Annotated in this window: 399 protein-coding genes, 4 tRNA genes, 1 other RNA gene and 1 pseudogene (1 of these 405 only partly in view); 232 read left to right on the top strand and 173 right to left on the bottom strand. The window is 70.3% G+C overall.

Going from position 1 to position 419,634, the window contains the following annotated elements; all coding sequences use genetic code 11:
• The 6 genes from KNO15_RS16690 to KNO15_RS16715 form a co-directional block, all read left to right on the top strand.
• A protein-coding gene (locus KNO15_RS16690; RefSeq protein ID WP_241704928.1) for a prephenate dehydrogenase crosses the window boundary here: on the top strand, positions 1-795 show its 3' portion. The gene continues 294 nt to the left of window position 1, outside the view; the window shows 795 of its 1,089 coding nt (coding positions 295-1,089); its start codon lies off the left edge, out of view; it ends in the stop codon at positions 793-795.
• The gene (gene cmk / locus KNO15_RS16695) at positions 792-1,484 is read left to right on the top strand and encodes a (d)CMP kinase (RefSeq protein ID WP_241704929.1); all 693 of its coding nucleotides are present in this window, start codon (positions 792-794) and stop codon (positions 1,482-1,484) included. Before KNO15_RS16690 ends, cmk begins: the two co-directional genes overlap by 4 nt.
• Positions 1,477-2,982 (top strand): ribosome biogenesis GTPase Der, encoded by a 1,506-nt coding sequence (der, locus tag KNO15_RS16700; RefSeq protein WP_241704930.1) that lies wholly within the window; start codon positions 1,477-1,479, stop codon positions 2,980-2,982. The genes cmk and der overlap by 8 nt, the downstream gene beginning before the upstream one ends.
• Positions 2,983-3,189: 207 nt before the next feature.
• Positions 3,190-5,517, top strand: a complete 2,328-nt coding sequence (locus KNO15_RS16705; protein WP_241704931.1) for a glycosyltransferase family 2 protein — start codon at positions 3,190-3,192, stop codon at positions 5,515-5,517.
• Complete coding sequence (locus tag KNO15_RS16710; protein ID WP_241704932.1) at positions 5,517-7,157, top strand: chitinase; 1,641 nt, start codon at positions 5,517-5,519, stop codon at positions 7,155-7,157. Before KNO15_RS16705 ends, KNO15_RS16710 begins: the two co-directional genes overlap by 1 nt.
• A 236-nt stretch (positions 7,158-7,393) precedes the next feature.
• Positions 7,394-7,467: transfer RNA gene (locus tag KNO15_RS16715), tRNA-Pro, on the top strand.
• A gap of 149 nt (positions 7,468-7,616) precedes the next feature.
• Here KNO15_RS16715 and KNO15_RS16720 read toward each other — a convergent pair.
• Both KNO15_RS16720 and KNO15_RS16725 read right to left on the bottom strand, forming a co-directional pair.
• Entirely contained in the window at positions 7,617-8,897 is a 1,281-nt protein-coding gene (locus tag KNO15_RS16720) for an alpha/beta hydrolase (protein ID WP_241704933.1), read from the bottom strand.
• Between the two features lie 123 nt (positions 8,898-9,020).
• On the bottom strand, positions 9,021-10,040 hold the full coding sequence (locus tag KNO15_RS16725) for an aldo/keto reductase (RefSeq protein ID WP_241704934.1): 1,020 nt from the start codon (positions 10,038-10,040) through the stop codon (positions 9,021-9,023).
• Between the two features lie 107 nt (positions 10,041-10,147).
• Between KNO15_RS16725 and KNO15_RS16730 the strand changes: the two genes are divergently transcribed.
• Positions 10,148-10,738, top strand: a complete 591-nt coding sequence (locus KNO15_RS16730; RefSeq protein WP_241704935.1) for a TetR/AcrR family transcriptional regulator — start codon at positions 10,148-10,150, stop codon at positions 10,736-10,738.
• A 115-nt stretch (positions 10,739-10,853) separates the two neighbouring features.
• Here the strand turns inward: KNO15_RS16730 and KNO15_RS16735 are convergent, their stop codons facing one another.
• Genes KNO15_RS16735 through KNO15_RS16750 form a run of 4 tightly spaced genes read right to left on the bottom strand, consistent with a single transcriptional unit; the run spans position 10,854 to position 15,728 of the window.
• Complete coding sequence (locus tag KNO15_RS16735; protein ID WP_241704936.1) at positions 10,854-12,551, bottom strand: beta-galactosidase; 1,698 nt, start codon at positions 12,549-12,551, stop codon at positions 10,854-10,856.
• An 8-nt stretch (positions 12,552-12,559) separates the two neighbouring features.
• Entirely contained in the window at positions 12,560-13,396 is an 837-nt protein-coding gene (locus KNO15_RS16740; protein ID WP_241704937.1) for a carbohydrate ABC transporter permease, read from the bottom strand.
• Positions 13,396-14,367 carry a carbohydrate ABC transporter permease gene (locus KNO15_RS16745; RefSeq protein ID WP_241704938.1) on the bottom strand — a complete coding sequence of 324 codons (972 nt, stop codon included), beginning with the start codon at positions 14,365-14,367 and terminating at the stop codon, positions 13,396-13,398. Before KNO15_RS16745 ends, KNO15_RS16740 begins: the two co-directional genes overlap by 1 nt.
• 59 nt (positions 14,368-14,426) lie before the next feature.
• Positions 14,427-15,728: an ABC transporter substrate-binding protein gene (locus KNO15_RS16750; protein WP_241704939.1), complete on the bottom strand. Its 1,302-nt coding sequence runs from the start codon at positions 15,726-15,728 to the stop codon at positions 14,427-14,429.
• 139 nt (positions 15,729-15,867) lie between these two features.
• On the opposite strand from KNO15_RS16750, the gene KNO15_RS16755 reads away from it, so the two are divergent.
• Together KNO15_RS16755 and KNO15_RS16760 are read left to right on the top strand one after the other, a co-directional pair.
• Positions 15,868-16,908 (top strand): LacI family DNA-binding transcriptional regulator, encoded by a 1,041-nt coding sequence (locus tag KNO15_RS16755; protein ID WP_241704940.1) that lies wholly within the window; start codon positions 15,868-15,870, stop codon positions 16,906-16,908.
• The gene (locus KNO15_RS16760) at positions 16,908-18,608 is read left to right on the top strand and encodes a DUF4091 domain-containing protein (protein ID WP_241704941.1); all 1,701 of its coding nucleotides are present in this window, start codon (positions 16,908-16,910) and stop codon (positions 18,606-18,608) included. The genes KNO15_RS16755 and KNO15_RS16760 overlap by 1 nt, the downstream gene beginning before the upstream one ends.
• Before the next feature lie 102 nt (positions 18,609-18,710).
• Here the strand turns inward: KNO15_RS16760 and KNO15_RS16765 are convergent, their stop codons facing one another.
• The 4 genes from KNO15_RS16765 to KNO15_RS16780 all read right to left on the bottom strand — a co-directional run bounded on the left by KNO15_RS16765 (position 18,711) and on the right by KNO15_RS16780 (position 23,037).
• Entirely contained in the window at positions 18,711-19,238 is a 528-nt protein-coding gene (locus KNO15_RS16765) for a class F sortase (RefSeq protein ID WP_241704942.1), read from the bottom strand.
• A gap of 209 nt (positions 19,239-19,447) precedes the next feature.
• Positions 19,448-20,959 (bottom strand): hypothetical protein, encoded by a 1,512-nt coding sequence (locus KNO15_RS16770; RefSeq protein ID WP_241704943.1) that lies wholly within the window; start codon positions 20,957-20,959, stop codon positions 19,448-19,450.
• 223 nt (positions 20,960-21,182) lie between these two features.
• Positions 21,183-22,769, bottom strand: coding sequence for a helix-turn-helix domain-containing protein (locus KNO15_RS16775; protein WP_241704944.1), 1,587 nt, complete (start codon positions 22,767-22,769; stop codon positions 21,183-21,185).
• 43 nt (positions 22,770-22,812) lie between these two features.
• The gene (locus KNO15_RS16780; protein WP_241704945.1) at positions 22,813-23,037 is read right to left on the bottom strand and encodes a tautomerase family protein; all 225 of its coding nucleotides are present in this window, start codon (positions 23,035-23,037) and stop codon (positions 22,813-22,815) included.
• A 178-nt stretch (positions 23,038-23,215) separates the two neighbouring features.
• Here KNO15_RS16780 and KNO15_RS16785 point away from each other — a divergent pair, with 178 nt between their 5' ends.
• On the top strand, positions 23,216-23,482 hold the full coding sequence (locus tag KNO15_RS16785) for a hypothetical protein (protein WP_241704946.1): 267 nt from the start codon (positions 23,216-23,218) through the stop codon (positions 23,480-23,482).
• Here the strand turns inward: KNO15_RS16785 and KNO15_RS16790 are convergent, their stop codons facing one another.
• Positions 23,483-23,926 carry a DUF1801 domain-containing protein gene (locus KNO15_RS16790; RefSeq protein ID WP_241704947.1) on the bottom strand — a complete coding sequence of 148 codons (444 nt, stop codon included), beginning with the start codon at positions 23,924-23,926 and terminating at the stop codon, positions 23,483-23,485.
• A gap of 208 nt (positions 23,927-24,134) precedes the next feature.
• On the opposite strand from KNO15_RS16790, the gene KNO15_RS16795 reads away from it, so the two are divergent.
• The 3 genes from KNO15_RS16795 (at position 24,135) to KNO15_RS16805 (ending at position 25,990) form a co-directional block, all read left to right on the top strand.
• Positions 24,135-25,148 carry a hypothetical protein gene (locus KNO15_RS16795; RefSeq protein ID WP_241704948.1) on the top strand — a complete coding sequence of 338 codons (1,014 nt, stop codon included), beginning with the start codon at positions 24,135-24,137 and terminating at the stop codon, positions 25,146-25,148.
• A gap of 11 nt (positions 25,149-25,159) precedes the next feature.
• Positions 25,160-25,561, top strand: coding sequence for a hypothetical protein (locus KNO15_RS16800; protein ID WP_241704949.1), 402 nt, complete (start codon positions 25,160-25,162; stop codon positions 25,559-25,561).
• A 69-nt stretch (positions 25,562-25,630) separates the two neighbouring features.
• Positions 25,631-25,990 carry a hypothetical protein gene (locus KNO15_RS16805; RefSeq protein WP_241704950.1) on the top strand — a complete coding sequence of 120 codons (360 nt, stop codon included), beginning with the start codon at positions 25,631-25,633 and terminating at the stop codon, positions 25,988-25,990.
• 6 nt (positions 25,991-25,996) lie between these two features.
• Here the strand turns inward: KNO15_RS16805 and KNO15_RS16810 are convergent, their stop codons facing one another.
• From KNO15_RS16810 to KNO15_RS16820, 3 genes are read right to left on the bottom strand one after another with little or no spacing between them, the layout of a single operon-like run.
• On the bottom strand, positions 25,997-26,500 hold the full coding sequence (locus tag KNO15_RS16810) for a hypothetical protein (RefSeq protein WP_241704951.1): 504 nt from the start codon (positions 26,498-26,500) through the stop codon (positions 25,997-25,999).
• A gap of 4 nt (positions 26,501-26,504) precedes the next feature.
• Entirely contained in the window at positions 26,505-27,101 is a 597-nt protein-coding gene (locus tag KNO15_RS23385) for a response regulator transcription factor (RefSeq protein WP_241704952.1), read from the bottom strand.
• Entirely contained in the window at positions 27,098-28,156 is a 1,059-nt protein-coding gene (locus KNO15_RS16820; RefSeq protein WP_241704953.1) for a sensor histidine kinase, read from the bottom strand. Before KNO15_RS16820 ends, KNO15_RS23385 begins: the two co-directional genes overlap by 4 nt.
• Before the next feature lie 238 nt (positions 28,157-28,394).
• On the opposite strand from KNO15_RS16820, the gene KNO15_RS16825 reads away from it, so the two are divergent.
• Both KNO15_RS16825 and KNO15_RS16830 read left to right on the top strand, forming a co-directional pair.
• Positions 28,395-28,757 carry a PLD nuclease N-terminal domain-containing protein gene (locus KNO15_RS16825; protein WP_241704954.1) on the top strand — a complete coding sequence of 121 codons (363 nt, stop codon included), beginning with the start codon at positions 28,395-28,397 and terminating at the stop codon, positions 28,755-28,757.
• A gap of 155 nt (positions 28,758-28,912) precedes the next feature.
• Positions 28,913-29,665: a DUF11 domain-containing protein gene (locus KNO15_RS16830; RefSeq protein ID WP_241704955.1), complete on the top strand. Its 753-nt coding sequence runs from the start codon at positions 28,913-28,915 to the stop codon at positions 29,663-29,665.
• Positions 29,666-29,680: 15 nt separating this feature from the next.
• Here the strand turns inward: KNO15_RS16830 and KNO15_RS16835 are convergent, their stop codons facing one another.
• The gene (locus tag KNO15_RS16835) at positions 29,681-29,875 is read right to left on the bottom strand and encodes a hypothetical protein (protein ID WP_241704956.1); all 195 of its coding nucleotides are present in this window, start codon (positions 29,873-29,875) and stop codon (positions 29,681-29,683) included.
• 148 nt (positions 29,876-30,023) lie between these two features.
• Here KNO15_RS16835 and KNO15_RS16840 point away from each other — a divergent pair, with 148 nt between their 5' ends.
• Together KNO15_RS16840 and KNO15_RS16845 are read left to right on the top strand one after the other, a co-directional pair.
• Positions 30,024-30,518, top strand: a complete 495-nt coding sequence (locus KNO15_RS16840; RefSeq protein ID WP_241704957.1) for a peptidoglycan-binding domain-containing protein — start codon at positions 30,024-30,026, stop codon at positions 30,516-30,518.
• 76 nt (positions 30,519-30,594) lie between these two features.
• Positions 30,595-31,734 (top strand): PrsW family glutamic-type intramembrane protease, encoded by a 1,140-nt coding sequence (locus KNO15_RS16845; RefSeq protein ID WP_241704958.1) that lies wholly within the window; start codon positions 30,595-30,597, stop codon positions 31,732-31,734.
• 29 nt (positions 31,735-31,763) lie between these two features.
• Here KNO15_RS16845 and KNO15_RS16850 read toward each other — a convergent pair whose 3' ends face one another.
• Complete coding sequence (locus tag KNO15_RS16850; RefSeq protein WP_241704959.1) at positions 31,764-32,366, bottom strand: DUF1349 domain-containing protein; 603 nt, start codon at positions 32,364-32,366, stop codon at positions 31,764-31,766.
• A gap of 25 nt (positions 32,367-32,391) precedes the next feature.
• A complete protein-coding gene (locus KNO15_RS16855) occupies positions 32,392-33,570 on the bottom strand; it encodes an ROK family protein (RefSeq protein WP_241704960.1) in 1,179 nt (392 codons plus the stop codon).
• Between the two features lie 183 nt (positions 33,571-33,753).
• On the opposite strand from KNO15_RS16855, the gene KNO15_RS16860 reads away from it, so the two are divergent.
• Genes KNO15_RS16860 through KNO15_RS16890 form a run of 7 tightly spaced genes read left to right on the top strand, consistent with a single transcriptional unit; the run spans position 33,754 to position 41,077 of the window.
• Positions 33,754-34,896, top strand: a complete 1,143-nt coding sequence (locus KNO15_RS16860) for a Gfo/Idh/MocA family protein (protein ID WP_241704961.1) — start codon at positions 33,754-33,756, stop codon at positions 34,894-34,896.
• On the top strand, positions 34,893-35,855 hold the full coding sequence (locus tag KNO15_RS16865) for a sugar phosphate isomerase/epimerase family protein (protein ID WP_241704962.1): 963 nt from the start codon (positions 34,893-34,895) through the stop codon (positions 35,853-35,855). The genes KNO15_RS16860 and KNO15_RS16865 overlap by 4 nt, the downstream gene beginning before the upstream one ends.
• Positions 35,856-35,913: 58 nt before the next feature.
• Positions 35,914-37,044: an ABC transporter substrate-binding protein gene (locus tag KNO15_RS16870; RefSeq protein WP_241704963.1), complete on the top strand. Its 1,131-nt coding sequence runs from the start codon at positions 35,914-35,916 to the stop codon at positions 37,042-37,044.
• Entirely contained in the window at positions 37,044-38,018 is a 975-nt protein-coding gene (locus KNO15_RS16875) for an ABC transporter permease (RefSeq protein ID WP_241704964.1), read from the top strand. Before KNO15_RS16870 ends, KNO15_RS16875 begins: the two co-directional genes overlap by 1 nt.
• Positions 38,015-38,827: an ABC transporter permease gene (locus KNO15_RS16880; protein WP_241704965.1), complete on the top strand. Its 813-nt coding sequence runs from the start codon at positions 38,015-38,017 to the stop codon at positions 38,825-38,827. Before KNO15_RS16875 ends, KNO15_RS16880 begins: the two co-directional genes overlap by 4 nt.
• A complete protein-coding gene (locus tag KNO15_RS16885; RefSeq protein WP_241704966.1) occupies positions 38,827-39,900 on the top strand; it encodes an ABC transporter ATP-binding protein in 1,074 nt (357 codons plus the stop codon). The genes KNO15_RS16880 and KNO15_RS16885 overlap by 1 nt, the downstream gene beginning before the upstream one ends.
• A gap of 37 nt (positions 39,901-39,937) precedes the next feature.
• Positions 39,938-41,077 carry a hypothetical protein gene (locus KNO15_RS16890; protein ID WP_241704967.1) on the top strand — a complete coding sequence of 380 codons (1,140 nt, stop codon included), beginning with the start codon at positions 39,938-39,940 and terminating at the stop codon, positions 41,075-41,077.
• Positions 41,078-41,131: 54 nt separating this feature from the next.
• Here KNO15_RS16890 and KNO15_RS16895 read toward each other — a convergent pair whose 3' ends face one another.
• Positions 41,132-41,719 (bottom strand): PadR family transcriptional regulator, encoded by a 588-nt coding sequence (locus tag KNO15_RS16895; protein ID WP_241704968.1) that lies wholly within the window; start codon positions 41,717-41,719, stop codon positions 41,132-41,134.
• A gap of 66 nt (positions 41,720-41,785) precedes the next feature.
• Here KNO15_RS16895 and KNO15_RS16900 point away from each other — a divergent pair, with 66 nt between their 5' ends.
• Positions 41,786-42,739: a glycoside hydrolase family 5 protein gene (locus KNO15_RS16900; protein ID WP_241704969.1), complete on the top strand. Its 954-nt coding sequence runs from the start codon at positions 41,786-41,788 to the stop codon at positions 42,737-42,739.
• Between the two features lie 59 nt (positions 42,740-42,798).
• Here the strand turns inward: KNO15_RS16900 and KNO15_RS16905 are convergent, their stop codons facing one another.
• Positions 42,799-44,442 (bottom strand): amidohydrolase, encoded by a 1,644-nt coding sequence (locus KNO15_RS16905; RefSeq protein ID WP_241704970.1) that lies wholly within the window; start codon positions 44,440-44,442, stop codon positions 42,799-42,801.
• Positions 44,443-44,569: 127 nt separating this feature from the next.
• Positions 44,570-45,505: a LysR family transcriptional regulator gene (locus KNO15_RS16910; protein ID WP_241704971.1), complete on the bottom strand. Its 936-nt coding sequence runs from the start codon at positions 45,503-45,505 to the stop codon at positions 44,570-44,572.
• A gap of 148 nt (positions 45,506-45,653) precedes the next feature.
• Between KNO15_RS16910 and KNO15_RS16915 the strand changes: the two genes are divergently transcribed.
• Positions 45,654-47,099, top strand: a complete 1,446-nt coding sequence (locus KNO15_RS16915; RefSeq protein WP_241704972.1) for a purine-cytosine permease family protein — start codon at positions 45,654-45,656, stop codon at positions 47,097-47,099.
• Positions 47,096-48,649, top strand: coding sequence for a GMC family oxidoreductase (locus KNO15_RS16920; RefSeq protein WP_241704973.1), 1,554 nt, complete (start codon positions 47,096-47,098; stop codon positions 48,647-48,649). Before KNO15_RS16915 ends, KNO15_RS16920 begins: the two co-directional genes overlap by 4 nt.
• Positions 48,650-48,762: 113 nt before the next feature.
• Here KNO15_RS16920 and KNO15_RS16925 read toward each other — a convergent pair whose 3' ends face one another.
• Positions 48,763-50,286, bottom strand: coding sequence for an APC family permease (locus KNO15_RS16925; protein ID WP_241704974.1), 1,524 nt, complete (start codon positions 50,284-50,286; stop codon positions 48,763-48,765).
• A gap of 75 nt (positions 50,287-50,361) precedes the next feature.
• The gene (locus KNO15_RS16930; RefSeq protein WP_241704975.1) at positions 50,362-51,855 is read right to left on the bottom strand and encodes an aldehyde dehydrogenase family protein; all 1,494 of its coding nucleotides are present in this window, start codon (positions 51,853-51,855) and stop codon (positions 50,362-50,364) included.
• A 277-nt stretch (positions 51,856-52,132) separates the two neighbouring features.
• Here KNO15_RS16930 and KNO15_RS16935 point away from each other — a divergent pair, with 277 nt between their 5' ends.
• The 4 genes from KNO15_RS16935 to KNO15_RS16950 are packed head-to-tail and all read left to right on the top strand — an operon-like array spanning position 52,133 to position 55,668.
• Positions 52,133-53,413, top strand: coding sequence for a flavin-containing monooxygenase (locus KNO15_RS16935; protein WP_241704976.1), 1,281 nt, complete (start codon positions 52,133-52,135; stop codon positions 53,411-53,413).
• Positions 53,413-53,844, top strand: a complete 432-nt coding sequence (locus tag KNO15_RS16940; RefSeq protein ID WP_241704977.1) for a RidA family protein — start codon at positions 53,413-53,415, stop codon at positions 53,842-53,844. Before KNO15_RS16935 ends, KNO15_RS16940 begins: the two co-directional genes overlap by 1 nt.
• The gene (locus KNO15_RS16945; RefSeq protein ID WP_241704978.1) at positions 53,841-54,512 is read left to right on the top strand and encodes a DUF1028 domain-containing protein; all 672 of its coding nucleotides are present in this window, start codon (positions 53,841-53,843) and stop codon (positions 54,510-54,512) included. Before KNO15_RS16940 ends, KNO15_RS16945 begins: the two co-directional genes overlap by 4 nt.
• Complete coding sequence (locus KNO15_RS16950) at positions 54,505-55,668, top strand: M20 family metallopeptidase (RefSeq protein WP_241704979.1); 1,164 nt, start codon at positions 54,505-54,507, stop codon at positions 55,666-55,668. Before KNO15_RS16945 ends, KNO15_RS16950 begins: the two co-directional genes overlap by 8 nt.
• An 86-nt stretch (positions 55,669-55,754) precedes the next feature.
• Here KNO15_RS16950 and KNO15_RS16955 read toward each other — a convergent pair whose 3' ends face one another.
• Positions 55,755-56,387 (bottom strand): TetR/AcrR family transcriptional regulator, encoded by a 633-nt coding sequence (locus KNO15_RS16955; RefSeq protein ID WP_241704980.1) that lies wholly within the window; start codon positions 56,385-56,387, stop codon positions 55,755-55,757.
• A 96-nt stretch (positions 56,388-56,483) separates the two neighbouring features.
• On the opposite strand from KNO15_RS16955, the gene KNO15_RS16960 reads away from it, so the two are divergent.
• Positions 56,484-58,514, top strand: a complete 2,031-nt coding sequence (locus KNO15_RS16960; protein ID WP_241704981.1) for a primary-amine oxidase — start codon at positions 56,484-56,486, stop codon at positions 58,512-58,514.
• A complete protein-coding gene (locus KNO15_RS16965) occupies positions 58,406-59,053 on the top strand; it encodes a hypothetical protein (RefSeq protein ID WP_241704982.1) in 648 nt (215 codons plus the stop codon). The genes KNO15_RS16960 and KNO15_RS16965 overlap by 109 nt, the downstream gene beginning before the upstream one ends.
• Positions 59,054-59,105: 52 nt before the next feature.
• Here KNO15_RS16965 and KNO15_RS16970 read toward each other — a convergent pair whose 3' ends face one another.
• From KNO15_RS16970 to KNO15_RS16980, 3 genes are all read right to left on the bottom strand, one after another.
• Positions 59,106-59,345, bottom strand: coding sequence for a DUF6457 domain-containing protein (locus KNO15_RS16970; RefSeq protein WP_241704983.1), 240 nt, complete (start codon positions 59,343-59,345; stop codon positions 59,106-59,108).
• Positions 59,342-59,932, bottom strand: coding sequence for an NTP transferase domain-containing protein (locus tag KNO15_RS16975; protein ID WP_241704984.1), 591 nt, complete (start codon positions 59,930-59,932; stop codon positions 59,342-59,344). Before KNO15_RS16975 ends, KNO15_RS16970 begins: the two co-directional genes overlap by 4 nt.
• Before the next feature lie 85 nt (positions 59,933-60,017).
• Positions 60,018-60,389 (bottom strand): hypothetical protein, encoded by a 372-nt coding sequence (locus KNO15_RS16980; protein WP_241704985.1) that lies wholly within the window; start codon positions 60,387-60,389, stop codon positions 60,018-60,020.
• Between KNO15_RS16980 and KNO15_RS16985 the strand changes: the two genes are divergently transcribed.
• Both KNO15_RS16985 and KNO15_RS16990 read left to right on the top strand, forming a co-directional pair.
• A complete protein-coding gene (locus KNO15_RS16985; protein ID WP_241704986.1) occupies positions 60,388-62,622 on the top strand; it encodes a lysozyme in 2,235 nt (744 codons plus the stop codon). The genes KNO15_RS16980 and KNO15_RS16985 overlap by 2 nt on opposite strands.
• Before the next feature lie 143 nt (positions 62,623-62,765).
• Positions 62,766-63,716, top strand: a complete 951-nt coding sequence (locus KNO15_RS16990; protein WP_241704987.1) for a hypothetical protein — start codon at positions 62,766-62,768, stop codon at positions 63,714-63,716.
• Between the two features lie 12 nt (positions 63,717-63,728).
• Here the strand turns inward: KNO15_RS16990 and KNO15_RS16995 are convergent, their stop codons facing one another.
• The gene (locus KNO15_RS16995; protein WP_241704988.1) at positions 63,729-64,163 is read right to left on the bottom strand and encodes a DUF2510 domain-containing protein; all 435 of its coding nucleotides are present in this window, start codon (positions 64,161-64,163) and stop codon (positions 63,729-63,731) included.
• 181 nt (positions 64,164-64,344) lie between these two features.
• Here KNO15_RS16995 and KNO15_RS17000 point away from each other — a divergent pair, with 181 nt between their 5' ends.
• From KNO15_RS17000 to KNO15_RS17010, 3 genes are all read left to right on the top strand, one after another.
• On the top strand, positions 64,345-65,442 hold the full coding sequence (locus KNO15_RS17000; protein WP_241704989.1) for an endonuclease NucS domain-containing protein: 1,098 nt from the start codon (positions 64,345-64,347) through the stop codon (positions 65,440-65,442).
• A gap of 121 nt (positions 65,443-65,563) precedes the next feature.
• Entirely contained in the window at positions 65,564-66,145 is a 582-nt protein-coding gene (locus KNO15_RS17005; RefSeq protein ID WP_241704990.1) for a PadR family transcriptional regulator, read from the top strand.
• Between the two features lie 4 nt (positions 66,146-66,149).
• Complete coding sequence (locus KNO15_RS17010) at positions 66,150-67,871, top strand: ABC1 kinase family protein (protein ID WP_241704991.1); 1,722 nt, start codon at positions 66,150-66,152, stop codon at positions 67,869-67,871.
• Between the two features lie 6 nt (positions 67,872-67,877).
• On the opposite strand, the gene KNO15_RS17015 is transcribed toward KNO15_RS17010, so the two are convergent.
• Complete coding sequence (locus KNO15_RS17015) at positions 67,878-68,717, bottom strand: SDR family NAD(P)-dependent oxidoreductase (RefSeq protein ID WP_241704992.1); 840 nt, start codon at positions 68,715-68,717, stop codon at positions 67,878-67,880.
• A 107-nt stretch (positions 68,718-68,824) separates the two neighbouring features.
• On the opposite strand from KNO15_RS17015, the gene KNO15_RS17020 reads away from it, so the two are divergent.
• From KNO15_RS17020 to KNO15_RS17035, 4 genes are all read left to right on the top strand, one after another.
• On the top strand, positions 68,825-71,188 hold the full coding sequence (locus KNO15_RS17020) for a glycoside hydrolase family 5 protein (protein WP_241704993.1): 2,364 nt from the start codon (positions 68,825-68,827) through the stop codon (positions 71,186-71,188).
• 307 nt (positions 71,189-71,495) lie between these two features.
• Positions 71,496-72,095 (top strand): TetR/AcrR family transcriptional regulator, encoded by a 600-nt coding sequence (locus tag KNO15_RS17025; protein WP_241704994.1) that lies wholly within the window; start codon positions 71,496-71,498, stop codon positions 72,093-72,095.
• A gap of 46 nt (positions 72,096-72,141) precedes the next feature.
• Complete coding sequence (locus KNO15_RS17030) at positions 72,142-73,782, top strand: MDR family MFS transporter (protein ID WP_241704995.1); 1,641 nt, start codon at positions 72,142-72,144, stop codon at positions 73,780-73,782.
• 195 nt (positions 73,783-73,977) lie between these two features.
• Positions 73,978-74,268, top strand: coding sequence for a hypothetical protein (locus tag KNO15_RS17035; protein ID WP_241704996.1), 291 nt, complete (start codon positions 73,978-73,980; stop codon positions 74,266-74,268).
• Between the two features lie 19 nt (positions 74,269-74,287).
• Here KNO15_RS17035 and KNO15_RS17040 read toward each other — a convergent pair whose 3' ends face one another.
• Genes KNO15_RS17040 through KNO15_RS17055 form a run of 4 tightly spaced genes read right to left on the bottom strand, consistent with a single transcriptional unit; the run spans position 74,288 to position 77,714 of the window.
• On the bottom strand, positions 74,288-74,581 hold the full coding sequence (locus KNO15_RS17040; RefSeq protein ID WP_241704997.1) for a hypothetical protein: 294 nt from the start codon (positions 74,579-74,581) through the stop codon (positions 74,288-74,290).
• 23 nt (positions 74,582-74,604) lie between these two features.
• A complete protein-coding gene (locus KNO15_RS17045; RefSeq protein WP_241704998.1) occupies positions 74,605-74,817 on the bottom strand; it encodes a hypothetical protein in 213 nt (70 codons plus the stop codon).
• 37 nt (positions 74,818-74,854) lie between these two features.
• Positions 74,855-76,207: a M20/M25/M40 family metallo-hydrolase gene (locus KNO15_RS17050; RefSeq protein ID WP_241704999.1), complete on the bottom strand. Its 1,353-nt coding sequence runs from the start codon at positions 76,205-76,207 to the stop codon at positions 74,855-74,857.
• Between the two features lie 31 nt (positions 76,208-76,238).
• Positions 76,239-77,714: an anaerobic C4-dicarboxylate transporter family protein gene (locus tag KNO15_RS17055; RefSeq protein WP_241705000.1), complete on the bottom strand. Its 1,476-nt coding sequence runs from the start codon at positions 77,712-77,714 to the stop codon at positions 76,239-76,241.
• A 160-nt stretch (positions 77,715-77,874) separates the two neighbouring features.
• Between KNO15_RS17055 and KNO15_RS17060 the strand changes: the two genes are divergently transcribed.
• Complete coding sequence (locus KNO15_RS17060) at positions 77,875-78,270, top strand: SHOCT domain-containing protein (RefSeq protein WP_241705001.1); 396 nt, start codon at positions 77,875-77,877, stop codon at positions 78,268-78,270.
• Between the two features lie 145 nt (positions 78,271-78,415).
• Here KNO15_RS17060 and KNO15_RS17065 read toward each other — a convergent pair whose 3' ends face one another.
• Positions 78,416-79,096, bottom strand: a complete 681-nt coding sequence (locus tag KNO15_RS17065; RefSeq protein WP_241705002.1) for a TetR/AcrR family transcriptional regulator — start codon at positions 79,094-79,096, stop codon at positions 78,416-78,418.
• 107 nt (positions 79,097-79,203) lie between these two features.
• On the opposite strand from KNO15_RS17065, the gene KNO15_RS17070 reads away from it, so the two are divergent.
• The 9 genes from KNO15_RS17070 to KNO15_RS17110 all read left to right on the top strand — a co-directional run bounded on the left by KNO15_RS17070 (position 79,204) and on the right by KNO15_RS17110 (position 91,683).
• Positions 79,204-80,904, top strand: a complete 1,701-nt coding sequence (locus KNO15_RS17070; RefSeq protein WP_241705003.1) for an amidohydrolase — start codon at positions 79,204-79,206, stop codon at positions 80,902-80,904.
• A 54-nt stretch (positions 80,905-80,958) separates the two neighbouring features.
• Positions 80,959-82,608, top strand: a complete 1,650-nt coding sequence (locus KNO15_RS17075; protein WP_241705004.1) for an ABC transporter substrate-binding protein — start codon at positions 80,959-80,961, stop codon at positions 82,606-82,608.
• Entirely contained in the window at positions 82,595-83,563 is a 969-nt protein-coding gene (locus tag KNO15_RS17080) for an ABC transporter permease (protein WP_241705005.1), read from the top strand. Before KNO15_RS17075 ends, KNO15_RS17080 begins: the two co-directional genes overlap by 14 nt.
• A complete protein-coding gene (locus tag KNO15_RS17085; protein WP_241705006.1) occupies positions 83,560-84,426 on the top strand; it encodes an ABC transporter permease in 867 nt (288 codons plus the stop codon). The genes KNO15_RS17080 and KNO15_RS17085 overlap by 4 nt, the downstream gene beginning before the upstream one ends.
• Complete coding sequence (locus KNO15_RS17090) at positions 84,423-86,087, top strand: dipeptide ABC transporter ATP-binding protein (protein WP_241705007.1); 1,665 nt, start codon at positions 84,423-84,425, stop codon at positions 86,085-86,087. The genes KNO15_RS17085 and KNO15_RS17090 overlap by 4 nt, the downstream gene beginning before the upstream one ends.
• Positions 86,088-86,143: 56 nt before the next feature.
• A complete protein-coding gene (locus KNO15_RS17095; RefSeq protein WP_241705008.1) occupies positions 86,144-87,565 on the top strand; it encodes an NAD(P)/FAD-dependent oxidoreductase in 1,422 nt (473 codons plus the stop codon).
• A 109-nt stretch (positions 87,566-87,674) separates the two neighbouring features.
• Positions 87,675-89,042, top strand: coding sequence for an NAD-dependent succinate-semialdehyde dehydrogenase (locus tag KNO15_RS17100; RefSeq protein ID WP_241705009.1), 1,368 nt, complete (start codon positions 87,675-87,677; stop codon positions 89,040-89,042).
• Positions 89,043-89,174: 132 nt separating this feature from the next.
• On the top strand, positions 89,175-89,606 hold the full coding sequence (locus tag KNO15_RS17105) for a hypothetical protein (RefSeq protein WP_241705010.1): 432 nt from the start codon (positions 89,175-89,177) through the stop codon (positions 89,604-89,606).
• Between the two features lie 127 nt (positions 89,607-89,733).
• Positions 89,734-91,683, top strand: a complete 1,950-nt coding sequence (locus KNO15_RS17110) for an esterase/lipase family protein (RefSeq protein ID WP_241705011.1) — start codon at positions 89,734-89,736, stop codon at positions 91,681-91,683.
• A 29-nt stretch (positions 91,684-91,712) separates the two neighbouring features.
• On the opposite strand, the gene KNO15_RS17115 is transcribed toward KNO15_RS17110, so the two are convergent.
• The 4 genes from KNO15_RS17115 to KNO15_RS17130 all read right to left on the bottom strand — a co-directional run bounded on the left by KNO15_RS17115 (position 91,713) and on the right by KNO15_RS17130 (position 95,173).
• Positions 91,713-92,573, bottom strand: coding sequence for a hypothetical protein (locus KNO15_RS17115; protein ID WP_241705012.1), 861 nt, complete (start codon positions 92,571-92,573; stop codon positions 91,713-91,715).
• Between the two features lie 89 nt (positions 92,574-92,662).
• A complete protein-coding gene (locus KNO15_RS17120; RefSeq protein ID WP_241705013.1) occupies positions 92,663-93,628 on the bottom strand; it encodes an RNA polymerase sigma-70 factor in 966 nt (321 codons plus the stop codon).
• Positions 93,625-94,557 (bottom strand): NAD-dependent epimerase/dehydratase family protein, encoded by a 933-nt coding sequence (locus tag KNO15_RS17125; RefSeq protein ID WP_241705014.1) that lies wholly within the window; start codon positions 94,555-94,557, stop codon positions 93,625-93,627. The genes KNO15_RS17120 and KNO15_RS17125 overlap by 4 nt, the downstream gene beginning before the upstream one ends.
• A gap of 121 nt (positions 94,558-94,678) precedes the next feature.
• On the bottom strand, positions 94,679-95,173 hold the full coding sequence (locus KNO15_RS17130; RefSeq protein WP_241705015.1) for a hypothetical protein: 495 nt from the start codon (positions 95,171-95,173) through the stop codon (positions 94,679-94,681).
• Positions 95,174-95,323: 150 nt separating this feature from the next.
• Here KNO15_RS17130 and KNO15_RS17135 point away from each other — a divergent pair, with 150 nt between their 5' ends.
• Positions 95,324-95,524 (top strand): hypothetical protein, encoded by a 201-nt coding sequence (locus tag KNO15_RS17135; RefSeq protein WP_241705016.1) that lies wholly within the window; start codon positions 95,324-95,326, stop codon positions 95,522-95,524.
• A gap of 44 nt (positions 95,525-95,568) precedes the next feature.
• Complete coding sequence (locus KNO15_RS17140; protein ID WP_241705017.1) at positions 95,569-96,150, top strand: YdeI/OmpD-associated family protein; 582 nt, start codon at positions 95,569-95,571, stop codon at positions 96,148-96,150.
• A 297-nt stretch (positions 96,151-96,447) separates the two neighbouring features.
• On the opposite strand, the gene KNO15_RS17145 is transcribed toward KNO15_RS17140, so the two are convergent.
• Positions 96,448-96,897: a MarR family winged helix-turn-helix transcriptional regulator gene (locus KNO15_RS17145; protein ID WP_241705018.1), complete on the bottom strand. Its 450-nt coding sequence runs from the start codon at positions 96,895-96,897 to the stop codon at positions 96,448-96,450.
• Between the two features lie 96 nt (positions 96,898-96,993).
• Between KNO15_RS17145 and KNO15_RS17150 the strand changes: the two genes are divergently transcribed.
• From KNO15_RS17150 to KNO15_RS17160, 3 genes are all read left to right on the top strand, one after another.
• Positions 96,994-97,560, top strand: coding sequence for an isochorismatase family protein (locus tag KNO15_RS17150; RefSeq protein WP_241705019.1), 567 nt, complete (start codon positions 96,994-96,996; stop codon positions 97,558-97,560).
• Positions 97,561-97,594: 34 nt separating this feature from the next.
• Positions 97,595-98,206: a GNAT family N-acetyltransferase gene (locus tag KNO15_RS17155; RefSeq protein ID WP_241705020.1), complete on the top strand. Its 612-nt coding sequence runs from the start codon at positions 97,595-97,597 to the stop codon at positions 98,204-98,206.
• Between the two features lie 123 nt (positions 98,207-98,329).
• Positions 98,330-100,201, top strand: a complete 1,872-nt coding sequence (locus KNO15_RS17160) for an alkyl/aryl-sulfatase (RefSeq protein ID WP_241705021.1) — start codon at positions 98,330-98,332, stop codon at positions 100,199-100,201.
• Between the two features lie 63 nt (positions 100,202-100,264).
• On the opposite strand, the gene KNO15_RS17165 is transcribed toward KNO15_RS17160, so the two are convergent.
• Positions 100,265-100,684, bottom strand: a complete 420-nt coding sequence (locus KNO15_RS17165; protein WP_308220451.1) for a DUF1996 domain-containing protein — start codon at positions 100,682-100,684, stop codon at positions 100,265-100,267.
• Between the two features lie 173 nt (positions 100,685-100,857).
• On the opposite strand from KNO15_RS17165, the gene KNO15_RS17170 reads away from it, so the two are divergent.
• From KNO15_RS17170 to KNO15_RS17180, 3 genes are read left to right on the top strand one after another with little or no spacing between them, the layout of a single operon-like run.
• Positions 100,858-101,544 carry a response regulator transcription factor gene (locus tag KNO15_RS17170; protein WP_241705023.1) on the top strand — a complete coding sequence of 229 codons (687 nt, stop codon included), beginning with the start codon at positions 100,858-100,860 and terminating at the stop codon, positions 101,542-101,544.
• The gene (locus tag KNO15_RS23390; RefSeq protein ID WP_241705024.1) at positions 101,541-102,911 is read left to right on the top strand and encodes a HAMP domain-containing sensor histidine kinase; all 1,371 of its coding nucleotides are present in this window, start codon (positions 101,541-101,543) and stop codon (positions 102,909-102,911) included. The genes KNO15_RS17170 and KNO15_RS23390 overlap by 4 nt, the downstream gene beginning before the upstream one ends.
• 23 nt (positions 102,912-102,934) lie before the next feature.
• Positions 102,935-103,645, top strand: a complete 711-nt coding sequence (locus KNO15_RS17180) for a DUF5666 domain-containing protein (protein WP_241705025.1) — start codon at positions 102,935-102,937, stop codon at positions 103,643-103,645.
• A gap of 71 nt (positions 103,646-103,716) precedes the next feature.
• On the opposite strand, the gene KNO15_RS17185 is transcribed toward KNO15_RS17180, so the two are convergent.
• Genes KNO15_RS17185 through KNO15_RS17200 form a run of 4 tightly spaced genes read right to left on the bottom strand, consistent with a single transcriptional unit; the run spans position 103,717 to position 106,970 of the window.
• A complete protein-coding gene (locus tag KNO15_RS17185; RefSeq protein WP_241705026.1) occupies positions 103,717-104,946 on the bottom strand; it encodes an OmpA family protein in 1,230 nt (409 codons plus the stop codon).
• Positions 104,943-105,926, bottom strand: a complete 984-nt coding sequence (locus tag KNO15_RS17190) for a hypothetical protein (RefSeq protein WP_241705027.1) — start codon at positions 105,924-105,926, stop codon at positions 104,943-104,945. The genes KNO15_RS17185 and KNO15_RS17190 overlap by 4 nt, the downstream gene beginning before the upstream one ends.
• Before the next feature lie 11 nt (positions 105,927-105,937).
• A complete protein-coding gene (locus tag KNO15_RS17195; RefSeq protein WP_241705028.1) occupies positions 105,938-106,291 on the bottom strand; it encodes a hypothetical protein in 354 nt (117 codons plus the stop codon).
• Positions 106,278-106,970 (bottom strand): hypothetical protein, encoded by a 693-nt coding sequence (locus KNO15_RS17200; RefSeq protein ID WP_241705029.1) that lies wholly within the window; start codon positions 106,968-106,970, stop codon positions 106,278-106,280. Before KNO15_RS17200 ends, KNO15_RS17195 begins: the two co-directional genes overlap by 14 nt.
• Positions 106,971-107,067: 97 nt before the next feature.
• Here KNO15_RS17200 and KNO15_RS17205 point away from each other — a divergent pair, with 97 nt between their 5' ends.
• Positions 107,068-107,868 (top strand): ABC transporter ATP-binding protein, encoded by an 801-nt coding sequence (locus KNO15_RS17205; protein WP_241705030.1) that lies wholly within the window; start codon positions 107,068-107,070, stop codon positions 107,866-107,868.
• A 26-nt stretch (positions 107,869-107,894) separates the two neighbouring features.
• Here KNO15_RS17205 and KNO15_RS17210 read toward each other — a convergent pair whose 3' ends face one another.
• The gene (locus tag KNO15_RS17210) at positions 107,895-108,365 is read right to left on the bottom strand and encodes a GNAT family N-acetyltransferase (protein WP_241705031.1); all 471 of its coding nucleotides are present in this window, start codon (positions 108,363-108,365) and stop codon (positions 107,895-107,897) included.
• 42 nt (positions 108,366-108,407) lie between these two features.
• On the opposite strand from KNO15_RS17210, the gene KNO15_RS17215 reads away from it, so the two are divergent.
• Positions 108,408-109,184: an alpha/beta fold hydrolase gene (locus KNO15_RS17215; protein WP_241705032.1), complete on the top strand. Its 777-nt coding sequence runs from the start codon at positions 108,408-108,410 to the stop codon at positions 109,182-109,184.
• 100 nt (positions 109,185-109,284) lie between these two features.
• Here the strand turns inward: KNO15_RS17215 and KNO15_RS17220 are convergent, their stop codons facing one another.
• A complete protein-coding gene (locus tag KNO15_RS17220; protein WP_241705033.1) occupies positions 109,285-110,643 on the bottom strand; it encodes a DUF2252 domain-containing protein in 1,359 nt (452 codons plus the stop codon).
• A gap of 96 nt (positions 110,644-110,739) precedes the next feature.
• Between KNO15_RS17220 and KNO15_RS17225 the strand changes: the two genes are divergently transcribed.
• The 6 genes from KNO15_RS17225 to KNO15_RS17250 all read left to right on the top strand — a co-directional run bounded on the left by KNO15_RS17225 (position 110,740) and on the right by KNO15_RS17250 (position 117,320).
• Positions 110,740-111,090, top strand: coding sequence for a hypothetical protein (locus KNO15_RS17225; RefSeq protein WP_241705034.1), 351 nt, complete (start codon positions 110,740-110,742; stop codon positions 111,088-111,090).
• A gap of 74 nt (positions 111,091-111,164) precedes the next feature.
• Positions 111,165-112,775 carry an MFS transporter gene (locus KNO15_RS17230; protein ID WP_241705035.1) on the top strand — a complete coding sequence of 537 codons (1,611 nt, stop codon included), beginning with the start codon at positions 111,165-111,167 and terminating at the stop codon, positions 112,773-112,775.
• A gap of 137 nt (positions 112,776-112,912) precedes the next feature.
• Positions 112,913-114,745 carry a glycoside hydrolase family 15 protein gene (locus KNO15_RS17235; protein ID WP_241705036.1) on the top strand — a complete coding sequence of 611 codons (1,833 nt, stop codon included), beginning with the start codon at positions 112,913-112,915 and terminating at the stop codon, positions 114,743-114,745.
• Complete coding sequence (locus KNO15_RS17240) at positions 114,742-115,839, top strand: ATP-binding protein (protein WP_241705037.1); 1,098 nt, start codon at positions 114,742-114,744, stop codon at positions 115,837-115,839. Before KNO15_RS17235 ends, KNO15_RS17240 begins: the two co-directional genes overlap by 4 nt.
• Before the next feature lie 15 nt (positions 115,840-115,854).
• A complete protein-coding gene (locus KNO15_RS17245; RefSeq protein WP_241705038.1) occupies positions 115,855-116,727 on the top strand; it encodes an MIP/aquaporin family protein in 873 nt (290 codons plus the stop codon).
• Positions 116,728-116,759: 32 nt separating this feature from the next.
• Positions 116,760-117,320, top strand: coding sequence for a hypothetical protein (locus tag KNO15_RS17250; protein ID WP_241705039.1), 561 nt, complete (start codon positions 116,760-116,762; stop codon positions 117,318-117,320).
• Between the two features lie 22 nt (positions 117,321-117,342).
• Here the strand turns inward: KNO15_RS17250 and KNO15_RS17255 are convergent, their stop codons facing one another.
• Genes KNO15_RS17255 through KNO15_RS17270 form a run of 4 tightly spaced genes read right to left on the bottom strand, consistent with a single transcriptional unit; the run spans position 117,343 to position 121,476 of the window.
• Positions 117,343-118,014 (bottom strand): GAP family protein, encoded by a 672-nt coding sequence (locus tag KNO15_RS17255; RefSeq protein WP_241705040.1) that lies wholly within the window; start codon positions 118,012-118,014, stop codon positions 117,343-117,345.
• Between the two features lie 10 nt (positions 118,015-118,024).
• The gene (locus tag KNO15_RS17260; RefSeq protein ID WP_241705041.1) at positions 118,025-119,275 is read right to left on the bottom strand and encodes an AI-2E family transporter; all 1,251 of its coding nucleotides are present in this window, start codon (positions 119,273-119,275) and stop codon (positions 118,025-118,027) included.
• Positions 119,262-120,983: a SulP family inorganic anion transporter gene (locus KNO15_RS17265; RefSeq protein WP_241705042.1), complete on the bottom strand. Its 1,722-nt coding sequence runs from the start codon at positions 120,981-120,983 to the stop codon at positions 119,262-119,264. Before KNO15_RS17265 ends, KNO15_RS17260 begins: the two co-directional genes overlap by 14 nt.
• A 22-nt stretch (positions 120,984-121,005) precedes the next feature.
• Positions 121,006-121,476 (bottom strand): SHOCT domain-containing protein, encoded by a 471-nt coding sequence (locus KNO15_RS17270; RefSeq protein WP_308220452.1) that lies wholly within the window; start codon positions 121,474-121,476, stop codon positions 121,006-121,008.
• Between the two features lie 174 nt (positions 121,477-121,650).
• Here KNO15_RS17270 and KNO15_RS17275 point away from each other — a divergent pair, with 174 nt between their 5' ends.
• Positions 121,651-123,996: an arylsulfatase gene (locus KNO15_RS17275; protein WP_241705043.1), complete on the top strand. Its 2,346-nt coding sequence runs from the start codon at positions 121,651-121,653 to the stop codon at positions 123,994-123,996.
• 4 nt (positions 123,997-124,000) lie between these two features.
• Positions 124,001-125,602 carry a SulP family inorganic anion transporter gene (locus KNO15_RS17280; RefSeq protein WP_241705044.1) on the top strand — a complete coding sequence of 534 codons (1,602 nt, stop codon included), beginning with the start codon at positions 124,001-124,003 and terminating at the stop codon, positions 125,600-125,602.
• Between the two features lie 10 nt (positions 125,603-125,612).
• Here KNO15_RS17280 and KNO15_RS17285 read toward each other — a convergent pair whose 3' ends face one another.
• The 5 genes from KNO15_RS17285 to KNO15_RS17305 form a co-directional block, all read right to left on the bottom strand.
• Entirely contained in the window at positions 125,613-126,488 is an 876-nt protein-coding gene (locus KNO15_RS17285) for an acyltransferase domain-containing protein (RefSeq protein ID WP_241705045.1), read from the bottom strand.
• Positions 126,485-127,384 carry a carbohydrate ABC transporter permease gene (locus tag KNO15_RS17290; protein ID WP_241705046.1) on the bottom strand — a complete coding sequence of 300 codons (900 nt, stop codon included), beginning with the start codon at positions 127,382-127,384 and terminating at the stop codon, positions 126,485-126,487. The genes KNO15_RS17285 and KNO15_RS17290 overlap by 4 nt, the downstream gene beginning before the upstream one ends.
• Positions 127,381-128,346 (bottom strand): carbohydrate ABC transporter permease, encoded by a 966-nt coding sequence (locus KNO15_RS17295; RefSeq protein WP_241705047.1) that lies wholly within the window; start codon positions 128,344-128,346, stop codon positions 127,381-127,383. The genes KNO15_RS17290 and KNO15_RS17295 overlap by 4 nt, the downstream gene beginning before the upstream one ends.
• Positions 128,343-129,674, bottom strand: a complete 1,332-nt coding sequence (locus KNO15_RS17300; protein ID WP_241705048.1) for an ABC transporter substrate-binding protein — start codon at positions 129,672-129,674, stop codon at positions 128,343-128,345. The genes KNO15_RS17295 and KNO15_RS17300 overlap by 4 nt, the downstream gene beginning before the upstream one ends.
• Positions 129,675-129,902: 228 nt before the next feature.
• Positions 129,903-130,667: a GntR family transcriptional regulator gene (locus KNO15_RS17305; protein ID WP_241705312.1), complete on the bottom strand. Its 765-nt coding sequence runs from the start codon at positions 130,665-130,667 to the stop codon at positions 129,903-129,905.
• Between the two features lie 176 nt (positions 130,668-130,843).
• Here KNO15_RS17305 and KNO15_RS17310 point away from each other — a divergent pair, with 176 nt between their 5' ends.
• The 4 genes from KNO15_RS17310 to KNO15_RS17325 are packed head-to-tail and all read left to right on the top strand — an operon-like array spanning position 130,844 to position 134,100.
• Positions 130,844-131,875: an N-acetylglucosamine kinase gene (locus KNO15_RS17310; protein WP_241705049.1), complete on the top strand. Its 1,032-nt coding sequence runs from the start codon at positions 130,844-130,846 to the stop codon at positions 131,873-131,875.
• A 1-nt stretch (position 131,876) separates the two neighbouring features.
• Positions 131,877-132,605, top strand: coding sequence for an N-acetylmannosamine-6-phosphate 2-epimerase (locus KNO15_RS17315; protein ID WP_241705050.1), 729 nt, complete (start codon positions 131,877-131,879; stop codon positions 132,603-132,605).
• Positions 132,602-133,348, top strand: coding sequence for a sugar isomerase domain-containing protein (locus KNO15_RS17320; RefSeq protein WP_241705051.1), 747 nt, complete (start codon positions 132,602-132,604; stop codon positions 133,346-133,348). The genes KNO15_RS17315 and KNO15_RS17320 overlap by 4 nt, the downstream gene beginning before the upstream one ends.
• Complete coding sequence (locus KNO15_RS17325) at positions 133,345-134,100, top strand: sugar isomerase domain-containing protein (protein ID WP_241705052.1); 756 nt, start codon at positions 133,345-133,347, stop codon at positions 134,098-134,100. Before KNO15_RS17320 ends, KNO15_RS17325 begins: the two co-directional genes overlap by 4 nt.
• 102 nt (positions 134,101-134,202) lie before the next feature.
• Here the strand turns inward: KNO15_RS17325 and KNO15_RS17330 are convergent, their stop codons facing one another.
• Positions 134,203-135,339 carry a hypothetical protein gene (locus KNO15_RS17330; protein ID WP_241705053.1) on the bottom strand — a complete coding sequence of 379 codons (1,137 nt, stop codon included), beginning with the start codon at positions 135,337-135,339 and terminating at the stop codon, positions 134,203-134,205.
• 227 nt (positions 135,340-135,566) lie between these two features.
• On the opposite strand from KNO15_RS17330, the gene KNO15_RS17335 reads away from it, so the two are divergent.
• Both KNO15_RS17335 and KNO15_RS17340 read left to right on the top strand, forming a co-directional pair.
• Positions 135,567-136,040 carry an SRPBCC domain-containing protein gene (locus KNO15_RS17335; protein WP_241705054.1) on the top strand — a complete coding sequence of 158 codons (474 nt, stop codon included), beginning with the start codon at positions 135,567-135,569 and terminating at the stop codon, positions 136,038-136,040.
• Positions 136,037-136,363, top strand: a complete 327-nt coding sequence (locus tag KNO15_RS17340; protein ID WP_241705055.1) for an ArsR/SmtB family transcription factor — start codon at positions 136,037-136,039, stop codon at positions 136,361-136,363. The genes KNO15_RS17335 and KNO15_RS17340 overlap by 4 nt, the downstream gene beginning before the upstream one ends.
• Here KNO15_RS17340 and KNO15_RS17345 read toward each other — a convergent pair.
• Together KNO15_RS17345 and KNO15_RS17350 are read right to left on the bottom strand one after the other, a co-directional pair.
• Positions 136,360-137,274 (bottom strand): hypothetical protein, encoded by a 915-nt coding sequence (locus KNO15_RS17345; protein WP_241705056.1) that lies wholly within the window; start codon positions 137,272-137,274, stop codon positions 136,360-136,362. The genes KNO15_RS17340 and KNO15_RS17345 overlap by 4 nt on opposite strands.
• 110 nt (positions 137,275-137,384) lie before the next feature.
• Entirely contained in the window at positions 137,385-138,221 is an 837-nt protein-coding gene (locus KNO15_RS17350; protein WP_241705057.1) for a helix-turn-helix transcriptional regulator, read from the bottom strand.
• 101 nt (positions 138,222-138,322) lie between these two features.
• Between KNO15_RS17350 and KNO15_RS17355 the strand changes: the two genes are divergently transcribed.
• Positions 138,323-139,099 carry an SDR family oxidoreductase gene (locus tag KNO15_RS17355; RefSeq protein WP_241705058.1) on the top strand — a complete coding sequence of 259 codons (777 nt, stop codon included), beginning with the start codon at positions 138,323-138,325 and terminating at the stop codon, positions 139,097-139,099.
• 83 nt (positions 139,100-139,182) lie between these two features.
• On the opposite strand, the gene KNO15_RS17360 is transcribed toward KNO15_RS17355, so the two are convergent.
• The 4 genes from KNO15_RS17360 to KNO15_RS17375 form a co-directional block, all read right to left on the bottom strand.
• Complete coding sequence (locus KNO15_RS17360; protein ID WP_308220456.1) at positions 139,183-140,154, bottom strand: DNA glycosylase AlkZ-like family protein; 972 nt, start codon at positions 140,152-140,154, stop codon at positions 139,183-139,185.
• Positions 140,155-140,262: 108 nt separating this feature from the next.
• On the bottom strand, positions 140,263-140,955 hold the full coding sequence (locus KNO15_RS17365) for a DedA family protein (protein ID WP_241705059.1): 693 nt from the start codon (positions 140,953-140,955) through the stop codon (positions 140,263-140,265).
• Positions 140,952-142,520, bottom strand: coding sequence for a glycosyltransferase family 39 protein (locus KNO15_RS17370; RefSeq protein WP_241705060.1), 1,569 nt, complete (start codon positions 142,518-142,520; stop codon positions 140,952-140,954). Before KNO15_RS17370 ends, KNO15_RS17365 begins: the two co-directional genes overlap by 4 nt.
• Positions 142,521-142,652: 132 nt before the next feature.
• A complete protein-coding gene (locus KNO15_RS17375; RefSeq protein ID WP_241705061.1) occupies positions 142,653-143,714 on the bottom strand; it encodes an NAD(P)/FAD-dependent oxidoreductase in 1,062 nt (353 codons plus the stop codon).
• 114 nt (positions 143,715-143,828) lie between these two features.
• On the opposite strand from KNO15_RS17375, the gene KNO15_RS17380 reads away from it, so the two are divergent.
• Both KNO15_RS17380 and KNO15_RS17385 read left to right on the top strand, forming a co-directional pair.
• Positions 143,829-146,384: an ATP-dependent Clp protease ATP-binding subunit gene (locus tag KNO15_RS17380; RefSeq protein WP_308220453.1), complete on the top strand. Its 2,556-nt coding sequence runs from the start codon at positions 143,829-143,831 to the stop codon at positions 146,382-146,384.
• Between the two features lie 155 nt (positions 146,385-146,539).
• Positions 146,540-149,080, top strand: coding sequence for a penicillin-binding protein (locus tag KNO15_RS17385; protein WP_241705062.1), 2,541 nt, complete (start codon positions 146,540-146,542; stop codon positions 149,078-149,080).
• Here KNO15_RS17385 and KNO15_RS17390 read toward each other — a convergent pair.
• From KNO15_RS17390 to KNO15_RS17405, 4 genes are all read right to left on the bottom strand, one after another.
• Positions 149,077-149,967, bottom strand: a complete 891-nt coding sequence (locus tag KNO15_RS17390) for a 3-methyladenine DNA glycosylase (RefSeq protein WP_241705315.1) — start codon at positions 149,965-149,967, stop codon at positions 149,077-149,079. The genes KNO15_RS17385 and KNO15_RS17390 overlap by 4 nt on opposite strands.
• Before the next feature lie 62 nt (positions 149,968-150,029).
• Entirely contained in the window at positions 150,030-150,635 is a 606-nt protein-coding gene (locus KNO15_RS17395) for an HD domain-containing protein (protein WP_241705063.1), read from the bottom strand.
• Between the two features lie 179 nt (positions 150,636-150,814).
• Positions 150,815-151,849: a zinc-dependent alcohol dehydrogenase family protein gene (locus KNO15_RS17400; protein ID WP_241705064.1), complete on the bottom strand. Its 1,035-nt coding sequence runs from the start codon at positions 151,847-151,849 to the stop codon at positions 150,815-150,817.
• Entirely contained in the window at positions 151,846-152,322 is a 477-nt protein-coding gene (locus KNO15_RS17405; RefSeq protein WP_241705065.1) for a (deoxy)nucleoside triphosphate pyrophosphohydrolase, read from the bottom strand. The genes KNO15_RS17400 and KNO15_RS17405 overlap by 4 nt, the downstream gene beginning before the upstream one ends.
• A 39-nt stretch (positions 152,323-152,361) precedes the next feature.
• On the opposite strand from KNO15_RS17405, the gene KNO15_RS17410 reads away from it, so the two are divergent.
• Positions 152,362-152,904, top strand: coding sequence for a cysteine hydrolase family protein (locus tag KNO15_RS17410; protein WP_241705066.1), 543 nt, complete (start codon positions 152,362-152,364; stop codon positions 152,902-152,904).
• Between the two features lie 7 nt (positions 152,905-152,911).
• On the opposite strand, the gene KNO15_RS17415 is transcribed toward KNO15_RS17410, so the two are convergent.
• On the bottom strand, positions 152,912-154,036 hold the full coding sequence (locus KNO15_RS17415) for a hypothetical protein (RefSeq protein WP_241705067.1): 1,125 nt from the start codon (positions 154,034-154,036) through the stop codon (positions 152,912-152,914).
• 237 nt (positions 154,037-154,273) lie between these two features.
• On the opposite strand from KNO15_RS17415, the gene KNO15_RS17420 reads away from it, so the two are divergent.
• The 3 genes from KNO15_RS17420 to KNO15_RS17430 all read left to right on the top strand — a co-directional run bounded on the left by KNO15_RS17420 (position 154,274) and on the right by KNO15_RS17430 (position 157,539).
• A complete protein-coding gene (locus KNO15_RS17420) occupies positions 154,274-155,230 on the top strand; it encodes a GlxA family transcriptional regulator (protein ID WP_241705068.1) in 957 nt (318 codons plus the stop codon).
• A 288-nt stretch (positions 155,231-155,518) separates the two neighbouring features.
• Entirely contained in the window at positions 155,519-156,514 is a 996-nt protein-coding gene (gap, locus tag KNO15_RS17425) for a type I glyceraldehyde-3-phosphate dehydrogenase (RefSeq protein WP_241705069.1), read from the top strand.
• Between the two features lie 92 nt (positions 156,515-156,606).
• A complete protein-coding gene (locus KNO15_RS17430; RefSeq protein ID WP_241705070.1) occupies positions 156,607-157,539 on the top strand; it encodes an MBL fold metallo-hydrolase in 933 nt (310 codons plus the stop codon).
• A gap of 104 nt (positions 157,540-157,643) precedes the next feature.
• On the opposite strand, the gene KNO15_RS17435 is transcribed toward KNO15_RS17430, so the two are convergent.
• Entirely contained in the window at positions 157,644-157,946 is a 303-nt protein-coding gene (locus KNO15_RS17435) for a DUF1905 domain-containing protein (protein ID WP_241705071.1), read from the bottom strand.
• Between the two features lie 116 nt (positions 157,947-158,062).
• Between KNO15_RS17435 and KNO15_RS17440 the strand changes: the two genes are divergently transcribed.
• The 3 genes from KNO15_RS17440 to KNO15_RS17450 all read left to right on the top strand — a co-directional run bounded on the left by KNO15_RS17440 (position 158,063) and on the right by KNO15_RS17450 (position 159,817).
• Complete coding sequence (locus KNO15_RS17440; RefSeq protein ID WP_241705072.1) at positions 158,063-158,461, top strand: DUF7144 family membrane protein; 399 nt, start codon at positions 158,063-158,065, stop codon at positions 158,459-158,461.
• Positions 158,462-158,529: 68 nt separating this feature from the next.
• A complete protein-coding gene (locus KNO15_RS17445) occupies positions 158,530-159,156 on the top strand; it encodes a hypothetical protein (protein ID WP_241705073.1) in 627 nt (208 codons plus the stop codon).
• Positions 159,157-159,169: 13 nt separating this feature from the next.
• A complete protein-coding gene (locus tag KNO15_RS17450) occupies positions 159,170-159,817 on the top strand; it encodes a DUF3885 domain-containing protein (protein WP_241705074.1) in 648 nt (215 codons plus the stop codon).
• On the opposite strand, the gene KNO15_RS17455 is transcribed toward KNO15_RS17450, so the two are convergent.
• Both KNO15_RS17455 and KNO15_RS17460 read right to left on the bottom strand, forming a co-directional pair.
• Complete coding sequence (locus tag KNO15_RS17455) at positions 159,818-161,257, bottom strand: lipase maturation factor family protein (protein WP_241705075.1); 1,440 nt, start codon at positions 161,255-161,257, stop codon at positions 159,818-159,820.
• A 77-nt stretch (positions 161,258-161,334) separates the two neighbouring features.
• The gene (locus KNO15_RS17460; protein WP_241705076.1) at positions 161,335-162,012 is read right to left on the bottom strand and encodes an endonuclease/exonuclease/phosphatase family protein; all 678 of its coding nucleotides are present in this window, start codon (positions 162,010-162,012) and stop codon (positions 161,335-161,337) included.
• Positions 162,013-162,172: 160 nt separating this feature from the next.
• On the opposite strand from KNO15_RS17460, the gene ligD reads away from it, so the two are divergent.
• Complete coding sequence (gene ligD / locus KNO15_RS17465; protein ID WP_241705077.1) at positions 162,173-163,195, top strand: non-homologous end-joining DNA ligase; 1,023 nt, start codon at positions 162,173-162,175, stop codon at positions 163,193-163,195.
• An 86-nt stretch (positions 163,196-163,281) separates the two neighbouring features.
• Here the strand turns inward: ligD and KNO15_RS17470 are convergent, their stop codons facing one another.
• Positions 163,282-164,352 (bottom strand): ATP-dependent DNA ligase, encoded by a 1,071-nt coding sequence (locus tag KNO15_RS17470; RefSeq protein WP_241705078.1) that lies wholly within the window; start codon positions 164,350-164,352, stop codon positions 163,282-163,284.
• Positions 164,353-164,468: 116 nt separating this feature from the next.
• On the opposite strand from KNO15_RS17470, the gene KNO15_RS17475 reads away from it, so the two are divergent.
• A complete protein-coding gene (locus tag KNO15_RS17475; RefSeq protein WP_241705079.1) occupies positions 164,469-164,918 on the top strand; it encodes an SIP domain-containing protein in 450 nt (149 codons plus the stop codon).
• Here KNO15_RS17475 and KNO15_RS17480 read toward each other — a convergent pair.
• From KNO15_RS17480 to KNO15_RS17505, 6 genes are read right to left on the bottom strand one after another with little or no spacing between them, the layout of a single operon-like run.
• A complete protein-coding gene (locus KNO15_RS17480) occupies positions 164,893-165,735 on the bottom strand; it encodes an SDR family NAD(P)-dependent oxidoreductase (protein ID WP_241705080.1) in 843 nt (280 codons plus the stop codon). The genes KNO15_RS17475 and KNO15_RS17480 overlap by 26 nt on opposite strands.
• The gene (locus KNO15_RS17485) at positions 165,732-166,121 is read right to left on the bottom strand and encodes a Fe-S oxidoreductase (protein ID WP_241705081.1); all 390 of its coding nucleotides are present in this window, start codon (positions 166,119-166,121) and stop codon (positions 165,732-165,734) included. The genes KNO15_RS17480 and KNO15_RS17485 overlap by 4 nt, the downstream gene beginning before the upstream one ends.
• Positions 166,118-167,566: a dihydrolipoyl dehydrogenase family protein gene (locus KNO15_RS17490; RefSeq protein WP_241705082.1), complete on the bottom strand. Its 1,449-nt coding sequence runs from the start codon at positions 167,564-167,566 to the stop codon at positions 166,118-166,120. The genes KNO15_RS17485 and KNO15_RS17490 overlap by 4 nt, the downstream gene beginning before the upstream one ends.
• A gap of 59 nt (positions 167,567-167,625) precedes the next feature.
• Positions 167,626-168,411 carry a crotonase/enoyl-CoA hydratase family protein gene (locus KNO15_RS17495; RefSeq protein ID WP_241705083.1) on the bottom strand — a complete coding sequence of 262 codons (786 nt, stop codon included), beginning with the start codon at positions 168,409-168,411 and terminating at the stop codon, positions 167,626-167,628.
• A 19-nt stretch (positions 168,412-168,430) separates the two neighbouring features.
• Positions 168,431-169,288 (bottom strand): arginase family protein, encoded by an 858-nt coding sequence (locus tag KNO15_RS17500; RefSeq protein ID WP_241705084.1) that lies wholly within the window; start codon positions 169,286-169,288, stop codon positions 168,431-168,433.
• A gap of 43 nt (positions 169,289-169,331) precedes the next feature.
• Complete coding sequence (locus tag KNO15_RS17505; protein ID WP_241705085.1) at positions 169,332-169,940, bottom strand: TPM domain-containing protein; 609 nt, start codon at positions 169,938-169,940, stop codon at positions 169,332-169,334.
• Between the two features lie 145 nt (positions 169,941-170,085).
• Here KNO15_RS17505 and KNO15_RS17510 point away from each other — a divergent pair, with 145 nt between their 5' ends.
• The gene (locus KNO15_RS17510; protein WP_241705086.1) at positions 170,086-170,850 is read left to right on the top strand and encodes a gamma-glutamyl-gamma-aminobutyrate hydrolase family protein; all 765 of its coding nucleotides are present in this window, start codon (positions 170,086-170,088) and stop codon (positions 170,848-170,850) included.
• Positions 170,851-171,073: 223 nt separating this feature from the next.
• Here the strand turns inward: KNO15_RS17510 and KNO15_RS17515 are convergent, their stop codons facing one another.
• From KNO15_RS17515 to KNO15_RS17550, 8 genes are all read right to left on the bottom strand, one after another.
• Complete coding sequence (locus tag KNO15_RS17515) at positions 171,074-171,775, bottom strand: protein-L-isoaspartate(D-aspartate) O-methyltransferase (protein ID WP_308220457.1); 702 nt, start codon at positions 171,773-171,775, stop codon at positions 171,074-171,076.
• Positions 171,736-172,737, bottom strand: coding sequence for an N-acetylglucosamine kinase (locus tag KNO15_RS17520; protein ID WP_241705088.1), 1,002 nt, complete (start codon positions 172,735-172,737; stop codon positions 171,736-171,738). The genes KNO15_RS17515 and KNO15_RS17520 overlap by 40 nt, the downstream gene beginning before the upstream one ends.
• On the bottom strand, positions 172,734-173,993 hold the full coding sequence (locus KNO15_RS17525; RefSeq protein ID WP_241705089.1) for a 6-phospho-beta-glucosidase: 1,260 nt from the start codon (positions 173,991-173,993) through the stop codon (positions 172,734-172,736). The genes KNO15_RS17520 and KNO15_RS17525 overlap by 4 nt, the downstream gene beginning before the upstream one ends.
• Positions 173,994-173,996: 3 nt before the next feature.
• Complete coding sequence (locus KNO15_RS17530) at positions 173,997-174,902, bottom strand: carbohydrate ABC transporter permease (RefSeq protein ID WP_241705090.1); 906 nt, start codon at positions 174,900-174,902, stop codon at positions 173,997-173,999.
• On the bottom strand, positions 174,899-175,882 hold the full coding sequence (locus KNO15_RS17535) for a carbohydrate ABC transporter permease (RefSeq protein WP_241705091.1): 984 nt from the start codon (positions 175,880-175,882) through the stop codon (positions 174,899-174,901). The genes KNO15_RS17530 and KNO15_RS17535 overlap by 4 nt, the downstream gene beginning before the upstream one ends.
• Before the next feature lie 4 nt (positions 175,883-175,886).
• Positions 175,887-177,218 (bottom strand): ABC transporter substrate-binding protein, encoded by a 1,332-nt coding sequence (locus KNO15_RS17540; RefSeq protein WP_241705092.1) that lies wholly within the window; start codon positions 177,216-177,218, stop codon positions 175,887-175,889.
• A 69-nt stretch (positions 177,219-177,287) separates the two neighbouring features.
• Positions 177,288-178,451 (bottom strand): ROK family transcriptional regulator, encoded by a 1,164-nt coding sequence (locus KNO15_RS17545; RefSeq protein ID WP_241705093.1) that lies wholly within the window; start codon positions 178,449-178,451, stop codon positions 177,288-177,290.
• A gap of 107 nt (positions 178,452-178,558) precedes the next feature.
• On the bottom strand, positions 178,559-179,554 hold the full coding sequence (locus tag KNO15_RS17550; protein ID WP_241705094.1) for an SDR family oxidoreductase: 996 nt from the start codon (positions 179,552-179,554) through the stop codon (positions 178,559-178,561).
• Positions 179,555-179,809: 255 nt separating this feature from the next.
• Here KNO15_RS17550 and msrB point away from each other — a divergent pair, with 255 nt between their 5' ends.
• From msrB to KNO15_RS17565, 3 genes are all read left to right on the top strand, one after another.
• A complete protein-coding gene (msrB, locus tag KNO15_RS17555; protein WP_241705095.1) occupies positions 179,810-180,268 on the top strand; it encodes a peptide-methionine (R)-S-oxide reductase MsrB in 459 nt (152 codons plus the stop codon).
• Complete coding sequence (msrA, locus tag KNO15_RS17560) at positions 180,268-180,780, top strand: peptide-methionine (S)-S-oxide reductase MsrA (RefSeq protein ID WP_241705096.1); 513 nt, start codon at positions 180,268-180,270, stop codon at positions 180,778-180,780. Before msrB ends, msrA begins: the two co-directional genes overlap by 1 nt.
• A 145-nt stretch (positions 180,781-180,925) precedes the next feature.
• Complete coding sequence (locus tag KNO15_RS17565) at positions 180,926-182,545, top strand: peroxidase family protein (protein ID WP_241705097.1); 1,620 nt, start codon at positions 180,926-180,928, stop codon at positions 182,543-182,545.
• On the opposite strand, the gene rlmC is transcribed toward KNO15_RS17565, so the two are convergent.
• Positions 182,542-183,666, bottom strand: a complete 1,125-nt coding sequence (rlmC, locus tag KNO15_RS17570; RefSeq protein ID WP_241705098.1) for a 23S rRNA (uracil(747)-C(5))-methyltransferase RlmC — start codon at positions 183,664-183,666, stop codon at positions 182,542-182,544. The two genes, KNO15_RS17565 and rlmC, sit on opposite strands and share 4 nt — an antisense overlap.
• 130 nt (positions 183,667-183,796) lie before the next feature.
• Here rlmC and KNO15_RS17575 point away from each other — a divergent pair, with 130 nt between their 5' ends.
• From KNO15_RS17575 to KNO15_RS17590, 4 genes are read left to right on the top strand one after another with little or no spacing between them, the layout of a single operon-like run.
• Positions 183,797-184,582 carry a DeoR/GlpR family DNA-binding transcription regulator gene (locus KNO15_RS17575; protein ID WP_241705099.1) on the top strand — a complete coding sequence of 262 codons (786 nt, stop codon included), beginning with the start codon at positions 183,797-183,799 and terminating at the stop codon, positions 184,580-184,582.
• Positions 184,579-185,526, top strand: a complete 948-nt coding sequence (locus tag KNO15_RS17580) for a 1-phosphofructokinase (protein WP_241705100.1) — start codon at positions 184,579-184,581, stop codon at positions 185,524-185,526. Before KNO15_RS17575 ends, KNO15_RS17580 begins: the two co-directional genes overlap by 4 nt.
• Before the next feature lie 39 nt (positions 185,527-185,565).
• Positions 185,566-187,680, top strand: a complete 2,115-nt coding sequence (locus KNO15_RS17585; protein ID WP_241705101.1) for a PTS fructose transporter subunit IIABC — start codon at positions 185,566-185,568, stop codon at positions 187,678-187,680.
• A gap of 29 nt (positions 187,681-187,709) precedes the next feature.
• Positions 187,710-187,979 carry an HPr family phosphocarrier protein gene (locus KNO15_RS17590; protein ID WP_241705102.1) on the top strand — a complete coding sequence of 90 codons (270 nt, stop codon included), beginning with the start codon at positions 187,710-187,712 and terminating at the stop codon, positions 187,977-187,979.
• 67 nt (positions 187,980-188,046) lie between these two features.
• Here KNO15_RS17590 and KNO15_RS17595 read toward each other — a convergent pair.
• Positions 188,047-188,119, bottom strand: a tRNA-Arg gene (locus KNO15_RS17595).
• Positions 188,120-188,158: 39 nt separating this feature from the next.
• Complete coding sequence (locus KNO15_RS17600; RefSeq protein ID WP_241705103.1) at positions 188,159-188,770, bottom strand: iron ABC transporter ATP-binding protein; 612 nt, start codon at positions 188,768-188,770, stop codon at positions 188,159-188,161.
• Positions 188,771-188,870: 100 nt separating this feature from the next.
• On the opposite strand from KNO15_RS17600, the gene argS reads away from it, so the two are divergent.
• The 8 genes from argS to prfA all read left to right on the top strand — a co-directional run bounded on the left by argS (position 188,871) and on the right by prfA (position 200,029).
• Positions 188,871-190,574 carry an arginine--tRNA ligase gene (gene argS, locus KNO15_RS17605; protein WP_241705104.1) on the top strand — a complete coding sequence of 568 codons (1,704 nt, stop codon included), beginning with the start codon at positions 188,871-188,873 and terminating at the stop codon, positions 190,572-190,574.
• A gap of 4 nt (positions 190,575-190,578) precedes the next feature.
• Positions 190,579-191,385, top strand: a complete 807-nt coding sequence (locus KNO15_RS17610) for an LmeA family phospholipid-binding protein (protein WP_241705105.1) — start codon at positions 190,579-190,581, stop codon at positions 191,383-191,385.
• 137 nt (positions 191,386-191,522) lie between these two features.
• The gene (gene lysA / locus KNO15_RS17615; RefSeq protein ID WP_241705106.1) at positions 191,523-192,938 is read left to right on the top strand and encodes a diaminopimelate decarboxylase; all 1,416 of its coding nucleotides are present in this window, start codon (positions 191,523-191,525) and stop codon (positions 192,936-192,938) included.
• A complete protein-coding gene (locus KNO15_RS17620) occupies positions 192,935-194,308 on the top strand; it encodes a homoserine dehydrogenase (protein WP_241705107.1) in 1,374 nt (457 codons plus the stop codon). Before lysA ends, KNO15_RS17620 begins: the two co-directional genes overlap by 4 nt.
• Positions 194,308-195,414: a threonine synthase gene (gene thrC, locus KNO15_RS17625; RefSeq protein WP_241705108.1), complete on the top strand. Its 1,107-nt coding sequence runs from the start codon at positions 194,308-194,310 to the stop codon at positions 195,412-195,414. Before KNO15_RS17620 ends, thrC begins: the two co-directional genes overlap by 1 nt.
• Positions 195,411-196,373 (top strand): homoserine kinase, encoded by a 963-nt coding sequence (gene thrB / locus KNO15_RS17630; protein ID WP_241705109.1) that lies wholly within the window; start codon positions 195,411-195,413, stop codon positions 196,371-196,373. Before thrC ends, thrB begins: the two co-directional genes overlap by 4 nt.
• A gap of 259 nt (positions 196,374-196,632) precedes the next feature.
• Positions 196,633-198,861, top strand: coding sequence for a transcription termination factor Rho (gene rho, locus KNO15_RS17635; protein ID WP_241705110.1), 2,229 nt, complete (start codon positions 196,633-196,635; stop codon positions 198,859-198,861).
• A 91-nt stretch (positions 198,862-198,952) separates the two neighbouring features.
• Positions 198,953-200,029: a peptide chain release factor 1 gene (prfA, locus tag KNO15_RS17640; protein ID WP_241705111.1), complete on the top strand. Its 1,077-nt coding sequence runs from the start codon at positions 198,953-198,955 to the stop codon at positions 200,027-200,029.
• Between the two features lie 70 nt (positions 200,030-200,099).
• Here prfA and epsC read toward each other — a convergent pair whose 3' ends face one another.
• On the bottom strand, positions 200,100-200,669 hold the full coding sequence (epsC, locus tag KNO15_RS17645; RefSeq protein ID WP_241705112.1) for a serine O-acetyltransferase EpsC: 570 nt from the start codon (positions 200,667-200,669) through the stop codon (positions 200,100-200,102).
• A 5-nt stretch (positions 200,670-200,674) separates the two neighbouring features.
• Positions 200,675-201,613: a cysteine synthase A gene (cysK, locus tag KNO15_RS17650; RefSeq protein WP_241705113.1), complete on the bottom strand. Its 939-nt coding sequence runs from the start codon at positions 201,611-201,613 to the stop codon at positions 200,675-200,677.
• A gap of 62 nt (positions 201,614-201,675) precedes the next feature.
• On the opposite strand from cysK, the gene prmC reads away from it, so the two are divergent.
• Entirely contained in the window at positions 201,676-202,551 is an 876-nt protein-coding gene (prmC, locus tag KNO15_RS17655; protein ID WP_241705114.1) for a peptide chain release factor N(5)-glutamine methyltransferase, read from the top strand.
• Positions 202,552-202,634: 83 nt separating this feature from the next.
• Here the strand turns inward: prmC and KNO15_RS17660 are convergent, their stop codons facing one another.
• Positions 202,635-203,585 carry a TetR/AcrR family transcriptional regulator gene (locus KNO15_RS17660; RefSeq protein WP_241705115.1) on the bottom strand — a complete coding sequence of 317 codons (951 nt, stop codon included), beginning with the start codon at positions 203,583-203,585 and terminating at the stop codon, positions 202,635-202,637.
• Between the two features lie 118 nt (positions 203,586-203,703).
• Between KNO15_RS17660 and KNO15_RS17665 the strand changes: the two genes are divergently transcribed.
• The 8 genes from KNO15_RS17665 to KNO15_RS17700 all read left to right on the top strand — a co-directional run bounded on the left by KNO15_RS17665 (position 203,704) and on the right by KNO15_RS17700 (position 214,235).
• Complete coding sequence (locus tag KNO15_RS17665) at positions 203,704-204,618, top strand: ATP-binding cassette domain-containing protein (protein WP_241705116.1); 915 nt, start codon at positions 203,704-203,706, stop codon at positions 204,616-204,618.
• Positions 204,615-205,409, top strand: a complete 795-nt coding sequence (locus KNO15_RS17670; RefSeq protein WP_241705117.1) for an ABC transporter permease — start codon at positions 204,615-204,617, stop codon at positions 205,407-205,409. Before KNO15_RS17665 ends, KNO15_RS17670 begins: the two co-directional genes overlap by 4 nt.
• Positions 205,410-205,563: 154 nt before the next feature.
• Positions 205,564-210,015 carry an FtsK/SpoIIIE domain-containing protein gene (locus tag KNO15_RS17675; protein ID WP_241705118.1) on the top strand — a complete coding sequence of 1,484 codons (4,452 nt, stop codon included), beginning with the start codon at positions 205,564-205,566 and terminating at the stop codon, positions 210,013-210,015.
• A gap of 82 nt (positions 210,016-210,097) precedes the next feature.
• A complete protein-coding gene (locus KNO15_RS17680) occupies positions 210,098-210,394 on the top strand; it encodes a WXG100 family type VII secretion target (RefSeq protein ID WP_208042520.1) in 297 nt (98 codons plus the stop codon).
• A gap of 167 nt (positions 210,395-210,561) precedes the next feature.
• Positions 210,562-210,723, top strand: a complete 162-nt coding sequence (locus tag KNO15_RS17685) for a hypothetical protein (protein ID WP_241705119.1) — start codon at positions 210,562-210,564, stop codon at positions 210,721-210,723.
• A complete protein-coding gene (locus KNO15_RS17690; RefSeq protein WP_241705120.1) occupies positions 210,720-211,784 on the top strand; it encodes a hypothetical protein in 1,065 nt (354 codons plus the stop codon). The genes KNO15_RS17685 and KNO15_RS17690 overlap by 4 nt, the downstream gene beginning before the upstream one ends.
• The gene (locus tag KNO15_RS17695) at positions 211,781-213,628 is read left to right on the top strand and encodes a hypothetical protein (RefSeq protein WP_241705121.1); all 1,848 of its coding nucleotides are present in this window, start codon (positions 211,781-211,783) and stop codon (positions 213,626-213,628) included. The genes KNO15_RS17690 and KNO15_RS17695 overlap by 4 nt, the downstream gene beginning before the upstream one ends.
• A 4-nt stretch (positions 213,629-213,632) precedes the next feature.
• Positions 213,633-214,235: a hypothetical protein gene (locus KNO15_RS17700; RefSeq protein ID WP_241705122.1), complete on the top strand. Its 603-nt coding sequence runs from the start codon at positions 213,633-213,635 to the stop codon at positions 214,233-214,235.
• Here the strand turns inward: KNO15_RS17700 and KNO15_RS17705 are convergent.
• Entirely contained in the window at positions 214,151-214,783 is a 633-nt protein-coding gene (locus KNO15_RS17705) for an HAD-IA family hydrolase (protein ID WP_241705123.1), read from the bottom strand. The genes KNO15_RS17700 and KNO15_RS17705 overlap by 85 nt on opposite strands.
• A 78-nt stretch (positions 214,784-214,861) precedes the next feature.
• Between KNO15_RS17705 and KNO15_RS17710 the strand changes: the two genes are divergently transcribed.
• The 13 genes from KNO15_RS17710 (at position 214,862) to KNO15_RS17770 (ending at position 225,797) form a co-directional block, all read left to right on the top strand.
• The gene (locus KNO15_RS17710; protein WP_241705124.1) at positions 214,862-215,683 is read left to right on the top strand and encodes an L-threonylcarbamoyladenylate synthase; all 822 of its coding nucleotides are present in this window, start codon (positions 214,862-214,864) and stop codon (positions 215,681-215,683) included.
• A gap of 3 nt (positions 215,684-215,686) precedes the next feature.
• Complete coding sequence (locus tag KNO15_RS17715; RefSeq protein WP_241705125.1) at positions 215,687-216,949, top strand: MraY family glycosyltransferase; 1,263 nt, start codon at positions 215,687-215,689, stop codon at positions 216,947-216,949.
• Entirely contained in the window at positions 216,946-217,455 is a 510-nt protein-coding gene (locus tag KNO15_RS17720) for a hypothetical protein (protein WP_241705126.1), read from the top strand. Before KNO15_RS17715 ends, KNO15_RS17720 begins: the two co-directional genes overlap by 4 nt.
• Positions 217,456-217,625: 170 nt before the next feature.
• Positions 217,626-218,423, top strand: coding sequence for a F0F1 ATP synthase subunit A (atpB, locus tag KNO15_RS17725; RefSeq protein WP_241705127.1), 798 nt, complete (start codon positions 217,626-217,628; stop codon positions 218,421-218,423).
• Positions 218,424-218,474: 51 nt separating this feature from the next.
• Positions 218,475-218,696 carry an ATP synthase F0 subunit C gene (gene atpE, locus KNO15_RS17730; protein ID WP_055919180.1) on the top strand — a complete coding sequence of 74 codons (222 nt, stop codon included), beginning with the start codon at positions 218,475-218,477 and terminating at the stop codon, positions 218,694-218,696.
• Between the two features lie 31 nt (positions 218,697-218,727).
• Positions 218,728-219,294, top strand: a complete 567-nt coding sequence (locus KNO15_RS17735) for a F0F1 ATP synthase subunit B (RefSeq protein WP_241705128.1) — start codon at positions 218,728-218,730, stop codon at positions 219,292-219,294.
• Complete coding sequence (locus tag KNO15_RS17740) at positions 219,294-220,085, top strand: F0F1 ATP synthase subunit delta (RefSeq protein WP_241705129.1); 792 nt, start codon at positions 219,294-219,296, stop codon at positions 220,083-220,085. The genes KNO15_RS17735 and KNO15_RS17740 overlap by 1 nt, the downstream gene beginning before the upstream one ends.
• Before the next feature lie 33 nt (positions 220,086-220,118).
• The gene (gene atpA, locus KNO15_RS17745) at positions 220,119-221,756 is read left to right on the top strand and encodes a F0F1 ATP synthase subunit alpha (RefSeq protein WP_241705130.1); all 1,638 of its coding nucleotides are present in this window, start codon (positions 220,119-220,121) and stop codon (positions 221,754-221,756) included.
• Positions 221,757-221,782: 26 nt separating this feature from the next.
• Positions 221,783-222,682, top strand: a complete 900-nt coding sequence (locus KNO15_RS17750) for a F0F1 ATP synthase subunit gamma (protein WP_241705131.1) — start codon at positions 221,783-221,785, stop codon at positions 222,680-222,682.
• Between the two features lie 25 nt (positions 222,683-222,707).
• Positions 222,708-224,171, top strand: coding sequence for a F0F1 ATP synthase subunit beta (atpD, locus tag KNO15_RS17755; RefSeq protein WP_241705132.1), 1,464 nt, complete (start codon positions 222,708-222,710; stop codon positions 224,169-224,171).
• Positions 224,172-224,173: 2 nt separating this feature from the next.
• The gene (locus KNO15_RS17760) at positions 224,174-224,434 is read left to right on the top strand and encodes a F0F1 ATP synthase subunit epsilon (RefSeq protein WP_208042505.1); all 261 of its coding nucleotides are present in this window, start codon (positions 224,174-224,176) and stop codon (positions 224,432-224,434) included.
• A 1-nt stretch (position 224,435) separates the two neighbouring features.
• Positions 224,436-224,993, top strand: a complete 558-nt coding sequence (locus tag KNO15_RS17765) for an AAA family ATPase (RefSeq protein WP_241705133.1) — start codon at positions 224,436-224,438, stop codon at positions 224,991-224,993.
• The gene (locus KNO15_RS17770; RefSeq protein ID WP_241705134.1) at positions 224,994-225,797 is read left to right on the top strand and encodes a YaaA family protein; all 804 of its coding nucleotides are present in this window, start codon (positions 224,994-224,996) and stop codon (positions 225,795-225,797) included.
• Positions 225,798-226,268: 471 nt separating this feature from the next.
• On the opposite strand, the gene KNO15_RS17775 is transcribed toward KNO15_RS17770, so the two are convergent.
• Entirely contained in the window at positions 226,269-226,952 is a 684-nt protein-coding gene (locus tag KNO15_RS17775) for a DNA-3-methyladenine glycosylase I (RefSeq protein WP_241705135.1), read from the bottom strand.
• A complete protein-coding gene (locus KNO15_RS17780; RefSeq protein ID WP_241705136.1) occupies positions 226,949-227,446 on the bottom strand; it encodes a methylated-DNA--[protein]-cysteine S-methyltransferase in 498 nt (165 codons plus the stop codon). Before KNO15_RS17780 ends, KNO15_RS17775 begins: the two co-directional genes overlap by 4 nt.
• Positions 227,447-227,578: 132 nt before the next feature.
• Between KNO15_RS17780 and KNO15_RS17785 the strand changes: the two genes are divergently transcribed.
• The 4 genes from KNO15_RS17785 to KNO15_RS17800 all read left to right on the top strand — a co-directional run bounded on the left by KNO15_RS17785 (position 227,579) and on the right by KNO15_RS17800 (position 233,040).
• Positions 227,579-228,550 carry an aldo/keto reductase gene (locus KNO15_RS17785; RefSeq protein WP_241705137.1) on the top strand — a complete coding sequence of 324 codons (972 nt, stop codon included), beginning with the start codon at positions 227,579-227,581 and terminating at the stop codon, positions 228,548-228,550.
• A 76-nt stretch (positions 228,551-228,626) separates the two neighbouring features.
• The gene (locus KNO15_RS17790; RefSeq protein ID WP_241705138.1) at positions 228,627-229,325 is read left to right on the top strand and encodes a TetR/AcrR family transcriptional regulator; all 699 of its coding nucleotides are present in this window, start codon (positions 228,627-228,629) and stop codon (positions 229,323-229,325) included.
• Positions 229,316-231,049 carry an ABC transporter ATP-binding protein gene (locus KNO15_RS17795; RefSeq protein ID WP_241705139.1) on the top strand — a complete coding sequence of 578 codons (1,734 nt, stop codon included), beginning with the start codon at positions 229,316-229,318 and terminating at the stop codon, positions 231,047-231,049. Before KNO15_RS17790 ends, KNO15_RS17795 begins: the two co-directional genes overlap by 10 nt.
• On the top strand, positions 231,046-233,040 hold the full coding sequence (locus KNO15_RS17800) for an ABC transporter ATP-binding protein (RefSeq protein WP_278046576.1): 1,995 nt from the start codon (positions 231,046-231,048) through the stop codon (positions 233,038-233,040). Before KNO15_RS17795 ends, KNO15_RS17800 begins: the two co-directional genes overlap by 4 nt.
• A gap of 8 nt (positions 233,041-233,048) precedes the next feature.
• On the opposite strand, the gene KNO15_RS17805 is transcribed toward KNO15_RS17800, so the two are convergent.
• Complete coding sequence (locus tag KNO15_RS17805; protein ID WP_241705140.1) at positions 233,049-233,831, bottom strand: DUF1206 domain-containing protein; 783 nt, start codon at positions 233,829-233,831, stop codon at positions 233,049-233,051.
• Between the two features lie 109 nt (positions 233,832-233,940).
• On the opposite strand from KNO15_RS17805, the gene nusA reads away from it, so the two are divergent.
• The 6 genes from nusA to KNO15_RS17835 all read left to right on the top strand — a co-directional run bounded on the left by nusA (position 233,941) and on the right by KNO15_RS17835 (position 241,477).
• Positions 233,941-234,948, top strand: a complete 1,008-nt coding sequence (nusA, locus tag KNO15_RS17810) for a transcription termination factor NusA (protein WP_241705141.1) — start codon at positions 233,941-233,943, stop codon at positions 234,946-234,948.
• Positions 234,949-235,154: 206 nt separating this feature from the next.
• Complete coding sequence (locus KNO15_RS17815; RefSeq protein ID WP_241705142.1) at positions 235,155-235,445, top strand: YlxR family protein; 291 nt, start codon at positions 235,155-235,157, stop codon at positions 235,443-235,445.
• Positions 235,446-235,525: 80 nt separating this feature from the next.
• Entirely contained in the window at positions 235,526-238,300 is a 2,775-nt protein-coding gene (infB, locus tag KNO15_RS17820) for a translation initiation factor IF-2 (protein ID WP_241705143.1), read from the top strand.
• 77 nt (positions 238,301-238,377) lie between these two features.
• Positions 238,378-238,815: a 30S ribosome-binding factor RbfA gene (rbfA, locus tag KNO15_RS17825; RefSeq protein ID WP_241705144.1), complete on the top strand. Its 438-nt coding sequence runs from the start codon at positions 238,378-238,380 to the stop codon at positions 238,813-238,815.
• A gap of 160 nt (positions 238,816-238,975) precedes the next feature.
• Complete coding sequence (locus tag KNO15_RS17830; protein ID WP_241705145.1) at positions 238,976-241,087, top strand: acyltransferase family protein; 2,112 nt, start codon at positions 238,976-238,978, stop codon at positions 241,085-241,087.
• 99 nt (positions 241,088-241,186) lie between these two features.
• Positions 241,187-241,477 (top strand): YciI family protein, encoded by a 291-nt coding sequence (locus KNO15_RS17835; RefSeq protein ID WP_241705146.1) that lies wholly within the window; start codon positions 241,187-241,189, stop codon positions 241,475-241,477.
• Between the two features lie 4 nt (positions 241,478-241,481).
• On the opposite strand, the gene KNO15_RS17840 is transcribed toward KNO15_RS17835, so the two are convergent.
• On the bottom strand, positions 241,482-242,351 hold the full coding sequence (locus KNO15_RS17840) for an A/G-specific adenine glycosylase (protein ID WP_241705147.1): 870 nt from the start codon (positions 242,349-242,351) through the stop codon (positions 241,482-241,484).
• Positions 242,352-242,401: 50 nt separating this feature from the next.
• Here KNO15_RS17840 and KNO15_RS17845 point away from each other — a divergent pair, with 50 nt between their 5' ends.
• Positions 242,402-242,992 carry a hypothetical protein gene (locus KNO15_RS17845; RefSeq protein WP_241705148.1) on the top strand — a complete coding sequence of 197 codons (591 nt, stop codon included), beginning with the start codon at positions 242,402-242,404 and terminating at the stop codon, positions 242,990-242,992.
• A gap of 27 nt (positions 242,993-243,019) precedes the next feature.
• Here the strand turns inward: KNO15_RS17845 and KNO15_RS17850 are convergent, their stop codons facing one another.
• Both KNO15_RS17850 and KNO15_RS17855 read right to left on the bottom strand, forming a co-directional pair.
• Entirely contained in the window at positions 243,020-244,021 is a 1,002-nt protein-coding gene (locus KNO15_RS17850) for a ketopantoate reductase family protein (protein ID WP_241705149.1), read from the bottom strand.
• An 86-nt stretch (positions 244,022-244,107) separates the two neighbouring features.
• Entirely contained in the window at positions 244,108-245,622 is a 1,515-nt protein-coding gene (locus KNO15_RS17855; RefSeq protein ID WP_241705150.1) for a DHA2 family efflux MFS transporter permease subunit, read from the bottom strand.
• Between the two features lie 91 nt (positions 245,623-245,713).
• On the opposite strand from KNO15_RS17855, the gene KNO15_RS17860 reads away from it, so the two are divergent.
• The 11 genes from KNO15_RS17860 to KNO15_RS17910 all read left to right on the top strand — a co-directional run bounded on the left by KNO15_RS17860 (position 245,714) and on the right by KNO15_RS17910 (position 255,464).
• Entirely contained in the window at positions 245,714-246,352 is a 639-nt protein-coding gene (locus KNO15_RS17860; protein ID WP_241705151.1) for a TetR/AcrR family transcriptional regulator, read from the top strand.
• A complete protein-coding gene (gene truB / locus KNO15_RS17865; protein ID WP_241705152.1) occupies positions 246,349-247,272 on the top strand; it encodes a tRNA pseudouridine(55) synthase TruB in 924 nt (307 codons plus the stop codon). Before KNO15_RS17860 ends, truB begins: the two co-directional genes overlap by 4 nt.
• Positions 247,269-247,637, top strand: coding sequence for a hypothetical protein (locus KNO15_RS17870; protein ID WP_241705153.1), 369 nt, complete (start codon positions 247,269-247,271; stop codon positions 247,635-247,637). Before truB ends, KNO15_RS17870 begins: the two co-directional genes overlap by 4 nt.
• A 43-nt stretch (positions 247,638-247,680) precedes the next feature.
• A complete protein-coding gene (locus KNO15_RS17875; RefSeq protein WP_241705154.1) occupies positions 247,681-248,193 on the top strand; it encodes a hypothetical protein in 513 nt (170 codons plus the stop codon).
• On the top strand, positions 248,190-249,134 hold the full coding sequence (locus tag KNO15_RS17880) for a bifunctional riboflavin kinase/FAD synthetase (RefSeq protein ID WP_241705155.1): 945 nt from the start codon (positions 248,190-248,192) through the stop codon (positions 249,132-249,134). The genes KNO15_RS17875 and KNO15_RS17880 overlap by 4 nt, the downstream gene beginning before the upstream one ends.
• Positions 249,131-250,345 (top strand): MFS transporter, encoded by a 1,215-nt coding sequence (locus tag KNO15_RS17885; protein ID WP_241705156.1) that lies wholly within the window; start codon positions 249,131-249,133, stop codon positions 250,343-250,345. The genes KNO15_RS17880 and KNO15_RS17885 overlap by 4 nt, the downstream gene beginning before the upstream one ends.
• Positions 250,346-250,409: 64 nt before the next feature.
• The gene (locus KNO15_RS17890; protein WP_241705157.1) at positions 250,410-251,384 is read left to right on the top strand and encodes a sugar-binding transcriptional regulator; all 975 of its coding nucleotides are present in this window, start codon (positions 250,410-250,412) and stop codon (positions 251,382-251,384) included.
• The gene (gene deoC, locus KNO15_RS17895; protein WP_241705158.1) at positions 251,381-252,421 is read left to right on the top strand and encodes a deoxyribose-phosphate aldolase; all 1,041 of its coding nucleotides are present in this window, start codon (positions 251,381-251,383) and stop codon (positions 252,419-252,421) included. The genes KNO15_RS17890 and deoC overlap by 4 nt, the downstream gene beginning before the upstream one ends.
• A gap of 16 nt (positions 252,422-252,437) precedes the next feature.
• On the top strand, positions 252,438-253,961 hold the full coding sequence (locus KNO15_RS17900; protein ID WP_241705159.1) for an aldehyde dehydrogenase family protein: 1,524 nt from the start codon (positions 252,438-252,440) through the stop codon (positions 253,959-253,961).
• The gene (locus tag KNO15_RS17905) at positions 253,958-254,818 is read left to right on the top strand and encodes an aldehyde dehydrogenase family protein (RefSeq protein WP_241705160.1); all 861 of its coding nucleotides are present in this window, start codon (positions 253,958-253,960) and stop codon (positions 254,816-254,818) included. The genes KNO15_RS17900 and KNO15_RS17905 overlap by 4 nt, the downstream gene beginning before the upstream one ends.
• A 52-nt stretch (positions 254,819-254,870) precedes the next feature.
• Entirely contained in the window at positions 254,871-255,464 is a 594-nt protein-coding gene (locus tag KNO15_RS17910; RefSeq protein WP_241705161.1) for an SGNH/GDSL hydrolase family protein, read from the top strand.
• A 62-nt stretch (positions 255,465-255,526) separates the two neighbouring features.
• On the opposite strand, the gene KNO15_RS17915 is transcribed toward KNO15_RS17910, so the two are convergent.
• Genes KNO15_RS17915 through KNO15_RS17925 form a run of 3 tightly spaced genes read right to left on the bottom strand, consistent with a single transcriptional unit; the run spans position 255,527 to position 257,689 of the window.
• Positions 255,527-256,885 carry a M20/M25/M40 family metallo-hydrolase gene (locus tag KNO15_RS17915; RefSeq protein ID WP_308220454.1) on the bottom strand — a complete coding sequence of 453 codons (1,359 nt, stop codon included), beginning with the start codon at positions 256,883-256,885 and terminating at the stop codon, positions 255,527-255,529.
• Complete coding sequence (locus KNO15_RS17920) at positions 256,882-257,409, bottom strand: O-acetyl-ADP-ribose deacetylase (protein WP_241705162.1); 528 nt, start codon at positions 257,407-257,409, stop codon at positions 256,882-256,884. Before KNO15_RS17920 ends, KNO15_RS17915 begins: the two co-directional genes overlap by 4 nt.
• Before the next feature lies 1 nt (position 257,410).
• The gene (locus KNO15_RS17925) at positions 257,411-257,689 is read right to left on the bottom strand and encodes a metal-sensitive transcriptional regulator (RefSeq protein ID WP_185277937.1); all 279 of its coding nucleotides are present in this window, start codon (positions 257,687-257,689) and stop codon (positions 257,411-257,413) included.
• A gap of 257 nt (positions 257,690-257,946) precedes the next feature.
• Between KNO15_RS17925 and KNO15_RS17930 the strand changes: the two genes are divergently transcribed.
• The 3 genes from KNO15_RS17930 to KNO15_RS17940 all read left to right on the top strand — a co-directional run bounded on the left by KNO15_RS17930 (position 257,947) and on the right by KNO15_RS17940 (position 261,172).
• On the top strand, positions 257,947-258,375 hold the full coding sequence (locus KNO15_RS17930) for an RbsD/FucU domain-containing protein (protein WP_241705163.1): 429 nt from the start codon (positions 257,947-257,949) through the stop codon (positions 258,373-258,375).
• A gap of 112 nt (positions 258,376-258,487) precedes the next feature.
• Positions 258,488-258,823, top strand: coding sequence for a DUF6804 family protein (locus KNO15_RS17935; RefSeq protein WP_241705164.1), 336 nt, complete (start codon positions 258,488-258,490; stop codon positions 258,821-258,823).
• Between the two features lie 171 nt (positions 258,824-258,994).
• Positions 258,995-261,172, top strand: coding sequence for a DEAD/DEAH box helicase (locus KNO15_RS17940; protein WP_241705165.1), 2,178 nt, complete (start codon positions 258,995-258,997; stop codon positions 261,170-261,172).
• Positions 261,173-261,177: 5 nt separating this feature from the next.
• On the opposite strand, the gene KNO15_RS17945 is transcribed toward KNO15_RS17940, so the two are convergent.
• Together KNO15_RS17945 and KNO15_RS17950 are read right to left on the bottom strand one after the other, a co-directional pair.
• Positions 261,178-261,366 (bottom strand): hypothetical protein, encoded by a 189-nt coding sequence (locus KNO15_RS17945; RefSeq protein WP_241705166.1) that lies wholly within the window; start codon positions 261,364-261,366, stop codon positions 261,178-261,180.
• Positions 261,363-261,671: a hypothetical protein gene (locus tag KNO15_RS17950; protein WP_241705167.1), complete on the bottom strand. Its 309-nt coding sequence runs from the start codon at positions 261,669-261,671 to the stop codon at positions 261,363-261,365. The genes KNO15_RS17945 and KNO15_RS17950 overlap by 4 nt, the downstream gene beginning before the upstream one ends.
• Positions 261,672-261,746: 75 nt before the next feature.
• On the opposite strand from KNO15_RS17950, the gene KNO15_RS17955 reads away from it, so the two are divergent.
• From KNO15_RS17955 to KNO15_RS17970, 4 genes are all read left to right on the top strand, one after another.
• Complete coding sequence (locus KNO15_RS17955; protein WP_241705168.1) at positions 261,747-262,367, top strand: CYTH domain-containing protein; 621 nt, start codon at positions 261,747-261,749, stop codon at positions 262,365-262,367.
• 139 nt (positions 262,368-262,506) lie between these two features.
• On the top strand, positions 262,507-263,535 hold the full coding sequence (locus KNO15_RS17960) for a 6-phosphofructokinase (protein WP_241705169.1): 1,029 nt from the start codon (positions 262,507-262,509) through the stop codon (positions 263,533-263,535).
• A gap of 172 nt (positions 263,536-263,707) precedes the next feature.
• Positions 263,708-264,634, top strand: a complete 927-nt coding sequence (locus KNO15_RS23395; RefSeq protein ID WP_241705170.1) for an NADP-dependent oxidoreductase — start codon at positions 263,708-263,710, stop codon at positions 264,632-264,634.
• A gap of 10 nt (positions 264,635-264,644) precedes the next feature.
• On the top strand, positions 264,645-265,052 hold the full coding sequence (locus KNO15_RS17970) for a hypothetical protein (RefSeq protein WP_241705171.1): 408 nt from the start codon (positions 264,645-264,647) through the stop codon (positions 265,050-265,052).
• Here KNO15_RS17970 and KNO15_RS17975 read toward each other — a convergent pair.
• The 3 genes from KNO15_RS17975 to KNO15_RS17985 all read right to left on the bottom strand — a co-directional run bounded on the left by KNO15_RS17975 (position 265,049) and on the right by KNO15_RS17985 (position 267,782).
• Complete coding sequence (locus tag KNO15_RS17975) at positions 265,049-265,432, bottom strand: hypothetical protein (protein WP_241705172.1); 384 nt, start codon at positions 265,430-265,432, stop codon at positions 265,049-265,051. The two genes, KNO15_RS17970 and KNO15_RS17975, sit on opposite strands and share 4 nt — an antisense overlap.
• A 263-nt stretch (positions 265,433-265,695) precedes the next feature.
• Positions 265,696-267,021: an alpha-hydroxy-acid oxidizing protein gene (locus KNO15_RS17980; protein ID WP_241705173.1), complete on the bottom strand. Its 1,326-nt coding sequence runs from the start codon at positions 267,019-267,021 to the stop codon at positions 265,696-265,698.
• Between the two features lie 71 nt (positions 267,022-267,092).
• Positions 267,093-267,782: a LysR substrate-binding domain-containing protein gene (locus tag KNO15_RS17985; protein ID WP_241705174.1), complete on the bottom strand. Its 690-nt coding sequence runs from the start codon at positions 267,780-267,782 to the stop codon at positions 267,093-267,095.
• 54 nt (positions 267,783-267,836) lie between these two features.
• Between KNO15_RS17985 and KNO15_RS17990 the strand changes: the two genes are divergently transcribed.
• Positions 267,837-268,217 (top strand): DUF5997 family protein, encoded by a 381-nt coding sequence (locus KNO15_RS17990; protein ID WP_241705175.1) that lies wholly within the window; start codon positions 267,837-267,839, stop codon positions 268,215-268,217.
• 26 nt (positions 268,218-268,243) lie between these two features.
• Positions 268,244-268,618 (top strand): hypothetical protein, encoded by a 375-nt coding sequence (locus KNO15_RS17995; RefSeq protein WP_241705176.1) that lies wholly within the window; start codon positions 268,244-268,246, stop codon positions 268,616-268,618.
• Here the strand turns inward: KNO15_RS17995 and KNO15_RS18000 are convergent.
• From KNO15_RS18000 to KNO15_RS18025, 6 genes are all read right to left on the bottom strand, one after another.
• Entirely contained in the window at positions 268,566-268,961 is a 396-nt protein-coding gene (locus tag KNO15_RS18000; RefSeq protein ID WP_241705177.1) for a DUF1622 domain-containing protein, read from the bottom strand. The genes KNO15_RS17995 and KNO15_RS18000 overlap by 53 nt on opposite strands.
• 32 nt (positions 268,962-268,993) lie before the next feature.
• The gene (locus tag KNO15_RS18005) at positions 268,994-270,880 is read right to left on the bottom strand and encodes an amino acid transporter (RefSeq protein ID WP_241705318.1); all 1,887 of its coding nucleotides are present in this window, start codon (positions 270,878-270,880) and stop codon (positions 268,994-268,996) included.
• 396 nt (positions 270,881-271,276) lie between these two features.
• Positions 271,277-272,773 carry an SDR family NAD(P)-dependent oxidoreductase gene (locus KNO15_RS18010; protein WP_241705178.1) on the bottom strand — a complete coding sequence of 499 codons (1,497 nt, stop codon included), beginning with the start codon at positions 272,771-272,773 and terminating at the stop codon, positions 271,277-271,279.
• Positions 272,774-272,846: 73 nt separating this feature from the next.
• Positions 272,847-273,101: a DUF6510 family protein gene (locus tag KNO15_RS18015; RefSeq protein WP_241705319.1), complete on the bottom strand. Its 255-nt coding sequence runs from the start codon at positions 273,099-273,101 to the stop codon at positions 272,847-272,849.
• 5 nt (positions 273,102-273,106) lie between these two features.
• Positions 273,107-273,859, bottom strand: a complete 753-nt coding sequence (locus KNO15_RS18020; protein WP_241705179.1) for a ferredoxin reductase — start codon at positions 273,857-273,859, stop codon at positions 273,107-273,109.
• Positions 273,856-274,449, bottom strand: a complete 594-nt coding sequence (locus KNO15_RS18025) for a sulfite oxidase-like oxidoreductase (protein ID WP_241705180.1) — start codon at positions 274,447-274,449, stop codon at positions 273,856-273,858. The genes KNO15_RS18020 and KNO15_RS18025 overlap by 4 nt, the downstream gene beginning before the upstream one ends.
• Positions 274,450-274,510: 61 nt before the next feature.
• On the opposite strand from KNO15_RS18025, the gene moaA reads away from it, so the two are divergent.
• The 3 genes from moaA (at position 274,511) to KNO15_RS18040 (ending at position 276,217) form a co-directional block, all read left to right on the top strand.
• Complete coding sequence (gene moaA, locus KNO15_RS18030) at positions 274,511-275,575, top strand: GTP 3',8-cyclase MoaA (protein ID WP_241705181.1); 1,065 nt, start codon at positions 274,511-274,513, stop codon at positions 275,573-275,575.
• Positions 275,568-275,819 carry a MoaD/ThiS family protein gene (locus tag KNO15_RS18035; protein WP_241705182.1) on the top strand — a complete coding sequence of 84 codons (252 nt, stop codon included), beginning with the start codon at positions 275,568-275,570 and terminating at the stop codon, positions 275,817-275,819. Before moaA ends, KNO15_RS18035 begins: the two co-directional genes overlap by 8 nt.
• A gap of 62 nt (positions 275,820-275,881) precedes the next feature.
• Positions 275,882-276,217 (top strand): hypothetical protein, encoded by a 336-nt coding sequence (locus KNO15_RS18040; protein ID WP_241705183.1) that lies wholly within the window; start codon positions 275,882-275,884, stop codon positions 276,215-276,217.
• A gap of 85 nt (positions 276,218-276,302) precedes the next feature.
• Here the strand turns inward: KNO15_RS18040 and KNO15_RS18045 are convergent, their stop codons facing one another.
• From KNO15_RS18045 to KNO15_RS18085, 9 genes are all read right to left on the bottom strand, one after another.
• Positions 276,303-277,340, bottom strand: a complete 1,038-nt coding sequence (locus KNO15_RS18045) for a sulfate/molybdate ABC transporter ATP-binding protein (RefSeq protein WP_241705184.1) — start codon at positions 277,338-277,340, stop codon at positions 276,303-276,305.
• A complete protein-coding gene (locus tag KNO15_RS18050) occupies positions 277,337-278,140 on the bottom strand; it encodes an ABC transporter permease (protein WP_241705185.1) in 804 nt (267 codons plus the stop codon). Before KNO15_RS18050 ends, KNO15_RS18045 begins: the two co-directional genes overlap by 4 nt.
• Entirely contained in the window at positions 278,137-278,937 is an 801-nt protein-coding gene (gene modA / locus KNO15_RS18055; RefSeq protein ID WP_241705186.1) for a molybdate ABC transporter substrate-binding protein, read from the bottom strand. Before modA ends, KNO15_RS18050 begins: the two co-directional genes overlap by 4 nt.
• An 11-nt stretch (positions 278,938-278,948) precedes the next feature.
• A complete protein-coding gene (locus KNO15_RS18060) occupies positions 278,949-279,353 on the bottom strand; it encodes a TOBE domain-containing protein (RefSeq protein ID WP_241705187.1) in 405 nt (134 codons plus the stop codon).
• A 46-nt stretch (positions 279,354-279,399) separates the two neighbouring features.
• The gene (locus KNO15_RS18065) at positions 279,400-279,813 is read right to left on the bottom strand and encodes a molybdenum cofactor biosynthesis protein MoaE (protein ID WP_241705188.1); all 414 of its coding nucleotides are present in this window, start codon (positions 279,811-279,813) and stop codon (positions 279,400-279,402) included.
• Positions 279,810-280,817 carry a bifunctional molybdenum cofactor biosynthesis protein MoaC/MoaB gene (gene moaCB, locus KNO15_RS18070; protein WP_241705189.1) on the bottom strand — a complete coding sequence of 336 codons (1,008 nt, stop codon included), beginning with the start codon at positions 280,815-280,817 and terminating at the stop codon, positions 279,810-279,812. The genes KNO15_RS18065 and moaCB overlap by 4 nt, the downstream gene beginning before the upstream one ends.
• Positions 280,814-282,028 (bottom strand): molybdopterin molybdotransferase MoeA, encoded by a 1,215-nt coding sequence (locus KNO15_RS18075; protein ID WP_241705190.1) that lies wholly within the window; start codon positions 282,026-282,028, stop codon positions 280,814-280,816. The genes moaCB and KNO15_RS18075 overlap by 4 nt, the downstream gene beginning before the upstream one ends.
• A gap of 96 nt (positions 282,029-282,124) precedes the next feature.
• Positions 282,125-283,294, bottom strand: a complete 1,170-nt coding sequence (locus KNO15_RS18080; protein WP_241705191.1) for a ThiF family adenylyltransferase — start codon at positions 283,292-283,294, stop codon at positions 282,125-282,127.
• A 43-nt stretch (positions 283,295-283,337) separates the two neighbouring features.
• Positions 283,338-284,864, bottom strand: coding sequence for a molybdopterin-dependent oxidoreductase (locus KNO15_RS18085; RefSeq protein WP_241705192.1), 1,527 nt, complete (start codon positions 284,862-284,864; stop codon positions 283,338-283,340).
• Between the two features lie 84 nt (positions 284,865-284,948).
• On the opposite strand from KNO15_RS18085, the gene KNO15_RS18090 reads away from it, so the two are divergent.
• From KNO15_RS18090 to KNO15_RS18105, 4 genes are all read left to right on the top strand, one after another.
• Entirely contained in the window at positions 284,949-287,504 is a 2,556-nt protein-coding gene (locus tag KNO15_RS18090; RefSeq protein WP_241705193.1) for a DEAD/DEAH box helicase, read from the top strand.
• Positions 287,505-287,629: 125 nt separating this feature from the next.
• Positions 287,630-288,838 carry an inorganic phosphate transporter gene (locus KNO15_RS18095; protein ID WP_241705194.1) on the top strand — a complete coding sequence of 403 codons (1,209 nt, stop codon included), beginning with the start codon at positions 287,630-287,632 and terminating at the stop codon, positions 288,836-288,838.
• Positions 288,835-289,167 (top strand): peptidase, encoded by a 333-nt coding sequence (locus KNO15_RS18100; protein WP_241705195.1) that lies wholly within the window; start codon positions 288,835-288,837, stop codon positions 289,165-289,167. Before KNO15_RS18095 ends, KNO15_RS18100 begins: the two co-directional genes overlap by 4 nt.
• Before the next feature lie 84 nt (positions 289,168-289,251).
• Positions 289,252-289,707 (top strand): hypothetical protein, encoded by a 456-nt coding sequence (locus tag KNO15_RS18105; RefSeq protein WP_241705196.1) that lies wholly within the window; start codon positions 289,252-289,254, stop codon positions 289,705-289,707.
• A gap of 76 nt (positions 289,708-289,783) precedes the next feature.
• Here KNO15_RS18105 and KNO15_RS18110 read toward each other — a convergent pair whose 3' ends face one another.
• The gene (locus KNO15_RS18110; RefSeq protein WP_241705197.1) at positions 289,784-291,061 is read right to left on the bottom strand and encodes a uracil-xanthine permease family protein; all 1,278 of its coding nucleotides are present in this window, start codon (positions 291,059-291,061) and stop codon (positions 289,784-289,786) included.
• Positions 291,062-291,147: 86 nt separating this feature from the next.
• Between KNO15_RS18110 and KNO15_RS18115 the strand changes: the two genes are divergently transcribed.
• The 5 genes from KNO15_RS18115 (at position 291,148) to KNO15_RS18135 (ending at position 297,021) form a co-directional block, all read left to right on the top strand.
• On the top strand, positions 291,148-292,611 hold the full coding sequence (locus KNO15_RS18115; protein WP_374113185.1) for an NCS2 family permease: 1,464 nt from the start codon (positions 291,148-291,150) through the stop codon (positions 292,609-292,611).
• Between the two features lie 100 nt (positions 292,612-292,711).
• A complete protein-coding gene (locus KNO15_RS18120) occupies positions 292,712-293,053 on the top strand; it encodes a hypothetical protein (protein WP_241705198.1) in 342 nt (113 codons plus the stop codon).
• A gap of 55 nt (positions 293,054-293,108) precedes the next feature.
• On the top strand, positions 293,109-293,792 hold the full coding sequence (gene trmB / locus KNO15_RS18125; protein WP_241705199.1) for a tRNA (guanosine(46)-N7)-methyltransferase TrmB: 684 nt from the start codon (positions 293,109-293,111) through the stop codon (positions 293,790-293,792).
• Between the two features lie 44 nt (positions 293,793-293,836).
• Complete coding sequence (locus tag KNO15_RS18130) at positions 293,837-295,261, top strand: aldehyde dehydrogenase family protein (protein ID WP_241705200.1); 1,425 nt, start codon at positions 293,837-293,839, stop codon at positions 295,259-295,261.
• Between the two features lie 182 nt (positions 295,262-295,443).
• Positions 295,444-297,021: an aspartate ammonia-lyase gene (locus tag KNO15_RS18135; protein ID WP_241705321.1), complete on the top strand. Its 1,578-nt coding sequence runs from the start codon at positions 295,444-295,446 to the stop codon at positions 297,019-297,021.
• A 109-nt stretch (positions 297,022-297,130) separates the two neighbouring features.
• On the opposite strand, the gene KNO15_RS18140 is transcribed toward KNO15_RS18135, so the two are convergent.
• From KNO15_RS18140 to KNO15_RS18155, 4 genes are all read right to left on the bottom strand, one after another.
• Positions 297,131-298,039, bottom strand: a complete 909-nt coding sequence (locus KNO15_RS18140; protein WP_241705201.1) for an alpha/beta fold hydrolase — start codon at positions 298,037-298,039, stop codon at positions 297,131-297,133.
• 80 nt (positions 298,040-298,119) lie between these two features.
• Positions 298,120-298,995, bottom strand: coding sequence for a fumarylacetoacetate hydrolase family protein (locus KNO15_RS18145; RefSeq protein WP_241705202.1), 876 nt, complete (start codon positions 298,993-298,995; stop codon positions 298,120-298,122).
• Positions 298,996-299,067: 72 nt separating this feature from the next.
• Entirely contained in the window at positions 299,068-299,832 is a 765-nt protein-coding gene (locus KNO15_RS18150; protein WP_241705203.1) for a glycosyltransferase, read from the bottom strand.
• Between the two features lie 48 nt (positions 299,833-299,880).
• A complete protein-coding gene (locus KNO15_RS18155) occupies positions 299,881-301,494 on the bottom strand; it encodes an AlkA N-terminal domain-containing protein (protein ID WP_241705204.1) in 1,614 nt (537 codons plus the stop codon).
• 97 nt (positions 301,495-301,591) lie between these two features.
• Here KNO15_RS18155 and KNO15_RS18160 point away from each other — a divergent pair, with 97 nt between their 5' ends.
• A complete protein-coding gene (locus KNO15_RS18160; protein WP_241705205.1) occupies positions 301,592-302,980 on the top strand; it encodes an FAD-binding oxidoreductase in 1,389 nt (462 codons plus the stop codon).
• Positions 302,981-303,413: 433 nt separating this feature from the next.
• A complete protein-coding gene (locus tag KNO15_RS18165) occupies positions 303,414-303,788 on the top strand; it encodes an FKBP-type peptidyl-prolyl cis-trans isomerase (protein WP_241705206.1) in 375 nt (124 codons plus the stop codon).
• A 64-nt stretch (positions 303,789-303,852) separates the two neighbouring features.
• On the opposite strand, the gene KNO15_RS18170 is transcribed toward KNO15_RS18165, so the two are convergent.
• The gene (locus tag KNO15_RS18170; protein WP_241705207.1) at positions 303,853-304,314 is read right to left on the bottom strand and encodes a carboxymuconolactone decarboxylase family protein; all 462 of its coding nucleotides are present in this window, start codon (positions 304,312-304,314) and stop codon (positions 303,853-303,855) included.
• 109 nt (positions 304,315-304,423) lie between these two features.
• Here KNO15_RS18170 and pdxR point away from each other — a divergent pair, with 109 nt between their 5' ends.
• The gene (gene pdxR, locus KNO15_RS18175; protein ID WP_308220458.1) at positions 304,424-305,875 is read left to right on the top strand and encodes a MocR-like pyridoxine biosynthesis transcription factor PdxR; all 1,452 of its coding nucleotides are present in this window, start codon (positions 304,424-304,426) and stop codon (positions 305,873-305,875) included.
• A 44-nt stretch (positions 305,876-305,919) separates the two neighbouring features.
• Here pdxR and KNO15_RS18180 read toward each other — a convergent pair whose 3' ends face one another.
• Complete coding sequence (locus KNO15_RS18180; protein ID WP_241705209.1) at positions 305,920-306,678, bottom strand: SDR family NAD(P)-dependent oxidoreductase; 759 nt, start codon at positions 306,676-306,678, stop codon at positions 305,920-305,922.
• Positions 306,679-306,766: 88 nt separating this feature from the next.
• On the opposite strand from KNO15_RS18180, the gene KNO15_RS18185 reads away from it, so the two are divergent.
• Positions 306,767-307,375: a TetR family transcriptional regulator gene (locus tag KNO15_RS18185; RefSeq protein WP_241705210.1), complete on the top strand. Its 609-nt coding sequence runs from the start codon at positions 306,767-306,769 to the stop codon at positions 307,373-307,375.
• 31 nt (positions 307,376-307,406) lie between these two features.
• Here the strand turns inward: KNO15_RS18185 and KNO15_RS18190 are convergent, their stop codons facing one another.
• The gene (locus KNO15_RS18190) at positions 307,407-308,447 is read right to left on the bottom strand and encodes an NAD(P)-dependent alcohol dehydrogenase (protein ID WP_241705211.1); all 1,041 of its coding nucleotides are present in this window, start codon (positions 308,445-308,447) and stop codon (positions 307,407-307,409) included.
• A gap of 148 nt (positions 308,448-308,595) precedes the next feature.
• On the opposite strand from KNO15_RS18190, the gene rpsO reads away from it, so the two are divergent.
• Positions 308,596-308,865 carry a 30S ribosomal protein S15 gene (gene rpsO, locus KNO15_RS18195; RefSeq protein ID WP_055919394.1) on the top strand — a complete coding sequence of 90 codons (270 nt, stop codon included), beginning with the start codon at positions 308,596-308,598 and terminating at the stop codon, positions 308,863-308,865.
• A gap of 195 nt (positions 308,866-309,060) precedes the next feature.
• Complete coding sequence (locus KNO15_RS18200; protein WP_241705212.1) at positions 309,061-309,714, top strand: lysoplasmalogenase; 654 nt, start codon at positions 309,061-309,063, stop codon at positions 309,712-309,714.
• Between the two features lie 56 nt (positions 309,715-309,770).
• Here the strand turns inward: KNO15_RS18200 and KNO15_RS18205 are convergent, their stop codons facing one another.
• Together KNO15_RS18205 and KNO15_RS18210 are read right to left on the bottom strand one after the other, a co-directional pair.
• Positions 309,771-310,703 (bottom strand): DUF1214 domain-containing protein, encoded by a 933-nt coding sequence (locus tag KNO15_RS18205; RefSeq protein ID WP_241705213.1) that lies wholly within the window; start codon positions 310,701-310,703, stop codon positions 309,771-309,773.
• A 91-nt stretch (positions 310,704-310,794) separates the two neighbouring features.
• Complete coding sequence (locus tag KNO15_RS18210; protein ID WP_241705214.1) at positions 310,795-311,982, bottom strand: low temperature requirement protein A; 1,188 nt, start codon at positions 311,980-311,982, stop codon at positions 310,795-310,797.
• A gap of 18 nt (positions 311,983-312,000) precedes the next feature.
• Here KNO15_RS18210 and KNO15_RS18215 point away from each other — a divergent pair, with 18 nt between their 5' ends.
• Positions 312,001-312,435 carry a VanZ family protein gene (locus tag KNO15_RS18215; RefSeq protein WP_241705215.1) on the top strand — a complete coding sequence of 145 codons (435 nt, stop codon included), beginning with the start codon at positions 312,001-312,003 and terminating at the stop codon, positions 312,433-312,435.
• A 4-nt stretch (positions 312,436-312,439) separates the two neighbouring features.
• Here KNO15_RS18215 and KNO15_RS18220 read toward each other — a convergent pair whose 3' ends face one another.
• From KNO15_RS18220 to KNO15_RS18230, 3 genes are all read right to left on the bottom strand, one after another.
• Entirely contained in the window at positions 312,440-312,823 is a 384-nt protein-coding gene (locus KNO15_RS18220) for a DUF779 domain-containing protein (protein WP_241705216.1), read from the bottom strand.
• Between the two features lie 4 nt (positions 312,824-312,827).
• Entirely contained in the window at positions 312,828-314,312 is a 1,485-nt protein-coding gene (exaC, locus tag KNO15_RS18225; protein ID WP_241705322.1) for an acetaldehyde dehydrogenase ExaC, read from the bottom strand.
• A gap of 206 nt (positions 314,313-314,518) precedes the next feature.
• Positions 314,519-315,808 carry a GAF domain-containing protein gene (locus KNO15_RS18230; protein ID WP_241705217.1) on the bottom strand — a complete coding sequence of 430 codons (1,290 nt, stop codon included), beginning with the start codon at positions 315,806-315,808 and terminating at the stop codon, positions 314,519-314,521.
• A 57-nt stretch (positions 315,809-315,865) separates the two neighbouring features.
• Here KNO15_RS18230 and KNO15_RS18235 point away from each other — a divergent pair, with 57 nt between their 5' ends.
• Together KNO15_RS18235 and KNO15_RS18240 are read left to right on the top strand one after the other, a co-directional pair.
• Entirely contained in the window at positions 315,866-316,624 is a 759-nt protein-coding gene (locus KNO15_RS18235) for a fructosamine kinase family protein (RefSeq protein WP_241705323.1), read from the top strand.
• Between the two features lie 280 nt (positions 316,625-316,904).
• The gene (locus tag KNO15_RS18240) at positions 316,905-319,220 is read left to right on the top strand and encodes a polyribonucleotide nucleotidyltransferase (RefSeq protein ID WP_241705218.1); all 2,316 of its coding nucleotides are present in this window, start codon (positions 316,905-316,907) and stop codon (positions 319,218-319,220) included.
• 143 nt (positions 319,221-319,363) lie between these two features.
• On the opposite strand, the gene KNO15_RS18245 is transcribed toward KNO15_RS18240, so the two are convergent.
• Complete coding sequence (locus tag KNO15_RS18245; RefSeq protein WP_241705219.1) at positions 319,364-319,825, bottom strand: Lrp/AsnC family transcriptional regulator; 462 nt, start codon at positions 319,823-319,825, stop codon at positions 319,364-319,366.
• A 189-nt stretch (positions 319,826-320,014) separates the two neighbouring features.
• Between KNO15_RS18245 and pdhA the strand changes: the two genes are divergently transcribed.
• From pdhA to KNO15_RS18260, 3 genes are read left to right on the top strand one after another with little or no spacing between them, the layout of a single operon-like run.
• Positions 320,015-321,139, top strand: a complete 1,125-nt coding sequence (pdhA, locus tag KNO15_RS18250; RefSeq protein WP_241705324.1) for a pyruvate dehydrogenase (acetyl-transferring) E1 component subunit alpha — start codon at positions 320,015-320,017, stop codon at positions 321,137-321,139.
• Positions 321,136-322,146, top strand: coding sequence for an alpha-ketoacid dehydrogenase subunit beta (locus tag KNO15_RS18255; RefSeq protein WP_241705220.1), 1,011 nt, complete (start codon positions 321,136-321,138; stop codon positions 322,144-322,146). The genes pdhA and KNO15_RS18255 overlap by 4 nt, the downstream gene beginning before the upstream one ends.
• A complete protein-coding gene (locus KNO15_RS18260; protein WP_241705221.1) occupies positions 322,146-323,519 on the top strand; it encodes a dihydrolipoamide acetyltransferase family protein in 1,374 nt (457 codons plus the stop codon). The genes KNO15_RS18255 and KNO15_RS18260 overlap by 1 nt, the downstream gene beginning before the upstream one ends.
• Positions 323,520-323,611: 92 nt before the next feature.
• Here the strand turns inward: KNO15_RS18260 and dapD are convergent, their stop codons facing one another.
• On the bottom strand, positions 323,612-324,616 hold the full coding sequence (gene dapD, locus KNO15_RS18265; RefSeq protein WP_241705222.1) for a 2,3,4,5-tetrahydropyridine-2,6-dicarboxylate N-succinyltransferase: 1,005 nt from the start codon (positions 324,614-324,616) through the stop codon (positions 323,612-323,614).
• 17 nt (positions 324,617-324,633) lie between these two features.
• Here dapD and dapE point away from each other — a divergent pair, with 17 nt between their 5' ends.
• From dapE to KNO15_RS18285, 4 genes are all read left to right on the top strand, one after another.
• Positions 324,634-325,716 (top strand): succinyl-diaminopimelate desuccinylase, encoded by a 1,083-nt coding sequence (gene dapE, locus KNO15_RS18270; protein WP_241705223.1) that lies wholly within the window; start codon positions 324,634-324,636, stop codon positions 325,714-325,716.
• The gene (locus tag KNO15_RS18275; protein WP_241705224.1) at positions 325,685-326,932 is read left to right on the top strand and encodes a hypothetical protein; all 1,248 of its coding nucleotides are present in this window, start codon (positions 325,685-325,687) and stop codon (positions 326,930-326,932) included. Before dapE ends, KNO15_RS18275 begins: the two co-directional genes overlap by 32 nt.
• A gap of 108 nt (positions 326,933-327,040) precedes the next feature.
• Entirely contained in the window at positions 327,041-330,640 is a 3,600-nt protein-coding gene (locus KNO15_RS18280) for a DUF11 domain-containing protein (RefSeq protein ID WP_241705225.1), read from the top strand.
• 68 nt (positions 330,641-330,708) lie between these two features.
• Positions 330,709-330,882, top strand: coding sequence for a DUF3117 domain-containing protein (locus KNO15_RS18285; protein WP_021764147.1), 174 nt, complete (start codon positions 330,709-330,711; stop codon positions 330,880-330,882).
• A gap of 81 nt (positions 330,883-330,963) precedes the next feature.
• Here KNO15_RS18285 and KNO15_RS18290 read toward each other — a convergent pair whose 3' ends face one another.
• Positions 330,964-331,596 carry an O-methyltransferase gene (locus KNO15_RS18290; RefSeq protein ID WP_241705226.1) on the bottom strand — a complete coding sequence of 211 codons (633 nt, stop codon included), beginning with the start codon at positions 331,594-331,596 and terminating at the stop codon, positions 330,964-330,966.
• Positions 331,597-331,677: 81 nt separating this feature from the next.
• Between KNO15_RS18290 and KNO15_RS18295 the strand changes: the two genes are divergently transcribed.
• The 4 genes from KNO15_RS18295 (at position 331,678) to KNO15_RS18310 (ending at position 336,591) form a co-directional block, all read left to right on the top strand.
• The gene (locus tag KNO15_RS18295; RefSeq protein ID WP_208041799.1) at positions 331,678-332,037 is read left to right on the top strand and encodes a Sec-independent protein translocase TatB; all 360 of its coding nucleotides are present in this window, start codon (positions 331,678-331,680) and stop codon (positions 332,035-332,037) included.
• Between the two features lie 87 nt (positions 332,038-332,124).
• Entirely contained in the window at positions 332,125-333,504 is a 1,380-nt protein-coding gene (locus KNO15_RS18300) for an MFS transporter (protein ID WP_241705227.1), read from the top strand.
• Entirely contained in the window at positions 333,491-334,960 is a 1,470-nt protein-coding gene (locus KNO15_RS18305) for a pyridoxal phosphate-dependent decarboxylase family protein (RefSeq protein WP_241705228.1), read from the top strand. Before KNO15_RS18300 ends, KNO15_RS18305 begins: the two co-directional genes overlap by 14 nt.
• 62 nt (positions 334,961-335,022) lie before the next feature.
• Positions 335,023-336,591, top strand: a complete 1,569-nt coding sequence (locus tag KNO15_RS18310; RefSeq protein WP_241705229.1) for a hypothetical protein — start codon at positions 335,023-335,025, stop codon at positions 336,589-336,591.
• A 118-nt stretch (positions 336,592-336,709) separates the two neighbouring features.
• On the opposite strand, the gene KNO15_RS18315 is transcribed toward KNO15_RS18310, so the two are convergent.
• The 3 genes from KNO15_RS18315 to KNO15_RS18325 are packed head-to-tail and all read right to left on the bottom strand — an operon-like array spanning position 336,710 to position 339,675.
• Entirely contained in the window at positions 336,710-337,873 is a 1,164-nt protein-coding gene (locus KNO15_RS18315; protein ID WP_374113182.1) for an Mrp/NBP35 family ATP-binding protein, read from the bottom strand.
• Positions 337,851-338,375, bottom strand: a complete 525-nt coding sequence (locus KNO15_RS18320) for a DUF1003 domain-containing protein (RefSeq protein ID WP_241705231.1) — start codon at positions 338,373-338,375, stop codon at positions 337,851-337,853. The genes KNO15_RS18315 and KNO15_RS18320 overlap by 23 nt, the downstream gene beginning before the upstream one ends.
• A complete protein-coding gene (locus KNO15_RS18325; protein ID WP_241705232.1) occupies positions 338,362-339,675 on the bottom strand; it encodes a magnesium transporter MgtE N-terminal domain-containing protein in 1,314 nt (437 codons plus the stop codon). Before KNO15_RS18325 ends, KNO15_RS18320 begins: the two co-directional genes overlap by 14 nt.
• Before the next feature lie 56 nt (positions 339,676-339,731).
• Here KNO15_RS18325 and KNO15_RS18330 point away from each other — a divergent pair, with 56 nt between their 5' ends.
• On the top strand, positions 339,732-340,343 hold the full coding sequence (locus KNO15_RS18330) for a general stress protein (RefSeq protein WP_241705233.1): 612 nt from the start codon (positions 339,732-339,734) through the stop codon (positions 340,341-340,343).
• 74 nt (positions 340,344-340,417) lie between these two features.
• On the opposite strand, the gene KNO15_RS18335 is transcribed toward KNO15_RS18330, so the two are convergent.
• Entirely contained in the window at positions 340,418-341,938 is a 1,521-nt protein-coding gene (locus KNO15_RS18335; RefSeq protein WP_241705234.1) for an aminopeptidase P family protein, read from the bottom strand.
• Between the two features lie 33 nt (positions 341,939-341,971).
• Between KNO15_RS18335 and KNO15_RS18340 the strand changes: the two genes are divergently transcribed.
• Complete coding sequence (locus KNO15_RS18340; protein WP_241705235.1) at positions 341,972-342,838, top strand: PHP domain-containing protein; 867 nt, start codon at positions 341,972-341,974, stop codon at positions 342,836-342,838.
• A gap of 50 nt (positions 342,839-342,888) precedes the next feature.
• Positions 342,889-344,043, top strand: a complete 1,155-nt coding sequence (locus KNO15_RS18345) for a hypothetical protein (protein ID WP_241705236.1) — start codon at positions 342,889-342,891, stop codon at positions 344,041-344,043.
• Between the two features lie 96 nt (positions 344,044-344,139).
• On the opposite strand, the gene KNO15_RS18350 is transcribed toward KNO15_RS18345, so the two are convergent.
• The gene (locus KNO15_RS18350; RefSeq protein WP_241705237.1) at positions 344,140-345,615 is read right to left on the bottom strand and encodes a DEAD/DEAH box helicase; all 1,476 of its coding nucleotides are present in this window, start codon (positions 345,613-345,615) and stop codon (positions 344,140-344,142) included.
• 123 nt (positions 345,616-345,738) lie between these two features.
• Here KNO15_RS18350 and KNO15_RS18355 point away from each other — a divergent pair, with 123 nt between their 5' ends.
• Positions 345,739-346,479, top strand: a complete 741-nt coding sequence (locus KNO15_RS18355) for a ferritin-like fold-containing protein (protein WP_241705238.1) — start codon at positions 345,739-345,741, stop codon at positions 346,477-346,479.
• A 143-nt stretch (positions 346,480-346,622) separates the two neighbouring features.
• Here KNO15_RS18355 and KNO15_RS18360 read toward each other — a convergent pair whose 3' ends face one another.
• Entirely contained in the window at positions 346,623-346,925 is a 303-nt protein-coding gene (locus tag KNO15_RS18360) for a hypothetical protein (RefSeq protein WP_241705239.1), read from the bottom strand.
• Between the two features lie 9 nt (positions 346,926-346,934).
• On the bottom strand, positions 346,935-347,159 hold the full coding sequence (locus KNO15_RS18365) for a DUF3107 domain-containing protein (RefSeq protein ID WP_241705240.1): 225 nt from the start codon (positions 347,157-347,159) through the stop codon (positions 346,935-346,937).
• A gap of 108 nt (positions 347,160-347,267) precedes the next feature.
• On the opposite strand from KNO15_RS18365, the gene KNO15_RS18370 reads away from it, so the two are divergent.
• Both KNO15_RS18370 and KNO15_RS18375 read left to right on the top strand, forming a co-directional pair.
• Entirely contained in the window at positions 347,268-350,372 is a 3,105-nt protein-coding gene (locus tag KNO15_RS18370) for an ATP-dependent helicase (protein WP_241705241.1), read from the top strand.
• A gap of 13 nt (positions 350,373-350,385) precedes the next feature.
• A complete protein-coding gene (locus tag KNO15_RS18375) occupies positions 350,386-353,712 on the top strand; it encodes an ATP-dependent DNA helicase (RefSeq protein ID WP_241705242.1) in 3,327 nt (1,108 codons plus the stop codon).
• A gap of 81 nt (positions 353,713-353,793) precedes the next feature.
• Here the strand turns inward: KNO15_RS18375 and KNO15_RS18380 are convergent, their stop codons facing one another.
• Positions 353,794-354,843, bottom strand: coding sequence for a phosphotransferase (locus KNO15_RS18380; RefSeq protein WP_241705243.1), 1,050 nt, complete (start codon positions 354,841-354,843; stop codon positions 353,794-353,796).
• Positions 354,844-354,923: 80 nt separating this feature from the next.
• Between KNO15_RS18380 and nudC the strand changes: the two genes are divergently transcribed.
• A complete protein-coding gene (gene nudC, locus KNO15_RS18385; RefSeq protein WP_241705244.1) occupies positions 354,924-355,946 on the top strand; it encodes an NAD(+) diphosphatase in 1,023 nt (340 codons plus the stop codon).
• Positions 355,947-356,011: 65 nt separating this feature from the next.
• The gene (locus tag KNO15_RS18390) at positions 356,012-357,721 is read left to right on the top strand and encodes an ATP-dependent helicase (protein WP_241705325.1); all 1,710 of its coding nucleotides are present in this window, start codon (positions 356,012-356,014) and stop codon (positions 357,719-357,721) included.
• On the opposite strand, the gene KNO15_RS18395 is transcribed toward KNO15_RS18390, so the two are convergent.
• Together KNO15_RS18395 and KNO15_RS18400 are read right to left on the bottom strand one after the other, a co-directional pair.
• On the bottom strand, positions 357,603-358,544 hold the full coding sequence (locus KNO15_RS18395; protein WP_241705245.1) for a hypothetical protein: 942 nt from the start codon (positions 358,542-358,544) through the stop codon (positions 357,603-357,605). The genes KNO15_RS18390 and KNO15_RS18395 overlap by 119 nt on opposite strands.
• Positions 358,545-358,640: 96 nt before the next feature.
• Entirely contained in the window at positions 358,641-359,984 is a 1,344-nt protein-coding gene (locus tag KNO15_RS18400) for a zinc-dependent metalloprotease (RefSeq protein ID WP_241705246.1), read from the bottom strand.
• A 155-nt stretch (positions 359,985-360,139) separates the two neighbouring features.
• On the opposite strand from KNO15_RS18400, the gene KNO15_RS18405 reads away from it, so the two are divergent.
• From KNO15_RS18405 to KNO15_RS18415, 3 genes are all read left to right on the top strand, one after another.
• Positions 360,140-361,279 carry a YlbL family protein gene (locus KNO15_RS18405; RefSeq protein ID WP_241705247.1) on the top strand — a complete coding sequence of 380 codons (1,140 nt, stop codon included), beginning with the start codon at positions 360,140-360,142 and terminating at the stop codon, positions 361,277-361,279.
• Positions 361,280-361,410: 131 nt separating this feature from the next.
• Positions 361,411-364,359 (top strand): UPF0182 family membrane protein, encoded by a 2,949-nt coding sequence (locus KNO15_RS18410; RefSeq protein WP_241705248.1) that lies wholly within the window; start codon positions 361,411-361,413, stop codon positions 364,357-364,359.
• Positions 364,360-364,522: 163 nt separating this feature from the next.
• Positions 364,523-365,719 carry an ROK family transcriptional regulator gene (locus tag KNO15_RS18415; RefSeq protein ID WP_241705249.1) on the top strand — a complete coding sequence of 399 codons (1,197 nt, stop codon included), beginning with the start codon at positions 364,523-364,525 and terminating at the stop codon, positions 365,717-365,719.
• A gap of 27 nt (positions 365,720-365,746) precedes the next feature.
• On the opposite strand, the gene KNO15_RS18420 is transcribed toward KNO15_RS18415, so the two are convergent.
• Positions 365,747-366,886 (bottom strand): ROK family transcriptional regulator, encoded by a 1,140-nt coding sequence (locus KNO15_RS18420; RefSeq protein WP_241705250.1) that lies wholly within the window; start codon positions 366,884-366,886, stop codon positions 365,747-365,749.
• 58 nt (positions 366,887-366,944) lie between these two features.
• Here KNO15_RS18420 and KNO15_RS18425 point away from each other — a divergent pair, with 58 nt between their 5' ends.
• A complete protein-coding gene (locus KNO15_RS18425) occupies positions 366,945-367,463 on the top strand; it encodes an isochorismatase family protein (RefSeq protein WP_241705251.1) in 519 nt (172 codons plus the stop codon).
• Here the strand turns inward: KNO15_RS18425 and KNO15_RS18430 are convergent.
• The 5 genes from KNO15_RS18430 to KNO15_RS18450 form a co-directional block, all read right to left on the bottom strand.
• Positions 367,358-368,614, bottom strand: a complete 1,257-nt coding sequence (locus KNO15_RS18430) for a Wadjet anti-phage system protein JetD domain-containing protein (RefSeq protein ID WP_241705252.1) — start codon at positions 368,612-368,614, stop codon at positions 367,358-367,360. The two genes, KNO15_RS18425 and KNO15_RS18430, sit on opposite strands and share 106 nt — an antisense overlap.
• A gap of 13 nt (positions 368,615-368,627) precedes the next feature.
• The gene (locus KNO15_RS18435; protein WP_241705253.1) at positions 368,628-372,035 is read right to left on the bottom strand and encodes an ATP-binding protein; all 3,408 of its coding nucleotides are present in this window, start codon (positions 372,033-372,035) and stop codon (positions 368,628-368,630) included.
• A complete protein-coding gene (locus KNO15_RS18440) occupies positions 372,032-372,787 on the bottom strand; it encodes a DUF4194 domain-containing protein (RefSeq protein ID WP_241705254.1) in 756 nt (251 codons plus the stop codon). The genes KNO15_RS18435 and KNO15_RS18440 overlap by 4 nt, the downstream gene beginning before the upstream one ends.
• A complete protein-coding gene (locus KNO15_RS18445) occupies positions 372,784-374,280 on the bottom strand; it encodes a DUF3375 family protein (RefSeq protein ID WP_241705255.1) in 1,497 nt (498 codons plus the stop codon). The genes KNO15_RS18440 and KNO15_RS18445 overlap by 4 nt, the downstream gene beginning before the upstream one ends.
• A 90-nt stretch (positions 374,281-374,370) precedes the next feature.
• Positions 374,371-374,447: transfer RNA gene (locus tag KNO15_RS18450), tRNA-Met, on the bottom strand.
• A 143-nt stretch (positions 374,448-374,590) separates the two neighbouring features.
• Between KNO15_RS18450 and KNO15_RS18455 the strand changes: the two genes are divergently transcribed.
• From KNO15_RS18455 to KNO15_RS18485, 7 genes are read left to right on the top strand one after another with little or no spacing between them, the layout of a single operon-like run.
• Positions 374,591-375,658: a response regulator gene (locus KNO15_RS18455; RefSeq protein WP_241705256.1), complete on the top strand. Its 1,068-nt coding sequence runs from the start codon at positions 374,591-374,593 to the stop codon at positions 375,656-375,658.
• Entirely contained in the window at positions 375,655-376,665 is a 1,011-nt protein-coding gene (locus KNO15_RS18460) for an ATP-grasp domain-containing protein (RefSeq protein ID WP_241705257.1), read from the top strand. Before KNO15_RS18455 ends, KNO15_RS18460 begins: the two co-directional genes overlap by 4 nt.
• Positions 376,662-377,414 (top strand): PHP domain-containing protein, encoded by a 753-nt coding sequence (locus tag KNO15_RS18465; protein ID WP_241705258.1) that lies wholly within the window; start codon positions 376,662-376,664, stop codon positions 377,412-377,414. The genes KNO15_RS18460 and KNO15_RS18465 overlap by 4 nt, the downstream gene beginning before the upstream one ends.
• Entirely contained in the window at positions 377,411-377,566 is a 156-nt protein-coding gene (locus tag KNO15_RS18470; RefSeq protein WP_241705259.1) for a hypothetical protein, read from the top strand. Before KNO15_RS18465 ends, KNO15_RS18470 begins: the two co-directional genes overlap by 4 nt.
• On the top strand, positions 377,563-377,952 hold the full coding sequence (locus tag KNO15_RS18475) for a response regulator (protein ID WP_241705260.1): 390 nt from the start codon (positions 377,563-377,565) through the stop codon (positions 377,950-377,952). Before KNO15_RS18470 ends, KNO15_RS18475 begins: the two co-directional genes overlap by 4 nt.
• Positions 377,949-379,727, top strand: coding sequence for a sensor histidine kinase (locus KNO15_RS18480; RefSeq protein WP_241705261.1), 1,779 nt, complete (start codon positions 377,949-377,951; stop codon positions 379,725-379,727). Before KNO15_RS18475 ends, KNO15_RS18480 begins: the two co-directional genes overlap by 4 nt.
• The gene (locus KNO15_RS18485) at positions 379,724-380,530 is read left to right on the top strand and encodes a carbon-nitrogen hydrolase family protein (RefSeq protein ID WP_241705262.1); all 807 of its coding nucleotides are present in this window, start codon (positions 379,724-379,726) and stop codon (positions 380,528-380,530) included. The genes KNO15_RS18480 and KNO15_RS18485 overlap by 4 nt, the downstream gene beginning before the upstream one ends.
• 19 nt (positions 380,531-380,549) lie before the next feature.
• On the opposite strand, the gene KNO15_RS18490 is transcribed toward KNO15_RS18485, so the two are convergent.
• A complete protein-coding gene (locus tag KNO15_RS18490) occupies positions 380,550-381,746 on the bottom strand; it encodes a pyridoxal phosphate-dependent aminotransferase (RefSeq protein WP_241705263.1) in 1,197 nt (398 codons plus the stop codon).
• Between the two features lie 179 nt (positions 381,747-381,925).
• Here KNO15_RS18490 and KNO15_RS18495 point away from each other — a divergent pair, with 179 nt between their 5' ends.
• The 4 genes from KNO15_RS18495 to KNO15_RS18510 all read left to right on the top strand — a co-directional run bounded on the left by KNO15_RS18495 (position 381,926) and on the right by KNO15_RS18510 (position 386,637).
• On the top strand, positions 381,926-383,764 hold the full coding sequence (locus KNO15_RS18495) for a S1C family serine protease (RefSeq protein ID WP_241705264.1): 1,839 nt from the start codon (positions 381,926-381,928) through the stop codon (positions 383,762-383,764).
• Between the two features lie 134 nt (positions 383,765-383,898).
• The gene (locus KNO15_RS18500) at positions 383,899-384,942 is read left to right on the top strand and encodes a glycosyltransferase family 2 protein (protein ID WP_241705265.1); all 1,044 of its coding nucleotides are present in this window, start codon (positions 383,899-383,901) and stop codon (positions 384,940-384,942) included.
• Between the two features lie 2 nt (positions 384,943-384,944).
• Positions 384,945-385,763 (top strand): CDP-alcohol phosphatidyltransferase family protein, encoded by an 819-nt coding sequence (locus tag KNO15_RS18505; protein ID WP_241705266.1) that lies wholly within the window; start codon positions 384,945-384,947, stop codon positions 385,761-385,763.
• Positions 385,756-386,637: a glycosyltransferase family 2 protein gene (locus KNO15_RS18510; protein ID WP_241705267.1), complete on the top strand. Its 882-nt coding sequence runs from the start codon at positions 385,756-385,758 to the stop codon at positions 386,635-386,637. Before KNO15_RS18505 ends, KNO15_RS18510 begins: the two co-directional genes overlap by 8 nt.
• Here KNO15_RS18510 and KNO15_RS18515 read toward each other — a convergent pair.
• The 6 genes from KNO15_RS18515 to KNO15_RS18540 form a co-directional block, all read right to left on the bottom strand.
• On the bottom strand, positions 386,634-387,548 hold the full coding sequence (locus KNO15_RS18515; protein WP_241705268.1) for a hypothetical protein: 915 nt from the start codon (positions 387,546-387,548) through the stop codon (positions 386,634-386,636). The genes KNO15_RS18510 and KNO15_RS18515 overlap by 4 nt on opposite strands.
• Positions 387,549-387,610: 62 nt before the next feature.
• Entirely contained in the window at positions 387,611-387,910 is a 300-nt protein-coding gene (locus KNO15_RS18520) for a helix-turn-helix domain-containing protein (protein ID WP_241705269.1), read from the bottom strand.
• A gap of 124 nt (positions 387,911-388,034) precedes the next feature.
• Entirely contained in the window at positions 388,035-388,352 is a 318-nt protein-coding gene (locus KNO15_RS18525) for a hypothetical protein (RefSeq protein WP_241705270.1), read from the bottom strand.
• Positions 388,353-388,489: 137 nt separating this feature from the next.
• On the bottom strand, positions 388,490-389,224 hold the full coding sequence (locus tag KNO15_RS18530) for an ABC transporter ATP-binding protein (RefSeq protein WP_241705271.1): 735 nt from the start codon (positions 389,222-389,224) through the stop codon (positions 388,490-388,492).
• A gap of 1 nt (position 389,225) precedes the next feature.
• Entirely contained in the window at positions 389,226-390,110 is an 885-nt protein-coding gene (locus KNO15_RS18535; RefSeq protein WP_374113183.1) for an ABC transporter permease, read from the bottom strand.
• A gap of 103 nt (positions 390,111-390,213) precedes the next feature.
• Positions 390,214-390,906 carry a phosphocholine cytidylyltransferase family protein gene (locus tag KNO15_RS18540; protein WP_241705272.1) on the bottom strand — a complete coding sequence of 231 codons (693 nt, stop codon included), beginning with the start codon at positions 390,904-390,906 and terminating at the stop codon, positions 390,214-390,216.
• 395 nt (positions 390,907-391,301) lie between these two features.
• On the opposite strand from KNO15_RS18540, the gene KNO15_RS18545 reads away from it, so the two are divergent.
• The 3 genes from KNO15_RS18545 to KNO15_RS18555 are packed head-to-tail and all read left to right on the top strand — an operon-like array spanning position 391,302 to position 394,195.
• Positions 391,302-392,312, top strand: a complete 1,011-nt coding sequence (locus tag KNO15_RS18545; protein WP_241705273.1) for an ABC transporter ATP-binding protein — start codon at positions 391,302-391,304, stop codon at positions 392,310-392,312.
• Positions 392,313-392,323: 11 nt separating this feature from the next.
• Complete coding sequence (locus KNO15_RS18550) at positions 392,324-393,865, top strand: hypothetical protein (RefSeq protein ID WP_241705274.1); 1,542 nt, start codon at positions 392,324-392,326, stop codon at positions 393,863-393,865.
• A gap of 51 nt (positions 393,866-393,916) precedes the next feature.
• The gene (locus KNO15_RS18555) at positions 393,917-394,195 is read left to right on the top strand and encodes a DUF3039 domain-containing protein (protein WP_241705275.1); all 279 of its coding nucleotides are present in this window, start codon (positions 393,917-393,919) and stop codon (positions 394,193-394,195) included.
• Positions 394,196-394,225: 30 nt separating this feature from the next.
• Here KNO15_RS18555 and KNO15_RS18560 read toward each other — a convergent pair whose 3' ends face one another.
• A complete protein-coding gene (locus KNO15_RS18560; RefSeq protein WP_241705276.1) occupies positions 394,226-395,548 on the bottom strand; it encodes a nicotinate phosphoribosyltransferase in 1,323 nt (440 codons plus the stop codon).
• Between the two features lie 44 nt (positions 395,549-395,592).
• On the opposite strand from KNO15_RS18560, the gene murI reads away from it, so the two are divergent.
• From murI to KNO15_RS18580, 4 genes are all read left to right on the top strand, one after another.
• Positions 395,593-396,411, top strand: a complete 819-nt coding sequence (murI, locus tag KNO15_RS18565; protein WP_241705277.1) for a glutamate racemase — start codon at positions 395,593-395,595, stop codon at positions 396,409-396,411.
• A 53-nt stretch (positions 396,412-396,464) separates the two neighbouring features.
• The gene (gene rph, locus KNO15_RS18570; protein ID WP_241705278.1) at positions 396,465-397,220 is read left to right on the top strand and encodes a ribonuclease PH; all 756 of its coding nucleotides are present in this window, start codon (positions 396,465-396,467) and stop codon (positions 397,218-397,220) included.
• Positions 397,220-397,816 carry an RdgB/HAM1 family non-canonical purine NTP pyrophosphatase gene (gene rdgB / locus KNO15_RS18575; RefSeq protein WP_241705279.1) on the top strand — a complete coding sequence of 199 codons (597 nt, stop codon included), beginning with the start codon at positions 397,220-397,222 and terminating at the stop codon, positions 397,814-397,816. Before rph ends, rdgB begins: the two co-directional genes overlap by 1 nt.
• A gap of 101 nt (positions 397,817-397,917) precedes the next feature.
• Positions 397,918-398,820 carry a cation diffusion facilitator family transporter gene (locus KNO15_RS18580; protein ID WP_241705280.1) on the top strand — a complete coding sequence of 301 codons (903 nt, stop codon included), beginning with the start codon at positions 397,918-397,920 and terminating at the stop codon, positions 398,818-398,820.
• A 29-nt stretch (positions 398,821-398,849) separates the two neighbouring features.
• On the opposite strand, the gene KNO15_RS18585 is transcribed toward KNO15_RS18580, so the two are convergent.
• The 5 genes from KNO15_RS18585 to KNO15_RS18605 all read right to left on the bottom strand — a co-directional run bounded on the left by KNO15_RS18585 (position 398,850) and on the right by KNO15_RS18605 (position 403,269).
• Positions 398,850-399,569 (bottom strand): DedA family protein, encoded by a 720-nt coding sequence (locus KNO15_RS18585; protein ID WP_374113186.1) that lies wholly within the window; start codon positions 399,567-399,569, stop codon positions 398,850-398,852.
• Positions 399,569-400,678 (bottom strand): acyltransferase family protein, encoded by a 1,110-nt coding sequence (locus KNO15_RS18590; protein ID WP_278046577.1) that lies wholly within the window; start codon positions 400,676-400,678, stop codon positions 399,569-399,571. Before KNO15_RS18590 ends, KNO15_RS18585 begins: the two co-directional genes overlap by 1 nt.
• A 107-nt stretch (positions 400,679-400,785) precedes the next feature.
• Positions 400,786-400,867 (bottom strand) — tRNA-Leu (locus KNO15_RS18595).
• A gap of 27 nt (positions 400,868-400,894) precedes the next feature.
• The gene (locus KNO15_RS18600) at positions 400,895-401,932 is read right to left on the bottom strand and encodes an LLM class flavin-dependent oxidoreductase (protein WP_241705282.1); all 1,038 of its coding nucleotides are present in this window, start codon (positions 401,930-401,932) and stop codon (positions 400,895-400,897) included.
• A 56-nt stretch (positions 401,933-401,988) separates the two neighbouring features.
• Positions 401,989-403,269 (bottom strand): MFS transporter, encoded by a 1,281-nt coding sequence (locus tag KNO15_RS18605; RefSeq protein WP_241705283.1) that lies wholly within the window; start codon positions 403,267-403,269, stop codon positions 401,989-401,991.
• Positions 403,270-403,329: 60 nt separating this feature from the next.
• Between KNO15_RS18605 and prfB the strand changes: the two genes are divergently transcribed.
• From prfB to KNO15_RS18635, 6 genes are all read left to right on the top strand, one after another.
• A complete protein-coding gene (prfB, locus tag KNO15_RS18610; RefSeq protein WP_241705284.1) occupies positions 403,330-404,442 on the top strand; it encodes a peptide chain release factor 2 in 1,113 nt (370 codons plus the stop codon).
• Positions 404,443-404,557: 115 nt separating this feature from the next.
• On the top strand, positions 404,558-405,622 hold the full coding sequence (gene ftsE, locus KNO15_RS18615; protein WP_241705285.1) for a cell division ATP-binding protein FtsE: 1,065 nt from the start codon (positions 404,558-404,560) through the stop codon (positions 405,620-405,622).
• On the top strand, positions 405,619-406,524 hold the full coding sequence (gene ftsX, locus KNO15_RS18620; protein WP_241705286.1) for a permease-like cell division protein FtsX: 906 nt from the start codon (positions 405,619-405,621) through the stop codon (positions 406,522-406,524). The genes ftsE and ftsX overlap by 4 nt, the downstream gene beginning before the upstream one ends.
• Before the next feature lie 67 nt (positions 406,525-406,591).
• Positions 406,592-407,068, top strand: a complete 477-nt coding sequence (gene smpB, locus KNO15_RS18625) for an SsrA-binding protein SmpB (RefSeq protein ID WP_241705287.1) — start codon at positions 406,592-406,594, stop codon at positions 407,066-407,068.
• Positions 407,069-407,113: 45 nt separating this feature from the next.
• The gene (locus KNO15_RS18630; RefSeq protein WP_241705288.1) at positions 407,114-407,890 is read left to right on the top strand and encodes a tyrosine-protein phosphatase; all 777 of its coding nucleotides are present in this window, start codon (positions 407,114-407,116) and stop codon (positions 407,888-407,890) included.
• An 84-nt stretch (positions 407,891-407,974) separates the two neighbouring features.
• Positions 407,975-408,646, top strand: coding sequence for a DUF5666 domain-containing protein (locus tag KNO15_RS18635; RefSeq protein WP_241705289.1), 672 nt, complete (start codon positions 407,975-407,977; stop codon positions 408,644-408,646).
• A gap of 73 nt (positions 408,647-408,719) precedes the next feature.
• On the opposite strand, the gene KNO15_RS18640 is transcribed toward KNO15_RS18635, so the two are convergent.
• Positions 408,720-409,385, bottom strand: coding sequence for an SIMPL domain-containing protein (locus tag KNO15_RS18640; RefSeq protein ID WP_241705290.1), 666 nt, complete (start codon positions 409,383-409,385; stop codon positions 408,720-408,722).
• Positions 409,386-409,512: 127 nt separating this feature from the next.
• On the opposite strand from KNO15_RS18640, the gene ssrA reads away from it, so the two are divergent.
• Positions 409,513-409,907: a transfer-messenger RNA gene (gene ssrA, locus KNO15_RS18645) on the top strand.
• Positions 409,908-410,093: 186 nt separating this feature from the next.
• Here ssrA and KNO15_RS18650 read toward each other — a convergent pair.
• Positions 410,094-411,272, bottom strand: coding sequence for a site-specific integrase (locus tag KNO15_RS18650; protein ID WP_241705291.1), 1,179 nt, complete (start codon positions 411,270-411,272; stop codon positions 410,094-410,096).
• Positions 411,273-412,417: 1,145 nt separating this feature from the next.
• Positions 412,418-412,573 carry a hypothetical protein gene (locus KNO15_RS18655; RefSeq protein ID WP_241705292.1) on the bottom strand — a complete coding sequence of 52 codons (156 nt, stop codon included), beginning with the start codon at positions 412,571-412,573 and terminating at the stop codon, positions 412,418-412,420.
• Positions 412,574-412,701: 128 nt separating this feature from the next.
• Here KNO15_RS18655 and KNO15_RS18660 point away from each other — a divergent pair, with 128 nt between their 5' ends.
• Positions 412,702-413,805 (top strand): fatty acid desaturase family protein, encoded by a 1,104-nt coding sequence (locus KNO15_RS18660; protein WP_241705293.1) that lies wholly within the window; start codon positions 412,702-412,704, stop codon positions 413,803-413,805.
• Positions 413,806-414,969: 1,164 nt separating this feature from the next.
• Here KNO15_RS18660 and KNO15_RS18665 read toward each other — a convergent pair.
• The 4 genes from KNO15_RS18665 to KNO15_RS18680 form a co-directional block, all read right to left on the bottom strand.
• Complete coding sequence (locus tag KNO15_RS18665; RefSeq protein WP_241705294.1) at positions 414,970-415,155, bottom strand: hypothetical protein; 186 nt, start codon at positions 415,153-415,155, stop codon at positions 414,970-414,972.
• A gap of 173 nt (positions 415,156-415,328) precedes the next feature.
• Entirely contained in the window at positions 415,329-415,646 is a 318-nt protein-coding gene (locus tag KNO15_RS18670; protein WP_241705295.1) for a hypothetical protein, read from the bottom strand.
• A complete protein-coding gene (locus tag KNO15_RS18675; protein ID WP_241705296.1) occupies positions 415,643-416,272 on the bottom strand; it encodes a hypothetical protein in 630 nt (209 codons plus the stop codon). The genes KNO15_RS18670 and KNO15_RS18675 overlap by 4 nt, the downstream gene beginning before the upstream one ends.
• Positions 416,269-416,835: an RNA polymerase sigma factor gene (locus KNO15_RS18680; protein WP_241705297.1), complete on the bottom strand. Its 567-nt coding sequence runs from the start codon at positions 416,833-416,835 to the stop codon at positions 416,269-416,271. Before KNO15_RS18680 ends, KNO15_RS18675 begins: the two co-directional genes overlap by 4 nt.
• 135 nt (positions 416,836-416,970) lie before the next feature.
• Here KNO15_RS18680 and KNO15_RS18685 point away from each other — a divergent pair, with 135 nt between their 5' ends.
• The 5 genes from KNO15_RS18685 (at position 416,971) to KNO15_RS18705 (ending at position 419,246) form a co-directional block, all read left to right on the top strand.
• Complete coding sequence (locus KNO15_RS18685; protein ID WP_241705298.1) at positions 416,971-417,402, top strand: Asp23/Gls24 family envelope stress response protein; 432 nt, start codon at positions 416,971-416,973, stop codon at positions 417,400-417,402.
• Positions 417,399-417,590, top strand: coding sequence for a DUF2273 domain-containing protein (locus KNO15_RS18690; RefSeq protein ID WP_241705299.1), 192 nt, complete (start codon positions 417,399-417,401; stop codon positions 417,588-417,590). The genes KNO15_RS18685 and KNO15_RS18690 overlap by 4 nt, the downstream gene beginning before the upstream one ends.
• An 83-nt stretch (positions 417,591-417,673) precedes the next feature.
• Positions 417,674-417,964, top strand: a complete 291-nt coding sequence (locus tag KNO15_RS18695; RefSeq protein WP_241705300.1) for a hypothetical protein — start codon at positions 417,674-417,676, stop codon at positions 417,962-417,964.
• Positions 417,961-418,542 carry a DUF6286 domain-containing protein gene (locus tag KNO15_RS18700; RefSeq protein ID WP_241705301.1) on the top strand — a complete coding sequence of 194 codons (582 nt, stop codon included), beginning with the start codon at positions 417,961-417,963 and terminating at the stop codon, positions 418,540-418,542. The genes KNO15_RS18695 and KNO15_RS18700 overlap by 4 nt, the downstream gene beginning before the upstream one ends.
• Positions 418,539-419,246: a hypothetical protein gene (locus KNO15_RS18705; RefSeq protein WP_241705302.1), complete on the top strand. Its 708-nt coding sequence runs from the start codon at positions 418,539-418,541 to the stop codon at positions 419,244-419,246. The genes KNO15_RS18700 and KNO15_RS18705 overlap by 4 nt, the downstream gene beginning before the upstream one ends.
• Before the next feature lie 71 nt (positions 419,247-419,317).
• Here the strand turns inward: KNO15_RS18705 and KNO15_RS18710 are convergent.
• A pseudogene (locus KNO15_RS18710) lies at positions 419,318-419,634 on the bottom strand (hypothetical protein); the annotation flags it as partial.

A 419,634-nucleotide genomic window follows, 5' to 3' on the forward strand; every position in this document is an offset into this window, starting at 1 on the left:
GGTGCGCCCCTCGCGGAACTCCAGGAGACCGGCCTCGACCTCTCCCGGTACGTGGGATCGCACCCGCTCGCCGGCCGGGAGCGCGGAGGCCCCAGCGCCGCGCGCGCCGACCTGTTCATCGGGCGCCCGTGGGTGGTCTCCGCGCGGCCGGAGAACCCGCGATCCGCCGTCAACCTCGTGGAGGCGCTCATCCTCGACCTCGGCGCGACGCCGATCGAGATGGCCGCGGCCGACCACGACGCCGCTGTCGCCCTCGTCTCGCACGCCCCGCAGATCGTCTCGTCGCTGATGGCCAAACGGCTCGCCGACTCCACCGACGCCGCGCTGGGTCTCGCCGGCCAGGGCGTGCGCGACGTGACCCGCATCGCTGCGAGCGAGCCGGAGCTGTGGGTGCAGATCCTCGGCGCCAACGCGCCGGCGATCGTGCAGATCCTCCGCGCCTACCGCGACGACCTCGATCACCTGCTCACGGCCCTCGACGACGTCGACGCCGCCGGTTCGCGCCGCGCCATCGCGGAGGAGATCGCCGGCGGCAACGTGGGTGTCGGGCGGCTCCCGGGCAAGCACGGACAGGACAAGCGATTCCGGAGCCTGATCGTCATGGTCGACGACCGGCCGGGTGAGCTGGCACGACTGCTCGCCGAGCTCGGCGAGCTCGACGTGAACCTGGAGGACCTCCGCCTGGAGCACTCCCCTGGCGCCCCGTTCGGCCTGGCCGAGATCGCCGTGCTCCCCGAGGTGTGGCAGCGCACCGTGACCGATCTGACCGACCGCGGCTGGAGGCTCGCAGGATGACCGACCCGCAGTACAGAGCCGACGCCCCCGTCGTCGTCGCCGTCGACGGCCCTGCCGGCAGCGGCAAGTCGTCGGTCTCCAAGGCGACGGCCCGCCGGCTCGGCTGGGCGTACCTCGACACCGGGGCCGCCTACCGTGCACTCAGCTGGTATGTCGTGCAGCGCAGGCTCGACCCGACCGACGCGGCGACCGTGATCGACGCGCTGCCCGACTTCGACTACCGCATCGGCACCGACCCCGACACCTATCACGTGTTCGTCGGCGACCACGATGTGACCGACGCCATCCGCGAGCCGGAGGTCACCGCCGTCGTCAGTGCGATCGCACGGGTTCCGGAGGTGCGCTCCTTCCTCACCGGCCTGTTCCGGTCGATCGTCGCACGCACCGACGAGCCGGGAATCGTGGTGGAGGGCCGCGACATCACCACCGTCGTCTGCCCCGATGCGCCCGTGCGCATCCTGCTCACCGCCGACGAGCAGGTTAGAATGGCCAGGCGTTCCGCCGAGCTGACCGGCCATTCCGCCGCTCACGTGGGGGAGGCGCTACGCAGACGTGACGCGGCCGACTCCCGGGTCGTGGACTTCATGAACGCCGCAGACGGCGTGACCACCGTCGACTCCACCGACCTCGACTTCGACCAGACCGTCGACGCGGTCATCGCGGTCGTACAGAAAGAGACCCATGTCTGACATCGAGAACGAGCCCGTAGGCGCCGACGACCTCGTCGAGCGCCTCGCCGGGTTGGACGACAATCTGGCCGTGCAACGCGCCGCCGCACTCCGCAGCGGCCTGGAGGAGTACGAGCTCGACGACGCCGACCTCGACCTCCTCGGCACCGCCACCGAGAACCCCGACGAGATCACCTACCTGCCCGCCCTCCCGGTGCTGGCCATCGTCGGCCGCCCCAACGTGGGCAAGTCGGCGCTGGTCAACCGCATCCTGGGCCGCCGCGAGGCCGTGGTGGAGGACACCCCCGGCGTCACGCGCGACCGGGTGTCGTACCAGGCCGAGTGGAACGGGCGCCGGTTCACGGTCGTCGACACCGGCGGGTGGGAGCCCGACGCCCGCGGCATCGACGCCTCTGTCGCCGCGCAGGCGGAGGTAGCGATCGACCTGGCCGACGCCGTGATGTTCGTCGTCGACGCCACGGTGGGGGCGACCTCCACCGACGAGCACGTCGTGCGCCTGCTGCGCAAGACGAACAAGCCGGTGTTCCTCGCCGCCAACAAGGTGGACGACGCACGCCAGGAGCCCTCCGCGACCGAGCTGTGGTCGCTGGGCCTCGGCGAGCCGTGGCCGGTCTCCGCGCTCCACGGCCGGGGCGTCGCCGACCTCCTCGACCAGATCCTGAAGGCGCTGCCGGAGGTCTCGGCCGTCGCCAAGCGGGAGGTCGGCGGCCCGCGTCGCGTCGCGATCGTCGGCCGGCCGAACGTGGGCAAGTCGTCGCTGCTCAACAAGGCGGCGGGGGAGGAGCGCGTCGTCGTCAACGAGCTCGCCGGCACCACCCGCGATCCCGTGGACGAGCAGGTCGAGCTCGGCGGCAAGGTGTGGCGCTTCGTCGACACCGCCGGCATCCGCCGCCGCGTCCACCTGCAGCAGGGCGCCGACTTCTACGCGTCGCTGCGCACCTCCACCGCGCTCGAGAAGGCGGAGGTCGCGGTCGTCGTGCTCGACGTCTCCCAGCCGATCAGCGAGCAGGACGTGCGCATCATCGACCTGGTGCTGGAGTCGGGCCGCGCGCTCGTGCTGGCGTTCAACAAGTGGGACCTCCTCGACGACGAACGCCGCCGGTACCTCGAGCGCGAGATCGAGCAGGATCTGGCCCACGTGTCGTGGGCGCCGCGCGTCAACATCTCGGCCCGCACCGGGCGCCACCTCGAGAAGCTGGTTCCGGCACTGGAACTCGCGCTCGAGTCGTGGGACACCCGCATCCCGACCGGCAAGTTCAACGCGTTCCTGGCCGAGCTCACGGCGGCGCATCCGCACCCGGTCCGCGGTGGCAAGCAGCCGCGCATCCTGTTCGGCACCCAGGCGTCGAGCCGGCCGCCGACATTCGTGACGTTCACCACGGGTTTCCTCGACCCCGGCTACCGGCGGTACATCATCCGTCGGCTGCGCGAGGTGTACGGCTTCGAGGGCTCTCCGATCGTGCTGAACATGCGGGTCCGCGAGAAGCGCAAGCGTTAACCGCGCGTCGGCTCCGGTCGGCTCGTCAAGCGGACGCGCCGGCCGGAGACGTGAACGTTCGGTGACGTGTCACCCCCAGTGAGGGGGCGACCACATTGGGGGTATTTGTACCCCGGACTGTCCTCACTATTGTGGACAACCGACGGAGCTACCCGACCGCGTTACCCGAAGGCGCGGGCTCTGTCCATTGAGGACGCATACCCGACCATGAGTTCTACAAGTTCATACACGCCTGCCCGGAAACGGCAGTGGGGCTCCGAGCGCCGCACCGAACCGCTTCCGACAGTCCACCCGAAGCCCTCCGATCGCAAGATCACCTGGAGCCGTGTCGCCATCGTCGCGACCATCGTCTTCTGGGCCATCTATGTCGTGACGACGATCATCCGCCAGTTCCTGGTGCTCGGCACGCAGGACTTCCGGTTCACGATGGAGGCCATCGGCTACACCGTCGTCGTCACCTTCCTCACCTTCTCCGCGCTGATGTACCTGGTGGCCCGGCAGGGCGCGCTGCAGCGCTTCCAGAAGCACGTCCGTGTCCCGCGGGCCGAGCTCGACCGGCACTTCGCGCAGAACCAGCCCTCCATCACGGTGCTCGTGCCCTCCTACGCGGAGGAGCCGGAGGTCGTGCGGATGACGCTGCTCTCCGCCGCGCTGCAGGAGTTCCCCTCCATGCGGGTCGTGCTGCTGGTCGACGACAACCCGAACCCGACCGACCCCGCCGTCGCAGAGAAGCTGAACGCCACCCGCGACCTGGCCGACAGCATCACCGGTCAGCTCGCCGAGCCCCGGTTCCGCTTCACCGACGCCCTGCTGCAGCACGAGCTCGGTGACGAGCGCGCCTTCGTCTCCGACGAGGCCGCCCTCGAGCTGGCCGAGCACTACCGCTGGGCCGCCGAGTGGCTGTACGCCCAGGCGGACGCGCACGGCATCGACGACCACGTCGACGTCTTCTTCGCCGACCAGGTGCTCCGCGCCCTCGGCGACGAGCTGGCGCTGACCGCGGAGGCCGTGAAGGCGGCCGTCGCGGAGGGCGCAGAGCTCTCCTCGGAGCGGGTCGCCCAGCTCTACCGCCGCCTGGCGTGGACCTTCGACGCCGAGCTGATGGTCTTCGAGCGCAAGAAGTGGGCCTCCCTGTCGCACGAGGCCAACAAGGCGATGAACCTGAACGCCTTCATCGGCCTGATGGGCGGCACCTACCGCGTCGAGCAGACGCCGGACGGCCCCGTCCTGAACCCGGTGCCCGCCGGCTCCCGCAAGCCCGGCGACATCGAGATCCCGGACAGCGACTTCCTGCTGACCCTGGACGCCGACTCCATCCTGCTGCGTGAGTACTGCCTGCGGCTGACCTACTTCCTGCAGCAGCCGGACAACGCCCGCGTCGCGGTCACCCAGACGCCGTACTCCTCGTTCCGTGGCGCAGGCACCCGCATCGAGCGCCTCGCCGGCGCGACGACCGACATCCAGCACATCCTCCACCAGGGCAAGAGCTACTACGGTGCGACCTTCTGGGTGGGTGCCAACGCCGTCATCCGCAAGCGCGCGCTGGAGGACATCGTCGAGACCGAGTGGGTCGGCGGCTTCGAGGTGCGCCGGTACATCCAGGACCGCACCGTCATCGAGGACACCGAGTCGAGCATCGACCTCGGCACCCACGGCTGGTCGCTCGTCAACTACCCGGAGCGCCTCAGCTACTCGGCCACCCCGCCGGACTTCGGCTCCCTGATCGTCCAGCGTCGACGCTGGGCGAACGGCGGCCTGCTCATCCTCCCGAAGCTGTGGAAGCAGGTTCGGGAGCGCAAGCGCCGCGGCGAGAACGTGTCGCGCATCGAGCTGCTGCTGCGCGTGAACTACATGGCCTCCATCTGCTGGGCGAGCTTCGGGCTGGTCTTCCTGCTGGCGTACCCGTACGACGGCCGGCTGCTGAGCCCGGTGGTGCTCCTGGCCGCGCTGCCGTACTTCATCAGCCAGGCCAGCGACCTCCGCTACGCCGGCTACAAGGCGACCGACATCTTCCGGATCTACGGTTTCAACCTGATCCTGCTGCCGGTGAACCTGGCCGGTGTGCTCAAGTCGATCCAGCAGTCGCTGACCGGCAAGAAGATCCCGTTCGCCCGGACGCCGAAGGTCAAGAACCGCACGGCCTCGCCGCTCCTGTACGTGATCGCGCCGCTGGCGATCATCGCGTTCTCTCTGTTCACGCTCTGGCGGGACTGGAATGCGCACAACTGGGGCAACGCCGCGTTCGCCGCGTTCAACGCCACCCTGGCGATCTGGTCGCTGGTCGCCTACATCGGCATCTGGAACTCGATCGTCGACATCTGGCTCGGCCTGACCAAGCCGCTCTACGTGGACAAGAAGCGCAAGACCTCGGCCCCGGCCGCCGCCCCGGCAACCGAGTCGATCGACTGGCGCTCTGTGCTCTACCACGGTCACGCCGGCGGCGAGGTGCCGCACCTGGAGCGCACCGCTCTGCGGGATGACGCTGTCGCGGCCTCGGCCGCGGCCGTCTCCGACGACCAGAGGCAGGCCGCCTGATGGCCCGCTCCGACAAGAAAGCCGCCAGGAAGGCTGCCGCCGCGGACGCTGCCGCGACGCAGACCGACCGGCTGCAGGCTCCCGAGTCGGACTCCGGCCGCCGCCTCTCGCCGTGGCGGGTGATCGGCGCAGCCCTGGTCGCGGTCGTCGTGGTCTCGGGTGGTGTCGTCGGCTTCCAGTGGTGGAGCGCCCGTGCCTCCGTCGACGTGAAGCCGTGGTTCGCCTCGTTCGTGGATGTGACGGCGACCCCGAAGTACGCGTTCGAAAACCTGGGCTCGACCTCCACCAAGGACGCCGTGCTGTCGTTCATCGTCTCCAGCCCGTCGAACGCGTGCACGCCCTCGTGGGGTGGTGCCTACACGATGGACCAGGCACGCGGCTCGCTCGACCTGGACCGCCGCATCGCCCGCCTGCAGCAGCAGGGCGGCGACGTCGCGGTGTCGTTCGGGGGCCTGGCGAACGACGAGCTCGCCCTCGGCTGCACCGACGCGTCGGCGCTGAAGGCGGCGTACTCGTCGGTCGTCGAGCGCTACAAGGTCGGCACCATCGACCTCGACCTGGAGGGCGGCGGCCTGGTGAACTCGGACGCCGCCACCCGCAGGGCCACGGTCATCGCGCAGTTGCAGCAGGAGCGTCGCGCTGCGGGCAAGAGCCTCGCCGTCTGGTTGACCCTGCCGGTGTCGCCGACCGGCATGACCACGGACGGCACCAACGCCATCGCGGCGATGCTGAAGGCCAAGGTGGATCTCGCCGGCGTGAACCTGATGACCATGGACTACGGCAACTCCAAGGACGCCGAGAAGTCGATGGCCGCCACCTCCGAGGCGGCGCTGACGGCCGCGCAACGGCAGCTGGGCGTGCTCTACAACCGGGCAGGCATCCACCAGTCCGACCCGAGCCTGTGGGCGAAGATCGGCGCAACCCCGATGATCGGCCAGAACGACGACCAGGGCCAGATCTTCGGCCTCGCCGACGCGAAGGCCCTCAACGCCTGGGCCGTGTCCACGGGCCTCGGCCGCATGTCGATGTGGTCGGCGAACCGCGACAAGACCTGCGGCTCGAACTATGTCGACCTCACCGTCGTCTCGGACGCCTGCAGCGGCGTCATCCAGGGCAAGCAGACCTTCGCAGGCCTGCTGTCGAAGGGTTTCGACGGCCGCATCGCACTGGGGGAGGGCGCCGTGACGACCGCGGAGCCGACCTCCGCCGCCGCCAGTGACGACCCCGCGCACTCGCCGTACCCGATCTGGACCGCCACCAACTCGTACCTGAAGGGCACCAAGGTCACCTGGCACCACAACGTGTACGAGGCCAAGTGGTGGACCAAGGGCGACGTGCCGGACAACCCCGTGCTCAACGCGTGGGAGACTCCGTGGGAGCTCGTCGGCCCCGTGCTGCCCGGCGAGACCCCGATCCCGCAGCCGACCCTCCCGCCCGGAACCTACCCGAACTGGTCGGGCGAGACACCCTACGACAAGGGCACCCGCGTGCTCTTCGACGGCGTGCCGTTCGAGGCCAAGTGGTGGACGCAGGGCGACAGCCCTGAGGCGGCCAGCGCAAACCCCGACTCGTCCCCCTGGGCCCCGCTCACCCAGGACGAGATCGACACCATTCTGGGCGGTGGTACCGCCCAGAAGTGACTCGGTGGCGGGATGCAGCCTCCCCGCGCATCCCGTCACCGACCCACTCGGACCAACCGCTGCGGGGCGGGACGTCCGTGGTGCCCGCGTCTCACCGCTCGTCGGGAGGGGTGTGCGCGGCGCCGGTGTCGGCGGGGCCAACAGTGGCTTTCGGGTTGGTCACGACCGGCCCCGCCGGCACGCTAAGATAGTCGAGTTGTCTCATTTGGCGCCCCCCGGCCTGGGTGGGACAGCAACGGGCTGTGGCGCAGTTTGGTAGCGCACTTGACTGGGGGTCAAGGGGTCGCAGGTTCAAATCCTGTCAGCCCGACGTTCTGAAAAAGCCAGAGGGGCACGGGGTCGCTTTGCGACCTTCGTGCCCCTCTGGCTTTTTCAGAACTCGCTGCTGTCTATTGGGGTCCCCGCGGCGCAGCCTGGCGACGGGCGTGGAGAAAGATGTGATCATCAGCGCCACGCCCCTCACGGATGAACTGCAACCTTCAGCCCCAGCGACGGATACAAGGCGCTGAAAGCGATATTGAAGCCGCCGTAGATCGCACCCAGCACATGGCCTCCGTTCGGAACTTCGGCGAATTCGGTCTCGAAGCCGGCTTGTTGGAAGAGCTTCTGGGCCTGCTGACCGGACTGGACATAGAAGGGGTCGTTCGACCCGGCTGTGAAGATCGCCAGCCCGCTGTGGGCGTGGCCCGCAAGGTTGGTCGCCGGCTTCTGCGCGTCGTACGCCGCCTGATTCCCGGCGAAGACGGAGTCGAGCATGGCGGCGGGGTCCTCTGCTCCCGGGAAGAGTTCGCCGGAGATGTCGACCACGTTGCGGAAGTCGTCGGGGTACTTCGAAGCGAACAGCATTGCGCACGCGCCGCCGTTCGAGTAGCCCGCGATCGTCGTCGTGGATCCGGACGGATCGACATTCAAGTGTTGGCGCGCCCAGTCCAGGACATCGACCGTGATGTAGGTCTCGACCTCGCCGAAGTGGGCGGTATCCGTGCAGCCGGGGTCCTGCGTCGGGTCACCGAGCTGGTCGGCGACGACGACGATCGGGGCCAACCCGTGGTTCCGCGCCGCGAACTGGTCCAACACGGAGCCGACGTATTGCGGGTCGGGGTTGCCCGGTTGTCCCATCATCAGGATCATCAGGGGCAGTCGTGGGGCGTTCGGCATCAGCGCGGCCGGCGGGAGGTAGAGTCCGGCGTCGCGCGCGTGGAATCCCGAGTGCCGGGCGGGGATCTTCACCGACGAGGTCTTTCCGTGCTTCGGCAGGCCACGCGGTGGCGTCCACGACTTCGCGATGTCCGTCACGGGCTTGGTCGTGACAGGGCGGACAAGGGCTGTCTGGTCCGCCGCGTTCGAGGTCGGAGTGACGCCGAAGAGCGAGCCGAGCGTGGGGTTGACTCCGAACGCGGCGCTGGACGCGAGTGTGCCGGTCACCAGGACGACGCCGACCGTCAGCGCAGCGAGAAGCGCCCTCCACCAGCGCGCCCGATGAATGGACAGGGCGGCGATCGCGACCGAGCCGCCGAACCCAGCCGCGTAGGCGGCGATGGAGCGGGGGACCGGAATGCCGAACGGGTTCCACCCGACCGCGACGACCCAGAAGACGAGTGCCCCGATCGCCTCACCGATACACAGCGCGACGAGCACGCCGACAAGGCGCCGATGCGGGTCCTGACGCTGACGCAAGCCGACCTGCGTGATCAGGACGCCTGTCAGGACCCCGGACAGCACGAGCAGCGCATACGGCAATGGGCCCGAGATGATACCGACCCCGGAGAAATGCTGAACCAGCCAAGAGAGCACGGCTCATTATCAGGTACTCAGCCGAACCCGGTGTTCAGGATGCCCGGCAGAAGCTCGCGGCGGCGCTCGCTACGCGGCAGACCGCTCTCCGTCCGGTCGACGGCGCAGGGCGGAGGTCACGATCGGCGGCGTGTTGTACTCCTGATCCATCCGCCCCACACCCGTGCCAGGCGGGACGATCGCGTCGATCCGGTCGAGGAGGTCGTCCGAGAGCTGCACCTCGGCGGCCGCGAGGAGGTCGTCGAGCTGGTCCATCGTGCGCGGTCCGATGAGGGCGGCGGTCACGCCGGGGTGCGCGATGACGAACGCGAGCGCGAGGTGCGTCAGCGACAGGCCGGCCTCCTCCGCGAGTGGGATGAACCGCTCGACGGCGTCGATGCGGCGTTCGTCGCGCAGGGCCGCGAACATCCGCGTACGGCGGAGGTCGCTCTCCTGGCCGCGGCGCACCCGGCCGGTGAGCATGCCGCTCGCGAGCGGGCTCCAGATGACGGTGCCCATGCCGTACTTCTGCGCCATCGGCAGCACTTCGCGCTCGACGGCGCGATCCAGGAGGGAGTAGTGCGGCTGCTCGACGCGGAATCGCTCCAGGCCGCGCCGCTCGGCGGTCCACTGCGCCTCCACGATCTCGGACGCGGGCATGTCCGACGAGCCGATCGCGCGGACCTTGCCGCTGCGGACCAGGTCGGTGAGCGCCGAGAGCGTCTCTTCGATGTCGGTCGCCGGGTCGGGCCGGTGCATCTGGTAGAGGTCGAGGTGGTCGGTTCCGAGGCGGCGCAGCGAGTTCTCGACGGCCGTCATGATCCAGCGCCGCGAGCCGCCCTGGTGGTTGGGGTCGTCGCCGATCGGCCGCGCGAACTTCGACGCGAGGACGATGTCGTCACGGCGACCCTTGATGGCGTGCCCGACCATCTCCTCGGAGTCGCCGTAGGCGTCGGCGGTGTCGACGAGGTTGATGCCGGCGTCGAGGGCGCGCGCCATCATCCGGTCCACTTCGGCCTGGTCGCTGTTGCCGAACGAGCTGAACATCATCGCCCCGAGGGCGAAAGGCGAGACCTGGATGCCGGTGCGGCCGAGCGGGCGGTACTTCATGGTTCCTCCAGACTGTGTTCCGGCCTCCGGACGCGGTAGGCTCGAATAAGCGGAACACTCGTCCGCAACTATACGGAACGATGTTCCGTTTGTCTATGGGAGGATTCATGTCCGCTGCGGAGAACGACGTCGCGCCCCGGCGCAAGCGTGCCGACGCGGTCCGCAACACCGAGGCGGTGCTCGCGGCGGCGAAGACGGCGTTCGCCGAACTCGGTGTGGATGCGCCGATGCGCGAGATCAGCGCTCGCGCGGGGGTCGGAGTCGGCACGATCTACCGCAGCTACCCGCAGCGGTCAGACCTGATCATCGCGGTGTTCCGCCATGAACTCGATGCGACCGCCACAGAGGCGGACCGGCTCCGCGCCGAGTTCCCGCCTGCCGAAGCGCTCCGTCGCTGGGCGGACAGCCTGGCGCGTTTCGTCGCGACGAAGCACGGCTTCGCGAGCGCGCTGCACTCCGGCGACCCGGCGTACGCCCCGCTTCCCGGGCAGTTCATCGGCGTGCTCGCCCCGAAAGTCCAGCGCATCCTCGACGACGGTGCCACGGCGGGCACCATCCGGCCGGGCATCCGCGCCGAGGACGTGATCTACGCCCTCAGCCGGCTCGCCGACCGCGGCCCCGAGGGCGACCGTGGCGATGAGGGCGAGAGCCCGATGGTCGGCATCCTGCTCGACGGGCTGACCACGAAGAGCGTGTAGGCGGCCAACGCCTCACCGAGCGCCCTGCGTGAGTCGGACTCGATCCGGCCTGACTCGGGACGGAACAGATATCAACCCGTGAAGCACCTGCGTCCGGGCGGAACGCCGTGGACTGCTACGTCCCACTCGGCCCCAGATCGGGAGCGGAGTGGAGCGTCACCGCGTGCTCGTCGAGGCCGTCCAGTTCCAGCACGACGATCTCGTTCGCTCCGGGGCGTGTGATCGGCCACGGCACGTAGAGGCGTCGTTGCGGGCCGCGGTTCCAATAGCGGCCGAGGCAGAAGCCGTTGACCCAGACGTACCCCTTGCCGCCGGGCACCTCGAGGTAGCCGTCCGACTGCTCGGCGAGCTCGGCGGTTCCGGCGTAGTACCGCGGCAACGCCGGGGTGCCCGCCGTGGGCGACCAGGCATCCGAGTCGAGCGCAGGCGGATCCCCCGGGAGGCGGTGGGCGGAGTGGTGGATGCGGTTCAGCTGCTGGATGCCGTGGAACACGCCGCCGAGCCCCTTGTGCTGCCCGAGGCGTGGGCCGTAGTTCGTGCGGCCCATCGACTCCGCGATCACGGTGACCTCGGCGGGAGCTCCGACCGGAGGGAGCATCCCATCGCCGCCGCGGTCCACGATGCCGTGCAGCTCGCCGTCCACGTAGACGTGGGCGCGATCACGCACGTCGCGCACCTCCAGCGGCTCGGGCGCGCGTGGACCGGGGATCGATACTCGATAGGCGACCAGGCCGTGGTCGACGCCGAGTTCCTCGAAGCTGGCCGGCACGGGGGACGAGCCGAGGTCCTCGAAGACGACCTCGGCGGTCCGGGTCAGCGCGACCCGCTGCTCCGGCATCAGCGGAGGCAGCGTGGGGAGGGGCGGCAGCTCGGCCGCGGGCCGTGCCTGAGCGAAGAGGTCGCGGAAGGCGACGAACTTCTCGGTCGGTGCGCCGCGCTCGTCGAGGGGCGCGTCGTAGTCGTAGCTGGTGACGGTCGGGAGGAATTCGTCGACGCCGTCGAGCAGGTGGTGGTTCGCGCCCGCCCCCGTGCCGAAGTTGGTGCCGCCGTGCGCCATGTACAGGTTGACGGATGCGCCGGCGTCGAGGATCCCGGACAGCGCGGCCGTCGCCGAGCCGACGTCGCGTGTCACGCGCGGGGCGCCCCAGTGGTCGAACCAGCCGTTCCAGAACTCCATGCAGAACGGCGCGTCGTCCGGCCGGTGCGCGGCGAGCGCGGCGAACGCCGAGGCGGGATTCGAGCCGAAGTTCACGGTGGCGCGGATGCCGGGTACGATCCCGCCGGTCAGCATGACGTCCGTCGGGCCGTCGCTGGTCACCAGCGGGACGGTCACGCCGCGCTCACGCAGCCCGTCGGCCAGGGCGGTCAGGTAGTCGGCGTCGGTGCCGAACGAGCCGTACTCGTTCTCCACCTGCACCATCGAGAGCGCAGGATGCCCGGCGAACCGCGGGACCACCGCGTCCAGGTAGCGCTGCACCGGTTCGAAGAACAGGGGATGCGCCGTGCGCACGAAGCGTCCGGCGCGCGCCGTCAGCCATGACGGCAGTCCGCCGTTGTCCCACTCGGCGCAGATGTACGGCCCCGGCCGCACGATCACGCGCAGGCCTTCCTCGGCCGCCGCGTCGAGATACCGTTCGATGTCGTCGAGCCGCCGCCAGTCGCCCTCGACAGGCTCGTGCACGTTCCAGGCCAGGTAGGTCTCGACGGTGTCGAGCCCCATCGCGTGCAGCGAGCGCAGGCGGTGCGGCCACTGCTCGGGGAGCGTGCGGAAGTAGTGGGCGGCGCCCGAGTGGACGGGTGTCGTGTCGGTCATGGGCATCCTCACATCTTCATCGCGCCGGCCGAGAGGTCGGCACGCCAGAACTTCTGCAACCCGAAGAACGCGACGATCAGCGGGATGGTCGAGAGCAGTGCGCCCGTGATGACCAGGTTGTAGTTCATCTGGCTGGGCTGGCTGTTCAGGAAGTACAGGCCGAGGGTCACCGGCCACAGCGAGTTGTCGGTGAGCGTCACCATCGGCAGGAAGAAGTTGTTCCAGATCCCGACGAACGAGAACAGGAAGACCGTGATGAGCGCGGGCGACATGATGCGCAGGGAGATCGTGAAGAAGATCCGCAGGTCGCCGGCGCCGTCGACGCGCGCCGCCGCGATGAGGTCGTCTGAGATGGAGTCCTTGGCGTAGATGCGCGAGAGGAAGACACCGAACGGGCTGACCACGCTCGGGATGAGCACGGCCCAGATGGTGTTGATGATGCCCAGCTGCGAGAACAGCAGATACAGCGGGATGACCAGCAGTGCGGCAGGCAGGAGCACGGAGGCGAGGATGGCGACGAAGATCGCCTCCCGCCCGCGGAACTCGTACTTGGCGAGCACGTAGCCCGCCGCCGCGCTGAACAGCGTCGCCCCCGCCGCGCCGACCCCGGCGTAGAGGAAGGTGTTGAGCAGCCAGCGCCCGAACAGCCCGTCCTGGGTGGTCAGGATGTCGCGGATGTTGTCGAACAGCGCGAACCCGTTCGCGAACCACAACGGCGGACTGCCGAACAGCTGCGTGCTCGACTTCGTCGCCGAGACGATCAGCCACCAGATCGGAAGCAGGAAGTACACCGCGCCGAGCAGCAGCACGCCGCGCAGGAGGACCTTGTTGACGGAGGCACGCATCAGTTGGCCGCCTTTCGTGCGGTCATCGCGCCCGAGAGACGCATGAAGCCGAAAGACAACACGGCCGTCCCGAGGGCGAGGAGCACGGCCATCGCCGCCGCGAGACCGTAGTCGTTGAGCGAGAACGCGACGTTCTGAACGGTCATGTTCGGCGTGTAGTTGGCGTCGATCGCGGGGGAGAACGGCCGGAGCAGCATGGGCTCGTTGTAGAGCTGCACCGTTCCGATGATCGAGAAGACGCCGGTGAGCGTGAGGGCGGGCGCCACGAGCGGGATCTTGATGCTCCACGCGGTGCGGATGGGGCCGGCGCCGTCCATGGCTGCAGCCTCGTACAGCTCCCGCGGGACCGCCTTGAGCGCCGAGTAGATGATGATCATGTTGTAGCCGGTCCACGTCCAGGTGATGATGTTGGCCATCGACCACAGGATCGTGCCGCCCGACAGGAAGTCGAGATTCACCCCGAGCGGTTGCAGCGCACGGACGAACGGGCTGGTGCCTCCCAGATAGAGGAAGGCCCAGAGGATCGCCGCGATCACGCCCGGCACCGCGTACGGCAGGAAGGACACGAGTCGCATGAAGGCGGCGAACCGGTTGGCGAGCGCGTCGATCGCGAGCGCGAGCAGCAGCGCGATCACGAGCATGAGCGGCACCTGCACGACGCCGAGAAGAAGGACGCGCCAGACGCCGGAGGTGAACTCGGGCATCCCGAGCGCCTTGACGTAGTTGCCGAAGCCCGCGAAGACCCGCTCGGGCGCGCCGAAGCCGAGCCCGGAGCGCTTCTCGGTGAAGAAGCTCTCGTAGACCGCGTAGCAGAGCGGGATCGCGTAGGCCAGCACGTAGAGTGCCAGGAACGGCGCGAGCAGCAGCACGATGGCGCGCCATTTCGAGCGCTTCATCGCCGTGAACCCGCTTCTGCGGCGTGCGGCAGGAGGCGCGGCTGGGGTGGCCGGTCGGCCGAGGGTGGTCGTCATGCTTCGTCCTCTCGGAAAGCGGACCGCCGGCCGTCGTGCGCGACGGCCGGCGGTGATGCTCACTTGGTGCTGAGGCCCTTCGCCTTGACCACGGCCACGACGGCCTTCTGCGCGGCGGCGAGACCGTCGGTCAGCGTGCCCGTGCCGGTGGTGGCGCCTGTGAAGGCGTCCTTGATCGCCGAGTTGGTCTCGGTGTTCAGCGGTCCGTACTGCCAGTGCGGGTCGATGGTCTTCGCGTACGCGGTGAACTCCTGGAAGATCTTCTGGCCGCCGAAGAAGTCGACGCCCTTCTGCAGGGCCGGGTTCTGCTGGCCCGCGGTGGACGCAGGGAAGAGCGCGGCCTTGTCGATCAGGATGGACATCGCATCCGTGTCGGTGCTCATCCAGTTGGCGAAGTCGACGGCACCCTGGACGTTCGAGCAGCCCTTCAGGACCGAGGTCGCGGAGCCTCCGGAGGTCCCGGTGCTCTTCTGGTCGGCCGAATGGTTCGGCAGCGGCGCGACGGCCCACTTGCCCGCCGAGTCGGCGGCCGAGCCTTCGAGGATTCCGGCCCACCAGACCGGCTCGAAGGCCGTGGCGATGGTGCCGTTCTGCACCTCCTGGTACCAGTCAGGGGTGTCGGACTGCTCGACCTTCGTGGTCTTCGCGTCGAGCTGCTGCTGCCAGACGGTGGCGACCTGGCGGGTGGCCGGGGAGTCCACGGTCACCTTCCAGGCGTCGCCCTCAGTGGAGAAGAACGTGCCGCCGGCCTGCTGCGCGAACGATCCCCAGGCGCTGGCGGAGGAGGGGTCGTACGAGCTCAGGTACGTGTTCGGGTCGGCCGCGTGCACCTGCGCCGCCTGCTTCACGAACTCGTCCCAGGTGGCCGCGGGCGTGATCCCGAACTTCTTGTACACGTCGGTGCGGTAGAACATCCCCATCGGGGCGGTGTCGACCGGGATGCCGTACGCGCCGCCCCCGACCTTCATCGCCGAGCGCACCGAATCGCTGTAGCCGGAATCGTACTTCGCCGATTCCTTGGAGATGTCGACGAGCATCCCGTCGAGCACGAAGCTCGGGATGGACTCGTTGCCGACCTGCGCGAGGCACGGACCGTTGCCCGCCTTCACCGCCGCCTGCATCTTCGTGTAGCCGCCGGCGCTTCCGGAGGCGATGGTCTGGAACTTCACCTTCTGGTCGTGCGTCTTGTTCCAGAGGGCGGCGGCCTCCTTGTAACCGGGCGCCCAGCCCCAGAACTCGATCGGAGACGAGGTGTCGGAACTCTGGCCGCCCGAGGCGCAGCCGGAGAGTCCGGCGGCCGCGACCGCCACGGTCGCCAGGGCGGCGAGAGTGCGCAGGGTGGATCGTCTGGGGAGCTTCATCGCTGTTTCCTTCACTGAGAGGGGAGCGGCGGACGTTTGGAAGATAAACGTTTAGCCATTGGTGTGGAACAATACATCGTGAGTGTCGGCCGGTCAACGCGCATCGGTGGACCAACGGCGGTCGATGTGGGAGGTAGTGATGGCTGACGACGGCGAATGGGCCCGGCGTCCCACCGTGCACGAGGTCGCCAGGGAGGCGGGCGTCTCGATCGCGACGGTGTCGTACGTGCTGGCCGATCGGCCGGTGCGTCCGGGCGGCGGCCGGCGGTACTCGATCGCGACGGAAGCGCGGGTGAAGGCCGCCGCCGACCGCCTCCGGTACCGGCCGAACCCGTCGGCGCAGGCCGTCCGTACCGGACGCACCGGCGTCGTCCAGCTCTCGCTGCACATGCTGAGCGACCCGTGGGCGCTCGCCGTCGCCGACAGCGTGAACACCGCGGCGAAGGCGCGCGGTCTGACGACCATGATCCTCGCCGACGGGGACTGGTCGGATGCGCTGGAACGCCAGCCGACCGACGTCGCCTTCATCGACATCGTGCCAGGAGCGGCCGACGCGCCGGAGCGGCTGGCGCTCCTGGTGGAGCGTGGCCAGCGCCTGGTCGTGTTCAGCGACACGCTGGAGCCGGCAGGGTTCGACGTGGTCCGCTCGGCCGCCGTCCCCGGCTGCTACCTGGCGGTGGAGCACCTGCTGCAGGGCCACACGCGCATCGGCTGCCTCACCGCGAGCAGCGCCCGGCATGCCGTCGGCCCGAGCCGGTACTCGCCGTATGTGAAGCTGCTGACGGCAGCAGGCCAGGAGGTGCGGGACGACTGGGTCGAGGAGTTCACCGATTCCAACGAGAGCGCCTATCTGGCGGCGTCGCAGCTGCTCTCCCGGCCCGACCGGCCGACCGCGATCTACGCGACGACCGACTTCGCGGCCCTCGCCGCCGTGAACGCGGCCCACCGGTTGGGGCTGCGCGTGCCGGAGGACGTCGCCATCATCGGCGTCGGGAACACGCTCGCGGGCGAGCACAGCGACCCGACCCTGAGCACGGTCGGACCGTCGAACTTCTACGAGAGGGTGGCCGAGATCATCGTGGGGAAAGCGTTGGAGACCGAGCCCGGCGGCGGGACCCTGCACGACTTCCCCTGGTCGCTGATCGTCCGCGCCTCCACGAGCGGGGAGGTGGCCGCGTGATGGCCGGCTGGTCGTTCGTCGTCTCCGACGCGCTGGAGAAGGTGCTGCCGGAGACGGAGCCGCGCGCGCTCGATCCTCGCCTCGGGCCGACCGCGTTCGCGGGTGAGACGGTCGCCTTCCAGGTCGCGCTCCGGCCGCCTGCGTCGCGGTCGCTCACCCCGGTCGGCCGTGTCCGCGCGGAGGTCAGCGTGAGCGGACCGGCGACCGCGCGTGCGTTCCGCGTCGAGCTGGTGCCCGTGTCGCTTCCGGCGTTCCCCGTCCATGACGACGGCTATCTGCGCGACGCGCCCGGCCTCTATCCCGACCTGCTGCGGCCGATCGAGCCCGGCGAGTCGTTCGTCCCGCTTCTCGCCGGGTGGTCGTCGGTGTGGATCGAGGTGACTCCGCAGCCGGACGCCGACCGAGACGCCGCCGTGACCGTCGTGCTCCGCTCCGAGTCGACGGGAGAGCCGCTGTTCGAGCACACTCAACGCGTCGAGGTCGTGGCGGAGAGGCTGCCGGAGCTCGGCATCGTCCACACCGAATGGCTGCACGCCGATGCCCTCGCCGACCACTACCGCGTCGAGGTGTTCTCTCCGGAGCACTGGCGCATCCTGGAGGCGTTCCTCGCCGAATCGCGCGGCATCGGGATGAACACGGTGCTCACCCCGGTGTGGACGCCGCCGATCGACACCGCTGTCGGCCACTACCGCACCCCGGTGCAGCTGCTCGACATCGAGGAGCGCGACGGACGATACACGTTCGGCTTCGAGCGCCTGGAGCGCTGGCTGGAGCTGTGCAGCACCGTCGGTATCCGCAACGTGGAGCTGCCGCACTTCTTCACGCAGTGGGGCGCCGCCAGCTCGCCGGCTTTCCGGGTACTCTCCGGCGACGTCGTCCGCCGCCGTTTCGGCTGGGACACCCCCGCCGACGCCCCGGAGTACCGCGCGTTCCTGGAGCAGCTGGTGCCCGCGCTCCGGCGCTTCCTCGACGATGCCTGGGGACTGGACCGCGTGTTCTTCCACATCTCCGACGAGCCGACCGCGGCCGATCGTGCCGGGTACCGCCGGGCGCGGGAGGTGGTCGCCGACCTGCTCGAGGGATGCACCGTCATCGACGCGCTGAGCGACGTGGAACTGGTCCGCTCCGGTCTCGTCGACGATCCCGTCGTCGCTTCGGACGCCGTGCGCACGTTCGCCGACGCGGGCTTCCCGCCGCCGTGGGTCTACTACTGCGTCACCCAGCAGGATGCGGTGTCCAACCGCTTCATCGCCCAGCCGACCGCGCGCACCCGGGCCATCGGCGCGCAGCTGTTCGCCGGAGGGCACCCGGGCTTCCTGCACTGGGGGCTCTCGTTCTACTACGACCAGCACAGCCGGCGGCTGATCGACCCGTTCGCGGACACGAGCGCGGGCGGCGCGTACCCGGGCGGCGACCCGTTCCTGCTCTACCCGGGCGACGGCGGGCGGCCGTGGCGGTCGATCCGCTTCCGCGCCATCGCGGACGCGATGGACGACCACCGTACGCTCACGCTCGCGGAACAGCGGCTGGGGCGCGAGGTCGTTATCCGGGTGCTCGACGCCGAGGGCGGCTGGCCGATGGACCATTGGCCCCGCGACCCCGAGGCCATCCTGCGCGTGCGCCGAACGCTGATCGACGCCCTCCGTGCCGATGCGCCGGCGGACCAGGCGTTCGTGAACGCCGCCGCCTCCCGCCCATAGCGAACAGGAGACCCGTGGAGGTCAGCACTGTGCCCGATCTCAGGATCGGAGCCGGGCCGGCATGGGAATCCCCGTCATGCTCCTCGCCTCGCGAGAAGCTGATCACCCTCCCACGGGAGTGCGGAGCGTGGCGGTGATGACGAGGTTCTGAGTGGACGGGGTGCCGTTCGCGTGCTCGAGGCACGTGATCAGGATCAACCGGTCCGGAGTGTTGGCCCAGACGACAGTGTTCGCCGCGATCTGTGCCTTGTCGATCAGTTGCGACCCGGTGACGGCGTACTCGATCCCGTCGAGCGCGACCGTGGCACCGTTCGCCAACCTGCTGCGTCCGTGGGCGACATCAGCGAGATAGTTTCCCGGGCCGACACCGCCGTTGCGAAGCGAGTGCATGACGACATAGACGGTCCCGCTGGCACGTTCTTGGATGGAGACACCCATGTTCCGCACCCAGTACGCCGACGAGAATCCGGGTGGGACGATCTGACCGTCAACTTCGTTTATCGCCCCGAGCGGGACGTTCAGCCCCACCGACTGCACCACCAACCGCACACCGGCGTTGTCGACTGCGCGAGCGGCCGCCTGCGGCGCCGGAGATACTCCCGGGTCCAGTTGAACCGTGTTGCCGTGCATGTCCCGCGCCACAGGTGTCCCCGGGGATGGCGTGCTTGGAAGCGCACCGAGGATGCCGGCTGCAGCTATCGCCAAGGCTGCAGCCCCGACGATCAGCGCTCCCAGAACCGCCCGTCGGGACATCCGTGGCTGCGAGGACATGACAACACTGCTTTCTCTGAATCATTCGACGTTGGCTGCGCGTCGCTGCCGCGCTCCAGGCCGCACGGTCACCCGCGACGCTGTCTGCGCCGCACCCAGCGCATCGTCAGCAGCAGCCCGCCTGCTGCACCGGCGGTGATCGCGAGTATCCAGGCAGAAGTGGGAGAGTCGCTGCTCGCCAGAGTCCCGCCGGTGTTGACGGATGCGCCGGGTCCCGCGTTCGACGGTGCTCCTGTGGAGGTGGGAGTCGGTGTCGGTATCGCTGCGCCGATCCTGATGGTGTATTCGCGGGTGGCCGTCCCGTCGACCGGGTCCGACACCCGGGCGGTGAACGTGTATGTCCCCTCTGTCGTCGGGGTCCCGGTGATCGTCCCGTTCGAGTTCAACGTGAGCCCGGGAGGGAAGGTCCCGGCTTCAATCGTCCACGTCAGTTCCGGGTTCGGGTTCTCCGTGGTCGCTTCGATCACGGAGGAGTACGGGCCGCCCACCGTGCCGTCGGGGAGGTGTTCGGTGACGATGCACGGTGCCTGGGTCAGACTCAGCAGGTTCTGCTTCCAGCCGGCGAAGGTGTTGCAGATGAGGGTGGTTGTCGCTGCTGCTCCCGAGTACCCGGCTGCGCCGAAGCCGAAGTTGTCATGCTGTGGCGGGGCGATCGCCGACCGGCTGAGGCTGTTGTAGGAGATGGTGACGTTCGTCCCGCCGGTGACGTTGATGCCCGTGTCGGCGCCGTTGGGGCCGGTGATCGTGTTGTGGTCGACGGTGAGGTTGTTCGCCGTGAAGAGCAGCATCCCCGTCGAGGAGCTCACCGAGTTGTCGGCGGTGTAGGTCACCACGGTGTTTGCGCTGAACGTGCCGCCGGAGTTGAAGTACTGCACTGAGTTCTGTGCGATGCCGCCGGTCGAGGGCGGCGTGAAGTTCGGTGGAATGGTCAGATCCGGAGGGCCGATCGTCGAGCCGGTGACGTTCATCGTCGCTTGACCGTTGGCAGTGAGCCCGTTCTTCTGGAAATCGGACACATGAACGCCGGTGACTGTGACCGTCTGCGGGCCACCCGCTGTGGCATCCACCAGAATCGCCTGGCCGAAGTTGTAGGTCTGCTGCCGGGTGATGCCGGTGACGGTCACGTTGGTGAGCGATCCGCTGGCTGAGAGGAAGCGGATGCCGAAGAACGGGGCGTTCGATGCCGCGGGGTTCGGTGCGGCCGCATGCAGGTCGCCGACCACCGTGAGGTTCTCGATGAACATCGTTGAGCCCGCATTGCCGATGATCGGGCCGAGCAGGGGCACCGCGGGCGTATCCGTTGCGGTGATCGTGTGTCCTGCGCCGTTGAGTGTGAACCCGTCAGGGATCGTGAGATTGTCCGTCGTGGCGCAATCCGCCGTCAGAGTGATCACCGTGCCGACCGTTTGCGACGCCGTGCAGGCTGCGCGCACATCCACGGTCGCGGCGTCGGCTGCGGGAGCGCCCCACACCAGGGAGGCCGTGGCGATCGCGCACGTGAACAGAGCACCTCCGAGTGCCGGCAGGCCCAGCCGTCCGGGACGTCGACGACGAGAGTCGACTCTGCCCACCCCTGACATCCCGGATCCTCCGATCATGGAACGACCTCTGGGCGGCACGCTACGCGCGTGACTGCCCGTGTGCAATGCGCCCGGAAATGGGTCCACCGGTGATGCGCCGCTACCGAGCGGGATCCGACGCCATCGCATTCCTCGCCCTTCCTCCGGCCTCCGACCGCCGATCGGCGCGGTCCACGAGCGCTGCCGGCGTCTGGGGGAGCGGGCGGCTACTGTCGCCCGCCCCTCAAATCAAATGCGCACTCGTCGCGTACGCGGCCGCTGCGGCGCGGGAGGTCAGGCCCAGTTCGGTGAGGATGTTCGCGACGTGCCGGTGCACGGTGTGCTCGCTGATGGTCAGCTCGTGGGCGATCTCGACGTTCGTCATGCCCGCCGCGATCAGCCGTAACACCGCTGCCTGCCGCGTCGTCAGGACCGAGGCGCCCACGCCGGAGTGGACACCGAGATCGGAGAGGATCGAGTCTGCGACGTGCTGCTGTTCGCGAGCACCCGCGGGATCTCCCAATGCCGCCAACGCGTCACCGAGCGCCCTGCGTGCGCGCGCCTCCTCGTATCGCAGTCCGGATGCGGCGAATCTGTGCACGGCCTCGCGCCAGCGTGACAGCGCTGCGGGTCCGGAGGCGATCGACGCGGCTGCTGCTGCGGCGAACGCGCGGAGCGGCTCGGTGCCCACCAGGTCGGCCGTGGTCTCGAGTTCGGCGACGAGCGCGTTCGCGTCGTCGACCCTGTCCGCTGCCAGGGCGGCCTCGACCGCCGCGGGCAGCACTGCGGCCCGGGTGAGGAGGTTCGTCGTGGGCAGGTCGGCCAGGTGCGCGCGAAGTGCCGTCCATGCCGTCGCCGCATCGCCCAGGTCGAGGTGCAGACGCGCTCGGCTCACGATGGCCGGACCGAAGAACTCGGCCTGTCTCAGGAGGGACTCGGCTTCGGCGAGTCGCCCCTGCCGGCGTCTCAGTTCACCGAGCTGTGCGACCGCCTCTACGCGCGACTCACGCCGGGAATCCGAGAGCGCGGTGAGCGTGGAACGCAGTTGCAGATCAGCATCGCGCCAGCCTCCGCGCTCCATCTGCACCGCGGCATACTGGATCCGGCACACGGATGTCAGCGGCGCGAGATCCCGTGCCCTGCTGATCTCGGCGACCCGCGCGCTCCATTCGGCCGCCCGCTCGATGTCTTGCGATTGCCGACAGGCGACGATCAGCCAGCAGCAGATCTTGCCCATCCACATCGGATCCGCCACGTCGCCCGCCGTCGCTGCCGCCACGGCGCCGTCGAGAAGTCGGATGCCCGCATCGACATCCCCCGCCATCACCATCGAGAGCCCGGCGTACGCCTGGCCCGCGAAGGCGAGATCGGCGTCCGCGACCCGACGGCCGGTTGCGCACGCGCGCTCGGACCAGTCCAGAGCCGAGACGGGGTCTTCATCGACGCTCAGCGCCAGCTCCGCCGCGCGCACGGCATACCAGCCGTGCTCGACCGCAAGGGGTTCGCTTTCCAGGAGGTCCCCGGCGCGGGCGATCCATCCCCGCGCCACCGCCGCTCCCTGCCCGAACAACAGCGCATCCCAGGCGAGGGAAGTCGCGGCACGGGCGGCTCCGAGATCGTCCCCCCGATCCCGATGCCCCCGATATGCGGCCTCCCTGTGGCGCAGGCACTGCACGCCGTCGTCGAGCCACCAGTACGCCTGAGCGATCCCCTCGTGGGCGATCGGATCGTCTTCGACCGCGAGGACGGCCGAGTACGCGCCCACGGCTTCCGCCCACGCGCCCCGTCGCAGGGACTCGCGGGCCGAAACCGGGTCGGGCGCATTCGCCATCACAGGGGTCAGCATTATCCTGGACCGCGTCGGCCGCAAGAGATCAGACCGTGACCCCCGCCGCGAGCGCTTTGACGTCACTGGTCGTCAGCGGGTTGCCCGCGATTCCCCAGTCGCCGCTGCGCACCTCCTCGACGATGCACCAGGTGACCGGACGCATGTTCTCGCCTTCGATCGTCACCATGGCGTCGGTGAGGACGCGGACGATCTCCTGCTTCTGCTCGGCCGTGAACACGTTCTCGATGACCTTGACATTGATGAGCGGCATCGCCCACTCCCTCGAACGGGCCTCCGCGGTTCGGAGGCGATACCTCACCCTCCCGCGATCGTCGCGGCAGCGCTTCCGCCGGACAGGCCATCTCGGGTGAGCGTGTGAGGATGGCCCGGACAGGCCATCCTCACCCGCAGCCTTGCCCAGGCTCCGGCTGTCCCGTTACCATCCGGCCATGTCCGACCGCGCAGCCACGTTCTCCGCCCGCGCCCGGCGCGGCCCCAACCTTCCACTCACGGTCCTCGCCGCGATCTACATCGTCGCGTTGATCGCGGCGGCCGTCCTCTACTTCATCGCAATTGCGACCATGGGCGCCGATCCGCGCGGGGCAGCCGGCTACTTCCTCTTCGGCAACGCCATCGGTGCATTGGGTGTCCTCGGCGGGATGCTGCACCTCGCGGTCGCCGCCGTCCGGAACGTGATCGAGGACAACGCCAGGTAGCTACCCCACCGCCCGCCGCACCACCTCCGCGAGCTGCTCCCACGCCGCCTCCGTCGGCTCGATGAGCGCGTAAGACGTCGGCCAGAACCCGCTCGCGTCGTCCAGGGCGGCCTCCGTGCTCACGCCGAACGTCGAGTACCGCGTCTTGTCGAGCTGCCCGCTGCGGAAGAACACCACCACCTTGCCCGCGCGCGCATAGCCGGGCTGGCCGTAGTAGAGCTTGGGGGAGAGCTCCGGCGCGACCTCCGCGACGAGCGTGTGCACGCGTTCGGCCAGCTCGCGGTCGCCGTCGGGCATCTGGGCGATCTTCGCGAGCACGTCGGCCGCCTCGGCCGCGGCCTTCTCGGCGCCCTTCGCGCGCTTGGCCTCCGCCTTCAGCTCCGCCGCTCGTTGCTTGATGGCGGCCCGCTCTGGGGCGGAGAAGCCGCCGTCGTCGTTCGTCATGTCGTCGTGCTCCTGGTCTCGGCGGTCGGTGGCGGGCTGGATGACCCCCACGGTAGTGCAGGCGCGCTCTCGCGGCACGGGCTGCCAGCATGCCGAACGCGCGATTAAATGTTAGCTGGTTTGATGTTTGTGGGGTTTCTCGGGTAGCTTGAGGTCAGCAACGTAGCTCGACCGAACGGAAACACGAATGAAAGCGTCCACTCGACTTGTGACCGGCGCAGCGGCGGCGTGTGCCTTCGTAGGGGCATCGGTCGTACCTGCACACGCGGATGACATGCCGAGCGATGTGATGTCAGCGCTCGCGTCGGTGACTGACCACGCGTATCAGACTCCGACGGATGCAAGCAACGTTCTGGACGGCGTCGCCGAGGTGGAGACGGTGGCCGGAGGAAGGCTGGCTATCGATGAACGAGTCGGCGTCGCGGACATCGAGATCCCGGTCGACCCCAGCGAAGGTCTCTCGCTCAGCATCGAGCACGTCGGGATCGACATCTCGGTGGGCTTGCCGTTCGCCGAACGGGCGAAGGACGCGAGGGTTGAGGCCGAGGGGGTCGTCGCCTACGACAATGGCAACGGCTCCACGACGGTTCCTGTCGTCAAGGATGACGGCAGCATTCAGATCACGACCGTCATCACGCATGCCGGTGCTCCCACCCGATATCCCTACACCATTGCTCTCTCCGAGGGCGGCTATCTCGAAAAGCTCGAGGAGGGCATGATCGTCATCCGCGATGCGGACGGCGACTTCGCAGGAGGCGTGCTGCCAGCGTGGGCCAAGGATGCGAACGGTGCAGATGTCCCGACGCATTTCGAGATCGACGGCGGTGTCCTGACGCAGGTGGTCGAGCACGATGGCTCGGTGGCGTACCCCGTCGTGGCTGATCCCGCGGTCGGGGCTGGCCTGCTCGGCGGCTATTGGAAGAACCGCGCCGGCGGCTACGTATACAAGAACGGCTCGCAGTGGTCAACGCATCTTTCGCCGTGGGGTGCAGCTGTCTACACGCAGGGAATCGTCGGAAACGAGATCGTGAAGAACCAGGGTTGGGTCGAGTGGGCCAACTACCCGACGACACCGGTGACCGCGACTATCGAGCAGCAGTACAAGTGCCACGCGCAGTTCGGCTACGCGGTGTGGCTGGCCGGCCTGTGGTGGGACTTCGAGACCGCTCGCGGTTCGAATCCCAACTGGCTCTGGAACCCTCAGAGATGCAATTGGGACTGAGGGCAGCGCGGATGGTCGCGGCACCTCGCGCTCTGTCAGCGGTAGCGCTCGTTCCGCTCTGCGCATTGCTACTGATGTCGTGCGCATTCTTCGATCCTCGCTCCGTCCTTGATCCACAGACCGATTTCGGAAGTGACGTCTTCCTGCTGCCTGAGACCGAGGCGCCTACCGATGTGACCGCAAGCGTTTGTGCGAACATCGACGGATGCGAGCGGGCCGCGGAATCTCAGCGCGTGCGGATCCTCCGGTTCGCCAACACGGATCGCGCGGAGGTCGTCGCTCGCTCGCTCGGCTCCGCGGGATATCTTTCCGACCGGTTCGTCATCGAATACTTGGACCCGTCGGTCACGGACGAGCAACGGCGATATGTCGAATCCGCTGTCGACCACACCGCAACCTGGGATTCCGACTGACGCGTTCTTCCTCAGGGGGCCCTCGGCGCACGACAGACTCCCCCCGCAGTCCCGGCGTACAGTGACCCCATGACCGACGACACCCCCATCGCCTACACCGCCCTCCAGAAGGGCACCCCCGTCTTCACGTCCGACGGCATCGAGATCGGCCGGGTCGAGCACGTGCTGCAGGATCCGTCGCTCGATCTCTTCGACGGGCTCGCGGTGAAGACCGAGAAGGGGCTGCGGTTCGTGGATGCGGAGCGTGTCGGGAGGATCACCGCGGCGTCGGTGCAGACCACGCTCGCCGACGACGAGGTGCGCGCGCTGCCGGAACCTCAGGGCAGCGAGGTGCTCGATGCCGACCCCGACGAGTACGGCGGCAACGGCCTCAGCGCGTGGTTCGGGCGGATGTTCCTGCGGGAGCACTGGATGCGCCGCAAGGACTGAGCCGGGTCAGCCTTGGCCGACGGGCGCGTAGAGGATCATCGGCGTGCCGTTCGCGTCGCACGCCGTCTTCGCCTGTGCCAACGCTGCGACGAAATCCGCGCCGTGCGGGTCGAATGTCGCCCCCGGCACCGTCGGCGGTGAGGTCTTGACCGCCTCCTGGAGATTCCACACCTCCGACTGCATCCCGGCCTGCGAGTTGCGGCGCAGCCCCATGAGCGTGTTGGTGGTCGTGTTGATCACCGCCGCGTAGCCGGAAGCGTCGGTCTGCCCGTCGTGCTGCTCGATGGCGGTGTCCTCGAGGGACGTGTCCAACGACGCGAGGACCGCGCAGGTGAGCGCGATCGACGGGTCGCTGCGCGGAGTCGATGCGGTCGTGACGCGCGGCGACGAAGACGCGGTCGGGGCAGCGGATCCGGTCGCGCTGCAGCCGGTGCCGGCCACGCCGAACAGCACCGCTCCGCCGAGCGCCACAGCGACTTTCAGGCGAAAGGGTTCGCGTCGTCGTCTCATGGGTTCATCCTTCCAGCAGATCGAGGCGGATCACCTTGCGGACGGCGTCGATCCGGGAGGTGGCGCCGAGTTTGGCGTAGATGTTCGTGGTGTGGCGTTTGACCGTTCCCTCTGTGATGTTCAGGCGCGCGCTGATCTCGCGGTTCGTGTACGCCTGGGCGATCATCCTGATCACTTCGAGTTCGCGGTCGGTGAGGATGCGATCCGTGGGCGGCGGGGCGTCCGTCGAGAGCGTCTCGCTCGTGGGCTCCGCCGTGGCGATCAGCTCCACGAGCGCGCGCTCGTCGATGTTCTTCGAGGCGAAAGCCGACGCGCCCACGCGCAGCAGCTGCCGCTGGAGCACGGCGTCGGTGTGCATCGTGAGGATGACCACCGCCGTCGACGGTGAGCGGCGGCGGACCGAGCTGATCGTGCGCTCCGCCGAACTGCCCGGCATCTCGACGTCGAGGAGCAGGACGTCCGGCTGGGCGCGCTCGACGAGGGCGATCGCCTCCTGGCCGTCGCCCGCCTCGCCGACGACGGTGAAGTCGTGCTCGATGAGGCTGCGCACGCCCTTGCGGAAGAGCGCGTGGTCGTCCGCGAGCACGATCGTGCGCTTCACGCCCGGCCTCCCGGCTGGGAGATCGTCAGAGTGACCGTGGTCCCGGTTCCCGGTGTGCTGTCGATCGTCAGTTCGGCGCCGATGAGTTCCGCGCGCTCCTGCGCCGCGATCAGACCGAGCGCGCCCGGCCGGATCCTGTCGCGTTCGAACCCGATGCCGTCGTCCGAGACCGAGATGATCAGCCGGTCGACGAGCCAGTGCGAGTCCAGGCGGATCTGCCCACCCCTGGAGTGACGGCGCGCGTTGTGGACGACCTCCCTGACGATGATGAACGCCTCTTCCTGCACACCGGTGGGGAGCGATCGCGCTGCGCCGTAGCTGTTGGCCTCGACCGTGGGAGGGTCGGGGCTCAGATCGGCGACGTAGTCGTGGATCGCCTCGTCGAGGTGCTTGTCGCCGACCGAGTGCCGCAGGTCCAGCGCCAGCGAACGGGTCTCGTCGAGCGCGGAGTCGAGGAGCCGGAGCGCCTCGTCGATGCGTTCCGACCCTGGGCCGTCGCCGAGGCGGCTGAGGTGGATACGCTGGATGCCGGCGGCGATGCCGTGCGCGACGCGGTCGTGGAGCTCGCGCGAGATGCCCAGCCGTTCCTCGGTGTGCGCGACGGCCAGGCGCTCGATGAGCACGTCGACGTAGGTGAGGGAGGCCGGGACGACCTCGCCCATGATCGACGCGTTCAGTGCGCGGGCGACCTGCGCCGGGTCGCGGCCGGCCCCGGCGAGCTCGGTCAAAGCGATGTCGAACAGCAGGGTAGCCGCGAGGAGGCTGTCTGCCGGGTGGATGTTCTGCCGAGCCCGTGCGCGGCCCACGTCCGCGCCGTCGGACGTCGTTCGGGTCGCGTCCGTCTCCGTGCGGGCGGGGTCTGCGACGGAGCCGAGCCGCTCAGACGTCCGCCGGAGCACGGTGTGCACCTGGGTGCGGAGCTGCGCGGCGACGACAGGGTCGGTCGCCAAGGCGTTGCCGCGGGCGCGGAGCTCCCGGATCAGCGCATCGGCGACGCGCGCGCCGACCGCCGCCGACGAGTCGTCGACCTCGGCCTGGTGCGCTCTCGGAACCACAGCACCATCATGGCGTCCCGTGCTGCCGATCGGTGAGAGCGCGGATGTGACCTTCGTCACATTCCCTCGGGACGCGTGGGCTTCGTAGGCTGATCGTGCGCGTCGCTTCCGGGGGGAGCGCGACGCTCGGGTGGCAGGTGCGCGGGGGCCCTGCCACCCCGATCTCCCGCTGGGCCGCCGCCCTGCGCCCACAACGGGAGGGCGACGCCCCGCACAGCAACCTCATAGACTCGACCGCATGTTCGTCTTCTACCTGATCACGTTCGCGTTCTTCGTCGTGGCGCTGCTGGATGTCATCCTGCGCCGGGACGACCAGATCAAGCACCTGCCCAAGATCACGTGGGTGTTCATCGTCATCCTGTTGCCGCTGATCGGCGCGATCCTGTGGTTCGCGATCGGGCGGGAGTACGAGTCGTCCCCGCGTCCGCGGCGCCCGCACCGGCCCGCCCACGACACGGCCCGCAGCGCGGCGCCGTACGTCTCCAGCACGGAGGCACAGCTCGCAGCGCTCGAGCACGAGATCGAGCTGGCCGAGCGGGACAAGCGCATCCGGGAGCTCGAAGAGCAGATGCGGCGGTCGTCGGAGGGGGAGACGGCGTAGTCCAGCCGCTCGAAGCCGTTCCCGTCGGCCGAGGTCGTGCCATCCGCCAGTATTGAGAATTGCTCGATTTGGTATTGCCATAGACAATCCGGTCTGCCACACTTCCGGCGAACGGCGGCGCGACGGGGCGCTGCCGATCCAGAAGGAGGGGGACGATGCCTCTGTGGATGGGAACGCCCGCGACGCCGTCAGCCGCGGACTCTGCCTTGCCGCCCGGTATCCCGTGGTGGGTGCCGATCGCCGCGCTGCTCGTGATCATGGTGCTGGCGTTCGGCGGCCTGCTCGTCTACGGGTGGCCGAGCGCCAAGAACGAGAAACGGGCGGCCAACAGCGTCGTCCGCGCCTGGATCTCCGTGACCCTGATCGCCGCGCTGCTCGTCCTGGCGGGCCTCACGCTCGGCGGCACGGACTCCAACCTGCGCAACGTCCTGATCGGCGGGATCGTCGCATCGGCGAGCACGGCCGTCGCGTTCTACTTCGCGACCAAGGCCAACGAAGCGGCCAATGCGAACGTCCTCAAGGCGGCAGGGATCGACGGCGACACGGCGGCGAAGCCTCCGTTGTCGCTCAGCCAGGTCGCGGTACCCACGCTGTCGACTCCTCCCGCGGTCGGGGACACCATCACCTACCATTTCAAGGTCACGAACAACGGTGCGCAGACGCTCACCGATGTCTCGCTCACCGACTCACTGCAAGCGCCGAGCGCGATCACCTTCGTCTGGCCGACACCGGCGACGCCCGGGGTCCTCAAGAGCGGCGAGGCCGTGACGGCCTCCGCGACCTACACGGTCGCCGCGGCGGATCTGACAGCGAAGTCCGTCACGACCCGCACCTTCGCGACCGGGATGCCGCCGTCGGGCAAGCAGATCGTCTCGGCGCCAGAGGACTCGGCGACGAAGCTCGCGTGAACACGGCGGCCGGCGCTACTCCTGGAACACCCCCAGCATCCGCTCCCGGTTGTCCCCGAGCGCGCGCTCGCACCCGGATGCGCAGTGCACATCCTGCGGCGCCGTGCGGAATCCCGCCTGACCGGGGTTGCCGAGCATCTTGACCGTGCCGTCCATGCGCTTTCCGCAGATCGGGCAGCTGGCCGAACGCAATTCGATCCTGATCGCCATGTGCACACGGTAAGCCCGATTCTGGCCCCCGAACGCGGGCCACGCTGCTGGGCGTGAGATCGATCCGGTCCCGGCATTGCCGTAGACAGCTCGGTCTGGGACACTGCTGCCGACGACGCGGCACTCCTCCAGCGAAAGGGAGACGATCATGGCGAATCCAGGACAGCCGACGGTCCAGCAGGGCGACACCGGCGAGGCCGTCAAACGGGTTCAGCGGGCGCTCCGGCGCACACCCGACCTGGCCGTCGCAGTCGACGGGATCTTCGGTCCGGCCACGCGCGCGGCCGTAGTCGGGTTCCAACAGGGCGCCGGCCTGACCCCGGACGGCATCGTCGGCCCGCTCACCTGGGCCGCCCTCCCGGACGGCGGGCCGATGCCTGTGCTGCAGCAGGGGGACTCGGGAGCGGTCGTGTCGAGCCTCCAGACCGTCCTCACCAACGGCGCGGATCAGTGGGGCGGGATCACCCCGCAGGGGATCGATGGGGACTTCGGGCCGCACACGCGGGCAGCCGTGGAGGCCTTCCAGGGCTGGGCCGGCGTCACGGTCGACGGGATCGTCGGGGACCAGACGTGGAGTGTCTCGCTGCACGCCGCCGGCGCCACCCTCGAGTCCGCGGTCGGTCTGCAGTACGTGGAGTCATAGTTCGCGAACGGGCGCCACGGCGTGTCGCCCGTTCTGGAGGAGGGCGGCCGGCGTCGCGGAAACGTAGGCTGACCGCGTGACCTACGCCCCGCCTCTGCTGCCCCCGAGCGGCTGGTATCCCGATCCGTACGACCCGCGCGTGCTGCGGTGGTGGAGCGGCGCCGAATGGACGGCCTACACGTATCCGGCCGTGCCCGTGCCCGTGCCGAAGCGGCGCGAGCCCCGCAAGTGGCTCGGGCGGTTCGGCGGTTGGATCATCGGTGCGGGCAGCGTGGGGATCTGGCTGTGGGTGTTCGGCTTCGGCCTCCTGTTCGCCGCGATCGAACCGTACGCGCACGAGGAGGGCCCGAGCGTGGTCTCGCCGTTCCTCCTGTTGACCGGGGCGGCGACTGTCGCCGTCGCCATCCTCTACACGATGGCGTACAAGCTGCGCCCCGACGACAAGCTCTCCGTGCCGCGCCTGCTGCTCATCGCCGGACTGGGCGGTCTCGCCTCCACCCTGGTGGCGGCGCCCGCCAACACCCTCATCGACATCGCCAGCGGGGGGACGCCCACGCACCCCAGCGAGCTGTCGCTGATCATGGCCGGCGTGGTCGAGGAGACCGTGAAGCTCGCCGCCGTTCTCCTCTTCGCCTGGAAGCTGCCGGTGAAGGATGCCAGGATCGGCCTCTTCGTGGGCGGCGCGGTCGGCCTCGGCTTCAGCGTGATCGAGAACTTCGGGTACCTGCTGGACGCGTTCGCTCGGGGCCAGGACGCCGGCGGCAACGGTCTCGGGTACTTCATCGGCGTGACCATCGGTCGCCAGGTGACGGGACCGTTCCTGCACCCGGTGTTCTCGTCGCTGCTCGCCGCTGCGGTCTTCTCCGCGGCACGGGAGGGGCGGTACCGCCTGTCGATCGGCGCGGTCCTGGCGTACCTCGGGGTCGTCGTGGCCCACGGCGGCTTCGACGGGTTCATCGGGCTGATGCAGAGCCTGCCGGTGAATCCGGCGGCGCGAGGCGGCCTTCTGCTGCTCTTCGAGTTCGTGTTCGTGGTCGCGAGCGGCGTGACGTGGCTGCTCATCGCGCAGCGCATCCGGAGGACCGGGCGCGCCGCGCCGATCGAGGGCGAGGCGGGGCCGGTCGAAGGCGTTGCTGGGCTGATCCAGGGCGGGGCAGGGCCGATCCAGGGCGGGCCGGGGCCGGTCGAGGGCGGGGCCGCAGGGCGGGCCGTCTGACGATGCGGCGACGCGGAGCGGCCGTTCGGTCAGCTCCCGTCGCGCAGGTCGGCGAGAGTGCGGCGCTCGAAGCGGAGGTCGTCGAAGGCGACCTCGCAGCCGTCGCCGACCGGGCTCTGCGCCTCGAATCCGATGCGCGCCGGCTCGTCGGTGTCGAACGTGAACGCGCGAGCGAACCTCCACGTGCGCCCGTCGGTCGAGGCGTGGAACGCGAACATCCGCCCGACGCGCGAGACGCGCAGCCACACGCTGTCGCCGTCGACGACCTCTCCGTTCGCGTCATCGGACGTGCCGCGGGTGACGACGGAGACCACCAGATGCTCGCCTGCGGGTGAGCGCTCGAAGCACAGTTTGGCCCAACGGCCCTCATCGATCCAGACCAGCAGCACGCCGGCATCGAACGTGTCGCGGAAGTCGACGGACACCCGGGCGGAGAGGACGACGTCGCCCCGGCCGGGATCGCCGAGCGCGGTGACCGCGTTGAGCATCGACTCGGCCGCCACTCCGGACGTCCCGCTCGGGTCGATGAACAGGTCGGTTCGCGGCGGTGCGGTGGCGGTCACGCGGTCGGGGCCGATCCGCCAGGCGGCGGGGTCGGAGGGCTCGAGAACGAAATCGGGGGTGTCGGGCATGCCACCACGGTAGCGGCCCGCAGCGTCAGCTCGCCTCCGCGGCGTCCTCGCGGTCGCTCCCGGACGGTGCGATGGGTGCGGGGCCGATCGCCGCCATCCCGGTCGGCGTGAAGAGCTGGTCGCTCAGCGACTCGATGCACATGCGCAGACAGCCGGTGAGCACGCTGGCGTCGCCGTACCGGGAGCCGCGCAGGCGCACCTCCAGCGGGCGCGCGTTGCGGGCCAGCTCCTTCTCGAGCGCCGGGATGAGGAGGTCCTGGATGGTGCCGAGCGAACCGCCGAAGACGATCTCCTCCGGCGCCAGCAGCCACGCGATCAGCGTGATGCTCGCGCGGAATGCACGGGCGAGCCGCTCGACCTCTTCGAGCGCGTACGCCTCGCCGGCCCGTGCCGCGGTGACGAGTTCCAGCGTCGCCGCATGGCCCGGCGCCAGTTCGTCGGCGAGATCGACGAGCAGCGGGCTGACCAGGTCGTGGAGGCCGAGGTCGCGCGCCCAGCTGACCTCGCCTGCCGCGCCGTCGCGCCCCCGGTAGAGCTCGTTGCGCAGCACCAGCCCGATGCCGATGCGCTCGCTGTCGGAGAAGATGTAGGCGAAGTCCTGCACTTCGCCGTCGCGCGACCACTTCTCGCCGAGCGCGGCGATCTTCGCGTCGTTCTCGACCCGCACCGGGCAGTCGAACAGCTCGCCGACGGCGTCGCTCAACGAGAACCCCGTCCACTCGGGCATCGTCATCGGGAGGTCGACCATGCCGTCGTCGCGCACGATGCCCGGTGTCGAGACGGTCACCGCGACGACGGCCGAGCGGTCGACGCCCGCCGTGTCGAGGAGTTCGGTGACGCTGTCGTCGAGCAGCGCGAGCCGCTCGGCACGGGAGGTCTTGATCGGGAGCGGAACGCGCAGATCGCCGAGGATCTCGGTCGCCAGGTCGGCCACTGTCGCGTGGATCTGGCCGGCCTCCAGCTGCAGGGCGACGACGCACGCGGCGTCGTAGCGGAACGCGTAGCTGCGCGCCGGCCGGCCGACGGGTCGCGCGGCGGGGCTCGCCGAGTGCACCTCGGTCACCCAGCCGCTCTGCATGAGGTCGTCGAGGATGAGCTCGATCGTGCGCCGGGAGAGCCCGGACTCGCGCTGCAGGGCCGTCATCTTCGCCGGGCTGGAGCGGTAGAGGATGCCGAGCGTGCTCGCAGCGTTGCGCTGCCTCATGTCCTGATGGTCCATACGGTCTACCCCTTCGTGCCGAGGCTGATACTACGGGATCGAAAAAAGTTTTGCTATCAATCCGCAAAATTGTTTTGCTATCACCTCGCATAATTGGTACTGTCCCCTTCAACAGCCGATCGCGAAGCTCGCGAACAGGCTTCCCAGCTTCAAAGTAGAAGGGCGAACGTGACTCGCAACACAGATCGGATCGGCGTCGGCATCGTCGGTTGCGGCAACATCTCGGGAGCGTACTTCCGCGGTCTGGACCGGTTCGACGGCCTCCAGCTCGTCGGCTGCACCGACCTCAGCGCCGATCTCGCCCGAGCGGCGGGGGAGCGGTACGGCGTGCGGGTCTTCGACTCCGTGGAGTCGCTCGCGGCCGACGACCAGGTGGACATCCTCGTCAACCTCACCCCGCCGTTGGCGCACGAGAGCGTCACCCGTGCGCTGCTGGCCACGGGCAAGCACGTGTTCACCGAGAAGCCGCTCACGGCGTCCTTCGCAAGCGCAGCCCCGCTCGTGGCGGAGGCCGAGGAGCGTGGTGTGCTGTTCGGCTCCGCCCCCGACACCTTCCTCGGTGCCGCCGGACAGACCGCCCGCGCCGCCGTCGACGAGGGCCTGATCGGCGAGGTGATCGGCGCCAGCGCGTTCGTCACCCACAGCAAGGCCGAGCTCTGGCACCCGGACCCCACCTTCCTCTTCCAGCCGGGAGGCGGCCCCGCCCTCGACATGGGCCCCTACTACATCGCCGCCCTGGTCAACCTGCTCGGACCGGTCGCCAGCGTCTACGCGAGCGCCCGCATCGGCAGCACCATCCGGCCGGTTTCCACCCCTGGCCGGCGCGTCGAGTCCATCGACGTGACCATCCCCACCCACGCCTCTGCCACGCTCGACTTCGCGTCGGGCGCCATCGGCACCGTGCTCGCGAGCTTCGACGTCTGGGACCACCGGCTCCCGTTCATCGAGCTCTACGGCTCGAAAGGCACGCTCAGCGTGCCGGACCCGAACAACTACGACGACACCGTGAAGGTCCGCCTGCACGGCGACACCGAGTGGAGCGAGTTGACGCCCGTGATCGACGGCTTCACCGACGGCGTGATCGAAGAGCTCCTCCCGCTGCGCGGACCCGGCGTCGCGGATCTCGCCGGCGCGCTGAACGGCGAGCCGTTCCGCACCAGCGCAGACTTCGCCCTCCACGTGCTGGAGGTGCTCGACGCGATCGCGAACGGCACCGACGGCGCCCACACCCTCACCACCACCTGCGAGCGACCAGCGCCCTCCACCGTGACCTGGAACTCCGCGACAGCCAAGGAGACGGCCAACGCATGACCACCACCGCCCCCGTCACGACCCGCGCCTTCGGCGTCGATCTGATCACCTTCTTCGACCCCGCCTTCTACGGCGTCTCCTCCCGTGAGGAGCTGGAGTCACTCGCCGCCGCCGAGCCGCGCCAGGTCTGGGACCGGATCCTCGACGCACTGCAGGAGGCCGGCATCGCGGAGTTCGAGATGACGTTCGCCCCCGCCGACCGCCTCACCGCGATCGCCGCCTTCGGCTCGGCCGAGGCCTTCGCCGCCGAAGTCGCCGCCCGTGGGCTCTCGGTGGTCAGCGCCTACTTCGCCGACATCGAGCACGCCGACGACGTCACCGACCCGACCACCCGGGAAGCCATCCTCGCGGCGGCCGAGACCGAGTCGGCGTTCCTCGCACAGCTCGGCGCCGCCTACCTCGTCGCAGGGCTGCCGATGCGCCGCAACAACGCGCAGGGCGACAACCTCGCCCCCGTCGACCTGGCCACGGCCCTCCCGATCGCCGACATCGCCAACGAGGTCGGAGCGATCACCGCCCGCCACGGCGTGACGCTCGCCCTCCACACGGAGAGCCACTCGGTGTTCTGGACCCCGCGCGACGTCGACCTGTTCCTGCTGCTCACCGACCCCTTCCTCGTGGCGTTCTGCCCCGACACCGGCCACATCGTGCTCGGCGGGGGAGACCCGGTGCAGCTCGTCTCCCGGCACCGGGAGCGCGTCGTCATCGCCCATTGGAAGGACGCCGCCGGTGCCTTCCGCGAGAAGGCGCTCGTCGACGGCGACATCTTCGACCGGCACCGCCCCTACTTCCGCGCGGCCGGACAGGGCATCGTCGACTGGCCCGCCTTCGCGCGCACCCTCGCCGAGATCGGCTACGAGGGCGGCATCCTGCTCGAGCTCGATGCCGCGTCGGACCCGGTCGGGCAGCTCATCGCGGCCCGCACCTACCTCGAGGACACCACCGCCGGCATCCTCTGACCCCGCCCCCACCCGCCAGGAGTGGACCACCAGCACCACACACAAAGGAGAGAAAGACGTGACAGAATCACGCAGCACCAAAGGGCAACGGCGCCGCTCCATCGCACGACGGACCAGCATCGCCGTCGGAGCAGCCGTGGCAGCAGCCGTCGCCCTGACCTCGTGCTCGCTCTCACCGAGCGCATCGGGCAGCGACAGCAACACCCTGACGGTCGCCATCTGGAAGGGCTACGGCGCCGACCTTCCCTGGGTCGCCACCGACTTCAAGAAGGAGACGGGTGCGACCCTCAAGTTCCAGTACATCGACTCGGAGGCCAACGAGCTCCAGCTCGTGCAGAAGGCGAACGGGGCCATCGACGTCGCACTGCCGAACATCCAGTACATCGGCCAGGGCATCGACGACGGGATCTTCCACGAGCTCGACACCTCCAAGCTCACGAACTACTCGGACTACTACTCCGACCTCTCCGGTCGAAAAGAGATCCGCAAAGACGGCAAGCTCTACGGCGTGCCGTGGACCTGGGGCAGCACCGGCCTGTTCTTCGACGGCAGCAAGGTGACCCCGGCTCCCGACTCGCTCAGCGTGCTGTGGGACCCGAAGTACAAGGGCCAGATCGCCCTGATCGACGACCCGAACGTGCTCGTGCCGATCACGGCGCTGTACCTCGGTGAAGACCCGCAGAACCCCGACATGACCAAGGTCACGCCGGCGCTGCAGAAGCTGAAGGACAACGCGAAGCTGCTCTACGCATCGACCGACGACCTCGCCAAGGGCATCGCCAGCGGCTCGATCGTCGCCGGCATCGCCAACTCCGACGCCATCGGCGGCCTGATCTCGAGCAAGGCGACCGGCACCGAGAAGTTCAGGTACGAGATCGCCAAGGAGGGCGCGGTCGGCTGGATCGACAACTGGGCGATCGCGGCGAAGACGCAGCACCTCGACCTCGCCTACAAATGGCTGAACTACATGACCGGCAAGGACTTCCTCACGAAGTGGGCGAACACCCCCGCCGACGCGTCGCCCGCCCCGGCCAACAAGGCCGTCGTCGACGCGCTCGAGCCGGCCACGCTGGACCGTCTGCAGGCGAACCCGGACAAGATCTCGAGCCTCGCCCTGCAGCTGCCCGAGCCCGCCGACCGGCTGCAGTCATGGCTGGACGCCTGGACCCAGGTGAAAGCCGGATCCTGATGACCACCGCCCCGCTGTCCCTGGCCCGCCGTCCCCGGCGGCGGGCCAGGGGGGCCCTGGGCACGGGCTTCCTGCTCACGCCCGGCGGCATCCTCCTCGTCCTGTTCGCGCTGCTGCCACTGATCGCCCTGCTGGTCATCGGCTTCACGAACGGCGCGGGAAGTCTCACCTTCGAGAACTTCGCCCAGATGTTCGGCAGCCCGGTGTACATGTCACTGCTCGGCCGGACCCTGCTGATCGCGTTCTGCGTGACCGTGCTCAGCATCGCGCTGGCGTGGCCGGCGGCGTGGGCGCTGGCGCGCTACACCGGTCCGAAGGCGAAGCCGCTGATCCTGGGCTTCGTCATCATCCCGTACATCACGTCGCAGCTGCTGCTGATCTACGGGTTCGTGAGTCTCGTGCAGGCGGGTGGGCCCGTCATGTCGCTGCTTTCGGCGATCGGCGTCGCCGACCCGCAGGCGTCGATCATGTACACGCCGGCCGCCAACATCCTGATGCTGGTGCAGGAATCCATTCCCACCGCCATCCTGGTGATGTACTCGGCGTCCGAGCAGATCGACGGCTCGGTGCTGGAGGCCTCCCGGACCCTCGGCGCGAGCAAGCGCTTCGTGTTCACCCGCGTGATCTGGCCCCTGTCGACCACGATGATCGGCGTGAACTTCGCGCTCACGTTCGTGCAGACTGTCGGCGCGTTCGCCGAGCCCGCCATCCTCGGCGGCCCGAACGGGCAGATGCTCGGCAACACGATCTCCGCGCAGCTTTCCGCCGGCGTCCACCAGCAGTTCGCCGTGGCGATGTCGCTCGTGCTGCTGGTGACCTCGCTCGCCATCGTCGGCGGAGTGACCGGCCTGCTGACCTGGTCGCGCAACGCGCTCTCCGGTGTCTCCAAGGCCGGCCGGCCCAAGGCGGAACGGGCGGCGGCCCAGACCCTCATCGCCGAAGACGCACTGACCACCGAAGGGGTGCTCCGATGAAGACCACCGCTCTGCCGCGGCTGATGAAGATCTGGCTGTATGTGGTGCTGGTGATTCTGGCACTGCCCCTGCTGGCGATGACGGCGTTGAGTGTGAACCAGTCCCGGTACGGGACGTTCCCGTTCCACTTCACGCTCGACTGGTACGCGAACCTCGCCCACGACCAAGCGCTGGTCGACGCACTCGTCACGAGCCTGAACCTGGCGACGCAGGCGACGATCTTCGCGGTCGTCGTCGGCACGCTGCTGGCACTCGGGATGGCGCGCGCGAAGGCGTACGTCACCCTGCCGGTCAACGGCCTCCTGCTGGCCCTTCTCACCGTGCCCGCTCTGATCCTCGCCGCCGGCTTCGTCGTCGTCTTGGGCTGGCTGGGACTCGGGTCGAGCACGCTCGGGCTGATCCTGGCGTCGATCGTGACCTCGCTGCCGTTCGTCGTGCTGATCGTCTCCGGTCGGCTGCGTGACCTCGACCCGAACTACGCCGAGGCCGCCCACTCCTTGGGTGCAGGCCCGCTGCGCACGTTCCTCACCATCACCATCCCGCTCATCGGACCGTCGATCATCGCGGGCGGCCTGCTGGCGTTCGTGATCACGTTCAACAACTTCGCAATCCAGCTCTTCCTCGCGCCGATCGGCGTCTCCACCCTCCCCGTGCAGATCTACTCGATGGTGCGCCTCGGCGTGACCCCCGACGTGGATGCGCTCGCGACGATCATCATCCTGAGCACGGTGCTGCTGGTCGTCGCGCTCAACTGGCTCTCCGGCAACGCCGCCAAGCTCTTCACCACCTCCACGAACAAAGGAAACTGATGGCCGAGCTCACTGTCTCGCGCGTGTCCAAGACCTTCAACGGCACCCGCGTCCTCGAACCGCTGGACCTCACCGTCGGCGACGGCCGGTTCTGCTGCATGCTGGGATCCTCCGGATCGGGCAAGTCCACCCTGTTGCGCATCATCGCCGGCCTCGAGGAGCCCGACGAGGGCGCCATCCGCGTCGGATCGCGCGACATCACCCGGCTCTCGGTGGAGAAGCGCAACATCGGCTTCGTCTTCCAGAACTATGCGCTCTTCCCGCACCTGTCCGTTCAGTCGAACGTGATGTACGGGCTCCGTGCCCGCCGCACACCGCGCTCGACCGCGAAGAGGAAGGCGGAGGAGATGCTCGGCCTCGTCGGCCTCGGCGACTTCGGCGCCCGCTCGCCCGCACAGCTCTCCGGAGGCCAGCAGCAGCGGGTCGCCCTCGCCCGTGCCCTGGTCACCTCCCCCGACCTGCTCCTGCTCGACGAGCCGCTCTCGGCGCTCGACAAGAAGATCCGAGGCGAGATGCAACGTGAGCTCAAGCGCATCCACCAGGAGACCGGGCTGACCACCGTCATGGTCACCCACGACCAGGAGGAGGCGATGGACCTCGGCGACCAGGTCATGATGCTCGACCACGGCGTGGTGCAGCAGAACGACACCCCCGAGTCCATGTACCGGGCACCCGGCAACCGGTTCGTGGCGCAGTTCCTCGGCGGACAGTCCCTCGGGACCGGCGTCGTCCACGGCTCCGGTCCCTCCGCCACGGTGGAGGTCGGCGGACTGTCGTTGAGGACCGCGCAGGACGACCTCCGCGAGGGCGACCGCGTGGACGTGCTCGTGATGGCCGAGCGGGTGCGTATCGTCGGCGACGACGCCGCGTCCACCGCCGGCACCGCCACGGGTCTGCTCAGCGCGATCGACTTCTTCGGCCCGTTCGCACGTGCGGAGATCGCCGCGGGTGAGCTTCGCATCCCCGTCACGATGCTGTCGCAGGAGGCCGACGCCCTGACCGCCGGCCAGCAGGTGCGCTTCGCCATCTCGCCGGAAGGCCTGCACGCCTTCGCCGGGCAGTGGGCCGCCTGACCGCTACCGCTCCCCAGGGTCCACCGGGCCCGAGCCCGTGCACCGGAGGTTCGACGCGTGGCGGCCGGTGATTCGTCACTATGCTGTGGGTCGCAGTACTTCGATCAGGGGGAATGGTATGGCGGTGCGCCCGCGGTTGTGGATCGCGATCGCGGCGTTCGCCACGGCGCTGTGCCTTGGGCTGGGAATCACCGTCATGGTGATGCTCGTCAGCGCCCGCGAGGCCTCGCAGCCGTCGGCGGTCGTCTCGGCCTACTTGTCGCATGTGCAACACGGTGAGATCTCGATCGCGCTACGGATGGAAGGGCGTGCAGCGAACCCTGCGGAGGTTCTGCTCACCGACAAGGCCTACAGCCATGCGACCGATCGCATGACCGGTTTCCGCATTCTCCGCACACGCACGACCGGAGCCGGCTCGACCGTCGAAGCGCGCATCCAGCAGAAGAGCGGCCAGACGACAGCGACGTTCCAACTGGCCAGAAGCGAAAGCCCGATCAGTCTGCTTGGCGTGGATTCGTGGAAACTCCGGCCAGTGGGCCTTGCGACGGTGGAGGTCACGATGGGTGCGCCCGGCCGCGTCGATGCGACCCTCTCCGGGGTCCCCCTCGGTTGGAAGGGCGCAGTCAAGCGGATCCACGCGTTTCCTGGCACGTACGCACTCGCCATCACATCGCAGTCGCCGTGGTTCACGCTCCCGAGTGCTGTGCTACCCGTCGCCGGATTCAGCGGCGACGACACGTTTCGGGTCCCCGCCACGCTGACGGCGAAAGGCAGGGATGCGGCCACCGCCGCCGCCGAAGCGTGGTTCGACGACTGCGTCGCCGACCCCGCATTCCACCCGGCGCAGTGCTCGTTCTCCTTGAGTTCTGGCGCCGCACCCGGCGAGGTGTGGACCAACCCGTCCTGGCAGGTGCAGTCTCGTCCCACGATCGCGATCGGCGACTGGGACTTCGGATGCCGCGTTCCCACGACGGCTGACGTGAGCGCCGGAGGGTGCTGGCCGGTGACGACATCCACGCCCGGAGAGGTCACGTTCCACGCCGACTATTCGATCCCGGCGACCGGCGAGACAGGTGCCATCACCTCGAGTGGTGCGATCGCAGCGAAAGTCGAAGGTTCGATCTCCTCCTTCACCGACACAGGAGCGATGTTCACCTCAGTCGACTGGGCCGACTAGTCGTCGAAGCCCCGGCGAAGTCGGCCACATCGGGCATGCCACCACCCTGCCCGATCACGCCGGGGCGGCCGCGGCAGGCTCCGGCCAGTCGAGATCTCCGCTCTCGACCGAGGCGACGAACGCGCGCAGCCAGTCGAGCTCCGCACGGCGGAGCGCCTGCGCGTAGTGCTCCTCCGAGAGGAAGATCGGGGGCACGCCCTGGTCGAGGGCTCCCGCGACGCCTGCGTCCGCGCGCGCGATGAGCTCGGCGAGGCGCGCGCAGCGCTCCTTCAGGCAGGAGATCACCTCCCCGCGGGGGAGGGAGTACATGAATGAGAGTCCTGAGGTGAACGAATCGCGCGACTCGGGGTCGACCAGCGTTGCGCGAAGCCAGTCCTGCAGGGTCGCCCGTCCGGCCGTCGTGATCCGGTAGACGGTGCGCTGCGGGCGGCGGCCGTCGTGGAACGAGTCCTCGACGGCGACCAGTTCGTGATCGACGAGGCGAACGGTGACGTCGTAGACGGAGGTCTCGCCTCGCCGAGTCAGCCGGTCGTACCCGCGCTCCTTCATCAGGGCGCGCATGGCGTAGGGGTGCAGCGACTGCTCGCTCAGCAGGCCGAGCACGATCACTGCCACGGGATTGCGGAGAGGGGAGATCGGCATCGTGCGATACTACTCGAAAGCCGTATAGTCGATTTCGAATAGTCGAAATCCATGAAAGGGAGGGCGATGTCGACACTCGCTCGGCGGACGGCGGTGCACGAGGGCCTCCGCAAGACACTGAACATCGGGCTGGATCTCGGGGCGGACGCGGAGCGGGGGTGGACGGTCATAGCGACCCGCGAACTGTTCGCGCGCTGCGCCGACGCGGGCTTCACCGGCGTCCGACTCGTCGTGAGCCTCGCAGCGCACCGCGACGGCGACCGGCTCGACGCGGAGGCGCTGGAGGGTATCCGCTCCGCGGTCGAGACCGCAGAAGACACGGGTCTCGGGATCGCCGTCGCCAACCAGCTCGATCCCGACCTGATGCGTGATCCGGCCGGCCAGCGCGATCGAGCGCTGGTCGGGGTCCGATCCCTCGCCGGGCTGATCGCGGACGCCGGCCCGACCGTCGCCCTCGAGCCGCTGGCCGAGCCCTCCGGCGCCCTCGACGCGAACTGGAACGAGCTGCTGGCCGACGTCATCCGCGTCTGCCGCTCCGAGGATCCCGAGCGGACGCTCCTCGTCGGGCCGGCGGGCTACAACAATGCGCGCTTCCTCGAGCGGCTTCGGCTGCCGGCGGGGGAGGAGAATGTGATCGTCGACCTCCACCAGTACTGGCCGATCCGCTTCACGATGCAGGGCGAGACCTGGCTCGGCTCGACCGAGCTCGGCGACCCCGCTTCCTGGATCGGCACCACCTGGGAGGGGGATGCCCAGCAGCGCGGCGAGCTCGAGGCGGGCTACGGGGCTGTGGCGGGGTTCGCGGCCACGACGGGCCTTCCGGTGTTCATCGGCGAGTTCGGCACGACGAACAACGCCGACGCCGCATCGCGATCCCGGTGGACCGCGTTCAATCGGGAGCTCGCCGAGCAGCACGGATTCGCCTGGGGATACTGGTCCTACGGCCCCAGCTTCGGCCTCGTCGACCCGAGTACCGGGGAGTGGGACGCCGACCTCCTGCACGCTCTCCTGCCGCGCTAGGACGGCCCCGCCCGAGACGAGAGCAGGCGCGGGAGACCGGGCCGGGACTCCCGCGATTGCTACGTCTCGGCGGTGTACACGCAGCGGCCGGCGACCCAGGTCTCGGTGACGCGGGCGGTGTCGAGACCCTCGCCACCCGAGATGTCGCGGTCGAGGAGGACGAGGTCGGCGGCGAGGCCGGCCTCCAATCGGCCGGTCGTGGCCTCCAATCGTCCGACCCACGCTGCCGTGCCCGTATACGCGTCGAGCACGGTGGCGAACGGCAGAACTTCGGCGGCGAGCAACGGGTCGGTGAGCGCGAGGCCGGTCGCGTGCGGGTCGGTGGAGGGCGCCAGTCGTGTGGTGCCGGTGTGCATCGCCCAGAGCGGGTTCGGGTCGGAGACCGGCCAGTCGCTGCCCGCGACGATGCGGGCCCCGTGCGCGCGAAGCGTCTCGAACGGGAAGTGCCGGCCCGCGCGGTCCTCGCCCATCATCGGAAGCTTGCGTTCGACGATCTCGACGTCGGTGCGTGCCCACAGCAACTGCGCGTTCACCGTGACATCGAGCGCGGCGAACCGGCCGAGATCCGCGGTGTCGACCACATCCAGGTGCGCGAGCTGGTGCCGGCCTCCCGTCGAGCCGTTGCGGGCGCGGGCGTGGGCGAGCGCGTCGAGGCACTCGCGCACGGCCCTATCGCCGACGGCGTGCAGATGGACGTCGAAGCCGTGGGCGTCGAGCTCGGCGACGACCGCCGCGAGCTCCTCCGGAGGCAGGAACGAGTCGCCGCGCACGCCGGGAGCGTCGGAGTAGTCGTCGAGGAGGGCGGCGGTGTGGTTCTCGATCATGCCGTCCTGCATGATCTTGACCACGTGGGCGGAGATCCGCCGGGTGCGGGCGACTCGCGTCCGCCTGGCCTCCAGGTCGGCCAGCTGCTCCAACCCCCTGTCGCGGTCCCACCACTGGCAGAGCACCACTCGGGCGGTGAGGGCGCCCTGCGCCTCCAGATTCAGGTAGGCGTCGAGCGAGTCGGGACCGAGCTCGCTCTTGCCGACCGCGGCGTCGTGCCAGGTCGTCACGCCGACCGAGTGCAGGCGGCGCTGTGCCGTGAGGATGGCCTCCTCCAGGGATCCGGGCGCGGGCTCCGGGAGGATCGGGTCCAAGGCCTGCATCGCCGTGTCCAGGAGCACGCCGGTCAGCTCGCCCCGCGGGTTGCGCACGAAGCGCCCGCCCGTCGGATCGGCGGCGCCGTGGCCGACGCCCGCGGCCTCCAGTGCCCGCGTGTTCACCCAGACGCCGTGGCCGTCGTGGCTGGTGAGGATCACCGGCCGGTCGGGCACGACGGCGTCGAGGAGGCCGCGCGTCGGCAGACCGCCCGGGAAGACGTCGCCGTACCAGCCGACCCCGACGATCGTCTCTAGCTCCGGGTGCGCGTCGGCGTAGTCGGCGACGATCCGCAGGTACGCGTCGGCGCCGTGCACCGGCATGAGGTCGATGCCGAGCAGGGAGTTCCCCGCCATCGGCGGGTGCACGTGCGTGTCGTGGAAGCCGGGGAGGAGGGAGACGCCGCGCGCGTCCCGCACCGCCGTGTCCGGATCGCGCCGGGTGGCCAGGTCGGCGTCGGGACCGACTGCCGCGATGACGCCGTCGCGGACGAGCACACCGCCGTCCTGCCAGCGCCCGTCGCCGAGAGCGATACGGGCGTTCGTGATGTGCAGACTCGTCATCGGCGTCCCTTCGCGTATCCGAACAGTCTCGGGTGCGACCGTGGATCATGCAAATAGCTTCGACTGGATCACTTCATCAGCGCGCTAGATGCAGTGCGCGAGACGATCCCGGGATCCGCGCCGGCGCTCACGCTCGGGACGGCGCCGGGTTCAGCGCCTCCGCCACCACCTGCGCCGCGATGTCGCCGACCGCCCGCGCCCGCGCGGTGGCCCGCACCGAACGCATCGCGGCGAGGACGACGGGCAGCGCAGGCACGCTGTCGGCGATCGGGAGGGCCGCCACCCGCTCGCCGTCGTAGCTGAGGTCGTGCTGCGGCCGCTGATTGAGGATCGAGAAGCCGTGGCCGTGCGCGACGAAGGCGCGCACCGTCTCGTAATTCAGCGACCGGTGCCGGATCTCCGGCTGCAGACCGGCGCCGGCGAGGATGCCGAGGAAGTACTCCCGGCTGTGCGGCAGGTCGAGCAGGATCATCGGCTCGCGCGAGAGCTCGCGCAGGAACACCTGCTGCGAGGCCGCCAGCGGATGATCGGCCGGCACGATGACGTGCGGCGGCGCGTCCGACAGTACCGCCGTGCGGATGTCGTTGCCGAAGCCGAAGTCGTAGCCGATCAGCAGCTCCACGCGACCGCTGCGCAGCGCCGCCCTGGCGCCGTCGGTGTCGAGCTCGTCGACCTCGACGTCGAGATAGGGGTGCTCCGCACGCACGCGGCTGACGATCGCGGGCAGGATGAACGGCGCGAGCGTGACGAAGCAGCCGATGCGGATCGTGCCGCGCACCTGGTTGTCGATGCCGCGCGCGGTGTCGAGCGCCTCCTCCAGGTTGAGCAGGAGGGCGCGGGCGTCGCCCAGGAACTGCTGGCCGGCGGGCGTCAGCGTCAGGCCGCGGGACCGCTGCCGGATGAAGAGCTGCGCGCCGACCTGTTGCTCCAGCTGCGCGATGGCCGACGAGACGGCCGACTGGGCGACGAAGAGCTCCTCCGCGGCGCGGGTCATGGAGAGGTGCGTCGCGGCCTCGATGAAGTAGCGCAGCTGCGCCAGCGTGACGTCCGGTTTCTTGCTCATCGGCGACCTCCGGTTACGGTGGTGTTTCAGCTCTGTTTCCTCTGGTGCGGTATCTCCCGAAGTGATGCAGTGCTTCAGGCAACCTTAGTTGATTGATGCGGAAAAGCAGCAGATGCTTCTATGCCAAGCGACAACGAGGAGCACACCCATGAGCACTGAGGCCCGCAGCGACGCCCTCGGCGTCGAGACCCGCACCATCGACTACATCCCCGAGAACGAGCGGCACGGCAAAGCCCGCAACCTGTTCACCATCTGGTTCGGCGGCAACATCATGATGCTGTCGATCGCGACAGGGCTGCTGGCGACCGCCGTCTACGGCCTCCCGATCTGGGCGGCGATCGTCGCCCTGGTCGTCGGCAACCTGATCGGCGGGGTCGTGATGGCGCTGCACGCGGCACAGGGCCCGCAGATGGGCGTGCCGCAGATGCTGCAGACGCGGGCGCAGTTCGGGTCGTACGGCAGCCTCCTGGTCGTCGTCATCGTCGTCGGGATGTATGTGGCGTTCTTCGCCTCCAACGTGATCCTGGGCGGCCAGGCGCTCGACTCGCTGACGCACCTCGGCGCCTTCTGGTCGACGGTGCTCGTCGGCCTCATCAGCGTGTTCGGCGCGGTGTTCGGCTACCGCCTCCTTCACGTCTTCGGCACCGTGATGAGCGTCGTCGCCGGCCTCACCATCGCGCTCGTCTTCATCTACATCTTCGCCGCAGGCACTCTGCCCGCCGGCGCCCTCGGCTACGGCTCGGTGACCGCCACCGGCTTCATGGGCACGATCTCGGTGGCGGCGCTCTGGCAGATCGCCTACGCGCCGTACGTGTCGGACTACACGCGCTACATGCCGAAGGACACCGGGGTGCGCGCCGCGTTCTGGGCGACGTTCGCCGGCTGCGTCCTCGGCTCCGTCATCCCCATGGTCCTCGGTTCGATCGTCGGCGCCGCCTTCCCGAAGGACGACGTCGCGACCGGGCTGAGCGCCCTCGTGCCCGGGATCGCCGGGCTCGCCATGCTCGTGTTCGGCGTCGGCATCAGCGTCAGCAACGGGATGAACCTCTACTGCGGCAGCCTCGCGATCATCACGATCGGCCAGACCCTGTTCCCGAAGTGGATCCCGCGGGCCGTCACGCGCGGCGCCATCGCCGTGATCCTGTTCCTGGTCGCGCTCGTGCTCGGCTTCGCGTTCTCGGCCAACTTCCTGGTCAACCTGTCGAACCTGATGATCCTGCTGCTGTGCGTGCTCATCCCGTGGACCGCCGTCAACCTGGTCGACTACTACGCGGTCAAGCACGGCAAGTACGACATCGCCTCGCTGTTCCGGCAGGACGGCGGCATCTACGGCCGGGTCAACCGCAACGCGGTCATCTGCTACGTGCTCGGCATCCTCGTGCAGCTGCCGTTCCTCAGCACCGCGTTCTACACCGGCCCGATCGCCACCGCCCTGGGCGGTGTCGACATCTCGTGGATCGTCGGCCTCGCCGTGATCTGCCCGCTCTACTACGCACTGATGAAGTTCGCGCCGTCCAAGCCGCCGGTACTCGCCGCCGTCGATGCGGCCTCCACCCCTCTCGCCCCGACCATCGGAACCGCAGGAGCAGAATGACCACCAGCACCGCCACCACCACCCCTGCCGCCGCCGAGTACGACTATGTGGTGGTCGGCGGCGGCACCGCGGGCGGCATCGTCGCCGCTCGTCTCTCTGAGGATCCCGATGCGACGGTCGGCCTCCTGGAGTGGGGACCCAGCGACCGTGACGAGGGCAGGGCCCGGTCGATCCGGCGCTGGGAGGAGATGATCGAGAGCGAGTACGACCTCGACTATCGCAGCGTGCCCCAGGAGCGAGGGAACTCGAGCATCCGGCAGTCGCGCATGCGCATCCTCGGCGGGTGCTCGACCGCGAACACCATGATCGCCTGGCGACCGCCGGCCTCCGACCTCGACGAGTGGGTCGCGGCAGGGGCCACCGGGTGGGATGCTGCGAGCTTCCAGCCGTACTTCGACCGGTTGCGCATCCCGATCCACCCGGTGGGCCGGCGGGATCGCAACCCGTTCGTCGCCGACGTCGTCGCTGCGGCCGGCGCGGCCCTGGACCTTCCCCTGCAGGAGCGGTGGAACGACGGCCGCACCGACACGCTGGCGCGTGGCGCGGGCTTCTTCGAGGTCGGCTACGACCCGCAGACCAACGTGCGCGGGTCGAGCTCGATCCACTACCTCCACGACGTGATGGACACCCGGGCATCGCTGGACGTGATCACCGGCGCCCGCGCCGAACGGGTGGTCGTCGAGGACGGCCGTGCGGTCGCGGTGCTCTTCCGCTCCACCGACGGCGAGCTGCACTCGGTGCGGGCACGTCGTGAGATCGTTCTCGCCTGCGGGGCGATCGACACCCCGCGGCTGCTGCTGCTCTCGGGCATCGGCCCCGCCCCGGTGCTGGAGGCGGCCGGGGTGGAGACGGTGCTGGACCTGCCGGGCGTGGGGGAGAACCTCCAGGACCACGCCGAGGGTCTCGTGGTGTGGGAGGCCGTGTCGGCCCCGCCCGCGATCTCCGCCTCCGGCTGGGACGCCGGTGCGATGGTCGGCGTCGACGGCGACCCGACCAGGGCCGACGTGCTGATGCACTTCCCGGTCGAGCCGGTCATCGACCACCCGCGGGCGCGCGGAGTGTCCTTCCCGTCGACGATCGTCGCGATCGCGCCGAACGTGGCGAAGCCGCACAGCCGCGGCCGTGTCACCATCGCCTCCGCCGACCCGGACGAGCCGCCGGTGATCGACTACCGCTACTTCACCGACGCCTCCGGCCACGACGAGCGGATGCTCGTCGCCGGCGTGCGCCTGGCCAGACGGATCGCGGAGACCGAGCCGATGCGCAGCCACCTGGTGCGGGAGGTGTTCCCCGGCCCCGACGTGCAGACCAGTGAAGAGATCTCGGCCGTGCAGCGCGACATCCACCAGACCGTCTACCACGTGAGCGGCACGTGCCGGATCGGCGCCGTCGACGACGAGCTCGCGGTGGTGGACCCGTCGCTTCGGGTGCGGGGGATCGACGGGCTGCGGATCGCGGACGCGTCGGTGTTCCCGACGCTGACGTCGGTGAACCCGGTCATCACGGTGATGATGGTCGCGGAGCGGGCGGCGGAGCTGATCAAGGCCTGACCTGCCCTCGCAGTCAACGGAGGAGATCCGGCCCCGACAGCCACGGATCTCCTCCGTTGACTGCTTTGTGAGCACCCCGGAGTCGGATCTCCTCCGTTACCGACGCCGCCGCCTCAGTCGCGCACCGGCTCCAGCAGCAGCTCCGGGCCCGGGGCGACGCGGCGGTCGCGCGCCCGCTGCCAGAAGTAGCCGGCCAGAGCGAGGACCGTGATCACGATCAGCGTGCCGACGGTGAAGCCTTCGAAGGTCGGCCGGTCGACGCCCCAGGTGTCGACGAAGTCGTATTTGAGGCCGAACAGCGACTCGAGCGATCCGGGGAAGACCGCCACCCACGAGCCGAGGAGCACCCAGGCGTAGATGATAACCACGGCGGTCCACAGCCCGGCGCGACCGCCGGGGACGCGGAAGGGGCGCTCGATGTCCGGGTATTTCCGGCGAAGCCGGATGATCGACGGGAAGATCACCAGGTACGACAGCAGCAGTGTCGAGATGGCGACGGTCAGCACGACCGTGAACACGGCCGCGGTGCTGCCCTTCAGCAGCACGGTCGCCGCGATGCAGAAGGCTGTGGCGACGATCCCGGACAGCAGGTTCATCCGCACCGGGGTGCCGAACCGCTTCGAGAACACGCCGAAGTAGCGGAAGAACGCGCCGTCGGCGCCGGCGGCGGCCTGCACGCGGTCGGAGGCGATCATCCACGCGCTCGCCTGCGTCAGCACCACGAACACGAACAGCAGGGCCGCGACGAACATGACAGGACCCGTGGCGATCCCGTAGACCGAGAAGACCTCTTTGAAGGCGTCGAGGAGGCCGCTGGCGCCCTGCACCTTGTCGGCGGGGAGCACGGCCAGGATGGCGAAGATGGGGACGAGGTAGCAGAGGATCGAGATGATTCCGGAGGAGGTGATCGCCTTGGGGACGTCCTTCTGCGGGTTGCGCATCTCTTCGGCCGCGCCGTTGGGAGCCTCGAATCCGACGACGGCGAAGAGGATGACCGGCGTAACCGCGAGGAAGCCGCCGAGCGTCGGCGAGAAGGCTCCGGCTGCGTACCCGTGCACGCCGTTCCTCATGGCGTACACGACCACGGTGACGACGAAGACCAGCAGCAGCGCGATCTTGACGACGGCTCCTGCGGCGACGATGTGCTTGCCGTAGCGGAGGCCGATGATCGCCGTGCCGATGGCCAGCCAGATGAACACCAGCTTGAAGACGATGTCGCCCACGCTGCCCTCCGGGAGCGGTGCGATGTACGCGCCCCAGGTCGCCGCGGAGATGAACACCAGCGAGCCGCCCATCCAGAGCGGGTTGGTGATCCAGTAGAACAGCGTCGCGATCGCCCCGGTGAGCTTGCCGAACGCGAGCCGCACCCAGACGAAGGGGCCGCCTTCGTCGTGGAAGGTGCTGCCGAGCTCGGAGATGACCAGTGCATACGGGAAGAGGAAGGTGATGCCGATCACGGCGGTCCAGGTGAACGCCTCGGCGCCTCCTCCCGCGGCGATCTGCGCGACGGTGTCGATGGAGATGACAGCGCCGATCGACAGGAAGACGATGTCGAGCCGGCCGAGCGTCTTGTGGAACCGCTGGGCCCGGATGCTCGATGTCGCGAGCTTCGCATCGTTCCGGGTGGATGAACTCATCGGGGACTCCTTCGTCCTGACATTCTCGTGGGGGTGGGCTGACTTACGGAGCCTGGTGGAAGGCGCGGTCGAGGTTCACGATGCGCCCAGCGCTGCCGGGCCGTGGGAGTCGTGCTGGAACCACGTGGTCTTCAGGCCGACGTAGTTGTCGATGGCGTGCCGGGAGAGGTCACGGCCGAAGCCGGACTGCTTGAACCCGCCGAACGGAGTGGTCGAGCCGAGCGCGTCCACGGTGTTCACCGACACTGTGCCGGCGACCAGTCGCTCGGATACCCGGTGCGCGCGCGACAGGCTGGAGGTCCAGACCGACGCGGCGAGACCGTAGTCCGTCGCGTTGGCCGCGCGCACGGCGTCGTCTTCGTGGTCGAAGGCCTGCACGACGACGAGTGGCCCGAAGATCTCGTCGCGGTGCAGCGGGTGCGAGAGCGGGAGGCCGGCGACGATCGCCGGGTCGATGAACGCGGTCGAGCCGTCGCGCTCGATGCGTTCGCCGCCGATCAGCTCGCCGTCGCGCGCCGCCACGGCGATCGCCTCCGCGACACCGTCGGCGTGCGCTTCGGAGACGAGCGCGCCGTTGCCGCTGGCCGGGTCGAGCGGGTCGCCCGACCGATAGGCCTCCGCAGCAGCCGAGAGGAGCCCGACGAACTCGTCGTAGACGGGTCGCTCGACGAAGATGCGCGAGTTCGCCGAGCAGACCTCGCCCTGGTTGTAGAACGCGCCGAACGCAGCCTTCTCGGCGGCGAGCGCGAGGTCCTCCACGTCGGAGAAGATCAGGTTGGAGCTCTTGCCGCCGGCCTCGAGGCTGAGCCGCTTCAGGTTCGATTCGCCGGCGTAGGTCAGCAGCTTCTTGGCGACGGCGGTCGACCCCGTGAAGGTGAGCGCATCGACGTCGTGGTGGAGGCCGAGCGCGCGCCCGATGACCGAACCCGGCCCGGGGACGACGTTGAGCACACCAGACGGAAGGCCGGCCTCCAGGGCGAGCTCGCCCAGTCGCAGGGCCGTGAGGCTCGTGGTCTCGGCGGGCTTCAGCACGACGCTGTTGCCGGCGACGAGCGCCGGCGCGAGCTTCCAGGCGGCGATGTCGAGCGGGTAGTTCCACGGCACGATCGCGGCCACCACGCCGAGCGCGACACGGCTGACGATCGCGGTGGCTCCCGGGGGAGTGGCGGGGACCTCGTCGGTCAGCTTGTCGGCCAGCTCGCCGTACCAGCGGAACGTCGCCGCGGTTCCCGGCACGTCGACCGTGCGCGTCTGCGAGAGCGGCTTGCCCATGTCGAGCGACTCGAGCAGGGCGAGCTCCTCGGCGTCGCGTTCGATGAGATCGGCGAGGCGGCGCAGCACCGCACCGCGGTCGGCGGCGCCGAGACCGCTCCACGCGCGGCTGTCGTAGGCAGCACGGGCGGCCGCGACGGCGCGGTCGACATCCGCGGGGGCGCCTTTCGCGACCTCCGCGAGGGCCGCGCCGGTCGCGGGGTTGACGGTGATGAAGGTCTCACCCGACACCGCGTCGACCCGGTCGCCGCCGATGAGTGCCCTGCCGTCGATGCGGACGGTTGTGTCGATCGTCATGCCGGAAGAGTACGCACGGTGAGTGCATCGAAACGAGCGGCGAAAAGCGTTGAAGTGCATCGATCGAAGTGATCGACGGCCACCCATGCTCGAAGGCAGTCGTTCACGCCGGAGATGCGCACGCGCGCGAACCACGCGAGGCATCACTTCCAGTGATTCGATTCGTCGATTCTCATTGTTTTACAGATTCCGTTGCGGCTGCTGACAATGACTGGACCGGCCGCGGCACCGCTCGTTCCGCCACGGATCAGCTCACGGTTCAACGAAGGAGATCAGCATGTCGAGCCAGGAAATCGAGGTCCTCGTCGTCGGAGCCGGCCAGGCCGGCGTCGCGATGAGCGATCATCTGACCGACCGCGGCATCCCGCACCTCGTGCTCGAGAAGGGGCGCATCGCCGAGCGCTGGCGCTCGGGACGCTGGGACTCGCTGGTCGCCAACGGCCCCGCCTGGCACGACCGCTTCCCCAAGCTCGAGTTCGAGACCGTCGGCGCGGACGACTTCGCCCCCAAAGAGGACGTGGCGGACTACTTCGTCGCCTACACGAGACTCATCGACGCCCCGATCCGCACCGGGGTGGAGGTCACCCGCGTCGTGCGCAACAGCGACCGGCCCGGGTTCACCGTCCAGACCTCCGACGGGGAGGTGCAGGCACGCTACGTCGTCGCAGCGACCGGGCCGTTCCAGGTCCCGGTCATCCCGGCGGTCGTCCCGGCGGACTCCGGCCACACGCAGCTGCACTCCGGTGACTACCGCAACCCGGCTCAGCTGCCGGACGGCGGCGTGCTGGTCGTCGGCGCCGGGTCGTCGGGCGTGCAGATCGCCGACGAGCTGCGCCGGTCGGGCCGTGAGGTCTGGCTGTCCGTCGGACCGCACGACCGTCCTCCGCGCCGCTACCGCGGCCGTGACTTCGTCTGGTGGCTCGGAGTCCTCGGCAAGTGGGACCTCTCGGCACCTCCCCAGGGCGCCGAGCACGTCACCATCGCCGTGAGCGGGGCCGACGGCGGTCACACCGTCGACTTCCGCGAGCTCGCCGCTTCGGGCATCACGCTGGTCGGACGCACCGAAGCATTCGTCGACGGCCGGATGCGGTTCGCTCCCGACCTCGCCCGCAATGTCGCCGCCGGCGACGCCAACCTGTTCGCGCTGCTCGACGAGGCCGACGCCTACGTGACCCGCAACGGCCTCGACTTGCCGGAAGAACCGGAGGCGCGCATCCTCGGCGCCGACCCCGCGAGCCTCACCGACCCCGTCCTCGAGCTCGACCTGGCGGCGGCAGGAATCACCACGATCGTGTGGGCGACCGGCTTCCGCACCGACTACGGCTGGCTGCAGGTCGACGCGTTCGACGAGAACGGCAGGCCGGCCCATCAGCGCGGAGTCTCCACCGAGCCCGGCGTCTACTTCCTGGGCCTGCCGTGGCAGTCGCGCCGCGGGTCCAGCTTCATCTGGGGCGTCTGGCACGACGCCCGCCACATCGCCGACCAGATCCAGATCCAGCGCGGGTACCTCGCGTACGACCAGCAGGCCGCGCTCGCGGCGGAAGGAGCAGTTCTCTGATGCCGACCCACACCCGGATCCGCCCGTTCAACACCAGGGACACCTACCCGGAGCAGAACCTCGACAACGACCTCTGCCAGGCGGTCGTCGCGAACGGAGTCGTCTATCTGCGCGGCCAGATCGGCCAGGATCTGGAGACGCGGGAGTCCGTCGGCATCGGCGACGTGGAGGCCCAGGCCGAGAAGGCCATGGCGAACATCGCCATGCTGCTGGAGGAGGCGGGCTCGAGCCTCGACGACATCGTCAAGGTCGTCATCTACCTCATCGACCCGCGCTACCGGGAGGCCGTGTACCGCGTCGTCGGTCGCTGGCTGAAGGGCGTCTTCCCGGTCTCCACGGGAATCGTGGTCTCGGCGCTCGCCCGGCCGGAGTGGCTGGTGGAGATCGACGCGACGGCGGTCATCTCGGATTCCGCAGGGTTCGTCCGATGACATTCTCCATCCTCGCCGTCGACGGCACAGGAGCCATCGGCTCGGCCATCTGCTCCTCGTCGCCGGCCGTCGCCGCGCGCTGCGTCAGCCTCGCCGACGGCGTCGGGGGAGCGCACTCGCAGAATGTCACCGATCCGCGGCTCGGTCCGCAGCTGATCGACGGGCTGCGCGACGGCAGGCCGGTCGAGGAGGTGCTGGCGTGGGTCGTCGACTCCACGCCCGACATCGACTACCGGCAGCTGCTCGTGATCGACCGGGACGGCCGCTCCGCCATCCACTCGGGCTCGCACGTGCTCGGCCACCACGGCCAGGCGCAGTCGGCGCACGCGGTCGCGGCGGGCAACATGCTCGCCAGGCCCGACCTCCCGCAGCTCATGGTGGACGCCTTCGAGGCGGCGTCGGGCGAGCTGGAGGTGCGCCTGCTGGCCGCACTGAAGGCCGCGATCGCCGCCGGCGGCGAGGAGGGGCCGGTGCACTCGGCCGGCGTCGCGGTCGTGCGCGACGCCGGCTGGCGGGTCACCGACCTCCGCGTCGACTGGGCGGACGACCCCGTGGAGCTGCTCGACGAGATCCTCGTCGAGACCTGGCTGCCGCAGCGCGACGCCTACGTCTTGCGCGGGCTGATGCCGGCCGGAGCACCGAGCTACGGGGTGCCCGGGGATGAGTGAGACCCTCGCGGTCGCGGAGGTCGACGCGCTGAAGGAGCGTGCGCGCGAGCTCGTGGACGCCGACCTCCCCGCGCTGGTCGTGCTGTCGGAGGCGCTGCACGCCGACCCGGAGACCGCGTGGAACGAGCACCGCTCGGCGGCCCGGCTCCGCGAAGCGCTGACCGCGCGCGGCTTCGCGGTGACGCCCGCTTACCTGGGCCTGGAGACCGCGTTCCTGGCGACCGCCGGCTCCGGCCCTGTGCGCATCGGCGTCTGCGCCGAGTACGACGCGCTGCCGGGGCTCGGGCACGCCTGCGGTCACAACCTCATCGCCGCGATCGCCGTCGGGGTCGCCTCCGCGCTGGCGCCCCTGGCCGACGAGCTCGGCATCACCGTGGAGGTCTACGGCACTCCGGCCGAGGAGGGCGGCGGCGGCAAGATCGAGCTGCTCGACCGCGGCGCGTTCGCCGGGCTCGACCTGGCGGTCATGGCGCACCCCGGACCGGTGGACGTGGCAGAAGCCCGGCCGTTCGCCGTCGCGCACTCGCACGTGCGGTACGACGGCAAGGCCGCGCACGCCGGCGCCTACCCGGAGGAGGGCGTGAACGCCAACGACGCGTTCGTCGTCGCGCAAGTGGCGATCGGCCTGCTGCGCCAGCAGCTCCCGCACTCGGCGCGCGTTCACGGCATCCAGACCGTCGGCGGGCAGGCGCCCAACGCCATCCCCGACCGCACAGAGGGGCGATGGTATGTGCGCGCCGAGACGCTCGAGGAGCTGGAGAGCGTCGAACGCAGGGTGAACCGCTGCTTCGAGGCCGGCGCGCTGGCCTCCGGGACCACGCTCACGATCACGCCGGAGAGCAAGCCCTACTCCGAGTTCCGCAACGACGAGCGGGCGCTCCGCTTCTATCGCGCGAACGCGACCGCGCTCGGGCGGGCGTTCGACACCTCTGGAGCCGGGAAGATGAACCGCGCCTCCACCGACATGGGCAACGTCTCGCAGGTGGTCCCGGCCATCCACCCGTACGTCGGAGTCAACAGCCTCCCGGCCACCAACCATCAGCCGGAGTTCGCGGCGGCGTGCGTCGGGCCGGACGCGGAGCGGGCACTGCGTGATGCCGCCGTCGCGCTCGCGCAGACCGTCGTCGACGTCGTGCGGCACCCGCGCGACCCCTGACCCAGACCCCCAGCCCCCAGCCATCGCTTCCTCACTTCCTCCCGCGACACGCCGGCTCGTGGCGGGAGGAAGTGAGGAAGCGATGGCTAGCGCAGCCAGGTGCGGAGCGTCTCGGCCGCGGGCGAGAGCGCCTCGCCGAGCCAGGGGGCGACCGCGGTCGCGAACGACCGGCGGGCCTGGCGGGGATCGTCGTCGACGGACTCCGCCGCCCAGATGACCTGCTCGCCTGCGTAGACGGAGTCGAGGAGGCGCACCAGGGGCTCGACCGGCGTCGTGGCGACGAGGTCGCCGTCGGCCACGGCGTCGCTTAGAGCGACGCGGGTGCGGTCGGTGAACTCGCGCGGCCGGCCGAACGCCGAACGCGTGTCGGCGTCGGGCAGCACCCGGCCCCAGAAGGCGACGACGACGCGCGCCTCTTCGCGGGTCACGGCCGTGGTCGGCAGGATCTCCTCGGCGATCGCGAGCAAGGCTGCGAGCCCGCGGAGATCGCCGGAGCGCTCGTCGATGCGCGCCAGCGTGCGCGCGACTCCCCGCTGGGCCGCGGCCTCCGCGATCTGCTCGACGGAGTCGAAGTAGTGCCAGAGCGTGCCGGGGACGACGCCCAGCTCGGCGGCGACGGACCGTCCGTGCGTGCCGGCGACGCCCGAGCGCGCGAGGACCCGGAGGTAGGCCTCCACGATGTCGCGGCGGCGCTGGTCATGATCGACGATCTTCGGCACGCCCTCCATGATGCCCGACGATTTCCGCGGCGTCTCTTCCCCACGCTGGATTTTGACGCTAGAGTCAATAACCGAGCATGACGAAGGAGTTCTGCAATGTCCCTGACGATCCCGACCACCACGACCACCGCGATCCACCCGCTCGCGGCGCTCACGCCCGCCGAGATCGACCGCGCACGCGAGGTCCTCACCGCGGCCGGCCTGGTCACCGAGCACACCCGGTTCACCTACGTGCTACTGCACGAGCCTCACAAGCGCGACGTGCTCGACCCCGAGCGTGCGGCGTCGTTGCGCCGCCAGGTGGAGACGCTGCTCCTCGACTTCGCCACCGGCGCCGTCACGCAGGCGGTCGTCGACGTGACCGACGGCGTCGTGGTCGGCACGCGCGAGCTCGACCCGGCGACCGAGGGAACCGCGCCCGTGCTCGACGAGGAGTTCGCGCTCGTCGACGAGATCGTCAAGGCCGATGCCGGCTGGGCGGCGGCGCTCGCCAGGCGCGGCATCCACGACATCGAGAACGTGCGCACCTGTCCGCTCACCGCCGGCCACTTCGACTACGACGACGAGGAGGGCCGCCGCATGTTCCGCGTGCTGGCCTTCTACCAGGGGAGCCCGTCCGACCTCCCCTGGGCGCACCCCATCGACGGCATCGTCGCCCATGTCGACACGCTCTCGCGCTCGGTGATCCGCCTTGTCGAGACGCCGGTCGAAACCGTGCCGATGGAGTCGGGCGACTACCTCGACCCCGAGGTGACCGGCCCGCTGCGCACCTCCCTCAAGCCCATCGAGATCAGCCAGCCCGAGGGTGTCAGCTTCAGCTACGACGACGGCGTGCTCAGCTGGGAGAACTGGGACCTGCGCGTCGGCTTCAACGGCCGCGAAGGCCTGACCCTGCACGACGTCGCCTTCACCCACCAGCAGGAGCGCCGGCCGATCCTGTACCGGGCCTCCATCTCCGAGATGGTGGTCAACTACGCCGACCCGACCCCGATCCACGGCTGGCAGAACTACTACGACGCCGGCGAGTACCAGTTCGGCCGCCTCGCCAACTCCCTCGAGCTCGGCTGCGACTGCCTGGGCGAGATCTTCTACCTGGACGCCGTGGTCGCCGACGACTTCGGCCGCCCGCGCACCATCGCGAACGCGATCTGCATCCACGAGGAGGACTACGGCATCCTCTGGAAGCACACCGACGAGTTCACCCACACGTCGGAGGCCCGCCGCCAGCGCCGCCTGGTCGTCTCCTTCTTCACCACCGTCGGCAACTACGACTACGGGTTCTACTTCTACTTCTACCTCGACGGCACCTTCGAGGTGGAGGCGAAGGCCACGGGCATCGTCTTCACCGGCGCGCACGACGGCGGCGACGACCCGTACTCCACCCCGCTCGCCCCCGGGCTCGGCGCTCCCGTGCACCAGCACATGTTCTGCGCGCGGCTGGACATGACGGTCGACGGCGTCGCGAACGCGGTCGACGAGATCGACGTCGCTCGGGTCCCGGTGTCGGACGCCAACCCGTGGGGGAGCGCCATCGGCCGCACGGTCACCCGGCTGAAGACCGAGTCCGGCGCGGTGCGCGACGCCGACGGCAGCGTCGGCCGGGTGTGGAGCATCAGCAGCGCCGAGCGCACCAACCGGGTCGGGCGGCCGACCTCGTACGTCCTGCACCCGGAGTCGGGTCCCGCGCTGTTCAGCGCGGAGGAGGCGCACCAGCGCCGCCGGGCCGGCTTCGCGGCGCACCACCTGTGGGTGACGCAGTACGAGCCGTCGGAGCTGTGGGCGGCCGGCTACGCGGTCAACCTCCACCCGGGCGGCGCGGGCCTGCCGGCGTACGTCGCCCAGGACCGGCCGATCGACGGCGAGGACATCGTGGTCTGGCACACGTTCGGACTGACGCACTTCCCGCGCCTGGAGGACTGGCCGATCATGCCCGTCGATTACGCGGGCTTCTCGCTCAAGCCGTACGGCTTCTTCGACCGCAATCCCACGCTCGACCTCCCGCGATCGACGTCGGCGGCGTGCCACAGCGCGTCCGGTTCGTCGGCGGCGGGTTCGACGGCTTCGGGTTCGTCGGCTTCGGGTTCGTCGGGGTCGGCCTGCGGCCCCGAGTGCAGCTGCGGGCACTGATGATGCTCGACGTGGGCGCGCTCGGAGCCTCCACGGTCTCCGCGTGCTGCCTGCTCGGGTCGCCGCGCCCGCGCCGGGTGTGGATCTCGGCGTCGCTCATGGTGCTAGCGATGCTCGGCTGCGTGCTGGCCTCCGCCGCACCGGGGCTCGGGCTGGTCTCGATCGTGCTCTCGCTGGCCTCAGCCGGGTTCGCGCTCCAGCGCCGCGACGGGCGGGTGGCGCCGATGAGCCTCCACCGTGCCCTCGGCGGCGTGACGATGGCGGCGCTCGTGTCGTTGTCGCTCGGGATGGCCGGGGCGCCGGACGCACGCGGCGGCGGCGCAGTGGTCCCGGCGCACGCGCACGGGGTGTCGCTCGCCGCCATCGCCTTCGCGTTCGTCGCCGGTTATCTCGTCTACAGTGCGTGGCTGCTGGCGGGGATGCTCCGCGTGGCGCGCGGAGCATCGTCCCCCATCCGCCGCGTCCGCCCTCGGAGCCTCCTCGCCGTGGGCGAGATCGCGGGCATGGCCGTCGGCGTCGTCCTCATGTGCGCGATGTGACCGCCGAGACGTGACGAATCGCGGGAATCCGGCGCCGGATTCCCGCGATCACTCACGCCTCGGCGCCCTCGGCGATCGCGACGCGCAGCTCGCGCGAGACGTCGTCCAGGGTGCGCCCGGCGCCGACGGCCATGCCGGCGATGTAGGCGGTGAGCGGCGCCGCCGGACGCGTGACGCCGTGCGCGGCGTCCTTGGCCAGGTCGAGCAGGGCGGAGACATCGCCGGGCTCGAGCACCACTCCGAGGCGCCGTGCGGCGGCTCCCGCCCACGTCTCCAGCTCTTCTGGGGTCATCGGTGCTGCTCCTTCATCCTGTCGAGGTCTTCGGGGAGGTCGATGTCGGCGATCGCCTCGGCGCGCGCCGGAACGATCGGGAGGCCGAGCTCTCCCGTGATGGAGGCCGCAGGCCGCCCCGTCGCGGCGCCTTCGGCCTCCAGTCGCGCGATCCGCTCGTGCAGGGCACGTGCCGGCACACGTGCGAGCAGCCACTGCGCTCTGCCCGTCTCGTCGGCGAGCACGCCGTGACCGATCGCCAGGAGTGCCGCGACCGCGGCCTCCGGGTCCACGAGGTCGGCTGCGATGATCAGCGTCTCGTCCACCTCGCGAGGCAGGGCGGCGGCGCCCGCGACGATCGCCGCGGCGGGACCGCCCCAGCGCGGGTGCTCCGAGACGGTCACGACGCCCTCCGCCACTGTCGGGCAGGTCGCAGACACGAGCACGACGGGCTCGCAGCCGGCGACGGCGGCGAGGGTGGCGTCGAGCAGGGTGCGGCCGTGGAGGCGCGCGCTCAGCTTGTCGCCGCCGAACCGCGATGAGCGGCCTCCGGCGACGATGATGGCCGCGGGCGGCCGCCTGCTCGGAGGCGATGTCGGGGTGCCCACGTCCTCCAGCTTCCCACGTCGGCTCCCGCCGTTGAAGCGGGTCGGTAAACGTCGTGTATCAGATCGTCCACTCCTGCGGGTCGCTTCACCACGATTCATGTAGACGTATTAGTCTGCCCGGCGAACGGTGAAACACGAGGGGACGGCCCATGCCTTCTGCGATTCGGCTGGCCGTGGCCAGTTTGAGCGGTTTGATGATGACCGCGGCTCTTCTGACGACGGCTCCAGCGGCCACCGCCGCGACCCCGGGACCCACGCCGCCGGCGGGGACGGCGAACACCCCGGCGACGAGCACCCCGGTGCCGAGCTCCGGCAGCACCCCGACCTCCGGCAGCGCACCGGCGCCGAGCAGTGCGCCCAGCGCGTCACCCGCGCCGACCACGCAGCCGCCTGCCACGAACGGCGTCGCAGAGGACCCGTCGCTCGCCGAGCAGAACTCGGCGCGCAACCACGCCATGGGCTCCACCATCGCAGCGCACGAGCCGACGGCGACGCCGGCGAACCCGTCGGCGCGATCGTTCTCGCAGCTGGCCGCGCCGCTGGCCGCCGGGCAGCCGCCCGGAGTCCAGGGCCTCGATGTCAGCGGCTGGCAGGTGATGAACGCGGGCACCTGGGCGCAGGTCTGGGCCAACGGCGGCCGGTTCGTCTACGTGAAGGCGACCGAGGCGACCGACTACGTCAGCAGCCAGTTCAGCGAGCAGTACAACGACTCCTACAACGCCGGCCTGGTGCACGGCGCCTACCATTTCGCCACCCCGAACACCTCCAGCGGTGCCGCTCAGGCCATCTGGTTCCTCAACAACGGCGGACAGGGGACCGCGGACGGGCGCACCCTCCCGCCCCTGCTCGACATCGAGTACAACCCGTACGGCGCCACCTGCTACGGCCTGAGCGCGGGCGCCATGGTCTCCTGGATCCAGGACTTCTCCAACACGATCTTCGCCCGGACGGGGAGGATCCCCGCGATCTACTCGACGACGAACTGGTGGAGCCAGTGCACGGGCAACTCCGCCGCCTTCTCCGCCAATCCGTTGTTCATCGCGCGCTATCCCAACAGCATCTCGGACGGCCCCGGCACGCTCCCGGCCGGCTGGTCGAGCTACCTGATGTGGCAGTATGCCGACGCCGGTGTCTTCCCGGGCGACCAGGATGTGTTCAACGGCAGCTACACCGACCTCCAGCTGCTCGGGCTCGGAACCAGCCTCGCCCGCACGGCCACGAACCCGAGCGTGTACGTCGTCTCCGGAGCGAACAAGTACCCCGTGACGGACCAGGTCGCGCTGAACGCGCTTTCGCCGCTCGGCGGGGTGGCCTTCGTGCCGCAGTCCTTCCTCGACCAGTTCGCGACGCAGCAGGCCGCCGGCCGCATCTTCCGAGCGCCCGACGGCGGCATGTACTTCTACGACGCCGGAATCAAGCTGCACCTGGATTCGTGCACCATCGTCGAGGCCTACGGAGGGGCGTGCAGCCCGAGCGGGTATATGCAGCTCTCGTCCGCCCAGGCCGCCCGCTACGTGAACGGACCGGGGATGACGCCGCTGCTCAACTCGAGCGGCGGACCCCTGTGGTACGTGGCCTCCGCGCAGAAGCATGAGGTGCTCGACACGACCTCCTTGCAGCAGGCAGGCATCCAGGGACCGTTCAACACACTGACGGCGACGGCTTTGAACTACCTGCCGACGGGCGCGCCCGTCGTGCGGGACGGCGTGTACGCGACCCAGACCGGAACGCCGGGCGGAGTGTTGCTGAACGGCGGGACGGCGTCCCCCGTCGACGCCAACACCGCGGCGACGACCGGCCTCGCCGCGAAGGCCGTCGGCAGCCTGCGGCCCGACAGCATCGCCAGACTGACCGCCGGAACGCCGTTCATCGGAGCCATCCAGCAGAGCGGGTCGTCGACCGTGCAGGTCGTGGCCTCCGACGGCGTGCACCCCTGGCCGGCCGGCCTGGGCGGGGCTGCGTTCCAGCCGGTCGTCGCATCGTCGGCCGTGATGGGCTTGTGGACCGCCAAGCCGGCGATCGCGACAGGTTCGGCGATCATGTCGACCGCGAGCCCCACCGTGTACGTCGTCGTGGCCGGAAACATCCGGCCGGTCAGCAACTGGGATGCGCTCGTCGCGCTGTCGGGCGGCTCGGCCCCGGCGATCACCGTCGTGCCGCAACCGCTGATCGACACGCTGCCGAAGGGCCCGGCTGCGCTGCTGCCCGGGCTCACCGCCCGCACCGCAGGCAACGCGTCGGTCTACCTCGTGAACGGCTTGACCAACAAGATCCCGATGGCCTCCTTCGACCAGGCGGTCGCTGCCGGCTTCACCCAGTTCGCATACGTCGCGGACGACGCCCTCGGCGGCTATCCGACGTCGAGCGGTGTGCTCGGCTTCGGCCTGATCTGCGGCAGCCAGAAGTATGTGAGCGCCGGCGGCAGCATCCACGCCGTGAGCTCGTCGCTCGCCGCCCAGTACCCGTTCTCGTACGTGCAGCTCGACAGCGCGCTCTGCAAGACGGTCACCACGGGCGGCAACGCGACGGCGTTCATCCGCACGCCGGACGGTTCGATCTACTACCTCTCCGGCGGCCAGAAGCACCACATCTCGTCGATGGCGCAGTTCAACCAGCTGGCGGCTGGGCAGCCGTACCTCGATGTTCTGCCGTCGTTCGCCGGTGGGATCCCGACGGGGGCGGCGGCATAAGGGCGCGCCGGCGTCGGAGATTTCCGTACCTCCACTGATTCGAGCGCGCCGCGGCTCCCGATAGCCTCCCCCTGTCGACGCGTCGACCGCCCCGGCGGCCGCCGCACAGGGCGCACGCCGCGCCGCCACCAGATCGGGGAGTCATGACAGAAGCCACCGCGCCCGCACCCGGGCCGACCAGGTCCGCAGGGTTCAATCGTTTCGGCTGGGTGCGGAAGCTGCTTCCGCGCATCGTCATCGGCGCGCTGATCGCGGCCGCGCTCGTCGGCGTCTACGCGGTGGTCATCGGCCGGTGGGACGAGACCTGCTGGAGGCTGATCGGCACCATCGCGCTCCTCGTCTTCTTCTCACTGGTCTCCTGGTACGACGCCGACGTGTCGGCGCGCCGCGCGCCGTGGTTCGGCGCGGTGTCGGTCGTGCTGTCCGCGTTCCTGCTGCTCGACGGTCTCTGGAAGATCTGGGCGCCGGCGCTCGACGGCTCCGTGCCGGACGACTGGTGGTGGGGCTTCTTCTCGTGGATGCTGCTCGTGGCGGTCACCCGCCTCGGCCTCCTGCACCTCCACCTGGTGCTGAACACGCAGCGCAGGTTCACCGGACCGATCATGTCGCAGGTCACGCTCGTCACCCTGATCCTGGTCGGTGCGCTGACCGTCGGCCTGGCCGCGCCGCTGGTGTTCCAGCACGTCGATTTCGGCGAGGCGTACTGGAGGCTGGTCGGGGCGATCGCGATCCTGGACGCGCTGGGGACCATCCTGATCCCGCTGACGTACTCGCTGTTCGGGCCGAAGCCGGCGAAGGCGCAGGGAGCGCCGTACACGGGGCCGGTGGCGCCGGTGCCCGCGGCGGTGCCTCCGGCGGCGGTGCCTCCGGCGCCCGCAGCTTTCGAGCAGCCGGTCGTGGCCGAGTCTGCCGCGCCGGCGTATGCGGCGCCGACGTCTGCCGCGCCGGCGTCTGCGGCTCCGGCGGCCGCATACCCGAACGTGCTCACTCCGACAGCGGGTCTGCGCCTGGAGTGGCCGCGCTACATCAACGGCACGCCGCTGCCGGCGAAGCCGGACGGGTCGCCGGACTTCACGGGAGTCATCGGATACTAGGGGCGCGGATCGTCACGCGGCCGTGCCGGTCGCCCCTCCGTTCGTCAGGATCATCGCCAGGGTGACGGCGGCCGCGACGAGCACGATGGCGGCGGCGCCGAGCACGATTCCCCAGATGGCACGCGACCTGCCGACGTGCGGGTCCAGGCGATTCGCGCGCACCAGACCCGGGATGCCCGTCGCGAGCGCGACGGCGGCGGCGGCCACCATCAGCAGCAGCGAGAGCGGGTCGATCCCCATCGCGGTGACGATCTCGAGCGCAGCGATCGAGGCAGCGGCGATCCCGCCGGCGAGCGCCGCCGTGGCGAGACCGTTCCGCGGCGCGACGAGGACGGGCGCAGACAGCGGCACGGCCTGCAGGGAGTCCGTCCAGCGCTGACCGTCCCACCACCTCTGGTAACGGCTGTCGGCATCGGGATACCAGCCGGGAGGCGGCAACTGACTCATCGGGCTCCTCGTCGAGAACGTGTCGGGTCGCCTGAGGCTATCGCTTTCGTTATCGAATCGTGAGGATTTCGCGCGGGGTGCACCTGTACTGGGGGAGGGAGGCTGCGTCGCTCGGCCGGTTCGGGCGACCCCCCGCTGTAGGGTCGGACAACGGATCGCGATCGCTCGAGGAAGGACTGCAGTGGCTCTCGAACTGGGATTGTGGCGTGTCGATCAGGAGCCGGTGAGGTTGCAGGCCGTCCCGATGGCCCTGGAGTCGCGGTTGGAGACGATGATCGAGTCCGACCCGTCTTTGCTCGGTGTCGATGTGCTGCTGATCGGCCGGCAGGTGCCGACCGCGTACGGAAAGTACATCGACCTCCTGGCGATCGACAGCGAGGGCGTTCTGCACGTGCTCGAACTCAAGCGGGACAAGACGCCACGCGATGTCGTCGCGCAGCTCCTCGACTACGGGTCGTGGGTGCAGACGCTCGGACAGCAGGATGTTCGCGACCTCTTCGCGGACAAGAATCCGGGAACCGCGTTCGACACCGCGTTCGCCGAGAAGTTCGGCGAAGCTCCGCCGGACCTGGTGAACGCGTCGCACGTGCTCACGGTCGTCGCGAGTGCCCTGGACACCAGCACGGAGCGCATCGTCGCCTACCTGAACACCGTGCACGGGGTGCCGATCAATGCGGTCTTCTTCCGCTTCTTCGAGGACGACGGCCGGTCGTATCTCGCGCGCACCTGGCTGATCGACGACGCGATCCAGCAGGCGACTCCGAAGCCCAGATCGACGTCGGGCGGCACGCTCGCGGAGTGGGACGGGCGCACCTGGTACGCCACGTTCGGCCAGGCACCCGGCGGTCGGTCGTGGGAGGACGGCCGCAGGTACGGGTTCATCTCGGCAGGGGGCGGAAAGTACTACTCGCAGCTTCTACGGAACATCCCGGTCGGCGCACGGGTCTTCGTCTTCGTTCCGGGACAGCCGCGAGGGTACGTCGCCGTCGGCACCGCGATCGCGGAAGCCGTGCCCGCCGACGACGCGGTCCTCACGGTCGACGGGGTTCCGACACGATTCCTCGACCTCGATCTGCAGGGCGATTACACCCACCCGCCGGCGGAGGACCCCGCGGACGAGACCCGCGAGTTCGTGGTCGCGATGGAGTGGGAGGTGGCGAGGCCTCTCGCCGAGGGCGTGTGGAAGACCGGCTTCTTCGCTGTGCCGCTGACCGCGTGTCGGCTGCGCAACCAGTTCACGATCGACGAGGTCTCTGCGGCTTTCGGCGTCGACGACTAGGCAGCGTGCCCGCGCTGCACGCACGTTTCGACTTCCATGTGAGTTCCCCGAACCCCCTCCCACTCCCTTCCCGAACGATATATCGTGAACTATCGTTACCGACTCACCCGAGGAGGACATCATGAGCGGAACATTCACCGGTGGCGGCGCCTGGGGCGGCGGGATGAACCCGGACAACCTGTGGCAGGCGTTCGATCAGCTGCGGTCGCAGTTCGAGAAGAAGGTCGGCACGCGGATGGGGCGCGGCGACGTGCGGTCCGCGGTCCTCAGCCTGCTCGCCGAGAAGCCGATGCACGGGTATCAGATCATCCGTGAGATCGAGGAGCGCAGCGGGGGGAGCTGGAAGCCGTCTGCCGGGTCGGTCTATCCGACCCTCCAGTTGCTCGCCGACGAGGGGCTGATCACCGCGGAGGAGTCCAACGGGCGCAAGACCTACGCGCTCACCGAGGAGGGCAAGGCCGCGGCGGAGGAGGCCGGGCCGGCGCCGTGGGACACCGACAGCACGAGCGACGGTGCCGGTAGCAACCGTGGCCCCTTCGGCGGCCACAACCCGTGGGACGGCGACCTCCCGAAGGCGGGCGTCGCGCTCGCCCAGGCGGCCGCCCAGGTGCGCCGCACGGGGACGCCCGAGCAGATCAAGGAGGCCGTGACCGTCCTCGAGGACGCACGCCGCAAGCTCTACTCGATCCTCGCGCAGGACTGACCGGGTGGCGGCCCCGGCCACAGCGAACACGGCGGGCGCGGGGGACACCCGCGCCCGCTACCGACGCATCCTGCGTTTCGCGGCGCGCAACCTCATCCACATCTGGTGGTACGACCTCTTCCTGCCGCGCATCGGCCTCGGCCGGTTCAGCGAGCGTGGGCGGACCAAACGGCTGACCGCGTTCGCACGGCGGTTCCACGACCTCGCGGTCGAGCTCGGCGGCCTGATGATCAAGGTCGGCCAGTTCATGTCGAGCCGGCTCGACGTGCTGCCGCCGGAGATCACGAGAGAGCTCGAGGGGCTGCAGGACGAAGTCCCTGCGGTGCCGTTCGACGCCATCCGGGCGTTGGCCGAGCGCGAGCTCGGGATGCCGCTGGAGCGCGTCTTCGAGAGCATCGACCCGGTTCCCGTCGCCGCGGCCTCCCTCGGCCAGGCGCACCGGGCGCGACTGGTGCAGGCAGACCGCGAGGACACCGGGCTCGACACGGTCGTGGTCAAGGTGCAGCGGCCGGGCATCGACGCGATCGTCGATGTCGACCTCGCCGCGCTCAGACGCGTGGGCGGCTGGCTCAAACGCGTGCGGGTCGTCGCCGACCGGGTCGACATGCCCGCGCTCGTCGAAGAGTTCTCGGTGACCTGCCTCGAGGAGATCGACTACCTCCACGAGGCCCGCAGCTGCGCGCGGTTCGCCGACGACTTCGCACACGACCCGCGCGTGGCCAACCCGGAGGTGGTGTGGGAACGCACCACCCGGCGCGTGCTGACGCTGGAGGACGTGACGGCGATCAAGATCACCGATGCGGCCGCCCTGCGCGCCGCCGGGATCGACCCCGCCCACGTGGCCCCGGTGTTCGCCTCCGTGATGTTCGACCAGCTCTTCACCAACGGCTTCTTCCACGCCGACCCGCACCCGGGCAACATCTTCGTCACGCCGCACGTCCCCGACCCGGCCGACGCGATGGACTCGACCACCGCGCACCCGTGGAAGCTGACGTTCATCGACTTCGGCATGATGGGGGAGGTGCCCGACAGCACGCGCAGCGGCCTCCGCAAGCTGCTGATCGCGGCGGCCTCCCGCAACGGCAAGGGCCTCGTCGACGCGATGCGCGAGGTGGGGGTGCTGCTGCCGAGCGCCGACACGAGCGAACTGGAGCGCGCGATGACGCAGCTGTTCGCGCGGTTCGGCGGCATGGGGTTCGCCGAGCTGCGGGAGGTCGACCAGCGCGAGTTCCGCGACTTCGCCGTGCAGTTCGGCGACGTCATCCGCTCGCTGCCGTTCCAGCTTCCCGAGCACTTCCTGCTCATCATCCGGGCGATGTCGCTCACCTCGGGAGTGTGCAGCGCGCTCGACCCCGATTTCAACCTGTGGGACTCGATCGAGCCTTACGCGTCGCAGCTGCTGCGGGACGAGAGCGGCAACGTGGTGCAAGACGCGCTGAAGGAGGCCGTCTCGATCGCCGGCGTCGCGGTGCGGCTGCCGAGGCGGATCGACACGGTGGTCACGCGCATCGAAGAGGGCGACTTCGCCGTGAAGACGCCGGGACTCGACCAGCGCATCGCCCGCCTGGAGCGGGTCACCCGGCGGCTCATCGGGGCGGTGCTGTTCGGCAGCCTCCTCGTCGCCGGCGCGGTGCTGCTGCCGACCGTGCTCCCGCTCGGGATCGTGCTGATGAGCGTGTCAGCGCTTCCGTTGCTCTACACGCTCGTCGGCCCCCGCCGCCGCTGAACGGCGTCAGGCTCCCGTGACCCAGTGGCGGGTGACCGCCTGCACGTGCGCGCCGTCGAGGTCGGCGAGCTTCACGCCGGCGAACCGCTGAGCGGCCTCCGACGTCTGCACGCGGGCCGGCGGATTCTCGGAGGTCAGCACCTCGACGATCACGTCGGCCACACCCTCCGGGGTCTGGGCGGCCGCGGGGTCGAACGCGGCGGCGGTGCGCTCCAGGTAGGCGCGGAGCGCACCGTCGTACGGCGTGCCCTCCACCGAGCGTCGACCGCCGACGTTGGCGACGAACTCGGTCGTCACCGCGCCCGGCTCGATCACGGTCACACGCACGCCGACGGTCGCCGCCACCGGGGTGAGCGACTCCATGAACCCCTCGACGGCGAACTTGGCCGCGCAGTAGGCCTCGTTGAACGGCTGGCCGACGACGCCTCCCACGCTCGAGACGCTCACCACACGGCCGCCACTCGCCCGCAGCAGGGGGAGGGCCGCCTTGGTCATGGCGACCACGCCGAAGAAGTTGACCTCCATCACTGCGCGCACATCGTCCACCGACTCCAGCTCGATCGTGCCGAGGTGGCCGGCGCCGGCGTTGTTGAGCAGGGCGTCCAGGCGGCCGTAGGTCGCCTTCACATACGAGAGGCATGCGGCGACGGACGCCGGGTCGGTCACATCGAGCGGCTGGAGGTCGAGCGAGACACCCGCGGTGTCGGCTGCGTCGCGCAGGGCGTCGGCGCGGTTCAGGTCGCGCATGGTGGCCACGACGGTGAAGCCGGCGCGGGCGGCGGCGACCGCCGAGGCCAGGCCGATGCCGGAGGAGGTGCCGGTGATGAGAAGAATCGATTGGGTCACGATGTCATCCTGCCACCGACCTCAGCTTGACACTCGGTGCCGAATCCCGCATTCTGTGCTGGCTGCCACCGTCGGCGGCCCCCAGCCCGTTGTCACGATGGAGTGTCATGAAGTCGGTCCGCCGTCCTCTCGTCGCGGTGTCCGCCGTCCTGGTCCTGGTCGTCGTCCAGGCGGTCGCCGACCCGACCGGGCTGCTCGCGCTGGTCGGCTGGTCGGGCGCCGTGCCGACGCTCGCGGCAGGCGGTTGGTCGTTCGCTCCCTACCTGGTCGGCTTTCCCGTGCTGCTCGGGATGGTGTGGTGGGTGACGGTGCGCGCGGGCGAACGGTACTGGACGCTCGTGACCGGCGTGGTGCTGGCCGTCCTGGTGGCGCAGGCGCTGTCCTGTCTGGTGATGACGTGGAACCTGGCGGTGAGCGCGTGGGCGGCGGGCTATGTGACCGCCAAGGCGGTCCCGGCCGCCCTGATCGTGGCGGCTGTCGCACGTTGGTTCGGCGGGCCGACCCGTCGGGAGACGCACCGGTGCGGTCCGCCGTGGATCCCGGCCGCGCTCTTCGCCGCCGCTGCGCCGCTGCTGGCGGGCGAGTGGTGGACGAGCGCCGCGTACGCTCCAGGCGTCCCGGTCGCCCGGCCCGACCGCGGGCCGGCCTCGGTGATCGTCGCCGTGCTGCTGATCGGGCTCGCCACCGTCGTGTGCCTGCGCTGGATGCGGCGACGCGTCCCCGGCGTCCTGGGCGGCTGGCTCGCCGCACTCGTGGCGGGAGGCCTGGTCGGCTTCGTGCAGGCGGTCGTCGCGTTCGCGGTCGACGGCGGGCTCAGCGGTGACCTCTGGCCGGCGATGGCGGCGTACGTGGCGGTCGCGGACGGTCTCTCGTTCGGCGCGTGCGTCGGCTGGATCGTCGGCGTCGGCGCAGTGGTCGTCGAGCGCATCCCCGCCGCCGGCCGTGTTCGCGTCGCGCGGCTGTCGGCGGCGACCATCGTGGTGGTCGCCGTGGTGGTGGCGCTCGGGGTGCCGGCGATCGCGCCGGCGTCGGCGGCGGACTCGTCGGCCACCGCATCCGGCAGCGCGGGCGCCGCCGACGCCGCGCCCGCCGGTTTCCTCCGCGCCTCCGGAACGGCCATCACCGACGGCCGTGGTGACCAGGTGCTGCTGCGCGGCGTCAACGTCAACCAGCTCGTCGACTTCTACCAGCCGAAGACCGGGCTCGCCGCGACGCGTCCCCTGACGGAGGCCGATTTCGCCGGGATCGCGGCGCGGGGCTTCGACGTGGTGCGCCTCAACCTCTCGTGGTCGGCGTTGGAGCCGACCAGGGGCACGCTCTCACCGAGCTACCTGGCGGCGGTGAAGGAGGCCGTGGGCTGGGCGCGCCAGCACGGCATCTACGTCGTGCTCGACATGCACCAGGACGGCTGGTGGAAGGGCGCGACGCCGGCGGGCACCGACTGCCGGGCGGGCACCGATCCGATGTGGGGCTACGACGGCGCCCCCGCCTGGGCGACGATCACCGACGGCGCACCGCGCTGCCAGTTCACCGGGCGGGACATCTCGCCGGCCGGCGACCGCGCGTTCCAGAACTTCTACTTCGACACCTCCGGTGTGCAGTCGGCGCTCGTGGCGACCTGGGGGAGGCTGGCGAGAGTCTTCCGCGACGAGCCGACGGTCGCCGGGTACGACCTCCTCAACGAGCCGGGATTCGGGGAGACCGCTCCCGTGACGACGTCGTACCTGCTCGGCCGGTTCTACGACCGCGCGATCGGCGCGATCCGCGCCGCCGGGTCGCGGCAGATCGTGGTCGTCGAGCCGAGCATCCTCTGGTCGGGGCTCGGCTTCGACACCGGCCCGGCTCCCGGGTTCACGACGGACGGGAACATCGTGTTCTCGCCGCACCTGTACGCCGAGTCGATCACGATGGACCGCTCGCTCGGCCTCCCGCCGATCGTCGGGCTGGAGCGGCAGTTCACGCTCGCCCAGCGCGTCGCGGCCGAGTACGACGCGCCGCTGTGGTCGGGGGAGTACGGCTACTGGGGCGATACCGCGGACGTCGACGCACGACTCGCCCGCTACGCGAAAGCCGAGGACGCGAACCGGCTGGGCAGCGCGTACTGGGTGTGGAAGCAGGCGTGCGGCGACCCGCAGAACGGCATCGGCCCGACGGGCAACGGGCTGCAGGTGCAGAACTGCGCGACGGGAGGGGACGCGGCACCGCGCACCGACCTGCTCGCGATCCTGAGTCGCGCGTACCCGCGCTCGGCGCCCGGAACCCTCAGCGTGCTGAGCGCGAAAGGCCCCGACCTGCTCCTCGTCGGCAGCACGGCGCAAGACAGTTGCGGGCTGGAGGTGTGGGTGCCCGGCGCGACGATGCCGACTGTGCACTCCACCGGTGTGACGGCGCTCGCGACCGTGGCGGCCTCCGGAGGCTGGCTCATCACCGGCTGCGCCTCCGGCCGCTACACGCTCAACACCAGTACCTGAGGGGCGCGCTCGCGCGTCGGGTCCGCGCTCCTCGCGTTAGTCGTCGCGGCGGTTCCGACGGAACAGCGGGCTCACCAGGGCGACCGCGAAGACTCCGACGAGGAGGAATAGGAGTAAGAAGAGCGAGCCGAGAATCGTCCCAGTGAAATCCACAATTTCTATTGTAGGCGACTCTGGCGAGGGGCACGTCGTTGTCCCCTTCGGCACTCGAATGGGGCGACAACGTGCCCTTCGCGCTCGTCGTCGCGCGCTCACATTGCACTTTCAGGTACACAGTGCAAAGTTGCACTTCGTGAGTGAGAGTGCAATGTCTACCCGCGAGCGGCGCAAGGCCGAGACCGCGCAGGGGCTGAAGGACGCCGCCCGTCGGCTCACCATCGCCCACGGCCTCACCGGCTTCACGATCGAGGAGCTCTGCGAGGAGGTCGGCGTCTCCCGCCGCACGTTCTTCAACTACTTCGCCTCCAAAGAGAACGCCGTCATCGGCGTCCCCGTCGATCTCGACGAGTCCGGTGCCGCGGAGCGGTTCGCCGCAGCCGGCGCCCGCGGCGTCGCGCATCTCGTCGACGACCTGGTCGCGCTGCACCTCGAGCGCTGGTCGTTCGGGGGCATCACGGCAGCGGAGGTCGCCCAGATCATCCAGGCCTTCGAGCGTGAGCCGCGGCTCATCGGGCACATGCTCCAGCTGGCGGGCGAGAGCGAGCGTGGCGACATCGAGCTCGTGGAGCGCAGGGAGGGGCTGGCCGCCGGCGACCTCCGGGCCGCGGCGGCCGTGCAACTCGTGGGCGCGATCATGCGCGCGAGCGCCGAGCAGTACTTCAAGCCCGATTCCGGCGGGGCCGAGCCTGCCGACGACCTCCCCACGATCGTGCACCGCCGCCTCGAGGTCGTGCGCGAGCTCTTCTAGACATCACCGCATCAGCAGACACACGAAACGCCACCGAACGGAGACCATGACCACCGCGACCGCGCCGGCCCCGATGCTGCTCACCAAGCGCCGCATCTGGATCATCTTCAGCGCCCTCATCGCAGGGATGCTGCTCTCGAGCCTCGACCAGACCATCGTCTCGACCGCCATGCCGACCATCGTCGGCGACCTCGGCGGCGTCTCGCACCAGGTCTGGATCACCACGGCGTACATCCTCGCCACCACCATCGTCATGCCGGTGTACGGCAAGCTCGGCGACGTCCTCGGCAGACGATGGCTGTTCATCGCCGCCATCGCGATCTTCACCGCGGCCTCCGTCGGCTGCGCCTTCGCCGGCGACTTCTGGACCTTCGTCGTCTTCCGCGCCCTGCAGGGCCTCGGCGGCGGCGGTCTGATGATCCTGTCGCAGGCGATCATCGCCGACATCGTCCCGGCCAACGAGCGCGGCAAGTACCTCGGGCCGCTCGGCGCGATCTTCGGCCTCTCGGCCGTCGCCGGCCCGCTGCTCGGCGGCTTCTTCGTCGACCACCTCACCTGGCAGTGGGCGTTCTACATCAACATCCCGGTCGGGATCGCCGCGCTCGTCATCGCGATCTTCGCCCTCACGCTGCCGACCAAGAAGGCGACGCAACCGATCGACATCCTGGGCATCGTGTTCCTCTCGATCGCGACGACCTGCCTGATCTTCTTCACCGACTTCGGCGGTGACAAGGCCTACGGCTGGGGTTCGCTCGCGACGTGGGCGTGGGGAGCTGGGATGCTGGCGGCGGCCGTCGCCTTCGTGATCGCGGAGGCCAAGGCCAAGGACCCGATCATCCCGCTGAGCCTGTTCAAGAACCCGATCTTCATCAACGCGACGGCGATCGGCCTCGCGCTCGGCATCGGGATGTTCGCCGCGATCGGCTTCGTGCCGACCTTCCTGCAGATGTCGTCCGGCACCTCGGCGGCGGCCTCCGGCCTGCTGATGATCCCGATGATGGTCGGCCTGATCGGTACGTCGATCCTGTCGGGCGCCCTGATCACCCGCACCGGCCGGTACCGGTTGTTCCCGATCCTCGGCACGGTCATCACGGGGATCGCGATGGTGTGCATGACCACGCTCGCCGCCTCCACGCCCATCTGGCTGATCTGCGTGTACCTGTTCGTGTTCGGCGCCGGCCTCGGGCTGATCATGCAGGTCGTCGTGCTGGTGGTGCAGAACGCGGTCCCCGCCGCGCAGCTCGGCACCGCGACCTCCACGAACAACTACTTCCGCGAGGTGGGCGCCGCGCTCGGCACAGCGGTCTTCGGCACGCTGTTCACCACGCGGCTCACCGACAACCTGACGGCGGTGTTCACCAAGGCCGGCGCCTCGGCGTCCGACGCGGCGGGCGCCACGTCCACCCTCAGCCCCGAGGCCCTCAACAAGCTCCCGGAGGCCGTGCACACCGGGGTCGTGAACGCCTACGCCGACGCCCTCGCCCCGGTGTTCTGGTATCTGCTCCCGTTCATCGCTGTCGCGTTCCTGCTGGCGCTGTTCCTCAAGCAGATCCCGCTGTCCGACGAGTCGGGCCTGGTGGCCCGCGGCGAGGCGATCAGCGGTGAGGAGGCCGAACGGCTGGAGGCCGAGCAGCGGGGACGCAAGCGCAACCCCGACGCCGACCTCCTCGACTCCTCACTCCCGTAGGCCCGACCTCGAAGGGCACGTCGTTGTCGCTTTCGCCCGCGAAAGGCGACAACGACGTGCCCCTCGGCAGACAACGGGCGGCTGTGCGCGGGCGTTCTCGGATTGTTCCCCTTGCCGCGCGCCGGGACCCTGGTGCATCATGCGCCACAAGGGCACCCCCGTTCGGGTGTCAGCGACGACGTGCGGGGGTCGGCCATGCCAGCGATGGAGCCGAGCGGCGCGCACGGGACCTTCGTGGCGGTGTTCCTCTACCCCGAGGAGACCAGCGAGAGCTTCAGCAAGCGCCTGCCCATCGTCGGTGCCGGACCTCCCGCGGTGATCCGCGCCGCGGCCGCCTTCGAGGGCGCCGCCGCGGTCGACGTCTTCCGGCTCGTCGACGCCAGCGCGTGGCCGGAGGCGGCCGCGTACCTCTACTCCGGGACCGAGCCGCGGACCCTGGCCGACGGCGACGATGTCGTCCAGCAGATCTCGACGCCGGACGACTGATGTCCGGCTGCCGAGGCCCCTACCGCGGCGTGTACTCGTACACCACGGCCGACCAGTGGTTGTCGATCTCGTCCCACGCCGCGTCGTCCATGTAGGCGAGCCGGAACTGCAGGTTCAGGATCGGCCCGAGCACGTCGAGCACGTCCGGGCGGAACGGCGTCTCCGGTGCCAGCCCCAGCCCGAAGCCGTGGATGATGCTGTCGTCCGCCGCGCGCAGCCAGACACCCCAGCCGCGTTCGACCGGCATCGCCACGACGCGGAACACGTGGGCAGGGTCGTAGTCGGCGGGGAGCGCGTCGGGCAGATCGGCCATCGTCCCACGCTACAGCGCGCCGCCTAGACGGGCGAGTGCGCTGCCGCCTCCGCCTGCCGCTCCCGCGCGCGCCGCACGTCCGCGACGACGGCGCAGGCGGTCGCAGCAGCGGCCGCGAGCACGACCACGACGGCGTCGACGACGCGGATCGCGCTGAGCGCGGGGCCGGGCGCGGTCGCCAAGGCGACGAGCGCGATCACCGCGACCGCTCCGGCGAATCTGGCGAGCTCCCGCATCAGCCGCCCGTTGCCCTTGGCCCTGCGCCGTCCGCAGCTACATCGCCGTGGCGAGCTTCTGGATGAACAGCGTCTGGGTCACGATCAGCCGCTCGATCTCGGCGGGGTCGACCGATTCGTCGGAGGCGTGGATGCGCGACTGCTTGGTGTCCTCCGCGCCCCAGAGCAGGATCGCCGCGCCGGGGGACACCTTCTTCAGCGACGCGACGAGCGGGATCGAGGCGCCGCTGCCGATCGACTCGACCGGTCGTCCGTACGCCGTCCGCATCGCGTCCCTGGCCGCGGGGATGGCCGGGTGGGTCTCGTCCACCCGGAACGCGTGGCCGACCTTCACCTTCTCGACCTCCACGATGCAGTTCCACGGTCGTTGCGCCCGCAGGTGCGCCATCAGGGCCTCCAGCTGCGCGTCCCCGTCGGAGCCGGGGATGATGCGCATCGAGAGCTTCGCCGTGACGGACGGCAGGAGGACGTTCGACGCCTCGACCGTGTTCGGGAGGTCCATCCCGAGCACGGTCACCGACGGCTTCATCCAGATGCGGTCGGCCAAAGAGCCGGTGCCCAGGAAGTCGACACCGGGGAGGATGGCCGACCCTTCCCGGTACACCGGCTCGTCCATCGCCGCTCCGTCCCAGCCGCCAGAGTCAACGCCGGGGATGACCGTGTCCCCGTGCTCGTCGTGCAGCGTGTCGAGGATGCGGATCATCGCGGTCATCGCGTCGGGGGCGGCCCCGCCGAACTCGCCGGAGTGCACCGGGTTCGCGAGCGTGCGCACCGTGACGGTGCACGCCACGTCGCCGCGCAGCGCGACCGTGAGGCCGGGGCGCCCGACCTCCTGGCCGCCGATGTCGGCGATCACGGCGGCATCGCAGGCGAACAGCGCGGGATTGGCCTCCACGAACGCCTCCAGGTGCGAGATCGTCTCCTCCTCGCCCTCCGACAGCAGGATCACCCGGCACGGCCGGTCGGCGCCGAGCAGCTTCAGCGTCGCGTAGTTGGCGACGAGGCCGGAGATGTCGTCGGCGGCGCCGCGCCCGTAGATGCGGCCGTCGTCCTTGCGGGTCGGCTCCCACGGATCGCTGGACCAGCCTTGGCTCTGGGCCGCCGGCTGCACGTCGTAGTGGGCGTAGAGCAGCACGGTGGGGGCGCCGTCGGGGCCGGGCAGGTCGGCGTAGACGCACGGGTAGCCTCCCGGTACGTCGAGCAGACGCACGCCCTCGGCGCCCGCCGCAGCGTACAGGTCCACGACGGCACGGCCCATGCGGTGCACGGGTTCGGGGTCGAAGCCGGGGAACGCCACGGACGGGATGCGGACGAGCGCGTCGAGGTGCTCGAGCACCTCGGGCATGAGGGCCTTCGCTCCGGCGGCGATGTCGGATGCGGTGTCGGTCATTGTTCGATTCCTCCGGATTCCGGTTCCGCGGTCAGTGGATGATCAGCTGGATGAGCAGGCCCGACGCGACGACGGCGACCCACGAGACCAGCATCGGGATGGTGAACGAGTGCCACACGGGCACCTGCGTCAGCTTCGTCGAGCCCGTCCTGTCGGTCTCGACCGACGCGATCTGGGACCCGTTGGCCGGGAACAGCCAGACGCCGATCAGCGACGGCCACATCGCCGTGACGACCCCGGGCGCCAGACCGGCACTCAACGCGATCGGGATGAGGGTGTTCGTCGTCGCCGACTGACTGGTCGTCAGGCCGGCGACTATGAACAGCGCGACCGCGAGCAGCAGCGGGTTCGTCTTGATGAGCTCGCCCAACGGCTGGATGATCGTCTCCTGGTTGGCGGAGATGAAGGTGTCGGCCATCCAGGCGATGCCGAAGAGGGCGACGGCGGCGACGTAGCCCGCGCGCAGCAGCGGCTGCTCGACGACCAGCGACGGCTTCACCCGTCGCACCAGGATGATGACCAGCGCGACGGTGAACATCACCATCTCGATGACGGTCGCCATCGGGATCGGCTCCGGCTTGCCCTCCGCGTCGGGGAACGCCGGCCGCAGCGAGGGGAAAAGTCCGAGCAGCACGACGAGCAGGGTGCCCGCGACGAAGATCCACGCGGAGACCGCGCCTCCCGGCGGCACGGGGTGCTCGATGGCGGACGCCTCCTCCTTGGTGAGCCGTCCCGCTCCGCGCGGCGGCTTGGTGGCGACCGCGGTCGCCGGCACTCCGGTCTCCGAGCCGTCGCCCGTCGCGGCCATGGCGGGGGCGGCGAGCCCCATCTGCTGGTCGTAGCGTGCCTGCAGGGCGGCGGGGACCTGCACGGTCCCATCCTCCACCCGCTTGAGGAAGACCGGGTCGTGGAGCAGCTCCTTGCCGATGCGCTGCTGGACGAACGACGTGACGACGCAGGCGACGATCGCCGAGGGGACGGTGATGGCCAGCACCTGGGGGAGTCCGAAGCCCTTCGCCTCCATCAGCACCAGGTAGGCCGCCATCGCCGCGGACACCGGGCTCGCGGTGATGCCGAGCCCCGACGTGACCGTGGAGGCCGCGAGCGCCCGCTCGGGTCGCTGGCCGTTGCGATAGGCGGTCTCGTAGATCACCGGGATGAGGGCGAAGAAGATGTTGGAGGTGCCGGACAGCACCGTGAAGACGAACGCGACGAGGGGCGCGACGTAAGTGAGCCGCCGCGGGTTGGCCTGGATGATCTTCGACGCGATCGAGACCAGGTAGTCGATGCCGCCCGCGGCCTGCATCGCGCTCGACGCCGTGATGACCGCGATGATGATGAAGAACGCGTCGATCGGCGGCGAGCCCGGCGGCAGGCGGAACACGAACACGAGGATCGCGGTCCCGACCACCCCCCACAATCCGAGGCCGAGCCCGCCCGTGCGCACCCCGAGCACGATGGCGCCGACGACGACGCAGGCCTGAATGACGACCAGAGCGATCTCCATGGTCGACCTCCCCCCATTCGGCCATAGGATGCATCACCCGTCGCGCGATGGGGAGAGGTGAATCGCCACGGAACCGCAACGCTTCGCACGTCGAAGGATTCGGGTGTAGCCACAGTGCCGTGCGGCGAGATACATTCCGGTCGCCGGCAGTGTGCCGGTCATGACGGGGAGGACGATCATGAACAGCTTCTGGAGCATCGTCTGGTGGTTCTTCTGGTGCTTCGCGTTCATCGCGTACTTGTTCGCGCTGTTCGCGATCATCGGCGACCTGTTCCGCGACCGCGCGCTCAACGGCTGGTGGAAGGCGGTGTGGATCATCTTCCTGATCTTCCTGCCGTTCCTCACTGCGTTGGTCTACCTGATCGCCCGTGGCCGCGGCATGGCGGAGCGGAGCGCGAGGGCGGCCGCAGACACGCAGGCCGTCGTCGACGCGCACATCCGCGAGGTCGCGTCGTCGAGCCCGGCCGACGAGATCGCGAAGGCGCAGCAGCTGCTGGCCTCCGGCACCATCACCCAGCAGGAGTTCGACCATCTGAAGGCGCGCGCCCTCAGCTGAGCGTGACGGGCACCGACCTCGGGTGCCGCAGCATCCAACCCCTGCGCCGCGGCACCCGGATCTGCGCTCTCGGTCGCGCGATGAGCACGACCTCGCCGGCGCAGAACCGCCTGATCGCCGGCGTCGATGCCGGAACGCGCGAGCACTACCGGGCGGCCGCCGCCCGCTCCGCGGAGTCGAGGATGGCGTCGACGCCCATCCGGAAGATGTCTTCGTCGCGCAGGTCGCGCAGTTCGGCGGCCACCGAGGCGATGTGGGAGTGGGTGAGCGGGTCGACCAGGAGCGGGCCCTCGAACCACGCGTTGCTGGCGCGGGTCTCGCCGTCGCTGCTGCCGGCGACGGTGCGGCCGCGCGCGATGCCGGCGGCCTCCGACAGCACATAGGACGCGAACAGGGCGTAGTGGCGCACGAGGTCGGAGCCGCTGAGGCCGGCTTCGGTGAAGGCGGCGAGGATGTACTCGATCGTCGCGAGCTCCGCCGGGCCGTTGGTGGTGAGCACCGTGGCCTCCAGTGCGATCGCCGGGTAGAGGACGAACGTGTCGAGCGTCGAGCGGGAGAGCGTGCGGAGTCGATCGCTCCACTCGCCGTCCGCCGCTGAGACTTCGGCGAGCGCGATCCCCTGCACCTCGTCGAGCAGCGCGCGCATGAGGTCGTCCTTGGCGCGGAAGTGGCGGTAGACGGCGGTCGGGTCGACGCCGAGGGCGCTTCCGAGCGCGCGGATGGAGATCGCGGAGGTGCGCGGCCCTGCCGCGATCTCGAGCCCCGCCCTCACGATCGTCGCGCGGTCGAGGCGCTTCGAGTGGTCGTGCGTCATCGCTTCAGTCACGATCCAACGATAGTGGATGTCAACAGTGCTGTCAGCACTGTTGACATCACCGTTCGATTCGTCTTAGCATCGGCTCGATCCACTCGACGACGAAGGGAATCGGCACGATGGCCGACGCAGCAGTGAACCGGGCAGACGACCGGGCGGACGTGATTCTGACCGGAGGCAGGGTCTTCACGGGGGCGGGGCGGCCGGTGACCGGCCAGGCCGTGCTGATCGCCGACGGGCGGATCCTCGACATCGTGCCGCAGGCGTCGGTGGAGGCCCACCGTGGCCCTGCGACCGAAGTGATCGACCTGAACGGCGCCCTTCTCAGCCCGGGATTCCAGGACGCCCACATCCACCCCGTGGGCGGTGGCGTCGAGCTGCTGCAGTGCTCCCTGGCCGACTCCGCCGACGCGGCCGAGACGGTGCAGCGCGTGGCCGCGTACGCGGCGGCCAACCCCGAGGGCTGGATCCTCGGCGGCGGCTGGTCGATGGATCACTTCCCCGGCGGGGCTCCCACGCGCGGCCTGCTCGACGCCGTCGTCGGCGACCGCCCGGTACTGGTCGCCAGCCGCGACCACCACAGCGTCTGGGCGAGCACGGCGGCGATCCGGCTCGCCGGTCTGGACGCCCGAACGCCCGACCCGGTCGACGGCCGCATCGAGCGGGAGGCAGACGGCTTCCCGGCCGGCACGTTCCACGAGGGCGCCGGCGACCTGTTCGACGGCGTCAAGCCGGAGATCGACGACGAGCTCGCCTACGCCGGCCTGCTCCGCGCACAGTCTGAGCTGCTCGCGCTCGGCATCACCGGATGGCAGGACGCGATGATCGGCACGGTCGCCACGATGCCGCCGAACCTCCCCGCCTACCGGCGTGCGCTGCAGGAGGACACCCTCATCGCGCACGTCCGCGGCGCCCAGTGGTGGGTGCGCGACGCCGACGCCGAGCAGATCGCCGGGATGGTCGAGCGGCGCGACGAGTTCCGGCGGCTCGGCGACTACCGGTTCGACCTCGGAACCGTCAAGATCATGGTCGACGGCGTCGCCGAGAACTTCACGGCGGCGATGAAGTCGCCCTACCTCGACGCGCACGGGCACGAGACGGACAACGCCGGGCTGTCGTTCATCGACCCGGAGCGCCTCACCGCGTACGTCGCCGAGCTCGACCGACTCGGCTTCCAGGTGCACTTCCACGCCCTCGGCGACCGCGCCGTGCAGGAGGCCCTCGACGCCGTCGAAGCGGCGCGCGCGGCCAACGGTGCCGGCGATGGCCGCCACCACCTCGCGCACCTCCAGGTCGTGTCGGAGGAGGACGCCGCGCGCTTCGCCGAACTCGGCGCCGTCGCGAACCTGCAGGCGCTCTGGGCCTGCCACGAGACACAGCTCGACGAGCTGACCCTGCCGTTCCTCCACGACGAGCTGGAGGCCAGGCAGTATCCGTTCGGCGACCTCGTGCGGGCGGGTGCCCGACTGGCCGCCGGCAGCGACTGGCCGGTGTCGAGCGCCGACCCGCTCGCCGCCATCCACATCGCCGTCAACCGGGTCTCCCCGGGGTCGACCGACGCTCCGCTCGGGGGAGCGCAGCAGCGGCTGGACCTGGAGACCGCGTTCGCCGCCTACACCTCCGGCTCGGCGTACGTGAACCACCGCGACCACGACACCGGCACGATCGCCGCCGGCTACCGTGCCGACCTCGTCGTGATCGAACCCGATCCGTTCACGCTTCCGGTCGACCGCATCCACGAGAGCACCGTCGTCTCGACCTGGGTCGGCGGAGTGCCCGTGTACGTCCGCGACGCCGCCCCCGTGCCGGCGACGGCCTGACCCATCCACCCCGCACACCCTCATCCACAGCGCACCACAGGAGGATTCACGAAAATGCCTCGACACCGCACCCGACGCCGTCTCGTCCTCACGACGGCGGCCGTCCTCGCCTCGAGCCTCGCGCTCGCCGCGTGCTCTCCCACCGGCTCCGGCTCCTCCTCGACGGGCGCGCATCCGTCGTTCCAGCTGACGGCGCAGACCCCCGCGCCCTCCGGAGACATCGACTCGTACACCTGGGTCTCGTACTCGGAGCCCTACTCCCTCGACTACGCGTACGCGTTCGACTACTCCGACAACCAGGTGCTCTCGAACGTCTGCGAGTCGATGCTGCGCCTCAATCCGGACTACACGATCACGCCGGGGCTCGCCGAGTCGTACACCAACCCGACCCCGACCACGTGGGTCTACGAGATGCGACCGGGCGTCACCTTCCACGACGGGACCCCGATGACCGCCGCCGACGCCGTCGCCTCGATGCGCCGACACCTCGACCCGGCCGTCGGGTCCTCGTGGTTCTCCGTCTACCAGAACGTCGCGTCCATCGACCAGACCGGGCCGATGGAGGTCACGGTCACGCTGACCAAGCCCGACTCGCAGTTCAACCTCGGCATCAGCGGCGCCGCCGGAGTCGTCGAGTCCGCGGCGACGCTCGCGGCGAAAGGCAAGAACTACGGCAACTCGACAGGACTGGTCAACTGCACGGGACCGTTCGCGCTGACCTCCTGGAAGTCGGGCGAGTCGGTGACGCTGACCCGGTACGACAAGTACTGGGACCCGAAGCTGAAGGCCAAGGCCGGCACCGTCAAGATCCTGTTCATGACCGACCCGAACGCGCGCGTGAACGCCCTGACCTCCGGCCAGGTCGACGGCGGCTGGATGGTGCCGACCGAGGCCGTCACCAAGCTCGGCAGCTCCGATGCCGGCAAGCTGTACTTCGGCCTCAATACCGCGGTCGGCAGTCTGATCGTGGGCAACCTCAAGGGTGTGCTCGGCGACCTGAACGTGCGCAAGGCGCTGCTGATGGCGATCGACCGACAGGGCGTCGTCGATGCCGCGGTCAAGGGCTACGGCTCGGTCACGAACGCGCTCACCACCGAGTCGGTCTGGGGCCAGGCGTCCGACGCCACCAGGAAGCAGGCCTTCAGCGGTCTCGAGCCGTACAGGTACGACGTCGCCGCCGCGAAGAAGCTCGTCGAGAAGGCCGGCGCGACCGGCAAGACGATCACCATCCGCACCGCGCCGATGGGGGCCGACTTCAGCGTGGTCGCCCAGGCCACGGCCGCTGCGGCGGAGTCGATCGGCCTGAAGGCCAAGATCCAGACGATGACGCCGGACTCGTACACCACCCTGTTCTCCGACCCGACGGCGCGCCAGGGCGTCGACCTCTTCTACACCTCCTGGTACCTCTCGACGCCCGACCCGCTGGAGATGTACGGCGTGCTGCGTACCGGCCAGTTCAGCAACTACGGCAACTGGTCCGATCCGAGCTTCGACGCCCTCGTCGACCAGGCGGTCGCGATCGCCGACCCGAAGGCGCGTGCAGAGAAGTCGGCCGAGCTGCAGAAGATCGCGAACCAGCAGCTGCCCTGGCTGCCGCTCTTCCAAGGCCCGATGACCGTGTTCGTCGGCAAGAAGATCACCGGTGTCGCCCCGTCCGTCGCATTCCTCTACTACCCGTGGGCGGCCACGATTGGCGCACGGTAGGGCGGCAGCGCGGCGGGTCGCGGGCAAACTCGGCTCGCTCCTGCTGACGCTGTTCCTCGCCTCGCTGCTGGTCTTCTTCTCCCGCTTCCTGGTTCCGGGGAACCCGGTGAGCTTCCTCCTCCGGGGACGCAAGCCGTCCCCGGAGGCGGTGGCCCAGGTCACCGCGGAGTTCGGCCTCAACCTGCCACCGTGGCAGCAGTACCTGAACTGGCTCGGGGGGATGCTGCACGGCGACTTCGGCCGGTCGCTGCAATACCGCCAGTCCGTGGCCACGGTGATCGGCGACCGGCTCCCGGTGACCCTCGGGCTCGTCGTGATGGCCGGCCTGATGATCACCGTGGTCGGTCTGATCGCCGGAACGGTCGCCGCCCTCAACCACGGCAGGATCGCCGACCGGGCGACGCTGACGCTGCTGACCGTGCTGGGTGCCATCCCCTCGTTCGTCGGATCGATCGTCCTGATCTCGCTCTTCGCCGTGCAGCTCGGCTGGTTCCCGGCCTTCGGGTCGGGCAGCGGGTTCCTCGACATGACCTACCACCTGGTGCTGCCCTCGATCGCGCTGGCGATCGTCTTCGTGGTCCTGATCGGAAAGGTGACGCGCATGTCCATGGTCGAGCAGCTCGGCCGGGAGCACGTGGAGGTCGCGACCAGTCGCGGTCTCGGGCGGGCGACGGTCGTGCGGCGGCACGTGTTCCGCAACGCGGTCGGCCCGATCCTGACGGTGAGCGGAATGCTCGTCGCCGGCCTGCTGGTGGCGACCTCCATCGTCGAGTCGGCGTTCGGCATCGCCGGGATCGGCTCGCTGCTCGTGCAGTCGGTCGACCGGCTCGACTTCCCCGTCGTGCAGGCGATCGTGCTGCTGGTGGTCACGGCGTTCATCGTGGTGAACGCGATCGTCGATCTGCTGGAGCCGGTCATCGATCCGCGCGCAGCGGCGGGGGAGGCCGGACGATGAGCGCACCCACCCCGACCCTCGCCCTGAAGGTGATGCGCTCCACGGTCCGCCGGCCTGCCCGGCTCGGTTTCACCGTCGCCATCGTCGTGCTCGCGGTGATCGCGCTCGCTGCCGTGTTCGCCCCGTTCATCGCTCCGTACGACCCGGACCACGTCGACTTCTCGGCCGTGTACGCGAGCCCGAGTCCCGCGCACTGGCTGGGCGCCGACGCCCTCGGTCGGGACACCCTGAGCCGGATGATCTTCGGCGCGCGCACTGCGTTGCTCGGCCCACTGCTGGTCGTCATCGCCTCCACCCTGCTGGGCATCGTGCTCGGGCTCGTCGCCGGCTGGCGGGGAGGCTGGCTCGACGCCACGCTGGCGCGCATCTTCGATGTGCTGTTCGCCTTCCCGTCGCTGCTGATCGCGATCATGGCCGTCGCCCTGTTCGGCAAGGGGCTGGTCGCCCCGGTGATCGCCATGAGCATCGCGTACTCGCCGTTCGTCGCCCGCCTCACCCGCCAGCTGGTGGCGACGGAACGCTCCCGGCCCTACGTCTCGGCGTACCGGGTGCAGGGCTTCGCGGGATCGTGGATCGCCGTGCGCCGCGTGCTCCCGAACGTCGCGCCCACCGTCGGCGCGCAGTCCACGCTGAACTTCGGCTACGTGCTCGCCGAGCTCGCCGGGCTCTCGTTCCTCGGTCTCGGTGTGCAGGCCCCGGTCGCCGACTGGGGCGCGATGATCAACGAGGCGCAGGCCGGGATCGCCGGCGGCTACTTCCTGCCCGCGATCGTCCCCGCCGTCGCGGTCGTGATCGTGGTCGTCGCCGTGAACGTGATCGGCGAGGAGCTCTCTGACCGCATCGGTGGAAGGACGCCGGCATGATCACCACGTTCCCGGCCCGCTCGGCCGGTCCCCTGCTCGAGATCTCGGGGCTGAAGCTCGACCTCCCCGCGCCGAAGCACGGCACCGGCCGGCGGCTGCTGCACGGCATCGACCTCACGGTGGCCGACGGCGAGACCGTCGGGCTCGTGGGGGAGTCCGGCTCCGGCAAGTCGCTGACCGCTCGCGCGGTGCTCGGCCTGCTGCCCGACCGTGCGGAGACCTCCGGTTCCGTGCTGCTGGACGGCACGAACGTGCTCACGGCCGACCGTGCCCGGCTGAGGCGGCTGCGGCTCTCCACCGCGGCGATGATCTTCCAGGACCCGCGTGCAGGCATCAACCCGATGCGCACGATCGGCGACCACCTCACCGAAGCGCTGCGGCTCGGCGAGGGCCGGCCGGCGGCCGAGGCGCGGGCGCGGGCGGTCGAGCTGCTGGCGGCGGTGCACCTGCCGCACCCGGAGGAGCACCTGCGGCAGTACCCGCACGAGTTCTCGGGCGGGATGCTGCAGCGCGTGATGATCGCCGGCGCCCTGGCGGGCTCACCGAAGCTTCTCGTCTGCGACGAGCCGACGACGGCGCTCGACGTGACGACGCAGGCGCAGATCCTCGACGTGCTCGCCGAGCAGCGCGAGCAGCGGGCGATGGGGATGCTGTTCATCACACACGACCTGACGCTGGCTGCGGCGTTCTGCGACCGTGTCTACGTGATGCGCGAGGGCACCGTCGTCGAGCACGGTGCGGCCTCCCGCGTGCTGCGCCGGCCGACCGACCCGTACACCCAGCGGTTGGTCGCGGCGACGCCGACGATCGAGGTCACCGGTGACGAGCCGCGGGAGCGGGCGGTGCTCGACGGGGGCGGCGGCGAGCACACCCCCGTGCTCGATGTGCACGACCTCGCCAAGACGTACCAGCTCCGCGGTCGCGGGCCGTTGCGGGCCGTCGCCGGCGCGACCATCGCGATCCCGGCCGGCGAGGCGCTCGGGGTCGTGGGGGAGTCCGGGTCGGGCAAGTCGACGCTGGCGCGCATGATCGTCGGTCTGGAGCAGCCGGACTCGGGCACGGTGTCGATCGACGGCGCCGTGCAGTCCGGGAGGCCGCGCACCCGCACCGAGCGCCTCCGACACGCGCGCCGCATCCAGATGGTGTTCCAGGACCCGTACCTGTCGCTCGACCCGCGCATGAGCGTGGGCCGTGCGGTGGAGGACGCCCTGCGCCTCCACCATCCCGGCATCGGTGCGGCAGACGCCCGCGCCCAGGTGCTCGTGCTGCTCGGCCAGGTGGGACTCGTCGAGGCGCACGCGCAGGCGCTGCCGCGGACGCTGTCCGGCGGCCAGCGGCAGCGGGTGGCGATCGCGCGGGCACTCGCCATCGAACCGGCCGTGCTCGTGATGGACGAGGCCACCAGCGCGCTCGATGTCTCGGTGCAGGCGCAGGTGCTCGACCTCGTGTCCGACATCCGGCGTGACCGCGGACTGACCGTGCTGTTCATCAGCCACAACCTCGGCGTCGTGCGGACGGTCTGCGAGAGGACCGTCGTGATGCGCTCCGGCGAGATCGTCGAGAGCGGCCGCACCGTCGACCTGCTGTCGAACCCCCAGCACGAGTACACGCGCCTCCTGCTCGACTCGGTGCCGCGCGCCGAGCCCGACCGGGTGGCGTGAGTGCGCTCCGACCCGCACCGTCTCTCCCCGCTCTCCCCTCTCTGACAAGGAACCCCATGCCCCACACGACCGTCTTCGAGCGGCACGCCCCGTCCCCGTCCGCGATCGCACACCTCCTGGAGGGCAGCGAGCACGGCTCCTTCTGGATCGCCGACGCCCCGAGCGCGCGGCGCCCCGCGATCGAGGAGCCCCTGCGCGCCGACCTCGCTGTCGTGGGCGGCGGCTACCTCGGCCTGTGGACGGCTCTGCTGGCCAAGCAGCAGAACCCGGGCGGGCGGGTCGTGCTGCTGGAGGCCGAGCGCATCGGCTGGGCGGCCTCGGGGCGCAACGGCGGCTTCTGCGAGGCGAGCCTCACGCACGGCGAGGTCAACGGACGCGGGCGGTTCCCGAAGGAGTTCGACCGCCTCCAGCAGCTCGGCCGCGAGAACCTCGACGAGATCGAGCGCACCCTCGCCGAGCTGAACGTGGACGCCGACTTCCAGCGCACCGGCGTGCTGAACGTCGCGGTCGAGCCGCACCAGGTGGCCTGGGCCCGGGAGGCCGCAGCCGAGGGCGACGGGGACTTCCTGGACGAGGCCGCGGTGCGCGCGGAGGTCGACTCGCCCACCTACCTCGCGGGCGTCTGGAACCGCCGCGACGCCGCCCTCGTGCACCCGGCGAAGCTGGCGCGGGGGCTCGCCGAGGCGTGCGAGGCGCTCGGCGTCGAGGTCTACGAAGGCTCGCCCGTCGGCGGCGTGCAGACGGACGGCTCCGGCCCTGTGCGGCTGCCGGTGAACGGCACGGTCGTCACCGCCGACCGCGTGGTGCTCGCGACCAACGTGTTCCCCGCGCTGCTCAAGCGCAACCGGCTGATGACCGTGCCGGTCTACGACTACGTGCTGATGACCGAGCCGCTCACAGCCTCCCAGCTCGCCGACATCGGCTGGGAGAACCGGCAGGGACTCGCCGACATGGGCAACCAGTTCCACTACTACCGGCTCTCGCAGGACGACCGGCTGCTGTTCGGCGGCTACGACGCCGTGTACCACTACGGCCGCAAGGTCGAGCCGGCCTACGAGGAGCGGCGGGCGACGTTCGAGCGGCTCGCGGGCCATCTGCTGACGACATTCCCGCAGCTGGAGGGCATCCGGGCGACCCACCGCTGGGCCGGCGCCATCGACACCTGCAGCCGGTTCTGCGCGTTCTACGGCACAGCGCGCAGGGGCCGCGTCGCCTACGCGAGCGGGTTCACCGGTCTCGGCGTCGGCAGCACCCGGTTCGCCGCACGGGTGCTGCTCGACCTCCTGGCGGGCGCACCGACCGAGCTGACCGAGCTGAAGATGGTCCGCAGCAAGCCGACGCCGTTCCCGCCGGAGCCGCTGGCGAGCACCGGCATCAACCTGAGCAGGTGGGCGCTGAACCGCGCCGACCACAACGAAGGGCGCAGGAACGTCCTCCAGAAGACCCTCGATGCGGTCGGGCTCGGCTTCGACTCGTAGCGCGCGGCGCGGCGGACCCGTAGGGTCTTTACCGAGGGCCACTGCGTGGGCCTTCGCCGCCACGATCATCCAGGGCCACGACCCCGTCACTGTAGGAATAAGGAGCAACATGAGCTACGCCGTGACCAATCCCGCCACGGGCGAGACGGTCAAGACCTTCGACACGATCACCGACGCCGGCCTCGAGGCCGCGATCGCTTCGGCCGACAACGCGTACCGCACCTGGTCGAAGACGACCACGGTCGAGGAGCGCGCGGCGCTGGTGCGCCGGGTCGGTCAGCTGCACGTCGAGCGTCGCCAGGAGCTGGCCGACATCATCGTCCGCGAAATGGGCAAGCCGGTCGAGCAGGCGCTGGGCGAGGTCGACTTCGCCGGTGCGATCTACGAGTACTACGCGGACAACGCGTCGGAGTTCCTGAAGGACGAGCCGATCCGACTGCTCGACGGCACCGGCTCCGCCGTCGTGCGCCGGTCGGGCCTCGGCGTGCTGCTCGGCATCATGCCGTGGAACTTCCCGTACTACCAGGTCGCGCGCTTCGCCGGGCCGAACCTGATCATCGGCAACACCATCCTGCTCAAGCACGCCGAGCAGTGCCCGGAGTCGGCCGCGGCCATCGAGAGGATGTTCCTCGACGCGGGCTTCCCCGAGGGCGCCTACGTCAACATCTACGCGTCGCACGACCAGATCGAGACGGTCATCGCCGACCCGCGGGTGCAGGGCGTGTCGCTCACCGGCTCCGAGCGCGCCGGCGCGAAGGTCGCCGAGATCGCCGGCCGCAACCTCAAGAAGGTCGTGCTGGAGCTGGGCGGGTCCGACCCGTTCATCCTGCTGTCCACCGACGACCTCGACGCGACCGTGCAGAACGCGGTCGATGCGCGCCTCGACAACAGCGGCCAGTCGTGCAACGCGGCCAAGCGCTTCGTCGTCGCCGATGAGCTGTACGACTCGTTCCTGGCCAAGTTCACCGCCAAGCTCGCCGAGGTGGAGGCCAGCGACCCGACGAGCGAGAGCTCGGCACTGGGCCCGCTGTCGTCGCTGAAGGCGGCGGAGGGTCTCGACGACCAGGTGCGGCGCGCCGTCGCCGCCGGTGCGACGCTGGTGCGCGGTGGCGGCCGCAACGGCGCGTTCTTCGAGACCACCGTGCTGACCGACGTCACGCCGGAGAACCCGGCCTCCAAGGAGGAGTTCTTCGGACCGGTCGCGCAGGTCTTCCGCGCGAAGGACGAGGCCGACGCGGTGCGCATCGCGAACGACACCCCGTTCGGTCTCGGCTCGTACCTCTACACCACCGACCCCGCCCAGGCCGACCGGGTCGCCGACCAGATCGAGGCCGGAATGGTCTTCGTCAACGTCGTGCTCGCCGACGGCGCGGAGCTGCCCTTCGGCGGCGTGAAGCGCTCCGGATCCGGCCGCGAACTCGGCCGCTTCGGCGCCGACGAGTTCGTCAACAAGAAGCTCATCCGCATCGGCGGCTGAGTCTCCTGTTCATCGGCGGCCGGTCGATCCTCTCCTCGGGAGGATCGGCCGGCCGCCGTCGATTCAGTGCTGCGCCTCTCTCGCCCGTTGCGCCTACGCGTCGCGACTCCCTCTGGTCGATATGAATAGCTCATGGATTTCAGCACCTTCGTTCCCGATGTCTTGAGCAATCTCGTCAGCGCAGCAATCGCGTCGGCTGCGGTCGCCGTGCTGTGGCCGTCCCGTCATCAGATCCTGGCGTGGCTGCGTGCACCGTTTCGGGTCAAGGATGTCGGCCTCTACCTTTCTTCCGACGGAGGCCAATGGAACATCCAGGTGCCCAAGAAATCGGTCCCGGACGTGCGATGGCGACTCCGGGATCACCACTTGACCCCCACGTACGAGACGACCTCGGACGACTACACTGACGCGTTCCGAATGAGATTTGCCGCCTATGACCAGAGTTACGCGGACGACGTCCTCGACATCAGAGCAGACCTCGAGAGGCGTCGAATCAGCATGTACGTGATCGGCGATGTCAGCGGGCCGCCGACGACCCGCGAGGTCGATGAAGAGTTCAGCTGAGCCGCACCGTTGGAACTCAGCGCAGGTCTGTCGGATGAGCCGGCCGGACTGATATCCCTCGAGGTCGGCAGATGCTCTTCGGACGTCGATCTTGCCGCGCCCCCCGCCCCTGCGCGACAGTGTCACCGTGAACGAGCTTCCGATCGTCTATTGCCGTGGGTATGCCGGCCCCACCAGCCAGATCGACTCCACGGTCAACGATCCCTTCTACGGCTTCAACGAGGGCGCCACCCACACCCGGGTCAACGGGGACGGCGATCCCCAGTTCTACCAGTTCGAGGGGCCGCTGCTCCGGCTGCTCGGCGAGCACGACTACCAGGTGCTCGTGCGGGGGAGTCAGAAGGAGTTGCTCGCGACTGCCGTCGACGGCACGCTCCCGGCGAAGTCGATCTGGATCCACCGCTTCTACGACGAGGCCGCGACCACGTATGCCGCGCCGACGCCGCGCTCGGGGAACCTGTTCGACCGGGCCATCACCTGGACGGAGGATCTCGTCCGCGAGCACACCACGGCACAGGGGTTCGACATCGAGCGGGCGGCGCGCGAGCTCTACGACCTCGTCCTCCAGGTGCGCGAGAAGACCGGCGCCCCGAAGGTGTTCCTCGTCGCGCACTCGATGGGCGGCCTCGTCGCGCGCTGCATGATGCAGAAGGTCTGCGAGGAGGACGGCCGCATCCCCGCCAAGGAGCTCGTCGCCAAGTTCTGCACCTACGCGACCCCTCATGGCGGAATCGTGTTCACCGGCGGCCTCATGAACTGGCTGATGGAGACGTTCGGCCCGGCCGGGTCCGACATCTTCTCGCCGCCCAAGATGTACGGGTATCTGACGCCGGGCAAGAAGTTCGGCGACAAGCCGGTGGGCGAGACGTGGGACCCGCGCGTCATCCCGCCCGATGTCTTCGACGTCGACGACGTGTTCTGCATCATCGGCACCGACTCGAACGACTACAACCTGGCCAAGCTGGGGGTCGGGCCGCGCAGCGACGGGCTGGTGCTCATCGAGAACGCCTACGTGAAGGGCGCGCACCGCGCGTTCGTCTACAAGTCGCACTCCGGCCCGTACGGCGAGGTGAACTCCGAAGAGGGCTACCAGAACCTGTCGCGCTTCCTGTTCGGGCACTGGTCGGTTCAGGTGGAGCTGAGCTCGCTGCCTCCCGCGTCTGCGGTGGACGCCCAGCCGGACGTCGCCTGGCAGGCGGACCTCCAGCTCGCCATCCGCGGGCTGTCGGTGCTCATCACCGAACAGAAGGCGGTGCACTACAACCCGGTGCAGCTGAACGCCGAGATCGCCCAGCACGCGCCGGGAGCGCCGGGCGACGACTCGGTGGACGCGCCGATCCCGCTGGTGGGCACGTTCCTGTTCTCGAAGGAACCGCCCAGCGACCTCCCACCCACGAACGTGACGCCGGGTGTGGGCGACGACCCGACGCCGGCCACCGAGGCGGCGACGGCAGCTGTGCCGGCCGCGGCCGCGCAGGCCGAGCCGCCGCGTCAAGGCTGGTGGCATCGCTTCCTCGACTCGTTCAGCGAGGGCGAGGAGGAGCAGGAGCGCGAGGCCCCGTCGCTGGAGCCGGTAAACGTCGCCCTCGACAATCCCCTGGACCCGACCCTCCCGGCCGTGGCGGCGGCAGCGGTGGCGTCCGTGTCCCACGACCTCGCGGCGCAGGCCGCAGCGCCCGCGGGCAGCTACGAGCAGCTCAGCCAGGATCTCTCCCGGTACGCGCTGACCCTGCGCGTGTACCAGGTCATCTCTCGCAACGGCGTCTTCGACTTCAGCAGCAACCTGGAGCAGGTCGGCGACTGGCAGGACGTGCTCATCGTCGACATCGGCCGCTCCGCGGACGGCCGTTTCGGCGCGTGGACGGGCTGGAACAGCGCGGTGCCCGGAGCGATCAACCAGCTGGGACAGATGGCGAACGAACTGACGCTCACCCCCGACCCGCAGAATCCGAACGTCATCCACGCCGTCCTCCCGCTCCCGGACGCCGCGCGGGCGCTCCCGGTCTTCGGCCCGGCGGCCCGGCTGGCCTTCACGATCACGAACCGCGACGCGATCCCGACGCCGAGGGGCACGTAGACGCCCTCAAAACCGTGTTTTTGGGGCGTTTACCTGCCCCTCGACGGTGTGGTTCCGGGCGTCGACGGCGTGATCGGGCCGGGGCGATCGGCGTAGGTGCGGCCGGTCACCACCAGGCGCAGCACCGCTGCCGCCACGTCGTAGCGTTCCGCCAGCTGAGCCAGCGGGGTGCCGGCCGCGTAGGCCTCCCGGATGCTGCGCACCTCGTCGTCGCCCAGCCGGTGGCGGTGCGGTTCGGCGATGGGGCCGCCGTGCGCCGCGTGGCTGCTGCCCCGGACGATGAGGCTGACCCGCTGCTGACTGGTGCCGAACCGCCGCGCGATCTCGGTCTGCGAGACACCCTCGCTGTGCAGCCGCCGCATCTGCACGACTTCGTCGTCCTCGCCCGCCGTCTCGGCGACCCCGGTCGTGGCGCCGCGGACCACGGATGCGATGGTCCAGTGCGAGACGCCGAAGTCCTCCGCGACCGCCGCGCGGTCGTCTCCCGCTGCGAGACGCTCGCGGATGCGCTCGACCTGCTCGACCGTCAGCGGCCGGGCGCGGGCGGGGACGGAGCTGGTGAGCGGACCGCCGACGTCGGCGAAGGCGCGGCCGGACGCGATGTTCGAGACCATCTGGTGCGAGATCCCGTAGCGCGCCGAGATGTCGGCGCGCGGGGTGCCGGCGGCGATGGCCTCGCGGATGGCCACGACCTCCTCGCTCGTCACTTTGCGGCTCTTGCCCGGAAGGATCGGGCCGCCCGCCTCCAGGCGGGAGCGGCCGGTGACCAGGCTGGACACGGTGTTCTGGCGTACGCCGTACTCATCGGCGAGCTGCACCTGACGGGCGCCCGCGGCGTACTTCTCGCGCAGCTCGCGCACCTGCGCGTCGGTGAGCGGGATGGAGGCCATGAGCCGAGAGTAGCGGCGCGCACGGTCGGGACGGAACGACCCACGCGCCCGGTGCCGTTGTTCGTGCGCTGCTCACTCGGGGAGGCGGCTCACTCGGGGAGCCGGCGCTTGGCCAGCGGAGGCAGCGGGTCGCCGCCGGACGCGAGCCGCGCGCGGTTGGCCTCCCGCACCACCGACCAGGCATCGCCGACCGGACCAACATGACCGAGCTTGTCCGGGTTGATGACGCTGCGGATCGTCTGGATGCCGCCCGGCACGATCTCGAGGACCATCGTGTTGACCACGCCGCCGTCGCGGTCGCGGAACACTGCGCCGGGCTGCCCGTTGATCTGCCGCGGCTCGACGGTTCCGCCGATCGCCTGGAACGGTCCAGACATCGTCACCAGCACGTGCGCCACGTTCTCCAGGCCGACGATCCGCTGAGCCCACTGCGGGGCCTTGCCCCCGCCGTCGCCGACCATGTCGACGTCGGCGACGAGCAGGGCGCGCAGCGCCTCCACGTCGCCCGCGCGGAAGGCATCGAAGAACCGCCCGGCCAGGGCCTCCCGCTCGGCGCGGTCTGCGTCGAACCGCGGACGACCGTCGTCCATGTGCCGCCGGGCGCGCACGGCGAGCTGCCGGCACGCGGCCTCCGACCGGCCGACGGCCGCGGCGATCTCGGGGAAGTCGAACGCGAAGACCTCGCGCAGCACGAACACGGCGCGCTCGAGCGGGGAGAGCCGCTCCAGCAGCAGGAGCGCCGCCATCGAGAGGGAGTCGGACAGCTCGGCCGCGCGCTCGGGGTCCTCGTACGGATCCGAGAGCAGCGGTTCGGGGAACCACGGGCCGACGTAGGCCTCCCTGCGCACGCGGGCGGAGCCGAGGACGTCGATCGAGACGCGGGTCACGACCGTCGAGAGGTACGCCTTGAGCGAGGTCGGCTGCACGTGGGCCGCCTCGAACCGCAGCCACGTCTCCTGCACGGCGTCCTCGGCCTCCGTGACGCTGCCGAGGATGCGGTACGCGATCGAGAACAGCAGCGGCCGCAGGTCTTCGAACGTCTCGTCTCCGGTCATCGCAGTCCCTCCTCGAACCCCTGCCGCCACGACGGGTACCGCAGAATCCAGCCCAGCTCGCGCTTCGCCTTCGCGTTGGAGAAGCCGCGGCCCTCCGTCATCATCATGACGGCCTGATCGCCCGCGGCGATACGGGCGAGCCAGACCGGGACGCGACGGGGAGGCTTGGCTCCCGCGACCCTCGCCAGGTACGGCAACCACTCGCTGGCCGGCGCCGGGTCGTCGTCGACGATGTCGAAGACCCCGGTCGCCCCCTGCTCGAGCGCCAGCACGGTGGCCGACGCCGCATCGTCGAGGTGGATCCACGAGCTGTATCCCTGCGCGCGGCCCACGAGCGGGTACTGCCGCTTGCGGATCATCTCCACCTGGTCGTCCGTCGCGCCGGGGCCGTAGAGCGCGCCGTACCGCAGCACCGTGCCGCCGTGCGCGGTCACCGCATCCTCCACGTGCTTCATCGCCGCCATCACGGGCGCCGTCGGGGTGCCCTCGAACGCGTCGAGCGGGTCGTCCTCCGTCTTCACCCAGCCGCCCTCGCGGAGGCCGTTCCAGCTCGCGTAGCCCTGGGCGAGAAAGCGTGTGACGCCCTGCGCCTGCGCGGCGGCGAGCAGGTGATCGGTGCCCTCCACGCGCAACCGGTTGGTGCCGGCGAACCATCGATCCGGGTGCTTGATGTCGGGCTTGCCGGCGTGCGCCGGGTTGATCGCCGTCATCTGGTGGATGATCGCGTCCGGTTCGGCCGACGCGACGGCGCGACCGACGGCGGCGGCGTCCAGCCCGTCCATGACCACGGCCTGGGCGCCCATCGCCTCGATCACTCCCAGCTTGGCGGCGGACGTCGTCGACGCCGTTACCTCGTGGCCGCGCCCCACCAGTTGCGGCACCAGCCGCCTCCCGAGCACTCCGCTTCCGCCCGCTACGAACACTCGCATCCGTCCACCCTCCCGCTCATTGCGTACACCCCTCAGACGAGGCAGCCCACCTCCGTGTGACACGACGCCCGCGTACGCGTCGGGCGGGGGTCGGGGTCGGCGCCGGGGCTCGGGTGGCGCTTCAGCGGCGGTCGATGGACCGGATGACGAGGACGGTGGCGAGGCCGTAGGCGAGGTGCGGGATGGCGTCGCTCAGCCAGTCGGTGGCCGACCAGGTGCGCGGGTCGCTCACCTTCAGCGCCGCGATCGGCGTGTCGGAGGCGGCCATGGCAGCGGCTCCGGCCGCAGCAGCGGCGACCAGCAGGCCCGCATGGATGCCGGCCCGGCGGCCGACGGCGACCGCGAGCCCGACGCCGACACCGGCGGCGATGCCCGCGAGCGCGCCGAGGGCCGTAACCCGGTTCGGCCGCTTCGAGTCCGGGCCGGGGATCTCGACTCCGGCCCGGTCGGCGAGCGTCTCGACGACCTGCTCGGGGACATCGCTCGACGGCCTCCCGCGCGTGAGCATGTCGAGATAGCCGACGGCGTTGAGCGCCGTGGTGCCCGCCGCCCCGCCGGCGACGCCGGCGAACACGGTCCGCAGGAACGGGGTGGGGGCGTGCGTCTTCGAGGTCATCGCAACTCCTTCGCCGGATGTGTCGACCTCCATGCTCCGCCGACGTACGCCCGGCGGGAACCCCCGGGAACACCGCTCGCGGGTGCGGGGCGGGGCTCTCGCATCACTGCGTCGGCATCGCTACGCTGGCCCGCAGGGAACGGAGGCGCCATGAGCGACAACGGTCGGGGCAGGGTGGTCGTGCAGTCGGCCCAGTGGGGGTTCTTCTTCTTCATCGCCTACATCGGAGCGGCGGTGTACTTCGTATCGGTCTCCGACGGCTCGTTCTGGGGCGTGGTCTGGGGTTTGCTGCAGGCGATCGTCTGGCCGGCGTTCGTCGTGTACCACGTGCTGGTGCTGCTGCACGTCTGAGGCGCTCGGCTCGGATTGTCGGTGCCCGCCGATAGGGTTTCGGCATGGGGATCGATGCGGACGAACTCGTCGTGGCCGATGCCGCCGCCTGGCGCGCGTGGCTCGATGTCAACGAGAGCGTCTCCGACGGGGTCTGGCTGGTGCTCGCCAAGAAGGGCACGACCGACCCGACCTCCCTCACCTACGCGCAGGCGGTCGACGAGTCGCTGTGCAGCGGATGGATCGACGGGCAGAAGCGCAGCCGCGACGCGACCACGTTCGTGGAGCGGTTCACGCCGAGGCGGGCTGCCTCGCTGTGGTCGCAGCGCAACATCGGCCTCGTGGAGGGGCTGATCGCCGAGGGCAGGATGCGCGAGCGCGGGCAGGCCGAGATCGAGCGGGCGAAGGCCGACGGCCGGTGGGAGCGCGCGTACGCGAGCTCGCGCACCGCGGAGATGCCGGAAGACCTCATCGCCGCGCTCGACGTGTCGAAGCCCGCCGCGGCCACGTTCGCGACGCTGAACGCGGCGAATCGCTACTCCGTGCTGCACCGGCTCATGACGGCCCCCAGCGCGACCAGTCGCGGCAACCGCCTCGAGAAGCTCGTCGCCATGCTCGAGCGGGGCGAGACCCCGCACCCGCAATAGCCCCGCACGCACTCAGCACGCGTACCCGCCTCGCTGCTCCCGCGCCATACCGCCGAGGGGAGGAGGCCCTCGGGAGGTCAGGAGGCCCTCGGGAGGTCAGGAGGTGGGGGTGGCTGCGGGCCGGCCCTGCGCGCGCTGGCCCCGCAGGAGACGATCGCCGCCTGCTCGCCGACGACGAGCGCTGGGCTGCTGTCGGCCGCTCGGCCGACTTCGCCGAGGCCTACCCGGTGCCGTTCCCTGCCTGATCCACGCGCCGAAGGGCACCTAAACGCCCCGAACAGCGGGTTTTGAGGGCGTTCAGGTGCCCTTGGGCGGGGTTGGGGCGTCGAGGAGGAGGTGGAGCGCCGCGCGGAAACGCTCGGCGTCGGCGGTGCCCAAGGGCGCGAGGAAGTCGGCCTCGGCGGCCGTGTAGGCGGCCAGCGCCCGGCGGAAGGCCGCGTGCCCCCCCGGGGCGACCTGGACGGCGTTGCGCCGCCGGTCCGCGGGGTCTGGCCGGCGGGTGACGGCCGCCTTGGCCTCGAGGGAATCGATGACGGCCACCATCGTGGTCTGGTCGACGCCGAGCAGGGCGGCCAGCGCCTGCTGCGACAGCGGCTCGTTCGCGATGAGCACGCGCAGCACTGCGTATTCGCGGCGATCCAGCCCGGTCGGGGCGAGGGCGTCGTCGGCCAACCGTTGCAGTCGCAGGTGCACCTTCTTGACGAGGGTCCCGAGCGGCGCGTCGGTCGGAGGCGCGGAGCGGGTCATGGCCCGATCATAGCGTGTGCAAATCATCAGCTGAGCTGATTATTATGGCTACGAACGTTCGCGGTCGTCGGACGCATCCCACCTCGAAGGAGCACCATGAGCATCGAGCTCGAAGAGACCCCCGCCCTCGTCGTCATCGACCTGCAGACCGGCATCCTGGGCCACTCCATCGCGCACCCGATCGAGCAGATCGTCGCGAACTCCGCGCGGCTCGCCGCCGCCTTCCGCGCTGCCGGCCTCCCCGTCGTCCTGGTCAACGTCGAAGGCACGGCGCCCGGCCGCACCGAGCGCGGCAAGGCGTCGGGGCGCGTGGGAGCACGGACGCTGCCGCCGCAGGCGACCGAGCTGCTGCCCGAGCTCGATCGGCAGCCGGGCGACATCGTCGTGACGAAGCGCACGCTCGGTGCGTTCGGGTCGACCGACCTCGACGCGAAGCTGAGGGAGGTCGGTGCCACGCAGATCGTGCTGACCGGCGTCTCCACGACCTCCGGAGTCGAATCGACGGCACGCGCTGCCTTCGAGCTCGGGTATCACGTGGCGTTCGTCGTGGACGCGATGAGCGATGTCGCCGAGGCGCACGAGGCGTCGATCGCCTACCAGTTCCCCAAGCTGGGCGAGCTCGGCACCACGGCCGAGGTGCTGGAGCTGCTGGCCGCCCGCTGAACGGGGTGCCGTCGCGGCGCGCTACAGTTCCGATATGGATGTGCGCACGGCGACGACGGCCGATGTGGAGGCCGTCACCGCGACGCTGGCCCTGGCGTTCCGCGATGACCCGGTGTGGGGCCCCGCCCTGATCGCTGCCGACGGCCGCACCGAGCATCTGCTGCCGTTCTGGCGACCCTACGTGGAGGGTGCCGTCGCCCACGGCACCCTGTTTCTGAGCGACGGTCCGGCGGGGGAGGCCGCGTCGGTCGCGGTCTGGGTCCCGCCCGGGGCCGACGAGTTGACGCCCGAACAGGAACACCAGCTCGACGTGCTGATGGCGGACGTGCTGTCCCCCGAACGGTTCGCCGCCTACGAGCGGCTGTTGACCCTGTTCGAGGGGGCACGCCCGCGCGAGCGCCCGCACATGTACCTGAGCCTGCTCGCCACCCACCCCGACCACCGCGGCCGCGGCATCGGGCAGCAGCTGCTCGCACAGAACCTCGCGCGCTTCGACGCCGGCGGCCTCCCCGCCTATCTGGAGTCGACCAACCCGGCCAACGACCACCGCTACGAGCGCGCAGGGTTCCTGCCGATCGGCCGCTTCCACGCGGTGCTCGACGACGCTGCGGTGACGACGATGTGGCGGGAGCCGGCCGGAGCCTGAAGCGGCCGGGGACGCACGATCCGTGCCGAGGCAGAACGGGTCTTGACGGTGACCTCCCCTCTGCGGGAATCTCGGCGGTAACGGCACGGCCGTCGGGCGTGCGGAACCCGAGGAGACCACGCCATGAAGCAGAACGACCCGACCTCGTCGGTCGCCGACGCCAACGCCGCGCTGATCGGAACGCTGCCGTTCGGCGACGCTACCGATTTCGACGACGCCGATCGCGGGTTCCTCGGCACCCTCGCCGACCCGGTGATCCGCGACGACGACGGCGACACGGTCTGGGACGCGTCGGCGTACGACTTCATCGACGGCGACGCACCCGCCTCCGTCAATCCGAGCCTGTGGCGGCAGTCGATGCTGGTCGCCAAGCACGGGCTCTTCGAGGTCGTGGAGGGGATCTACCAGGCGCGCGGACTCGACCTCTCCGTCATGTCGTTCATCGAGACCGACAACGGCGTCATCGTGGTCGACCCGCTCATCTCGCGGGAGACGGCGGCGGCGGGGCTCGCGCTCTACCGCGAGCACCGCGGCGACCGCCCGGTGGTCGCGGTCATCTTCAGCCACAGCCACATCGACCACTTCGGCGGCGTGCTCGGCGTGGTGGAGGGCGCCGACCTGGAGGCCAGGCGGGTGCAGATCGTGGCGCCGCACGGTTTCCTTGAGCACTCGATCGCCGAGAACGTCTACGCGGGAACGGCCATGGCGCGGCGCGCCGGCTACATGTACGGTGCCGCGCTCGCACGCGGACCCCGGGGCCAGGTCGGCGCCGGTCTCGGTCAGACCACGTCCACCGGCGAGGCCGGCATCCTGGTGCCGACGATCGATGTGAAGGAGACGGGCGAGCGGCACACGTTCGACGGGGTCGAGGTCGAGTTCCAGCTCGCGCCGGGAACGGAGGCGCCGTCGGAGATGCACTTCCACATCCCGCGGTACCGCGCGCTGTGCATGGCCGAGAACGCCACCCACAACCTCCACAACCTGCTGACGCTGCGCGGCGCGCTGGTGCGCGACCCGCACGTGTGGTCGCAGTACCTCACCGAGGCGATCGAACGCTACGGCGACTCGTCCGACGTGCTGTTCGCCTCGCACCACTGGCCGACCTGGGGCGCCGAGCGCATCCGGCACTTCCTCGGCGTCCAGCGCGACCTCTACGGCTACCTGCACGACCAGACCCTGCGCTACATCAACCAGGGCTGCACCGGTGCCGAGATCGCGGAGCTCTTCGAACTGCCTCCCGCGCTCGTCGCCGAGTGGAGCACGCACGGCTACTACGGTTCGGTCTCGCACAACGTCAAGGCGATCTACCAGCGCTACATGGGCTGGTTCGACGGCAACCCCGCGCGGCTCTGGCCGCACCCGCCGAAGGCGCAGGCCGAGCGCTACGTCGCGGCGATCGGCGGCGTGGAGCGCGTGGTCGAACTCGCGCAGCAGGCGTACGACGACGGCGACTTCCGCTGGGCGGCGACGCTGCTCGACCACGCGGTGTTCGCCGATCCGGAGGATGCCGCGGCGAAGGCGCTCTACGCCGACACGCTGGAGCAGCTCGCGTACGGGTCGGAGAACGGCACCTGGCGCAACTTCTTCCTGTCGGGAGCCACCGAACTGCGGGAGGGGAACTTCGGAACGCCGACGACCGCCAACGCGCCGGCCATCCTCATCCAGCTCTCGCCGGAGCAGCTGTTCGACGCGGTAGCGATCACCGTCGACGGGCCGAAGGCCTGGGACCTCGACCTCGCATTCGACATCACCCTGACCGACCTCGGCCGCAGCTTCCACCTGACGCTGCGCAACGGCGTGCTCATCTACGTCGAACGCGAGCCGTCCGGCGACGCACCCCTGCACATCACCCTCAGCAAGCCGCGGCTGCTGACGCTCGTCGGCGGTGACACGACCTCCGACGGACTGACGGTCGAGGGCGACCTGGGCGTGCTGACGCAGCTGACCGACGTGCTCGACCGCGGTGACCCGGACTTCGACATCGTGACGCCATGACGGGCGTGACGCCGTCCGCACCTTCCCACCCTGCGGCGCCGCCTGCGCCCCCGTCACCGGCCCTCAGCGCACCTGCGCGGTGACGCACGCGGCGACGTCGGCATCCATGCGCCCCTGCTGCCATCCGCTCACGAAGTCGGCGTGCCCGGTCACCGGCGGCCCCTGGGTCTGCGGCCCGGTCGAGAGGGTGATCCCTGCGCCGCTGCTCGTCGGACAGGTGATGTGCAGCACCAGCTGCGGGATGTGGACCGGGTGGGAGGGCGGGCATCCCACGGTCGTGGCGTAAACCGCTCCCGAGCGATCGCGGCCGTCCATCGTGTGCCCGTCCCCGTAGTCCGGGAAGGTGATGACCAGCCGAAGCTGCGAACCGCCGGGCAGTCGTGCGGGAGGTCGGCCCGGCCGGGGGCCGGGTCGCCGGTGCTGACGAGGCGACGGCCGCGGCCGTCGCGGCAGCGGTGCCGGCGACGAGCCGCAGCGCGGCACCGAACGCCATCGTCAGTCCGGTGGGCGAGCGCAGCCTCGCGGAAGAACGCAGTGAGAAGCCCATGCCTCATCCGGCCTCCTGCGGGTTCGGGCCGTGAGAGCGGAATGTAAAGAAACGGTAAGGCGGCAAGGAAACGGCGCGGCATCGGTCGCCGAGCAGTCAAGATGGACGGGTGGGCGAAGAGAGAGGTCTGGTGCTCGTCGTGGAGGACGAGGCCGCGATCGTGGAACTCGAACGGTTGTACCTCTCCGGCGCGGGCTTCGGCGTGCACGTCGAGACCGACGGCCGCCAGGCGCTGGCCGCGGTGGACCGGCTGCGGCCGGTCGCGATCGTGCTCGACGTCGGCATCCCGGGACTCGACGGCATCGAGGTGTGCCGCACGCTGCGGGCCAGGGACGACTGGACGCCCGTCATCTTCGTGACCGCGCGCGACGACGAGATCGACCGCATCCTCGGCCTCGAGCTCGGCGCCGACGACTACCTCACCAAACCGTTCTCGCCGCGCGAGCTGGTCGCCCGCATCAAGGGGATGGTGCGCAGGGCGGCCGGGCCGGTCGCGTTCCCGACGCGCACGGTCGGCGGTGTGCGCCTCGACGGTGCGCGGCGCAGAGTGGAGACCGCTGCCGGCCGGGTTGAGCTCACCGCGACCGAGTTCGACCTCCTCGACCGGCTGATGAGCCAGCCGGGACGCGTCTTCACGCGTGAACAGTTGCTCTCGTCGGTGTGGGGCGTCGCCGACTACAGCAGCAGCCGTACCGTGGACGTGCACATCGCCCAGCTGCGGGTCAAACTCGGCGACGCCGCCGGGATCGTCCGTACGGTGCGCGGGGTCGGCTACAGCGTCGCGGACGAGGCGTGACCGGCGCGGCGCCGCGGCGGCGGCTCCTCGGCTCGCTGAGCAGTCGATTCGTGCTGGTGACGTTCGCGGTGGCGCTGATCGCCGTCCTGGTGACGGCGCTGGTGGCGGTGCAGGTGGTGCAGACCGTCGAGGAGGGCCAGGCCCGGCAGCAGCTCAAGACACAGGCCGCGGCGCTCATCTCCTCCGGCCGGGCGAGCGCCGGGCGGCTCGCGGCGGTCGGCGACCGGTTCGCGGTGGTGTCGCCCGACGGCACCGTGACCGGCGCCGCCCGCGCCTTCGTGGGGCCGAAGGTGGTGCGAGATCTGAAGGCCGGCCGGACGGTCTCCACCACGACCACGGTGAACGGCAAGGACGCCGTGCTCGTCGGCATCCCGGGAGGGGACGGCGGAGGCATCGTCGGCGTGCGCAAGGTCGCCGACATCGCCGCGGGAGACTCCGAGCTGCTGCGCGGCATCCTGCTCGCCCTGGTGATCGGCCTGGTCGTCGCGACGGCCGCCGGCGTGCTGCTCGCGCGCCTCCTCGGCCGTCCGCTGCAGCGCCTGGCCGACGGTGCGCGGGCGCTCGCGGGAGGCCGCAGGCGCGTCCCGATCGAGGCGCAGCCGGTCGCCGAGATCGAGGACATCGCGCAGGCGCTGCGCACACTCGACACGGCGCTGGCGACGAGCGAAGACCGGCAGCGGGAGTTCCTGCTGTCGGTCTCCCACGAGATCCGCACGCCGCTCACCGCGATCCGCGGCTACGCGGAGGCGCTGGCCGACGGCGTCATCCCGCCCGACGGCGTCGCGGAGGCCGGCCGGACGCTGTCGGCCGAGTCGGAGCGGCTCAGGCGTTTCGTCGACGACCTGCTCGAGCTGGCGCGGCTGGAAGCGGACGAGTTCACGATCGCACCGCAGCGGTTCGACGCGCGCGACACCGTCGCGGCGGTCCTGCGCGCGTGGTCGGGAGCGAGCGGGGGCGCCGGGGTCGTGCTGCGCGCGTCGCTGCCGCCCGAGCCGCTCGGGGTCGAGACCGATGAAATGCGGCTGCGGCAGATCCTCGACGGGCTGGTCGAGAACGCCCTGCGCGTCGCGCCCGCCGGCTCGGAGATCGTGGTCACCGGGCGCATCCTGCCCGGCCGGGTGGAGGTGTCGGTGCGCGACCGGGGGCCGGGACTGAGTGCAGAGGACGCCCCGGTGGCCTTCGACCGCGGCGCCCTGCACGCGCGCTATCGCGGCGCCCGACCGGTGGGCACGGGGCTCGGGCTCTCGATCGCGCACACGCTCGCCGGCCGGCTCGGAGCGACCATCGATGCCGCGCCGGCGGACGGCGGAGGCGCGGTGTTCCGGGTGACTTTACGTTCCTCTGACACTCCCCGGGCGGCCTCCTGATCTGCCGCCGGCAGGGTGGAGGCATGGACACGAACGAGCCGCGCGGGCACGACGACCCCGGCGCCGACCAGAACGCCCAGGACGTCCAGGGCGCCCGGCGCGATCAGCCGACGACGCCGCTTCCGTGGTGGCAGGAGGGGCACGGCGGCGAGCAGGAGCACCCGACGGCTCCACTGCCCTGGCTGGAGGGGCAGCAGCCGGCGACGGCCCCGGGAATGGCTGTCACGGACAGCATGAAAGCCGGGGAGCCGCTCTCGCGTCCGTCGTTCCTGCGCCGTCACGCGCTGGGCATCGGTGTGGCAGCCGCGGTCGTCGCCGTCGTCGTCGTGGCGGGCGGGACCGCCTGGGGCGTCGCCGCCGCGGTCGCCGGCGGAGACACGGCGGTGCCAGCCGCCATGAACTCGGCGATGCACGCGAAGAAGGGCGCCCCCAGCACGGGCGCGCGCGCCAAGGGCGCCGTCGGCACGGTGACCGCGATCTCCGGCGGCACCTGGACGATGCAGTCGGCCGCAGGCGCGACGATCACCGTGAAGATCGGCTCGTCGACGATCTACGGCACGGCGAAGAAGCCGACCGACGCCTCCTCGTTCGCCGTCGGCGATCGCGTCGGCGTTCTCGGCGCCCGCAGCGGCGACACGGTGACCGCGACCCGCATCGTCCACCTCGCCGCAGCGAAGCACGCGGGCGCCGGCGCACGCTCCGGACCCACGGGCACTCCCACCGCCACCACCTGATCCGCGAAGGGCACATTGTTGTCCCTTGCGGCCTCCGAAAGTGACAACGACGTGCCCCTCGGCGGTCCCCGTCAGCCGCAGAGGGAGACGCCGGCAGAGGTCAGCACGACCGAGCGGTTCTGCTCGGCGAGGGCATCCGAGTAGGCGCCGGAGGCGTCGGTCTCGCTCTTCCAGCCGCACCACTCGTAGCCGACGCCCGCGGTCGCGAGCTTCGCGTCCGGCACGCCGAGCGCTACGAGTGCGGCCTTCACCGCGTTCGCGCGGCGCAGCGACAGCGCGGTGTCCGCCGTGTTATTCGTCGCCTGGTCCTTGGAGGCCGTCCCGGTGATCGTGATGACGCCGCTGTTCTGCTCGATCGACGGCGCGAGCGAGGCGAGCAGCTGCTGCGCCGATGCCGCGTCGGCGAACGTGGCCGTGTCCTTCACGAAGCGCAGGTCGGCGTTGCGGATGACGACCGGGTGCGACCAGTCGGTCTTCGTGCTCACGGCCTCCACCGGTACAGGCGTCACTGTCGGCAACCCGGCCTCTGCACCTCCGGAGGCCGGCTCGGGCAGCAAGGACAGTGTCCCGCCGGCCGCCTTGATCACGGCGGTCCAGATCGCGGTGAGGTTGCTGCGCGCCGGAACGGTCAGCGGCTGCTGGGCGCCCGCGGTGTCGCCCATGCCCGACCAGTAGACGGTCACGCCCTTCAGATCCGTCGGCAGGAGCCCGCGCGACCGCAGGTCGGAGACGACCTGGGCCGGGTCGGCGTAGAGCAGGCCGCTGCCGGCGAAATCGAGCGGGTCAGCGGTCTGGAGGCCGCTGCCGAACACGAGAACGCCGAGCGGGTTCGAGCCGAGGTCGCGCGCGGCCTGGTCGATCGCTCCGAGGAAGTCGACCTGCGGCGACGCCGCCTTGAGGCCGGCGAGGTACGACGTGATCTGGGTGAGCTTGGTGCGCTGGTCGTTCTGGCAGACGATGGCGTCCTGCGCGCTCGACCCGATGGAGGTCGTTCCCATGGTCTGCGGGGTGCCGGACGGGATGACCACCGTCACGCTGCCGTTGCTCTCGCCCGCCGCCTTCAGCTGCGCGGTCGCGCTGGCCGGGACCGTGATGGCCGGCGCGTTGGCGGTGCTTCCGGCGACGACGCCGAGGTTGCGTTTGTGCGACTGGTCGCAGGCCTGGCCGGTGGCGGTCGCCGAGGTGCAGGCCGTCAATCCGGCGGCAGCGACCAGCACGGCGGCGGCAGCGGTCAGCGTGCGCCGGCCGACCGAGCGCACGCGCGCGCCGCCGCGGCGCGGCGGTCTCGCGACGCCGATCAACGCTCGTACCCCCAGGTCGTCGGCGGACCGTCGCCGGCGGGAGCCTCCGCCGTCGCGGCCGACTCTACGGGAGCCGGGTGCGCGGGAGACGACTGCAGAGGCGCCGGCTCCACGGCGGCCGCCGGCGGGAAACCCGGAACGGCAGGAGCCGGCCCCGAGGCCTCCACGACCCGCCGCGCCCGCAGTTCCCGGATGATCTGGCTGGTGCTCTCCGGGTCGCGCGCCCGCTGGGCCAGGCGCGTGGCGATGCGCGCGCGGATGACGTCGAGTCGCGCGTGGAACGTCGTGTAGGCGCCGGCGTAGCGCACTGCGTCCTGGGCGTCGAGCTTCGTCGCGTGGTGTGCGGCCTCCTCGGCTTTCACGGCTTCGGCGAGCAGCCGGTCGCGGTGCGTCCGCAGGCGAGCCACCTGAGCGTGCGCCTTCTCGGCCGCCACCAGCAGCGGACGCGTCGTCAGCCAGGCGACGACGAAGCTGATCGTGCCGGAGGTCGCGAGCACGCCCAGCATGAGGAACGCCATGATCGTGTCCGGCGCCGTCCACGAGAACGTCGGCGTCGTGGCGGTCGACCCGCCGACGAGTCCGGTGAGACCGCCTGCGCCGGCCGCGTCCATGCCCGCCTTGATCCGGGCGATCGTGATCGCGGCGAGCAGCGCGGCCCAGAGCAGCAGCAGGGCGACGGCCACCGGGATCCAGCCGCGGTGCATCACGCGCGCCTGCACGCGCCGCAGCAGGATGGCGGAGACGTGCGGCAGCGACACCACCGCGAGCGAGATGCCGAGCGTGATGACGTACATCTGCAGGCCGATCGAGCCGTACTGGCTGTCGTTGCGCAGCAGCAGCGTGAGTGCCTGCGCGAGCAGGATGTAGTCGACGGCGAGCATCGCCACCAGCAGCACGTAGACGAGCACGTGCGCCAGCGGCGAGAGGTGGCCGACGCTCGGGCGGACCCGGCGCGGCTTGGTGACGATGTCCCTCGGCATGCGGGTCCTCCTCAGGCGTAACTGTGCAGTTCGGGGTCGCCGCCGCTGAGCTTGGCGTCCAGGCGGGCGGCGTCCTGCTCGGCGCGGCGGATGTCGGCCTCGGTGCGCTCGATCGAGCGGCTGATCAGCTCGAGCCGCGCCTGCGCCTCGGCGAGTCGCGCGGAGCAGGCGGCGACGTTTCGGGTGCGCTGACGCTCCAGGTCGGCGACGCCCGCGCGCTCGAAGGCCGCGAGCTCGTGCTCGAACACCTCCAGCGTCTCCACATCGACCGCCCCGCGCATGCGTCGCAGCCGCCACAGCACTCGACGCCGCAGGCCGCGGGTCGATGGCACCCTGTAGTCGGTGATCCTGTCACGTTCGCGCATCGGGACTCCCTGGTTCGACGGATGGTGCGGATGGTTCGGTGCCGCCGGCCCGGTCGCTGCCGACAGGCTCGACCGGTCGCCAGATGTCCACGGAGGTCTCGCGTCCGGCGAGCGAGTCCGTGCGTTTCAGGGCGGGCGCGTGCACGGCGCCGGGAGGCGGTGTCAGGGCGCGCAGATACGCGCCCCAGTAGACGGCGATCTTCTCGTCGGAGCGGTCGAAGTGCCTGCTCGCCCGCAGCCGCGCTGTAGTGAACCGGGCATTGATGCTCGCTCCGAGCTGCTCAGCGCGGGCGTTGCGCTGGGCGATCCTGCGGCGCAGCCGGCGCAGCTCTTCGAAGGCGACGCCGTCGCCCTCCGCGATATGGGAGGCCGCACGCTCGGCGGGCGCGAGCGCCTCCAGCCGGTCGTCATAGGCGTCCAGGTCGGCGGCGAGCGCCTGGGCGAGACCGCGCTGCTCGGCGAGGTCGCGACGGCAGCGGGAGAAGAAGCGCTGCTCCTCTCGGCGCGCGTAGGCGTTGGCGCGGGCCTGCAGGGCGGCGATCGTGGGGGTGGCGATCGTCGGTGCGCCGTCCGCCTGCGCGGTGTCGTGCGACGGCCGTGTCGCCTCGGCGTCCTGCCGGGCTCGACGTTCCAGCAGGCGACGGGCGAACGGCCCTACTCTCAGCGGCTGGGTCCCCATAGCTGGGGAGCGTACGAAGCGAGCCTGAGCGGTTCCTCGGGATCCGGTGACCGAACGCCGTGCGAGACACAACCGTGACCTACGAGAAGATGGTGGGATGGACACGGTGCTCGAGCTGCGTGATGTGACCTTCCGGCGCGACGGGCGGCACATCCTGGAGGACATCCGCTTCGAGGTCGGGGTGGGGGAGCACTGGGCGCTGCTCGGCCCGAACGGCGCGGGAAAGAGCACCGTGCTCGGCTTCTGCGGCGCCGTCGCGTTCCCGACCTCCGGTACGGTCGACGTCCTCGGCAGACGGCTCGGCCGGGTGGAGCTGCAGGAGCTGCGGCGGCACATCGGCCACGTCAATCCGCGCCACCCCGTGCGGTCGCCGCTGACGGTCACCGAGGTGGTGCTCACCGGGCTCACAGGCTCGATCGAGCCGCCCATGCGATGGGAGGCCTCGGCCGCCGAGCTCGCCCGCGCCCGCGAGCTGATCGACACGATCGGCCTCGACGACCGCCGCGACGCCCGGTGGCCGACGCTGTCGCAGGGGGAACGCGGCCGGGCACTGATCGCCCGCGCACTGATCTCCGACCCGCGGCTGCTGCTGCTGGACGAGCCCACCACCGGTCTCGACGTGGCGGCGCGCGAGCAGCTGCTCGAGACCATCGACGGGCTCTCGGTGGCGGTGCCCGACCTCGCCAGCGTGCTCGTCACGCACCATCTCGAGGAGCTTCCGGAGACGACCTCCCACGCCTTGCTGCTTTCTCATGGACGGATCGTCGCGTCGGGCCCGATCGAGGCGGCCGTGACCACCGAGACCGTGACGGCCGCGTTCGAGCACCCGATCCGCGTCGAGCGTGCCGACGGCCGGTGGAGCGCCCGTGCGGTCAGGGAGCGCGCCGCGCGCGTCTGACGCGCACGCGACAGCCGACGCCGGTCTCAGCGGAGTTCGAGCAGCAGCTCGGCGACCAGGCCCCCCGAGCCGGCGGCAGTGGAGGTCGCGCTGCCGGTCTGCGTGAATCCGGCGCGTTCGAGGACCCGCAGCGAACCGAGGTTGGCCGCGGCGACGCGCGCGTGCAGCGGGCGGGTCGGCTCGGCCGCGACGAGCAGCATCAGGGCGGCCGTCGCGATCCCCCCACCCCAGAGCGGGCGCCGGATCCAGTAGGTGACCTCCCGATCGCCGTCGAGTGTGAAGGCCGCGACCGTGCCGGCGAACCCGCCGTCGGCCTCCACGGCCCGCATCCGGATGGCGGGATCGGCGAGGTGGCGACGCCAGCGGGTGTCGAAGGCCGCCCGGTCGTCGGGGTCCGCCGCGGTGAACGCGGCCATCCGCACGGCCTCCGGGTCGCGCATCATCTCGAAGGCGGCGTCGGCGTCGGCAGCTGTCACCGGCCGCAGTCGCACGTGCATGCCGCGATGCTAGCGTGCGGGCACGCGCTAGACTCGCACGCCGTGCCCCCTCTCGCGACCGCAGACGACGGCGTCCCCATCGCGTTCGAGGAGCACGGGACCGGTGTGCCGGTCCTGCTGATCGCCGGGCAGGCGACCGGGATGCACGGCTGGGGGCCGTTCGCCCGCGCGCTGGCCGAGGACCAGAGGGTGATCGCGTTCGACCACCGCGGCATCGGCGGCAGCGGCTCCGGCGATCCCGCCAGCTACAGCACGCGCCTGTTCGCCGACGACGCCCTCGCCGTGCTCGATGCGGCCGGGGTGTCCGCGGCGCACGTCGTCGGTCACTCGATGGGCGGAAGGGTCGCGCAGTGGCTGGCGGCCGAGCATCCCAGCCGGGTGCGCAGGCTGGTATTGATCGGCACGACTTGGTCCGACCGGGCCGGCGGCCCGGGGGAGCGTCGCGATCCGGCGGTGATCGCCGACCTCCTCAGCGGAGACCGCGAGCGCATGCTGCCGCTGTTCTTCGACGCGGCCTGGGCCGAGGCGAACCCGGAGGCCGTGACCGGCTTCTTCGACCGGGTGGCGTCGCGTCCGGCCCTCCGCGGTCACTTCGCCGCGAGCCGCGACCACGACGCCAGCGGGGCGCTCGGCCGGATCCGCGCCGAGACGCTGGTGATCCACGGGACGAGGGATGCGCTGACGCCGGTGGCGCACGCGCGGCTGCTGGCCGAGGCGATCCCGCACTCCCGACTGCTCGAGCTCGACGCCCGGCACGGCCTCCACCTCGACACTCCCGCTGTGCTGGAGGCCGTCGCCGCCTTCCTCGCCGCGCCGTAACGCCGCATCCGCTTCGCCGAGGGGCACGTTGTTGTCGCTTTTCGCCTCGAAAAGTTACAACAACGTGCCCCTCGGCGTTCGCGGGGGCGAGACGGGCGCGCTACTCGAAGCGGCCCTCGCGGGCGGCGTCGAGGAAGGTCGCGTAGTCGGCCTCCGCCTGCGCCGCGTACTTGTGCGCCCACTCCGCGGCCGCGCGCACGAACGCGCCGCCGGTTCCGATGTACCCGGAGACGAACTGCGCCTTCGGCGAGCGCGCGTGCGCCCGGCCGAGCACGATCGCGCACGCCTGCGAGTACTCCGAGAACTGCGTCGGGTTCATGTCCGCGATCTCGAAGGAGGCGTTGCGGTTGCGGAAGATGCGCATGTAGAAGCTGAGCCCCTCCAGCGACAGGTAGCCGAGGAACGGGTCGGACACCGCTTGCAGGATGCGCTGGCAGCCGACGACCCGGTAACCCTGGTGCTCGGCGAGGATGGCGGGGTCGAGGTAGCCGACGACCGGTGGGATGCCGCCGAACTGCTGGACGACCGACTTGTCGGCCTCCTTCAGCTGGAGGATCAGGATGTCCCCGGTCGGATCGCCGAGCGCGATGATGAAGCACCGCGTCCCGACGCTGCCGACCCCGACGACGCGCCGGGCGACATCGAGCACCGTGTACTGCGAGAGCATCAGGGCGATGTTCGTCGGCACTGTGGCGCGGTAGGCCTCGAAGACCTGGTCGACCAGCACGCGGATCTCCGGCTCCAGCCGGGTCAGGACCGGTGGATTCTCCACGAACTGGAGACCTTCGCCGCCGCTGGTCAGGGTGCGGCTGGCGACGCGTTCGCTGGTGCGCTTCTCCGACTCCTTGAGGGTGCGCTTGATCATCCGCTCGCTGTCCGGGCTGAGGATCTGGCGGTCGACCAGGCTGGTCACCCGGAAGTACCGTCCGTACAGCGACGACTGCAGGGCGTTGCGCAGCGAGTTGCGGTACATCGCCGCCGACGACAGAACGATCGAGCGGAGGGCGGAGCCGCCGAGTCCCACCGAGCGGCCGGCGAGGACGACGCTCGTCAGCATCCGCTTGACGTCCCACTCGAACGGTCCGACCGCGGCCTCGTCGAAGTCGTTGATGTCGAACACCATGGAGCGTTCCGGCGAACGGTAGATGCCGAAGTTGCTGATGTGGGCGTCGCCGCAGATCACGACCTCGCCGCCGGCCTCGGGAGCCGCGGAGAGATCGGCGGCCTGGATGGCGGCCGTCCCGCGGTAGAAGGCGAACGCCGATGCGCTCATCCGCTCGACCCGCAGTTTCACGAGGTTCTGCAGCCGGTTCTCGTGCTGCCGCTGAAGGATCCCGAGGGGGTCGCGCCCGGGCGCCGGCGTGTAGTCCGCCTGGCTGGAGCGCGGCACCCGGGAACGGGCAGCCCGCCCGGCGTCGTAGAGCTCTTCTTCGGTGAGCGGGGTCGCGATCGTCGTCATGACGCACCTCCTGGGTGGCGCTCATGGTAGCTCCGCACCTGCGGCAGTGGGTAGACGCCACGTCTGAGGAAAACCACATCCCGTTAGGGTGGACAGGTGGAACAGTCAGACTGGATCGAGCATCGCCGGCACGACGGCGAGCGCGTCGGCTGGATCCGCATGGCCGGGGAGCAGTTCGTCCCCGTCGACCTGCTCGGGCGCGAGCTGAGCGGCCCCGTCGACTGGCTGGAGGCGGAGGAGACCCTCGATCGGGCGGGCATCGGCTACCTGGCCGACCTGTACGAGCTGCGCCAGCCCGACGGCTCGTGGTTGCGGGTGCGGCTGGCGGAGGTCTCTCCCGAGCGTATCGTGGCGAAGAAGGACGACTTCGGCGCGGTCGGAGCCCCGCAGCTCTACTACCCGCTGCCGTTCCCCGCGCCGGAGGAGCTGCGACCGCTGCGGCGCTGAGCACGACCGCACGGGGCTGTTGCGACGCGCGCGCCGCAGGCTAGCATCCGGGCAGTATCCGGGAGGGAGCTGCCATGGCGGGACGCTGGGGCGCGGTCACAGTGCTGGCGTCCGCCCAGTTCGTGATGACGCTCGACAGCACCGTCATGAACGTCTCGATCTCGACCGTCGTCAAGGATCTGCACACCACGATCGCCGCCATGCAGGCGACCATCACGTTCTACACGCTCACGATGGCCGCCTTCATGCTGCTGGGCGCGAAGCTCGGCGATGTCTGGGGGCGGCGGCGGGCGCTGATCATCGGGTCGATCGTGTACGCGGTGGGATCGGGCACGACGGCTCTGGCGCCCAACATCGTGGTGCTGTTCCTCGGCTGGTCGGTGGTGGAGGGGCTCGGGGCTGTGCTCGTCATCCCCGCCATCGCCGCGCTCATCGCCGACAACTACTCCGGCCATGCGCGTGTGACCGCCTTCGCGGTGATCGGCGCGGCGTCCGGCGTCGCCGTGGCGGTCGGGCCGCTCATCGGCGGGTTCCTGACCACGTACGCCAGCTGGCGCTACGTCTTCGCCGGCGAAGTGGTCATCATGGCGATCGTGCTGCTGTTCCGCAACGTCGTCTCGGACAACGGAGCGCGCAAGCACCTCCGCATCGACGTGCTCTCCGTGCTGCTGTCGGCTGCCGCCCTCGTGCTGATCGTCTACGGCCTGCTGCAGACCAAGACCTGGGGCTGGATCCTCCCGACGCAGCAGGACGTCACCGTTCTCGGACTCTCGCCCGTGCCGTTCATCATCGCCATCGGATCGGTCCTCCTCTGGCTGTTCTTCGTGCGCCAGCGTGCCCTGATCCGCCAAGGGAGGGCGCCGCTGCTGAACACGGCGATCCTCCGGCTGCGGCAGCTGCGGGCCGGGGTCGGCAGCCTCGGCATCCAGTACACGGTCACCGCGGGGCTGTTCTTCATCGTCCCCATCTACCTGCAGCTGGCGCTGGGCTACGACGCCCTGGCGACGGGGCTGCGGATCTTCCCGCTCTCGGTCGCCCTCGTGCTGTTCTCGATCCTGGGAACGGCGCTCGCGCGGCGGCTCTCGCCCAAGGTCATCGCCCGCATCGGCCAGCTCGGGCTCGTGGCCGCGAGCCTCGTGCTGCTCGGCTCCGTCGATCCGAAGCTGAACAACTGGATCTTCGCCGCCGGGATGTTCCTGTCGGGCGCCGCACTCGGCCTCCTGGCCTCTCAGCTCGGCAACGTGACCATGTCGGCGGTCGGCGACGACGAGCTCAGCGAGGCCGGAGGAGTGCAGGGGGTGTATCAGAACCTGGGCTCCTCGCTCGGCACCGCCCTGATCGGCTCGGTGATGATCGCCAGCCTGACCACGATCTTCGCCGGCGCCGTGGCCGCCAGCACGCTCCCGGCCGATGTGCAGCAGGAGATCTCGTCGCGCACGCAGGGCGGCGTGGCGGTGGTGGCCGCCGCCGACGTGCCCAAGATCGCCCAGGACGCCGGCCTGACGAGCGAGCAGAGCGACCAGCTGGCCTCGATCTACAGCACGTCGCAGCTCGAGTCGCTGCGGCTCTCGTTCGCGGCTCTGGCGTTCGTCTCGGTGGGCGCTCTGTTCTTCTCGCGGAACCTCCCGGCGCAGGTGCTGGGGCGCGAGAGCGAGGACGAGGAGGAGGCCGCGGCCTCGAGCTGACAGGTCTGCGCCCCCCGCTGACAGGTCTGCGCCCTCCGCTGACAGGTCTGCGCCCTCCGCTGACAGGTCTGGTGCCGCGCTCGCGCCCGGAGCTAGCATGCGGCCGGGCGTGACCACCGCACAGGGAGGAGATCGGCATGGAGGCGTTCCCCGAGATCGCGGAGCACGGAATGATCGGCGACCTGCAGACGGTCGCGCTGGTCTCGACCGCCGGGTCGATCGACTGGTTCTGTGCTCCCCGGTTCGACTCCCCGACGATGTTCGCCTCCCTCCTCGACCGCGAGAACGGCGGATACTTCCGCATCCACGCGCTCGCCGACGACGTGCGGATCCGCCAGATGTACTTCCCGCAGACGGCCGTGCTGATCACGCGCTTCATGTCGTCGAAAGGCGTCGGCGAGGTCATCGACTTCATGCCCGTCGCCGACGAGCCGCGCATCGCGACGGCGCGACGGGTGATCGTGCGGGCGGTGCGGGTGGTGCGCGGCGAGCTGACCTTCCGGCTGGAGTGCCGCCCCCGCTTCGACTACGGGCGCAGCGCTCACACCGCCACCGCCGCCGACCACGGGGTGCTCTTCGCCGACGACACGACCAGCGCAGCTCTCCATGGCGTGGAGGCCGACGCCCTCGTCGACGGCGACGTCGTCACCGAGTTCACGGTCGCGGCAGGCGACATCCGGATCTTCGCGTTCGAGACCGAGCCGCGTGGCGAGCCGCGCGACATCGGGCGCGCCCGCGGCAACCGGCTGTTCCGCGAGACGGTCGCGTTCTGGCGCGACTGGATCGGCCGCAGCGGCTACTCGGGGCGCTGGCGGGAGGACGTGGAGCGGTCGGCGATGGTGCTCAAGCTGCTGCAGTACGCGCCGACCGGGGCGCTGGTCGCCGCACCGACGGCGGCCCTCCCGGAGCAGCTGGGCGGGGTGCGCAACTGGGACTACCGCTACACCTGGATCCGCGACGCGTCGTTCTCGGTGTACTCGCTGCTGGCGCTGGGCTACCAGGAGGAGGCCATCGCCTTCGCGCTGTGGACCGCCGACCGCGTCGCCGAGCAGGCGGGCGAGAGCTCCGGACCGCTCAAGATCATGTACCGGATCGACGGGTCGTCCGACCTGGAGGAGCTGACGCTCGACCACTTCGAGGGTTATGCGGGGTCACGGCCGGTGCACGTCGGCAACGGCGCTGCCGATCAGCTCCAGCTCGACATCTACGGCGAGATGATGGACGCGCTCTCGATCGCCGAGGACCACCACCCGATCGGGCACCCCGGCTGGATGAAGCTGGTCGGCATCCTCGACTGGCTCGCCGACAACTGGGACCAGCCCGACGAAGGCGTCTGGGAGACCAGGGGAGGCCGGCAGGACTTCACCTACGGGCGGATCATGTGCTGGGTCGCGTTCGACCGCGCCATCACGATCGCCCGCGAGCGCAGCCGGCCGGCACCGCTGGACCGCTGGATCCGGACCCGCGACGCCATCTACGAGCAGGTCTTCACCCGCTGCTGGAACCCCGAGCGCAAGGCGTTCACGCAGTATCCGGGCACGGAGGTCGTCGACGCGATCACCCTGCTCATGCCGCTGGTGGGCATGATCTCGCCGCAGGACCCGATGTGGCTGTCGACCCTCGACGCGATCGGGGAGGAGCTGGTGACCGACAGCCTGGTGTACCGCTACAACCCGGCCGCGTCCCCGGACGGCCTGCCCGGCGAGGAGGGCACGTTCTCGCTGTGCTCGTTCTTCTACGTCTGCGCACTGACCGACGCCGGCCGGCTCGACGAGGCGCAGTACGCCTTCGAGAAGATGCTCACCTACGGCAACCACCTGGGCCTGTTCGCCGAGGAGATCGACCCCGCCGGCCTCCAGCTCGGCAACTTCCCGCAGGCGTTCACGCACCTGGCCCTGATCCGCGCGGCGATCAGCCTCGACAGCTCGCTCACCGCGCACTCCGCCGCGAACAGGAAGAACCCTCGATGATCCCGCTCACCATCGGCACCACCGTCGACGCCCCCAACCGCTCTGCTGTGATCGACGGCTCGCGGTTCAACCGGCACACGTTCTGGTGCGGCCAGAGCGGGTCGGGGAAGACGTACGCGTTGGGCGTCGTGCTGGAGCAGCTGCTGCTGGAGACCGAGCTGCCGATCGCCGTGCTCGACCCGAACGCCGACTTCGTGCGGGTATCGCGCACGCGCGACGACGCGACGGCCCTGGAGGCCGAGCGCTTCGCCGAGTTCGACATCCGCGTCTTCCACTCCAGCACGCGCGAGGAGCCGCAGCTGCACGCCCGCTACATCGACCTCAGCGTGCGGTCTCAGGCTGCGGTCGGCCGGCTCGACCCGATCGCCGACGAGGAGGAGTACAACGCCCTGCTGCACCTGGACAAGTCGCCTCAGCACTTCGTGAAGCAGCGCTTCCTCGACGGGCTGGCCTCCTCCGACGACCCGGCCAAGCAGCGGCTGGGAATGCGGATCGACAACCTGGAGATCCTGGAGTGGCCGCTCTGGTCGTTCGGCGGTTCGTCCGTCGTCGACACGATCGACGAACGGCCGCGGGTCACTGTTCTCGACGTCGGCGGTTTCGCCCACCAGGCCGAGCCGCAGGCCGCGGCCCTCTGCGTGCTGGAGCACCTCTGGGAGCGCAGGATGGATCGCGACCCGCTCCTGATCGTCCTCGACGAGGCCCACAACTTCTGCCCTCCGGTGCCGCGCACGAGCGTGGAGGCCCAGCTCACCGAGCAGCTCATCCAGATCGCCGCGGAGGGCCGCAAGTTCGGGCTGTGGCTGTTCCTGTCGACGCAGCGGCCCACCAAGATCCACCCGAACGTGCTCTCGCAGTGCGACAACCTCGGCCTGATGCGCATGAACTCGCCGCGCGACCTCGACGAGATCGGCGACGTGTTCGGTTTCGTGCCGCAGCACCTCCTCGAGCAGTCGCCGACGTTCCGCAGGGGTGAGGCGTTGTTCGCCGGTGCGTTCTCGGACGAGCCGCAGCTGGTGCGGATCGGGCGGCGGCTCACGGTGGAGGGTGGCAGCGACCTGTCCGTCGAGCCGCGAGCGGTCGAGGTGGCGTAAACAGAAGGAGACAGCATGAGCGAGGCACCGGGGCAGGCGCAGCAGCGGGCGGACGCGGACGCGGAGGCGGCCCGCGGGATCATGTCGGACGTCGTGCACGGCCGGCTGATGCACGTGCCGACGACGATCGCGCAGTCGATCGAGGACTTCCACGACTCCTCGCAGGAGTGGCGGCGGCTGTTCTCCGAGCTGCTCGGCACCTTCTTCCTCGTACTGGTCGCCGCGGGCGGCGGGATGATGGGCCAGGCGTTCCCGAACACGATCTCGCGGACGGCCGCGGTGACGGCTCCCGCGCTGATGGTGTTCGCGATCATCCTCTTCATGGGCAAGATCTCGGGCGCGCACCTCAACCCGGCCGTCAGCGTCGCGTTCGCGCTGCGTGGCGACTTCCCCTGGTCGCGCGTGCCCGGCTACATCCTGGTGCAGCTCGGCGGCGCCTCGCTCGCGGCCTGGTTCCTGGAGGGCGTCACGCACGTGTCGTCCCGCTACGGCTCGAACTACCCGGCGTCCGGGTTCAGCTCGTGGGACGCCCTGCTGATGGAGACGGTGCTGACCTTCGGCCTGGTGAGCGTCATCCTGGGCACGGCCTCCGGAGCCCAGAACCTCGGCATCATCGGCGCCTTCGGCGTCGGCGCGTACATCGCCCTCGCGGGCCTGTGGGGCAGCCCGATCTCCGGTGCGTCGATGAACCCCGCGCGCACGTTCGGGCCCGACCTGGTGAGCGGCCACTGGGACGCCTACTGGGTCTACATCGTCGGCCCGCTCGCCGGCGCGGTCGTCGCGGTCGGCGCGGCCTTCCTGCTGCGCGGTCGCGGCGGCGGGCGCGCGGGGTCGGCTGCGGCGCAGGGCGGCCTGATGACGGAGGCGCGATTCCCGGAACAGGACTGACGGAGGGCGTCGGGGCGGACCATGATGTCCTCATGGACTCGATGGATCTCAACCGGTCCGCCGCGCAGCCGGATGGTGGCGTCCGCGTGCAGCGCGCGCTCTGGCGGCACTGGGGAACGCCGGCCGGCATCTACGGGACCATCGTCTACGCCAGCGTCGTCGCGGCCAGCTCGGGCGGCGCGGGGGAGCAGGACCAGTCGGACGCCCTGCACGTGCTCGTGTTCAGCCTGGTGAGCATCGTGGTGTTCTGGATGGCGCACGTCTACTCGACAGCGCTCGGCTTCCACGGCGCGGACGAACGCGTGGGCGCGCGCGTGCGCGATGCGCTCGGCCACGCACTCTTCGAGTCCAGCGGCATGCTGGAGGCCGCGATCGTCCCGAGCGTCCCGCTGCTGCTGGCGGCGATCGGGGTCCTCCCCGCCGGGCTCGGTGTGTGGCTGTCGCTGTGGCTGACGGTGCTGCTGCTGGCGCTGCTGGGCTACCTGGTCTTCCACATGCGCGCGCGGCCGGTGCTGTTCTGTGTCGCGGGCGCCGTGATCACGGGACTCTTCGGGGTGGTCGTCATCCTGCTGAAGACGACGCTGCAGCACTGAGCGCCGGGCCTCCCGCGGCTCATCAGAAGCTCGCGATCCCCTTGCCGATGAGCACGACGCCGATCACCAGCAGGAGCACCGCCATCACCGTGGCGTTGTTCTGCACGAGCCAGCCGCGCAGCGAGTCGAGCGGGCCGCGCAGCGCGTCCGCGGCCACCAGGTAGCCGATCACCGGGATCGCGACCGAGCAGCACGCGACGAGCGCGAACACCACGATGACGACGGTCGTCGAACCCGCCGACAGCCCGGCGGTGCCGATGGCGACACCGGCGCCCGCGGCCAGCAGGAGGTTCTTCGGGTTGACCGCCGCCAGGATGAACGCGAGTACGAATCCGCGGCCCGCCGTCATGGAGTCGATGGCGCCCATCCACTTCGGGAGCGCGGCCGCCTCGCCGTCCTTCGGCCGTGACCTCCACTGCCGCAGGGCGAGCAGCAGGAGCAGGGCGCCGAGGATGAGCTTGATCGTGCCCGAGATCGGCTTGGTGGCGTTCGGGTCGCTCGCCGGGATCAGCCCGGAGAGCAGCGTGAACACCACCACCGCGACGACGATGCCGAGCACCCAGCCGATCAGGAAGCCGACGCTGGTGCCGCGCGCCTTCGGCGACAGCAGCATCAGGATCGCCGCGATGATCGGTATCGGGCTGATCGCGATGCCCAACGCGAGTGGGAGGGTGTCCCCGATCGCACTTCCCATTCCGTCCTCCTCAGGTCGTCGTGCCGCCGGAGGCGTCCGGCGGCGGTGGCGGCGGTCCGTCGGCGCGGCCGCCGGAGTGCGCGACGGCCTTGGCCTCGCGCCGCTCCGCCTTGGCCGCTGCCGACTCCACTTTCATCAGGTCCTTGGTCTCGCGCAGGTCGCCGAGGGCGGCGCGCCAGACCCGGGCGCGCGGGTCGGAGTCGACCAGGATCGCGCGGAAGAGCAGCGTCAGCGGGATGGCGAGGATGGCGCCGATCGCCCCGAGGACCACCGCCCAGAGCAGCACGGAGAAGAAGGTGAGCGTCTGGCTCAGTGCCACCGCGTTGCCCACGACCTTCGGCTGCACGACGGACTGGACGACCGCGTTGACGATGCCGTAGATGACGATGATGGCGATCACGGTTCCCCAGCCGCCGATGAGGTAGCCGAACACGAGGGGAGGGACCAGCGCGAGGAAGTAGCCGACGTTGGGGATGAAGCTGCACAGGAACGACAGGATCGCCCAGAGCAACGCCGCGGGCACCCCGAGGATCCACAGGGCGATGCCGTTGATCACGCCCTGCACGATGCCGAGCAGGGTGGTCACCACCATGTAGCGGCGCACGCTGTGCGCGAACCCGGTCATCGCGTAGACCAGGTTCGGCTTGGTCGGCTCGAGCTGACGCAGCAGCGTCGGCGTGTACGCGGCGTCGGCCGGCATCAGGATGAGCATCGTCAGCACGATCACGCCGAAGGTGATCAGCCCGAACGCCCCGCCGAGCACGCCGGTGAAGACGTTCACCAGCTTGGTCGGGTCGAAGCCCTGCGTCACCGCCTTCAGATCGGCCGGGCTGATCCCGATGCTCGAGAGCCAGTTGGCGAACTGCTGCCCGATCTGCTGGAACTGCTCCTTGTACTGCGGGAGCATCCCGACGAACTGGGCCATCGCGATGATGAGGAGGGCGACGAACCCGGCGAGCAGGGCGAACGTCGTCAGCGCCACCGCGCCGGTCGCGACCCCAGAGGGCGTGCCGTGCCGCTCCAGCCAGACCCGGACGGGCTGGGCGCAGATGACGAGCACCAGGGCGAGCAGGCTGGGGGCGAGGATCCCCGCGATCGCGTGCATTCCGATCGCGATGACCACGCCGCCGGCGAGGCCGAGCAGGATGCGCACCGCGCGTCCGTCGGCGGCGTTCGATTCGGGGTCGGGGCCGCTCGGCGGTCCGGCCTCCGGTGCGCGGGTGCGGCGCCGGAACGGCCAGATGCCGCTACGGGCGGCCATGATCGGAGCCTTGCGGATGGGCTTGGAGCGCCATGATGGCCTCCCGGTTGGTGTCGAAGAAACGCACCCCGTCGAGCAGCTCGAGGTGCTGGAGGCGCTCGCGGATGCCGGGGCGCACGCGGCTGAGCGCGAGGTCGGCTCCGTGCGCGGTGAGGAAGGCGTGCACCGTCTCCCAGGACTCGGCGCCGGTCACATCGACGTCGGTGACGGCCTCCAGGTCGAGGACCACGTGGGTGGCGCCGGTGTCACGCACGGCGCGTTCGACGGCTTTCTCGAAGGAGGTCGAGTTCGCGAAGAACAGGGGGGCGGCCAGTCGCACGACGACGACGCCCGGCACGGTCGGCGCTCCGGCGGGCGCCGCCTCGAGGAGTGAGTGGTCCGGATCGCCGTCGGCGGCGAGCGTGTCGATCGGCGGGTTCGCCGCCCGCCGGGTGACGTTGATCACCGCGAGGACGAAGGCGATGACGATACCGGCGATCGGGCCGATGAACAGGGCGCCGAGGAAGCACGCAGCGCCGATGGCGAACTCGAACCGGTCGAGTCGCCACAGCCGGGCGAAGTCGGGGATGCCGAGCAGCGGGACCACCGCGACGGCGACGATGGCGCCGATGGCGGGGGAGGGGATGTCCTCCATTAGCGCCGTGCCGAAGAGGAGGAGCAGGAGTGTGCCGACGGCGGTGATGAGTGAGGGCAGCTGCGTGCGCGAGCCGGCCTGGTCCATCGCCGCGGTGCGGGAGGTCGACGAGCCGATCGTGAAGCCGCCGCTGATGCCCGCTCCGAGATTGGCGACGCCGAAGGCGAAGAGGTCGCGGTCGGGGCGGGTGGGGTAGCCGCGCTTCTCGCCGTACGACCGGGAGACCAGCAGGCCCTCGCCCATCGTCACGACGGTCAGCGCGATCGCGGACGGGATGAGCGCGAGCCACTGGGTCCACTCGATCACCGGCCAGGTGAACGTGGGCGGGCCGGCCTGCACCTTTCCGAGCACGTCGACGCCGGCCTTCACGGCTCCCGTGAGCACGACCACGACGGTGGCGACGATGAGCACGATGAGCGCCCAGGGCACCGCGGCGGCGACGCGCCGGCCGACCAGCAGCACGATCAGGGAGCCGACCGAGATCAGCAGCGACCAGACGTTGAGGCCCGGCAGCCCGGTGACCAGGCCGCCGACCTTCTCGACGAACTCGCCGCCGGAGTCGATCTTCACGCCGAGCATCTTGGCCACCTGCGACACCAGGATGTCGAGTGCGAGGCCGCCGACGAAGCCCACCAGGATCGGTTTCGACAGGAAGTTCGCCAGGAAGCCGAGCTTGAAGAAGGAGCACAGCAGGAACAGCACGCCGCAGATCAGCGCCTGGGCCAGAGCCAGAGTCAGGTAGTCCTGGTGGCCCGCCACCGCGAGGCCGCCGAGCGACGAGGCCACCAGCGCGGCCGCCGCGGCGTCGGGCGACGCGACGAGCTGCCGCGACGACACCGTCAACGCGTAGAAGACGGCTGGAACGATGAGGGAGTACAGGCCCGCGGTCGCGGGGAGACCCGCGATCTGCGCGTAACCGATGTTCAGCGGGATCGCGATGGCGAGGAGTGTCACGCCCGCCAGCACTTCGCGGACGGCGTTCGTGCCCGTCAGGCCGGCGAGCGGCCGCAGGCGGGTGTGCCGCGGCGCCGGAGTCCTCGAGGACTCCGGCGCCGGGGCGGTCGGGTCGGTCACGTCTGTCACCGAGCCCGTGCGGTCACGGCGTGGGCGCTGCCGGCGGCGGAGTCGGAGCCGACGGCGCGGCGGGCGCTGCCGGCGCCGCGTGCGCTCCGGCCGCGGCCTGGTGGCCGAGGGCGACGCTCTTCAGGTGGGCGAACTCCTCCGGGGTGATGGTCCCGGCGTCCAGCAGCGCCTTCGCCTTGGCGATCTCGTCTGCCGGGCTGCTGGCGGCCACCTGCCGGATGTAGGCGTCGGTGCTCTGCTGCACTTGGCGGGCCTCCTTCTGGCTGCGCTCCGCCATCCCCGGCCCGCGCGCGATCAGATAGACCAGCGCGGTGAGGAACGGCACGAAGATCAGGAAGATGATCCAGAGCGCCTTCCACCAGCCGTTGAGCTTGTGGTCGCGGAACAGGTCACTGATGATCGCGAACAGCGCGAACAGGTATGCGATGAACGCGAAGCTCCAGAAGAACAGCCAGATGACGTTCCAGAAATTGTTCCAGTCCATGTCGTTACCCCTCCTGCCGGGCTCGATCGAGCCTGGATGTGGGCTGAGAGTAACGCGGAGGAGGGAATCGCGTCTAGAGGTCTTCCGGCTCGGGCGATCCGCCGTGGCCCCTCTCTAGACGCGTCCGCCGAGTCGTGACTAGCGTGTCGGTCAATCCGAGGGGGTATTCCGACTGTGACCAGAGAATTCCAGGGAAAGATCGAACTCGACGTGCGGGACTCGGTGTCCGATTGGGACGCGTTCCTCCCGCCGACGGCGCCGGAGGGCTCGCCGAACGTCCTCCTGGTGCTCTACGACGACACCGGCCAGGCGGCCTGGTCGCCCTATGGCGGGCGCATCCAGATGCCGACGATGGAGCGGCTGGCGGCGAACGGCCTGACCTACACGCAGTGGCACACGACGGCGCTGTGCTCACCGACCAGGTCGACGCTCCTCACCGGGCGCAACCACCACTCGAACGGCTTCGCGACGATCTCGGAGTCGTCGACCGGTTTTCCCGGCTACAACTCGCACATCCCGGCGAGCAACGTGCCGATGGCGAGCCTGTTGCGCGACGCCGGCTGGGCCACCTTCTGGGTCGGCAAGAACCACAACGTCCCGATCGACGAGTGGACGGCGGGCGCCAGCAAGAAGAGCTGGCCGCTGGCGCAGGGCTTCGACCGCTTCTACGGCTTCATCGGCGGCGAGACCAACAACTGGTATCCATCGCTGGCGGAGGACAACCACTACATCGACCAGCCGTACCTGCCCGAGCAGGGCTACCACCTGTCGAAGGATCTCGCCGACCAGGCCCTGAAGATGCTGCGCGACGTCAAGCAGACGGAGCCGGACAAGCCCTGGTACTTATGGTTCTGCCCGGGAGCGAATCACGCCCCGCACCACGCGCCGCAGGAGTACATCGACAAGTACAAGGGCGTGTTCGACGACGGCTACGAGGCATACCGGGAGTGGGTGCTCCCGCGGATGATCGAGAAGGGCCTCCTGCCGGAGGGCACCGAGCTGACCGAGCTCAACCCGATGCCGCCAGGGACGTTCTCAGAGACGGACGCAGTGCGTCCGTGGGCCGAGCTCAACGCCGAGGAGCGCGCGATGTTCAGCCGGATGGCCGAGGTCTACGCCGGATTCTCGGAGTACACGGACGCTCAGGTCGGTCGCATCGTCGACTACCTGGAGGAGTCCGGCCAGCTCGACAACACGCTCATCATCTACTGCGCCGACAACGGGGCCTCCGGCGAGGGCAGCCCGAACGGCTCGGTCAACGAGGGCAAGATCTTCGGAGGCTACCCCGACGACGTGCAGGAGAACCTGCGCATGGTCGACAAGCTCGGCTCGCCGGACACGTACAACCACTACCCGACGGGGTGGGCGGCCGCGTTCTCGACCCCGTACCGGATGTTCAAGCGGTACGTCTACCAGGGCGGCGTCTGCGACCCGCTGGTGATCTCCTGGCCGAAGGGCATCCGGGCCAGGGGCGAGGTGCGCAACCAGTACCACCACTCGACCGACATCGTCGCGACGATCCTCGACGTGTGCGGCGTCGAGCTGCCGGCGACCTACAACGGCGTCGAACAGCGCCCGCTGGACGGCGTCCCGATGACGTACAGCTTCGACGCTCCCGCCGACGGCGCCACGACGAAGGAGACGCAGTACTTCGAGATGTTCGGCAACCGGGGCATCTGGCACGACGGCTGGAAGGCGGTGACCGAGCACGGGCCGGTGAGCGGCAGAGGCGACTTCGCGAGCGACACGTGGCAGCTGTTCCACACGGAGGTCGACCGATCGGAGGCGCACGACCTCGCGGCCGAACACCCCGACAAGGTGGAGGAGCTGAAGGCACTGTGGCTGGCCGAGGCGAAGCGGAACGACGTGCTGCCGCTCAACGACCTCCAGATCATCGGCAACCCGAAGGACTTCGAGACGTTCATGTCGATGGAGTTCAAGGTCCCGGTACCGCCGAGCGGCCAGTACACGTACTACCCGGGCACCAGTGAGATCCCGGAGCGGTCGGCCGCGAACACCCACGGCGTGTCGTACAAGGTCCTCGCCGAGGTGGAGACGACGGCCGACACCGAGGGGGTGATCTTCGCGCACGGCTCGCGGTTCGGGGGTCACAGCCTCTTCGTCAAGGACGGGCAGGTGCACTACGTCTACAACTTCCTCGGCATCCCGCCGGAGAACGTGGTGTCGGCCCCGGTGCCGGCTCCCGGAGCGCACGTCCTCGGCGTCTCCTTCACGAAGGAACGGACGGGGCAGTACCGGGAGGCGATCGGTCCGCTCGCCCTCTACATCGACGACGAGAAGGTCGCCGAGCAGGAGATCCACACGGTGCTCGGCCACTTCTCGTTGTGTGGCGAAGGGCTCTGCATCGGCTACGACTCCGGCGACGCGGTGTCGAAGCTGTACGAGGGGTCGCGGTTCGAGTACTCCGGCGGCGAGATCGTCAAGGTCGTCTTCGACATCGCGGACGACGCCTACGTGGATGTGGAGGCGCACCTGGCCGCCGCGATGTCACGAGACTAGGGCGATGACCACCGCGCCTGCGACCGCCCGGCGGTCGTGGCTGCTGCCCACTCTGGCGGGCTACCGCCGGCAGTGGCTCGGCCGCGACATCCTGGCCGGCATCTCGGCGGGTGCGGTGGTCGTGCCGCAGGCGATGGCGTACGCGACCATCGCGAACCTGCCGGTGGAGGCCGGGCTCTACACAGCGACGGTGCCGATGGCCGTGTACGCGTTCCTCGGCGGTTCCCGCGCGATGAGCGTGTCGACGACCTCCACCATCGCCACGCTCACCGCGACCACGTTCGTCTCGGCGGGCGTGGTGGCGAACTCGCACGCCATCCCGCGCGACCTGGTGACCCTCACCCTGCTGGTCGGCGTCGCGCTGCTGCTGGCCCGGCTGCTGCGGCTCGGGACGCTGGTGGAGATCATCAACAAGCCGACGCTGCTGGGCATCCAGATCGGGGTCGGCGCCACGGTGGCGGTCGGGCAGCTGCCGAAGCTGCTGGGGGAGACCGATGCGCCGACGGGCAACGGGTTCATCCACAGCGTCAACGCTGTCATCGCGGCCGTCCCGCACGCCAACCCGGTGACCACCGTGCTGTCGGCCGTCTCGATCGCCGCGCTGTTCCTGTTCAAGCGCTTCCTGCCCCGGGTGCCAGGGCCGTTGATCGTCGTGGCGGCAGGCATCCTGCTGGTCGCCTTCGGCGGCCTCCGTCCGGCCGGCGTCGAGCTCATCACCCCGGTCGCGCAGGCGTTCCCCGTGCCGGTGCTGCCGAGTCTCGACCACGTCTTCCAGCTCGTCCCCGGCGCGCTCGCGATCGCGGTGATGGCCTTCCTCGAGTCCGCAGCCGTGGCGCGCGGCATCCGCGAGCTGGACGACCCCCGCATCGACAGCAACCGGGAGCTGTTCGCGACCGCGATGGCGAACCTGCTCGGCGGCTGGTTCCAGACTCTGCCCGCCGCCGGCGGCTTCTCGCAGAGCGCCGTGAACAAGGCGGCGGGGGCGCGCTCGCAACTGGCGGCGCTGGTCACGGTGGTGCTCGCGCTCCTGATCGGGCTCTTTCTCGGACCGGTGATCAGCCTGCTGCCGCAGGCGACCCTGGCCTCCCTCGTGTTCGTGGCCGTGTTCGGGCTGATCGACGTGAAGGACCTCGTGCTGCTCTGGCGGATCAGCAGGCGCGACTTCGCCGTCTGCCTGGCGACGACCGTCATCGGGCTGACCGCCGGCCTGCTCGCCGCCGTCGCGGTCGGAGTGCTGTTCACGCTGGTGCTGCTGCTCGCCGCCCTCAACAAGCCGCGGGTCCGGGTGGACGAGACCGCGGGAGGCCGCATGGCGGTCAGCCTGCTCGGACCGCTCTACACCGCCAATGTGCTCGCCACCGAGCAGACCATCCTCGACGCGGTCGACGCGGAGCGTGCGACGGGCGAGGTCACCGAGCTGACCCTCGACTGCTCCACGATGCAGGACATCTCGATCACCGTCATCCTCGCCCTCCAGAACCTCGACCAGGAGCTCGCCGGGCGCGGCGTACGACTCCGCGTGCGCGGCCTCCCCTCCGCCGCGCACGCGGTCGCCGCCCGCACGAAGTGGTTCCAGGGGCTGCAGGCGGAGGGGCGCGTCGGCTAGCCGCGTCCGCTCAGCCGTCACCCCAGGCGAGCACGCCCGTGGCGACCTGCCAGGCCTCGCCCCGGTCGTAGCGCTCGATCACGAGCCGCTGCAGCGCGGTCGGGTGCTCCAGGTGCGGCAGGCGGGTGCGGTCGCGTTCGCGGAACAGGAAGTAGAGTGCCTCGGTCGCTGCGTCGACGGGCTCGCCCACGAGTGTGTAACGCTCCGCGAACCGGACGAGGTTGGTGTCGGCGGGCAGCGACCGCGCGAGGAAGGGATCCAGCAGCCAGCTCTCGCACACGCCCGCGACGATCCTGCGGTCGGGGAAGACCGTTCCGAAGAATTCGCGCGCCCGTCGGATGCTCTCGTCGACCTGGTCCGGGCTGAGCGGCCCGGACTCGGGGATGTGCATGCCCACGACCCAGTCACCTGGGGCGATCCCGCCGGGCAAGGCGGACACGCTGCCCGCCGGCACCGCGAGCTGCGTGCGCTGGAGGGCGAAGGTGAGCCGGCCGATGCCGAAGAGCATGCCGACGTAGTGCGGGATGAGCCAGGTCCACGTCTCCAGTCCGAACCCGCCGTGGCGGAGCCGGTGGATGCCCGTGTTCCGCCCCACGTCCGCAAGTGTCGATCCGGTGACCTCGGCCGGCACGCCGAGCCCTTCGTGGTGAGCGATCAGCCGGGGGGTCAGCTCGACATAGGCGCGGAGCCAGGCGAGCGGCGGGATGCCGAGGTGGTCGAGCCGCGCCTCCTCGAAGGTGCCGAGGAAGGGGAGGATCGCTTTCTCGGCGAGGCGGGCGGCCTCCGCGACGGCAGGGTCGGTGAGGAGCCGCTCGACGTCGCGGCGATCGGCGTCATCGAACCCGAGCAGGTCGAGCGTGTCCGTGTCGGCGGTGTTCGTGCTCATCGCAGGGCCCCGTTCGTGGCGCCGGCCACGAAGAAGCGCTGGAAGACGATGTACAGCACGATGAGCGGAGCCGCGATCATCAGTGTCGCGGCGGCCAGCAACGCCCACTGGTTGTTGCCGTTCTGGCCGTAGAACGAGAGCAGGCCCTGCGCGACCGTCTGCAGCTGCGGCGACGACAGATAGATGGTCGGCCCGATGATGTCGTTCCAGACGCCGATCGCCTGCAGGATGAAGACGGTCGTGAGCACCGGTCGGCACAGCGGGAGGACGAACGACCAGATGTAACGGAAGTAGCCGCAGCCGTCCATCGCGGCCGCTTCGTCGAGCTCACGGGGGAGCGTCCGCAGGTAGCCGACGATGAGGAGCGGCCCGATGCCGAGCCCGGCCGTCGAGATCAGGATGAAGCCGATGCGCGTGTCGTAGAGGCCGAGCTGCAGCATGAGCTGGAACTGCGAGACGATCGAGTTGGGCAGGAAGAGCGCGAGGGCGAAGAGCACTCCGACCGTGCGGGAGAACCGTACGTATCCGCGGGCCACCGGGAACGCGATCAGCACCGAGAGGATGACGGCGATCCCCGCGGAGACCACCGCGTAGACGAGGCTGTTGACGATCAGGTTGCCGAAGCCGCCGCGCGACCACGCGTCGACGAAGTTCTGCAGTGCGACTCCGTGCGCGACCGCGCCCGGGTCGCGCACGAACTCGTCAGGGCGCTTGAACGCGGTGTTCACGAGGAACAGCAGCGGGAACACGTAGATGAGGACGACGCCGACGACGATCAGGTAGGTGAGCCCGCGCATGCCGGCCAGGCGGGCCCGGGCGGCAGTCAGCGGCGCCGTCCGGCGGCGGGGAGCGCCCGACCGGGCGATGACGCGCCGCGCCGAGGATTCGGATGTCACAGTTGCGTCTCCTGTCTGCGGAGGAACCAGAGGGCGATGAGCGAGATGATCGCGGTGAGCACGAACTGCACCATGGAGATCGCCGACGCGTAGCCCTGCTCCGACGAGCCGCCGAATCCCAGCGCGAAGATCTGCATGGCCAGCACGGAGGTCGAGGGGCGCGAACCCGTCAGGACGTAGATGATCTGGTAGGTCTGCAGCGACCCGATGATCGAGATGAGCACGTTCACGGTCGTCGCCGGCGCGATGAGGGGGACGGTGATGCGCCGGAACCGCTGGAAGGCGTTCGCGCCGTCGACGGTCGCCGCCTCGTACAACTCGGCCGGGATCGCCATGAGGCCGGCGTGATAGATCATCATCGAGTAGCCGAGCGACATCCAGATCTGGACGAAGATGACGATCCCGAGGGCGAGGTTCGGGTCGCCGAGGAACGCCGAGCTCTGGCCGAAGAGCGCCCAGATGCTGGCGGCCGGGCCGCCGGTCGGGTTGAAGAACAGCGACCAGATCAGGCCGGTCACCGTCACGCCGAGCACGACCGGCATGAAGATGATCGCCCGGAAGAAGGCGGCGCCCTTGATCTTGTTGTTCAGCAGCACCGCCGTGCCGAGCGCCAGCGCGTTGAGGACGACGGTGACGCAGAACGCGAAGACGAGGGTGCGCCACAGCACGCCGAGGTTGGCCGACGCCTCGCCCGAGGCGAAGAAGCGCGTGTAGTTCTTGAAGCCGACCCAGTTCCATCCGATCCCCGGGATGCCGGAGACGTCCGTGAACGAGAAGAGGACGACGGTCACGGCCGGCACGAGAGAGAACAGCCCGAAGAGCACCAGGCCGGGCGCCATCCCGAACCACGGAGCTGCTCTGCCCCGGCCGGAGGCGGCGAACGGATTGCGCAGGGGCGCGGCGGTTCGGCGCCGCGCCCCTGTCTTCGTGCGGCCGGAGACCGCAGCGCTGTCGAGGATCACTTGGGGAGGCCGCCCTGCCACGCCGACTGCATCTGCTTGGTGAGGCTCACCATGTCCGACTCGGTTCCGAGCGGGGCGATGTAGTCGTAGGCGAAGGGGGTCGCCACGATGGGGCCGGCGCTGACATTCGTGTGGAACACCTGGTCCCAGGCCGGAACGAAACCAGACTTCGGAAGGTAAAGGTTCAGAGCCGTCAGATCGGCAGGCAGCTTCAGATCGCTCTGGGCCGGACCGAAGCCGGAGCCGGCGATGAAGTCGGTGTAGACGTCCTTCGACGCGTAGAGCGCCAGCCACTCCTTGGCGAGCTTCTGGTTCTTCGACGACTTCGGGATCGCGAGACTGAACTCCAGTTTGGAGGCCAGGTACTTGTTGTCGGATGCCGTGTCGGAGCCCGGCATCGGGAAGTATCCGAACTGGAACTTCGGGTCGGCGGTGGTGATCGCCGGGATCTCCCACGAGCCGTCGGGGAGCATCGCGGCCTCGCCCTTGACGAAGCGGGACGGGACGGAGGCGTAGTCGATGCCCGTCCAGTTCGGGAGCGTGTTGTCGTAGACGGTCTGCACCCGCTTCATCAGGGTGAGCGAGGTGCTGCCGGCGAGGTCCGCCTTCCCCGTCCACAGGTCCTTGTCGAGCTGGACCGTGTCGGGATAGAGCGACTGCACCATCGCGAAGGTCGGGAGCACGGCCGGCCAGAGGTCTTTGCCGCCCATGATGAAGGGGCTCACGCCGTGCTGCTTGAGCACGTCGATGGTGTGCAGCATCTCGTCCCAGGTGGTCGGGACCGAGAGCCCGTACTGCTGGAACATGGCCTTGTTGTAGAACACGCCCGTCTCGTGGCTGACGCCCGTCGGCACGGCGTACTGCTTGCCCTTGTACGCGAACTGGTCGAGCACGCCGCTCGAGAAGTTCTTCATGAAGGGCTCGTCGGTGAGGTCGACCCAGGCTCCGGCCGCGAGCCCCTGCACCCAGGAGCTCTCCTTCTGCCCGACCACCCACTTCGGCAGGAGCGAGGTGCCGCCCTGAGACGACCCCTCGGTGATGTCGACGTCCTTGGCGGTGAGCCTGGTGTTCTTCACCGTGTCGAAGTCGGTGCCGATCGCGGTGCTGAACTGCACCTTCACGCCGGGGTGCTCCTTCTCGAAGCGCGCGTTGATCTTCTTGAACTCGGCGTCGGTCGGAGCGTTGCTGTGCACGAGGATCTTGAGCACGCCGCTGTCGCCGCCTGTGTCCCCTCCGCCCAGATAGCTGCAGCCGGCGGTGAGCACGGCGAGGGATGCGGCGACGGCGACCGCGACGAAGCGGACGGTGCGTCTCGGGGACCGGATCATGGAATCTCCTTCGATTCCGAGCTGCTGTGCTCGGTCTATGGGGGACACCCGAGGGTGCGCGACCGGAGCCGTGCTCTCTCGGGCGGAGAGTGCTGTCATTCTGTAATGGTCTAGACCCCTGTGTCAAGACTGGAGCGCAGATCGACTCCGCGAAGGCCGGTTCCCGGGTCGCAGGAGCCCCTCGGGATGGGGCCCGATGGGCGCGCGGTCGCCGGTGGAGCAGACCTCTCAGTGCACGAAGCGCTTGACCGTCTGCCGGATGTCGTACCGGTCGCCGCGGTAGACGGAGACCGCGCGCTCGATGGGGCGGCGCTGCGCGTCGAAGCCCAGCCGCTCGATCACCAGGGCCGCGCTGAAGGGAGGCACGCCCAGGGCCTGCGCCTGCTGCTCGTCGAGGACGATCGTGCGGATCACCTGTTCCGCCTCGCTGAGGACGATTCCGTAGGTGTCGCTGAGCACGGCGTAGAGCGAGCCCGTGAGGTCGAGGTCCTCGATCCCGGGCACCCGGCGTGCGGGCAGGTCCACCTCCTCGAGGCAGATCGGGATCCCGTTGCCCATCCGCACGCGCTCGATGTGGACCACCTTCTCGGCGGGGCTGAGCCCCAGCTCGGCGCCGACGCTGTTGCCTGCGGCCCGCGTGGTCGCCGAGATGACCCGCGAGGACGGGATCAGGCCGCGCGCGGCCATCTCCTCCGAGAAGCCCAGGAACTCGGCGCGCTTGGAGATCCGGGGGTCGGCGACGAACGTGCCGGCACCCTGGCGGCGCACGACATGGCCGGACTCCACGAGGCTCGAGACCGCCTGCCGGAAGGTCACCCTGCTCACCCCGAACCGGGCGGCGAGCACGCGCTCGGGCGGCAGCTGCTCGCCCACCGGCATCGTCGCGATCATGTCGAGCAGATGGCGGCGGACCTGCTGGTGCTTGACGCTGTCGGCGTCGAGGACGACGCGGTCGCCGGCCTCGTCTCCTGAGGCGGGAGGTGCTGGTGTCATCACGGGCCCGACGCTACCATCCCGGGTGCTGCGCGAGGGTCGATTTCGCCGGAAGGTCGAGACCAGCCCGACGGGTGGCCTCCGTGGCTCGACCTGCTGCGGCGTTCCCCTTTGACACGCTCGGGCAGTGCCTCTAGTGTGACCTATAGGTATGGACCATTAAGGGAGAGGCATCCATGACGGAGCGCATCGTGCTCGCGCTCGACGGCGGGCAGTCGGGGACGCTCGCCGTCGTCGGGACGACGTCCGGACGGATCCTCGGCGTCGGTGCGGGCGGCCCCATCCGCCACCATGACGAGGCGGACGCCGAGACGGTCGCGCGGGACAGCGTCACTTCTGCTCTCGACGCCGCCTACGGCGAGGCGGGCCTCGTCGCCGCGGCCGACGCCTGCTGCCTGTCGATGACCGGCTCCTCCGGTTTCGTCGAGGCCGTCGTCGCCGAGCGTGTGCACCCCGGACGGATGGACGTGCTCGCCAGCGATGCGATCGCCGCCCTCGCCGCAGGAACCGGTCGCGCCGTCGGAGTCGTCGTCATCGCCGGCACCGGGAGCGTCGCCTATGCCGCGTCAGCGGACGGCTCCGCCATCGACCGCGGCGGGTGGGGCTGGTTCATGGGCGACGAGGGGAGTGGATTCTGGATCGCCGTGCAGGCCCTCCGCGCAGCCGCCCTCGGTTTCGACGGCGTCGGTCCGGCCACCGAGCTCTCCGAGCTGCTCCCCGCGGCCCTCGGCTTCGACACGCTGCGCGAGGTGTACAACGCGGTCACGGGCGGGGCTGTCGACCGGTCGCGGATTGCGGCGCTCGCGCGCCCGGTGCTGGAGCTGTCGCGCGCGGGAGACCCGGTCGCCGGCCGCATCGTCGCCGAAGCCGCGGAGGCGCTCGAGCGGCTCGTGCTCGGCACGGTATCCGCTGCACCCTGGCTCGCCGACCATGAGCGCTCCGTCGTCTTCGGCGGCGGTGTGCTGAGCCCGGCGAGTCCCGTCGCCGTCGCGCTCGCCTCCCGTCTCGCGCACTCGCTGCCCGGCTTCGCGGTCGTCCCGTCGGACCTCCCGCCCGCGGCGGGCGCATACTTCCTCGCCCTGCACTCGTGCGGCGTCGACGTCGACGCCGCGATGCTCGCCTCGGTGAGCGAGCAGTTCCGCTCGCGCGCGATCCAGACGGGCAAGAACTCACCCCATCATGACAATCCCGCCACGAAGGAGTCCTGACATGGACACTGCATCCACCGCCCGAAGCCGGGAGGCGCTCGTCGACGACCTGATCGGCACCGTCATCATCTCGTGCCAGGCCGGTCCGGAGAGCCCGCTGAACGAGCCGCGGATCATCGCCGCCCTCGCGGCGAGCGCCGAGCTCGGAGGCGCGGCCGGCTTCCGCGTCGACACGCCGGAGAACATCCGGGCCGTCCGGCAGGTGTCCGCCAAGCCGATCCTCGGGATCAACAAGGTCTATCGCGGCGGTTCGGACGTCTTCATCACCCCGACGCTCGCGGACGCCCTCGCGATCGTCGAGGCTGGCGCCGATGTCGTCGCCATCGACGGCACCGTGCGGCCCCGCCCCGGTGGCGAGACGTTCGCCGACATCGTGACGGCGCTGCACGCCAGGGGCGTTCCCGTGATGGCGGACATCGCGACCCCCGAGGACGCCGAGGCGGCGGCGGCCGCCGGCGCCGACATCGTCGCGACCACCCTCGCGGGCTACACGGCAGAGACCGAGTGGCTCAGCAAGGACGAGCCGGCCTGGGAACTCCTGGCCGCCATCCGCGACCTCCCGGTGCCGGTTTTCGTGGAGGGCAGGATCTGGACGAGGGAGCACGCCGTCCTCGCGCTGGACCGGGGCGCCTCCAGCGTCATCATCGGCTCCGCCGTGACCGTCCCCCAGTTCATCACGCAGCGTTTCGTCGCTGCTCTGGAGTCGCGCACGGCCGAGGTCGCCCGGTGAGCGCCGCCGACCGCTACTTCGCCGAGCTCCAGGAGCGCTTCGCCGGTCTCGCCGAGCGTCAGAAGCCGGCCATCCGCGAAGCGGGGGAGCTCGGGACGCGCGCGCTCCTCGAGCGCCGGCCACTGCACATCCATGACACCGGCCACCTGGTGAATCACGAGTTGATCGCACGCACGGGCGGCCTCGCCGCCTTCACCGCGCTCACCTTCGGTGCGACGGTCGAGCGGGAGAACGAGTGGATCGCCGAGACGCGAGGCGCAGCGGGGTCGGCGGAGGACAGCGCACGCGCCCTGGTGGACTGGCTCTTCCTGCAGGGCACTGTCGTCGAGGGAGACGTGCTGTTCCTGAGCTCCGTCTCCGGCACGAACGTGCTGGTCGTCGAGCTCGCCCGGCAGGCGCGCCGCCGCGGAGTCTCGGTGATCGCCCTCACCGGCGCGGAGTTCTCCGCCGGACTCGCGGCGCAGCACTCCTCCGGGACCCGGCTGTTCGAGAACGCCGACGTCGTGCTCGACGAGGAAGTGCCGCGCGGTGACGCGTTCCTGACCGTCGCCGGCCTCGAGAGCGCCGTCGTCCCCTGGTCGGGGATCTCCGCCGCCGCCCTGATGTGGGCCGTGACCGCCCAGATCGTCGAGGGCTGCGTGCGGGCGGGCCTCCCGCCGACCGTCTACACGAGCGTCAACCTCCCCGGCGGCCCGGAGGCCTATGCCCGCACCCGGGCGGACTACCGAGAGCTGGGCCGGTGAGCGACGACGGGGTGGCGCCCGCCTACAGCGGCTACCTGACCACCGTCCAAGAGCTGATCGGGCGGGCGATGGACGACCACACGGAGGTCGCGGTCGCCACCGTCGCACGCATCGCGGCCGACCGGATCTCGGACGGGCGGGTGCTCTACGTCTTCGGGGCGAGCCACGCCGGGCTGCTCGTGCAGGACCTCTTCTATCGCGCGGGCGGCCTCGTTCCCGTCCAGCCCATCCTGCCGCGCGCCCTGATGCTCGATCACAAGCCGGTCACCGACACGTCCGTGCTCGAGCGGAGCCCCGGAGTCGCCAGCACGTTCCTCGAGGACTCCACGCTCGGCGACGGGGATCTGCTGCTCGTCGTCTCGGTCTCCGGCCGCAACGCCGTGCCCGTGGAGATGTGCCTGCAGGCGCAGCGCCGGGGCGCGACGGTCGTGGCCCTGACCGCGCTGGCCTATTCGGCGTCGGTCACCGGGAGGGAGGTGCCGCGGCTCTTCGAAGTCGCCGACCACGTCATCGACCTGCCCGCGAGCGTCGGCGACGCGATCGTCTCGCTCGGCGACGACCTCCCGCGGGTCGGTCCGGTATCGTCAGCCGTCGGGTCGGCGATGCTGCACGGCCTCATGGTCGAGATCGCGAGCGAGCTGCTGCGGAGGGGCATCCGGCCTCCGGTGTTCGCGAGCGCGAACCTCGACAGCTCCGCGGAATGGAACGCGGCCCAGATCGCAGCCTGGCAGGACCGCCTCGACTATCTGTAGCCGCCGAGCGGTCCCGGCGCGCTCGAGGCGCGACCGCGCCGGGTCGCACGGAGACGGGGTGGGAGCCGATCGGCTCCCACCCCGTTCGTGTGCCGTGCGCGATCAGTGCAGGCCGACCTCGATGAACCAGCCCGCCTCGTTGTCGTACCACTCACCGCACGGCGTGACGCCGCAGGTGGTCGGATAGGTCCAGCCGCCGGAGAGGAACCGGCTGCGCAGGTTCGTGACGTACGTCGTCGCGTGCGCCGAGTCACCCATCAGCTGGGCGACCCGGGCGACGGACGTCCACGAGTAGTTGTCGGGGACCGAGTTGTACCAGGTCGGGAACGAGGTCGTGAACTGCGTCCACCCTGCTGTGGCTTTGGCGCTGGTGGGCGACACCACGCCGTAGAGCGTCGGCCACAGCTGGGCGACTCCGTCGGCGTAGAACGTCGTGGTGTTGCTCGGGGTGGCGTAGGCCCAGTCCCAGCTGTTGTTCGTGGAGTTCCAGAGCTTGGACACGATCGCGTTCTTCGTGGTCGTCGCCCAGCTCTGGTAGTACGTCGACTGGCTCGTGCGGCCGAGGGTCTGCTCCAGGGCGGCGAAGTCGACGAGTCCCGAGTACACCTCAGCGTTGTCCATCGTGTACGCGACCGGATAGCTCGGCTTCGCGAGCGTGAGCCCGGAGTCGGGTCCGCTCGCGATCCGCACGCCGGTGGTGCCGCTGTAGGTGAGCAGGTTGGCGATCGCCTCGTAGGTGAGGATGTTCGCCGAGACGTACGACCGCAGCGATGCGTCCCCGCTCTGGTACGCCTTCAGCGCGAGGTTGAGCGTCGTCGACGCGTAGCTGTCGACCGAGTCGAAGTCGCCGGTCGGGGTGAGCGCTCCCGTCGTCGCGTTGTAGTCGTAATCGAACACGCTGTAGGCGGGGACGTTCGTCGACGCGGCGTTGAGGTGGGCCAGATACCACTTCATCCATTTGAGCGCCGCCGATCGGGAGGTGGCCGTGTTGGCGTCGATCAGGCCGATCGCCGCCACGTTGGCGAAGTAGGGCATGACGAGGCTGTTGGCTCCCACGATCGCGCCGCTCGGCAGCTGCTTCGACGTGATGAAGTTCACCTGCTCGGTGATCCAGCTTGACGGCACGACCGCCTGGGCCGAGGTGGCGGGGATGACGGCGGCCGCTGTGGCGGCGATCGCGACAGCGGCGGCGCCCCATCGCGTCCTCCGCTTCCGTTCGGTGCGGGTGTGCATTCGCATGAAGACCTCCTGACGAGTGGATGCGCGCGGTCGTGCGCGCACATCTCAAGTTAATAATGGTATTGACCATTGCGTGTCAATGAGTGAAATTGCCTTGCTTTGAATGACATTGACGACAGATATTGGTCTGTAGCATTCGCGTCGCAACAAAATGCAACCCATGGGTTGCATTACGTTCGCTAATCTGCAACCATTGCATTGCACATGAACCAGAGACGGGAGAGATCATGAGCATTGCGAACGAGTCGGCAGTCATCGACGACGAGGCCTTCGCGGTCCGCCGGACGATCCACATCGCGGCGCCGGTGCCCCGGGTGTGGGCGGCGGTGACCGAGCCGGCGCACATCTCCGAGTGGTTCGGGCGCGTCGAGCTCGACGGGGCGGGGACGGGAGCCGAGGGCTCGATGACGTTCCCGGGCCGTCGACTGCCCTTGCGCGTCCAGGCCATCGACGAGCCCCGCAGCGTCACCTATCTGTGGAACAACGACGACGCGCTGGGAGAGCCGCCCGCCGAGTTCGACGAGGGCACTGCGACCTCCTTCACGTTCACCCTCGAAGCCGTGCAGGGAGGCACCCGGCTGACGGTCGTCGAGACCGGCTTCGAGCGGACCTCGGACGCGGGTGCCAACATGGCGAGCCACCGCGCCGGCTGGACGATCGAGCTCGACAAGCTCGTCGCACTGGTCGAGGCCGGAGCGTGACGGCCACCGACCTCGTGCCGGTGCTCGCCGCGCTCGGGGACGAGAGCCGCTGGCGGGTCTTGGCGGCGCTCGGCGAGGGGGACGCCTCGGCGTCCGCCCTCGCCGGGCGCCTCCCGATCAGTCGTCAGGCCATCGCGAAGCACCTCGGCGTGCTCCGCGAGGCCGGGCTCGTCGAGCCGGTCCGATCGGGACGCGAGGTGCAGTACCGCGTGCTCGGCGCGCACCTGCGTGACACCGCGAGCCGGCTCGACGCCATCGGCGCGGCGTGGGATCGCCGGCTGGCCGTCATCCGCGAGATCGCGGAACGGGACGAGGACGCCTAACCCTCGTTCCTGCCCGCCCACTCCAGCACCCGCAGCGCCCGCAGGGTGTTCCAGCGGCTCGGCTCGCCCACGGTCTCCATCGCGAGGAGCGCGCGGCCCGAGTGCTCGTGGTCGAGCAGCCAGCGTCCGTCCGGCTGCCGGCGCGACCCGATGACGTCGACGGCCTCCGTCACGCGCGGGTCGGCCGGTATCCCGGCGGCCCGCAGGTGGTCGAGTCCGCGCAGCAGGTCGAACGACCAGTAGTACGGGAAGCTGAACTCCATCCAGCTCTCATCGATGATCGAGCCGTCGCTGCGCCGGCGCATCAGGCCGCGCGCCAGCAGGTACTCGTGGCCGCGTTCGGTCGATCCGTCCACGTCGGTCGGGCCGCCAGCGTCGCGGTAGGCGACCAGGCCCTCCAGCGCGCAGATCGTGCTGTGGAACGAACCGGGCTCCTGGCGGGACTCGGCGTAGCAGTTCCAGCCGCCGTCGGTCTGCTGCTCGTTCAGCAGGCGCTCGACGATGAGCTCGCTCGGGTGGCCGAAGCGCGCCCCGGCGACGAGGACGCGCCCGTTGATGCAGGGCTCCACCTCGCCGTCGAAGAAGGGATGGTTCCACCACTCCTCGCCCCAGTCGACCTGCCGGACCACACGGTCGACGGCGAGGCGGGTGCGCTCGCCGTCCGCCGGCGCACCGAGCAGGGCGAGCAGCAGCATCGCGTCGTCGACCCCGACCCAGTCCTGCTGCGTCCACACGCCTTCGCCCCAGGTGCCGTCCTCCCGCTGGAGGTGGAGCAGCTCGGCGCCCCAGCCCGCCGTCTCGACCGTCGCGCGCTCGGCCGCGACGACGTCGTCCGGCTCGTGGAGCAGGTCGCGCCGCACCTGCCACCGGATCGCCGGGTCCCCCTCCAGAAGCCAGTCGATGACATCCACGGCGCACACCCTACCCCGTGCCCCGCCATCCGGGTACCGCCCGCCGAAGGGCACCCAAACGCCCCCGAAACGCCGTTTTCGGGGCGTCTGCGTGCCCCTCGGCGCCGGGTTCAGGCGAAGGACTGCGTGCCCAGGACGGCCAGCAGGGCCAGCTTCTCGGCCGCCTCGGTGCGCGGCGGCGCGGTGAGCACCAGCAGGCACTGCGACTGGTCCTCGGTGAACAGCGCCTGGCAGTCCAGCTCGATGGCGCCGAGTTCCGGATGGATGAGCGTCTTGTGGTCCTCGAACCGGCGCGCGACCTCGTGCCGTTCCCACAGTGCCGCGAACTCGGGGCTGCGCTCCAGCAGGGCACGCACGAGCTCGCCGGCGCGCGACTGCGGGCCGAGCGCCCCGTAGGCGTCGCGCAGGGAGGCCACCTGCGCGCGGCTCTGCCGGTCGCGGTCGGCCTCCGGGTACATCGCGCGCGCCGTCCGCGGGTCGGTGAACCAGCGGTAGTACTCGCTGCGCTCCAGCCCGGTGTAGCCGGAGCGGTCGCCGAGCAGGGCGACCGCAAGCCGGTTCTGCACGAGCGTCTCGCCGAGGTGGGACAGCACGAGCGCGGGGGTGTCGTCGAGCCGGTCGAGCACCCGCTGTAGTGCAGGAGGCACGTGCGCGGCGCCGAACCGGTCGGGCGTGTTGTGGCCGGCGATGCGGTACAGATAGTCGCGTTCGTCCGCGGTCAGCCGCAACGCCCGGGCCAGCGAGGCCAGCATCTGTTCGCTCGGCTGCGGCCCCCGGCGCTGCTCGAGGCGGGTGTAGTAGTCGTTGGACATCGCCGCCAGCAGGGCGACCTCCTCGCGCCGCAGGCCCGGTGCTCTGCGCCGCGGACCGGAAGGCAGCCCCACGTCCTCCGGGCGCAGCGCCTCGCGGTGTCGGCGGAGGAAGTCGGCGAGCGCGGTGCGATCCATCCCTCCATCATCCGCCGTCGGCACCGGTCGAACCAGGGATCGCGGATCCCCCGATGAACGCTCCGCTCCCGCTCGCCCGCGACCGCCCGCACAGTGGGGGCATGGACATCACAGGGAACACCGTCTTCATCCCCGGCGCGACCAGCGGCATCGGTCTCGCCCTCGCCGTCGCCCTGCACGACCGTGGCAACACCGTCGTCGTGGGAGGCCGCCGTGCCGAGCTGCTCGAGCGGATCGCCGCCGAGCACCCCGGCATCGACACCGTGCGCATCGACACCGCCGATCCCGACAGCATCCGCGAGGCGTCGGCGGCCGTGCTCGCCGCACACCCCGACCTGAACGTGCTGATCGCCATGGCCGGCATCATGCGCGTGGAGGACTGGCACAGCTCCGACGGGTTCCTGGCCTCGGCGGAGTCGATCGTCACCACCAACGTGCTCGGTCCGATCCGGTTGATCGCGGCGTTCGTCGAGCACCTGCAGACCCGGCCGGACGCCACCATCGTCACGGTCTCGTCGGGGTTGGCGTTCACCCCGCTGACGGTCACCCCGAGCTACAACGCCAGCAAGGCGGCCATCCACATGCTCAGCGAGAGCATCCGGCTCCAGCTCGCCGACACCTCGGTGCGCGTGATGGAGCTGGTGCCGCCGGCGGTGCGCACCGGGCTGCTCCCCGGCCAGGAGGAGAGCGAGTTCGCGATGCCGCTCGACGAGTTCGTGGCCGAGGTCGTGCAGCTCATCGAGACGCAGCCGGACGCCACCGAGCTGCAGGTCGAGCGCGTCAAGTTCCTCCGCTACGGGGAGGCCCGCGGCGACTACGACCGCGTCGTCGAGATCCTCAACGCCTCCGACCCGCACGGCGCCGAGTCCGCCGCCTAACGCACCCACTCCTCATCGCCGAGGGGCACGTCGTTGTCCCTTTCGCGCGCCGAAGGGGACAACAACGTGCCCCTCGCGGCGGGTCAGGAGGTGTACTCGGGGGTGAGGGACAGCCAGGCGGCGAGGGAGACGATCTCGGCTCGGACCGCGTCGCGCACGTCCGGCGCGAACGGCTCGTCCTCGTGGAGGGCCGCCACCCGCAGCACGCCGGCCTTGTTGTCGGCGGCGGCGTCGAGCTTCCCGATCAGGCGTTCCCCGTGCAGGATCGGCAGCGCGAAGTATCCCCAGCGCCGTTGCGCGGCCGGCTTGTACATCTCGAGCACGTACTCGAACCCGAACACCTCCTGCGAGCGCACCCGGTCGTGCACGAGACGGCCGAACGGCGAGAGCAGGGCGGTGCGCCCGGCGAACGGCAGGCCGAGGGCATCCGGATCCACGCGCCACTCCCGTGTGCTGCCGTCGACGCGCGCCGGTTCGCCGGCGTCGCCGACGAAGGCGCGACGCGGGCCGGCCTCGGCCTCGGGGACGACCGCGATCCCCGACGGGTGGACGCGCTCGCCCAGATCCCAGGTGCGCTGGCGCCCTGCGCGGCCGGCGACGGCGACCTCCCCGCGGCCCTGCAGCAGTTCGAGCAGCCGGGTGACGTTCTGGTTGTGCGTCCAGCCGGTCGAGGTCCACGGCACCGCCGCGGTGTCCGGGATGTCCTTCGAGAGCGTGGGACCGTTGTCGCTTAGCAGGGCGAGGACGTCGCGGCGGAAGCCGTCGTTCGCCGCCAGCCATTCGGCCGCGCGCGGCATCCCCTCCGGCCAGAGCGACATCCGGTCGAGGTGGAGGCCGAGGTCGGAGACCGGCCGGACCATCGCGAACGGAGCGGTCACCGGGTCGTCCATCGCCTTGACCTCGTAGAGCGACCGCTCCGACTCCAGCGCGGAGACCAGCTGCTCGGGCCGGTAGTCCGGGCCGATCCGGGAGTACGCGATCAGGTCGGCGCTGGGCGCGATCGCCGCCGTCGGGTCGAGCGGTAAGAAGCTGAGGTCTTCGGTCAGCGCGACCAGCGACGTCGGACGCTACCCACCCGCCCAGCCATCGCTTCCTCACTTTCTCCCGCAACACGCCGTGTGGAGGCGGGAGAAAGTGAGGAAGCGATGGCTGAGGTACGGGGGTTAGGAGTCGACTCGGGCTCGGCGGCGGCGGCGCAGCGCGATGGTGCGGACGACCACGGGGCCGACCGAGAGCACCACGATCGCGATGAGCACGAGGTCGAGGTACTTCGACACGAAGTCGGCGACGCCGGGGATGTGGCCGAGACCGTAGCCGATCAGCACGACGGCGGCCGCCCACACGGCGGCGCCGACGACGTTGAAGGCGCTGAAGACGCCCCACCGCATCCGGCCGACGCCCGCGGCGACCGGTGCGAACGTCCGCACGACCGGCACGAACCGCGCGACGACCACGGCTCCGGACCCCCACCGGTCGAAGAAGCTCTGCGTGCGCGCCACGCTCGCCCGGCTGAACAGCCCCGACTCCCGTCGGTCGAACACGGCGGGGCCGGTCTTGCGGCCGATCAGGTAGCCCACCTCGCCTCCCGCGATCGCCGCGATCGCGACGGCGACGATGACGAGCCAGAGCGGCTGCGGGATCCGACCGGTGAGCGTCAGCACCCCCGCGAAGAACAGCAGGGTGTCGCCCGGCAGGAAGAAGCCGAGCAGGAGGCCCGTCTCGGCGAACACGATCGCGCAGACGCCGAGCAGCGCCCACGGCCCTGCGGCCTGGATGAGGCCCTGCGGATCGAGGAGGCCGGTGTGGAGCTGGCCGGTCTGGAGCAGGCCGGCGTGGAGGAGAGACGGGACGATCATCGGGTCCTTTCGTACAGCGCCACCAGCTCGTGGTGGGTGGTGATTCGCGTGCCCGTCTCGTGGAAGCCGAGCGCGGTGAGGTCGGCCACGCCGTAGTGGTCCGGCGTGGATGGTGTCGCGGCGTACTCGATGAGCCAGACGCGGTCGATGCCGTCGAACCGGCCGAGGGCGGCGGCGTGCCGCACCGAGTAGGCGCTGTCCCGCCACGTCGTGTTCTTCGCGAACGGCACGGCGAGGGTGACGTCGGCCGTGTCGGCGAAGCCGGCGGGGTAGGTGTGGAGCGCGAGCCTCGGCAGTTTCGACGGGTGCGCGCCCTCGTCGAACACGACCGCGTCTCCGGGCCGGGCGTTCGCGCCGACGGCGGAGGACACCTCGGCCCAATCGCTGCCGTTCTTGGCGTACAGCGTGCGCTGGCCCACGTACAGCGGCACGCTGAGGGCGAGGACCAGCACGCCGGCGACGATGCCGGCCCACCTCCTCCAGCGCGACAGCTCATCGATGCCGCAGGCGACCAGGAGGGCGACCGCCGGCGCGCAGAACGACACGTATCGTGCGGTGAAGTCGGGGACGACCGGTTGCAGCGCGATCAGGATCAGCGTCGGCAGCAGCAGCCAGGTGAGGGCGACCAAAACCAGCGACGGCCCCGACGCTGAGACGGGCAGGAACAGCGCGGATCGCGGGCCGCCGGCCGGCAGCGCCCGGCGCGCCAGCACCCGGCGACGCGCCTCCATGACCACGGCGAGCACGACGAGCCCCCAGCCGGCGGTCGCCAGCGGCCAGCCGCCGCCGAACCAGAGGCCGCTGAACAGCGTCTGCGGCGCCAGCTGCTGGACGACGCCGAGGTACGCGATCTGGTGGTGCTGCCCGACCGCGGCGATCAGCAGCGGGACGACGGCGACGACAGCGCACCCCACGGCGACCAGCCATCGGACGACCACGCGGCGCGGTGCCCGCGATGCCGCGATCACCACGCCGTGAACCAGGACGAAGAGCAGCGTGTAGAGGAAGACGTACGTTCCGACGGCGAGCAGCGCCCCGTAGCCGATCCACCAGCCCGCGCGCGGCCGCTCCCGCCCGAGTGCCGCGATCAGCAGCACCGTCAGCCAGGCGACGATCGCGGCGGAGAAGGCGAACGACCGCGCCTCCTCGCCCATGTACGTGACGCGGGGGAGGAGCGCGCAGACCAGTCCGGCGACGACCGCCGTACGGGTGTCCCGCAGCCGCGCCGCGAGCACGACGACCGCTGCTGTGGCCAGCCCCACGGCGATCGCGCTCGGCAGCCGCGCCGCGAAGGGGGAGAAACCGAAGAAGTGCCCCCACAGGTGGAGGCCCAGATAGTAGGTGCCGTGCACGGCGTCCACGTGCTCCAGCATGACGAAAAGCGACGACAGCGGACGCTGGGCCGACATGATGCTGGTCGCCTCGTCGCCCCAGAGCGACGGGATCCACGATCCGACGGCCGAGAGCACGGTCGCGAGCACACCGAAGAGCGCCGCGAGCACCGCGGGGCGCGTCGCGCGCACGGCCCTGCCGGTGGGGGCCGGCCGCAGCATCGTGACAGACATGGGTCGGCACCGTCCTCTCGAATCAGCGTCGTTCCGCAAGTCAAGCCCACCCCTCCCCAGAAAGGTCCAAGACGACGGTGAACGCCGGATGGACTCTCCGTGCCGAGCGCCCGACGCGCGGGCCGAGACGGTTCAACCGCACTCGGCGATGACACGCTCCGCGAGCAGGTCTCCCACCAGCGGTCCCATCGTCAGCCCGCCCGCCCCGAAGCCGGTGTTCACGTAGATCCCGGGCCGGCCGTCCACGGGCCCGACGGTCGGGAGGTCGCCCTCCGGCAGCGGCCGCAGCCCCACCCGGGTCTCGATCACGCTGGCCCCGGCGAGCCCCGGAGCGAGTGCGAGCGCGTCGTCCAGCACCTGCCGCTCGCCCGCGGCGGTGACCCGCGCGTCGAAGCCGGATCCGGTCTCCCTGGTCGCCCCCGCGACGATGCGTCCCGCGTCGAACGCGACCAGGTAGTGCGGCGCCACGGGGTGCACAGAGGGCCAGGACCGCGTATCGGCGTCGACCCGCAGGTGCACGAGCTGGCCGCGCTGCGGCTCCACCCGCACCCGGACACCGAGCGGGCGGAGGACCCGGTCGGTCCACGCGCCGGCGGCGACCACGATCGCGTCGGCGGGCAGGGCGGCGCCGTCGACGGTGACGGCGCCGCCGCCGGTCAGCTCCGCTGCGGCCTCCACGCGCGTCGCGCCGTGCGCCGCCGCCGCGTCGAGCAGCCCAGCGCGCAGCGCGCGTCCATCGACGCGTGCGCCGCCGGCGATGTGGAGGCCGTGGTAGCCGTCGGCGAGCGGCGGGAACAGTTCTCGCGCCGCGCCGGGGTCGACCGTGCGCACCTCCCCGGCCGTCCGGGAGGTCGCCGCGCGTCTGCGCACCCGCTGCTCGACCTCGTCGATCACCGACGCGTCGCGGTTGACGACGAGCGCGCCGGAGCGCCGGTAGCCGATCTCGTGCACGCCGGCCTCCGCCAGCCGCTCGATCAGCTCGGGGTAGAAGTCGGCCCCGGCGGAGTAGAGCTCGTAGAACTCGCCATCGGAGGACGTGCTCCACGGCTGCACGATCCCGGCTCCGGCATCGGTCGCCCGGCCGACCAGTCCCGCGTCGACGATGGTGACCGCCGCGCCGCGACGAGCCAGCGCGAACGCCGTCGCGGCACCGGCGACGCCGTCTCCGACGATGACGACCCGGGGTTTCTCCATGCCGCCGACCGTACACCGCGGTCGCCGGGGCCGTTTCCGTGCGGCGGGAATAACGTTCCCACCCCAGTGTTGAACTTGAGTGCACATAACTCAACTTTGAGAACTGGAGATCAAGTGCCCGAGAACTTCACCCCCGACGGCGGCAGCGAGAACTCTTTCGACGAGTTCCTCTCGCGCTACCTCGCGGGCGAGCGCGCCCGCGCCGCGCGCTCCATCGACATCAGCCGCTTCCTCAGCCGGCGCACCCAGGAGCTGCTCGCCGAGGCGGGCCGTTACGCCCTCGAGCACGGCCACCGCGAGCTCGACTCCCTGCACATCCTCCGCGTGATGGCGGCGGAGGAGCCGGCGGCCGACGCCATGCGCCGCATCGGCGTGGACCCGAACGCGGTCGCCGATGCCGCCGAGCAGCGCCTCCCGGCATCCGGTGAGCCGCTCGACGCCGACGGCGCCTCGATCACGGCATCCGCCTCGCGGGCGCTGTTCCACGCCTATCAGGTCGCCCGCGCCTCCGGCTCGACCTACATCGACCCTGAGCACCTCTTCTTCGCGCTCGTGATCGGTCAGGACGCGCCCGCCGGGCAGGTCCTGCAGGCCGCCGGCGTGACCCCCGACTCGCTCACCAGCGCGATGCGTCAGGCCGCGACGGTCGGTGCGAGTGCGGATCCCGCCTCCGCGGACGCGGCCGGAGACTCCACGACGCCGATGCTCGACCAGTTCGGCACCGACCTGACCGAGCTCGCGCGCGACGGCGGGCTGGACCCGGTCGTCGGCCGACTCGACGAGATCGAGCAGACCGTCGAGATCCTGTCCCGCCGGACGAAGAACAACCCCGTGCTGGTCGGCGAGGCCGGCGTCGGCAAGACGGCGATCGTCGAGGGCCTGGCCCGCGCGATCGTCGCCGGCGACGTTCCGGAGCAGCTGCGCGACAAGAAGGTCGTCGCGCTCGACCTGGCGGGAATGGTCGCCGGCACCCGGTACCGCGGCGACTTCGAGGAGCGGCTCACCAAGCTCATGGACGAGATCAGCGCGGGCAAGGACGAGCTGATCGTGTTCATCGACGAGCTGCACACCGTGGTCGGCGCCGGAGGGTCCGGCGAGTCCGGCGGGATGGACGCGGGCAACATCCTGAAGCCCCGGCTGGCCCGTGGCGACCTCCACCTGGTGGGGGCGACCACGCTCAAGGAGTACCGCCGCATCGAGAAGGACCCGGCGCTGGAGCGTCGCTTCCAGCCGGTGACGGTCGGCGAGCCGAGCGTGGAGGACGCGGTGCTGATCCTGGACGGCCTGCGCGCCGCCTACGAGGAGCACCACGGCGTCAGCTACACGCCGGACGCCATCCGTGCCGCCGTGGAGCTGTCGAACCGCTACATCTCCGACCGCTTCCTGCCCGACAAGGCGATCGACCTGATCGACCAGGCGGGCGCCCGGCTGCGCCTGTCGCTGGGCAAGCGCGTCGACGCGTCCGAGCTGATGCAGAAGCTGGCCAACCTGGAGTCGGAGAAGAACTCCGCCGTGGCGAGCGAGCACTACGAGGAGGCTTCGCGCCTCCGCGACGAGATGGAGGCCGTGCAGCGCTCGATCGACGAGCTCGGCTCCGCCCGGCACGCCGCGGCCGCAGCCGATGCGGTCGTCGACGAGGCCGAGATCGCCGCGATCATCTCGCGGGCGACCGGCATCCCCGTGACGCGCATCGGCGACGCCGACCGCGAGCGCCTCGCCGCGCTCGAGTCGGAGCTGCACGAGCGCGTGATCGGTCAGGAGGACGCGGTGACGGCCGTCGCGAAGGCGGTGCGCCGCAACCGCACCGGCCTCGGCGACGAGCGCCGCCCCGTCGGCTCGTTCCTGTTCCTCGGCCCGACCGGTGTCGGCAAGACGGAGCTGGCCAAGGCCCTGGCGGCGTCGCTGTTCGGCGACGACAAGGCGATGATCCGGTTCGACATGAGCGAGTTCGGCGAGCGCCACACGGTGGCCCGCCTGGTCGGCGCCCCTCCCGGGTACGTCGGCTACGACGAGGCAGGCCAGCTCACCGAGCGCGTGCGTCGCAACCCGTACTCGGTCGTGCTGTTCGATGAGATCGAGAAGGCCCACCCCGACGTCTTCAACCTGTTGCTGCAGGTGCTCGACGACGGCCGCCTCACCGACGGCCAGGGCCGCACGGTCGACTTCCGCAACGCAGTGGTGATCATGACCTCCAACCTCGGTTCGGAGTTCCTGGCATCCCGCAGCGGCGCCCTCGGCTTCGTGCCGATGGGTTCCGACGGGTTCGCGTCCGACAAGGACATCCGCGACCGGGTGATGGGCAAGCTGCGGGAGGCCATGCGTCCCGAGTTCCTGAACCGCATCGACGAGATCGTGCTGTTCCGCAAGCTGGACGCCGAGCAGCTGCGCGACATCGTCCGCCTGCTCCTGCAGGCGACGGCCGGCCGCCTCGCCCACCGGAGCATCGGCTTCGACGTCACCGACGCCGCGGTCCAGTGGATCGCCGACGCCGGCTACGAGCCGGAGTACGGCGCCCGCCCGCTCCGCCGCGTCATCCAGCGCGAGGTCGACGACCGCATCGCCGAACTCCTGGTGGCCGGCGAGGTCACCGACGGCGGCACCGTCGTCGTCGACGCGAGCGGCGAGGCGCTCACCGTGCGCCCGCGCGCGGTGTTCGCGGCGGCGGCGTAGCGGCCGCACCTTCGAAACGGCACGACATGCCGTCTCCGTGAACCGGATGACGGCATGTCGTGCCGTTTCGTTTCGGCTCCCCTTCCTGAACGTCCCCAAAGGGGTACCGTGCGTGTCCCAACCGCCCGCACAGCCGACCCTGGAAGCGTGGACACGTGCCCATCCCGGACAGATTCCAGAATTCACCGCGCCTTCAGGCGATCGACGAGCGTCTCGAGCCGTTGAAGCGGTTCGAGTTGCGTGCTCCGCGCTCCCGTAACCGCGCGATCGTCCAGTTCGTCGCGCTCGCCGTCGTGGCCGCAGTGCTCTCCGCGCTGTTCTTTCTTCCGGGTTTCCTGGGAGCCGGCGTCGCGGCTGCTGCGGGCATCAGCGACTTCAACAAGCTTCCCGCCGACCTGAACATCCAGCAGTTCGCGCAGAACTCCACGGTGTTCGCCACCACGGGTGGCAAGTACGTGCCGATCGCCCAGTTCTACGCGCAGGACCGCAAGGACGTCGGCTGGGATGCCGTCGCCCAGGTGGTCAAGGACGCGACGACCTCCGCCGAGGACCCGCGGTTCTACAGCGAGGGCGCCGTCGACCTGTTCGGCACGGTGCGCGGCGCGTTGTCGACCGTCGTGGGCGGCAGCGTGCAGGGCGGGTCGTCGATCACGCAGCAGTACGTCAAAAACGTCGAGGTCGAGAAGTGCGAGGCGCTCACCGACCAGAAGAAGGTGCAGGCCTGCTACACCGACGCCGCCGGCGTCACCCTCCAGCGCAAAGTGCAGGAGATGCGGTACGCAGTCGGGCTGGAGAAGAAGTACAGCAAGCAGGCCATCCTGCTCGGCTACCTGAACGTCGTCGGCTTCGGCGGCCAGGTGTACGGCATCGAGGCCGCCGCCGAGTACTACTTCAACACGTCCGCGGCCCAGCTCACCTTGCCGCAGGCGGCGACGCTGGTCGCGATCGTCAACAACCCGTCGAACCTGCGCATCGACCAGCCCACCAACAAGGACAACGGTGCGGCCAACGGCTACGCGCTGACGAAGGACCGCCGCGACTACGTGCTCGACCGCATGTACATCAACCACAAGATCACGGCGGCCGACAGGGATGCGGCGAAGAAGACCCCCATCACCCCGACGATCGCCCCCGCGACCTCCGGGTGCGTCACCGCGGCCAACTACAACGCGGCGTTCTTCTGCGACTACGTGCGCGACGTGATCCTGAACGACCCGGCGTACGGCAAGACCAGCGCCGACCGCTGGGCCACCCTGAACCGCGGCGGCCTCAAGATCTACACGACCCTCAACCTCGACCTGCAGGGCATCGCGCAGCAGTCGCTGTCGAAGTACATCCCCGGCTCGCGCCCCGATATCGACATCGGTGCGTCCAACGTGTCGGTGGAGGTCGGCACCGGCCGCATCGTCACCATGGTCGAGAACCGTGCGTTCAACAACACCGACCAGGCACAGGACGGCACGACAGCGGTCAACTACAACACCGATGAGGCCTACGGAGGCTCGGAGGGCTTCCAGACCGGTTCGACGTTCAAGGCGTTCGACCTCGCCGGCTGGCTGGCGGGCGGCCACAGCCTCTACGAGACGGTCGACGCGTCCCAGCACACCTTCCCGATGTCCGACTTCTCGAGCAGCTGCGGCACCGTCTCGGGGCCGCCATGGCCGGTGTCCAACGACGAGGGCTCCGCGGGCCGGCTGTCGGTGATGTCGGCGACCGCGCAGTCCGTCAACACGGCGTTCGCCATGATGGCGACCAAGACCGACCTGTGCTCGATCCTCAAGGCGGCGGAGAACCTGGGCGTCCACCCCGCCAAGACCGGCACCCAGCTCAACTCGTACCCCTCGATGATCCTCGGAACGAACAACATCGCGCCGCTCACGATGGCGACGGCGTACGCGGGCATCGCTAACGGCGGTACGGTCTGCACGCCGATCGCGATCGACAAGGTGATCAACGCCGACGGGACCCCGCACAAGGTCAGCCCGTCGACGTGCACGCAGGGGCTGCCCAAGAACATCGCGTCCGGCATCACCTACGCACTGCAGGGTGTCATGCGCGGCGGCGGGACGGCGGCCAGCGCCAACCCCTACGACGGCACCCCGATCATGGGCAAGACCGGTACGACCGACAACTCGGTGCAGAACTGGATGATCACCTCCACCACGAAGGTGGCGCAGGCGACCTGGGTGGGCAACGTGTCCGGCCAGACCGCGCTGCGCAGTCTGGACTTCAACGGGGTCGGCGGCGGCAACGTCAAGTTCTCGATCGCCAGGCCGATCCTGAAGGCGCTCGACGCGGTCTACGGAGGCGACTCCTTCCCGAAGCCGGACAGCTCGGTGCTGTACGGAAGCCAGGTGTCCATCCCGGACGTCGCGGGCAAGACGACAGACCAGGCGACCCAGCTGCTGCAGGCCCTCGGCCTCTCGGTCACGGTCGACCCGACCCCGGTCGCGAGCGACCAGCCCGCAGGCACCGTCGCCGGGACCGACCCGTCGGCAGGCTCGACGGTCGACGGGGGATCGAGCGTGACCATCCAGCTCAGCTCGGGTCAGCCGACCGCCGGGCCGTCGACCGGCACGCCGACGCCGCGGGCCACGAACGGCAACGGCAACGGCGGCGGTGCGGGCGGCGGCGCCGGCGGCACGACCGGCGGAGGCGGCACAGGGGCGGGCGCAGGCGGAGGGAACGGCGGCTAGTCGTCGTCGCCGCGCGCGCCGTCGGCCTGGCCGCCCCGCCACGCGCTCAGCACCCGGGCGCGCAGCGCGTTCGACCGCTCGGCGAACGCGCGTTGGCGGCGCACGTACTCGGCCTTGCCCTCCGGCGTCTCGATCCGCACCGGCTCCGCGCCCCATGGCCGCATGTCGTACGGGGAGGCCTGCATGTCAAGCAGCCGGATGTCGCGGGCGAGCTCGAACGCGTCGAGCAGCAGCTCGCCGGGGAGCAGCGGGCCCAGCTTCATCGCCCACTTGTAGACGTCCATCCCCGCGTGGAGGCAGCCCGGCTGCTCCAGCTCCGGCTGGGTCTCGCGCGTGGGCGCGAACCGGTTGAGCGGCACGGCGTCGGGCGTGAAGAAGCGGAACGCGTCGATGTGGGTGCAGCGCAGCTCGGCGGCCTCCACGACGGCGTCGGTCGCGGCCTGCCCGAGGCGGAGCGGCACGTCGTGCCGGTGCTCGCCCTGCCGGTAGACCATCGCCCACTCGTGGAGGCCGAAGCATCCGAATCGGCCGGGCCGCGCCGCCGTGGAGCGCAGGATCCGCTCGATGGCCGCCAGCTGCGGCGCCTTCTCGGCCTCCACCGCCGCGCGGTCGACGACGAGGGATCCCGGTGTCGACCCGTCGGTGTACCAGCGCCACGACGCCCGAGGATCGTCCGCCGCCTCCAGCAGTTCGACGCCGGGGCCGGGATGCCAGCGCCGGAGCACCGCGGGCGAGTACGAGTAGTAGGTGAACAGGAAGTCCTCGACGGGGTGCTTCTCGCCGCGCGACGCGCGGGCGCGATGGCCGGCCGTGAGCGCGTCGGCGCGGTCGGCGTGCGCTGCGGCGCGGGCGCGCCACTGCGTCGCCTGCAACTGAGCGGCAGGCATCCGGGTGGCGGCGCGCTCGGCGGCGGGAAGCGGGAAGGTCACCCGTCGAGGATACGTGCCCGTCAGCCGAGCGACTCCAGCGGGTTGCGGCGGAGCTTCTCGGCGACGCCGCGCTCCACGATGCGGTGGGCCGCGGTCGTGGGCTTGCGCATCGCCTGGTCGGTGACGCACGCGGTGAACTCGGCGGCCAGATCGAGCCGCGGGTGCGCGGCGACGACCTCGCGCAGGAACTCCCGCGGCAGGATGTCGGGACGCACGCCGGAGATGTCGAGCGCGGTCGCGACCTCCAGCAGGTGGCCCTCCTGGTCGAACGCGGGATCGACCTGGGGCCAGTTGTGCCTCACGATCACCTCGTGCGCCCTGACCCGCCGCTCCGGCCTCCAGCCTGCGCCCGCCGTGAGCGCCTTCGCGACGTGGCCGCCGGCGTCCTCGTAGGACAGCGTGTGGTTGTCGAACGCCGGAACGACTCCGATGTCGTGCAGCACCGCGGAGACGTACAACAGCTCGCGGTCGATGCCGTGGAGGCCCTCGACGGTGGCGAACGCCTCCGCCCACAACCACGACCGGAGCACGTGGTTCAGGAGCGAGGGCGTGTGGTACTCGGTGGCCAGCTCGAGCGCGGCGCGCGCGGCGGCGGTGTCGGGAACGGTGATGTCGGCGAGGCGCATGCCACCATCCTGGCGCGTCGCACCGTACAGATCCGGCCCGCGGCCGACGAATTCCCGCCGTCTTCGGCCCGCGCTCTCGCCGCCTCTGGCCGCAATCCCCGTGCCTTGTCGCCACATGCCCCGCAAATGTGGCGATACGCGGGCCCTATCGCCACATTCGGCGCACATGCCTGCGGTCGCTACGGGCGCGTCGGGTCGAGCACGGTGATACCGACCGAGGGCGTCGACTCGGTCAGGGGGAGGAGGCGCGCCGCCTCCGCCAGCCCGACGGTGCGACCGACGAGAGCGTCGGGGCGGAGGTCGCCGGAGGCGACCAGGGCGAGCATCCCCGGGTAGTCGGCCGCGGCCATCCCGTGGCTGCCGAGCACATCGAGCTCCCACGCGATCACCCGGTCGAGCGGGAGCACAGGCAGGCCGCCGGCGAGGAGGCCGATCTGCACATGGCGGCCGCGCCGGCGCAGCGACCGCACAGCCGCCACCGCGGTCTCGGCCGAGCCGACAGCGTCGACGGCCACGTGCGCGCCGCCCGAGGTCAACTCGGCGACGACCTCGGCGACGTCCGGCCCGGCCGGGAGGGTGTGCTCGGCGCCGAGGCGAGCCGCGACCTCCAGCGCCGCGGGGGAGCGGTCGACCGCGATCGGCCGGGCGCCGAGAGCGCGCGCGATCGCGATGGCGCTGAGGCCCACGCCGCCCGCGCCGTACACCGCGACCCACTCGCCCGGCCGGAGCGCGGCGCGGGCCGTGAGCGCCCGGTACGCCGTGGCGAACCGGCAGCCGAGTGCCGCGGCCGCCGTGTCCGCGAGGCCGTCGGGCAGCGCCACAAGGTTGAGGTCGGCTGCGCGCACGACCACGAACTCGGCGTGCGACCCGGCGTGCGTGAAGCCGGGCTGCGTCTGGTCGGGGCAGACCTGCGCGTGGCCGGTTCGGCACCATTCGCAGCGCCCGCACCCGTTCACGAAGGGTGCGGTGACGCGGTCGCCCGCGCGCCAGTGTTCGACGCCGGCGCCGACGGCCTCCACGACCCCGGAGAACTCGTGGCCGGGCACGTGCGGGAGCTGCACGGTGTCGTCGTGGCCGGCCCACGCGTGCCAGTCGCTGCGGCACAGCCCCGAGGCGGCGACGCGGATGAGCGCTCCGCCGTCCGGCACCTCCGGCACCGGCAGGTCGGCGACGCTGACCGCCCCGGAGAACGTCTCGTAGTACAGCGCCTTCATCGTGGCTCCTCGTCCATCGCTTCGTCCGTCGCTTCGTCCGTCGGCCTCCCGGCGCCGCTCGCAGCCGCCGTCAGCTCCGCCCACGGCAGCGCGGCGAGCACCGCGACCACCGGCAGATCCGCCGGAGCCCAGTCGAGCCCTGCGAGTGCGCCAGGGCGCCGCCACTCCAGTGCATCGTGGTCCGTGGAGGATGCGGGCGGCGGCCCGGCGAGCGTCGCCCCGTAGCAGGCGAGGTCGACGGTCCCGGTGACCGTCCGATCGAGCAGCGCACCGACTCGCACATCGACCCCGAGCTCCTCGCGCAGCTCCCTGGCCAGGGCGCCCTGAGGTGTCTCGCCGGCCTCCACCTTGCCGCCGGGGAACTCCCAGCGCCCTGCCGCGTCCTTGTGCGCGGCGCGACGGCAGGCCAGCACGGCGTCGCCGCGCACGATCACGGCGGCGACGACCACGACGGGGAGGGCGGACGCTGGCACTGTCCCATCCTGCCCTGCCGCGGGTGCGAGGATGGTCAGGTGACCGACACGAACCCGACCGTCCTGCTCGTGATCGACCTGCAGAAAGGGGTGCTCCCCGGCTGCGCCGACGCAGACGGCGTCGTCGAGCGGACGGCGATGCTCGTCGGCCGGGCCCGTGCCGCCGGCACTCCGGTGGTCTGGGTGCAGCACGAGGCGGACGACCTGCCGTGGGAGAGCGCACCATGGCAGCTTGCGGACGGCCTCGTCCCCGCCGCGGGCGAGCCGCAGGTCCGCAAGGAGTACCGGGACGCGTTCGCGGGCACCGACCTCGACGAGGTTCTCGAGTCGTTCGACGCGACCCGCCTGGTGGTCGCCGGAGCGCAGAGCGACTTCTGCATCCGCACGACCACGCAGAGCGCTGCCGTCCGCGGCTACGACGTCGTGCTCGTCGGCGACGCCCACACGACGACGGACGCCGAGTGGGAGGGCGTGACGATCACCGCGGAGCAGATCGTCGCGCACACGAACCGGTACTTCTCCGGCCTGCGCTATCCCGGCCAGGAGTTCGCGGTCGCGACCGCGGCCGACGTGGAGCTGTGACCCGCGCTCACACCCTCCAACGCAGCTCGATGATCTGGTGCGCGTCGCTCAGGTAGAACACGTTCTGCGTGCCCTGGTCGACCTCCACGAACGCGACGGGTCCGCCGACGATCGGCGGAGCGCCGACGCGGGCGCCGATGTCGTTGGTGTGCCAGGCGCCCTCCTGCCACCACAACTCGTGGACCATCTCGTCGTGCCCGGTGAAGATCACGTGCTGGGTCGCCACGGGCTGGAAGAGCCCCGCCTCGAACGCGTAACCCGCCGGGCTGGAGGTCGGAAACGGTGCGGCAGCGCCCGCCGCCGTCGTGAGGTCGTTGTGGTGCCAGCCGTCCGCCGCCCACCAGAGCTCGTGCAGGTGGCCGTCGCCTCCGACGTAGTCGATATGCTGCGTGCCCTGGCCGCGGAACACGTAGCCGGTCACCGTCTCGGCGTCGCTGGACACCGGCGCGCCGGTGACCGCTGTGAGGTCGCCCCAGTGCCAGCCCGAACCGTCCTCCCACAGCTCGACGATGTGGCCCTGATCGGTGCGGTAGAGCACGTGCGCCGTCTGCTGGTCTTCGAACGCGTACCCGGTGGGTGCCGCGTCGCCGGCGCACAGCGGAGCGCCGATCGGCGTCGTCAGGTCGGCATCGTGCCAGCCGTCGCCGGCGTTGCGCAGCTCGTGCACGCCGCCTCCGCCGGTCGCCCGCGCGTGGTAGACCACCCGCTGGGCCCCGTCGTAGAAGGTCTCGTACCCGAACGGCTGCGACAGCGTGAGGGGCGCGTGCCCGGCAGAGGTGAGATCGTTGTGGTTCCAGCCGTCGTCCTCCGTGTACCAGAGCTCGTGCACGCGGCCGTCGAGCCGCAAGCCCTGGTAGACCACGTGCTGCGAGCCCTGGTGCGCCCAGATGTATCCCTTGGCGTTGGTGCCGACCGGGAAGCCGTCGGCCTCGGAGACCAGGTTCTTCACGTTCCAGTCGTCGCTCGCGCTGCAGTACAGCTCGTAGAGCTGCCCGTCGCCTCCGGTTGTCGGGGTGTACCCCTGGAACACGACGTGCCGCGTGAACTGCGCGAACAGCCACGCCGTCGGCTGGTAGACGGCGAGCGGCGCTCCGGAGGTCGCCGTCGTGAGGTTCGTGATACTCCATCCCATGGTTCCGCTCCGATCGTTCGGGCGTCGGCGTCGGGCGTCGGCGTTGACACGATCCAGAGTAGGCATGTCCCGGCCTCCGCGCCCTGCTCGGGTTCGGCCGGACCATCTCCGCCGCCGACGGCACTAACCGGGCCCGCGTCCAGCTCGGCCGTGCCCGCTGACACCGAACCGATCCGGCCGGCGGTGGCCCCGGCACTGACGTGCTGAACATCGCCGCCACGACGCTAGCCTGATCCTGTGCCCGACCGCCTGCATCGCGTCGCCGTCCTCGTGCTCGAGGGCGCGAAGCCTCTCGACGTCGGCATCCCCGCGCAGGTCTTCACCACGCGTGCGAGCATGCCGTACGAAGTGCGCGTATGCGGTGCGGCTCCGGGCCTCGTCACCGGAGGCGACGGCTTGTCGTACCATGTGGCGCACGGGCTCGGGGCGCTCGAGTGGGCCGACATCGTGTTCCTTCCCGGATATCGGCACCCCGACCGCGAGGATCCTCCGTCGGCTGTGGTGGAAGCGTTGCTCGCCGCGCACGCCCGCGGCGCCCGGCTCGCGGCGATCTCGACCGGCGCGTTCGCCCTGGCCGCGACCGGCCTCCTCGACGGCAAGCGCGCGACGACGCACTGGCACTACACCCGTGCGCTCGCCCAGCGGTACCCGCTGATCCGGGTGGACGAGAACGTCCTCTTCGTCGACGAGGGGGAGGTGCTCACGTCCGCCGGCGCGGCGAGCGGCATCGATCTCTGCCTGCACGTACTCCGCGGCGACCTCGGCATCGCGGCCGCCAACCACGCCGCCCGCCGGCTGGTGGCCGCGCCCTACCGCAGCGGAGGCCAGGCGCAGTACGTGCCGCGCAGCGTCCCCGAGCCGCTCGGCGAGCGGTTCGCCGCCGTCCGGGAGTGGGCGCTGCACCGGCTGGGTGAGCCGCTCTCGCTGGATCTCCTCGCGCAGCGCGCGGCCGTGTCGCCGCGCACGTTCTCGCGCCGCTTCGTGGAGGACACGGGCTACACCCCGATGCAGTGGGTCATGCGCGCCAGGATCGATGTCGCCAGGGAGCTGCTGGAGCGTTCCGAGCGGAGCGTCGAGCAGATCGCCGCCGACGTGGGACTCGGCACGGGCGCGAACCTGCGCCTGCATTTCCAGCGCATCCTGGGCACGACGCCCAGCGAGTACCGCCGCACGTTCGCCGGCACCGAAGACTGAGCCGCGCCGACCTTCGTCACGAATCGCAGCATCCGTGCCACGAATCGCGACATTCGTCACGAATCCCGAGATTCGTGCCACGAATCCTGACCTTCGTCACGAATGTCTCACACGGCTGGCCTCCGTAGGGGCATCGCATTCGTCACGAATCGCGACATTCGTGCCACGAATCGCGACATTCGTCACGAATCCCGACCTGGCGGGAATCTTGCGAACGGTGGCGTTCGCGCCGCTGGTGGGGGAGGACGCCAGGGCGGAGGCTGGACCCGATCGAAAGGATTCCCCCGCATGACCCGCATCGCCATCAACGGATTCGGCCGCATCGGCCGCAACGTGCTCCGCGCCCTCCTGGAGCGCGACAGCGACCTCGAGGTCGTCGCCGTCAACGACCTCACCGAGCCCGCCGCCCTCGCCAAACTGCTCGCGTTCGACTCCACCGCCGGCCGGCTCGGCCGCCCGGTCTCGGTCGACGGCGACGTGCTCGTGGTCGACGGCCGCCGCATCCGCGTGCTCGCCGAGCGTGAGCCGGCGCAGCTGCCGTGGGGCGAACTCGGTATCGACATCGTGCTCGAGTCCACCGGCCGCTTCACCTCCGCGACCGCCGCCCGCGCCCACCTGGAGGCCGGAGCCAAGAAGGTGCTCGTGAGCGCGCCCGCCGACGGAGCCGACGTGACCCTCGCCTTCGGCGTGAACACCGACGCCTACGACCCGGCCGTGCACACCATCGTCTCCAACGCCTCCTGCACGACGAACGCCCTTGCTCCGCTCGCGGCAGTGCTGGACGACCTCGCCGGCATCGAGCACGGCTTCATGACGACCGTGCACGCGTACACGCAGGAGCAGAATCTGCAGGACGGGCCGCACCGCGACCCGCGCCGCGCCCGCGCCGCCGCCGTCAACATCGTCCCCACCACCACCGGCGCCGCCAAGGCGATCGGCCTGGTGCTGCCGAACCTCGACGGCAAGCTGTCGGGCGACTCCATCCGCGTGCCCGTTCCGGTCGGCTCGATCGTCGAGCTGAACACCGTGGTGTCGCGCGACGTCACCCGCGACGAGGTCCTCGCGGCCTATCGCGCCGCCGCGGAAGGTGCGCTGGCCGGCGTCCTCGAGTACTCGGAGGACGCCCTGGTCTCGTCCGACATCACCGGCAACCCGGCGTCGTCGATCTTCGACTCCGAGCTCACCCGCGTCGACGGCCGCCACGTCAAGGTGGTCGCCTGGTACGACAACGAGTGGGGCTTCTCGAACCGCGTGGTCGACACGCTCGGCCTGCTGGCCGGCTGAGACCGACTGCCACGACGGGCCGCGCATCCTCGGGTGCGCGGCCCGTCTGCGCGTGCCGTCTGCGCGTGCCGAGCGTCCACTAGCGTGAGGGGATGACGACATCCGCCCCCGAGCCGGTCGCGCACGGCGTAGGCAGGGTGCGCGTCCCGATGCCGCCGGGCACCGGCCTCCCGTTCAGCAACGCCTACCTGATCGACGACGGTGACGGGCGCGTCCACGTGGTCGACCCCGGCTCCCCGACGGCGGAGGCGCGTGCGGTGCTGGAGGCCGCGATCGGCGACACCGAGGTGGGTTCGATCGTCATCACCCACCTCCACGCCGACCACGCCGGCGGCGCCGCCGCTCTGCGGGCCCGGACCGGCGCTCCGGTGCTGCTGCACGAGCGGGAGCGGGACGCGCTCGGTCGGATCGCGATCGGCGTCGTCCCGCCCGACCTCGAGGCTTGGGGCGTGCCGGAGGACCGCCGGCCCGAGCTCCTCGCCGCCGCCGTCGTCCCGACCGCGCCGGCCGCCACGCTCGCCGACCAGGTGGTGGAGGGCGCGCTGGGCGACGCGCAGCTGCTCGACATCCCCGGCCGCCGCGTGCGCGTGATCGGAACGCCCGGCCACACCGACGGCCACCTGTGCTTGCACGACGAGGAGGCCGACCTCCTCTTCACCGGCGATCACATCCTGCCGACGGTCAACTCCGGCCTCGGGCTCGGGGGCCCGACCGACACCAACCCGATCGCGGACTACCTCGCTTCCCTCGACCGCGCGGCGGAACTCGACACCGGGACCCTCCGGGCGCTCCCCGGCCACGAGGACCCGTTCACGGGCGTGCGGGAGCGCTGCGCGGCCCTCGCCGCGCACCACCTGCGTCGCACCGAGGAGGTCGCCGCGAGCAGCGGCGCCACAGTCTGGGAGGTCGCCTCCACGCTGACCTGGACGGGCGGCTGGGACGCCCTCGCCGGCTTCACCCTGCTGTCGGCGCTGCGGCAGACCGCCCAGCACCGCGAGCTCGTGAGCCGCCGGCGGGGACTCTGATCCGCCAGGGCGAACTCTGAGCCGCCGGCCCGAACTCTGAACCGTCGGGACGAACTCCAAGCCGTCAGCACGAACTCCGACCCGCCCCCCACGGACCCAGCGCGCTACAGCACCGTCTCCACACCCAGCGCGACCCGATCGCCCAGCCCGACGCCCTCGCGGCGGCGCACGTCGCCCTTGATCGCGACGACGTACGCCCCGTCTGCGCTCTCCGGGAACACCGACGTCGACCAGCGCGACCTGCCGAGCGTGACCATCACCTTGACCGAGCCGAACCCCGACGGCGGGCGCGGCTGCAGCCGGATCTCCTCCGACACGTCGTCGGGGAGCCGGGCGAACACCCAGAGATCGCGCCGGGCCTCCCACCGGAACAACTCCGTCTCGAACTCGTAACGCACACCGGCCATACGCCCAGCCTCCCACGGCCCGCCGACATCGCCGACATCGCCGACGTGCGCTCGCCGAGCCCCTGCCCCGGTGGCGACCGCGCGCGCTATCCTCGCAGCAACGTCAGGAGGTTCCAGTGCCCAACCGTCCCGGTTCCGTCACCTTCGTGGCCGTGCTCGCCTACATCAACGGCATCCTGAACATCATCGGCGGCGTCGTGACCCTCTTCACCCGCAACTCGATGGTGCCCTCGTCCGACGCCGGCGCGCTGGCCGGGATCACGACGTCGGCGATCCTGTCGATCATCCTCGGCATCGTGATCCTGATCGTCGCCCGCGGGTTGCTGAACGGCAGCCGGTTCGCGCGCGGTCTCGTGACCGTCGTCATGATCCTCAACGCGATCAGCGGTGTCATCCTGCTGTTCAGCCTGCAGTTCTTCAGCGGGATCCTCGAGATCCTGTGGGCGGTGGTCATGCTGGCGCTGCTCTACACGCGACGCGCGAACGCGTTCTTCGCCGCGCGTGCGTCCGGCTAGCCCCGATCGGTGAGAATGGTGGAGGCGCCGATGCCGGCGCCTCCACGACCGACCGAAAGGCTGTGGCCATGCGCTGGCCCGACTGGCTCAGGAAGCGCACCGTCAAGACGGTGCGCACGCGTCCCTTCGACGAGGACGCCCTGCCGGAACCTGCCGCGCCCACGCTCGACCAGACCGTCGAGGAGGGCATGCTGCTCGCGGAATACGCCACCCGCATGGCCGTCAAGAACCACATCGTGGTCGACACGCTGCAGTACGGCCACGACTTCGACCCCGCCCGGCACACCGGGGAGGCCGCGCACATGCTGCGCGAGCTCGCGTCGGAGCAGGGGGAGGCCGCCGGCCGGATCGAGGAGGACCTGGAGGCCGCCCAGGGCCTGCGCGGCGATGCGACGCACCCGCACGACTACCGCGACATCGATGTCGCCAACCTGAGGCTGCGCCGCGACGCGGCGGTCGCCCTCGCGACCGCGCTGCGCGCGAAGGCCGACTCCGAGGACGAGCTCCTCGCCCTGGTCGAGCGCGGCCGCGTCGACGCCTGGGACGAGGTCGGCCGCGCCATCGAGGCCGGGCTCGACGCGTTCTCGGGCGTGGAGGCGCTGCGCGCCGACTACGAGCGCGAGAAGCCCGCCCGCCTCAAGCTGCTGATCTGGCGCGACCTCGCGCGGCTCCAGGAGGAGCGCACGGGGTACTGAGAGGATGGCGCCTGTGCTGGCAGCGTTAGGGAGGATCTCGCGACGACGGCGCAGACTCGGCGGTGACTTCGACGAACCGGAGTCGAGCGACCGCGCACGGCGGCTGACCGCGCGCTGGAACGAGGTCTGGCCGGGCAGCGAGCCTGCCGGTCACCTGCTGCGCTACGCATACGCGGAACGCTGGGTGCGCTTCCACAGTCTGCCGGACGGCAAACGGTACGCGGAGACCACCGCCGAGTCCGACGCGATCCTCGACCGCCACCTCACCGTCCTGCGCGAGCTCCTGGCCTCGGAGGAGTCCTCCGCGCTCGTGCTGATCGCGCAGGAATGGGATCGTGCCGATCTGGCGGGCGGGTGGACGCGCACCGCACCGGTGGCGTGGTGGCCGTGGCGCACCCACACGGAGCCGGACGAGGACGGGCTCCCGTCGCTCACCACCTACTTCTGGGCGGCCGACGCCCGCACACCGACCGACCTCGCGCCGCTCCTGCGTCTCGTGGCGGACGACCGGGCACACCTCCTCGTGGCGCCGCCCTCCCTCGAATGGATCTATGCGCCCTACGACGGCGGAGCCGACATCGTCCTCGCCGACCGCTCACGTCGTGACGGCCTCGCTGCGGCGCACCCGGACTGGCTCTCGCCCCGCCCCGACGGCCTCTGATCAGCCCCGCAACCCCACCGGCGGCACCAGCATCCCGACCTCCGAGCGCACCCACCGTGCGCCGGTCCCGCGCTTCTCCTCGCGGGTCGCGAACCGGTACAGGTACATCCGCGCGCGGACCGAGCGGGGAGGCCGGCCGGCGAACGGGTCGAGGCGGAGGAGGCGCAGGGTGGGCCGGTCGGCCTCCAGCAGCCGCAGCAGGAACACCTCGAACCAGGGTGAGTCGCGCGAGCCGAGGGCGAGGAACCACATCAGCCAGTCGAGGCGCAGGTGGTACGGCGCGAACTGGCGGGGCAGCATCCGCACCTCGCCCGGCTTGCCTTTGAAGCCGTACTCGAGCCAGCGCGCTGCGGGATCGTGGGGGTCGTCCTCCGTTCCCTCGACCACCACCTCGAAGCGTTCCTTCGTCACGCTGCCGAAGGCGCCGTAGGCGTTGACCAGGTGCCAGCGGTTGAAGCTCGCGTTCATCAGCTGGCGGCGCCGGAACAGGTTGCGCAGCGGCCACCAGCTCAGCGCCACCAGGAGGGCGCTCGCGAGCAGGGCGACGGCGGCGTACCAGACCGGCACGTCAGGGGAGCCGATGCCGCCGGTCGGCGCCCCTCCCGTCAGCCACCGCCAGGCGCCGTCGCTCACCCCGGCGAACGCGAGCACGATCGTGATCCAGTTGAGCCACGCGAAGTTGCCCGTCGCCACCAACCAGAGCTGCGTCAGGATGATGACCGCCGCCGCGATGCTCGCGACCGGTTGCGGCAGGAACAGCAGCCAGGGCACGACCAGTTGCGCGAAGTGGTTGCCCAGCACCTCCACACGATGCCACCACTTCGGCAGGAGGTGCGCCGTGCGACTCAGCGGGTTCGGCATCGGCTGCGTCTCGTGGTGGTAGTACAGCGCCGTCAGGTCGCGCCAGGACCGGTCGCCGCGCATCTTGATCATCCCTGCGCCGAACTCCAGCCGGAACACCAGCCAGCGCACCAGGATGACGACCGTGATCGGGGGAGAGGTGTCCCACGCGCCGAGGAAGGCCACCGTGAAGCCCGCCTCGCAGATCAGGCTCTCCCAGCCGAACCCGTAGAAGGTCTGCCCGATGTTCACGATCGACAGGTACAGGAACCACACGATCAGGAACGCCGGGACGAACACGTACGACGGCGTCAGCTGCAGCACGCCGACGACGACGAGCGCCGAGAGCGCCGCCCCGGTCCAGGCGACCGCGCGCAGCAGGCGGTCGGAGTACCGCAGCCGGAACAGGGTCGGCTGGCGCCGGGCGTAGGCGTTCCGCAGGTACCGTGGCGCGGGCAGGAGGCCGTGCTCGCCCAGCAGCGCGGGGAACTGCGCCACCGCCGACAGGAACGCGACGACGTAGAGGGCCGCGACGCCGCGCTGCAGGATCTCGCGCGCGATCGTGTAGTCGGTGCCGGCCAGCCAGCCCAGCGCATCCATCGGTCATCACCTCGACGTGGTCGCGGTATGCCCGACAGCGTACGCCCGCCGACGGCCGGCGGGACCAGTGCGTCGGCCTACGCCGCGAGCTCGGCGTCGAACCGGATGGCGCGGTGGTCGGACGCTCCGGCGGGGAGCACGTCGACATGCTCCACCTCGAAGCCGGTGGAGGTCACGAAGTCGAAGTAGCCGGTGAAGAACTTGTAGCGCAGGTAGGTCGGCTCGTCGCTGCGGTTGAGGGTGTAGCCCGCCGTGGTGAGGTGACGCTCCAGCCCTCGGATGAACCACGGGTAGTTGAAGTCGCCCACCATGATGGCGGGCGTCTCGGGTGCGAGTGAGCGCATCCCTTCGTGGGCCGCGGCGATCTGCTTGCGCCGCAGCGAGTTGGAGGCCGTCAGCGGGGCGGCGTGGAACGACCCGACCAGCACGCGCTCGCCGGAGTCCTTGTCGCGCAGCAGCGCGGCCAGCAGCCGCTCGTTCGCGGGGGCGAGCACCCGGTCGTGGATCGACTTGTGCACCGCGAAGACCTGCGTGTCCAGCACCTCGTAGCGCTCGTCGCGCACGTAGACGGCGAGGCCGAGGCGATTGGCGCGCGTCGCGTCCGCGAGCTGGAGGTCGTGCAGGCGGGGTGCGAGCATCTCGCTGTCGCACTCCTGCAGGCAGAGTGCGTCGGCGTCGTACGTCTTGGCGATGTCCTCGAGCTCGTGACCGGCGGCGTGCTTGCGCAGGTTGTAGCTGATGATCCTCAGGGCCACCCACCTCCTTGCACTGTTCCGGGTCGTCCGCGGGCGGACATCGCTCATGACGGACATCGCTCATTCTGGCCCACTTCCCGGAGGGTCGAGCGCCGACCGCCCCCATCCCACACGGAATTCACACCCTGGTCATCACCCGTTGGACCGGTACGGTGGTCGCATGGCAGGCGATGCAGTCGTACTCACCGTCCCCGGTCCGCACGGCGATCGGGAGGTCCGCGTCTCGAGCCCTGGGCGGGTCCTGTACTCCGAGCTCGGCATCACCAAGCTCGACCTCGCGAACTACATCGTGGCGGTCGGCGACGCGTTCGTCCGCGCCAACGGCGACCGCCCGCTGTCGTTGCAACGGTTCCCCGAAGGGATCGACGGCGAGGAGTTCTTCTCCAAGAACCCGCCGCGCGGCACCCCCGACTTCGTGCGCTCGGTGCCGGTGGTCTACCCGAGCGGCCGCTCGCATCCGCAGCTCGTCATCGACGAGCCGGCGGCCGCGGTGTGGGCGGTGCAGATGAACACGATCGTCTTCCACCCGTGGCCGTCGCGCGCCGAGGACTCCGACAACCCCGACCAGCTGCGCATCGACCTCGACCCGCAGCCCGGCACCGGATTCGCCGACGCCGTGCCCGCCGCGGTCGAGCTGCGCGCGGTGCTCGCGGAGGTCGGGCTCGAGGCGTACATCAAGACCTCCGGCAACCGCGGCCTCCACGTGTTCGCGCCGATCGAGCCGGTTCGCGAGTTCCTCGACGTGCGGCACGCCGTGATCGCCGCGGCGCGCGAGCTGGAGCGCAGGATGCCGGACGCGGTGACCACCGCGTGGTGGAAGGAGGAGCGCGGCGAGAAGGTGTTCGTCGACTTCAACCAGGCCAATCGCGACCGCACGATGGCGGGCGCGTACAGCCCGCGCGCGCTGGCCCACGCCCCGGTGTCGACACCGGTCACCTGGGACGAGCTCCCGCAGGTCGACCCGCGCGACTTCACCGTGCTCACCGTTCCGCAGCGACTGAGCACTGTCGGCGACCCGTGGCACGACTTCGGCGAGCGGGCGGGCCGGATCGACGCGCTGCTGGACTGGTGGCAGCGCGATCTCGACAGCGGCCTCGGCGAGCTCCCCTTCCCTCCCGACTATCCCAAGATGCCCGGCGAGCCGCCCCGCGTGCAGCCCAGCCGGGCCAAGAAGCCCGAGTAGCAATCGCCTCCTCACTTTCTCCCGCGTATCGCCGGCGTGTTGCGGGAGGAAGTGAGGAACGGATTGCTGCAGACGGGCCGGTGCCGTCAGCTCAGGACGCCGGCGAGGTCGTACGCGATCGGGCGGTCGAGCTGGTCGTAGGTGCAGGAGGCCGGGTCGCGGTCGGGGCGCCAGCGCTCGAACTGCGCGGTGTGCCGGAAGCGCATGCCCTCCATCTGGTCGTATCGCACCTCCAGCACGCGCTCGGGCCACAGTCGCACGAACGACACGTCCTTGCTGGCGGAGAACCTGCTGCGGTCCGTCGCCCCCGTCACGGCCGCACCGCTCTCGTCGCGCTCGACCAGGGGCTCGAGCTCGTCCACGAGCTCCAGCCGCACCTTGTCGCTGAACGCCGAGACACCTCCGACGTTGCGGAGCACCCCGTCGTCGCCGTACAGGCCGACGAGCAGAGACCCGACGCCGCGTCCGCTGGTGTGCACGCGGTAGCCGAGCACGACCACGTCCGCCGTGCGGTGGTGCTTGATCTTGAGCAGGGTGCGCTTGTTCGGCGTGTACGGGCCGGCGAGCGGCTTGGCCACGACGCCGTCGAGCCCTGCGCCCTCGAACTCGACGAGCCACCTCCTGGCCAGGTCGACATCGGTCGTCGTCCGGGTGAGCTGCAGCGGTGCGGGGAGGTCGCCGGCGAACTCCTCCAGCGCCGCGCGCCGTTCGGCGAACGGCCGGTCGAGGTACGACTCGTCGCCGAGGCCGATCAGGTCGAACGCCACGAAAGTCGCCGGGGTCTGTTCGGAGAGCAGGTTCACCCGGCTGGCGGCGGGGTGGATGCGCTGCGAGAGCGCCTCCCAGTCCAGGCGCTGGCTGCCGGGCTCGCCGGTCGGCACGACGATCTCGCCGTCGAGGACGCACGGGGAGGGCAGGAGCTCGCGGAAGGCGTCGACCAGTTCGGGAAAGTAGCGCGTCAGCATCTTCGAGCCCCTGCTGCCGATCTGCACGTCGCCGATCGTGCCGTCGCCGGCGTCGGCGGCGTAGACGATGGCTCGGAAGCCGTCCCATTTGGGCTCGAAGCTCAGGCCGCCGGCCACGGCGTCCTGATCCGGTACCGCGGGGACGGCCTTGGCGAGCATGGGGGCGACGGGGGAGTCCGCGGTGGGAAGCATGTCTCGATCATGCCGTGCGAGCCCGGGCATCGGAAGGGCGCCCGAGCCGGTAATCCGCTGCACCCGACGGAGCATCCGGAAAAGGTTAGGTAAGGCTGACCTATACTCGTAGCGAGATGTACCGACCCGACCACGCCGCCCACACCGCCTCCACCGCGCACAACGACGACCGCGTCCAGTTCCTGGTCGTCGGCGACGAGACGTCGCTGACCGAGTTGGAGGCCGAGCTCGCGCTCCTTCCTCTGTGCGCGCGCGGGCGCGTCTTCGTGGAGGTCGAGGAGCCGTCCGAGATCGCCGCGCTCGCCGCGCCCATCCGGATGACCGTCACCTGGCTGGTGCGCTCGGCACGCTCCGGCCGGCCCGGCACCGCGGAGCGCTGCGGTCGCGGTGAAGCGGTGACGCGCGCCGTCCGGGCCTGGACCGCCGAGATGCTGTGCGACGGACCGGGCAACACGCGCGCGGTCGTCACCGGCTCCTGGGCGCTCACCACCGACGTGGGTGAGCACCTGGTCGAGGTCGTCGGAATGGCGCCGGACGCGGTCAGCCGGCTGTCAGGCTCTCGCTGATCGTCCACAGATCACGGCCGAGCTGGGCGTCCTTCGCCTGGCGCGCCGTGCGGCCGTTGGCCGTGAACCGGTCGAAGTAGGTTCCCGTCGGCGCTCCGACCATCGCGGGCCCGGCGAGCCGTTCCAAGGGTGCCGCCCCGGCCTCCGCCGTCACCCCGTAACGTCCTCCGGTCACCGCGTTGCCGAACCGGATCAGCGGAGAGCTCGCGCCGAAGCGGGTCGCCACCGTGCCGGGATGGAACGAGTACGCGCTCACGCCGGTGCCGGTGAGCTGCTCTCCGAGTTCGACGGCGAACAGGATCGTCGCGAGCTTCGACGTGCCGTACGCCCGCCACCCGCCACGCCAGGGCCGCCGCTCCCAGTTCAGATCGTCGAGGCGGAGCCGTCCGAATCGATTGGCCATGCTGGCGGTCGAGATCACTCGCACCTCCCGCCCGGCCGCCGCGGTCTCCACGAGCCGCGGCCGCAGGAGGCGTGTGAGCAGGAAGGGCGCGAGGTGGTTGAGCTGGATGGTCCGCTCATGGCCGTCGACCGTCAGCCGGCGGTCGTGGTACAGGCCGCCCGCGTTGTTGGCGAGCACGTCGATGCCGTCGTAGCGGTCGAGGAGGTCGGCCGCCAGCGCGCGCACGTCGTCGAGTCGTTCGAAGTCGGCGATGAACGCCGTCGCGCCGATCCGGTCGGCGACCGCACGGGTGCGCTCCGCGTCACGACCGACCACGGCCACGCGGTCGCCCGCTGCCGCCAGCCGTTCCGCCGCGACCGCGCCGATACCGGAGCTCGCCCCGGTGACGATGATCGTGCGCGCGGTGTGGGTCATCGGTAGCCGCCCTTCTCGAGGCCGGCCTCGATCTCGAAGCGATTGCGCAGCGGGTCGCGCCCGGCCAGCAGGTAGAGGAACGGGAACAGCATCCCGTAGCGCTGCCATTGCCGCTTGTGCACGACCTCGTGCTCGAGAACGTCGTCCGTCACGTTCTGGTCGGTCAGGTAGCAACCGCCGACGCACGATCCGCCGCGTCCGAACGTGCGCTTGGGCATGCCTCGGAACACGAAGAGCCCGGCGCGCCGTTCGACGCGTCCCGTGCTCCAGGCGAAGCCCCAGAGGAATCCGACCGTGGTCGCATAGAGGTAGCCGAGCCGGCTGATCGGCGAATCGAGGAAGAGGGAGGCGAGAGGGCCGTCTGCGCGCCGCTGGGTCGTCGTCACTTCTGGGGGCGTCCGTACGCTTCGAGGAGGCGCAGCCAGACCTCGCTGATCGTCGGGTACGACGGCACGGCGTGCCAGAGCCGGTCGAGCGGCACCTCGCCGACGACGGCGATCGTGGCCGAGTGCAGCAGCTCGCCGACGTCCTGGCCGACGAACGTCGCGCCGATCACGACCTTCCTGTCCTCGTCGACCACCATCCGGGCCGTCCCCGCGTAGTCGTCGGCCACCACGTACGCTCCGCTGACCGAGCCGATCGGGTAGTCGACCACCCGGATGCGGTACCCGGCCTTCTCCGCCTTCGCCGCGGTGAGCCCGACCGAGGCGACCTCCGGCTCGGTGAACGTGACCTGCGGGACGGCCTGATGGTCGGCGGTCGCGACGAAGGCGCCCCACGGGGCGAGCAACACCTCCGTGCCGCGAGCCCGCGCGGCGATGGCGTCGCCGGCGGCCCGTGCCTGGTACTTGCCCTGATGCGTGAGCAGAGCCCGGTGGTTCACGTCGCCGACGCCGTACAGCCAGCCGCCGTCGACCGGATCGCCGTGCGCGTCGAGCACGCGCATGCTGTCGTCGACGGTCAGCCAGGCGCCGTCCTCCAGACCGAAGGCGTCGAGACCGAGACCCGACGAACGCGGCAGCCGGCCGGCCGCCACCAGCAGCTCGTCCGTCTCGACGACGGTGCCGTCGCCCAGGTGGACGCGGAAGCCGTCGTCGACCGTCCGCTCGACGGACTCGGTCGTGACGTCGAGGTGCACGTGCGCGCCGAGCTCCCTCAGGGAGGCGGCGACCTGCTCGCCGGCGAACGGCTCCTCCGTTCCGAGGAGTCCGCTGCGCGCGATCAGGTGCACCTCGGTGCCGAATCCGGCGTACGCCGTCGCCATCTCGGTGCCGACCGTGCCGCCGCCCAGGATCGCCAGCGACACCGGCACCCGTTGCACGCTGGTGGCGTCTCGGCTCGTCCACGGCTCGCTCTCGCGGAGGCCGGGGATGTCGGGAAGCAGCGCTGCAGAGCCCGTGCACACGGCCACCGCGTGCCGGGCCGTGAGGACCGTGACCGTGCCGTCGTCCGCGGTCACCGTGACCTCCTTGGCCGCACTGATCGTGGCCCAGCCGCGCACCAGATCGATTCCGGCCCCGCGGAGCCACTCGACCTGGCCGTCGTCCTTCCAATCGCTGGTCATGTAGTCGCGGCGCCGCAGCACGGCGGCGACGTCGAGGGGGCCGGTGACGGCCTCCCGTGCCCCGCCCACCCGCTGCGCGGCGCGGAGGGCCGCGGAGGAGCGCAGCAGCGTCTTGGAGGGGATGCAGGCCCAATAGGAGCACTCGCCCCCGACGAGCTCGGCCTCCACGATCACGGTGCGCAGGCCGCCCTGGGCGGCCCGGTCGGCGACGTTCTCGCCGACCGCCCCCGCTCCGATCACGATGACGTCGTATTCGACTGCGGACATGTTTCGCTCCTGTCGTTCCGGGATGAGGGCGTTCGAGTCTGATGCGGAGCGTACGCCGATCAGCGGCCGACGAACTCGGCCGGGGTGCGCGAGAGGAAGGCCTGCATGCCGATCCGGGCGTCCTCGCTCGCGGCCAGGCGCGCGAGCGTCGGCTGCAACCGCGCCTCGGCGGCCGCGTCGCCCTCCCGCACCGCTGTGAAGGCGCTGGCGAGGGTGGCCTGCACCGCGAGCGGTGCCTGGGCGGCGATCCGCTCTGCGATGGCCAGCGCCGTGTCGAACTGCTCGCCGTCGTCCACGACCTCCTGCACCAGGCCGATGCGGTAGGCCTCGTCGGCGTCGAACATGTCGCCGGTGAGGAGATAGCGCATGGCGTTGCCCCAGCCCGCCGTCCGCGGGAACCGGATGGTCGCTCCGCCGAACGGCAGGATGCCGCGTGCGACCTCGATCTGCCCGAACCGCGTCGACCGGGCCGCGATCGCGACATCGGCGGCGAGCATGAGCTCGATGCCGAGGGTGAGGCAGATGCCCTGCACGGCGACGACGACGGGCTTGGTGCGCTGTCGTCCGGAGACGCCCCAGGGGTCGACCCCGGTGTCGGAGACGAACGAGAGACCGTCCGGGCCGACCCGTGGGCCGACATCGGCCAGGTCGAGGCCGCCGGTGAAATGGTCGCCGACGGCGTACACGAGCCCCGCGCGGATGTCGGGATCGCGTTCGAGCTCTCCGTACGCCTCGGCGAGCCCGGTCAGGAGCTCGAAGTCGGCCGCGTTGCGCTTCTCCGGCCGGTTGAGGCCGATGAGGAGGACGTGCCCGCGTCGTTCGGTCAGGATTCGGGGTTCGCTCATGTCGCCAACGCTACCGGGCTCAGCCGACGTCACGGAGAGGGCCCGTGAGCGCACCCAGCACCCGGAGGATCACCGGCAGATCGCGACCGGCGGCCTCCGGTGACTCGGGGGCGAACTCGGTGATCGCGGCGCCGACGAGCTCGAAGCGTGCCCGCAGCGCCCGGATGGCGTCGGACAACTGTTCGGGACTGACGCCGAACGGCTCGGGGAAGCCGATTCCGTCGACCGCCGAGGGATCGAGCACGTCGAGGTCGACGTGGAGGTAGACGGCCGACGCCCCCGTCGCCTCCACCGCGGCCACGAGCGTCTGCGGGTCGTCGAAACCGTCCGGCCCGACCAACCGGATCCCGACCCGGTCGACGAAGGCCGACTCACCGTCGTCGAGCGCGCGCGTTCCCGCGAGCACCAGCTGCTCGTGGTGGAGGCGCGCGGGTCCGGTCGCCGCGAGTCCGTCCGGTCCGTCGCCGAGCAGAGCGCGCACGACCATGCCGTGGAAAGCCCCGGACGGCGAAGTCGAGACGTTGTTGAGGTCGCCGTGCGCGTCGAACCAGACCACGGCGACCGAGCCGGCCGGATGCGACGCCACGGCGTGCTGCACGCTCGCGAGATCTGCAGCGCAGTCGCCGCCGATCGTGACGACCGGCGCCTCCAGCACCGCCAGCTCGGCCTCCGCCAGCTCGCGCACCAGCGTGAGCGACGAGTACCGCAGCACACCGGTGCCGAGCGCTTCGCCGGCCGCCGCGGGCACGGCCACACTGTGGGTGGCCGTCGTCGGCAGGTCGCCGCGGATGGCGTCGGCGCCGTCGATGAGCCGCATGGCGCGGGACGAGCCGGAGCCCTGCCACTGGGGGATGACGAGGAACGAAGCCGGGCTCATCCTCTCTCCTTCCGGTTCGGTGTCATGGCCGTGCGGTTCGGTGTCATGGTGTCGTCGCCCTCCTGCTCCGTGAGTTCCGTTGGCGGCGGATCAGCAGGAACACGACCGCCGCGATCGCGACCAGCACGACGACCAGCAGCCACACGAACCAGGGCCCGGGGCCGCCGCCCACGGCGTCGCCGAGCCCGTTGGCTGCGGCGACGGCGGCTTTCGTCCAGTCCTGCGCGTGCAGCGCGGGCCCGACCTGGTCCTGCTCGATGGTGGTGAGCTGCTGGTCGCTCACCGGCCCGCTGTCGTCGCCGGAGAGGTAGTAGGCGCTGCCGTCGGTCTCGGCCGCCAGCAGGTAGTCCGTGGGCCCCAGATCGTTGCGCGCGGCCGTCTCGTTCGCCCAGTCCTCCGCATCGGCGGGGTCGGTGAAGTGGTCGACGAACACCACGTAGAGCGTGATCTGATGATTCTTCTTGAGTGTGGCAGTGGCCGCTTCGATCGTGTCGATGTCCGCTTTCGACAGCACTCCCGCCTGGTCGACGACATGGCCGGGACCGAGCGCGACCGGCTCGGCGGCCTCGGCGGCCGGGGCGGCCAGCGCGAGCGGCGCAACGGCCGCGCCGACGGCGAGGAGGAACGCGGTCAGGACGCGACGCACAGACATCCACCCACTCTCTCGAGCTCACCTGTCATCCAGCCGAGTCTATTGACGGCCCCGATGCGTGTCACTGTTCGATCTCCCCGTCACGTGTTGCCGCCTGTTACGGCCACGGATGCGCGCAGCGCACGTTCCGCCCACAATGGCTCGTATGTCTCCGGCCTCCCGCACCCTCGCCGTCGTCGAGGCGACGCGCTTGCGCGGGCACGACCCGGAGTATCACGCGTACGTTCAGGTGCTGGTCGGCGGGGTCGTCCGTGCGGCGGAGGCCGACGGCTGGACGGTGACCAGGCTCGCCGCCGACGAGGGCACCGACGCGCTGCTGGCCGCGACGGAGCGCGCGGACGCCGCGGTGATCGTGGGAGGCGAGGACATCGCCCCGCGGTTCTACGGAGCGTCGGGAGGCTACCCGCACGAGAGCCTGCACCGCGAGACCGCCGACGCCGCCCAGCTCGCGCTGGTCCACCGGGCGATCGAGCGCGGGATGCCGCTGCTCGGCATCTGCCGCGGCCTCCAGATCGTCAATGTCGCGCTCGGCGGCACGCTCGTCCAAGACCTCGGCGACGGCGACCACGTGCGCCGCGGTGTCCCGATTCCCGAGGTGCTGACCACCCACCCCGTGCTGCTCGAGCCCGGCAGCAGAGTCGAGGAGCTGCTCGGCGGCCCCGTGGTGTCGGTCCGCAGCGCACACCATCAGGCGGTCGACGTCGTCGGCGAGGCACTGGTCGTGACCGGTCGCGCGCCCGACGGCCACGTGGAGGCGATCGAGCACGAGTCCGCGCCGATCCTCGCCGTCCAGTGGCATCCGGAGGACCCGGGCGCCCCCGCCGGCCAGCTCGCCGCGCTCCTCGGCTCGCTGCGCTCGCGCGCCCGCGCCGCCGTCGGCGCTGTCGCCGCTGTCGCGACCGCCGCCTAGCGCCGCCGCGGCTCCGCCGCGCCCCTGCCGCCCCACCCCCGCGACATTCGTGACGAATCCCGACATTCGTGCCACGAATCCCACGATTCGTGACGAATCTCACCCCGCCCCGGCGGGGCTAGGGATGGCGCATTTGCGCCAAATGCGGCGATACAACGCCGCGAACGCCACATTCGCAGCAAATGCGTCGCCAGACGCACACGCAGATTCGTGACGAATGTCGTCACTCCCGGTCGCGCCAGCCGTCGTCGCCGACGAGCGGCACGAACGTGACAGCGCCGAGGCTGCGCCCGTGGAGGTCGCCGTCGGCGCCGCGCTCGAACACCGTGAGGTGCTGCGCGCCTCCCGGGCGGCCGACCGGCATCACGATCCGCCCCTCCCGCGTTAGCTGCTCCGGCCACGCCCGCGGCAGCGTCGGGCCGGTCGCCGCCGCGATGATCACGTCGTACGGCGCGCCCGCCGGCCACCCGAGCGTGCCGTCGCCGGTGACGACGTTCACCCGGTAGCCCAGGGCCTCCAGCGTCGCCGCGGCCGTCACCGCCAGCTCGGGATGGCGTTCGATGCTGACGACGCGGTGACCGAGCTCCGCGGCGACGGCCGCCGCATAGCCTGAGCCGGTCCCGACGTCGAGGACGCTGTCCTCCGGGCCGATCCTGGCTGCCTCGAGCATGAGCGCGACGATGAACGGCTGCGAGATGGTCTGGCCGTCGCCGATCGGCATCGGGTGATCCTCGTAGGCGTACCGTTCGGAACCCTCGGGGACGAACTCGTGTCGCGGCACGCGTCGCATCGCGTCGAGGACCCGCTGGTCCTCGATCCCGCGGCGGACGAGTTGCTCCTCGACCATCCGCTCCCGTTCTGCGGCGTATTCCCTGTTCGTAAGGCCTATTGAACCACCGCGGCCTGCCGGTCCTGAAGGCCGGATACGGCGAGGTCCAGTGCGTCGGCGGAGGCTCCTCCGGCCTCCAGCGCCAGCAGGGCGGCCCCGAGGATGGGCGCGGACGTCACGACCGTGATCCTGGCCAGCGGCGCCCGCTCGGCGAGGCCGCGCTCCACCCCGGCCAGCAGCCGTTCGTCGCCCGAGCCGATCACCCCTCCGCCGAGGACGACCGGCACCTCGCTGCCGAGCAGCTCCAGCCGGCGCAGCGTGGTGGCGGCGAGGATCACGATCTCCTCCGCCTGCCGGTCCACGAGACGCTGTGCGACCGCGTCCCCAGCGCGCGACGCCGCGAGAACGGCGGGCGCGAGGCGCGACAGCTCGCTGTTGGCGATGCGCTCGAAGTGCAGGGCCTCGATGACGTCGGGGATGCCCGTCAGGCCGTAGACCTCGGGGATCGCGGCGGCGAGCGTGGTGGCCGGCCCGCGGCCGTCGACCGCCCTGGCCGCGTGCCAGAGCGCCTTCTCGCCCAGGTGCCAGCCGCCGCCCCAGTCGCCGGAGGTCATCCCGAGGGAGGCGTAGCGCACGACGGCGCCGTCCGCGCGCACGCCGACGCAGTTGATCCCTGTGCCGCAGACGACCGCGACCGCGTCGGACTCGCTGGTGCCGGCCCGCAGCAGCGCGAACAGGTCGTTGTCGACGATCGCGTCGGCCCACGCGTAGCCGGCGATCCCCGCGCGGAACTCCGCGATCTCTGCGGGCAGGTCGAGCCCGGAGAGGTAGATGTTGGCGCTCGCGAGCGGACGCGGACCCGTCTCGACGAGGAGCCGCTCGATGAGCTCGTCCACGAGGCGGGCCGTCGCCGCCATCCCGATCAGGTGGGGGCTGGAGGTCGTGCCGCGGACGGCGGCCACAAGGGTCCCGTCGAGTTCGAGGGCGACGGCGTCGGTCTTCGATCCTCCGCCGTCGACCGCGATCACGATCGGCGCGCCGCCCGTCGGGTCGGTCATCGTGCCCACGCCAGGTGCTGATGGTTGCGTGCGATGAGCAGGTCGGTCAGCTTCTCCGCCCGGTCGTACTGCCCGACGAGCGGATGGGCGAGCATCGCCCGCACGACCCGGTCGCGACCGCCGTGGACGGCGGCGTCGAGCGCGAGCCGCTCGTACCCGGCGACGTGCCCGATGAGTCCCGCCATGTCGTCGGGCAGGGGAGCGATCTGCTGCGCGTGCACGCCGGTCGCACCGACCGTGGCCGGGACCTCGATCACGTGGTCGTCGGGCAGGAACGGCAGCGTGCCGTCGTTGCGCAGGTTGACCACCTGCACATCGCCGCGGTCGCTCGTCAGCGAAGCGAGCAGGTCGACCGCCGCCTCGGAGTAGAACGCACCGCCGCGCTGGGCGAGCTGTTCCGGCTTGGTGTCGACCGACGGGTCGGCGTAGAGCTCGAGCAGTTCGCGTTCGACCCGCTGCACGGCCTCCGCCCTGGTCGGTGCGTCGAGCTGCTCGCGCAGCACCTCGTCGTGGGCGTAGTAGTAGCGCAGATAGTAGCTCGGCACGTTCCCGAGCAGGCGGATCAGGGAGGCCGGAAGCTCGATCTCCTCGGCGAGCTGGGGCAGGCGGGTGGACAGCAGTTCGGGCAGCACGTCGCGTCCGCCGACCGTGACCGACCGCTCCCAGGTCAGGTGGTTGAGGCCGACGTGGCCGAGTCCGACCTCCGCCGGTGCCACGTCGAGCAGTGCGGCGAACCGGCGCTGGAAGCCGATCGCCACGTTGCAGAGCCCGACCGCCCTGTGCCCCTCCTGGAGAAGCGCGCGCGTGACGATGCCGACCGGGTTGGTGAAGTCGACGATCCACGCGTCCGGCTTGGCGTGCTTCCGGATGACCTCCGCCACGGACAGCACGACCGGGACGGTCCGCAGTGCCTTGGCGAAGCCGCCCGGCCCGGTGGTCTCCTGGCCGATGCAGCCGCACTCGTGCGGGAAGGTCTCGTCGCCATGGCGGGCGGCCTGGCCGCCCACCCGCAGCTGGATGAGCACGGCGTCGGCGTCGGCGACGCCGGCGACCAGATCGGAGGTGGGTACGACGCGGCCCGGGTGGCCGGCGGCGCGGAACATGCGCTCGCTGACACCGCCGACGAGCCGGAGCCGTTCCGGATCGGTGTCGACGAGCCAGAGCTCCTCGATCGGCAGCAGGTCGCGCAGGCGCGCAAATCCGTCCACGAGTTCGGGGGTGTAGGTGGATCCTCCGCCTACGACAGCCAGTTTCACGCGTTATCCCTTCACGCCGGTGAGTGTGATGCCCTCCACGAAGACGCGTTGGGCGAAGAAGAAGATGATGACGACGGGGACGGTGACGAGCATCGTCATCGCCATGGTGAGTCCCCAGTCGGTGCCGTGGACGCCGCGGAACGATGCCAGTCCGTAGGCCACCGGCCACGCTGCCGGGTTCTCCGAGGTGTACAGCAGGGGGCCGTAGTAGTCGTTCCACGAGTTGAAGAACATGAAGATCGCCGTCGCCGCGATGCCGGGCTTCGCCATCGGGAGCACGACCCGCCAGAGCACGCCGAACTCGCCGTTCCCGTCGATCCGGGCAGCGTCCGAGTACTCCGTCGGGATGGTGAGGAAGAACTGGCGCAGCAGGAAGATCGAGAACGCGTCCCCGAGCAGGTTCGGCAGGATCAGCGGCCAGAGGGAGCCGGTGAGCCCGAGCTGCGACCACATCACGTAGATCGGGATGGCCGTCACCTGCGGCGGCAGCAGCATGGCCACGATGATCGCCGTGAACAGGATCCCGGAGCCGCGGAACCGGATCTTGGCCAGCGCGTACGCGGCGGGCACCGACGAGACCAGCATGAAGGCTGTGGCCAGGATCGCGTACATCGCCGAGTTGGCGAACCACTGGGCGAGCGGGACGGTGGTGAAGACGGTGACGTAGTTCTGCCACACGAACGGCTGCGGCCAGAGGGAGGCCGTGAGTGTCTGCGAGCTCGACATCACCGAGGTCAGGAAGACGAATACGACGGGCGCGACGAACAGCACGGCCAGCACGATGAGCACGGCGTGCTCGGCGATCCAGCCGAGGACCGCCCTGGTGCGCAACGAGCGGGGCGTGCGGATCTTGCGCTGCGGCGCCGCGGGGGAGGCCGGGGCTTTCGGGGTGAGGGTAGCGGAGGTCATTGCGCGCCTTCCGGGGTGAACGCCTTGAACCGGCGCAGGAGCAGGAGCAGGATGATCGCGGCGACGACGAACAGGAGCACGGCCAGCGCCGAGGCGTAACCCAGCTGGTACGTCCCGAAGCCGCGCACGTACAGCCACTGCGTGTAGGTGAGCAGGGAGTTGTCGGGGTAGCCGAGGGTGCTGCCGATCCCCTCGCCGACCACGGCCTTGCCGCTGGCGACCGAGGAGGCGACCGCGGCCTCCGTGAAATACTGGATGGCCGCGATGACACCGGTGACGGCCGCGAACAGCAGCACGGGCGCGATGCTCGGCAGGGTGACGTAGCGCACCTTCTGCACTCCGCTCGCCCCGTCGAGCGAGGCGGCTTCGTACTGCTCGCGCGGCACATCGAGCAGGGCCGCGAGGAAGATGATCATGATGTCGCCCATCACCCAGATGCCCAGCAGGACGAGTGACGGTTTCGACCAAGCCGGGTCGTTGAACCACAGCGGGCCCTTGATCCCGAACCAGGCGAGCACCTGGTTCACCGGACCGGTCCCCGGGTTGAAGAGGAACACGAACGCCACGACGCTCGCGACCGGCGGCACGAGGGCCGGCAGGTAGAAGATCGTCCGCCAGACCCCGGATGCGCGGCGCGCCCGGGCGAGGAGCCCGGCGACGATGAGCGCGAACCCGGTCTTCACCGGAACCCAGATCACGACGAACCAGAGCGTGTTGAGCGTCGCGGTCCAGACGTTCGGGTCCTGCGTGAAGAGGTACTCGTAGTTGCGGAGGCCGATCCACTGGGGTGGGGAGATCAGGTCGAATCGGGTGAAGGAGTAGTAGATGGAGGCGATGAGCGGGTAGACGAAGAAGATCGCCAACCCGAGCAGCGCGGGCGCGAGCAGCGCGAGCGTCACCAGGTTGCGGCGCCGGCGGCTCCGGGAGGACCGCGCGGGGCGGGCGGTCGCCCGCCCCGCGCTCTGGGCCGTCGTGGTCACGACCTCACGGGCCCTTCGAGAGGGCGAGGGCGTCGTTGATCTGCTTGTCGACCGACTTCAGGCCCGCGTCGATGTCGCCGCCCTGGCTCTGGTACTTGTTCCACCAGTCCTGGAAGGTGTTCTGGTAGCCGGCGCCGAGCGGGCTCGCCGGGGTGGTCATGACGTTCTTGTTCGACGCGATGTCGAGGAACGTCTTGAACTGCGGAGAGACCTCCAGGTCGGGGGAGGCGAGCGCGTCCTTCGTGGTCGGCACGTTCTTCAGGCCGTTGGCGAGCTTCACGACCGCCCCGGTGTCGGTGGTGAGGTACTTCAGCAGCGCCCAGGCGAGCTCCGGGTGCTGGGAGCCCTTGGAGATGCCGATGATGTTGCCGGTGATGTACCCGCCGCCGTACAGGTCGGTGTGGTCGTCTGCCGTCGGGAACGGCGCGGTGCCGTAGTCGAGGTCCTTGGCCTGGTCGCCGATGAAGGCGGTGCGGTACTCGCCGTCCATGTTCATCGCGACCTGGCCGGTCTGGAAGGCGTTGTCGGCCGAGAACTCCTGGCCGAGCCCCGAGGTGAAGGCGTTGAGCTTGTCCCAGCCGATCTTGTCGACGTAGGCCTTCTGCCACTCGATCAGCTCCTTCCAGCCGGGGGAGGAGGAGATCGCGCTGGTGCCGTCGGCCTTCAGCCACTCGGCGCCGGCGGCCGGGCCGTAGTGGGCGGCCGAGTTCTCGTACCAGCCCATGGTCGGGTTGAAGCCGAGCGTCTTGATCGAGCCGTCGGGGTTGAACGTGGTGAGCTTGTCGGCCATCGACTCCAGCTCGCTCAGCGTCTTGGGCGGCTCGGTGAACCCGGCGGCCTGCAGCAGCTTCTTGTTGTAATAGAGGCCGTAGACGTCGGCGAGCATCGGCATCGCGCAGCGGTTGCCCTTGAACTCCGTGTAGGACTTCACGGTGTCGCTGAACTGGCTCATGTCGACCTTGTCGCGCGCGATCACCTTGTTGAGCGACCGGAACGCGCCGTTCGAGCAGAAGTTGCCGACGATGTCGGTCGAGTACGAGAGTCCGACGTCGACCTTGCTGCCGGTGGCGATCGCCTTCTGCAGCTTCTCGTCGTCCTGGCCGGAGTGCACGTCGACCTTGACCTTGGGGTACTTCTTCTCGAAGTCGTCGACGACCGACTGGACGACCTTGGCCTCCCGGTCGGAGAAGAAGTGCCAGAACGACACGGTCCCCGACAGGTCGGACGGCGTGCTGTCCTGGAACGACGTTCCGGAGGATCCTCCGGAGCAGCCGGCCAGGGTGAGTGCAGCGGCCGCGGCGACCGCGGCGGCTGCGATGAGGTGACGGTGTTTCACGGGTGGTTCCTCGCTGATCCTTCTCGTGATTTCAGGTGGACGGTGTGGTGCTGAGGTGTCGGCCGTCACTCAGACGGCGATGCGCGACACTTCGTCGAAGAGCGCCTCGCGCACCTCGCCGAGGAGGTGCTCGCGTGCGCCGCGGAGGACGGGGTTGGTGGGGACGCCGGTGGCCACGACGGCGCGTTCGCCCCAGCCGGCGCGCAGCTCGGCCGTGACGAGCTCGGCGAGCCGGTCGCCGAAGGCGGCTCCGGTGGGGCCGCCGAGCACGACCAGCTCCGGGTCGAGGAGCGCCAGCACAGGCACGACGCCGACCGCGACCCGCTGGGCGAGCTCGGTGACGAGCGTGTCGATCGCCGCGTCGTCGCCGCGCAGGTCTTCGGTCAGCCCGTGCGCGGCGGCCAGAGCGACGACGGCTGGCCCTCCGATGAGGTCCTGGAGGTCGGCGGCCTCCGGGTCGAGATCGGCGGCCGAGCGGGGGATCGGCAGGTAGCCGATCTCGCCGGCGCCGCCGGAGGCTCCGCGGTGCACCGAGCCGGCCTGGTCGACGGCGAGGCCGAGGCCGTCGCCCATCCAGAGCAGGGCGAAGCCGGCGATGTCGGCGCCGGCGCCCTCCGTGCGCTCGGCGACCGCGGCGAGGTTCACGTCGTTGTCGATGTGGACCGCGATGTCGAGGGCGTCTTCGAGCCTCTTCCGGATGCCGCGCTCGGTCCAGCCAGGGAGCGTCTCGATGTAGGTGAGCTCGTCGGTGCGCGGGTCGAGCGCGCCCTGCACGCCGACGCAGACCGCGCGGACGCGCTCGGCGCCGACGCCCGCGGCGGCGCACGCGGCCTCGATCGCGAGCCGGAGGTCGGCCTCGGGGGTGCGGGCGGGCCGGGGAGGCAGTGCGAGCGGGGTCACGGCGATCGGATGCTCCGCTCCGCCGGCGTCGACGACTGTCGACCGCAGCGACACCGCGTCGATGTCGACGGCGACGCCCAGCATCCGATCGGTGCGCACCGCGTAGCCGGCGGCGTTCGGGCCGCGGCCGGCGGAGACCTCGCCGACGACGTGGATGAGACCGGCCGTCTCGAGCCGCGACACCATCTGCGCCGCGGTGGGCTTGGAGAGCCCGGAGAGCTCCCCGATGCGGGTGCGGGTGAGCACGCCGTGCTCGAGCAGCAGCGCGAGCGCCGTGCGGTCGTTGGTCTCGCGGAGCCACCCCGGGGTGCCCCGGACGGGTCGGTCGGCCATTCTCATCCCCTCGTCGGAACGATGTCGTGGGGCGAATGTATCAGGAAAGTTTCTTTATAGTAAAGAGGCCGACGAAAATGAGACCGGACCGTGACGCGGAGAGCCGCTCAGACCACCGTGCGGGCGTGGTCCACGAGGCGGTCGAACGCCGCGTCCAGGTCGGGGTCCACCTGCTGCCGGGACGCGTCGGCCAGATACCAGTCGACGATCTCGCCGGCCCCGTGGGCGAACGCCACGCGCGCCTCGTACTCCGGCACGAGCGCCTTGACCTTTGCGTTGTCGAAGTGCATCGAGTGCGCCTTGTCGCCCAGCAGGCCGGGGCCGAGGTCGGGGAGGGCGGCGGCGATGGTCTCGCTGGCGACGTGCACCAGCTCCGCCTCCACGCCCAGGGCCTCTGCGAGGTAGCAGTAGATCTGGTCCCAGGTCGGCGCTTCGTCCGAGGTGATGTGGAAGGAGTCGCCCACGGCCTCCGGCCGGCCGAGCAGCCCCACGAAGGCGACGGCGAAATCGGTGTTGTGGGTGATCGTCCAGCGGCTGGTGCCGTCGCCGTGCACCACGACCGGGGCGCCGCGGCGCATCCGCTCGAGATCGGTCCAGTGCCCGGTGGTCGGGATCATGGTGCGGTCGTAGGTGTGGGACGGGCGCACGATCGTGATGGGGAAGCCGCGGTCGCGGTAGGCCTCCACCAGGAGGTCCTCGCACGCGATCTTGTCGCGGGAGTACTGCCAGAACGGGTTGCGCAGCGGCGTCGACTCGATCACCGGCATCCGCGCGGGCGGCGTCTGATAGGCCGAGGCCGAGGAGATGAAGACGAACTGTCCGACCCGGCCCTCGAACAGGTCGAAGTCGGTGCGGATGTGCTCCGGTGTGAACGCCAGGAACTCCGCTGCGACGTCGAAGCTGCGTTCGCCGAGCACCGCGTGCACGCTCTCGGGGTCGCGGATGTCCGCGTGCAGCACCTCCACACCGTCGGGGAGCGGGCGGAGGTCGCTGTTCCCCCGATTGACGACCGTGACCTCGTGGCCCTTCTCGAGGGCCCTGGCGACACACGCGGAGCTGATGACCCCCGTGCCGCCGATGAAGAGTGTCCGTGTCGCTGTCATACTCGCTCCTCGCGTCATCGCCGGCTCTCGCCGAAGCCCGAATTCCCCCTGGCCCCAGAAGACTCAGACTAACGCGGTCGGGGCCGTGAGGTTAAGGTCCCGGACGGCCCCGCGTGCAGACCGCCATCGACCGCGCCCTGCGCGCCCTAACGGCCCTCAGTGAACTCACAGCAACAGCGGGACCAACCCGAGCCTCCTTGCTGTTCTCCTTACTGACGGCGCCGCAGCCAGCGCTCGCCGCACACAGGAGGAAACGTGACACAGGACTATCGCAAGAGCCAGGACGCCGTCGCGCGGCTCACCCCCGCGCAGTACGCGGTCACCCAGGAGGCGGCCACCGAGCCCGCCTTCCGCAACGAGTTCTGGAACAACCACGAGGCGGGGCTGTACGTCGACATCGTGTCGGGCGAGCCGCTCTTCGCCTCGGTGAACAAGTACGACAGCCGTTCCGGCTGGCCGAGCTTCACCGTGCCGGTCGACCCTGCGAACATCGTGGAGAAGACCGACCGCACCTACGGGATGGTGCGCACCGAGGTGCGCTCCGCCCACGGTGACAGCCACCTCGGCCACCTGTTCGACGACGGGCCCGCCGAGGCCGGCGGCCTGCGCTACTGCATCAACTCCGCCGCACTCCGCTTCGTCCCGCTCGCCGAGCTGGAGGAGCAGGGCTACGGCGACTACATCCACCTTTTCGAGAACGAGGAGAAGCACTGATGACGACCGAGAAGGCCATCCTGGCTGGAGGCTGTTTCTGGGGCATGCAGGACCTCATCCGCAAACGTCCCGGCGTGGTGAGCACCCGCGTCGGGTACTCCGGCGGCGACGTCCCGAACGCCACCTACCGCAACCACGGCACCCACGCCGAGGCGATCGAGATCGAGTTCGACCCCGAGCGCATCAGCTACCGCGATCTGCTGGAGTTCTTCTTCCAGATCCACGACCCGTCGACGAAGAACCGTCAGGGCAACGACGTGGGCACGAGCTACCGTTCGGCGATATTCTACGAGAACGACGAGCAGCGCCGCGTGGCGGAGGACACAATCGCCGACGTCGACGCGTCCGGTCTCTGGCCGGGCAAGGTCGTGACCGAGGTGACCGCGGCCGGTCCGTTCTGGGAGGCGGAGCCGGAGCACCAGGACTACCTGGAGCGCATCCCGTGGGGCTACACCTGCCACTTCGCGCGTCCCGACTGGAAGCTCCCGCGCCGTGAGGCGGCGGCGAGCTAGTCTCCCTTCCGATCGGAGGCCGTCCCTCTGATCGGGAGTCGGGTAAGCGTCCGGCGAATAATGAGGATTCCTCTTGCCAATTCTGGTGGGGTGGAGTAGACCGACCGTGTCACCCCACCTCACCAGAAACGATCAAGGGGGATCCATGCATCCGAACACGCCCACCGGCTCGACGCCCACCACTCCCACCAGTCCGCATCTGCACGGAGGTCAGGCGCCTCGCGGGTTGGAGAACACACCGGAATCCGATTTCACCGGCGGTCGCTACGGGAGGATGTTCCGCGACCTCCCGACCTATGATCTCGCCGACGCGTCCCTGATCGCCCTCGCCGACGCGATGATCCAGCCCGCGGAGCCGGCAAAGGAGCTCGGTGCGGAGGACGAGGATGAGAACACGGCGACGCTAGACATGAGCGACGAGCTGCGCCTACCGGCCGGCTACACCTATTTCGGCCAGTTCGTCGACCACGACATCACCTTCGACCCCGCCTCCAGCCTGACCAGGCAGAACGATCCGGATGCCCTCGTCGATTTCCGCACGCCCAAGTTCGACCTGGACTCCGTCTACGGGAGGGGGCCGTCCGATCAGCCCTACCTCTACGACAGTGACGGTCTGCACCTGTCGCTGGGGGATCGACAGTCTCCCGGATTCGGTGCCTTCGATCTGCAGCGTGTGGCGTCCGAGCGAGCGATCATCGGAGACCCGCGCAACGACGAGAACGTGATCGTCTCGCAGCTGCAGTCCGTCTTTCTGCGCTTTCACAACGCCGTCGTCGATTCAGTGAAGACGGACTTTCCTGCCTGGTCCGCTGCCGACCAGCTGAAGCACGCGCAACGCCTGGTTCGCTGGCACTATCAGTGGGTCGTCGTGCACGACTACCTGCCCCGCCTCGTAGGCAAGGACGTCGTGGACGACATCCTTCCGGAGGAGAGCTTCGTCTCGTCCGCGTCGACAGCGCTCACCGTCACCCGGCCGAAGCCGCGACTGGTGTTCTACAGGTTCCGTCGACAGCCGTTCATGCCGGTGGAGTTCAGCGTCGCCGCCTATCGGTTCGGTCACTCGATCGTCCGGCCGAGTTACTTCATCAACACGGTCGCACGGCCAGACCCGCTGCCTCCCGAGGGTGCACACCGCATTCCGATCTTCACCCCGGATGCCGACAAGCCCAGAGGAGGCCTCAACGGCTTCAAGACGCTACCGCGCGAGTGGGGCGTCGATTGGAGATTCTTCCTCCCTCGGATCACGAGTAGCGAGCAGCCCGTGCCCGGTACGCCGCAGCCGAGTTACAAGCTTGACGCGACGATCGCCACGCCGCTCAAAACCCTTCCCACCTCCGTTGCGGGAGCAGAGGTCATCTCGACCGCCGCCGGCCCCGAAATCGCACGCTCCCTAGCTATCCGCAACCTCCTGCGTGGCAAGCGCCTCGGTCTGCCTTCGGGCGAGGACGTGTCCCGCGCGATGGGGATCGAGCCTCTCACGCCGGACGAGGTCTTCACGAACGTCGATGTGACCGACGACGTGAAGAGCGATCTGAGGGGTCGCACCCCGCTGTGGTTCTACATTCTCAAGGAATCGGAGGTGCGCTCTGAGTCGGCCGGACTCGGGCCTGTCGGAGGCCGTATCGTGGCGGAGGTCCTCATCGGACTACTCTCCGGCGATCATCTGAGCTATCTGTCGGTCCAGCCGAACTGGAGGCCGAATCTCGGTCCGACTGCCGGTGAGTTCACGCTCTCCGACATCGTGAATATCGCGTTCGCCGGCTAGACCCGATCCAGCAGCACCGCGACCTCCAGATGCCCCGTCTGCGGGAACATGTCGAGAACCCGCCCGGTGCGGATGCGGTACGACGGCATGCGGGCGAGGTCGTGCGACAGGCTGTTCGGGTTGCAGCTGGAGTACACGACGTTCGGGATGCCGGAGCCTTCGAGCCATCCCGATAGGTCCGCGCCGATCCCGCGTCGCGGCGGGTTCACGATGACCAGGTCTGGCGTCGTCTTCGCCCGGAGCGCGAACGCTGTCGCGTCTCCTGCACGGAACGCCACGTGCGGCAGCCCGGCGGCCGCCGCCGTCGCGCGGGCACTGCGCACCGCCTCCGTACTGGTCTCGACCCCGACGACGCGCCGCCTGGGCGCCGCCACGTTGAGCGCGAAGCCGCCGACGCCGCAGTAGAGGTCCCACACGCTCGCCGGCGACACCGCGTCCACCCACTCGGTCACCTGCTCGTAGAGGCTCTCGGCGACGGCGGTGTTCGTCTGGAAGAAGCTCTGCGGACGCAACCGCAGCGGGACGCCGCCGACGCGCATGACGAGGGACGACTGCGCGGTCAGCACGATCTCGGTGTCGCCTTCGACGACCGCCTTGTGCTCCGGCTGGAGGTTCGCCGTCACGACGACGGCGTTCGGCAGTGCCGCGAGCAGCTCGTCGAGCCTGGCACGGATGCGATCGACGCCGGCGCGGGTCCGCACGACGAACCGCACCATCAGCTCGTCGTCGGGGGAGTGCGTCACCAGGACGTACTTGAGCTCGCCGCGCCGGTCCGGGACGCTGTACGGCTCGAGCCGGCTGCGGGTGACGAAGGCCGCGAGCACCGGGAGTGCTGCCCGCACTCCGGGCGCGCAGATGCCGCATTCGCGCAGGTCGACGCCACGGCCCGCCTCGTCGAGGATGCCGATTGTCGGCGCGTCCACGGTGCCCGAGACGACCATCTTGGCCTTGTTGCGGTAGCCGGACTCGGCGCTGGCCACCGGCGGCAGCCAGATCGCGTCACCGTAGGGCGCGAGGAGGTCTCGCGCGTGGCCGTCCTTGCGGGCCAGCTGCTCGCCGTACGGGACGCCCATCAGCGTGCACGAGCGGCATACGCCGGCGTCGAAGTACGAGCAGTCCATTCCGCGAACGATTGTACGTGGCCGCCACGATCGGCGCAGGAGACGGAGAATCACACAGAAAGCCACAGAGAAGATATTGATCTCTGTTGATTCATGTTGTACTGTGTTGGAAATCCAAAGGAGGCGGCAGGTGTATGCAATGGAGCGTCAGGAGCTGATCGAGCGGCTCCTCCTCGAAGAGGGCCGCGTCGCCGTGATCGATCTCGCCGAGCGTTTCGGCGTCACCACGGAGACCGTGCGCCGCGATCTCGACGCGCTCGAGCTCTCCGGCGCGCTGCGCCGGGTGCACGGCGGCGCTGTCGCCATCGACCGCGCGAGCACCGCGGAGGCCTCCGTGATCGAGCGCAGCGGGCTGCGCGCCGACACCAAGCTGCGCATCGCCGCCCGGGCCCTCGACGCGCTCGGGGACGGTTTCCGCGGTTCCCTCTACCTCGATGCGGGCACGACCACGGGCGCCGTCGCCCAGCTGCTCCCGGCTCGGCTCTCGGCCAGCGGGGGAGAGGCGGAGGTCGTCACCCACTCGCTCACCCTCGCGCCCGCGCTCGCTGCGGCCGACCGGGTGTCGCTGACCGTCGTCGGCGGCCGCATCCGCGGTGTCACGGCGGCGGCGGTCGGCGCCTCGACCGTCCGCGCGATCCAGTCGTTGCGGCCCGACATCGTCTTCGTCGGCGTCAACGGTGTCTCCGCCGGCTTCGGCCTGAGCACTCCCGACCCGGAGGAGTCCGCGGTCAAGGAGGCCATCGTCCGGGCGGCGCGGCGCGTGATCGTCCTCGCCGACGCGTCCAAGTTCCAGCAGGAGTCGCTGGTCTCGTTCGCCGCGCTCGACGCGGTGGACGTGCTCGTGACCGACCGCGCACCGGAGGGCGAGCTCGCCGACGCGCTGACAGCTGCGGGTGTGGAGGTGTGGTCGGCATGATCGTCACCCTCACCGCCAACCCTTCGCTCGACCGCGCCGTGACGCTGAGCGCGCCGCTCCGACCCGGCGAGGTGCAGTCGGCCGCGTCCTCGCGCGAGGACGCCGGCGGCAAGGGGATCAACGTGGCACGCGTCGCCGCCGCGGCCGGCGTGCCCGCCCTCGCGGTCCTCCCGCTGGCCGCCGACGACCCGTTCGGCGTCGTACTGCACTCGGTGGAGCTCCCCATCCGACCCGTTCCGATCCGCGGCCATGCCCGAGCGAACCTGACGATCACCGACCCCGTCGGCGTCACGACCAAGCTCAACCTGCCCGGTGCCGCCCTGGACACCTCGGACGCGCAGCTGCTGGTGGCGGCCGTCGTCGACGCGTGCGCCGGCGCGGGCTGGCTGGTGCTCGCGGGCTCGCTGCCCCCCGGCGTCGGCGACGACTTCTACGTGACGGTCATCCGTGCCGTGCGCGAACACTGGGGCGACGCAGCTCCCCGGATCGCGGTCGACACCTCGGGGGAGGCGCTGCGCGCGGCCGTGTCCGAGGCGCGGCCCGACCTGATCAAACCCAACGAGGACGAGCTCGCGGAGCTCACGGGCGCCACGTTCGACCCCGACGAGCTCCCCTCGGCGGCGCTTGCCATGGCAGGGACGCTCGTACCCGAGCGCGTCGGTTCCGCCCTCGTGACGCTCGGAGCCCTCGGCTCCGTGCTGGTGACCCCCGACGGCGGCTTCGTCGCCGCCGCCCCCCGCATCCGTGTGCAGAGCACCGTCGGCGCCGGCGACAGCGCCCTCGCCGGCTATCTGCTGGCGGACCTCGCGGGGGCGACCCCGCCCGAACGGCTCGCGCACGCGATCCGCTACGGGTCCGCCGCCGCGGCACTGCCCGGCACCCAGGCGCCCCGACCGGCCGACCTGTTCGCCGGCGACCTCCCCGTCGCCGCGCTCCATCCCTGAGCCCCGTCTCGACTCCGCACAGACACACTGGAGGAAACCGTGTCACTGAAGACCATCACTCCCGAGCTCGTGAGCCTCGCTCCCGGCTCCGTCGGCGACAAGAGCGCCGTCATCCGCGAACTCGCCGCCCGCGTCGTCGCGCAGGGGCGCGCCACCGACGCGGAGGCGCTCTACGCCGATGCCTGGGCGCGTGAGCAGAAGGACGAGACCGGCCTGCCCGGCGGTATCGCCATCCCGCACGCGAAGAGCCCGTCCGTCACCGTCCCGACCCTCGCGTTCGCCCGGCTGGAGCCGGGCGTCGACTTCGGCGCCCCTGACGGGCCCGCCGACCTGGTGTTCCTGATCGCGGCGCCCGCCGACGCGGCGGAGGCCCACCTCGCCGTGCTGTCCAAGCTCGCCAGGAGCCTGATGACCGAGGAGTTCACCTCCGGTCTGAGGGCGGCGCAGCGGCCGGAGGACGTGGTCGCGCTCGTAGACGAGGCCATCGGGGAGGGCGAAGGTTCGAGCGGGGCGTTCGTAGCATCAGCGGTGTCGGCAGCATCAGCCGGGTCGGGCGCGCTCGCCCCAGCGCCGGTCGGGACTGCCGCCGACGGCTTCCGCATCGACGGCCGTCCGGCCCGGATCGTCGCGGTCACCTCCTGCGCGACCGGCATCGCGCACACCTTCATGGCCGCCGACGCGCTCACCGCCGCCGGGCCGAGGAACGGTGTCGACCTCGTCGTCGAACCCCAGGGGTCGAGCGGCTACCAGGCTCTGCCGCAGAGCGTGATCGACGCGGCCGACGCGGTCATCTTCGCGAACGACGTCGACGTGCGCGAGGAGGCGCGTTTCGCGGGCAAGCCCGTGGTGCGCTCCACCGTCAAGCGCGGCATCGAGCAGCCCGATCAGCTCATCGCCGAGGCGGTCGCCGTCGCGGCGGACCCGAACGGCGCCCGCGTGAGCTCGTCCGGCGCATCCGTCTCGACCGCTCCCGCCGAGACGCTCTCCTGGGGCGCCAACCTCAAGCGGATCCTGCTCACCGGCGTCAGCTACATGATCCCGTTCGTCGCCGGCGGCGGCCTCCTCATCGCCATCAGCTTCCTGCCGTTCCTCGGCGGGTACGGCATCGCCCTCGCCCATGGCGACTCGGGCATGAACAACGCCGTCTACACGCTGACCCACTACGCGATCTGGAACCTCCCTCCGGAGGGGCTGGGCTACTACCTGGGCGCCATCGCCTTCGAGATCGGGAGCGTGAGCCTCGGCTTCCTCGTTCCCGCGCTGGCCGGCTACATCGCGTTCGCCATCGCCGACCGGCCCGGCATCGCTCCGGGGTTCGTCGCCGGTGCGATCGCGGTCTTCATGAACGCCGGCTTCCTCGGCGGTCTGATCGGCGGTCTGCTCGCGGGCTACGCGGCCTGGCTCATCGGCCGGCCCGCCGTGCCGCGCTGGCTGCGCGGCCTGATGCCCGTCGTGATCATCCCGCTCGGCGCATCGATCATCGCCTCGGGCTTGATGCTGCTCATCCTCGGCGCCCCGATCGCGTGGCTGATGACCCAGCTGACCGGCTTCCTGAACGGACTCTCCGGCGCCGGCGCCGTCTTCCTCGGGATCATCCTCGGCCTGATGATGTGCTTCGACCTCGGCGGCCCCGTCAACAAGGTGGCGTACGCCTTCGCGGTCGCCGGCCTGGCGCAGCAGACGGACGCGAGCTTCCACATCATGGCCGCGGTGATGGTCGCCGGCATGGTGCCCCCGCTCGGGATGGCGCTGGCCTCCACCGTGCTCTATCGCCGCGGCTTCACGCAGGTCGAGCGGGAGAACGGAGCGGCCGCCTGGCTGCTGGGCGCCTCCTTCATCTCGGAGGGGGCGATCCCCTTCGCCGCGGCCGACCCGCTGCGGGTGATCCCGGCCAACCTGGTGGGCGGCGCGGTCGCCGGAGGCCTCGCGATGGCCTTCGAGGTGAGTTCTCGGGCGCCGCACGGCGGTATCTTCGTCTTCTTCGCCATCGACCCGATCTGGGGCTTCGTGGTCGCTCTCGCGGCCGGCACGCTCGTCACCGCCCTGCTGGTCGTCGGCCTGAAGCGGTTCACGGCCCCGCGTCGCACGGCGCCCGTGGCCGAGTCCGCCGATCAGCCCGCAGACCAGCCCGTCGCGGCGACCGTCGCCGCGTGACGTCCGCCGCTTTCGAGAAGGAGAGATCGATGACCGAACGTACCGCCACCGTCGCCAGCAGTTCCGGCCTCCACGCCCGCCCCGCGAAGCTCTTCGTGCAGGCCGTGCAGGAGAAGGGCATCCCCGTGACCATCGCGGTCGGCGACGGACCGCAGTCGAACGCAGGCAGCATCCTGTCGCTGATGGGCTTGGCCGCGGGCAAGGGCACAGTCGTGACCCTGCGGTCGGAGGCGCCGGGCGCCGATGCCGCCCTCGACGAGCTGGTGGCGCTGCTCGAGACGGACCTCGACGCCGAATAGCCGGCCCGAGCACGAAAGAAGCCCTCTCCGTAAGGAGGGGGCTTCTTCTGCGTTAGCGGAGCTACAGTGCCCCCAGTAGGATTTGAACCTACGGCCTTCTGCTCCGGAGGCAGACGCTCTATCCCCTGAGCTATGGGGGCCAGGAGTGCCCGTCCAGGCTAGCAGCTTTTCGAGGGGCGTCAGTTCGTCGGCAGGTTGCCCAGGACGCTCTGCATGAGTGGTGCCGCATCTCCCGGCTCGAAGAACGCGGTCGACTCTGCGACGATCCAGTACGGGCCGCGGAAGATCTGCACCTGGCCGGTGTCGCCCGCCTTGAAGTAGCCCTCGACCTGCGGAGGGGTGCCGTAGGTGGGAACGGGCTGGGCCGCCGTGATGGCGGCGTTCTTGAGGCTCTCCAGCTGGTCGGCGGGGGGATGCGCGACCGCGATCTGCACGACATCGCCGCTGGTCTGGTTCTGCCAGGCGCACGTGACGCCCTTCCAGTCGGCGATCTGCTTCTCGAGGCTGCCGGCCTTGGGTGCATAGCCCGGGTCCGCCGAGAAGTTGGGGTTGTACGCGTAGAGCTGGTCGGCGGTGACGACCTGGTCGCAGGTGAGGGTGACGGGCGTCGGCGGCAGGGTCGGGGTCGGGGTCGGCGTCGCCGCCGGGGTGTTCGAGGCCGCGGCGCCGCCGGCGGTCGCCGAGGCGGAGGGCGTGGAGGCGGGTTTGGCCGTCGGCGTGCAGCCCACGAGCGTGACGGCCGCGGCGGCGATCGCGAGCGCGGCGAGGGTCCGGGCGGTGTGCTGCTGCATGCTGGAGTGCGTCTTCCGTATCGTCCTGCGGGCGTGTCGAGTCGCACCCTATCAAGCGTTGCGACGGGTTGCCCGTCAGTCCTTAGTAGAATCGTTCGTCATGACCCCCGCTGATCTCTCCGCCTCCCTGCTCGCCATCGTGACGACCGTGGTGGACCGGCGACGCGAGGGCCGCGACGACATCGCAGACCTGGCCATCACGGTCGACGACATCCCGCTGGAGCGGCCGAAGAACCGCGAGCACGGCGACTGGTCGTCGAACGTCGCGATGCGGCTCGCCAAGCGTGTCGGCGCCAACCCGCGCGAGCTGGCCGGCGAGATCGCGGAGGCCGCTGCCGGTATCGACGGAGTCGCCTCCGCCGAGGTCGCGGGCCCCGGGTTCATCAACTTCCGGCTGGACGCCGCCGCTGCCGGGCAGCTGGCCAAGACGATCGTGGAGGCCGGCGACGCGTACGGCCGCAGCGACCTCTACGACGGCCTGCTCGTCAACCTGGAGTTCGTCTCCGCCAACCCCACCGGCCCCATCCACCTGGGCGGCGCGCGCTGGGCCGCCGTCGGTGACAGCCTCGCGCGCATCCTCCAGGCGGCGGGCGCCGACGTGACGCGCGAGTACTACTTCAACGACCACGGCTCGCAGATCGACCGGTTCGCGCGCAGCCTGCTGGCCGCCTACCTGGGCGAGGCCACTCCGGAGGACGGCTACGGTGGCGCCTACATCGGCGAGATCGCCGCCGAGGTCGCCACGCGTGCCGCTGCCGACCCGCAGATCGGCGACCTGGCCGCGCTGCCGCGCGAGCAGCAGCAGGAGGTCTTCCGCCGTCTCGGCACCGGCCTGATGTTCCAGGAGATCAAGGACCGTCTGCACTCGTTCGGCGTCGACTTCGACGTCTACTTCCACGAGGACTCGCTGCACGAGTCCGGTGCGGTGGAGCGGGCGATCGAGCGCCTCCGCGAGCAGGGCCACATCTTCGAGGAAGACGGCGCGATCTGGCTGCGCACCACCACCTTCGGCGACGACCGAGACCGGGTCGTCGTGCGCTCCAACGGCGAGCCCGCCTACATCTCCGGCGACCTCGGCTACTACCTCGACAAGCGCGAGCGCGGCTTCGAGCAGAACATCATCATGCTCGGCGCCGACCACCACGGCTACATCGGCCGCATGATGGCGATGGTGGAGGCGTTCGGCGACGTGCCGAACGAGAACCTGCAGATCCTCATCGGCCAGATGGTCAATCTGGTCAAGGACGGCGAGCCCGTCAAGATGTCCAAGCGCGCCGGCACCATCGTGACGCTCGATGACCTCGTCGACGTCGTCGGCGTCGACGCCGCCCGCTACTCGCTGGTGCGCTCGTCCACCGACTCGCAGCTCGACATCGACCTCGACCTGCTCACCAAGCGCAGCAACGAGAACCCCGTCTACTACGTGCAGTACGCGCATGCCCGCACGCGCTCCGTCGCCGCCAACGCGGCCAAGTCGGGCGTCGACCGCAGTGTGTTCAAGCCCGAACTGCTCACCCACGAGACCGAGAGCGCGCTGCTCGGCGGCCTCCAGGAGTTCCCTCGCGTCATCGCGCAGGCGGCGGAGCTGCGGGAGCCGCACCGCGTCGCCCGCTACATCGAGGAGGTCGCCGGGCTGTACCACGCCTGGTACGCCGTGCGCGATGGCTCGACCCGCGTTCTCCCGCACGGAGACGAGCCGATCACCGACGCGCACCGCACGCGCCTCTGGCTGAACGACGCGACCGGCCAGGTGGTCCGGAACGGACTCGCCCTGGTGGGGGTGTCCGCTCCGGAGCGGATGTGACGCGATGAGCGATCAGCCCACCGAGGTCCTTCCCGACGAGTCGTCGCCCGCAGGCGGCGTACCGACGCGCGCCCGCCCGCGCTGGCTGAGGCCGCTCCTGTGGACGGTCGGCTCGGTCGTCGTCGTCCTCGTGCTCCTGGTCGTCGCCGACCTCGTGACGCGCGCCGTCGTCGAGCAGCGCGTCGCAGCCGAGATCGAGAAGAATCTCCCGAGCTCGGTGAAAGCCGACGTGCAGGTGCACATCGGCGGGTTCTCGGTGCTCGGGCAGTTCGTGGGCGGCAGCTTCGAGAGCGTCGACATCGACGCCCCGCACGCGACGGTCGACGGCGCGCCGCTGAGCGCGTCCGTCCACGCGACCGGCGTGCCCGCCGACTTCAGCAAGCCGATCCAGTCGGCCACCGGCACCCTGAGCATCTCGCAGGCGTCGCTCAACAAGCTGGTCACGATCCCCGGCGCGAAGGGCGATATCACCCTGGGCGATGCCGTCATCGGGTACGACGGCACGATCGATCTGCTCGGCCTCCCCGTGGACTACACCGTCACGGCGACCGCCGAGGCCGCTGGCGACACGGTGCTGCTCACTCCGGGCAAGGCGACCGTCTCGGCCGGATCCGGCAACGTCAACATCACCAAGCTCCTCCAGTCGCTCACCTCGAACGGACCGTTCCCGGTGTGCGCGGCCCAGTACCTCCCCGCGGGCGTCAAGGTCACCGACATCACCGTAACGCCGGGGCACGCCACCGTGACGCTGAGCGCATCCGACTTCGTGATGAACGAGGAGTTCCTGCACAGCAAGGGCAGCTGCTCGTAACACGGCGAACCGCCTCTGGCGGCCTCGATAGACTGCTTCTACTTCTCCACCGGCTTCAGGGGCCAATCCGGGTCCGCTCGCCAGAGAGAACCCCATCGACTGTACTCGTCAGTTTCTGTACTCGTGAGGTTGTCCCCATGGCATCGAATCCGCTCGCGCCCCCGTGGCTGCGTGTTCCCGACGATGCGAACGCGCTCGTCCCCGGTCTCTGGTCGCGCACCGTGCGTCGGCACGAGGGCGTGATCGAGGTGGGCGGAGTCCCCGTCGCCGACCTCGCCGACCGGTTCGGCACCCCGCTCTATGTGGTCGACGAGCAGGAGGCGCGAGAGCGCGCCGTGGAGGTCCGCTCCGCGCTGCAGCGCGCGTTCGCGGAGGTCGGCTCCGCCGCCAAGGTCTACTACGCGGGCAAGGCGTTCCTCTCGATCGAGGTCGCGAGGTGGATGGCCGAGGCCGGCCTCAACATCGACGTCTGCTCGGGCGGCGAGCTCGCAGTCGCGCTCGCGGCCGGCGTCCCGGCCGAGCGGCTGGGGTTCCACGGAAACAACAAGTCTCTCGCCGAGATCGACCGCGCGGTCTCCGTCGGCGTCGGCGCCCTGATCATCGACAGCTTCCAGGAGATCGACCGGGTGGCCGAGGCGGCCTCCCGGCACGGTGTCGTGCAGCGGGTGCGTCTGCGGGTGAACAGCGGCGTGCATGCGGCGACGCACGCGTTCCTGGCCACCGCGCACGAGGACCAGAAGTTCGGGATCGCCCTCTCCGACGCCGCGGACGCGGTGGCGCGTATCCGCTCGCACGCCGGGCTCGACTTCCTCGGGCTGCACTGCCACATCGGTTCGCAGATCTTCGGTGCGGACGGCTTCGCCGAGTCGGCTGCCCGTCTGCTGACCGTGCACAAGGAGCTGCTCGTCGGAGGCGACATCCCGGAGCTCAATCTCGGCGGCGGATTCGGCATCGCCTACACCGCGGCCGACGACCCGGCGCCGATCGACGAACTGGCGCGCAGCATCGCGCAGACCGTCGCCGCGGCGTGCGAAGACCTCGGGATCCCCCTGCCGGCGGTGGCCTTCGAGCCGGGCCGGACGATCATCGGCACGGCCGGCCTCACCCTTTACACGGTCGGCACGACGAAGGACGTCACCGTCTCGGCGCAGGACGACGGCGAGACCGCCGTGCGACGCTACGTGAGCGTGGACGGCGGCATGAGCGACAACGCCCGTCTCGCGCTCTACGGAGCCGACTACTCGGCCAGGATCGCGGGCCGCGAGTCCGCCGCGCAGCCCGTCCTCGTGCGGGTCGCCGGCAAGCACTGCGAGAGCGGAGACATCGTCGTCGACGCCGAGTACCTGCCGGGCGACGTGGAGCCGGGCGACCTCCTCGCTGTTCCGGCGACCGGTGCGTACTGCTGGTCGCTGGCGAGCAACTACAACTACCTCGGCCGCCCCGCGGTGATCGCGGTGCGCGACGGCGCCGCGCGCGTCATCGTGCGCGGAGAGACCGAGGCCGACCTGCTGGCGCGCGACGCCGCCTACGACGACGGGAGCACCGAGCGATGATCGAGTACCGCAACCTGCGGGTGGCACTCCTGGGGGCCGGCTCCGTCGGATCCCAGGTGGCGCGACTGCTGCTGGAACAGGGTGACGAGTTCGCGTCGCGGGTCGGCGCGCGGCTGGAGCTCGTGGGCATCGCCGTGCGCGATGTCGACGCCCCGCGCGACGTCGACCTCCCGCGCGAGCTGTTCACGACCGACGCCAGCTCCCTCATCCTGGGCGCCGACATCGTCGTCGAGCTGATGGGCGGTGTCGAGCCGGCGCGCGGCTATGTGCTGGAGGCCCTCAACTCGGGCGCCGACGTCATCACCGCCAACAAGGCACTGCTGGCCACCCACGGCCCCGAGCTGTTCGAGGCAGCGGAGCAGGTCGGCGCACAGCTGTACTACGAGGCGGCGGTCGCCGGGGCGATCCCGATCATCCGGCCGCTGCGCGACAGCCTCGCCGGTGACACCGTGACGCGCATCCTCGGCATCGTCAACGGCACGACGAACTTCATCCTCGACCGCATGGACACCCACGGTGAGACCCTCGCCGACGCGCTCGCGATCGCGACGGCCCGCGGCTACGCGGAGGCCGACCCGACCGCCGACATCGGCGGCTACGACGCCGCGCAGAAGGCCGCCATCCTGGCGAGCCTGGCCTTCCACACCACCGTGCCGCTGGAGCGCGTGTACCGCGAGGGCATCACCGCCGTGACGCGCGAGCAGGTCGACGCCGCCCGTGAGGCGGGAGCGGTCATCAAGCTGCTGGCGATCTGCGAGCGGCTGACCGACCCGGAGACGGGGGAGGAGGGCGTCTCGGCCCGCGTCTACCCGGCCCTGATAAGCCGCGAGCACCCGCTCGCCGCCGTGCGCGGCGCGCACAACGCGGTGTTCGTGCAGGCGGCCGCCGCGGGCGACCTGATGTTCTACGGCGCGGGCGCCGGCGGGGTCGAGACTGCCTCCGCCGTGCTCGGCGACGTCGTATCGGCTGCCCGCCGGCACGTGGTCGGCGGCCCCGGCGTCGCCGAGTCGACGCACGCGGGCCTCCCTGTGCTCGACATCGGCCGCGTGGTCACGCGCTACCAGATCACCCTGTCGGTGGAGGACCAGCCGGGCGTGCTGGCGGCGGTCGCCCGCATCCTGAGCGACGGCGGTGTGAGCGTCGAGACGATGCAGCAGTCGGTGCCGAGCACGACCAGTACCGTGGTCCTCCCCGGGCGGTCCCCGTTGCAGAGTGTGGCGCCGATTCACGGCCCGGGCGCCCCCACCGCTACCCTGGTGATCGGCACCCACGAAGCCGAGGAGGCCGCGCTCGCGGCCACCGTGGAGGCGCTCGCGGCCAGCGACGTGGTCACCGCCGTCTCTTCCGTTCTCCGAGTCGAAGGATCTTAATGCCCGAGAAGTCCTACAGTCGTCAGTGGCGTGGCGTCCTGCGCGAGTACGCGGACCGCCTGAACATCTCCGAGGCCACCCCGATCGTGACCCTCGGCGAAGGCGGCACCCCGCTGCTCCCGGCCCCCGCGCTCTCGGCGCGCACCGGTGCGAACGTCTTCGTGAAGTTCGAGGGCATGAACCCGACCGGGTCGTTCAAAGACCGCGGGATGACGATGGCGATCTCGAAGGCCGTCGAGCACGGGGCGAAGGCCGTCATCTGCGCCTCCACCGGCAACACCTCGGCCTCGGCGGCGGCGTACGCCACCCACGCCGGCATCCAGGCCGTCGTGCTGGTGCCGGAGGGCAAGATCGCGATGGGCAAGCTCAGCCAGGCCATCGCCCACAACGCGCAGCTGCTGCAGGTGCAGGGCAACTTCGACGACTGCCTCGACATCGCCCGCGACCTGGCCACCAACTACCCGGTGCACCTGGTCAACTCCGTGAACCCCGACCGCATCGAGGGCCAGAAGACCGCCGCGTTCGAGGTCGTCGAGGTGCTCGGCGACGCTCCCGACTTCCACATCGTCCCCGTCGGCAACGCCGGCAACTACACCGCCTACCACCGCGGTTACACCGAGGAGCTGCAGCGCGGCGAGTCCACGAAGCTTCCGCGCATGTTCGGCTTCCAGGCCGCGGGCAGCGCCCCGATCGTGCTCGGTCACGCCGTCAAGGAGCCCGACACCATCGCCACCGCGATCCGCATCGGAAATCCGGCGTCGTGGGAGCTCGCGCTCAACGCGCGCGACGACAGCGAGGGCTACTTCGGCGCGATCGAGGACGCGGGCATCCTCGAGGCGCACCGCATCCTCTCCGCCGAGGTCGGCATCTTCGTCGAGCCGGCCAGCGCGATCAGCGTCGCCGGCCTGCTGGAGCGCGCGGCCGCCGGTGCCATCCCTGCCGGCTCCACGGTCGTCCTCACCGTCACCGGCCACGGCCTGAAAGACCCGCAGTGGGCGCTGCGCACCGCAGACGGCTCCGACGTGCAGCCGACGAGCGTGCCGGTGGACACCGCGGCGATCGCCGACGTGCTCGGCCTCTCGGCCGACGCGGGAGCGTCGGCGTGACCCTTCGCACCGTCGACCTGCGCGGGCGTGCGGTCGCGGTGAAGGTCCCGGCGACGAGCGCCAACCTCGGCCCGGGCTTCGACACGCTGGGGCTTTCGCTCGCGCTCTACGACGAGCTGCGGGTCGCGGTGCGCGACGAGCCGGGCGCGACCGTCCAGGTCACCGGTGTCGGAGCAGGGGAGGTGCCGACCGACGAGACGAACCTCGTCGTGCGCGCCATCGCCCACACGTTCGAGTCGGTGGGCATCGCACTGCCGGGCCTCGACCTCCAGGCGCGCAACAGCATCCCGCACGGCAGGGGCCTCGGCTCCTCCGGCGCAGCCATCGTCTCCGGCATCATGGCGGCGAAGGGCCTGTTGGAGGGCGTCGTCGAGTTCGACTCCCAGACGCTCCTCGCGCTCGCCAACGACATGGAGGGTCACCCCGACAACGTGGCGCCCGCCCTCTTCGGCGGTCTGACCATCGCCTGGGTCACCCCGGACGGTCCGCGCTTCAAGAAGCTGATCGTCCACCGCGGGGTCTCGCCCCTGGTCCTGGTGCCGGAGCACGTCATGTCGACCGCGCTCGCGCGCAGTCTCCAGCCGCAGTCCGTGCCCCACGAGGACGCGGTCTTCAACGTCTCGCGCTCCGCGCTGCTGGTCGCGGCTCTCATCCAGAGCCCCGAGCTGCTGCACGCCGCCACCGAGGACAAGCTCCACCAGAGCTATCGCGCCTCGGCCATGCCGGAGACCGACAGCCTGATCACGCTTCTGCGGTCGAACGGTTTCGCCGCGGTGGTCTCGGGGGCGGGGCCCTCCATCCTCGTGCTCTGCAGTGACCCGAGTCAGCGACTCGCCGCCGCCGAGCTGGTCGCCAGCGAGGCGAAGACGGCCTGGCAGCCGCTCATGCTCGCGGTCGACTTCAAGGGGGCGACGGTGACCGCCGCGCCGGCCGACGAGGCGGACACACCGGCCGCGTAGCGTCAGAAACGCCCGGTACGAAGTGGTAAACTGTTCGGGCACCCGTGAAGAACCCGCGTCACGAGCGAATCAAGCTTCCGGGTGATCTCTTAGCAATCATGCCGTCACTCCTGCCTGCGCTTTTCGGATATCCGGAGCATCCGGGTATCCCGAGCGCACCGTAGCGCGGATCCGTACGCAGCGCGGCAAGGCAGGTTCACGTGGCGAGTGCTCCACAGCGGCGCGCAGAGTGCGCGTCGGGGGAAAGGAATCCTCTTCAGTGACTGATGTCGAACTCCACGCCGGGGGCGTGGACAACAGCGACCTGACCTCGCTCAAGGTGGCGGAGCTCCAGGCTCTCGCCGCCGAGCTCGGCCTCCAGGGCGCGACCCGGCTCCGCAAGGGCGAGCTGGTCGAGGCGATCGCGACGGCCCGCGCCGCCGCGGCAGGGGCCGCGGACGCGGCGCCCGAGCAGAGCGATGCAGAGGCCGCCGCTCCCGTCGCCGCCGCTCCCGTCGCCGCCGAGCCCGTCGCCGCCGAGCCCGTTGCGATCGCGGTCGAGCAGGCCGACCACGCGTCGGCCGCCTCTCAGGTTCTCGTCGAGCCGCTCATCGCCGAGCCGGCCGTGACCGCCGAGCCGCTCGTGGGCGATGCGCTCCTCGCCGAGGCCGAAGCCTCCGCCGCGCCGCGCCGCCGTGGCTCGCGCCGTGCCTCCAGCCCGGACGGCACCATCCTCCCCGCCGCGACGAGCGTCGCAGCGGGCACGCACGTGAACACCGGCGAGACCGGTGTCGAGTCCCTCATCCCCGACGTGGATGCACTGCTCGACTCCGCGCTCGCGTCCCGCGAGCAGGCTCAGCGCGACGGCCAGGGCGGTCGTCGCCGCCGCGGTCGCGGCCAGAACGGTGGCCAGGGTCAGCAGAACGGCGCGCAGGAGGCCGACGAGCAGTCGACCGAGGCGACCGCCGAGACCGAGGCGACGCAGGCCGAGTCGGTCGAGCAGGGAGGCGAGCAGCAGCAGGGCGGACGCAACCGCCGCAACCGCAACCGCAACAAGGGCAACGGCCAGGGCAGCGAGCAGAACCAGCAGGGCGGCCAGAACCAGCAGGGCGGCCAGAACCAGCAGGGTCAGCAGAACCAGCAGGGTCAGCAGAACCAGCCGAAGGACCTCCAGGGCGACGGCGACAAGCAGGGCGGCCAGCAGAACCGCGGCCCGCAGCAGCAGCAGACCGACGGCGACCGTTCGGGCCGCTACCGCGACCGCAACCGCAAGCGCCGTGGCGGCGTGGCCGGCGACGAGTTCGAGCCCGAGATCGCCGACGACGACGTGCTCATCCCCGTCGCGGGCATCCTCGACGTGCTCGACAACTACGCGTTCGTCCGCACGACGGGCTACCTCCCGGGCGCCAGCGACGTCTACGTCTCGCTCGGCCAGGTCAAGAAGTACAGCCTCCGCAAGGGCGACGCCGTCGTCGGTGCGATCCGTCAGCCGCGCGAGGGCGACAGCAACAGCCGCCAGAAGTACAACGCGCTGGTGAAGGTCGACTCGATCAACGGCCAGACCGTCGAAGAGGCCGCCACCCGCGTCGAGTTCGGCAAGCTGACGCCGCTCTACCCGCAGGAGCGCCTGCGGCTGGAGACCGAGCCCGGCAAGGTGACCCAGCGGATCATCGACCTGGTCGCCCCGATCGGCAAGGGTCAGCGCGGGCTCATCGTCGCACCGCCCAAGGCCGGCAAGACCATCGTGATGCAGCAGATCGCCAACGCGATCACCACCAACAACCCCGAGGTGCACCTCATGGTCGTCCTGGTGGACGAGCGTCCCGAAGAGGTCACCGACATGCAGCGCACGGTGAAGGGCGAGGTCATCGCGTCCACGTTCGACCGCCCCGCCGAAGACCACACCACGGTCGCCGAGCTGGCGATCGAGCGTGCGAAGCGCTTGGTGGAGCTGGGCCACGACGTCGTCGTGCTCCTCGACTCGATCACCCGTCTCGGCCGCGCCTACAACCTTACGGCGCCGGCCTCCGGTCGCATCCTGTCCGGTGGCGTCGACGCCTCCGCGCTGTACCCGCCCAAGCGCTTCTTCGGCGCCGCGCGCAACATCGAGCACGGCGGCTCGCTCACCATCCTCGCTTCGGCGCTGGTGGAGACCGGCTCCAAGATGGACGAGGTCATCTTCGAGGAGTTCAAGGGCACCGGCAACATGGAGCTCCGCCTGTCGCGCCAGCTGGCCGACAAGCGCATCTTCCCTGCCGTCGACGTGAACGCCTCCGGCACCCGCCGCGAAGAGATGCTCATGGGCCAGGACGAGGTCAAGATCACCTGGAAGCTGCGTCGTGCGCTCGCGGGCGTCGACCAGCAGCAGGCGCTCGAGATCGTGCTCGGCCGTCTCAAGGAGACCTCGAGCAACGTCGAGTTCCTGATGCAGGTGCAGAAGTCGATGCCGCAGCCCGCCAACGGCCACAGCAACGCGCACTCGCACGGTCACGAGAACGACCACCGCTAGCTGACGAAAGTGCCCGTCCGTCGCGCCCTCCGGTGCGGCGGACGGGCACTTTTCCGTTCCCGGATTCAGCGCAAGCAGAAAGAAGCCCCCCATGTTCGAGTCGGTCACCGGCCTCATCGCCGAGCACGACGACCTCCAGCAGCAGCTCTCCGACCCTGAGCTGCACAGCGACCCGGTTCGCTCCAAGAAGGTGAACCGTCGCTACGCGGAGCTGTCGCGCATCGTCGCGGTGTACAACCAGTGGCAGCAGCTCTCGGACGACCTGGAGGCCGCGCGCGAGCTGGCCGCGGAGGACGCGGCGTTCGCCGAAGAGATCCCCGGCCTCGAGCAGAGCCTCGAGGAGACCGGCGAGAAGCTGCGTCGGCTGCTGATCCCGCGCGACCCCAACGACAGCCGCGATGTGATCATGGAGATCAAGATGGGCGAGGGCGGGGCCGAGTCCGCGCTCTTCGCCGGTGACCTCCTGCGCATGTATCTGCACTATGCGGACTCGAAGCGCTGGAAGGCCGAGATCATCGAGCAGACCTCGAGCGACCTCGGCGGCATCAAGGACGTGCAGGTGGCGTTCAAGGGCACGTCGAGCGACCCGGCGGAGGGCGTCTGGGCGCACCTCAAGTACGAGGGCGGCGTGCACCGCGTGCAGCGCGTGCCGGCGACCGAGTCGCAGGGCCGCATCCACACCTCGGCCGCCGGCGTGCTCGTCTTCCCGGAGGTCGACGAGCCCGAAGAGGTCGAGATCAACCCCAACGACCTCAAGATCGACGTGTTCCGGTCGTCGGGCCCGGGCGGTCAGTCGGTCAACACGACCGACTCGGCGGTGCGCATCACGCACGTGCCGACGGGGATCGTCGTCTCGATGCAGAACGAGAAGAGCCAGCTGCAGAACCGCGAGGCCGCCATGCGCGTGCTGCGGGCGCGCCTGCTGGCCAAGCAGCAGGAGGAGGCGGACGCCGAGGCCGCCGAGTTCCGCAAGGGCCAAATCCGGACCATGGACCGGTCCGAGCGGATCCGCACGTACAACTTCCCCGAGAACCGCATCGCGGACCACCGCACCGGCTACAAGGCTTACAACCTCGACACGGTCATGAACGGCGCGCTCGATCCCGTGATCGAGTCCAACATCCTCGCCGACGAGGAGGCGCGCCTGGCCGACCTGGCGCAGGACTGAGCCGTCGCTTCCTCACTTTCTCCCGCAACACGCCGCGGTAGGCGAGAGAAAGTGAGGAAGCGATGGCTGCTCAGATGTAGAGCGCGGGGTCGAGCCAGTCGTCTCCGGGGATCTGCTCGTGGCCGGAGCGCGGTCGGGGGCGCGCGGGGACGCCGGTGAGCACGGAGTCCGGCGGAGCGTCGTGCACGACGACGGCGTTCGCGCCGATGACGGTGCGCGCGCCGATGTCGATCGCGCCGAGGACCTTGGCGCCGGCGCCCACCGTGACGTGGTCGTGGATGGTGGGGTGGCGCTTGCCGTGGCCGCTGCCACGGCCACCGAGCGTGACGCCGTGGTACAGCATCACGTCGTCGCCGATCCAGGTGGTCTCGCCGATGACGACGCCCATCCCGTGGTCGATGAAGAAGCGCCGGCCGATGCGGGCGCCCGGGTGGATCTCGATGCCGGTCAGAAAGCGCGTGAACTGCGAGAGGATGCGCGCGGGCATCCGGAACCCGGCGCGCCAGAGGCGGTGCGCGATCCGGTACGACCACACGGCGTGGAGACCGGAGTAGACGATCGCGACCTCCGCGCCTCCACGCGCCGCGGGGTCGTGCTTTCGCGCGTTACGGATGTCCTCGCGCGCCCGGAAGAGCGGCACGCGGTTCAGTCCAGCAGGTCCGCCCAGAGGGCTGTCGAGATGTACCGCTCTCCGGTGTCGGCGACGATGGCCACGACCGTCTTGCCGGCGTTCTCCGGTCGGGCCGCGACCTGGAGCGCCGCCCACACGATGGCGCCGGAGGAGATACCGGCGAGGATGCCCTCCTCGCTGGCGAGCTTCTTGGCGGTGGCGATCGAGTCGTCGAACGACACGTCGATGACTTCGTCGTAGACGCTGGTGTCGAGGATCTCCGGGACGAAGTTGGCACCGATGCCCTGGAGCTTGTGCGGGCCGGGCTTGCCGCCGTTGAGGATGGGGGAGTCGATCGGCTCGACCGCGATGACCTGCACGTCGGGCTTGCGCTCCTTGAGCACCTGGCCGACGCCCGTGATGGTGCCGCCGGTGCCGATGCCGGCGACGAAGATGTCGACGTCGCCGTCGGTGTCTTCCCAGATCTCCTCTGCGGTGGTGGCGCGGTGGATGGCCGGGTTGGCCTCGTTGGCGAACTGGCGCGCCCAGATGGCGTTGTCGTTCTCTGCGACGATCTTCTGGGCCGCCTCCACGGCGCCGCGCATGCCGTCGGGGCCGGGGGTGAGGACGATCTCGGCGCCGAACGCGCGCAGCAGGACCCGGCGCTCCTTGGACATGGTCTCCGGCATCGTGAGGATGACCTTGTAGCCGCGCGCCGCGCCGACCATCGCGAGCGCGATTCCGGTGTTGCCACTGGTGCCCTCGACGATGGTGCCGCCGGGGCGCAGCTCGCCGGACTGCTCCGCGGCGTCGATGATGGCGACGCCGATGCGGTCCTTGACGCTTCCTGCGGGGTTGTAGAACTCCAGCTTCGCCAGCACGGTCGCGCCGGCGTCGGCGGCGATCCTGTTGAGCTTGACGAGGGGAGTGCGTCCGACGGCTTCGGTGATGTTGTCGTAGACCTGTGCTGGCATGGTTCACACTCTAATCCGCGCGGGGGGCCCGGCGCCCTGTGTGACGGTATGCTCATCGGGCCATGTCAGATGCTCCCTCCGCGTTCACCGTCCGTTCCCTCCGCGACGAGACGGTCGCGGTTCTCGCGCAGGCGGGGGTGCCCGATCCCGAGGTGGATGCCGACCTGCTGATCGGGTTCGCCCTGGGAGTCGGGCGCGGGCGCGTTCAGGCGCTGGCGGTGATGGCCTCGCCGGTGAAGGAGTCCGACATCGCGCGGGTCCGCGGGCTCGCTTCGCGCCGGGCCACGCGGGAGCCGCTGCAGCACATCACCGGGACGGCGCCGTTCCGCTCGCTCGAGTTGGCGGTCGGCCCTGGCGTCTTCGTCCCGCGTCCGGAGACCGAGCAAGTCGTGCAGTTCGCCATCGACGCCCTCCGGGCCGTGCCGTCGCCGTCGCCGATCGGCGTCGATCTGGGAACGGGCAGCGGCGCGATCGCCCTGGCGATGGCGACGGAGGTGCCGCACGCCCGGGTCTTCGCCATCGAGAAGTCGCCGGAGGCGATCGCGTGGACGCGCCGCAACGTCGAGTCGTCGGGCGCGACGAACGTGGAGTTGGTGCAGGGTGATCTCGCCGAAGCGTTCCCGGAGCTCGATGCCACGGTCGACGTCGTCATCTCGAACCCTCCGTACGTGCCAGATGCCGCCATCCCGCGCGACCCCGAGGTGCGGCTGTTCGACCCGGCCATCGCGCTCTACGGCGGTGAGGACGGCCTCGACGTCGTGCGGGTCATCTCGTCGGTGGCGCGCCGGCTGCTCCGCCCGGGCGGCACCCTCGTGCTCGAGCACGGGGAACTGCAGGGCGCACAGATCCGAGACCTCCTGACCGCCGACGGCTGGCGCGCCGCGGCCACCCACCGCGACCTCACCACCCGCGACCGGGCGACCACAGCGCTGCGCTGAGCGCGCTGCGTCCTGCAGCATTTGCGCCGAATGCGGCGATAGGGGGCGCCTGTCGCAACATTTGCGGCAAATCGCCCACCGGGTCAGCGGCGCTCGCGCTCGCGCTCCTCGCGCTCCTTGTCGCGCGCGATCCGCTCGCGGGCACGGGCGATCGTCTCGCGCTCGCGCTTGCGGGCCTCCCGTAGGGCCTTCTCGGCCTCGCGCCGCTGATTGGCGGCCTCCCGCACCGCCTTGTCGTGCGGGATCGGTTCCGGGCGCGGTTCGGCGGCGACGATCGGCTCGCCGGAGGTGCGCGCCGTGATGTAGCGCTCGATCCCGTCGAGGATGCGCTCGAGGCCGAAGGCGAAGTCGTCCTGCTCGTCCTCCCCGTCGGTGTACCCTCCCGAGGCCACCAGCGGCGCGAGGTCGGGGAACCGCTCCGGAGTGACGAGTTCCGCGAGTGCGGCGGTGAACGCCTCTCCGCTCTGCGGCGGCTGCGCGCCCTTCTCCCGCGACTGGCGCACGTCGCGCTCGACCACCCCCGCTGCGCGCGCGTATGACGACAGCAGCAGGGCCGTGCCCATCTTCTCGGCGTCCGTCAGCGGTAGGTCGCGCATCTCGCGGAGCCCCCAGTCGAGCACCGCGAGATTGTTGGGCATCAGCGGGATGCCCGAGATCGGGAGGTCGGGGAACCAGGGGTGCGCCTGGATCACCTCGATGCTGGCCATGGCCCAGCGGCGGAGTCCGCTGCGCCAGTCCGTCCCGCGGTCGTCCTCTGCGGGGATCGGAATGTCGCACACGGCGTCCTGCATGAGCGCGAGGACGTCGTCCTTGCTCGTCACATACCGGTAGAGCGACATCGTCGTGAAGCCGAGCTCCGTCGCGATGCGGCTCATGGAGACCGCGCCGAGACCCTCCTGATCGGCGACGGCGACGGCGGTGTCGATGATCCGCTCGATGCTGAGCTCGCGCTTCGGTCCGCGCTGGGGCCGCTCGGCGACACCCCAGCTGAGCGCGACGGCGCGGGGGAGCACCTCTTCGACTTCGTCCGCCATTCCGCACGCCTTTCCGGTTCGGTGTTGACACCCATCCTAGAACTGTGTATCACTTAAACGAAAGCGTATGCGCCATAAACAGTTTGCTACCTACACAGAACTCGAAAGGAACCGGACCATGACAGCACCAGCGATCGCGGTCGCCGGACTGCGCAAGTCCTTCGGCACGCAGACCGTCCTCGACGGAGTCGACCTGCAGGTCGAGCGGGGGAGCGTGTTCGCGCTCCTCGGCCCGAACGGGGCGGGCAAGACCACCGTCATCAACATCCTGAGCACACTGGTCGCGGCCGACGCCGGCACAGCGGTCGTCTGCGGCCACGATGTGGTCGACGACCCGGACGGTGTCAAGGAGTCGATCAGCCTCACCGGGCAGTCCGCTGCGGTCGACGAAGTCCTGACGGCCGAAGAGAACCTGCGCATGATGGCACGGCTCTCCGGCTTCGATCGGGCCGGCGCCGCCCGGCGCGCCACAGACCTGATCGAGCGCTTCGACCTCCGCGGCGCCGCTCGCAAGCGCGTCAGGTCGTACTCCGGCGGCATGCGGCGTCGCCTCGACCTGGCGCTCAGTCTCGTCGCGACACCTCCCGTCATCTTCCTCGACGAGCCGACGACCGGCCTCGACACCCGCAGCAGGCAGGCGCTGTGGACCATCATCCGTGACCTCGCGGCGCGGGGCACCACCATCCTCCTCACGACGCAGTACCTCGAGGAGGCCGACCAGCTCGCCGACCGGATCGCCGTGCTCGATCACGGCCGGGTGGTCGCAGAAGGCACGGCGGTCGAACTGAAGGCGCGCGTGGGCGGGGAGGTCGTCGAGTTGCGCGACGCGGCCGACGAGGTCGTCCACGAGCTGCCCACCGACGGCACCGTCGACGGGCTGCGCGCGGCGATCGACCGGCTCGACGCTCTAGGTGTTCCCGGCGCGTCCATCGCCATCCGCAAGCCGAGCCTCGACGACGCGTTCCTGATCCTCACCGGGAGCCACGCCGATTCCGACACCGATTCCGAGCTCCAGAAGGAGGCCGTCCGATGACCACGCTCACCGCCATCACCCCGTCCCGCCGCGTGAGCGGCGCCACGTCCGCTGCCGTGTTCATCGGCCGTAGCGTGCGTCACTCGCTGCGCAACGTCGAAGCCCTCACCATGGCGATCGCACTGCCGGTGATGCTGATGCTCCTGTTCACCTTCGTCTTCGGGGGTGCGATCGACTCCGGTGGCGGCTACGTCGACTACGTCGTGCCGGGCATCATCCTGCTCTGCGCCGGCTTCGGCGCCTCCAGCACGGCCGTCGACGTCGCTGAGGACATGAGCAACGGGATCGTCGACCGATTCCGAACCATGCCACTGCGCGCCGACGGCGTCATCACCGGGCACGTCGTGGCGAGCCTGCTGCGCAATCTCCTTGCGACGGGCGTCGTGATCGGCGTCGCCCTCGCGGTGGGGTTCCGGCCGACGGCGAACGTGCTCGAGTGGGTGGGAGCGGTGGCGATGGTCGCCCTGTTCATCCTGGCGATCACCTGGCTCTTCGCGGCGATCGGCATCGCGGCGGCCAATCCGACGGCCGCGAGCGGCTACGGCTTCGCGCTTCTGTTCCTGCCCTACCTGTCGAGCGCGTTCGTCCCCACGGACACCATGCCGACATGGCTGCAGTGGATCGCGCAGAACCAGCCGATCACGCCGATCATCGAGACGATCCGCGCGTTCCTGTTCGGCCGCGACCCCGGCAGCGACTTGTGGTGGGCGCTCGGCTGGTGCGCCGTGATCATCGTGGGCGCGTACGTGTGGGCCGCCTGGCTCTTCCGGCGCAAGGCGGGGCGGCGCTGACGGAGGGCGCTGCGGCTGCCGGCTCCGTGGCACCTGCCTGCTGATTCCTCCACATCGGCCGCTGCCGGCGTCTTCTCCACAGAAGGCGCCGGCGGCGGTTTCTGTGTGCCCTCGCGACGTTACGTTCGCTTCACGAGACCAGCACGGGGGAGCGATGCAGTACACGATCACGCACAGGGCGGCGAGCGGACCGGAGGATCTGCTGATCACGGCCGACGTCTCGGTGACCGTCGCGGACCTGGCGGCCCGGTTGGCGGGTGGGCGGGCGCGTGGTGGGAGCGGGGCGGGTGGCCTGGCTCCAGGCGGCGTCACGCTTCGTGTCGAGCCGCCAGGGGCAGCGCAGGGGATCGTGCTCGATCCGGCGTCGGTGCTGCACGAGTCCAGTCTGCGATCGGGTCACAGAGTCGAAGTCGTGCCGCTGGGCGTTCGTCGCGCCGGTGACGAACGGGACGACGAGCCGGCAGCGCTGGTCCGGCTGGAGTCGGGGCCGGACGCGGGGCGCGAATTCCGGATCCCGTCCGGCGTGAACCTGATCGGTCGCGATCCCTCGGCGGCCGTGCACCTCGACGGCGACAAGGAGGTCTCCCGGCGCCACGCCACCGTGACGGTGGCCGAGACCGTAGAGGTCGCCGATCTCAATTCGGCGAACGGTGTCATCGTCGACGGACTGCTCGTGCGACGTGCGGAGCTCGACGCCGGAACCCGCGTCCGTCTCGGGGGAACAGAGCTGAGCGTGGTGCGGCTCGCCGGCGCCCGGCGGCCGTCGCAATCCGGAGACGCCTTCATCCGTCCACCGCGGGTGGAGCCTGCAGACGTCACGACGATCATCGAGCTTCCCGAGCCACCGGTCCCCGACGAGCCGCCCCGCCTGCCGGTGATCGCGCTCGCCGCGCCCGCATTGCTGGGTGTCACGCTGTTCACGGTGACCGGGCAGGCGCTGTCGCTGGTGTTCGCTGCGCTGTCGCCGGTCATGCTCGTCGGCTCCTGGATCGACGGCCGGCTGCGAGGGCGCACGCGGAGGTCGAAGCGGTCGCGGGCCTTCGACGCAGCGCTCCGCGGTGCGCGAAGCGAGTTGGAGGCGGCCCATGCGCGGGAGGTCCGGGCGAGACTCCTCGAGGCCCCCTCCATCGCGGCCGTCGACGAGGCGATGCGCCTGCGCTCCCCGCTGCTGTGGAGCCGGCGGCCCGGAACGGACGCCTTTCTGCGCCTCCGGTTGGGCGTCGGCGACCTCCCGAGCCGCGTGGAGGCCTCGCTGCCGGTTCGCGACGCGGGGGAACCCGCCGATGTGGAGGCGGTGAAAGCGCTCGCGCGGGAGTTCCGGGATGTGCGCGGTGCGCCGGTGGGAGCACGGCTCGACCGGGTCCGGGCGATCGGTGTGGCCGGCACGGGTCCGCTCGCCGAAGGCGTGGCACGAGCCCTCGTGGTCCAGGCTGCCGGGCTCCACTCACCGGCAGAACTCGCCATCGCCGCCATCGTCGGCGAGGGGGCGATGCCGGGGTGGACCTGGCTCAAGTGGCTTCCCCACGTGGGTTCGCGGCACAGCCCGCTGGGCCATGCGCCGGCGCTCGCCTGCGATCCGGAGAACACGGCGACGCTGCTCGCGGCTCTGGAGGCGATCGTCTCGGCCCGAATGCGCCGTGGGGTGCCGCATGCGGGAGAACCGGTACTCCCCGTGCCCGTTCTCGTGGTGGTCGACGCGGTCGCCCCCGCCCACCGGTCGCGTCTGGTGGCCCTGGCGGAGTCGGGCGCCGGAATCGCGCTGATCTGGACGGCAGAGGAGGTCGATTCGCTTCCAGCGGTGTGCGGGAGTTACGTCGACCTCGGCGAAGCGGGAAGGTCTCCGTGCGTCGGGTTCGTCCAAGAGTCGCGGACCGTTCACCTCAGCGCCGTGGAGACGATCGATGCGATCGCCGCGGAGACGGCGGCGCGGGCGCTCGCACCCGTCTCGGATTCGGAAGCCGCAGCCGGCGACGAGACGGACCTGCCGCGGAGCGTCGCGCTGTTCGAGCTCTTCGGCGACAGCGTGGCGTCGGATCCGGCTGCGATCGTGCGCCGCTGGACGCGGACGGGCTCCCTCACAGCGGCATGGGTCCCTGGTCGACCGCGCGACCCGGGAGGGCTCCGTGCCGTGGTGGGCCAGGGGCGGAGCGGTCCGTTCGCCCTCGACCTGCGCGCGGACGGCCCGCACGCCCTCGTCGGCGGCACGACCGGCTCCGGCAAGAGCGAGTTCCTCCAGAGCTGGATCATGGCACTGGCCGCGGAGTACGCGCCCGACCGGCTGACCTTCCTGCTGGTGGACTACAAGGGCGGAGCCGCCTTCGCCGAGTGTGCGGACCTGCCGCACACCGTCGGGCTGGTCACCGACTTGACCCGGCCGCTCGCACGCCGCGCGCTGGTCTCGCTGCGCGCGGAGGTGGCCCGTCGCGAACGCGTCCTGAGCAGCGCCGGAGCGAAGGATGTGACCGCGATGGAGGCCGCCGGCGACCCGGCGGCGCCGCCCGCCCTCGTGATCGTGGTCGACGAGTTCGCCGCGCTGACGGCGGATCTCCCCGAGTTCCTGGACGGCGTGCTCGACATCGCACAGCGCGGGCGGTCGCTCGGGCTTCACCTGGTGCTCGCGACTCAGCGGCCCTCGGGAGTCGTCAAGGACGATCTGAGGGCGAACACGAACCTGCGCATCGCGCTCCGGGTCGCCGACGAAGCCGACAGCGTGGACGTGCTCGGCGTGCCGGACGCCGCCCGGTTCGCCACCGGGACACCGGGCCGCGCGATGGCGGCACGTGGCCCTGGGCGACGGGACGTCTTCCAGACGGGTTACCTCGGCGGCCGCACATCATCCGCGGGGCGTCGCCCGGAGCTGACGGTGCAGCCGTTGCCGTTCGGAGCGCGCGAGCCGTGGCCCGAGCCGCCGGACGGGCACGAGAGCGCGGGCGGTCGTCGAGACGGTGGCGCGCAGAACGAGCGCGACCTCGCACGTCTCGTACGGACGATCGCAGCGGCTGCCGATCAAGCTGGTCTCGCGGTTCCGCGGCGGCCCTGGGTCGAGCCTCTTCCGGCATCGGTCGGGTTGGAGGAAGTGCTGACCCTCCCGGACGGCGTGATCGCGCTCGGGCTCCGCGACGAGCCGCGGCACCAGCGGCAGCGTCCCGTCACCGTCGACCTCGACGCCGTGGGACACCTCGCCGTGCTCGGCGGCGGGGGCTCGGGCCTGAGCACAGCTCTGCGCACCGTCGCCGCCTCCCTGACGGCCGCGTGCGTCTCGGCCGTTGCTGCGGGCCTTGATCCGCTGGCGCGCATCGAGCTGTACGCGATCGACTGCGCAGGAGGCGGACTCGCTCTCCTCGACGGCCTGCCGACCGTCGGATCGGTCGTGGCCGGTGGTGACCATGAGCGTATCGACCGGCTTCTCGGCGATCTGCTCGGGCTCATCGAGCGCCGGTCGAGTCTGTTGGCCGACGCCCGGGCGTCCACCGCTGCCGAGTACCGTGCCGCGACCGGGAGGCCGCTCGCCCGCGTCGTGCTCGTGCTCGACGGTCTCGAGGCTTTCCGAGCCGAGAACGAGTTCCGCGACGCGGGACGCCCGCTCGATCGGTTGGTCGCGATCGCGTCGACAGGGCGGCAGGTCGGCGTGCACCTCGTCGTCTCCTGCAGCCGGAGCGGGATGATACCCACGGCGCTCGCCGCCAAGCTGGGAGCCGCGATCACGCTCGGCCCGGCCGATCGCGCGTCCCCGTATGTCGACAGGTCCACGTCGCACGACGGAGGCGACGAGGATGTGGGAACCCCGCCAGGGCGCGGGGTATTCGACGGCGACGCGGTCCAGCTCGCGGTTCTCGGGGGCAGCAGGGAGGCGTCCGCGCAGGCCGAGGCGCTCGACGATCTCGCGCGGCGCGCTCGGCAGTCCGGGCTGCCGCGGACGCCGCCGGTCCGGCGATTGGAGCAGCGGATCCTGCGCAGCGACCTCCCTGCTTCGGCAGATGGACGCCCGGCGATCGGAGTCGGCTACGAGACGCTCGAACCGGTGGGGCTGCCACCGTGCGGGCTGTTCGTGGTCACCGGCCCGTTCGGCTCCGGGCGGACAACGGCGATCCGCACCATCGTCGAGGCCGTCGTCGGCACTCATCCTGAGACCGAGGCCCACCTGGTGTCGGTCCGTCGCGGCGGGCTCGCTGGCGCAGCAGCCTGGATCCGCGTCGCCGAGACGCCCGATGCCGCTTCGGCACTGGTCGCGACTCTGACGGCGCGAATCCAGAGCGCGCCGGAACACGAGCTCCACCGCCTCCTGATCGTGGTCGAAGGGGTCGGGGACTTCGAAGGAGAGCCGGTCGAAGCGCAGACCGCGCGGCTCATCAAGGTCGCGCGGCGCGCCGGTGTGGCCGTCATCGCCGAATGCGATCCGGTGACTGCACCCACCGCGTGGCAGCTCTTCGCGGAGCTCAAAGCGGCACGCGCTGGGCTGGTGTTGCGGCCGGACGAGGCCGACGGGATGGCACTGTTCCGCACACCGTTTCCGCGCGTGCCACGGGAGGAGTTCCCGGTCGGGCGGGGCTATCTGGTGGAGGGAGGGAGGCTGACGCGTCTGCAGATCGCAGTATCGAAACCATGAAATGCAAAGATTTTATTCATGCATGAAATGACATATGTTGAATCTCTAGCCGATGACGGCAGAGGACCAAGGGGGAAGCACAATGTCCAACATCAACGTCTCGTTCCAGGAGTTGAACGGCAACGCCGATCGGCTCAATGCCGGGCGGGAGGAGATCGGCGCGACACTCAGCCGGTTGCAGAGTCAGATCGCCGGGCTCGTCTCCGCCGGTTTCACGACCGACCGATCGTCCGGAGCTTTCGCCGACGCGTACGCGCGGTTCACGACCGGTGCGCAGAACGCTGTGGGCGGATTGGATGATCTCGCCCAGTTCCTGCGATCGACAGCCCACACGCTGAGCGAGGTCGATGCGCAGCTGGCCGCTCGGCTGGGCCGCTGACGGGGGCGTCGATGTACGGGGACACCAGCAGGATCCGTGCGCGTTCGGCCGCGCTCCGCACCGCGTCCGAGGCGCTCCGCGGGCGGGCCGGCGCGGCGGGCGCTCGAGCCGAGACGTGCGCCTGGTCATCAGCGGCAGGGGAACTGCTCCGTTCGAGAGTCCGGTCGATGGTCGGAGAGCTGGTTCACCACGCGCGAGCTCTCGATGCCGCGGCCGACGCGCTTGACGCGCACGTCCGCGCCGTCGACGACGCGGTTGCGCGGATCGCGGCGGCAGGGCAGACCGTGCTCGGGGGCGTGACCGACGGCGTCGCGGCGGTGTCGCGGTGAGCGGCGGTACGGCGGTGAGCGCCGGTGTGGCGAGCGCTGCCGGTGTGGCGGGCGCGGCCGCTGTGGCGGGCGCGGCCGGTGTGGCGGGCGTCGCGGCTGTGGCGGGCGCCGCCGGTTCAGCGGGTACCGCCGGTGCGGCGGTGAGTGACGGTGTGGCGGGCACCGCCTGTATGGCGGCGAGCGGTGGTGTCGCTGGCAGCATCGGCTTGGCGGTGGGCGCCGGTGTCGCGGGGAGCGGTGCCGCCGTTCGGTTCGCGCCCTCGGCAGGGGAGCTCAGGGCAATCGTCCGGAGCGTTCCCGGCCTGGCGCTACCGTCGTTCGCGGTCGACGCAGCGGGGTCGCGGGGCGCGGCACCGGACGTCTCGCCGGGGGCCGCCGATCCCCGACTGCTCCTGGCACTCGGCCTGCAGGGCGGCGCCGAGGGGATCGTCCAGATCGTCACCTGGTCGCCGGGCGAGGTCGTCCGTCGCAGCATCGCCGTCTGCGGCGTCGTTGCGGCATCGATCGGTCGGCGTGACACGTCGAGCACCACGACGACCACCACGACGACCACCACGACGACCGAGGCGGCCGCCTCGTTCGATGTCGCACTGATCCCCGCCGCACAGGTCGCGGCCGAACTGCGCGCCGCCGTGCCCGCCTGGGTCGACGGCCGGGGGCGCAGCGAACCGCGAGACATCGGTGTGGTCGCGTCCCGTGCCATAGTCGAGGCGGCTGGTTGCGGTGATCCGGTGCTCGTCGAGGAGGTGGCCGACGATCTGTGGGTCGATCCGCAGGCGGCAGCCCTGCTCCAGGCATTTCGCTCGAGGCAAACGCGGGGATTCCGGGTCCGCTGCTTCGACGGCCGCTCCGGCCGGTGCATCGCGGGCGACGACTGGTTCGGATCGGAACACGGCTGGCGTCGATTGCGACTCGGTCTCCCGCAATCGGGCCTCCACGCGCTCACGCAGCAACTGATGCTGGACGAGGCGACCATCACAGTGGCGGAGGCGGGCGACCAACAGGTCAGGGAATCGCTCACGTGGCTGACCGCGACACTGCTGCGGGTGATCGCCCGATGAGCCGGGCGATCACGACCGACGGCGGGGACGCCGAAGGCGTCACGGTGTCGGGAGCGCGGCTCCCACTGCACGACGCTGGCGCACAGTCGCTCACCGACAGGGCGGTCGCCGCCGCGGAGGTGGTCCACGGCGTTGACGGGGCGACCGAGCGGCTGACCCGGGATGCCGGCACGGCGCTCACGCGGGCCCGGTCGGATGCCGGCGACTCGATCGCTGCGGCGGGCGGACGGCTGCAACTCTCGTTCCAGGACGTCGAGACCATGACCAGCGAGATCGCCGCGCTGAGCCGCGAAGCGACTGAACTCGCGGCCAGCACGGCTCGGATCGCGATCGACGGCGACCTGCTCGCGTCGTGCTCCGTGTCGCCGTTCACCGGAATGGCAGCCGAGGCCGCCATCGGCGTGGCCGCGGCGGGGTTGGCGCAGACCGCCGTCCGGGCGAGCGCGCTCGCCGTGGCCACCGGCGCCGTGGCGTCGTCGTACGCCGCTGCTGACGCCTGGCTGGCCGCCGCGGCCGGTTCGCTTCGTGCGTCCGCGGAGGCGGCGGCAGCGCTCCTCCCCGCGGGAGCGACATTCGCAGGCGCGCTCGCCGAGCAGGCTGCGGCGGCGTCCGCGGTCCAACTCCGAGCCGATCTCGGCGTGTCCGGAGCCTCGGCCGCGGCCATCGCCGACCTGGGCGTCGCCGCCGCGGCTGCACCTCTTCTCGCCGGGGGAGCTGTCGCCGCTGTCGCCGGAGGATTCGGCACGGAGGCACTGCGTTCGCTCGGAGCCGCCTTCGCCGAGGCGAACAGCGCCTTCGGCGGCGCCGAGGAGGCCCTCAACCCGTTCGTCACGTCCGACCTGGTGCGCTACGGATCGATGCTGGCGGCCGGCTTCGACCGCACGTTCTCGCTCGACGACGCCCTGGCCGGCTCGGTGGGCGGCATCCAGGCGATCCTCGGCGCGACCGGACCGTTCTACGACGACATCCTCGCCGGGCTCGTCACCGCGGGCGTCGCGGTGGGCTTCTTCCGTGACGGCGACGTGACGGTCCGCCCGGCGGAGGGAGTGGACACCAGGAACCTCGAGCGAAGCGTAGCGCGCAGCGCCGAGGCGTTGGGGATCGATTCAGATGCGTTTCGGCTGGTCGACGGTCGCATCATCCCCGATGGGTGGGCGTCCGCGATGGCCGGACTCGGACAGCTCGATGATCTCGGCGGAACCGAGCGCGCCGTCATCCGCGTCTTCACGGTCTTCGATCAGGAAGGCCACGTGGTGAGCTACCGAGTGCAGATCCCCTCGACAGCGAGTTGGGATCCTACCGCTCTCGCCAATGGTTCCCCTGGCGACGTGACCTCTGACGTCTATTCGATGTGGCAAGGTTCGGACGCGTCCCTCGCGCAGTCCGTGTATGAGGCGATGCGACAGGCAGGAATCTCAACCGGCCCCGACTCGCCTCCGGTCGAGCTTGACGGATTCAGCCTCGGTGGGATCACGGCGGCCGTCGTGGCCGCCGATCCGCGGGGATTCAACATCACCGAGATCCACACGGCAGGTGCCCCTATCGGTGCGATGGCCGTTGGTGAAGGCGTCCGTGTCTTCTCGCTGGAAGCGGACGAAGACGTCGTCGCGGCTTTGGACGGGCGAGACAATCCGCGTCGCGAGGGCTGGCTCACGGTCAGCGGGCGGGGGGTCCGCCTGGCGAATGAAACGGCTGGCGGGGGAATGTGGCCGGGATCCGTCCACGACGTCCGGCGCTACGCCGCCATGGGAGCGGACTCGGCTCTGCGCGAGGTCGGTGCGTTGCCGATTCCCCGGGGCGGGTCGGTTGAAGTCGACGACTTCTACTCCGAGCGCGTGAGGTGAAGTCGTGCGAGTCGTAATGTCCTGCTGTGTCGTCCTGCTGCTCTTCGGCGCGCTGTCGGGGTGCGCGGCCGAAAAGCTTCACGGGCGTTCTACCGCCCGAGCGGAATCCGCCATCGAAGCGGTCCCCGGCATCGGCCGTGCCGAAGCATCCTTCGAGCGGCTGCGCAGCACCTTCACAGCCGTCGATTCGGCCACTGTTGTCGTACATCTGGATACCGGCGCGATGGTCACCGACCCCGGGAAGCTGGCGGAATACCTGCTCAAGTCCCTCTGGTCGATCGGCGAGACGGCCCCGACCGAACTCGCAGTCTTCGTCGAGGCGGCTGACGGAACACCTGTCGACATCTCATCTGGCGCCGTCGAGAACAGCTGGTCACCCGTCCTGGGGCGTTCGGACAGACCGTTCTTCCTTGTCAACAACTTGTCGAGGGAACCCGTGAAATCCAAACTCGGCCCGTGGCCGGGTCCCGTTCCGCCACCACCGGTCGACGCGATCCGCCCGCGGGAGGACGGCGGGTCGGCTCAGCGCTCGCGCTCTGCGAACGCGTGGATCGCGGCCAGCATCCCGTCCGTATCGAAGGAGCCGTCGGGGTTGCGGGTGAAGTGATGGGCGTGCATTCCGGCCTCGCGGGCGCCGTCGACGTTGGCGAGCGAGTCGTCGAAGAGGATGGCGTCACCGGGCTGCACGCCGAAGCGCCCGAGCGCGCGGGTGTAGATGCGGCGCTCCGGCTTGCGTGCGCCCAGCACGGCGGAGACGAGGTCGTTGTCGCGCAGCACGTCGACGATCTCGGGGGTGAGCACGGGCAGCGAGTCCTTGAACGGGATCGGGTTGTTCGACAGCAGGGACACCGTCCCGAGCGTCGCCGCCGTGTGGAGTGCCGCTATCGACCCCTGGATCGGCGTCATCGCGGCCTTGCGGGCGTCCTGCCACTGGGCCAGGGTCAGGCGGGCACCCGTCACCTCGGCGAACGCGGCCAGGTACTCCTCGCTCGTCGCGTACTCGCCGATCTCGGCGGCGCGCTCGTGGCCGCCGGCCCACCAGGTCGACGCCAACCGGTACTGGCTGACACCGCCGAGTTCGGCCAGCCGGGGGAGGCGCATGTGGAAGTCGTAGTCGTAAAGGGTCTTGTCGCAGTCGAAGAAGTAGACGTCCATCGTGACCAGTATCGTCCAGTGGCGTACCCGCGCGGTCGCAGAGAACCTTGCAGTCGCTCAACTATCATGGGTGCCGTCATGGCTCCTATCTACGACTGCTCCGTCGACTCCGAACTGCTCACCGGCATGCGCCTCGCCCGCGGGGCGATCGGCCGCGGCGAGCTGGTCGTCATCCCCACCGACACCGTCTACGGTGTGGCCGCCGACGCCTTCAGCCCTGCAGCGGTGCAGCGGCTCCTCGACGCGAAGGGACGCGGGCGGCAGTCCCCGCCTCCGGTACTGGTCCCCGGCATCCCCACGCTGGCGGCGCTCGCCGAGAGCGTGCCGGCCGAAGTGGAGGCCCTCGTCGCCGCCTTCTGGCCGGGCGGCCTGACCATCGTCCTGCCCGCTGCGCCGTCCCTGGTCTGGGATCTCGGCGAGACCCGCGGAACGGTCGCACTGCGCATGCCGCAGGACCGCATCGCCCTCGAGATCCTGTCGGAGACAGGGCCACTGGCCGTGTCGTCGGCCAACCTGACCGGGCGCCCCGCCGCTCGAACCGCCGCAGAGGCGGAGGCCATGCTCGGGGACTCGATCGCCGTCTACCTCGACGGGGGAGAGGCCGGCACGGCGTACGAGCGCGTCGAAGGCAAGGACTCGTCGTCGACGATCGTCGACGCCACCGCGCTGGCCTCCGGTGCGGGCAAACTGCGCATCCTCCGTCATGGCGTCATCACCGCCGAGCAGTTGCGCGAGGTCGTCGGCGACGCGTTGGACGACGAACAGAGCCTCGCGGTAAGCGACGACGCCACCGGAATCGACGGCGCTGGAATCGCCGCCGCCGGCACGAGCGAGGCCGAAGCCGAGGCCTCGAACGATCCCGCGCTGCGCGACGGCGTCGACACCCCTGCGGACACCTGAGCCGTGACCCTCTTCCTCGCACTCGCTCTCATCTCGGCCGTGATCACGTTCGGGATGTCGCTGGTGGTCTACCGGCTGGCGATGCGCTTCCGGCTGTACCCGAAGATCCGCGAACGCGACGTGCACACCCGGCCGACGCCGCGACTCGGCGGCGTCGCGATGTTCCTCGGCATCCTCGTCGCGTTCGGGGTGTCCTGGCTGCTGTCGAGCCAGTTCGGAGTGCTGTCCCTGATCTTCTCGGACGCCGGACCGATCGTCGCGATCCTCGGCGCCTCGCTCCTCATCGTCGTGCTCGGGGTCGCCGACGACCTCTGGGATCTCGACTGGATGACGAAGCTCGCCGGCCAGTTCGTCGCAGCAGGTCTGGTGGCGTGGCTCGGTGTGCAGATCTACTCGCTCCCGATCGGCGGTCTCACCGTCGGCTCCCCGGTCATGAGCATCGTCATCACGCTGTTCGCCATCGTCCTGGTCATGAACGCGATCAACTTCATCGACGGCCTCGACGGCCTCGTCGCCGGCGTCGCGCTCATCGCCAACGGCACGTTCCTCGTGTACACCTACCTGCTGCAGCGCGAGATCAGCCCCCAGAACTACTTCAGCCTCGCCGGCGTCATCGCGGCGATCCTGGTCGGCGCGTGCGCCGGCTTCCTGCCGCTCAACTGGCACCCGGCGAAGATGTTCATGGGTGACGCCGGCGCCCTCCTGATCGGGCTGTTGATGGCCACCTCCGCGATCTCCGTCACCGGGACGATCAACCCCGAGGCGCTGCAGACCCTCGGTAGGTCGTCACTGGTTCCCGCGTTCATCCCGGTCACCATCCCGTTCGCCATCCTCGTCATCCCGCTCCTCGACTTCGGTCTCGCCGTGGTGCGCCGCCTGCGTGCGGGCAAGTCGCCGTTCAGCGCCGACCGCAAGCACCTGCACCACCGGCTGCTCGACATGGGTCACACGCACCTCCACGCCGTGCTGATCTTCTACGCGTGGACCGCCGTGCTCTCCATCGGCTGCCTCCTGTTCTTCTTCGACCCCTACTGGATGGCCATCGTCTTCGTCGCGATCGGCCTCGTGATCTGCAGCGCCATCACGCTGGCACCGCTCAGTAGGCGGAAGGCGAACGAAGCGGCGGCCGAACTCGCACCCGCCGGGAGCAAGGAGGCCGAGGAGACGGCCCGCTACGACCAGCTCGACATCGCCAGCGAGAGCGTGCGCGTCCCGGCGGCTCCATCGACCCCCACCGACCCCACCAGCACCAAGGAGACCCGATGACCGACCCTCAGGACGGCCCGGCCGCCCCGCGGCCGGACCAGCCCGCGCAACGTCCCGCCCCGCAGCAGCCCACCTCGACACCGGTCCTGAAGGACGCGCTCAAGTACGGGCTGATCCTCGCCGGCGCCATCGCCGTCGTCGGGATGGTGCTCGGTGGCATCTTCGCCGGCTGGGTGGGAGTGACCAGCGCCCTCATCGGCACGCTCATCGCCGCAGTCTTCCTCGGGATCACCGCCCTGAGCATCCTGATCGCGAACCGCTTCATCGGCTCCGACCTCTACGTCGGCATCTTCTTCGGCATCGTGCTCGGCGGCTGGATCCTCAAGTTCGTGCTCTTCATCGTGCTGGCGATCGTGCTGCGCGACCAGCCGTGGATCAATCCCGTCGTGTTGTTCCTGAGCGTCATCGCGGGCGTGATCGGGTCGCTCGTCGTCGACATGATCGTGGTCTTCCGGTCGCGCATTCCCTATGTCAGCGACGTCACGCTGCCGGGGGAGAAGCACTGAGCCGTATCCGATTCGTTACCGGTTGAAAACTCTTGTAGAGTTGTCAGTGATCCCCCACCCGTACGCGCCCGAAGCACCACCGGCGCGCGAGCGCGGGTGTCCACCGTTCGTCGTCGCGAGAGCATTTGCTCGACGCCCCGAAACAGGAGATAGCGCTGTTAGCTAACGCTGTGAACCTGCTGGTCCAGGCCGCAAGCTCCGATGATGGAAGCTTCCACGGCCCGTCGATCAATGAGTTCTTCCCACCGGCCATTTTTTCCATCGGTGGCTTCGAGGTCAACCGGATCATGCTGGTCCGGTTCATCGCCGTCGTCGCACTCCTCCTGGTCTTCTGGCTCGGCACACGCCGCATGCGCGTCGTCCCCGGTCGATTCCAGTCGCTCGTCGAGATGGGCCTTGACCTCGTCCGCGTGAACATCGCAGAAGACCTGCTCGGCCGCAAGGACGGCCGTCGGTTCCTCCCGATCCTCACCACCATCTTCTTCATGGTGCTGTTCATGAACCTGACGGGAGTCATCCCGTTCCTGAACATCGCGGGAACCTCCGTCATCGGCGTACCGCTCGTCCTGGCCGCCGTCTCGTACATCACCTTCATCTACGCCGGCGTCAAGAAGAGCCCCGGCGGGTTCTTCAAGAACGCGTTGTTCCCCGCCGGCGTGCCGAAGGCCATCTACATCATCGTGACGCCGATCGAGTTCATCTCGACCTTCATCCTGCGACCGATCACGCTGACGCTCCGACTCATGATGAACATGATCGTCGGCCACATGCTGCTGGTGCTCTTCTTCAGCGCCTCGGTGTTCTTCACCTTCGCACTCGGCCAGGGCTGGATCGTGCTCGGCATCGGCGCCCTCGGCTTCGGCTTCGTCTTCACCCTGTTCGAGATCCTGGTTGCTGTCCTCCAGGCCTACGTCTTCGCACTGCTCACGGCTGTCTACATTCAGCTCGCAGTCGCCGAGGAGCACTAATTACGGTTCGCGCAACCGCGCGAACCGCCATCACGGAAGGAAACACATAACGTGGACATCGCTGCAATCAACGGCAACATCGCCACCGTCGGTTACGGCCTCGCCGCCATCGGCCCGGCCATCGGCGTCGGCATCGTCGTCGGCAAGACCATCGAGGGCGTCGCCCGTCAGCCTGAGCTGGCCGGCCGTCTTCAGGTCCTGATGTGGATCGGTATCGCGTTCACCGAGGCGCTCGCCTTCATCGGTATCGCGACCTACTTCATCTTCCAGTAATCCTCCTCATCTCTCTCAATAAGGAGGAACGATGATCAACGGTGTGATCCGCGCCGCTACGGAGGGCGAGAAGATCAACCCGCTCGTCCCGCAGTGGTACGACATCGTCGGGTCGCTGATCTGCTTCGTCGTCATCCTGATCTTCTTCTGGATCTACGCGCTGCCGCGCATGCAGAAGCTCCTGGATCAGCGTGCCGAGGCGATCGAAGGCAACATCGCGAAGGCCGACGAGGCTCAGCACAAGGCCGAGGCACTGCTGGAGGAGTACACCGCCCAGCTCGCCGACGCGCGTGCCGAGGCGGCCAAGATCCGCGAGACCGCGCGTACCGACGGTCAGCAGATCGTCGCGGAGGCCAAGGACAACGCGACGGTCGAGGCCGCACGCGTGACCGCTGCCGCCCAGGCGCAGATCGAGGCGGAGCGCCAGAGCGCACTCGTCTCGCTCCGCGGCGAGGTGGGCTCGCTCGCGATCGACCTCGCCTCCGGCGTGGTCGGCGAGGTGCTCACGGACGACAAGAAGGCTCAGGCGATCGTCGACCGGTTCCTGGCCGACCTCGAGTCCAGCGAGAAGGCCGAGAAGGCAGGGTCGAGCAACTGATGGGAAGCGCCTCCAGAGAAGCACTGGCCCGATCCGTCTCGGCGCTCGCCGGGCTCGGGTCCAAGGCCGATCTGGCGACGGCTGAAGACCTGTTCGCCGCAGGACGAGTCGTCGCCGACTCCGCCCAGCTCCGTTCGGTCCTCAGCGACCCCTCGGCTCCGGTGGAGGGCAAGACCGCGCTCGTGCGGCGCGTCTTCGCCTCGCTCTCCGCGCCCGCGGTCGAGCTGCTGAGCGTCGTGTCGAGCGAGCGCTGGTCGCGGCAGGACGACGTCCTGGCGGCCATCGAGGAACTCGGTATCCGGTCGATCGCCGCGTCGTCGCCGCGCAATGTGGACATCCCGGGCGAGCTCTTCGCGTTCGGAGGCGCCGTGACCTCCGACGCCGAGCTCGAGCTCGCGCTCCGCAGCAAGCTCGCGGCCCCCGAGGCGAAGGCCGCGCTGGCCGAGCGGCTGCTCGCGGGCAAGGCCTCTGAGCAGACCGTCGCGATCGTGCGCCAGCTGGTCCTCCAGCCGCGCGGCCGCAGCGTTCGCGAATCGCTGCGCGACGCCGCGCGCGTCGTGGCCGCCCAGTACGGCCAGACGATCGCCACGGTCGTCACGGCCACTCAGCTCCCGGCCGAGCAGGCCGAGCGACTGCGCACGAGCCTCGCCGCCACGTACGGCGACCTCAAGCTCAACGAGGTCGTCGACCCGTCGATCCTCGGCGGCCTGCGCGTGCAGATCGGCGATGACGTGATCGACGGAAGCGTCGCGTCGCGCCTCACCGAACTTCGACTTCAGCTGGCGGGCTGACCGCCCTCTATACAGAGAAACCAGGGAATTACGATGGCAGACATTCAGATCAGCCCCGATGAGATCCGGGACGCGCTCAAGGACTTCGTCTCGAAGTACGAGCCGGCCAAGGCAGAGACCACCGAGGTCGGACACGTCCTAGACGCCTCCGACGGGATCGCGCACGTCGAGGGCCTCCCCGGCGTGATGGCCAACGAGCTCATCCGCTTCGCGGACGGCACCCTGGGCCTGGCGCAGAACCTCGACGAGAACGAGGTCGGCGTCGTGGTCCTCGGCGAGTTCGACGAGATCGTCGAGGGCATGGAGGTGACCCGCACCGGCGAGGTCCTCTCGGTCCCGGTCGGCGACGGCTACCTCGGCCGCGTGGTCGACCCGCTCGGCAACCCGATCGACGGGCTCGGCGAGATCGCCACGGAGGGCCGCCGCGAGCTCGAGCTCCAGGCTCCCGGCGTCATGCAGCGCAAGTCGGTGCACGAGCCGCTGCAGACGGGTATCAAGGCCATCGACGCCATGATCCCCGTCGGCCGCGGCCAGCGTCAGCTGATCATCGGCGACCGCCAGACCGGCAAGACGGCCATCGCGATCGACACGATCATCAACCAGAAGGCCAACTGGGAGTCGGGCGACGTCAACAAGCAGGTCCGCTGCATCTACGTCGCCATCGGCCAGAAGGGCTCGACCATCGCCTCGGTGAAGGGCGCGCTCGAGGACGCCGGCGCGATGGAGTACACCACCATCGTCGCGGCCCCGGCCTCCGACCCCGCCGGCTTCAAGTACCTGGCTCCCTACACGGGCTCGGCCATCGGCCAGCACTGGATGTACAGCGGCAAGCACGTCCTGATCATCTTCGACGACCTGTCGAAGCAGGCCGAGGCCTACCGCGCCGTGTCGCTCCTCCTCCGCCGCCCGCCGGGACGTGAGGCCTACCCGGGTGACGTCTTCTACCTGCACTCCCGCCTGCTGGAGCGTTGCGCCAAGCTCTCCGACGAGCTGGGCGCCGGGTCGATGACCGGTCTGCCGATCATCGAGACCAAGGCGAACGACGTCTCTGCGTACATCCCGACCAACGTGATCTCGATCACCGACGGCCAGATCTTCCTGCAGTCCGACCTCTTCAACGCCAACCAGCGTCCCGCGGTCGACGTCGGCATCTCGGTCTCCCGCGTCGGTGGCGACGCGCAGGTCAAGTCGATCAAGAGCGTGTCCGGCACGCTCAAGCTCGAGCTCGCCCAGTACCGCTCACTCGAGGCGTTCGCGATGTTCGCCTCCGACCTCGACGCGGCGAGCCGCCGCCAGCTCGCTCGCGGCGCCCGCCTGACCGAGCTGCTCAAGCAGCCGCAGTACTCGCCGTACCCCGTCGAGGAGCAGGTCGTCTCGATTTGGGCCGGCACCAACGGCAAGCTCGACGAGGTCGCGGTGGAGGACGTCCTCCGCTTCGAGTCCGAGCTGCTCGACCACCTGCGCCGCAACACCGACATCCTCACCACCCTGCGCGAGACCAACGTTCTCGACAAGGACACGGTGGCGAAGCTCGGCGAGGCGGTCGACAAGTTCAAGCTCGAGTTCCAGACCGGCGAGGGCAAGCCGCTCGCCTCGGTCGGACGCGAGGAGTTCGAGGCGAGCGCCGAAGAGGACGTCAACCAGGAGCGCATCGTCAAGGCGAAGCGCTGAGCACGGATAGGTACTGAGGAAGACACATGGGAGCACAGCTTCGGGTCTACCGGCAGAAGATCAGGTCTGCCCAGACGACCAAGAAGATCACCCGTGCCATGGAGCTGATCTCCGCCTCACGCATCCAGAAGGCGCAGGCTCGGGTGGCCGCCTCCTCGCCGTACGCTCGCGCGATCACACGCGCGGTGTCGGCGGTGGCGACCTACTCGAACGTCGAGCACGTCCTCACCACGGAGCCCGAGAAGATCGAGCGCGCTGCGATCGTCATCTTCTCGTCCGACCGCGGTCTCGCCGGTGCGTTCAACTCGAACGTGCTCAAGGAGTCTGAGAAGCTCGCCGAGCTGCTGCGCAGCCAGGGCAAGGAGGTCGTCTACTTCCTGATCGGGCGCAAGGCGCAGGGCTACTTCAGCTTCCGTCGCCGCGCGTTCGAGCGGGTGTGGACCGGCAACACGGACAACCCCGAGTTCGAGCAGGCCAAGGAGATCGCCGACGCGATCCTCGAGTCCTTCCTGCGCGACTCGTCCGACGGCGGAGTCGACGAGATCCACGTGATCTACAACCGCTTCGTGAGCATGCTGACCCAGGAGCCGCAGATCGTGCGCCTGCTTCCGCTGGAGGTCGTCGAGGGCGTCGAAGAGCCGGACCGCACGCAGGTGCTGCCGCTCTACGAGTTCGAGCCGGATGTCAACACCGTGCTCGACTCGCTCCTGCCGGTCTACATCGAGAGCCGCATCTTCAACGCGATGCTGCAGTCGGCCGCCTCCAAGCACGCGGCCACGCAGAAGGCGATGAAGGCCGCGAGCGACAACGCCGACAAGCTCATCACCGACTACACGCGACTGGCCAACAACGCCCGCCAGTCGGAGATCACCCAGCAGATCTCCGAGATCGTGGGCGGCGCGGACGCGCTGAGCTCGGCAAAATAATCGTCCAAACGAGAGAGAACGAATCATGACTACCGCTACCGCCGAAGCCCAGGCTTCGACCGCGCAGCCGGCCGGCGTGGGACGCATCGCCCGCGTCACCGGTCCGGTCGTCGACATCGAGTTCCCGCACGACTCGATCCCGGGCATCTACAACGCCCTGAAGACCACCATCACCATCGGCGAGCAGTCGACCGAGATCACGCTCGAGGTCGCTCAGCACCTCGGCGACGACCTCGTGCGCGCCATCGCCCTCAAGCCCACCGACGGCCTGGTCCGCGGTGGCGAGGTGCGCGACACCGGCGCCCCGATCTCGGTGCCCGTCGGCGACGTGACCAAGGGCAAGGTCTTCAACGTGACCGGCGAGATCCTCAACGCCGAGCCGGGCGAGAAGATCGAGATCACCGAGCGCTGGCCGATCCACCGTCAGCCGCCGGCGTTCGACCAGCTCGAGTCGAAGACCCAGCTGTTCGAGACGGGCATCAAGGTCATCGACCTGCTCACCCCGTACGTGCAGGGCGGCAAGATCGGCCTGTTCGGCGGCGCGGGCGTCGGCAAGACCGTCCTCATCCAGGAGATGATCCAGCGCGTCGCGCAGGACCACGGTGGTGTGTCGGTGTTCGCCGGTGTCGGCGAGCGCACCCGTGAGGGCAACGACCTCATCCACGAGATGGAGGAGGCGGGCGTCTTCGACAAGACCGCCCTCGTCTTCGGCCAGATGGACGAGCCGCCGGGGACGCGTCTGCGCGTCGCCCTCTCTGCTCTGACGATGGCGGAGTACTTCCGCGACGTGCAGAAGCAGGACGTGCTGCTCTTCATCGACAACATCTTCCGCTTCACGCAGGCCGGCTCCGAGGTCTCCACGCTGCTTGGCCGCATGCCGTCCGCGGTGGGGTACCAGCCCAACCTCGCCGACGAGATGGGCCTCCTCCAGGAGCGCATCACCTCGACCCGTGGCCACTCGATCACCTCGCTGCAGGCGATCTACGTGCCGGCCGACGACTACACCGACCCGGCGCCGGCGACCACGTTCGCGCACCTCGACGCCACGACCGAGCTGTCCCGTGAGATCGCGTCGAAGGGCCTCTACCCGGCCGTCGACCCGCTGACGTCGACCTCGCGCATCCTCGACCCCCGCTACCTGGGCGCCGACCACTACCGCGTGGCCACCACCGTCAAGCAGATCCTCCAGAAGAACAAGGAGCTGCAGGAGATCATCGCGATCCTCGGTGTCGACGAGCTGTCCGAAGAGGACAAGATCACCGTGTCGCGGGCGCGCCGCATCCAGCAGTTCCTCTCGCAGAACACCTACATGGCGAAGAAGTTCACCGGTGTCGAGGGCTCGACCGTTCCGCTGAAGGACACCATCGAGTCGTTCGACGCGATCGCCAAGGGCGAGTTCGACCACGTCGCCGAGCAGGCGTTCTTCAACGTCGGACCGATCTCCGACGTCGAGGAGAAGTGGGCTCAGATCCAGAAGGAGAACGGCTGAGCATGGCTGTTCTCAACGTGAGTGTCGTCGCCGCCGACCACGAAGTGTGGGCGGGCGAGGCGAGCATGGTCGTCGCGCGGACCGTGGAGGGGCAGATCGGTATTCTGCCCGGCCACGAGCCGCTGCTCGCCATCCTCGCCCAGGGCGAGGTGCGGGTGACCCTCAACGGAGGCGAGTCGATCACGGCCCAGGCCGACGACGGCTTCCTCTCGGTGGAGAACAACACGGTCACCATCGTGGCCCGTCAGGCCGAGCTCGTCTGAGATGACCGACAAGGCAGCCCCGCTCGATCGGCAGTTCGGTGACGTCCGCGTCCCGGTCCTCGTCGTGACGGCGGGGCTTCCGGGTTCGGGCAAGTCCACCATCGCGGAGATCGTCGCGGGCCGGCTCGGCGCCACGGCGATCTCGGTCGACCCGATCGAGGCGGCCATCCTCAAAGCGGGCATCGATGCCGACCAGCCGACCGGCCTCGCCGCCTACCTCGTCGCGGAGCGGATGGCCGAGCAGGTGCTGGTGAGCGGCCACTCGGTGATCGTCGACGCGGTGAACGCGGTCGAGCCCGCCCGCCTGCAGTGGCGCGACCTCGCGGAGCGTTGCGGGGTGAAACTGCGCGTGATCGAGACGGTCTGCGCAGACGAGGCGCTCCACAATGAACGGCTCGCGAACCGTACCGGCCTGACCGCCGGCTACGCGGTGGAGCAGAGCATCGAGGACTACGCGGAGTGGAAGGGCGCGGCCGCGACGCTTCCCCGTGTCACGCTCGACACCTCCCGCCCGCTCGGCGAGAACGTCGACGCTGCGCTCGCCTTCCTGGAGCACTGAGTGCTCCTTCTCCTGCCCCCGTCTGAGACCAAGCGTGACGGGGGAGCGGGCGTCCCGCTTGCCTTCGAGTCGCTGGGCTTCCCTTCGCTGACGCCCACGCGTTCCTCCGTCGTGGACGAGACGATCGCGATGACGGCGTCTCCGGAAGCCGCTGCTCGGGCGCTGAAGCTCGGACCGAAGCACGCGGCGATCGAGGTGGAGCGGAACCGTGTGCTGCGGTCGGCATCGACCATGCCGGCGCTCCTGCGCTACACGGGAGTGCTCTACGACGCCCTGGACGCGGAATCGTTCACGGCAGAGCAGTGGCGCTTCGCGGCGGAGAGCGTTGCGGTGCAGTCCGCACTGCTGGGGCTGGTTGGTGCCGCCGACCCCATCCCCGCCTACCGGCTGTCGTTCGACTCGCGACTGTCCCCGTCGCTCAAGAAGCGTTGGAGCGCCGTGTGCGCCGAGGAGCTCGCGTCGGTGCAGGGTGTCATCCTCGATCTGCGTTCGGAGGGCTATGCCTCCCTCGGCCCGCTTCCGGTCCGGGAGGGCGTGCACTATCTCCGGGTACTCGCGCGCGACGAGAGCGGCACAGTGCGGGCTCTGAACCACTTCAACAAACAGGCCAAGGGCCTGTTCACCCGCGCTGTGGTCGAGCGCGGGGAGCACTTCGAGTCGACGGACGCGCTGCTCGCCTGGGCAGCGGACGAGGGCTACGACCTCACCCGATCCAGCGACCGCGAAGGCGAGCTCGATCTGGTGGTGCCGGAGGTGACCGGGACGCCGGGCAAGCTCACCGCGGTGCTGCGCGCGACTCGCTGAGCCCGCCCGATCCGGCGGGAGCGCGCTGACTCTCAGCCGGCTGTGAATGCACCGTGCGCCGTGGACAGCGGTGGCGTTCGCTCTGTAAGTGAGATAAACTCAACTCGCAAGAGAGAGGGGACATCCCATCGAGGTCGCACGCCGCGGTGCGGCTAGACCTCCCCATGAGCCAGTCGGGTCGGCGAGTTGATCGCGGGCGGCGTCATTTGACGTTCCCGTTGCCGGAGCCGGTGTGGCGGCTGCACAGTGATTCCGCCTGCGGTCGGGCACGAGCGGACGCGCCGTCACCAGCGAGAACGGTTCCATAGATCTCCACCGCCGGCCCGACTCCTTTTCCTGTGGGGCCCGGGCCGCTCTCACGAGACCTCGGCCAGCGTTCGGTGATGAGCACGTCCGCCGGCGGCCTCCCCGTCGGCGCTCGTTCGTGGATGGGACGCGTTCGTCGCCGACCGCTCGCTGCGGCGCCCGGCGTCAGCCGCCTGCGCGAAAGCAGCCCTCGAAGTGGTCGTCGACCATGCCGGTCGCCTGCATGAGGGCGTACATCGTGGTCGGGCCGACGAACCTGTAGCCGCGGCGGCGGAGCTCCTTGCTGAGAGCGGTCGACTCCGGTGTCACGGCCGGGATGTCGCCCCAGGCGCGCGGCCGCTCGCGTTCGCCCGAGGGGGCGAAGCTCCACATGAGCTCTTCGAGGGGAACATCGAGAGCGAGCGTCGCCCGCGCGTTCGAGATGGTGGCCTCGATCTTGCCGCGGTGCCGGATGATCCGCTCGTCGCCCAGCAGGCGCTGCACATCGTCCTCCGTCATCGCCGCGACCGCGACCGGGTCGAAGCCGTGGAAGTCTTCGCGGAAGGCGGGCCGGCGTCTCAGGATGGTGATCCAGGAGAGCCCCGCCTGGAACCCTTCGAGGCAGAGCTTCTCGTACAGCGCGCGCGGATCGTGCTGCGGCGTGCCCCACTCCTCGTCGTGGTAGCGGCGATACTCGGCATCGTTCGCCGACCAGGAACAGCGGGCCACTCCGTCGTCGCCGACGATGAGGGCGGATCGCGCCGCCGGCTCGACGGCCGAGGCTGAAGGGGACGTGGCCCCGGGAGTCGCGGGTTGGGCCGCCGCGGCGGTGGCTGATGGGAGCTCGGGGAGCTGATCGGTCGTGCTCATGCGGCCAGCGTGATCCCCTCGTGCTCCAGCAGCCAGAGCTTGGTGGGGATGCCCTCGCCGCCGCTGTAGCCGGTGATCTTGCCTGTCGACGACAGCACCCGGTGGCACCCGATGATGATGGGGATGGGGTTGGCGCCGACCGCGCCCCCGATGGCACGACCGTAACCGGGCCGCCCGATCGCGAGACCCAGGTCTCCATAGGTCGTGAGGGTGCCGTACTCCAGCCCGGACAGCCGTTGCCACACCGCCGTGCGGAAGGGCGTTCCGGCCAGGTGGACGGGGACCTCGAAAGAGCGCCGGGTGCCGGCGAAGTACTCCTCGAGCTGGGCGGCCGCATCGTCGAGCACGGCCGAGCTGCGTTCGGGGTGATCGTCGAGCGGGAGCACGTCGTCGCGTGCGATCGAGAGCGACGTGACCGCGGCGTCGTCGGCGGTCAGCTCGATGCGCCCGACAGGGCTCGGAATGCGGAGGAGGTACGAGAAGGAACTGCTCATGCGTCGACTCTAGGGTGGGCGTCCGACAGTCTCTCGCGGAAATCGGACATGGGGGATAAGTCGTTCACGCGGTGCCCTGGGGAGGAGTTCTTCGATTCGTTCGCGGGCACCGCGCTGCCTAGACTCGACGGCATGGCGAACATCGAATACCGCAACCTCGGACCCTCTGGTCTGATCGTCTCCACGATCGGCCTCGGCTGCAACAACTTCGGGCGTGCGGGCACCGCCACCGAGACTCAGGAGGGCACCGACGCCGTCATCGGCGCGGCGATCGACGCCGGCGTGACGTTCTTCGACACCGCCGACATCTACGGCAAGGAGCGCGGTCTCTCCGAGAGCCTGATGGGCGCGTCGCTCGCGGGCCGGCGCGACAAGATCGTGCTCGCCACCAAGTTCGGAATGGACATGTCGGGCGCCAACGGCCCCGACTGGGGCGTGCGTGGCTCGCGGCGGTACATCCGCCTCGCCGTGGAGGCCTCCCTGCGGCGTCTGCGGACGGACTGGATCGACCTGTACCAGCTGCACCGTCCCGACCCCGCCACGCCCATCGAAGAGACGCTCGCCGCTCTCGACGACCTCATCGCCGAGGGGAAGATCCGGTACATCGGTCACTCCAACCTCGCCGGCTGGCAGATCGCGGAGGCGGAGTTCACCGCGAGGCTCGCCGGGCATCCGCGATTCATCTCCGCACAGAACGAGTACAGCCTCCTGGAACGCGACGCGGAGCGCGAGGTGCTGCCGGCGGTCAACGCGTACGGGCTCGGATTCCTGCCGTTCTTCCCGCTCTACAACGGCCTGTTCACGGGCAAGTTCAGCCGTTCGGGCGGCCCGGCCGACAGCCGGATCATGATGCAGCGCAAGCACCTGCTCGACGGAGCGCCGTGGGATGCCATCGAGCGGTATCAGGCGTTCTGCGACGAGCGCGGGGTCACCATGCTCGCGGCGACCTTCGCCTGGCTCCTCGCTCAGCCGGCCCTCACCAGCGTCATCGCGGGTGCGACCCGCCCCGAGCAGATCGTGGCGAACGCCGAAGCGGCCACCTCCTGGTCGCCAACGGCCGACGAGCTGGAGACGATCTCGGGCTTCTTCCCGCGCCGGCCCTGAGCTCGAGTGGGCGTTCGCTCTGGGCGAACGGTCCCGTCCTTGTGAGTGAGCACTCACTCCGCCTACGATTCCCTTCGTGGACACGGGTGTGGAGATGGACGCGGAGACCGTGGCGGCGGCCCGAGCAGGCGCCGGGTCGGAGGCTGATCCGCCGGGGCGCACGCGTGCGCAACCGCTCGCGCCGGAAGACCGCAAGGCCATGATCATCGACGCCGTCATCCCGCTGCTCGTCGAGCACGGCCGTGGCGTGACCTCCCGGCAGATCGCCGACGCGGCCGGGATCGCCGAAGGCACGATCTGGCGGGCGTTCGGCGACAAGGAGACCCTCGTGCGGGCGGCCGTCGAGAAGTATCTCGACCCGGAGCCGCTCCGCGATGCGCTGCGCGCCATCGACCCTGCGCTCCCGATCGAGAACAAGGTCCGTGCGATCGTCTACCTGCTGCGCGAGCGTTTCAGGAGCGTCATGAGCATCATGGCGGTCGTGGGGCACGAGCGGCCGCCGGTGCCGCAGGAGCGCACCGAGTTCGCGGCGATCATCGCGACGATCCTCGCGCCGGAGGCCGACGACCTCAATTGGCCACCGGAGCGCGTCGCCCACATTCTCCGCCTCATCAGCTTCTCGTCCGCCTTCCCCGCATTGAACGACGGAATCGAGTTCAGCGTCGACGACCTGGCCCGGATCGCCCTCGTGGGCGTCGCCGGCCGACCGTTCGCGATCTACACACCCACGACCGCCGCGTCCGCGGCACAGCAGGGAGAGCCACGATGCTCCTGAAACTCCTCGGCCGGTTCCTCCGGCCGCACTGGCCGCTCCTCGTCGGGGTGGTGGTCTTCCAGCTGGCGCAGTCGCTGCTGTCGCTGTGGCTGCCGACCCTGAACGCCGACATCGTCGACAACGGCATCGCCAAGGGCGACACCGGCTACATCCTCTCGACCGGCGCGGAGATGCTCGGGGTCACGATCGTCCAGATCGTGTGCTCGATCACCGCCGTCTACTTCGGGGCGAAGGTCGCGATGCTCGTCGGCCGAGACCTCCGCGGCGCGATCTTCCACCGGGTGGGCGAGTTCTCCGAGCGGGAGGTCACGCACTTCGGCGCCCCGTCGCTGATCACGCGCAACACCAACGACGTCCAGCAGGTGCAGATGCTCGTGCTGATGACCTGCACGCTGCTCGTCTCCGCACCGATCCTGGCGATCGGCGGGATCGTCCTGGCGATGCGCCAGGACATCCAGCTGTCGTGGCTGATCGCCGTGAGCGTCCCCGTCCTGCTGATCGCGGTGAGCCTGATCATCGTCCGGATGGTCCCGCTGTTCCGCATGATGCAGGAACGGATCGACCGGGTGAACCGGGTGCTGCGCGAGCAGCTCACCGGCATCCGGGTGGTCAGGGCGTTCGTGCGCGAGGAGGTCGAGACCGAGCGTTTCACGGTCGCGAACGACCAGGTGACCGACACCGCGATCCGGGCCGGTCGACTGTTCGCGCTGATGTTCCCGATCGTGATGCTGGTGCTCAACGTCTCCAGCGTCGCGGTGATCTGGTTCGGCGCGTACCGGGTCGCGGACGGGTCCATGCAGATCGGCACGCTGACGGCCTTCCTGCAGTACCTCATGCAGATCCTCATGGGTGTGATGATGTCCACGATGATGGCCGTCCTCGTCCCGCGCGCGGCCGTCTGCGCCGACCGCATCGCCCAGGTGCTCGACACCGAGCCGTCGGTCGTCGTTCCGGTGAACCCGGTGACGGAGGTCACGGCGACGGGCACCGTCGAGTTCGTCGGCGTCGGCTTCTCGTACCCCGGGGCGGAGCAGCCCGTGCTCAGCGACGTGACGTTCTTCGCGGAGGCGGGCAAGACGACCGCGATCATCGGCAGCACCGGCGCGGGCAAGACCACGCTGATCAACCTCATCCCGCGCCTGTTCGACGCCACGAGCGGGATCGTCCTGGTCGACGGAGTGGATGTGGCCGAGCTGGATCCCGAGCTCCTCTGGTCGCGGATCGGTCTGGTTCCGCAGAAGCCGTACCTCTTCTCCGGAACGGTCGCGAGCAATCTCCGCTACGGCAACCCGAACGCGACGGACGACGAGCTCTGGCGCGCGCTCGAGATCGCGCAGGCGAAGGGCTTCGTCGACGAGATGCCCGAGAAGCTGGACGGCCCGATCGCCCAGGGCGGCACGAACGTGTCGGGTGGTCAGCGACAGAGGCTCGCGATCGCCCGCGCGCTGGTGAGCAAGCCCGAGATCTTCATCTTCGACGACTCGTTCTCGGCCCTCGACACCGCGACGGACGCGCGACTCAGGCAGGCGCTGGCCCGCAATGAGACCGATGCGACCATGATCGTCGTCGCGCAGCGCGTGTCCACCATCGTGGACGCCGACCAGATCATCGTGCTCGACGATGGGAGGGTGGTCGGCCACGGAACCCACGCCGAGCTCGTCGAGAGCAACCCGACCTACGCCGAGATCGTCTCGTCGCAGCTGACCGCGGAGGAGGCGGCATGAGCCGCGACGACAACGCCGCTCGCGGCGCGACCACACAGGCCCCTGTCCGCACCCCGGTCCGACGCGGTCCGGGTGGCGGCGGCCCGTTCGGCGGAATGACGATGCCGGGCGACAAGTCCCTGAACTTCGGGCCTTCCGCGAAGCGGCTCGCCGGCCGGCTGCGCCCGGAGCGGGTCGGCATCGTGATCGTCACGCTCCTCGCCGTGGTGAGCGTCACGTTCGCCGTGCTCGGCCCCAAGCTGCTCGGCAACGCCATCAACCTCGTCTTCTCGGGTGCGATCTCTGCGCATCTCAAGGCGGGGCAGACGCAGGCGGAGGCGATCGCGACCCTGCGAGCGAGCGGCCAGGGCCAGCGCGCCGACCTGATCTCGGGGACGACGCTCGTCCCGGGCGCGGGCATCGACTTCGTCGCGGTCGGGCACGTCCTCATGTGGGTGCTGGCGCTCTACATCGCGTCGTCGGTGTTCAGCTACCTGCAGGGCTACATCCTCAACGGGATCACCCAGCGAACGGTGTACCGGCTGCGTCAGGACGTGGAGGCCAAGATCCACCGCCTGCCGCTGACCTACTTCGACACGATGCAGCGCGGCGAGCTGCTGAGCCGCGTCACGAACGACATCGACAACATCTCGCAGACCCTCCAGCAGACGCTGAGCCAGCTGCTCACCTCGCTGCTTACGGTGATCGGCGTGACGGTGATGATGTTCGTGGTCTCGCCGTTGCTGGCGGTGATCGCCCTGATCACCATCCCGCTCACCCTGCTCGTCACGACCCTGATCGCGAAGCGCTCCCAGAAGCTGTTCGTGGCCCAGTGGCGCGGCACGGGCGAGCTCAACGGGCAGATCGAGGAGGCCTTCACCGGCCACTCGCTGGTCAAGGTGTTCGGCCGCCACCGCGAGGTGGAGGAGCGGTTCCGTCAGAAGAACCAGGAGATGTACCAGGCGAGCTTCGGGGCGCAGTTCATCTCCGGGCTGATCATGCCGTCGATGATGTTCGTCGGCAATCTCATGTACGTCGCCATCGCCGTGGTCGGCGGATTGCAGGTCGCCAACGGCGCGATGCAGCTCGGCGACGTGACGGCGTTCATCCAGTATTCGCGCCAGTTCACCCAGCCGCTGACGCAGCTGGGCTCCATGGCGAACCTGCTGCAGTCCGGCGTCGCCAGCGCCGAGCGCGTGTTCGAGCTGCTCGACGCCGACGAGCAGAGCGCCGACCCAGCAGAGCCGGAGAGTCCGGAGGGCACGCGGGGGAGGCTCGCCTTCGAGGACGTCTCGTTCCGGTACGTGCCGGACAAGCCGCTCATCGAGGACCTCTCGCTGGTGGCTGAACCGGGCCAGACGGTCGCGATCGTCGGCCCGACCGGCGCGGGCAAGACGACCCTGGTCAACCTGATGATGCGCTTCTACGACCTCGACTCCGGCCGGATCACCCTCGACGGCGTCGACATCGCGTCGATGACGCGGCACGACCTGCGAGAGCGGATGGGAATGGTGCTCCAGGACACCTGGCTGTTCAAGGGCACCATCCGGGAGAACATCGCGTACGGCCGGCCCGACGCCACCGAGGAGGAGATCCTCGACGCGGCCCGCGCCACCTACGTCGACCGGTTCGTGCACTCGCTGCCGGACGGCTACGACACCGTGCTGGACGACGAGGGCTCCAATGTGTCGGCGGGGGAGAAGCAGCTGCTGACGATCGCGCGGGCGTTCCTCGCGCGGCCCAGCGTGCTCATCCTCGACGAGGCGACGTCGTCGGTCGACACCCGCACCGAGCTGCTGGTGCAGAAGGCCATGAGCGCGCTGCGCGCCGATCGCACGTCCTTCGTGATCGCGCACCGGCTGTCCACCATCCGTGACGCGGATCTGATCCTCGTGATGGAGGCCGGGAGGATCGTCGAGCAGGGCACCCACGCCGAGCTGCTGGCGCGCGGCGGGGCGTACTACACGCTCTACAACGCGCAGTTCGCGGCGCCGGCGGAGGAGGAGGCGTAGCTCACCGGCTAGAGTCGCGCCCGCACCGCCCGCACGCACCAGAAGAGGCCGTAGGCGATCAGCCCGGCGGCGATCGCGATGAGAAGGAACACGCCGAACGGGACGCTCACCAGGGCCTTGAGGCTTCCGTCGAGCCCGCCGGCCTTCGACGGGTCGACGGTGATGGCGGCGGCCACCACCAGGCCGCCGACGAGCAGGAGGGCGATCCCCTTGGCGATGTAGCCGACCCTGCCGAGCACGGTTATCGTCCCCGCCCACCGATCCGGAGGCAGCTTGAGGTCGCGCTCGAAGCGGTGCGTCACGCCGTTGCGGATGAATCCGGCGCCCACGACGACGACGACCAGCCCGACCAGGCCGAGCACGAAGACTCCGCCGGGCAGTGCGAGAAGGCGCGCGCTCAGAGTCTTCTCCGTCGACGTCGTGTTGTGGTGACCTCCGGTCGCGATCGAGACCGTCACGACCGCCAGGGCCGCGTACACCACCGCCTTGACCACCTCGAGGGCCTTCGTGCCGGCGCCGTGCGCCGTCACCGCGACCAGGAGCTGCCAGACCGCGAGCACGATCAAGCCGGCGACCACCAGCCAGAGCACGAAGACGCCACCGGGTGCGGAGGCCACGGCCTGCAGCGCACCCGACTGGTCGGCCTGACCGCCCGCTCCCGCCGCGACCGCCAGCGCGATGATGCCGATGAGGAGGTGGAGGAGGCCGATGGAGGCCAGTCCGACGCGGGTCAGGATCCGCACGGTCGTGCTGCGTTCGAGGCGAGACGCCGTTCGGGAGGGTGCGCTCATGCCCTGCAGGGTACGCGGGGTCCCGGCCCTCGGGAATCTCGGGTACCGTAGAGAGCTGAGTCCGTCGCGCCATCGCGCGGCGGCGAAGATCTGAATAGAGGAGGCCGGCATGGACATCGACCTCAGCGTCTTGCGTCTCATGGAGCGCGAGAAGGAGATCCCGTTCGACGAGCTTGTGCAGATCATCGAGCAGGCCATCCTGACCGCGTATCTCAAGCACACCAACCAGGCCGACCACCGTCACGGGCACAGCGACCAGCCGCCCGCCGCGCGCGTGCACCTGGACCGCAAGACCGGGCATGTCACCGTTTACGTTCCCGAGCACGACGACGAGGGCAACGTCATCGGCGAGGCCGAGGACAGCCCGAGCGACTTCGGGCGCATCGCTGCGTTCGCGGCCAAGCAGGTGATCAACCAGCGGCTGCGCGATATCGCCGACGACGCGGTGCTCGGCGAGTTCCGCGGTCGCGAGGGCGACATCGTCGCCGGCATCATCCAGCAGGGCCCCAACCCCCGCATGGTGCACATCGATCTGGGCAGCGTGGAGGCCATCCTGCCGCCCGAGGAGCAGGTGCCCGGCGAGGAGTACACGCACGGTTCCCGGATCCGCGTCTACGTCACCAGCGTCGCCAAGGGTGCGAAGGGGCCGTCGATCACGGTCTCGCGCACGCACCCGGCGCTCGTCCGCAAGCTGTTCGCCCTGGAGGTCCCGGAGATCGCCAGCGGCATCGTCGAGATCGTCTCGCTCGCCCGCGAGGCAGGACACCGCACCAAGATCGCCGTTCGTGCGACGGAACCGGGCGTGAACGCCAAGGGCGCCTGCATCGGCGAGCTCGGTCAGCGTGTGCGCGCCGTGACCGCCGAGCTCAACAACGAGAAGATCGACATCGTCGACTACTCGCCCGATCTCGCGACCTTCGTCTCGAGCGCGCTCTCGCCGGCCAAGGTGACAAGCGCGTTCGTCATCGACGAGTCGCTCAAGGCGGTGCGTGCCCTCGTGCCCGACTACCAGCTGTCGCTGGCCATCGGCAAGGAGGGGCAGAACGCGCGCCTCGCGGCGAAGCTGACGGGCGCGAAGATCGACATCCAGCCCGATTCGATTCTGGACGACAAGTAAGGAGAGGGCTGGATGTCGATCTTCGCGCCGTGCCGACGGGGCGAAGCCGTGGCGACACGGTTGCCGAAGGCACATGAAAACGACATCCAGCCCGATTCGATTCTGGACGACAAGTAATTCTTCAGGGAATGTTCGCTCAGGATGGGGCGTTGGACTATACGCGGCGCTCCGTCCTGATTTCGGCGCAGAGATGCGTGAGGGGTAAGATGGAAGCCGTCAGAACGTGCGTCGGATGCCGTTCTCGCGCTCCCCGGCCCTCACTTCTGAGGGTCGTTCTCCGGAATTCGGAAATCGTGGCGGACCCGTCCGCCACTCTTCCCGGACGGGGCGCGTGGCTGCATCCGGTCGACGAGTGTCTCGATCTCGCACTCAAGCGCAGGGCCTTCGGGCGGGCGCTGAGAGCGGAGAAGAGCCTCGACGCGACGGCCCCGTGGGCTGAATCCCTCAGGGCCTACTTACGAGAACAGGCAGAAGAAGCTGTGACTTCACATGAGTGACACCAAATGAGCGGCTCGAAATGAGTTCCGTCCGTTACTAACGCCTGCCCTGTCCGGGGTAGGCCCCAGACAGGAGAATTGTGGCTGCAAAACCACGCGTACACGAGGTCGCGAGCGAGCTCGGCGTCGACAGCAAAGTCGCGCTCGCGAAACTCAAAGAGATGGGCGAGTTCGTCAAGGGACCGTCCTCCAGCATCGAGCCGCCGGTAGCGCGCAAGCTGCGTGCCGCCCTGGAGGCTGAAGGCTTCACCGCCGACAAGGCCGCCGCCGCCCCCAAGGCGGAGGCTCCTCGTCCGGCAGCTCCGCGCCCCCCGGCGTCGAGCGAGTCCGGCGCACCGAAGCCGCAGGCGCCGATGTCGGTCGCCGAGCGTCAGGCCGCGGCAGAGAAGGCCGCCGCCGACAAGGCAGCCGCCGAGAAGGCCGCTGCCGAGAAGGCGGCTCCCGCCGCCACGGCGGCAGCAGAAGCGGCCCCGAGCGAGAAGGCCGCCCCGTCGGCTCCTCGGCCCGGTGGTGCGGCGCCCGGCGCCGGAAGCATCCCGCGCCCTGGCGCTCCGCGTCCCGGCAACAACCCGTTCTCGTCGAGCCAGGGAATGGGCCAGCGGCCCAGCACCCCTCGGCCCGGGAACAACCCGTACTCCAGCTCGCAGGGCATGGGCCAGCGCCCGAGCCCCGGCAACATCCCGCGTCCGGCTCCGCCGCGTCCCGGCTCGCCCCGTATCGGCGCGCCCGGTCAGGGCGGCGGCAACCGGCCCGGCCAGCGCCAGGGTGGCGGCGGAGGCCGTCCCGGCTTCCAGCAGCGTCCCGGCGGCGCCGGTGGCGCGGCGGGCGGCGGCTTCCAGCGTCCGGGTGGCGGCACGGGTGGCGGCTTCGGCGCCCCGCGTCCGGCCGGAGGCGGGGGCCGCGGTCGTGGCCCCGGCGGTGGTACCGCCGGTGCGTTCGGCCGTGGCGGCGGCAAGTCCAAGGCCCGCAAGTCGAAGCGCGCGAAGCGTCAGGAATTCGAGATGCGGGAGGCCCCGTCGCTGGGCGGCGTGAGCGTTCCCCGCGGCGACGGCGGCACGGTCATCCGACTGCGCCGTGGTTCCTCCATCTCCGACTTCGCCGACAAGATCGACGCGAACCCGGCGTCGCTGGTCACCGTGCTCTTCCACCTGGGCGAGATGGCGACGGCGACCGAGTCGCTCGACGAGGCGACCTTCCAGATCCTCGGTGAGGAGCTGGGCTACAAGATCCAGGTCGTCTCGCCGGAGGACGAGGACCGCGAGCTGCTCGAGGGCTTCGACATCGACCTCGACGCCGAGCTGGAGGGCGAGTCCGACGAGGACCTCGAGATCCGGCCCCCGGTCGTCACCGTCATGGGTCACGTCGACCACGGTAAGACGCGCCTCCTCGACGCCATCCGCAACGCGAACGTCGTCGCGGGCGAGGCCGGCGGCATCACCCAGCACATCGGTGCGTACCAGGTGTGGACGGAGCACGACGGCATCGAGCGTGCCATCACCTTCATCGACACCCCGGGCCACGAGGCGTTCACCGCCATGCGTGCCCGTGGTGCGCAGGTCACCGACATCGCGATCCTCGTGGTCGCGGCCGACGACGGCATCATGCCGCAGACGATCGAGGCGTTGAACCACGCCCAGGCGGCCAATGTGCCGATCGTGGTCGCGGTCAACAAGATCGACAAGCCGGAGGCCAACCCGGCCAAGGTGCGTCAGCAGCTCACCGAGTTCGGTCTGGTGGCGGAGGAGTACGGCGGCGACGTCATGTTCGTCGACGTCTCCGCGCGCAACAACATCGGCATCGACGACCTGCTCGACGCGGTGCTGCTCACCGCCGACGCCGGTCTCGACCTGCGCGCCAACCCGAACAAGGACGCGCGCGGTGTCGCCATCGAGGCGAAGCTCGACAAGGGCCGCGGCGCCGTGGCGACCGTGCTCATCCAGTCCGGAACGCTGCGCGTCGGCGACGCGATCGTCGCGGGAACGGCCTACGGCCGCGTCCGTGCGATGGCCGACGAGAACGGCGACCCCGTGCTCGAGGCCGCTCCGTCCCGTCCGGTCCAGGTGCAGGGTCTCTCCAGCGTCCCGCGCGCCGGTGACACCTTCATCGTCACCGAGGAGGACCGCACCGCTCGTCAGATCGCCGAGAAGCGCGAGGCCGCCGAGCGCAACGCCCAGCTGGCGAAGGCCCGCAAGCGCATCTCGCTCGAGGACTTCACCCGCGCTCTGGAAGAGGGCAAGGTCGAGGCGCTCAACCTCATCATCAAGGGCGACGTGTCCGGTGCCGTGGAGGCGCTGGAGGAGTCGCTCATGAAGATCGAGGTCGACGACTCGGTCAGCCTCCGCATCCTGCACCGCGGCGTCGGCGCGATCACCGAGTCGGACATCGACCTGGCGACCATCGACAACGCGATCGTGATCGGCTTCAACGTCCGCCCGGACGTGAAGGCTCGCGAGCGCGCGGCCCGCGAAGGTGTGGACGTCCGCTTCTACTCGGTCATCTACAACGCCATCGAGGACATCGAGAACTCGCTCAAGGGCATGCTCAAGCCCGAGTTCGAAGAGGTCCAGTCGGGTGTGGCCGAGATCCGCGAGGTGTTCCGCTCCTCCAAGTTCGGCAACATCGCCGGTGTCATCGTCCGGTCCGGAACGATCACGCGCAACGCCAAGGCGCGCGTCATCCGCGACGGCGTGGTGGTGGGGGACAACCTCGCCATCGAGTCGCTGCGCCGCTTCAAGGACGACGTCACCGAGGTGCGCACGGACTTCGAAGCCGGTATCGGCCTCGGCAAGTACAACGACATCCAGGTCGGCGACGAGATCGAGACCACCGAGCTGCGGGAGAAGCCCCGCGTCTGATGTCGGAGGCACGCAAGGCCCGGCGGGTGACCGCCGGGCCTTCGGCTTCCGCACCGGAACCATCGAAGGAGGACCACATGGCCGATCCGGCACGGGCGAGGAAGCTCGCCGACAGAATCAAGGTCATCATCGCGAAGCGGCTCGATCGCGGTCTGCGCGACCCGCGCCTGGGCTTCGTGACGATCACCGACGTCCAGGTGACGGGCGACCTCCAGCACGCCACGGTCTTCTACACGGTGTACGGCACCGATCAGGAGCGCGCCGACACCGCCGCCGCCCTGCAGGCGGCGACCGGCATGCTGCGCACTGAGGTCGGCAAGAACATCACCGCCCGGCTGACGCCGACGCTGGAGTTCCAGCTGGACGCCATTCCCGAGAACGCGGCGCACATCGAAGACCTCCTGCGCCAGGCGCGCGAGCACGACACCGAGGTGGCCGGTCTGGCCTCCGGTGCGAGCTACGCCGGCGACGAGGACCCCTACGTGAAGCCGAGGGATATCGACGACGAGGAGTGAGCGTCGACGAGGAGTGAGCGTCGACGAGGAGATGGCCCGGTGGTGATCCACCGGGTCATTTTTCTTGTCCGGGGTTCGGATGCAGCCGATTTAACTCAGATGTGACCACTAAAATTTAGGGTTAGTACATCTGTATCGTTGGCATCCTGAAGGACTACTCGTGGCCACCCGCTTCCGTCTCGACATCGAAGGGCTCCGTGCCGTCGCCGTACTTCTCGTCGTGGCGAACCACGCGTGGTACTGGCCGACCGGAGGCTACATCGGTGTCGACATCTTCTTCGTGATCTCCGGGTACCTGATCACCCGGGCACTGCTGCACGAGAAGGAGAAGACCGGGCGGATCGCGCTCGGGCGCTTCTATACGCGACGATTCGCCCGCCTCGCTCCCGCGGCGATCGTGACCATCGCGGTCACCGCCGGGGTGTCCGGCCTTCTGTTCTTCGGTCTGACCAATGCGGCCTGGAACCGACAGGCAGCCGCTTCGCTGGTCTGGGTGCAGAACTGGTTCCTCGTCAGCATCGGCAACAACTATCTCGAATCGACCGGATCCGCCTCGCCCTACCAGCACTTCTGGTCGCTTTCGGTCGAGGAACAGTTCTACGCGTTCTGGCCGTGGCTCCTCCTACTCGGATGGTCTGGCGTCGCTGCGCTGTCGAAAGGGCGCTCTCCGCACCTGCGGGCCACGGTTCTCTGGATCGGAATCGCCGGCTTTGCGATCTTCCTGGCCTATTCCGTCTGGTTCACGGCGTACCGCCCCGCGTCTGCGTACTATGCGACGCCGACACGGGTCTGGGAATTCGCCGTCGGTGTGATCGTCGCGACCGGGGTGCTGAGTGTGTCTCGTCGACGGTCGGCTGTTGCGCTGCGAACTGCCGGACTCCTCGCGATCGTCGTGGCCGCCGTCGCCTTCGATTCGGCGACCCCGTTTCCCGGGGCGACTGCGCTTCTTCCGGTGCTCGGCACCGCGGCTGTCATCGTGGCCGCGGAGCGGGCGGCGAGCGAGCGTGATTTCGGGCGCGTTCTGACCGTGTGGCCGGTTCGTTACATCGGCCGGATCTCGTATTCCCTGTACCTGTGGCACGCGCCCATCATCTTCTTCGCGGCAGCGCTCATTCCGGGCGAGCCCTTCTTCCGCGGCCTGGTGTGCGTGTTCGTCTCCCTGATCGTTGCTGCCGCTTCGTACCGGTTCATCGAAGACCCCGCGCGACACGCGCGTGTGTGGAACCACGTCCAGGATTGGCTGTCCCGGCGCCGCACCTGGACACGTGTCGGCGGCATAGCGGTGACCGCCGGGCTGGTCGCCGTTCTCTCGGCTGGGCAGCTCAACGGGATGTCGCTCCTGCCGAGAGTTCAGCCCGCGTCCGTTGCGTCGACCACCTGGTCCTCTTCGGGCGCGCTGGCCGCTGCGCTCTCGAAAGCGGCCGCTGCCACCTCGTGGCAGCCGTTCGAGCACATGCTGTCCGCGCCGCTGGCGCATGTGAACCACCGTGGCTGCCAGCGCGAGCCCGTAGGCCTGGCGCCCGATTCGAATGCTCTGAACCTGATCTGTCTTCCACCCGAATCCGATACGAAGCGCACAGCGATCGTCGTCGGCGACTCCATCGCGATGGCCTGGGTCCCGGCGATCCAGGGCGCGCTCGGTTCCGGCTGGCAGGTCGGAGCGCTCGGCCTGGCGGGCTGCCCCGCGGCGTCAGCCCTTACGAAAGAGATCCGCGGTCTCAAGACGTTCGTGGACGACTGCGCGAAGGCCAGGAGAGCCGACCTCGCCAAGGCCGCCGCGGCGAAGCCCGACCTGATCGTCTTGTCGAGCGCCGTCGCTTCGATGCGCTTCCTCGTCAGCGGCAACACCGGAGACGCCGCCGGAGCCGAGTGGCGCCAGGCCACGGTTCGGAGCATCGAGAGCGTGCGATCCGCCGGTGTGCCGGTCCTGGTACTCGGCAATCCGCCCGAGGGGAGACGCCCCGTGGACTGCGCGATCCGGATCTTCGGGCCCGAGCGGTGCACGGCGACGATCCCGGCGGACAACGGTATCAAGCGGTCGGCTGAGCAGGGCGCGGTGCGCGACGCGGTCGTGGACGGGATGACGGTCGCCTACGTCGATCCGGTGCCCTGGTTCTGCACCACGGATGGGCTCTGTCCGGTCGGCGCAGGCAACCTGATCATCCGGATCGATACCAGCCATATGACCGCCGAATACTCGGCGTCACTCGCGAACGTCCTGCGTTCGGCCTTCGACGAGACGGGGGTCGTCCCGGACCGGGCTGCCCGGTGACGTCGCCGGGGCGTGACGGGCTTGCCGCTGGTCCGGCTGCGCGAGCATGACAAAAGTTCCTTCTGGCGTCGTTGGCGGAGAGCTTCGTACGCTGAGGGCATGTACGCCGTCTCGTTCTACGATGCCGACCCCGACGCCGGGCCGGAGCACTTCCAGCGGCTGGTGGACACCTACCCGCGACACAAGGCCTACCTCGACGAGTTCGCGAAGGATGGCGACGTGCTGATGATCGGCACGTTCGGCGATCCCGCGTCGCAGGGGTCGATGGCGATCTTCCGGTCGAGGGAGGCCGCTGAGCGGTTCCGCGACGGCGATCCGTTCATGACGGAGGGGCTGGTGTACCGGTCGCGCATCCTCGACTGGGATCCGGCGGTCTTCGCGGAGCGATGAGGGCTCAGGGCAGCGTGTATCCGCCGCCCTCCGGCACCGCGAGTCCGTCCTCCACGAGGCCGCGCAGCGCACGGTCGCGCTGTGCCGCATCCGGCCAGACGTCTTCGAGTTCCTCCGGGGTGACGGGGATGTGCGACGCGCGCAGCTCCGCGAGGATGCGGCCGCGCACCTGGCGGTCGCTGCCCTCGTACTTCTTCTGCACGGCCTTGCGCGGGCCTTCGTACGCCGGATAGCCGGCCGCCCGCCATGCGCACTGTAGCGCCAGCGGGCAGTCGTCGCAGCGGGGCGCCCGGGCCGTGCAGACGATCGCTCCGAGTTCCATCATCCCCGCGTTGAAGGCGGCGGCCGCAGGGAGCTCGCGGGGGAGCAGCGCCGACATCGCCGCGAGGTCGCGCCGGGCGCTCGGGGGTGGCGGCTCGCCCTGACCGTCGACGGCGCGGGCGATGACGCGGCGGATGTTGGTGTCGACGACGGGATGGCGTGCGCCGTAGGCGAAGACGGCCACCGCACGGGCGGTGTAGTCGCCGATGCCCGGGAGGGCCAGCAGGGCCTCCACATCGTCGGGCACGACGCCGCCGTGCCGTTCGGTGATCGCGACGGCGGCCGCGTGCAGCCACAGCGCACGGCGCGGGTAACCGAGCGACTGCCATGCGCGCACCGCCTCCCCGGGCGGCACGGCCGCCAGGTCGGCAGGAGTCGGCCAGCGGGTCAGCCACTCCTCGAGACGCGGGATCACGCGGGACACCGGGGTCTGCTGCAGCATGAACTCGCTGACGAGCGTTCCCCAGGCGGTGAAGCCGTCGCGGCGCCACGGGAGGTCGCGCCGGTTCGCGTGATACCAGTCCACCACCGTGGAGGCGAATGTCTCCGGCATGCTTCGAGGCTACCGGTTCGCAGCCGTCGCCCACGGCTTATGCTCGTCGCATGATGCTGCCTCCGACTCCGCGGGTCCTCGCGCTGCGCGAGATCGTCGGCGACGTGCGTGCGCTGGCGCCGAGAGGGCGCGTGATCGTCGCCGTCGACGGAGGCGGCGGCACCGCGGCGTTCGCCGACGACCTCGCCGAGGTGTTCCGGGAGGCCGGCTCCGACACCCATCGGGCGTCGGTCGGCGACTTCCATCGCCCGCGCGCCGACCGCACGCTGCTCGGCCCGGAGACTCCCACCGGCTTCTACCGCGACTCCTTCGACTACGGGACGCTGCGGCGGGTGCTGATCGACCCGTTCCGGATGGCGGGCAGCACCGGGTTCCAGACCGCCGCCTTCGACGAGGCGCGGGATGTCCCCGTCGAGAGCAGGTGGGAGACCGCCGGACCGGACGCGGTGCTCGTGATCGATGGCGAGTTCTTGCTGCGCCCGGAACTGCGGCGGGAGTGGAACGCGTCCGTGCTGCTGGTCAATGCCCCGGAGCGCGCCATCTACGAGGAGGAGGCACGGCCGCGGGAGGTCGCGACCATTCTCGTCGACGACTCCGATCCGGTCGCCCCGGTGCGGGTGGCGCGACCCGAGTCGGCGTGATGCGCCGGCCGGACCAGCAGCCTCCGGTCAGAGCAACGGCTGCATGCGCCGGGCGACGTCCGCCGGCGTGATGAACGCGCCGGTGGCCTCCACGTCGTGCACGAGGCCGGTGAGGGCGGCGTTCACGGGAGCGTCGCCGCCGTTCGCCCTGGCTTCCGCGACGACCGCTCCGTTCAGGTAGTCGATCTCGCTCGGCTGCCCGCGGCGGATGCTCTGCAGGGTCGATCCGGGGTTCGGTGTCGCGCCCATCCGCCTCCGCATCAGCAGCGGGACGACCTGTGCGATCCAGCGGGGCGAGGAGGCGACGAATCGCAGGATGCGATCGTCGAGACCCTGGATGCTGCCGTAGCGGACACCACGGGCGATTCCGACGCGCACGGCCTCCTGGAGGCTCGCGGTGACGATGGGCCGCAGGGTTCGGCTGCCGAGCGTCTCCTGCGCGCTCAGGCCGGTGATGGCGGGCATCGCGTTCACCTGGTTGACCATGAGCTTCGTCCACTGGCAGCCGGTGAAGTTGTCGACGGCGAAGCTCGGCATCGCGGCGTCGAGGATGCGCGCCGCGTCGACGGCCGACTGAGGGGGCTCGCCGTCGCCGGCGCCGAGGTAGGTGTTGTTGACGGTGGTCACGCTGACCGTGCCGGGGGAGAGGTAGCTGGCGGCGTAGAGCGCGAGCGCTCCGATGCACTCGGAGCCGGGGAGCAGCTCGGTCGCCAGCCGCAGGCCGGCGAGGCCGTTCTGCACGATGACGACGGTGATGCCCTCGAGCAGGCCGGCGTTCTCGCGGATGGCCGACTCGGCATCCTGCGCCTTGGTGCAGACGAACGCGAGCTCCGGGCGCGTCTGCAGCCGTTCGGCCGCGGCGACGCGCGCCGTGTGCGCGCCCCAGCCGCCGTCGAGTCGCAGTCCATCGGCGCGGATCGCGGCGAGGTGGTCGCCGCGCGCGGTGACCTCCACGAGATGGCCGACGCGATCGAGCAGCGCCGCGATCGTCCCGCCGATGGCTCCCGCTCCGATCACGCCGATTCGCACGCCCTCCAGCCTAGGCCGCGAGCGAACGTGCGGGGCGCGCCGCGTCGCGCAGTGCGAGGCGGCGCGCCCTGCGCGTTCGGCGCCGGTCAGTCGGCGAGGACGGGTGCCGGCTCGGCGACGGCCTCGGCCGCAGCCGCGGGTGGGAGGGCGTCGGCCGTCTCGTCGTGGGCGACGGCCGCGGCGAGCTCCGCTGCGCGGCGACGGCTCGGCAGGGCGAGCGCGATCACCGCGGCGACCGCCAGGGCGCCCGCTCCGACCCAGACCGCCGGGATGGCCGCGTCGACGTACCCGGTCGGGGTCAGCGTGCCTCCCGCTCCCGTGAACACCGCCGTCAGCACGGCGACGCCGAGGGCGACGCCGATCTCGCGCAGTGTGGAGTTGGTGCCGGACGCCTTGGCGTGGTCGGCGGCGCGCATGTTCGCCAGCACCGCCGTCGAGCTCGGTGCGAAGACCAGGCCCATCCCGACGCCCGCGAGCAGGAACGGCGGCCACATCTGCGAGTACGGCAGATCGGCGGCCAGGGTGCCGGCGATCCACGCCATCGCTCCGGCCAGTAACACGAGCCCGACCACGATCGGGAGGCGCGTGCCGGTGCGCCCGGAGACCAGCCCGGTCAGGGGCGCCACGACCATCGGCGCGAGCGTCCACGGCATCGTCATCACGCCCGCCTCGAGCGGCGTGTGACCCTGCACCACCTGGAGGAACTGGATGAGGATGAAGATCGCGCCGAAGATGCCGAAGCTGAAGGTCGCACCGACCAGGTTCGCGACCGTGAAGCTGCGGTCGCGGAACAGCCGCAGCGGCAGCAACGGGGCAGGGGTGCGCGACTCCCAGACGACGAAGGCGATCAGGAGGACGCCGCCGGCGATCAGCGAGAACAGCACCTCGGCGCTGTCCCAGCCCGCGTCGTTGCCGCGGACGATGCCGTAGACCAGCCCGAGCACGCCCGGCGCGGCGAGCAGGAGGCCGACGATGTCGGCGCGCACCCGGGCGCCGAAGCTGTTGGGGAGGGCGATGAGCACCAGCGGCACGGCGATCACGCCGAGCGGCACGTTGAGCCAGAAGATGGCCTGCCAGTTCCAGCCCTGCACGACGGCGCCGCCGATCAGCGGGCCGAGGGCGACGCCCAGACCGGAGATGCCTCCCCAGATGCCGATCGCGGCCGGTCGCAGCCGTTGGCTGACGCTGCCCGCCAGCAGGGTGAGCGACAGGGGGAGGAGGGCGGCGGCGCCCGCGCCCTGCACGGCGCGGGCGGCGATCAGCATCCACGGCTCGGTCGCCAGGGCGCTGGCCGCGCTCGCCAGCGTGAACACCACGATGCCGCCGAGGAAGACCGAGCGCCGGCCGAGCCGGTCGCCGAGCCCGACGGCCATCAGCATCAGCGTCGCGAAGCTCAGTGTGTATGCGTTGACGACCCACTGCAGCTCTTCGATGGAGGCGCTCAGGTCGCGTGCGATCACGGGGAGGGCGCTGGTGACGACGAGGTTGTCGAGAGTCGCCATGAACATCGGGAGGGAGGCCGCGACGATCGCGAGCCAGACGGGGATGCGGCGCGAGGCACGGAGGGGAGTGCCCGCGGTACCGGGACGGGTAGTGGTCATGGGACGCATCGCTTCCTGAAGAATCGGGTGAATTCATTAGTAATCGAATGATTACAACGAACTTTAGTAATCGACTGATAACCTGTCAACCATGAGTTCCGCGATCAGTGAACGGATCCCCTCCGCCGAACGGCGCGAGCAGATCCTCGGTGCCGCGAGCCTCGTCTTCGGGGAGCGCGGCTACTTCGGCGCCACCACCGACCAGATCGCCAAGGCCGCCGGGATCAGCCAGCCGTACGTCGTCCGGATGTTCGGCAGCAAGGAGAACCTCTTCGTCGAGGTGCTGCAGCGGGCGCTCGACAAGCTGATGACCAGCTTCCAGGACACGATCGACGGCTGGAAGGCCGACGGTTCGCCCGCGGGTGAGAACGGCGCCGTGGGCGAGCACCACGAGATCGGCCGCCGGCTCGGGCTCGCGTATGTGAACCTCATCGAGGACCGCGGGATCCTGCTGTCGCTCATGCAGGCCTTCGGCATGGGCAACGACGCCGTCATCGGCGGACGCGCCAGGGAGGGCTTCCTCGCCATCTACAAGATGGTCCGCGACCAGGTCGGCTTCTCGCCCGACGAGGCGCGCACGTTCCTCGCCGAGGGGATGCTGCTGAACACGCTCCTCGGCCTCAAGCTGCCGGCGGAGTACGGCAAGGACGCCTGCGCCACCGAGATCATCGAGTCCACGTTCCGCACCAAGCTGCAGCTGGTCCTCGACGTCGCCGGCGGGAACGCATGACCGGCAGCGGTCTCGTCCTGGTCGACAAGCCGGGAGGCTGGACGAGCCACGACGTCGTCGCGCGCGTGCGCAGGCTGGCCGGCACCCGCAAGGTCGGCCACGCCGGCACGCTCGACCCGATGGCCACGGGCCTCCTGATCCTGGGGCTCAACTCGTCGACCCGGCTGCTCACGTACATCGTGGGCACCGACAAGGAGTACCTGGCGACCATCCGGCTGGGAGCGACGACGACGACCGACGACGCCGAGGGCGAAGTGACCGCCGAGGCCGACCCGTCGGCGGTCGCCGCGGTGACCGACGGTGCGATCGCGAACGGCATCGCCGCGCTCACCGGCGAGATCGAGCAGGTCCCGAGCTCGGTCAGCGCGATCAAGGTCGACGGCAAGCGCGCCTACGCCCGCGTCCGCGCGGGGGAGGAGGTCGTCCTCCGACCGCGCGCGGTGACGATCGAGCGCTTCGATCTGCTCGGGGTCAGGCGCCTGCCGGGCGACGACGCCCCCGTGGCGATCGAGCTGGACGTGCGCGTCGTCTGCTCGTCCGGCACTTACATCCGCTCCCTCGCGCGCGACCTCGGCGCCGATCTCGGCGTGGGCGGCCATCTGACGGCGCTTCGCCGCACGCGCGTCGGGCCGTTCGATGTGCGGGACGCGAGCGAACTCGATACGCTCGATCCCGGCGCCGCCCTGATCCCCGCCGCCCAGGCGGCCGCCGAGCTGTTCGAGAGGCTGGAGCTGACCGAGCAGCAGGCGATCGATCTCACGCACGGTCGCCGCATCCACGTCGCGGACCGGGAGGGCGCCTCCGGTGCACCTGTCGCGGCGATCGCCCCGGGCGGCGCACTGGTGGGACTCATCGAGTTCCGCGGAAAGGAAGCACGGACGCTCGTGAACTTCCCCACCGACGAGATCGCGTCGTCGTGATCGAATGGTTCGTGGCGCTGCAGGTCGGCGTCGCCGTGATCGCGGGCGTCCTCTGCCTGGTGCTCGGCCTCGCCGGGCGCGTGCCGGGCGACGTCACGATGGGCGCGGTGGCACTCGTCGAGCTGCTCCTGATCGTGCAGCTGGTGATGGCCATCGTGGCGCCGGCCCTCGGCAACTCGCCGAGCGGCAGCCTCGCGGAGTTCTACATCTACCTGGTCTCCGCGCTCCTGCTCCCGCTCGCGGGAGGCTTCTGGGCGCTGATCGAACGTAACAGGTGGAGCACCGTCATCCTCGGCGGGGTGTGCCTTGCGATCGCGGTCATGGTGTATCGGATGGGGCAGATCTGGTTCGTCCAGGGCGCCTGACCGCGCCAGCAGCACGGATGGCGCGCGAATAGAATCGATAGCGATGTCACACCACACCATGTCCGCGGGCGAGCACACCGACGACCACCGTCCACGTCGCCGCATCTCCGGCGTCGGCCGCGTCCTCGTGTTCGTCTACGGCGTGCTGGCGCTCGCGGCCACCGGGCGCAGCGTCTTCCAGATCATCGACCGCTTCCACGAGGCGCCCGTGGCGTTCACGCTGTCCGGGCTCTCCGCCGTGGTGTACATCGTCGCCACCATCGCGCTCGTCGCGCCCGGCCGGTTCTGGTACCGCGTGGCGTGGGTCACGATCAGCTTCGAGCTGGCCGGCGTGCTGGTGATCGGCGCTCTGAGCCTGTTCGCGCCCCAGACCCTCGGCCTCCACGACATCGACCCGTTCGGGCGTGACGCCACCGTCTGGTCGGTCTTCGGCATGGGCTACCTGTTCATCCCGCTGGTGCTGCCGATCCTCGGGCTGTTCTGGCTCTCCCGGCACCACCCGACCGAGAAGGCCACGGCCGAGCGGACGGTCGCCGGCGACGGAGCGCGTTCGTGAAGGTCTTCCACGCCGTCGCGGAGGTGCCGGACGGGTTCGGTCCGAGCGCCGTCACGATCGGCAAGTTCGACGGCGTGCACACCGGGCACCGCGCGGTGATCGACCGACTGCGCAGCGTCGCCGCCGAGCGCGGACTGACCGCGACGGTCATCACCTTCGACCGCAACCCGCTGGAGCTGCTCGCCCCCGAGAAGTGCCCGTCGTCGCTGGTGAGCAACCGGCAGAAGCTCGAGCTCCTGGCGGAGACGGGCATCGACGCGACCCTGATGGTGGCCTTCGACCGCGCCCTGGCCGACCTCCCGCCCGAGGAGTTCGTGCATCGCATCCTGGTGGACCGCCTGCACGCGGCAGCCGTCCTCGTGGGAAGCGACTTCCGGTTCGGCGCCAGAGGAGCGGGCGACGTCGCGATGCTGACGGCGTTGGGCGAGCGCTACGGCTTCACGGTCGAGCTGATCGACGACGTGCGCCCCGAGCACGGCCGCCGGGTCTCGTCCACCTGGATCCGCGACCTGCTCGCCGAGGGCGACGTGCGGCACGCCGCCGAACTGCTCGGCACCGTGCCGACCGTGCGTGGCGTCGTGGTGCACGGGGCGGCACGCGGCCGTGAGCTGGGCTTCCCGACGGCCAATCTGTCTCCCGAGAACGAGGGCCTCATCCCGGCCGACGGCGTGTACGCCGGCTGGTTGACCGACGACGACGGCACGCGCTATCCCGCCGCGATCTCGGTGGGGAACAACCCCACCTTCGAAGGTGTGCCGCAGAAGCAGGTGGAGGCGTACGTGCTCGACCGCGAGCTCGACCTCTACGGGCACACGGTCGACGTCGCATTCGCCGAGCGCATCCGCGGCATGGTGGCCTACTCCGGCGTCGAGCCGCTGATCGCGCAGATCGCCGCAGACGTCGACGAGGCCCGCCGGATCCTGACCGCAGAGCCCGCGTGACGGCAGGGCAGGCGGCTCGCCCGCTCTGGCACGGTCGTGCGGTCGCTCTGCTCGGCATCCTGCTGGTCGCGGCCAACCTGCGCACGGCGGTCGCCGCGCTGTCGCCGATCTTCTCGGAGATCCGGGCGGAGTTCCCGGTGTCGGCCGTCGGGGTCGGGCTGCTCGGGATGCTGCCGCCGGTCTGCTTCGCGCTCTTCGGCCTCCTCGCGCCGATCTTCACGCGCCGGCTGTCGCTGGAGACCGTGCTGCTGATCGCGCTCGGCGTCATGCTGACCGGGCACGTCCTCCGCGCGGCCGCCGGCTCGTTCGCCGTGCTCGCGCTCGGCTCCGTTGTGACGTTCGCGGGGATGGGCGTCGGCAACGTCCTCCTGCCTCCGCTGGTGAAGCGCTACTTCCCCGACCGCATCGGCCTCGTCACCGCGCTGTACGCGACGGTGATGTCGGTGAGCACCCTGCTGCCGCCGCTGGTGGCGGTGCCGGTGGCGGATGCCGCGGGCTGGCACGTCTCGGTGGGGATGTGGGCTCTGATGAGCGTGCTCGCCATCCTCCCGTGGCTGCGCATCGTCATCACGCACCGGCCGGCTCATCCCGCTCACGACGTGGAGGTCGAGGAGGCCGACCGCTCGCTGGTGGCCCGCGTCTGGCGCTCCGGCCTGGCCTGGGCCATGGCGGTGGTGTTCGCGGTCTCGAGCCTCAACGCGTATGCGATGTTCGCGTGGCTGCCGCAGATCGTCCACGATGTCGCAGGGACCTCGCCGGCGGAGTCGGGCGCCCTCCTCTCGATCTATGCGGGGATGGGCATCCCGGCCGGATTGCTGGTGCCGTTGCTCGCCGCTCGGATGCGCAACGTCGCCCTTCTCGTCTACGCCGGCGTCGCGTTCTTCCTCGTAGGCTACGCGGGACTCATCCTGGCGCCGGGCGCGGCGACCTGGCTCTGGGTGGCGCTCGCCGGCCTCGGCCCGCTGCTCTTCCCGCTGAGCCTGGTGCTGATCAACGTGCGCACCCGCACGCACGCCGGGTCGGTGGCGTTGAGCGGCTTCACGCAGGGACTCGGCTACACGCTCGGCGCGCTCGGTCCGCTCGCGGTCGGCGTGCTGCACGAGCTGACGGGAGGCTGGACGGTGCCGCTGCTGGTGCTGACCGCGACAGCGCTCGCCGCCGCGGCGGCCGGGGCCGTCGTCGCCCGCCCCGCCGCGCTCGAAGACCGTTGACGATGCTCGTTGCTCATTTGAGCGGGCAGTGCGCAAGCGTTGCACGCCGCCCTAAGCTGGTCGGGTGGCCCTGAACGATACCGACGAGATCCTCGCCGTCAAAGCCGCAGAACTCTATTACGAGGCCGGCAAGACCCAGGACGAGATCGGCGTCGCCCTCAACGTCTCCCGCTGGAAGGTCGGCCGACTGCTGGTGGCAGCGCGCGAGCACGGTTTCGTGCGCATCGAGATCGTGCACCCCAGCGCCCGCCGGTTCTCGCTCGAACGCGAGCTGTGCGGCTTCTACGGGCTCGACGACGCCGTCGTCGTGCCCGCTGCGGAGGCCGACTCCGATGTGCAGGCGCGGGTCGCCCAGGCGGCAGCCGACTACCTGACCACTCTGCGCCCGGTGCCGCGGACGCTCGGAGTGAGCTGGGGGCGCACGCTGCACGCGGTCGCCGCACGGCTGCGCCCGGGCTGGGCCGTCGGCGTGAACCCGGTGCAGATCAACGGAAGCGTGTCGAGCACCCGCCAGGCGACCGCCGCGGCCGACACCGCCGTGGTGATCGCGCGCAAGGCGCAGGGCACGGCGACCCTCCTCCCGAGCCCCGCGATCTTCGAGCACGCGGCGACCCGGCGGGCCATCGAGGCCGACCGGTCGGTGCAGTCGGTGCTCGAGCTGGCGCGCAGCGCCAACGCCTACCTCTTCAGCGCGGGAGTCGTCGACACCAGCTCGGTGCACGTCGACTCCGGCTACCTCTCGTCGGACGACGTCAGGGCGCTGGCCGACAGGGGCGCCGTCGGCGACGTCGTCGGCCGCTTCATCGACGGCGACGGGCAGGTGGCAGACCCCGAGCTCGACAGCCGCACGCTGGGCCTCAGCCTGGACGAGCTCCGCAACGCCCGGACGTCCATCGCCGTCATCGCAGGGCAGGCCAAGCACGGCGTCGCCCATGCCGTGGTCGCCAGCGGGCTGTGCACGACGATCATCACCGACGAGTCGACGGCGAACGACCTCCTCGGCCGCACCGTGCCGAGTGAAAGGAACGAACTCACATGACCATCGAGACCACACCGCCCGTGCGCACGCTCGCACCGGCGGCCCGTGCCGTGGAGGTGCTGGGCGGCGACCTGACGGAAGGGTCGCTCCGGCGCTACCTGGGCGGCATCCCCGGCGTCGACGCCGTCGGGCTGGAGCAGCGCGCGGCCGGCCTCGGCACCCGCTCCATCAAGACCTCCAGCAAGGCCTGGGCACTGGACAAGGTGATCGAGCTCATCGACCTCACCACGCTCGAAGGCGCCGACACGCCGGGCAAGGTGCGCTCGCTCGTCGCGAAGGCCCTCACGCCCGACCCGAGCGACCTGACCGCGCCACGGCCCGCCGCCGTCTGCGTCTACGGCGACATGGTTCCGTACGCGGTGGAGGCGCTCGGCGCCTCGCACGCCGGACGCGTCGCCCGCGAGACCGGGCAGGCCGGGGGAGTCAACGTCGCCGCGGTGGCGACCGCGTTCCCGAGCGGCCGCGCCTCCCTGCCGGTCAAGCTCGCGGACACCGCAGACGCGGTTGCCGCGGGTGCCGACGAGATCGACATGGTCATCGACCGCGGTGCGTTCCTCTCCGGCCGCTACGGCCTCGTCTTCGACGAGATCGTCGCCGTCAAGGAGGCCTGCCGCCGCGACGACGGCAGCTACGCCCACCTCAAGGTCATCCTCGAGACCGGCGAGCTGAACACGTACGACAACGTCCGCAGGGCCTCCTGGCTGAGCATCCTGGCCGGCGCGGACTTCATCAAGACGTCCACCGGCAAGGTCTCGCCCGCCGCGACGCTTCCGGTCACCCTGCTGATGCTGGAGGTCGTGCGCGACTGGCACAGGCTCACCGGCGAGGAGATCGGTGTGAAGCCCGCCGGCGGCATCCGCTCCTCCAAGGACGCCATCAAGTACCTCGTCACCGTCGCGGAGACGGTCGGCGAGCGCTGGCTGCAGCCGCACCTGTTCCGGTTCGGCGCCTCCAGCCTCCTGAACGACGTGCTGCTGCAGCGCCAGAAGCTGCACACCGGCCACTACTCCGGCGCCGACTACGTGACGATCGACTGAGACGGACGACAACACCATGAGCTTTCTCGAGTACGCCCCGGCCCCCGAGTCGCGCGCGATCCTGAACCTGCGCGACCAGTACGGGCTCTTCATCGACGGCGAGTTCGTCGACGGCCACGGCACGCCGTTCCAGACGATCTCACCGGCGACGGAGGAGCGCATCGCGACCATCGCGACCGCCGACTCCGCCGATGTCGACCTGGCCGTCGCCTCCGCCCGCCGCGCCTACGACCGGGTCTGGTCGCGGATGAGCGGCAGCGACCGTGGCAAGTACCTGTTCCGCATCGCCCGGATCATCCAGGAGCGCGCCCGCGAGCTCGCCGTCGCCGAGAGCCTCGACAACGGCAAGCCGATCAAGGAGAGCCGCGACGTCGACGTTCCGCTCGTCGCCGCCTGGTTCTTCTACTACGCCGGCTGGGCCGACAAGCTGGAGCACGCCGGTCTCGGCCCTGCGCCGCGCGCGCTCGGCGTCGCCGCGCAGGTCATCCCGTGGAACTTCCCGCTGCTCATGCTGGCGTGGAAGATCGCCCCGGCGCTCGCGGCGGGCAACACCGTCGTCCTCAAGCCCGCGGAGACGACTCCGCTGACCGCGCTGCTGTTCGCGGAGATCGTGCAGCAGGCCGACCTCCCGGCCGGTGTGGTCAACATCGTCACGGGCGCGGGGGAGACCGGGCGCGACCTGGTCGCCCACCCGGACGTCAACAAGGTCGCCTTCACCGGGTCGACCGCCGTGGGCCGCGAGATCGCCCGCTCGGTGGCCGGCACCGACAAGAAGCTCACCCTCGAGCTCGGCGGCAAGGCCGCGAACATCGTGTTCGACGACGCTCCGATCGACCAGGCGATCGAGGGCATCGTCAACGGCATCTTCTTCAACCAGGGCCACGTCTGCTGTGCGGGGAGCCGCCTGCTCGTGCAGGAGAGCATCCACGACGAGGTCGTCGAGCGCCTGAAGCGCCGGCTCTCGACGCTGCGCCTGGGCGACCCCCTCGACAAGAACACCGACATCGGCGCGATCAACAGCGCGGAGCAGCTGCAGCGCATCCGCGAGCTGTCCGACATCGGCGAGGCGGAGGGCGCGGAGCGCTGGACCGCCGAGTGCGCGATCCCCGAGAACGGGTTCTGGTTCGCGCCGACGATCTTCGACAACGTGTCGACGAGCCACCGCATCGCGCGCGAGGAGATCTTCGGCCCGGTGCTCTCGGTGCTCACCTTCCGCACCCCGGCCGAGGCGATCGCCAAGGCGAACAACACGCCGTACGGCCTCTCGGCCGGCATCTGGACCGACAAGGGCAGCCGCATCCTCGCCGTCGCCGACAAGCTGCGCGCCGGTGTGGTCTGGGCCAACACCTTCAACCGCTTCGACCCGGCCAGCCCATTCGGCGGCTACAAGGAGTCGGGCTACGGCCGCGAGGGCGGCCGCCACGGCCTCGGCGCCTACCTGGTCCCCGGCCGGTCGCTGCCCGCGGCCGTCACCGCGGCCCGCACCTCCACCGCTCGCACCTCCACCCGCACCTCCACCCGCAAGGGAGTCACGAAATGAGCCGACTGGCCGTGCCGAAGACCTACAAGCTCTACATCGGCGGCAGATTCCCCCGCTCCGAGTCGGGGCGCAGCTACGAGGTCGTGTCGGCGAAGGGGGCCTTCCTGGCGAACGCCGCCAAGGCCTCCCGCAAGGACGCCCGTGATGCTGTGGTCGCCGCGCGCGCCGCGCTCTCCGGCTGGGCCGGCGCGACGGCATACAACCGCGGCCAGGTGCTCTACCGCATCGCCGAGCTGATGGAGGGCCGCAGGGCTCAGTTCGTCGACGAGATCCAGAAGGCCGAGGGCGTCTCGGCGGCAGCTGCCGGGGCGCAGGTGGACGAGGCGATCGACCGCTGGGTCTGGTACGCGGGGTGGGCGGACAAGTTCGCGCAGGTCGCCGGCAACGCCAACCCGGTAGCCGGCCCCTACTTCAACATCTCGGTGCCGGAGCCGACGGGAGTCGTCGCGATCGTCGCGCCGCAGGACTCCAGCCTGCTCGGCTTCGTCAGCGCGATCGCACCGGCGCTGGTCGCGGGCAACACCGTCGTCGTGGTCGCGAGCGAGCGGTTCCCGCTCTCGGCGATCAGCCTGAGCGAGGTGCTCGCGACGAGCGACGTCCCCGGTGGCGTCGTCAACATCCTCACCGGCTCACCGGCGGAGATCGCACCGTGGCTGGCCTCCCACGCCGACGTGAACGCACTCGACCTGGTCGGCGCCGGCGCTCTCGAGTGGGTCGATCTGCAGATCGCCGCGGCGGACACGCTCAAGCGCGTGCTCACCCCGGAGAACGGGCCGGACGCCGCTGCGCCGTCACTGGACCGCATCGCCTTCTTCACCGAGACGAAGACCGTCTGGCACACCAAGTCGCTGCTTTAGAGTCAGCTGTGCCTCCCTTCCCGCACCCCCTCTTCTGAGGGAGGATGGGAGGATGAGCGACGGGTGGGGATCGGAACACGGAGCGCTCGCCCTGGTCGGCGACAGCCTGACGCAGGGCGGCGACTGGGAGGCGTGGCTTCCCGGTGAAGACGTGCGCAACTTCGGCGTGGCCGGAGACACCACGGACGACGTCGTCGCCCGGTTGGACACGGTGATCGACGCGCAGCCTGCCACGGTCGCGCTGCTGATCGGCACCAACGACCTGGCCTGGCGGCGGTCGGCCGAGCACGTCGTGCGCAACGTCGAGACGATCCTGGTGACGCTGCGCAAAGAGCTCCCCGAGGCGCGCATCCTCGTGCAGTCGGTCCTGCCGCGCGGGCACGAGTTCGCCGATCAGATCCGCGACATCAACCGCCACCTCTGGCAGTTCGCTCCGACCGTGCACGCGGCCTGGCTCGACCTGTGGCCGGCGATGGCCCTGGACGACGGCGAGTTGAACCCGGCGTACACCGACGACCGCCTGCACCTCAACGCGGAGGGGTACCGCGCGTGGCTGAACGAGCTCGTCCCCGGACTCGAGCGGGCCAGGCAGCTGCCGCCGAACAGTCGCGCCATCCAGCTGCCGGATCTCGGCGGGGCGGCCTGACCACTGCCGCCGAACAGTCGCGCCATCCAGCTGCCGCATCTCGGCGGGCGGCCTGACCGCGGTCAGACCGCGCGGATCAGCTCTTCGTAGAACCGGATCCCGCGAAGCCAGGTCGCGACGCGGATCCGCTCGTTCCTGGCGTGCAGGGTGTGGTATTCCTCGACGCTGATGTCGAACGGGGTGAACCGGTACACCGCGTCGCAGATGGCGGTGAAGTGCCGTGAGTCGCTGGCTCCGAGCATGATGTACGGGGTCAGCACCGCCTCCGGGTGCACCGACGCGACGACGCGGGCGATCCGCTCCCATTCCGGGCCCGAGGTCGGCGAGACCGGCGACGGCTCGTTCGCGTCGGTCGCCTCGATGCGCACGCGCGGGTCGTGCACGGCCTTGCGGAGGTGGGCGAGGGTCTCGTCGACGCTCGAACCGACGGCGATCCGGACGTTGACCACGGCCTCTGCCGTCTCAGGCAGTGCGTTCGCTGCCAGGCTGCCGCGCAGCTGGGTCACCGCGGTCGTCGTCCGCACGACCGCCCGGGTCTCGTCTCCGAGCCGCGCGAATGCCGCTCGCAGCAGCGGCTGGAGGCGTCGTGCCCGCGTGAAGGCCGCCCGGTAGAGCCCGGTCGCATGGGCGCCGAGGGTCTCCACCATCTGCAGATTGGTCTCGGACAGCCGGGACGGGAACGGGCGGGCGTTCAGCCGGGTGATCGCGCGGGCCAGGCGCACGGTCGCCGTCATCCGTGGCGGTGTCGAGGCGTGCCCTCCCTGCTGGTCGACGGTCATGGTCACCGTCGTCGTGCCCTTCTCGCTCACTCCGACGACCGCGACCGGACGACGCACACCGGGGAAGAGGCCCTGGACGACCGCGCCGCCCTCGTCGACCACCATGGCCGGGCGTACTCCCCGTTCGCGCAGGGAATCCACGATCGCGTGGGCGCCGGAACCGACGGTCTCCTCGTCGTTCCCGAAGGACAGGTACACGTCCTGTGCCGGGGTGAAGCCCTCGGCGAGGAGGCTTTCGACGGCCTCGAGGATGGCGACGACCGCCCCCTTGTCGTCGAGCGTGCCGCGCGACCACAGCAGCCGGTCGTCGCCGTGTCCGGTCAGCTCGGCGGCGAACGGCGGATGATCCCAGCCGTCCGGCGTGGCAGGGACGACGTCGTAGTGCGCCAGCAGCACGATCGGCGCGTCGTCCGCACGCCCGCGCCAGCGGTAGAGGAGTGCGTGCCCGTGGTCGCCGTGCCGTTCCAGGTCGAGGGCGGCGTGCACGCGGGGGTAGAGCCGGGGGAGCGCGGTCACGAACGCGTCGAACGCGGCCCAGTCGGTCTCCTCGACCGCGTTGCGCGACATGGTGGGGATGCGCAGCAGGGTGCGGAACCGTTCGACGGCCGACTCCTCGGTGCCGGCCGTGCGTGCGTCCGTCACTCGCCGGCCGCCGTGCGGAATGCGGAGAGCGCGTCGTCGCTGAACAGCACGAAGCGCACCAGTTCGACCGAGCCGACGCCGGAGGACAGCACGGCGCGCACGGTGCTGATCGCGACGCGGGCCGCATCCTCCATCGGCCAGCCGTAGACGCCGGCCGAGACCGCGGGGAACGCAACGGTGACGGCACCGAGCTCGCGGGCCACCCTCAGCGACGAACGGTAGGCGTTCTGCAGGTCGGGAGTGCGATCGTCGTCGTGAGCCCAGACCGGGCCGACGGTGTGGATGACCCACCGGGCAGGGAGGTCGCCCGCTGTCGTCGCGACGGCCTGGCCGGTCGGGAGGCCGTCGGGCAGGGTCGTGGTGCGCAGCTCGCGGCACGCGGCCAGGATCGCGGGTCCGCCGCGGCGGTGGATGGCGCCGTCCACGCCGCCACCGCCGAGCAGGGAGCTGTTGGCCGCGTTGACGACGGCGTCGACGGCCTGTTCGGTGATGTCTCCTCGAACGATCTCGATCGGGTCCGACACATCAGCCCCGGTTGTTCGAGAGCTCGTACACCTTGAGGAGCTCGAGGATCGCGTCGTCGCGCTGGTCGCCGCCCTCCTCGAACATCGTGGAGACGTGGGTCTTGAGGTGGTTCTCGACCAGGAGCTTGTTGAGCGAGCCGAGCGACTTCTGGATGGCGAGGGACTGGGTGATGATGTCCACGCAGTAGTCCTCGTTCTCGATCATCTTCTCGAGCCCGCGGAGCTGCCCCTCGAGGATGCGCGTGCGGTGGAGGGCCCGCTTCTTGATGTCTGCGATCACCGCACCAGGATACCGCTGTCGGACGATACCCCGGCGAGGTATCCAGACGGCGCATCGTATTCACGGCAGTGCATAATGAGTAAAGATCATATTCCACGATGTTCATGCAGACGTATCAGATCCGGGGATTCCGCGCCAGGATTCGGCACGGCGCGCCACGAAGACACCCCCTAACGGGGGGTGGGGGAGGACATACTGCCGGGTCTATCCTCCCTATAGGGGTTGAGAAATATTCGTTTTACAGGAAAGGCCCGACTTTGCTGAAGAACCTCAGCCCGCTGCTGTCCGGTGCGCTTCTGAGCGCGCTCGACTCGATGCAAGATGGCGACACGCTTACCCTTGTCGGCAGCGGCTATCCCGAAGAATCACTGACCACGCCCATCGTCCACCTGGGGGAGGACGTCACCACTGAAGCGGCCGCCGAAGCCATCCTCAGTGTGTTTCCGCTCGACACCGCAGACCCGTCGCCGATCGTCTTCCTCGACCTCGCCGGCGAGCCCTACGACGTCCCCGACGTCGCCTTCGCGGTGAACGGCATCGCCTCGGACGCGGAACTCCGCCGCATCCCGATGACCCGGCTCGACCTCGAGCCGTTCCTCGAGCTCGCGTCGCACTCCGCCGTCATCGTCCGCGTGGGATCGGACGCGCCGCCGTGCGCGTTCCTGTTCCGCCGTGGAACGCTCTGAGGCGTACTCCACAGAACAGCCGTCCGCGCCCCCGGGAGAGGTCTCGTCCCGGGGGCTCGGACCGTCTCCGGCCGCGGTCCTCCTCACAGCGGCGGATCACTAGAGTTGTGGGGTGCCCTACACCCCGCAGCCGCCCGCATACAACCGCGCCGCCCTCGCGCCAGGACTCATCGGCGCGCTCGCGCTGCTGTTCGGCCTCGGTCTCGCGCCCTGGTACGTCTGGGTGCAATACGCGGTCTGCGTCCTCGCACTGATCCTCTGCGTGTTCGCCTGGCAGGCGAAGCGGCGCTGGTGGCTGGTCGGGCTGATCCCGATCGCCGTGCTCTGGAATCCGATCTGGCCGATCCCCGGACTCGCCCCGGCGCTCGCCCTGCTCAGCCTCGCAGCGGCCGCCGTCTTCATCGCGGCAGGACTCACCATCAAGATTCCCGCCGACACACGCCGCTGAGGGCGTCGCATACGGTAAAATGACGGTTGCACGGCCGTCCTGCGTCGTGCGCCCGGCGTTCGTCGATGCTCGGTCCGGACCACTCGGTTCCGGAGCCCAGCCGCCCCGCCGGCCCTCACGCTCTACGGCGTCGCGTCCTCAGTCAGCGCGCGGCGCCTCCACTGGAGGACCATGTCTCGATCGGGTCAGCGTACGTCGAATCAGCGCACGGCGAGCCGCCCGCAGCAACAGCAGCGGCGCAACCGTCACGCCAACAACGACGGGCTCATCCCCGTGCTCGCGCGCAAGGTGCGCGAGGTGGAGGCCAAGGCGGCGGACGGGAAGAAGCTCGGTCCGACCAACCGCACCAAGTTCCAGGTGATCGCGTTCCTCATGCGTGAGGAGCGCGCCAGGGCCAAGGCCGACCCCGAGCTGAGCGACGCCTCCCGCGCCGAGCAGCTCAAACGGCTCGACGGCATCGCGACGATCCTGGCCAAGACGGCCGCGCGCGACACCTCCCTCATCTCGCTCCTCGAGAGCGAGGCGCCGCCGACGGCCACCGCGCAGAAGATCCGGCGGGACTGGTTGCTGGAGTCGGGCACGGAGCTCAGCCCGGACGACCTCATCATCACCGTGGAGCGGCCCGCCGCCCCCGAGAGCGTCATCCCACCGGAGCTGGCGGAGAAGCAGGTCGTCCCCGCGTCGGTGAAGGCCAGGCAGCTGTCGAACCCGTTCCTCGCCCCCGACTTCAGCCGCGCGGCCGCCCCCGCTGCAGCGCCGCGCCGCCGCCTCGACTCGTGGGAGCTCCTCGGCCCGCTGTTCAAGTCGTTCGAGTATGGAGCCGGCGGCCAGGCCGCGAGCATGGAGCTCCCGCCCGCTCCGCTGATCGACCGCTACTCCCCGCCGGGGCTGGAGCTCATGCACCACCAGTCCCGCTTCATCGAGAGCGTCCGGCAGGGCCACCGCCGGTTCCTCCTGGCCGACGAGCCGGGCCTCGGCAAGACGGCGCAGTCGGTCCTCGGTGCGTCCGTGGCGAACGCGTACCCGCTGCTCGCCGTCGTGCCGAACGTCGTGAAGATGAACTGGGCGCGCGAGGTCGAGCGCTGGACGCCGCACCGCCGGGCCACGGTCATCCACGGCGACGGCGAAGGCCTCGACGCGTTCGCCGACGTGGTCATCGTCAACTACGAGGTGCTGGACAGGCACCTCTCCTGGCTGCGCACGCTCGGCTTCCAGGGAATGGTGGTCGATGAGGCCCACTTCATCAAGAACCTGCACTCGCAGCGCTCCCGGCTGGTGCTCGGCCTGGCCGAGGCGATCCGCGACAAGGCGGCGGACCCGCTGCTGATCGCGCTCACCGGAACGCCGCTCATCAACGACATCGACGACTTCAAGGCGATCTGGCAGTTCCTCGGCTGGATCGACGGCAACAAGCCGACCGCCGAGCTGATGGAGAGCCTGGAGGAGACCGGGCTGACCCCGGCCGACTTCGGTTTCTACGCGGCGGCGCGCGAGTCGGTGATCGACCTGGGCATCGTCCGCCGGCGCAAGGTCGACGTCGCCGCCGACCTCCCGAGCCGCCGGGTCGTCGACCTCCCCGTCGAGCTCGACGACGACCTCGGGCGTTCGATCAAGCAGGCGGAGAAGGAGCTCGCCGCCCGTCTGGTCACCCGCTTCCAGCGCGCGGCGGCCGCGGGCCGGCCCGATTCGTTCGACGGCGACGACGACGCCCACCGCAAGCACCTCATCCGTCTGGTCGCCCAGTCGGAGCTGGAGGAGTCGAAGTCGGCCAAGACCGGTGACAACGTCTTCACCATGGTCCGCAAGATCGGCCAGGCGAAGGCCGGGCTGGCCTCCGATTACACCGCGCAACTGGCGCGGTCGGTCGGCAAGGTGGTGTTCTTCGCGAAGCACATCGACGTGATGGACGCCGCAGAGGAGGCGTTCGCCGCCCGGGACCTCAAGACGATCTCGATCCGCGGCGACCAGTCGGCGCTGGCGCGGCAGAAGGAGATCGACGCGTTCAACAACGACCCGGAGGTCGCGGTCGCGGTCTGCTCGCTCACGGCGGCGGGCGTCGGACTCAACCTGCAGGCGGCCTCCAACGTCGTCCTCGCCGAGCTCTCGTGGACGGCCGCGGAGCAGACGCAGGCGATCGACCGCGTGCACCGCATCGGCCAGGACGAGCCGGTCACGGCGTGGCGGATCATCGCGGCGCAGACGATCGACTCCAAGATCGCTGAGCTGATCGACTCCAAGCAGGGCCTGGCGGCGCGCGCGCTCGACGGCAGCGACGTCGAGATCGGCTCCGCCGACTCGGTTCAGCTGGACGCCCTCATCCACCTGCTCGAGGACGCGCTGGCGGTGTAGCTTCGTCAGGCGATCTCGGCGTCGTCCGGGTCGAGCGGGACCGGACGGTCGTCGTCGGGCACGATGCGGTCCTCGTCCTCCTCGTCGTCGACGGGGAGGTCGTCCGGGTCGTGGATGACGGGCTCCGGCTCGTAGTCGCCCTCCTGCGCCTCGAGGAAGTCGTCGTCCTCCTGGTCGCGCTCGGTGTCGCTCATGCGAAGAGGGTACCTCGCCGCGCTCGGCCGCGGGAGGCCCGGCCGCCGAGGTCAGTCCAGTTCGAAGACGAAGAAGGCGCCGCGATCGTCGTGCCGGATGCGCGCCGAGCCCGAGATCCCCTCGAAGGCGCCTGTGCCGGTGCCGGGCACGACGACACGAAGTGCGCGATCGACTCGCCCGCGAGCCCTTCCGTGCAGGTCTTGCGCATCACCGCGGCCCCGAGCCAATCGCCGGGGACGCCGGGCAGCTCCTCCTCCCATCCGGTGACGTCGAAACGGGCGGTGATGGTCGTCTGATGCTCCATGCCGAGAGCCTACGAAAGCAGCTCCGACGCGGGGTGTGATTTCGCGACTCGGCAGAAGTGGACTAGACAGGGGGCATGGCGAAGCACCGTTCCCAGCTCGAGATCGAGCGCAAGTACGACGTCGACGCCGACCTCCCCACCCCCCACCTCGTCGGCGTCGGGGCCGTGGCCGTGGAGAGCGAGCCGCACACCGCCGAGCTCGTCGCGACCTATTACGACACCGAGGAGCTCCGGCTCGCCAGGCAGCGCATCGCCGTGCGCGCCCGGCGCGGAGGTTCCGACGAAGGCTGGCACGTCAAGCTGCCGCCGGGGGAGGAGGGCAGGCCCGAGCTGCACTGGCCGCTCGGCGACGGCGTGCAGCCTCCCGCCGACCTGCTGGAGGTCATCGGCGACGAACTCGGCGACGGCCGCCTGGTTCCGGTCGCGCGCGTGACGAACGTGCGCGACACCACGGTGCTCACCGACGCGGCCGGCTTCGAACTGGCCGAACTGTGCGATGACCACGTGCGCAGCGAGAACCTCCGCACGGGCGCGAGCGACGCGTGGCGCGAGTGGGAGGTCGAGCTGCTCAGCGGTGCGCCCGACTCGCGCGAGCGGCGTACCGCCCTCCTCGACGGGATCGAGGCCGAGCTGCTGGCGGCAGGCGCGCGTCCGTCGGCGAGCAGCTCGAAGCTGCAGCGCGCTCTCGGCCTCTGACGCGCGCAGCCGACCGGATTTTGGTGCTCCGGTATGCGTCGGGCATGATGCTCAGGGGTGCAATGCAGCACAGGGGCGTCAAACACGAGCAGACGGCGCGCACTGACAGGCACAGCAGCGCACCGCAGAACGGAGCAGCATGAAGATCGGCATCCTCACGAGCGGTGGCGACTGTCCTGGACTGAACGCGGTCATTCGCGGGGCCGTCCTCAAGGGCGACCGCGTGTACGGCTCCGAGTTCGCCGGCTTCCGCTACGGCTGGCGCGGCGTGGTCGACGGCGACATCATGCCGCTCGACCGGCACAGCGTCCGCGGCCTCTCGCGCCAGGGCGGCACGATCCTCGGCTCCAGCCGCACCAACCCGTTCGAGGGCGACAAGGGCGGCCCCGAGAACATCCAGCGGATGATGGACGCGAACGGCATCGACGCGATCATCGCGATCGGCGGCGAGGGCACGCTCACCGCCGCGCGCCGCCTCACCGATGCCGGTCTGAAGATCGTCGGGGTTCCCAAGACCATCGACAACGACCTCGCAGCGACCGACTACTCGTTCGGCTTCGACACCGCGGTCGAGATCGCCACCGAGGCGATCGACCGCCTCCGCACCACAGCCGAATCCCACCAGCGCTGCATGGTGGTGGAGGTCATGGGCCGCCATGTCGGCTGGATCGCCCTGCACTCGGGCATGGCCGGCGGAGCGCACGCCATCCTCATCCCGGAGCAGCCGCAGTCCATCGAGCAGATCTGCGAGTGGGTCGAGTCGGTGCGCGACCGCGGCCGCGCGCCGGTCATCGTCGTCTCCGAGGGCTTCCACCTCGACACGATGGAGGAGGCGCACTCGCACAAGGGCCTCGACGCCTTCAACCGCCCGCGCCTGGGCGGCATCGGCGAGATGCTCGCCCCGATGATCGAGGAGCGCACCGGCATCGAGTCGCGCGCGTCGGTTCTCGGCCACATGCAGCGCGGCGGCGTCCCGAGCGCCTACGACCGCGTACTCGCCACCCGCCTCGGCATGGCCGCGGTGGACGCCGCCTACGAGGGCCGCTGGGGGTCGATGGTCTCGCTCCGCGGCACCGACGTCGTCAACGTGTCGATCGCCGATGCGACCGGCGGTCTCAAGACGGTCCCGCCGGCGCGGTACGAAGAGGCCGCACTGCTCTTCGGCTGATCGTGGTGGGGCGTCTCGCTCCACGGGCGGCGACCGGCGCTCGGTCTTTCCGCTCTCCGAAGGGCACGGTCGCCTCGATCGCGGCCGCCCTTCGCTGAGAGGACGGCCAGGGTCCCTGCCATCGAGGACGGCACGGGTCTAGGCTCCTGCGTACGAGACGAAGGGAGCGACTGTGCCCAGATTCATCCAGCTCGAGGAGTTCGGATCCCGGGACTACCTCCACCTCGTCGAGCGGGAGCGGCCGTGGCCCGGTCCCGGGCAGGTCCTCGTGCGGGTGCTCGCGGCCGGCCTGAACCCGATGGATTACAAGGCCTACCGGAGCGAGCAGGCCGCTGCGCACATGGGGGTCACCCTGCCGAGCGGCATGGGACAGGACTTCGCCGGTTTCGTCGAGGAGGTCGGTGCGGGCGCTGTGCGCTTCCAGGCCGGTCAGGCCGTGCTCGGCACCGCCCCGTTCGCCGCGATCGCCGATTTCGTCGTCGTGCCTGAGGACGGCCAGATCATCGAGAAGCCCGACCCGCTGACCTTCGAGGTCGCCGGCTCGCTCGGCGTCGTCGGACGCACGGCGATGGCCAGCGAAGCCTCCCTCGACCTGGGTGAGAGCGACACGGTCCTGGTCAGCGCGGCGGCCGGCGGTGTGGGCGTTCTGGCCGCGCAGCTGGCCGTGCACTGCGGGGCGACGGTCATCGGCACCGCGAGCGAGGACAACCACGAGTTCCTCGAAACCCTCGGCATCACCCCGGTGGCGTACGGACCGGGCCTGGCCGACCGGGTTCGGGAGGTCCTCGACGACGGCGTCCGCGTGACCGCGGTGCTCGACAACCACGGGCCGGACACGATCGACGCAGCGCTCGAACTGGGCGTGCCGCCCGAGCGGATCAACACGATCGCGGCGTTCGGTCCCTCTGCCCGCGGCGCGCGCACGGTGGGCGGGCGGGCGGCGGGCAACGCCGAGCTCGCCGAGCTGGCCGACCTCCTGGCCCGCAACGAGCTCATGCTGCCGATCGACTCCATCTTCCCGATCGAGCGGACGGCAGAGGCGTACGGACGGCTGGAGACCGGACACGTCCGCGGCAAGATCGTGATCGTCACCGACTGAGAGGAACGGCATGATCGACGACGACATCGCACGCCTGCTGCGCGCGGCCGGACTGCGCTGGCAGCCGGCGTCGGGCGACACCTTCGCCATCGACCGGCCGGGGATGGCGGGAGAGCGGTTCACCGTCAGCGAGATGACGATCGAGGCGCACCACTTCGACACCGGTACGATCCTGGGCTTCAACGGCACGACCGAATGGGCTCTCGATTCGCTCGCGGTCGAAGACGCGCTGTGGATCCCGCGTGAGGATCAGCTTCGGGAGCTGCTGGGCGGCTCGTTCCGCCACCTCGCCCGCACGCCCGACGGCTACCGGGTGACGCTGGAGCTCGCCGGCGTCGAGCGGTTCTTCGACGAGGACGATGCCGCGACGGCGTACGCGCAGGCGCTGCTGTCGGTGATCGCGGCGGCCGTCGCCTAGGCCGGGGCGTCGCCCTCGACCGACGGATCGCGCACCTCGACCACGACGGGTCCGTCGTCGTCCGCGTCCCGGATCCGCCAGACCCGCGCACGGGCGCCGACACCCGGCACCTGGGTCTGGAGCAGCATCCGCGATCGTGCGGTCGGGCGCTCCCACCTCGCACACACCGTCCCCTGCGCCGTGTCGACGACGAGGAGGAAGCTGTCGACGCCGCCATCCTCGATGGTGGAGACCGTGCGCGCGGAGACCGTGCCGTCGAGCCGCTCGACGCGGCCGGCCGCATCGGCCCAGCGCGAGCGGGCGCGAACGCGCTCGGAGCTCTGGACGACGGAGCCGACGAAGCCGATCCACAGCGCGACGACGAGGGCGATGAACAGCACGGTGAAGAGGAGGGGGGAACCACCAGCCGGGGGTCTCCGCGGTCCACAGCACGACGATCGCTCCCGCCGCCACCGCAGCGGCGAGGACGAGGAGCGCGACGAGCACGATGCGGCTGGTCGCGCGCAGAGGGCCGCGGACAGGGAGCTCGGCGGGTGGCACCGGATCCGGCCAGCGCTCGACGAGCACGACGACCTGACCAGCGGACACGGAGGTCGATGCGGCCATGACCCGAGTCTAGGGTGCGGCCCCGCCGGCGACACGCTCAGCGGCGGCTCGTCAGCACCGTGTCATCCAGGTCGGCCGCGCGGCGGACTCCCGCGAGGCCCAGCGTGATGTCGAGCTCCGCGACGACGTTCCTGAGCAGTTCGCGCACGCCGCGCTCGCCCGCGACGGCGAGCGCGTAGGCGTACGGCCTCCCGATCGCGACGGCGCGCGCACCGAGCGCGAGTGCGATGACCACGTCGGCTCCGCCGCGGACCCCGCTGTCGAACAGCACCGGGAGACGGCCGTCGACCGCAGCGACCACCGCGGGCAGGGCGTCGAGCGCCGCGACTTCGCCGTCGATCTGGCGTCCGCCGTGCGTCGAAACCTGCACCGCGTCCACCCCCGCGTCGACCGCGCGGCGGGCGTCGTCGGGGTGCAGCACGCCTTTCAGGACGATCGGGAGCCGGGTGCGCTCGCGCAGGAAAGCCAGGTCGTCCCAGCCGAGCGACGGATCGGCGAACACGTCGAGGAACGTCTCGACCGCTGCCAGCGGCTCGCCCGAGCGCAGGGACTCCCGCAGGCCGCCGGGATGGTGCCGCACGATGCTGGCGAACGAGGCGACGGCCGCGGGCGTGACGGGCGTGTGCTCGCGCGGCCCCGCGGCCGACATCCGCTCCTGCACGAGACCGCGGAACACCGGATCGCTGGTGTACTGGGCGATGCCGAGTCCCCGGCTGAACGGCAGGTAGCCCAGCGCGAGATCGCGCGGCCGCCAGCCCAGCACGTGGGTGTCGAGGGTGACGACGATCGCCTCGCACCCGCAGGCCTCCGCCCGGGCCACCAGGCTGGCGACCAACTCGCGCGACGAGCTCCAGTACAGCTGGAACCACCGCGGGGCGTCGGGACGGGTCGCGTCCATCGCGGCTGCGACATCCTCCATCGGCGCGGAGGCCTGCGTGGAGATCGTGAACGGCATCCCGTGGGCGGCGGCCGCGCGGGCTGCGGCGGCGTCCCCGCCCCGACGTGCGAGTTCGAGCACGCCGATCGGCGCCAGCAGCAGGGGAGTGGGCAGGGTGCGTCCGAACAGTTCGATCGAGAGATCGCGGTCGGAGACATCGCGGAGCACGCGCGGCACGATGCGGTGGCGGCCGAAGGCGGCGGTGTCAGCGGCGTCGGTGCGCTCGAGGCCCGCCGAGCCGGCGATATAGGCGTACGCGACACGCGACAGGCGGCGGCGGGCGGCGCGCTCCAGGTCCGGGAAGGCGACCGGGACGGCGGGGCGCCGCCCGACCACCCCCGCGCGGTAGACAGCGCTCTGGGCCGCTCGCCCGATGCTGGTGGCGAGATCGGTCGTGAAGGTCGTCGTGCCGTCGTTGGCCGTCATGGTCCCATTCTGCCGAAGTCCCGCCGGCGTCACGCGGCCCGCAGGCGGAACACGCCGCCGGTGCGCGGCCGTCAGCGCTTGGGCCGCGGGCGCTTGCCCGACGACCGCTTCGCCGCCGCCGCCCGCCTGGCCTGCTTCGCGGCCCGCGCGGACTGGGTGGCCGCCACCTTCGCGGCCTTGGCCGCCTTGGCGTCCTGCTCCGCCCGGGCGGACTGCGTGGCGGCCACCTCGGGGTTGCGTGAGCTGTGCGCCTTGCGGCCGCGCACGATGCCGATGAACTCGTCGACGAGGGGATGCTGACCCTCCCGGGGCCAGGTGAGGCCCACCTGCGACACCGGGCCGTCCTCCAGCCGCACCGCCTCCACGTCCTTGCGGCGCAGGGCCTTGGCGACGGAGGCCGGCATCAGGGCGATGCCGTCGCCCGTCGCGACCTCGCGCATCAGTGCCTCGGACGGCTCGCCCTCCACCCGCGGCACACCGTCGAGATCGGCCAGGTGCAGCTTCTCCTCCAGCGTCAGGAGGTGCTCGTGGTTCATCACGACCACGACGTCCTCCGAGTACAGCGGGATGAGGTGCCGGTCGTCCGCCGCCTCGGCGTCGCGGGCGAACACCATGTCGGCCTCGCCAGCGGCCAATGCCGCCAGCGGGTCGGCGGACGGCGCCACGACCAGCTCCACGTCGGGCTGTCGCTCGGCGAAGACGCGCGTCCATTTGCCGATCGTGACGCCGAGCGGGAACGCGAGGGTGAAGCGGGAGGCCATGCAGGCCAGGGTATCGAACGGCCGGGAGCGCCGGCGGACGATACCCTTGAACACATGAAAGCCCAGACCATGAAGGCGGCCACCGCGGCCAAGAAGCTCGGCATCCTGCTGTCGGCGGCGCCGGAGGACTTCCGCGACCGCGAGATCAGCCGTACCGAGCTCGACGAGCTGAACGCGAACCCGCCCGCCTGGCTGGTCGACCTGCGCGCCGACGGCCCGCACCCGCGCGACATCGTCGCGCGCAAGCTCGGCGTGAGCAACTCCGGCCTGGCCCGCGGCGGCGTGACCGAACCGCTGACGACGGCCGAGATCAAGGCGCTCCTCGCCGAACCGCCCGCGTGGCTGGTGGCCGAGAGGGCGACCCAGGCGCAGGTCCGCGCCGAGAACGCCCGGGTCAAGCAGCGCAACGCGGAGCGCGCGGCCGCGCGCGACTGAGCGCGGCCGACCGAGCGGCCTACTGCGTGAGCCGCCGCGCGTTCCACGTCCTGCGGCTCGCCGCCGGGGTGGTCTACGGCGCGACCCTCGCACTCGGCTTCGGTGCTCTCGTCGTCCCGGCATTCCGAGACGCCGTCGCGGTGGTCTTCGCTGCAGTCTTCGTCGGCGCGACTATCGGGTTCCAGGTGATCCGCCGGCTGCCGGGAGCGGCTCTCGGTCGCCCGGCCCCCGGCTGGCTCCTGGCGGCCGGAGCAGGAGCCGCTGTAGCGATCGTCGGGGTGTTCTTCGAGCGGTACTGGCTGCTGTGCGGGCTCGCTGCGATGATGGTCGCCGGCGTGGCCGGCCTCGTCAGGCCGACTGAGCCTTCTTCGCCGCGTGCGCCAGCACCTCCGGACCGGTGACCAGCGCGCGTCGCCACGGCGCCACTCCGTCGATCTCCACCTGCAGCGAGAAGCTGAGGATGGTGCGGATGAGCACGATGATGCCGAGCACCAGCGCGTCCGTGAGCGTCGGCTCGGAGGTCACGGTCTTGACCAGATCCGCCGCGACCAGCAGCTCCAGCCCGAGCAGGATCACGCCGCCGAAAGCCTCCCGCAGCGTGCGGAACGCCGTCGTGCCGTTGCGGGTGCGGATCCAGACCGTGAGCGCGATGACGAGGGCGACCACGAAGCCGATCGCCAGCGCCGCGACGCCGACGAACTCGAAGGCGATGCCGATCGTCTCGAAGATCGCGTGCGAATCCATGGGCACATCGTGCCACAGCGCGGGAGGAACGGTCAGGCCACGTGCACGGCGGGGCGCCGCTTGACGTCCTTCTCGGCCTCCCTCAGCACCTCACGCGTGACCGGGGCCACTTCGCCGACGCCGGTGATGAGGTAGCGGAACATGTTCGAGATCGGGTTGCCCTCCGTCCACTCGAAGTAGACGGTCGGCACCACGCCGGTGATGTCGCGGATCTCGAGGAGGACGGCGGCGATCGTGTTCGGCACGTTGCCGCTCGTGACGCGCAGCACGCGGTAGCCGTACTTGACCACGCCGTGAACGACGAGGTCCTCCTCGAAGTCGGAGGAGTCGGACTTCAGCACCTCGAGGAAGATGGTGCGCGAGCGCTGCGGGATGTGGCTGTACTTGCGCTCGTCCTTGTTCTTCTCCTCGTACTCCTTGGTCGTGTCGACGTCCGGCTCGTGCGAGATGATGCGGATCTCGCCCTCTTCCGCGTCCTCCAGGATGAAGTCGAGCGCCGTCACGTCGAAGGTGACGCTGGTGGCCCGCAACTGGAACGAGCGGCCGATGCGCGAGACGATCGACACGACCAGGATGGCCAGGATGAACAGGGTCGCGATGCGCAGGCCGTCAGGACGCTCGATGATGTTGTCGATCGTCGTGTAGACGAAGACCGCGGTGATGACCGCGAAGACGACGGTGCGCTTGGGCTGCTTCTTGCGCCAGGCCGAGAGGCTCACCGCGAGCGAGGCGGAGGTGATCAGCACCAGCACGCCGGTCGCGTAGGCGCCGCCCTGCGCGTCGACGTTCGCGTCGAAGACGAGGGTGATGAGGAACGCGATGGCGGTGAAGACCAGGACCAGCGGGCGGACGGCGCGCGCCCACTGCGGCGCCATCCCGTAGCGGGGGAGGTAGCGCGGCACCAGGTTGAGGAGGCCGGCCATGGCGGAGGCGCCGGCGAACCAGAGGATGAGGATGGTGCTGATGTCGTAGACGGTGCCGAACCCGTTGCCCAGGTACTCGTGCGCCAGGTAGGCGAGTGCTCGGCCGTTGGCCGCGCCTCCGGGCTGGAACTCCTTCTGCGGGATGAGCAGCGTCGTCGTGAAGCTGGACGTGATGAGGAAGACGCTCATGATGATGGCGGCGGTGGTGAGCAGCTTGTGGGCCCCGCGGATCCGTCCGACGGGGTGGCTGGGGTCGTCGTCGGGCTTGCCCTTGATCTGCGGCATGACGGCGACGCCGGTCTCGAAGCCGGAGAGGCCGAGCGCGAGCTTGGGGAACACGAGCAGCGCGACACCGACGACGAGGAACGGGTTGCCGTTCTGCTGGAACATGGCGTTCCACCAGTCGTCGATCGCGGTGGGATGCTGGAACACCTGCACGATCGAGGAGGACACCACGACGACGTTCAGCGCGAGGTAGACGCCGACCAGCACGACGGCGATGCCGATGGCCTCCCGGAACCCTTTGAGGAAGACCGCGCCGAGCAGGGTGAGCAGCACGAGCGTGATGATCACGTTGTTGCCGTGGAACCACGACGGAGCGAACGGGTTCTCGATGGCGTGCGCCGTCGCGTCCGCTGCCGACAGCGTGATCGTGATCATGAAGTCGGTCGCGGCGAAGCCGAGGAGGACGAGCACGAACAGCTTGCCGGCCCACCACGGCAGGAACCGCTCGAGCATGGCGATGGAGCCCGAGCCGCGGAAGCTCTCGTTCGCGACCCTGCGGTACACCGGGAGCGCGCCGAGCAGCGTCAGGGCGACGAGCACGAGGGTCGCGAACGGCGAGATCAGCCCGGCAGCGAGGGCAGCGATGGCGGGCTGGTAGCCGAGGGTCGAGAAGTAGTCGAGACCGGTGAGGCACATGACGCGCCACCACGAGTGCAGGTGCTCGGGATGCTGACCGTGCGGCCCCTGCTGGGTGCCCTTCTCATCGACCATCCCGCGCAGCAGCCAGTGCTTGAACCGGCCGCCGTGCACCTCGTGGGCGGCGACGGGCTGCGCCTGCCCGGGGATCGGGACGGGCTCCCTCGGCCGTACCCGCGGCGGAACGGCCCCGGAGATCTCGTCGGGGAGGGGCGTCGAAGACGGATCGTCCTGGGCCGCAGGACCGCTGCCCCGCGCCTTGTCTCCCGACGGGGAACTGCTCGACATCGGCTGCCCTTCGTTTGCCTTCGTGCTCACTGTACGTTGACCACGCAGGCGGCTGGAAGAGAGCTTCGGGAGAAGCCCTCGACCGACCTCCCCGGATGGCCTGGGCAATTCTAGCCAGAACGAGGGGCCGATCGACGACGGGTGAGAGTCCTCACAGGTGCGACGTCAGGAGGTCGCCCCCGCTCACCACGCCGACGGCACGTAATCCTTCAGGAACACACCCTGCAGATCCTCGCCGGCCTCGCCGCGGACGATCGGGTCGTAGACGCGGGCGGCGCCGTCGACGAGGTCGAGCGGGGCGTGGAAGCCCTCCTCGGCGAGGCGGACCTTCGTGTAGTGCGGGCGCTCGTCGGTGATCCAGCCGGTGTCGACGCTGGTCATCAGGATGTTGTCGGTGTCGAACAGCTCCTGCGCGCTCGTGCGCGTGAGCATGTTGAGGGCCGCCTTGGCCATGTTGGTGTGCGGGTGCCCTGCGCCCTTGTAGCGGCGGCCGAAGACGCCCTCCATCGCGGAGACGTTGACGACGTAGGAGCGGCCGGCTGCGGCGAGCGACGGGCGCAGGCGGTCGATGAGGATGAACGGCGCCGTCGTGTTGCAGAGCTGCACCTCCAGCAGCTCGAGCGGGTCGATCCCGCCGACGGCACGGGTCCAGGTGTTGACGCGCTGCACATCGGGCACCAGGCCGCCCGCGTCGATGGCGGTGCCGTCGTGGTGGCGTTCCAGCGACGAGGAGCCGGCCGCCATCGCCGCGGAGGCCAGGTCGTCGGCGGTCAGTGCGGCGGCGCCGACCAGCTCGGCGACCGTGCCGTGCACGTTCGCCGACGACAGCAGGGGATGCGCGGCCACCGAGGCCTGCAGGGCCTGCGGGTGCGGGTCGGCGGTGTGGCCGAAGGTCTCGAGCTCGGGGAGCGGACCGTCCGGCAGCGGGTGCGACTCGGCCTCCGCCAGCAGCGAGTACGCCCCGGGGGAGCGGCGGACGGTCTGGGCGGCGTTGTTGATGAGCACGTGCAGCGGGCCGCGGGAGGCCACGGAGTCGGCCAGGCCGATCACCTGTGCCGGGTCGCGGAGGTCGATGCCGACCACACGCAGCCGGTGCAGCCACTCCGGCGCGTCCGGCAGCTGCGAGAAGCGGCGCACCGCGTCGCGCGGGAAGCGCGTGGTAATGGTGAGGTCGGCGCCGTCGCGCAGCAGCCTCAGCGCGATGTGCATGCCGATCTTGGCGCGACCGCCGGTGAGCAGTGCACGCTTGCCGGTCAGGTCGGTGCGCGCGGTGCGCTTGGCGTGGCTGAAGGCGGCGCACGACGGGCAGAGCTGGTGGTAGAACCAGTCGACCTGGGTGTAGTGCTGCTTGCAGATGTAGCAGGCCTGCGAGTTGACCAGCGTGCCCGCCGTCGCGGCGCCCGTGGTCGGTGAGGTCAGGTCGCGTCCGCGCGTCTCGTCGTCGATGCGGTCGGGCGCTCCGGTCGCGGTCGCCGCGATCACGGCGCGGTCGGCGGCCAGCTCCGCCTCCCGCAGCTCGCGCCGCCTGGCCTGCTTGACGGCCTTGAACATGTGCGCCGTCGCCCGGCGCACCGAGACGAAGTCCGGGTGCTCCTGGTCGAGCTCGTGGAGCTGGGCGAGGACGCGGAGGGTCGTCGCGAGATCGTCGGGGTCGAGGCTCGCGGAGGTTTCGGCTGGCACCGGACGATTGTACGGGCAGCGGATGACCGCCCGCTGAGGGCACGGACCGGTGCCGGGCGCCGCACCGGGCGGGTCAGACCTCCAGCTCGAGCCAGTCCAGGCCGCGGAGGTCGAGGCACAACCGTCCGGCGCGTTCCGATGCCATCGCGATGACATCGCCGCAGATCCGGCAGCGCAGCACCATCCCGTGGTCGTCGGTGTAGAGGTGCGCCCGCGCGATCACGGCCACATCGCCGCAGTGGGCGCACTTGCCGCGGGCGGAGGTGATGTCGGCCGAGAACACCTCGGAGAGGAGCCCTGCTGCCGCGTTGCCGTCGAGGTAGTCCATATCGGTCACTGTGCCCCTCCGATCCCGCCGTAGCGTTCGGTGCGGATGCGGTCCGGGTCGTGGCCGGCATCCACGAGCCACCCGGAGACGGCCTCGACGAACGGGGTCGACCCGCACAGGTAGAACGCCGGGGAGTCCGCGGCCGGCAGCACGAGCGCATTCAGCGCCTCGGCCGTCAGCCGGCCGGCCGCCACGGGCCACTCCGGCGGCGCCTGGCGCGTATAGACGTAGTCGACGCGCAGCGGCGCCGCTTCTGCGGCGAGCGTCGTGAGCTCGTCGCGGTAGTAGACGGACATCGGCGTCCGCGCCGAGTAGAGCAGCCGGAACGGTGCCGCGCTGGTCGCCGCGGCGTGCGCTCGGGCCATCGACATCAACGGCACGACCCCGGAGCCTCCCGCGATCAGCTGCACCGGTCCGGCATCGCCCGCGCGCCAGACGAACCAGCCGCCGACCGGGCCGCGGACCTCCAGCTGGTCGCCGACCGTGAGGCCGTGCACGAGGTACGGCGAGACCTCGCCGTCGGGCAGCTCCTCCACCGTCAGCTCCAACTCGTCCGGCGCCAGTCCTCCCGCACCGGAGGCCGATGCGATCGAGTAGGAGCGCACCGCCTGATAGCCGTCGGGCGCGGTGAGCCGCACGTCCACGTGCTGGCCGGCCAGGTGTCCGGTGAGCCCCGGGATGCGCAACCGGATGGTGCGCGCCGTCGCCGTCTCCTCGTGCGCGGCCACGACATCGGCCACCCGCCACGCCGTCGTCACCAGTAGCGCTCTTCCTTCCAGGGGTCCCCGTACATGTTGTAGCCGTTCTGCTCCCAGAAGCCCGGCTGGTCCTGCGGCAGCATCTCCAGCCCGCTCACCCACTTGGCGCTCTTCCAGAAGTACAGGTGCGGCACCAGCAGTCGCGCGGGGCCGCCGTGCTCGGGAGGGAGGTCGGCGCCGTCGAAGGTGTGCGCCACCCAGGCCTTGCCGTCGAGCAGGTCCTTCAGCGGTACGTTCGTCGTGTACCCGCCGTAGGAGTGCGCCATCGTGTACTCGTAGTCGGTGTCCACGTTCTCGAACAGGGTGTCGAGGGCGACCCCCCGCCACGACGTCCCGAGCTTCGACCAGCTCGTCACGCAGTGGATGTCGGTGCCGACCTCGGCCTGCGGGAGGGCGAGGAACTCGTCCCAGCTCCAGCGGTGCACGACGCCCTTCTCTGTCGTGATCGTGAACGCCCAGTCGTCTTTCGCGATCCGCGGGGTCGGCCCGGCGGACAGCACCGGGAAACCCTCGGTGACGTACTGCCCGGGCGGGAGGCGCGGGTCCTCGGTTCGCCGCCGGCCGAGGAAGCCGGACGAGATGATTCCCATGCGCGCAGCATAATGCGGGCCCTGGCCGACGGTCTATGTCCCGTCGGTCTAATCTGAACGCATGGCCGCCGTCAATCTCGGACTCCCGCGCAGCGCACGCGCGAGCGGGGAACCGCGGGTCGAGGGGCGCCCCGACGTGCCCGGCCTCCTCGACCGTCACGGCCGGGTGGCCCGCGACCTCCGCGTCTCGGTGACCGAGAAGTGCTCGCTGCGCTGCACGTACTGCATGCCGGAGGAGGGGCTGCCGGCGATCCCGCGCGACGAGCTGCTGACGCCGGTGGAGATCGCGCGGCTGGTCGGCATCGGCGTCCACGACCTCGGTATCCGCGAAGTGCGCTTCACCGGCGGGGAGCCGCTGATGCGGGCCGACCTGGCCGAGATCATCGGTATGACGCACGCCGCTGCTCCCGCGATCGACATCAGCATCACCACGAACGGCATCGGCCTCGACCACCGGTTGCCTGCGCTGGTGGCGGCCGGGCTGAACCGTGTCAACATCTCGCTCGACACGGTCGACCGCGAGCACTTCGCCGCGTTGACCCGCCGTGACCGCCTCCCCGCGGTGTTCGCCGGGATCGCCGCGGCGCACGCTGCGGGGCTCACGCCCCTCAAGCTCAACGCCGTGATGATGCGCCAGACGCTCGCCGGCGCCCCGGACCTGCTGGCCTGGGCACTCGAGCACGGCTGCCGGCTGCGGTTCATCGAGCAGATGCCGCTCGATGCCGACCACAGCTGGCTGCGCGAGAACATGGTCTCCGCGGAGGAGTTGCTCGCCGTGCTCCGGACGCGCTTCGACCTGGTGGAGGTCGGCCGCGACGACCCGTCGGCGCCCGCGGAGGAGTGGCTCGTGGACGGCGGCCCGTCGACCGTCGGCATCATCGCGTCGGTGACGCGGTCGTTCTGCGCGGCGTGCGACCGCACCAGGATCACGGCGGAGGGCACCGTGCGCTCGTGCCTGTTCGGTGACGACGAGACGGATCTGCGCTCGCTGCTGCGTGGCGGAGCCGACGACCCCGAGATCGCCCGGTGGTGGCGCGGTGCGATGTGGAACAAGCAGTCGGGGCACGGGATGGAGCGGGCCGGATTCGTCCCTCCGGTGCGCAGCATGGGGGCGATCGGTGGCTGAGACGATGGTGCTGGTGCGGTACTTCGCGGCGGCGGAGGAGGCGGCGGGGCGCGAGGAGGAGCACCTGTCGCTCGTCGAGCCGACGGTCGGTGCGCTGCGCGAAGAGCTCGCCGACCGTTACGGCGATGCGATGCGGCTGGTGCTGCGCAACGGCTCGTTCCTGGTCGACGGTGTGGTCTCGCGAGACCCTGCAGCGCTGATCGGCGAGCGGGTGGATGTGCTTCCGCCGTTCGCGGGCGGCTGATCGGCGCAGCGGTGCGCTAAGCTGCGGCCAATAGGCTTCGGCCTGGTCTGGGGGAGGTCGCGATGAGTGCGCACATGCAGGAGTTCGACAGGATCAACCGCCGGAAGGCGCGGTTCCGGCTGTCGGTGGTGGCCGCGGTCCTCGCGGGCGTGGCGGCGTGGGCGGTTCTGCCGTTCGGGATCGTGCTGCTGACCCGTGGCGAGGCGGCGGGCTGGGCGCTCGTCGTCGCCGGCGCGGTACTGGCTGCGGCGTGCGTCGCCGCGATCGTGGACGCAGCACGTCACCGCGTCGTGCCGCAGAGCCTCCCGGGCAAGGCGAACGCGGCGTTCGACCAGCCGCAGCCGTCGAAGAACCCGGACGGCGGCTACGCCACCGCCGGGATGAAGCTCGGCTCCTGACGGCCTGACGCCTGACAGTCGTCACGAATCGCGCTCCTGCTCTCGGGGCTCGGTGGCGCGAGATTCGTGACGAATGCGCGCCGCGTCAGGCGGGGGCGATGCGCACGTCGCCGCGGGGAACGCTGAGCGTGACGCGGGCTCCGATGGTCAGGCGCAGCTCCGCGACCACGGCGGCGGGTACGAGCGCGGTGAGGCGGTCGGTGCGCACGCGCACCAGGTCGTCGCGGGGCTCCAGGGCGGTGACGACGGCGGCGATACCGGCACCGCCGTCCGGCCCGACGCCCGTCCGGAGCATCACCGCCGACGGCCGCACCACCGCGGTGACCGCCCGACCCGCCGGGATCGGCACCGCCGGGGTCCCGCCGAGCGCGAGGCCGTCATCCGTCACGAGACCGCCCGCCGTTCGCACCCCGGTGAGGAGGCTGAGGCCGGTGAGCTCGGCGGTGAACGGGTGCCGCGGATGCGTGAGGACCTCCCGCGTCGGGCCCTCCTCGACCACCCGCCCGCGGTGCAGCACGGCGACGCGATCCGCGAGCAGGTAGGCGTCGAGCGCGTCGTGCGTCACCACGATGGCGGTGCGCCCGACGAGAACCTCGGCCAGCATCCCGCGCAATTCACCGGCCACGGCGACGTCGAGGGAGGCGAGCGGTTCGTCCAGGAGGATCAGCTCCGGCTCGGCGGCGAGCGCCCGGGCGATCGCCACGCGCTGGGCCTGACCTCCCGAGAGGCCGCCCGGCCGCCGCTCGGCCAGCGGGCGGACGCCGGTGCGCTCCAGCCACTCGTCGGCCTTCGCGCCGGCCTGCGCGCGCGTGGCGCCCGACGAGCGCGGAGCGAATTCGACGTTCCTGCGCACGGTCAGGTGCGGGAACAGCAGGGCGTCCTGCGCGAGCAGCGCGATCGCGCGCCGGTGCGGCGCCAGCCAGGTGGTCGGGAGGTCGAAAAGGGTGTCCTCCGCCAGCGTCGCCCGTCCGCTGTCGGGCCGGATCAGGCCGGCGAGCACCCCGAGGACCGTCGACTTGCCCGCGCCGTTGGGCCCGAGCAGAGCGAGCGTCTCGCCGCTGGCCAGGTTCAGGTCGACGTCGACATCGCGGTCGGCGAGACGCGCGGAGAACTGCAGCGTCATGTCGTCCTCCGGCGCAACGGCTCTCCCGCGCCGTGGGCGACGGCGACGACGGCGATCGCCACCGCGATGAGCACCAGCGAGAGCGCGACCGCGGCGTCGGGATCGGTCTCCCGCTGCAGGTAGATCTCGAGCGGGAGGGTGCGGGTGGTCCCCTGCAGGCTGCCGGCGAAGGTCAGCGTCGCACCGAACTCGCCGAGGGCGCGGGCGAACGACAGGATCGCGCCGGAGACGATCGCCGGTGCGACGAGCGGGAGCGTCACCCGGAACAGCACGGACGACGGCCCGGCGCCGAGGGTGGCGGCGACGGCCTCGTAGCGCTCGCCTGTGGTCCGCAGCGCCCCCTCCAGGCTGAGCACGAGGAACGGCAGGGCGACGAACGTCTGCGCGATGATGACGGCGGGGGTCGAGAACGCGATCGGGATGGCGCCGTCGAGGAGGCCGCGTCGGCCATAGAGGGCGAGCAGCGCGAGACCGCCGACCACGGGGGGCAGCACCAGCGGCAGCAGGACGATCGCGCGAACGAGCCCCCGGCCGCGGAACGGGACCCGGGCGAGCACGATCGCCATCGGGACGCCGAGCACCAGGCAGGCCAGGGTCGCGGTCAGCGACGTGCGCAGGCTGAGCAGCAGCGCGTCGACGGACTCCTGCGAGCTGATGAGGGCGCCGAACTGCGCCCAGTTCACGCGGGTCGCCATCGCGACGACCGGCAGCAGCACGAAGAGCGCCCCGAGCGCTGCGACCGCGAGGATCCAGGCCGGGATGCCCGTCGCTCGCGAGTCGGGCGCCGTGCGCCGGGTCACGGCGTGCCGAAGCCGGCCGCCTCGAGCACCTTCTTGCCCTCCCGGCCTGTCACGTACGCGATGAACGCGGCGGCGCCGGTGGCGTTCCGCCCCTGCTCGACGGCGACGATCGGATAGGTGTTGACGACATCCTTCGCCTCGGGGAACGGCACCGAGTCGACGGTCTTGCCCGCGCCCTTCACGTCGGTGACGTAGACCACGCCGGCGTCGGCCTCCCCGGATGACACCTTGCCGAGCACGTCGGTGACCGACGACTCCTGGCTCACCGGCGACAGCTTCACGCCCGTGTTCGTCTCCACCGTGGCGGTCGCGGCGCCGCACGGCACCTGGGGTGCGCACACGACCGTCTTCACGCCCGGCTTGGCGAGGTCCGCCCACCCCGTGATGTGCGCCGGGTTGCCTGGAGGCACGGCGATCGCGAGCACGTTGGTGGCGAAGTCGACGGGATCGCCGCCGGTGACGCCCGCGGCGACGGCTTTCTTCATGTTCTTCTCGTCCGCCGAGGCGAAGACATCGGCGGGCGCGCCCCCGCTCAGCTGCGTGACCAGGTCGGACGACCCGGCGAAGCTGAAGATGACGGTGCTGCCCGGGTTCGCCTTCTCGAACTCCCGGCCGAGCTCCGTGAAGGTCTTGGTGAGGGAGGCCGCGGCGAAGACCGTGATCGTGCCCGTGATCGCGTGCTTCGTGGGCGTCGGCGACGCCGGGGGCGCTGACGCGTCGGCCGAGCATCCGGTCGCGGCCAGCAGCAGTGCTGTGAGCGCGGCGCCGGCGATCACGAGCCTGCTGCGCGTCCTCATGCCGGTGCCCCTCATTCGGCGACCGCCGAGGTCTCGACGATGACGTTGGTGGCTTTGACGACGGCGACGGCGACGGAGCCCTGCTCCAGTCCGAGTTCGCGCACGGCCTCGCTGGAGATCAAGGACACGACGCGGTGGGGGCCGCACTGCAGTTCCACTTGAGCCATGACCGTGTCCATGACGATGTCGGTGACGATTCCGACGAACCGGTTGCGCGCCGAGCGGCCGACGCTGGCCGGGTCGGCCGGCAGCACGGCGTTCTGCTTGGCCATCCTGGCGAGCTCCAGGCCGTCGACGACGGTCCTCCCGCCCTCGTCCTTGGTGCTCGAGAGCAGTCCGGAGTCGATCCAGCGACGCACGGTGTCGTCGCTCACTCCCAGGAAGGCGGCGGCGTCTCGTACCCGTATCTGCGGCATGAAAAGAACTCTAGACCGGCAGACGCGGTGAAATCGAGCAGACCGGTCAGAGCCCGACCCACTCGGACTCGCCGTCGGAGAAGTGCTGCCGCTTCCAGATCGGCACGCGCGACTTGATCAGCTCGACGAGTTCGGCGCACGCGGCGAACGCTTCGGCGCGGTGGGGCGCGGCGACGGCGGCGATGAGGGCGAGGTCGCCGATGGTGAGCGAGCCGACCCTGTGCACGGCGGCGACCCGGAGGCCGGTGCGCGCGGCGACCTCCTCGCAGCAGGCCTGCAGGAACCCGGCCGCCTCCGGGTGGGCGCGGTAGTCGAGCGAGACGACCGGCCGGCCGCCGTCGTGATCGCGCACGATGCCCTGGAACGAGACCACCGCTCCGGCCTCTTTGCGCCAGACGAACGCGTCCAGCGTCGACGGGTCGAGGGGGCGGTCGGAGACGTCCGCGAGCACCTCGCTCATCGCACCGCCCCCTCGTGGTCGCCGCCGCGCAGCTGGTCGAGCAGGTGCGCGAGCACCGGCTCCAGCACGGCCAGGCCGTCGGCGACGCCGCCGCGCGAACCGGGGAGGTTCACCACCAGGGACGTGCCCGCGACTCCGGCGCGGCCGCGACTGAGCGCGGCGAGCGGGGTGGAGGCCGCGCCGCGCGCACGGAGCGCGTCCGCCAGCCCGGGGAGCTCGCGGTCGAGCACCGCGGCGGTCGCCTCGGGCGTGCGGTCGTCTGCGGACACTCCTGTGCCTCCGGTGGTGACGACGACGCCGGGCCGCTCGGCGACCGCCGCCCGCAGGGCACCGCCGATGTCGGCGTCGGCCACGACCCGCACTTCGGGCCGCAAGCCCTGCGCGGCGAGCCAGTCCGCGATGACCGGGCCGGTCGTGTCGGCCGCCGCTCCGGCCGCCGCGCGCGTGGAGGCGACGAGGACGACCGCGGCGTCCGACCGCGCGGGTGCCGGCGGCGTGACGTCGCGCGCCGAGACGGGCTCCGCCTCACCCGGCCGCCGCCACTCGCCGCGCTTGCCTCCGCTCTTGGCGACCAGCCGCACGTCGGTCATGCTCGCCGCCGGGTCGACGGCCTTCACCATGTCGTGCAGGGTCAGCCCGGCGACGGCGACGGCGGTCAGCGCCTCCATTTCGACGCCGGTGCGGCCGCGCGTGCGGGCGACGGCCTCCACCTCGATCGTGCCGGCCTCCTCGTCGAGGGCGAAGTCGACCCGCACCGACGTCAGCGGCAGCGGGTGGCAGAGCGGGATGAGGTCGCTCGTGCGCTTGGCGCCTGAGATGCCTGCGATGCGCGCGGTCGCCAGCACGTCGGCCTTGGGCAGATCGTCGGCCGCGACCAGCCGAACCACCTCCGGCGTGGTCACGAGGCGGCCGCGTGCGGTGGCCTCCCGGTCGGTCTCCGGTTTCGCGCCGACGTCGACCATGCGGGCGCGGCCGTCGGCGTCCAGGTGGGTGAGCTCGCTCATAGCGTCCAGACTGTCACGTCCGCGCCGGCCTCGACGGCCTCCGCCTCGGCGGGCAGGTCGATGAGGACGTCCGCGTTCGCCATGGCGGCCACCAGGTGCGAGCTCGGACCGGACACCGGTGCGACGCCGTCGGCGCCGACCCGGCCGCGCAGGAACTGGCGCTTGCCTGGCACGGAGCGAACGGATTCCGTGAGCCGGATGCGGCGCGTCGGCAGCTCGGGCAGGCCGGCCGCCGCCCGCAGCGGTGCGCGCAGGAAGACGGCGAACGACACCTGGGTGCTGACCGGGTTGCCGGGGAAGCAGAGCACGGGAACCCCGTCGACGACGGCCGTCGCCTGCGGACCGCCCGGTTGCATCGCGACGGTCGTGACTTCGGCGCCGCGGGGGAGGAGCACCTCGCGGACGACCTCGTAGGCGCCCTTGGAGATGCCTCCGGAGGTCACCACGAGGTCGCTGGCCGCGATGGCGGCGTCGAAGACCCGGGCGAACGTCTCCGGGTCGTCGTCGCTGCTCGCCCGCAGCGAGACGACGGCGCCTGCCTCCTCGACCAGGGCGGCGAGGGCCACGCCGTTCGCGTCGAAGACCTGACCGAAGCGGACGCTCTCGCCGGGCGTGGCGAGCTCGGAACCGGTGGTGAGCACGGCGACCCGCAGCCGTTCCCTGACGTCGACGGTGGTGACGCCCGCTGCCGCGAGTGCGGCCAGATGGCGCGGGGCCAGCCGCGTGCCGGCGCGCACCAGCACCTCTCCGCGGTGCAGGTCGCTGCCGCGCTCGCGCACGAACTCGCCGCGCTTGCGCGGCCGCCGGATCTCGACGACCGCGCCGGCGAGATCGTCATCCCTGCCCAGCACCAGCTCGGTGTCCTCCACGGGCACGATGGCGTCGGCCCCGCTGGGCACCGGCGCTCCCGTCATGATGCGGATGGCCGTGCCGGCGGCGAGCACGAGCGGCACCTCGTGGCCGGCGGGGACGTCGCCGGTGACCTCGAGCGCGACCGGGACGTGCGCGACGTCCGTGGCACGAACGGCGAAGCCGTCCATCTGCGAGTTGCGGAACAGCGGCAGGTCGACCTCCGATCGCACGTCCGCCGCCGCGACCCGGCCCGCGGCCTCGGTGAGCGGGACGGCCTCCACGCCGGGCTCGGCGGTCAGCGGCGCCAGGAGCCGGGTGACGTGGTCGACGTGCTCCTCGACGCTGCGTTGTGGGGTCATGGCTTCAGTATCCCGCGCGTACCGGAGGAGAGGGAGGGCCGCACGGGAGAGGACGCCGGTCGGGCCCGGGAGGCAGGTCGGTCGAAGCGAAGCCGGTCAGTAGCGCGGCAGGCCGGGGTCGACCTCGCGCGACCAGGCGTCCAGGCCTCCCTGGAGGACGATGCCGTGGGCGCCGACGGCAGCCAGGGCGCGGCGGGCGGTCTCCGCGCGCACACCGTGGTGGCAGATGATCACGACCGGGTCGTCGTTCAGCCGCTCGGCCACGCCGGCGGCGTCGCGCACGACGACGTCGAGCGGAACCAGCAGCGAGCCGGGGAGCTCGGCGATGTCGGCCTCCCAGGGCTCGCGCACGTCGAGGAGGGTGTGCGGCTCGCCGGCCGCGAGGCGGGCGGCGAGCTCCCGCGGCGACACGGAGCTGGCCGCCGCGCGCGGCGCGGGCTCCGCGACGATCCCGCAGAACAGGTCGTAGTCGATCAACCCGGTGACGGGCTCTGCGGCCGGATCCTCCGCGTACGCGAGCTCGCGGAACGTCCCGCGCAGTCCGTCGTGCACGACGACGCGGCCGAGCAGGAGGTCGCCCTCCCCGGTCACGGCCTTGATCGCCTCGCTCGCCATCAGCGACCCGATCACCCCGCAGACGCTCGGGAGCACCCCCGCCTCCGCGCAGCTCGGAACCGTGCCGGGTTCCGGAGGTTGCGGGAAGAGGTCGCGGTAGTGCGGGCCGCGCCCTGCCCAGCTGAGGCCTACCTGGCCGCCGAACCGGTGCACGGCGCCCCAGACCACCGGCAGGCCGGCCAGGAGTGCCGCGTCGTCCACCAGGTAGCGGGTCGGGAAGTTGTCGCTGCCGTCGATGACGAGATCGAACCCGCCGAGGATGCGCTCGGCGTTCGCCGACGTGAGCCGTTCGGGGAACACCCGCACGGCGATCCCGGCGTCGATGGCGCGGATGGCGTCGGCGGCCGACGCCGTCTTCGGCCGCCCGAGGTCGCGCTCGCCGTGGATCGTCTGGCGGGGGAGGTTGCTGATCTCGACGCTGTCGTCGTCGACGATGCCGATCGTTCCGAAACCGGCCCCCGCGAGCAGCGGGAGGACTGCCGAGCCGAGGCCTCCGGCACCGACGACCAGCACGCGGGCGGCGCGCAGTCGGCGCTGCGCCGTCTCGCCGAAGCCCGGGAGCTGCTCGGTGCGGGCGTACCGCGCGCGCAGCTCCGACGGGAGGGCGGGGCCGGGCGCCACGAGGGCGGGCGGACGTTCGGGGGAGGCCATGGTCCTAGTCAAGCACCGTACGGCGGTCGCGTACCTCCGCCGGTCAGGCGACGGTGACGCTGATCGTGTGCAGACCGGTCGCGCCGTCGGGCACGACATCCTGAACCTTGGCGGTCTGCACCGTCCCGTGGGCGTCGGTCGCTCTGACCTTGATCGTGTGCGAGCCGGGGGTCGCGTCCCACGCGTACTTCCACTGCCGCCAGGTGTCGACGGAGATCGCGTCCGCCAGCGTCGCCTGCTGCCAGTCGCCGCCGTCGATCTGCACGTGGACCGCGCTCACACCCACGTGCTGCGACCAGGCGACCCCCGCGACGGCGACCGTGCCCGCCTTCACCTGGCGGCCGTCGGCGGGGACGTCGATGCGCGACTCGAGCTTGACCGGCCCGCGCTCCGACCAGCCGCGGTCGGTCCAGTACGACGTCGCCTTGTCGAACCGGGTCACCTCCAGTTCGACCACCCACTTCGTCGCCGAAACGTAGCCGTAGAGCCCCGGCACGACCATGCGCACGGGATACCCGTGCTCGAGCGGGAGCGGCTGGCCGTTCATCCCCACGGCCAGGATCGCGTTGCGCTCGTCGGTGAGCGCCGTCAGCGGCGTGCCCGCGGTCCAGCCGTCCTGGCTGTGCGAGAGCACCATGTCGGCGTCGGCCGAGGGCTTCGCCCTGGCCAGCAGGTGCCGGATCGGGTAGCCGAGCCAGAGGGCGTTGCTGATCAGGTCGCCGCCCACTTCGTTGGAGACGCAGGTGAGGGTCGTGATGGACTCCTCCAGCGGGAGGGCCAGCAGCTGGGCGAAGGTCAGCTCCACCTCGGTCTCGACCATCCCGGTGATCTTCAGCCGCCAGTCCTGCGGCTGGATGCCGGGGATCTGCAGCGCCGTGTCGATGCGGTAGAAGTCGGCGTTCGGGGTGACGATCGGCGACAGCCCCGCGATGTCGAACGAGGCGCCTGCCGGCACCGGAGGCGCGGTGACGGCGGGCTTCGGGAGATGGAACGCGGCGCGGGCTGCGGCGGCCGCGCGATAGCCCGACGCGATCACCTGACCGACGACGGCCGCAAGGATGCCACCGAGCGCGGTTCCCGTGGCGGCGGTCACGAAACGACGACGGGAGACGGCGCCGTTCGGCGCGACCCGCGTCGGCTCGGTGCCGCGCAGCAGGCCGATGAGCCAGCCGAGGAAGAGGATGCCGACGAGAGCCGCCAGCGCCGACGGCAGCACGTCGACGATCCCGCCGCCGCTGCGGGTGATCGCGGCGAACGCTCCGACGACCCCGCCCACGCCGATCAGCACCCGGCCGAGGGGAGGCCTGCGCAGCTCGACCCAGCCGGCCAGGCCGCCGCCCACGACGAGCACGACCGCCAGCGAGACGATCAGGAAGGTCTTGTCCCCGGTGCCGAACACCCCGATCACGGCGTTCTTGAGCCAGGCCGGCGTGAGATCGATCACCAGGGAGCCGACGACCAGGATCGGGCTGCCGTCCTGCACGCCGATCGCGCTGACGATCTCCGCCGCACCGACGCCGGCGGCCACGCTCGCGGCCCCCGCAGCGGCGGCCCGCCAGAACGCTCTCATGTCCGAAGGATACGCACCCGATCCGGTGGATACGCCGAGCGTTCCTGCGGGGTGTCGGAGCAGCCTGTGACAGGCTTGAGCACTATGGCCTCCCTGCGCGTCGACGACCTCCCCGGCTGGACCGGCCCCGGCTCGGTCGGCGAGGACGCCGTGTACGAGGCGTTCGTGGCCTGGACCGAGAGCACGGGCATCACGCTCTATCCCGCTCAGGACGAGTCGCTCATCGAGATCGCGGGCGGCTCCAACCTCATCCTCTCCACCCCCACAGGCACGGGGAAGTCATTGGTCGCGGTCGGTGCGCACTTCGCCGCGCTCGCGCGAGGCGACCGCAGCTTCTACACGGCGCCGATCAAAGCGCTCGTCTCCGAGAAGTTCTTCGCCCTCGTCGACGTGTTCGGAGCCGAGAACGTGGGGATGATGACCGGCGACTCCTCGGTCAACGCCGACGCCCCGATCATCTGCTGCACCGCCGAGATCCTCGCCAACCTCGCTCTGCGGCAGGGGGAGGACACCCCTGCCGGTCAAGTCGTCATGGACGAATTCCACTTCTACGCCGACCCCGACCGCGGCTGGGCCTGGCAGGTGCCGCTGCTGATCCTGTCGCGCGCGCAGTTCGTGCTCATGTCGGCCACGCTGGGCGACGTGACGGCGCTCGCCGCCGATCTGAGCCGTCGCACCGGCCGCGAGACCGCGACGGTCACCGGCGTCGAGCGCCCGGTACCTCTGCACTACTACTACGAGCTGACGCCGATCCACGACACCGTCGAAGACCTGCTGCACACCGGTCAGGCGCCGATCTACATCGTCCACTTCTCGCAGCTCGCCGCCCTGGAGCGCGCCCAGTCGCTCTCCAGCGCCAAGATCGCGAGCCGCGAGCAGCGCGACGCCATCGCCGAGGCGATCGGCGCGTTCCGGTTCACGACCTCCTTCGGGCGGACGCTGTCCCGGCTGCTGCGCCAGGGCATCGGCGTGCACCACGCGGGGATGCTGCCCAAGTACCGCCGGCTGGTCGAACAGCTCGCCCAGCGCGGGATGCTGCGCGTGATCAGCGGCACCGACACGCTCGGCGTCGGCATCAATGTGCCGATCCGCACTGTGCTGCTCACGGCCCTCGCCAAATTCGACGGCACCCGGATGCGGCAGCTCAACGCGCGGGAGTTCCACCAGATCGCCGGCCGCGCCGGACGTGCCGGCTACGACACCGCGGGAACGGTCGTCGTGCAGGCGCCCGAGCACGAGAGCGAGAACGCCAAGGCGCTCGAGAAGGCGGGCGACGACCCCAAGAAGCGCCGCAAGATCGTGCGGAAGAAGGCGCCGGAAGGCTTCGTCTCGTGGGGCGAGCCGTCCTTCCGCAAGCTCGTGGAGGCCGAGCCTGAGACGCTGACGTCGTCCATGCAGATCACCAGCGCGATGCTCATCAACGTCATCGGCCGCGGCGGCGACGTCTTCCGGCACGTGCACGACCTCGTGTTCGACAACCACGAGCCCTGGAAGCGGCAGCTGGCCCTCGCCCGCCGCGCGCTCGAGCTCTACCGCTCGCTCGTGACCGCCGGCGTCGTGGAGGTCGTCGACGGCGAGATCCGGCTGACGGTCGACCTCCAGCCCAACTTCGCCCTCAACCAGCCGCTGTCGCCGTTCGCGCTCGCCGCGTTCGAGCTGTTCGACGTGGAGTCGCCCACATACGCGCTCGACATCGTCTCAGTGGTGGAGGCCACGCTCGACGACCCGAGGCCCGTGCTCTCCGCCCAGCAGTTCCAGGCGCGCGGCGAGGCGGTCGCGGCGATGAAGGCGGAGGGGATCGAGTACGACGAGCGCATGGAGGCGCTCGAGACGGTGACGCATCCCAAGCCCCACGACGAGCTGCTGCACGAGGCCTTCGCCACGTACGCGTCCAGCCAGCCCTGGGTGGCCGACTTCGAGCTCAGCCCCAAGTCCGTGGTCCGCGATCTGTACGAGCGCGCGATGACGTTCGGCGAGTTCATCGCCTTCTACAAGCTCGCACGGTCGGAGGGCGTCGTGCTGCGCTACCTGTCCGACGCCTACCGCGCCCTCAACCAGACCGTCCCGCTCGATCTGCGCACGGAGGAGCTGCGCGACATCGTCGAATGGATCGGCGAGCTGGTCCGCCAGGTCGACTCCAGCCTCCTGGACGAGTGGGAGGAGCTGGTGCACCCGGACGCCGCCAAGCACGCCGCCGAGTCGGGCGAGCTCGCGCCTCCCGCACCCCGCACGGTCACGGCCAACCGCCGCGCGTTCTTCGTGCTCGTGCGCAACGAGCTGTTCCGCCGCGTGCAGCTCGCCGCGCTCGACCGCGTGCAGGAGCTCGGCGCGCTCGAGAACGAGGCGGCGGCGCTGGCCGAGGCGGCGGCCCCGTCGTTCACCGAGCTGCAGTGGGACGCGGCGCTGGAGGCGTACTACGCCGACCACGACGAGATCCTCACCGACGCCTCCGCGCGCGCCGCGGCGATGATCGTCGTGGACGAGAGCCCCGCCGAGTCGGAGGGTCTCTGGAGGGTGCGGCAGATCCTCGCCGACCCGGCGGGCGACCACGACTGGGGGATCGCCGCGGAGGTCCTGCTGGCCGACTCGGCCCGCACGGGCGCCGCCGTCATCCGGGTGACCGCCGTCGACCGGTTGTGACGGTTTGACGTGCGCGAGACACGCGTGCGAGCATCTACACGGTCGCCTCTCGCGGCGCCAGGCACTTCGCATGAACCTCCGGTGAACTCTTACCGGCGGTCCGTCTCCACACGAGAAAGAAACCGGTGGATCTCACCCTCATCATCGTGCTGGTCATCGCGCTGGCCCTCTTCTTCGATTTCACCAACGGGTTCCACGACACCGCGAATGCGATGGCGACCCCCATCGCGACGGGGGCCATGCGGCCCAAGGTCGCGGTGGCGCTGGCCGCGATCCTGAACCTGGTCGGTGCGTTCCTCTCCACCGAGGTGGCCAAGACCATCTCCGGCGGCATCATCAACGAGGGTCCGGGCGGTGTGCTCATCTCGCCGGAGCTGATCTTCGCCGGGCTGGTCGGCGCGATCGTCTGGAACATGGTGACCTGGCTCTACGGCCTGCCGTCGTCCTCGAGCCACGCCCTGTTCGGCGGTCTCATCGGCGCGGCGATCGTCGGGGCCGGAATCGGCTCCGTGAACTTCTTCGTCGTCCTCGAGAAGGTCGTCCTGCCCGCCGTCATCGCGCCCTTCACGGCCGGCGTCGTCGCGTATGCGGCCACGAAGCTCGCCTACCGGATCACGCGCCGCTACGACGGCCGTCCGGACGGTCGAGGAGGCTTCCGCTACGGGCAGATCTTCTCGTCGTCGCTGGTCGCCCTCGCGCACGGCACGAACGACGCGCAGAAGACGATGGGCGTCATCACCCTGCTGCTGATCTCGGCGAACCTGCTCCCGGCCGGCAGCGGCCCGCCGTTCTGGGTCGTCGTCTCGTGCGCGCTCGCCATCGCGATCGGCACCTACTCCGGCGGCTGGCGGATCATCCGCACGCTCGGCCGCGGGCTCACCGAGGTCAAGCCCGCCCAGGGCTTCGCCGCAGAGACCAGCACCGCGGCGACCATCCTGGCCTCCAGCCACCTCGGCTTCGCCCTCTCGACGACGCAGGTCGCCTCGGGATCGGTGATCGGCTCCGGCCTCGGCCGGCGCGGGTCGTCCGTCCGCTGGGGGACGGCGGGACGTATCGCCATCGGCTGGGTGCTCACCCTGCCGTCGGCGGCGATCGTCGGAGCCGTCGCCGCGCTGATCGCGTCGCTGGGTCCGGTGGGCATCGCGGTCGACACGATCGTCGGCATCGCGGTCGTCACCTTCATCTTCTGGCGTTCGCGCCGCAACCAGGTGTCCAGTGCCAACGCGGTGGCGCCGGTGCAGGGCCAGAGCGATGTCGCCGCATCGGGCCGGGTCGTGAAGATCAAGAAGGTCAAGCCGCTCAAGCGGGACCGCGACCGGAGGGAGTCCGCATGAGTGCGTTCCTGTCGTTCGTCGTGGTCTTCGCGGCGTCCCTGATCGGCGCCTGCGTGATCGTCGGCTTCTATGCACTGGGGACCCGGCTGCTCGCGGTCGCCGGTCGCGCACTGTTCGTCGAGCCGGCCGAGTTCACCGACGCGATCACGGTGATCACGCCGGAGGAGGCGGCCAAGGCGCAGAAGAAGGCCGACAAGGCGCGCCGCAAGAACCCGCTCGGCGAGGGCCAGAAGCGTGCGGCGCTCGCCGGCGCGTACGCCTGCTTCGTGCTCTGCGGCCTCGGCGTCCTCTACGGCCTGTACCTGATCATCCCGTACTTCCACGCCTGACCTGGGGCGTCGAAGGGCACGTCGTCGTCGCTTTCGACGCGCGAAAGGGACAACGGCGTGCCCCTCGGCGTGCAGAATGTGGGTGTGACGAGCCCCGAGCAACTGTCGCGGCCTTCCCGCGGCCTCCGCATCGCCCTGGCGATCGTGGCCTGGTTCAACCTGGTCTCCGCACTCGCCGGGATGGTCGGCCTCACCTTCTTCGGCGGCATGGGCATCCCGCTGGAGTGGCTGCGCGGCAGCGTCTTCGACTCGTACCTCTGGCCTGGCGTGATCCTCGGTGTGGTGGTCGGCGGCGTCCAAGCGCTCGCGCTCGTCGTCCAGTACCGCCGCTTTCGCCTCGCCTGGGGCATGCACGCCGCCGCGGGGCTGGTGATGATGATCTGGATCTTCGTCGAGATCGCCATCATGCTCGTCTGGTCGCCGCTGCACGGGATCTACTTCGCGACGGGCCTCCTGCAGACCGTCCTCGCCGTGCTCGCTCTCGGCGCGTGGCCCCGCCCGTTTCTGGCGCGGGCTCAGCCTTCCCCTCGCAAACGCTGAACGAGGGGCACGTCGTTGTCACTTTCGGAGCCCGAAAGTGACAACAACGTGCCCCTCGGGGACAGGTTGGCAGCGCTCAGTCCGTGCCGCGGACGCGGGCGATGCTGTTCATGACGTGGTAGACGACGATCGCGGCGATGGCGCCGAGCGCGATGCCGTTGAACGTGAGCTGCCCGAGGTTCAGGGTGAAGTCGCCGATCCCGATGATGAGCGCGGTGGCGGCGGTGAACTGGTTGACCGGCTTGGAGAAGTCGACCTTGTTGTCCAGCCAGATCTTCACGCCGATGATGCCGATGAGGCCGTAGAGCGCTGTGGTGACGCCGCCGAGCACGCCGGCCGGGATGGTGTTGATCACCGCGCCCACCTTGGGGGAGAGGCCGAGCAGCACGGCCACGATGCCCGCCACCCAATACGCTGCCGTGGAGTAGACGCGCGTCGCGGCCATCACGCCGATGTTCTCGCCGTACGTGGTCGTCCCCGAGCCGCCGAAGAAGCCCGCGATGGTCGTCGCGAGACCGTCCGCGAAGAGCGCCCGGCCGGTCAGCTTGTTGACCGTGGGGTCGGTCAGCTGGGCGACGCCGCGGATGTGGCCGACGTTCTCGGCGATCAGCACGAGCACGACGGGCAGGAACGCGGGCAGGATGCCCCAGGTCTCGGCGGGGGCGGTGAACGGGTTCGCCGGCAGGGTGAACTGCGGGAGGCCCAGCCAATCGGCCCTCTCGACCTTGCTGAAGTCGACCTGCCCGGCGAACACGGCGAAGACGTAGCCGACGACGACGCCGAGGAAGATCGACAGCCTCCCGAGCATCCCGCGGAAGAGCACGGTGCACAGGATGACCGCCGCCAGCGTCACCAGCGCGGTCACCGGCGCCGCCATGAAGTTGTTCTTGGCCGCGGGCGCGAGGTTGAAGCCGATCAGCGCCACGATCGCGCCGGCGACGATCGGCGGCATCAGGCCGTCGATCCACTTGGTGCCGGTCGCGACCACGATCAGTCCGACGATCGCGAGCAGGAGGCCGGTGACCACGATCCCGAACAGCGCCGACGGCATCCCGTGCGCTTTCGTCGCCGCGACGATCGGCACGATGAACGCGAACGACGAGCCCAGGTAGCTGGGGAGCCGGTTGCGCGTGATCAGCAGGAAGAGCATGGTGCCGACGCCGGAGAACAGCAGCGTCGTGCTGGGCGGGAACCCGGTCAGCAGCGGAACCAGGAAGGTCGCACCGAACATGGCCACGACGTGCTGTGCGCCGAGACCGATCGTTCGCGGCCAGGTCAGCCGCTCGCCGGGCAGCACGATCTCGTGCGCTCCGACCTTCTTGCCGTCACCGTGCAGCTTCCAGGGCAGGGCCATGCGTGTCCTTATCGTGTCGGGAGGGGAATTAGGCTGGTACCGCGCTGTGACATACCTTCGAATGCGCCACGAACGAAACCCCATCGATACTACGGGAGACCACCATTTCCTCTTCGACTTCCACGCCGACGCCGACCGCCAAGGGGCGCCTGGACCGGTTCTTCGAGATCACGTCCCGCGGTACCACGTGGGCGACGGAGATCCGTGGCGGGCTGCTGACCTTCGTGACGATGGCGTACATCGTCATCCTCAACCCGATCATCCTGAGCTCGACGCCGGACGTGTCAGGGCACTCGCTCGGTTTCGAGCAGGTCGGTGCCGTCACCGCTCTGAGCGCCGGTGTCATGACCGTGCTGTTCGGTCTCGTCGCGCGACTGCCGTTCGCGTTCGCGGCCGGCCTCGGCATCAACTCGTTCCTCGCCGTGAACGTCGTGAAGGTGCTCACCTGGCAGGAGGCGATGGGCCTCGTCGTCATCAACGGTCTGATCATCGTGCTGCTGGCGGCCACCGGGCTGCGCCGCCTCATCTTCAACGCGGTCCCGCCGCAGCTGAAGACGGCGATCACCGTCGGCATCGGCCTCTTCATCGCCTTCATCGGTTTCGTCGACAGCGGCTTCGTGCGCAGCACCAAGGCCGCGTCGCCTCCCGTGCAGCTGGGGGAGGCGGGCTCCATCGCCACCCTCCCGACCCTGGTGTTCCTGATCGCCCTGGTCATCATGGGAGTGCTCATGGCGCGCAAGGTGAAGGGCGCACTGCTCATCGGGATCGTCGCGGCGACGGTCGTGGCGATCATCATCGAGGCGATCTTCCACCTCGGCTCCTCGGCGAAGAACCCGGAGGGCTGGAACCTCTCGGTCCCGCAGCTGCCGACGTCGTTCGTGTCGGTGCCGAACCTCAGCCTCGTCGGGCAGTTCGACCTGTTCGGGTCGTTCGCCCGCATCGGCGGGCTCGCGGCGATCATGCTCGTCTTCACGCTGGTGTTCACGAATTTCTTCGACGCGATGGGGTCGATGACCGGCCTCGCGCGCAGCGCGGGCCTCGCGAACGAGGACGGCACGTTCCCGCGCCTGCAGTCCGCGCTCATCGTGGAGGGCGTCGGCGCGGTCGTCGGCGGTGGCACGTCGGCCTCCTCGAACACCGTGTTCGTCGAGTCGGCCTCCGGAATCGGCGAGGGCGCGAAGACCGGATTCGCGAGCGTCATCACCGGCGTGCTCTTCCTGCTCGCCATGTTCTTCACGCCGCTGACGAGCGTCGTGCCGAGCGAGGTGGCCGCCGCGGCGCTGGTCATCGTCGGTGCCCTGATGGTGGTGCAGATCCGCCACATCGACTTCCACGAGTTCTCCAGCACGCTGCCGGTGTTCCTGACGATCATCGTCATGCCGCTGACCTACTCGATCGCCAACGGCATCGGCGTCGGCTTCATCTCGTGGGTGCTGGTGCGGTCGCTGTCGGGCAAGGCCCGCGAGATCAGCCCGCTGCTCTGGATCGTCGCCGCCGGTTTCCTGGTCTACTTCGCCCGCGGCCCGATCGAGGCCATGCTCCCGCACTGAGCACGTCTCCCGCACTGAGGGAAGCTTCCGGGGTAACCCCTGAGCACGACCGGGGGTTACCCGGATGCGCTCAGGGTCGGCGGGCCGCTTGACTGGATGCATGACAACGACAGGCACCACCGACCCGCACACCACCGCCGACCCGTACGGCACGCCGAACCCGTACGCGGCGGCGCCGGTTCGCACCCTCAGCATCACGAGCTTCGCGCTCGGCCTCGCCTCGATCGTCTTCAGCTGGACCTTCCTCGCCCCGATCGCCGGTCTGGTACTCGGCATCCTCGCCCTCGGCCGTGAGCCGCAGGGCCGCACCTTCGCGATCTGGGGGATCGTGCTCAACGCGGTCATGCTCGCCGGCATCCTGATCGGCCTGCTGATCGCCGTCGTCGGCTTCGGCGTCGGTCTGGCGTTCCTGCCGATCCACTGGGCCATCCCGAATCTCTGAGCGAGGGCGTGGGCTTCTGACGGGAGGCGGCTGCGCGGCCTGCGAGAATGGAGGGATGGAACCGTCCCCTCTCGTCCGGCCGCGCAGCTTCGTCGTCCGGGGCAGGAAGACCGAAGCCCAGCAGCGGGCCATCGACGAGCACTGGGCCGAGTTCGGCGTCGACTTCGACGGCGCGCGGCTCGACCTCGACACGATCTTCGGGCGCTCCGCGCCCCGCGTGGTGGAGATCGGCTTCGGCAACGGCGAGAACCTCCTCGCGCTCGCCGCGCGCCATCCGGAGCGCGACTTCCTCGGGGTCGAGGTGCACGGTGCGGGCGTCGGCCGGGTGCTGGCCGCCGCGCACGAGCAGGGGCTGACGAACGTCCGGGTCGTCCGCCATGACGCCGTGGAGGTCTTCGAGCACGGACTCGCTGCCGACAGCGTCGACGAGGTGCTGATCTTCTTCCCCGATCCGTGGCCGAAGGCCCGCCACCACCGTCGCCGGCTGGTGCAGCCGGACGTCGTCCGTCTGCTCGTCGGCGCGCTGAAGCCGACAGGCGTCCTCCGGCTCGCGACCGACTGGGAACCCTACGCCGAGCACATGATCGACGTGCTCGACGCCGAGCCGGCCCTCGTCAACGTCGCCGGTCCCGGCGGGTTCATCCCGCGACCGGACGAACGGCCCGTCACCAAGTTCGAGCGGCGCGGCGAGCGGCTCGGGCACGCGATCTTCGACCTGGAGTACCGTCCGCGCGGCTGAGTGCCGGTCCCGTGTGCTGATCCGTCCCGTGTGATGATGGGCGCATGACCTCCGAGTCCACGCCTCGCGCCGGCACCGTCGCCGGCGCCGCCATCCCGCAGACCGTCGCCGCCCTCCGCGCCGCCTTCGACGCCGGACGCACCAAGCCGCTGCGCTGGAGGCTGGCTCAGCTCGACGGGCTGCGCCGCATGCTCACCGAGCGCGCCGCCGAGTTCGAGGACGCCCTGCTGGAGGATCTGGCCAAGAATCCGACGGAGTCGCAGATCGCCGAGCTCGGGTTCGTCGTCGGCGAGATCGACCACATGCGGCGCAACCTGCGGCGCTGGCTGCGCCCGCGGCGGGTCGCGGTACCCGGCGCGCTCATGCCGGCCAGAGCCAGGGTCGTGCTGGAGCCGGTCGGCGTCGTGCTGGTGATCGCGCCGTGGAACTATCCCGTGCAGTTGCTCCTGGCTCCTCTCGTGGGTGCGCTGGCAGCGGGCAACGCCGTCGTCCTCAAGCCGAGCGAACTGGCGCCCGCGACGTCCGCGGCGATGGCGCGTCTGGTCCCGCAGTACCTCGACCCGACGGCGGTCGCCGTCGTGGAGGGCGCGGTCGATGAGACCACCGAACTCCTGGCCCAGCGCTGGGATCACATCTTCTACACGGGCAACGGCCGGGTCGGTCGCATCGTCGCCGCCGCGGCGGTCGAGCACCTCACGCCGGTGACCCTCGAGCTCGGCGGCAAGTCCCCGGTCTACGTTGACGAGTCGGTCGACCTCGCGGCCGCCGCGCGCCGGATCGCCTGGGGCAAGTTCATGAACGCGGGCCAGACCTGCGTGGCGCCCGACTACCTCCTGGCCTCCCGTGCCGTCGCCGGCCGGCTCGCCGACGAGCTGGCGAACGCGGTCCGGGCACTCTATGGGGACGATCCCGCGCAGAGTCCCGACTACGGGAGGATCGTCACCGACCGGCAGTTCGATCGATTGACGGGCCTGCTGGGCGCCGGCCGTACGGCCGTCGGTGGAGGCTCCGATGCGGCCTCCCGCTATCTCGCGCCGACCGTGCTGGTCGACGTGCCGCGCGACTCCGCGGTGATGGGCGAGGAGATCTTCGGGCCGGTGCTGCCGATCGTGACGGTGGACGGCCTCGACGACGCGATCGCGTTCATCCGCAACGGAGACAAGCCCCTCGCGCTCTACGTGTTCAGCGAGCGGCGGGAGGTGCGCAGGCGCTTCCTCACCGAGACCAGCTCGGGCGCGGTCGGCTTCGGGGTGCCCGCCGCGCATCTCGCGGTCGGCGGCCTCCCGTTCGGCGGCGTCGGCGAGAGCGGATCAGGCGCCTACCACGGGCGTCGCTCGCTCGAGACCTTCAGCCACGAGAAGGCGGTGCTGTCGAAGCCGCTCGCCCCCGACACGCTGCAGCTGATCTACCCGCCGTACACCGAGGGCAAGGACCGCTTCGCGCGCGGTCTGCTTCGCAGACTGGGTTGAGCAGAACCGCTCTCGACAGCGTGTCGAACATCGTCCGGGATCCCGGACGATGTGTCCATCTCGCGCGCAGTCACCGGGGGTAGGCTCGGCACTGCCGGGCGCCACGAACGGCCGGTGACACCCCCGAAAAAGCCAACGCACAACGAGAGGCAATGGAGCCAAGCGTGGATTCCACAGCAACGATGGACGAACCGAAGACTCACCCCATCCCCGTCATCGACACCTCTGCCGGCGTCGTCGTCGACGCGTCGGAGAACGTCTCCGACGTCCCGACCCCGAGCGCGGACGGACGCCCCACCCGCGTGGAGACCGACTCGCTCGGCAGCCGCGAGATCCCCGCGGACGCCTATTGGGGAGTCCACACCTCACGCGCCCTCGAGAACTTCCCGATCGCCAAGCGGCCGATCTCGGTCTACCCCGACCTGATCGTGGCCCTCGCCGCCGTCAAGCAGGCGGCCGCGCGCGCCAACCTCGAGATCGGCGTGCTCGAGAAGCACAAGGCCGACCTGATCGACCGCGCCTGCCAGCTCATCATCGACGGCCGGTTCCACGACCAGTTCGTGGTCGGCGTCATGCAGGGCGGTGCGGGAACCTCGACCAACATGAACGCCAACGAGGTCATCGCCAACATCGCGCTCGAGCTCGACGGCCGCCCCAAGGGCGACTACGCGCACATGAGCCCGATCGACGACGTCAACCGCAGTCAGAGCACCAACGACACGTACCCGACCGCCATCAAGATCGGCCTGACCTTCGCGCTCGGGCACCTGCTCGACGAGCTGGCGCTGCTGCGCGACTCCTTCGCCGCCAAGGGCCGTGAGTTCCGTCACATCCTCAAGGTCGGCCGCACCCAGCTGCAGGACGCCGTGCCGATGACGCTCGGGCAGGAGTTCCACGGTTTCGCGACGACGCTCACCGAGGACCACGCGCGGCTCACCGAGACGAAGTGGCTGCTGGCCGAGATCAACCTCGGTGCGACCGCGATCGGCACGGGCATCACCGCCGACCCGGGTTACGCCGCCGCGGCCGTGCGCCACCTGAACCTCATCACCGGCCTCAACCTCGAGACCGCGCCCGACCTCATCGAGTCGACCAGCGACGCTGGTGCGTTCATGTCGTTCTCCGGCTCGCTCAAGCGCAGCGCCATCAAGCTGTCGAAGATCTGCAACGACCTCCGCCTGCTGTCGTCCGGCCCGCAGGCCGGTCTCGGCGAGATCAACCTCCCGCCGCGCCAGGCCGGCTCGAGCATCATGCCGGGAAAGGTCAACCCGGTCATCCCGGAGGTCGTGAACCAGGTCGCGTTCTCGGTCGCCGGCGCCGACGTCACTGTGACGATGGCGGCCGAGGGCGGCCAGCTGCAGCTGAACGCGTTCGAGCCGGTCATCGCACACTCGCTGCTGCAGAGCATCACCTGGATGGCACAGGCGTTCCACACGCTGCGGGTCAACTGCGTCGACGGCATCACCGCCAACGAGGAGCGCCTCGGCGCGATGGTGGGCTCGTCCGTCGGCGTGATCACCGCGCTCACCCCGCACATCGGCTACGCGGCTGCGGCCGCACTCGCGAAGTCGGCGCTGCTGACCGGGCACAACGTCGCCGACCTGGTCGTGGAGGCCAAGCTGATGAGCCGCGAGGAGGTCGGCCGCCTGCTGTCGCCCGCGCGCCTCAGCGGGCTCGAGGCGATCACCACCTCCATCCCGGTCGTCGAGGCCGAGGCCATCGAGAAGGCCGAGAAGGAGCGCGCGATCCGGCCCGAGTAGCGGTCGCCCCTGGGCCCCGCGCTCGGCGCCTGCGCCGAATGGCACGTCGTTGCCGCTTTCCACCGCGAAAAGCGCCGACGACGTGCCCCTCGGCGTGTGAGCGGAGGCGTCAGCGCGACTCGGACTCGCGGAAGAGGGCGATCATGTCGCGGGCGAGTTGGTTGGGCGCTGTCTCGCACGGGCTGTGCCCGGTGCTGTAGACGGCCAGTCGTGCGCCCAGAGCGGTCGCGTTCGCCGCGTGCAGGTGCGTCGGCCACAGGTCGTGGTCGCCGGTCGCCACCAGCACAGGGAGGCCGATGCCCGCGATGCGTGCTCGCACGTCCGGCACGTGCTTCATCAGCCCGACGATGTCGTCGACGCTGGAACGCCGGGTGAGCGCGAACCGCGAGCGCACGAACGTGAGGCGGGCGGGCCCGACCTTGTTCTTGTTGGTCACGATTCCCCAGATCATCAGACCGGCGCCCTGGCGGCCGTTCAGGAACCAGCTCAGCCAGCCGATGACGCGCATCCCCCGGAACGCCTGGCCCGGCTCGGGCGGGGAGGTGAGCAGCGTCAGCGTGCGGAACAGCTCGGGGTGGTCGACCAGTGCGAGCTCGGCGAGGATGCCGGCGAACGAGTAGCCCAGCACATGCGCGGGGCCGCCGTCGCGCAGGAACGCGACGAGGTCGGCGACGAGCAGGTCGTAGGTGTAGTGGCCCGGTCGCGCAGGACCGGCGTCCGCGGACTCGTATTGGCCCGCGAGGTCGTAGCTCTGCACGTAGTAGCCCGCGGCGACGAGGATCGGCGCGAGGAGGTAGAAGTCCTCCTTCGATCCCGTCGCGCCGGGCACGAGCACGACGCGTGGATCGCGAGGGTCGCCGAGCGCGACGACGGCGAGCTCGCCGCTGGGCGCGCGGAAGCGCGAGAACGTCGCTCCGACGGGCGCGATCGACCAGTCGATCTCGGGCAGGACCGCGTCGAGGCGCGCGGCCTCGTCGTCTCCGCCCGTGACACCGGGGCGCCGTTCACCGATCGACATGCTCTCACGCTAGCCGACGCATCCGACTGATGTCGGCGATCCGGCGGAATGCGGCCGATTCAGCATCGGCGCGCTGCCGGTCAGGTCACGCGGCAGTAGGTGGTGAGATACCCGATGCCGCCGATCGACACCGTGACCGTCGAGCGATCGCGCAGGAACACCGGGGGAGTGCGGGAGTACCCGGCGCCTCCCGGGCTGCCGGTGGAGATCAGCGTGCCCGGCTGGATGGTGGCCGACCGCGACAGGAACTCGATGATCTCGGCGACCGAGCGCACCATGTCGGCCGTCGACGCGTCCTGCAGGATGGCGCCGTCGACGTTGGTGGTCAGCCACAGGTCTTGCGGGTCGGCGATCTCGTCGGCGGTGACGACCACCGGGCCGTTGGGCGTGAAGCCGTCGAACGATTTGCAGCGAGACCACTGGGCCTCGGAGAACTGCAGGTCGCGCGCGGTGATGTCGTTGACCACCGTGTAGCCCCACACGTAGTCGAGGGCGTCACGCACCGAGACATTGCGTGCGGGCTTGCCGATGATGACGCCGAGCTCGGCCTCGTAGTCGACCTGGGTCGTGAGATCTTCGGGCCAGGACGTGGTGCCGCCATGGCCGGCGAGCGAGTTGGGCCAGAGGGAGAACACGGTCGCGGCCTTCTCGCTGCGCAGCTTGAGCTCGGAGGCGTGCGCCGCATAGTTCGCACCGATCGCGATCACCTGAGGCGGCCGGAGCACGGCCGACGCGTGGCGCAGCTCGTGGACGGGCACGAGGGGCGTGCCCGTCGTGACGGCCTCGTCGACGATCGCGCGGATCCCGGTGAGAGCAGCGTCGCCCTGCTCGATGAGCGCTTGGAGGTCGCGGGGCGGCTCGGCCACGAGCTCGTCGAGGAACAGTGCCCCGTCTCCGATGACGGCGGCCAGGCGCGGCTGCGAGTCCGAGGTGGTGCTGAGGTGCGCGAATCTCACACTGTCCAACCTATCGGTCGAACGGGTGATGACACGTACACGCTGTCGAGCGAAACGCGCAGAACTCGACGCTCAGGCCATTGCGCCCGGTGCATCCTCCGTATGCTCCTCCTGCCAGCGACGGCGGGCCGCGCGACGGCGCCAGGGCGTCTCCTCCGGAAGGTGCATCCGGAGGGTGCCGAACGCCCAGCGGATGCGCCGGCCGAAGCCGCGCCACGTCGAGAACGGGCGGGCGGAGATCCCGACCAGGAGGCGCTCGTCGTAGCGCACGACCACTCCAGGATCGAGGTGGATGGCGAGGTCGAGGTCGTCGTGCACCTCGCGCAGTCCGCTGTGCACGCGGTCGCGCACGTCGCGCCAGACCGCACGGCGCATCGCGAAGTTGGATCCGAAGATCGGCGGGTGCCCCAGCCAGATCTCCATCGACCAGAAGTAGCCGCCGATGTAGAGCAGCTGGCCGAGCCCGGCCACGAACGTGTTGCCGTCGTAGAACACGCCGGGCCCGGTGAGCACGCCGATGGCGGGCGCGTCGACGAACTCCGCTTCGATGTGGAGCAGCCAGTCGACCGGAGGGCGTGAGTCGGCGTCGAGTCGCGCGATGATGTCGCCGGTGGCTGCGTCGTAACCGGTGGCGGAGGCGGGGAAGATCCCGCGGACCGGCTGCCGGAGCACCCGTGCGCCACCCGCGAGGGCGACGGCGGCGGTGCCGTCGGTGCTGCCGTTGTCGACGACGATGATCTCGTCGGCCGGCCGCAGCTGGGCCGCCAGGTCGGCCAGGCAGCGCTCCAGCATCTCCGCATCATCGAGGGCCGGGATCACGACGCTGATCGAGGGCACCAGACCGCTCCCCTCCCGACCGATTCTTCGATTGTGCTGTTCGTGATCCTACGCTTCGCTGCGGCCGACCCGCACGCGCGTGGCGGCGCGTGCCGCTTTGGCCTCCCGCTGCGCCGCGTGCGCGCTCTGCCACAGGTGCATTCCCGCGTAGCTGCGCCAGGGCGACCAGCTCGCGCCGCGCGCGGCCAGCCCTCGCGGGTCGTCCGGCAGCCCGAGGCGGGCTGCGCCCTGACGCAGTGCGAGGTCGCCGATCAGCAGCACGTCAGGGCTCCCGAGCACGCGCAGTGCGACGTAGCCGGCCGTCCAGGCGCCCACGCCGGGCAGAGCGAGCAGGCGCTCCTCGAGCTCTGCGCGCGACTCCCCGACGTCGATCACGAGGGAGCCGTCGGCGAGGGCCGCCGCTGCGCCGATGATCGCGTCGATGCGCCTTCCCGGGCCGCGGAGGACCTCGCGACCGCGCTCGGCGATGGCGGCGGAGGTCGGGAAGAGCCGGGTGTGCCCGCCGACCGTCACCGGCTCGCCGAGGGCGTCGGTGAGCCGGGCGAGCGCCGTGCGCGCCGCCGGCACCGAGATCTGCTGCCCGATGAGCGCACGGAACAGGATCTCCTCGGGGTCGACGGCGCCCGGCACGCGGATTCCGGGTGCCGCCGCCACGGAAGCCGCCAGAGCGCGGTCGGCGGCGAGCGCCGTGTCGATCGCCTCGGCGTCGGCGTCGAGGTCGAGGAGCCGTCGCACCCGCGCGACCAGCGGTGCGAGGTCGGCCATGTCGGCGAGGTGGGCCTCGCACTCGACGGCGGGTGCGCCGGCGTCGCCCGAGAGCGTCAGGCGGATGGCGGCCGGACCGTGCGGCAGCCGCAGGGCGCGCCCGTACGAGGGCGGGCTTCCGGCGCCGTCCGTAGCGTCCGCGGCCGCCTCCATTCCGGCGATGGCGCGTGCGCCGAGGAAGCCGAGCACCCGGCCGCCGTCGAAGGGTGCGCGGGCCGGCAGGCGCAGGCTGAGGGAGGTCCCGCTCGCCGCGCCCGAGGTGCCGGGCGGGTGCGCGACGGGGTGGCGCCGCCGCGCGGACGCCCGGATCGCGCCGGGCGCGACGTGGTAGATCTCGGCCATCGTCTCGTTGAACTGCCGCACGCTCGAGAACCCGGCGGCGAAGGCGACGTCGGTGATCGGCATGTCCGTGCCGGCGAGGAGGAGCCGGGCGGTCTGTGCCCGGTGTGCGCGTGCGAGCGCGAGCGGGCCGGCGCCGAGTTCGGAGGTGAGCACGCGCCCCAGATGGCGAGCGGTGTAGCCGAGCCGATGGGCGAGCCCCGGCACGCCCTCCCGCTCCACCGTCCCGTCGGCGATGAGCCGCATGGCGCGGGCGGCGAGGTCGTCGCGGACGTTCCACTCCGGAGACCCGGGCACGGCGTCGGGGAGGCAGCGCTTGCAGGCGCGGAGGCCTGCCTCGTGCGCGGCCGCTGCCGTCAGGTAGAAGCTGACGTTGTCCGCTTTCGGCGTCACGGCCGGGCAGCTGGGACGGCAGTAGATCCCCGTCGAGTGCACGCCGGTGATGAACTGGCCGTCGAATCGGGAGTCGCGCGCGCTCATCGCCCGGTAGCGCTGCGCGAAGACCGGGTCGGCCAGTCGCTCCTCCGCCGTCGGCCGGCGTGCCGTGGTGCTCGTCATTCCTTCAGCGTGCCACCCGCCGCCGACATTCGATGGCGGAAATCGGACATCACCGCGTGGCGGCGACGGGATCCCGGTCGGCCGTTAGCATGACACCGTGGATGTCATCGACTGGCTCAGGGCGGCGCTCGGCTCGGACGCGGACGACGGTGTGCTCTCGACCGATCCCGCCCTCCTCGACGTGGCGCGAGCGGATCGCTCCGGGTGGGTGGCCGACGGCAGCCCCCTCGCACTCGTGAACGCGCGAACGGTCGAGCACGTGCAGGCGACGATGCGGGCGGCCTCCGAGTTCCGCGTCCCTGTCGTGCCGCGCGGTGCGGGCACCGGCCTCGCCGGCGGGGCCAACGGCTCGGCCGGCTCGATCGTCCTGAGCCTGGCCGGCATGGATCGGATCCTGGAGATCTCGACGGAGGATCAGCTCGCCGTGGTCGAGCCCGGTGTGATCAACGAGGATCTCGACGCGGCTCTCGAGCCGTTCGGGCTGTTCTTCGCACCGGATCCCGCCAGCAAGGCGATCTCGACCATCGGCGGCAACATCGCCACCAACGCGGGCGGGCTCCTCTGCGCCAAGTACGGGGTCACCAGGGAGGCCGTGCTCGGCCTGGACGTGGTGCTCGCCGACGGGCGGTTCGTCCGTACCGGCCATCGCACGGTCAAAGGTGTGACCGGCTACGACCTGACTTCGCTGCTCGTCGGATCGGAGGGCACGCTGGGTGTCATCGTGGGCGCGACCGTCCGGGTGCTCCCGCGCCCGCAGGGGGAGCCGACGACGCTGGGCGCCCTGTTCGCGGACGTGAGGGCGGCCTCGGATGCCGCCGCACGCGTGACAGCGGCCCACCTGCGGCCGGCGGTCATGGAGCTGCTCGACGCCCCGGCGCTCGAACGGATCTCCGCGTATCTCGGCGAGCAGACGATCCGGGACGCGTTCGGTGCGGCGGGCGGCGCCGCCTATCTGCTGGTGCAGTTCGACGGCCCGACGGCCTCCGACGATGCCGCGGCGGCGGCGAGTGTCATCGCGGAGACCGGGGGAACCGTGCGCGTCGCGGCGGACGCGGCCGAGGGGGAGCGGCTCCTCGCGATCCGTCGCGCGTTCCATCCGGCGCTCGCCGCGACCGGTACCGTGCTGATCGAGGATGTGGCGGTCCCGCGCTCGCGCATGCCGGAGATGTTCGCGGCGATCGAACGGATCTCACGGCGCCATGGCATCCCGATCCCGACGGTGGCGCACGCCGGCGACGGCAACCTCCACCCGAACTTCGTCGCGCCCGGCGACGGCATCGCCCCCGCGGTGTGGGAGGCGGCGGGCGAGCTGTTCCGCACCGCGATGGAGTTGGGCGGGACGCTCACGGGCGAGCACGGCGTCGGCGTCCTGAAGCGCCGCTGGCTGGCGGAGGAGCTGGGCCCGGACTCTTACGACCTCCAGGTCAAGCTGAAGTCGGTCTTCGACCCCCTCGGCATCCTCAACCCCGGCAAGGTCTTCGGCTAGGGCAGCACGCACCACCAGCCCGACCAGGGCGTGTAAGCCGGGGCTGGGGGCTCTGGACCATCGACGGCCTCACCAACGTCCGATCAACCCAGCATCGACCATCGACGGGTCTCACTGACGTCAGCCATCCCAGCCACAAGCGCCTAAGCGGGGCTGGGAGCATTGACCATCGACGGGTCTCACTGACGTCGAGCCGTCCCAGCCACAAGCGCCTAAGCGGGGCTGGGAGCCGCAAACCCCACAAACGACCGACAATAAACGCCGAGGGCTAAAAGAAAGCGAAGCGCCCAGGGCGCTTAAAAGACTCGACGCCCGGTGGTGCGGCGATGCCTGCAACGCTCCCGGGTCGTCGAGTTATGCGTATAGCCTGCATCAGGCCGGCCGGGAACGCAAGGCTTTTGACGCAAGCCGCCTGCACCGGTTGGATGGTCTCATGGCAGAAAACACCAACGAGAAGCCCGAAGTCGACGCCCCGGTGGGCCCGGCTCCCACGACCCTCGAGATCGTGGACATCGTCGAGGGCTCCGGCCCCGAGGCGACCCCTGGTTCCAAGGTCGACGTGCACTACCTGGGCGTCGAGTACGACTCCGGCGAGGAGTTCGACTCGTCGTGGAGCCGCGGGCAGTCCATCAACTTCCCGCTCAACAACCTGATCAAGGGCTGGCAGGACGGCATTCCCGGAATGAAGGTCGGCGGTCGTCGCAAGCTCACTGTTCCTCCGGCGCTCGCGTACGGCCCGGCCGGTGGCGGTCACGCGCTTTCGGGCAAGACGCTGATCTTCGTGATCGACCTGCTCGGCGTCAGCTGAGTTCGGGGTGTCACCGAAGAGGGCACGTGTCCGTTGGACACGTGCCCTCTTCGCGTCCGGTGCGTCAGAGCGCGGGCGGGCGCATGTGGGTGGGGATGGCGATCCGGTTCCAGATGTTGATCGTGCCGATCGCGAGGATGAAGTCGGCGAATCCTTGCTCGCCGAATTCGGTGACCGCCTGGGCGTAGAGCTCGTCGCTCACGCCGCCCTGGTGGATGAGGGTGACGGCCTCGGTCAGTTCCAGCGCCGTGCGTTCGCGGTGGCTGAACCAGGGCGATTCGCGCCAAGCGGAGACGGCGAACACTTTGCGCAGCGGGTAGCCGCTGTCGGTGAGGTCGACAGAGTGCATGTCGACGCAGTAGGTGCAGCCGTTGATCTGGGAAGCGCGGAGCTTGATCAGGTTGCCGAGGGGCTCTTCCACGACGTGCCCGACGTAGCCGTCGAGGTTGATGACTTTGCGGTAGCCCTCGGGGACGGCGGAGGAGATCTGGAGGCGTTCGGCGGTCTGTTCTGCGGTGTCGGTCATGGCTCCACCGTAGGAGCGCGATTGGTTCGTTGTAAGCTCCAATTCCAGCGAATTTGATCAGACCATTCCATCGCTGTCGAGGAGGTGCGTCACGGAGATCCATGTCCCGATCGGCGGCAGGGGAGACCGTGCTGCGCGGGTCTACCGCCATCTGCGCGACGCGGTGCTCGACGGCCGGTTGCGGCGTGGCGAGCGGCTGCCGGCCACCCGTGAGCTTGCGGCCCGGCTGGGTGTCTCACGCAGCACCGTCTCGACCGCCTACGAGCGGCTGACGGCAGAGGGGTACCTGGTGGCGCGGGTCGGCTCCGGAACGTTCGTCGCCCTCCCCGCCGCCGTCGCGGCGGCAGCGTCATCGGGTGCGTCGGCAGGGTCATCGGGTGCGTCGGCGTCCCGGGTCGAGGCCGGCGCCGCGCTGCCCGCGCCCGGGTGGCGGGACGTCGCGGACCCGCTCTGGTCGGAACCGCGCCCGATCGCGTACGACTTCAGCATCGGCTCGCCCGATCCCGCGCTGTTTCCGCATGACGCCTGGCGTCGCAGCGTGGCGTCGGCGCTGCGCGGGCCCGCGTTGCGCCGGGCGCACTACTCCGACTCGGCCGGTCTCGAGCGCCTGCGTGCCGGAATCGCCCGACACGTCGGCCTCGCGCGTTCGGTCGCGACGACGCCGGAGGACGTGGTGGTGACCAGCGGCGCGCAGCAGGCCTTCGATCTGCTGGGCCGCATCCTCGTGCAGCCGGGCGACACGGTGGCGGTGGAGGATCCCGGCTATCCGCCCGTCCGGCAGCTTCTGGAGCGGCTCGGGGCGCGGGTGGTTCCGGTCCCGGTGGACGAGCACGGCCTCCGCGTCGACCTGCTGCCGGCTGCGCGACTGGTCTACGTGACACCGTCGCACCAGTTCCCGCTCGGGGGAGTGCTGTCGCTGGAGCGGCGCACCGCGTTGCTCGCGTGGGCGCGAACGCACGACGCGGTCGTGATCGAGGACGACTACGACAGCGAGTTCCGATTCGGCGCCCGCGCGCTCGATCCGGTGCAGCGGCTCGACGGGGACGGCCGCGTCGTCTACGTCGGGACCTTCTCCAAGACGATGCTGCCCGGCCTCCGCCTCGGCTTCATCGTCGCCCCGCCCTCGCTGGTGCCCGCGCTACGGAGCGCGAAACGGCTGACCGACTGGCACAACGATGTCGTCACCCAGACGGCGATGGCGAGCCTGCTCGACTCGGGGGCGTTCGCCGCGCACGTGCGAAGGGCGAGCCGGGTCTACGCGGAGCGGCACGCGCTCATCGGCCGGGAGGCCGCGGCGCTGCTGGCCGGGAGGCTCGACGTCGTGCCGTCGGCCGCCGGCCTCCATCTCGCGCTGACGCCGAGCGCCGGCGTGCCGTTCGACTCCGTCCGCGTGGCGGAGGCCGCCGGGATCGCGGGGGTCGCCGCGCAGCCGCTGCCGCGCTTCGCCGTGACCGCGGGCCGGGAAGGCCTCCTGCTGGGCTTCGGTGCGATCGCCGCCGAGGACATCCCCGACGGGATGCGCCTGCTGGCGGAGACGGTCGGCCGCATCCATCCCGGGTAGCGGCCGGCCGTCTGGGTCGCCGGCCCTTCGGAGAGCCGAGTGGATCAGATCGCCGACCAGCCGCCGTCCGATGCGAGGACGACGCCGGAGATGTTGGCCGAGTCGTCGCTCAGCAGCCAGGTGATGGCCGCCGCGAGCTTCTCCGGCTCCGCCACCGGCGGGACGTTGGTCTGCATGATCGGGCCGAGCCGCTCTCCCGCGAGCTGCGACTTGAACGCGCCGTCGACGTTGGTGAGCACGCCGCCGGGGGCGACCGCGTTGGTGCGGACGCCGTTGGGCGCGTAGAAGACGCTGGTGCTCTTGGTGAGGCCGATGACCGCGTGCTTGGACGCCGTGTACGCGGCACCCGCGGCCGAGCCGCGCAGGCCGGCCTCGGACGACACGTTGACGATCGCGCCGCCGCCGGCGGCGACCATCAGCGGCAGCACCGCTCGGCTGAGGCGCATGATCGCGGTGACGTTCACGGTGAAGACCCGGTCCCAGGTGGCGTCGTCGACCTCGGCGGCCGGCAGGAAGCCGTCCATGATGCCGGCGATGTTGGCGAGTGCGTCGACGCGGCCTCCCGCGGCCTCCAGCACCGCGGCGATGGTCTCCTCGCTGGAGACGTCGCCGGCGACCGTGACGATGTCGAGCTCGGGGTTCTCCTCGACGAGGGCGGTGAGGCGCTCGGCGGAGATGTCGCTGCCGACCACGCGGGCGCCCTCGGACGCGAGGCGCAGGGCGGTCGCCTTGCCGATGCCGGAGCCCGCTCCGGTGACGATCGCGGTCTTGCCGGCGAAGCGGCCGGTTCCGTTGGTGCTCATAGTGCTGTACTCCTTGACTGTCGATGACATCGTCGGCGCTCGATGAAGCGTCGATGTATTTATAACACTCAGTGCCACAATGGAGACCATGAGTTCGCTCGAAGTCGAAACCACCCCGCGCCGCCGCGGCCGCCCCGCCGACGTCGACCCCGACCGCGTGGCCCTGCTCGCCCTCCGACACTTCGCCGAGCACGGCTACGACGCGACGACGATGGACGAGATCGCGTCACTCGCCGGGATCGGCCGGCGCACGCTGTTCCGCTACTTCCCGTCCAAGCCCGACCTGGTCTGGGGCGGCCTGGAGCCCGTGGTCGGCCGGATGCGCGCCGTGCTGGAGGGGGCGCCGGCCGACGAATCGGCGCGCGATGTCCTCGCCCGCGCCATGACCGCGTCGCTCGAGCTCGACGCCGAGCACATCGAGGCGACCCGGCTGCGCCTGAGGTTGATGGCCTCCGACCCCACCCTGATCGGATTCGGCGTGACCCGCCTGGGCGCGAACCGCGACATCCTCGCCGAGTTCCTCGCCCGGCGTCTCGACGTGCCGGCGGACGGCCTGCGCGCGCAGGTGCTCGCCGACGCAATCAGCTCGGCGAACTTCTCCGCGCTGCTGTGGTGGGCGGCGCGGGGTACGGACGACGATCCGGCGACGGCCGCGGTCACGGCGCTCGACGAACTGCTGCGCGGGCTGCCGGACTGAGGCGGTCGTCGCCGGCTGCCTCGACGCCGGCTCAGTCGTTCGGCACGATGACGGCGCGCCCGCGGATGCGACCCTCGTGCAGGCGCTCGTACGCCTTCGGTGCCTCATCCAGCGAGTAGGTCTCGATCTCGACCTCCACCCTGCCGGCCCTGGCCAGATCGAGCACCTCGATCAGCTCCGCCCTCGAGCCCCAGTACGGCGCTCGCACCGCGACGTCGTAGGCGACCCGGCCGAAGCCGACGGGGAGCGCGCCGCCGCCGATCCCGACGATCGTCACGTCGCCCTCCGTCGCCGCCATCGCCCCGGCGAGGTCGACGGTCGGCTGCACCCCGACGAAGTCGAAGACCGCGTTCGCACCGCGGCCCCCGGTGAGGTCGCGGACCGCGTCGACCGCCGCCGGGTTCGACAGCAGCGTGTGCTGGGCTCCGACCTCGCGAGCCAGGGCAAGCTTCTCGTCGTTGACGTCGAGCGCGACGACGGTGGCGCCGCTGATCGCCCGGAGGATCTGGATGCCCACGTGGCCGAGCCCTCCCGTGCCGATCACCACGGCCGTCGTGCCGGCGCCCAGCTTCGGAAGCGAGTTCTTGATGGCGTGGTACGGCGTGAGCCCGGCGTCGGTGAGCGAGACGTTCTTCACCGGGTCCAGCCCGTCGAGCGGCACGAGGTGGCGCTCGCTGTCGACGATCATGTACTCGGCCATCGAGCCGGGCGCGCCGAGCCCGGGAGGCATGATGTGCTCGGCGGCGGCGTTCAGGCAGTAGTTCTCCTTGCCCTGGGCGCACATGTGGCAGCGGCCGCAGCCCCACGGTCCGTACACCGCGACGGCGTCGCCGGGCCGGACGCCGGTGACGCCCTCGCCGATCGCCGCCACGATGCCCGCGCCCTCGTGGCCGAGCGTGAGCGGCAGGCCGTAGACGTACTGCTCCGCGGGCAGACCCATGATGAACTCGTCGGAGTGGCAGACACCTGCTGCGGTGACCTTCAAGAGGACCTGGCCGGGGCCGACTTCGGGGTCAGGGACCTCGACGACCTCGGGACGTGAGCCGATTTCGCGATACTGGAGAGCCTTCATGGGGCCGACGCTACCGCCGGTGACGGCGCCGAAGTAAGGCCCGTCTCTCTGGTAAACTATTCCGGTTGCCGTCAAACGGCCGCGGATAAAGAGAGCCCAGGCATAAGGCCCAGGGCACCGCGCAACGAGTGAAAGGGGATCGAAGTCTATGGCACTGGATGCAGAGACCAAGAAGGCGATCATCGACGAGTACGCAACCCACCCCGGTGACACCGGATCCCCCGAGGTTCAGGTCGCCATCCTGACCAAGCGGATCAAGGACCTCACCGAGCACCTCAAGGAGCACAAGCACGACCACCACTCGCGTCGTGGCCTGCTCCTCCTGGTCGGTCAGCGTCGTCGCCTGCTGGGCTACCTGTCGGACATCGACATCAACCGCTACCGCGCGCTCATCGAGCGCCTGGGGCTGCGTCGATAAATAAGATGCGTCGATAAAGAGATGCGTCGATAACGACAGTCGTCGATCGATAACGCGATCTTCTTGCGAACGGGCCGTCACCTTCGGGTGGCGGCCCGTTCCGCGTCCGCACGGCGGTGCGAGATTTGCGCCAAATGTTGCGTCAGCGGCCCTGTATCGGCACATTTGCCGCAAATCTGCCGCTAATCTCACTGCGTGGCACTCCCGTTCCTGCCGTACATCGTCGTCGGCATCACCCACCTGGTCGCGATCCTGACCGGCGCCGACACCGTCGTCGCCGTCACCAAGCCGCTGCTCATGCCGGCACTGCTGCTGGCGCTCCTGCTCTCGCTGCCGAGTCGTCGCGGGGAGACCGTCGTCCTGGCGTCGCTCGGCATCCTGTTCGGCTGGCTGGGCGACCTCTCGCTGATGGATCTCGGCCCCGGTTTCGTCGTCGGTCTCGCGTTCTTCCTGCTCGGTCACGTGGCCTACATCGTGCTGTTCGTGCGGCGGATGCGGTCGCGGCGGCTGCCACGCTGGTGGTCGGCGGCCTACGTGCCGTGGTTCGCCGGTCTCCTCGCCGTGCTGGCGCCGCACGCCGGCGCCCTGCTCGTGCCACTGGCTCTCTACGGGCTGGCGCTGGCGGTCCTCGGCATCACCGGGTCGGCCTGCTCGCCGTGGATCGCCTCCGGCGCTGCCCTCTTCGTCGTCTCCGACAGCCTGCTCGGCCTGGACCGGTTCCTGCCCGGCTTCGCGCTGCCCCAGGTCGATCTCGCGATCATGCTGACCTACATCGCCGCGCAGGGCCTGATCTGCTGGGGTGTGGTGCGGCAGGCCCGCGCGACGGCCGTGGTGCCGTCGCTGGCCTGAGGGCGTACCCGGGTGGCCACCGCCCGAAGCGGGCCGTTCGAGCCGCGAGGCTCCCGTTATCGAGACAGCGCCGGAAAGGTCCACTCCCGGCTTCGGGCGGCCGCCTGCGGCTGATACAGGCGGACCATGTAGTTCCATCCGTCGGGCGTCGGGATGGAGTTGGGCTCGTCGCCGTCGCCGAACCGGATCGTGACGGATCCGTCGTCGTTCGGGGTGGCGGTGACGCTGTTGACGCTGACGATGCCCCGGGGGTTGTCGACCAGGTAGCCGTCGGCGTTGTAGACGGTGATGGACCAGAACGCGTCCACGGGCACGTCCCGAACGGTCAGCTCGTAGTGTCCGACCGGGAGGTCGGGTTCGACGTTGAGGTAGATCGCCTCGCTCTCGGGAAAGCCGCCCCAGGCGGATGCCGATGCGAGCAGGTGCCGGACCTCGTCGACCTCGCCTGCGCGACCGAACGCGTTGCGAAAGTCGGGCAGACCGCGCGAGAGGGCGATCAAGTGACCTCGTGTCGCGTCGAACGAGGCGGTGTCGTAGTCCGGGTGGGTCAGGGGGACCGCCGAGGCGGCCTCGATGCCGAACCGGTCCTGCAACGCGTTCACCGCCGCGACGTCGCCGGCATCGTTCGGGTCGACGAGGATGCGCACTCCGATCAGCACGTAATCGCTGCCGCACTCTTCGGCGGTCAGTTCGTGGGTGCCTGGCTCGTGGAGGATCCGCGGGATGTAGTGGTCCTGGTTGACGATCATCGCCGAGGCGTATCGGTCCCCGTGTTCCGGGATGGTCAGCCTGGCACCCTGGGACACGTCGACGATCGCGCCACTGTAGAGCGTGTCCCTGTTCTGGCGGATGACCGGTTGCTCATCGAACGGGGTCGGGACCCGGTAGTGCAGCCAATGATTGACTCCGCCCGATTGCGTCTGGGCGAAGTCGAACATCCGGTCGGTCTCCGCCCGCACGAAGTTGTCCACGTTCACGCTTACCGACATGTCCGCTCCTTCGCTGCACGGTTGTTGCTGTGAGCGTAGTGGTGCGACCCGGTCCGTGAACAGCAGCTGTCGCCCGCGCGCGAGGGCGCGATCAGACGGCTGGGCGCCGTCGCGCCGCCACGCTCCGGTCGATCAGTGTCGCAGCCACCAGCGCCGCCGCGACCAGCGCGATCACAACGGTGACGCCCACCAGACCGATCGCCGGGGAGGCCAGCGGCGCGGCCAGCACCAGCAGCACAGCGATCGCCGTCTTCAGCGGCCGGATGACGACCTCCGGCACCAGGGGTGCGTGCAGCACGTAGAGCAGGATCAGGAAGACGACGACGGGTACTGCCACCGCGTACTCGACCGCGATGTCCGAGACGTGGGCGTGGGCGGCGCCGCGCTGCACCGCCACCTCCAGACCGGCGCCGAGCGCGGCCAGCGAGGCGAAGACGAAGTAATGGCCGTAGCCCCAGTAGAACGACCTCTCGCGATTGGACTGGAGGCCTTCGGCCGCCGGCTCCAGGAAGTACAGCCACCAGAGCGCGAAGAGCAGCACCAGCCCCGCCGCCGAGATGACCACCAGGGCGGGGGAGACGCCGTGCGCCGCCAGGCCGGCCTGCACGCCGATCGCGGACGCCGAGACCGATTCGCCGAGCACGATGATCGTGAACAGGCCGTAGCGTTCGGCGATGTGATGCGGGTGCCAGGAGGTCATCCCCGGCCGTTCGGCCCACACCGGCACCAGCAGCTCGAGGAGGGCGGCGAGCAGGAAGGTCCACAGCTTCCACTCGACGGGGAGGAAGCCCCAGGCGACCCAGATCACCTGGACCGCCGCGATCCCGACCGCGTAACGGGTCGCGGTCGTCCGACCGTCCGGATGCTCGATCGCCGCCCGCGTCCATTGCCCGACCATCGCGAGGCGCATGATGACGTAGCCGATGATTATGGCGGTGAAATCCGAGTCCTCGAACGCGGCCGGTACGCCGGCCGCGAGCACCAGCACGCCGCCCATCTGCAGGAGCGTCATGAGCCGGTACGGCACGTCGTCGGTGTCGTACGCGGATGCGAACCAGGTGAAGTTCATCCACGCCCACCAGATGGCGAAGAACACCATGAGAAAAGGGCCCAGCTTCTCCAGCACGTGTCCCTGCTCGCTGGCGCGGGCGAGCTGGGCGGACACCTGGGCGATCGCGACGACGAAGGTGAGGTCGAAGAGCAGCTCGAGGGGGCTGGAGACGCGATGCTCCTCGTCCGTCGAGCGTCCGGACATCGGGATGCGGAAGGCGATGCTCATGTGCGCAAGCATAGGAGGATGCGTCACCGTTTCCTGCTCGCCGTCACCGCGCTCTACCTGCTCGCGGTCGCCTGGATCACGCTGAACCCGTTCCCGGGCGACCCGAAGCGCAACACCCTGCTGGAGGGGCTGCTCGCGGCCTTCGCGGCGACGCCGCTGCTCGCGTGGATCGACTACGACGTCGTCGAGTTCACGGCCAACATCCTGTTGTTCGTGCCGATGGGACTGCTGCTCGCCCTGTTGTTCGGCCCGGGCCGCCGCTGGCTCGCCGTCGCGATCGGGATCGCCGCGTCGCTGACCATCGAGTTCGTGCAGCTCTTCGAGCCGGTACGGGTGAGCGACGCCAGAGACATCATCGCCAACAGCCTGGGTGCGATCATCGGTGTCGCTGCGGTGCTGGTGGCGGGAGGGCGCCGGTCGCGCCCGGATGCGACGCCCTCCCGCAGCTCGTAGGGCCTCACGTCAGCCCGAACGCCTCCAGCTCGGCGTCGTCGAGCATCCGTGACCGGATGAGGAAGCGCTTGCCCTCAGGCGCCTCCACCGAGAAGCCGCTGCCGCGGCCGTCGACGAGGTCGATCGTGAGGTGCGTGTACTTCCAGTACTCGAACTGCGATGCCGACATGAAGACCCGGACCGGGTCGATCCCGTCGACCTCCAGCGTGCCGAGCAGCACGTCGGAGGCGCCGACGCGGAACATCCCGACCGGGTAGCACATCGGCGAGGAGCCGTCGCAGCAGCCTCCGGACTGGTGGAACATGAGCGGGCCGTGGGCCTCGGCCAGCCGCTGCAGCATCCGCGCAGCGGCCGGCGTCAGCTCCACCCGCCTCAGGACGGTTCGCATCGGCCTAGAAGAAGCCCATCGGGCCGTCGGCGTACGACACCAGCAGGTTCTTGGTCTGCTGGTAGTGGTCGAGCATCATCCGGTGGTTCTCGCGTCCGATCCCGGACTGCTTGTAGCCGCCGAACGCCGCGTGCGCGGGGTACTGGTGGTAGGTGTTCGACCAGACGCGACCGGCCTCGATGGCGCGGCCGGCGCGGTAGAGCCGGGATCCGTCCCGACTCCACACACCGGCGCCCAGACCGTAGAGGGTGTCGTTGGCGGTGCTGATCGCGTCGTCGAAGTCGGTGAAGCTCGTGAGCGCGAGCACCGGTCCGAAGATCTCCTCCTGGAAGATCCGCATCGAGTTGTTCCCCTCGAACACGGTCGGCTGCACGTAGTACCCGCCGGCGAGGTCACCGCCGAGGTCGGCGCGCTCCCCGCCGGTGAGCAGCTTCGCGCCCTCCTGGCGGCCGATGTCCATGTACGACAGGATCTTCTCCAGCTGATCGTTGGAGGCCTGCGCCCCGATCATCGTCGACACGTCGAGCGGGTCGCCCTGTCTGATGCGCTTCACCCGCTCGAGGCCGTCGGCGACGAAGCCGTCGTAGATCGACCGCTGCACCAGCGCGCGCGACGGGCAGGTGCAGACCTCGCCCTGGTTGAGGGCGAAGAACGAGAAGCCCTCCAGCGCCTTGTCGTAGAAGGAGTCCTTCGCGGCGGCGACGTCCTCGAAGAAGATGTTCGGGCTCTTGCCGCCGAGTTCGAGCGTCACCGGGATGAGGTTCTCGCTCGCGTACTGCATGATGAGCCGGCCGGTCGTGGTCTCGCCGGTGAACGCCACCTTGCGGATCCGCGGGTGCGACGCGAGCGGGGCTCCCGCCTCGAAGCCGAACCCGTTGACGATGTTCAGCACGCCGTCCGGCAGCAGGTCGCGCACCAGGTCGAGCCAGACGTGGATGGAGGCCGGGGTCTGCTCTGCGGGCTTGAGCACCACGCAGTTGCCCGCCGCCAGGGCCGGAGCGAGCTTCCACGTCGCCATCAGGATGGGGAAGTTCCACGGGATGATCTGGCCCACGACGCCGAGCGGCTCGTGGAAGTGGTAGGCGATGGTGTCGTGATCGATCTCGCTGATGCCGCCCTCCTGCGCCCGGATCGCCCCGGCGAAGTAGCGGAAGTGGTCGATCGCGAGCGGGATGTCGGCGGCGAGCGTCTCGCGCACCGGCTTGCCGTTGTCCCAGGTCTCGGCGACCGCGAGCAGCTCGAGGTTGGCCTCCATGCGGTCGGCGATCCTCGTCAGGAGCAGCGCGCGCTCGGCGGGGGAGGTCTTGCTCCACTCCGGGAAGGCGGCCCAGGCGGCGTCCACCGCCCGGTCGACGTCGGCGGCGGTGCCGCGGGCGATCTCGGTGAAGGGCCTCCCGGTCACCGGTGTGATGTCCGCGAAGTACTGGCCGCCGGCGGGCGCGACGTAGCGGCCGCCGATGAAGTGGTCGTACCGCGTCGCGTAGCTCATCACGGATCCCGCCGTGCCGGGCTGGGCGTAGACGCTCGGCTTCTCCGTCGTCGCGGCGCTCTCGGCCGCAGCCGTCTCGGAGGTCTGTTCCGGGCTCAGAGTCATACGAGTCTCCTTCGACTGGTATGGCGTGCGCTCGCCGCACGCCTCTGCCCCGGAGGCTACGCAGCGGGAGGTTGCATCGGGTTGCGACGGGTGCGGCCCGGTCAGGTCTCCAGCGCCAGCAGCCGCGCGACGACCTGCGCCCGGCGCGGCGAGTGCGCCGGCAGCGCGTGCAGGGCGGCCCGCCAGATGTCCTCGTCGGCCGCGCCGCGCTCCGTCTCGCCCCACGCGATCAGCAGGTCTGCGGAGCCGGACTCCAGCAGCGCCTCCCGCAGCCGGGAGACGACCTCCTCGCGCAGCTCGTCGATGCCGGGCGCGTCCGAGCCGGGCAGGAGGCCGCCGCCGTACGACGCGATGGCGGCGCGGTGGGCGCCGCGGCGCTGGAGGTCGAGCACCGCCCCGAGGTCCGTCTCGAGCGGCGCCGCCAACCGGTAGGGGCGGGCGAGCGGACCGAGCTCCGGCGCGATCGCCGCGATCGCCTTGCGCAGCCGTACGATCTCCGCGCGCACGGTCACCGTGCTCGCCGGGTCGCCGTAGACCAGCTCGGCGAGCCGTTCGGCCGACAGGCCGTCGCGGTGCCACGACAGCAGGGCGAGGAGCTCGCTGTGCCGTGCGCTCAGCGTGCCGGTGCGGCCGTCTGGACCGGACAGCTCGCCCGTGTCGCGGCCGAGCACGCGCAGTGCGGCGATGGCCGGTCGCGGCCGATCGCGCCGGGGACCGCCCGGGGTGCGCGACGCGCGCAGCCGGCCGATGAGCAGCTCGCGCTCGACCGCGGCGGCGGTCGCCTCCAGCAGCGGCAGCACGTGCGCCTCGGCGACCTGGTCGCCACCCGTCACATCGATCACGCCGATGATCTCGCCGGACTCGGGGTCGCGCACGGGCACTGCCGTGCAGCTCCACGGCTTCACGTCCTGCGCGAAGTGCTCCGCGCCGCGGATCTGCACGCCGGCCCCGATCGCCAGGGCGGTGCCCGGCGCGGAGGTGCCGACGTCGCCCTCCGCCCACGCGGCACCCGGCACGAACAGCATGGACTCCGCCCGCCGGCGCAGGGCGGGATCGCCCTCCACCCAGAGCAGCCGCCCGCGGGCGTCGCCCACCGCGACGACGACGCGGCTGTCGGGCTCGGCGTCGCGCACCAGCAGCTGCCGGATGACCGGGAGGGCGGCCGCGATCGGGTGGGAACGCCTGGCGTCCTCCAGCCCGGGGCCGTCGAGCACGAGCGGAGCGGCGACGGCCGGGTCGAGGTGCGCCTGCTCGGCACGACGCCAGGAGGCGTCGACGACCGGGCGCAGGCCCGGGTGGGAACCCGCGACCGCAGAGCCCGCAGGAGCAGAGCCCGCGGGAGCAGAGCCCGCGGGAGCAGAGCCCGCGGGAGCACCGACGCCGTCGTCCATGCGCAGCATCGTACGCGGTGCGCTGCGTCCCTGAGTACGGTGGATCCCGTGCGCACGATCGTCAAACACCGCGCAGACGCGCCAGAGCTCTTCTTCGAGGCGGAGGCCGCCGGGCTGCGGTGGCTGGGCGAGGCCGAGCACGCCGGCGGTGCCCGCGTGGTGCGCGTGGCCGAGGCCGGCTCCGGCCGCATCGTGCTGGAGCGCGTCGAGGACGCCCGGCCCACAGCGGACGCGGCGTGGGCCTTCGGCGCCGCGCTCGCCGCGACCCACGCCGCGGGCGCGCGCGCGTTCGGCGCGCCTCCCGACGGCTGGGACGGCCCGCTGTTCATCGGTCGCCGCCGTCTGCCGGTGGCGCACGAGTCGAGTTGGGGCCGGTTCTACGCGCGCGACCGGGTGCGCCCGTACCTCGGTCCCGCGGTGGAGGCAGGCAACCTCACCGAGCGGCAGCGCGCGGTCGTGGAGGACGCACTCGAGCGGGTGGAGGCCGGCGACTTCGACGACGGCGAGCCTCCCGCCCGCCTTCACGGCGACCTCTGGGCAGGCAACGTGCTCTGGTCGCCCGACGGCGTCGTGCTCATCGATCCGGCCGCCCACGGCGGCCACCGCGAGACCGACCTCGCCATGCTCGGCCTATTCGGGGCGCCGTTCCTCGACGGCATCCTCGGCGGCTACGACGACGCGCGCCCGCTGCGGGCAGGCTGGCGTCAGCGCATCCCGCTGCACCAGCTGCACCCGCTCGCGGTGCACGCCGCGGGCCACGGCCCGTCGTACGGGGTGGCGCTCGCGGAGGCGGCGCGGGCCACACTCGCGCTCTGATCCGGCGATTCCCGGCGTCTTCGGCGCCATGACTGATAGGATTCCGATGGTCGGCCGAACGCCGACTGGTGGAGCAGGCTGGCAGGAGCTGGTCCTCGGTGGTGGTATCCGGATGCGTCGCAGGCGTAACCGTGTATTTCTACTGATGGCCAGACGGGCTCAGCCCACGCACCCGCATGGGATGCCGCGTACACGGACAGCCGTGTCGAACTGCCTGCTCGCTCCATTGTGGAGTCGCGCCCAGATGGGGCTGCGACGTTAAACAAAGGAGAAAGACCTCTTGGAAGGTCCCGAAATCAAGTTCGCCGAAGCGGTCCTCGACAATGGACGCTTCGGCACCCGCACCGTCCGGTTCGAGACCGGACGCCTCGCCCAGCAGGCACAGGGCGCCGTCGCCGCCTACCTCGACGAGGAGACCATGCTGCTGAGCGCGACGAGCGCCAGCAAGCACCCGAAGGACAACTTCGACTTCTTCCCGCTGACCGTCGACGTCGAGGAGCGCTCGTACGCCGCCGGCAAGATCCCCGGTTCGTTCTTCCGTCGTGAGGGTCGCCCCTCGACCGAGGCGATCCTCGTCTGCCGCCTGATCGATCGCCCGCTGCGCCCGTCGTTCGTCGACGGCCTCCGCAACGAGGTCCAGATCGTCATCACCGTCCTCAGCATCGCTCCGGACGAGTTCTACGACGCGCTGGCGATCAACGCGGCCAGCGCCTCCACGCAGATCTCCGGTCTGCCCTTCTCCGGCCCGATCGCCGGTGTGCGCCTCGCGCTCATCCCGGGCAACGGCCAGCACGAAGACCAGTGGATCGCGTTCCCGAAGGCCTCGCAGCTCGAGGAGGCCGTGTTCGACCTCGTCGTCGCCGGTCGCGTCCTCACGAACGACGACGGCTCCGAGGGCGACGTCGCGATCATGATGGTCGAGGCGGAGGCCACCGAGGGCAGCTGGAACCTCATCCAGGGCGGCGCCGTCAAGCCGAACGAGGAGGTCGTCGCCCAGGGTCTGGAGGCCGCCAAGCCGTTCATCCGCCAGCTGGTGGGTGCGCAGACCGTGCTCGCCTCGCAGTCCGCGAAGGCGATCGCCGACTACCCGGTCTTCCTGCCCTACTCGCAGGAGACCTACGACAACGTCGCCGGCCTGGCCTACGACGAGCTCGTGAACGTCTACCAGATCGCCGACAAGGTCGAGCGTCAGAACGCCGACGACGCCCTCAAGGAGCGTGTCAAGGTCGCCCTCACCGAGAAGGTGGAGGCCGGTGCGCTCGACGCGGAGGTGCTCTCGCAGTTCTCCGCGGCGTACAAGTCGGTGTCCAAGGTGGTCATGCGCGGCCGCGTGCTGCGCGAGGGCATCCGCATCGACGGCCGTGGCCTGACCGACATCCGTCCGCTCGACGCCGAGGTACAGGTCATCCCGCGCGTCCACGGTTCGGCGATCTTCCAGCGCGGCGAGACCCAGATCCTGGGCGTCACCACGCTGAACATGCTCAAGATGGAGCAGCAGATCGACTCGCTGTCGCCGGTCACCAAGAAGCGCTACCTGCACCACTACAACTTCCCGCCCTACTCGACCGGTGAGACCGGCCGGGTCGGTTCGCCGAAGCGTCGCGAGATCGGGCACGGCTTCCTGGCCGAGCGCGCGCTCGTGCCGGTGCTGCCGTCGCGCGACGAGTTCCCGTATGCGATCCGCCAGGTGTCCGAGGCTCTCAGCTCCAACGGCTCGACCTCGATGGGCTCCGTCTGCGCGTCCACGCTGTCGCTGCTGAACGCCGGTGTGCCGCTGCGCGCCCCGGTCGCCGGCATCGCCATGGGCCTGATCTCCGACGTCGTCGACGGTGAGACCCGCTACGCGGCGCTGACCGACATCCTGGGCGCGGAGGACGCGCTCGGCGACATGGACTTCAAGGTCGCCGGCACCAGCGAGTTCGTCACCGCGATCCAGCTCGACACCAAGCTCGACGGCATCCCGTCGTCGGTGCTGGCGGGCGCGCTCAAGCAGGCCAAGGATGCTCGTACGACCATCCTCAGCGTGCTGAACGCCGCGATCGACACCCCGGACGAGATGGCCCCGACCGCGCCGCGCGTGATCTCGGTCCAGATCCCCGTCGACAAGATCGGTGAGCTGATCGGCCCGAAGGGCAAGACGATCAACGCGATCCAGGACGAGACCGGCGCCGAGATCTCCATCGAGGAGGACGGCACCGTCTACATCGGCGCCACCGACGGCCCCTCGGCCGAGGCGGCCCGCGCCCAGGTCAACGCGATCGCGAACCCGACGAACCCGGAGGTCGGCGAGCAGTTCCTCGGAACCGTCGTCAAGATCGCCGCGTTCGGTGCGTTCGTCTCGCTGCTTCCCGGCAAGGACGGCCTGCTGCACATCTCCGAGGTGCGCAAGCTCGCCGGCGGCAAGCGTGTCGAGAACGTCGAGGACGTGCTCGGTGTCGGCCAGAAGATCCTGGTCGAGATCACCAAGATCGACGACCGCGGAAAGCTGTCGCTCGCCCCGGTGCTCGCCGACGAGGCGGACACCCACGGCCGCGACGCGGCCTCCGAGGGGCCGGTCGAGCCCGCCGAGGGCGCTCCGGCTCCCGTCGAGAGCTGATCTCGCACCCGTAAGCGAAGGCCGCGCCGACTCCGTCGGCGCGGCCTTCGCCGTCTCCCGCGCCCGCGCAGCCATCGCTTCCTCACTTTCTTTCGCGACACGCCGGGTCGCAGCGGGAGAAAGTGAGGAAGCGATGGCTGCGGTCAGTCGCGGGCGAGGAGCGGGCGGAGGCGGTAGGGGATGAGCTCGCCCATGTCGAGGGAGGTCTCGGCGCGCACGACGCCGTCGGTCGACTGGATGGCGCCGGTGATCCGGAACAGGTCTTCCGCGTCGGTGCAGACGACCCGCAGCAGCAGGTCGGACGGACCGGACAGCCCGTGCGCCTGCACGATCTCCGGGATCGAGGCCAGGTGGTCGACGATCTCGGCGAGCTTCTGCTGCTGCACGTGCACCGTCACGAACGCCGCGAGCGGGTAGCCCGCGGCTGTCGCCGAGATGCGGCGCTCGAACGACAGGAAGGCCCCGCTGCGCTCCAGTTCGGCCACCCGCGCCTGCACCGTGTTGCGGCTCAGACCCAGTCGGTCGGCGAGTGAGACGTTGGTCGATCGCGGGTCGTCGGTGAGGGCGACGAGGATCCGGCGGTCGGTGTTGTCGAACGTGCGCATAGTGTGAAAGCTAGCACTGGCGCGAACCCTCCAACAGTGCAGGGTGCACGGTCGACACGCCGTTGGTTGTGCGCGCTGAACCGGGAGCGTAGCCTTTCGGGTAATTCCGGCAAGGAGGCCGGAAGCCGATCACGTGTGCCACAAGCGTGCGGATCGGACGTGAGAGTGAAGGTTGCGTGAACCGTGACGATCGACAATCAGCCCGACACCAGACTGCACGACGTCCACCTTCCCGCTGGAGCGGACACCGTCCAGCTGTTGACTCCCGAGGGCGTGCGCACCAGCGACGTCCGCTTCGACGCCTGGGTCGCCGACATCGGCCCTGAGCAGCTCCTCGACCTCTACGAGGACATGGTCGTCATCCGGCGCATCGACGCGGAGGCGACCGCGCTGCAGCGTCAGGGCGAGCTCGGCCTGTGGCCGCCGCTCCTCGGCCAGGAGGCCTCCCAGATCGGCTCCGGCCGGGCCCTCCGCCACGATGACTTCGTCTTCTCCAGCTACCGCGAGCACGGCGTCGCGTACTGCCGCGGAGCCGGCCTCGTCGACCTGCTGCGCGTGTGGCGCGGCACGACCCAGAGCGGCTGGAATCCGTACGACATCAACATGGCGACGCCGCAGGTCATCATCGGGGCGCAGACCCTGCACGCCACTGGCTACGCCATCGGCATCCAGGCCGACGGGACGGATGCGGCCTCGATCGCGTACTTCGGCGACGGCGCCACCTCCGAGGGCGATGTGAACGAAGCCCTCATCTTCGCCGCCACCTACGCCGCGCCCGTCATCTTCTTCTGCCAGAACAACCAGTACGCGATCTCCGAGCCCGTCGCCCTCCAGGCCCAGCGCCCGATCGCCGAGCGAGCACCGGGCTTCGGAGTACCGAGCGTCCGCGTCGACGGCAACGACGTGCTCGCGGTCATGGCTGTGACGCGTTCCGCGCTCGACCGTGCCAGGACCGGAGGCGGCCCGACCTTCATCGAGGCCGTCACCTACCGAATGGGCCCGCACACGACGGCCGACGACCCGACCCGCTACCGTGACCCGGCCGAGCTCGACCAGTGGCGCGGCAAGGACCCCATCGCCCGGGTGGAGGCGCACCTCGCCGCCGCCGGGATGCTCACCGAGGACCGTCTCGCCGCGATCCAGGAGCACGCCGACGCGGTCGCCGTCGAGATGCGACGGGGTGTCGTCGCGTTGCAGGACCCCGACCCGTTGACCGTGTTCGACAATGTCTACGCCGAGCCGCATACCGGCCTGGCCCGGGAGCGGGACCACTACTCGCGCTACCTGCGCACGTTCGTGGGCGGTGACCGATGACCGCTCTCAGCATGGCCAAGGCCATCAACGCCGGCCTCCGGCGTTCGCTCGCCGACGACGACCGCGTCGTCCTGATGGGGGAGGACATCGGCACGCTCGGGGGTGTGTTCCGTGTGACGGACGGCCTCCAGACCGAGTTCGGTCCGCGCAGGGTCATGGACTCTCCGCTCGCCGAGTCGGGCATCCTCGGCACGGCCGTCGGGATGGCGTACCGCGGACTGCGGCCGGTGGTGGAGATCCAGTTCGACGGCTTCATCTACCCGGCCTTCGACCAGATCGTCAGCCAGGTGGCCCGCATGCACTACCGAACGGCGGGCGCCGTCCGCATGCCGATCACCATCCGGGTGCCGTTCGCGGGCGGCATCGGCGCCGCAGAGCACCACTCGGACTCGCCGGAGGCGTACTTCGCGCACGCGGCCGGCCTGCGTGTCGTCAGCCCCGCCACCCCGCAGGACGCGTACACGCTCATCCAGCAGGCGATCGCCTCCGACGACCCCGTGCTGTTCTTCGAGCCGAAGCGCCGTTACCACGCGAAGGGCGACGTCGACGAGGAGGCCGCGCTGCAGGACGCCCGGCCGATGGGTACGGCTCGCGTGGTGGCCTCAGGCGGCGATGTCACCCTGGTGACGTACGGCGGTCTGGTGCAGTTGGCCACGGATGCGGCTCTCGCCGCGGCAGACGAAGGCGTGTCGGTCGAGGTCATCGACCTGAGGTCGCTCTCGCCGCTCGACCTCGACACCGTCGCCGCCTCGGTGCGCAAGACCGGGCGGCTCGTCGTCACGCACGAGGCCGCGCTCTCGGGAGGGCTCGGCGCCGAGATCTCGGCGTCGATCACCGAGCGCTGCTTCTACCACCTGGAGCACGCGCCCGTGCGGGTCACCGGCCACGACATCCCGTACCCGCCCGCCCGACTGGAGTCCGCGCACCTGCCCGACCTCGACCGCATCCTCGACGGCATCGACCGCGCGATGGACCGGCCGAACTCCCTGAGCGGAGTGGAGGACTGATGGCGGTCAAGGACTTCGCGCTCCCGGACCTGGGAGAGGGGCTCACCGAGTCAGAGCTGGTGAGCTGGCACGTCGCGGTGGGCGACACCGTGCGGCTCAACCAGATCATCGCCGAGGTGGAGACCGCCAAGGCGCTCGTCGAACTGCCGGCGCCCTACGAGGGCACGGTGTCGCGACTGTATGTGGAGCCCGGTGTCACGGTCTCGGTGGGGGAGCCGTTGGTGGCCTTCGAGGTCGCAGGGCCGTCGGGCGCGGACCCGGAGCCGGAGCCCGCAACGGATTCCGGCGCCGGCGACGCAGGAGCCGAGGAGGTGCGCGAACCGATGCTCGTCGGCTACGGCGCCCGTCCCGATGCCGCCGGGAGGCCGGCCCGCCGGGCGCGCCCGGGGCTCGCCGCACTGGCGGCGAGGGAGCCGGCCGCCGTTCCGGCCGCGGTCGCTCCGGCTGCCGTCGCAGCTGCTCCGGCCGTGGTTCCGGCCGCCGCGACGGAGGTGCACGAACGACCGCGCGCGACCCCGCCCGTCCGCAAGCTGGCGCGGGAGCGCGGCATCGACCTCGCCGCTGTCACCGGAACGGGCGAGCGCGGTCTCGTGACGCGCGCGGACCTCGACGCCTACAGCGTGCAGACGGTCACGGCCGCGGCCCCGGCCGCCCCGGTCGTCCGCGGCGACGCGGACGAGCTCCGCATCCCGATCCGCGGAGTCCGCAAGGCGACGGCGGAGGCGATGGTCCGCAGCGCGTTCGGGGCTCCGCAGGCCACTGTGTTCCTGACGGTCGACGTGACCCCGACGACCGAGCTCATCGAGCGCCTGCGCGCCCGCCCCGACGTCGCCGAGGCACGACCGGGACTGCTGGCGGTGGTCGGCAAGGCGCTGTGCCTGGCCGCCCGCCGCACCCCCGAGGTCAACTCGCGCTGGGACGACGCGGCTCAGGAGATCGTGCAGACCAGAGCCATCCACCTCGGGATCGCCGCGGCGACTCCGCGCGGCCTGCTGGTGCCGGTCGTCCGCGACGCGGACGGTCTGTCGCTCGCCGGGCTGTCCGGCGCGATCCGCGAACTGGCCGTCACCGCGCGCGCGGGCAAGACCCCGCCCAGCGCGCTCACCGGCGGCACGATCACCATCACGAACGTGGGCGTGTTCGGCGTCGACGCTGGAACGCCGATCCTGACGCCGGGGGAGGCCGCCATCCTCGCCGTGGGCGCCGTGCGCCGCCGGCCGTGGGAGCACCAGGGCGGGATCGCGCTGCGCGACGTGCTGACGCTCGCGCTCACCTTCGACCACCGCATCGTCGACGGCGAGCAGGGCTCACGGTTCCTCGCCGACGTCGGCAGCATCCTCGCCGACCCCGCGTCGGTGCTCACCCTCGTCTGAGCCTTCCAGCGACAGCCGAAGGGCACGCACACGCCCCTAAGACCGCGTCTTAGGGGCGTTTGCGTGCCCTTCGGCGATGAGTCCGCGCAGGCTCAGGCGTGCAGGGCCGCGTTCAGCTCGACCCCGGTGCCGGAGCGGCGGAGCACCTCCACGGCGCCTGTGAGCGAGTTGCGGCGGAACAGCAGGCCCGGTACGCCGGACAGCTCGACGGCCTTCACCGTCTGGGCACGACCGTCGGCGGTCGCGGGCTCGTCGACCACGACGACCTTGGTGCCGGCCGTCACGTAGAGCCCGGCTTCGACGACCGTGTCGTCGCCGATCGAGATGCCGATGCCGGAGTTCGCGCCGAGCAGGGCGCGCTCGCCGATCGCGACGCGCTGCGTACCGCCTCCCGAGAGCGTGCCCATGATGGAGGCGCCGCCGCCGATGTCGGAGCCGTCGCCGACCACGACGCCCTGCGAGATGCGACCCTCGACCATCGAGGAGCCGAGCGTGCCCGCGTTGAAGTTGACGAAGCCCTCGTGCATCACGGTGGTACCGGGGGCGAGGTGGGCGCCGAGCCGCACGCGCGATGCGTCGGCGATGCGCACGCGGTCGGGTGTCACGTAATCGAGCAGGCGCGGGAACTTGTCGATCCCCGTGACGTGGATGCCGGCCCGCTGCAGTCGCGGCCGGAGGCGGTCGAGGTCGGCGGGGAGCACGGGGCCGGCGTTGGTCCAGGCCACGATCGGCAGGTGGGCGAAGACGCCGTCGAGGTTCACCGTGTTGGGGCGCACCAGGAGGTGCGACAGCAGGTGCAGTCGCAGGTACGCGTCCGGCGTGGAGGCCGGAGCCGCGTCGAGGTCGACCTCCACGGTGACGATGTCGATGCGCACGTTGCGGCGGGCGTCGTCACCGGCGAGCTCCTCCAGCTCCGCGGGAGCGATCCAGCGCTCCCGGCCGGCCGGGAGGCCGCCGAGCCTCGGCTCGGGGAACCAGGTGTCGAGCACCGTGCCGTCCCCGGCGATCGTCGCCAGGCCGTAGCCCCAGGCGGTGCGGGCGTCGGCGCTGGCCGCATCGGCGGACGCGACGGACTCGTCAGCAAAGTGGGAAGGCATGCCCCTAGATTAGTAGAGTGCCTCTCGACCTCACCGCCACGTCCATCGACCTCACGCGACAGATCTGCGACATCGAGTCGGTCTCGGGCAACGAGCAGACGCTCGCCGACGCGATCGTCGAGGCCCTGTCGCCGCTGCCGCACCTCGAGGTCATCCGCGACGGCGACACCGTAGTGGCGCGAACGAATCTCGGGCGAGAGCGCCGCGCGCTGATCGCGGGCCACCTCGACACGGTCCCGCTCAACGGCAACCTCCCGACCCGCTTCGAGGAGGAGGGCGGCGTCCGCTACCTCTGGGGCCGGGGAACGGTCGACATGAAGGCCGGCGTCGCCGTGCAGCTCAAGCTCGCTGCAGAGCTGACCGCACCTGCGATCGACGTCACATGGATGTGGTATGACCACGAGGAGGTCAACGCCGAGCTGAACGGCCTCGGCCGGCTCGCCCGCAACCGCCCCGACCTCTTCGTCGGCGACTTCGCCATCCTCGGCGAGCCGAGCAACGGCGTCGTCGAGGGCGGCTGCAACGGCAACCTGCGCGTGGAGGTCCGCGCCTACGGCCTGCGCGCACACTCCGCCCGCGGCTGGGTCGGCGACAACGCGATCCACAAGATCGCGCCGATCCTCGACCTGCTCGCCGGCTACACCGCGCGCGAGGTGGAGGTCGACGGACTGGTGTACCGCGAGGGTCTCAACGCCGTCGGCATCTCGGGCGGAGTCGCCGGCAACATCATCCCGGACGAGGCGATGGTGCACATCAACTACCGGTTCGCGCCCTCCCGCAGCTCCCAGGAGGCCATCGCCTACCTGCACGAGCTGTTCGCGGGCTACGAGATCACCGTCGTCGACCGCGCGGACGGCGCGCGGCCCGGGCTCGACGCCCCGCTCGCGCAGGAGTTCGTCGCCGCGGTCGGCGGCGTCGCGAAGCCCAAGTACGGCTGGACCGACGTCGCGCGTTTCAGCGCCCTGGGCATCCCCGCGGTCAACTACGGTCCCGGCGACCCGCTCAAGGCGCACGCCGACGACGAGCGGGTCGACGTGGAGCAGATCGTCTCGGTGGAGGCGGGTCTCCGTGCCTGGCTCAGCGGTCCCGGCACCCACTGAGGCGCAGGAGGCCGTCGGCCCGCCCTCCGCTGCCTGGTGGTCGCGGTGGTGGGTGCGGGTCCTCGCGATCTTCCTCGCCAGCAGGGTCGTCACGACTGTCGTCCTGCTGATCTTCGCGGCGAACCAGGGCAAGAACCCCTGGACGGGCGCGCACCCCGACTACTTCTCGTACGCGACCATCTGGGACGGTCTCTGGTACAACATCGTCGCCGGTTGGGGGTATCCGTCTTCGCTGCCCTCGGCGGACGGCCTGCATGTCACCGAGAACGCCTGGGCGTTCCTGCCGGGGTACCCCTGGCTGGTCGACGCGGTCATGTTCGTCACCCGGCTGCCGTGGTCGCCGGCCGCCGTGCTCGTCTCGCTCGTGTGCGCGGCGGGGGCCGCTCTGGTCTTCTACCGTCTGATGCTGCGGGTGGGGCTCGGCACCTCGACCAGCCTGTTCGCCGTCGTGCTGTTCTGCGTCGCTCCGGTCTCTCCGCTGTTCCAGGTCGCCTACGCCGAGTCGCTCTACCTCCTGCTGCTGGCCACGGCACTGCTCCTGCTCGTGGAGCGCAGGTACGGATGGCTGTTCCCCGTCGTCCTGGTGATGGCGTTCACGCGCCCGAGCGGGCTCGCCTTCGCCTTGGCCGTCGGCCTGCACGTGGTCTATCGCTGGGTGCGCAGGAGACGCGAGCCCTTCCCGATCCGGGAGCAAGCGCTGAGTGCGGGCCTCGCGGTGTTCAGCGCGGTCACCGGGCTCGCGTGGCCCGCGATCGCGGCGGTGGCGACCGGCTCGCTGACCGCCTACACCGACACCGAGCTGGCGTGGCGCGCACCCTACATCGGCCACACCCACCTGGTGCCGTTCACACCGTGGTTCCAGGGGGCCGACTGGTGGGCGAGCGTGATGCTGGGCATACCCGGCTGGGTGGGCATCGTCGCCATGGTGCTCATCGTCGCGGTGTTCGCCGTGCTGCTGTTCTCACCCGCTGTGCGCCGTCTCGGCGTCGACCTGCGGTTCTGGATCGCCGCCTACTCCCTCTACCTGCTCGCGGTGTTCTTCCCGCAGTCGAGCACCTTCCGGATCCTGATGCCGCTGTTCCCGCTCCTGGGCGTCGTCGCGATGCCGAAGAGCCGGGTGTACCGGGTGGCGATCGTCGTGCTCTGCCTCGTGCTGCAGGTCGGCTGGATCGCGATCTGCTGGGGGGTCGACGGTGCGGACTGGTCGCCGCCGTGATCGCCCCGCGCGGGATGTCGCGAGTTCGGCCCTTGTCGCGGTGAACCGATGGGTCTAGGGTCCCTGGCGTGAGCCACTCCACGAGAGGCGTTCGCCACTGAGGTCGCCATGGGTCGAGAAGGGGACGCGCTCGACTCCACACGTCGCGGGAACGACGCGCGATCCGTCGTGCGCCGGATCGTCGCGGCGACGACGGCCATCGCGTTGGCGGTGCTCGGAGTGGCGGCCGCCGGTTCGGCCGCCGACGCGATCCCGGGCGTGCCGCGAGCGCTTCCCACCCCGGTCTTCTTCGAGAACTTCCAGAACCAGACGGCGACCAACGGCATCCGGATCGGTCAATACACCGGTGGCCCGGCGGCCGGCAACTCGACCTATGTGACGAGCCCCGCCTGGGCGCCGACGGGCAACCAGTGCAACGGCTGGATCCTCCGCTCGAGCACTCCGCGCAATGCGGTGGTGACGGGCGTCGACTCCGGGTGCGATGCGACCGCGTGGTCGTTCCTGCAGGGCATGGCCACCGCGATCGGGCTCTACCGCGGAGAGGCGCTCGCCACGGCGCAGACGAACCAGATCCTGTCGGCCTACTCCAACGGCGGGACCAATCCGGGGCCCGGCGTCCAGTTCCAGACCGCGCAGCCGATCACCGGCACGATCGTGCCCGGCCACTTCTACCAGATCAGCGCGATCTACGGCGCCGCGAACTGCGTGTCCGAAGGTCCGGGCCTCGGCCGGGTGGATCCGTCGCTCACGTTCAACCTCATCGAGAACCAGACGGGGTCCGGCCCGGCGCCCGGCACCGGCGCAGGGACGATAGCGACCCTCGCGAGCGGGCTGAACCCGTGCACGGACGCGGCGGCGCGGGTCATCACGACCGGCGGGCACACCTACCACGTCGCCAGGTTGAACTCGGCGGGCTTCCGGATGCCTGCCGGCGTCACCAGTCTCGGCGTTCAGCTCTACAACGCCACCGGAGCGTTTCGCGGCAACGACTCCGGCTTCGACGACCCCACGATCGTCGACGCCACGCCCCAGCTGGACAAGGAGTTCTCGCCGTCGACGCTCCCGGCGGGACAGAACTCCACACTGACCTTCACGATCACCAACACCGACGAGCTCGCTGCCAAGGACGGGTGGACGTTCTCCGACACGCTGCCGGCCGGACTCGTCTTCTCCGGGGCGGCCACGACCGACTGCCCGGCAGGTGTCGCGACCATCACCGGCACTCAGATCACGGGCACCGGCAATCTCGACGAGGGCATGGCCGCCTGCACCTTCACCGTCCCGGTCACCTCGGCGGAGGCCGGAACGTTCACGAACGGACCACCGAACATCGGCATCCTCGACGGCCTGCTGACGCCGGGCAGCAGCACGGTGGTGTTCACCACGCCGGATGCGCCGGCCATCTCGCTCGTCAAGTCGACGAGCCTCACCGATCCGTCGCAGTTCATCGTCGGCGCACCGGTGACCTACTCGTTCCTCGTCACCAACACCGGCAACGTGCCGCTCACCGCGATCGCCGTCTCCGAGACGGTGTTCTCGGGTACGGGTCCGCCTCCTGTCGCCTCCTGCCCGGCCACGACACTGGCCGCGGGTGCGTCGATGACCTGTACGGGCACCTATACGATCACGCAGCCCGACGTCGACGCGGGCTCCGTCACCAATACGGCGCAGGTCACGGGGACGCCGCCGACGGGCCCGGCGGTGACGGACACCTCCGACGCCGTGATCTCGGGCGCGGCAGCGCCGGCGATCGACCTCGTCAAGACGGCGAACGCGTCGGGCGTGGGGAGTCCCGCCCGGCCCGGAGACCCGATCGTGTACAGCTTCACGATCAAGAACACCGGCAACGTGACCCTGACCGGCGTCAGCGTCGCCGACCAGCTGGCGGGACTCGGGACGATCACGTACACCTGGCCGGGCGTCGCCGGCACCCTGGCGCCGGGGGAGTCCGCCACCGCGACGGCGACCTACTCCGTGCTGCAGTCGGACATCGACGCCGGAAGCGTGCGCAACACCGCGACCGCGGGCGGTACCCCGCCGACCGGGCCGCCGGTCGAATCCGGCCCGCAGTCCACCGTCACGCCTCTCGCGCCCGCGCCCGCGCTGGCGCTGACGAAGAGCGCCACCGCGGCCTTCTCCACGCCGGCGGCGGTCGGCGACCCGATCACGTTCTCCTTCACGATCACCAACACCGGCAACGTCACGCTGGACAGCGTCGCGATCACGGACCTCCTGCCCGGTCTCCCCGCGATCGCGTACACCTGGCCGGGCACGGCGGGCGTTCTCGCACCGAACGGGCAGGCGACGGCGACGGTGACCTACCCGATCACGCAGGCCGACATCGACGCCGGCCACGTGGCGAACCAGGCCATCGCGAACGGGACGACGCCGCAGGGTGCGGACACGCCGTCGAACACGGCGGACACCGACACCCCGATCCTGCGCGCTCCGGCCATCGCCCTGACCAAGTCGGCCAACGCCTCCGGCATCCACCACCCCGCCGTCGTCGGCGACCCGATCGTCTACACGTTCACGGTGACGAACACCGGGAACACCATCCTCACCGCCGTCACCATCACCGACCAGCTGGCCGGGCTGCCCGCGCCGGCCTTCACCTGGCCGGGAGCGGACGGCGTCCTCGCGCCGGGCCAGTCCGCCACCGCGACGGCGACCTACGCGGTGACGCAGGCCGACATCGACGCGGGGAGGGTGGTCAACAACGCCACCGCGACAGGGACGGCGCCGGACGAGTCGAGCGTGACCTCGCCGCCGGCGAGCACGACGACGTCGCTCGGCACCGCGCCCGCCCTGTCGCTGGTCAAGTCGGCGAGCCCGAGCGGCCCCGCCCAGTTCGTCGCGGGCCAGCTCATCACCTACTCGTTCGTGGTGACCAACACCGGCAACGTGAATGTCGGCGCCCTCGCCATCCAGGAGGTCGTGTTCTCCGGCAGCGGGCCTGCGCCCGTCGCGACCTGCCCGCCCGGTGTGCTCGCTCCGGGCGAGCAGGCCACCTGCACGGCGACATACACCCTCACCCAGACCGACATCGACGTCGGACACGTGACCAACACGGCGATCGCGACCGGGACGGCGCCCGATGAGAGCAGCGTCCCCTCCAACGACTCGTCGACGACGATCCCGGCGATCCCGGCACCGGCGCTGACGCTGCTCAAGTCCGCCGACCCGACCTCGGTGTCGACGGCGGGGCAGACCATCCTGTATCGCTATACGCTCACCAACACCGGCAATGTGACGCTGACCGCCTCGACGGTGGCGGAGACCATCTTCACCGGCGCCGGAACGGCGCCGACGCCGGTGTGCCCGCCGGCCGCGGCCTCGATGCTGCCGGGCGCGACCGTCGTCTGCACCGCCGCCTACGTCGTCGTGGCGGCCGACCTGACCGGGGAGCCGATCCAGAACACCGCGACCGGCACGGCCACGGGTCCCGGCGGAGGCGCCGTGACGACACCGCCGGTGACCGTGCTGGTCGACACCGTCGTCCCGACTCCGCCGCCGCCCACCCCGACGCCGCCTCCCGAGACCGGAACGGCGGGCACACCCCTGGCCGGCACCGGCTCCGTGGTGTCGATCGGCGCGATGGCACTGGCCGCCGCGCTGATCGTCGCGGGAGCGATCACGGTATCGGTCCGCCGGCGCTGGCGCGGCGGGAACGGTGACGACGGGCGGCCCACGCACCCCCAGGGGTAGACGGGCGATTTCCCCCGCCTGCCCCGGATGTCGGATAATAGGGGAGACATCCACGAAAGGGGAGCTGCATGGCGGCCATGAAGCCGAGGACCGGGGACGGGCCGATGGAGGCTGTGAAGGAGGGACGGCTCATCATCGTGCGGGTGCCGCTCGAAGGTGGGGGACGTCTTGTCGTCTCCGTCAATGACGCGGAGGCCAAGGAGCTCCACGACGCTCTCGCGAGCGTCGTGAGCGCCTCCTGACGATCGACCCGATGAGAAGAGGCTCCGAGTGATCGGGGCCTCTTCTGCGTTTGCGGGACTCGCTCGTCCGCGGGCGCGCGCCTACGGCGTCAGCTTCGTCAGCTGCAACAGCCCGTCGCCGGCCGGGGAGAGCGCGCTGATGACGGCGCCGGAGCCGGCGGTCTCGCTGATCAGCGTTCGGTAGCCGGTCGAGAGCGGGTCGCGCGCGGCCGGGTCGGCGACCCTGCCGCGCCAGAGGGCGCGGGCGACCAGCACGGTGCCGCCCGGCCGGACGAGCCGGAGGCCGTGCTCGACGTACTCGATGACTGACTGCGGGTCGGCGTCGACGAAGACGATGTCGTACGAGTTCTCGTTCATCCGGGGGAGCACGTCCAGGGCGCGCCCGGTGATCAGCCGCACGCGGTTGGCCGCGATCCCGGCCTCGGTGAAGAAGGTGCGCGCGTGCTGCTGGTGGTCGACCTCGACATCGATGCTGGTGAGCTGCGCCTGCGTGCCCCCGGTGAGCAGCCACAGTCCCGACACGCCGACTCCTGTGCCGATCTCGACGATGTTCTCTGCGGCCGTCGCCGCGACCACGACGGCCGCCTGCGCGCCCGTACTCGGGGCGATGGGCTCGACGCCCAGCTCGAGCGACTGCTGGCGTGCCCGGGTGATGACTTCGCTCTCGACGATCACGTCGTCGGCGAATCTCCAGTTCGAGTCCTTGTCTGACACTGTTCTCCCGTCGGTGGCTCCGATCCAGAATAGGCCCACGGAATCCAGCATTCGCGCAGCCGCGCGCGATACTCTGTATGTGTGTTCGGCCTTACTCCGGAGAAACTCCTCATCATCGCGGTGATCGCCGCGTTCCTCATCGGTCCGGAGCGCCTTCCGCAGTACGCGGCCAAGTTCAGCCAGTTCATCCGCTCGATGCGCGACTTCGCCAACGGCGCCAAGGCGCGCATGAAAGAAGAGATGGGCCCGGAGTTCGACGACGTCGACTGGAAGAAGCTCGACCCCCGTCAGTACGACCCGCGCCGCATCGTGCGCGAGGCCCTGATGGACGACACCCCCGCTCCGTCGGCGATCAAGCCGGTGACCCAGTCGGCCTACGCGCAGCGCAAGGGCGCCCTCCCCTCGGGGTCTGTCCCGCCCTTCGACGCCGAAGCGACCTGACCGTCCGCACCCGCTCCCCGGCGGTCGCCCGCGCGTCGCGGATGACCTGACGCCCCGATACGTCTGTGCATCCAATACGATGCGGGAATGATCGCAACGCAGCAGTCGCTGAGCCGGTCGACCGTCGCCCGGTACGCCGTCGGCTCGCTCGGTACCGGAGGCTTCGCGACGCTTCCCGGACTGGTCCTCGTCTACTATCTGACCGAGTCGCTCGGGGTCGCCGCCTTCGTCGCCGGCGCGGTCGTGACGGTCGCCAAGGTCTGGGATGTCATCATCGATCCGGTGATCGGGGCGCGCAGCGACCGGATGCTGGCCGTGCGCGGCTCGCGACGGGCGATGATGCTGGTCGGTGCCGTGGCGCTTCCGGTGTTCTTCCTGCTGACGTTCGCCGTGCCCCCGGGAACCCCGACGTGGGCGTCCGCGCTCTGGGTCTTCCTGGCGTTCCTGATCACCGCGACGGCGTTCAGCCTGTTCCAGGTGCCCTACATCGCCCTCCCGGCCGAGCTCGCCGTCGGCTATGACGAGCGCACGCGGCTGCTGACGTGGCGGGTGGTCGTGCTCACCTTCGCTATCCTGCTGTTCGGCGCGGGCGGGCCGGCGCTCCGCCAGCTCGGAGGCGGCTCCGGGTTCGTCGCGTACTTCGTCATGGCCCTCGTTGCGGGGCTCGTGATCGGGGCGGGCATGTTCGTCTCCGCGTACGTCGCGCCGCGCCAGCAGCCCGCGGCCGTGCTCCCTCCGCGCGAGAGCGTGCTGGCCACCCTCCGCACCAACTACTCGGCCGGCATCGGCGCCCTCCGGGACAGCCAGCCATTCCGCGCGCTCCTGCTCACCTTCCTCCTGCAGGGGCTCGCGACCGGGATGATGCTGACCGGGGCGAACTACATCGCGACCTGGGTGCTGCACTCCGAAGACGCCGTGACACTGCTCTTCCTCGCCCTGATCGGCCCTGCCCTCGTCGTGACGCCGGTCTGGGGAATCGTCGCCCGCCGGATCGGCAAGGAGCGCGGCTTCCGGATCGCGAGCGTGCTGTTCGGCATCGGAGCACTCTCCATGCTGCTGCTGCTCTGGCTCCCCGGCGCGTGGGTCTATGCGTCCGTGGCGCTCGCGGGTGCGGCCTACGCCGGCATGCAGTCCCTCCCGATGTCGATGCTGCCCGACGTCATCTCGCACGACGCGCGCCGCAACGGGCCCGGCAAGGCCGGAACGTTCGGCGGCATGTGGACGGCGGGGGAGACGACAGGCATGGCGCTGGGTGCCGCGGCGTTCACCACGGTCATCGGGATCGCCGGCTACGTCTCCGGCGCGGCCGACCCGTCCGCGGCGACGGCGGGGATCACTCAGCCGACGAGCGCGGTCGCGGGCATCGTGCTCGCCTTCAGCATCATCCCCGCAGCGATCGTCGCGGCCAGTCTCGTGCCGCTCGTCCGCTACCGGCTACGGAAGGGAGACGTCGATGACGTCGTTTGACCGCAACGCGATCCTCGCCCGGTTGTCCGCGTTGCGCGCGGCCGATGCGCCGACCCACGGCGGCCACGTCCTCAGCTACGTGTACGACTCGGGGATCGCCGACCTCGACGAACTGGCTGCGGCGGCTGTTCGCCTCGTCCAGCCCGTCAACGGGCTCGACCCGACCACGTTCACCTCCGTCGCCGTCATGGAGCGCGAAGTGCTCGGATTCGCCCGCGAGCTCCTGCACGGCGGCGACGAAGTGGTCGGGTCGGTGACCTCCGGCGGCACCGAGTCGTGCCTGCTCGCGGTGAAGACCGCGCGCGAGGCCTGGCGCGCGGCCGCAGGCGTGGGCCGGCCGCGCATCGTCGCACCGGTGACCGTGCACGCGGCCTTTCACAAGGCGGCGGAGTACTTCGACCTCGACCTCGATCTCGTCCCCGTCGACGCGCATACCGGTCGCCTGGAGGCGGCCAGGCTGATCGAGCGGCTCGGGCCGGACGTCGCTCTGGCCGTCGTGTCCGCCCCGTCGTACCCGTACGGCTCCCTCGACCCGGTGGAGGAGGTCGCCGCGGCGTGCGAGGCCGCCGGCGTCGACCTGCACGTCGACGCGTGCATCGGCGGCTGGATACTGCCGTTCTGGCGGGAGGCCGACGGCTCGGCGGTCGCGCCGTGGGACTTCCGGGTCGCCGGGGTCACCAGCGTCTCCGCCGACCTCCACAAGTTCGGCTACGCGCCGAAGGGCGCGAGCGTGCTCCTGCAGCGCGGTCGCGACCGGCAGCGGCTGCAGTACTTCGCCACGACCGGCTGGCCCGGCTATCCGGTCGTGAACCCGACGCTGCTCGGCTCCAAGTCCGCGGGCGCGCTCGCGGCCTCGTGGGCGATCATCCAGGCGCTCGGCGCCCGGGGATTCGCAGAGCTCGCCGAGTCGTGCCTGCGTGCGACGCGGACGCTGGCGGACGTCGTCGCGGACATCGACGGGCTCCGGGTCGTCGGATCGCCCACCGGGCCGCTGCTGGCGGTGGAGACGGACGACGCCGTACCCGAGGAGGGGCGTGTCGACCCGCACCACTGGGCAGACCGGGCGCGGCGACGCGGCTGGTACCTTCAGCTGCAGCCGGGGCTGACCCAGCCCGACGGCACGCGCCTGCCGCACACGACCCACCTGACGATCACGCCGGTGACTCGCGATCGGCTGGACGAGCTGGAGGTCGCGTTGCGGGCCTCGGCGGACGAGGTGCGCGGCGAGCCGCAGGTCGACGCGGAGACGGCTTTGGCCGCCCTGCCGCCGCTCGGCGCGGGGCCGCTCGATTCCGACACCGCGGCGGGGATCCTGCGGGCGGTGGGGATCGCCGGTGACACCCCCGGCCTCCCGAGCGACCAGGCGCCCCTGCTGGCCCTGATCGAAGCGCTGCCGCGCCCGCTCACCGAGCGCCTCCTCGTCGAGCTCCTCGCCCGGATCGTCGAGCCCGCCTGAGTCGAGGGTGATGCTCCGACTGACCGTCAGGAATTGAAAGGCGATATGTTACTTTAGCGCGCGTGAAGCTTACTCGACCCCGACGGACCGCGCTCGTGATCTCCGCCGTCCTTCTCGTCATCCTCGTGACGGTCTCGCAGTTCAGCGCGTTCGACAACCCGTTCGATGCGAGGTCGGTCGGCGAGCTGGACACCGGCGGATTCGGATTCGACGCCCCTCCGATCGGGGCGGGCAAGATCGCGATGTGGCTGGCCGTGCGGATCCTCGCGGGGCTCGTCCTCTACGCGGCGGCCTTCTACGCCCTCCGATTCGCGGAGCGACTGCGGGCCGGAGACCCGGTCTACCGCCGCTGGCTGTGGGTGGCGGTCGCCGTCTTCGCCGTCAACATCGTCGTGCTGCTCCTCGTCTGGCCCGGCTTCTGGACGAACGACTCCTACTTCGTCATGGCGAAGGCCCAGCAGAACTGGATCTCCACCTGGCAGAACGTCTTCACGGCGGTCTATTTCCCGGTGAGCATGGTCCTCGTCCCGTCGGTGATCGGGCCGGTGATCGTGCAGGTGATGTTCGGGTCGATCGTCGCCGGCTACGTCGTCTCCCGCACCGTCGACACCCTGCGGCGCCCGTGGCTCGGATACGCGCTGCTGCTCCCGTTCCTGACGCTGCCCGTGCTGCTCTTCGACCAGTACCCGCTGCGCTCGACGATCCACGCCTACATCGAGCTCGCGGTGGTGTTCCGCATCCTGATCGTCCGGGTGCGGCCCGAACTGGTGGTGAACCGGTATCGCGAGTTCGTCTTCCTGTCGACCGCGATCGCGATGCTGGCGTTCTGGCGTTCCGAGTGCATCCTGTACCTGCTGCTGATCCCGATGCTGGCTGTGACGCTGCGGATCTTCCGGCGTCCCGACGCGGACGCACGACGGGGTCGCGCCGTCGTCGCGGTCGGTCTGGTGGCGGCCGTCGTGGTGGTCAACGTGGGAATCGCCGGTGTCCTCTCGAACGCGAAGTACACCGTGACCGCCGTTCTGAACCCGCTGTCCGTGATGCTCCAGGAGCCGCTCGGCGGCGCGGACCTCAAGGCGAACCTGGCAGCCATCGATCGCGTCATCGATCTGGAGCTGGTGCGCGAGATGCCCAGTGCGTACGACATCCCCTCGTACTGGACCGACCGGCTGATGCGGCCGGACTACAAGGCGCACATGGGGGAGTTCCAGCGAGCGTACGTGTCGCTGGTCGCCCAGAACCCGGGAGCCTTCCTCGAGGCGCGGGTACGGACGTTCCTGGTGACCAACTCGCTGGGAGACTTCCCCCGGAGGTATGCGCGAGGCCTCGAGGTCATCAACGTCGGTCGATCGCTCGACGAGACCCGGGCGGCGTTCGAACAGCGCAACCCGTCGATGGTGCCCTTCGACCGCGACTTCCAGGAGCAGGCGATCCGCGCCTTCCTCCTGCTCGACGCGCACGACGACGATCTGCCGCTCGGAGCACTGATCTGGAATGCCATCCCGGCTCTCGCCCTGATGCTCATCTTCTTCGTCGGGTCGATCGTGCGGCGGCGCTGGGTCTACGCGGGAGTGCTGGCCATCCTGCTCACGCGCGCCGGCATCGTGTTCGCGACGGCTCCCGCGCGCTAATTCATGTACTACCTCTTCGCCTACCTCGTCGGCGGGGTGGTGGTCCTCTACCTCGGCCTGCGAGGGCTCGACCGCGTCCTGCCGTCGCCCCGCGCGCGCCCGGACGCGTAGACCACGGCTAGCGCAACGACAAGCCGAGCTTCCGACCGGCGAGCCCGCGCGCACGCGTCGCCAGCTGCTCCGCGACGCCACGGATCGCGGCGGCCGCCGGGTCCTGCGGGTCGGTGACGACGATGGGGGCGCCTGCGTCGCCGCCGGCACGCAGCGGGACGCTCAGCGGCACGCTCACCAGCAGCGGCACCGGCTCGTCCTGACCGGCACTCAGCCGGCGCGCGACCTCGGCGCCTCCGCCGCTGCCGAACAGCTCGAGTACGCTGCCGTCGGGCTGCGCCAGGCCGGCCATGTTCTCGATGACGCCGGCGATGCGCTGACCGGTCTGCCGGGCGACCACCCCGCTGCGCTCCGCGACGTCCGCCGCCGCCGGCTGCGGTGTCGTGATGACGAGAACCTCCGCCTGCGGCAGCAGCTGGCCGACCGAGATCGCAACGTCGCCGGTGCCTGGCGGCAGGTCGAGCAGGAGCACGTCCAGGTCGCCGAAGAAGACGTCGCCGAGGAACTGCTGGATGGTTCGGTGCAGCATCGGCCCGCGCCAGGCGACCGCGGCGGAGGCCGAGTCGACGAACATCCCGATCGAGATCACCTTCACGCCGTAGGCCACAGGGGGCAGGATCATGTCGTCCACGCGAGTCGGACGCACCGCGACGCCGTCGGCGTCGGTCAGCCCGAGCAGGCCGGGAACGGAGAAGCCGTGCACGTCGGCGTCCACCACCCCGACGCGCAGGCCGCGCTCGGCGAGCGCGACGGCCAGGTTGGCCGTGACGGTGGACTTGCCCACACCGCCCTTGCCGCTGGTGACGGCGTAGATGCGCGTCAGGGAGTCGGGCCCGAACTGCTGCACCCTGGCCGCGCGGCCCCCGCGCAGCTTCTCGGTGAGCGCAGAACGCTCGGCGGGCGACATCACCGAGACGTCGACGGTCACCGCGGTGACGCCGGGCACGGCGGCGGTGGCGGCGCGCACATCGCGTTCGATGGCATCGGCGGCGGGGCAGCCGACGATCGTGAGCTTCACGCGTACGGTCGCGGCGCCGGCCGCGTCGACCTCCACACCGCCGATCATGTCCAGCTCGGTGATCGGCTTGCGGATCTCGGGGTCGAGGACGCCGCCCAGGGCGCGCTCCACGAGTCGGGCGAGGTCGGGATCAGGCACGCGCGCGGCCGCCATCGTCGGGCTCGACCTTCTCGAGATCCTCCAGCAGCGCGCGCAGCTCGGCCCGGATGAAGTCCTTGGTGGCCATGTCCTTGACCGCCAGGCGCAGCGCGACGACCTCCCTGGCCAGGTACTCGGTGTCGGCGAGGTTGCGCTCTGCGCGCTGGCGGTCCTGCTCGATCTGCACGCGGTCGCGATCGTCCTGCCGGTTCTGCGCGAGCAGGATGAGCGGGGCCGCGTACGAGGCCTGCAGCGAGAGCACCAGCGTGAGCGCGATGAACCCGAGCGCGGCCGAGTCGAATCGCCACGAGTTCGGGGCCAGCGTGTTCCAGAGCATCCAGGCCGCCACGAAGATGGTCAGCCCCAGGACGAACCAGGGGGTGCCCATGCCCCGCGCTATCCACTCCGTGAACCGGCCGAACCGGTCGCTCTGCTCCACCCGGTCGCGCCGGGGGAGCACCGATGTGCGGAGGCCCTTCGGGGCGTCCAGGCTCGCGTCCTGCCTACCTCGTGCCACCTGCGCCCCTCCTTCCGTTCACGATGCGGATACTGCCGGTCTCGTCGGACGGCGCTTTCACGGGCTCGTCCTCGTCTTGGCTTCGCCAGTCGTCGGGGAGCAGATAGTCGAGGATGTCGTCGATGGTCACCACCCCGACGAGCCGATGCTTCTCGTCGACCACCGGGACGGAGACGAGGTTGTAGCTGGCGAGGATGCGCGAGACCTCGGCAGCCGAGGTGTCGGCGGTCACCGGCTCCAGACTCGGATCGAGGAGTGTGCCGAGGCGCACGTGCGGCGGATACCGCAGCATCCGCTGGAAGTGCACCACACCGAGGAAGCGTCCGGTGGGAGCCTCGAACGGCGGCAGGGTGACGCACACGGCGGCGCCGAGCGCCGGCGCGAGCTCGTGCCGGCGGATCAGGGCGAGGCCCTCTGCCACGGTGGCGTCGGCCGAGACGATGATCGGCTCGGTGGTCATCAGGCCGCCGGCGGTCTCCGGCGCGTAGCTGAGAAGCATGCGGACGTCCTCCGCCTCCTCCGGCTCCATGAGCTCCAGGAGGTGCTCTCCGCGCTCGTCGGAGAGCTGCGCGATGAGGTCGGCCGCGTCGTCCGGCTCCATCTGGTCGAGCACGTCGGCGGCGTGGTCGTCGTCGAGACGGGACAGGATCTGCACCTGCTCGCTCTCCGGCATCTCCTGCAGGACGTCGGCGAGGCGGTCGTCGGGGAGCTCTTCCGCGACCTCCAGCATGCGCTCTTGCGGGAGGTCGAGGAGCGTGTTCGCCAGGTCGGCGGCCTTCAGCTCCGAGTAGGTCGCGATCAGCTGTTCAGCGGACTGCGCCTCGCCGCGCGCCTGCTTCTCGCGCACCTCGCTCCAGGTCGCGAAGGTCGTCGGGCCTTTGCCGAACGGCGAGGAGCCGGTCTTGGGTCGTCGCACGAAGAGCTGGCTGACCGCCCACTCGCCGGTGTCGGACTCCTCGATGGCGACATCCTCGATGGTCGCCTCTCCCGTGCCGTCGGTGAAGACCACCTTGCGGCCGAGCAGCTCGGCGATGACCCGGACCTCGCCGCCGCGCTGCTCGAAGCGGCGCACGTTGATCAGTCCGTTCGTGATGATCTGCCCGCTGGAGATGCTGGTCACACGTCCGATCGAGAGGAACACGCGGCGCTTGCCCGGGATCTCCACGATGAGCCCCACGACGCTGGGCGGATCGTCTTTGCGATACACGACCAGGACGTCGCGGACGCGTCCGACTCGGTCGCCGACCGGATCGAACACACTGGTGCCGGCCAGTCGGGCGACGAAGATGCGGGTGCTCACGACTAATAACTTAAGCCCTTCCGGCCGGGCGGACGGTGAGGATGGGAGAATGGGGCATGACCACTCCCAGCCCGCTCGGCGGACGAAACCGGATGCTCTTCCCGACGATGCCTCGGGGAGAGGTCGTGGCCACCTACGAGACGTACCTCGACGCGCAGCAGGCGGTGGACGTTCTGGCTCGCGCCGACTTCCCCGTCGACAAGGTGTCGATCGTCGGCAGCGACCTCAAGAGCGTCGAGCGCGTGACCGGAAAGCTGACCTGGGGCCGTGTCGCGCTGGCGGGTGCGGCCTCCGGTGCCTGGCTCGGCATCTTCTTCGGCCTCCTGCTGCTCATCTTCTCGCCGACCGTGAGCTACGCCTTCGTGATCGCGGCCGTGCTCATCGGCGCCGGGTTCGGGATGCTGTTCGGCATCGTGTCGTACGCGATCAACCGCCGACGCCGCGACTACACCTCCGTGATGCAGGTGATCGCCACGAGCTACTCGGTGCTGGTCGACCCCGACCTCGTCAACCGCGCACGCAACCTCCTCGGCGCCGAGCCGGACATCGCTCCCGCGTCCGGCGGGTGGGCGCAGCCGCAGCACCCGTCCGACCCGCCGCCGGCGCCGCCGACCGGCGACGACGAGCGCCCTCCGGCGCCGCCTGCCCCGCCCGCTCCGCCCGCCTGAGACCAGCGAAGGGCACGTGAACGCCCCTGAAACCGAGTTTTAGGGGCGCTTACGTGCCCTTCGTGCTAGGTGTGTCAGCTGAGGCGTCGCACCCACGCCTCCACGTCGTCCGCGGTGCGGGGGAGTGCGATCGAGAGGTTCTCTGCGCCGTCGGCGGTCACGAGGATGTTGTCCTCGATGCGCACGCCGATACCGCGGAACCGTTCGGGGACCGTCAGGTCGTCGGGCTGGAAATAGAGCCCCGGCTCGATGGTGAAGACCATGCCGGGCTCCAGCACGCCGTCGAGGTACATCTCCCGTCGGGCCTGGGCGCAGTCGTGCACGTCGAGTCCGAGGTGGTGGCTAGTGCCGTGCACCATGTAGCGCCGGTGGTGCTGGTTGTCGGCCTGCAGCGCCTCCTCCGCGGTCACCGGCAGCAGCCCCCACTCGGTTGTGCGGCGGGCGATCACCGCCATCGCAGCGGCGTGGATCTCGCGGAACCGGATGCCGGGACGCACGATCGCGAACGCGGTGTCCGCGGCCTCCCTCACCGTTTCGTAGACCAGGCGCTGGGTCTCGGTGAACGTGCCGTCGATGGGGAAGGTCCGGGTGATGTCGGCGGTGTAATAGCTGTCGACCTCAACGCCGGCGTCGAGCAGGATCAGGTCGCCGGGCACCACGGGTCCGTCGTTGCGCGTCCAGTGCAGGATGCACGCGTGCGGTCCGCTGGCGGCGATCGTGTCGTAGCCGACCGCGTTGCCGTCCGCGCGGGCGCGCCCGTTGAAGACGCCCTCCACGAGCCGCTCGCCCCGCGGGTGGGCGATGATGCGCGGGAGGTCGGCGATCACGTCGTCGAAGCCGGACGCGGTCGCGGCGATGGCCGCGCGCAGCTCGGCGACCTCGAAGGAGTCTTTGACCAGGCGCAGCTCGGACAGGTCGCGCGCGAGAGCGTCGTCGTCGCCGTGGTCCTCGGGGTCGAGGTCGGCGCCCGCTTCGGCGGCGAGGACCAGCCGTGTCGCATCGACGCGGTCGGTCAGGTCGGGGTCGGCCTCCCGCAGCACGAGGGTGGCGGCGTCGACCGCGTCGAGCACGGCCTCCACGTCGGCGATCCCGCGGGTCGGCAGGCCGAGGTCGCCGGCGACCTGTGCGAGCGAAGGCCGGGGGCCGATCCAGAACTCGCCGATCTCGGGGTTGGCGTAGAACTCGTCGGAGTCGCGGCCCGCGCGCTCCCGGAAGTAGAGGGTCGCATCGTGTCCGGAACCGTTCGGCTCGAGCACCAGGACGCTGCCGGGCTCCGAGTCCGAGCCCCAGCCGGTGAGGTGCGCGAAGGCCGAATGCGCGCGGAAGGAGAAGTCCGTGTCGTTGGAGCGCTGCTTGAGCCGACCGGCCGGGATGATCAGCCGGCGCCCGGGGTACAGCTCGGATACGCGTGCGCGGCGCGCTGCAGCGTAGGACGCCTGCTCGCGGGCACCGGGGACCACCTCCGGGCGCTCCGCCCAGTCGCTGCCGATGTATGCGCGGAACGCGTCCGAACCGGGCGTGGTCGACCGGTTCTCGGTGGCGCGCGGGGCGTCCTGCTCTGTGCTGGCGGGTGCGGTGGTGTTCTCGGACGACATGCCGACCATTCTTCCACTCCTAGGATGGAGGGCATGGCTGCGCAGCGACGGTTCCGCGGGCCCGTCGACCTCCACACGCACTCGAGCGTGTCGGACGGCACGGAGACCCCCGCCGAGCTCGTGCGCGCCGCTGCCGTCGCGGGGCTCGGTGCCGTCGCGCTCACCGACCACGACTCGACGGCCGGCTGGGCCGGGGCCGCCGGTGCGGGGGCGCAGGTCGGGGTGACGGTGATTCCGGGGATGGAATTGTCGACGCGCGTCGAGTTCGCCAGCGTCCACATGCTCGGCTACCTCTTCGATCCCGCCGACGACGCCCTCGTCGCCGAGACGCTGCGGATCCGGGAGGGTCGGATGCGCCGCGCAGAGGACATGGTGCGCCGCATCGCCGAGGACTACGACGTCACCTGGGACGACGTGCTCGCCCAGGCCACCGAGGGCGCGACCGTCGGTCGCCCGCACATCGCCGACGCCCTCGTCGCGCGTGGCCTGGCCGAAGACCGCAGCGCCGCGTTCGCCGGCATCCTGCATTGGCGCAGCGGCTACTTCCAGCCGCACTACGCGCCGGATCCGATGACGGGGATCCGTCTCATCCGGGGCGCGGGAGGTGTACCCGTGCTGGCGCACCCGGCGACGAGCAGCCGGGGCGTGATCCCGGAGCAGCGACTGCGGAGGCTGGTCGACGCCGGACTGTTCGGCCTCGAGCTCGACCACCGCGAGAACCGGCCGGAGGGCGTGGCCGAGCTGCGCCGCTACGCCGAGAAGTACGGCCTCGCGATCACCGGCTCCAGCGACTACCACGGCGCGGGCAAGCCCAACCGGTTGGGGGAGAACACGACCGATCCGGCCGTCGTCGACCGGATGATCGAAGAAGCGACAGGCGCGGCGCCCTTCTACGCGTGAGCCGAACCTGCGGTTAGCCTGGTCGGCGGGGATCGGGAAGCGAGGTTCGAGTGGCTCGGCGAGTCTGGACGTCTTCGATCACGGTTGCAGCGCTGGTTTGCGCACTCACGGTGGCGGGCGGCGCGACACCCGCGAACGCGGACAGCTACCCCTCGTGGGACGACGTGCAGGCCGCCAAGGCGAACGCGGCCGCCGCACAAGGCGAGGTCGACCGCATCAACGCCCTGCTGACCTCCCTGCAGACGGCGGCGAACGCCGCAGGCGACCTGGCCGTGAAACGCCTCGGCGAGTACGGCCAGGCGGAGGCCGCCCTGAAGACAGCGACGGCCAGGGCGCAGGACATCGCGCAGCAGGCGCAGGCGGCAGCCGCGAAGGCCGACCAGCTGCGGGCCGAGAGCGGCAAGTTCGCGGCGCAGCTGACGCGCTCGGGGACCTCCGACGTGTCGATCAGGCTCTTCCTCGGCGGCGCAGGGGCACCCCGTGCGTCCACGACGGGCGGGGCCCAGCCGTCGCTGCTGTACCAGCTCGGCGCGATGTCCCGGCTCGCCGACCAGGCGTCGAGCATGTTCGCCCAGGCCGCAGCGCAGAAGAATGCGGCCGCGGCGCTGAGCGACCAGGCGACGGCGGCGCAGAAGATCCGCGATCAGCTCGACAAGGACGCGCAGAAGGCACTGCAGGTCGCGACGGCTGCGAAGGCGGCGGCGGACGCGCAGCTGGCCGACCAGAAGCAGCACGCGAACACGCTGTACGCGCAGCTGGCGTCGCTGCAGAACACCGAGGCGTCGGTGGAGCAGAAGTACGCCGCGGGCGTGGCGGCCGCGCAGGCCGCGCAACAGGCCGCCAACAGCGGGGGCGGCTCCGACGGCTTCGCACCGCCGCCCGGCATGAACGTCGACCCGGCGGCGGCGCAGGCCTACGCATCCAGCCGACTCGGCGCGTTCGGCTGGGCGCAGGACCAGATGGGCTGCCTCATCAAGCTGTGGAACCACGAGTCGGGGTGGCGCGCCGACGCGTACAACAGCTCGAGTGGCGCCTACGGCATCCCGCAGTCCCTTCCGGCCAGCAAGATGGCCTCCGCCGGCTCCGACTGGATGACCAACCAGAACACGCAGGTCGACTGGGGTCTCGACTACATCAACCGCGCCTACGGATCGCCGTGCGCGGCCTGGAACTTCGAGATGAGCCACGACCCCAACTGGTACTGAGCGTCCACCCCAACGGCTGACAGGAAACGCCGCCTGCCGATCTCGGCAGGCGGCGTTCTCCGTCTGTTCGCGGGGGTCAGTCCGTGACGGTCGGCCTCAGCTCGCCGGCGTCGCGGGCGAGCCGCCGCGCGAGCGACGGCGACGCCGGCGCGGTGCGCTGTTGCCGTCGCGGTGCTGCGCGCCGCCTCCGTCATGCGTCCCTGCGGCCGCGGCCTTCTGCTCGCCGCCGTCGGCCGGGGCCGCCGCGGGAGCCGTCGTGCCCTCGTCACCCGCCCCGCCGGAGCGGGTGCGACGGCGACGGTTGCGCGAGCGGCCTTCGCCCTGGTTGGCAGGCCCTGTGGAGTCGCGCCGCGCGCCGTCCTGGTTCTCGGGAGCCTTGACCGCGGGGGTCGACTTGAGCCGGCCCTTGGCGCCCTCCGGGATGCCGAGATCGCTATAGAGGTGCGGCGACGACGAGTAGGTCTCCGTCGGCTCGGGCTGGCCGAACTCGAGGGCGCGGTTGATCAGCGCCCACTTGTGCAGGTCTTCCCAGTCCACGAACGTGACCGCGACGCCTGTCTTGCCCGCGCGTCCCGTGCGGCCCGCGCGGTGCAGGTAGGTCTTCTCGTCGTCGGGGATGGTGTGGTTGATGACGTGGGTCACGTCGTCGACGTCGATGCCGCGCGCGGCCACGTCGGTCGCGATCAGCACGTCCTTCTTGCCGGCCTTGAACGCGGCCATCGCGCGCTCGCGCTGCTCCTGGTTGAGGTCGCCGTGCACGGCGGCGGTGTTGAAGCCGCGGTCGCCGAGCTCCTCGACGAGCTTGGCCGCCGCCCGCTTGGTGCGGGTGAAGATGACTGTCTTGCCCCGGCCCTCGGCCTGGAGGATGCGCGCGACCACCTCGTCCTTGTCGAGCGAGTGCGCGCGGTAGATGAGGTGCTTGATGTTCGCCTGCACCTGACCCTCGTCGGGGTCCGTGGCGCGGATGTGGATGGGGCGCGTCATGAACCGGCGCGCCAGCGCCACGATCGGGCCGGGCATCGTCGCGGAGAAGAGCATCGTGTGCCGGGTCGCCGGGGTCTGGGCGAACAGCTTCTCGATGTCGGAGAGGAAGCCGAGGTCGAGCATCTTGTCGGCCTCGTCGAGGACCATCTCGCGCACGTTGGAGAGGTTCAGGAGGCGCTGGCCGGCCAGGTCGAGCAGCCGGCCGGGGGTGCCGACCACGATCTGCGCACCGGCCTTGAGCTGGGCGACCTGCCCCTCGTACGCCTTGCCGCCGTAGATGGCGGTGACCGTGGTGGAGCGGTTGGACGCGGCCTGCTCGAGGTCTTCGTAGACCTGGACGGCGAGTTCGCGGGTCGGGACCACCACGAGCGCCTGCACGCCAGGCGCCGGGTCCAGCCCGAGCCGCTGGATGATCGGGAGGCCGAAGCCGAAGGTCTTGCCCGTTCCGGTCTTGGCCTGGCCGATGATGTCCTGGCCGTCGAGGGCGAGCGGGATGGTCTGAGTCTGAATGGGGAACGGCTCGACGATGCCCTTGCTGGCGAGGGCGTCCACCATGTCCTGGTCGATATTGAGTTCGGAGAAAGTCACGTAAATGTTGCCTGTCGGTCGAAAAGTGAGTCCACGCCCTGTCTCTCTTCGCAGGCGCAGGGCCGTCGATCCTGCGCCGACGGCACCACAAGCCTACTGGACGTCCCCGTTACACTGCTGTACGTGTCAACCTGGTTCACCAGACGCCGCCCCGCGGTGGAGCTTCCCCGCCTCGCGCAGCGCGCCCCGCGGCCGCCGTCCGTGCGCGTCGACCTGCACGAGGTGATGCCCGACCTCCTGCCCTACCTGGGCCAGGCCGCCTATCTGCAGCTGGAGCAGTTCCAGACGCTGTCACGGGTCGCGGCGGACACCGACGCGCCGGGGGCACGGAGCGTCGACGCGCTGCGCGCCAAGGAGGCCGTCGCGGTCGCCGCAGGCCTGGCGCTGTCGAAGCACCAGGGCATCGTGGCCGAGATCCGGCGTCGCGGCGACGAACCCTCCGCAGTGATGCGGCCGTTCGCCGACGAGATCGAGGGATTCCGGGCGCTGCTGGTCGGCGCCGACTGGCGGGAAACCCTGCTCTCCGCCCTGATGACGGGCGGTCTGCTCGACGACTTCTTCATCCGGCTCGCGGCCGGCCTCCCCGGCGACGTCGGCCCGCGCGTGGCGCAGCTGCTCGGCTCGGACTCCGGGCAGGAGGGCCTGCTGGAGGTGCTGCGCGCCGAGATCGAGGCGGATCCGCAGCTGGGGTCGCGCCTGGCGATGTGGGGGCGCAGGCTGGTCGGCGACACGCTGCTGGTCGCCCGCTCCGCCCTGCACCTGTCGGGCAACCGCGCCGCGGACGACGAGCGGATCGAGCCCATCTTCACCGAGCTGATCGCCGCGCACACACGCCGGATGGATGCCCTCGGCCTGACGGCCTGACCGCAGCCGCCGTCGGCAACGGAGGAGTTTCACCCCGAGACTGCTCCGAACGGCGGCCGACGGAGGAGTTGCGCGCGCTTTCGGCGCCGACCTCCTCCGCTGGCGGCGACGCGCTCGCGTCAGCAGGCGACGACGCGCTCGCGTCAGCGGGCGACGGCGCCCTTGGCGAGCGTGTGCAGGAGCTTGTCGTCGTGGCTCGTGCGCACCCGCCCGATGACGAGGTCCGCGATCACGACGATCGCTGCCGTGCCGAGCAGCGTGATCCACCAGATCCAGCCGCCGTTCCACTTCAGGCCGGCCCAGGTGAGGGCGACCCAGAGGATGCACGCCACGCTCACCCCGAGAGCCGGGATGAGCACGGAGCCGTGCGTGTGTCGGTGCGGCAGGAGGTACCGTGCGCCGAGGCCGAGGATGGCGCCGGCGAGCGCGACGAAGAGCAGTTCCACGCGAGGAATCTAGCCGACGAAGCCGATGCGGCGCGACTCCTCGGTGCCGACCTCGACGTACCCGATGCCGGCGGTCGGGACGATGTAGACGCGGCCCTTGTCGTCGGAGAGCTTGAGGATGCCGTTGCCGCTGGTGAGGCCGGCCTGGATCTGCTCGGTGAGCTCCTCGGCCGACTGGGCCGACTCGAAGCTGAGCTCGCGGGGGGCGTTGACGATTCCGATGCGGATCTCCACGGGATGTGCCTTTCGAATCAGACCGGCGGTTGCGAGTTCAGACTACGGCACGCGGCTCGCGGGGCTCGGTCGCGTTCTCTGTCGGCGGACGCCGATACCGTGAAGGACATGACAGCCCGAGGTTTCCGACAGCGCATCGGCGATGCCGACCGGGTCCTCGAGCTCGACCCTGCGCAGCTCCGGGTGCTCCAGCTGCCGGACGGCGCGTCGGCCGCCGTGCTCGGCGCGCCGGGCACCGGCAAGACCTCCGTGCTCGTCGAGGCGATCGCCGAGCGCGTGCACGGACGCGGCTACGCGGCCTCGCAGGTGCTGGCGCTGAGCGCCTCCCGGGCCTCCGCGACCGCCCTTCGCGACCGCATCGCCCTGCGACTGGGGGTGCCGACGCCCGGCCCGCTGGCGCGCACCGCCACCTCGCTCGCGTTCCAGCTGGTGGGAGACCAGGCGAAACGTCGCGGCTGGGAGCCGCCGCGGCTGTTGACCGGCGGCGACCAGGACCAGATCATCGCCGAGCTGCTGAACGGCCACCTGGAAGACGGAACGGGCCCGGTCTGGCCTGCCTCCCTCGGCCCGGAGGTTCGCATCCTGCGCGGCTTCCGCACCGAGCTCCGCGAGCTCATCGGCCGGTGCGCAGAGCGCGGGGTCTCGCCCGCGCGCCTGGCCGAGCTCGGCGCCGTCACCGGCCGCGACGAGTGGAGGGCGGCCTCCCGGTTCATCGCCGAGTACCAGACGGTGCTCGACAGCTTCCGCGGGGGCTACGTCGACTCCGCCGAGCTGATCGCCTCCGCGGTGTCGGTCGTACGCGAGGGCAGTTCGCTCGACGGCGTGCGGGCCGTGTTCGTCGACGACCTCCAGGAGGCGACGGTCGCCACCATCGCGCTCCTGCGCGCCGTCGCTGCGCGGGGTGTGGCGGTGATCGCGTTCGGCGACCCCGACGTCGCGTCCACCACCTTCCGCGGGGCGGAGGTCACCGCCCTCGGACAGCTCGGCGCACGTCTCGACGTGCCCGTCACCCGCATCGTCCTCGGCACGGCCCACCGGCAGACACCCGTGCTGCGGGAGCTCACCTCCCGCGTCACCGAGCGCATCGGCGCGGCGGCGGCAGGGGTGCACAGGGTCGCGGTTCCCGCGCGGCAACCGGCGGAGGACTCCGGGCCGGAGGTCCTGATCGTGCGTGCGGCGTCCGCGCCCGCCGAGGCCGCCCGACTGGCGCGCCTGCTGCGCGAGCGCCGGCTCATCGACGGCGTGCCGTGGAGCAGCATGGCCGTCGTCGTGCGGTCCGGGGCGCACATCCCCGGTCTCGCACGATCGCTCGCCGTCGCCGAGGTGCCGACCACCACCAGCATCGCCGGTCGCCCGCTGCGCGACGACTACGCGGCGCGCCAGCTGGTCACGATCGCGGGCGTCGCCCTCGACGCCGAGCCGCTGAGCCCGCAGATCGCGACCGAGCTGCTGATCGGGCCGTTCGGCGGGCTCGACGCGGTGAGCCTACGGCGGCTGCGTCTCGCCCTGCGCCAAGAGGAGCTCGCCGGAGACGGCAACCGGCCGGGCGACGACCTCCTGGTCGAGGCGCTCACCGACCCTGCGCATCTGGCCACGATCGACTCCTCACCCGCGCGGCGCGCTGCGCGGCTCGCTGAGACGTTGCGCGGCTGCCGGCAGAAGGCCGCGGCAGGGGCGACGATCGAGGAGCTGCTCTGGCACGCGTGGGAGCGCAGCGGTCTGGCGTCGCGCTGGCTGGAGCAGTCGGAGCGATCGGGGATCGTGGCGGACGAAGCCGACAGGCACCTCGACGGCGTCGTCGCGCTGTTCACCGCGGCCCGGCGCTTCGTCGAGCGTTCACCCGAGCGGCCGGCCGCCGACTTCGTGGTCGAGCTGCTGGGCGCCGAGGTTCCGGAGGACACCCTCGCGGCGCGCACCACCGGCGACGCGGTCCTGGTGTGCACTCCGAGCGCGACGGTCGGTCGCGAGTTCGACGTGGTGGCGGTCGCCGGCCTCCAGGAGAGCGTGTGGCCGAACCTGCGGCTGCGCGGGTCGCTCCTGCACCCGCAGGAGCTCGACGACGCACTCGCAGGGCGTAGCCCGGAGACGGCGGACGAACGCGCCGAAGTGCTCGGGGACGAGTTGCGGATGTTCGCCCTCGCCATCTCCCGAGCGCGCAGGCAGGTGGTGCTGACCGCGACGGCCAACGACGACGAGCAGCCGTCCCCTTTCCTACGGTTGGCGGCCGGTCTCGCGGTCGACGACGACGACCCCGGCATCCACCCGCTGTCGCTTCGTGGCATGGTGGGGCGGTTGCGGCGCCGGCTGGTGGCGACCGGATCGCCCGACGCCGCCGACGCCCTCGCACGCTTGGCGGACGCCGGCGTGGAGGGCGCGGATCCCGCCGACTGGTATGGGCTCGTCGAGCCCTCGACGACGGAGCCCCTCGTCGACCTGGACGACCCCGAGGCGATGGTGAAGGTGTCCCCGTCGCGGCTCGGCACCTACGAGAAGTCGCCGCTGGTGTGGTTCGTCGACGAGATGGCGGCATCCCCGAGCGGCCTCGCAGCGGGTATCGGCACGGTGGTGCACGCGGTGCTGGAGGAGGCGAGTGCGACCGACGAGACCAGCGTCGACGTGCTCTGGGCCGGCATCGAACGCCGGTGGACGCAGCTGCAGTTCGAGTCGCCCTGGATCGAGGAGCGCGAGCGCCGCCGCACCCGCGGGCTCGTCGCGGGCGTATCGGAGTACCTGCGCGATTTCCAGCGCGCCGGCGGCCGGCTGCTCGGATCGGAGGGGGCTTTCGAGCTCGACCTCGGACGGGCGCGGATCAGCGGCAAGATCGACCGCGTCGAGGAGACTCCCGACGGCGCCGTCGTGATCGTCGACCTGAAGACGGGCCGCAGCGTGCCGAGCGCGGCCGAGACGGCCTCCCACGCGCAGCTCGGCGCCTACCAGCTCGCCCTCGAGCACGGCGCCGTCGAGGCGGGCGAGCGACCCCCGGGCGGTGCCAAGCTCCTCTTCGTCGCGAAGGGCGTGCGCGGCAAGGCGTATCGCGAGGTCGTGCAGGAGCGGGTCGACGAGGAGTCCCTGCGCCGGCTCGAGGAGCGGGTAGCCGCCGCTGCGGAGGGGATGGCGGGAGCGACCTTCGCCGGAGTCGTCGACCTCGGCGACCGCGACCCGCACGCGGCGTACGGGTATCGCATCCATCTGGTTCCGGCGGTCAGCGCGTGAGCGGGGTGCGGAGATGAACGACGACGGACTTCTCGACCTCGCAGACCAGCTGGGCGTCGAGAGCGCTGAGCCGGTGCTCGACCTGGTCGAGCAGGCCTTCGCCGCGGCGGCCGCAGGGCAGGAGCCTGCGCGCCCGACGCGCCGGTTGAGCGCCGCGGAGATCGCCGAAGCGCTCGGCCTCCCACGACCGACCCCGCAGCAGGAAGCCGTGATCGAGGCCCCGCTGGCGCCGGCGATCGTGGTGGCGGGTGCCGGCAGCGGCAAGACGGAGACGATGGCCAACCGGGTGGTCTGGCTGCTCGCCAACGGGCTGGTGCGGGTGCCGGAGATCCTGGGGCTGACGTTCACACGCAAGGCCGCCGGCGAGCTCGCCGAGCGCGTGCGGCGACGGATCGAGCAGCTGGCCGCCTCCGGCCTCAGCGAGGTGGCGTTCGATCCGTTCGACGCCCCGGAGATCGCCACCTACAACGCCTTCGCGAACGCGATCTTCCGCGAGAACGCGCTGCTGATCGGACGCGAGCCCGAGTCGGCCGTGCTCAGCGAGGCATCGGCCTGGCAGCTCGCGCGCCGCGTCGTCGTCGCCAGCTCGGACGACCGGCTCGTCGAGCTCGACAAGAGCGTCGACGCGGTCACCACCGCCGTCCTGGAGCTCAGCAGGGCGCTGAGCGAGAACGTCGCAGACGCGCACGATGTGCAGCGGATGGTCGAGGGCTTCGCGCGGCTGCTCGACCTGCCGACGGGCAGCGGCCGGGTAAAGGACGCCTACGCCTCCGTACGTACTGCAGTCGCCGCGGTGGGGTCGCTGCCACCGCTGCTCGACCTGGCGGAGCGGTTCGCCGACGAGAAGCGCCGGCGCGGCTTCGTCGAGTACTCCGACCAGGTCGCGCTCGCCCTGTCCGTGTGCGAGCGGATCCCGTCGGTGGTCGAGGACTACCGCCGCCGCTATCGCGTCGTGCTCCTCGACGAGTACCAGGACACCTCGGTCGTGCAGACCCGGCTCCTTGCCGCGCTCTTCTCGGGGGAGGCCGTGATGGCGGTCGGCGACCCGCACCAGTCGATCTACGGCTGGCGTGGCGCGAGCGCCGCCAACCTCGGCCGGTTCCCGATCGACTTCGGCGGACGCCGGGACGGCGCCGCGTCGTACGCGCTGAGCACCAGCTGGCGCAATCCGACCCGCGTGCTCGATGCGGCGAACACGCTCGTCGCGCCGCTCTCTGCCGGATCCCCGGTGCACGTCGAGCTGCTGCAACCGCGCCCCGGAGCGAAGGCGGGCGAGCTCGACCACCTCTTCGGCCAGACCGTCGAAGACGAGGCGGCCGGCATCGCGGAATGGCTGCGCGCGCGGCTGGCCCAGCGGGATCGCACCGGCCTGCCGCCATCCGCGGCGCTGCTCTGCCGCTCGATCAAGAAGATCGACGCGTTCACGGGTGCGCTCGCGGAGCGCGGCGTGCCGTACCACGTCCTCGGTCTCGGCGGCCTCCTGGAGCAGCCCGTGGTCGCCGACCTGGTGAGTGCGCTGCGGGTCATGCACGATCCGACGGCCGGATCCGAGTTGATCCGGCTGCTGACCGGGGCGCGCTGGCGCATCGGCCCGCGGGACATCGCAGCCCTCCGCCGCGTGGCGAGCTGGCTCGCCGCCCGCGACCACCGCTTCCAGACCCTCGACCCCGAGGTCCGGGAACGACTGCGGGGCTCGGTGGTGGCGGAGGAGTCGGCCTCCCTCGTCGACGCTCTCGACTTCGTCGTGGAGGCGCCGGACGGCCACGGTCAGCTGTCCGCGTTCTCGGCGGTCGGGTTGGAGCGCCTCCGCGCGGCAGGGCGTCAGCTCGACCAGCTGCGCTCGCGTTCGGGGCTCGACCTCCTCGACCTGGTCACCCTCGTGCAGCAGGAGCTGCGGCTCGATATCGAAGTCGCGGCGAACGAGTCGGCGCAACTCGGGCAGGCCTCGCTCGATGCGTTCGCCGAGCAGGTCGCCTCCTACCTCGCCAGCGACGACCGGGCGACGCTCGGCTCGTTCTTGGCGTGGTTGGCCGAGGCCGAGCAGCGCGACAACCTCGCGCCGCGCAGCGAGGATGCCGAGCCGGGCACTGTGCAGATCCTGACCATCCACGGCGCCAAGGGCCTGGAATGGGACGTCGTGGCGGTGCCGCGGATGGTCGACGGCGAGCTGCCGGGACCGCCGCAGAGCAAGCGCGGCTGGCTGGCCTTCGGTCAGCTGCCCAACGAGTTCCGGGGCGACTCGGCCGAACTGCCCGTGCTGCCGTGGCGAACGGCGGAGGACCAGAAACAGGTCGACGAGGCGATCTCCGCCTTCGAGGCCGCCAATGTCAGCAGGCACCTCGACGAGCAGCGCCGCCTGATCTACGTCGCGGTGACCCGCGCGCGCGAGAGCCTCCTGCTGAGCGGGTCCTATTGGTCGACCCAGTCGCGTCCGCGCGGGCCCGGCGCCTACCTCCTCGAGCTCCAGCAGGCGGGACTCCTGCCGCCGGACGCGTTCCCTCCGTGTGACGAGCCGGAGGAGAACCCTCTCGCGCCCGAGTCGCGCACGGTGCTGTGGCCGCTCGACCCGCTCGGCCCGCGCCGGAGCCGGGTGGAGGCAGCGGCCGAGGCCGTGCGCTCCGCCCGCGAGCGCGGCCCGGGCGATGGCGGGGTATACGCGCTCGACGTCGATCTGCTGCTCGCCGAGCGTGCCCGCCGTGAGGCGGAGGACGGGCTCGTGGAGCTGCCGACGCGCATCCCCGCGTCGCGCTTCAAGGACTTCGTGAGCGATGCGGCCGGGGTGGCGGCGCAGCTGCGCCGGCCGATGCCCGAACGGCCCTACCGCCAGACCCGGCTCGGCACCCTCTTCCACCGCTGGGTCGAGGAGCGTTATGGCGTACCGGGCGGCGCCTCCGACGAGCTCGACTCGGCAGCGACCGAGCTGGACGATCCGGCGGGGGAGCTCCTGGGTGCGGAGGCGCTGGCCGAGTTGCAGGCGACGTTCGCGGCGAGCGAGTGGGCGTCGAAGGCTCCGCAGGAGGTGGAGCTGGAGATCCACGTGACTCTGGCCGGCCAGGTGGTGGTCTGCAAGCTCGACGCCGTGTACGCGCTGAGCGGGGGCGACCACGACGTCCAGATCGTGGATTGGAAGACCGGCAAGGCGCCGCGCGACGACGACGACCTGGAACGCAAGCAACTTCAGCTCGCGCTCTATCGCCTGGCCTACGCCCGCCACGCAGGCATCGACCCCGCGCGGATCGACGCCGTGTTCTACTTCGTGGCCGACGACCGCGTCATCCGCCCGCGCCGCCTGTACTCGGAGGCCGAGCTCGCCGACCTGTGGGCGTCGGTGACGCGCTGACCCTGTCCTCGAGGGGCACGTTGTTGTCACTTTCGGGCGCCGAAAGGGACAACAACGTGCCTCTCAGCTGGAAAAGCGGGGTCAGCCGGCCGGGGAGTCGTCGACGGGGCGCATGCCGCCCGAGCGAACGGAGGCGCGATCGCCGGGAGTCCGGTCGAGCAGGGCCTCGACGTCGTCGATCGCCATGATCGGGCCGGTCGCGGTCGACAGCGGAGTGACCGCGTTGCTGTGGACGCGGTCCACCAATCCGTCGAGCATCTGCACCGCGTCGTCCACGATGCTCTGGTCGCGCAGCTCGCGACCGTGCAGGAGCCAGCGGGCGACCTCCAGCTCGGCGTACAGCATCGCACGCTGCGTGAACTGCCGGTCGGTGGCGACCTGACGGGTGGAGGCGTACGCGACGAGCGCGCCGTCGGTGGCCTCCGGGTTCATCGCCAGCAGCCAGTGCAGGTCGCGTGCCGGATCGCCGACGCGCAGTGCCGACCAGCCCAGGACGGCGCCGACGGTCTCGCCGTCGACGAGGAACGAGTCGGCGGTCAGAGCGCCGTTGATGACCGTCGGCTGGAACTGCCAGATCGAGTGGTCGGCGACCGCGTCGCGCCAGCGCTCCCGCAGCGCGGCGGGCAGCTTACCGGTCGAGGCGGCCGACTCGATGAGGGCGGCGGTCGACGACAGGCATTCGGCTGCGGAGAGCACGGGGAGGCCGGCCTCGCCGACGAAGCTGGTGGGAAGTGTGTGGATGGCCGCGATGGCGTGGCCGATCGAACCGGCCAGCCCGTCGCCGGGCGGCACGTCCTCGACGGCGACATGCTCGCCCGGGAGGAAGTCGTAGACGATCGCGCGCGTGCCGCCGACCGGAGTCTGGCCGAGATAGCCGGGAACGTCGAACGGCAGCCGGCTGCGGATGCCGGTCGTGAGCGCACGGAGGGCGACGAGGTCGGAGCTCTGCTCCGTCTCTGCCGCCTGCGTGAGCGGCACACGCACGATGCAGGCGCTTCCGTCCGACGCGGTGAGCACGGCGGAGTCGAACTCGCCCGCTCCGTCGGCGGAGTGGCGCCGAGCACCGGTGACGGTGAGGTCGGGCACGGCCGAGCTGGCCAGCGCGGCTAGAGTGAGAGGGGATCTGGCCATGGACCTAGGCTAAATGGACTTCCGCGCGTGGGCAGTTCCGCCACGCCTTGCACGTCCGCCCCGTCCTCGAAGGGTTCTCGATGTCGTCCGCTCCGACGTCTGCTCTGCCGCTCGCCGCCCTCCCGCTCTCCCGTCACGCCATCGACCGCGATCACGCGGCCCGTTCCCGGCCTGCGCTGTTCGACGAGCTGTGGGAGGAACCGACCACGCGAGTCCTCGCGCTCTGGAAGGGCCGTGCGCTGCTGACGCCGCAGAGCGTCGCCGCCGCGACGCCGTCCGCCGACGGCTGGAGCGCCCCGGACGCCGGCCCCGCCGCGCTCGAGCTGCTTCCCGTCGAGCGGGTGACCGCCGCCCTGCTCCGTGTGTACCTCGGGCGCACGCTGATCGACGTGCCGGGGGAGCCTGCCGGGTCGGCGATCGTGCTGGAGGTGCTCACCGACGCGGCCGCCGGCGAGCTGGAGCCCGACGAGGCGCGCTGGGGCAACCTGCGTACCGTGGCGACCGCCCTCAGCGACCGTGACGCCGGGCTCTTCACCGAGGCGCTCGCCATCGCGAACTGGCACGCCTCGCACACGCACTGCCCGCGCTGCGGCACGCCGACGGTGGTCGAGCAGGCGGGCTGGGTGCGGCGCTGCTTCGAAGACGGCTCCGAGGTGTTCCCCCGCACGGATCCTGCGGTCATCGTCACCGTGCTCGACGCCGACGACCGGCTGCTGCTCGGCTCGAACGCGATGTGGGAGCACTCCCGCTACTCACTGCTCGCGGGCTTCGTGGAGCCGGGGGAGTCGTTCGAGTCCGCCGTCGAGCGCGAGATCTTCGAGGAGGCCGGCGTGCGGGTCGTCGACGCGCGGTACAAGGGCTCGCAGCCGTGGCCGTTCCCGGCGTCCGTGATGGTGGGGATGTCGGCGCGCCTCGCCGACGACCAGCCGCCCGCCGCACTCACGCCGGACGGCGAGGAGATCCTCGACCTGCGCTGGTTCAGCCGGGACGAACTGTGGGCGGCGCGCGACCAGGTCATCCTGCCCGGCCGGTCGTCGATCGCGCGAGCTCTGATCGAGGACTGGTACGGCGGGTCGCTCGATGAGCCGCCGGTCGCCCCGTGAGCACTGGTCGCCCCGCGGGCACAGGGCTCCCGGCGGGCACGAGCGGCGTCTCGGGGCCGGAGGCGCTGCTGGCCGGTCTGGACGCCCAGCAGCGCGTCGCCGCAGAGGCGCTCTTCGGTCCGGTGTGCGTGCTCGCCGGCGCCGGCACGGGCAAGACCCGTGCGATCACGCACCGGATCGCGTACGGCGTCGCCACCGGCGCCTTCACGCCGAACCGGGTGATGGCGTTGACCTTCACCAACCGCGCCGCGGCGGAGCTGCGCGGGCGGCTCCGTCAGCTCGGTGCGGGCGGCGTCTCCGCGCGCACGTTCCACGCGGCCGCCCTGTCCCAGCTCAACTACTTCTGGCCGCAGGTCGTCGGCGGTCAGCTTCCGAGCGTGCTCGACGGCAAGGGCCGCGTCCTCGGCCACGCCGCGGAGAAACTGGGGCTGCGGGTGGACACCGCCACCCTGCGCGATGTCGCGGCCGAGATCGAGTGGCGCAAAGTCTCGAGCCTCACCTTGGACGACTACGCCACGGCCCTGGCCTCACGTCCGCTGCCCGGCGCACTCACCGCGGAGAAGCTCGTCGACCTGCACCGCACCTACGAGGAGCTCAAGGACGAGCGCAAGCAGATCGACTTCGAGGACGTGCTGCTCGTGTGCGCCGGAATGATCGAGACCGAGCCGTCGGTCGCGATGCAGGTGCGCGAGCAGTACCGGTACTTCGTCGTCGACGAATACCAGGACGTCTCGCCGCTGCAGCATGAGCTGCTCGGGCTCTGGCTCGGCACCAGGCGTGATCTCTGCGTGGTCGGCGACGCGAGCCAGACCATCTACTCGTTCGCCGGCGCGCGCAGCGACTACCTGGTCGACTTCGAGCGCGAACACCCCGGCGCGACCGTCGTCCGGCTGGAGCAGAACTACCGCTCGGCCCCTCCGGTGATCGACACGGCCAACCGTCTGATGCGCGGGCGGTCGGGCGCGTTGACGCTGCACGCGGTCCGCGAGACCCGCCCCGGTGACGAGGTGCCGGCTCCCGAGGCGTTCGAGGACGACCGCGCGGAGGCGCGTGCGGTCGCCGGGCGCATCGCCCAGGAACTCGCGGCCGGCGCCCGACCCGAGAGCATCGCGGTGCTCTATCGCGTCAACGTGCAGGCCGCTGCTCTCGAACAGGCACTCGGAGACCTCGGGATCAGCTATCAGCTGCGCGGATCGAAGCGGTTCTTCGACCTGCCGGAGGTTCGTCAGGCGGTCATGACCCTGCGAGCGGCGAGTGTGGCCGCGACAGACGAGCCGTTGTTCAAATCGGTGAGCGATGTGCTGCGCACGCTCGGGTGGTCGGTGCGGCCTCCTGAGGGCCGCGGTGCCGTGCGCGAGCGGTGGGAGTCGCTGAACGCGATCATGGGCCTCGTCGACGAGATGCCGGAGGGGGCGACGTTCCGCCGGTTCACCGACGAGCTGCTCGCACGCCAGGCCGGCCAGCACGAGCCGACGCTGTCGGCGGTCACCCTCGCGACGTTGCACGCGGCGAAGGGCCTGGAGTGGGACTCGGTGCATCTGGTCGGCCTCTCGGAGGGACTCGTGCCGATCAGCTACGCGACGACGTTCGAGCAGGTCGACGAGGAGCGCAGGCTGCTCTACGTCGGCATCACGCGCGCGCGGCATCGGCTTCGGCTCAGCTGGGCCCAGCGCGGCAGCCAGCCGGGTCGTCCGGTGTCGCGTCAGCCGTCGCGGTTCCTCGCCGAGCTCGCGGCACCGCGCGCGGCGGCGCGAACGGCAGAGCCAGCGGACTGAGGCACCCGCACTCGGGATGCGGCTCCCAGCCGAACTCGCTCCAGCGGGCCGACCCTGCGTCGTAGCGGGAGGCGGTGACGGTTCCGCCCGGCGCCTCCGCCCCCGAGTCGTCCATCGCCGTCGTGCGCCCGTCGAGCGCGGCCAGCACGACCGTCGCAGCGGCGGAGGCCACCGCACCGCAGACGAGTTCCGACTCGCCGGGCGCCGGTCGGGTGTGCAGCTGGGCGGCGAGGGCCGGCCACGCCGGGTCTCCGTCTCGCCGATGCAGGTCGAGGCAGCGCAGGCAGGCCGTCTCTCCCGGCCGCACCAGTGGGCCGACCGTCGCGCCGGCATCGCCGAACACCACGGCCAGGTGCGGGATGTCGCGACGCAGCCAGCGCTGGTGGCGGTGCGGAGCGACGGCGTACGATCCGACGACGATCGCCACGGCGGCGTCGTCGACCGCGGGGTCGTCCGCCGGGAGGCCGCTGCGGGCGTCGACCCCGGCCTCGCGCAGCAGGCTCAGGATCCGCGCCGCGGTGGGGCCGGTGCCGTCGAGCACGACGATCGCCTCGCGCGCAGGGGCGTCGAGGCCATCGATGTCGGGGGCGAGCACGGGTGCCAGCCGCGCCACCAGGGCGTCGGCGGCACCCGGATCCGCGCCGGCGCTGCGCGCGATGAGGCGGAGGGCGCCGATCGCGACTCCGCCGGCCAGCGCGGAGACCATCCGCTCGCCGGCGGCATCGAGCGGGTCGAGGACGAGGCGCGGACGGTCCACGCCGAACTGGAGGGCGTGCGGCGAGCGCCAGACGCGGGGGATCGTGGGATCGAGCTGGTAGACCATCCGGCCATCCTGGCGGCCGGAGGACCCTCGTTCCGCGTTATCCACAGCCCGAGGCGCTCACCGGCCACGTCCACAGGCGGCCGGGGGCGCGGGGCTTCAGCTCTCCGTCGGCCGCTCTCCGTCGCCCCGGAGCAGGTCTTCGATCGCCTGGTCGAACTCGTCGCGCTCCGGCTCCTGTCCGGATGCCGCCGCGGTGAGCCGTGCGACGAGCGCCGACGGGTCGTCGAGGTCCGCCGCCTGGGGGAGGAGGTCGGGGTGCGACCACAGGTGATCGCGTGCCTCCTGGCCGACGGCATCGGTGACGGCCTGCCACATCGCCGCGGCGTCGCGCAGCCGGCGTGGGCGCAGCTCGAGGCCGACGAGCGTGGCGAACGCGGATTCGGCAGGGCCTCCTGCCGCGCGTCGGCGCCGGACCGTCTCGGCGATCGCATCGGCCTTCGGCAGCAGCCGCGTGGCGCCGGCGGTGACCACGTCGACCCAGCCCTCGACGAGCGCGAGCACGGTCTCCAGGCGCTCCAGCGCCTCCTGCTGCTCCTCGGTCTTGGGCGGGATCAGGGCGCCGGAGACCATCGCCTCGCGCAGCTCTTCGGGGTTCGCCGGGTCGAAGCCCTCGGCGAGCGACTCCAGGCGGTCGGTGTCGATCGTGATGCCACGTGCGAACGCGGTGATCTGCGTGATGAGCTGCAGGCGCAGCCACTTGGCGTGCCGGAACAGCCGGGCGTGCGCGAGCTCCCGAACCGCCAGGTACAGCTGCACCTGGTCGAGCGGGATGTCGAGGCCGTCGCCGAACTCGGCGACGTTCTGGGGGATGAGGGCCGCTGCTCCGTCGGCGAGCAGCGGGATGCCGATGTCGCCTCCGGAGACGACCTCCTTCGAGAGCTGCCCGACGACCTGGCCCAGCTGCATCGCGAACAGAGCGCCACCGACCGAGCGCATGACCTGGCCGGCGTTCTGGATCATGCCCTGCATCTCTTCGGGCGCCTGCTCGGTGAGCACCCGGGTGAGCGCGTCGGAGATGCTGAGTGCGACCGGCTCGGCCAGCTGCGTCCAGAGCGGCATGGTCTGCCGTGCCCACTCGGCGCGGCCGATGAGCTCGGGAGGCGTCGGGAGACCCGCGACGGTCGTCGCCTCGTCGAGCCAGAGTGCGGCGACGTTGAAGGCCTGATCGAGTGCCGAGCGCTCGGCGGGTGTGACCGGATGCGCCCCCTCGCCGGCGAGCGTCCGCGCCTGCTGGGACGCCAGGTCCCAGTTGATGCCGCCTCCCGGGTTCAGGAGGGCGTTCTGCAGCTGACCCAGCAGCTGCTGGATGGCGGCGGGATCGTTGGGGAGCCCCGCCGCGCCGGCGAGCTGGCTCGGGTCGATCGAGGAGTCGCCCGACAGGAACTCGCGGAGCATGTCCCGGAACTCGTCGTCCGGTTCCTTGTTCGGATCGTCGGCCATGGTGCGCCCCTCGTCTCGAATGGATCCGCCGTTGATTACGGCTTTCCAGGCTTGGGATCTACGCTAGCCCGTGATCGTCGTGAGCCGGGTGAGAATCGGCTCGGGCTGCGCGGTGCGCTGTGCGCCCGTGGCGAACACGACCGAAGGGACTGCACGTGACGCTGTTCACCGACGACGGCCACCCCGGACCGCCGGCCGAGCGCGAGAGGGTGGCCCCTCCCCGCCGGGTCATCGTCGGGTGGGTCTCGATCGGCCTCGCCGTCGCGCTCGCTCTGGTGCTGGCGCTGGTGCCCGCCCCGTTCGTGATCGAGCAGCCGGGACCCGTCTACAACACGCTCGGCACCGATCAGAAGGTCGGGTCGGAGCCGTCGGCGGATGCACAGCAGCTCATCACCATCCCGAGTCAGACGACCTATCCCACAGCGGGCTCGCTCGATCTGCTGACCGTGTCGGTCCTGGGCAACCCCGATCAGCGCCCCAGCTGGTTCGACATCATCACGGCCTGGTTCGACCCGAGCCGTGCCGTGCAGCCGATCGACGCGGTCTTCCCTCCTGGAACGACGACCGAGCAGTCCAACGCCGCGAACGCCGCGCTCATGGTCGACTCCCAGCAGGACGCCATCGCCGCGGCCCTCAACCAACTGGGCTACACGTTCCCGCAGCACGTCGAGGTCAAGCAGCTCATCCCGAACTCGCCCGCGGCGAAGGTCTTGAAGACCGGCGACCAGGTCACGAGCGTCAACGGCACGGCCGTCTCCAGCGTCGGCGAGCTCCGCAGCGCCGTGTCGGCCAACGGCGCGGGCAGACCGGCCGAGGTCGGGATCGTCCGCGACGGTGCGGCCTCGACCGTCGCGATCACGCCGGAGGAGACGCAGGGGCAGGTCGTCCTGGGGATCGGAGCCGGCATGGAATACACGTTCCCGTTCGAGGTCAACATCCAGCTGAACAACGTGGGAGGGCCGAGCGCTGGCCAGATGTTCGCCCTCGGGATCATCGACAAGCTGACGCCGGGCAAGCTCAACGGCGGCAAGAAGGTCGCCGGCACCGGCACCATCGACAACACAGGGACGATCGGTCCGATCGGCGGCATCCGGCAGAAGATGTTCGCGGCCCGAGACACCGGAGGCGCCGGCTACTTCCTCGCGCCCGCGTCGAACTGCGACGAGGTCACCGGCCACATCCCGTCCGGCCTGCATGTCTTCGCGGTCAAGACGCTCGCCGACTCGCTCGCCGTGCTGAAGGCCGTCAGCAGCGGGTCGAGCACCGCGGGCCTCCCGACCTGTCCCGCCTCCTGACCCCGCGACGTCCGCGCTGCGCGCGCCCACCCGGCGTTCGCCGTCCTCACCGCCGGGCCGCAGCGTTCTCCAAGCGACGGCCACCTAGGATGGTTCTCTGAGTCACCCCACGGAGAGCAAGAGGGCCACACGTGAGTTCAACCGCTGCAGTTCGACCCCCGGGACGCCGCCGGGCGGCCATCTGGATCACGCTCGGCGTGATCGTGGCGCTCGTGATCCTGTTCTTCGTCTTCGCGGGGCTCTACGCCGATGTGCTGTGGTACCAGCAGCTCGGCTACCTCAACGTGCTCACCACCCAGTGGTTCGCCGGCGCCGCGATGTTCTTCATCGGCTTCTTCGCCATGGCCCTCCCGCTGTGGCTGTCCATCCAGCTCGCCTACCGGCTGCGGCCGGTCTACGCCAAGCTCAACACCCAGCTCGACCGCTACCAGCAGGTGATCGAGCCGCTCCGCCGGCTCGCCATGTACGGCATCCCCATCGTGTTCGGCATCTTCGCGGGCGTCTCGGCCGCGAGCCGCTGGCAGGCGGCCGCGATGTGGTTGAACGGCACGTCGTACGGCAAGACCGACCCGCTGTTCCACCTCGACATCGGTTTCTATCTCTTCGCGCTGCCGTTCTACCGCAGCGCCGTCGCGTTCGCGTCGGCGGTCGTGCTCATCGCGCTGCTGGCGACCCTCGCCACCTGCTACCTCTACGGATCCATCCGCTTCAGCGGCCGGGAGGTGCGCATCTCGCGGGCGGCGCGTGTGCAGATCGCGGTGATCGCCGCCCTCTACCTGCTGCTCCAGGGCGTCAGCATCTGGCTCGACCGCTATGCGACGGTGACCGACTCCAACGTCAACGACATGATCAACGGCGCCGCGTACACCGACGTGAGCGCGTCCATCCCCGGCCGGGCGGTCCTCGCCGGTGCCGCGATCTTCGTCGCCGTCCTCTTCGTCCTCACCGCGTTCACGGGTCGCTGGCGCTTCCCGGTGGTCGGCACCGCGCTGCTCATCGTGGCGGCGCTGGTGGTCGGGGCCATCTATCCGTGGGTGGTCCAGCGCTTCCAGGTCGACCCCAGCCAGAAGACGCTCGAGACCCCCTACATCCAGGATTCGATCAACGCGACGCGCGACGCGTACGGGCTCAGCGACATCCAGGTGATCCCCTATGACGCGACGACGAACGCGCAGGCGGGCGCCCTGCGCCAGGACGCGCAGACCACCGCCCAGATCCGCATCATGGACCCCGCGGTGATCAGTCCGTCGTTCCAGCAGCTCCAGCAGTTCCGGCAGTACTACTCGTTCCCGCGCAACCTCAACGTCGACCGGTACACGATCAACGGCAACGAGCAGGACGCGGTGGTCTCGGTTCGCGAGCTCAACCAGTCCGGGCTCACCAGCCGCAGCTGGTTCAACGACACCGTCGTGTACACGCACGGCTACGGGATGGTGGCCGCCTACGGCAACCAGCGCTCGAGCGACGGCCAGCCCGTCTTCATGGAGTCGGGGATCCCGAGCACCGGCACGCTGGGCACCTACGAGCCGCGTGTGTACTTCGGGCAGCAGTCGCCGACGTACTCGATCGTCGGCGCGCCGAAGGGGGCCAAGTCGGTCGAGCTCGACTATCCGGGCGGCAGCGACAACGCGCAGCAGACCTACACCACGTTCTCGGGTGACGGCGGTCCGAAGCTCGACAACATCTTCAAGCGACTGGTCTACGCGCTGAAGTTCCAGGATGAGCAGATCGTCCTGTCCGACGCCGTCAACAGCGACTCGCAGATCCTCTACGACCGCGACCCGATCAAGCGCGTCCAGAAGGTGGCGCCCTACCTGACCCTCGACTCGCAGGCCTACCCTGCGGTGATCGATGGGCGCATCAAGTGGGTCATCGACGGCTACACCACCAGCGACCAGTACCCGTACTCGCACGTCGGCAGCCTGAGCGACTCGATCGCTGACACCGAGACGCCGAAGCCGGCCTACGCCTTCGACAACATCAACTACATCCGCAACTCGGTCAAGGCGACCGTCGACGCGTACGACGGTTCGGTCCAGCTGTACGCGTGGGACGCGAAGGACCCGGTGCTGCAGACCTGGGAGAAGATCTTCCCGACCACGATCAAGCCGATCAGCGACATGAGTGCCCAGCTGCTCAGCCACGTGCGCTACCCGTCCGACCTGTTCAAGGTGCAGCGAGCGGTGCTCGGCCAGTACCACGTCACCGACGCCGGATCGTTCTACTCGCGCGACGATGCCTGGACCACGCCCAACGACCCGACATCGTCGCCGTCGGATCCGACCCTGCAGCCGCCGTACTACCTGACGATGCAGATGCCCGGCCAGGAGAAGCCGTCGTTCTCGCTCTACACGACGTTCATCCCTCAAGCGGCGAGCGAGTCGAGCAGATCCATTCTCAAGGGCTATCTCGCGGTGGATGCCGATGCCGGCTCGACGAAGGGCAAGAAGGCCTCCGGTTACGGCAAGCTCAGACTCCTGTCCCTCCCGTCGAGCGACACCATACCCGGGCCGGGTCAGGTGCAGAACAACTTCAACTCCGACCCGACCGTGTCTCAGGAGCTGAACCTGCTGAGACAGGGGAAGACCGACGTCATCAACGGCAACCTGCTGACGCTGCCGGTCGGTGGCGGTCTGCTCTACGTCCAACCCGTGTACGTGAAGTCGACGGGTGAGACCAGCTATCCGATCCTGCAGAAGGTGCTCGTGGCGTTCGGCGACAAGATCGCCTTCGAAGACACGCTCGATCAGGCGCTGGACTCGTTGTTCGGCGGCGACTCCGGTGCGAGCGCCGGCGACAACAACGTTCCGACGTCCGGAGGAGGAGGGACCGGCTCGGGAACGGGCACTGGTACGGGCAGCGGCACGGGTTCCGGCACGGGCTCGGGGTCCACATCCGGCCAGAATAATGCCGCTCTGCAGCAGGCCCTGCAGAGCGCCAAGCAGGCACTCGCCGATCGCGAGACCGCCCTGAAGGCCGGGGACTGGGCGGCGTACGGCGCCGCGGACGCCCGCCTGCAGCAGGCACTCCAGCAGGCGATCGCCGCAGAAGGGACCGGATCGGGCTCCGGCTCGAAGTAGTCGACGTCCTCCGAGAGCAGCCCGCACCGATTTCGGTGCGGGCTGCTCTTGTATGCTCGGGCGCCGTGCAAAGTAGTCACGGAGCGCTCGGCCGCGCGAAATCCTGGAAGAGTACTGGCCGGACTACTTGCGCAAACTTTGATTGTCCACTTTACTAACAAACATGCTCGTCGACGAAGCGCACCGCCCCACTCCCGCCGAACCTCGTCGGGCCGGGGCGGACGGACCTCTGGTCCCGGGGCGCGCGCTGCGTCCGCGCACCAAGGTGCTCCCGGAGCACGCGCGCAACCACAACCGCTCGCTCGTGCTGCAGTCGCTGTACCGCGACGGGCAGGCGAGCAGGGCGGACCTCGCCAGGGAGACCGGGCTCACCCGCGTCACCATCTCCGACCTCGTCGGCGAGTTGATCGCCGAGGGCCTGGTGGTCGAGCTCGGTCAGCGCGGCGACGCCCGCCCGGGCAAGCCGGCCGTCCTCCTGGACGTCAACCGATCGGCCACCCAGATCGTGGGCGTGGACCTCAGCGAGCACGCCGTCTTCCGCGGCGCCGTCCTCGACATCGACGGCCGGGTTCTGCGAAGCGCCGAGGTCGCCCTCGCGGGAAGCCGCGGCGAGGACGCTGCCGCGAAGGTGCTCGCGCTGGTGGACGAGCTCGTCAAGGCCGCCACAGCGCCCATCCTCGGCATCGGGATCGGTTCCCCTGGCATCGTCGACGCGACCGGCACGGTGGTCGCGGCGCCCAACCTGGGATGGACCGATGTGCCGCTGCAACGCACGCTCGCCGAGCGGACGGGCCTGGCGGTCTTCGTCGCGAACGATGCCAACGTCGCCGTGCTGGCCGAGCACGGTTTCGGAGACGCGCACGGCGACATGATGCTCGTCAAGGTCGGCCACGGAGTGGGCTCCGGGCTGCTCGTCGCCGGCGCGCTCGTGTTCGGCAGCCGGTTCGCCGCCGGTGAGATCGGCCAGGTGATGGTCGGCACCGACGACGGCTCGGAGGGGCCCTACGACCGCGAGAAGTGCCTCGAGGCCTGGGTCGCGGTGCCCCGTCTCGAGTCCAGGATCGCAGCGGAAGCGGTCGCCGGGCGTCCCGTCGAGCCGGTGCTGCGCGAGGCGGGTCAGCGACTCGGTGTCGCCCTGGCGCCGATCGTCGGCGCCCTGAACCTCTCGGAGGTCGTGCTGAGCGGTCCGGAAGAGCTGCTGTCCGGCGCGCTGATCGACGCCCTCGGCGAGACGCTCCGCAATCGCACGATGGCGGGCTTCCACTCCGACGTGACGCTCCGGATGACCAGTCAGGGCAGGGACATCGTGCTGCGCGGCTGCGTGGTGATGGTGCTCTCCGCCCAGCTCGGCGTGTCCTGATGACGCCGGTCGCCGCTCACGCGCCGTTCAACGCGCCCAGCTGACGCCGAGCGTCGACTGGAGGGCGTACTGCGCCGCACCGCGGAACGGCTGCTCCAGTGCGGTCTTGGCGTACCGGAAGCTGAGCGGCATCGCCGCCCGCACGGGATGCCGCGCGGCCTCGGCCCGCACGTGCCCGATGAAGTCGGCGCCGAGTTTGGGGGCGGCCCCGCCGAGCACGATGTTGGGCACGTCGAGCGCAGCTCCCACCATGAGGAGTGCGCGGGCCAGCGTTCTGGCGCCGGTTGCGATCCTCTCGCGCGACTCGGGGAGGGCGGCGAGGGCCGCGACGTCCACGGCCTCCAGATCGGCGCCGTGGGGGAGCCCCAGGAGGCTGGTGACCGAGACGACCTCTTCGAGGCAGCCGCGATTGCCGCACGCGCACACGGGCGCGTCGTCGCCGAAGAGCACAGGGACGTGGCCGATCTCGCCCGCACGGTGGGAGGCGCCGGCCAGCACCGCGCCGTCGACGATCACCGCAGCGCCGACGCCGGTGCTGAGCGAGACGAACAGCAGGTTGGCGCCGAACTCGTCCGAGACCTCGTAGTCGGCGATCGCCTCGGCGTCCGCGTCGTTGACGAGCCGCACCGGGGCGGACACGATCCCGGAGAGCTCGCGCCCCAGATCGACGTCGACCCAGCCGAGCTGCACGCTCTCCCGGATCAGGTCGCCGTCGGCGATGCCGGGCACCTGGATGCCCACGGCGGTGACCCGCGCGGTCGTCGCCGCAGCCAGTCTGCGCACGACCGAACGGACGTCGTCGAGCGTCGCCGTGCTCGTCGTGCGGTGGGCGATGCTCGTGACGACGTCGCCGAGGAGGTCGACCACCGCCCCGCGGACGAGCCCCGGCTGCACGATCACCGAAAGCAGCACGTTGTGCTCCGCGTCCACGCGCAGCGTCGTGGCGCGCTTGCCGCCTGTGCTCTCGGCCAGCCGGCCCTCGATGACGAGTCCATCGGCGATCAGACCGGCGAGAAGCGACGAGACGGTGGCGGAGGTCAGGCCCGTCCGGCGGGCGATGGCGGCGCGCGTGGCGAGCCCGTCGCCCGACAGCACCAGCTGGAGCGCCGTGGTCAGGTTGCGCTCGCGCACGGCGGACTGCGTCGCCTTGCCGTGTTCGTCTGCCACTGTCCTCCTCGAGACCCCCGGTTTACGACCCTAGCGAATGCGGCGCATGATGGAGCGCATGGGATATGGCCTCATCCTCGTCGACGTACAGCGGAACATGCTGGAAGGTCGGGACGCCGTCGCCGGCGCAGCCGCCTTCCGCGACCTGCTCTCCGGTCTGCTCGACGCCGCCAGAGACGCCGACGCTGCGATCATCCATGTCAAGAACGACGGCCGCGCCGGCGACCCGGACGAGCCGGGCACCCCCGGCTGGGAGCTGGTGTTCGCGCCGTTGCCCGGTGAGCCGGTGGTGCGCAAGGACGCGGCGAACACGTTCGAGTCCAACCCGGCCCTCGCGGATGTGCTGCGCGCGATGGGTGTCGACACCGTGGTGGTCGCGGGGCTGCAGAGCGAGTACTGCGTCCAGGCCACCGCTGTCGGGGCGCTCGAGCGCGGTTTCGATGTCATCGTCCCCGCCGGCGCCCACTCGACCTACGACGACGGCGAGCCCGCGGCCGACATCGTCGAGCGCGTCACGCTCGAGCTCGTCGCGGCGGGGGTGGAGGTCCCGGAGCTCGACGAGCTCACCTTCGACTGAAGGCGAAGCGCCGCAGCCAGCGCCTCGACGGCGACGGCGTGACCGAGCCGCTCCTGCTCGAGGCGGTGCGGCCCTTCTGCGACGACGGCCAGCGCGTCGAGCTCGGCCGGAGTGAGCGTGTCCTCCGGCGGGTCCGCACGCGTCGCGTCGGGCACCGCGAGATGACGATGGCGTGCGAACGTCGAAGTGTCCATCAGGACCGACGAGAGCCGCGGGAGGATCGCGCGGGCGCGCGACAGGAGCGTGAGCCCTGCTCGGTCGAGGTCGCCCCAGTACACGACCTCCGCGGACAGCACCCACGGAAGCAAGCCCAGCGGACGGACATTGTTGCCCAGAGAGTGGATGATGACCAGGCCTGGCACATCGCCGAGGACGAACGCGGACTCCTTGTTCTCCACCACCAGCACCCGGGCGGGCGCGACGGGCAGAGCGGCGAGCTCGTCGACCGGCGCCCGCAGGTGCCTCACGCCGCCGACGCGGGCGCGGTCGGCAGGGTCGCAGAGGATCAGGTCGGCCTGCGCGGGAGGGACCACGAGCCCGAGGGCGTCCAGGTCGCGTTGGTCGAGATCGTCCTCCGTGATGTCGGCGGTGTCGTCGGACCCGAGGAGAGCCAGCACTCGTCCGCGGTTCCGCGCCAGCCACTTGGTGTGCATCCCCTCGATCGGCACGGCGCGGGGGAGCAGGCCGCTCCGCGGGTTCTCGCGGAAGAAGACGGCTGCCGCCACCGCGAGGCGGAAGTCGGGCTCCGCGAGGGCGAGGATCGACGCGATCCGGTGCTGCGGCCGGAAGCCGAGGGCGCCGAGCTCGGTCCAACGGGCACCGGCGATGGCCCACGTGGCGCGATCGCCGTCGTCGATCGCGGCCAAGGCGCCGACCGTGGCGAAGTCGAGACGGGCCGGAACCGTCACCGGGCCGAACGCGGTCTTGGGCCGGGTGATCTCGGTGAGCGTGACGCCCTCCGCTCGGTCGGCCCAGTCGTACCAGTCGTCAGCCCAACGATCGACATCGTCGCGCCGGGTCACGATCGTCCGGGCATCGGGAGGGCTCAGCGACACCGTCAGCGACATCGACCCGGGCGCCACGAGCTCCCGGCTCCAGCCGTTCGCGAAGCGCTCGCGGAGCAGGCGCAGCGTCTCCTCGAGCGTTCTCACCAGGCGGAGCCCCTCACTCCGGCAGGAGGGCGAGTCGCTCGCCCTCCAGCGCCTCGCGGATGCTGAGCGAGTAGATGCGAGAGAAGCCGGGTCGGGCCGGGTCGCCCGTGATGTAGGCGACCGACTCGACGTGTTCCTCGAAGGCGTTGACCTTGTCGCGCGGCGCGCCGACGATGAGCTGGAAGCCGAGCCCGCGGAAGGCTGCGAGCGCGCGACCCGTGTACTCGTTGTCGGCCTTGACGAAGCCCTCGTCGAGCACGATGGGCGCGTAGGTCGGGATCGCGTCCGTACCGTCGCCCAGCCGGTACCGCAAGGCGGCGCCGAGCACGAAGGCGATCAGCTCCTGGCCTTCTCCTCCCGACTTTCCCGCGACGCCCTCGTGGACGATCTGGGTGCCGTCGGCACGGGTCTCGATCGCGCGGAACTGGTAGTGCTCGCGCGCGTCGAGGACACGCCGGCGCCAGGCCTCGCCCGCCCGCGATCGCTCCTCGAGGCGCGACAGGTCGCGTCGGAGTTCGAGGAAGTCGCGTTCGACGGCGGAGGCATCTCTGCGGTCCGAGCCCGCCTGGCCGGAGGTGTGCCGCCGGAGCGTGCGCGTGAACTCGTGGAGGTCGCTGTTCGAGATCGGGCGCGGCTCGATGTCGAGCGTCGAGCCCTGCCGGAACTCGATTCCGCGGAGAGCGTTCGAGATCGGCCGCACCCCGCGCCGGATCGTGTGGCCGTCGTCCTCGATCTGGCGGAGCAGCGCCCGCAGGCTGTCGCCCATGCTCGCTCCCGCCTTCACGAGCCAGTCGGCTTTCGCACGGGGCAGGTCGTCCTCGACGAGGGTGCGGTGGATGGCGAGCACAGCGGGCAGGCTGTCGATCGTGGCGTCGATCTCGGCAGTGGGATCCAGGTCGCGGAACCGTTCGAGCGTGAGCACGATCACCTCCGAGAGGTGCTCGACGCTGTGCTGGTGCGTGTCGATCTGGTCGCGCAGCGCTCCCAGCGCCTCGGCGTAGCGGCGATCGACGTCGGCGGACTGCTTCGGCGCCGCGAACGGGAGGGTCCCGAGCAGCAGGCGCTCGTCCGGTGTGAGCGGGGTGTTGCGCTCCAGCGTGTCGGCGACGCTGTCCTCGATGTCGTTGAGGTCGGCGTGCTCCGCCTCGAGCTCGTCGAGCTTCGCCTGGATAGCGGCCGAGCGCTTCGCCGCCGCGATGCGGGCGCGGTCGTGCCGGTCCGCCTCGTCCTGGAGCGCCGCGGCCTCCGGGTTGTCGACGGCAACCCGGGCGAGCTGAGCGGTGAGCTCGGCCACCCGGGCCTCGTGGGGGAGGAGCTCGATCGCGTCCCACTCGACGGCACGGACGGCGGCGAGTGCTTCGCCGCGGCCCCGCGCCGCGCTGTGCGCGGCCTCCGCCCGGTCCGATTCGGCGCGTGCCTCGCCGAGCTCGATCTCCAGCTCGGCGATCCGCGACGCCAGCTCGTGAATGCGCGGGGCGTTGTCGAGTCCGATCCAGGACGCGGTGCGGCGGTCGTCCTTGATGACGCGTCCGCGCGCGGCGGACCGCATGCCTGCGCGCGTCACCGCCGCGGAGATGCCCGCACCGCGCGGCGCATCGAGCTCGTCGGGCGACTCGACGCACAGCACGCTGCGGTCGCGGACGAGCTCGTCGTGGAGCCAGCCCCAGAACGGGCTGGCCTCGTCGAAGTGAAGCAGGGCGGGAACGGTCCGGTCGATCGGGTCGAGCTCGGGCGCGCGTCCGGCCGTGGCGGGCACCAGCACGACCCGTCCGCGCATGTCGCCGTCGTTGACGAACCGTCGGACGGCCGCGAAGCTGCGCTCGTCGACGAGGAGGTGCGTCGCCGTCTCCCCGAGCACGGCCTCGACCGCTCGGCTCCAGTCCCGGCGCCCGGCGGCCACCTCGAACAGCTCGCCCACGTACGGGAGGCTGGTGGCCGGGAGGCCGACGCCCGCAGCGATGCGGCGCCGACGCTCGTCCGCGTCGGCCGGCACGTTGCTGCTGCGCTGCTCGTACGAGCGCTTCTCCTCGGCGGCAGCGGCGATGGCCTTCTTGGCGGCGTCGACGCGACCGGCGAGCTCGTAGCGCTGCGCCTTCTCGTCGTCGTCGGACGCGGCGGCCGTCAGAAGGGCTTCCGCCTGCTCCTGCAGTCGGGCGAGCTGCTCGGCGGACTCCGGCGCGTCCAGTCCGGCCCGGGCGAACATGGCGTCGGCCGCGGCCCGATCCCGTCTCTGGGCCAGCAGGAAACGCTCGGCCGAGTCCAGTTCGCGGCGCAGGGCCACCGACGGGTCCCCGCCGAGGGCGGTCAGGCGGGCCTGCGCGTCCTGCAGGGCACGGTGCGCCGTGCCCTCGTCCGACTCGGCGGTACGGCGGAGCGTCTCCTGTTCGCGCTTGCGCTCGCGGACCGCGTCCACCTGGCCGGAGACCCAGTCGCGCACGTGCTCGGCGAGCCAGACCCGCAGGCGCGGGTCGTCCTCGCCCTCCGCGGGGCTCAGCAGCAGGCGCTTGCCCGTCGCGTCGTCACGCGCGGCCTCGAGCTGCTCCGCCCGGGCGGGGATATCCGCCAGCACCTCCAGCTTGCGCCGGGTGGTCTCGAAGACGTCGTAGAGTGCGGAGGCCTCACGGTAGCTGCTGAGCGTGGTCTCCCACCGGGACAGCGCGCGGGGCTCGGTCAGCACGAAGCTCTTGAACAGCTCGTCGATCGAGAAGACGCCCTTCGACGCCTGCGCGCGGCGCAGCAGAGTGAGCGCCTTCAGCTGCGACTCGTCGCTGCCGCCGATGCCGAGCTCCTCGCAGAGCCGCACGCGCAGCTCGGGCTGCGAGGAGGTCACGAGGTCGCGCTCCGGGTGCACCAGCCGGCCGAGGGAGGCGCGCGTGAGCGGCGACGAGCTCCCCGGTTCCTGCACCAGCTCGGTCAGGCGCGCGAGCGGGAACTCCCCGTGCGCCAGGAGGTAGACGGTCGCCGAGGTGACCTCGTCCTGCGTCGAGGTGTCCGGGCCGATCCAGGCGAGTCGTGCTGCGGTGACCGTCTCGCCGAGCTCGGTGCGCCACGTGATCGCGGCGCCGCTCGGAAACGCGGTGCCGAGCGGGCGCAGGAAGTGCGTGGTCGTCGAGTCCGAGCCGGCGTCCTTCACCTCGTCGGTCTTTCCGCGCGCGTAGCTGTACACGGTCCGCTCGGAGCGTTGCCGGGAGTCGTCGCGCGCTGCGCGGTTGAACTCCTGCGGGTTCGGCATGATGACCGCCGACATGGCGTCCAGCACGGTCGACTTGCCGCGGCCGGTCGGGCCGAGGATGGCGATGCCGCCACGACCGACCGGCATCCGGTGCAGGCCGTCGTACGCTCCCCAGTTGAGGAGCTGGACGAGCTCGATGCGGAACTGGCCCCGGCGGACCAGCCCGTCGTCTTCGGGCAGGTCGTTCACTCGCCGGCCTCCTCAGTGGTGTCGTCGGTGATGCCGTCTGCGGCGTCGTCCGTGTCGTCCGCTCCGTCGTCGGCGACGTCCTCGCCGGCCGCGGTGAGGAACGTCCGCTCCAGGTGCAGCAGCTGGTCCGTGCCGATCAGCGGCACCACGGCCGGCGACACCACGAACAGGTCGGGGTCCTCCGGGGTGGGCGTCAACAGCTCCAGCCGGTCGAGCGCCACGATCGCGGCCTGGACGCGTCGATCGGTGCGCACCTCGTCGTGCGACGAGTCGGCTTGGAACCGGCTGAGGAACTCGGCGATGTGGTCGCGGCTCACCGTGACGGGCTCGTCGGTCGCGTCGGTGTACGCGTGCTCCTGGCGCAGGAGCACCAGCAGCAGGGACGCGTCGCGCGAGAGGGGCTTCTCGCGCCGCAGGAGCACGGGCACGCCGTCCTCGCCGTTCTGCCTCTTGAAGGCGACCTCGTGCGCGACGTCCAGGTGCAGCGTCAGGAACAGCTCCTCCAGCCGTGCGCGGATGTCGGTCTCGTGGTCGAGCAGGCCGCGCCAGGCCTCCGGGTGCTTCCCGCGCGTGATGAACCGGCTGGTCAGCAGGGTGACGAGCGCCAGCCGCGCCTCTCGGGGGAGGGCGTCGCCGACCAGCCGGTCCCCGAAGGCGTCCGAGGCGGTCGCGCCGTCGTCCTCACGATGCTCCGTCGCGGGTCCGCTGGCCGTCGCGGATCCACTGGCCGTCACGAATTCACTGTCCGTCACCGTTCGTCCGTCTCCTGGTCGGCCGCGTCCCGTCCGAAGACCAGGAGCGGCATGGTCACTTCGCGCGCGCCGGCGGCGATGTCGAGCGGGACCGTCTGCACGCCCTCCGCCACCGCACCGTGCTCGGCGCCGAGCTCGATCAGGCTGACCGCGAGGCCGAGCCTGCGGTACTCCTCGGGCGTCGCCGCGTACACGTCGGCGCCGGTGACGGTCTCCGCGTCGGCGAGGAGGGCGTCGATCGTCTCTCGCACCGCTGCCGCGCTCGTCGCGACGGCGAGGCGGAGGGCCTCGCGTTCCTCCTCGGGCAGCGGGTCGTCGTTCTCGGCGATCGCGACGCCGATGTCCGGGCGCCCCCTGTCGCGCCAGAGCTGCGCCTGCGTCACATCGACGAGGTTCCAGGTGCCGATGCCCAGTACATCGTCGTCGACGAGCGTGGATCCCGGTCGGCGCTGGGTCCAGAGAGCCCCCGCGTCGAGCGCGCGCCCGGCGAGGGACAGCAGGCGGGCGTGTCGGTCGGAGCCGTTCCTGCTGAGGAACCGCCGGAGCGACGACGTCCAGCGCACGTACGTCTCCTGCACGAGCTGCTCCTCGGCGAGCAGCGAGGTGATCAGCGTCTCCAGCTGCGCCCGCTGTCGCTCGGTGAGCTCGGTGACCTCGGCGGGACGCGCGAGAACGCGCTCGATGTCCGCACGCATCGTGTCCACCTCGCGGGAGGACAGCATCGCCGCGAACCCGCGGTAGGCGCGCCCTTCCGGCGTCTGCTCGAGGAGGTCGTTGTCTCGCAGGAAGCGGTCCACCAACGCGCCCTTGCCGATGGTCTGCGACGATGCAGCCCTGGCGACCTCGCGGTGCCGCTGCTCCACCATCGCGCCGAGCTGGCGGAAGTCCTCCGGGAGGGTCGCTGTCAACCGCAGCACCTCGCGCACCTGGCGGGCGACGGCCTCCGGCCCTGCGACCTGCGCACCGTGCTCTGCGATGTCGTCTCTGCGCCGCTGCAGCTCCGCGATCTCGCGGTCGAGCCGCTCGAGCTGGGAGTCGGCCGTCGGGTCGGTCAGCGCCGCCAGCTGGTGGACGGCGTGGGCGATGCTCGCGAAGCGGGCCTCCGAGACGGCGCTGTCCGGCTCCGCCAGCTCGCGCACGACCCGGAGCGCCTGCAGCGAGTACTGGGAGAGGCGATAGCGCGCCCGCCCCTCGCCTGCGCCCGCGCGGGTTCGGACCAGCCAGCGGCTGTCGACCCAGCTGCGGCAGTACTCGGCGGGGGAGGTGCGCGTGCCCTCGGGATCGGCGGGCTCGCGATCGTCGTCGAGCTCCTCGAGGGCGTCGGCGACCTTCTGATGGAACCAGTCGGCGGAGACCGTCCCGTCGGCGTACTCCAGGTGACGGGAGAAGAGGGGGAGGACCCAGCGGCCGTTGTAGCTGCGCAGCAGAGCCCAGGTCGGATGCTCCTCCCAGACCGCGGCGACGCGTGCGCCGTCGAGGGCCTCGTCCATCATCCTCCGCTGCCATGATCCGGGTTGAGGCCACAGGCCGCCTGAACAAAAAGCGGCCCGGACCTGGGGATTTCTCCTCAAGTCCGGGCCAGTTGGTTGCGGGGGCAGGATTTGAACCTACGACCTCTGGGTTATGAGCCCAGCGAGCTACCGAGCTGCTCCACCCCGCGGCACAAGAAATGACTCTAGCACGGCTGCGGGGTGCTGTGAAATCCGGATGCACGCCCGGGCGCGTCCGGGCGTGCCCGTGGCGCGTCCGGGGTGCCTAGACCGCCCGTCCCACTAGAGTCGTCGCAGGACCCAGGAGATGCGTATGGCGAATTCGGCCCAGAAGTACCGCGTGTGCGTGATCGAGGACGACCCCGACGTCGCCTTCTACATGAAGACCGTGCTCGAGAAGCGCGCGGACGCGCAGGTCGTCGCCGTCACCGATCCGTCCATCGCCCTCGACACGATCGCCTCGTTCGACCCGGACGTCGTGATCACCGACATCGAGATGCCGGGGATCTCCGGCATCGACCTGCTGCGCGAGGTGCGCAGCCGGCATCCCGGGCTCCCTGTCGTGGTCATGACGGCGCACGTGTCGGTCGACTACGCGGTCTCCGCGCTGCGCGCGCAGGCCGACGAGTTCCTCACCAAGCCCATCGCGTCGTCCGAGCTCGTCGCCATCGTGAACCGTCTCGCCGAAGAGGGGCGCACGAAGCGCGCAGCCAGCCAGCAGCAGGTGGTCCTGGCGATCGGCGCGCACCCGGACGACGTCGAGATCGGTGTCGGCGGGATCCTGTCCGCTCACCGCGACGCCGGCAACGAGGTCGTCATCCTGACGCTCTCGCGGGGCGCCCGCGGCGGCGATGCCGACGACCGCCAGCACGAGTCCCTCGCCGCTGCCGAGCTGCTCGGTGCGCGGCTCTTCCTCGAAGACCTCGAAGACACCCGCATCTCGGCCGCCGACCCGACGGTGAGCATCATCGAGCGCGTCGTCGCCGAGGTGCAGCCCGACATCGTCTACACACACTCCGCGCACGATCGGCACCAGGACCACCGGGCGGTGCACGCGGCCGTCAACGTGGCCACCCGCAACGTCCGCACGGTCTGCTGCTTCCAGAGCCCGTCCGCGACGATCGACTTCAGGCCGACGCGGTTCGTGCCGATCGACGGCTTCACGGACGCCAAGCTGCGGCTCATCGACTGCTTCCGCTCCCAGACCGAGCTGCGCTCGTATCTGGATCACGACTTCGTCCTCGCCACCGCCCGCTACTGGTCGCGGTTCGGCGGTGGAACCAACTGCGAGCCGTTGGAGGTGATGCGCGACACCGCGGACATCTCCGTCCCGGCGTCGGCCATCCAGACCGACGCCCGAATCCGGAGGAACCAGGAATGACCGCATCCCGCACCCGCGTCCTCGTCACGGGAGCCGGCGGCCCGGCGGGCATCGCCGTGATCCGCTCGCTGCTCAAGCGCGACGATGTCGAGGTCTACGCCGCCGACATGGACGGCTGGGCGAGCGGCCTGTATCTCGTGCCGGAGTCCGCCAGGCGGATCGTGCCGCCCGGCCGTGCCCCGTCCTTCGTCGACGATGTGATCGCCCTGTGCGCCGCGGACGGCATCGGGGTGCTGTTCTCGACGGTCGATGTGGAGCTGCCGGGCCTCGCCGCGCGCCGCGACGAGCTCGCCGCCGTCGGCGCCGCGCTGGCCGCCCCCAGCCACGAGACGCTCGTGACCTGCCTCGACAAGTACCGTCTGGCGCAGGCCGTCGACGGCAAGGCGCGCATCCCGGAGACCCGGCTGCTGGATCGGGACGGCGTCGGCGCGGACTGGGTCTTCCCCGTGATCATCAAGCCGCGCAGCGGTGCGGGATCGCGCGGTGTGCGTCTGATCGCCGATCGTGCCGCGCTGGAGTCGCTGGGGGAGGACCCGAGCATCCTCGTGCAGGAGAACCTGCCGGGCGAGGAGTTCTCGGTCGACGTCCTCGCGGGCCTCGACGGCACGGTGATCGCCGCCGTTCCGCGCTCCCGCGAACGGGTCGACTCCGGTGTCTCCATCGCCGGGCGCACGGTGCGCAGGGACGAGCTCTCGCAGACGGCTTCCGACGTAGCCAGAGCCATCGGGCTCACCGGTGTCGCCAATGTGCAGCTCCGGTACAGCAGCGACGGGGTCCCCGCGCTGCTGGAGGTGAATCCGCGCTTCCCCGGCGCGATGCCGCTGACGATCGCCGCGGGGGTCGACATGCCGTCGCTGCTCCTCGACCTCGTTCTCGGGCGTCCCGTGCCCTCCGCCGTCGACTTCACCGAGCTCGCCAACGTGCGCTACCTCGAAGACGTCTTCCTCGACCCGGCCGATGTCCTCGTCTCCGAGAACGCGGCCCACGCGGAGGGACCGGAGGAGTGACCGACCGTCTGCGCGCGCTGCTGCGCGGCGACTTCCACGTGCACTCCACGTTCTCGGACGACGCCAGGAGCACGCTCGCGGAGAACATCGCGGCTGCCGCAGCAGCGGGGCTCAGCCACGTCCGGCTGACCGACCACGTGCGGGCGTCCACCACCTGGGTGCCCGAGTTCCTCGCGGCGGTGGCGGCCGAGCCCGTGCCGGACGGCCTCAGCGTGCTCACGGGCGTCGAGGCCAAGCTGCTCGACGCCTCCGGCGCGGTCGACGTCCCCGCAGACCTCGTGGTCGGAGCGGGCGGCGTCGACGCGATCGTGATCGGCGACCACCAGTTCCCCGGCACCGATGGTCCCTGGTCGCCGGACGAGACCCGCCGTCGCATCGCCGACGGCCTGTCGGCGCACGACGCCCTCGACCTCCTGATCGAGGCGAGCATCCGGGCGATGGAGGGCACCAGGCACGCACAGCTCGCGCACTGGTTCTCGATCCTGCCCAAGGTGGGGCTCTCCGAGGAGCAGCTCGGCGCTGACCGGCTGGCGGCGTGGGCCTCCGCGGCCGCGGCGACCGGCACCCTCGTCGAGGTGAACGAGAAGTGGGCGTGCCCCGGTCCGGAGGCCGTGCTGGCGCTCCGGGACGCCGGAGCGCGTATCGTTGCGTCCACCGACAGTCACGACGCGGCCGATGTCGGCCGATACGACCGGGTGACGGCCGTGCTCGACGCCGTGGAGGCCGCGGAACGGGAGGAGCGCCGATGAGCCCCGTCCAGCTGACGCGCGTGCAGCGGGAGGAGCTGCAGCGCGAGATCGACCGCAACCGGCGGTGGGAGCTGCGCCTGCCGGTCTACGGCGGCATCGCGCTGGTGGTGATCGCGGCCGTGGTCGTGGTGCGGGTGGTGTTCTTCTCATGACCGACGTCAAACGCATCGTCATCGCCGACGACGATGACGACATCCGCGGCCTGATGGTCATCGCCGCCAACCGCGCGGGCGTCGAGATCGCCGCCGCCGTCGACAACGGCCGCGCGGCGCTGGACGCCGTGGTCGAGGGCGGGATCGACCTCGCCGTGCTCGACATCTCGATGCCGGGGCTCAACGGCGTCGAGGTCGCCGAGGCGATCCGCGGCGACGACGCGACGAAGGACACACTCATCCTGATGGTCTCCGCCTCCGTGCAGCTGCTCACCGATCACGGAGTGGTCGCCAACCGGTCCGACAGCTTCATCATCAAGCCGTTCAGCCCCCGCGCGCTCTCCGAACGCATCCGATCGATGCTCGGCCTGGTGGAGACGGTATGACCGTCGACCGCTGGCTCGGCCGGATCCCGTTGGACTCGCCGTCCGTCTTCCTCAAGCTCGTGCCGACGCTGGTCGGTTTCGTCATCGCGCTCGGGCTGACCTTCATCCCCGGCGTGATGAGCGCGCACCTCCCGGTCTTCATCGTCGGCGCGACCGCGGTCATGATCGGGGCCCTGCTGCTCGCGCTGCTGGTGCCCTGGCGGCGGGTCGGCCCGCGCTGGACGGTCGCTGTGCCGCTCGTCGCAATGGCCTCGATCGCGCTGATGCGGATCGGCACGGGCGGCTCGACGTCGGCCATCGGCGTGATCCTGCTGCTGCCGTTCGTCTGGATCGCCACCGAGGAGGGCCGACGCAACATCGTCATCGCCGCGGTGGGCATCTTCGTCGTCCTCCTCGGCCCGATCCTGGTGGATCACGACGCGACCAGCCCGGCGGACCTCCTGCGCGCGTTCTTCTCGCCGGTCATCTACCTGATCGTCGCTGCGGTCGTCAACGAGATCGCCCACCGGTCCCGCGTGCAGCTGGCCGCCTCCCGTGCCGTGGCCGCCCAGCGCGAGGAGCTGCTCGAGCAGGCCCAGCGCACGCAGGACGAGCTGGTGCTCAACGAGGCACGGCTCAAGACCGCGAACCGGCTCATCCAGAGCATCTGGAACGCTGTCACGGAGCAGTCGGTGATCGGAACCGACCTCGACGGCGTGATCGACGTCTGGAACCCCGGTGCAGAGAAGATGCTCGGCCTGACCGAGGCGCAGGTCGTCGGTCACGACCGGCGCGTCATCGAGTTCCACCTGGTGAGCGAGCTGGAGGATCGGCTGCGCGACATGGACGCGCGCTTCACGACCGTCGTCAGCGCCGACGACTTCTCCGCCCTCGTCGACACCGTGCGCGCCGGCTACGCGGACGTGCGCGACTGGACGTACGTGCGCGCGGACGGCAAGCAGGTGCCGGTCCAGGTCGCGGCGACCCCACGGATCGATGAGAACGGCCACCGGGTCGGCTTCATCTTCGTGGCCACCGACATGACCCAGGCCCGCGAGTTCGCGCGGCTGAAGGACGAGTTCGTCGGGCTGATCTCGCACGAGCTGCGCACGCCGCTCAGCTCGATCCTCGGTTACCTCGAGCTCATGCGTGACGACGACGAGGCGCCGCTCTCCGACGAGCAGCTGCAGTACCTCGGTGTCGCCGAACGCAACGCCCACCGCCTGCTCCGGTTGGTCGGCGACCTCCTCTTCACCGCGCAGGTCGAGTCGGGGAGGTTCCCGATCGACATCACGGACGCCGAGCTGCGCTCGGTCGTCTCCGCCTCGGTGGAGTCGGCCCGGCCGGGCGCGGCCGCGGCAGGAGTCGCGCTGGTGATGGAGGTGCCGGACGAGCCCGTCGACGTGCGCGGCGACACGGTGCGGCTCGGTCAGGCGGTCGACAACCTGGTCTCCAACGCGCTCAAGTTCACGCCGGCTGGCGGCAGCGTCACCGTGTCGTTGCGGCGGGACCGCGACGAGGCGGTGGTGGCGGTGACCGACACCGGCATCGGCATCCCGGCGGTCGAGCTGAGCCAGCTCTCGCAGCGGTTCTTCCGGGCCTCGACGGCCACGCGCAACGCGGTGCCGGGCGTCGGACTCGGGCTCACCATCACGAAGGCGATCGTGACCGCCCACGGCGGCCGGCTCGACATCGCGAGCGAGGAGGGCGTCGGCACGTCCATCAGCCTCCACCTCCCGATCGAGACGCCTGCACCGGTCGCCGAGGCCGTGCCGGGGGCGGAGGCGGCACCGTGAGCGCCGTCGGGATCGCCGTCGCCCAGTTCACGCCGGGCGACGATCGCGTGCACAACCGCGACCTGGTCGCCGGCCTCATCGCCGTCGCGGCGGCCCGCGGCGCGCGACTGGTCGTCTTCCCGGAGTACTCGTCGTACTTCACCGACTCGCTCGGCCCCTCCTTCGCCCGCAACGCCGAGCCGCTCGACGGCGAGTTCGTGCGGTCGCTGGCTGCGACGGCACGCGAGCACGGCGTCTTCGCGATCGCCGGCCTCGTCGAGCGGACCGGGATCCGCGACAAGTTCGCCAACACGCTGGTGGCGGTCGGCCCGGACGGGACGACCCTGGCCGTCTACCGCAAGCAGCACCTGTACGACGCGTTCGGCTCCACCGAGTCCGACTGGGTGATCCCGGGCGACCTCGCCCTGCCGGAGGTGTTCGAGGTCGACGGGCTCCGGGTCGGGATGCAGACCTGCTACGACCTGCGCTTCCCCGAGGTCACCCGTCGGCTCGCCGACGCGGGCGCCGACCTGGTCGCCGTGCCGGCGGAGTGGGTGCGCGGGCCGCTCAAAGAGCAGCACTGGTCGACCCTGCTGGCCGCCCGCGCCATCGAGAACACCCTCTACGTCGCCGCTGCGGACCACACCCCGCCGATCGGCGTCGGCAACAGCGTGATCGTCGACCCGATGGGCGTCGTGCTCGCGGGCCTCGGCGAGACGGCGGGGGTCGCGGTCGCCGAGGCTTGGGCAGAGCGCGTCGCGGACGTGCGCAGGCGGAATCCGGCCCTGAAGCTGCGTCGCTACCGGGTGGAGCCGAACGACTGAGCAGCCTGCCTCGGCGCGCTCATGAGCGCAACGCGGCCAGCCGGCCGGCGGCCTCCTCGAGCACCTCCACTCGCTTGCAGAAGGCGAACCGCACGAGCGACGCGGTGCGGGCGGCGTAATCGTCGCGGCAGAAGGCGGCGAGCGGTACGGCCACGACTCCCGCGAGCTCGGGGAGTCGGCGGCAGAACTCCACAGCGTCGCGGTGCCCGAGCCCAGCGGCGTCCGCGACGACGAAGTACGTCCCGTCGCTCGGATGCACCTCGAACCCGGCGGCCCGCAGGCCGGCCGAGAGCACGTCGCGCTTGTGGGCGAGGGCGGCGGCGATCCCGGCGAAGAACTCGTCCGGCAGCGCGAGTCCCGCCGCGATCGCCGGTTGGAACGGTGCGCCGTTCACGTAGGTGAGGAACTGCTTGACGGCGAGGACGGCCGTCACCAGTTCCGCGGGCGCGGTGAGCCAGCCCACCTTCCACCCCGTGGTGTTGAACGTCTTGCCTCCGGAGGAGATCGTCACGGTCCGCTCGCGCGCGCCGTCGAGCGTGGCGATCGGGATGTGCTGAGGGCCGAAGGTGAGGTGCTCGTACACCTCGTCGGTCACGATGATCGCGTCGTGGCGCTCGGCGAGGTCGACCACTGTCTGCAGCGTCTCGCGGTCGAGCACCGCCCCCGTCGGGTTGTGCGGAGTGTTCACCAGGATGACGCGCGTCCGGTCGGTCACGGTGCTGCGCAGCCGGTCCAAGTCGGGCCGGAACGCGGGCGGTTCCAGCGGAACGGTCCTGTGCACACCGCCGGCCAGTGCGATCACCGCGCCGTACTCGTCGTAGAACGGCTCGAAGGTGACCACCTCGTCACCCGGCTCGAGCAGCGCGAGGAGTGTCGCGGCGATGGCCTCCGTTGCGCCGGCCGTCACGAGGACCTCACGGTCGGGGTCGACCTCCAGCCCGTAGAAGCGGCGCTGGTGGTCGGCCACGGCCTGGCGCAGTTGCGGGATGCCGATGCCGGGCGGGTATTGATTGACACCGTCGCGGATGGCGGCGACAGCCGCATCGAGCACCACATCGGGGCCGTCCTCGTCGGGGAAGCCCTGCCCGAGATTGATCGCGCCGGTGCGCACGGCGAGGGCGCTCATCTCGGCGAAGATCGTCGGGCGCACCGTGCCGTCCGTTCCCAGCAGGCCGGCGCCCCTGGCGGCCGCGCGCCACCCTCCGGATACCGTCATCGTCGCCCTCTCGTCGTGCCCCTGACCAGGCTAGGGCAGGCGAGGGTCTCCCTCACACCGCTTGCATTCGGTACGTTGTGGAGAGTCATCGGGAGGCGGAAGGTCGCCCACAGGACCCGCAAATAGAACGCTCAGGTTGGCATCCCAAGCTGTCTAGTGCTTGGAAGGAGCACCACACCATGACCGACACTCCGATCAACCCGGACCCCGCGAAGCCCCAGAACGACGCCGAGACCGAAGCGGTCGTGGATGCCGGCGCTGCGCAGCCCACCCCTGCCCCCGCGGAGGCCCCGGCCGCCGCACAGCCGCAGGCCCCTGCCGAGGCGCAGGTTCCTGCCGAGACGCAGGTTCCCGCCGAGGCACAGGCCCAGCCGCAGGTTCCCGCCCAGCCGCAGGTGCCAGCGCAGCCCGTGGCTCCCGCCCAGCCCCAGCCTTCGGTCGAGTCCCAGGCACCTGCCGCCGACCACGGCTGGACCGCTCCCGCCGCTCAGGGCGGCGCCCCCACGGGTGAGCAGCCGACGGCGCAGCAGCCGACCGTTCCCCAGCCCGGCGTCGCGCAGCCCGCCGCTCACCAGGCCCAGCAGAACCAGGCCCAGCCGAACCAGACGCAGCCGAACCAGACGCAGCCGACCCAGCCCGTGGCCCCGCAGCCCTACGGCCAGCCGGCGGCGCCGCAGCCGAACTACGGCAACGGCTCGTTCGGTCAGCCGAACGCCTACGGTCAGGCTCCGTACGCTCAGCAGCACCCCGGCCAGCAGCCGCCCTACCTGGCCGCGCCGGGCACGGCCACCGCCGAGAAGGCGCCCCGCAAGCGCAACACCGGCCTGATCATCGCGACGCTGGCGATCGGCGCGCTCATCGGCGGCGTCGCCGGCGCGGGAGCCGGGATCGGCCTCTACTCCGCGACGGGCAGCAACGCCACCATCAAGACCGTGTCCGGCCCGCAGAACATCACGGTCAACGACGCCAACAACGCCACCACCGTGACCGCGGTCGCCGCGAAGGCGTCGCCGAGCGTCGTCACCATCTCGGTCACGGCCTCCAGCGAAGGCGGCACCGGTTCCGGCGTCGTCCTGTCCTCGGACGGCTACATCCTCACGAACACCCACGTCGTGACCCTCGACGGCGCCGCGTCCAACGTCAGCATCAGCGTCACCGACAACGACGGCAAGATCTACACCGCCAAGATCGTCGGCACCGACCCGACCACCGACCTCGCGGTGATCAAGCTCGACGGAGCGAGCGGGATGACCCCGATCACCTGGGGCGACTCCAGCAAGCTCAACGTCGGCGACACCACGGTCGCCATCGGCGCCCCGCTCGGTCTTTCCGGCACCGTGACCGACGGCATCGTCAGCGCGCTCAACCGCTCGATCAGCATCGCGTCCTCGGCGGCCCCCAAGTCGAGCGACGGCAACGGCGGAGGAAGCTCGCAGAACCCGTTCAACTTCGACTTCCCGAACCAGGGCGGCGGCTCGTCGCAGCAGGGCCAGAGCCAGGGCACGATCTCGCTCCCCGTCATCCAGACGGACGCGTCGATCAACCCGGGCAACTCGGGCGGCGCGCTGCTCGACAGCAAGGGCCAGCTGATCGGCATCAACGTCGCCATCGCGAGCGCGGGCGGCAGCAGCTCCAGCGGCAGCCAGTCCGGCAGCATCGGCGTCGGGTTCTCGATCCCGTCGAACGTCGCCAAGCGCATCTCCGACGAGCTGATCAAGAACGGGTCGGCCACCCACGGCCTCCTCGGGGCCTCGGTCGGCGACGCGAGCAGCGACAGCAAGGCGACCACGGTCGGAGCGTCGGTCAAGTCGGTGACGTCGGGCGGGGCGGCGGCGAGCGCCGGCCTGCAGGCGGGCGACGTGATCGTCAACTTCAACGGCCTCCCGATCACCGACGCCACCGACCTGACCGCGCAGGTCCGGGCGCTGGCCGCCGGTTCCAAGGCGGACGTCACGTACCTCCGCGACGGTCAGACCAAGACCACGACGGTCACCCTCGGCTCGCTTCCCGCCAGCTGAGTCGTACGACACCGACGGAAGGCCGCCCCGCAGCGCGGGGCGGCCTTCCGCCGTACGGGCGCGGCGTTCCCCGCCCGGGGCGCTGCCATTCCCGGCTGCTAAGCTCGGCGAGGCCCGAACGACGAATGGATCAGATGCCGGACGACAGCGTGAACACCCTCCCCGGTGTGTCCTACGTGATGCCGGTCCTCAACGAGGCGACCCATGTGCGGGCGGCGGTGGACAGCCTCCTCGCGCAGGACTACGCCGGACCGTTCGAAGTCACGATCGCGCTCGGCCCCAGCATCGACGGCACGACGGAGCTCGTCGCCGAGCTGGCGTCGGTCGACTCCCGCATCCGTGTGGTCGACAACGTCGTCGGCTCGACCCCCGCCGGGCTGAATCTCGCCATCCGCGAGTCCCGGTATCCGGTGGTGATCCGGGTCGACGCCCACAGCGTCCTCCCGTCCGACTACGCGCGCATCGCCGTCGAGACCATCCTCGAGACCGGCGCCGACAATGTCGGCGGCCTCATGGACGCGCAGGGCACGACCCCGTTCGAGCGTGCCGTCGCGCGCGCCTACGGTAGCCGCGTCGGGCTGGGCGGGACGAAGCTGCACGTCGGCGGGACGGCCGGCCCCGCTGAGACGGTGTACCTCGGCGTCTTCGATCGCGATCGGCTCCTGGAGGTCGGCCTCTTCGACGAGGAGATCAAGCGCGGTCAGGACTGGGAGCTCAACCGCCGCATCCGCCAGGCCGGCGGCACCGTGTGGTTCACCCCTCGGCTGCGCGTGGTCTACCGGCCGCGCCCCAACCTCTACCGGCTGGCGCGACAGTTCTTCTCCACGGGGATCTGGCGCGGCGAGCTGGCGCGGCGGTTCCCCGCCTCCAACGGCCTGCGCTACTTCGCGCCGCCGGTGATGGTGCTCGGCGTCGCAATCGGCGTGCTGCTCGGGCTCGGCGGTGTGCTCCAGGCGATCCTCGGGGCGAGCCCGTGGCTGCTGTGGGCGTTCGCGATCCCGGCCGCCTATCTGCTGATCGTCGTCGCGTCGGCGCTGGTCTGGGGGCGCCGCGACGGCTTTTCGTCGTTCCTCTGGTTTCTCGTAGTCTTGCCGTGCATCCATTTCAGCTGGGGGATCGGGTTCATCCTCGGATATCTCTCGCTCACCAGGAACATCACCGCACACACCGGAAGGTAGGCATGTCAGCAGCCGGACCCGCAGCGCACGGAGCGCGGCCGACGTCGATCGCGGAGCTCAAGGCGGTCGCGCAGCCGCCCGAGGTGCGCGGACGCCGCAACGCGGAGCACTGGACGGCGTCGCTGTACCTGCGCAACCTGTCGCCATATCTCACCTGGTTCCTGCTGAAGACCTCCATCTCGGCCAACGGCGTCACGGGCCTCATGATCCTCACCGGATGGGCCACCGCAGCCAGTCTGCTGATCCCCGGCATCGGTGGCGCGGCGCTCGCCCTGGTGCTCGGACAGCTCCAGATGCTCATCGACTGCTGCGACGGGGAGGTCGCCCGCTGGCGCAAGACGTCCTCGCCCGCCGGAATCTTCCTCGACAACGTCGGCCATTACACGACGGAGACGCTCATCGCCATCGCGCTGGGCGTGCGGGCGGCCGGCTATCCGTTCGAGGCTCCGCAGGACTTCCTGTGGACGAACCTCGGTACACTGCTCGCTCTCGTCATCGTGCTCAACAAGGCGCTCAACGACATGGTCCGCGTGGCGCGGGCCAACGCCGGCCTGCCCAAGCTCGCCGACACGCAGGCCGCCTACGCACCCACCCACGGTGTGATCGCCCGACTGCGCAAGGCGGCCCGGTTCGTGCCGTTCCACCGTCTCTACCACTCGGTCGAGCTCACCATCATGATCTTCGTCTTCTCGATCGTCGGGCTCTTCATCGGGGCGACGCTCGCCGACCGCATCCTGCTCTCGGTGCTCGTGCCGCTGGCGGTGCTGGCGGCCATCGGCCACTTCGTCGCGATCATGACCTCCAAGCGGGTCCGTGGCTGACCCGACGGTCGGCGTCGTGGTGCTCACGCAGGGCACCCGGCCGCACGACCTCGTACGCGGCGTGGAGTCCGTCCTCCGCCAGGAGGGGGTGCGCACCGAGGTGGTGGTCGTCGGCAACGGCTGGGATCCCGCCACAGCCGCGCCGGCACTGCCGGCCGGTGTCGGAACGCTCGCACTGCCCGAGAACCTCGGCATCCCGGCCGGGCGCAATCAGGGCGTCCCGCTGGTGGAGGGGGAGTACCTGCTGTTCCTCGACGACGACGCCGACATCCCGTCGCCGACGTTCCTGCGCGACGCGATCGATCTGCTGCGCAGCGACTCGAGCATCGGGATGATCCAGCCGCGCCTGCGCGCCCGCGACGGCAAGCCGTCTCCTCGCCGGTGGATTCCGCGCATCCGCAAGGGCGAGCCGGAGCGATCCTCGGTGGTGTTCTCGGTACTGGAGGCCGTCATCGTCCTGCCGCGCGAAGTCTTCGAGCGTGCGGGAGGCTGGGCCGACCCGTTCTTCTACGCGCACGAGGGCATCGAGCTCGCCTGGCGCGTCTGGGATCAGGGCAAGCGGGTCTGGTACGCCGGCGACCTCGTCGCGGAGCATCCGGCCGTCTCGCCGACCCGGCACTCGTACTACTACCGCCTGAACGCCCGGAACCGGGTGTGGCTCGCGCGCCGCAACCTCCCCGGCGTGCTCGTGCCGGTCTACGTCGGGTCGTGGACGGGCATCCAGCTGCTGCGGTGGTTCCGCAAGCCGGCCGTCCTGAGCGCCTGGTTCGGCGGCTGGCGCGAAGGATGGCGGTCCGACCCGGGGGAGCGGCGGCCCATCCGGTGGCGGACCGTCGCGCGGATGACCCTGGCGGGACGTCCGCCGATCGTCTAGTCGTCGAGCTCCGCGGGCGCCGCGGGACCGTCGACGGCGGCCGGCGCAACGCCGAGCCGGCGCGACCTGTCTCGACGGACGATCCTGCCGGGCAACGCGCCGAGCGCGCTGCCGGCGCGGACGACCCGGCGGCCGGTGCTGCTGCCGAGCCGCTGGAGGGCGCCGGGCCCGTCCGCCGGCGTGAGAGCAGCGGGGATCACCAGCGGCGCGGGGCCGAACGCCAGCCGGGAGTTGGCGACGACGCGTCGGCCCAGGATGTTGTTGCCCGTCCCGCCGACGACGGCGCCGATGCCGAAGGGGATCGCACGGGCGAGGATGGAGGCGCCGCCCCGGACGGCGAACTGCCGGACGAACGCGCCGCGCAGGCGATCCACCAGAGGGCCGACGACCATCGACGGGAGGGTGGTCGTGACCAGCTCGCCCCAGTACGCCGTGCGTGTCACGCCCGCGCCGGTGACCTGGCCGGCAAGCTGGCGCACCAGGTCGGAGCCTTCGCGGCCGAGCATCATGGTGAGCACGAGAGCTCGGGCACGTGCGGGGTCGTCGACGGCGATGCCGTGCAGTTCGCTGAGCGACTGCGCGTAGAGCGCTGTCGCCTCCAGGAACCCGGCCGTCTCCAGCCCGGACAGGGCGAGGGTGATGCCGGTTCCGATCGCGGGGATCACCGCTGTCGCCCCGACGGCCGCGCCGCCGGTCGTCACGGCAGCGAGGTAGCGCCGCTCGAGGATCGTGGCCAGCTCAGCGGCGGATGCCTCCGGGTGCCGCCGCCGGAGGCTGCGCAGGTGTGCGAGCACAGCCGGGCGGTGGATGCCGAGGAAGCGGTCGAGGGTCGCGTCCACGGCGCGCGGCGTGTCTCCGCCACGGGGCGGTCCGCCGGTCGGGGACACGAAGGGCTGGGGTCGCTTGGCCATCCTTACCGAGTGTAGGCCTCCTCGCGGACGCTCCGGAGTGGACGCGACACTTCTGCAGTGCGTCAGCGCCGACGATCGCGCTCGCGCAGGAAGTCCGCGGCCGGAAGCACCTCGAACTCCGCCGGCAGGTCGTCACGGGACAGCCCCGCGGTGAGGGTCGCCACGTCGGTGCCGAGGACGCTGGCGATCCGGAGGATGGTCACGAGGCTGGGATTGGCGATGCCGCGTTCGATCTTGCCGTAGTTGGTCACGTGCATCTGTGCGAGTTCGGCGATGTTCTCCTGGCTGAGGCCGAGTTCGATCCGTGCGCGGCGTACCTTCTCGCCGAGCTGCGTTGCAGCGGGCGACATCGAGTGATTCATGATTCATGACTATCCGGTCGGGCATTCCCGGACCAGAGCGATCGATACGTCGGCGCGAGTGCCTGAGGCGGAGAGGGCACAAAATGCTGGTGGCGGCCACTGCGACGCGGCCGCCACCAGCAGCTCAGAAGCTCACCTGCCAGAGGTACTCCCGGCCGTCGGGAGGGAACCAGCGCACGACGAGGAGCGTGTCGCGGGCGGCGTCACCGCCGTGCAGGCTCGCTCGCACCGCTTCGCCGGGGCGGATGGACGAGGGCGAGCTCACCCGCAGCGAGGCGCTGCCCGCGATGCTGACAGTGACTCCACGCAGCTCGTCTGAACTGGTGTTGACGAGCCGGAAATGCGGAGCGCCGCTGCGATCGACGGTCCACGGCACGCGGTAGGCGAAGCGTCGGGGCCGGAGCGGGGCGAGGGGGCTGCGAAGGTTCCGAACGTGTTTCATGCGCCAAAAGTAGCCACCCCCTCCGACGCTCGAACCGCGAAATCGGGCCTAGAGACCCTTTCCGTGGACAACTCGCCGGAATTCTTTCTGTGGAGGACTTTCCGCGCAGGAGAAAAGTGCCTCTGACCGGGGCTTCGTCAGCTGCCGTAGTCCTTGTTGTAGAGGTCGAGAACGTCGTCGATCGGGCCGTCCAACACCAGTGCGCCCTTGTCGAGGTAAAGCCCTCTGGCGCAGAACCGTCGCAGGTCCTTCTCGTTGTGCGACACGAAGAACATGGTGCGGCCGCCCGCGAGCAGCTCCTCGATCTTCGCGTAGCACTTCTCGCGGAACGAGCGGTCGCCCACCGCGAGAACCTCGTCGACCAGCAGCACGGGCTCCTCCAACTGCGCGATCACCGAGAAGGCGATGCGCACCTTCATCCCGCTGGAGAGGTGCTTGTACGGTGTGTCCACGAAGTCGCCGATCTCGGCGAACTCGATGATCTCGTCGAACCGGGCCTCGATCTGCGGCTTGGTCATGCCGTGCAGCCCCGCGGTCAGGAACACGTTGTCCCGGACGGTGAGATCGTCGACGAAGCCGCCGGTGATCTCGATCAGCGGGGCGACGCCCTCCGTGACCCGCACCGAGCCCTCGTCGGGCAGCAGCACTCCGGCGACGAGCTTCAGCAGCGTCGACTTGCCCTGGCCGTTGCGCCCGACCACACCGATGGCCTCGCCGGGCTCGACCTGGAACGTGACGTCGCGGAGCGGCCAGAAGTCGTCGGGACGTGAGCGGCGTTGCCGCGAGCTGAACAGGTCTTTGAACGACCTCCGCGCTCCGCGGTTGCGCTTGAATCGCACGCCGAGGCCGGCGACGTCGATGACGGGTCCCACCTCAGATCTCCTTCAGGACGTCGCGCTCGAAGCGGGTGAACACCAGCCAGCCGATGCCGAGCAGAAGCAGCGACATGACCGCGGCCATGATGACCAGGAACCAGTCCAGCTCCTCGGGGAAGAACGCGGCGCGATAGAGGCTGAAGATGCCGGTCAGCGGGTTGAAGGCCGACCAGAAGTGCAGCGAGAACAGCGTCTCGGTCTGTGCGCCGGGGTGGGCGGCCACGTACGCGGCGCAGTGCTTGGCCGCGATGCCCGCTCCGCAGCCGCCGGGCAGATCGCGCGCGCTGTAGATGATCGGCGACGCATAGAAGAGGAACCGCAGGGCGAGCTTGACCGCCCGCTCCAGATCGCGGAAGAACACGACGAGGGGGGCGACGATGAGACCGACGCCCACGGTCAGCACGATCTGGATGAGGATCGCGAGCGGGAACAGCAGGATGTCGACGTTCACCGGCGCCCCCGTGGCGATCGCGAAGATCGCCAGCACAGGCAGCGACAGCAGGAACTCGATGCCCTTGGAGGCGACGATCCTGTTCACCCAGATCGTGCGCGGGATCATCGTCGAGCGGATGAGCTTCGCCTCGCGGATGAACGCGCGCGTGCTGTCCGAGACGGCGCCGTTGAACCACATCCACGGCAGCAGGGCGGCGAGCAGGAAGACGATGTAGGGGTTCTCACCGACGGTGCGGTGGAAGATGACCGAGAAGACGAACCAGTAGATCGCGCTCATGACGAGCGGGTCGAGGATCGACCACAGGTATCCGAGCGCGCTGGTCGAGTATCGGACGCGGAGGTCGCGGAGCGTCAGCAGCCACAGGGAGTGGCGATAGCGCGCGAAGCGCGTCCGTTGCGCAGGACGCAGGTCGGCGGAGGTACTGGTCACGGGAACCTATCGTATTGATCGCAGGCTGCGTGTTCGCATCACGCCGCGCTCCGGACCACGTGATCGGGCCGCGAGGCGAACGGTCGATGACGCGGACAGCCGACTACACGAAGAGGTTCGCGCGCTCCAGGTCCTCCTGGAAGTCCACCTCGATGGCGTAGAGGTCGGAGATGTCGACAGGCTCGACGAGCATGCGGTCGTGGCCGATCGCCAGCTCGATGCCGCGCTCGAAGTAGTCCTGGTCGGCGACGCGCTGCAGCTGGCGCAGCAGGGCCGCCTTGTCGGTGCTGGAGACGTAGTTGATGCCGACGGCCTCGCCCAGACCGCCCTTGACGGTCTTGGAGAGCTCGTGGATGTAGCCCTCGGGGCCGGTCGTGTACTTGACCTCCTCGTCGGCGACCGACGAGGTGTTGACGGTCACGAAGGTCTGGTCGCGGGCGACCGTGGCCGCGGCACGCACGAGCACTGCGGGGTCGAAGACGACGTCGCCGTTCATCCAGAGCACGCCGCCGGGGCCGGACGCCTGCAGGGCGCGCATGAGGCTCTTGGAGGTGTTGGTCTGGTCGTACTGCTCGTTGTAGACGAACTCGGCGTCGGGGAACGCCTCGATGATGTGCTCCAGCTTGTAGCCGACGACGATCGTGACCGTGACGTCCTTGCCGAAGGCGGCGTGGATGTTGTCGAACTGCTGCTGCATGATGGTGCGGCCGTCGTTCAGCTCGGTCAGCGGCTTCGGAAGGCTCCGCCCGAGACGGCTGCCCATGCCTGCTGCGAGGATCACTACCTGGGTCGTCACAATCATCTCCTTGAATCCGCGCTGAACGTTGAGTGGCTGTGCAGCCGTCTGCGTGCTGTGCAGGGAGCGGTGGCATCCGGCGCCTGACCGCTCCGCCCGGAGCGTTCCCCGGGCGTTCATTCGCGCTTTACGTGTTTCGACACGCCTTCATGCCTCCGCCAGAATACCGGCGCCCCTCGTGCGGGGGCAGGGGTTGACCTCTGTTGTTGTCTGGTCGTTATGTTCCTCACAGGTGATTCCTAGGCGTGCAGATGTCCCCCGGTGACCCGCCGGGGGGTACGCAACCTCTGCTGTCTTGGTACGGTGGCGTGGTGAGTTCCGAGCGCGCGCAACCCGGCCGTACCGAACCGGAGACCGATGTGCCCGAACCGCGGGGGAGCGACGAGGGGGAGCCGATGGCAGAGGCCACAGAGACCGGAGCGGAGCAGGCGCCGCCTGTGCCGCGGCCCGTCCGCAAACGAGTGCAGCCGACGACGGCGGCGGCCTCCGCCGCCTCCAGCACACGTACCCCGACTCCGCGCAAGCGCGCGGCGCCCGCGAAGCCCCGCACGCCGAAAGGCGCGGCGACTGCCGGAGGGCCTTCCGCCTCCGAGGCGCCGCCCTCGGCCGAGCCCCCCGCAGCCCCCGAGCCGGTCGTCGACACGCGCCCGAGCGTGCTCGCCGTCCACGGGCTCAGCAAGCACTACGGCCAGATCGTGGCTGTCGACGACGTCTCGCTCGACGTGCGCGAGGGCTCCTTCTACGGCATCGTCGGCCCCAACGGCGCGGGCAAGACCACCACGCTGTCGATGATCACCGGCCTTCTGCGCCCCGACGAGGGCCGCATCGTCGTCCACGGCGTCGACGTGTGGACCGAGCCGGTGCGCGCCAAGCACGTCATCGGGGTCCTGCCCGACAAGCTGCGGCTGTTCGACCGCCTCACCGGCGCGCAGTTCCTCCACTACGCCGGCACCCTCCGCGGCCTCTCGGCGAAGACGGTGCGCGCGCGCACGTCCGACCTCGCCGTCGCTTTCGGCATCGAGGACGCCCTCGACCGGTTGGTGGCCGATTACTCGGCGGGCATGACGAAGAAGATCGCGCTCGCGGCCGCGATGATCCACTCGCCCCGGCTGCTCGTGCTCGACGAGCCCTTCGAGTCCGTCGACCCGGTCTCGGCAGCCAACGTCATCGACATCCTGCAGCGCTACACCGCCGCCGGCGGAACCGTCGTGCTGTCCAGCCACGGCATGGACATGATCCAGCGCGTGTGCGACAGCGTCGCGATCATCGTGCGCGGCAAGGTCCTCGCCGCAGGCACGATCGACGAGGTCCGTGGGGAGCAGACCCTCGAAGAGCGGTTCGTCGAGCTCGCGGGCGGGCGCAAGGCAGCGGAAGGCATGGAGTGGTTGCACAGCTTCTCGGACTGAAACTCCGCCTGATGGGCAACGCCTTCCGGCGCAGCCCCTGGCAGATCTTCGGCCTGACTCTGGGGCTCGCCTACGGCGTCGTGACGGTGGTGCTGGTCATCGGGGCGCTGGTGGCGGCCCGCCTCGCCCCCGTCGTCGCCGACGTGCACAGCGTCCTGGTCGTGATCGGCTCGATCGTCGTGGCCGGCTTCCTGCTGCTGCCGCTGCTGTTCGGCATCGACGACACCCTCGACCCGCGCAAGTTCGCGCTGTTCGGCATCCCCGATCGCCGGCTCGCCGTCGCGCTCGCGCTGTCCGGGCTGATCGGGATTCCCGCCGTCGTGCTCTTCGTGTGCACGCTCGCGACCGTGATCACGTGGTCGCGCGATCCGGGAGCGGCGCTGCTCGCAGTGCTGTCTGCGATCATCGTGGTGCCGACATGCGTGCTCGCCTCGCGGATCTCCACCGCCATCGCGTCGCTGTTCGTCTCGTCGCGGAGGTCGAAGGAGGCCGGCGGCGTCGTCGCGATCCTGGTGCTCGTGCTGATCGCGCCGGTGCTGCTCCTCCTGCTGACGGTCGACTGGGGCCGCGACGGCCTCGGCACCCTCAACGGCTTCGCCGGCTGGTTGCAGTGGACGCCGCTCGGTGCCGTCTGGAGCATGCCCGGCGCTGCGGCGGACGGCGCCGGCGGAGCCGCGTTCGTCCAGTTCCTCATCGCCGTGGCGACCGTCGCCGTGCTCTGGCTCGTCTGGCGCGCCCTCGTCACGCTGGTCGTCGTCGCGCCGGAGCGCGAAGCGCACGTGCGCGAGCATCACGGCCTCGGCTGGTTCGGCCGACTCCCGGGAGGCCCGACCGCGGCGATCGCAGCACGATCGATGACCTACTGGGGACGTGACGCGCGCTACTGGGTCGCCCTGGTGATGATCCCGGTGATCCCGGTCTTCGTGATCGTCGCCCTCACCCTGGGCGGACTGCCTCTCCACTTCGCCTCGCTCGTGCCGCTCCCTCTGGTGTGCCTGTTCCTGGGCTGGACGATCCACAACGACATCGCATTCGACAGCACGGCGATCTGGCTCCACCTGGTGTCGGGCACGCGCGGTTTCGCCGACCGGCTCGGCCGGATGTTCCCCCCGGTGCTGGTGGGCATCCCGGTGATCGCCGTCGGGTCGGTGGTCACCGCCGCCGTCTTCGGCGACTGGGCGGTGCTGCCTGCGGTCGCTGCACTGTGCGGTTCCATCCTGGTCATCGGCCTGGGGCTGTCGAGCATGTTCTCCGTGCTCTTCCCGTACCCGGCGACCAAGCCGGGCGACAGCGCGTTCACGCAGCCCCAGACGTCCGGCGCGTCGTCGGCGCTCGCCCAGGCACTGAGCTTCTTCGCCATCGTGATCCTCGCATCGCCCGCGATCGTCTTCCTGGCGCTCGGCCTGACGGTGAACCCGTTCTGGCTGGGCATCTCGCCCGTGGTCTCGGTGCTGGTGGGCTTCGCCGCGCTCGGCGGCGGTGTCTGGGCGGGTTCGCGGCTCTTCGACAAGCGCGGCCCCGAGCTGATGGCGTTCGCCAACCGCAACGACTGAGGGTCCGCCTCCGGCGCACCCGGCTGCGCCGCACACGCTTAGACTGGGACGATGAACGACGCCAGCATCCTCGAGCCGGGCGGAGAGCCCGGAGGCGGCGGCCTCAGCACGCTGGAGCGCGAGCTCCTGGAGACTCCGCAGATCTCCGAGCCCGGCGACCACGAGCGCTTCTCGCACTACGTCAAGAAGGAGCAGATCCTCGAGTCGGCGATGACCGGCAAGCCGGTGAAGGCGCTCTGCGGCAAGATGTGGACTCCGGGTCGCGACCCGGAGAAGTTCCCGGTCTGCCCCACCTGCAAGGAGATCTACGAGAAGCTGCGCGACGAGTAGTCGCCCGGCCGAGCTGCGACGCGGACCCGCTCAGGCGAAGATCGTCGGCAGCACCGGGTCGCCGCGGCCCAGTCGGAAGGCCTGATCGGGCAGTTCCCGCATCGCTGCCTCACGGTGCTCCCGCGCGCGCTTAGCGCCTTCCGCCCCGAGGTGCTCGCGGTGGAGCTCGCCGTCCGTGATCAGGGGGACCAGGAGGTCGCGCCCGGTGTCGTCGGGCGTGCCGCCCGCCTCGACGATGTGCACCACCTCGGCCACAGCTCGGCCGTCTGAGTCCAGCCGGCGAACCGGGTGCTTGCGGCCGCCGATGCTCGGCTTGCCGTCCGACTTCTTGGCGACAGCGACCCACTCGCCGTCGCCGTCGCGTTCGCGGTGGGCGACCAGCTTGTAGACCATCCCCGACGCCGGTGAGCCCGACCCGGTGACGACCGAGGTGCCGACGCCGTAGCTGTCGACGGGGGAGGAGGACAGCGCGGCGATGGTGAACTCGTCGAGGTCGTTGGTCACGGTGATGCGCGTCTCCGTCGCCCCGAGCCGGTCGAGCTGATCGCGCACCCGGCGCACGAGGTTCGGGAGGTCGCCCGAGTCGAGCCGGATCGCCCCGAGCCCAGGACCGGCCACCCGGACCGCGGTCTCGATCGCCTTCTCCACGTCGAAGGTGTCGACCAGCAGGGTGGTTCCGGGTCCCATCGCGGCGACCTGGGCACGGAAGGCGTCCTCCTCGCTGTCGTGCAGCAGCGTGAACGCGTGCGCGGCCGTGCCCATGGTGGGCACGCCCCAGGTGCGGCCGGCCTCCAGATTGGACGTCGCGCTGAAGCCCGCGACATACGCTGCCCTGGCCGCGGCGACAGCGCTGCGCTCGCTCGCACGGCGCGAACCCATCTCGGCGATCGGGCGCCCGCCGGCTGCGGTGACCATGCGGGCGGCGGCGGAGGCCACGGCCGAGTCGTAGTTGAAGACGCTCAGGATCAGCGTCTCCAGGATCACCCCCTCGGCGAAGGGCGCGTCGACGATCAGGAACGGCGAGCCGGGGAAGAACACCTCGCCCTCGCGATAGCCGCGGATCGTTCCGGAGAACCGGTAGTCGGCGAGCCAGTCGAGCGTCTCTTGCCGCACGACCCGGTTGTCGCGCAGGTACTCCAGCTCGTCGTCGCCGAAGCGGAACCGGTCGATGAGCTCGAGCAGCCGTCCCGTCCCCGCGAGGATCCCGTACCTCCGACCGGCGGGGAGGCGCCGGGTGAACGCCTCGAAGACGCACTCGCGGTCGTACGTCCCGTCGAGCAGGGCGGCGTCGAGCATCGTGAGCTCGTAACGGTCGGTCAGGAGCGCGGACGACGGCGCAGAGGACTCGGTCACGGCTCCACCTTAGCTTCGGGCCCGGGCGGGTAGGCTTGACTGCTGTGACGGATGCGCCGATTGGGATCTTCGACTCGGGGGTCGGCGGGCTCACCGTCGCCCGAGCCATCCGCGATCAGCTCCCGAACGAGTCCCTTCTCTACGTCGGCGACACCGCTCACTCGCCGTACGGTCCCAAGTCGATCGCCGATGTGCGCCGCTATTCACTCGAAGTTCTCGACTTCCTGGTCGACCAGGGCGTGAAGCTCCTGGTCATCGCGTGCAACACGGCCTCCTCCGCCATGCTCCGCGACGCGAGGGAGCGCTACTCGGTCCCGGTGGTCGAGGTCATCCAGCCGGCCGTCCGGCGCGCGGTCGCCGCGACTCGCACCGGCCGCGTCGGCGTGATCGGCACGGCGGGCACGATCTCGTCGCGCGCCTATGAGGACGCATTCGCCGCCGCGCCGTCGCTGCAGCTGTTCACGCAGGCCTGTCCGCGCTTCGTCGAGTTCGTCGAGGCCGGGATCACCAGCGGAGACGAGGTGCTGCGGGTCACTGCCGAGTACCTCCAGCCGCTCCGCGACGCCGACGTCGACACCCTCGTGCTCGGCTGCACCCACTATCCCTTCCTCAAGGGCGCCATCTCCTACGTCATGGGGGAGGGCGTCTCGCTCGTCTCGAGCGACACGGAGACGGCCAAGGACGTCTACCGCACGCTGGTGAGCGGAGGCCTCGAACGTCGCGAGTCCACGCCGCCGACCATCCGCTACGAGGCGACCGGCCTCGACGCCGACTACTTCCTGCGCCTCGCGCACCGCTTCATCGGCCCGGAGATCTACCGGGTCGACCTGGTGCAGACCGGCGTGATCGACCTCCCGCAGTGACCGCGGCCAGCCGGCCCGATCACGACCATCACCGACCCTCCGAGGAGACAACCGTGACCGAGACCACCCGTGCCGACGGCCGCACGCCCGACGGGCTGCGCCCCGTGACCATCGAGCGCGGCTGGAGCCGTCAGGCGGAGGGCTCCGCGCTGATCTCCTTCGGCAACACGCGCGTGCTGTGCACGGCGTCGTTCACCAACGGAGTGCCGCGCTGGATGGCCGGCAAGGGCCGCGGCTGGGTGACCGCCGAGTACGCCATGCTGCCCCGCTCGACGAACGAGCGCATGGACCGCGAGTCGGTCAAGGGGCGGATCGGCGGCCGCACGCACGAGATCAGCCGGCTGATCGGCCGCAGCCTCCGCGCGGCGGTGGACATGAAGGCGCTCGGCGAGAACACGATCGTCATCGACTGCGACGTGCTGCAGGCCGACGGCGGCACCCGCACTGCGGCGATCACGGGTGCGTACGTCGCGCTGGCCGACGCGCTCGAGTGGGGGCGCGACCATCGTTTCATCGGCCAGAAGGCCACCCCGCTGATCGACTCCGTCTCCGCTGTCTCCGTCGGCATCATCGACGGTGAGCCGATGCTCGACCTGGCCTACGTGGAGGACGTGCGCGCCGAGACCGACATGAATGTCGTCGTCACCGGCCGCGGCCTGTTCGTGGAGGTGCAGGGCACGGCGGAGGGCGCGCCCTTCGACCGCAGGGAGCTCGACGCGCTGCTCGACCTCGCGCTCGCCGGCACGTCGCAGCTGGCCGAGGTGCAGGCCGCCGCGCTCGCCTCCTCCGAGCTCGGCATCGAGGGCTGATGGTGCGCGTCGTCCTCGCCACGCACAACCGTCACAAGGCACTGGAGTTCCAGCAGATTCTCGGCGACGCCGTCCCCGGCCTCGAGATCGTCGGGTACGACGGTCCCGAGCCGGTGGAGGACGGCGTGACGTTCGCCGAGAACGCCCTGATCAAGGCGCGTGCGGCCGCGGCGCACACCGGCCTGCCCGCCCTCGCGGACGACTCCGGCATCTGCGTCGACGCCATGGGCGGAGCCCCCGGAATCTTCTCTGCACGCTGGGCGGGACGGCACGGCGATGCTCAGGCCAACCTGAGCCTCCTGCTGGATCAGCTCGCCGACCTCCCGGACGGCACGCGGGGCGCGCATTTCACGGCGACGCTGGCGCTGGTGACACCGGCGGGCGCCACGACCGTCGTCGAAGGCGTCTGGCCGGGGCGGATCGCTCGGGAGGCGGCAGGATCGCACGGGCACGGCTACGACCCGATCTTCGTGCCGGAGGGACACGACGCGACAGCGGCAGAGCTCGGCCCCGAGGTGAAGAACGCCGAGAGCCACCGTTCGCGTGCCTTCGCCGCGATCGTCCCCGCGCTGAAAGAGCTCGTGGCGGCCGGCTGAACCGCCCCATTGGGCGTCGACTGAGAATGAGAACGGCACTCATTCCTATCTAGCGGGATCGCTGGCGGGCGGCGCCGACTTCGACATACCGTAGAAGAATCATGAGTCACGATCACGGGCACTCCGCCAACCGCAACCGACTGCTGATCGCCATCGGCATCGTCGCTGTGGTGCTCGTCGTGGAGGCCCTCGGTGCGTGGCTCAGCGGATCGCTTTCGCTGCTGGCCGACGCCGGCCACATGCTGAGCGATCTCACCGGGCTCGTGGTGGCGCTGATGGCCACGATCGTGGCCGCGCGCCCCGCAACCGACCGCCAGACCTTCGGTTTCCGGCGCGCCGAGGTCTTTGGAGCGCTGATCAACGGGCTCATCCTCGTGGTCGTCGCGGTCTTCGTCACGATCGGCGCCATCGGGCGGCTCGTCTCCGGCGAGGCGGAAGTGCAGTCGGGGCCGATGCTGGTCGTCGCCGCCATCGGCCTCGTCGCCAACTTCGGCGCGCTGCTCCTCCTGCGGCCGTCCGCCGGTCACTCCATCAACATGCGCGGCGCCTACCTGGAGGTCTTCGGTGACCTGATCGGGTCCGTCACCGTCATCGTCGCCGCCGTCGTGATCATGGTCACGGGTTTCCAGGCCGCCGACGCGATCGCCTCGCTCCTCATCGCCGCCTTCATCGTGCCGCGCGCGGTGCTGCTTCTGCGCGACGTGGTGCGGGTGCTCAGCGAGGCTGCGCCGGCCGACACGGATGTCGCCGAGATCCGCGACCACATCCTGGGCACGGCCGGCGTCGTCGCGGTGCACGATGTGCACGTCTGGGCGATCACGTCAGGAGCTCCGGTCTTCACCGCCCACGTCGTCGTGGAGCCGGGGGTGTTCCGGTCGGGAGGAACGGGAAAGCTACTGGACGAGCTGTCGGGGTGCCTGTCGGCGCACTTCGATGTCGAGCACTCCACGTTCCAGCTGGAACCGGCCGAGCACGCCGCCCACGAGGACGAACTGCACCGCTGATGCAGTGACGCCGTTCGGGCGTCAGGACATCAGACGTCGGGAGTGGGGCGCGGCTCGGTCGCCGCTGCGGCGGCCGCTGCGGCTGCCGCTTCGAGGCGCTTCTTCTTCGCCTTGTGCATCGACTGGAAGTAGTGGAACAGGGTCGGGATGAGCGTGAGGACGACCGCCCCGATGAGGATGACGTCGATGTAGCTCGAGACGAACGAGGCCACGGGCGGGATGTAGCCGATCAAGTAGCCGAAGAAGGTGAGGCCCGCACCCCAGATCAGAGCGCCGATGGCGTTGTAGAGCGAGTACTTCTTGTAGTTCATGTGGCCGACGCCGGCGGCGACGGGGGCGAACGTGCGCACGATCGGGACGAAGCGGGCGAGGATCACGGCGAGCGCTCCGAAGCGGTCGAAGAACGCATTGGTGCGGCGCACGTTCTCCATGCTGAACAGACCGGTCTCTTTGCGTTCGAAGATGCGTGGACCCGCCTTGTGGCCGATCAGGTAGCCGGCCTCGCCACCCAGGAACGCCGCGAACGCGATCGCGAGGCATACCCACCAGATGTCGATGCCGAAAACGGGGTGATCGCTGTGCGTCAGCAGGCCGGAGATCACCAGCAGGGTGTCTCCCGGGAGCAGGAAACCGACGAGGAGCCCGGTCTCGGCGAAGACGATGCCGCACACCACGAGCAGAGCCCACGGACCTGCAGCGGAGATGATCGTGTGCGGGTCGAGCCAGGGGATGAGGCCGGCGTGCATCATCACGGGTCTCCAATTCGTTCGGTATGCGGACGTGCTGAGTTTAGTGGGGGCGGGCTGGACGTACCGTGCGAATGCGCGGGCGTTGACGAGCGCGGCGTCCAGCGCTGTCCGAGGATGAGGAACCTGGTCACGCGCGTCATCCGGAACAGCCGCTCCAGTGCGATCGAGCCGAACAGCGCGACGATCGTCGTCGACAGGATCGAGAACGTCACGTCGTGGATCCCGAGCGCGTCCAGGAGCGATCGACACCCCTGGATGAAGAAGAAGTGCAGCAGGAAGATCGCGTACGAGTGGGCGCCGATCCACTGGAGTGGGCGGGACGAGACGCGCACGAGCACGAGCAGCAGACAGAACAGGACTCCGGCGAGATTGCCGAACCAGCCATCCGCGGATGGCGGTGCGCCGAGGACGTTGAGGACCACTGTGGTGCCGAAGGCGAGCACGAAGCCGCCGAGGGCGAGCGCGTGCCACCACCGCCGGGCTCCTCGCCAGTCGAATCGCCGGCACGCGATGCCCGCGAAGAAGAACAACGACAGGTAGAGGGCTCCCAGGATCGAGGCGGGCGTGTAGTGACCCTTGGGCAGGAGGGAGGAGGCGACGAAGATCGCGCCGATCGCGGTGAGCATCCACGCTCGGCGGGAGAGCCAGCCGCGCGCGTCGAGGAAGGCGATCGCGAGGAAGCACCAGAAGATCGCCCAGATGAACCAGAAGTGCATGACCGGGATGATGTGCCACACCCACAGGGGGCGCAGGCCGCCGGTCGACCATCCGGGGATCAGACCGACCGTGAGGATGTAGACCGTGCCGACGACGAGCATCGGCAGGAGGAGGCGCCGCGTCTTCGCTCGGAGGAACCGAATCGGCGACGCCCCCGTCGCGACGGGGCGTATCGCGTACACGTAGCCGGACAGGAAGGTGAACAGCGGCATTCGCAGATACGCGAGCAGGTCCAGGCCGAACCTCCACGGATCGTCGGCGTACTCGAGGGCGACCAGGCCGACGCCGGGCGAGTGCGCCATCACGACGAGGATGCACGCAAGTCCTCGAAGGGTCTCGATCGAGGCATCCTTGGTCGAAGTGAGCCGAACGGACGTTGCAGCGCCAGACATCCTTCTCCCAAACTCAGGATTGATGTCTGAAACATTATTGTGTTGTCGGGCCCACTCGGTGCTGCGAAGCGCTCGCGCCCGCCTATTTCACCCAGGTGTTCATGCGGTGCGGGAGAAGGGACTCGAACCCTCACGCTGTGAAGCACAGGAACCTAAATCCTGCGTGTCTGCCAGTTTCACCACTCCCGCGGCGCGCTGCGGTGAACCGCCGCGCGGCTACGACAATAGCTCATCCACGCGCGGGGCCACCTCGCGGCCGAGCAGGTCGATCGCCCGCATGATGTGGTCGTGCCCGAGCGTCCCGTTGCTGAGTTTGACGTCGAACCGCCTCAGTCCCAGGCCGCGGGCCGCATAGGCGATCTTCTGGGCCACCGTCTCGGGGGAGCCGACGACGAGCGCGCCGTCCTCTGCAGCCTCGTGCTCGAATCGTGCGCGGGTAGCCGGCGGCCAGCCGCGCTCCCGGCCGATCCGGTTGGTCATGGCCTCCCAGTGCGGCCAGAGCAGGTCTTTCGCATCCTGGTCGGTCTCGGCCACGAAGCCGGGGGAGTGCACGCCGATCGGCAGGGTGAGGTCGGCTCCGAACTGCTCCAACGCCTTCCGGTACAGCTCGGTGAGCGGTTGGAACCGCATCGGGCCTCCGCCGATGATCGCGACCATGAGCGGGAGGCCGTAGCGTGCGGCCCTGACCACCGACTCCGGGCTCCCGCCGACGCCGATCCAGGTCTTCAGCAGCCCGTGCTCGACCGGGGGGAAGACCGATTGCTCGGTGAGCGGAGGCCGCAGCGCCCCGCTCCACGTCACGGGCTCCTGCGTCCGGAGGGCCGCGAAGAGGTCGAGCTTCTCGTCGAAGAGCTCTTCGTACTGCGCCAGGTCGAACCCGAAGAGCGGGAACGACTCGATGAACGAGCCGCGGCCGAGGATGACCTCCGCGCGGCCTCCGGAGACGCCGTCGAGGGTCGCGAACCGCTCGAAGACCCGGACGGGGTCGTCCGAGCTCAGCACGGTGACGGCCGACCCGAGATGGATGCGCTCGGTCTGCCCCGCGATGGCGGCGAGCACGACATCGGGTGCCGACACCGAGAAGTCACGGCGGTGGTGCTCGCCGATCCCGATGAAGTCGAGCCCGGCCTGGTCGGCCTGGACGCCCTCCGCCACGACGTTGCGCAGCACCTGCGCGTGGGGGAGCGGTGTGCCGTCCTCGTCCAGCGTCACGTCGCCGAACGTGTCGATCCCGATCTCCAGCCGTGCGGCCATGCCCGTCCTCCTGCTCGATGCGTATGCATACGAATCGAACTGTACCGGCAGGAACGCTATTCCGTCAGGCCGTCGGTGGTTCGGGGACGCCGCGGGAGGTAGCGGGGGATGAACCGGGCGAGCAACCCGGCACCGAGGAGGCCGAGCAGTCCCATCACGCCGCTCGCGAACGCGATCGACACCAGGCCGGTCAGCAGGGAGACGACGAGCGGAGCCGCCGCCTGCCCGGCGTCGCCGGTGAACCGCCAGGCGCCGAGGAAGGCGGCGGGAGCGTCCTTCGGCGCCAGGTCGGCGCCGAGCGTCATGATGATGCCGGATCCGATGCCGTTCGCGAACGCGAGGAAGAGCGAGACGCCGATGTACCAGGCGACGGCGCCGGGCAGGTCGTGGCTGAACGCCAGCACGAGGAAGCCGATGCCCAGCCCGAGCATGGACGGGACGACGCTCCACATCCGGCCGAATCGGTCCATCAGCTGTCCGCTCGCGTAGAACAGGGCGAAGTCGACCGCACCGGCGATGCCGATGATCAGGGCGGTGTTCGACTCGCTGAGGCCGATCGAGACCGCCCACAGCGGGAGCAGGACGGTCCGCGCGGAGCGGACGGCGGCGACGAGCGAGATCCCGGAGCCCATCCGCGCCAGGACGCCGCGGAACGCCCAGATGGTCGAGAACAGCCCCCTGGTGCGTTCGTCCGCGTCCTCCTCGCCGGCCGTCAGCGGCTCGCCGTCGGGCCCGGGGGAGGTGAGGGGCCGGCCGAACATGCGCTCGGGATCGGGCAGCGCCAGCAGCACGACGACAGAGCCGAGGCAGCTGACGATGAAGATCCAGAAGACCGACTGGGTCGAGCCGGTCAGCGCGATCACGCCGGAGGCGACGAGCGGCCCGATGAACCAGCCGGCCCGGAAGATCCCACCGAGCGTCGACAGCGCCCGCGCCCGGTAGCGGACGGGGACGTAGGTCGTCATGAAGGCGTGCCGGGCGAGCGCGAACACCGCGGTGGCGAGACCGACGACGAAGATGCCGACCAGGAGGACCCAGTAGTTCGGCGAGAGCAGGCAGACGACCACCCCCGCGACGGCGACGGCCGCCGCGCCGATCATCGCCGACCGCTCGCCGACGCGCGAGACCACCCAACCGCTGGGGATGTCGCCGGCGAGCTCGCCCAGCATCAGCATCGAGGCGATGAAGCCGGCCATGGCGAGCGTGGCTCCCAGGTTGCCCGCGGCGATCGGGATGATCGGGATGATCGCGCCCTCGCCGATCGAGAACAGCAGGGTGGGCAGGAAGGCGGCGAGAGCGACGGCGCGGAAGGAGAAGGGGCGCTCGTCGGAAGTCATTTGCTTAACACAGTACAACTGTCGGGTCGGCGTGCCCCGGCCGGTAGGCTGGAGGACGCCATGATCGAACTTGACCTCTCCCCGCAGATCGCGGACCTCCGCTCGACTCTCGCCGACATCGTCGCCGTCGTGAATGTGGAGAAGCTCCGCGCCGACATCGCCGACCTCAGCGAGCAGGCCGGGGCGCCCGACCTCTGGGACGACACGGTGAACGCCCAGAAGGTGACCAGCGCACTGAGCCACCGGCAGGCGGAGCTCGGCCGCATCACCTCGGTCGAGCGTCGTCTCGACGACCTCGAGGTGCTCGTCGAACTCGCCAACGAGGGCGACGACGAGGAGTCCGCCGCCGAGGCGCGCACCGAGTTGGAGGCCCTGCAGAAGACCTTGGGCGACCTCGAGGTGCAGACGCTGCTCAGCGGCGAGTACGACGAGCGCGCGGCGATCGTCACGATCCGCTCCGGAGCGGGCGGTGACGACGCCACCGACTTCGCCGAGATGCTGATGCGCATGTACCTGCGCTGGGCGGAGCAGCACAAGTACCCGGTCAAGGTCATGGACACCTCGTACGCGGAGGGCGCCGGGATCAAGTCGGCCACCTTCGAGGTCGACGCCCCCTATGCCTTCGGCACCCTCTCGGTGGAGGCCGGCACGCACCGGCTCGCCCGCATCAGCCCGTTCGGCTCGGCCGACAAGCGCCAGACCTCGTTCGCCGCGGTCGAGGTCATCCCGCTGATGGAGGAGGCGACGGCCGTCGAGGTCCCGGAAGGCGACATCCGCGTCGACGTCTTCCGCTCGTCGGGCCCGGGTGGTCAGTCGGTCAACACGACCGACTCCGCCGTGCGCATCACCCACCTCCCGACCGGCATCGTCGTGTCGATGCAGAACGAGAAGTCGCAGATCCAGAACCGCGCGGCCGCCATGCGGGTGCTGCAGACCCGACTGCTCCTGCTGCAGAAAGAGGAGGAGGCCGCGAAGAAGAAAGAGCTCGCCGGCACCATCACGGCCAGCTGGGGCGACCAGATGCGCTCCTACTTCCTCTACGGCCAGCAGCTGGTGAAAGACCTCCGAACCGGATACGAGTCGGGAAACCCCGCCTCGGTCTTCGACGGCGACCTCGACGGCTTCATCGCCGCGGGCATCCGCTGGCGTGCGGGATCCAAGGACGACGACTGACCCACCGGGCCGGCGCCCTCCGTTCATAGCGCGCGTTGCGGCGACTGTCAGGCTTGCGGCGCGCGGGCATGTCGCTACTGTGGATCGTGGAAGTGTTGCTTAGTCTCTAACAGTCATGATCCGGTTCGAACACGTATCCAAGCAGTACTCGGGCACGACGCGCCCGGCGCTCAACGGCATCAACCTTGAAGTGCTGCGCGGCGAGTTCGTCTTCCTCGTCGGCGCGTCCGGCTCGGGCAAGTCGAGCTGCCTCCGGCTGATCCTCAAGGAGGAGCGGCCGACCAAGGGCGCCATCCACGTCCTCGGACAGGACCTGGGGACGATCTCCTCGCGCAAGGTGCCGTACTTCCGCCGCAACATCGGTGTGGTCTTCCAGGACTTCCGGCTGCTGCCGAACAAGACGGTCTTCCAGAACGTGGCATTCACGTTGCAGGTGATCGGCAAGTCGCGGGGCTTCATCCAGGAGGCCGTGCCCGACGTGCTCAAGATGGTCGGGCTCGACGGCAAGGCCCAGCGCCTCCCGCACGAGCTCTCCGGCGGTGAGCAGCAGCGTGTCGCGATCGCGCGAGCGGTCGTCAACAAGCCGCAGATCCTCCTGGCCGACGAGCCGACCGGCAACCTCGACCCGGCCACCAGCGCCGGGATCATGTCGGTGCTGGCACAGATCAACGCCGGAGGCACGACAGTGCTCATGGCCACGCACGAGGCGGCGATCGTCGACCAGATGAAACAGCGTGTGATCGAGTTGGTCGGCGGTCAGATCGTGCGCGACGAGCGTCACGGCGGCTACGGTGTGACCACCTCCATCCCGCTGCCCCGGCCGACAGCGGAGGGGCTCGCCGTGCCCGTCGAGACGTCGACCGGCGTCGTTCCTGCGCCTGTACCGCCGGTCGTCCCCGTCGCGCCCGGCGCGCCGTCGGCCTCGGAGCCGATGACCCGCCCGCACACGCCGGTGGCCAACCCCACGGGCCCGGTCGCCGTGGGCGGTGCGACGGGCCCGGTCCAGCCGGTGTCGGCTCCGGTCCAGGCGGTGCCCGCCCCCGTTCCGGCCACCGTGCCTGCGGCCGGTGGCGAGGAGAACCTCCCCGACCACCTGAACTTCACAGCCAACCTCGACCTGAGCGGGCTGCGCGACGCGTCCGACCGCGACGGCGAACAGAATGTGGGACCCACGAAATGAGATTCGGGCTCATCTGGTCGGAGGTCGGCAACGGCCTGCGCCGCAACCTCTCCATGGTCGTCTCGGTCGTGCTCGTGACGTTCATCTCCCTGACGTTCGTCGGCACGGCCGCGTTGCTGCAGTTGCAGATCGCGCAGATGAAGACCTATTGGTACGACCGCGCCCAGGTCGCGGTCTACATGTGCACCGAGACGGACAACTGCCCGGGCGGAGCTGCGACCGATCAGACGGTCGCCGCTGTCAAGAAGCAGCTGGAGTCGCCCGAGCTCGCTCCCTACATCCAGAAGTTCTTCTTCCAGGACCAGAAGCAGGGCTACGAGCAGTTCAAGCAGCAGTTCAAGGGCAATCAGATCGCCGACTACGTCACGGCGGACATGATCCCCCAGACGTTCTGGGTCAACCTCAAGAACCCCAACCAGTCCGACGTGCTCACCGAGACGCTCTCGAGCTCGCCCGGCGTGCAGAGTGTCGTCGACCAGCGCAGCTACCTCGACCAGATCTTCCGCATCTTGTCGGCCGGCAGCTACACGGCTCTCGGAATCGCGGCCCTGATGCTGGTCGCGGCGGTCCTCCTGATCGCGACGACGATCCGGCTCTCGGCGTTCTCCCGACGACGCGAGATCGGGATCATGCGCCTGGTGGGAGCATCCAACCGCTTCATCCAGACCCCGTTCATCATCGAGGGCGTGATCGCGGCCCTGATCGGCGCCGTGCTCTCGGCGACCGTCATCTGGATCCTCGTGCAGGTGTTCGTGCACGGACCGCTGCAGGCGAGCATCCCGTCCATCAACTTCGTGTCCATGGAGCAGGCCTGGCCGGTCATCCCGCTCGTCATCGTGATCGGTGCCCTGCTCGCCGCGCTCAGCGCGAACTTCGCGATCAAGCGGTATCTGAGGGTCTGACCCGTATAGACTGGTCTGCTGCCCGGCGACGTGCCGGGCAGCACCATCTTCGACGTCAGGAGCAGCTGTGCCCAGGGAACGTGGCCAGAAGGTCGTGGCCACCAATCGCCGAGCGCGCCACGACTACACCATCGAGGACACCTACGAGGCGGGGCTCGTCCTCACCGGCACCGAGGTGAAGTCGCTGCGCGAGGGGCGCGCGTCGCTCGTCGACGGCTACGCGTTCGTCGACGGCGGGGAGGCCTGGCTCGACGCCGTGCACATCCCCGAATACCTCGACGGCACCTGGAACAACCACGCTCCCCGCCGCAAGCGCAAGCTCCTGCTGCACAAGGCGCAGATCGTCAAGATCGAGAACAAGGTCAAGCAGGGCGGCTACACGATCGTCCCGCTCTCGATCTACTTCAGCGACGGCCGCGCCAAGGTCGAGCTCGCCGTCGCCAAGGGCAAGCGCGAGTACGACAAGCGCCAGGCCCTGCGCGAACGTCAGGACAACCGCGAAGCGGAGCGGGCGATGTCCAGCAGGCGTCATCTCGGCGAGTGACCCGCTCTGCGGCGCTCTGTCGGGAGCGGGTGGCAGGATGAGCTCATGAGCACGCACGATGAGGGCACGGGCAGCCGGGTGGCCGACGCCGTGGCCGAGCGCATCCCCGTGAACGGCACCTACAACTTCCGCGATGTCGGTGGCTATCCGGTGCCGGAGGGGGTCGTGCGCCGCGGCAAGCTGTTCCGGTCCGACGGCCTGGCGCGTCTCGGCGACGAGGGCCGGCAGTCCCTGCGCGACCTCGGCGTGCGGGTCGTGATCGACCTGCGCGACGATTTCGAGACCCAGGTGATGCCCGACGACGTCGACGGGCTCGACCTCGAGCGCCTCCACCTTCCGGTGTTCGAGGGCTCCGGGGCGTCCGCGTCGACGATCGGCGTCACGCTGGAGGGGCTCTACCAGAAGATCCTGCTGCAGCACCGTGACGTGGTCGTGCGAGCGCTGCAGGAGATCGCCGACACCGGCGAGGAGGCCGTGGTCGTGCACTGCACGGCGGGAAAGGACCGCACCGGCATCGTGGTGGCGCTCGCGCTGACGGCTGTGGGCGTCGACCGCGCGACGGTGGTCGCCGACTATGCGGCGACACAGGCCAACCTCGACGGCCAGTGGCTGGAGGGCATGATCGCCCTGGTGACGAGCCACGGTGTCGAGGTCACGCCCGACCTGCGCGTCATCCTCGGCGGCAGCCCGCCGGAGGCGCTCGAAGCGTCGCTCGACTTGCTCGACCGCAAGTTCGGCGGGGTGCGCGAGTACCTGCTCGCTGCCGGGCTGAACGAGGTGGAGCTGTCGAAGCTGCGGTCGGTGCTGGTCGATCCGGCCTGAGGTGAGGGGGATGCTCCGGCATTCACATCCAAGCCATAACCGTCTCCCAGCCGGAATGCGGTTCGATCGGGTGTTCTTGTAAGCATGGACGACACCCGGCCCACCGAGCCGCTGCCCCCGCAGCAGCCGCAGAACGCGGCGCCGCAGCAGCCGTACGCTTCTGGTTCGCAGCAGTACGCTCCCGGTCCCCAGGGGCCGACCGCGATCGTGGAGCCGTTCTACAAGCGTCACGGGCTGGCGTTCGCGATCTCCACGCTCGTGCTGGCCGTCATCCTGCTCATCGGCATCGCCGGAGCCGGCGCCTTCGCGGTCGGCTCCGTGCTGTTCCACCGCGGCTTCTCCATCTCGCACGAATTCCAGGGCGGCGGCAAGGTTCCGATTCCGGTGCCGGGCCAGGGCGGCACGGGCGGCGGAGGGCAGAAGGGCGGCGGTCAGAACGGCCGTCAGGATGAGGGTCCGATCGCCAAGGGCGTGGTCCGCGGCAGCGTCACGAAGATCGACGGCTCGACCTGGACGATCACGACGGCACGGGGCGCGTCCCTCACGGTCGACACCTCCTCGTCCACCGCGTACGGTGCGCCCGGGCAGTCGCAGAAGGCGTCCGACTTCGCGGTCGGCGACGAGGTCATCGTCATCGGCGAGCGTTCGGGCGGCACGGTGACGGCCAACCGCATCCTCAAGGTGGCCGACCTGCCGGTCCGGCCGCCGTCGGTGCCGGGTTCCAGCGCGACACCGGGCGCGACGCCCGGAAGCTGACGCTTCGACATTCGTCACGAATGTCGTGATTCGTGGCACGAATGTCGCGATTCGCGACGAATCGCGACCCGCTTCAGGACGCCGTGAACCGCGCGTGCACCTGGACGGCGACCGTGATGTCCTCCGGCTTGAGCGCGAGCGTCGCTCCGCCGAAGTCCGCGCTCATCGCACGGGCGGCCAGCGGCACCGGCTGACCGGGAGCCGGCCCGTCGCCCAGCATTCCCGGGTCGCTCAGTGCGAGAGGTCGCACGCTGCTGAGACCGAGGCTGGTGGCGTAGACGGTGGCTTTGGCCACCGCGTTCTCCACGGCCCGACGGCGCGCCTCCTGCGTGATGGACTGCCGCTTGGCCTCCGTCAGCGTCCAGGTGACACCCTGGATGGTCACGCCGTCGAGCATCGAGACCACGCCCAGCCAGTCGGACAGGGCGGTGGGCTCGCCGAAGGTCACCTCGATGCCGACCTCCGCGTGGAAGACCGGCGCCAGCCTGCGGCCGTCCTGGTTCCACGGCCGGTCTCCCCACACCCGCAGCTGGTCGGAGGCCCACGACGTCACCGGGCCCGACTGCGGGTTGTGCAGCTCCCGCAGCTCCGCGACCAGGGAGGCGTGCCGCTGCGTCGTCAGCGCGAGTGTCTCGTCGCGCTGCTCGCCCTCGTATCCGACCGTGATGCGGACCACGCCGCGCTCGGCCGGGTGCGTGATCTCGTACTCGCCCTGGACGGTGATGATCGTGTCGGCCATTCCCCGATGCTGGCATAGAACCGGCGTCGATGTTGTTGTAGGATCAGAAGCTCGCCGCGGCATGCGGTGATTGCATCTGGACAACTCAACAGCGCGCGATGACGACCCGGCCTCACGGCCGTCGCACGGGGATGATCGGTTTCGACATTGTCTGCGAGAGTGTGAGAAGCGGGTCGAGGATGCATGGTTATCTCGTAAACGATCCATGCAAAAAATAAGTGCCAATAACAAGAGCACTGTCTCGGCCAAGGCCGACTTCGCCCTCGCGGCGTAAGTTCCCCTTCGCCATCTGAAGAGACCGTCAGACCGGGAACTGTCTTCTACCCGGATCCTGGCGTCAGCTAGAAGACTTGCTTCTGCGTTGAGCATCAGGGCGCAGAGGGACTCCAACTGATACTGAGCCCGTCGGAGCAGGTGCCAGCGACAAGTTCCGGGGCTGAGAAAGCGACTTCACTGGCTACGCCCGTAGAAGGCACATGACCACAGCAGTGGACGGGGGTTCGATTCCCCCCATCTCCACCAATCGGTCGTCGTCGCGCGTTGCTTGAGATCCGCGTAATCACGCGGAAGTCGGGGCCTTTTCCGCTTGCGGGAGAGGCCCCGATTTGGTCGCGTGCCCACACTTTGCCCACACTTTTGTGGGCATTGGGTGATCTCGTTGGCTCTAACGGAGCTCATTGTGATTACACGAGCGTTATGGGCGCGGAGTTAGTTGCGTGCCCACACGTCGGCGAGGTTGGCCCGGCGGGCACCCTCGTCGAGGCGCTCAGCCACCTCGTCGAGATCGTCTTCGAACAGATCCGCGTACGTGTCGAGTGTCATCGCGGCCGACTTGTGGCCGAGCATCCGCTGGACCGCTTTGACGTTCGCTCCGGAGCTGACGGCGAGGCTCGCCGCAGTGTGCCGGAGATCGTGCGGAGTGAGGCGCTCAATGTCGGAGGCGACGAGAGCGTCGAGAAACCATGACGACGTGCCGGCGCTGGTTTTGGGTCGGCGCAAGAACTGCCCGAAGCGATCGGCGAAGACCAGGTCGTCTGGCGCTTTGCCTTCGCAGAGGTGCGCGAGCGGCTCGGCGAGGACGGCGGGGAACGGCACGGCGCGCTTCTCCCACGACTTTGGTGCACCGACGAGGATCTTGCCGTCGACCTCGGTGGCCGTGCGGCTGATCTGCAGGCGTCGACGCAGCATGTTCAGGTCGCGAACTTGGAGCCCGACGGCCTCTCCCCATCGCAGCCCGCAGTACGCGAGCAGGACGATCATCGTCCGTTGGGTTGGCGTGGCGGCAGCTGCGGCGAAACGGGCGACCTCGGCGTGGCTGAGATAACGACGTGGCTTGTTGGAAACCTTTCGGGGCGCTCCCTCTGTGCGCCGCGCGACATTCTTGGGTACTCGGCCATCTTTGAGGGCCATGTCGAGGACGCCGGCAAGCACACCGAGGGCGCGGAGAACGACCGTCGCTGAGCGCGGACGGGCCTGCGCTGCAGGGACGGTCTTTCCTCCGCTCTTGTGCGTGACAGCCGTTCCTTGCCCAAGCTGACGGATCCACTGCTCCACGGCGCTGGCGCGGATCGCCCCGACTGGTGTCGTTGCCCAACGCGGGCCGACGTAGACGCGCCACGATACGGCGATCGAGTGGTAGCTCGAGGGCTTCATCGATTGCTGCTTGTTCGCCAGCCACTCGGCAGCCAATTCGCCGACCGTGACGCGTGCCGCGGCAGCGGAGACGAAGGATCCGCTTGCTTTCGAGATCTCGACGTTGGCGAGATAGAGCTCCGCGTCTCGCTTGGTAGTGAAGCCGCGTTTGTCCGTCTGGACGTGCTCCGGTGTCCGGTATCGGACCCGCCAGCGTCGTCCGGCCGCTGTGTCGTACGGAGTGACGCTGCCCATGATGACCTCCTAGTGACGGCGGTGGTCGTGGCGCTTCTGATCAGAAGCGCCCTCGGATACAGGTTGGCAAGTTCGGGCGAGATCGTCGCGTACTTCAGGCTTTCGAGCGTGCGGCGATTGAAACCAACCCGGCTCGGTTCTTGCGACTGCCCCGCTCCCTGATGATTGCGTGTTGGGAGACCGTGTCAAGGGCGCTGCGCGTCGCTTCGCGATGCAGCGGAGCTGCACCCTTGACGCGGTCGACCAACGCGCGAAACTGGCCGCTGCGGGGCCGGCTGAGAGCTGCTCAGCATCAGAGGTTCCGGTGTTAGGCATCGGGAGCTCGCCTGCTCAGCGCTTGACGACTGAGACCTGTTAGTGCGGCGAGTGAGTTCCAGCTCTCGCCGGCGTTGCGCAAACGGGTGATCAGTTGGTCGCGCTCTGTCCGAGCTGCGGCCTGTTCTCGTCGCAGACGTTCGATCGTCGACGCGACGTCACGTAGATGTCGGAGCGCTTCTTCGCGTCCGCCCCACTTCGTTTCCAGCTCAGATAGAGCGTTGGTGGTTCGCGCAGTTTCAGCGATGCGCTGTCTCTCGGATGAGCGTCTGGCGGAGGCTGCGTCGCGCTCAAGCCGCTGGCGCGCGTAGGACCTTCCACGTCCCTCTGCCCGCTTTGCCTTCCCCCGATTTGCCATGCACCTTGGTTTACACGCGACCCCCGTCATTCCGGGCGCTGAGCAGCGCTCCACTTAAAGTGCCTACGTGCATTGCGTTTCGACTGGTTGTCTTTGGTCTGTGCTTGCTTGCCCTTCGCTGCTTCTCGCGCTGGGTTTCTCATCTCTTTCGGTGGTCGTCTGTAGGGTCCATTCTTCGTTACTGATTTTCGAGTCCCTCGGCCTATCTATGGCTGATCCATCTCGAGGCGGGTCCAGTGATGCGAGCCCAATTGCCAGCGCGACCTCTAGCGCGTTCGTCATTTTAAGGAGGAGCTAGCTCAACCGACGTAGGCGCTCGCGACGGCGCATTGCCACGGCGCGCACGATCAGGGGCGCGTCGCCGATTGCTGGGAGAAACCAGAACAGCCACGAGAGTAGAAGGCGCCTGGTCCACCAGGTCGCTGAGCGTCCTGTCCAGTTCAGTGCGAGGGGCATCGCCATGTCTGTGGAGTCAGCGGTAGACGAAGCCGAATGCCGCGGCCCCTCCTGCCAGGACCAGGGGTGCGTCGGTCGGCCACCAGAAGGCCGACATTGCGCAGGTGGTCGAGAAGGTGAGCAGGATGGCGCCGGGGTACCCGGCGCCCGGCGATCTGGTGACGGTATACACTCATGCCCGACCGCGAGTAACCCCGTCGTCAAGGTCCCACGCTACCCACAAGGTGCACTGTTAGTCTTTTGATTGCTGCCCCAGACCCTGGTTGCTAGAGCACTTCGCTCGCGCCGATAGGGGGCACAATGTCCGGCACCGATTCGAGAGTTTCAGCGGTCATTTTCACGCGCCCCAAACGCGGCGGTGACCGGTCCAACCCGACCACTCAATATTCGGCGCTCCTTCGTACCGTTCGAGATGCCGGCCTGTTGTCGAGGCGCCGCGGCTTCTACATCGGGATGTTCATCATCCTGGTTGTCGTTCTGAGCGCCGTCGGTGTCGGCTTCGTTCTGCTCGGTGACTCCTGGTTCCAGCTCATCCTGGCCGGCATACTCGGTCTCGTGTTCACCCAGTTCGCCTTTCTCGGTCATGAGGCGTCACATCGCCAGGTTTTCACCTCAGGCAAGGCGAACGACGTGGCGGCCCGCGTGATCGCGAACCTGATCGTCGGTATTAGCTACTCCTGGTGGATGACCAAACACAGTCGTCACCACGCGAACCCGAACATCTTCGGCAAAGACCCTGACATTGCGCGCGACTTCGTCTCGTTCACCGAGACCGACGCCGCGAAAGCGCGCGGCCCCTACGCTTGGGTGACTCGGCGACAGGGCTACCTGTTCTTTCCGCTCCTCGCCTTCGAGGGGGTGAACCTGCACCTGCACGGCTTCCGCACCGTCTTCGGGCCCGGCAAGGTCGACAAGCGCTGGCTGGAGGCACTGATGCTCGTCGCCCGATTCGGCGCTTACCTTGCCGTGCTGTTCCTCCTGCTGCCACCCGGACTGGCGTTCGCGTTCCTGGGCGTTCAGCTCGCGGTGTTCGGAATCTATATGGGCGCATCCTTCGCTCCGAACCACAAAGGGATGCCCATCCTGGCGCGTGACGCCAACGTGGACTTCCTCCGGCGCCAGGTTCTCACGTCCCGCAACGTGCGGGGCGGCCGCCTCATGGATCTATTCATGGGCGGACTCAACCACCAGGTCGAACACCATCTGTTCCCAAACATGCCCCGACCGCATCTCAAGCAAGCACAACTGATCACGAAGGCCTACTGCGCCGAAAAGGGGATCGCATACACGGAGGCCACGCTTATCGAGTCGTACGGCATTGTAATCCGCTACCTGAACCGGGTCGGCCTGTCTGCTGGTGCCGATCCTTTCGACTGCCCAGCCGCGAGCGCGTTGGGGCGTTAAGACAGGGTGGCTCGAAACTGGGCGCTGCGTGTGGACGGAGGGCGCTGCTGTGACGGGGGTTCCTGAGGCGTTCGAAGTCATCGTCGTCGGCGCCAGGCCGCGGCTCGGCGGCGGCAATGAGTGCTTTACGCGCTCGGGCGACCGCCAGGGTACTGATGTCCGTGATCGAGAACAGCTGGGGCCGGGACAAAGTGCGCGGCGACGGGGGCGAGCCCTGAAGCCGCCAGCGGATCGATGGCCTGGTCTCCCTGGCCTGCTCTGCCCGAACGAACGGGTGTCTCGGTTCCAGCTGGTCGCTGGAAATGCCGACACGACTGGAACGGCATTGCATCCCGGGTATGTGGTCCCTCGGGCTGAGCTCGATCACCGGCTTATGCTCGCTGCCGGCAAGTCCGGGGTGATCTACCGCCAGCATGCCGGCGCGAAGTACACCAAGATGCGAGCCGCGTCGTCGTTGACGGCACCTATAGCGCGCAAGTGCTGATCGGCGCCGACGGGGCGAACGCAACGGTGCGCCGTCCTGTGGGACAGCCGCCCAACCGCGGGTACCTGGCCGTAGCCGTGCGGGGGTACGCGCCCGCCCTGGATGGCTTCGACGGGCTCTATCTTTGCTGGGATCCTTAGCTTGGCACCGGCCGGGCCTACGCATGCGCGTTCCGAACTGTCCACGGCACCGTCAATCTCGGCTACGGGACGACTGCATCGGCAATGACCCGGTCAGAGTCGGAGGATCGCGCAGCCGGACTACTCCCAGGCTTCGCGGTTGACTCCACCCGACTGACCGGACACTTATTGCCGTTATCAACCCGCATGCCCCGCCCCGTTGTCGGCCGCGTGCTTCTTGTCGGCGGCGCAGCCAGTCTGGTCAATCCGCTAACCGGGGAATGCATCTTCTGCGCGCTGACCTCCGGCGCTCTCGGCGGGAAGGCCGCTATCGCTGGTAATGCCGGTGGAGTCTATTCCCGTGCCCTTCGGAGAAGATTCGGCCGTTAACACCGCCAGTGACGAGCACTGTATCCACTTCTGGAGTGGCCATCAGTGATTGCAGCTGCCGCGCGTGCCAGCGGGTGCGATTCTCGAATCTTCCGGCAATTGGCCTCCGTCGGGCTCGGCGAGGGAGACCGCCTGAGCGGCATCGCGCGGACGCGGCTCAGGCGGCGGATACTACTTTGTGGTGGGGACGGACGCGGGCTGGCTGGCAGCCGCGTGGATCTTGTCGGCCGCGGTGCGGAGCGCGTCCTCGACAGCGTCGGTGACGGTGTTGACCTTGTCCTCGACCGCGTCGACGACGTGGTCGGTGACCTTGCTGGTACTTTCGCCAGCGTCTTTGATGCTTTGCCCTGCAGTCATGATGACCTTCTCTGAGATTGCCGTTCGCGGGTGAGGCGAGCGGACGCAGACCGGCCGCAGTGCCCGGCAATTGCTGGGCGCAACAGCGATGACGGTCCGTGTGTACTCACGATACGTCCGCCAGATGTGTGCGCTCACATCTGGCCGGGTCGGCGCCCGCTTGGCGTGGGCGGTCAGCTGATGCTTGCTACGGTGACCCGGATTTCCGTTGGGGTTAGTGCAACGTGGCTTGTGAGGTAGTTCGCGACTGTGTCGTAGACGTGTCGGCAGGTGGTTTGGGCTGCGAGGTCACGTTCCACGCCGATGCTGATCGAAACGGAGATTCGGTCGGCAGTGATGGTTACGACTACACCCGGCGGCCGGCCGTTCGACGCGCCGAGGTTGCCGATCGAGCCGGGGATGCTGAGCACGGGAGCATAGATCGCGGTGACCCCGCGTGTGCTGCGGATCAGTGTTGTGAGTTCGTCCGACAGGTCGCGTTCCTGTGTCACGAGATGTCCTCCTCATGCGCGTGCGCGTTGAAGCGAACGATGTCGTGGATGGTGATGTTGATCGCGGTGAGGTTGAGCGGGGTGTGGCGGGCGACCTCGTGGAAGATTTCGGCGCGCACTCTATCGGTGGCCGTGGCGATGGGTTCGTCCCAGTAGGCGCTCGCCTCGATCTCGAGGGTGACCGCTTTCGCGGGGATAGTGATGTCGCCGACAAAGCGGCAGCGGCCGATAAGCATGCCGCCGGCGCTGTCTGCCGCCTCGCGAATCATCCCTCGCACCGCTCCCTCGGTGATGACCAGCCGGGCAGCCGGGTCGGGGAAGGGCAACGGGATGTCACGCCCGCGACCGGCTTCCCTGCTGATGCCGGACAAGATGGCGTGCACCCAACCGTCGTCCCGCTGGGGTTGGTGCTGGGCGTCCCAGTCGAGCAGGCCAGAAGAGAGGGCACGCAGTCGTTGGAGCGCGTCGAGAGCCATTCGGCACGCTGCCGAGCGGTCGATCGACGAATCGGGTGGTGTTTGATCGCGGTCGAGGTAGTCCAGCAACTCGTCGATGGTGTGTCCGTCGAGCGAGTCCGGTGCCAGATCCCACCGGTCACGGTCTGGGGTGGGCGGTTGGGCTGTCATCGCCATTCCTCCATTTCCCGGATGACCGTTTTTCGCGAACGGACGAGAAGTCCGCGCACGGTCGAAACAGGCAGGTCCATTTCCCGGGCGATGTCCTCGTAACTGTAATCCGCGACTTCCCGCAACAGCCAGCAACGCCGCTGAATCTCGGGCAGGCCCATCACCGTCAGGGAGAGCGCCTCCTGCTCCGAGTGCGTCTCCGCAGTCGTCTCGGTGGAGGCGACAGATTGGGGCGGCAGGCTGTCTTCGTTCAGTCCGGGGTGCTGATGGCGGCTGCGGATGCGATCCAGGCAATTGCGGGTGACGACGCGCATGAGCCAGCTGGGGATCGCGTCGACGTTGTCCAGGGTGGGCAGTTTCTGCCAGAGCGTGAGGAACGCTTCCTGCACGATGTCGTCGCTCTCGTCCGTCGAGCCCAGCATTCTGATCGCATACGCGCGCATCCGGGGTCCGTGGCGGCGCACCAGCAGTTCGAACGCGGCCACATCTCCGTCGGCCGCCCGGCCCGCCAGCGTGCGATCGGTCGCCTGCTGCAACGGCACTTGCGGTCCGGACTCGGCCATGGCCCCTCCCCGGTGAAAAGACTTCACCCCGACGTGTGACGAATGGGCTAGTTCACACGTTCTAGTAGTGACTATCCCACTGCCGTCGATGCACACACAGCGCCGGTCCCATCTTCCCGTTCGAGGAGCTTCATCATGGCAACACCCACTCCCACCCAGGCGGCACCGGTCACCCCCATCGTCGCAGGCGCTTCCGGCGGCAAGACCGTCATCGAAAACAACGTCGTGTCGAAAATTGCCGGCATCGCGGCGGCGGAAGTGACCGGAGTTCACGCCCTCGGCGGTGGTGCCGCTCGTGCCCTCGGTGCGATCCGTACCGCCATAAACGCCGCCGACCTCGGTCAGGGAATCAAAGTCGAAGTCGGGGAGACTCAGGTCGCTGTCGATGTGACCATCGTCGCCGACTACCCGGTCGCGCTCCAACAGGTCGCCGCTGACGTCCGTTCAGCCGTCACCGACGCCATCCAGACCCTCGTAGGTATGGAAGTCACAGAAGTCAACGTGACCGTCAACGACGTGTACATCCCCGCCGTCGACGACGAACAGGGCGAGGCGCGAGTCCAATGACCGCCGCGCGCATCGGAATCATCATCGGCGCGGTCCTCGCCCTCACCTGGATCACGCTGGGCTTCTGGGCGTTCGTGCTGGTGGCCATCGCAATGATCCTCGGCGCGTTCATCGGACGGCTCGTGGACAAGCCGATCGACCTCCGCAACCTGTTCAACGTGTTCCGCGGGAAGCGCTCATCCTCGTGACCGCCGCCTCCTCGTCCCAGCCGATCGCCCCGCACGGCCGTACCCGGATCACTTCGAGGGCGCTTGATCGGATCGTGACTGCTGTGACCGCGGATGCCCTGGACGTCGACCCGCAACACGTCCGCGTCGAACTCGCCGACTCCGCCGGCGCACTCGCCCTCCACGTGAGCACACCGATCGGTGTGGTCGCTCTCCCGCGGATCACCGCCGACCCGGGCGTTGTCGCCCGCACCGGTGGCAACGTGCTGCAACGTGCGCGCAACGCACAAGAACAGATCCGAACCAGCGTCGCGGAGCTGACCGGATCTGAGATCGCAACAGTCGTCGTGCACCTGACCGGAGCGACCATCCAGGCTGAGGCCCGAGTCCAATGACCGACACAGGTTCGATTCACGCACGCATCCAGCGCCGCGAGACGCACTCGCCCCGGGCGATCCTAGCGATCGTCATCGCGACGATCCTGATCCTCGTGTTTGCCTGGCTTGCTCTGGAGCTTATGCTGTCCCTCCTGCATCTGCCAGCACTTCTGGTCGCCCCGACGGACATGCTCACCGCCACGGCCCGGCTGGCAACCTACCCACCGGCGGTAGTCGCCAGCGCCGCCGTCCTCGTCACCGTCATCGGGCTGGTCCTGATCATCGCCGCCCTCGCGCCCGGCCGACGAGCACGTCACCTGATCGACACCGAACGTGCCGTAACCGTCGTGGATAACGAGGTCATCGCCTCTGCTCTCGCCCGGACCGCCGCCGAGGCCGGAGGGGTCGCTCGAGACAACGCCCTGGTCACCGTCTCGTACCGCCGCGCGGTGATCCGAATCACTCCGACCTCCGGAGTGCCGGTTTCATTCGCCGCCGTGACCGAGGCGGTGACGGAGCAACTGCAGTCATTCGGTCTGCGGCCTCCCGTAACGGCGCGGGTCGTCATCGATGCGGCCGGAAAGGTCGGAGCATGAACAACACCAACCGGGCCCTCAACCGTTCACTTGTGCTGTTTGCCGGCCTGATCCTCTTCGCGTGCGGTGTCGGAGCGTTCCTGCTGGCCACCGACCCAAGTATCCGCAACGGGTGGTCGGCCGCAGCGACCCGCACGCAGGTGAGCCTCGCCTCTGCCCTCACGGCACCCGCGGTCACGCGGAACGGACCAGGATGGTTGTCCATCGCGGCAGTAGTTGCCCTCCTGCTCCTTATCGTGCTTCTGCTCGTTTTCGTCTTCCGGCAGGGGCACGGACACACCAGCAAGCTGTTCCAGGAGGGCACCACCGGCCGTGGTCGAACCGTCATTGACGCAGCACTGGCCGAACACTTGCTTCACGACTCGCTCACTGGCCGCCCGGAACTCATCACGACCAGCGTGTCCACCTACACGGTGCGACACGCTGCCGTGCTGAAGGTTGCTGTCACCTGCCGTCGCGGCGTTTCACCACGACATGTCGCGACTCTCATCGAAGCCACGCTTCGCGCCCTTGACACGCTGCTCGGGGCAGAGTTCCCGGCACTGGTCCAGATCGGCGGCGGCATTCGCACCCGACTTGCCAAGTCCACCCGACTCACGGCGACCACCGAGCCCGAACCCTCAGACCTTCTCGCGTCTGCTACACAACCCATAGCGTCCGAGCCTGCGGCAGCGGAGCAGCCTGAAAGAGTTCCCGCATCGTGAACTGCTCGTCGTCGGGTTAATCGCGGGCATGTCTTCTTTTCCGTCGCGACCTGCCTGATCGCGGGTGCCGATCAGGGTACGGCGGGATGGCCGTTGTGTGCGCGGGGATGAGTAGACGCGTCGGATCCTCCTTCGCCTTCCCAGCGCGCTTCGGATTCGGCTGTTGCGTCGGCGCGCGCGAAGGTGACGGCCGCGGCGGCGAGAGCGACGAGCGCTACACGGTCGGTTTCGCGCTGCGACTTCTCCATCAGTTCAGCTTCCAAGCGTTCGTGGGCTGCTGCGGTGTCGACGCTGATGACGTGCAGCCGTTCGGCGATGGCCGCAGCGAGCCCGTCAGTGAGTTCCTCCAGGTTGGTGTTTGCGATCTCGAGCCGGCGATCGGAGACCC

This window comes from Leifsonia shinshuensis, assembly GCF_022606355.1.
GTDB lineage: Bacteria > Actinomycetota > Actinomycetes > Actinomycetales > Microbacteriaceae > Leifsonia > Leifsonia shinshuensis_B.

Bases quoted from the DNA above. Each gene is read 5' to 3' on its own strand.
- cmk (WP_241704929.1), top strand. From the start codon at position 792: ATGACCGACCCGCAGTACAGAGCCGACGCCCCCGTCGTCGTCGCCGTC.
- der (WP_241704930.1), top strand. From the start codon at position 1,477: ATGTCTGACATCGAGAACGAGCCCGTAGGCGCCGACGACCTCGTCGAG.
- KNO15_RS16705 (WP_241704931.1), top strand. From the start codon at position 3,190: ATGAGTTCTACAAGTTCATACACGCCTGCCCGGAAACGGCAGTGGGGC.
- KNO15_RS16710 (WP_241704932.1), top strand. From the start codon at position 5,517: ATGGCCCGCTCCGACAAGAAAGCCGCCAGGAAGGCTGCCGCCGCGGAC.
- KNO15_RS16725 (WP_241704934.1), bottom strand. From the start codon at position 10,040: ATGAAGTACCGCCCGCTCGGCCGCACCGGCATCCAGGTCTCGCCTTTC.
- KNO15_RS16730 (WP_241704935.1), top strand. From the start codon at position 10,148: ATGTCCGCTGCGGAGAACGACGTCGCGCCCCGGCGCAAGCGTGCCGAC.
- KNO15_RS16735 (WP_241704936.1), bottom strand. From the start codon at position 12,551: ATGACCGACACGACACCCGTCCACTCGGGCGCCGCCCACTACTTCCGC.
- KNO15_RS16740 (WP_241704937.1), bottom strand. From the start codon at position 13,396: ATGCGTGCCTCCGTCAACAAGGTCCTCCTGCGCGGCGTGCTGCTGCTC.
- KNO15_RS16745 (WP_241704938.1), bottom strand. From the start codon at position 14,367: ATGACGACCACCCTCGGCCGACCGGCCACCCCAGCCGCGCCTCCTGCC.
- KNO15_RS16750 (WP_241704939.1), bottom strand. From the start codon at position 15,728: ATGAAGCTCCCCAGACGATCCACCCTGCGCACTCTCGCCGCCCTGGCG.
- KNO15_RS16755 (WP_241704940.1), top strand. From the start codon at position 15,868: ATGGCTGACGACGGCGAATGGGCCCGGCGTCCCACCGTGCACGAGGTC.
- KNO15_RS16760 (WP_241704941.1), top strand. From the start codon at position 16,908: ATGGCCGGCTGGTCGTTCGTCGTCTCCGACGCGCTGGAGAAGGTGCTG.
- KNO15_RS16765 (WP_241704942.1), bottom strand. From the start codon at position 19,238: ATGCACGGCAACACGGTTCAACTGGACCCGGGAGTATCTCCGGCGCCG.
- KNO15_RS16770 (WP_241704943.1), bottom strand. From the start codon at position 20,959: ATGTCAGGGGTGGGCAGAGTCGACTCTCGTCGTCGACGTCCCGGACGG.
- KNO15_RS16775 (WP_241704944.1), bottom strand. From the start codon at position 22,769: ATGGCGAATGCGCCCGACCCGGTTTCGGCCCGCGAGTCCCTGCGACGG.
- KNO15_RS16780 (WP_241704945.1), bottom strand. From the start codon at position 23,037: ATGCCGCTCATCAATGTCAAGGTCATCGAGAACGTGTTCACGGCCGAG.
- KNO15_RS16785 (WP_241704946.1), top strand. From the start codon at position 23,216: ATGTCCGACCGCGCAGCCACGTTCTCCGCCCGCGCCCGGCGCGGCCCC.
- KNO15_RS16790 (WP_241704947.1), bottom strand. From the start codon at position 23,926: ATGACGAACGACGACGGCGGCTTCTCCGCCCCAGAGCGGGCCGCCATC.
- KNO15_RS16800 (WP_241704949.1), top strand. From the start codon at position 25,160: ATGGTCGCGGCACCTCGCGCTCTGTCAGCGGTAGCGCTCGTTCCGCTC.
- KNO15_RS16805 (WP_241704950.1), top strand. From the start codon at position 25,631: ATGACCGACGACACCCCCATCGCCTACACCGCCCTCCAGAAGGGCACC.
- KNO15_RS16810 (WP_241704951.1), bottom strand. From the start codon at position 26,500: ATGAGACGACGACGCGAACCCTTTCGCCTGAAAGTCGCTGTGGCGCTC.
- KNO15_RS16825 (WP_241704954.1), top strand. From the start codon at position 28,395: ATGTTCGTCTTCTACCTGATCACGTTCGCGTTCTTCGTCGTGGCGCTG.
- KNO15_RS16830 (WP_241704955.1), top strand. From the start codon at position 28,913: ATGCCTCTGTGGATGGGAACGCCCGCGACGCCGTCAGCCGCGGACTCT.
- KNO15_RS16835 (WP_241704956.1), bottom strand. From the start codon at position 29,875: ATGGCGATCAGGATCGAATTGCGTTCGGCCAGCTGCCCGATCTGCGGA.
- KNO15_RS16840 (WP_241704957.1), top strand. From the start codon at position 30,024: ATGGCGAATCCAGGACAGCCGACGGTCCAGCAGGGCGACACCGGCGAG.
- KNO15_RS16850 (WP_241704959.1), bottom strand. From the start codon at position 32,366: ATGCCCGACACCCCCGATTTCGTTCTCGAGCCCTCCGACCCCGCCGCC.
- KNO15_RS16855 (WP_241704960.1), bottom strand. From the start codon at position 33,570: ATGAGGCAGCGCAACGCTGCGAGCACGCTCGGCATCCTCTACCGCTCC.
- KNO15_RS16865 (WP_241704962.1), top strand. From the start codon at position 34,893: ATGACCACCACCGCCCCCGTCACGACCCGCGCCTTCGGCGTCGATCTG.
- KNO15_RS16875 (WP_241704964.1), top strand. From the start codon at position 37,044: ATGACCACCGCCCCGCTGTCCCTGGCCCGCCGTCCCCGGCGGCGGGCC.
- KNO15_RS16880 (WP_241704965.1), top strand. From the start codon at position 38,015: ATGAAGACCACCGCTCTGCCGCGGCTGATGAAGATCTGGCTGTATGTG.
- KNO15_RS16885 (WP_241704966.1), top strand. From the start codon at position 38,827: ATGGCCGAGCTCACTGTCTCGCGCGTGTCCAAGACCTTCAACGGCACC.
- KNO15_RS16895 (WP_241704968.1), bottom strand. From the start codon at position 41,719: ATGCCGATCTCCCCTCTCCGCAATCCCGTGGCAGTGATCGTGCTCGGC.
- KNO15_RS16900 (WP_241704969.1), top strand. From the start codon at position 41,786: ATGTCGACACTCGCTCGGCGGACGGCGGTGCACGAGGGCCTCCGCAAG.
- KNO15_RS16905 (WP_241704970.1), bottom strand. From the start codon at position 44,442: ATGACGAGTCTGCACATCACGAACGCCCGTATCGCTCTCGGCGACGGG.
- KNO15_RS16910 (WP_241704971.1), bottom strand. From the start codon at position 45,505: ATGAGCAAGAAACCGGACGTCACGCTGGCGCAGCTGCGCTACTTCATC.
- KNO15_RS16915 (WP_241704972.1), top strand. From the start codon at position 45,654: ATGAGCACTGAGGCCCGCAGCGACGCCCTCGGCGTCGAGACCCGCACC.
- KNO15_RS16920 (WP_241704973.1), top strand. From the start codon at position 47,096: ATGACCACCAGCACCGCCACCACCACCCCTGCCGCCGCCGAGTACGAC.
- KNO15_RS16925 (WP_241704974.1), bottom strand. From the start codon at position 50,286: ATGAGTTCATCCACCCGGAACGATGCGAAGCTCGCGACATCGAGCATC.
- KNO15_RS16930 (WP_241704975.1), bottom strand. From the start codon at position 51,855: ATGACGATCGACACAACCGTCCGCATCGACGGCAGGGCACTCATCGGC.
- KNO15_RS16935 (WP_241704976.1), top strand. From the start codon at position 52,133: ATGTCGAGCCAGGAAATCGAGGTCCTCGTCGTCGGAGCCGGCCAGGCC.
- KNO15_RS16940 (WP_241704977.1), top strand. From the start codon at position 53,413: ATGCCGACCCACACCCGGATCCGCCCGTTCAACACCAGGGACACCTAC.
- KNO15_RS16945 (WP_241704978.1), top strand. From the start codon at position 53,841: ATGACATTCTCCATCCTCGCCGTCGACGGCACAGGAGCCATCGGCTCG.
- KNO15_RS16950 (WP_241704979.1), top strand. From the start codon at position 54,505: ATGAGTGAGACCCTCGCGGTCGCGGAGGTCGACGCGCTGAAGGAGCGT.
- KNO15_RS16960 (WP_241704981.1), top strand. From the start codon at position 56,484: ATGTCCCTGACGATCCCGACCACCACGACCACCGCGATCCACCCGCTC.
- KNO15_RS16970 (WP_241704983.1), bottom strand. From the start codon at position 59,345: ATGACCCCAGAAGAGCTGGAGACGTGGGCGGGAGCCGCCGCACGGCGC.
- KNO15_RS16985 (WP_241704986.1), top strand. From the start codon at position 60,388: ATGGGCTCCACCATCGCAGCGCACGAGCCGACGGCGACGCCGGCGAAC.
- KNO15_RS16980 (WP_241704985.1), bottom strand. From the start codon at position 60,389: ATGGCGTGGTTGCGCGCCGAGTTCTGCTCGGCGAGCGACGGGTCCTCT.
- KNO15_RS16990 (WP_241704987.1), top strand. From the start codon at position 62,766: ATGACAGAAGCCACCGCGCCCGCACCCGGGCCGACCAGGTCCGCAGGG.
- KNO15_RS16995 (WP_241704988.1), bottom strand. From the start codon at position 64,163: ATGAGTCAGTTGCCGCCTCCCGGCTGGTATCCCGATGCCGACAGCCGT.
- KNO15_RS17005 (WP_241704990.1), top strand. From the start codon at position 65,564: ATGAGCGGAACATTCACCGGTGGCGGCGCCTGGGGCGGCGGGATGAAC.
- KNO15_RS17020 (WP_241704993.1), top strand. From the start codon at position 68,825: ATGAAGTCGGTCCGCCGTCCTCTCGTCGCGGTGTCCGCCGTCCTGGTC.
- KNO15_RS17025 (WP_241704994.1), top strand. From the start codon at position 71,496: ATGTCTACCCGCGAGCGGCGCAAGGCCGAGACCGCGCAGGGGCTGAAG.
- KNO15_RS17030 (WP_241704995.1), top strand. From the start codon at position 72,142: ATGACCACCGCGACCGCGCCGGCCCCGATGCTGCTCACCAAGCGCCGC.
- KNO15_RS17035 (WP_241704996.1), top strand. From the start codon at position 73,978: ATGCCAGCGATGGAGCCGAGCGGCGCGCACGGGACCTTCGTGGCGGTG.
- KNO15_RS17040 (WP_241704997.1), bottom strand. From the start codon at position 74,581: ATGGCCGATCTGCCCGACGCGCTCCCCGCCGACTACGACCCTGCCCAC.
- KNO15_RS17045 (WP_241704998.1), bottom strand. From the start codon at position 74,817: ATGCGGGAGCTCGCCAGATTCGCCGGAGCGGTCGCGGTGATCGCGCTC.
- KNO15_RS17050 (WP_241704999.1), bottom strand. From the start codon at position 76,207: ATGACCGACACCGCATCCGACATCGCCGCCGGAGCGAAGGCCCTCATG.
- KNO15_RS17055 (WP_241705000.1), bottom strand. From the start codon at position 77,714: ATGGAGATCGCTCTGGTCGTCATTCAGGCCTGCGTCGTCGTCGGCGCC.
- KNO15_RS17060 (WP_241705001.1), top strand. From the start codon at position 77,875: ATGACGGGGAGGACGATCATGAACAGCTTCTGGAGCATCGTCTGGTGG.
- KNO15_RS17070 (WP_241705003.1), top strand. From the start codon at position 79,204: ATGGCCGACGCAGCAGTGAACCGGGCAGACGACCGGGCGGACGTGATT.
- KNO15_RS17075 (WP_241705004.1), top strand. From the start codon at position 80,959: ATGCCTCGACACCGCACCCGACGCCGTCTCGTCCTCACGACGGCGGCC.
- KNO15_RS17085 (WP_241705006.1), top strand. From the start codon at position 83,560: ATGAGCGCACCCACCCCGACCCTCGCCCTGAAGGTGATGCGCTCCACG.
- KNO15_RS17090 (WP_241705007.1), top strand. From the start codon at position 84,423: ATGATCACCACGTTCCCGGCCCGCTCGGCCGGTCCCCTGCTCGAGATC.
- KNO15_RS17095 (WP_241705008.1), top strand. From the start codon at position 86,144: ATGCCCCACACGACCGTCTTCGAGCGGCACGCCCCGTCCCCGTCCGCG.
- KNO15_RS17100 (WP_241705009.1), top strand. From the start codon at position 87,675: ATGAGCTACGCCGTGACCAATCCCGCCACGGGCGAGACGGTCAAGACC.
- KNO15_RS17105 (WP_241705010.1), top strand. From the start codon at position 89,175: ATGGATTTCAGCACCTTCGTTCCCGATGTCTTGAGCAATCTCGTCAGC.
- KNO15_RS17115 (WP_241705012.1), bottom strand. From the start codon at position 92,573: ATGGCCTCCATCCCGCTCACCGACGCGCAGGTGCGCGAGCTGCGCGAG.
- KNO15_RS17120 (WP_241705013.1), bottom strand. From the start codon at position 93,628: ATGACCGGAGACGAGACGTTCGAAGACCTGCGGCCGCTGCTGTTCTCG.
- KNO15_RS17125 (WP_241705014.1), bottom strand. From the start codon at position 94,557: ATGCGAGTGTTCGTAGCGGGCGGAAGCGGAGTGCTCGGGAGGCGGCTG.
- KNO15_RS17130 (WP_241705015.1), bottom strand. From the start codon at position 95,173: ATGACCTCGAAGACGCACGCCCCCACCCCGTTCCTGCGGACCGTGTTC.
- KNO15_RS17135 (WP_241705016.1), top strand. From the start codon at position 95,324: ATGAGCGACAACGGTCGGGGCAGGGTGGTCGTGCAGTCGGCCCAGTGG.
- KNO15_RS17140 (WP_241705017.1), top strand. From the start codon at position 95,569: ATGGGGATCGATGCGGACGAACTCGTCGTGGCCGATGCCGCCGCCTGG.
- KNO15_RS17145 (WP_241705018.1), bottom strand. From the start codon at position 96,897: ATGACCCGCTCCGCGCCTCCGACCGACGCGCCGCTCGGGACCCTCGTC.
- KNO15_RS17150 (WP_241705019.1), top strand. From the start codon at position 96,994: ATGAGCATCGAGCTCGAAGAGACCCCCGCCCTCGTCGTCATCGACCTG.
- KNO15_RS17155 (WP_241705020.1), top strand. From the start codon at position 97,595: ATGGATGTGCGCACGGCGACGACGGCCGATGTGGAGGCCGTCACCGCG.
- KNO15_RS17160 (WP_241705021.1), top strand. From the start codon at position 98,330: ATGAAGCAGAACGACCCGACCTCGTCGGTCGCCGACGCCAACGCCGCG.
- KNO15_RS17180 (WP_241705025.1), top strand. From the start codon at position 102,935: ATGGACACGAACGAGCCGCGCGGGCACGACGACCCCGGCGCCGACCAG.
- KNO15_RS17190 (WP_241705027.1), bottom strand. From the start codon at position 105,926: ATGCCGAGGGACATCGTCACCAAGCCGCGCCGGGTCCGCCCGAGCGTC.
- KNO15_RS17195 (WP_241705028.1), bottom strand. From the start codon at position 106,291: ATGCGCGAACGTGACAGGATCACCGACTACAGGGTGCCATCGACCCGC.
- KNO15_RS17200 (WP_241705029.1), bottom strand. From the start codon at position 106,970: ATGGGGACCCAGCCGCTGAGAGTAGGGCCGTTCGCCCGTCGCCTGCTG.
- KNO15_RS17205 (WP_241705030.1), top strand. From the start codon at position 107,068: ATGGACACGGTGCTCGAGCTGCGTGATGTGACCTTCCGGCGCGACGGG.
- KNO15_RS17210 (WP_241705031.1), bottom strand. From the start codon at position 108,365: ATGCACGTGCGACTGCGGCCGGTGACAGCTGCCGACGCCGACGCCGCC.
- KNO15_RS17220 (WP_241705033.1), bottom strand. From the start codon at position 110,643: ATGACGACGATCGCGACCCCGCTCACCGAAGAAGAGCTCTACGACGCC.
- KNO15_RS17230 (WP_241705035.1), top strand. From the start codon at position 111,165: ATGGCGGGACGCTGGGGCGCGGTCACAGTGCTGGCGTCCGCCCAGTTC.
- KNO15_RS17235 (WP_241705036.1), top strand. From the start codon at position 112,913: ATGGAGGCGTTCCCCGAGATCGCGGAGCACGGAATGATCGGCGACCTG.
- KNO15_RS17240 (WP_241705037.1), top strand. From the start codon at position 114,742: ATGATCCCGCTCACCATCGGCACCACCGTCGACGCCCCCAACCGCTCT.
- KNO15_RS17245 (WP_241705038.1), top strand. From the start codon at position 115,855: ATGAGCGAGGCACCGGGGCAGGCGCAGCAGCGGGCGGACGCGGACGCG.
- KNO15_RS17250 (WP_241705039.1), top strand. From the start codon at position 116,760: ATGGACTCGATGGATCTCAACCGGTCCGCCGCGCAGCCGGATGGTGGC.
- KNO15_RS17255 (WP_241705040.1), bottom strand. From the start codon at position 118,014: ATGGGAAGTGCGATCGGGGACACCCTCCCACTCGCGTTGGGCATCGCG.
- KNO15_RS17260 (WP_241705041.1), bottom strand. From the start codon at position 119,275: ATGGCCGCCCGTAGCGGCATCTGGCCGTTCCGGCGCCGCACCCGCGCA.
- KNO15_RS17270 (WP_308220452.1), bottom strand. From the start codon at position 121,476: ATGGACTGGAACAATTTCTGGAACGTCATCTGGCTGTTCTTCTGGAGC.
- KNO15_RS17280 (WP_241705044.1), top strand. From the start codon at position 124,001: ATGACCACCGCGCCTGCGACCGCCCGGCGGTCGTGGCTGCTGCCCACT.
- KNO15_RS17285 (WP_241705045.1), bottom strand. From the start codon at position 126,488: ATGAGCACGAACACCGCCGACACGGACACGCTCGACCTGCTCGGGTTC.
- KNO15_RS17300 (WP_241705048.1), bottom strand. From the start codon at position 129,674: ATGATCCGGTCCCCGAGACGCACCGTCCGCTTCGTCGCGGTCGCCGTC.
- KNO15_RS17305 (WP_241705312.1), bottom strand. From the start codon at position 130,667: ATGACACCAGCACCTCCCGCCTCAGGAGACGAGGCCGGCGACCGCGTC.
- KNO15_RS17310 (WP_241705049.1), top strand. From the start codon at position 130,844: ATGACGGAGCGCATCGTGCTCGCGCTCGACGGCGGGCAGTCGGGGACG.
- KNO15_RS17315 (WP_241705050.1), top strand. From the start codon at position 131,877: ATGGACACTGCATCCACCGCCCGAAGCCGGGAGGCGCTCGTCGACGAC.
- KNO15_RS17330 (WP_241705053.1), bottom strand. From the start codon at position 135,339: ATGCGAATGCACACCCGCACCGAACGGAAGCGGAGGACGCGATGGGGC.
- KNO15_RS17335 (WP_241705054.1), top strand. From the start codon at position 135,567: ATGAGCATTGCGAACGAGTCGGCAGTCATCGACGACGAGGCCTTCGCG.
- KNO15_RS17350 (WP_241705057.1), bottom strand. From the start codon at position 138,221: ATGGATCGCACCGCGCTCGCCGACTTCCTCCGCCGACACCGCGAGGCG.
- KNO15_RS17355 (WP_241705058.1), top strand. From the start codon at position 138,323: ATGGACATCACAGGGAACACCGTCTTCATCCCCGGCGCGACCAGCGGC.
- KNO15_RS17365 (WP_241705059.1), bottom strand. From the start codon at position 140,955: ATGATCGTCCCGTCTCTCCTCCACGCCGGCCTGCTCCAGACCGGCCAG.
- KNO15_RS17370 (WP_241705060.1), bottom strand. From the start codon at position 142,520: ATGTCTGTCACGATGCTGCGGCCGGCCCCCACCGGCAGGGCCGTGCGC.
- KNO15_RS17375 (WP_241705061.1), bottom strand. From the start codon at position 143,714: ATGGAGAAACCCCGGGTCGTCATCGTCGGAGACGGCGTCGCCGGTGCC.
- KNO15_RS17390 (WP_241705315.1), bottom strand. From the start codon at position 149,967: ATGCCTGCCGCTCAGTTGCAGGCGACGCAGTGGCGCGCCCGCGCCGCA.
- KNO15_RS17395 (WP_241705063.1), bottom strand. From the start codon at position 150,635: ATGCGCCTCGCCGACATCACCGTTCCCGACACCGCCGCCGCGCGCGCC.
- KNO15_RS17400 (WP_241705064.1), bottom strand. From the start codon at position 151,849: ATGAAGGCGCTGTACTACGAGACGTTCTCCGGGGCGGTCAGCGTCGCC.
- KNO15_RS17415 (WP_241705067.1), bottom strand. From the start codon at position 154,036: ATGGGATGGAGTATCACGAACCTCACGACGGCGACCTCCGGAGCGCCG.
- gap (WP_241705069.1), top strand. From the start codon at position 155,519: ATGACCCGCATCGCCATCAACGGATTCGGCCGCATCGGCCGCAACGTG.
- KNO15_RS17430 (WP_241705070.1), top strand. From the start codon at position 156,607: ATGACGACATCCGCCCCCGAGCCGGTCGCGCACGGCGTAGGCAGGGTG.
- KNO15_RS17435 (WP_241705071.1), bottom strand. From the start codon at position 157,946: ATGGCCGGTGTGCGTTACGAGTTCGAGACGGAGTTGTTCCGGTGGGAG.
- KNO15_RS17445 (WP_241705073.1), top strand. From the start codon at position 158,530: ATGCGCTGGCCCGACTGGCTCAGGAAGCGCACCGTCAAGACGGTGCGC.
- KNO15_RS17455 (WP_241705075.1), bottom strand. From the start codon at position 161,257: ATGGATGCGCTGGGCTGGCTGGCCGGCACCGACTACACGATCGCGCGC.
- ligD (WP_241705077.1), top strand. From the start codon at position 162,173: ATGGCAGGCGATGCAGTCGTACTCACCGTCCCCGGTCCGCACGGCGAT.
- KNO15_RS17470 (WP_241705078.1), bottom strand. From the start codon at position 164,352: ATGCTTCCCACCGCGGACTCCCCCGTCGCCCCCATGCTCGCCAAGGCC.
- KNO15_RS17475 (WP_241705079.1), top strand. From the start codon at position 164,469: ATGTACCGACCCGACCACGCCGCCCACACCGCCTCCACCGCGCACAAC.
- KNO15_RS17480 (WP_241705080.1), bottom strand. From the start codon at position 165,735: ATGACCCACACCGCGCGCACGATCATCGTCACCGGGGCGAGCTCCGGT.
- KNO15_RS17490 (WP_241705082.1), bottom strand. From the start codon at position 167,566: ATGTCCGCAGTCGAATACGACGTCATCGTGATCGGAGCGGGGGCGGTC.
- KNO15_RS17495 (WP_241705083.1), bottom strand. From the start codon at position 168,411: ATGAGCGAACCCCGAATCCTGACCGAACGACGCGGGCACGTCCTCCTC.
- KNO15_RS17500 (WP_241705084.1), bottom strand. From the start codon at position 169,288: ATGAGCCCGGCTTCGTTCCTCGTCATCCCCCAGTGGCAGGGCTCCGGC.
- KNO15_RS17505 (WP_241705085.1), bottom strand. From the start codon at position 169,940: ATGTCTGTGCGTCGCGTCCTGACCGCGTTCCTCCTCGCCGTCGGCGCG.
- KNO15_RS17510 (WP_241705086.1), top strand. From the start codon at position 170,086: ATGTCTCCGGCCTCCCGCACCCTCGCCGTCGTCGAGGCGACGCGCTTG.
- KNO15_RS17520 (WP_241705088.1), bottom strand. From the start codon at position 172,737: ATGACCGACCCGACGGGCGGCGCGCCGATCGTGATCGCGGTCGACGGC.
- KNO15_RS17530 (WP_241705090.1), bottom strand. From the start codon at position 174,902: ATGACCTCCGCTACCCTCACCCCGAAAGCCCCGGCCTCCCCCGCGGCG.
- KNO15_RS17545 (WP_241705093.1), bottom strand. From the start codon at position 178,451: ATGGCCGACCGACCCGTCCGGGGCACCCCGGGGTGGCTCCGCGAGACC.
- KNO15_RS17550 (WP_241705094.1), bottom strand. From the start codon at position 179,554: ATGACAGCGACACGGACACTCTTCATCGGCGGCACGGGGGTCATCAGC.
- msrA (WP_241705096.1), top strand. From the start codon at position 180,268: ATGACGACCGAGAAGGCCATCCTGGCTGGAGGCTGTTTCTGGGGCATG.
- KNO15_RS17565 (WP_241705097.1), top strand. From the start codon at position 180,926: ATGCATCCGAACACGCCCACCGGCTCGACGCCCACCACTCCCACCAGT.
- rlmC (WP_241705098.1), bottom strand. From the start codon at position 183,666: ATGGACTGCTCGTACTTCGACGCCGGCGTATGCCGCTCGTGCACGCTG.
- KNO15_RS17580 (WP_241705100.1), top strand. From the start codon at position 184,579: ATGATCGTCACCCTCACCGCCAACCCTTCGCTCGACCGCGCCGTGACG.
- KNO15_RS17590 (WP_241705102.1), top strand. From the start codon at position 187,710: ATGACCGAACGTACCGCCACCGTCGCCAGCAGTTCCGGCCTCCACGCC.
- KNO15_RS17600 (WP_241705103.1), bottom strand. From the start codon at position 188,770: ATGCAGCAGCACACCGCCCGGACCCTCGCCGCGCTCGCGATCGCCGCC.
- argS (WP_241705104.1), top strand. From the start codon at position 188,871: ATGACCCCCGCTGATCTCTCCGCCTCCCTGCTCGCCATCGTGACGACC.
- KNO15_RS17610 (WP_241705105.1), top strand. From the start codon at position 190,579: ATGAGCGATCAGCCCACCGAGGTCCTTCCCGACGAGTCGTCGCCCGCA.
- lysA (WP_241705106.1), top strand. From the start codon at position 191,523: ATGGCATCGAATCCGCTCGCGCCCCCGTGGCTGCGTGTTCCCGACGAT.
- KNO15_RS17620 (WP_241705107.1), top strand. From the start codon at position 192,935: ATGATCGAGTACCGCAACCTGCGGGTGGCACTCCTGGGGGCCGGCTCC.
- thrC (WP_241705108.1), top strand. From the start codon at position 194,308: ATGCCCGAGAAGTCCTACAGTCGTCAGTGGCGTGGCGTCCTGCGCGAG.
- prfA (WP_241705111.1), top strand. From the start codon at position 198,953: ATGTTCGAGTCGGTCACCGGCCTCATCGCCGAGCACGACGACCTCCAG.
- cysK (WP_241705113.1), bottom strand. From the start codon at position 201,613: ATGCCAGCACAGGTCTACGACAACATCACCGAAGCCGTCGGACGCACT.
- prmC (WP_241705114.1), top strand. From the start codon at position 201,676: ATGTCAGATGCTCCCTCCGCGTTCACCGTCCGTTCCCTCCGCGACGAG.
- KNO15_RS17660 (WP_241705115.1), bottom strand. From the start codon at position 203,585: ATGGCGGACGAAGTCGAAGAGGTGCTCCCCCGCGCCGTCGCGCTCAGC.
- KNO15_RS17665 (WP_241705116.1), top strand. From the start codon at position 203,704: ATGACAGCACCAGCGATCGCGGTCGCCGGACTGCGCAAGTCCTTCGGC.
- KNO15_RS17670 (WP_241705117.1), top strand. From the start codon at position 204,615: ATGACCACGCTCACCGCCATCACCCCGTCCCGCCGCGTGAGCGGCGCC.
- KNO15_RS17675 (WP_241705118.1), top strand. From the start codon at position 205,564: ATGCAGTACACGATCACGCACAGGGCGGCGAGCGGACCGGAGGATCTG.
- KNO15_RS17680 (WP_208042520.1), top strand. From the start codon at position 210,098: ATGTCCAACATCAACGTCTCGTTCCAGGAGTTGAACGGCAACGCCGAT.
- KNO15_RS17685 (WP_241705119.1), top strand. From the start codon at position 210,562: ATGGTCGGAGAGCTGGTTCACCACGCGCGAGCTCTCGATGCCGCGGCC.
- KNO15_RS17695 (WP_241705121.1), top strand. From the start codon at position 211,781: ATGAGCCGGGCGATCACGACCGACGGCGGGGACGCCGAAGGCGTCACG.
- KNO15_RS17705 (WP_241705123.1), bottom strand. From the start codon at position 214,783: ATGGACGTCTACTTCTTCGACTGCGACAAGACCCTTTACGACTACGAC.
- KNO15_RS17710 (WP_241705124.1), top strand. From the start codon at position 214,862: ATGGCTCCTATCTACGACTGCTCCGTCGACTCCGAACTGCTCACCGGC.
- KNO15_RS17720 (WP_241705126.1), top strand. From the start codon at position 216,946: ATGACCGACCCTCAGGACGGCCCGGCCGCCCCGCGGCCGGACCAGCCC.
- KNO15_RS17735 (WP_241705128.1), top strand. From the start codon at position 218,728: ATGATCAACGGTGTGATCCGCGCCGCTACGGAGGGCGAGAAGATCAAC.
- KNO15_RS17740 (WP_241705129.1), top strand. From the start codon at position 219,294: ATGGGAAGCGCCTCCAGAGAAGCACTGGCCCGATCCGTCTCGGCGCTC.
- atpA (WP_241705130.1), top strand. From the start codon at position 220,119: ATGGCAGACATTCAGATCAGCCCCGATGAGATCCGGGACGCGCTCAAG.
- KNO15_RS17750 (WP_241705131.1), top strand. From the start codon at position 221,783: ATGGGAGCACAGCTTCGGGTCTACCGGCAGAAGATCAGGTCTGCCCAG.
- atpD (WP_241705132.1), top strand. From the start codon at position 222,708: ATGACTACCGCTACCGCCGAAGCCCAGGCTTCGACCGCGCAGCCGGCC.
- KNO15_RS17760 (WP_208042505.1), top strand. From the start codon at position 224,174: ATGGCTGTTCTCAACGTGAGTGTCGTCGCCGCCGACCACGAAGTGTGG.
- KNO15_RS17765 (WP_241705133.1), top strand. From the start codon at position 224,436: ATGACCGACAAGGCAGCCCCGCTCGATCGGCAGTTCGGTGACGTCCGC.
- KNO15_RS17775 (WP_241705135.1), bottom strand. From the start codon at position 226,952: ATGAGCACGACCGATCAGCTCCCCGAGCTCCCATCAGCCACCGCCGCG.
- KNO15_RS17780 (WP_241705136.1), bottom strand. From the start codon at position 227,446: ATGAGCAGTTCCTTCTCGTACCTCCTCCGCATTCCGAGCCCTGTCGGG.
- KNO15_RS17785 (WP_241705137.1), top strand. From the start codon at position 227,579: ATGGCGAACATCGAATACCGCAACCTCGGACCCTCTGGTCTGATCGTC.
- KNO15_RS17795 (WP_241705139.1), top strand. From the start codon at position 229,316: ATGCTCCTGAAACTCCTCGGCCGGTTCCTCCGGCCGCACTGGCCGCTC.
- KNO15_RS17800 (WP_278046576.1), top strand. From the start codon at position 231,046: ATGAGCCGCGACGACAACGCCGCTCGCGGCGCGACCACACAGGCCCCT.
- KNO15_RS17805 (WP_241705140.1), bottom strand. From the start codon at position 233,831: ATGAGCGCACCCTCCCGAACGGCGTCTCGCCTCGAACGCAGCACGACC.
- nusA (WP_241705141.1), top strand. From the start codon at position 233,941: ATGGACATCGACCTCAGCGTCTTGCGTCTCATGGAGCGCGAGAAGGAG.
- KNO15_RS17815 (WP_241705142.1), top strand. From the start codon at position 235,155: ATGGAAGCCGTCAGAACGTGCGTCGGATGCCGTTCTCGCGCTCCCCGG.
- rbfA (WP_241705144.1), top strand. From the start codon at position 238,378: ATGGCCGATCCGGCACGGGCGAGGAAGCTCGCCGACAGAATCAAGGTC.
- KNO15_RS17835 (WP_241705146.1), top strand. From the start codon at position 241,187: ATGTACGCCGTCTCGTTCTACGATGCCGACCCCGACGCCGGGCCGGAG.
- KNO15_RS17840 (WP_241705147.1), bottom strand. From the start codon at position 242,351: ATGCCGGAGACATTCGCCTCCACGGTGGTGGACTGGTATCACGCGAAC.
- KNO15_RS17845 (WP_241705148.1), top strand. From the start codon at position 242,402: ATGATGCTGCCTCCGACTCCGCGGGTCCTCGCGCTGCGCGAGATCGTC.
- KNO15_RS17855 (WP_241705150.1), bottom strand. From the start codon at position 245,622: ATGACCACTACCCGTCCCGGTACCGCGGGCACTCCCCTCCGTGCCTCG.
- KNO15_RS17860 (WP_241705151.1), top strand. From the start codon at position 245,714: ATGAGTTCCGCGATCAGTGAACGGATCCCCTCCGCCGAACGGCGCGAG.
- truB (WP_241705152.1), top strand. From the start codon at position 246,349: ATGACCGGCAGCGGTCTCGTCCTGGTCGACAAGCCGGGAGGCTGGACG.
- KNO15_RS17875 (WP_241705154.1), top strand. From the start codon at position 247,681: ATGTCACACCACACCATGTCCGCGGGCGAGCACACCGACGACCACCGT.
- deoC (WP_241705158.1), top strand. From the start codon at position 251,381: ATGACCATCGAGACCACACCGCCCGTGCGCACGCTCGCACCGGCGGCC.
- KNO15_RS17900 (WP_241705159.1), top strand. From the start codon at position 252,438: ATGAGCTTTCTCGAGTACGCCCCGGCCCCCGAGTCGCGCGCGATCCTG.
- KNO15_RS17905 (WP_241705160.1), top strand. From the start codon at position 253,958: ATGAGCCGACTGGCCGTGCCGAAGACCTACAAGCTCTACATCGGCGGC.
- KNO15_RS17910 (WP_241705161.1), top strand. From the start codon at position 254,871: ATGAGCGACGGGTGGGGATCGGAACACGGAGCGCTCGCCCTGGTCGGC.
- KNO15_RS17940 (WP_241705165.1), top strand. From the start codon at position 258,995: ATGTCTCGATCGGGTCAGCGTACGTCGAATCAGCGCACGGCGAGCCGC.
- KNO15_RS17945 (WP_241705166.1), bottom strand. From the start codon at position 261,366: ATGAGCGACACCGAGCGCGACCAGGAGGACGACGACTTCCTCGAGGCG.
- KNO15_RS17950 (WP_241705167.1), bottom strand. From the start codon at position 261,671: ATGGAGCATCAGACGACCATCACCGCCCGTTTCGACGTCACCGGATGG.
- KNO15_RS17955 (WP_241705168.1), top strand. From the start codon at position 261,747: ATGGCGAAGCACCGTTCCCAGCTCGAGATCGAGCGCAAGTACGACGTC.
- KNO15_RS17960 (WP_241705169.1), top strand. From the start codon at position 262,507: ATGAAGATCGGCATCCTCACGAGCGGTGGCGACTGTCCTGGACTGAAC.
- KNO15_RS17970 (WP_241705171.1), top strand. From the start codon at position 264,645: ATGATCGACGACGACATCGCACGCCTGCTGCGCGCGGCCGGACTGCGC.
- KNO15_RS17980 (WP_241705173.1), bottom strand. From the start codon at position 267,021: ATGACGGCCAACGACGGCACGACGACCTTCACGACCGATCTCGCCACC.
- KNO15_RS17985 (WP_241705174.1), bottom strand. From the start codon at position 267,782: ATGGCCTCCCGCTTCACCCTCGCGTTCCCGCTCGGCGTCACGATCGGC.
- KNO15_RS17990 (WP_241705175.1), top strand. From the start codon at position 267,837: ATGAAAGCCCAGACCATGAAGGCGGCCACCGCGGCCAAGAAGCTCGGC.
- KNO15_RS18000 (WP_241705177.1), bottom strand. From the start codon at position 268,961: ATGGATTCGCACGCGATCTTCGAGACGATCGGCATCGCCTTCGAGTTC.
- KNO15_RS18005 (WP_241705318.1), bottom strand. From the start codon at position 270,880: ATGGTCGATGAGAAGGGCACCCAGCAGGGGCCGCACGGTCAGCATCCC.
- KNO15_RS18015 (WP_241705319.1), bottom strand. From the start codon at position 273,101: ATGGACTACCTCGACGGCAACGCGGCAGCAGGGCTCCTCTCCGAGGTG.
- KNO15_RS18025 (WP_241705180.1), bottom strand. From the start codon at position 274,449: ATGGGAATCATCTCGTCCGGCTTCCTCGGCCGGCGGCGAACCGAGGAC.
- moaA (WP_241705181.1), top strand. From the start codon at position 274,511: ATGGCCGCCGTCAATCTCGGACTCCCGCGCAGCGCACGCGCGAGCGGG.
- KNO15_RS18040 (WP_241705183.1), top strand. From the start codon at position 275,882: ATGAGTGCGCACATGCAGGAGTTCGACAGGATCAACCGCCGGAAGGCG.
- KNO15_RS18045 (WP_241705184.1), bottom strand. From the start codon at position 277,340: ATGACGCTGCAGTTCTCCGCGCGTCTCGCCGACCGCGATGTCGACGTC.
- modA (WP_241705186.1), bottom strand. From the start codon at position 278,937: ATGAGGACGCGCAGCAGGCTCGTGATCGCCGGCGCCGCGCTCACAGCA.
- KNO15_RS18060 (WP_241705187.1), bottom strand. From the start codon at position 279,353: ATGCCGCAGATACGGGTACGAGACGCCGCCGCCTTCCTGGGAGTGAGC.
- KNO15_RS18065 (WP_241705188.1), bottom strand. From the start codon at position 279,813: ATGAGCGAGGTGCTCGCGGACGTCTCCGACCGCCCCCTCGACCCGTCG.
- moaCB (WP_241705189.1), bottom strand. From the start codon at position 280,817: ATGAGCGAGCTCACCCACCTGGACGCCGACGGCCGCGCCCGCATGGTC.
- KNO15_RS18075 (WP_241705190.1), bottom strand. From the start codon at position 282,028: ATGACCCCACAACGCAGCGTCGAGGAGCACGTCGACCACGTCACCCGG.
- KNO15_RS18080 (WP_241705191.1), bottom strand. From the start codon at position 283,294: ATGGCCTCCCCCGAACGTCCGCCCGCCCTCGTGGCGCCCGGCCCCGCC.
- KNO15_RS18085 (WP_241705192.1), bottom strand. From the start codon at position 284,864: ATGAGAGCGTTCTGGCGGGCCGCCGCTGCGGGGGCCGCGAGCGTGGCC.
- KNO15_RS18090 (WP_241705193.1), top strand. From the start codon at position 284,949: ATGGCCTCCCTGCGCGTCGACGACCTCCCCGGCTGGACCGGCCCCGGC.
- KNO15_RS18100 (WP_241705195.1), top strand. From the start codon at position 288,835: ATGAGTGCGTTCCTGTCGTTCGTCGTGGTCTTCGCGGCGTCCCTGATC.
- KNO15_RS18110 (WP_241705197.1), bottom strand. From the start codon at position 291,061: ATGGCCCTGCCCTGGAAGCTGCACGGTGACGGCAAGAAGGTCGGAGCG.
- KNO15_RS18120 (WP_241705198.1), top strand. From the start codon at position 292,712: ATGACAACGACAGGCACCACCGACCCGCACACCACCGCCGACCCGTAC.
- trmB (WP_241705199.1), top strand. From the start codon at position 293,109: ATGGAACCGTCCCCTCTCGTCCGGCCGCGCAGCTTCGTCGTCCGGGGC.
- KNO15_RS18130 (WP_241705200.1), top strand. From the start codon at position 293,837: ATGACCTCCGAGTCCACGCCTCGCGCCGGCACCGTCGCCGGCGCCGCC.
- KNO15_RS18135 (WP_241705321.1), top strand. From the start codon at position 295,444: ATGGACGAACCGAAGACTCACCCCATCCCCGTCATCGACACCTCTGCC.
- KNO15_RS18140 (WP_241705201.1), bottom strand. From the start codon at position 298,039: ATGTCGATCGGTGAACGGCGCCCCGGTGTCACGGGCGGAGACGACGAG.
- KNO15_RS18155 (WP_241705204.1), bottom strand. From the start codon at position 301,494: ATGACGAGCACCACGGCACGCCGGCCGACGGCGGAGGAGCGACTGGCC.
- KNO15_RS18165 (WP_241705206.1), top strand. From the start codon at position 303,414: ATGGCAGAAAACACCAACGAGAAGCCCGAAGTCGACGCCCCGGTGGGC.
- KNO15_RS18170 (WP_241705207.1), bottom strand. From the start codon at position 304,314: ATGACCGACACCGCAGAACAGACCGCCGAACGCCTCCAGATCTCCTCC.
- KNO15_RS18180 (WP_241705209.1), bottom strand. From the start codon at position 306,678: ATGAGCACCAACGGAACCGGCCGCTTCGCCGGCAAGACCGCGATCGTC.
- KNO15_RS18185 (WP_241705210.1), top strand. From the start codon at position 306,767: ATGAGTTCGCTCGAAGTCGAAACCACCCCGCGCCGCCGCGGCCGCCCC.
- KNO15_RS18190 (WP_241705211.1), bottom strand. From the start codon at position 308,447: ATGAAGGCTCTCCAGTATCGCGAAATCGGCTCACGTCCCGAGGTCGTC.
- rpsO (WP_055919394.1), top strand. From the start codon at position 308,596: ATGGCACTGGATGCAGAGACCAAGAAGGCGATCATCGACGAGTACGCA.
- KNO15_RS18205 (WP_241705213.1), bottom strand. From the start codon at position 310,703: ATGTCGGTAAGCGTGAACGTGGACAACTTCGTGCGGGCGGAGACCGAC.
- KNO15_RS18210 (WP_241705214.1), bottom strand. From the start codon at position 311,982: ATGAGCATCGCCTTCCGCATCCCGATGTCCGGACGCTCGACGGACGAG.
- KNO15_RS18215 (WP_241705215.1), top strand. From the start codon at position 312,001: ATGCGTCACCGTTTCCTGCTCGCCGTCACCGCGCTCTACCTGCTCGCG.
- KNO15_RS18220 (WP_241705216.1), bottom strand. From the start codon at position 312,823: ATGCGAACCGTCCTGAGGCGGGTGGAGCTGACGCCGGCCGCTGCGCGG.
- exaC (WP_241705322.1), bottom strand. From the start codon at position 314,312: ATGAGCTACGCGACGCGGTACGACCACTTCATCGGCGGCCGCTACGTC.
- KNO15_RS18230 (WP_241705217.1), bottom strand. From the start codon at position 315,808: ATGGACGACGGCGTCGGTGCTCCCGCGGGCTCTGCTCCCGCGGGCTCT.
- KNO15_RS18245 (WP_241705219.1), bottom strand. From the start codon at position 319,825: ATGCGCACGTTCGACAACACCGACCGCCGGATCCTCGTCGCCCTCACC.
- KNO15_RS18255 (WP_241705220.1), top strand. From the start codon at position 321,136: ATGACCGCTCTCAGCATGGCCAAGGCCATCAACGCCGGCCTCCGGCGT.
- KNO15_RS18260 (WP_241705221.1), top strand. From the start codon at position 322,146: ATGGCGGTCAAGGACTTCGCGCTCCCGGACCTGGGAGAGGGGCTCACC.
- dapD (WP_241705222.1), bottom strand. From the start codon at position 324,616: ATGCCTTCCCACTTTGCTGACGAGTCCGTCGCGTCCGCCGATGCGGCC.
- KNO15_RS18280 (WP_241705225.1), top strand. From the start codon at position 327,041: ATGGGTCGAGAAGGGGACGCGCTCGACTCCACACGTCGCGGGAACGAC.
- KNO15_RS18285 (WP_021764147.1), top strand. From the start codon at position 330,709: ATGGCGGCCATGAAGCCGAGGACCGGGGACGGGCCGATGGAGGCTGTG.
- KNO15_RS18300 (WP_241705227.1), top strand. From the start codon at position 332,125: ATGATCGCAACGCAGCAGTCGCTGAGCCGGTCGACCGTCGCCCGGTAC.
- KNO15_RS18305 (WP_241705228.1), top strand. From the start codon at position 333,491: ATGACGTCGTTTGACCGCAACGCGATCCTCGCCCGGTTGTCCGCGTTG.
- KNO15_RS18315 (WP_374113182.1), bottom strand. From the start codon at position 337,873: ATGGCGGCCGCGCGCGTGCCTGATCCCGACCTCGCCCGACTCGTGGAG.
- KNO15_RS18330 (WP_241705233.1), top strand. From the start codon at position 339,732: ATGACCACTCCCAGCCCGCTCGGCGGACGAAACCGGATGCTCTTCCCG.
- KNO15_RS18335 (WP_241705234.1), bottom strand. From the start codon at position 341,938: ATGTCGTCCGAGAACACCACCGCACCCGCCAGCACAGAGCAGGACGCC.
- KNO15_RS18340 (WP_241705235.1), top strand. From the start codon at position 341,972: ATGGCTGCGCAGCGACGGTTCCGCGGGCCCGTCGACCTCCACACGCAC.
- KNO15_RS18370 (WP_241705241.1), top strand. From the start codon at position 347,268: ATGACAGCCCGAGGTTTCCGACAGCGCATCGGCGATGCCGACCGGGTC.
- KNO15_RS18375 (WP_241705242.1), top strand. From the start codon at position 350,386: ATGAACGACGACGGACTTCTCGACCTCGCAGACCAGCTGGGCGTCGAG.
- KNO15_RS18380 (WP_241705243.1), bottom strand. From the start codon at position 354,843: ATGGCCAGATCCCCTCTCACTCTAGCCGCGCTGGCCAGCTCGGCCGTG.
- nudC (WP_241705244.1), top strand. From the start codon at position 354,924: ATGTCGTCCGCTCCGACGTCTGCTCTGCCGCTCGCCGCCCTCCCGCTC.
- KNO15_RS18395 (WP_241705245.1), bottom strand. From the start codon at position 358,544: ATGGTCTACCAGCTCGATCCCACGATCCCCCGCGTCTGGCGCTCGCCG.
- KNO15_RS18400 (WP_241705246.1), bottom strand. From the start codon at position 359,984: ATGGCCGACGATCCGAACAAGGAACCGGACGACGAGTTCCGGGACATG.
- KNO15_RS18415 (WP_241705249.1), top strand. From the start codon at position 364,523: ATGCTCGTCGACGAAGCGCACCGCCCCACTCCCGCCGAACCTCGTCGG.
- KNO15_RS18425 (WP_241705251.1), top strand. From the start codon at position 366,945: ATGGGATATGGCCTCATCCTCGTCGACGTACAGCGGAACATGCTGGAA.
- KNO15_RS18445 (WP_241705255.1), bottom strand. From the start codon at position 374,280: ATGATGGACGAGGCCCTCGACGGCGCACGCGTCGCCGCGGTCTGGGAG.
- KNO15_RS18455 (WP_241705256.1), top strand. From the start codon at position 374,591: ATGGCGAATTCGGCCCAGAAGTACCGCGTGTGCGTGATCGAGGACGAC.
- KNO15_RS18460 (WP_241705257.1), top strand. From the start codon at position 375,655: ATGACCGCATCCCGCACCCGCGTCCTCGTCACGGGAGCCGGCGGCCCG.
- KNO15_RS18470 (WP_241705259.1), top strand. From the start codon at position 377,411: ATGAGCCCCGTCCAGCTGACGCGCGTGCAGCGGGAGGAGCTGCAGCGC.
- KNO15_RS18475 (WP_241705260.1), top strand. From the start codon at position 377,563: ATGACCGACGTCAAACGCATCGTCATCGCCGACGACGATGACGACATC.
- KNO15_RS18480 (WP_241705261.1), top strand. From the start codon at position 377,949: ATGACCGTCGACCGCTGGCTCGGCCGGATCCCGTTGGACTCGCCGTCC.
- KNO15_RS18490 (WP_241705263.1), bottom strand. From the start codon at position 381,746: ATGACGGTATCCGGAGGGTGGCGCGCGGCCGCCAGGGGCGCCGGCCTG.
- KNO15_RS18495 (WP_241705264.1), top strand. From the start codon at position 381,926: ATGACCGACACTCCGATCAACCCGGACCCCGCGAAGCCCCAGAACGAC.
- KNO15_RS18500 (WP_241705265.1), top strand. From the start codon at position 383,899: ATGCCGGACGACAGCGTGAACACCCTCCCCGGTGTGTCCTACGTGATG.
- KNO15_RS18505 (WP_241705266.1), top strand. From the start codon at position 384,945: ATGTCAGCAGCCGGACCCGCAGCGCACGGAGCGCGGCCGACGTCGATC.
- KNO15_RS18515 (WP_241705268.1), bottom strand. From the start codon at position 387,548: ATGGCCAAGCGACCCCAGCCCTTCGTGTCCCCGACCGGCGGACCGCCC.
- KNO15_RS18520 (WP_241705269.1), bottom strand. From the start codon at position 387,910: ATGAATCACTCGATGTCGCCCGCTGCAACGCAGCTCGGCGAGAAGGTA.
- KNO15_RS18525 (WP_241705270.1), bottom strand. From the start codon at position 388,352: ATGAAACACGTTCGGAACCTTCGCAGCCCCCTCGCCCCGCTCCGGCCC.
- KNO15_RS18545 (WP_241705273.1), top strand. From the start codon at position 391,302: ATGGCAGAGGCCACAGAGACCGGAGCGGAGCAGGCGCCGCCTGTGCCG.
- KNO15_RS18550 (WP_241705274.1), top strand. From the start codon at position 392,324: ATGGGCAACGCCTTCCGGCGCAGCCCCTGGCAGATCTTCGGCCTGACT.
- KNO15_RS18555 (WP_241705275.1), top strand. From the start codon at position 393,917: ATGAACGACGCCAGCATCCTCGAGCCGGGCGGAGAGCCCGGAGGCGGC.
- rdgB (WP_241705279.1), top strand. From the start codon at position 397,220: ATGGTGCGCGTCGTCCTCGCCACGCACAACCGTCACAAGGCACTGGAG.
- KNO15_RS18580 (WP_241705280.1), top strand. From the start codon at position 397,918: ATGAGTCACGATCACGGGCACTCCGCCAACCGCAACCGACTGCTGATC.
- KNO15_RS18585 (WP_374113186.1), bottom strand. From the start codon at position 399,569: ATGATGCACGCCGGCCTCATCCCCTGGCTCGACCCGCACACGATCATC.
- KNO15_RS18590 (WP_278046577.1), bottom strand. From the start codon at position 400,678: ATGTCTGGCGCTGCAACGTCCGTTCGGCTCACTTCGACCAAGGATGCC.
- KNO15_RS18600 (WP_241705282.1), bottom strand. From the start codon at position 401,932: ATGGCCGCACGGCTGGAGATCGGGATCGACACGTTCGGCGACGTGACG.
- KNO15_RS18605 (WP_241705283.1), bottom strand. From the start codon at position 403,269: ATGACTTCCGACGAGCGCCCCTTCTCCTTCCGCGCCGTCGCTCTCGCC.
- prfB (WP_241705284.1), top strand. From the start codon at position 403,330: ATGATCGAACTTGACCTCTCCCCGCAGATCGCGGACCTCCGCTCGACT.
- ftsE (WP_241705285.1), top strand. From the start codon at position 404,558: ATGATCCGGTTCGAACACGTATCCAAGCAGTACTCGGGCACGACGCGC.
- ftsX (WP_241705286.1), top strand. From the start codon at position 405,619: ATGAGATTCGGGCTCATCTGGTCGGAGGTCGGCAACGGCCTGCGCCGC.
- KNO15_RS18630 (WP_241705288.1), top strand. From the start codon at position 407,114: ATGAGCACGCACGATGAGGGCACGGGCAGCCGGGTGGCCGACGCCGTG.
- KNO15_RS18635 (WP_241705289.1), top strand. From the start codon at position 407,975: ATGGACGACACCCGGCCCACCGAGCCGCTGCCCCCGCAGCAGCCGCAG.
- KNO15_RS18640 (WP_241705290.1), bottom strand. From the start codon at position 409,385: ATGGCCGACACGATCATCACCGTCCAGGGCGAGTACGAGATCACGCAC.
- KNO15_RS18650 (WP_241705291.1), bottom strand. From the start codon at position 411,272: ATGGGCAGCGTCACTCCGTACGACACAGCGGCCGGACGACGCTGGCGG.
- KNO15_RS18660 (WP_241705293.1), top strand. From the start codon at position 412,702: ATGTCCGGCACCGATTCGAGAGTTTCAGCGGTCATTTTCACGCGCCCC.
- KNO15_RS18665 (WP_241705294.1), bottom strand. From the start codon at position 415,155: ATGACTGCAGGGCAAAGCATCAAAGACGCTGGCGAAAGTACCAGCAAG.
- KNO15_RS18675 (WP_241705296.1), bottom strand. From the start codon at position 416,272: ATGACAGCCCAACCGCCCACCCCAGACCGTGACCGGTGGGATCTGGCA.
- KNO15_RS18680 (WP_241705297.1), bottom strand. From the start codon at position 416,835: ATGGCCGAGTCCGGACCGCAAGTGCCGTTGCAGCAGGCGACCGATCGC.
- KNO15_RS18685 (WP_241705298.1), top strand. From the start codon at position 416,971: ATGGCAACACCCACTCCCACCCAGGCGGCACCGGTCACCCCCATCGTC.
- KNO15_RS18690 (WP_241705299.1), top strand. From the start codon at position 417,399: ATGACCGCCGCGCGCATCGGAATCATCATCGGCGCGGTCCTCGCCCTC.
- KNO15_RS18700 (WP_241705301.1), top strand. From the start codon at position 417,961: ATGACCGACACAGGTTCGATTCACGCACGCATCCAGCGCCGCGAGACG.
- KNO15_RS18705 (WP_241705302.1), top strand. From the start codon at position 418,539: ATGAACAACACCAACCGGGCCCTCAACCGTTCACTTGTGCTGTTTGCC.